This is a genomic window from Pseudomonas sp. BIOMIG1BAC (assembly GCF_001705995.2).
Lineage (GTDB): Bacteria > Pseudomonadota > Gammaproteobacteria > Pseudomonadales > Pseudomonadaceae > Aquipseudomonas > Aquipseudomonas sessilinigenes.
Genome location: NZ_CP049045.1, coordinates 5,040,034 through 5,499,332 on the forward strand (window position 1 = coordinate 5,040,034; position 459,299 = coordinate 5,499,332).

The window sequence follows — 459,299 nt, forward strand, 5'->3', positions numbered from 1 at the left end:
CCCGCTGCCCGGGAGGCTGGCCGTTGTCGGCGGTGATGCATAGCTGCAGCATTTCTCCCAGCTGCGGCGCGGCGGCGCTGCCATAGACCAGGTACACCCGATAGTTGAGGGTGGCGCCCGGGTTGACTGCATAGTCGGCCCAGCGAAACTTCTGCAATGGCGCCTGGTTGCTGGGCGTGGCGTTGTACTGGGGGAAGGTGTGCGTCTTGCCGGGGAAAGTCAGGCTATTGAACAGGAACAGCCAGGGTTTGCTACCGGTCTGTTTTTCGATGGCGAAACCCAGCAAGCCCCGGCGGCGACTGGCATCCAGGTCCATGGCCAGGAGCACGCCATTGGTGCCGGCGTAGGCCTTGACCCGAAAATCGTCCTTGTCGTTGTGCACCAGTACCCGCATGGCGTCGCTCCCCTTGATTGGCGCAGGCAGTGTAGCCGCTGCACCGGCTGTGCATGGCTCGATACGAGCCCTTGGAGCAACAGGTATATCGCGCTACCAAGCCTTGCGGCCGCTGCGCACCCGTACGCAGCCTCGCCAGCTCGGCACGAGCCACAGGGTTTGGGACGCTACCGGTCGATATGGTGGTAGTCGGCGCCCAGGCGTTGCGCCAGTTCCCGGGCGCGACCGAGGCGGATCGGGCTGCGCTCGATATCCAGCAACAGGGTTGGACAATGCAGAGGGGCGACCGACGGCAAGGTTTTCAGGCGCCCGTCGGTGATCAGCAACACCCGCTGCTGCTCCGCCGGCCAGCGCCGTTGCCGCTGCTCCAACCACTGCCGGGCCTCGGCCAGGGCCTGGGGCAATGGCGTACCACCGCCGGCGCCCAGGCCATCGAGCCAGTGGCGCAGGTCCTTGGAAGCCTTGAGCCCCTGGACCTGCCAGCGGGGCGCACGACCGCTGGCGGTGAGCAAGGCCAGGCGCGCCCGTTGCCGGTAGGCATCGTCGAACAGTTGCGCCAGCAGGCCCTTGGCATCGCTCAGGGCATCGTGCCGGCGAGTCGAGGCCGAGGCGTCGACGATCACCAGCCACAACTCATGGGGCGTGCGACTGCGCAGTTGCCACAACAGGTCCTCGACCAGGCGTGGGCGTCCCTTGAGCAAGGTGCCTGGCCAGTTGATGCGACCGCAACTCGCCGCCCGGCTGCGACCTTGTCGTCCCTGGTCCAGGCGCCCCGGCCGGGGCTTGGCATCCGCCCCCAGGCCAGAGCGGGAACGGATGCCTAGGGCTTTTTTGGCCAGCTGGGCACTTCGCGCCGGACGCCGGTGGGCAGTGCCTGGGCCGGCATGTCACCCCATTGGCCCGCGCCTTCGCTGGCCTCGCGCTGCGCCCCGGACTGCTGCGGTACCGGCGACTGGGGCTGCTGCGCCGGTGCGGCAGGCGCCTGCCCACGGCGATGGCGCAAGGCGAATTCCGCCACCGCGTCGATATCGTCCTCGGTGATGGCCGAAGCGCCACGCCAGGCGGCATGGGCCCGGGCGGCCCGCAACCAGACCAGGTCGGCACGCAGGCCATCGACCCCGGCAGCGAAGCAACGCTCGGTGATCTGCGCCAGGGCCTGGTCATCCAGGGCGATACCTTCCAGCAGCGTCCGCGCCTGCTGGCAGCGCTGGCGCAGTTCGGCCTGGGCCTGGGCCCATTGGTTGCAGAACCCCTGCGGGTCGCTATCGAAATCCAGGCGCCGGCGGATGATCTGCCCGCGCTCCTGGGGCAGGACCTGGCCGTTCAAGGCCACGTTGAGACCGAAGCGGTCCAGCAGTTGCGGGCGCAACTCACCCTCCTCCGGGTTCATGGTGCCGATCAGCACGAACTTCGCCGAATGCCGATGGGAAATGCCATCGCGCTCGATGAGATTGGTGCCACTGGCCGCCACATCCAGCAGCAAGTCCACCAGGTGATCGGGCAGCAGGTTGACCTCATCGACATACAACACCCCGCCGTCGGCCTTGGCCAGAACGCCCGGGGAGAACTGCGCCCGCCCCTCACCCAGGGCTGCATCCAGGTCCAGGGTACCCACCAGCCGCTCTTCGCTGGCCCCCAGGGGCAAGGTGACGAACTGCCCGCTGGCCAGCAAATCCGCCAGTCCCCGGGCCAGGGTCGACTTGGCCATGCCCCGTGGCCCCTCGATCAACACGCCACCGATCTTCGGGTCGATGGCGGTCAGGCACAGGGCCAGCTTCAAGGCATCGGCGCCGACCACGGCCGACAAGGGGAAATGCGGGGTGTCGCTCATCTGGGGTTCTCGCTTGGGTCTGGGTGTCCCGAAGGACGATTTCGCGAGCCGTCTCGCGATCGAGTGCGCAGCATTCGCCGCCTCAGGGCACCTCTAAAAACGTAGGCGAGGCAGTCAGCGCAAGGCAAAAACAGGCGAAAAAGCGCCGTTTACAAGGGGTCAATGTGTATTTTGACCGGGCTGGCGCACCAGCCTGTTTTTAACGCAGCGATGACAACGCAGGTAGTTTTTAAAGGTGCCCTCAGGAGTCTTCTTCTATATCCAGCAGCAGATGTTCCAGGGCCTCGCGATAGGCTCCGGGCTCCTGCCACAGGCCGCGCTGCTGGGCCTCCAGCAAACGCTCGGTCATATCGCGCAAGGCGTGGGGATTATGCTGGCGAACGAACTCGCGGGTCGAGTCGTCCAGCAGGTAGGCATCGGCCAGCAAGGCGTACTGGTGGTCGTCGATCAGTTCGGTGGTGGCATCGAAGGCGAACAGGTTGTCCAGGGTCGCGGCCATTTCGAAAGCCCCCTTGTAACCGTGGCGCTTGACCCCCTCGATCCATTTCGGGTTGACCGCCCGGGAACGGATCACCCGGTTGAGCTCTTCCTTGAGGCTGCGGATCTTCGGCAGGTCGGGCTGGCTGTGATCGCCGTGGTAGCTGGCGACCTTGGCCCCGCCCAGGCTCTCCACCGCCGCCAGCATGCCGCCCTGGAACTGGTAATAGTCGTTGGAATCCAGCAGGTCGTGCTCGCGGTTGTCCTGGTTCTGCACCACCGCCTGGACCCGCCCCAGGCGAGCGGCGAACTGCTCGCGGGCGGCGGTGCCTTCATCGCTGCCGCCGTAGGCGTAGCCGCCCCAGTTGAGGTAGACCTCGGCCAGGTCCTCGCGGCTCTGCCACAACCGGCCATCGATGGCGCCCTGGACCCCGGCACCATAGGCCCCGGGCTTGGCCCCGAAAACCCGCCAGCCGGCCTGGCGCGCCGCCGCTTCCGGGTCCAGGCCGCTAGCCTCCAAGGCTTCGCGTTCGGCACGGACCCTGGCCGCCAGGGGGTTCATGTCGGCCGGCTCGTCCAGGGCCGCCACCGCCTGCACCGCCGCGTCGAACAGGCGGATGAGGTTGGCGAAGGCATCGCGGAAGAACCCGGAAATCCGCAAGGTCACATCGACCCGGGGCCGATCCAGCAGGCTCAGGGGCAGGATCTCGAAGTCGTCGACCCGCTGACTGCCAGTGGCCCAGACGGGCCGCACGCCCATCAGCGCCATGGCCTGGGCGATATCGTCGCCACCGGTGCGCATGGTGGCCGTGCCCCAGACCGACAGGCCCAGTTGCAGCAGGTGATCGCCGTGATCCTGCAGGTGGCGCTCGAGGATCAGGTTGGCCGACTGGAAACCGATGCGCCAGGCAGTGGTGGTGGGCAGGTTGCGCACATCCACCGAATAGAAATTGCGCCCGGTGGGCAGCACGTCCAGACGTCCGCGACTGGGCGCACCGCTGGGGCCCGCCGGCACGAAGCGGCCTTGCAGGGCATCGAGCAGGCCGCGCATCTCCGCCGGGCCGCAGGCATCCAGGCGCGGCGCCACTACCTCGCGCAAGCCCTCGATGATGCTGCGCACCGGCTGCCAGCCGGCTTCGTCCAGTTGTGCCACCGGGCCTTGCAAGGCCACCTCGATCAGGCGCCCGGCGTAGATTTCCAGGCGCTCGCGCACATCCCCGGCGGTACGCCACAAGGCATCGCTGAGCTGTTGCAGGGCCTGCGGCCGCCGCCCGGTCCAGGGCTCGGCCAGGGCGCAGTCCAGCGGGTCGAACCCCAGCTCGAAGGCCTTGGCCAGGGCCCGCAACAGGCTGGCGTGGGCGCCCTTGCCGTCGCCCCGGGGGATGCGCAGCAGGGCCAGCAACGTATCGATGCGCAAGCGCCCTTCTGGCGACTCGCCGAACACATGCAGGCCGTCGCGGATCTGCGATTCCTTGAGATCGCACAGGTAGGTGTCCAGCCGTGGCAGCCAGAGCGCCGCATCGGCTTCGCCTTCCAGTGGTCCGTCCAGTTGCAGCTCGCGGTCGATCTGGGTCTCGCGCACCAGGCGCAGGATGTCCCGTTGCAGCTCCCGGGCGCGGCGCGGGTCGAGCAACTGGGCCTCGTAATACTCGTCGGCCAGCAGCTCCAGGTTACGCAGCGGGCCATAGGTTTCGGCGCGGGTCAGGGGCGGCATCAGGTGATCGATGATCACCGCCTGGGTCCGGCGCTTGGCCTGGGCGCCCTCCCCTGGGTCGTTGACGATGAACGGGTAGATGTTCGGCAGCGGCCCCAGCAAGGCGTCCGGCCAGCACTGGGCCGACAGGCCGACACCCTTGCCCGGCAGCCACTCGAGGTTGCCGTGCTTGCCGACGTGGATCACTGCGTGGACGCCGTAGACCTGGCGCAGCCAGAAATAGAACGCCAGGTAGGCATGGGGCGGCACCAGGTCCGGGTCGTGGTACACCGCGCTGGGGTCGACCTGGTAACCCCGGGCCGGCTGGATGCCGATGAAAGTCAGGCCCAGGCGCAGGCCAGCGACCATCAGCCGCCCGTTGCGGAACATCGGGTCCTGCTCCGGGGCGCCCCAGCGCTCCAGCACCGCTTGGCGGTTGGCCTCGGGCAATGCCTGGAACAGGCGCTGGTAATCGTCCAGGGCCAGGCTCTGCTGGCAAGGGCGCAGGTCGAGGCTGTCCAGATCGTTGCTGACGCCACCGAGCAATTGCTGGATCAGCTCGGTGCCGCTGGCCGGCAGCTCGTCAGGCAGCGGATAACCCTCGGCCTGCAAGGCCTTGAGAATGTTCAGCGCCGCCGCCGGGGTATCCAGACCCACACCGTTGCCGATGCGCCCGTCGCGGGTCGGGTAGTTGGCCAGGACCAGGGCGATGCGTTTTTGGTGGTTGTCCAGGCGTCCCAGCTCGACCCAATGGCTTGCCAGCCGGGCGACGAAGTCCATGCGCTCGGGCTGGCCGCGGTAGCAGACCACGTCCGACTGGCTGCGCTCGCTGCGCCAGGCCAGGTCCTTGAAGCTGATGGGGCGGCTGATGATGCGTCCATCCAGTTCGGGCAAGGCGATGTGCATGGCCAGGTCCCGTGGGCCCAGGCCTTGTTCGCTGGCCTGCCAGCCCGGCTCGTTGTCCTGGGCGCAGATGGCCTGGATCACCGGGATATCGCGGCGAAACGGCCGCAGGTGTGGCGCCTCGGGGCTGGACTGGGCAAAACCGGTGGTGTTGAGGATCACTCCGGCGCCGGTCTCATCCAGCCAGTCTTCCACCTGCGCCAGGCAGCCGGGCTCCTTGAGGCTGGCCACGGCGATCGGCAAGGGGTTGAGACCGGCAGCCGCAAGGCGCTGGCAGAACAGGTCGATGAATGCGGTGTTGGCCGCCTGCAAGTGCGAGCGATAGAACAGCAGCGCCGCCACCGCCTGGCCGGGCTGCCAGTGGGCCTGCCAATCCGCCAGACTGGCCTGGCTCCTGGCCGGGTGATAGAGCGCGGTGCGCGGCAGCACCTGCGGTTCGCTCCAGGGGTAGTCGCGCCCCAGCAAGCCGCTCAGGCAGCGGTAGAAATTCAACGCGTTTTCTCGCCCGCCCTGGCGCAGGAACTGCCACAGGCGGTCGCGCTCCACGGCCGACACCGTGCTCAGGTCGCTGAGCTCCGGGTCGGGCCGGTCGTCCCCTGGCACCAGGATCAGTTGCACCCCGCGCCGGGACAGCTCCACCAATTGCTCGACGCCATAACGCCAGTAGGCGATGCCGCCGTGCAGGGAAATCAGGATGACCCTGGCATGGCGCAGCACCTGGTCGACGTACAGGTCCACCGAGGCGTGGTTCTGCACCTGCATCGGGTTGGCCAGGCGAAAACTGGGGTAGTCCACTGGCAGCTGCTCGGCGGCCTCGGCCAGCAGCGCCAGGCTGGAGTCGCCGCTGCACAGGATCACCAGCTCGGCGGGGGTTTGTCCAAGGTCGGCGATGTTGTCATCCGACACGAATCCGCCGGGCTGGGTCCTGAGCAGGTGCATGGGTCAGGCGCCCAGGGCGGCGCGCAGTTGCGCTTCCAGCTGGGTTGCGTCCAGTTCCTGGCCGATCAGCACCAGGCGGGTGATACGCTTTTCATCGGCGCCCCACTTGCGGTCGAAGTGCTTGTCGAAACGGGTACCTACGCCCTGGAGCAGCAGGCGCATCGGCTTGCCGGGGATTGCCGCAAAACCCTTGACCCGCAGGATGCCGTGCTTGACCACCAGTTGGGTCAGGGCATCGAGCAACAGGCTTTCGTCGGCCTCGGGCAGCTCGATGGAGATCGAGTCGAAGGCGTCGTGGTCATGGTCGTCATGATCGTCGCTGTCATGGTGATGGTCGTGATGACTGTGGCGGCTGTCGATGTGCTCCTCGGAGCCGGCACCCACGCCCAGCAGCACGTCCAGGGGCAGGCGCCCGCTGCTGGCCTCGATCACCTTGACCGCCGGCGGTAGCTCCTCGGCCACTTCCAGGCGGACCTTGGCCAGGTCGGCCGGATCGATCAGGTCGGTCTTGTTGAGAATCACCAGGTCGGCGCTGGACAGCTGGTCGGCGAACAGCTCGTGCAGCGGCGACTCATGGTCCAGGTTGGGGTCGAGCTTGCGCTGGGCGTCCACCTGGTCCGGGAAGGCGGCGAAGGTGCCGGCGGCCACGGCCGGGCTGTCGACCACGGTGATCACCGCATCGACGGTGCAGGCGCTGCGGATTTCCGGCCACTGGAAGGCTTGCACCAGGGGCTTGGGCAGGGCCAGGCCGCTGGTTTCGATGAGGATATGGTCCAGGTCGCCACGACGGGCCACCAGTTCGCGCATCACCGGGAAGAACTCCTCCTGCACGGTGCAGCACAGGCAGCCGTTGGCCAGCTCATAGACCCGGCCACTGGCTTCTTCTTCGGTGCAGCCGATGGAACACTGCTTGAGGATCTCGCCGTCGATGCCCAGCTCGCCGAATTCATTGACGATCACCGCGATACGACGGCCCTGGGCGTTGTCCAGCATGTGCCGCAGCAAGGTGGTCTTGCCCGAGCCCAGGAAGCCGGTGACGATGGTGACGGGAAGTTTGGCCAGTGTTTTCATCGGATGCCCTTTGGCGAAGGTGGCGGGCATACGGGACGAGAGGCACGGCACAAGGCCCGCGCTGATTTCGCCACCGGATCACCCCGCCCGGTTGTAGTGAGAATCATCTTCGAGGCAGGTCTCCTGGCTGGGGGCCTGCCAGTTGGACTGACAGTTCCTGCGCCTTCCCGCCAGCGTCCTGGACGCCCATGCAGTGGCTTTGCAGAAAATCGAACCCTTCACAGTTGCGGGGGCAGCCGCGGCTTCTACCGCGTTCCCGTCTTAGCTTCGACCGCTGGCCGAAGAACCTCGAACGCGCAAGGCTACGCAGAGCGCGGAAAGCGGTCAATGTGCATGTGGCTTCGGGGTGGCTTCGGGTCGCAGTTGGCGATTGACGGCGCCCCTTGCCCATGATTTGCTACACAACTTGTTACGGGTGCCCTTCACAGGGTGAAACGGGAAACCGGTGAATCACGCGCTTGCCAGCCGTGACCAGTCCGGTGCTGCCCCCGCAACGGTAAGCGAGCGAAGTGTCAGATCCACTGTGCCCCGGGCATGGGAAGGCGACACTTGTCGGCAGGGCACGAAACCGCCCCAGCCCCTCGCGAGCCCGGAGACCGGCCCGCAATACACGAATAACAAACCCGCGGTGGGCGGGCGCTGTTGCAAACCCTGCGTGAACGCCACGCGGGGTTTTCCTGCGCCGCTTCCCGCTGACAAACCAAGGGAACGCGCCATGTCGACCATCAGCAGCACCAGCCATTCCGCCAGCAGCACCACCACCCTGAGCCAGCGCCTGGTAGCCGCCATCGGCGCCTCGATCCTCGGCGCCTGCCTGGTGTACTTCGCCGGTTTCTCGCACATCGAGGCGGTACACAACGCCGCCCACGACACCCGCCACAGCGCCGCCTTCCCTTGCCACTGAGACCCGCCCCATGATCAAGCGTATCGCGCAAACCGCGGGCTTCACCGGGCTGCTGGCCGCCCTGCTGCTGACCCTGCTGCAAAGCTTCTGGGTCGCCCCGTTGATCCTGCAGGCGGAAACCTACGAGAAGGCCCCAGCCACCGAGGCAGTCCATGAACACGCCCCCGGCGCCATGGCTGGTCACGTCCACGACGAAGAAGCCTGGGAACCGGAAGACGGCTGGCAGCGAGTGCTGTCCACCACGGGCGGCAACCTGGTGGTCGCCGTCGGCTTCGCCCTGATGCTGGCAGGCCTCTACACCTTGCGCGCGCCCAGCCGCACCTCCCAGGGCCTGCTCTGGGGCCTGGCCGGTTATGCCACCTTTTGCCTGGCCCCTACCCTGGGCCTGCCACCGGAACTGCCCGGCACGGCAGCGGCCGACCTGGTACAGCGGCAGATCTGGTGGGTCGGCGCCGCTGCCTCGACCGCCGTGGGCCTGGCCCTGATCGTGTTCGCCGGCAACTGGCTGCTGAAGTTGCTGGGCGCGGCCATCATTGCCGTGCCCCATGTGATCGGAGCGCCGCAGCCGGAAGTGCACTCGATGCTGGCTCCCGAGGCGCTGGAGGCGCAGTTCAAGATCGCCTCGCAGCTGACCAACGCGGCCTTCTGGCTGGCCCTGGGCCTGATCAGCGCCTGGTTGTTCCGACGCAAGGGCGGGGACGGCTATTCGGCATGACGGCCTGGCGCGCAGGGCCGACCCTGGTGGTCGGCCTGGGCTGCCAGAAAGGCTGCCCGGCAAGCGTCCTGCGCGCCCTGTTGGACCAGGTACTGCAAGCCCATCAGCTGGATAAGGGGCAACTTCGGGCCCTGGCCAGCATCGACCTGAAACGCAGCGAACCCGGGCTGCTGCAACTGGCGGAACAACTGGCCCTGCCATTGACCTGCTTCAGCAGCAGGCAACTGGCGCCTTATGCTTCGCGCCTGAGCCACCGTTCACAGATCGCGTTCGAGCACACCGGCTGCTATGGCGTGGCGGAAAGCGCCGCCCTGGCCATGGCTGAATACCTGCAAACAGGGCCGGCACAGTTGCTGGTACCACGACAAAAAAGCGCCCAGGCAACCCTGGCCTTGGCTGTTTGCCCGTAGAACCCCGATAATCCCCGCCCTCGATCATGAGCAATCTTCATCTGAAGCCCTGCTCCGACCTCTTTTTCACAGGACACAGCCATGACCGTCTACTTCATCGGTGCCGGCCCCGGCGACCCGGATCTGATCACCGTCAAGGGCCAGCGCCTGATCCATCGCTGCCCGGTGATCATCTATGCCGGTTCGCTGGTCCCCCAGGCGGTGCTCGAAGGGCATAGCGCGGTACGGGTGATCAACAGCGCCGAATTGCACCTGGAACAGATCATCCAGGCCATCCGCGAAGCCCATGCCCAGGGCCAGGATGTGGCCCGGGTGCACTCCGGCGACCCAAGCCTGTACGGCGCCATCGGCGAGCAGATCCGCTGCCTGCAGGAGCTGGAGATTCCGTTCGAGATCGTCCCCGGGGTTACCGCCACCGCCGCCTGCGCCGCGCTGCTGGGAGCGGAGCTGACCTTGCCCGACGTCTCCCAGAGCGTGATCCTCACCCGCTATGCGGACAAGACCAGCATGCCCGCCGGGGAAGAATTCGCCAGCCTCGCGGCCCACGGCGCCACCATGGCCATCCACCTGGGGGTCAACCACATGGAGCGGATCGTCGCCGAGCTGCTCCCCCACTACGGCGCCGACTGCCCCATCGCAGTGGTGCACCGGGCCACCTGGCCGGACCAGGACTGGGTACTGGGAACCCTGGCGGACATCGCCGCCAAAGTGGCCGCCAAGGGCTTCCGGCGCACCGCGCTGATCCTGGTGGGCCGGGTGCTGGCCAGCGATGCCTTCAGTGAGTCATCGCTGTACCGCGCCGGCCACGCCCACCTCTATCGGCCCTGACGGCCTGGTTCCAGGCATAAAAAAACGGCGCTCACGGTGCGCCGTTTTTTTGTGTCGCAGCGAACGCCTTAGTAGTAGGCGTTTTCTTTCTGCGTGTGGTCGGTGACGTCGCGCACGCCCTTGAGTTCAGGGATACGCTCGAGCAGGGTGCGCTCGATACCTTCCTTCAAGGTCACGTCCGCCTGGCCGCAGCCCTGGCAGCCGCCGCCGAATTGCAGCACGGCGATGCCGTCATCGACCACGTCGATCAGGCTGACCTGGCCGCCGTGGCTGGCCAGCCCCGGATTGATCTCGGTTTGCAGGTAATAGTTGATGCGCTCGTTGATCGGGCTGTCGGCATTGACCATCGGTACCTTGGCGTTTGGAGCCTTGATAGTCAGTTGCCCACCCATGCGATCGGTGGCGTAGTCGACGACCGCATCATCGAGGAAACCTTCACTGAAGGCGTCGATGTAGGCGGTGAAGCTCTTGAGACCCAGGGCCTTGTCCTCGGGCTTTTCTTCGCCCGGCTTGCAATAGGCGATGCAAGTCTCGGCGTATTGGGTCCCTGGTTGGGTGATGAAGATGCGGATGCCGATCCCGGGAGTGTTCTGCTTGGACAGCAGATCAGCCAGATAATCGTGGGCGGCGTCGGTAATGGTTATGGCGCTCATGGTGGTTCCTCGCAGACGTGGGCGCAGTTTACGCCAATCGATGCTGCTGAAAAAGTCCTAGTGTTTTTGTCAGGATAGACCTTGGTATAAGGCATCCCCGGGACGCCAAGGGTCGGCCCGGGGCGCACGAATGCTCTAGCTCAAAGGTTTTCGTAGCGGTTCATGTCCATGACCCCCGCCTCCACCGGGTCGGTTTCCTTCAAATAGCGGGTCTGGTCGTGGAAGTACTGCCAGAACTGCGGGTGGCTGCGGCGAATCCCCCAGCGTTCGACGATCTTCTCGAAGCCCTCGGCGTCCCTGGCCTCTTGCATGGCCGCAACGAACTCAGGCACCTGGGTGGACGGGATATCGAAGATGAAATTCGGGTAGCTGCTGAGGATACCCGGGAAGATCGTCAGGGTGTCCAGGCCCGGCTGGTAACGCAGCGACTCGCCGAGCATGAAGGCCACGTTACTGTGGGCGCGGTTGCGCAGCATGCTGTAGAACTCGCGCTTGCCACCAGGCGTCTGCACCCTCAGCAAGGTAGCCTCGGGCAACTGCTCGATGACCTTGAGCCCTGCCGCCGGCCGCGACGCCAGGCGGCTCAGGGCCTGTTCGGCATCTTGCAGGGCCGGGTCGATGTTGGGCCGCGAGCAATAGGCGCTGTCACAACGGTTGATCGGGTCCGGCTTGGCATTGAGTTCGCCATAGCGGACCAGCAACTGGTTGGCAAAATCCTTTTTCGGCTCCTTCAGGTCCAGCTTCAGGGCACTGCGCTTGCTGTCGTCGATGGACTCATAATCCAGCCACATCTTGAACTTGCCGCTGTTCTGGTACCAATCGTCGAGGAAATCCTCACGGGTACCGGCGGGCATCAGGCGCAGGAAGTTCTGCTCGGCGCCGTTGCGGATCAAGTCGAAGTACAGCCGGGTCTGGGCCTGGTGCGAAACGTTGCCGAATACGTCGAAGTTCACCGCCAGCTGGTAATAAGTGCGCTCCAGCAACGGATAGTCGAACAGCCACATCGTCTGCGGAATCTCGCCGATCAGGCCCTTGGTCACCGAGGCGCTGTCGAAGTGGCGAAAGATGCTCAACAGCGCGTTGTCGTTGCCGGCCCACAGGGTCGACCAGCTGGGCGCCGGGGCCTCGGCGTAGGAGTCACGGCGCAGGGCCTCATACTCGTTGCGCTTGTCGCGGTAGGCCAACCACAGGCTGAGCACGCTGCCGACATCGTCGTTCTGCCCGGGCATCGCCAGCAAGGGCGTGGCCTGGCCACGATAGGCCGGGTCGGTGATGTACAGGTCATGCTCCGGGGCCTGGAACAGGGCCCAGAAGTTGTCGCGGATCACGTCGGTGGCGATCTGCCCGCGGCATACCGGGCCACGGATGAAGGTCCGCACGAAGTACTCGGCATTATCCAGCATGAACTGGTAGCGGGCCTTGGCCGGGATCGCCTCGAAGGTCTCGAACGGATTGGCCCGGCGTCCGGGCCCATAACCCGGCAACGCGCTGACCTGCCAATCGCCGCTGTAGAACAGGGTCTTGACCCGGGCCAGCTTCGCCGCGCCCAGCGGGTAAGTGATGTGGGTCTTGTGCACGATCACCCCCTGCACCGGCCACAGGCGGTAGTACACCTGGGTGCCCGGGTCGTCGTTGGGGCGCCGGGTATTGATCAGGTCGATGGGCTGGCCAGTGGGGGTACGCGAGCGCACCCACTGGAAGAAATGCCCAGGCTCACCGCCTTCAAAGTAGATGTGCGCCAGGAACCAATGCTCGTAGAGCCAACGCGCCACCAGGCTCTCCCGGGCGCCGGGGGCGTTGAGCAGGTTTTCCCACTGGACCACCTGCAGGCTTTCCCGGGCGCTGGGGGCCAGGGCCTGCTCGTCGATCGGTGCCCCGGAAGCCAGCCAGCGCTGTAGCGTCTGGTACTGCTGGTTGGTCAAGCCAGTGACCGCCAGGGGCATGCCTTCCTTGGGATGGGCCCCGGCATAACCGTCGAACTCGGCCGGCTGCGGGCACATGTTCTCCCGGTTCAGGCCCAGGACGATCTCACTGGGCAGCTTGGCATTGGGTTGCAGCGGCGTACGGTGCCCCAACTCCAGCATCCGCGCCATCAGCGCCGCCTGGCTGCCCTGGGCATCGAGCACCGAATAGAACCCGCGGCTCTGCCAGGCCGCCTTGCCGCTGGCATCGTAGAACAGCCGGGTCGGGGCCTGGGCCTTGCTCCGCTCACCGTCGTATACCGGCGCCTTCGAGGCGCCACGGGCAGCCCCTTCACCGCTGCCCAGGTTGAGTTGGCAGGCCGAGTCGTAGCAGGCATGGCAAGCCACGCACTTCTCGGTAAAGATCGGCTGGATGTCGCGGGTATAGGAGATCGCCGGCGCCGGACCTTGTGCCATACACAGTGAACTCAATAGCAGCAGCACGCTGCTGACGGCAAAACGATACGGCATGTCCCTGGTCCCGAAAGTAAAAACGTCGCGATTCTACCGGTCCGCTCGGCGAACCAACATGAACGATATTCATGCAAAACCTGTGCATACCGCAAAACCATGCAGGTTTGCTATGCTCCACGCCCTTCGTAATGGCCTTTCCAGGTAGTCCCCATGTCTGACCGCAGTGCTCGCCTCCACGCTCTCCAGCAAGCCCTCAAGGAGCGCATCCTGATCCTCGATGGTGGCATGGGCACCATGATCCAGAGCTACAAGCTCGAGGAGCAGGACTACCGTGGTGAACGCTTCGCCGACTGGCCCAGCGACGTCAAGGGCAACAACGACCTGCTGGTACTGACCCGTCCGGACGTGATCGGCGCCATCGAGAAAGCCTACCTGGACGCCGGGGCCGACATCCTCGAGACCAACACCTTCAACGCCACCCAGGTGTCCCAAGCCGACTACGGCATGGAGGCGCTGGTCTACGAACTGAACGTAGAAGGTGCCCGCGTGGCCCGCAAGGTCGCCGACGCGAAAACCCTGGAGACCCCGGATAAGCCGCGCTTCGTCGCCGGCGTCCTGGGCCCTACCAGCCGCACCTGCTCGATCTCCCCCGACGTCAACGATCCGGGCTATCGCAACGTCACTTTCGACGAGCTGGTGAGCAACTACACCGAGGCTACTCGCGGCCTGATCGAGGGCGGCGCCGACCTGATCCTGATCGAGACCATCTTCGACACCCTCAACGCCAAGGCGGCGATCTTTGCCGTGCAGCAGGTGTTCGAGGAGGACGACGTCGAACTGCCGATCATGATCTCCGGCACCATCACCGACGCCTCCGGCCGTACCCTGTCGGGCCAGACCACCGAGGCGTTCTGGAACTCGGTGCGCCACGCCAACCCGATCTCGGTGGGCCTGAACTGCGCCCTGGGCGCCAAGGACCTGCGCCCCTACCTGGAAGAGCTGTCGACCAAGGCCGACACCCATGTCTCGGCCCACCCCAACGCCGGCCTGCCCAACGCCTTCGGCGAATACGACGAGACCCCGGCGGAAATGGCCGCGGTGGTCGAGGAGTTCGCCGCCAGCGGCTTTCTCAACATCATCGGCGGCTGCTGCGGCACCACCCCACCGCATATCCAGGCCATCGCCGAGGCCGTGGCCAAACACAAGCCGCGGGCAATCCCGGACATTCCCAAGGCTTGCCGCCTGTCGGGCCTGGAGCCGTTCACCATCGATCGCCAGTCGTTGTTCGTCAACGTCGGCGAGCGCACCAACATCACCGGCTCCGCCAAGTTCGCCCGGCTGATCCGCGAAGAGAACTACACCGAGGCCCTGGAAGTCGCCCTGCAGCAGGTCGAGGCCGGCGCCCAGGTGATCGACATCAACATGGACGAAGGGATGCTCGACTCCCAGGCCGCCATGGTCCGCTTCCTCAACCTGATCGCCGGTGAGCCGGACATCTCCCGCGTACCGATCATGATCGACTCCTCCAAGTGGGAAGTGATCGAAGCGGGCCTCAAGTGCATCCAGGGCAAGGGCATCGTCAACTCGATCTCGATGAAGGAAGGCGTCGAGCAGTTCAAGCATCACGCGCGCCTGTGCAAGCGCTACGGCGCGGCCGTGGTGGTGATGGCCTTCGACGAGGTCGGCCAGGCCGACACCGCCGCGCGCAAGCGCGAGATCTGCCAGCGCAGCTACGACATCCTGGTCAATGAAGTGGGCTTCCCACCGGAAGACATCATCTTCGACCCGAACATCTTCGCCGTGGCCACTGGTATCGAAGAGCACAACAACTACGCCGTGGACTTCATCGAAGCCTGCGCCTACATCCGCGACCACCTGCCCTATGCCCTGTCGAGCGGCGGGGTGTCCAACGTGTCGTTCTCGTTCCGTGGCAACAACCCGGTGCGCGAGGCGATCCACTCGGTATTCCTCTACCACGCGATCCAGAACGGCCTGACCATGGGCATCGTCAACGCCGGCCAGCTGGAGATCTACGACGAGATCCCACCGGCGCTACGCGACAAGGTCGAGGACGTGGTGCTCAACCGCACCCCGGAAGGCACCGACGCCTTGCTGGCCATCGCCGACGACTACAAGGGCGGCGGCGCCAGCAAGGAAGTCGAGGACGAGGCCTGGCGTTCGCTGCCGGTGGGCAAGCGCCTGGAGCACGCGCTGGTCAAGGGCATCACCGCCCATATCGTCGAGGACACCGAGGAGTGCCGCCAGCAGTGCGCACGGCCGATCGAGGTCATCGAAGGCCCGCTGATGAGCGGCATGAACGTGGTTGGCGACCTGTTCGGCGCCGGCAAGATGTTCCTGCCCCAGGTGGTCAAGTCGGCCCGGGTGATGAAACAGGCCGTGGCCCACCTGATTCCGTTCATCGAAGCCGAGAAAGGCGACAAGCCCGAGGCCAAGGGCAAGATCCTCATGGCCACGGTCAAGGGCGACGTGCACGACATCGGCAAGAACATCGTCGGCGTGGTCCTGGGCTGCAACGGCTACGACATCGTCGACCTGGGCGTGATGGTGCCGGCGGAGAAGATCCTGCAGACCGCCCGCGATGAGAAGTGCGACATCATCGGCCTGTCCGGCCTGATCACCCCGTCGCTGGACGAGATGGTCCACGTCGCCCGCGAGATGCAGCGCCAGGATTTCCACCTGCCGTTGATGATCGGTGGCGCCACCACGTCCAAGGCCCACACCGCGGTGAAGATCGACCCCAAGTACAGCAACGACGCGGTGATCTACGTCACCGACGCCTCCCGCGCCGTGGGGGTGGCCACCCAGCTGCTGTCCAAGGAACTCAAGCCCGGCTTCGTCGACAAGACCCGCCAGGAATACGTGGAAGTGCGCGAGCGCACCGCCAACCGCAGCGCCCGCACCGAGCGCCTGAGCTACGCCCAGGCCGTGGCCGCCAAGCCGCAATATGACTGGGCGGCCTACCAGGCCACGGTCCCCTCCTTCACTGGCGTGAAGATGCTCGACAACATCGACCTGCGCGAGCTGGCCGAGTACATCGACTGGACGCCGTTCTTCATCTCCTGGGACCTGGCCGGCAAATTCCCGCGCATCCTCGAGGACGAAGTGGTGGGCGAAGCCGCCACCGCGCTGTACCAGGACGCCCGCGAAATGCTCGACAAGCTGATCGACGAGAAGCTGATCAGTGCCCGGGCGATCTTCGGTTTCTGGCCAGCCAACCAGGTTGCGCATGACGATATCGAGGTCTATGGCGAAAACGGCCAGACCCTGGCCACCCTGCACCACCTGCGCCAGCAGACCATCAAGCCCGACGGCAAGCCCAACCTGTCCCTGGCCGACTTCGTCGCGCCCAAGGACAGCGGCGTGACCGACTACATCGGCGGTTTCATCACCACCGCCGGCATCGGGGCCGAGGAAGTGGCCAAGGCCTACCAGGACAAGGGCGACGACTACAGCTCGATCATGGTCAAGGCCCTGGCCGACCGCCTGGCCGAAGCCTGTGCCGAGTGGCTGCACGAACAGGTGCGTAAAGAACACTGGGGCTACGCCAAGGATGAACACCTGGACAACGAGGCGCTGATCAAGGAGCAGTACAGCGGCATCCGCCCTGCCCCGGGCTATCCGGCGTGCCCGGACCACACCGAGAAGAGCACCCTGTTCGCCCTGCTCGATCCCGAGGCCAGCGAAGGCAGGGCCGGCCGTAGCGGCGTGTTCCTCACCGAGCACTTCGCGATGTTCCCGGCGGCCGCTGTCAGCGGCTGGTACTTCGCCCACCCGCAGGCGCAGTACTTTGCCGTGGGCAAGGTCGACAAGGACCAGGTGCAGAGCTACACCCAGCGCAAGGGCCAGGAACTGGCGGTGAGCGAGCGCTGGCTGGCCCCCAACCTGGGCTACGACAACTAGGAGCGAGCCGGCTCCCTTGCCTGGACATTGTCTATGCTCTGTTGACACCCAACCGTGTCGAGGGATTTATGGACGATCCAAGCAACAGCCGGCCACCCACCTTCCTGCAAATGCTGCAAAGCGTTCTGGCAGCAGCCTTCGGCGTACAGAGCGGGAAAAACCGCGCCCGCGACTTCAGCCACGGCAAGCCCAGCCACTTCATCGCGCTGGGCATCCTGTTCACCACGCTGTTCGTCCTGGTACTGCTGGGCATCGCCAAGCTGGCGATGCACCTGGCGGGTGTCTGATCATCTAGCGCAGCAGCAATTGCAAGCCGAAGGGGTAGCGATAGCCTGCCGGCTTGCCCTGCGCGGACAAGGCACGAAAGTCCACGCCCGTCCCGGCCTGGTTGCCCAGGCGCAGCAATTGCTGGGCCTGGGTCCGGGTCAGGGGTTGTAACAGCGGCAGGCGCCAGTCCGGCCCGCCCAGGAGCCGGGGATCGATCCCCAACGCGTCATCGTGCAGTGCCACCAGGGCCCAGCCACCCAGGGTGAAGTGCCCGGCGACCAGCACCGACAACTGTCCATCGATCAATGCCTGCAAAGCCTCGGGCGAGCTGTTGAGGCCGCTGAACAACAGGTCCTTGCCCGGCTTGAGCCCCAGTTCACGGGCGGCATCCATGGCCCCCAAGGCCATTTCATCGTTGGCCGACCAGACCAGCCGGGTCTGCGGATAGCGACGCAACAGTTGCTGCGCCTGGCGATAGGCGCGCTCCCGTGCCCACTCGCCATAAACCAGCTGGCGCAAATGCACCTGCGGGAATTCGGCCAGGGCCCGACGTAGCCCCTGCTCGCGCAGTTGCGCCGAGGGCGTGACCTTCAACCCGGAGAAAGCCAGGAGTTCGATGCTCTGCCCGTCCGCCACTGGCCCGTGCTGGCGCAAGAGTTCCTTGAGCATCAGGTAGCCAGCTTCTTCATCGTTGCCCAGCATGCTGCCGATCCAGTCGGAGTACTTGTGCCGGCTCTGGCTGATCAGGTCGCGCTGGTCCTGGGTCAGCGCGCTGTTGACGATGAACAGCTTGATCCCGGTACCCTGGGAAAGCCGCAGGATCTGCGGTGCGATGTACTGCTCGTTCACCAGCATCAGGTAGTCGGGCTTATGCGCCCCGCGGATCACTTCCCGGGCTTGCTCCAGGGTCCTGCCAGCGTCGCGCTCGGCATAGAGGATGCGCAGGTCCATGCCCAGGTTCTTGGCGGCGATCTGCATGAAATGCGAATAGCTGACCCAGAAGGTCTCCGTGGAATTGCCGGGATTGAGAAACACCACTGATGTGGCCTGAGCCAGGGTCCAGAACGGCAGGCTCAACCACAACACACACTTGCACAACAACTTGAACATCACGAAAAGAGCCCCAGAATTATCCCAGGCAGTATAACTGGCAAAATACTGGCCAACGGCGGCAAATTGTCCCGATTGTCCGACAACCCAGGCTCTTTGTTATCGCCTTGCTATTGGTGGCTGACCCAAAACACGGCCGTACCCACGACCAGTATGATCAGAAAGAGAATGGCCCAAGCATCAACGGTACTGTCGTTTTTCCTGGCTTTGGTTGGATGGCTCATAGCATCGCCTCTAGTAGATTTTATCGGTGACTGCTCAAAGACACGTCCACAGTTAAGCCCATGATTTCCCACACCTCAAATGTGGATACTGATAAAGGCTCTTCGTTAGTCATTTTGGTTCTTTACATATACTCAAACATCACTTTTGCGCATAACTGCAAACTGGTATCGTTCGGCGGCTCCGATCGGAGTGCGCGGCCGTGCGCGCAGATTTGCTTACGTGGGTAGCGTTGAGCATCAACGAAGGCAGAACGAGATGAACCCGGTGACCCGCCGCTATCGACGTCAGTCGCAACGGCCTGATGAACCTGTTCACCGCAGTATTTGCCGAGTGTGCCTTCAAGCCGCCTGTAGCCTGAGAACTGGACCTATATGTACGTATACGACGAGTACGATCAGCGGATCATCGAGGACCGCGTCAAGCAGTTCCGTGATCAGACCCGACGCTATCTGGCAGGTGAGCTGAGCGAAGAAGAATTCCGCCCCCTGCGCCTGCAGAACGGGCTTTACATCCAACGCTTTGCCCCGATGCTGCGGGTCGCCGTGCCCTATGGCCAGTTGAACTCGCGCCAGGCACGGATGATGGCCAAGATCGCCCGCGACTACGACAAGGGCTACGCGCACATCAGCACCCGGCAGAACGTGCAGTTCAACTGGCCGGCCCTGGAAGACGTGCCGGAGATCCTGGCCGAGCTGGCCACCGTGCAGATGCACGCCATCCAGACCAGCGGCAACTGCCTGCGCAACGTCACCACCGACCAATTCGCCGGCGTCGCTGCCGACGAGCTGGTGGACCCGCGCCCCTGGTGCGAGATCGTCCGCCAGTGGACCACCTTCCACCCCGAATTCGCCTACCTGCCGCGCAAGTTCAAGATCGCCATCAATGGCTCGACCGCTGACCGCGCAGCCATCGAGGTGCACGACATCGGCCTGGAGCCGCACTACAACGCCGCCGGCGAGCTGGGCTTCCGGGTGCTGGTGGGCGGTGGCCTGGGCCGGACCCCAGTGGTCGGCGCCTTCATCAATGAGTTCCTGCCCTGGCAGGATCTCCTGAGCTACCTCGACGCCATCCTGCGGGTCTACAACCGCTACGGCCGGCGCGACAACAAGTACAAGGCGCGGATCAAGATCCTGGTCAAGGCCCTGACCCCCGAAGTGTTCGCCGAGAAGGTCGATGCCGAGATGGTCCACCTGCGTGGCGGCCAGACCACCCTGACCGAGGCCGAAGTGCATCGCGTGGCCCGGCACTTCGTCGATCCGGACTACAAGGCCCTGGACAACCAGGATGCCGCCCTCGCCGCCCTGGACCAGGAGCACCCGGGTTTCGCCCGCTGGCGCACCCGCAACACCCTGGCCCACAAGAAGCCGGGCTACGTGGCCGTGAGCCTGTCGCTCAAGCCCACCGGCGTGGCCCCGGGCGATGTCACCGACAAGCAGTTCGATGCCATCGCCGACCTGGCCGACCGCTACAGCTTCGGCTTGCTGCGCACTTCCCACGAGCAGAACGTGATCCTCGCCGACGTCGAGCAGAGCCAGCTGTTCACCCTGTGGGGCGAGCTGCGGGAAAACGGTTTCGCCACCCCGAACATCGGCCTGCTGACCGACATCATCTGCTGCCCTGGCGGTGATTTCTGCTCCCTGGCCAACGCCAAGTCGATCCCGATCGCCGAATCCATCCAGCGCCGTTTCGACGACCTGGACTACCTGTTCGACATCGGCGAGCTGGACCTGAACATCTCCGGTTGCATGAACGCTTGCGGCCACCACCACGTGGGCCACATCGGCATCCTCGGCGTCGACAAGAAAGGCGAGGAGTTCTATCAGGTCTCCCTGGGCGGCAGCGCCAGCCGCGACGCCAGCCTGGGCAAGATCCTCGGCCCGTCCTTCGCCCAGGACGACATGCCCGATGTGATCTCCAAGCTGATCGACGTGTACGTGGAGCAACGCACCGAAGACGAGCGTTTCATCGACACTTACCAACGTATTGGCATCGACCTCTTCAAGGAGCGCGTCTATGCAGCGAATCATTAAGAACAACGAGGTCGTCGACGAAACCTGGCACCTGCTGCCCAAGGACGCGACCCTCGACGGCATCTCCAACTGCGACGACCTGATCGTGCCGCTGGCCCTGTGGCGCGATCACGGCCACGCGCTCAAGGCCCGTGACGGCGGCCTGGGCATTTGGCTGGACGCGGACGAAGAAGCCGAAGAAATCGGCGACGATGTCCACAACTTCCAGGTGATCGCCTTGAACTTCCCGGCCTTCACCGACGGCCGCAACTACTCCAACGCCCGCCTGCTGCGTGACCGCTATGGCTACAAGGGCGAGCTGCGGGCCATCGGCGACGTGCTGCGCGACCAGCTGTTCTACCTGCAACGCTGTGGCTTCGACGCCTACGCGCTGCGGGCCGACAAGGACCCCTACGAAGCCCTGGAAAGCCTCAAGGACTTCTCGGTGACCTACCAGGCCTCCACCGACCAGCCACTGCCGCTGTTCCGCCGCCGCTAAGCGTCGCGCCAACAAAAAGCCCTGGACCGGTTTCCCGCTCCAGGGCTTTTTTGTATCTGGCGTCTTCTAGACCGTCATCGCCGGCACGCTCCTACAAAAGCCATGGGTTCGAGCTTCGTTGTAGGAGCGAGGCTTGCCCGCGATCGCTCTCAAGGAGAGCACCAACGGCAAGCTCGCGCGGCCTTACCAGAAACGCTGCTGGGTCAGGCGGCTCCACCAGGTCAGCAACACGCGGTCCACCGAACCGCTGGCCGCCAGCCCTACCCGCTCCTGCAGGCTCTTGCGCTCGGCGTAGTGCAGGTGGAACACCTCGGCCGCCTTGGCTTTTTCGGCCAGGTACTCGTCGCTGGTCTGCAACTCGTCCACCAGCTGTTTTTCCTGGGCCGCCACACCCAGCCAGACTTCGCCGGTGGCCACTTCGTCGATGGCCAGTTGCGGGCGATAGCGGGCCACGAAGTTCTTGAACAGCTGGTGGGTGACGTCCAGGTCCTCCTGGAACTTCTCCCGGCCCTTCTCGGTGTTCTCGCCGAACACGGTCAGGGTGCGCTTGTATTCACCGGCGGTGAGCACCTCGAAGTCGATGTCGTGCTTCTTCAGCAGGCGATTGACGTTGGGCAACTGCGCCACCACGCCGATGGAGCCGAGGATGGCGAACGGTGCGCTGATGATCTTCTCGCCGATGCAAGCCATCATGTAGCCGCCGCTGGCCGCGACCTTGTCGATGCACACGGTCAGCGGCACCCCGGCCTGGCGAATACGCGCCAGCTGCGAGGAGGCCAGGCCATAGCTGTGGACCATGCCGCCGCCGCTTTCCAGGCGCAGCACCACTTCATCCCTGGGCGTGGCCAGGCTCAGCAACGCAGTGATCTCGTTGCGCAGGCCCTCGGTGGCCGAGGCCTTGATATCGCCGTTGAAATCCAGCACGAACACCCGCGGCTTATCCTCGGCGGGCTGCTTCTTCTGCTTCTTCTCGGCCTTGCCCTTGGCCTTGCGCAAGGCCTTGAGCTGATCCTTGTCCAACAGGCTCTGCTCCAGACGCTCGCGCAGCTCCTTGTAGAAATCGTTCAGCTTGCTGACCTGCAACTGCCCGACACCCTTGCGCCGCCCCTTGCTGCGCAGGGCGGCGGCGGTGATCAGCACCACCAGGATGGCGACCACCAGGGTCACGGTCTTGGCCAGGAAACTGGCGTACTCGACAAAAAACTCCACGGAAACTCCTTACGCATGATCGCCGCCAACCCGCGGCGCAATGGGTCCAAGCATACCGGCGCGACCGGTCGGCCACCAGTCGCGAAACCTTGTGTAATCACGCTCCAACAATCATTTCAAACAAGCGTATGTTTTTTCATTGACAGCTCACCGGCATCCTCATAACCTCGCAAAACTTTCAACGTGCCGGGATGACGCGGACGTGGGCAGCATCTACTTGATTCGACATGGCCAGGCCTCCTTCGGTGCAGACGACTATGACGTGCTGTCGCCCATCGGTGTTCGCCAGGCCAGCGTCCTGGGCGACCACCTGGCCGCCCTCGGAGTGAACTTCGATCGCTGCCTGTCCGGTGACCTGCAACGCCAACAGCATACCGCCCAGGCCACCCTGGAGCAGCTCGGCGCTGCCGGCCTGGCCCGGCCGACGCTGGAGATCGACCCGGCATTCAACGAGTTCGACGCCGACGCCATCATCCGCGCATTGCTGCCCGACCTGTTGTCCCAGGAACCCGAGGCGCTGAACACCCTGCGCAACGCCGCGCAAAATCGTGCTGAATTCCAACGCATCTTCGCCCTGATCATCCAGCGCTGGCTGGCCGGCACCTACGACCCACCCGGGCTGGAAAGCTGGCTGGGCTTCGTCGAGCGGGTCCAGGGTGGCCTGCAACGAATCCTGGAGGCCGCGGACAACCGGCAGAAGATCGCCGTGTTCACCTCCGGCGGCACCATCACCGCCCTGCTCCACCTGATCACCCGGATGCCCGCCCAGCAGGCCTTCGAACTCAATTGGCAAATCGTCAACACCTCGCTCAACCAGCTGAAGTTTCGCGGACGCGAGGTGTCCCTGGCTTCCTTCAACGGTCATACGCATCTGCAACTGTTGAAGGCACCGGAGCTCATCACCTTCCGTTGAGCCCGATTCACTGTGAACCTTGCTGTAACCACCCATAAAAGGATCGAACCATGACCTCCGTAGCTGACGCCGTAAAAGCCATGCAAGCCAAGTTCAACCCAGCTGCCGCTGCCGGCCTGGACCTGGTTTTCGGTTTCCGCATCGATGACACCAAGCACTTCTCGCTGGTAGTGAAAGACAGCACCTGCGAACTCAAGGAAGGCGAGAACCCAGACGCCCAGGTCACCCTGGTGATGGACGGCGAGACCCTGGACGGCATCGTCAGCGGCGAAACCGACGGCATGCAGGCGTTCATGGGCGGCAAGCTGCGCACCGAAGGCGACATGATGCTGGCCATGAAACTGAGCGAACTGTTCCCAGCCTAAGCGGCACAGTTTCCAGCTCCTGACGAATCCCGCCCCATGGCGGGATTCGTCGTTTCAGCCCTGGGCAAGTTGCCTCATCGGTGCCACGGCGGATGCCGCCAGCAGCTCCCGGGTATAGGGGTGTTGCGCCGCGGCGAACAACTGCTGCGTCTGGCCACGCTCCACCACCTGGCCGTCCTTCATCACGATCAAGTCATGGGCCAGGGCCTGGACCACTGCCAGGTCGTGGCTGATGAACAGGTAGGTCAGGCCATGCTCTTGCTGCAAGCGCCGCAGCAGTGCCACCACCTGCTTCTGCACCGTGCGGTCCAGGGCCGAGGTGGGCTCGTCCAGCAGGATCAGTTCAGGCTTGAGTACCAGGGCCCGGGCGATGGCGATGCGTTGGCGTTGACCACCGGAAAACTCGTGGGGATAACGATGCCGCGCGGCCGGGTCCAGGCCCACCTGCTCCAGCACCTCGATCACCGCCCGCTCCTGTTGCCCGGAGTCCAGGTCGGTGTGCACCCGCAAGCCCTCGGCAATGATCTGCTGCACGCTCAGGCGCGGACTGAGGCTGCCGAACGGGTCCTGGAACACCACCTGCAGTTGTCGGCGCAGCGGCCGCAGCTGCGCCCCCTCCAATCCCTCCAGGGCCTGCCCATTGAAGCGGATATGCCCTTCGCTGGCGATCAACCGCAGGATCGCCTGGCCCAGGGTCGACTTGCCCGAGCCGGACTCACCAACGATGCCCAGGGTCTTGCCCCGTTGCAGTTGCAGGTCGATGCCATCCACCGCCTTCAGGTAGCGCCGTGGCCGCCACCAGCCGCCGCCCTGGCGGAACCAGACCTTGAGTCGCTCCACCGCCAGCAGGGTCTCACTGCTCCCCCTGGGCAGGGCCTGGCCACCGGGCTCGGCATTGAGCAACTCCAGGCTGTAGGGATGTCGAGGCGCCTGGAACAGCTGCTGGCAATCAGCCTGCTCGACAATGCAGCCGCCGCGCATTACCGCCACGCGCTGGGCAATGTGGCGTACCAGGTTCAGGTCATGACTGATGATCAGCAACGCCATGCCCAGGCGCTGTTGCAACGCCTGGAGCAACAGCACGATCTTGCGCTGCACGGTCACATCCAGGGCCGTGGTGGGCTCGTCGGCGATCAGCAACTGCGGCTCGCAAGCCAGGGCCATGGCGATCATCACCCGCTGGCGTTGGCCCCCGGACAACTGGTGCGGATAGGCCTTGAGCCGCTCCCGGGGTTGCTGGATCCCCACCAGCTCCAGCAGTTCGAGGATCCGCTCCCGGGCCTGGGCTCCCGCCAACCCCTTGTGCAGGCGCAGGGTCTCGCCCAACTGCCGCTCGACGCTGTGCAGCGGATTGAGCGAGCTCATGGGCTCCTGGAAGATCATCGCGATACGGTTGCCGCGCAGTTGGCGCAAACGCCCCGGCGCCCCCCCCAGCAACTCTTCCCCGCGATAGCGGATGCTGCCCTCGATCCGTGCCGTACGCGGGTCGAGCAATTGCAGGATGCTGTGGGCGGTCACCGACTTGCCGGAGCCGGACTCGCCCACCAGCGCCAGGCATTCACCAGGGCGGATCTGAAGGTCCAGGCCATGCACCACCTCGGTGGCACCGAAGGCCACTTTCAGGCCACGTAGTTCAATCAGGGCTTGGGTCATCTTGGGCACTCGCAGTTTCAACTCTTGGGATCGAAGGCATCGCGGCAGCCTTCGCCGATGAACACCAGCAACGACAGGATCAATGCCAGGACGAAGAACGCCGTCAGCCCCAACCAGGGCGCTTGCAGGTTGCTCTTGCCCTGGGCCACCAGCTCGCCCAGCGACGCGCTGCCAGCGGGCATGCCGAAGCCGAGAAAATCCAGGGCCGACAAGGTGGCGATGGCCCCGGTGAGAATGAACGGCAGGTAGCTCAGGGTGGCGTTCATGGCGTTGGGCAGGATATGCCGGCCCATCACCAGTACATCGTTCACCCCCAGCGCCCGGGCCGCCTTGACGTACTCCAGGCTGCGGCTGCGCAGGAACTCGGTGCGCACCACGTCCACCAGGGCCAGCCAGGAGAACAGCGCCATGATCCCCAGCAGCCACCAGAAGTTCGGCTCGACGAAGCCGGACAGGATGATCAGCAGGTACAGCACCGGCAACCCCGACCAGACCTCCAGCAAGCGCTGTCCCCAGAGATCGACCCAGCCGCCGTAGTAGCCCTGCAGGGCGCCGGCAACGATGCCGACCAGCGCACTGATGGCCGTCAGCGACAAGGCGAACAGCAGCGACACCCGCACCCCGAAGATCACCCGGGCCAGCACGTCCCGGGCCTGGTCGTCGGTGCCCAGCCAGTTATCGCCACTGGGTGGGCTGGGGGCCGGTTGTGTCAGGTCATAGTTGATGGTGTCGTAGCCGAAGGGAATCGGCGCGAACAACAACCAACCGCCCTGCCCTTCGATCAACTGGCGAACCGCGGCGCTGCGGTAATCCGGCTGGAACGGCAGCTGGCCACCGAACTCCTGCTCGGTATAGCGCTGCAACGCCGGGAAATACCACTGCCCCTGGCATGACACCAGTAACGGCTTGTCATTGGCGATCAGCTCGCCGCCCAGGCTCAGGGTGAACAAGCCGAGGAACAGCCACAACGACCACCAGCCACGCCGGTGCGCTTTGAAACGTTGCCAGCGACGCCGGCCCAAGGGAGACAGGACAGGCATCAAAGGTTCCTCGCGGCGAAGTCGATGCGCGGATCGACCAGGGTATAGGCCAGGTCGCCCAGCAGTTTTATCAAGAGCCCGAACAGGGTGAAGATGAACAGCGAGCCAAACACCACCGGGTAATCCCGGGCCACCGCCGCCTCGTAGCTCATGCGCCCCAGGCCATCGAGGGAAAAGATCACCTCGATCAGCAGCGAACCGCCGAAGAACACCGTGACCAACGCCTGGGGCAGCCCCGCCACCACCAGCAGCATGGCGTTGCGAAACACGTGGCCATACAACACCTGGTGCTCGCTCAGGCCCTTGGCCCGCGCGGTGACCACGTACAGGCGCGAGATCTCGTTGAGGAAGCTGTTCTTGGTCAGCAGGGTCAGGGTGGCGAAGCCGCCGACTACCAGCGCGCTGACCGGCAGCACCAGGTGCCAGAAGTAGTCCGCCACCTTGCCCCAGGCCGAGAGCTGGTCGAAGTCGTCCGAGACCAGGCCGCGGGCCGGGAACCAGTCCAGCAGGGTGCCGCCGGCGAACACCACGATCAGCAACAGGGCGAACAGGAACCCCGGCATGGCGTAGCCGACGATGATCGCCGCGCTGCTCCAGACATCGAACCCCGAGCCGTTGTGCACCGCCTTGCGAATCCCTAAGGGAATCGACACCAGGTAGGTGATCAGGGTTGCCCACAGGCCCAGGGACAAAGTCACCGGCAACTTGTCCAAGATCAGCTCGGTGACCGTGGCGCCGCGAAAAAAGCTCTTGCCGAAGTCCAGCCGGGCGTACTGCCCGAGCATCAGCCACAAGCGTTCGCTGGCAGGCTTGTCGAAACCGTACTGGCGCTCGATGTCCGCCAGCAGCTTGGGGTCCAGGCCCCGACTGGCCCGGGACTCGCCCGCCACGCTCTCCACATGCCCGCCGCCCACCGCGGCATTGGCGCCGATACCCTGCAAACGGGCGATGGCCTGCTCCACCGGTCCTCCGGGAGCGGCCTGGACGATGACGAAATTGACCAACAGGATGCACAACAAGGTCGGCACGATCAGCAGCAGGCGCCGCAGGCTATAGCCCAGCATGGACCACCTCCGCGCTGCGCTTGCGCATCTGGCCCTGGGTCAACGCCGTCGGGCTGATTTCCCACCAGCTGTCCAGCCCGGCGTCATACAACGGGGCGATCGCCGGGCGGCCGAAGCGGTTCCACCACACCGTGGAAATGCCCGGCGGGTAATAGTTGGGAATCCAGTAGTAGCCCCACTGCAACACCCGGTCCAGGGCCCGGGCATGGGCCAGCATGCTGCTGCGGTTGTCGGCCCGGACCAGGCCCTCGAGCAAGGCATCCACCACCGGATTCCTGAGCACCATGTAGTTGTTCGAGCCGGGGTCGTCGGCCCCCTCGGCGCCGTAGTAGTTGAACAACTCGCGCCCCGGAGCCTGGGACACCGGGTAGCCGACGACGATCATGTCGTAGTCGCGACTGCGCACCCGGTTGGTGTATTGCGCGTTGTCCACCTGGCGAATGTCGAAGCCGATGCCGATCTGCGCCAGGTTGCGCTTGAACGGCAGCAACAGGCGTTCGAAGCCCTTCTGGCCATTGAGGAAAGTGAACTGCAGCGGCTCGCCGGCGGCATTCACCAGGCGATCGCCGCTGGGCACCCAGCCGGCTTCGCGCAGCAGTCGCAGCGCCTGCAACTGCTGGCCACGGACGATCCCGCTGCCATCGGTCCTGGGCGCCTCGAACACCTGGGTGAAGACCTCATCCGGGACCTGAGCGCGCCAGGGTTCGAGAATCTTGAGCTCCTCGGCCGACGGCAGGCCCACCGCCGCCAGTTCACTGTGGGAGAAGAAGCTGCGCTGGCGCAGGTACATGCCGCGCATCATCTGCCGGTTGCTCCATTCGAAATCCCACAGCAAGGCGATGGCCTGGCGGACCCGGCGGTCCTGGAACAGCGGTCGCTGCAAATTGAAGACGAAGCCCTGGGTGCCCTGGGCCGCGCCAGGGGCCAGGTGCTCGCGCTGCAGGCGGCCATCGTCCAGGGCGGCACCGGCATAACCGATGGTGTAGGCAGTGGCGGAGAACTCGCGGTTGTAGTCGTAGCCACCGGACTTGAGGATCTGCCGCGCCACATCGGTATCGGCGAAGAACTCCAGGCGCAGGCGATCGAAGTTGTAGCGCCCGCGCGCCACCGGCAGGCGCTCACCCCACCAGTCCTTGACCCGCTCGAAGGTCACGCTGCGCCCGGCATCCACCTTGGCCACCCGGTACGGACCACTGCCCAGGGGCGGCTCGAAACCCCCGCCATCGGCAAAATTGCGCCCCCGCCACCAATGCTCGGGCAGTACCGGCAGCGACGCCAGGTCCAGGGGCAAGGTGCGGCTCTCGGCATTCTTGAACACAAAGCGCACTTGGCTGGGCGACTCCACCAGGACCTCGGCCACATCGGCGAACTGCTGGCGGTACTTGAGGCTGCCCTGGGTCATCAACAGTTCGAAGGTGAAGCGCACATCGCTGGCGCTGATCGGCCGGCCATCGGCGAAGCGCGCTGCCGGGTTCAGGTACAACCGCAGCCAGCGCCGGTCCGGGGCCAGCTCCAAGCCCTGGGCCACCAGGCCATACACCGTGTAGGGCTCGTCCTGGGAGCGGTAGGCCAGGGGCGCGTAGACCCAGCCATCGACCTCGGCCACCCCGGTACCCTTGTCGATGTAGGGCACCAGGTGATCGAACGGTCCGCTCTCCAGGGCAGAACGGCGCAGGCTGCCGCCCTTGGGCGCGTGCGGATTGACGTAGTCGAAGTGACTGAAGCCTGCCGGATACTTCGGTGCCTCGCCGTACACCGTCAACGACGGTTGCACGGCAGCCGACACCGCCGGGCTCAGCAGCACCCACAGCCAGAGCAAGAAGATGGTTCGCAACGGCATTGCAACAAGCCCCTCTAGACAGCGACCGGGAGCGCGCGGGCCAAGAGGGCCCGTGCGCCAGGTACCCGGACGCGATTCTCGATGATCGCAACGCCCCGCTCCTGCCTGCCTTGTGCAATCAGGCCGGCCTTTTTATAGAGCGGGGTCTAGATCCATTGGTTACTAAAAAACCTTCGGACTGCTGTTTCCGCTCGGTTCAGAAGCTGTAGCTGAGCCGGGTATACAAGGTCCGCCCGAAGGGATCCGAGTAGCGCGGGTCGTAGCCGCTCTGGAAGGTGTAGGTCTGGTTGCTGAATGGCGGCTCGCGATCCAGCAGGTTCTTCACCCCCAGGGTGACGGCCAGGGATTTGCGCCAGGTGTAGGTGCCTGCCAGGTCCCAGACGCTGTAGGCGCCGACGCTGTGATGGGTGCTGGGGTCCGAATCGTGATAGCCGCTGGTGTAGCGGTTGGTCAGGCTGGCGCCCAGCGGCCCCTGGTTCCAGGTCGCGGTCAGGCTGTGGCGCCAGCGTGCCACTGCACCGGCGGAGGAAAAATCACCGCCGCGAAAATCCCCCAGCTTGTCGATGAAGGCGCCCTTGAGCTCTTGCTGGTACTCGTAGCGGTTGACGTAGGTACCTTGCAGCGCCACGCCGAACTGGCCCCAGGCCAGGGCCGGCAGGCGATAGTCGAAGTTGACGTCCACCCCTTCGGTCTTGAGCTTGCCCAGGTTGGACAGGCCGGTGACCACATGGTCGATGGAGCCATCGGCCTTGCGTACCAGGCGATCGGGATACAAGCCGGGATTCTCGAACGGCGAGGACTCGGGGAACTCGGCGATCTGGTTGGCGATGTCGATCCACCAGAAGTCCAGCCCGGTGGTCAGGCGCTCGAAGGGCTGGTAGACGAAACCCAGGGTCACGTTGCGCGCGGTCTCGGGCTTGAGGTTGCGGTTGCCACCAGAGCTGCGGTTGAACTGCTGGGCGCAGTCGCGGTTGGCGATCCCGCCATTGCTCGGATTGCCACCGGCGCACAGCACCGGATCGTTGTAGTTGGCGTTGGTGAAGGTGGTATAGCTCGGGTTGTACAACTCGTACAACGAAGGTGCTCGGAAACCTTCGCTATAGGCACCGCGAACCACCAACTCGCGAAACGGCTGGAAACGGAACGAATACTTGGGGTTGGTGGTGCTGCCAAAGTCGCTGTACTTGTCATGGCGCACCGCGGCCGACAGCTCCAGGCTGTCGAGCACCGGTACGTTGAGCTCGGCGTACTGGGCCTGCACGCTGCGATCACCCGTCACTGCACCATTGGGATCGACCCCCAGGTTCTGCAAGTCACCGGCAAAGGCCGCGAAATCCTGATGGAAATCCTCCTTGCGGTACTCGCCACCCAGGGCCAGGCCGGCCGACCCCGCACCGAACCAGTCGCCGATCTCGCGGCTGGCACGTCCGTCGATGGACTTGACCCGGCCCACAGCGGTGCCGTAGTCGCCGCTTACCGTATTGGCCGCCAGCAAGGCTTGGCCTGCGCTGGTCTGCGGCCCAAAGGGGTTGATCACCCCGTTGGCGATCCCTTGGCGCACCGCCAGGTCGCTCACATAACCGCTGCGGATGGTGTTGGTCACCTTGTTCTGGTTGTAGGCCGCGCCCAGGTTGTAGTCCCAGCCGGCCACGTTGCCGTCGAAGCTCAGCAGCAAGCGTTGGTTGCTGTTGTCGTCTTCATGCCGACGAGCGCCGACCGGGGCTTCACGCCAGTTCACCGAGACCGGTTGCGAGGGGTCGAGGACAAAATCGCTGGGGCCGGGGGTGATGCCATTGCCCGGATAGAACGCGGTACCCGGGTTGATCTGGTTGCCCATCAAGGTGCCGGGGCCGATCTGGGTACGGTTCTGGTTGCGTGCCCAGAAGTATTCCAGGCTGACGTTATGTTCATCGCCCAGTTTGCCGGTGGCCTTGGCGAAGGCCGAGGTCTTCTCGGTTTCCGGCACCAGGTCCAGGTAGCTCCACAGGCTCTGCCGGCAGATGCCATTGCGCGACAGCAGCCCCGGGGCGTTGCAGCCGGAACCGGCCAGGGGATTGGTGGCGTTGCCGCCCTGGGTCCAGTTCGCCGGGTAGGCCGTGCCGGAGGTGTAGTCCAGGCCGCGACCGGGCTGGTAGTTGTAGGTGTAGCCACGATCCTTGGCCGCCAGGCGCTCCTGCTTATCGTGGCTGACCACGCCAAAGACATTGAAGCGATCTTCCTCCAGGTCGCCGAAACCCCAGCTGCCGCTGAAGTTCTTGCTCTGGCCACCGCCTGAATGGGTCGGGGTGTCGTAGCTGGTGCTGACTTGGCCGGTGGTGAGGCTGGTCTTGGTGATGAAGTTGATCACCCCGCCGATGGCATCGGTGCCGTACAGCGCCGAGGCACCGTCACGCAGGACCTCGACCCGGTCGATGGCGGCAAAGGGAATGGTGTTCAGGTCCACCCCGGAACCGTTGCTGGAGCTGGTGGCGTTGTTGCTCAGGCGCCGGCCATTGAGCAGCACCAGGGTCTTGTTCGGACCGATGCCGCGCAGGTCGGCAAAGGCCGCGCCGCCGCTGCTGGAGCCCACCGAACGCCCGGAGCCCACCGAGGACTGGTTGGCGGAAATACGGTTGATCAACTCCTCGGTGCTGGTCACGCCCTGCTCGCGCAGCTTCTCGACCCGCAGCACGGTGACCGGCACCGCGGTCTCGGCATCGACCCGGCGGATCGCCGAGCCGGTGACTTCGACCCGCTGTAACTGGGTGGTGGGCTCGGCGAAGGTCGCCGGGGCCACGCTGGCAGCCGGGGTCGCTGCGGCGCTGATCACCACGCCCTGGGTGCCCTCTTCGTCCTTCAGGCCAGTGCCTTGCAACGCCAGGGCCAGGGCCTGGCTATGGCTTAGCTGGCCCTTGATCGCCGGGGCGGAATGCCCGGCCACCAGCGCCTGGGAAAAAGAGATCGGCAAGCCGCTCTGGCGCGAGATACCCAGCAGCGTCTGGTCCAGCGGACCGGCGGGCAGGTCGAACGACTCGCTGGCGGCCCAGGCTGGAACAACCTGCAGAGACAGCAGCAAGGCCAGGCTCAAGGGGGATTTACGGGGTACAGACAGACTCATGGATAACCATCCCTGCGTTAGGTTTATGCAGGGATGTGCAATGGCCAGAGTTTTTTTATAGGCCCGGTTTAGACCGTTGGGAGCTGACCTTATACCCGCCGGGATGCACCGCTCGCCCCAGCGCTGAAGGTCCTGCGGACCTTGGCGCAGCCTCGCCAGCTCGGCAGCGGCTACAAGAACCGCCGCTGGTGTAGCCGCTGCCGCAGGCTGCGCATGGCCCGCAGGGCCACGGGGGTTCAACTGCCGAAGTGGTAGCTCAGGTCCAGCCACCATTGGCGCCCGTAGGCGTCGTAGTTGCCCGTGGGGTAATAGGGCCAACCGCCGGAATCGTCGTGCTTGTACTGGTTGAGCAGGTTGTTGACGGTCAGGCCGAGGCTGGCGCGGTCGTTGATCTTGTAGCGGGCGCTGGCGTTGAACACCGTCCAGGGCGACAGCCGGCCATCGCCGTTGCCATTGGTGACGCTGCCGTAGCGAATGCCCATCAGGGTCGTGCTGTAGTGCTCATAGTCCCAGGTCAGGCTGGCGTTGGCCTTGCTGCGCCAGTCATGGTTGCTGCGGTCGGAGCGCAAATCCAGGGTCGTGGCCTGGTCGGACTCCTTGTAGTAATGCGAAAGCACCAGGGTGTAGCCCAGGGTCGAACTGAACGCCCCGTAGTCGCCAGCGCCCCAGCGAATGTTGCTCTTGAGATCCAGGCCGCTGACCCGCTCGCTGGCAGCGTTGATGGCATTGACCCGCACCTGCTGCAGCTTGTTGGGGTCCACCGCGGCATTGCCGGGGTTGCGCTGGACCCGTGCCAGCACTGCCTGGCAACTGGCCGAGTTGATGTCCTGGGCGCCGCTGCGGCAGGCATTTTCTTCCTGCAACAGGCGGTTCTGATCCACGCTCGTCAGCAAGTCGTCGATCTGCACGCGCCAGTAGTCGGCGGAAACATCGAAGTTGCGCGACGGCGACCACACCAGGCCATAGGTCCAGGATTTACCGCGCTCGGACTTCAGGTCGCTGGTACCACTCTGTACATAGTCCACCCGCCCGCGATCACAGGCGCCCTCCACACCCTTGCTGCAGCCGTAGTAGTCGATCTGGTCCGGGTAGTAGCCGTTGCTGTCGGCCTGGTAGATGTAGTTCAGGTCCGGCGCACGAAAGCTGGCGCCATAGCTGCCGCGTACCAGCAGGCTGGTCAGCGGACGCCACTCCAGGCCCAGGTTATAGGTCTTCTGCTGTTCGCTGCGATCGGCGAACTTGTACTGGTCCCAGCGTCCGGCCAGGGACGCCAGCACGCTATCGGTGACCGGCACGCTGAACTCGCCGCCCAGGGCGTAGCGCTTGCGCGAACCACCGGAACTCTGGGCCGGCGCAGCGCCATAGAACACTCCGTCGTTGAGTGCCGAATCAGGATCTGTGCGGTACTGCTGCTTGCCCATCTCCAGCACCCCGGCAAACCCCACTGGCCCAGCGGGCAAGTCGAACAGGTCGCCGTTGATCGAGGCGTTGTAGGTCTGCGACACCGAGCGGCTGGTCTCGGTCTGGTTGCGGCGGAACTGGCGCCACTCGTCGGGAGTCAGGGGCCGGTCCAGGCGCGCCGGGTCCGGAGCGAACACTGGGTGTCCATCCTGGGTACCCAGCTGCGGGCCCAGGTAGAAATCGCGGATGGTCGACAACGGCCGATAACGGGTGCTGCGCACGCTGCGGTACTCGGAACGGTTGGCCGCCAGCTCGTAGCTCCAGCCGCTGTCACCAAGCTGGTCGGACAAGCCCAGGGTGCCGGTCCAGGAGGTCTCGCGCCATTTGCTGTTGTTGCTGGTACGCCCACCGATCTCCTCCTCGGAGAAACGCCGGAACCAACGCTCCAGGTTACCGGTGTTGGCGTTGATGAAATCCGGGGAGGTAAAGGTCGGGCCGCGGGTGTTGTTCTGGATATGGTCCAGGCCGTACATCAGGTCGGCGTACAACTGCCCGCTATCGCTGAAGTGCCAGGTGCCGCGGGTGTAGCCATCGTAGTTTTCCTTCTGGGTCTGCAAGGTCCAGTAGTCGTTGTACATCTGGTCAGTGGTGCAGCGCCCGCCACTACCGCTCAGGTGATTACCGAAAGTGCCCTGGTAGGCGCCGCACCCGGGGCCCAGGTAACGGCCGGTCTCGAGATTGCGCCGGTAGCCGACGTCCACCGCCGGGCTGCTGCTCATGAACCCGCGGTCGTCGGCCCAGATCGGTTCGCGCCGAGTCAGTTCCAGGCCGAACAGGCCGTCGAAATCGCCCCAACTGCCGCCACCGCTCAGTTGCAGGCGCTGATTGTCGCCACCACCACGCTCGCTGGTGCCACCGCGCAGGTTGAGGTCGATGCCGTCGATCTTCTTCTTGAGGATGATGTTGACCACCCCGGCGATGGCGTCCGAGCCGTAGACCGCCGAAGCCCCGCTGCTGAGGATCTCGATACGTTCGATGACCGCCGAAGGGATATTGGCCAGGTTGGTGAAGTTGACCTGGCCGCCATAGGCGATCGGATAGTCCGCCACTCGCCGGCCGTTGATCAGCACCAACGTATGGTTGGGCCCCAGGCCACGCAGGTTGAGGGCGCTGGCCGCCGGTTGCCAGGTGTTGCCATAGTCCTCGCCCTGGGTCATGCCAGTGTTCTGGGTCTGGGTCGCCAGGGCGTCGTAGACATTGCGGTAACCCCGGGCCTCCATCTCCTGCTGGGTGATCACGGTGACTGGAGTCGCGCCGTCGGTCTGCGCCCGGGCAATGCGCGAGCCGGTGACCGTGACCTTCGATAGCCTCGGTTCGCTGGCACTGGCGGAGCTACTGGCCCGGCTCACCACCGGGGCGGGTGTGGTTGCCGCCGGACGCAGCACCAGGCCCTGCTCGCTGGCCTCGACTTCCAGGCCGCTGCCCTGCAACGCCCGCTCCAGCGCCTGCCGGGCATCCAGAGCGCCATGGATAGCCGGCCCCTGCTTGCCTTGCACCAGGTCCTGGCGGAAGGAGATCGGCACCCCGCTCTGGCGCGAGATGTCCAGCAGCACCTGGTCCAGCGGCCCCTTGGCGATATCGAAGGATAAGATCCCGCCCACCGGCTCCTGGGCCAGAAGCGGCGCCGGACAACCGGCAATGCCCAGGGCCACGGCCAGCGACAATCGGCACAGGTGCCGGAACGGACGGTTGAAACAGTTCTGTGAAGACATCCCGAAGCCCTTCCCTGTTGAATGCAGTTGCAGGGAATGAGCAGCGGTAGGCGTCTTTTTATAGGGCGCGGGTTAGGCCAAGGGGCTATGAGCTTATAACCCGCCTTGGCGTGGCTCGATGCTGACCCAGTAGGGGCTGTGGTAACGCACCCGGATCGGCAGCGAGCGCTCCAGCAGTTGCAGGGTGCGATCGCTTTCGTCCAGCGGATAGAGGCCGCTCAGGCGCAAGTCGGCGACCTCGGGATCGACCCGCAGGATGCCGCGCCGGTATCGGCGCAACTGCTCGACGATTTCTCCCAGCGGCCGATCGCGCGCCTCCAGCAGGCCCTGGGTCCAGGCGCTTTCATAGCCCTTGGCCGCCTCCAGGGCCAACAAGCCCTGGCCGTCGAAACGCAGGCTCTGCCCCGCCGTCGCCACCTGCCGCGTGCCATTGGCCGTCAGCACCTCCACCTGGGAATGCAGCATCACCAATTGGGTCGAGGCTTCGTCGCGGCGCACCAGGAAGCGAGTGCCCAGGGCACGCATGCGGCCATGCACGGTCTGCACCACGAACGGCCGCGACGGGTCCCTGGCTACGTCCACCTGCAACTCACCACTGCACAGCTCCAGTTGGCGCTGGCCCTGGTCGAAATGCGCCACCACCCGGGTACAGGCATCGAGCACCAGCCCACTGCCGTCGTCGAGCCTCAGGCTGCGGCGCTCGCCCACGCCGGTGTACAGCGCGCCGGCAGGCCGCCACCCATCCAGTTGGCGCCCCAGTAGCCCCGCCGCCAACGCCACGCCCAGCAGGCCCAGGCTGCTGCCGATGAAGCGCCGCCGGCTCGAGGGGGCATTGAGGCTGTGCAGCAGGCTGTCGCGGCTCAGTTGGCGCAGGGCATTGTGCTGCAGGGCCGCGAACCCGCCGCCCATCAGGCCGATGACCTGCTCATGCTCAGGGTCGGCGCTGCGCCAGGCGGCGAACGCCTCGGCTTGCACCGCGCTCATCTGGCCCGACTGCAACAGGGCCATCCACTGGGCGGCCTCGTCCACCACCGCCGGGTCGATCCGCGAGCGACTCATGCCTCCACCAATGCCAGGTAGCAGCGCTTGAACGCCTCGGCCATGTACTGCTGCACCCGGCTGGTGGACACCCCCAGCAGCGCGCCGATCTCGACATAGGTCAGGCCGTCCAGCTGGTGATAGAGAAACGCCGCCTTGGCCTTGGCCGACAAACCGTTGAGCAACTGGTCCACGGCCAACAGCGCCTCGATCAGCAACGCCCGTTCTTCGGGCGACGGGTGCACGGGAGCGGGCGCCAGCGCCAGGCTCTCCAGATAGGCCCGCTCCAGGTCCTGGCGGCGCCAGCCCTCATAGACCAGGCGCCGGGCGATGGTGGTCAGCAGCGCCCGTGGCTCACGGATGACCGTAGGGTCGGGCAGCGCCAGGATGCGCACGAAGGTCTCCGAGGCGATGTCCTGGGCGCTGTGATGACATCCCAGGGCCCTGGCGACGCAAGCGCAAAGCCATTGATAGTCCCTTTTGAACATCTGCCCGACCAGCGGGTAATGCGGGTTCGGATTCGCCCCCATGCCTTGCTCCCTCGAAAGGCGCTCGCGCCTCGCATGCCAACGACACTGCCGGATCAGCCCCGGCACAAAATGAGGAAGCGACTGTGCAACAGCGCGGAATCCTTATGGAAGTAATTAAAAATTAAATAAAAGTAACAAAAAGGAATAAGCCATTCAGCAGACGCTGCTCCTTGCCTCTCGCTTGATTGATCTCGGTCAGCAGCCACCCCGTCGCACGCCCCTACTCTTGCGCCTCCATCACGGCCAAGGACGGCTCATTGGGAACCGCCCGCCACCTTGTCACTCACGGAAGAGCCAGCTCATGCGATCACTGAAGATCATCCTGCTATCCACCGCCTTCAATGGCCTGACCCAACGTGCGTGGCTCGACCTGCGCCAGGCAGGCCACCGCCCGAGCGTGGTGTTGTTCACCAGCGAAGAGGAAGTCTGCCGGCAGATCGAGGAAGCCGGCGCCGACCTGGTAATCTGCCCCTTCCTCAAGGACCGGGTACCCCAGCAGCTGTGGAGCAACCCCAAGCGCCCGGTGGTGATCATTCACCCGGGCATCGTCGGCGACCGGGGTGCCAGCGCCCTGGACTGGGCCATCAGCAAGGAGCTCAAGCGCTGGGGCGTCACCGCCCTGCAGGCCGTGGAGGAAATGGACGCCGGGCCGATCTGGGCCACCCACGAATTCAACCTGCCAGCCGGGATGCGCAAGTCCGAGCTGTACAACGGCCCGGTGAGCGATGCGGCGATCCACTGCATCCGCGATGTGGTGGAGAAATTCCGCAATGGCCATACCCCCGAGCCGCTGGACTATGACAAGCCCTCGGTGCTCGGTCGCCTGCAACCGAACATGAAGCAGGCGGACCGCACCTTCAGCTGGCATGACTGTGCCCAGTTCATCAAGCGCAGCATCGATGCCGCCGATGGCCAGCCTGGAGTCCTGGCCAGCCTGGCCGGCGGCCAATACTACGTGTACGACGCGCACCTGGACCCGCGCACCGGCACCCCGGGGGAACTGCTCGCAGTGCACGACGACGCGGTGCTGGTAGCCTGCGGCGACAGCAGCCTGTGGATCGGCTCCCTGCGGCTCAAGCCCCAGAGCGGCGAAGAAACCTTCAAGCGCCCGGCGCGGCATGTGCTCGGCGAGCGCCTGGCCCAGGTACCGGTGCTGGACTGGTCGGTGGCCAGCAGCCCGTTCAGCACCGAGGCCTACCAACCGATCCGTTATCGCGAATCCGGCAAGGTCGGCGAGCTGACCTTCGAGTTCTACAACGGCGCCATGAGCACCGAACAGTGCCAGCGCCTGGTCAGCGCCCTGCAATGGGCCAAGGCCCGCGACACCCAGGTACTGCTGGTGCGTGGCGGGCGCGGGGCCTTTTGCAACGGTGTGCACCTGAACGTGATCCAGGCGGCTCCCGAGCCGGGCCTGGAAGCCTGGGCCAACATCCAGGCCATCGACGATGTCTGTCGCGAACTGCTGACCGCCCGCCAGTTGGTGGTCAGTGGCCTGACCGGCAACGCCGGGGCCGGCGGCTTGATGATGGCCCTGGCCGCCGATGTGGTCCTGGCCCGGGCCGACACGGTGTACAACCCGCATTACAAGAGCATGGGCCTGTTCGGTTCCGAATACTGGACCTACAGCCTGCCCCGTGCCGTTGGCCAGTTGCTGGCCCGCCAGTTGACCGAGGCCTGCCTGCCCATCAGCGCCCTCCAGGCCCTGCAAATGGGCATGGTCCAGGAGATCGGCCCACGCTGCCCGGATGAGTTCGGCCTGTGGTTGCTGCAACGGGCCAACAGCGTGCTCAGCGACCCGCGCTACCAGCACCTGCGCCAACGCAAGCTCGATGCCGACCCACAACTGATGCAGCACTGCCGCAATGCCGAGCTTGAGGAAATGCACATGGACATGGTGCAGAACCGCAAGGGTTTCGCCCAGAAGTGCCGCAACTTCGTGTACAAGCGCAAGGCCTGCTGCACCCCTGAGCGCCTGATCGAGAATTGGGCCAAGCCCCAGGACATCGCCCTGGTAGGCTAAGCCGACCGTCCCCTTCCTGAATCGTCGTCCGGCTCGCCGGGCGACGGCTTCAGTTCCCCGGCTGCAACAACAGCGCCACCAATGCAGTCCAGCCGGTCTGGTGGCTGGCCCCCAGCCCACGCCCGTTGTCGCCATGAAAATACTCATGGAACAACACCAGCTCGCGATCCCGGGCATCGCCCTGCAACTGCGCATAACCGCTCATCGACGGCCTGCGCCCCTCCTCATCCATGAGAAACAGGCGGGTCAAGCGCTGGCCCAGGCTGTCGGCCACCTCCTGCAGGGACGCCAGGTAACCGGAACCCCGGGGGTACTCCACCGAGAAATTGACGTCGTAGTAACGATGCAGCTCGCGCAGGGATTCGATCAGCATGTAGTTGATCGGCATCCACAACGGCCCGCGCCAGTTGGAGTTGCCACCGTAGAGTCGCGAGCCGGACTCGGCCGGCTCATAGCGGGCACACAATTGCTTGCCATCGACCTGCATGGCGAAGGGTCGCTCGAAGGCCTTGGACAAGGAACGGATGCCGAACTCGCTGAGAAACTCGTCTTCGTCGAGCATGCGCTTGAGCAGGTCCTTGGTGCGCTCGCCCCGCAGCAATGCCAGCAGCAAGCGATTGCCCTTGCCTGGCTCGTACCAGCGCGATACCAGGCTGGCGAGGTCCGGCCTGTGGTGCAAGAAACCCAGCAAGCGCTGGGCCAGGCCCGGCAGGCATTCGTGTTCGTGCTGTTCCAGCACCTGCACCGCGAACAAGGGCATCAGGCCGACGATGGAACGCAGGCGCAATGGCTCGCTGCGCCCGTCGGGCCTGTGCAGGACATCGTAGAAAAACCGGTCCTCCTCGTCCCACAGGCCCTCGGTACCGTCGTCCACCCGGTTGATGGCTCCGGCGATGTACAGGAAATGCTCGAAGAACTTCACCGCGATATCCACGTACACCGCATTGCGTCGGGCCAGTTCCAGGGCCATGCGCATCAGGTCCAGGGCGTAGGCCGCGACCCAGGCGGTGCCATCGGCCTGGTCGAGGCTGAATCCCTCGGGCAGCGGCGCCGAACGGTCGAACAAGGCGATGTTGTCCAGGCCGAGAAAGCCGCCCTGGAACAGGTTGCGACCCTCGGCATCCTTGCGATTGACCCACCAGGAAAAGTTCAGCAGCAGCTTGTGCAGGACCCGTTCGAGAAAGTCCATGTCGCCCTCGCCGGTGAGGGTCTTCTCCTGCTGGTAGACCCGCCAGCAGGCCCAGGCATGCACTGGCGGGTTGGCATCGTCGAAGCGCCACTCATAGGCCGGCAACTGGCCGTTGGGGTGCATGAAGCGGTCCTTCACCAGCAGCAACAGTTGCTGCTTGGCGAAGCCTGGGTCGATCAGGGCGAAGGCCACCGCCTGGAAACCCAGGTCCCAGGAGGCGTACCAGGGGTACTCCCAGGTATCGGGCATGCTGACGATGTCGGCATTGGCCAGGTGCCGCCAATGGCTGTTGCGCAGATGCAGGCGCTGGGCCGGCGGCGCCGGCTGCCCGGGGTCGCCGTCGAGCCACTGGTTGACGTCGAAGTAGTACAGCTGCTTGGACCACAACAGCCCGGCCAGGGCCTGGCGCTGCACGTTGCGCGCATCCGGATCGGCGATGCCTTGCTGCAAGGCACCATAGAACTCGTCGGCCTCACGTCGACGCTGCTCGAACAGGCTGCGAGCGTTGACCTGTTCGCAGTCCACCGGGGCGAAGCGCAGGTACAGGCTGTGCGTTTCGCCACCGGCCAATTCCAGGGTGAAGTGAGCAGCGGCCTTGGTTCCGGAGTCGAAGCTCACAGCCGTGGCCTGGCCGTCCACCAGGTAATCGTTGATACCGTCCTTGAACGGCCCCGGAGAGGCCAGGCCATCGAGCCGGGGGAAGTTGCTCTGGTTGTGGCAGAACAGCCACTGGCAGGGCCCCGCGCCCCAGGCGCTGACTTCGCGCTCGGCCAGCCTGGGGTGCTGGGCCAGCAACCGCTCGCCCGCAAGGCGCAAGCTGGGCCGGGTCCCTGCGCCCCAGCTCCAGTCGTTGCGCGCCCAGACCTGGGGCAAGACCCGCAGGCGTGCCGGCTGGTGGTAGCGGTTGTGTACCGTGACCCGCATGAACAGGTCATCGGCGGTGTGCTTGGCATACTCCACGATCACATCGAAATAGCGATCATCTTCGAAGACACCGGTGTCGAGGATCTCGTACTCGGCGTCGGCCAAGCCACGACGGGCGTTCTCCGCCACCAGGTCGGCATAGGGAAAGGAGCGCTGTGGGTACTTGTAGAGCATGCGCATGTAGGCATGGCTGGGCACCCCGTCGAGGTAGAAATACAGCTCCTTGACGTCCTCGCCGTGATTGCCCTCGGCGTTGTCCAGGCCGAACAGGCGCTCCTTGAGGATACTGTCCTGCTCGTTCCACAGCGCCAGGCCCAGGCACCAGTGCTGGTCCTTGTCGGAGAAACCGGCCAGGCCATCCTCACCCCAGCGATAGGCGCGGCTGCGGGCGTGGTCGTGGGGGAAGTACGTCCAGGCCTCACCATCGGCGCTGTAGTCCTCGCGCACCGTGCCCCATTGCCGTTCACTCAGGTACGGCCCCCACTGACGCCACTGCTCGGCCGCCGGCCCACGCAGGCGCTGGCCCTCAAGGGTATCGAGAATGCTCGCTGCGGATCGTGTCGGCATGGGCAATGTCCTTGGCCACGGGAGTCAGTGGCAGTGTAGAAGCAGGCGCTGGCCGAGTCGGTGACAAATACTTCATGCAGGCCTGCGGATCTTTTGGGTTAAATCGGCGTCGGCTGGTTCGTTATAATCGGCAACCTTTTGTATGGCAGTGCGTAACCCATGATGTTCAATCGCAAAACAATGCTCCCGGGGTTGCTGCTCGCGACCCTGTCCCTTGCGGCCCAGTCCGCGAGCCTCGACCTGCGCTACCCCGAGCCTGAACTGGCGGCGCCCAGCAGCACCAGGCCCCAGGCCCCCGAGCCCGACACCCATAAGCTCCAACTGCAGTTCAAGCCCTCGGTGAGCTACGAACACAAGTGCAGCGGGCAATGCACCTATGAGACCAATATCGATCAATTGCACGATCGCGAAACCCGCCAAAGCACCACGATCGGCTTCAACTGACGCGGCTTGACCTCGGTCCCTGGCGCCGCGGCGAGACGGCCTGCGCGTACAGGCGCGCAAGGCCATGCCCCGAACGCTCGCCGAGCGTGCGGACCCGCATCGAGTGCACACAAAAACGCAACGCCACACTGCGTCCTTTGTGATGGTTGGAGCCGGGAGGAGCGACTACAGTCGGTTCATCGGCAACCCACCTGACGCCCGACACAAGGATGCGTTCGATGACTGATCTGCACGAGCTCCAAGCCGCCCAACTGCTGGCGTTGTTCGCCAACCGCACGTTGTCTCCCCTGGACTACTATGACCATCTGCTGGCCCATATCGATGCCTGGGAGCCCCATATCCGTGCGCTCTACGCCTTCGACCCGGAGCAGGTGCGCCAGCAGGCCAGGGCTGCCACCGAGCGTTGGAACAAGGGCACCCCCTGCGGCCCGCTGGACGGGATACCGGTGACAATCAAGGAACTGATCGCCACCCGCGGCACACCGATTCCCCTGGGCTGCGCTGCCACCGCCCTCACGCCGGCAACCCAGGATGCACCGCCAGCGGCACGCATGCGAGAGGCCGGGGCGATCATCCTGGCCAAGACCACGGTGCCGGATTTCGGCATGTTGTCCTCGGGGTTGTCGAGCTTCCACGGCCTCACCCGCAACCCCTGGAACCTGGAGCGCAATACCGGTGGCTCCAGTTCCGGAGCCGGCGCTGCCGCAGCGGCCGGTTATGGCCCACTGCACATCGGCACCGACATCGGCGGCTCGATACGCCTGCCAGCGGCCTGGTGCGGCCTGGTGGGCTTCAAGCCGACCCTCGGGCGAATTCCCATCGACCCTTACTACATCGGGCGCTGTGCCGGACCGATGACTCGTAGCGTCGAGGATACGATCCTGCTGATGCGCCACCTGGCACGGCCCGATGCCCGCGATGCCACCAGCCTGCCGCCGCTGACCAGCGACTGGAGCGAGCAACCGCTCTCGGTCAATGGCCTGAAGATCGGGCTGATGCTGCAACCCGGTGCCGGCCTGCAACCCGAGGGTTTTGTCTGCGAGGCTGTGGAACGTGCCGCACGCCTGTTCGAAAGCCACGGTGCCCGGGTACAAGCCCTGGCGCCGATCATGGACCGGCCATTGCTGGATGGCCTGGACCGCTTCTGGCGCGCCCGGCAGTGGGCCGAACTCTCGGCCCTGGGCAGCGAGCAGTTCGCCAAGGTGCTGCCCTACATCCGCGAGTGGGCCGCCCCTGGAGCCGACCTGTCCGGGGTCGAGGCCGTACAAGGCTTCAACCAGACGTTCGAGATGCGCCGTCGCGCAGCACAGGTATTCAGCGAGTTCGACCTGGTGCTGTCGCCCACCAACCAGGTCAACAGCTTTCCCGCCCACTGGCCATCGCCGAGCAACGATCCGCAACGGCCATTCGAACACATCGTCTTCACCCTGCCCTGGAACATGGGCGAACAACCGGCGCTGTCGATCAACTGTGGCTTGAGTGCCGATGGCTTGCCCATCGGCTTGCAGATGATCGCCCCGCGCTTTGCCGACCAATGGCTGCTGCAAGTGGCCAAGACCTACGAGAGCTGGCGTGGAGCGATCCACCGTTGGCCAAGCCCGCCGTCGCACTGACCAGCCAAGCCGTAACTGCCACCTTCACCCCAAGCCCCGGGCCTTGCCGCCCGGAGCCTGGGCAACCTATGAATAAAAATTCGAGGGGCCAGTATGCACAGTCACCACCACACCCATTCCCTACCCCATGATGCGCCAGCGCCGAATGCACCGGGAGGCAAGCGCAGCGTGTTCGCGGTGATCCTCGGCAATGCCGTGGAATTCTTCGACTTCGGGGTCTACGCCACCTTCGCGGTGATGATCGGGCATACCTTCTTTCCCTCCGACAGCGCCTTCGTCAGCCTGCTGCTGTCGGTCACGGCCTTTGGCGTCGGTTTTATCGTGCGTCCCCTGGGGGCGGTGCTGATCGGTGCCTATGCCGACCGCGTCGGGCGCAAGCCCGCCATGCTGCTGACCCTGGTGATGATGGCCATAGGCACCGGCAGCATCGCCATCCTGCCGGGCTACGAGAGTATCGGGATCGCCGCGCCGATCCTGCTGGTGCTCACTCGGTTGATCCAGGGCCTGGCCTGGGGTGGCGAGGCCGGCCCGGCCACCACCTACATTCTCGAAGCCGCACCGGCACACAAGCGTGGCACCTATGCCTGCTGGCAAGTGGTGGCCCAGGGTGTCGCCGCCATGGCCGCCGGCACCGTGGGCTATATATATCCTGACCCAGCTGCTGTCCGCCGAAGACCTCAACCGCTGGGGCTGGCGCGTGCCCTTCGTGTTCGGCCTGCTGGTGCTGCCGATCGGCATCTATATCCGGCGCAACCTGGCGGAGACCTTCCATGGCCAGGGCGAACAGGCCAGTACCGGCAGCCTGGTGCGCCAGGTCTTCGGTGCCCATCGCCGGGCACTGGTACTGGGCTTGCTGATTCTCTCCGGGAGCACCATCACCCAATACTTCATCAACTACATGACCACCTTCGCCCTCACCGAGCTGAAGCTGCCCACCAGCATCTCGATGCTCTCCACCCTGGTGGCCGGAGCGGCGGTGGCGGTGTGCGCCATCGCCGGTGGCATGCTCTGCGACCGCTACGGCCGGCGCACCATCCTCATGGCCCCCAGGGTAGTGCTGCTACTGGTGCTGTTCCCGGCCCTGCAACTGATGACCGAACACCCCAGCCCCATCACCTTTCTCACCGCCCTGGCCGTGCTATCGGGCCTACATGGCATGAGTGGCGCGGCGTTGATCGTGCTCTTGGTGGAGAGTTTCCCCAAGGCCGTGCGCTCCACGGGTTTCTCCATTGTCTACGCCTTCGGCGTGGCGGCTTTCGGCGGCACGGCGCAGATCATCATCACCTGGCTGATCGGCACCACCGGCAACCCCATGTCCCCCGTGGGCTACCTGTTGCTGGCCAACCTGGTCTGCCTGGCAGCGGCCTGGTTCGCCAAGGAAACCCGCCCCGAAACTCCAGGGCGCGACAACCCGGAAGCAGGGCTGGCACGAGCCCGCTAACCGACCGCTTTGCACTTGACGATCTTTTCGCTACCGTGCCGCCCTGGCGGTCACGGACGGCCCGACATCGCCTTCGTTTTCAGGGAAGCCACATGAAACCCTTCGCACTCTGCAGCCTGGCCCTGTTCGCCAGCGCGCCCTCCTGGGCCCAGGACAACCCACAGGCCCAAGCCCCGGGATTCCTCGAGGGCAGCCACCTGGATCTGAACCTGCGTCACTACTACTCCAACCAGCACACCCGGCGTGATACCTACCTTGGGATCAAGAAAGCCGAGGGTATCGAGCGCACCCGTACCCGACAGACCTGGGTCCAGACCGGCATGCTCAAGTACAGCTCGGGCTACACCCAGGGCCTGGTCGGCTTCGGTGTCGACGCCGGGCTGTTCAGCGCGGTCAACCTGGAACGCGGCCACGGCCGGGTAGCCAATGGCGGTGATCGGGTGCTGGTGGACAGTGCCGGTGATGCTTTGCCGACCTGGAGCCGCCTGGGTATCGGCGATGTACGCCTGCGCCTGTCCAATACCGAACTCAAGGCCGGACGCCTGATGACCGACAACCCGGTGCTGCGCTACAAGGACAACCGTGCCCTGCCTTCGAGTTTCCAGGGCGTGGGCCTGTACAGCAATGAAACCGGCTGGCTGGCGCTGCAAGCCGGCAGCTTCGACCGGGCAATCCCACGGACCGGCACCGGCAGCGAACGCTTGACCACCACGTTCGGCAATCGAGCCTACAGTGGCGAGCGCATCAGCTACCTGGGGGCAACACTCAAGCCAGGGCTGGGCCTGGAAGGCAGTCTCTATGCCTCGCGCTTCGAAAATATGTGGGACCAGTACTACCTGGGGCTGACCCAGCGCGCTGGCGATAAGAGCCACCTGGCATTGAAGACCGCATTCAACTACTACCACACCCGGGACCAGGGCCAGCAGCGCCTGGGCTACATCGCCAACGACGCCTTCAGCCTCGCACTGACCGCCAGCCACCAGGCCCACGGCCTGACCCTGGCCTGGCAGCAGGTGTTCGGCGACGAGTACTTCGACTATGTGTGGGAGTCCACTGGCAACTACATGGCCAACTCGTTGTACTCGGACTACAACGGCCCCAACGAGAAATCCTGGCAACTGCGCTACGACCTGGACCTGGCAGCCTTCGGCGTACCAGGCCTGAGCGCCAGCCTGTGGCATGCCAAGGGCTGGAACATCGACGGCACGCACTACCGTGGCGACCGCAACGCTCGCAACCGAGGCTACAACGTGCGTGGCCTGGACGGCGCCCAGCATGACGAAAACGGCCTGACGCTGGCCTATGTGGTGCAGTCCGGCAGGTTCAAGGACGCGGTACTGCGAACCATCGTCTACAACCATCGCGCCAGCGGTGGGCAGATCGACGGCAGCTACGACGAGCTGCGCCTGGTGGGCAACTTTCCGTTCAACCTGTTCTAGAACCGCGACCGCCCCGCAAGGCAACGCCCGAGCACGGCAGCAGGTTGCCCGGTCAGTCGGCCAGGGCGTGATGCTGCATGGCCCGGGCGAGCATCGCCTGGCACTGGAGAGTGGCCACCGACAACGGGCGATTGCGATACACGCACAGATCGACACGGATGCGCTCCAGGTGCTCATCGTCGATCGGCACAGCCACCAGGCCATCCCCCAGGTCGCGAGCCTCGGCATCCACCTGGGGCAGGATCAGCACCGCTGCACGCTGGCGCGCCAGGCTTTTTTGCACTTCCAGGGAGCTGGTGGTGAAAACCGGCAGGATGTTCACCCCACGCTTCTTCGCCGCCCCTTCCAGTGCCTGGCGCACGCCATAGGCCGAGCCGGGAATCGCCAGGGGCTGGTCTTCAAGATCCTCCAGGCGAATGCTTGGGCGCTGGGCGAACGGGTGCTCGGCGCTGACCAGCACCCGGTGCCACAACTGGCACTGGGCGGTCACCTCCACCTCGGCACGTTCCTGCAGGTAAAAGGCCAGGCCCAGGTCGGCCTCGCCACTGCACAGGGCATCCAGGGTGGCACCGGCACTGGCGATCACGATATTGAAGGTCACCTTGGGGTGATTGCGATAGAACGCCGCCAGCACCGGAGCCAGCACACTGGAAACGATACTTTCCGACACATGGATACTGACGTTACCGGCGACCTGGCTTTGCCGACTGGCAATCACATCGCGGACCTGGTCGAAGCCGCGCAAGGTCGAGGCCACTTGCTCGGCCAGGCACTCGCCCTCCACCGTCAGGCGAATCCCCCGGGGGCCGCGCTCGATCAGGGCGCTGCCGAAGAAGTGTTCCAGCTGTTCGATCTGCCGGCTCACGGCCGTGGGAGTCACGTACAGGCGCTCCGCCGCCTGGCGCAAGGAGGCGCACCGGGCCACCTCATGAAAGTAACGCAACGCGCGTAATTGCATGGCTATCGATCCCTGTCGCTGAACGGATCGGGGAAACAGGCAAATACTGCGCCAGCGCGGGTAGCCAAGGCGTTATGACCAGGGAGAGTCACGCCGCAAACATTGATCTACCAGCCTGCGCTGCCTAACCTGCTAGACAGCCCTGCCGCGCCCGAGGACCGACCATGAACCCCCTGCCCCGCACCGCCCTGTTTGCCACGCTGTTCGCCGCCCTGGCACAGCTTGGCGCTTGTAGCAGCATCACCCGCCAGCTCGATCCGGAGCCTACGGTCACCTCCGCCGGGATCCTGGCCTTTCGCGATATCTGCCTGAAATCCGCCCCCTCCTTCGCCGGGGCCCAGACCGCTGCCCGTGAGCATGGCATCGGTGGATTGAGCGATGCCGGCTTTGCCATGATGGGCATGAACCAGGACCAGACACTGGGGGTCCAGGTACGAGCCAACAAGGAATGCGCGGTGACCACGCCGACCCAGAACGACAACTCGCTGACCCAGCAATTTCTCGGTGTCGCCGGCAAGTTCTCCAGTACCCCGGTAGAGCAAAGCCTGCCTGCCCGGCTCACCATCGGCGGACAGGTCTTCCTGCTCATGCACGATCGCCGTGGCGGCGAAGCCTATGTGATGTTGAAGGCACCTTGAGACGCCTCGTTCAAGGTCCCGGAGCCTGGCGTGCTCTGCCCTGCCCCTGCAGGAGCTGGAACAGGGTCGCGCCATCCATCGGCTTGTAGAACAGATAGCCCTGGGCGACATCAACCCCAAGGCGCCGCAGATGCGTCAGCTGCCTGTCGCTCTCCACCCCTTCGGCCACCAGCTCTACGTCCAGGGCTCGGGCCAACGCAACCACGGCTTCGATGATTCTTGTTTCCTTGGTTCCCAGGGCATTGCCAATGAACCCGGCATCGAGCTTGACCTGGGCAAAGGGGATCTGGGCAAGACGCAAGATCGAGGAATGCCCCGTGCCGAAGTCATCGAGGGACAGCCGTACTCCGCCCTTCACCAGTTGGCTGATGTTCTCGATGCCTGGCAGGTCCAGGACCAGTGCTTCACGCTCGGTAACCTCCAGGGCGAGCTGCCATGCAGGGACCCCGGCCGCGCCAACCTGCAGCAGCACTTGCCTGGCGAAATCGGGATCGCACAACTGGCAGGCTTCGATGTTGTAGGAAAACACCAGGTCATTGCCGGGCATCCGCGTCGACAACTGCCGTTGCAGTTTCAGGCCCTGGAGCAGCAGGCAATCGAACAGCTGGCGATGGTGCTCGGGGTCATCGAGCAGCGCCAGGAATGACTTCGGTCCCAAGACACCGTGCTCGGGGTGCGACCAGCGAGCCAGGGTCTCGACCCCGGTGATACGTCGGCTCTTCAGGCACACCTGCGGTTGGAAGTAGGGAACGATCTGATGCGACTGCAAAGCCTGTAGCACTTCCGATTGCGTCAAGGGCTCCTTGTCCACTGGCACCCGGTCACGCCTGCGGCTCGCGACCTTGTGCTTGACGAGCACCGCCTTGCGCAGCAGTTCATGGAGTTGCGCGATCTCCAGGTCCTTGTAGCTGCCCAGGTAATGCTTGCCCGAATACCCTCGGAAATTGGCCAGCCCCCAGCGAACCGGGGCCTCCAGTGCCTCGCACTCGATCATGGAAAAAAAGCCGTAGTGCTCGAACAGCCGGCGCAGATAGGGAATGGCCACGGCAGAGGGCAGCGAGTCGCAAATCACCAGGTCCGGGGCTGGTCCGGCTGGGGGGAGACGGTTCCAGTCGCTGTCCCAGGTGATCGTCTGGACCCGGGCAACCCCGGTGCTGGAGAACAGTCCCGAAAATCGCTGGACCCGCAAAGCGTTCGAACACAACAACAGCACGCTCACTAGCGACATGACCTGCAACTCCAGGAAAAAACTCATGCTAGCCAACGCAATCCCGGGGGCACTCAAGACAATTCTTGAATAAAAGTGAGAAATTTCTTGGTTTGCTCGCCCTTGTCCCTACGCCCTTGAACAGCCCGGGCCACGCCTCCCACCAGTACGAAGGTCAAGGGTCTAGCTCGCCGTCACACCGCAAAGCATGCCGATCTCGCCTCGCAACCACTGCAACCCCAACGCCTGTTGTTGCTGGCGATGCCAGATCAGGCTGACCTGTACCGGCGCGGCCAGCAACGGCAGGCTGGCCATGCGGATCGGCAGCAAGGCGCCGAAGTGCTCGGCCAGGTGCCGCGGTACCGTCCCCAGGAGATCGGACTGCGCCACGATCAGCGGAATGCTCAGGTAGTTGGGTACGAACAGTTGCACCTGGCGCTGGACCCTGGCTGATCCCAGGACGATCTCCAGGGGCGAGCCTCGCCCGCCCCGATCGGGAATCGCCACATGCTGGCAGCCCTGGTAGGCCGCCAGGTCCAGCTCCGGGGTAAAGGCCGGGTGGTCGGCGCGGCCGATCACCACCAGTTGTTCCTCCAGCAAGGGTTGGTAGCACAGGTCCGGATTGTCGAAATACAGGTAGTCCACGGCCAGATCCAGCATGCCCGCGCTCAACCAGGCGGCCAGCGAGTCGGCACTATCGCTGCGTACCGCCAGGCGGATGCGGGGCGCCACTTGCTGCAAGCGTTGGGACAGTGCCGGCAGCAAGCGGGCCTGGGCGTAATCGTTCATCGACAGGGTGAACAGTTGATCGGCCGCGGCCGGATCGAACGCGGCGGACGGGTCCAGGCCTTGTTGCAGCAGGTGCAGGGCCTGGCGCACGGCGATGTGCAGGCTCTGGGCCCGGGAAGTGGGCTGCATGCCCCGGGCAGTGCGGATGAACAGCGGCTCATCCAGGTGCCGGCGCAAACGCGCCAGGGCATTGCTCACCGCCGGCTGGCTGAGGTTCAGCCGCACCGCGGCCCGGGACAGGTTCTGTTCCTGCATCAGGGCATCGAATACCCGCAGCAGGTTGAGGTCCAGGCGCTGCACATTCAGCTTCATGAATAATGCTCATTCCAACTATCCATTGGCTGGATAATTCGTCCGGCGCTAGGCTGCAGTCAATAAAAACAACGGGAGCACCGCCGTGCGAGAAACCATCCAGCACTTTCGCCAGCAATACCGGGCCGCGGTCAGCCCAGGCTACAACCCTTGGCTGCACGGCGGTTTTGTCCTGGCCTATGGCGTGTTGTGCATCGCCCTGCTGTGCAGCACCCTGGATCGGGTACAGCCTCTGGAATGGTTGGCAGTGCCATTGGCGCTGCTGTTCTTCAACCTGTGCATCTATGTGGTGCACCGTTGGCTGGGGCATCACAAACAGGGGTTTGCCCGGATGTTCTACGCCCGGCATACCGGCGATCACCACAGCTTCTTCACACCGGGCCTGATGGCCTACGAAGGTTTCCGGGACTGGCGGGTCATCCTGTTCCCGGCCTGGCTGATCGTGCTCCACAGCCTGTTGTTCGCCCTGCCCCTGTGGGCACTGTTGAGCCTGTGGAACACCAATGTCGCGGCGCTGTTCGCCAGTTGCACGCTGATCGGCTACCTGGCCTACGAGGTCTTCCACGCCTGCGAGCACCTGCCGGCCAGCCACCCCCTGGCACGCCTGCCCTGGATCCGCCAGATGCGTCAGCTGCACGAACTGCATCATCGTCGCGAGCTGATGCAGGAGCGCAACTTCAACATCGTCCTGCCGCTGATGGACTGGCTGTTCGGCACCCTGTACTGGCAAGCGCAAGACGTCCCGGAATCCTCCTCCAGTGCAGCGACCTCCATGACGCGCATGCAGCACCAGGTCGACATCCCCCGCAGCAGCACCCTGACCCTGGCCTATGCCGCCAGCCCACGGCGCTGGCCGCAGTGGCATCCCTCGTCGCTCAAGGTCGAGGGCGCCGAGGGCCCCTTGGCAGGCGGCCAGGGCTTCGAGGAAGACATCCATGCCGGAGGACGCCATGGCCACCTGAGCTGGCGCGTCGAGGAGTACCTGCCTGGACAGCGTTGGCGGGCCACTGCCCGGGGCGATCATGGTCTATGGTTGCAGGTCACCTACGAATGCCAGCCCCTGGCGGCCGAGCAGACCCGTTTCGTGCGCACCCTGGAGTACCGTTTCGACAACCTGCTGATGCGCTTGGGTAATCGGCTGTTATTCAAACGACGGATAGAACGGGAATCTGCCGCCTCGATGCAGGCATTGTGCAACATGGCTCAGCAAGCCATCGCCCTGGAGCCCACCGTCACGGCAGGCCATCCGTCCTGAACCGCACACAGACAGGAGTCACTGCATGAATCAGATCGCCCCTCGCCGTTTCGGCCCCGGCCGGATCATCCTGCTGTTGGTCATCGCCATCCTGGCCTTCCTGTTGCTGGCACCGACCAAGGTCCAGCCGGTGGCCTGGAATCCGGCGCCGGCCCCCTCCCTGAGCCAGGGCCCGTTCGCCGAGAACCAGAAGCTCAAGGCCGTGCAGGCAGTCGGTGCCCGGGATATCGCCGGGCCCGAGGCGCTACTGCTGGAAAACGACCAGTTGATCACCGGCCTGCACGATGGCCGGGTGGTCCAGACCAGCCTGGACGGCAACAGCCTCAAGGTGCTGGTCAACACCGGTGGTCGGCCCCTGGGCCTGGCTCGCCATCCCGACGGCAGGCTGATCATCGCCGACGCCATCAAGGGCCTGCTGGCCCTGGACAACCAGGGCCAGCTACAGACCCTGAGCAGCGAGGCCAATGGCCTGAAATTCGGCTTCACCGATGATGTCGCGGTGGATGCCGCCGGGCGCTATGCCTATTTCAGCGATGCCAGCAGTCGCTGGGGCTACGGTCGCGACGGTGAAGCGGTGATCGAGCACGGCGGCGATGGCCGCCTGCTGCGCTACGACTTCCAGAACGGCCGGACCGAGGTCCTGCTGGACGGCCTGGAATTCGCCAACGGCATCGCCCTGGGGCCGCAGGAAAGCTTTGTCCTGGTCAACGAGACCGGTGCCTATCGCATCAGCCGTTACTGGCTCAAGGGCGACAAGGCAGGCCAGCACGACCTGTTCATCGATAACCTGCCGGGTTTGCCGGACAACCTCAGTTTCAATGGCCGCGACCGTTTCTGGGTAGCCCTGTATGCACCGCGCAATCCGCTGCTGGACGGCACAGCCCCGTACCCTTATGTGCGCAAGATGCTGGTGCGGGCCATGCAAGTGCTGCCCAAGCCGGTGGAGAAGCGCGGCTTCGTCGTGGGCCTGGACACCGAGGGCCGGGTCATTGCCAACCTGCAGGACGGCACGAGCGGCAACTACTCGCCGATCACCACGGTGCGTGAATATGGCGATGCGTTGTACCTGGGCTCCCTGACCGCCCGGCACATGGCGCGTTTGCCACTGCAACAGGCCCTGACGGCCGAGCGCTGAGCTTCGTGTAACCGCTATCGCGGGGACGCGGCGCTTTCGGATTCGTTGAAGAGCCTGTGGATCTTGGCACAGGCTTGGCAGCGGCTGCAGCAGCCGGCCATATCGTGGAAGGCAAGCAACTACGCGCGCCTGTGGCCCGGGCCACAGGCACGATGGGCAGGAGGTCAGGAGCGGGCGGTGAGTTTGTCGGAGATCTCGTCCTTGATCAGCAGGCGTCTTTCCTTGAGTTTCCTAACTACGTCATCTGCGGCAGCGGCGGCTTCGGCCTCGAGCACCTGGTCATCGATGCTGGTGTATTTATCGAACAGCGCATTCAAGTGGGGGTCCTGGGCCCGACGCTGCTGAATGTCTTCTTTACTGCAGCTCAGGTCCTGGTAAAGGTCGTGGGTCACCGGCATGGAACACCTCCGTGGTTGATCGGTAGCACGGGCGTCATCGCGCCCCTGCCAGTTGTCAGCATGGCCTTGGCTCCCTCGGTCTGTCGACCGCCAATCAGACCAGCGGTAACCGTTCGTCGCCACTGGCTGTCCTGGATCAATTCTGCCCCAGCGCAGCGGCCAGGAATGGCGCGGTACGGCTGCCGCGGTGCCTGGCCACCTGCTCCGGCGTACCACTGGCCACCAGGCGCCCTCCCTGCTCCCCCGCCCCCGGACCGATATCGATGACCCAGTCGGCCTGGGCCACCACGCGCATCTCATGCTCGACCACCACCAGGCTATGCCCTGCCGTCACCAGCTTGTCCAGTTGCTCCAGCAGGCGGTCCACATCCCGGGGGTGCAAGCCGGTGGTGGGCTCGTCCAGCACATAGAGGGTGGCACCGCGGGCATTGCGTTGCAGTTCGGTCGCCAGCTTGATGCGCTGCGCCTCGCCGCCGGACAGCTCGGTAGCCGGCTGCCCCAGGCGCAGGTAGTCCAGGCCGATGTCGTGCAACACTTGCAGAGCGCGACGGATCCCCGGTTGCTCGGCGAATACCGGCAAGGCCTGCTCGACGCTCAGTTGCAATACCTGGGCGATGTTCAGGCCCTGCCAGGTCACTTCCAGGGTCTGCGGGTGATAACGCGCGCCCTGACAGGTCGGGCACGGCGCAAAGACACTGGGCATGAACAGCAATTCGACACTGACGAACCCTTCGCCCTCGCAGGCCGGGCAACGGCCCTTGGCGACGTTGAAGGAGAACTGGCCGGCATCATAGCCCCGGGCCCTGGCCTCAGGAGTGGCTGCGAACAGCTTGCGCACCTGGTCGAACAAACCGGTGTAGGTCGCCAGGTTCGAGCGTGGCGTGCGGCCGATGGGTTTCTGGTCCACTTGCACCAGGCGCTTGATCCGCTCCATGCCCGAGGCAATCCGCCCCGCGCTGCCGATGGGTGCATCGTCCTGCAAATCCAGCTCCGGTGCCTCTTCGCCGTCCGGCTCCCGGCCCAAGTGGGCACCCACCAACTCCAGCAGGGCCTGGCTCACCAGGCTCGACTTGCCGGAACCGGAGATCCCGGTCACGGCGATGAAGCACCCCAAGGGGAACTCGACATCCAGTGCCTGCAGGTTGTTGCGAGTGATGCCCTCCAGGCGCAGCCAGCCCTGGGGCTCGCGTACCGGACGCCGAGGCGCAGGCTGTTCGGCGAACAGGTAACGGCGAGTCTGCGAGGCCTCGATGGCCGCAAGCCCCGCCGGTGGCCCGCTGTACAGGACCTGGCCACCACGCTCGCCGGCGGCCGGGCCGACCTCCACCAGCCAGTCGGCCCGGCGCATGATCTGCAGGTCATGCTCCACCACGAACAATGAATTGCCTGCGGCCTTGAGCCGCTGCAAGGCCTCGAACAAGGCTTCGGCATCCGCCGGGTGCAGCCCCGCCGAAGGCTCGTCCAGCACATAGATCACACCGAACAGTTGCGACCCCAGCTGAGTCGCCAGGCGCAGGCGCTGCAACTCGCCAGGGGACAGGGTTGGGGTACTGCGCTCCAGGGCCAGGTAGCCCAGCCCCAGGTCGATCAGGGAACCGACCCGCTCCAGCAGGTCCTGGGCGATACGTTGCGCCGCCAGGCGCTTCTCCGGCGACAACGGCATCACACCCCGTGGCGCCCCGGCGTCAGCCGCCACGGGCTTGAGCACCTCGGCCAGTTGCAGCAGCGGCATGCGTGCCAGTTCACCGATATCCATCCCGGCGAACGTCACCGCCAGCGCCTCGCGCTTGAGCCGCTTGCCTTCGCACAACGGGCATGGACTGCCACGCATGAACTGCCCCACGCGCTTTTTCATCAGCGCGCTCTGGGTGTGGGCGAAGGTATGCAGCACGTAGCGTCGGGCCCCACTGAACGTACCCATGTAGCTGGGCTCCTGCTGGCGTGCCAGGGCCTGGCGAGTCTGCTCGGGAGTCAGCCCGGCGTACACCGGCACCGTGGGCGTATCCTCGGTGAAGAGGATCCAGTCGCGCTGCTCCCTGGGCAGCTCGCGCCAGGGGATGTCCACGTCATAACCCAGGGTCACCAGGATGTCCCGCAGGTTCTGCCCCTGCCAGGCCAGGGGCCAGGAGGCCACCGCGCGCTGGCGAATGGTCAGCGAAGGGTCGGGGACCATGCTCGCTTCATCGACCTCGTACACCCGGCCCAGGCCATGGCACTGCGGGCAGGCGCCCTGGGGAGTGTTGGGCGAGAAGTCCTCGGCATACAGCATCGACTGCCCGGGCGGATAGCTGCCGGCCCGGGAGTACAACATGCGCACCAGGCTGGACAGGGTGGTCACGCTGCCTACCGAGGAGCGGGTGCTGGGGCTGCCGCGCTGCTGTTGCAGGGCCACCGCGGGTGGCAGGCCATCGATACGGTCCACATCCGGCACCCCGACCTGGTCGATCAGGCGCCGGGCGTAAGGCGCAACCGACTCGAAGTAACGGCGCTGGGCCTCGGCATACAAGGTCGAGAACGCCAGGGATGACTTGCCCGAACCGGACACCCCGCTAAATACCACCAATGCATCCCGGGGAATGTCCACGTCGACATTACGCAAGTTGTGCTCGCGGGCACCCCGTACCCGGACAAAACCTGAACAGTGCTCAGGCAGCTGGCTGGCCTGGGGCTCAGGGGGAAGATTACGCGTAGACGTCATGGACCTGCCTTGTCTGGGAAACCGCAAGATGTGAGGGGCGCCGAGCGCCGATCATCACACAATCCCCAGGTCCCGGGGCAGGCCCATTAACGCCTCGGCCAGTCTTCAGCGCTCCCTCGAGCGTCGACCGCCCTGCTCCTCCGTAAGGCCGGTGTGCCGAAGATCGTAGCGCAGCTCGGCAATCAGCTCGCCGATAGCCCGAGCGCTGGTCAAGTCGCGGGTGGCGATCCCGGTCACGAACAGATCGACCCGGCCACTGGACGGATCGCAGATACGCACGGTCATGGCGCCGTCATGGCCTACGGTGCACTGGCAATGCAAGGGCAGGAAACTGGTCTCGACGATTCTGCGCAGTTCAAGAGTGGAAATCACAGGCAAGGAATCCAAAGGGGTTCGAAGGAAAAACCGCGCAAGACAAACCTATCGTTATGGGGACCAGGCACTGGGTGTCCCTGTCCTTGGGCATCGGTAAAACAGTACAAATTCATTCAACTTGGTACAGAGTAGAAGGCCGGAGCCCATTTGTCGTCGGAGCCTGTCGTTTTTATGCGCTGCTTCACATTGGCGCCATCAGGAACCCGGCAACGAACGCAACACCGTGCTCAGTTCCCCAGGGCCATAGGGCTGCTCGGCAAGTGCGTGTCCGGGCTGAGCAGGTGATTGCGCGAAGCCATGTCGTGGGTATGTCCCGAAGTGAACAGCACCGCGATCGGCGGGACCTGGTTCTTGGCCAGGCGGTGAGGTCGGCGCTCTTGGTCGTTCAGTGAAAATCCCGGCTGGGCACCTTGATCCCGGCCAGCAGCGGGGTCAGGTCGCACAGGCGCCCGGCCACCAGGTGGCGTACTTCGCCCTCGACCTCCAGGGTGCCGTCGACCCGCAGTAGTTGCGCGCCCACCAGCACCCGGCGCTGGCGCTCGGCCAGATCGCGCCAGACCACGACATTAAGATTGCCGAACTCGTCCTCCAGGGTGACAAAGGTCACTCCGCTGGCGGTGCCCGGACGCTGGCGCCCGGTGACCATCCCGGCCACGCTCACCGAACGTCCATGCTCCAGCCCCTGCAAATCGCGGGAGCTGCGGCAGCGCCGGGCCGTAAGCTGCGGCCGGAGCAAGGCCAGGGGATGCGGGCCCAGGGTGGTGCCCAGGCTGTGGTAATCGGCATACAAGTCCTCGCCGACACTGGGCCGGGGCAGGTTCACCGGCGCCTCTTCTCGGGCGGGCAGGTCGGCGAACAAGCCCAGCTGCCTCTCCACTCCCGCCACCTCCCAGCGTGCCTGGAAGCGGTCCCTGGCCAGGCCTCGCAGGGCCCCGGCATCGGCCAGGAGCTCCAGGGCACGCAGATCGAGCCGGGCCCGCTCCCCCAGATCGGCGACGTCGACAAAGGCCCGCTGGCCCCGAGCCTGCTCGATACGCAGGGCGTCCTCCTGGCGAAAACCCTTGATCATCCGCAGCCCCAGGCGCAGGGCCGGCTGGTCGGAGGCCGCGCAAGCGACAGCGTCCGACGGCCCTGCACCCGCGATCTGCAGGGCGGGCCCGGACGGGCCTGCGATCGGCTCCAGGCTGCAATCCCAGTCGCTGCTTCGAACGTCCACCGGGCGGACTTCCAGGCCATGGCGGCGAGCGTCCTGGAGGATCTGGTCCGGGCTGTAGAACCCCATGGGCCAACTGTTGATCAGGGCGCAGGCGAAGGCCGCCGGCTCATGGCACTTGAGCCAGCAGCTGGCATAGGTCAGCAGGGCGAAACTGGCGGCATGGGACTCGGGAAAACCATAGCTGCCAAAGCCCTTGATCTGCTCGAAGATCTGCGCCGCGAACTCCTCGCTGTAGCCCTTGCCCGTCATGCCCTTGAGCAAGCGCTGGCGATGGGGCTCCAGGCCACCATGGCGCTTCCAGGCCGCCATGGAACGACGCAACTGGTCGGCCTCGCCCGGGGTGTAGTCGGCCGCCACCACCGCGATCTGCATCACCTGCTCCTGGAACAGCGGCACCCCCAGGGTACGCACCAGCACCTCTTGCAGTGCTGGCGAGGGATAGGTCACCGGTTCCTTTTTATCGCGCCGGCGCAGGTAAGGGTGGACCATGCCGCCCTGGATCGGCCCGGGGCGGACGATGGCCACCTCGATCACCAGGTCGTAGAACTTCTTCGGCTTGAGCCGGGGCAGCATCGACATCTGCGCCCGCGACTCGATCTGGAACACGCCGATGGTATCGGCCCGGCCGATCATCGCGTAGGTCGCCGGGTCTTCGCTGGGAATGCTGGTGAGGGTATAGCGCTGGCCACGGTAGTCATGGATCAGGTCGAAACAACGGCGGATGGCACTGAGCATGCCCAGCGCGAGGATGTCCACCTTGAGCAGGCCGACCATGTCCAGGTCGTCCTTGTCCCACTGGATCACCGTGCGCTCGGCCATGCTGGCGTTCTCCACCGGCACCAGGCTGTCCAGGGGCTGTTCGGAAATCACGAAGCCACCGGGGTGCTGGGACAAGTGCCGGGGAAAGCCGATCAACTGCCCGGTCAGGCTCAGGACCCGGCGCAGCAACGGGCTCTCGGGGTCGAAACCGGCTTCGCGCAGGCGCTCGAGATCAGGCGCACTATCGCTCCAGCGGCCACAGCAGGCGGCCAGGGCATTGATCTGGTCCGGCGGCAGGCCCAGGGCCTTGGCCACGTCGCGCACCGCCCCGGCGCCGTGATAGGTACTGACCACCGCCGTCAACGCCGCACGATGCCGGCCATAGCGCCGGAACACGTACTGCAACACCTCTTCGCGGCGCTCGTGTTCGAAATCGACGTCGATGTCCGGCGGCTCGTTGCGCTCCTTGGACAGGAACCGCTCGAACAGCATCACCGAGCGATCCGGGTCGATCGCGGTGATGCCCAGGACGAAACACACCACCGAGTTAGCCGCCGAGCCCCGGCCCTGGCAGAGAATGTGCCGCTCGCGGGCGAACGCGACGATGTCATGCACCGTGAGGAAGTAGCTCTCGTAGCCCAGCTCGCCGATCACCTGCAATTCGTTCTCGATCTGCGCCAGCACCCCAGGCCGGGCTCCGGTGGGCCAGCGCCGGGCAATCCCCTCACGGACCAGGACCCGCAGCCAGGAACCGGCGTCGTGGCCCTCGGGCACCAGCTCCCGAGGGTACTGGTAGCGCAACTGGCCGAGGTCGAAGCGGCAGCGCTCGGCAATCACCAGCGACTCATCGAGCAGCGCCTGGGGGTACAGGCCTTGCAGCACCGGCAGCGGCCGCAGGTGGCGCTCGCCATTGGCGAACAGGCGCTGCCCGGCCTCGGCCACCGGCAGGTGGTGGCGGATCGCGGTCATGGTGTCCTGCAGGGCCCGGCGCCCACGCACATGCATGTGCACATCGCCACAGGCCACCGCTGGCAGGCGCAGTTGCCGGGCCAGGGCCAAGCGTTGCTGCAACTGCCGGGCATCGTCCTGGCCGCAATGCAGTTCCACCGCCAGCCACAGCCGCCCGGGGAACACCTGGCACAACCAGGACGCCGCATCGGGGTCGTCCTTCTCATCGCCTTTCTCATCGACCAGCCACAACGCCAGCAACCCGGGCAAGGGCTCGGCGAAATCCTCCCGCAACAAGCGATAACACCCCTTCTCGGCCCGGCGCCGGGCCTGGGTGATCAGCCGGCACAGGGCCTGGTAGCCGGCCAGCTCTTGCACCAGCAGCACCAGGCGCGGGCCCTCCTCGACCTGCATCTCACTGCCGACGATCAGCTTCAAGCCAGTTTCGCGGGCGGCCTGCCAGGCCCGCACGATACCGGCCAGGGTGCATTCGTCGGTGATCGCCAGGGCCTGGTAGCCCAGGGCCCGGCCGCGCTCGAACAACTCCCGGGCACTGGAGGCGCCACGCTGGAAGCTGAAATTGGACAGGCAATGCAGCTCGGCGTAGCCGCTCATGCGAACCAGCCTTGCAGCAGCAGCGGCCCGGGTTCGCCCACCTGGCGATAAGCCCAGCCCTGCTGGCCGGTGCGAGTCTGGACTCGGTAATAGTCACGGCGCACATCGGCACCGTCCCACCAACCGGACTCGATGCGTTCCGGGCCCATGACGATCTGCACCGAACCCTCGTCCAGTGGCTGGGGCTCGGTGAGCAACCAGCCTGGGCGGCGCAAGCCCGGGTTGGCCGGGCACGGCCGTGGGTCGGCCTGGGGCAGCCAACTGAGCTCCGGGCGGTGGTCGGCGCGATAGCCCAGGCCCTGTACCGCATCGTCTCCCAGGCGTGCCCGCAGCCGTTCGCGCAATTGCTCCCAGGGCAGGTTCTGCTGTGGCCGCTCCTCGAACAGCTCCGTATGCCGAGGCACGAATAGTGGCAGGTCCTCGGCCACCAGGCGCAGGTTGCGCACCGGCGCGGGTACCTGGATCTGCTCCAGGCGCCCACGGGCCAGCTCGAAGAGCAGCGCCGGGTCGCGCTCGGCACCCAGCAACCCCACCGGGACCAGGGTGTCGGCGCCTTCAGCGTGCTCCAGGTGCAGGACGAAGCGCTGCACGCCGCTGTCGCGACCACAGAGAAAGGCCGCCAGGTCGGCGGTCAGGCGACGCAGGGGAAACAGCAGCGCCTGGTGGGACTGCACATCGAAGTTCAGCTCGATGCGCAGGTCGAAACGATCCGGCGGCTGGTAGAAGGCCAGCCCCAGCGCACGTTCGCCAAGCAGGGTATCGAGTTGCCTGAGCAAGCCGCCATCGAAACGCCGGGCCAGGCCCTGGCGCGGCAGGCCATAGAGTTGCGCGAAGCTGCGCACGCCCATGCGCGACAAGGCCGTGGCCTGCTCCGGTGCCAGTCCCAGGCGCTTGACGGGTATCGGCCCCAGGGCCTGGTGCAAGGCCTGCTGGTCGGCCACCGCCAGGCCATCGTAGGCGTTGGCCAGGACCCGGGCCGCCGCCGGGTTAGGCGCAGCGACGATACGGTGGCGAAAGCCCAGGGCCTGCAGTTCCTGGCGCAGCCGGGCCTGCAACTGTGGCCAGGGCCCGAACAGGCCCAGGCTCGATTCGATTTCCAGCACCAGGGTGCGCGGATAGGCCACGCTGACCTGGGAGCTGAAACCATAGGCCCAGGCGGCAAGGAACTGCTGCCAGTGATCGATCTGCTGGGGATCGTACTCGGCACAGGCGAAATCCTGGGCCAGGGCCTGGGCGGCCGTCAGCGATTGCCCGGGGCGCAACCCCAGCTCGCGGGCGGCGTCGTTCACCGCCTGGATCACTCGACGTTGCGGGCTGCCGCTGAGCAGCGCCAACGGCGCCTGGGGCTCGGCGCGCTGACGCAGTACCGCGTCCAGCGCCAATTGCGGGAACAGGATGCACACCCAGCGCATGTCGACCTCAGTGCCCGGCCTGCAGGGCAATCGGTTGTGGATGGGCCAGGCCACCCCGGCACTTGAGAATCCGCAACTGCGCAGGATGGCCCTGCAAGGTCAGGCGCAGGGCCGCTGGCGACGGATTGTGCGCGGCCTCCAGGGGACGGTAGGCGAAGGCCAGGGTCTGGCCGCTTTCGGCCGCCACCTGCAAGCGCCGCAGGGCCCGGTCGTCGGCCTGTTGCGGCCAGCACAACACCGCGCCACAACTGCCCGAGCGCAGGCACTGTTCGGCGGCCCACAAGGCGTCGCGCTCTGCGGCCTGGATAATCGACAACTGGCGCAGATCCACCCCGGCGTTCTGCCAGGCCAGGGGAAAAGGCACGAACGGCGGCGCCACCAGGACGATGCGCTCCCCCGCCGCCGCCAGCCGCGCCAGGCTGGGCCAGAGCAATTGCAACTCGCCCAGGCCCTGGGCGGCGACGAGGATTTCCGTCAGCGCCGCTTCCGGCCAGCCGCCACTGGGCAACACCGCATCCAGGGCAGCGTGGCCGGTGGCATGCACACTGGCGGGCACGGCCGCCGGGCGGCCCTTCCAGACTCGCCCGGCATTGAACAGCGAGTCCAGTGCGACCACAGCGCCCATCAGCCCTGCCTCACCAGGCCACAGAACACGCCTTCGATGAACAGCTCGTGATCGGCCGTGACCTCGATCGGCTGGTAGGCCGGGTTGCGTGGCAGCAGGCGGATGCTCTGCCCCTTGCGCTCGAAGCGCTTGATGGTCACCTCGCCATCGAGCCGAGCGATCACCGTCTGGCCATTACGCGCCTCAGCGCTGCGGCGTACCGCCACCAGGTCGCCGTCGAAAATGCCGTCGTCGATCATCGAGTCGCCCTGGACCCGCAACAGATAGTCGGGCGTGCGTGAGAACAACCCCGGATCCAGCAGCAACTGGCCATGGATCTCGGCATCGACGCCGATCGGCGCACCGGCGGCGACCCGGCCCAGCACCGGGACCTCCAGCAGCTCGGGACGTGGTGCCTGGTTGAGCAGGCGGATACCCCGCGCCTGATGCGGGTTGACCTCGATGAAACCGGCCTCGGTCAAGGCCAGTACATGCTTGCGTGCCACGCTGCGCGAGGCGAAACCGAAGGCCTCGGCGATCTCGGCAAGGCTCGGCGGCTGGCCGCGATCGGCGATGCGTTCGCGGATAAAGGTCAGGATGGCACTGCGCCGGGGAGATAAAGTCGTCATGGAGTACATTTGTACTCCTCTCGGAATTTTCTTACAAGAACCGCCAATCAGTCCAGGCCACAGCTACTCAAAAAACCGCTGACATAGGCGATGAACGCCTGCACTTTGGCCGTCGCTCGACGGTGGCTGGGATAGACCGCAAGTGATGTGCGGCCCGAAGCTGTCCGGGTCGATTTCATAACCGGCCATCAAACGTACCAGGCGCCCGTCGGCCAGATAAGGCACGACGCTCCACAACGGGGTGTGCAACACACCGCGTCCAGCCAGGGCATTGGCCACGAACATCTTCAAGGCATTCAACTTGTCCATGATTTTTCCATTCAGGCAAAAATGTTTTTCATGAATCGTCCGTTCTACCCACTGCGGACCGCTCCTAATTTGGCGATCAGACGCAATGACAGGGAAACACTCAATGAAAAGATTGACCCCGACGCTGTTGCTTGTCGCCATGAGTTTTGCCTCCTTGGAAGCCATGGCTGCCGCCGACCTGGTGCTGTTCAACGGCCAGACTTTCAGCGCCGACCACGCTAGACCCAAGGTCCAAGCCCTGGCAGTGGAAAACGGCAAGATCCTGCAAACCGGCAGTGACCCGCAGATCAAGAACCTGATCGACAGTCATACCCGGGTCGTCGACCTGGGTGGCAAGACCCTGATGCCAGGTCTGATCGACACCCACTCCCATGCGATCTTCGGTGGCCTGGAAATGACCAGCGCCAATATGCAAGACGAAGTGGTCAGCCTCCACGAACTGGAAAAACGCTTGCGTGCCTGGCGTGACGACGGCACCGCCAAGCATGCCGATGTCCTCAGCCTCGCCGGCATAAGCTCGGCTTATTGGGCTCAGGCAGAGGCCTTGGGCCGACGATTCAACCAGGAAGAATGGGCCAGTGTGCCGGTGGTATTCACCGGCAGCGATCACCATACCGCTTGGGCCAATGACATCATGCTAAAGCGCGCCGGGGGCCCGAAAGGCGGGCGCCCCGGGATCAGCCGCGCTGCAGGATCCGGTCCATCACCCGGTCGGTCTTCAGGGCTTCGCTGGCCAGGGCCGGGTGCCAGGCCTGGCCGCGGATATGGGCGTTCATGCCCTGCACGTGATGCCACTGGATGTGCTCGGGCGTATCAATGAACAGGCTCAGGGTCTCTTCGGCTTCGAGTTGCAACGGCTGCTCGTCGAAAACCGAAAAGCTGATGCGCCCCTGGCTGCCGATGATTTCCACCCGATCCACCCGACGGTCGGCGACGAAGTTCCAGGCACCGCTGCCCAGCGCCCCACAGGCGAAACGCCAGCTGGCGCTGACCGCATCCTCGGCGGCATACAGCCCGGCCTGGCGGGTGCTGAAGCCGGCCACCTCGACGATATCGCCCAGCAGGTACTGGAACAGGTCCAGGCCATGGCTGGCCAAATCGGCGAAATAGCCGCCGCCAGCCACTTGCGGGTCGGTACGCCAGTTGGCCGCGCCGCTGCGGTCGGCCTCGGAGGCAGCCTTGCTCAGGCTCCAGTGCAGGTGCCGGACCGTACCGATGCGCCCATCCGCCAGCCATTGCCGCACCTGCGCAAAGCGCGGCAAGGAACGCCGGTAATAGGAGACGAACAGATGCAGCCCGGCCTGCTCGAAGGCCTGCTGCATGGCCAGGCTTTGCCCGGCATGCAGGGCCATGGGTTTTTCCACGCAGCAATGCTTGCCGGCAGCGGCCACTTGCAGGCTGTAGGCGTAATGGCTATCGGGGGGCGTGGCGATGTACACCGCGTCCACCTCGGGGTCGTCGATCAGGGCCTGGGCATCGGTGTACCAGCGGGCAATGCCGTGGCGCTGCGCATAGTCGCGCACCGCCTCGGCCCGGCGCCCCATCACCGCAACCAGCGCCGATCCCGGAACCTTGTAGAAGGCCGGGCCGCTCTTGCGCTCGGTGACACTGCCGCAACCGATCATGCCCCAGCGCACGGTCCGCAGCGGCTCGGCCCCGGTGTTCATTTCGACGCTTGCAGCGCGCGCAGGTCGAGCTGGCCGTTGTGCAGCGGTGGGCACCAGTAGTAGCCACCGGTGAGCGGCCGGCTCATGCGGTACAAGCCATCGACGATGCCGTCCTCCAGGCCGCTCATGCGCCGCAGCTGGGCTTCGAAGGCGCTGAAGGAGTGGCCGAAGGCGAGGAACATCAGGCCGCCCTTGTCACCTTCGATCCATGGCATCGAGCGCCGTACGAGGAAGGCTTCGGGGGTGAAGCTTTCCTGGGCCGTACGCTTGACGTGGGCCGACTCCGGCGCATCTTCCAGCTCTTCGTTATCGCTCAAGCGTCGCCCGATGATGTGGTCGCGCTCCTGGGAATGCATCGCGGCAAAGCCCTTGAAGTCGTGCTGCCACTGCTGGATCGCGGCAAAACTGCCGCCACGCAGGCCGGCTTCGCCATCGGCCAGGGCCGCCGTGGCTGCGGCTTCGTCCTGGGGGTTTTCGGTGCCGTCTTCGTAGCCGGTCAGGTCGTGGCCGGTCTTGTGGCGGAAGGCCTCGTTCATCTGCACCAGGCGAAAGGCCGGGGCCAGCGCGGCCTCCAGTTCGTTGCTGCGGTGCATCAGCTCACCACGCTCCTCGCCATGCAGCCAGACCCACAGGGCGTGCTGGGTCGAGGGATTGTCGACGCCGACCCCGGTCAGTCCTGGGAAGGCCTTCAGTCCTTGCACACGAGCCCCCAGGGCCTTGACCAGCGAGGCACCGAACCCGGCCACGGCGCTGGCGCCATCGATCCGCGCCAGCAATTGGTCGAGCGCCTGGGGCAACGCCGCGATGGACTCGAGGGCGAAAAACAGATGGCGGGCCTGGGACGGAACGGGGGCAGCGAGGATGCCGGACTGGTAGTAACTCATGGGAACTCCTGAATGAAAGCACGGAGTTTACCGCCGCCGCAGGCCGTGCGCGACCCGCAGGATCACCTGGATCTTACGATTGCTGAAGGGCCTGCGGCCCTTGACGCAGCCTCGCCATGGCTCGACAGCGGCTACACCGGATTCATGTAGCCGCTGCCGCAGGTTGCGTACGGGCACGCAGCGGCCGCAGAAACGCCAGCCCCGCTCAATGCAACGCCGCTTCGTCGCGAAAGGCGCTGGGGCTCAGGCCGGTCCAGCGCTTGAAGGCCCGGCGAAAGCTGCGCACGTCGCTGTAGCCCACCTCTTCGGTGATGCGCTCGATGGACAGTTCGGGGTTGCCCAGCAGGTTCAGGGTCCGCGCCTGGCGCACCCGTTCCAGCAAGGCCTCGAAGGTCAGGCCGTGCTCGGTCAGGCGCCGGCGCAGGGTGCGCCCGCTCATGTTCAGGTCCCCCGCCACCTGCTCGATATGGCTGCCGGAGCGCAAATCCCGGGACAAGGCCCGCTCCACCGCCTGGATCAGGTCCATCTTCTGGTGCACCTGGGCGCTTTCCAGCTCCAGCAGCTTGAGGGCCTGGCGCAGCGCCACCGGATGGTGGTTGGGCAACCGCGCCTGCAACCAGCGGGCCTCGATCACCATGCGCGCGTGCAGGCAACCGAAGTGCACGTTCGGTCCCAGCAACTGGGTGTAGAGCCCGGCATAGGCCGGCGCGGCATGCATGAACTCCACCCGCAACGCCTGGAAGTCGGCGCTCAACAGCGCCCGGCCATAGATCAGCAAGCTGGCGAAGAACTCCTCGGCGGCGAAGATCTGCACCTCACCGTAGGGCAACCGGCATTGCAGCTCGACGAAGAACTCCTCGCCCTGGCGCCCGATATCGGCACTGACGATGGTGCCCGAGGTGTGCTGGTGGCGGATGCCCAGTTCGAAGGCGTCGCCCAGGGTCCGGCACAGGGACAGGGCATGGCCCAGCAGACCCAGGGTGCCCAGCACGTTGCGGCTGCCGACCCACAGCCCCAGCCCTTGCTGGGGCAACGCGTCCAGGGACCGTTCGATCATCGCCACCGCCTGGCGGTAGGAGATGCGCAGGGTCGGGTCCTGCAGGTCGTCCAGGGTGAAGCCCAGGCCACGGCACAGGCGCTCGGCGCTGATGCCCTTGTCGTTGGCGACATCGGCCAGGGTCTGCAACAGAAAAGGAGACACCAGTGCCAGCTGGTCATGGGGATCGACGGCTTTGTTCATGGAGGCGATTCCGGGCCGCTAGGGCGGCTGTTCTTATTGTCGGGACAACACCGCTGCCAAGGCTGCACCGGCCAGGCCAAGCATATCCCTTCCCACAGGCTTTGGCGGAGGAATGTAACAAGGCATTGCAAAGTGTCCGACAAAGTCCCCCTGAGTGGCCGCCAATACCCTGCCCCGCGGGCCAGCCAGGGCTTATTTCTATGGGGCGGCCGGTGCCCCCGCCGCAGCCCTCCTACTAACAATAAGAATGAGCCCAACCATGCACCCGACCCGTCCCAGTTTTCCCCTGCGCCCAGGCCTGGCCCTGGTCCTGGCTACTTGCTGCGTGAGCGCCCAGGCCACCGAGTCCGGCGTCGACAACATAGGTCCCGGCACCGACGGTTTCTACGTCCTGCCGCTAGGGTCCGACCAGCTTCCGGACCACATGTTCTCCTTCAACCTCTACTACAACCACTACCAGGCGAAGAAGCTCGACATCAGCTCCATGGGCGGGAAGGTCCCGGGGGTCAAGATCACCTCCGACGCGATCATCCCGCGCCTGGACTACCTCAGCCCGATACGCATCTTCGGCGGGCGCCTGGGGGGCTACGCGGCCCAGCCCTACCTGCGCCAGCAAGTGGCGATGTTCGGCCAGAGCGACCGCCGCGAGAGCATGGGCGACACCACCCTGGCGCCGATCATCCTCTGGGACATGGGCCCCGACCTGACCCTGGCCGCCGCCGTGGAGGTGACCCTGCCCACGGGGGAATACGACAAGGAGCGGATGGCCAACACCAGCAACAACTTCACCACCTACAAGCCGCTGTTCTCCATGACCTGGCTGCCCACCGAGCGCACCGAGCTGTCGCTCAAGAGCACCTACAGCTTCAACAAGGAGAACCACGCCACTCACTACCGCTCCGGGCAGATCTTCCACTTCGACTACTCGGCCAGCTACCGGGTGACCGATGACCTGAGCCTGGGGCTCAACGGCTACTACCTGAAGCAGACCACCGACGACAAGCAGTTCGGCAAGACCGTGACCTTCATGGGCGAGGACGTCAGCGACGGCGTGCGCGGCCAGGTGTTCGCCATCGGCCCGGCGCTGCACCTGCGGTTTCTCAAATACGCCAGCGCCGAGATCCGCTGGGCCAAGGAGTTCGATGTGGAGAACCGCCCCGAGGGCGACATGTTGTGGGCCAAGCTGACCATTCCTTTCGCCTTGTAAACCCGCGGGCGGCTACAGGTTTCGTGTAGCCGCTGCCGCAGGCTGCGCATGGCCCGCAGGGCCACGGCGGTCTTAGCATCGCTGAAGGTCCTGCGGACCTTGGCGCAACAGGCTTTGTGTAGCCGCGCCATGGGGGTCAGGCGTAGACCGGCCAGCGCTCGACAATGCGCCCGCCGCGCAGGGCCAGCAGGTCGCCGAACTGCAGCAGCACCGCTTCGCTCTGGTGCGGGCGCAGGAAGATATGGTCGTCCACCGCCAGGCCCACGGAGCTTGAGCCATTGACCATTTCCTGGTTGGAGCTGCGACCGAACAGGTCGTTGCTCTGCAACCCCGCTGGCGATTCGAAATCCGCCAGCCAGTGCCCGCCGTAGATGAAGAAGGTCTCGCGCTGGTTACTGTCCCACCAGGACAACAGCCGTGACTTGTCATCCAGGGCCGGGATCCGCACCGGCCCGGTGCTCTTGAGCACCGGGGTGGCGATGAACGCCGCCGGCTGGTGCTGTTCCAGGGATGGCAGGTCGTAGTGGCTGGGCTTGAGCATCGCCGTGCCCACCGAGACCTCGGTGCTCAGGGATTCCTGCTCGTGCCGCCGATAGCTGGGGCTACCGGCAGTGTTCAGGGTCAGGCCCGCGTGCCATAGCGCCGGGTACTGCTGGCGGGTGAAATCGACGAAGCCTGTGTAGATCGCCATGACCTTGGCGAACAGACTTTCCGGCGAGCCGAGAATCCCCGGCACGCCCATATCGACGAACGGGTCGTACCCCATGAACCCGGCGAACTCCAGGTGCTGCGGGTGAGCGGCGATCAACGCCAGCATCTGCCCCAGGGCCGCGTTGTCCGCCACCCCGCCACGGTGCAGCCCCACATCCAGTTCGATATTGATGCGCATCCTGGTGCCCAGGCCCTGGGCCAGCGCCAGGTATTGCTGCAGGCGCTCGGGAGTGTCCAGCAGCCATTGCAGTTGCCGGGCCGGATCGAACGGGCCCTGGTGCTGCTGGTAGAACAATTCGGCGGCGCGCACCGGCAGCGGCTTGCCCAGGAGGATGTCGGCGTCGGCGAAGACCTGGGCATCGTGGTTGAGAAACGGCTGATGGAACGACATCAAGCGCCGCGTCCCGGCACGCTGAGCGATATAGGCCAGCAGCCCGGGCGACGGCAGTGATTTCTCCACCAGACGCAGTTGCTTGCCGCCGCGCTGCACCGATTGCATGACCACGTCGATGTTGTGGTCCAGGCGATCGAGGTCGATCAGCATCACCGGCTGCATCGGCCCGTTGGCCTTGAGCTCGCGATTGAGCCCGGCGAAATAGGCATCGTAGGGCGCGCCCCGCTCGCCCGGCCGCAGCCAGGCGCCGACACCCGCCAACAAGACGCCGGCACCCAGGGTGCCGGCCATGAAACGACGACGGTTCATGGTTCTGATCTCCGCTTCATGCCACCCCCAGCACCGAGGCCAGGTGGGCGTTGATGAATGTGCCGCGTGGGTCCAGCTCCTGGCGTACCTTGGCGAAAGCCTGCCATTGCGGGTACAGCGCCTGGAGGTTGCGGGCGTTGAGGCTGTGGTGCTTGCCCCAGTGTGGGCGCCCCTGGTATTTCCAGAAGATCGGCTCCACCGCGGCGAAGAAGTTGTGGTGGTCCATGCTGTAGTGCTGGTGCACCGAGATCGAGCAACTGTCGCGCCCCTCGAACATGCTCAGGGGAATGTCGTCGGCCTTGACGTAGCGGTACTCGATGGGAAACCAGGTGCGCAGGTCCTTGTCATGGATCAGTGCGAGGATCTCGCGCAGGCAGGCCGGCCCCAAGTGCGCCGGCACCGAGTACTCCATCTCGTTGAAGCGCACGCTGCGCACGTTGGCGTAGACCTGGTAGGAATCGCCCACCCGTTCGTCGAAGCTCGCCAACCAGCGCAGGCTGTTGAGCAGGTGGCGCCGGGTGTCGGGAAAATCGCTGACGTACTTGTCCAGGTTCTCGATCAGGCTGACGAACTCGTTGCCGCCCTCCTCGGCCGGATCGCGAGGCGGGGTGGCCGGGTCCGTGGTTTCGTTCAGCGCCACCGCCAGGGCGTAGTCGGAATGGGTGACCACGAGCATTTCCCAGTGCTGGTTGCTGCGGGTCAGGTGGTCCATGTCCTCCAGCAGTTCGTCGGTCTTGGCGATCCATTGCTTCTCCCGCAGGCGATAGGCCTCGCGGTTCTGCAAGCGCACCCGGGTCATCACCCCCAGCGCCCCCAGGGACGCCCGCGCGGCATGGAACACCTCGGCATTACGCTGGCGGTCGCAGTCCAGCACCTGGCCGGCGGCGGTCACCAGTTGCAACCCGCAGACCTGGCTCGAATAGGAACCGAAGCCGACCCCGGTGCCATGGGTCGAAGTGGCAATCGCCCCGGCCAGGGTCTGGTAATCGATGTCGGCCATGTTCCACAGGGCCTGCCCCACCTCCTTGAGCGCCGGCCCCATGAGCGACATCGGCGTACCGCCGGCGAACTCCGCCTGCAGGGTCTTGGGATCGTGCTCCAGCAGGCCGTTGAAATAGGCCAGGGACAGCAAGGTGCCGTCAGTGGGCACCAGGGCGCTGAAGGAGTGCCCCGAGCCCACCGGGCGGATCTTGCCTGGAGCCTTGCGGATCACCTGGACCAGCTCGTCCAGGTCCTTGGGCGCCAGGCGTGCCTCGGGCAGGCAGCTTTGCGCGCCGGACCAGTTGCGCCAGGGAATCAGCCGCGGGGCGCGGACCAGTTCGGCCATCAGCGGGTTGCTGCACAGCGCGGTGAATGCGCCGAGGGCGCCGGCCCCTTGCAACAGGCGACGGCGAGAGAGGTGCATGACCATGGAAGGTGACCTTGTATTTTTATTGGAATGAATGGCCGGACATAAAGCTGATCAGCGCCAGGAACTGCTCTTCGGAACACTGCATGCACTGGCCCATGGGCGGCATGCCCTGGTAACCGTTGATGCTGTGGTCCAGCAGGGTATCGGCGCCCTGGGCCAGCCGCGGGGCCCAGGCCTTGGCATCGCCGGCCAGCGGCGCGCCGGAAGCCGGGTTGGCATGGCACAGCTTGCAGCTGCTGTCGTAGATCCGCGCCAGGTCCGGGTCGGCCGGGCTCTGGCGGGCCGCGTCAAGGCGCCCGGGCGCCGGCGGCTCGGCATCGCCGCAAGCGCCCAGGGACAAGCCCAGGGCCAGTACCAGGGCGCCGCGACAGGCTGGGGCGAGCAAGCGCCGCAACGGGGGGGAAAACGCAAGGGTGACGCTGGGCATAGGCAGTCCTCGGGGCAGCCGGGCAAAGGGTCGATCCCGGCCACGGGACCCACCTCACAGGGCAACACTAAGGCACCGGCGTCCCCGGGTTGAGGGCATTGGCGGCCAGCCAAGGGGACTTGGCCGGACAGCCGGCCAGAGCGCCCGGCCTGTGCTCGGACAGCCTGCGGCCAAGGCTTGGCGCAGGCCGCCGAGAACAGTTGCCGGGCATTCGCTGAAACGTTTAATCTCGAACCATGACCGCCTGCCGACCGAGCGCAGAAACTGCTGAAGAACCCGGCCGTTCAGGCGTATAACAGACCGTTGAAAAACCTAGGCGAGGCAGCCAGCGCAAGGCGAAAACAGGCGAAAAGCGCAGTTTACCCGTGGTAAATGAGCATTTTGACCGGGCTGGCGCACCAGCCTGTTTTCAACGCAGCGATGGCAACGCAGGTAGTTTTTCAACGGCCTGATAAACCCAGGAACGACGAATCGCCCGTCATCCGCGCCAGAGCCATTTCCAACACGGGGTAGAGTCATGACCACAGCCAAAGTCCTCAGCAACCTGTTTCCTGCCGCCAGCGACATCCCCGAAGCCTATCGCCTGCCCGACCCGGTGGAGCAACGCGACTACCTGGTGGATGGCCAGCTGCGTATCTGGAACGGCCCCCTGGCCCAGGTCCGCAGCCCGATCTACCTCACAGGCGCCGACGGCGACCAGCAGGTGATCCTCGGCAGTACCCCGTTGCTGGATGCCGACACCGCACTGCAGGCCCTGGACGCCGCCGTGCGCGCCTACGACCGGGGCCAGGGCGCTTGGCCAACGATGCGCGTGGCCGAGCGCATCCAGCATGTGGAAGCCTTCCTGGCGCGCATGCGCGAGCAACGCACGGCGGTGGTCAAGCTGTTGATGTGGGAGATCGGCAAGAACCTCAAGGACTCGGAGAAAGAGTTCGACCGCACCTGCGACTACATCGTCGACACCATCGGCGCGCTCAAGGAGCTGGACCGGCGTTCCAGCCGCTTCGAACTGGAGCAGGACACCCTCGGCCAGATCCGCCGCGTGCCCCTGGGCGTGGCCTTGTGCATGGGGCCCTACAACTACCCGCTCAACGAGACCTTCACCACCCTGATCCCGGCGCTGATCATGGGCAACACCGTGGTGTTCAAGCCGGCCAAGCTCGGCGTGCTGCTGATCCGCCCATTGCTGGAGGCGTTCCGCGACAGCTTCCCGGCCGGGGTGATCAACGTCATCTACGGCAGCGGCCGCGAGACCGTCAGCGCCCTGATGGCCAGCGGCAAGGTGGACATCTTCGCCTTCATCGGCACCAACAAGGCCGCCAGCGACCTGAAGAAACTCCACCCCAAGCCGCACCGCCTGCGCGCGGCCCTGGGCCTGGACGCGAAGAACCCGGGAATCGTGCTGCCCGATGCCGACCTGGACAACGCCGTCAGCGAAGCCCTGACCGGTGCCTTGTCGTTCAACGGCCAGCGCTGCACCGCGTTGAAGATCCTGTTCGTCCACGAAGCGGTGGTGCAACGCTTCATCGAGCAATTCAATGCCAAGCTGCAAAGCCTCAAGCCGGGCATGCCCTGGGAGCCCGGCGTGGCCCTGACCCCACTGCCGGAAAACACCAAGGTCGACTACCTGCAGGGCCTGGTGGCCGATGCCCAGGCCCATGGCGCGCAGGTGGTGAACCCCGATGGCGGCGTGTCCCGCGCCTCGTTCTTCTACCCGGCGGTGCTGTACCCGGTGAACCCGCAGATGCGCGTGTACCACGAGGAGCAGTTCGGCCCGGTGGTGCCCATCGTGCCCTATCGCGATCTGGAGACGGTGATCGACTACGTGCTGGAGTCGGACTTCGGCCAGCAACTGAGCCTGTTCGGCAGTGACCCGGCGCAAATCGGCAAGCTGGTGGACGCCTTCGCCAACCAGGTGGGACGGATCAATATCAACGCACAATGCCAGCGCGGCCCGGACACCTTCCCCTTCAACGGCCGCAAGAACTCCGCCGAGGGCACGCTGTCGGTCCATGACGCGCTGCGCACCTTCTCGATCCGCACCCTGGTGGCCACCAAGTTCCAGGCGCGCAACAAGGAACTGATCAGCGACATCATCCGCAACCGTGACTCCAGCTTCCTGACCACCGACTACATTTTCTAGCAAGGCCCGGGGGCCTGCCTGGCAGGCTCCCCCCCACTCGCTGCCTTTCACCCACCACAGGAGAAACCGGTCTGGGCCCGTTCAAACACCTGCGGGGCACACGCCTGCCCTCCTGGCTGCGCCATCTGCTGCGGCCAGTGCTCGACCCATACCGGCGCTACCGCCATGCGCGGCTGATCCACGCGGTGCGGGTGGCCCTCGGGCTGATCGCCACGATCCTCCTGACCACCGGCCTGAACCTGCCCCACGGCGAATGGGCCTCGGTGACCATGCTGGTGGTGATCGGCGGCCTGCAGCACCACGGCAACATCGGCAAGAAAGCCACCGAACGGGCCATCGGTACCCTGGTGGGCGCCGGGGTCGGCCTGCTGCTGATCGTGCAGCAGGCGTACTTCGGCCAGCCCTGGCTGACTTACCTGGGCATGTCGGCGGTCTGCGGTTATTTCTCCTACCACGCCATCGGCAAGGGTGGCTACACCGCGCTGCTGGCGGCGATCACCGTGTTCATCGTCGCCGGCCATGGCGACAACCAGGTCAGCGATGGCCTGTGGCGGGCGGTGGATATCCTGATCGGCATCGCCCTGGCCCTGGCGTTTTCCTTCGCCATCCCGCTGTACGCGGTGTATTCCTGGCGCTACAACCTGGCCAGCGCCCTGCGCGACTGCGCGCAGTTGTACGGACGGATCATCAAGGGCCAATCGGTGACCGACGACGAGCACCTGAGGCTGCTCGGGCGGGTCAACAGCGCCATGCTGCAGCTGCGCTCGCTGATGCCTTCGGTGTCCAAGGAAGTGCGAATCTCCATGACCGAGCTGGACGCCATCCAGCGCAACCTGCGGATGTGCATCAGCACCCTGGAGATCCTCGGCAATACCCGTCCCGATGCTGGCGACCGCCAGGCCATGGCGCAGATGCAACTGGGCCTCAAGGCCGAGCACCGGCAGATCCGCATGCACCTGGTGGGCATGGCCCGGGCCCTGCAGTCAGGCATTACCCAACGCCTGGAAAAACCCCTGGAGGCCAGCCCGGGCAATGCCCTGGAAGCACCGGCGCACTCGGCGCCGGATGGCTACCGGCTGCTGACCCGGCAGTTGGTGACGACCCTCGGCGAGATGCGCCAGCGCCTGGCCAAGAGCGCCCGGCACTGGAAGATCTAGAACAGCTCGCTGAACGGAATGAAGCGCGCCAGATCGCCGGCCTGCAGGGTCCGCCCTTCGGGGATTTCCACCAGGCCATCAGCCCAGCAGGCACCCAGCAGCACCCCGGAGCTCTGGTTCGGATAGAGCACCGCCCGCCCCTGCTCCAGGCCTGCGCGCAGGTACTCTCGACGGCTGCCGGCCCGGGCCCAGTCGAAGGCCACCGACACCATGACGCCCAAAGGCTCGACCTCGCCCACGCCCTGGATACGCAGCAGGTAGGCACGGGCCAGCAGGCCGAAAGTCACCAGGGCCGAGGCCGGGTTGCCCGGCAGGCCGATCACCGGCACCTGGCCGAAGTAGCCCACGGTCAGGGGTTTGCCGGGCTTGATCGCCAGCTTCCAGAACAGCGGCCGGCCACTGTCGCGCAGCACCTGGCCCAGGCAGTCGGCATCGCCCGCGGACACTCCGCCCGTGGTGAGGATCAGGTCGGCCCCATGCTGCAGTTGCTCGAGCCGTAGCCGGGTCTGCTGCGGCTGGTCTGGCAGGATCCCGGCATCGATCACCTCGCAGCCCAGGGCATCGAGCCAATGCCGGAGCAAGGTGCGGTTGCTGTTGTAGATACAGCCTTCGCGCAGCGCCATGCCCGGCTCCAGCAGCTCGTCACCGGTGGACAGCAGCGCCACCCGGGGCTTGCGCACCACCGGCAACCGGGTACAGCCCTGGGCGGCGGCCACCGCCAACTCGAAAGGCCCAAGGCGCGTGCCGGCCTCGAGCAGCACCTGGCCGGCGCGGTTCTCCTGGCCCTGGGGGCGGATGTTCTGCCCCGGCTTGAGCGTCTGGGTGAAACGCACCCGGCCATCATCCAGCAGCTCGACGTTTTCCTGCATCTCGACGCAGTCGGCGCCGGCGGGCACCGGGGCGCCGGTGAAGATCCGCGCGCAAGTGCCCGGCTGCAACGGCGTACCGGGCCGGCCGGCGAACACCGTTTGCGCCACCAGCAGTGGCTGGCCATCCCAGTGGGCAAGATCCAGGGCGTAGCCGTCCATGGCGCTGTTGGGCCAGGGCGGCAAATCCAGGGTCGCCACCAGGTCGCAGGCCAGGACCCGCTGCCGGGCCTCGTCCAGGGCCAGCTCCTGGCTCTGGTCCAGTTGCCGGGCATCGGCCATGGCCAGCAGGCTGGCCAGCGCCTCCTCCACCGGCATCAGCTTGCCCTGGCTCATCCGCGGGACTCGCAGGCCTGCACCGGCTTGAGGTGCGGAACGAAGTTGCACGGCCGGTGCCGGGCATCCAGCTGCTCGGCGAGGATGCCTTCCCAGGCGGTCCGGCAAGCGCCGGTGGAGCCCGGCAGGCAGCACACCAGGGTGCCGTTGGACAGCCCGGCCAGGGCCCGGCTCTGCACCGTGGAGGTGCCGATATCGAGGATCGAGATCGCGCGGAACAACTCGCCGAAACCATCGATGCGCTTGTCCAGCAGGCAACCCACGGCTTCCGGGGTGCTGTCGCGGCCGGTGAAGCCGGTGCCGCCGGTGATCAGCACCACCTGGATGCGCTCGTCGGCGATCCAGGTCGCGACCTGGGCGCGGATCTTGTACAGATCGTCCTTGAGCAGGTTGCGCTCGCTCAGGGTATGCCCGGCTTCGAGCAAGCGGCTGACCAGCAACTGCCCGGAGGTATCGGTGGCATATTCCCGGGTATCGCTGACCGTCAGCACGGCAATATTCAAAGGTACAAACAACGCATCCGCCTTCACGCTCATGTCACTCTCCGACCGCCAAGATAAAAATCATGGACCCAGGCTAAAGGCCGCAAAGCGCGGCTGTCTAATCGTTCTGGCTGACCGGATTATCGACCCGCTCTATCGTCGCCAGGCCCGTGCCAGGGCCTGATAAGCCAGATCGATCAGCCATTCGAATGTTCTGATTGGACGCCGCGGACAGACAATGAGATCGTGCCCGCCATCGACCTGACATGCCCGTGACCAATGACCCCGACCCGACCTGCCATCGCCACTCCCCTGCCCTGCTCGATCCTGCTGCTGGCAGGCGGGCGCGGATTGCGCATGGGCGGTCGGGACAAGGGCCTGGTGCCCTGGCGCGGCCGGCCGCTGATTGCCCATGTGCACGACGTGGTGCGGCCCTTGAGCGACGACCTGATCATTTCCTGCAACCGCAACGCCGAGCAGTATCGGCCCTACGCCGATCAGTTGGTGGCCGATGCCCAGCAGGATTTTCCCGGCCCGCTGGCCGGTGTCCTGGCGGGCCTGGCCCAGGCCCGGCACCCCTGGCTGCTGGTGCTGGCCTGCGATGCGCCATGCATCGATGGCGCCTTGATCGAAGCCCTGTGGCAAGCCCGCAGCGCGGGCGAACAACCGGTGATGGTGCAGCAGGACGGCCAATGGCAACCCATGTTCAGCCTGTTGCCGACGCGGCTGCTGGGCGATCTACGCCAGGCCTGGGACCAGGGCGAGCGCAGCTTGCTGCGGGCCCTGCGCGTACAGGGCCTGACGCCCCTGCACTGCGCTGCCGACGATCCCCGGCTGAGCAATTTCAACAGCCCTGAACTACTGTCTGAAACACCCCCCGGCTCCCCGGCCTGAAGGCCGGCGGAACAGCCCGGGACGATCTTCGGGTCTTCCCACAGCTTGAACCTCTGCGTTAATACTGACGACGACCCTCCCACGACAGGTGCCATTGTGGACATCAAGCAACTGAAGTTTCTGATCGCGCTGGAACAGACCCGCCACTTCGGCCAGGCTGCCGCGCGCTGCCACATCACCCAGCCGACCTTGTCCATGCGCCTGCGCAACCTGGAGGACGAGCTGGACCTGATCCTGGTGACCCGGGGCCAGCGTTTCGAGGGTTTCACCGAGGCCGGCGAACGGGTGCTGGCCTGGGCCAAGACCCTGCTCGCCGCCCACGACGGGCTGTTCGCCGAAGCCGCGGCCTGCCGCGGGCAACTGGTGGGTAACCTGCGCCTGGGCCTGGTGCCCCTGAGCGGCTTCAACCCCATCGGCTACGTGCAGAAGCTGTCGGCGAGCTTTCCCGAGCTCAAGTTCAGCCTGTCGTCCGGAAGCTCCGACCGCATCATCGAGGAGATCGGCAACAACCAGCTGGACCTGGGGGTCTGCTACCTGGACCACGTCAATCCCAACTACCTGGATTTCTTCGAGATCGGCGAGACCCGGGTCGGCCTGCTGTACGACACCCGGCACTTTCATTTCGAAGGCAACGAGATGAGCTGGGAAGATGCCGCCGAACTGCCGCTGGGCATGCTCAGCACCGGCATGCACTATCGCAAGTCCATCGACTTGAGTTTCCGCAGCCGCGGCCTCAACCCGCAGCCGATCCTGGAAAGCGATTCGACCTACCAGCTGTTCCAGGCCATCCACGAAGGCTTCTGCTGCTCGATCATGCCCCTGGACAGCGGCCTGGATTCTCCGATCGAGAACCTGGCCTTCATCAACCTGCCCGACGCCAGCGTGCTGGCGCCCCTGGGCATGGTGATGCGCAAGACCGAACCACGGTCGGCGATTGCCGAGAAGTGTTTCGCCGAAGCTCGCAAGCTGTTCGCGATCAAGGGCGAATGACCGTTTAGCGCGCCTGCGGGCGCACCAGTAGCAAGAGGTGGATGCATGGTTTGCCGGATCGAACAAGCGGATCAACAGCCCGAGGCCAACGCACCGGCCCCGGCGCCGCAGAGCGTGGCCTATCGCGAATACGGCTCGCCGCAAGAGGCCCATGCGCCCCTGGCCGCCGAGACCGCCCTGGCCATCACCTACAACGGCCTGAGCCAGGCAGTGATGATGGTGTCTCCGGGCAACCTGGAGGATTTCATCCGTGGCTTCAGCGTCACCAACGATATCGTCACCGGCCTGGACGAGATCTACGACATCCGCCTGAGCCATTTCCCCCAGGCCTGCCAGGCCGACGTGCAGATTTCCAGCCGGGCCTTCTGGGCCCTCAAGGACCATCGCCGGCAACTGGCCGGGACCAGCGGCTGCGGCTTGTGTGGAGTCGAGGCCCTGGAGCAGGCCCTGCCCCAGCTACAGGTGCTGGAACCGACGCCACTGCCGCCGGTGGAGCACCTGCAGGGCCTGCGCGAGCGCATCGAGCAAGCCCAGCTCATGGCCCGCAGCAGCGGCGCCCTGCATGCGGCGCTGTACTTCGATGAACAGGGAGAGGTACGCCTGTGCCAGGAAGACATCGGCCGCCATAACGCCCTGGACAAGCTGATCGGCGCCCTGCTCCACGCCGGGATCGATACACGCCTGGGCTTTACCGTGGTCACCAGCCGCTGCAGCCTGGAGCTGATCCACAAGGCCGTGCGGGCACGCCTGGGCACCCTGGTCAGCCTCTCGGCGCCCACCGCCCTGACCGTGCAGTGGGCCAACAAGCACCACCTCAACCTGATCCACGTCCCCCACCGCAGCCCGCCACGGATCTACAGCCCGGTGTGATCGCTGGGCATTATCGTGGCGCGAGAAGTTGCTCGCACTGCAAGGCGCAGCCTTGCCATCCGCTTGGGCAGGCGCTCGATCAGGTATAGCGAGGACTCGGGTTTACGGCCTGCGCTGCCGAGCGGCAGCGACCGCCCTCGCCACCCAAAGTCGGTTCCAGATCTACCGCAGGTGCTCAGGGTTGCTGCCAGCGGCTGGCGGCCTGCTGGTCGCTCGCACGGCCTTCGACCCAATGTTCGCCGCTGTCGGTGACTTCGCGCTTCCAGAACGGCGCACGGGTCTTCAGGTAATCCATGATGAAGTCACAGGCCTCGAAAGCGGCCTGGCGATGGGCGCTGGCCACACCGACGTAGACGATCGGCTCGCCGACCCGCAGCAGCCCGACCCGATGCACCAGCTCGACCCGCAGCAGCGGCCAGCGCTGCTCGGCCTGTGCCACGATGCCCCGCAAGGAGCGCTCGGTCATGCCCGGGTAATGCTCGAGGAACAGGCTCTGCACCGCCTGCCCCAGGTTCAGGTCGCGGACGTAGCCGACGAAGGTCACCACTGCCCCCACTGCCGGATCGCCAGCCTGCAGGGCGGTATTCAAGGCATCGAGGCTGAAGGCCTGTTGCTGGACCTGGATACCCATGCCTCAACCCCCCGTCACTTGCGGAAAGAAGGCGATCTCGTCGAAGTCCTCGATGGGCGCGTCGAGCTTGCACAGGTCCTGGTTCAGCGCGCACATCAGGCTGTTCTCCCCCAGTACCCGGGCCCAGTTCTCGTCCCGGGCCATGAGCAACCGGCGCACATCGCCAACCGTGCGCAGCTCGGCATGCAGCGCCAGCTTCTCGCCGCCGCTGCCCAGCTGTTCGCGGTAGCGGGCAAAGTAGTTGATGAGGATCATGGCTGCTCTCCCGCGATGAATGAACCGGACTTGCCGCCGTGCTTCTCCAGTAGCCGCACGCCCTCGATGACCATGCCGCGATCCACCGCCTTGCACATGTCGTAGATGGTCAGGGCGGCGACGCTGGCGGCGGTCATCGCCTCCAGCTCGACCCCGGTGGCACCGTTGAGCCGGCAACGGGTGGTGATTCGCACCCGATCCGGCGGCGCCGCGGCGAGCTCGACGCTGACCTTGGTGAGCAGCAAGGGGTGGCACAGGGGGATCAGCTCGTGGGTCTTCTTCGCCGCCATGATCCCGGCGATCCGGGCCACGGCGAACACGTCGCCCTTGGGATGGCCGTTGTCCTCCAGCAATTGCAGGGTGGCCGGGTGCATCCGCACCCAGGCCTCGGCCAGGGCCTCACGGTCGGTGGCGGGCTTGGCGGTGACATCCACCATGTTGGCCCGGCCCTGGGCGTCCAGGTGGGTCAACGCGGGACTGGCGACAGCGTCGTTCATGTTCAACCTCAGGCAAGGGAAAGCCTGGCGACCCGGGGCGGGTCAGCTCAGGACGTAGTCCACCGGTTCGAGTACCGGCGGCAGTTCGGTGGCTCCCAGGGCATCGAGGATCTCGCGCTCGATGTTGCGCACGATGGCGTCCAGGGGCAGGTCGTTTTCGTCACGACCGAAAGGGTCTTCCAGCTCGTCGCCGATGGCGTCCAGGCCAAAGAAGGTGTAGCTGACGATGGCGGTGAAGATCGGTGTCAGCCAGCCCAGGGGCTCGGCCATGGCAAAGGGCAGCAGGATGCAGAACATGTAGCTGGTGCGGTGCAGCAGCAAGGTGTAGGGAAACGGCAACGGCGTGGCCTTGATCCGCTCGCAGGTGGTCTGCGCCGTGGTCATGCCCGCCAGCAGGTTGGCGATCAGCATGTAGCGCCACTCGCTCAGGCGGCCCGATTCGGCCAGGCCCGAACACTGGCTAGAGACCAGGCGCAGTACGTTGTCGCTGACGTTCGGGGTCGCCGCCGGCGGCAGCTGGCTGAGCCAGGTGCCTGCGACCCCCAGCTCGTCCTCCTGGCGCAGCCGGGCCTTGAGGGCATGGGCGAAACCGCACAGGTTGCGCAGGATCGCCCCGCGCTCCTGGGTATCGCCGATCACCTGGGTCTCGCGGATCAGCGAGCGCACATCCGTGACGATACTGCCCAGGGCCTTGCGCGCCTCGTACCAGCGGTCATAGCAGGCGTTGTTGCGAAAGCTCATGAAGATCGACAGCGACAGCCCGAGCAAGGTGAAGGGCGTGGCGTTGACCTTGGAAAAGAACGCCGGGTGCAGGGTCTCGATCAACACGATGGCGGCGGCCAGCAGGGTCACCAGCAGGCTGCGCAGGGCGATGCGCTTGGCGATCGAGCCCTTGAGCGAAAACAGCACGCCGAGCAGGTTGGGTTTGGATCTGACGATCATCGAAGGACGGCCTCTGGACGATTCGGGCAAGCAAGGGATGGGGCCGGTCAGCCGCCGGTCATGTTCATGAAGCGCACCACCTGCACCTCATCGTTGAGCTCGAAGTGATGGCGATAGGGCTTGAGCTTCATGGCCTCGACGATGGCCTGTTCCAGGCGCTGGGTATCGCCCGGGTGGGCACGCAGCACGGCCTTGAGGTCCATCGAGTGTTCGTTGCCCAGGCACAGCAGCAAGCGCCCTTCCACGGTCAGCCGCACGCGGTTGCAGGTGCCGCAGAAGTTGTGGCTGTGGGGCGAGATGAAGCCCAGGCGGATCTGCGGTGCCTCGGCCAGGCGCCAGTAGCGCGACGGCCCCTGGGTCGATTCCGCCGACTCCATCAGGGTGTAGCGCTCGGCGATGCGCTCGCGCACCTGGGCGCTGGAGCAGAAGGCATCGCTGCGGCTGTGTTCGCTGATGGCGCCCAGGGGCATCTCCTCGATGAAGGAGATGTCCAGGCCATGGTCGATGGCGAAGGCCACCAGGTCGTTGATCTGGTGGTCGTTGCGGCCCTTCATCACCACGCAGTTGAGTTTGGTGCGGGTAAAACCAGCGGTGTTCGCCGCATCGATTCCGGCCAGCACCTGGGACAGCTCACCGGTGCGGGTCAGTTGGCGGAACAGCTGCGGGTCGAGGCTGTCCAGGCTGATGTTCAGGCGCTTGACTCCGGCATCGAACAACGGCGAGGCCAGCTTGCCCAGTTGCGAGCCGTTGGTGGTCATGCACAACTCGCGCAGGCCCGGCAGCTGCGCAATGCGCCGGCACAGCTCGACCACCCCGGAACGCACCAGCGGCTCGCCACCGGTCAGGCGGATCTTGCGGGTGCCCAGGGCGACGAAACGCTCGGCCAGCTGGTACAGCTCTTCCAGGGTCAGGATGCGCTGGCGCGGCAGGAACTGCATATCCTCGGCCATGCAATACACGCAACGAAAATCGCAACGGTCAGTCACCGACATGCGCAGATAGTCGACCCGGCGAGCAAAGCCATCCACCAATACTTGATCTGCCATCACAGCCTCTGTCGCCGATGCGAACTCATTGAATATTAGTTGAACTCCGACAGTGCAGCCGCGCTTGTCGCGAGTTATTGGCGGCAAGATTAAGAGCCATTCAAAAGTCCGTCCAATCGCTATTAACAACTGGTTGATCAAAAACATCTATCAAGCGCAAAACCATCAAGATAACTCACTCAATACATTGATTTTTAATGAATTAATACCCTGATAGAGGTTCTCGATCAACTGGTCATTAATTGCGATTAGACAGCCTGTACGGACGCCGAATAGGCTTTATTCGTGGCCCGAGAAAGGCTGCGAAAGTTACTCCACGCAAACAAACACAACGGGGCTTATAACCAGTCCCAGCAAAATCGCATTTAGCCTGAGCAGTAAGAAACTATCGACATCCATTGAATGTCGGGCGGTTCCCTGCGTGCGATGTATTGGAGAGATATCATGAGCGAAGTTGATCGATACAAACCCTACAAGGGCGCGGCCGCCGGTTGGGGGGCACTGATGGCGGTGACCCGCAACTGGCTGGGCAGCGAGAACGCCTTCAAGAACATCCGCGCCATGCTCAAGACCAACCAGAACGGCGGTTTCGACTGCCCGGGTTGCGCTTGGGGCGAGTCGCCGGAAAACGGCATGGTCAAGTTCTGCGAGAACGGCGCCAAGGCGGTCAACTGGGAAGCCACCGGGCGCCTGGTGAACCCGGCATTCTTCAATAAATACACAGTCTCGGCCCTGGCCGCGCAGAGCGACTACTGGCTCGAATACCAGGGCCGCCTGACCCATCCGATGCGCTACGACGCCACCCAGGACCGCTATGTGGAAACCACCTGGGACGAGGCCTTCGACCTGATCGCCAGTCACCTCAAGGGCCTGGACTCGCCGAACCAGGCCGAGTTCTACACCTCGGGCCGGGCCAGCAACGAAGCGGCCTACCTGTACCAACTGTTCGTGCGCGCCTACGGCACCAACAATTTCCCCGACTGCTCGAACATGTGCCATGAAGCCAGCGCCGTGGGCATGTTCGAGAGCGTCGGGGTGGGCAAGGGCACCGTGGTGTTCCACGACCTGGAGCAGGCCGACGCGATTTTCGTCATCGGCCAGAACCCCGGCACCAACCATCCGCGGATGCTCGAACCGCTGCGCGAGGCGGTCAAGCGCGGTGCCCAGGTAATCTGCTTCAACCCGCTCAAGGAGCGTGGCCTGGAACGCTTCCAGCATCCGCAGCACCCGCTGGAGATGCTCACCAACGGCTCCGAGCCCACCTCCTCGGCCTATTTCCGTCCGGCCCTGGGCGGCGACATGGCGGCCTTTCGCGGCATCGCCAAGTTCCTCCTGCGCTGGGAGCGTGAAGCCCTGGCCAGCAATGGCGAAGCAGTGTTCGACCGGGCCTTCATCGCCGAACACACCTCGGGCCTGGACAGCTACCTGGCCGAGGTCGACGCCACGTCCTGGAGCCACATCGTCGAGCAGTCCGGCCTGTCCCTGGCCGATATCGAACTGGCCGCCCGCATGTATCGCAAGGCCAAGCGCGTGATCATGTGCTGGGCCATGGGGCTGACCCAGCACACCCATTCGGTGCCGACCATCCAGGAAGTGATCAACGTGCTGTTGCTGCGCGGCAATATCGGCCGCCCGGGCGCCGGCCTGTCACCGGTGCGCGGCCACAGTAATGTGCAGGGCGACCGCACCATGGGCATCAACGAACTGGCGCCCACCGAGTTGCTGGACGCCCTGGAGGCGCGCTTCGGCTTCAAGCCGCCACGGGAGCACGGCCACAACACGGTGATGGCGATCTCGGCCATGGAACAGGGCAAGGCCAAGGTGTTCATCGGCCTGGGCGGCAACTTCGCCCAGGCGACCCCGGACACCCCTCGCACCCACGCCGCCCTGCGCAACTGCGAGCTCACCGTGCACATCGCCACCAAGCTCAACCGCAGCCACCTGGTGACCGGTCGCGAGGCACTGATCCTGCCGTGCCTGGGCCGTACCGATATCGATATCCAGGCCAACGGTCCCCAGGGCGTCACCGTGGAGGACACCTTCAGCATGGTGCACATCTCCCATGGCCAGCTGCGGCCCAAGTCGGCGCACCTGCGCTCGGAACCGGCGATCATCGCCGGCATCGCCAACGCCACCCTGGGCCCGCGTCCCATCGACTGGCTGTGGGTGATCGAAGACTACGGGCGCATCCGCGACCTGATCGCCGATACCATCCCGGGCTTCAGCGACTTCAACCTCAAGCTGCTCCACCCCGGCGGTTTCCACCTGGGTAACCCCGCGGCCGACCGGCGCTGGAACACCGCCACCGGCAAGGCGCAGTTCACCCCCAGCGAACTGCCCGCGGACCTGGTCAACCCCGGGGTGCGCAAGCTCAAGGAGCAGCCGCAGCTGATCCTGCAGACCATGCGTTCCCACGACCAGTACAACACCACCCTGTACGGCCTGGACGATCGCTATCGCGGGGTCTACGGCATGCGCGAGGTGCTGTTTGCCAACGAACAGGACATCCGCAAGCTGGGCTACGAGCCCGGGCAGAAGGTGGACATCGTGTCCCTGTGGGAAGACGGCCGCGAGCGCCGGGTCAGCGGTTTCACCCTGATCGCCTATGACATCCCCGCCGGCCAAGCCGCCGCCTACTACCCGGAGACCAACCCCCTGGTGCCACTGGAGAGCTACGGCGACCGCACCTATACGCCGACTTCCAAGTTCATCGCCATCCGCCTGGAGGCGGCCCAGGCCAGCAACCTGATCCAGTCCGTCGGCGTCTGACCGGGCCCGGGGTCGGTACACCGCCCCGGCCTCCACTCGCAGCCCCCGCCCCCATAGCGCGAGCCCTTGCGGCTCGCGGCGAACGGGCGGCGGCTGCACGGCATCCAGCCTTTACGAGGGTATCGTCATGTTTGATCTACAGGCACTGGACCTGGCGCGCATCCAGTTCGCGTTCACGGTCTCGTTCCACATCATCTTCCCGGCCATCACCATCGGCCTGGCCAGTTTCCTGGCCGTGCTCGAAGGGCTTTGGCTCAAGACCCACAACAACACCTACAAGGACCTGTATCACTTCTGGTCGAAGATCTTCGCCGTCAACTTCGGCATGGGCGTGGTCTCCGGACTGGTCATGGCCTATGAGTTCGGCACCAACTGGAGTCGTTTCTCGGACTTCGCCGGCAGCATCACCGGCCCCCTGCTGACCTACGAGGTACTCACCGCGTTCTTCCTCGAAGCGGGTTTCCTCGGGGTCATGCTGTTCGGCTGGAACCGGGTCGGCCGCGGGCTGCACTTCTTCTCCACGGTGATGGTGGCCATCGGCACCCTGATCTCGACCTTCTGGATCCTGGCCTCCAACAGCTGGATGCAGACGCCCCAGGGCTTCTCCATCGTCGATGGGCGGATCATGCCCATGGACTGGCTGGCGATCGTCTTCAACCCGTCGTTCCCCTTCCGCCTGGCGCACATGGCCATCGCCGCGTTCGTCTCCACGGCGTTCTTCGTCGGGGCCTCCGGCGCCTGGCACCTGCTGCGTGGCAACGACACGCCGCAAGTGCGCAAGATGCTGTCGATGGCGCTGTGGATGGCGCTGATCGTCGCGCCGATCCAGGCGGTGGTCGGTGATGCCCACGGCCTCAACACCCTGGAACACCAGCCGGCGAAGATCGCCGCCATCGAAGGGCACTGGGAAAACCACGGTGACGAGCCCTCGCCCCTGGTGCTGTTCGGCCTGCCCAACATGGACAGCGAGAAGACCGACTACGCCCTGGAGGTGCCGTACCTGGGCAGCCTGATCCTGACCCACAGCCTGGACAAGCAGATCCCCGCGCTCAAGAGCTTCCCCAAGGAAGACCGACCCAACTCGGCCATCGTGTTCTTCAGTTTCCGCATCATGGCCGGGCTCGGCATGCTGATGATCCTCACCGGGGTGCTGGGCCTGCTGCTGCGGCGCAGCGGCGCGCTGTACCGCAATCGCTGGTTCCTGCGCCTGGTCCTGCTGATGGGCCCCACCGGGCTGATCGCCATGCTGGCAGGCTGGATCACCACCGAAGTCGGTCGCCAGCCCTGGGTGGTCTACGGCCTGCTGCGTACCAGCGATGCCGCGTCCAACCACAGCGTGATGCAGCTGAGCGTGTCCCTGGCGTTGTTCGTACTGATCTACTTCTCGGTATTCGCCGTGGGCATCGGCTACATGATGAAGCTGGTGCGCAAGGGCCCGCAGCCCCACCACGAGCACCTGCCCGAAGCCACACAGGCCCAGGAACCAACCCCGCGTCGTCCGCTGTCCGCCATCTCCGAGACGTTCGCGTCCGGCGATCACCACAACTGAAACAAGGGAAACGATCATGGCTATTCAAGGCATAGATCTATCGTTGATCTGGGGCGTCATCATTGCCTTCGGGGTGATGATGTACGTGATCATGGACGGCTTCGACCTGGGGCTCGGCATTCTCTTCCCGCTGATCCCCGATGCCCGGGAACGGGACGTGATGATGAACACCGTGGCCCCGGTCTGGGACGGTAACGAGACCTGGCTGGTGCTCGGCGGCGCGGCGCTGTACGGCGCCTTCCCGCTGGCCTATTCGGTGATCCTGGAGGCGTTGTACCTGCCGCTGGTGTTCATGCTGGCGGGGCTGATCTTTCGTGGCGTGGCCTTCGAGTTCCGCTTCAAGGCCAGCCCCGAGAAGCGGCATATCTGGGACCTGGCCTTCATCGGCGGCTCGCTGCTGGCGACCCTGTGCCAGGGCATCGTGATCGGCACCTATATCAGCGGCATCCCGGTGGTCGATCGCCAGTTCGCCGGCGGCGCCCTGGACTGGCTGGCGCCCTTCCCGCTGTTCTGCGGCCTGGGGCTGGTGGTGGCCTATGCGCTGCTGGGCAGCACCTGGCTGCTGGTCAAGACCGAAGGCATGCTCGAAGCACGCATGCGCCACTACACCCGGCCCCTGGCGTTCGCCCTGACGGCGGTGATCGCGGTGCTGTGCGTGTGGACCCCCATGCTGCATCCGGAGATTGCCACCCGCTGGTTCGGCCACGCCCATATCGTGATCTTCGGCGCGCTGCTGGTGCTGGGCCTGCTGGCGTTCTGGGGCTTGCTCGGAACCTTGCGCCAACATCATTCGCACTGGCCGTTCGTGTTCACCCTGGTGCTGGTGTTCCTGGGCTACATCGGCCTGGCCTTCAGTATCTGGCCGAACATCGTGCCGCCGTCCATCAGCCTGTGGGAAGCGGCCTCGCCCCTGACCAGCCAGTTGTTCATCCTGATCGGCACGCTGTTCATCCTGCCGATCATCCTGATGTACACCTGCTGGAGCTACTACGTGTTCCGCGGCAAAGTGAGGATCGGCGATGGCTACCACTGAGAACCCAACCCTGCACGAAACCCTGGCCCGTCTGCCCTTGCACCGCCAGGTGGCACAACTGAGCCTGCTGTACCTGGGGGCGATACTGACACTGGCCTGCACCACGGCCCTGGTCCTGGAGCTGGCCCATGGATAAGACACAAGTCACACGCCCCGTTCCGGGGTGGCGGCAACTGTTATGGATGGCCGGCATCTGGTTGGCCAGCGTGGTCAGCCTGGGGCTGGTGGCCGGGTTGTTGCGGCTGCTGATGCAAGCCGCGGGCATGCGCAGCCACTGATAGAGGCCCATTACCCACACGCCCCCGGCACGCACTTGCGTGTCGGGGGCGTGCGCGTTCAGAGGGGCGTTGGCTCGCGTTCGGCCAAGTCTTCGAGCAGCTCGGCTGAAGGCACGAAGAACAAGCCGCCGGTCACTGCCGTGCTGTAGTCCAGCAGGCGATCGTAGTTGCCCGCCGGCCGCCCGACAAACATGTTTTCCAGCATCTGTTCCACCGGCTGCGGCGAGCGCGCGTAGCCGATGAAGTAGGTGCCGAACTCCCCGGCCCCTGGCCGGCCGAACGGCATGTTGTCGCGCAGGATCTTCACCTCTTCGCCGTTCTCCTCGAGGGTGGTCAGGGAGCTGTGGGAACAGCTGGGCTTGACCCCGTCGGCCAGCTCGATGTCGTCCAGCTTGGTCCGGCCGATGATGCGCTCCTGGGCCTCCACGGTCAGTTCGTTCCAGGCGCTCATGTTGTGCAGGTACTTCTGCACCAGGACGTAGCTGCCATTGGCGAACGGCGGGTCCTCGTCGCCCACCAGGGTGAAGTCCACGGCTTCACGGCCCACCGGGTTCTCGGTGCCGTCGACGAAACCCACCATGCTGCGCATGTCGAAGTAGCGAAAACCCTGGACCTCATCCACCACTTCGATCGCAGCGCCCAACGGCTTGAGCAACTGGGTGGCGAGTTCGAAGCACAGGTCCATCTGTTCGGCGCGGATATGCAGCAACAGGTCGCCCGGGGTGGACGGTGCCAGCCGCCCCGCTACCCCCACTTCACGAAATGGATGCAGCGCAGCCGGGCGCGGCCCGCCGAACAGCCGGTCCCAGGCGGCGGAGCCGAAACCACAGACGCAGGTCAGGTTGCCCGCCGGTACCCGCTTGCCCACCGAGCGCACTCGCCCGGCGACATCGGCGCACCACTCGCGCAGGGTTTGCGCCGCTTCGGCACCGGGCGCCAGGGTGGCGACGATGAAGATCGCGCTGCGGGTAATGGGGCTGCAGACAGCTTGGGGCTCGGGCAGGCGCCCGGCCGAGGATGAAGGTGTCGTCATGTTGGATTCCACAGGCTACGGTCGAAAAAATCACCCACGGAAATTAGCAGATTGCGGCGCCGTAGCCACCCACTCCTGTGGTCGCTGTCGAGCCTGCGAAGCTGCGCCAAGCTCCGCAGGACCTTCCAAGGGATCGGATGGCCAACCTGGCGGCTAAACGCCCGCGCGCAGCACCCGCACCGGTACCGACTTGTAGGACGGCGTGCCGCTGTCGACGTCCAGGTAGTCCAGCGGCACCAGGCGGTTGGCCTCGGGGTAATAGGCGCCGACGGTGCCCGGGGCGATCTTGTACTCGATGGCGGTGATGTTCTCATAGCGCAGGCGCCGGCCGTCGGTCACCGTCTCGATGTCCACCAGGTCGCCATGGGCCAGGCCCCGGGCCGCCAGGTCCGCCGGGCTGATGAACAGTACGTCGCGACGACCGAAGACCCCACGATAGCGATCGTCCAGGGCATAGATGGTGGTGTTGTACTGGTCATGGCTGCGCAGGGTGACCAGGCGCAGGACATCGGCGCCATCCACTTCCTTGTCTTCGTGCAAGCCGGGGAAGACAAAGAACTCGGCCTTGCCCGAAAGCGTCAGCCATTGGCGCTCGGCCGCCGCCAGGGGCATGCGGAAGCCTCCTGGAACGCGGATCCTGGCGTTGTAGTCATCGAAGCCAGGCACGGTCTTCTCGATCAGGTCGCGGATCTTGTCGTAGTCGGCCACCAGCTCCAGCCACGGCACCTTGCTCGCGGTCAGCGTCGCCTTGGCCATGCCGGCGACGATCGCCGGTTCCGACATCAGGGCTTGCGAGGCCGGTGCCAGCTTGCCGGCCGAGGCATGAACCATGGACATCGAATCCTCGACGGTGATCGCCTGGCGCATGCCGTCCTGCACGTCCATTTCGGTGCGGCCCAGGCAGGGAAAAACGTAGGTTTCCTTGGCCACCAACAGATGGCTGCGGTTGAGCTTGGTGGCGATGTGCACGCTCAGGTCGAGCTGGGCCATGGCCGGGAAACACTGGCCCGGGTCCGGCAGGGCCACGGCGAAGTTGCCCCCCAGGCATAGCAGGGCCTTGGACTGGCCGGCAATGATCGCCTGCATCGCTTGCACCGCGTCGTGGCCATGGCTGGCCGGTGGCTTGAAGCCGAACACCTGCTCGAGCTTGTCGAGGAACGCCTGCGCGGGTTTTTCGGTGATGCCCACGGTGCGGTTGCCCTGCACATTGGAGTGGCCACGCAGCGGGCAGATCCCCGCCCCGGGCTTGCCCAGGTTGCCTCGCAACATCAAGAGGTCGCAGATCAGCCGCACATTGGCGGTGCCCTCGTTGTGCTGGGTAATGCCCATGCCATAGGTGACGATGGTGGCATTGGACTTGGCATAGGCCGCGGCGACCATTTCCAGGTCGCTCTGCTTGAGGCCACTGGCCTGTTCGATATCCGCCCACTGGGTGGCGTGCAGGTCGGCCTCCAGGGCAGCGAAGCCCAGGGTGTGCTGGGCGATGAAGTCGCGGTCCAGCACCTGCCCAAGGCTTTGCTCCAGGGCCAACAAGGCCTTCATGATGCCCTTGACCGCCGCGGCGTCACCGCCTGCCTTGACCTGGAAGTACGAGGAGGCGATGCGCGTGGAGCCATAGGTGGCCATCTCCACCATGTTCTGCGGATCGGCGAAGCGCTCCAGGGCCCGCTCGCGCAAGGGGTTGAAGACCATGATCGGCACTTTGCGCCGTGACGCCTCATGCAGGGTGCCCATCATCCGCGGGTGGTTGGTGCCGGGGTTGTGGCCGATGGAGATGATCAGCTCGCAAACATCGAAATCCTCCAGCGATACCGTGCCCTTGCCGATCCCGATGGACCTGGGCAAACCGACGCTGGTGGGCTCATGGCACATGTTCGAGCAGTCGGGAAAGTTGTTGCAGCCATATTCCCGGGCAAACAGCTGGTACAGGTAGGCCGCCTCGTTGGAGGCCCTGCCCGAGGTGTAGAACTCCACCTGCTCGGGCTTCAGGCCACGCAGGACCTGGCCAATGCGCTCGAAGGCGGCCTGCCAGGGCACCGGTTTGAAAGTATCGCTCGCGCGATCGTAAACCAGAGGCTCGGTAAGGCGACCGAGGTCCTCCAACTGATAGTCCGAGCGCTGCAGCAGCGAGGCCACCGGATGGCTGGCCAGAAACTCGGACGTCACCCGTTTGTTGGTGGCTTCCCAGGTCACCGCCTTGGCGCCGTTCTCGCAGAACTGGAAGGTCGACTTGTGCTCCTTGTCCGGCCAGGCGCAACCCGGGCAATCGAAGCCGTCGGGCTGGTTGGTGCGCATCAGGGTCAGGGGGGCCTTGAGGGTGTCCATCTGCTCGCGTACGGCCGTGGCCGTGGCCTTGAGCGCGCCCCAGCCACCGGCGGGACCATCGTAGTTGCGGATTCCGGGAACCTTGCGTCGAGTGCTCATGATCGCTCCAGGGCCAACCGGCCCTGTGCGGCGCGAGTTGGCAATGACAGGTAATCGACCACCGGGGCGGCGTCAGGCAGGGCCAGGCACCCGGCAATGATCCAGGCACGGATGGCCGGATCGCCAGGCGGCTGGATCAAGAGAAAGTGCATCGCAAACGTTGCGGCGCATGCTGAAATCTAGCGCTGCGCCCCGGGCTGTCAAGGCCAGGTGCCGACCGGTGCAGGCCCGCTCACTGCAAGGCACTGCGTCGCAACTTCGGGCTCCAGCCCTGCTGCATGCCGGCGGCGGCGAGCAGGATCGCACCGACCCCGAGCCACTGCAGCCAGCCCAAGCGGTGACCGAACGCCAGCCAATCGACGAAGATCGCCGCGATCGGATAGATGAAGGACAAGGCCCCGGTCAACGCCGTGGGCAACTTCTGGATCGCACCGTACAGCAGCACGTACATCAGTCCCGTGTGGATGATGCCCAGTGCCAGCAGGCTGGCCCAGGCGCTGGCCTCCCGGGGTGGCGTGCCGAGGTTGGCCCAAGGCGCCAGCAGCAATACGCCGGTGCAGACCTGGATCAGGGCAATCAAATGCGGCGGGGTTCCGCTCAGGCGTTTGATCAGCAGCGCAGCGAAGGCGTACAGCAAGGCTGCGCCCAGGGCCAGGCCGATCCCCAGCAGGTAGTCATCGCCAGACTCGCCCTGCCCTTCATGGGCACTGACGATGGCCAGCATTCCGCCGAACGACAGGCACAGCCAGAATAATTTCTGCGCCGTGATTTTTTCTCCCAGGAACAACGCCCCCAAACCCACCAGGAGGAACGGCTGGACGTTGTACACCGCAGTGCCGATGGCGATCGAGGCCCGGGAATAGGAGCCGAACAACAGCACCCAGTTGCCGACGATCGCCGCGCCGCTGACCACCGCCAGCAGCAGGACCCGGCGCGTGAGAATATCCTTGCGCAGCAAACCCAGGGCAGCGCAGACCAGCAGCAAGGTCGCGGCGCCAAACAGGCAGCGCCAGAACACCACGTCCAAGACCGGTTGCCCCGAGACCAGGACGAACCAGCCAATGGTTCCGGAAATCAACATGGCGGCGCTCATTTCCAGCGATCCGCGACGAATCAATGCATCCATCATCAGGCTCCTCATACCAGTGGCCAGATTATGCGCAGCGTGCTTCAAGGCCTGCCATGGCAAATCCTAGGCTAGACTCGTGCCGTACCTTTTTTTTCAAGGCAAAACTGCCCATCAACCTAACGAGATTGCCATGCTGGATGCTATTGACCAGGCACTGATCAGTGCCTTGATGCAGGACTCCCGACGCTCGCTCAAGGCCCTGGCGCAAATCAGCGGGCTGTCCGCCCCCAGTGTCGCCGAGCGCCTGCGCCGGCTCGAAGAGCGTGGCGTGATCAGCGCCTACACCCTGGAAATCGACCCCAAATTCCTCGGTTATCAATTACAGGCCATCGTGCGCATCCGCCCCTTGCCGGGAAAACTGCAGGAAGTCGAACGGCAGATCCTGGCGATCCCCGAGTTCACCGAGTGCGACAAGGTCACCGGCGACGACTGTTTTTTTGCACGCCTGCAGGTGCGCTCCATGGAACAACTGGACAGCCTGCTGGACCGCCTCAACCAGTACGCCGAGACCAACACCTCGATCGTCAAGAAATCACCGATCAAGCGCCGCCTACCGCCCATGGAGTGAACACCCGCCCTGCTCCGGCCAAGAAAACCCAGGCAATAAAAAAGCCCGCCGAAGCGGGCTTTTTCAAGGCTTGGAACTGAGGATCAGTCGTCGCGGCTCATGATGCCGAACAGCTGCAGCAGGCTGACGAACAAGTTGTAGATCGATACATACAGGCTGATGGTAGCCATGATGTAGTTGCGCTCGCCGCCGTGGATGATGGCGCTGGTCTGGAACAGGATGCACACCGAGGAGAACAGCACGAAACCGGCGCTGATCGCCAGTTGCAGGCCGCTGATCTGGAAGAACAGGCTGGCCAGCACGGCGCCCATCAGGACGAAGAAACCGGCGGTGATGAAACCACCCAGGAAGCTCATGTCCTTGCGGGTGATCAGCACATAGGCCGACAGGCCGCCGAACACCAGTGCGGTCATGGCGAAGGCTGAGCTGACCACTTCAGCGCCGCCCTGCATGCCCAGGTAGCGGTTGAGGATCGGGCCCAGCAAAAAGCCCATGAAACCGGTCAGGGCGAAAGTCGAAACCAGGCCCCAGACCGAGTCGCGGAGTTTGCTGGTGAGGAAGAACAGACCGTAGAAACCGATCAGCACGACGAAGACGTTCGGGTAGCCGACACGCATCTGTTGCGCCACATAAGCCATGATCCCGCTGAAAGCGAGGGTCAGGGCCAGCAAGCCGTAAGTGTTGCGCAGGACGCGGCTAACCTCTAGCTGCTCGGCCTGCACGCCGTTGTTAACTGCGTAATCCTGTTCGCGCATGGCGACACTCCTGTTGGTTGAAACATTTAGTGGCAAGGATGATAACAGAGGCGCTGTAACTCGCGACGCAGAGAGTTTGACAGTGTGTTTCATTCGGGTATTATGGCGCCCGCAACGCGATCTGGAGGTGTGGCCGAGTGGTTTAAGGCAGCGGTCTTGAAAACCGCCGACTGTAACAGGTCCTAGAGTTCGAATCTCTACGCCTCCGCCAAATCTCTACGATAAAGCCCTGATTATTCAGGGCTTTTTTGTTTCTGCTGCTCACGGTCGCTTACCGTCATCAACTGACCGTTTCCGCGTCATTTCTTTAGTTTCCGCAACTACCCTCCTACGGCACCTTGCCGACAGAACGCCAGAACCCATGGTCCGACCTGGGAGCTGTCCTGCATTTTCCTCACCTACTGAACACTTGTCTCTCACCAGTACCCTCCTAGCTGTCAGGAATCTCATCCTGCAGCCAAGGCCCCATTGACCCGCTCAGCAAAATCGAGTGGTATCAAGTGACGACCTCGCCCATAGAAGCGAGACGCCCAACCAAAACCCTCCTAAGGATCCCATTCTGGTCTGTCCCGGAGCTGGTGGACAGGTAGTTAAGAGTTACTGCTCGCATAGCGCCGCTCAAACTCCATCGGGCTGAGATAGCCCAGCGTCGAGTGGCGGCGACGGTGATTGTAAAAGCGGATGTAGTCGAACAGGTCGGTTTTCGCCTCGTGGTAGCTGGCATAGCGCGTCAGGTACACCCGCTCAGCCTTCAGCGAACGGAAGAAGCTCTCCATCGCGGCGTTGCCCCAGCAGTTCCCGGGACGTGAATGGCTGGGCACGATTCGATGTCGCCGAAGTAAGGCCTGGTAGTCGTACGCGCAGTATTGGCTGCCTCGATCCGAGTGCAGCAGCACTTCTTCTTTCGGCTGCCGGCGTGCAATGGCCATCTCCAGCGCGGCGTGTACCAAGGCCTGCTGCATGCGGTGGTGCATCGCCCAACCGACGACGGCTCGTGAATAGAGATCGAGCACGACTGCCAGATACAGCCAACCTTGGGCCGTCCGCACGTAGGTCATGTCCGAGACCCAGTTCCGATTGGCGCGATCCGAGGCGAACTGGCGATCCAGGTGGTTCGGGGCAATCGGCAGAGCATGACGACTGCTGGAAACCAGCCGCCAGCGCTTGCGCGAGCGAACGCGCAGACCGGCTTCGCGCATCAGTCGAGCAACCCGGTGTCGACCACACGCATGCCCCATGGCCGCTAACTCGGCCTTGATTCGGCGATGGCCATAGATCCCATTCACCTCGTGGTGAATGGTGCGGATCTCCTTGCTCAGACGCCGATTCGCCATCTCTCTCGCCGAAGGTGGCCGCTGCTGCCAGGCATAGAAGCCGCTGCGGGATACCCGCAGCAGCCGGCACATTGGGGCTACGGGATAGCGACCAGCCAACGCCTCGATGGCGCGGAACTTCACTTCGTGGGCTGCGAGAAGATGGCGAGCGCCTTTTTTAAAACATCGCGTTCCATGGTGACCTGAGCCAGTTGCTGGCGTAGACGACGCAACTCCGCGCTCTCACCACGCTGCTTGCCGTTGCCCGGAAAGGCATCGTCACCTTGCTGCTCGTACTGGCGCTTCCATTTGCCCAGCAGGCTTTCAGCGATGCCGAGCGTCTCGGCTACATGACGAAGCGGCGTGCCGGCAAGTACCTGGTCTACTGCCTCGCGTTTGAAGGATTCGGGAAAACGTCGTCTGGTCTGAGTCATGAACACTCCTTGCGGTGGACATTATCCACCTTAAGTCAGTGTCCACTCAGCCCGGGACAGACCAGTCTTCTGATCTCTGACCCATCGGAAACTATCAAGTAGCCAGGACAGCCAGTGCAGAGGAAGTGAGCCCCCTTAACCACTTGCAGCTTCTCTGCGTAGTCATCAGTAATAGTCGCGCCACTATTTGGCGCATTCGAAAACGTGGCGCGGACTACTTACCCCGGCGCTCGATCCCGCCCGGCGCCTTGTCGCAGCGCAGGCAGTGCTCGCAGTCCAGCGCCCGGCACAACCAGGCCTTCACCCGCTGCCAGTACGTGACCATGAAGACGTGCCGAACTCCGGCCAGGGTCAGGGATGCGTACAAAGTCGCCTCCGCCACCGACTGGGACATGATCAGCCTGTCATTGCGTACCAGCAGCGCGTAGCCGCTCAGCGCGATGGTCGCGTAGATCAACTTCCCCAGCACCCCGTCGCGGACCATGCCGCTCAAGCAGCACCAGGTCGCCCATAACGCAATCAGGCCAGCCGACCACGTTGCAACGTGTTCCAGGATCATGTGCCACCTCCCCCGAACTTCGAACGAATGAACGCCCAAAGGTGAGCAGCTTTGATTGCCCGGGTTATGGCAGCGATCAACGAACCGCCGAAGGTGCCGAGCAGGAAACCGATACCGGCAACGCTGCGGGGCTCGACCACTCCCAGGTAAGCGCTCACCAGTCCAGTCAGGTAATGGGCGCAGACAGCACCCGAGAAGATGAAGACGGCCCAGGCTTTTCGGTCTACCAGGTCGTCGCGGTGCCACCAGCTCGCGGCGAACGCACCAACCAATCCCGCGGTAAACCATGTATCAAGCCTGTCGAGCAGGCGGTACAGAAACTCCATGCGCTCGACTCCGTGGGCATGACTCAAGAAAAAGGAGGGCATCGGAAGCACAATGGGATTGAGAATTTCATGTGCTTTTTTGCAGGAAGCAGAGCGTCCGGCACAAAAGTCGGACGCTCATGAACGCTTACAGGTTGTCGTAGGTCATCCATACGCTGGAGTTGTCATTCCCTGGAGCCCAGAAAATACCAAGCCCAGCCGGAACCACCAGTTCATATGGAAGAGTGTCGAAGTTGGAACCGGACGACGCCACAAAAATTGCAGGGTAACTATCCATCCGATGGCTGAGAGGCGGCTTCACGGTATCCGCATACAAACGGCCACCGCATGCTGAGACCGTACGAATGACGATGCCAGTAGTATTTGCCGCAGGCTCTACAAGAGCATTGACGTATTGCCTGTAACCTACTTGGTTGATGAACTTGCTACCCACAGTAACTTGAGTCATGAGATATACCTTTTGAGTGAAATGAGTGGTGCGGATGGTTCCGCTTTCATGTCGCTCAAAGGCGATGGCTTGAAGCTCTTGGCTTTCAGTCAGTTGGTACTACAGCCTGATACGGCTGAGCGCGATCTGTTTACTTGGTGATGAGCATGTCAATGGTGCTGGTGTCGCAGGTGTAATTGGCCTTCTTGTCGAGGACAAAGTAAATGGCGGACGATTTGGTGACGGGCACTTTGCTTGCTGAAAAAACAGCACCGTTACCTCTGGCCAAACTACCCGACTGAAGTACCGTGTCACCCAGATTCAGGGACCACGCCACACCATCACCGCAACTATCGTGAACACTGTTGACGCGCCCGAGGATGTTGACCTCTCCGACTACAGGGCTCGCCCAGCGGATGACCGTCTGGCTGTTCTGCCCCGGGTGAAAAGCAACGTTGCCGGCCGCGATGGAAAAGGTGCCATTCGCAGTGTAGGTGTAAGGTTTCAAGTGAACCGAAACATGAGAACCAGAAACCTGATCCATCCAGCACGTAGCAGCCAAGCTACTGCAGGAGTCAGCTTTGAAATATGGCAGCTGGACGTAGTTTTCGGCCTTGTTCACCCCAGACGAGTTCTGCATGAACGTCCAAGTAGAGCCCGGCGGAGAACTCTCCTTCGCCAGGATTACATCTCTAGCCAAGTTCCAAGACATGGCCGTATCTGCTGAGGCGTTCATGGAGATACCAAAAAGCACTAGCAGGTTAAGCAATGAGGCACTGACAATTTTCTTCATATGATTCACTATTGAGTCGAATTATTGGTCGCGGAGAATTCCGCTCTCATGTCGCTCAAAGGCGATGAATTGAAGCTCTTGGCTTTCTTGCTGATGATTGTTCAGGCCACCCGAGTGCGGCCTGAAGAACGCGAACTCTCAGCCCCAGACGTTATCAAACGTGAAGTCCTTGACCTTCCAGTTTTCAATAGTGCTACCTGGGTAGATCACACGTCGACGCGGGCGAACCGTAGGGGTGTAGCCAAATCGTGCCCAAACTGGGAGTTCTTTAACCACGGATAAACGCCCGTTGGCCTGCAGCTTCAGCTCTGCACCAGGTTGCCCTGCTGTACCCGTGTACCAGAGTGGGGTGTTGTTTGCGCCATAGATGACAAAGTTACCGTCAGTTTGCATGACCGCGCGCGTTGCCCCTTTGTTCTGGGTCCAACTGGCCCAGAGAACTCCCAAAGGCCCGTTCGAAACCACAAAGTTGCCGTCCGACTGAAACACCATAGTCGTGCCGCCAACAACATAACGCTTGTCGACCTCCAGGGTGGTGCCACCCGGAATGGCCAATGATGGTTGGGTAAAGTCTGGGAGAAGGGCCGCATTACTCGCCCAAAAAGGAACCGATTCAACAATCACCAGATTGCCGTCGTCCTGGACCTGTACGAATGTACGCTCCGCAGAGCCTTTGTCACCACCAACTGGAACGCCGTTTGTGGTCATCCAGGCCCGGCCACGCGAGTGGTCTACAAGAATCCCTGTAGTGTGAACATAAAAGCAGTTCACAAGATCGTTATTGGGATTTCTGCTGGTCGTGGTGTAGGGGTTGTTGTCAGCCACCCAAGCCAGCGCGCCGTTATCGTAAAGTGCAAGGTTGATATCTGGTTGCAGAAGCAGCTTAAAACGCTTGCTCGGCGACTCAAGATATTGGCCTGGAACCATGAAGTGACGCGGCGGCAAAACAGGGTTGCCGTTATTGGTAAATGGTGCGACGGAAAAAGTAGCCAAATTGCTCACCTATAAAGTCGAATGATTTGTTTGCGCAGCCTTGGCTGCACTCATGTCGCTCATAGGCGATTGCTCGAGGCTCAAGGCCTTCACACAAGTCGAGGAAGGTAAGTACCAACGACACGCTGGTTTTCGCTTCCAATTCACTCGAGGAGTGGAATGACTATTTCAATAAAACACTGTACATGCAAACAGTATGTCGTAAGCCACTGCCCGCCCCTACAAAAATCACTCTACCAATAGCTGTCATAGCCTCGACGCCCTACCGCATCGACTTCGCCATCCTTGTTCCGCAATGCGCCATGAACGTGTGAGGTCAAAGTGCGCGGGCTGCCGGCATTGATTTCGTGCATCGCACTATCCGGATCTCAACGTCCAGACCTTCCCGAGAGCTGCTCTGGCTACAGGTAAATTCGAAGAACAAAGAACCCGGCGCTGTGGCCGGGCTCCGATTTATTGCGTTTCAAAAAAGTCCTCTTGGCCCAATCTCAGAAGGGAAAGGTCCAGAAGTTTTTTGTCGTCCAGGTGGAGTTGTCGAAGTAGAAAACGTTCTTCGGAACCAAGGTTGGCGTATAGCCAAAGCGCGCCCAGACTGGCTGTTCTTTAACAATCGACAGATTGCCGTTTGCTTGAACACGCAGGAACGCACCCGGATGCCCAGCGGTGCCGCTGTTCCAAAGCGGGGTGTTATTCGGTCCGTAGATAACGAGGTTGCCATCGGTTTGCATAACCGCTCGCTCAGCGCCCTTGTTCTGCGTCCAGCTTGCCCACAGTACGCCGAGCGGGCCGTTGGAAATCACCAGATTCCCGTCAGTTTGAAAGATGAAAGTAGTGCCACCCGCCACATACTTCTTATCTCGCTCAAGTGTGCCTGGCGGAATGATGATGGAGTCTTCAGCGCCAGGCGACTGAGGAATCGCTGGGTTACTGCTCCATACCGAGATGGAGTCTGTAATGACAATGTTGCCGTCATCTTGCACTCGGAGATAGGTGCGCTCTGCAGCAGCAGTCTCGTCACGATTCGGTGGGGTACTGTTGAAGGTCGACCAAGTGCGGACGTGCTCACGATCTTTCAGGACTGCGTAGTACAGAATGTAGAACGAGGTCGGGGTGTTCTCATAAACCTTGTTACCGTACTGGGTGTAAGGCTGATTTGCTTGAGCCGACCAGACAGCGGTCTGACCATCATAGAGAACCAGGTTCGAGTCGGCTTGGAGGATCAGCCGGAATCGCTTATTGGGCGAGTCCAGATACTGGTTCCAAGTCATTTCGCGTTTTGGTAGCAAGGTAGAAGTACCGTTCTGCGCGAACGGAATACGTGCTGGTATAGCCATATGAATACCTATTGAGTCGAATGATTTGGCGCGGAGGATTCCGCTTTCATGTCGCTCAAAGGCGATGGCTTGAAGCTCAGGGCTTTCACTCGCTCCAAGAGGCCAGCACCAACAACAAGCTGGTTTTCACTGCCATTGATCACGAGGAATGAAATTACTATCTCAGTAAAATGCTGTACATGCAACCAGTATTTATTCTTACCATTCGCATCCACTGCAGACCGGACCCGGCTGAGTCTTGTCACGCCCATTGACGCTTTAGAAGCCAAGCAGCCCAGCGTAATAGCTGGGCTTCGATATTCAGTGATTCCTTACAGGGAAGTTGGCTGAGTGTTGTGCCAACAGAGGTAAGTATTGCATCGCTGGACCCTCTCACCCCTGACGGCCCGCCAACTTCTGACCTGGTTAAAACCACCGCATGGAAAGCTGATGCGCAACGGGATGGCCGAGTGCCATACATTGGGTCGTTCATCATTGTCGATACGGCAAACAACATCCTTGGATGTTGCAAATAGGGCCCAAGCGTCTACATCAACGGGAAATAAATGAATAACTTCCCGCCCAGCACAACGCTGGGCGGGAAGTTGCATATATATGTCGGCGCTGATTGAAAACTGACCCACCCTGCCGATTGAAAATTGACCCAGGGCGGATTGCTGATTTTGGCATCAGCAATTGTGGATAAGCTTAGCAGTCGTGTCCCGGTGGAAGAGGCATTAAGCCCCCACCGCATGTGGGCATGCGGCAGGGTATTTTTGGTGCGGATCAAAACAGCTCATCGTCCTCGGCACCATCATTGTCTTTGCGCTTTCGTTCACGTGACATGATCTTCGTCTGGGCGACCAAGCTGCTGTGTTGCAGGCGGTAGGACTCGTTGCCCGTTTCGACGATGTGGCAGTGGTGTGTCAGCCGATCCAGCAACGCCGTTGTCATCTTGGCGTCACCAAACACGCTCGACCATTCCGAGAAGCTGAGGTTGGTGGTGATCACCACGCTGGTGTGCTCGTACAGCTTGGACAGCAGGTGAAATAACAGGGCACCACCGCTCTGGCTGAAGGGCAAATACCCCAGTTCATCGAGTATCACCAGGTCTGTTCGTAGCAGCCCTTGAGCGATGCGGCCCGTCTTGCCGTCGTACTTTTCGCGTTCCAGCAGATTGACCAGATCCACCGTGGAGTAGAAGCGCACGCGTTTGTGATGCGTCGTGATCCCGGACACAGCCAAGGCGGTGGCGAGGTGTGTTTTGCCTGTTCCAGGCCCGCCGATGAACACGACATTCTGCGCGGTATCGGTGAACTCCAGGTTGGACAGATCCCTGATCAGGCGGGCATCTGCGCTGGAAGCGCTGAAGTCGAAGCCGGCCAAATCACGATGCATGGGGAGTTTGGCCATGTTCATCTGGTGGTTCACTGAGCGCACCGCTCGATCCGCATGTTCTTGTTGGAGAAGATGCTCAAGTAGCCATTTCGAGGATGCCGTCGAAGCTTCTCCTTGCGAGGCTAGTTCTTCCCAGGCGCTGGCCATGCCATGCAGACGCAGTTCTTTGAGTTCCGCCATAAGATCACGCATTGCGAGTCTCCTCATCGGTGGTACGGAGCCGGTCGTAGCGTGCCGTATTGGCGACAGGCGCTATCTTGAGTTGAAGGCTGGTTTCGGCGGACGGAGGGGCTGCTGTCGATGTCAGTCGAGCCAGGACATTCAGGATGTGCTCAGCACTCAAGCTGCCTGATTCAAGTACCAACTCCACAGCCACCAATATGGCGTCGAGCCCGGCGATGGGAACAGCCGCCAGTACCTGCGTCATGACTCGATCACCATTGGCGTGACGCCTCAGACCGCGTTTTAGCAGCTGCAACGGCTTCGGCAGATCAGCAAACGGAGCGCCATTGCGCAGCGCTCCAGGCTTGCGCTCGATAAGCGGGATGTAATGCTGCCAGTCAAAACTGACCTGATCTCGATCAAACAGACGCTCGTGGCTGGCAATCGTCGTTTCATCGGCGATGACCACCACCCGGGAAGGATACAAACGGCTGCTGACCCACTGGCCGACCCGCTCACACGGCACCGAATAGCGATTTCGCGCCACGCTGATCAGGCAGGTGCTGGAGACCCGTACGGTGCGCTCGACGTAGCCATCAAAGGCAGTCGGCATCGGCATCAATTCAGCGCGTTCCAGCTCCAGGACGTCCGCCACGGTCAGCCCGTTGTACTGCGGGTGCAGCAGTTCGCCCCAGAGCGCACGGCAGCGTTGGCCGAGCCAGGCATTCAATTCCTCGAAGGTGTGGAACATGCAGTTTTGAGCATCGAGCCAGATGCGCCGTCGGCTGTCTTGGACGTTCTTTTCAACGATGCCTTTTTCCCAGCCGGAAGCGACGTTGCAGAAGTCCGGGTCGAACAGGTAGTGCGCACACATCACGGCAAACCGAGCATTGACCGTGCGGCCCTTACCCTTGTTGACCTTGTCGACAGCGGTCTTCATGTTGTCGTAGATGCCGCGACGCGGCACCCCACCTAACGCGCCAAACGAGCGGGTATGGGCATCGAACAACATCTCGTGGCCTTGGCTGGGATACGCAACCAACCAAAATGCGCGACTGGCGCACAGCTTCATATGGGAGACCTGGATGCGTCGGAACAGGCCGCCGATCAGCAGACCTTCTTCGCTCCAGTCGAATTGAAAGGCCTCCCCGAGTGCAAAGGTCAGCGGCACAAAGGCTCGTAAAGACTTGCCTTGCTCGCCGCGCCACGAGCGTATAAAGGCGGTGAGTTGGCTGTAGCCGCCGTCGTACCCCTCGGCCTTGATCTGTTCGAAGAGTGCTTTGGCACTCCTGCGGTTGTGCTTTGCCCGAAACGAATCGGCCTTGAGCGCCTGCTCCAGCGTCTCGTGAAATGGACTGAGTTTGTTGAAGGTTGCGCACCGTTGGTACGCCGGCTGGGTGGCTTCGGGTGCTCTGACCCATTTTCGAATGGTGTTTCTCGACAGTCCGGTACGCTTGGCTATCTGATGCAGCGAGAGCTTGTCGCGGAAGTACATCCGCCGGATTTTTCCCAACATTTCCATGCTGATCACCCTGTGTTCTCCTGCTCGAAAAGTGAGCAGAAGCAGTTGAACACCTGGGTCAGTTTTCAGTCGGCAGAACAGCCTTTACTGGGTCAGTTTTCGGTCAGCGGCAACACATATATATGCACCACACTAAGATCAGTATCACTGTTTGATCAATAGCAAGCCGACCTGCAGCTCGTAACAACCAACGGCCAGTTTCGTAAGCAAACCTTGGCAGCTCGCTGATGGAGCCGCCCGCTCCCTGTACCGGAGTTGAAGTTCGACAAGGAAGCTCACATGAGTCCGCTGAACTCCCCTGCCGTCAGCTCAACTGTCGATCAAGGAAGCAGATCGTACGTCACACAAGCGCCGCCATTAGCGCCTGCGCCCATGATCACCCACAGCCCCTGGCCTGCTGGAATAGTCACTTGGAACGGCAATGCCGAGGCCGCGCCTGGAAAACCACCTCCTCCTGATGGGGCCGCGCCGCGGACCATAAGAATCGAAGGGGTCGTGATGTTCCAGTAGTCCTTGGGCGGGGTCGGGCCAGTGGTCAGGGCTCCATACGAAGACCCAATGTGCATGGTTGCAGTACGAACGACAGCACCGTTGACGTTCTGTGCAGGAGTGAAGATTACCGAGACGCCTTCTCCCACAAACGTCTTGAAACTTGAACCCATTTGTTCAGCCATTTTTTCACCTATCGAGTCGAATGATTTATCGCGGAAGGTTCCGCATTCATGTCGCTCAAAAGGCGATTTTTCGAGACTCAAGGCCTTCGCACGGGTTCATACAAGGTGACGCCAGCATGGAACGGAATGCGTTCTCCATGAGCCCGAGGAATGGCAAAACTATCTCACTAAAATACTGTTCATACAACCAGTACTGAATAACCGAAATCCCCTACTTTGTCAGTCAACTCCAGGCAATCGGGCGGAAGCCAGCCCTACCCATCGATCGCCCCGACCATAAGCCCGACAAGGGCCTTCATGTAGTAGCTGGTCGACGTCAAAATCAGCTCACGCCTTTCGGCCGCAACAGCCATCGACTCGTCATAGAATGGCTGGGTTCGCTGCCAGCTGCAGCCTGCTTCTAGCAAGAGCCCGCTCCTGATATCGTTGCGCCTTTCGCTAGATAACAAGGAAGTAGTTAGGATGGGTTCACGCAAGGCTCTGGCGGTAATCCTATGTGCATCAATGAGTAGCCAGGTTGCAGCCTATGAAATACACGACCCGGTGGAAAGGACTCTGGTCATTACCACACTGGCCCCCAGCTTTCTCGTCGTGGCGACCACGGGGGGCACTACGATGGCTATGAATAGCCTTACCCAGTCAGCCAAGACTGACGCTCTTGCCTTCATTGGTTCAGATGGCGAAATCCGAGGACCTCAGTTCGAACAGGCCGTTCGCTACTACCATGCAGCCTACGATCCCCCATACATGAGCGACGAACAATTTGCCTTGGCAATCGCGGCCTCTTCCTAAAAACCTATTGGCCAATGACCGGCTTCGAAGCACTCGGACGACAACACAAGCGCACTAGCGATGAACCGGCCAAGGCTGTAATCCCCTGATCCCCCCTTCCCTGTGAACCCACCGCTAGGACGTTCGCAAACTATATGGAAATAACATGAAGAAGATCGCTGCAATGTTGGCACTTTCAACCCTGGTAGGTTGTGCTTATGAAAAATCTCAATATGTTCTCGATGTAGAAAATGCACCTACCCCTGCGTCCGCCGAGGCGAAGGCCATCGAGTGCGCTCACCTTTTCAGTGAAATTGATCGTAATAACGCACTCCTGGCCCAAAGCTACCAGGACGGCAGCTACTCAATGAGTGCTCAGAACGAGAAAGACGCTCGCAATGAAGCGCTTTCCATTCGAACCTTCAAGATTAGCTGCCCACGTCGCTAGGGAACTGGCAAGGGATGGCAGGGGACGACAGCCATCCCGCCCCTGGTCGTCGCCAGTGGCCCGTTCGCTACCCTGAAACCGACCGAGTCTGCGGTGCCATCTCGATAGCGGCACAGCGCCCTTTCGTCCGCACCTTTTGCACCAGTCGCGCTCTGTTGATGAACACATCGATCTCACAACTGCCCGAGTGCTGCACGTCTTCCCAATACTCTGCATGCACAAGTTGCCCGTTCTGCGGCCCCGTGTAAGTACCCGCGGCTTCACGCGTGACATAACTACTGTCGCGTACATACCTGAGCACTACCAAATCCTCATCCGGCACCACCATGACCCGCCTTGGCACACCGAAGAAGTCGATCAACTCGCCCACTGGGCGATCTTTCCAGGCACTGCTGGCTGCCAGTGATGCGCAGCCGCTGAGCAAGGTGGCCAACAGGGCCAACATGAGTAATCGATTCATAAGGTCTTCTCCCTGGAGGCCGCTTTACTTGGCAGACATCTGTGCGAATCCTTCATCTATCTGCTGCATGATGGCCGCCTTGGCGGTCTCGCGGTTCAGTATCTGGAACAGCTGCGGCCCGGCCTTGCTCATTTGCGATGCAGACATTACCCCCAAGCGCTCCATCTTCTTGGCCTGGCGTTCAGCCGGCTTGCATACGAAGTCACGGCTTTGCGCCAGCCAGGTGTCAGGCTTGCTCTGCCATTGGTCGGAATACTTTACGTTGCGAAGTTCATTGAACAGGCTGCGAACTTCCTGCGCGCCGGTGATCCGCACGCGGTTCTTCGCACAATCGACTTCGACATCCCAAGCGGTGAAGGTGGGCTTACCGGGCTCTTCGTAATGTTGATAGACGCCCAATGATTTCGCGCCACCTGGGCGGCTGTAGATGTTATTGGGGTCGCCGTCGGCGATGAACACCTGGTGCTTGCCCAGGCCACCCTGGTAGTGAACCACCCAGAAATCGCCCATCTGCACATCGCCCGCCTGGGCAGCCAGGGCACTGCACAGTAATGCGGCAGGCAAAAGCTGCTTGGTAAAAGCCATCATGGGGCCGTCCCTTTGCCATTATCGGTGAAGACAATAGCTTCACACCCTGAACATAAGGCAAAGGGCTATCTAGTACATTCGTCCTAGGCCCTGTACAAGAAACCGAGAAGACCATCGGCAGCCCAGTTTTGCTGAGCCCCTAATCCCCTAAGGAAAGGAATGCTGTGATGGCAAAGCGTTAAGCCTAGTAAGTGGCTACCGATCTCCTTATCGACAGCCCTGCCTCAGTGACCGCCTGATTGATCACCCCAAGCACTGAAAACGCAACGCCATCGAGCGACTGTTCACCATATGGGTGCTTGGCAGGTATGTCCGTGTCTCACTCTTCAGAAAGCCAGCCAAATCGGAGACAGCCGTTCAGCCCTCACATTCTTATTGCCGATAGAGCGTAGCCGTTGTCCAGCAATCTGTTGATCGCACACCGATTTCATACCTCTGCACCTCGCATGCCCTAAACGAACCAGTACTCTCAAACACACCTAGCAAGTAGGTTGGGCGATCTGCCTTAAGGTGCCAGCATCGTAAATGCCAGCCACTCGTCGAACATGTGCAGAGTCAAACCGTGTACGTACGACCCCAGGAATCGAATTTTCACCAGTCGATCTGGGCAGACATGTCCTTATGCAATAGCTGTTAGGCGCACGTTGAGTAAATAACCAAGACCCACGGCCTTAGCCAAGTGCAAGAGCTTTGGCAAGACATCGCGGGATCATGAAGCGCCACTGGAAGAGCAAGCTTGTCGAACTCAAACCTAGCGTACACATATCTTTCAACGCAGCTTATTGATTCAACTCGTCTTTGTATAAGCAGCCCTCTTACCGATCGGCCGCCGGGCCAAAAACTGGTATAGCTACCTGCCTCGGCTGCCATTTGTACGCTCTTTGCAGTACCGCCGTATGTTCTTCTTGAGCAGCCATTGATGGCAGTAGCACGTTTACTAGGCGACACGTATCCATAAAAGAAAAAAAACACTGTCAAACCCGATCAATTTTCAAACAAAAAAGAATGGCTTCCTGTAGACTTCGCAAGTTTTAAGCGGTACCTCTGCCGCCAAACACAACTCCAACAGGTCGCAGCAAGCATGACTAAGTTTGAAAAGCCTGATCTACATTTCCGAAAAGATATTAACGGACTAAGAGCTTGGGCGGTTGTTTCTGTAATACTCTATCACTTCAGCATCTACGGTTTTTCTGGAGGTTTTGTCGGAGTCGATATTTTTTTTGTAATCTCCGGATTCCTGATGACAGCAATTATTGTCAACGCTCTTGAAAAGGATGGGAAATTTTCAGTTTTAAACTTTTACCTGGCACGAGCCAAAAGGATCCTCCCTGCCCTGCTGGTTCTCTGCATCACGGTTACTATCGCTGGCTGGTTTTACCTGACAGAAACAGAATATGAGACACTGGCCCACCACATAATATCCGCTATAACATTTTTATCCAACATACAATTCTGGAACGAATCCGGATATTTCGATGCAGTATCTTATGACAAATGGCTGCTGCACACATGGTCTCTATCAGTAGAGTGGCAGTTTTATCTGATTCTACCACTTATACTAGTAGCCATCTGGAAACTAAAACCAGGCCGAGTCGCCGCCTTCGTCACAATCTCCCTAGCGTTTGTAGCATCGTTCACCACTTCGGTAATTTTATCGGAGCAACATCCATCCGCTGCATTCTACCTGCTGCCCAGCAGAGCCTGGGAAATGCTAGCCGGGGGCCTGGCATTTTTTATATTTTCCGTTTATAGCCTGCCTAACAAGATAAAAGCAGCCATCGAGATAATCGGTCTTGCACTGATCCTATATTCAATCATGACCATAATACCCAATACCACTTGGCCGGGATGGCATGCCATGTTACCTGTCCTGGGGACAGTTCTTGTACTGGGAGCCTCAAGACAAAACTCTTACTTCACTGGCACACTTCTGGCCCAATGGGTGGGTAACTGGTCATATTCACTGTACCTGTGGCACTGGCCAATAGCTGCAGCCCTTGTTTATCTTGAGTTGAAGACAAGCGTCCCAGCCATCACTGCGGGTCTTATTACCACATTCGTTCTCGGATATCTTTCTTACATCCTGATCGAGAAAACATCCCGAAAAACACTAGGATCCATCAGCAGCCCTAGAGCATTCGCCGCCCTGATGATTGTGGCACTGATGACTCTCGCACCGAGCTTTTTAATTGAAAACTACAACGGAGTTCCAAACAGGAGCTTTTCAGAAAAAGCCGAACTGATCATAGCTGAAGGAAGTAAAAAAAACCCAAGGGCCGATCAATGCTTTGCAGGGGAACTCACCCCTGTCCCAGAGTGCAAGTACGGGGGCGAAACATTAGGCGCCATCGTGTTAGGTGATAGTCATGCCGCCGCAATAGTCAGATCAGTTGAAAGAGCCCTGCCCAACAAAGACTTATATGTCCTGGATTGGTCACTGATGAGCTGCGCAACAATCTCAGGAATAAAAATACGAAACAACAGCAACTATAGATGCTCCGAGTTTCTGGATTATGCAATAAACAAACAAAAATCTTTACCTGCCAACGTGCCCATCATCATAATTAACAGAACATCCGCCTACGTCATTGGAGCGAACGAACCGGATCGGGCAAGAGAACTTGTTGTACCCGACATATACATTACAAAGCTCTACTCGGAACGAACCCCAGAATTCTTCGATGAAATGAAGAACGGCATAATAGATACCGCTTGCGAGCTTGCAAAAACACGACCTGTTTATATGCTCCGACCAATACCCGAGTTAAAAATAAACGTACCAAAGACCATGATTCGTAGAATGGCTATCCCCGGAGATTACGGTCGAGTTTCAATCTCGCTGAATGAATACATGAGCCGTCACGAGTTTGTATTGAACGCTCAAAACTCAGCAGCTGAAAAATGCGGAGTTCATATACTAGATCCAATTCCTTATCTGTGTCGTGATGGCCAATGCTTCGGCGACAAGAATGGTATCCCGCTATATTATGATGACGACCATCTGAACGAACATGGTGACGATGAACTAGTTCCTATGTTTTCAAAAATCTTTGAAAAAGAACAGAAGAGTCAAGCTGTGAAGGTCAGAGAGTAACTCCCAACCGGCATCCCACAGCCCCGCACAATAGCGGGGCCACAACTCAGTAGATCCTTAGAACTTGAAGCCCCAGGCAAGCGTGTACAGAGTTGCGAAGCCGTCCTGCCATCAAGTCATTTCGTATTCAAAGAAACAGGTCATAAGTACACAAGCACCAGCCCATGACCTCTCATAATCCCTGGCCTGGCGGGATAGTCGCCAGTGCAGGTTCGAACCGGACGGAGCCGTGCCGTGGAGCATGAGTCAGTAGACACCTGTGTCAACTCGACTGGCCTTGCCTTACCCTGTACACCAGGCTCGGTGCCTGGCCAGGCACATCATCCAACTGGGCAAAGAGCTGCATGCCAATTTTCTCCAGCACCCGGATGGACGCCGCATGATCCGGCCGGACCAGCGCGAAGACCTCAGGCAAACCAAGCTGCACAAATGCATGCTGCAAGGCATCTTGGCCTAACTGGGTGGCATAGCCCTTGCCCCACGCTTCAACGGCGAAGCGATAACCCAGGTTGACGCGCTGTTCAGCCAGATAGTGGTGATGGGCAATCCCGCCAAAACCCAGGATCTGCTCGGGGGCATCGCTACTGGAAATCGCCCAGGTGCCGTATTGGTACCTGGCCCAGTGTTCGATCCAGCGCTCCAGCAACCGCTCGGCCTCGCCAAGATCGGCCATTGGCCCGGCCGGATTGAAAAGCTGGGTTCGAGGGTCGCCGTAGATACACAAGAGCCGTTGCGCATCGCCAGGCTGTGGTACCCGATAAACCAGGCGTGAAGTATTACCCGTCATGCTTAGTGCTCTTCTCGTCCGATGTTCAACCAACTACCTGCTCGATCCTTGCGCAAAGCAATTCTTTGACTCGGGCACGGTGCGAGTCGAGCAGGCTTGCCAGCCAAGCCTCCTGCACCTGTTCCGACTCGTCTAGCCAGTGGTCCAGTTCACGCATCCTCGAGCTATCCATCCAATGGCGCATGCCAAAGCAATACCAACCCATGAAGAGCTCGCCACCCAACTGCGCAAGGCCTTGGCACATCGCCTCCTGGCGCAACAGCGGTGTCGCTTCGAAATATGTCCAGGCACCTGACCGAACGGACTGGGCCAACCAGGTCAAGGCCTCCACATACACAAACAAGGGTATGGGCAGGCCCAGGGCTGGCTCACCGGGTAAGGGGGCAGCCGCTTCGATATGGGCTCCCAGGGTGGCCATGGCGTCGTAGCTTCGAGCGTCGATCAACTTCTCGACATAGGCCTCGCCATAAACTGCTTTCACCGGATCGCTCCCAAGGACAATGCTGCAGCCATTATCCTCGAACACGCCCTTGATACGAAAACCGCTTTTCACACTTGAGCAGTCAAGCGCGCTGTCCCTGACAAGCCTATCGGCAGAATGAAAACACCAGGGCGCCACTGCCACCTTGGCGACTCAGCAGCCCAGTTGATCGGCCAAGTCCAGGAAGTCCCGTGCATTGATATCGAACCGCTCATCGAACGCGGTATCGACATCGCCCCCCGGCCCGAACTCCAGCGGCCTGGCCACGAACGCGGTTTTCATGCCCAGGGTCCCCGCAGCCAGCAGATCGTACTTGTGACAGGCAACCATCATGGCATCGCCAGCAGCCACGCCCAGATAGCGCAGCGCCATGTCATAAGTCCGTGGATCGGGCTTGAAGGTCCCGACCATCTCGGCAGCGAAAATGGCGTCCCAGGGCAATGCCCCGGCCTTTGAAATATTGACCACCGCACTGACGTCGGCGTTTGACAGGGTCGCCAGCTTGAAGCGGGCCTTGAGTCGATGCAGGCCCTGGACGGCATCGGGCCAGGGAGCGATCGTCTGCCAGGCGAAGTTGATGCGCTCGCGCTCCTCGGGGCCGAGGAATCCAACGTCGTACGCCTCGATGACCTCATCGAGGGCGCTGCGATAGAGGCGATCCACGGACGTCCATGGCCGCCTGCCACAAAGAATGTCATCGAGGGCCGGGCGATACTTGCCTCGCCAGGCATCGACAAAACGGCCCCAGTCGACGCTGGGAGCCCGGGCACCCGCAATGGCTGCCGCCTGTTGCGCGATGCTCGAACGAAAATCGGTGACGGTCCCCTGGACATCGAAAACCAATGCTTGAAGCGTCTTCATTGCCTGTTCTCCGTAACGTCGGGGCGCCAGGATCCAGCCATGTATCGACAAACCCGCATGCTGCACGTTGGGCCTTGTCCACCCGGCCCTCACAACCTTCTTGCCCAAGTGCAGGCCCGACATCCGCCGGGCCCGCCAGGCAAGCTATCTCAAGGGCATTCGCAAGTGGTCGGGCCAAACACCGGACCGCTGCATGGATCCTTGGATGGCCCGAACACCGGGCAAGATGCCTGGGCCGTCAGGGAAAAACCACACAATAGCAATACCGCCAACATCACCTTCTTCATGTTCAACCTCCTGGTCAGTCACCGAAAATCCATATCCCCTGTCGGGACACAGGTTAGTTATTGGGGCACTCGCAAACCGTCGGGGTCGGTCCTAGCACCGGCTTCGTGCAGGGATCGTCCCAGGGGCCCAATACTGCGCAGTCTGCCTGAGCCGTCAACGAGAACATCCAGAGCAGCAGCGAAGCCGCCAGCATCTTCTTTTTCAACATGACCTCCTTGGTCGATATATCGATAACGATACGCGTCCTTTTCTGTAGCCTGACCTTCATCTACAAGGGGCTGGACACTTCTACCCCTCACCCGGCGTGAACCAACCACGACCGGCACTACGCCGAGCCCGACACAGCAAAGACCAGGCTCGCCGAACGCGCCAGTGCGACATACTGTCGCGCCAACCGCCCAGGCAGCAGTCTCAGCCCCCAAAGGCCCACCTGTTCTGCGGGCAAAAGAAAACCGGCGATCGCTCGCCGGTTTTCTCTGGACTTGCAACAGGCAGGACTGCAAGCATCGCTGCCCGCCCCGCCAACCCATCAATGGGGTGCGTGCAGGGTCAGGCGCATCTGCCGGTTCACATCCTTGTACAACAGGTAGCGGAAGCGACCCGGGCCACCGGAGTAGCAGGCCTGCGGGCAGAAGGCACGCAGCCACATGAAGTCGCCGGCCTCGACCTCGACCCAGTCCTGGTTCAGGCGATACACCGCCTTGCCTTCCAGCACATAGAGGCCGTGTTCCATGACGTGGGTCTCGGCGAACGGAATCACGCCACCCGGCTCGAAGTTGACGATGTTGACGTGCATGTCATGGCGCATGTCGCTCATGTCGACGAAGCGCGTGGTACTCCAGCGGCCCTCGGTATCGGGCATCACCCGCGGCTCGATGTCCTGTTCGTTGGTGACGAACGCCTCCGGATACGGCACACCGTCGACCTTCTGGTAGTGCTTGCGGATCCAGTGGAAGCGCGCCTCGGTACCACTGGTGTTACGCAGCTTCCAGTCGGCGGCCGGCGGAATGAAGGCATAGCCACCCGGCGTGAGTACATGTTCCTGGCCTTGCAGGGTCAGCTTCACTTCACCTTCGACGACGAACAGCACCGCTTCGGCGTTGGGGTCCTGCTCGGGCTTGTCGCTACCGCCATTGGGGCCGACTTCGACGATGTACTGGGAGAAGGTTTCAGCGAAACCCGACAGCGGGCGAGCGATGACCCACATGCGCATGTTGTCCCAGTGGGGCAGATGGCTGGTGACGATATCGCGCATCACGCCCTTGGGGATCACCGCGTAGGCTTCGGTGAACATCGCCCGGTCGGTGAGCAGCTCGGTCTGGGCCGGATGCCCGCCATGCGGCGCGTAGTAGGTGGATTTGGACATGGAGACTCTCCTCGTTGTTGTTTTGCTGCCCCGCGCATCAAGGGTGCCAGGGTGGACAAAGCGTCGGGTCGGCGTACCAGGGGCACGGACCGCCATGGCAACCACGATATCCAGCGGCGCACTCATGCACAAATTAAATACAAAAATGCATGACATTCATTTATCAAATGCCAAGCCACCTCAGCCACGGGTGTCCTGGGCCAGTACACGGCACAGTACCCGCGCCAACTCCTTGACCATCGGGTCCGCCGCCGGGCGGTGCAGCAACGCCACTTCGAAGACATCCACCGCGGGCAACCCGGTGGCCTTGGGCAACATGGCATGTTCGGCCGTCACCGCCCGCAGCGGCAGCAGGCCGATGCCCATGCCATCGGCAATGGCCGACTGCAGGCCACTGAGGCTGGAACTGGTGAAACTGATGTGCCAGCGCCGACCGATGGCCTCCAGGGCATTGATCATTTCATCGCGGTACACCCCTCGTGGCGGAAAGGTCACGATAGGCAATGGGTCAAGGTCGATGCAGGGATTCCTGGCGCTGTCCACCCAACGGGTCTTCTCCGGCCAGCAAGCCAGCGCCTCGCGGCTGTTCTGGCGTTGCTTGAGCAACACCAGGTCCAGTTCGCCACGGTCATAGCTGGCGCTCAAGTCGCGGCTCATGCCGCTGGTGACCTCCAGCTTTACCTGGGGGTAGCGTCGATTGAAGGCGGCCAACTGCTCGGTAGTGCGGCCTGCGGCAAAGTCATCCGGCACGCCAATGCGTACCGTCAAGGCCACCGAGGCCCCGGACAATGCTTCGAGCATCTCGTCGTTCAGTGCCAGCAAGCGCCGGGCATAACCCAGCAGCGTCTCGCCCGCCTCGGTAGGCAACACATCGCGATTACCACGCTCGAGCAAGCGATGCCCGGCCATCTCCTCCAGGCGGCGGATCTTCTGGCTGATGGTGGACTGGGTGGAGTGCAGGCGAGTCGCCGCCGTGGTGAAGCTACCGCAATCGGCCACCGTGACAATGGCTCGCAGCAGATCCAGGTCGAACAGGCGGCTATTGGATTTCTCAATGTCGCTCATACTGATATCTGTTTTCTGAATGCATGGCGCCTTTCTACCGGGTCTGGCCCAGGGAAACAATGGCCCGCGCCCCACGGGGCAACGCCTTGCGCAGCGGACATCAGGCGCCCACGGCAGATATTTTTCCAGGGCAGCAAGATGTATCAACATGTAACAGAGTAGGATGAGGCTGCGGTCCGTTCGATCCCTGACCCTGCTCTGGAGATGCTGAAAATGAAGTTGAGCTGCCTCAAGGTGTTCCTGATAAGCGCCACCCTTCTACTGGGCGCCTGCTCCAGTTCGGCGACCCACCCCTGCTATTCAGACAAGTGCCGACTCGGGGGCGGCGTGAACAATTTGAATCTCAACGGCAGCAGCGCCCTGGGCAACAGCTTCAATGAGTACGGCTCGACCCTGCTGCACGACTGAAAAGCCTGTGCCCCGGGTCCGGGGCACTGTCGAGAGCGGGCAGTTCGCACAGCGCCCTGCCCCTCCAACCTGACGCTGTACTCAGCCCTTGTTTCTGTTCTTCGCCCCGCCCTGGCGGGCCTTGAAGCGCGGGTTGGATTTGCAGATCACATAGATGCGACCGCGACGCTTGACGATCTGGCAGTCACGGTGACGGTTCTTGGCTTCCTTGAGGGATGACAGGACTTTCATGGGGACGACTCCTAGAACAAAAATAATGTAATAACATATCTTATTCTCCAATGAGAATGGTTATCAACAAAAAGTCTCTTTATGGCAGGTCGTCTCTGGTCACCCATGGGCAACCTGCCAACTAAAGACCGACGATCCATGGCCGCTAACCTGGGTTCAACCCTCACTCATGGAAGCAGTGTCATGGAAATCAACAATCGCCCTTTCCCCCCGTTGACCAGTGGCGGCACCCTGCCCGGCATCAACCTTCCACCGGCTGACAAATCCCCCCCCCCTGACAGCCGAACAGAAAGAAGCCCTGGAAAAGCTCAGGGATGCGTTCAAGAACCAGACCCCAGCCCCAACCGGCGTCAAACCGACAAGCACTTCGCTGATCGACGAAGTGGTCTGATACTAAAAACCCGTGGTGCCGGCCTGCCGGCACCCTCGCGAAACACGGCGTCGTCTTCCCCGTCATGGCAAACGCCCGCTCGTTACCACGTCACCTCGCTCATCCCCCCACCGCCTTTGCCACCACTGCCGAGCCTGCGAACGCTGGTATTACGCCGCGACGCCCCTTGCACTGGCGCTGCCGGCCTTGCGAAGCTATCGCCCGCCTGATGACAACAAGGAACGGCCATGAACCGTATCGAGCACCTGGGCCTGCTGGCCCGCTATAACCAGTGGATGAATGCCAAGCTGTACCAGGCCGCCATGCAGTTGCCCGACGAGCAGATCGCCCTGGACCGGCAGGCCTTCTTCGGTTCGATCCTCGGAACCCTCAACCACCTGATGGCCGGCGATACCATCTGGCTCAAGCGCTTTACCCAGCACCCCGCCCATCATCCGGCCCTGGCGCCGTTGCAGCAGGTGGCGACCCCGCAAAACCTCAGGAGCCTGCTATACCCCGAGATCCGCTCGCTGTGGCAACAGCGCCAGTGGCTGGACCAGCTGATCCTGGACTTTACCCACGCCCTGACCGACAGCGACCTGGACACCGTCCTGCACTACAGCAACACCCAGGGTATCGCTGCCGAGCGCAGCTTCTACGCCCTGCTGGTGCATTTCTTCAACCACCAGACCCACCATCGCGGCCAGGCCACGACCCTGCTGTTCCAGGCCGGGGTGGACGTGGGAGGCACCGACCTGCTGGCCCTGATCCCCTCGACGCTCTGATCAGGCCTCGGACCAGCGCTGGCGCAGCAACGGCAACCCGCGCTCACGCCAGAACGACGGGGAAATCCCACCGCTGGACATGCCGCCGTGGGCAAAGGACTCGACGAAAAAATGCCCCTGGGTATCAAGAGGCCTGCTGGTCAGTTGTTCGAATGCCTCGGCAAGCACGGCATCCAGTTGCTGCTGGCTGCCCGGCCAGGGCGTTGCGGCCAACTGCGCGGCCATCGCCCGCCACAGGTAAGGATCGCCTCGCAACCCCCAGGACACAGGCTGCGGCTCGAACAACTGATCGATGGTACGAACATCCCTCATGCACGACTCCAGGTGGCACGTGATTATTTATCCGCGCCCAATCTAGCCTGCACAGCGGCCTTCTGCGAACATGCGCGCGCAAAATCCCCCTGCTAAGGAATGGCACCATCAGAACCCTCCGTGTCGTAATCGCACTCTGCCTGCTCAGCCTGGTGGGCTGCGGAACCCTGATTGCCCGCACGCCCAACTCACACAGCCACTACGACTACTACAAAGGCACCCAGGCCAATGTCGAGCTGCTGACCATGCGCGGCGCCACGGGCTATTCCGGCTACACCACGGTGTTCTGCTGGATGAGCATCGTCTGCCCGGTAGTAGCCATCGTCAGCCTGCCAGTGGATGTAGTCGCCGACACCGCGCTGCTGCCCTACGACGCCATCAACGACTGACCCTCTCCCGGCATCGCGCCCGGGGCACTGAATGGAATCCCGATCATCCGAACCCTCAACACCCTGTTGCTGCTCCACACCCTGCTGCTGGCCGGCTGCGGTACCTACATGGCCCGTGGCGGCGCGCTGGATTGGCGCGATGACCGCTACTACCGCAGCACCCAGACCAGCGCCCAGGTCCTCACCGGCTACGACCTGGAAGGCTACGGCCGGATGATCACCGGCGGCTGCTGGGCCATGGTGGTGTGCCCCATCGCAATCATCGTGACCCTGCCGGCCGACGCCTTGCTCGACACCGTATTGCTGCCCTATGACGCCATGCAGCCGGAACGCCCCAAGCGCAACCTGAATGCCAAGAAACAGCCACCCATGCCTGAAGACGCACCTGCAGCAACCGCCAACTACCAGGGCAGCCCATCACTGACCGAGCCCCATCCATGAGCACCGGCATCATCGCTAAAACAGCCGGGATCCTGTGCCTGTCACTGTGCCTGTCCGGCTGCGGCACCACCCTGGCACGGGTGAACCGCAACTATGTCAGTGACTTCTCGATCTTCAAGGGCACCCAGGAGACCCTGCGCCTACTCGGACTCATCGAGCCGACCAACGAATTTCATCGGCGCTTGTACTCCAAGTGCTCGAAGATAGTGATCTGCCAGGTCAGCGCAGTCATGGTCTCGTTGCCCTTCGATGGCTTCGTGGACCTGCTGTTCTTGCCCTATGACCTGTGGCGGCGCTACGCCTGATCCGACGTGCACGACTCCTGGGCCATCCGCGAAACCTGGCAACGCTGCCCCAGGCGATCCACATGGGGACGGCCGAACAGATAGCCCTGTCCCCACTCGCCACCACAATCGCTGGCCAACTCCTGGTCGGCGATGCTTTCCAGGCCCTCGACGATCACGCAGGGCGCCAGGGTCTTGCACAACTGCACCAGGTGACCAAGGGTCTGGGCGCTGTTGGCCTCGCCACGGGCGCGCTGGATATAGCCCTTATCGATCTTGACGATGTCGGGCCGGGTCTGGCGGATGAACTCCAGGGTGCCCACGCCTGCACCGAAATCGTCGATGGCCACCCGGCAACCCAATCCACGCAGGCAGCGGACAAACTCGCTGGCGGCCTCGATACTCGGCGGAGCGGCACTTTCGGTGATCTCGATGACCAACCGGGCCGCCACCGAAGGTGCCTCGCGCAATGCCTCGATGATCTCGAGCCAAAAGGAATCGATGACCGCGCTACGGGCCGAGATGTTGCAACCCAGGCGCAGGCGGTCATCCCGGTGCAGGCAGGCGATCACGCAGAGCACCACGTTGCGGTCCAGCTCGCGCATCAGCGCCTGCTTCTCCAGGTGGGCCAGGGGATAGGTATCGCCACCCTGGGCATCGATACGCCGCAGCAGCCCCTCGTGGTACAGCACCCGACTGCTGTCCGCCAGCCATACCACCGGCTGGAACGCCAGCATCAAGCGGCCATCGGCCAGCTCTCGATAAAAGTCTTTGATGCTCTGCATGTCTGATCCCTAGGCAAGACAACGGCCCCCCCCGGCAAGCCTTGCGCTAAAGCCAGCGCGGCGATCCCCGGGGGCCCCTGCCCGACCATGATCGACCCTCCCTCGGTCCGTGAGGAAGTGTTCCCGGACACCTTTCGCTTGTCCTCGGGAACCTGCCCCGCTGCTTAATCGTCTGCGATCTTTTGTTTATTGCAATCATGCCCAAGGCCGCACCGGCATCGTTTAGCCACCAGTCCAGGAAGACCTATGCACAGAATGACCAGCGCCAGCTTTCGGGTGCTCGCCGATGTCATGAGAGAGGGCGGCGCCAACGTTGACGCCCTGCTCAAGCAATTCGGCAGCAGCATCCAGGACGTTGATGAAAATCCCAAGGGCGTCAGGCTGGAACTGGTCTATCAGGTGATGAAAGAGGCCACCCGCAGCACAGGGAACCCTGACCTGGGCCTGCTGGCCTACAACAAGGCCCACCCGGCCAACCTCAAGGCATTGGGCTACGCGGTGATGTCCTGTGCGACCCTGGGGACGGCGCTGCAGCGCCTGGTGGACTACCACGCACTGATCAGCAACGGCTTCTGCATGTGCCTGGAGCGCAAGCCCCATGCCCTGACGCTGATCGGCTTCGATATCACCGCCGAGCCCTCGCTGATCCCCCGGGCAGTGGTCGATGCCGGCGCCGCCCAGACCCTGGGCCTGCTGCACTGGCTACTGCCCCAGCAAAAACTCCAGCCCCTGGCTGCAGCCTTCACCTACCCGGAACCGGTGGACACCCGGGCCTTGCGGCACTTGCTGGGAGACAACCTGCAGTTCTGCGCACCACACAACAGCCTGACCTTCAGCAGCCAGGACTGTGCGATCGCGCTGCCCAGCGCCGACCCGGCCCTGGATGTACTGCACATGGAGTACGCCCGCACTCGGCTCAACGTACTGCTCAGTGGTTCGATGACCGCCCGGGTCCGCCGGGCCTTGTCCGAATGCCTGGCCAGGGGGGCCCCCAGCGACCTGCCACACATCGCCAAGATGGTGGGGGTCAGCACCCGCAGCCTGCAACGGCGCCTGGGCCATGAAGACGTGCACTTCTCGGCGTTGCAGGACGAAGCCCGGCTGATGCTCGCCCACAGCTTCTTGCGCAACTCCATGCGCAGCGTGAAGTACATCGGTGCACTGTTGGGGTTTCGCGACCAGAGCAGCTTTCACAAGGCCTGCATGCGTTGGTTCGGCATGACCCCGGGGCGCTATCGCGAGCAATAGCCAACGCCAGGCACGGGCCTGGCGCAGATGCAACGACAGTGGATCAGTGACGGGCTTGCAGTACTGGCTGCACTTGCGGCATCGCCGAGGAATGGTGATTGAGGATCTTCCATTGCCCATCCAGGCGCTCATAGAGAAAGGTGTAGCGAGCCTGGACCTGTTGCTGCCGGCCATCGGCCGCGGTCAGGGTAAAGGTGTAGACGCCGCTGTCCATTGCCGCATCCGGCCCCAGGTGGCGGATCTGCCGATAGTTGACCAGCCCTACAGGCTTGGACACCAGGAAGTGCTCGAAATAGTCCTGTATCTGCTCAGGGGTGCTGCGCACCAGGTTGGAAACGGTGGGCTGCAATACCGCGTCAGGGGCATACAGGCTGACCACGGCTTGCGCCTTGCCACTTTGCAAGGCGCTGTTCCAGCGCTCGAACAGGCCGGCGATTTCCTGGTCCCGGGCATCCCGCGGTTGCTCGGCCACGGTGCGGTAGACGTAGGGAGTGGCCTCCAGGGCCAGGGCCAGCGGTGCAGCAAAGAACAAGCACAGGGCCAGGGCAGTGGTTTTCAGTTTCATCGAGTGACTCCGGTGGGTTTCAATGCCCTGCACTGTGCCAAGGACCGCCCGGCTCGCCATCGGCCAACTGGAAACCTCGGCCTATGCCATTCGGCAGATAGGCGCAGCGCCAGCCAGCAGGTCTAATGCCCTGCCTCCCCCGATCGTACCGCTGCCCCGGAGCCCGCCCATGTCCAGCCCGTCCCTCGACCCCGCCAGCGCCCTGGCCCTGCGTAGCCAGTACCGACAGGCGCAGAGCCGCGCCGCACGCCTGCGCCTGTTGGTGGATACCGGCCAGGAGCTGCTGCAACTGCCGCCTGCGCAGGTACGCCAGCGAGTGCTGCAGCGAGCCTGCGCCTTCGCCGCCATGGACCATGGCCTGTTGCTGGAATGGGGCACCGATGGCGTGGTGCAGTTGAGTGCCGGGCACGGCAGCAACGAGCACCTGCAAACCTTGCATGCCCAGGCAGGCTCGCCCCTGCAGGAACAGCCATGGCCGGCCAGCCAGGACCCAAGCCTGGTCCGGGTGCCCCTGCAGGGTGCCGACGGGCGGGTCTTCGGCATCCTGCTCCTGGCCAACAGCGTGCCCATCAGCCCGGTGCACAACGAAGACCTGGAATCCCTGCAGCTGTTGGCCACGCTGCTGGCCACGCACCTGGAAAACCAGCGGCTGCTACAGGCCCTGCAAGCTCGTGAGCGCAGCATGTCGGAGCTGGTGCAGCGCCTGTTCAGCGCCCAGGAGGACGAGCGCCGGCGCGTGGCCTACGACTTGCACGACGGCCTGGCGCAAACCCTGGCCGGTCTGCATCAGCGCCTGCAAGGGTTCGCCGGATGCTGTCCGCCGCTGCCAACGCCATTGCACGACCAATTGCAAGCCATCCTGCAGCTGGCCCAGGGCTGCGTAGGCGAAGGCCGGCAGTTGATCGGCGGCTTGCGTCCCCACGTGCTCGACGACTTCGGCCTGCTGCGAGCCATCGATCGCGAGGCCGATCGCCTGCGCGACGCCGGGCTTGCCGTGCACTGGCAACAACGCTGCCCGCAACGCTTGCCAGGCGCTCTGGAAACAGCCCTGTTCCGTATCGCCCAGGAAGCCATCAACAACATTCTCAAGCACGCCGGGGCCAGCCACACCGAGCTGAGCCTGGCCCTGGAGCAGGACCAGGCGGTGCTGTGCATCAGCGACAATGGACGCGGCCTGCCCGATCCCCCTGTCCATGGCCTTGAGCACTGGGGTCAACTGGCGATGCAGGAGCGTGCCCACCTGCTGGGTGGCCATTTCACCTGCGACAGCCAACCCGCAGGTGGCACACGGATCCTGGTGCGCGTTCCCTTGCTGACCCGGGAGCACACGGCATGAGTGCCCCCATACGCCTGGTCCTGGCCGATGATCACGAAGTGACCCGTACCGGTTTCGTCGCCCTGCTCGCAGGCAATCCGGAGCTGACAGTGGTCGGCCAGGCCAGCGATGGCGAGCAAGCCCTGGCCCTGTGCGAGCAACTGCGTCCGGACATCGCCATCCTCGACATCCGCATGCCCAGGCTCAATGGCCTGGGCACCGCACGCCTGTTGGGCCAGCGCCAACCGGCGGTCAAGGTGGTGATCTTCACGATGGACGACAGCCCCGACCACCTGGAAGCCGCCATGGCCGCTGGTGCCGTGGGCTACCTGCTCAAGGATGCCAGCCGGGCCGAGGTGATCGACGCACTGCAGCGGGTCGCCCGGGGCGAAGAAGTCCTTAACGGTGGCGTCAGCGCGCGCCTGCTGCGGCGCCTGACCGAACGCGGCGGCCAGGTGTCCGCGGCCCAGGCCCTGACCGCCCGCGAGCGCCAGGTACTGGGCCTGGTGGCGGGCGGCATGAGCAATCGCCAGATCGGCGAAACGCTCGGCATCACCACCGGCACCGCCAAGGCCCACGTCGAACGGGTCATCGGCAAGCTCGGCGCCGCGGATCGTACCCAGGCCGCCGTGCGTGGTATCGCCCTGGGCCTGGTGGCGCAACCGGGAGGTTCCTGGTCATGAATCTCTTCAACGCCAGGCGCTGGGCCGACCTGCCACTACGGGGCAAGGCCCTGGTGGCGATCTCCCTGCCCTTGGTCATCCTGCTGCTATCGCTGGTGTTGATCTACAGCACCGAGCGCCAGACCGCCCGCGCCGAAGAAGACGTGCGCCGGGTGCTGCAAGTGCAGGGCGATATCCAGGCCGTGCATACCCTGCTGGCCGAAGCCGCCGCCAGCGTGCGTGGTTACCTGCTGACCGGTCGCGAAGACTTCCTGCCAGCCTACCTCCAGGCCCGCCCACGGATCGAGGCGGCCCTGCAACGCCTGGATCGGAATGTGCGCGATGAACGCATGCGCGAGTACCTGCAAACCATCACCCCCCTGATCCGTACCAAGCTCGATGGCCTGGCGGCCCTGCGCAATGGCCGTCGCGACGACGACTCGGTGACGGCGATCCTGATCGACAACAAACGGGTGCTGGACGTGCTGCGTGAGCAGATCAGCGCCATGCGCGTGCGCGAAGACGCCCTGCTGGCCGAACGCACCGGGGCCGCTGCGGCGATCCGCATGCGCTTGCTGCTGGCCACCCTGCTCGCCGCCGGTTGCGGGCTGTTCGGCGCCATCGTCGCGGTGCTGTTGCTGTCGCGCGGCATCGTCACCCGGGTGCAGCAGGTCCAGGTCAATGCCCAGCGCCTGGCGCTGGGCCAACCACTGCTGCCGCAGGCGCCGGAACAGGACGAGATCGGCCAGCTAGGCACACGGTTGGTGCAGGCCGGGCAACTGCTGGCCGAGCGCGAGCGCGCCCTGCGCGACAACGAGGAACGCTTGCGACTGATCATCGATGGCGTCAAGGACTACGGGATCTTCGCCCTGGATACCGCCGGCCGGGTCACCACCTGGAACGTCGGCGCGCAACGGATCAAGGGTTACCGAGAGCAGGAGATCATCGGTCGCCACTTCTCCCTGTTCTACCTGGCCGAAGAATGCCCGCAGCACCCGGACATGGCCCTGCGCGAGGCCACCGCCCATGGCCACTACATGGAGGAGGCCTGGCGCTGTCGCAAGGATGGCAGCCGGTTCTGGGCCAGCGTGGTGATCACCGCGCAGTACGATGCCAGCGGCGCGCTGCGGGGCTTTTCCAAGATCACCCGGGACATCACCGACCGCCGCGCCGCGGAGATCGCCCTGAGCACCGCCCGCGAGGAAGCGGAAAGCGCCAGTCGCGCCAAGAGCGAGTTTCTCTCGCGCATGAGCCATGAATTACGCACGCCGCTGAACGCCATCCTCGGCTTCGCCCAACTGCTGGACATGGACTCCACGGCCGGCCAGCGTCCCCAGGTTGGCCACATCCTGCGGGCCGGCCAACACCTGCTGGGGCTGATCAACGAGGTCCTGGACATCGCCCGGATCGAGGCCGGCCGCCTACCGCTGAATGTCGAGCCCGTGGCCCTGGCCCCGGTACTGCACGAAGCCCTGACCCTGGTCTCGCCCATGGCCGCCGACGCCCATATCCAGCTGGCGCCCCTACCGCCACTGGCGGCAGACAGTGCAGTGATTGCCGACCGCCAGCGGCTGGTACAGATCCTGCTCAACCTGTTGTCCAACGCCATCAAGTACAACCGCCGGGGCGGCCGGGTCAGTATCGAGGTCAACCACTGCCAGGGACGCCAACGCATCAGTGTGATCGATACCGGCGCCGGCATCGCCAGCGAACACTTGGCGCACCTGTTCAAGCCGTTCGAGCGCCTGGGCGCCGACCCCAGCGTCGAAGGCACCGGCCTGGGCCTGGCCCTGAGCAAGAGCCTGCTGGAAATGATGGATGGCAGCCTCCAGGTATGCAGCCGCATCGGCGAGGGCAGCCGCTTCACCCTGGAGCTGCCCTTCGTGCAACTGGCGGAACCTGCGATCACGCCCTCCCTGGCCAAGCCGCAGCCAAGCCCCCCGCCCTCAAGCGGTGCGCCACGCCCCCAGGGCAAGGTCTTGTGCATCGAGGACAACCTGCAAAGCCTGGCGCTGATCGAGACACTGTTGCAGCGCCGCCCGGACATCCGCCTGCTGTCGAGCATGCAGGGCCAGATCGGCCTCGACCTGGCCCGCCAGCACAACCCGCAGATGATCCTGCTGGATGTGAACCTGCCGGACCTCTGTGGCCTGCAGGTACTGCAGCGGCTACGGGCCCTGGGCAGCACCGCCACCACCCCGATCCTGATGATCACCGCCGATGCCAGCCAGGCCACCCATCGCGCCCTGCGCGAGGCCGGAGCCACGGCGATCCTGACCAAGCCGATCCATGTCCCGGTGTTCCTCGCGCACCTGGAAACCTGTTTGCCGGAGCCCACATGACTGCCGATATGCGCATCCTGATCATCGACGACCAGCGCCCCAACCTTGACCTGATGGAACAACTGCTGGCCCGCGAAGGGCTGCACAACGTCCTGGGCAGCACCCAGCCGCTGCGCACCCTGGAGCTGTTCAACAGCTTCGAGCCGGACCTGGTGATCCTCGACCTGCACATGCCCGAGTTCGATGGTTTTGCGGTACTGGAGCAACTCAACCGACGGATTCCGGCCAACGACTACCTGCCGATCCTGGTGCTGACCGCCGACGCCACGCGCGAAACCCGCCTGCGGGCCCTGGCCCTGGGCGCGAGGGACTTCATCAGCAAGCCACTCGACGCCCTGGAAACCCTGCTGCGAATCTGGAACCTGCTGGAAACCCGGGCGCTCTACAAGACCCTGCGCACCCTGGTGCCACCGGAGCACATCGAGCTGCTGCGCCCCGCGCGAACCTGAGTACGCAGGCCCGTGCAGGGATTGCCTGGCGGCAGGGCTCGCCAATGCCTGGCAGCACTATGCCAAGCCCGGAGTCGCCGCCGGCCGGACGCCTGGCCTCCCTCAGGCCGGCTTGGGAATCTCCAGGCCGCGGATCACCGCAGGACGCGCCAGGAAGCGCGCCAACACCCGCTGCACGTTGGGGAAATTGTCGATCCCCACCAGCTCGCCCGCCTCATAGAAGCCGATCAGGTTGCGAATCCAGGGGAAGGTGGCGATATCGGCGATGGTGTAGCGCTCGCCCATGATCCAGTCACGCCCTTGCAGGTGCTTGTCGAGCACCCCCAGCAGGCGCTTGGCTTCGTTGACATAGCGCTCCAGGGGACGCTTGTCCTCGTATTCCTTGCCGGCGAATTTATTGAAGAAACCCACCTGGCCGAACATCGGCCCGATGCCGCCCATCTGGAACATCAGCCACTGGATGGTTTCATAGCGGGCCGCCGACTCCTGGGCCAGCAGTTGCCCACTCTTGTCGGCCAGGTAGATCAGGATCGCCCCGGACTCGAACAACGCCAGCGGCTGCTCGCCCGGGCCATGGGGATCGAGGATCGCCGGGATCTTGTTGTTGGGGCTGACACTGAGGAACTCGGGTGTCATCTGGTCCTGGGTGTCGAAGCTGACCCGGTGCGCCTCATAAGGCAGGCCGATCTCCTCGAGCATGATCGAGACCTTGACTCCGTTGGGGGTGGGCAGGGAGTACAACTGGATCCAGTCGGGAAATTGCGCAGGCCATTTCTGGGTGACGGCAAAAGCGGAAAGATCGGTCATGACAGGCTTCCAGTCTCAATCAAAAGGGGAACAGCGCCACAGGCGGGCAATCGCGAGGAATTATCCGTCGGCGATTCTTAAATCGGCAACCAGCAACGCTCAATCTGCCGATGATCGAACCAAATGCCATCCAGGGACTCAGAACCCACGGCTTCGACAGGCCGAAGCAACGACAGGGAACCTCGGTTTGTCAGCCATCATGAATGCCTGCCAAGAATGACAAACCCATGAACTTGCCCCACCGCCTTGCCCGCTACGTCCTGCACCGCCGCTACCTGCCACTCCCCGCCCTGCTGCTGGGCAGTACTTTGTGCCTGTCACTGGAATCCAGCGCCAGCCGCGTACAACCAGCGGATGGCACCCAGACCCTGGTCTTTTTGCGCCACGCGGAAAAACCCGCCGGCGGCCTTGGCCAACTCAATTGCCAGGGCCTGAACCGGGCCATCGACCTGGCCTCGCTGCTGCCGGAAAAATTCGGCAAGGCGCAGTACGTGTTCGCCGCCGACCCGACGCGCAACGTCGAGGAAGGCGAGCTGGACAACTCCTACAGCTACATCCGCCCCTTGATGACCATCAGCCCCAGCGCCATCAAGCTCGGCCTGCCGGTGAACATCGACTTCGCCGCCAATGACACCAGCGAGCTGGCGGACGAGCTGCTGCATGATCGCTACCACAACTCGATCATCTACACCGCCTGGTCCCACGGCTACCTGCCGGAGTTGATCAACAAGGTCGCTGAAGAGGCCGTGGGCGAAAAGCACTCCATCACCGAAGACTGGGCCTCCAACGACTTCGACTCGTTGTACGTACTGACCCTGACCTGGCGCAATGGCAAGGCCAGCCTGCACAGCCAGAGCTACAAGCAGGGCCTGGACAACGGCGCGCATGAGTGCCCGAGCTGATCAGCCCAGGGCATTGCAGGCAGTGCGAGAGCTGAACCGGTAGGGAGGCTTGACCGGCAGCAGGCAAGCACGGGACGCCTTCGCAACCGCAGCTTCGCCTCAGGCCGCCCGCCCCAACCGTTCGCGACCATGGACCAGTTGCAAGGTGACCTCGGCCACCCGCTGGCCAAGATGCCGGGCAGTGGCGAGATCGGCTTCCGGCGGCGCGGTCTGCGCGCTTTCATCGACATTCGACTGGGCCCCGGCCCCCAGCCAGAAACCCAGGCGGTTGAGGTCGGCGGCAGAACCGCTGGAACTGTTGTTGGCCGGCGGCAGGCTCATGTTGACCCAATGCATGCCGTGCTGGGCGGCGAACAGCGCCAGTTGCACCAGGGTGGCCAGTTTGTCTCCGGCCTGGGCACCTGAGTTGGTGAAGCCGGCAGCCACCTTGTCGCGCCAGGTATAACCATTGGACATGACCGTGCTCGAGGTCATTTCCTGGAACGCCTTGAAGGCGGCCGACACGTTACCCAGGTAGGTGGGCGAGCCAAAGATGATGCCGTCGGCCTGGTTCAGCAGTTCCAGCTGTGCAGCGGCCTGCTCGAGGTCGAGCAACACCGCCTGTACCCCCGGGACCTGGGCCACGCCCTCGGCAACGGCTCGCGCCTGACGCTCGGTATGGCCATAGCCACTGTGATAGACCACGGCGACCTGCGGTTGGATCAAAGTCATGCGATTGCTCCCAATAAAGTGTCCATGCGTTGCAGAAATACCGGCCACAAGGCGCCGATCCGCCCGGCGCTGAGCTGGTCGCTGGCGCCAAATCCGGAATGTTCGAGATGAATCAGGGTGCCACCAGCATTGGCCGTCAGGCTCCAGGTCACCAGGGTTTGCAGGCCGTTGACCGACTCGGTGCCATTGCCCCAGCGGTAGGCCAGCCGATGCGGCGCCTCCACCGTCAGCACCTCGCAATGGGTGATCCCGGACCAGCCCGGCAGAGGCTTAGCACGCACCGTGAAGCGATGGCCGACCACGGGCATGAAGTCGTTGTTCAGCAGCCATTCGTCCATCAACCAGGACTCGGTCAGGGCACGCCAGACCTTTTCCGGTGGATGCGACACTTGCCGCTGGAATACCAGGGTTCGATCGTCATCCGGGATGGGGTTCATGTGTCCATGCGCCCCAACAGGTCTTCCAGCGAATCGAGTCGTTTATTCCAGAACTCGCTGTAGAAGCTCATCCAGTCGATCAGCGGCGCCAGCCCGTCAGGCTGGATGCAGTAGAAGGTCTCGCGACCGGCACGTCGGTCCTGCACCAGGCCGGCGCGCTTGAGCACCGCCAGGTGCTTGGATACCGCCGGCTGGGAGATCCCGGCCTGGGCCGTCATCGCATGCACCGATTGCTCACCCTGCTGCGCCAAGCTCTGGAACAGGCTGCGCCGTGTGCGATCGCCCAAAGCACTGAACAGGAGGTCAGTCGAAGTGTTCATCAATACATAGCTCAAAAGTTATGAATCGAAACCATAACTTTTGAGTTATTAGTTGTCAACGACTCCATCCCGGAAAAGATGGCGCCATGATCGATTCAGCAACCGGATCGGCCATGGGCTAAAATCGGCACTTATTGTCTTCGTGCGGAAACCCCCTTCATGTCCAACCTCGTCTCCACCCAGCCTGCCCGTGGCTGGTCGCTCTGGTGGAAACCCCTGCTGTTCCTGCTGGTTGCCGCTATCGGCCTGTACTACGTGAAGTGGTCGCCCTACTACCTCAAGGCCTTTACCGCCGCCGACAGCCACAGCATCGGCGCCTCGATCCTCAATGACCAGCAGACCTCCCCCTGGAGCGCGGCCCTGGCCTACGCCCAGGTGTATTTCCTGGCGATCTGGAAAGCGGCCGTGCTGGCGGTGATCCTGGGATCGCTGTTGCAGGTGCTGATTCCCCGGGACTGGCTGCTGCGCCTGTTCGGCCGCGCCGGCTTCGGCTCGACCCTGCGTGGCGGCCTGTTCGCCCTGCCCGGCATGATGTGCTCCTGCTGCGCCGCGCCGGTGGCCGCCGGCCTGCGTCGGCAGAACGTGTCGGTGGGCGCGGCCCTGGCCTTCTGGATCGCCAACCCGGTGCTCAACCCCGCGACCCTGGTGTTCATGGGCTTCGTCCTGGGCTGGGGTTTCACGGCCCTGCGCCTGGTGGCCGGCATCGTCCTGGTGTTGGGCGTCTCGCTGGTCGCCCAACGCGTGGCGCGCCCCGAACAACTGCCCGAAGCGGCCGTGGAAGCCGTGGTGGAGGCCGGTACGCCGAACGAGCAACCATTCCTCGTGCGCTGGGGCAAGACCCTGCGGCAACTGTTCTGGAGCACCATCCCGATCTATATCCTCGCCGTCCTGCTGCTGGGCGCGGCACGGGTCTGGCTGTTCCCCCACATCGATGGAGCCATGGGCAACAGCCTGCTGTGGCTGGTGCCCCTGGCAATCGCCGGAACCCTGTTCGTGATTCCCACCGCCGCGGAAATCCCCATCGTCCAGACCATGATGACCCTGGGCCTGGGCACCGGGCCTGCCGTGGCCCTGCTGATGACCCTGCCGAGCATCAGCCTGCCTTCGCTGCTGATGCTGCGAAAGGACTTCGACGCCCGGGTGCTGGTGACCGTGGCCGTGCTGACCATGCTGGTCGGCATCGTCTGCGGCCTGGTGGGCGCCGCCCTGCTGTAACCCTTGCCCTGAACGCAGCCAAGCGCCAGCGCGGCTGCGACCGGGTACGCAGCACCCGCAAAGCAGGCACCGCGCTCATCCCGAAAATACTCACTGGCAGGTTTGGCGAGGACTGCGCCCTCGTGCGCAGCCTCGCAGGCTCGACAGCAGCTACAGGGTGGGCGGGCGCTGGCGCAGGTAATCGAGGACGGCGGCATGGTCGCCAACGAACTCGATGCGCGCCCCCTTGCTCTCGCGCTGGAAGGCATACATCGGGTCGTAGTACTCGCTCAGCAGGCCCTCGATCCAGCCTCGGTGGCGCTCCACATCGCCACTGCGTCCCTGCTCGACCAGAGCGGCCTCCATCAACGCCAGCAGCCGCTGATGGCGCTCGCCACCCAGGCGCTTGCGGATCTTGTTCAAGCTCTCCAGCAGGCGCTGGGTAAACAACGCGAAGCCCTGCTCGCCGTGCACGGCTACGAACTCCGCGCACAGGTCCACCACATAGTCCTGGAGAATCCGCTGCACCCGGTGTTCCAGGCGATCCTCCAACCAGACCATGGGCGCCACCTGCATGCCCTGATGCAGCGCAAGTGGCAAGGCACAACTGCCGATCATGCGGTTCTCGTCTTCCACGACGAAGCCCTGCAGCCCACGCTGGCGCTTCTTCAGCACATCCACTGCCAGGCGATTCTCGAAGTCGATGTTGCTCGGCTGCCCGGTGGCACGCCGGCCGAAGCTCGAACCCCGGTGGTTGGCATGGCCTTCGAGGTCCAGGGCGTTATCCAACTGCCCCAGCACCTGGGTCTTGCCGGTGCCGGTCATGCCTCCCAGCAGCACGAAGTCGCACTGCTGCATGGCCTGCTCCACCGTTTCCAGAAGAAAGGTCCGCATGGCCTTGTAGCCACCGCCCACCCGTGGGTAGTCGATGCCGGCCTCGTCCCGCAGCCACTGCTGGACGATCTGCGAACGCAAGCCGCCGCGGAAGCAATACAACAAGCCATCGGGGTGGGCCCGGGCGAAATCGGCCCAGGCCTGGATGCGCTCGGCCTTGATCGCCCCGGACACCAGCTGGTGCCCGAGGACGATCGCCGCCTGCTGGCCCTGCTGCTTGTAGCAGGTGCCGACCCGCTGGCGCTCCTGGTCGGTCATCAGCGGCAGGTTGAGCACCCCGGGAAAGGCGCCCTTGGTGAATTCGATCGGCGCACGGGTGTCCATCATCGGCCGGTCGTTGAGGAAGATCTCGCGGTAATCGGTGTAGTCCAGGGACATCAGCACACCTCGACCGCGTGACTCTGTCGCTCCAGCAGCTCGCCAATAGGCGCCAGCTCCAGACCCAGCTCCGCCGCCAGGGCGAGGAATTCGGCATTGCCCTCAGGCGTCACCGCCACCAGCAGTCCACCGCTGGTCTGCGGGTCGCACAGCACCCGCTTGTGCAGCTCCTGGATACGCCCGACCTTGTCGGCATAGCTGCTGTAGTTGCGCAAGGTGCCGCCCGGCACGCACCCCTGGTCCAGGTAGTACTCGACGCCGGGCAGACGCGGTACGCGGTCGTAATGGATACGCGCGGTCAAGCCACTGCCGTCGGCCATTTCCACCAGGTGCCCGAGCAGGCCGAAGCCGGTGACGTCGGTCATCGCCGTGACCCCTTCGAGCTTGCCGAAGCGGCTGCCGGGTTTGTTCAGGGTGCACATCCAGTCACGGGCCAGGCCGACGTCGGCATCGCGCAGCTTGCCTTTCTTCTCGGCGGTGGTGAGCACGCCGATCCCCAGCGGCTTGGTCAGGTACAGCAGGCAACCGGCGGTAGCGGTGTCGTTGCGCTTCATAAAGCGTTTTTCCACCAGGCCCGTCACCGCCAGGCCGAAAATCGGCTCGGGGGCATCGATCGAGTGGCCGCCCGCCAGGGGAATGCCCGCGGCATCGCACACTGCGCGTCCGCCCCGGATCACTTCGCGGGCGACTTCCGGGGCCAGCACGTTCACCGGCCAGCCGAGAATGGCGATGGCCATCAAGGGATCGCCGCCCATGGCGTAGATGTCGCTGATGGCATTGGTGGCGGCAATGCGGCCGAAATCGAAGGGATCATCGACGATGGGCATGAAGAAGTCGGTGGTGGAGACCACCCCGCGTTCACCGTCGATGGCGTAGACCGCCGCGTCATCGCGCGAGGCGTTGCCCACCCACAGCTTGGGATCGAGGTTCTGCGCCCCGCTACCGGCCAGGATGACCTCCAGCACCTGGGGCGAAATCTTGCAACCACAACCGGCTCCGTGGCTGTACTGGGTCAGGCGAATCGGCTCGCTCATGGGGCACCTCGTCAAGTCTGGGACGGGGATTCTAGCAGAGCCCTCAGGCCCCCGGTCGTGGCGTCCCCTGGTGGAACAGCATCTGCCAGCGCCCTTCGGAACAGCGCCACAGCGAACTGCGCCAGGCACTGCTGGCCACTCGTCCGGGCGCTGCGGCGTTATGGCACAGGTAGGTGGCCTGGGCCAGGTCGGCTGCCAGCCACTGAACGGCAAACTGCTCGATGTGCCGCTCGATAAACGACTCCTGCACCAGGCTGGCGAGCACCTGGGCCTTGTTCCAGCGCCCGCCGCTGGCGCCGAACTCGAGGAACTCATCAGCCAGCAAGGCATCCAGTGCCTGGCGATCGCCCCGCACGTCGGCTTCCTGCAACCGACGCTCGAGCAGCAACAAGTGTTCGGACAGATTCATCTTTCCCCCAGTATTGGCCATGCCTGGACAGCGCACTCTAGCACCTGCGCCGTACTGCGGCCGGTGCCTGCACGGTATGCAAAGATCCCGGGCTTTGGTTAGGCTTGCAGCGCCCTGCCCGGGCCTGATTGCCCCACCACACACAAAAGCGCCACCCCAGGCCACCTCCTCCTGGCCGGGTAAGGCGCTGACGGAGCCCGCCATGAAGTTCAGCACCCAGTCCATCGCCCGCAAGCTCAAGTTCCACCAATTGGTGGTCTTCGAACAAGTGTTGCAAAGCGGCTCGCTGGTCCGCGCCTCCCAGGCCCTGAACCTGACTCAACCGGCGGTGACCAAGATCATCCATGAGCTGGAATCCTACTTCGAAGCGCCGCTACTGATCCGGAGCAACCGGGGGGTGAGCGCCACCGAACTGGGGCAGGTGGTGGTGCAGCGTGCCAAGTCGCTTCTTGCGGAGTTGCGGGCCCTGACCGATGAGGTCAACGCCTTCCAGGAAGGCACCTCGGGGCACGTGATGGTGGGCACCCTGATCTCGGCCTCCACCTCGTTGCTGCCCCGGGCCATTCAATTGCTCAAGCAACAAGCCCCTGGCGTGCTGGTATCGCTGCGGGTGGGGCAAATGGACCAGTTGTTCCCGGCGCTCGCGGTAGGTGATGTCGACCTGGTGGTAGGCCGGGTCCCAGACGACTGGCAATGGCGCAGCGAAGCCCTGGAAGTCGAAGTGTTGTACCGCGAGGACCTGAGCATCGTCGCCGGTGCCCGGCACCCGATGCATCGCCAGGCGCCGGTCAGCCTCCAACAATTGCACGCTTACCCCTGGGTGCTGCCGACTCGCGACTCACTGCTACGCCGCACCTGCGATCGATTGTTTGCCGATAACGGACTGCCGACCCCGGACAACGTCGCCGAGTCGCTGTCGATCCTGACCAACATCACCCTGATGCAGGACCAGCGCACCGTCGCACTGATGCCATTCGAAGCCTCCCGACAGTTCATCCAGGCCGGCATGCTCAAGGCCTTCGACCTGGGAACCGCGCTGCAATTCGGCGACATCGGCTGCTTCAGCTCCGCCCAGCGCAAGCTGGGACCCGCCGCCCGCTTGTTTCGCCAATGCCTGGACCAGGCCCGAAACCAATCCATCACCGAAGAGCACCCAGCCTGATCCAGTATTCCAAACACTAATACCCAACCACTTAATATTGATTATTCACTAATACCGGGTCTTCCTACACTCGCCCCGAAACCCACGTTTCGGAGGCTCAAGTGTCCACTCCCCTGCTGCGTCATTTCATCGACGGCGAGTTTGTCGCCAGCACCAAGACCTTTGCCAATATCTCCCCTGTAGACGGTCGCTTGCTGGGGCAGGTCTGCGAGGCCGACCGGCCCCTGGTCGAACGCGCGGTAGCCGCGGCCAAGGCCGCGCAATCGGGCCCCTGGGCCCACTACAGCGCCAGCCAGCGCGCCGATCTGTTGCTGGACATCGCCAACGGTATCCAGCGCCGCTTCGAGGCATTCGTCGCGGCCGAAGTCGCCGACACCGGGCGCCCGGTGCAGCAGGCCCGGACCCTGGACGTGGCCCGGGCAGTACAGAACTTTCGCACCTTCGCCGAACTGCTGCGCCAGTCCGGTAGCGAGCTCTTCGAAATGCGCAGCGCCGATGGCAACGACGTCTTCAGCTACAGCGTGCGCAAGCCCCATGGCGTGGTAGCGATCATTTCCCCCTGGAACCTGCCGCTGTTGCTGCTGACCTGGAAAGTCGCCCCGGCCCTGGCCTGCGGCAACTCGGTGGTGATCAAGCCTTCGGAAGAAACCCCATCCACGGCCACCTTGCTGGCCGAGGTGATGCAAGAGGCCGGAGTACCGGCCGGGGCCTTCAACCTGGTACACGGCTTCGGCCCGAACTCGGCCGGAGAATTCCTCACCACCCACCCAGACGTCGACGCGATCACCTTCACCGGCGAATCGCGCACCGGTGCCACCATCATGAAAGCCGCCGCCGAGGGCGTGCGCGAGGTGTCCTTCGAACTGGGAGGCAAGAACGCCGCAGTGGTGTTCGCCGACTGCGATTTCGACGCCGCGGTCGCCGGAGTGTTGCGCTCCAGCTTCACCAACTCCGGCCAGGTGTGCCTGTGCTCGGAGCGGGTGTACGTCGAGCGGCCGATCTATGAGCGCTTCGTCGCCGCCCTCAAGGCTGGGGCCGAGCAATTGAAGATCGGCTACCCCGACGAAGACGGGGTGAACATGGGCTCGCTGATTTCCCACAAGCACCGGGACAAGGTCCTGGGCTACTTCCAGCTGGCCCTGGAGGAAGGCGCGACCCTGGTCAGCGGCGGCGCTGTCCCACATTTTGGCGATGCCCGAGACCAGGGCGCCTACGTCCAGCCCACTCTCTGGACCGACCTGCCGGATCACGCTCGTTGCCTGCGTGAAGAGATATTCGGCCCGGTCTGTCACATCGCCCCGTTCGACAGCGAGGAAGAAGTACTGCGCCGGGTCAACGATTCGGCCTACGGCCTGGCCACGGCCCTCTGGACCCGCGACCTGAAGCGCGCCCACCAGCTGTCACGGCGTTTCCGCGTCGGCATGGTCTGGGTCAACACCTGGTTCCTGCGCGACCTGCGTACCCCCTTCGGCGGCACCCGGCTCTCGGGCCTGGGTCGCGAAGGCGGCCGCCACTCCCTGGATTTCTACTCCGAGATCACCACCATCTGCGTCAACCCCTGAGGGCCTCAACATGCATGCAGACCTGATCGAAGCGGCACACCGCTTGCGCCAGGCCCAACTCGACGGCCAACCCTGCGCCCCGGTACGCGAGCTGATCGCCCGGGCCGCCGCGCAACAGCCGCAGTCCGCCCTGATCGACCTGGCCTACCAGGTACAGCGCTACAACAACAGCGCGGCCATCGATGCCGGGCGTCGTCCGGTGGGCCACAAGATCGGCCTGACTTCCCGTGCCGTGCAAAAACAACTGGGGGTGGACCAGCCGGACTTTGGCCAGCTGTTCGCCGACATGGCGCGCGGCGACGGCCAACCCATCGCCTGGAGCGATACCTGCCAGCCCAAGGTCGAGGCCGAAGTCGCCCTGGTCCTGGAGCGCGACCTGCCCCATGAGCGCCATACCCTGGCCGACCTGATCCGCGCCACCGCCTTCGCCCTGCCCGCCATCGAGATCGTCGGCAGTCGCATTGCCCAGTGGGATATCCAATTGAGCGACACCATCGCCGACAACGCTTCCAGTGGGCTGTTCGTCCTCGGCAGTTGCCCTGTGTCCCTGGACCGCCTCGACCTGGTGCGTTGCGGCATGAGCATGACCCAAGGCGGCGAACCCGTCTCGGTGGGCGTCGGCGCCGCATGCCTGGACAACCCCTTGAATGCCGCCCTGTGGCTGGCCGACACGCTGGTCCGTCTGGGCACGCCTCTGCGTGCTGGCGACATTCTGCTTACCGGCGCCCTCGGCCCCATGGTGGCGGTCAAGCCAGGGCAGCGCTTCACCGCCCATATCCAGGGCCTGGGCAGCGTCAGCGCCGCCTTCGCCAGAGCCCAATAGACCGGAGCCCATCATGACCACAACCCTCAAGGCCGCGATCATCGGCTCGGGCAATATCGGCACCGACCTGATGCTGAAGATCCTGCGCCAGGCCCGGCACCTGCAACTGACCGCCATGGTCGGCATCGACCCCGCCTCCGATGGCCTGGAGCGGGCCCGGCGCCTGGGCGTAGCCACTACCCACGAAGGCGTCGAAGGGCTGCTGCGCATGCCCGAGTTCAGCGCCATCGACATCGTCTTCGACGCCACCTCGGCCGCCGCCCACCAACACCACGAGGCCGTACTGCGCCAGGCCAAACCCAGCATCCGCCTGATCGACCTGACCCCGGCGGCGATCGGCCCCTATTGCATCCCGGTGGTCAACCTGGAACAGCACCTGGACAGCCTTAACCTGAACATGGTGACCTGCGGCGGCCAGGCCACCATTCCCATGGTGGCTGCAATCTCCCGGGTCGCCCCCGTGCACTACGCCGAGATCGTCGCCTCGATTGCCAGCAAGTCCGCCGGCCCTGGCACCCGGGCCAATATCGACGAGTTCACCGAAACCACCCGCCACGCCATCGAAACCATCGGTGGTGCCGCCAGGGGCAAGGCCATCATCGTCATGAACCCGGCCGAACCACCCCTGATCATGCGCGACACGGTGCTGGTGCTATCGGCCGCCGCCGATCAGCAGGAGGTCGCAGCCTCCATCGCCGCCATGGCCGAAGCCGTGCAGGCCTATGTGCCCGGCTACCGACTCAAGCAGCAGGTGCAATTCGACCCGGTCCCACCCTCTGCGCCGCTGCTGATCCCTGGCCTTGGGCACTTCAGCGGACTCAAGACCTCGGTGTTCCTGGAGGTCGAGGGTGCCGCCCACTACTTGCCCGCCTACGCCGGCAACCTCGACATCATGACCTGCGCCGCGCTGGCCACCGCCGAGCGCATGGCCCAGTCCATGCTCAATCGCTGAAGGAGCTTCGCCATGACCTCAACCCCCGGCAACAAGCTCTACATCTCGGATGTGACCCTGCGTGACGGCATGCACGCCATCCGCCACCAGTACAGCCTGGATCAGGTCCAGGCCATCGCCCGGGCCCTGGATGCCGCTCGGGTCGACAGCATCGAGGTGGCCCACGGCGATGGCCTGCAGGGCTCCAGCTTCAACTACGGTTTCGGCGCCCATACCGACCTGGAATGGATCGAAGCCGCCGCCGACGTCCTGCATCACGCCCGCATCGCCACCCTGCTGCTGCCCGGCATCGGCACCGTGCATGACCTCAAGGCGGCCTATCGCGCCGGTGCCCGGGTGGTGCGGGTGGCCACCCATTGCACCGAGGCCGATGTCTCGCGCCAGCACATCGAATGTGCCCGGGAACTGGGCATGGACACCGTGGGCTTCCTGATGATGAGCCACATGACCAGCCCGGAGAACCTCGCGCTCCAAGCCCGGAAAATGGAAAGCTACGGCGCCACCTGCATCTACGTGGTGGACTCCGGCGGTGCCATGAACATGCAGGACATCCGCCTGCGCTTTCGCGCCCTCAAGGCCACGCTCAAGCCGGACACCGCCACCGGCATGCACGCCCACCACAACCTCGGCCTGGGCGTGGCCAACTCCCTGGTGGCCGTGGAGGAAGGCTGCCAGCGCATCGACGCCAGCCTCGCCGGCATGGGGGCCGGGGCGGGCAATGCGCCGCTGGAGGTGTTCATTGCCGCCGCCGACAAGCTGGGCTGGAACCATGGCACCGACCTGTATCGCCTGATGGACGCCGCCGATGACCTGGTACGGCCGCTGCAGGATCGTCCGGTGCGGGTCGATCGCGAAACCCTGGCCCTGGGCTACGCCGGGGTCTATTCCAGCTTCCTGCGCCACGCCGAAGTGGCCGCCCGCAAATACCAGCTCAAAACCGTCGACATCCTGGTGGAGCTCGGCCGCCGCCGCATGGTCGGCGGCCAGGAAGACATGATCGTCGACGTTGCCCTCGACCTGCTCGCTGCTCGGGAGTCCCGCCCATGAGCCTTGATCTAGAACCCATCGCCCACGCCCTCGACCAGGCCGCGCGCACTGCCCGCCCGCTGCCCCAGTTCAGCCAGCACACGCCATTCGACCTGGCGCAGGCCTATGACATCCAGCGCGCCTCCATGGCCCGCCGCTACGCCGACGGTGAACGCACGATCGGCCTCAAGCTCGGATTCACCAGCCGGGCCAAGATGGCCCAGATGGGGGTCGACAGCCTGATCTGGGGCTGGCTCACCGATGCGATGCTGGAAGAGGATGGCGGCACCTTGGGCCTCGATCGCTATATCCATCCGCGAGCCGAGCCGGAATTGTGCTTCCTGACCCGTCGCGTCATCGACCGACCCCTGACCCAGCTCGAAGCCGTGGACTATCTGGAGGCCGTGGCCCCGGCCATCGAGATCATCGACTCCAGGTACGAAGCGTTCAGGTTCAGCCTGGAAGACGTGATCGCGGACAACTGCTCATCGGCCGGGCTGGTGGTGGGCCCCTGGTCCCGGGATTTCTCGACCCTGGCCAATGCCGGGGTGCTGATGCGCCTGGACGGCGCGCTGGTGGAGGCCGGCTCCACCGCGGCGATTCTCGGGCATCCGCTGCGTAGCGTGGTGCAAGCCTCGCTCCTGCTGGCCCAGGCGGGTATCAGCCTGCCCGCCGGTAGCCTGATCATGGCGGGCGCCGCCACTGCCGCCGTGGCCTTGTCCCCTGGAGCCCATATCCAGGTGGAGATCGCCGGTTATGGCGAATGCGCCTTCAGTTGCAGCGGCCATTCCCGGGGAGAGCGCCCATGACCAGCAAACGCGCCACCCTGGTACCCGGCAAGGCCCAGCCCCGGGGACGTTTTCCCCATATCAAGCGCGCCGGCGACCTGTTGTTCGTTTCCGGCACCAGTTCGCGACGTCCGGACAACAGCTTCGAAGGCGTCGAGGTGGATGCCCTGGGCACCACCGCACTGGACATTCGCGCCCAGACCCGGGCCGTGATCGAGAACATCCGCGACATTCTCGCCAGCGAGAACGCCGGCCTGCAGGACCTGGTGGAAATCAGCGCATTCCTGGTGGACATGAACGACTTCGGTCCCTACAACCAGGTCTATGCGCAGTACTTCGACGAGCAGGGCCCGACCCGCACCACCGTGGCCGTGCACCAATTGCCGCATCCGCACCTGCGCATCGAAATCAAGGCGGTGGCCTATGCCCCGCTCAATCGCCGAGAACAATAACAATGGACAAACATCACTACAGCGCCCCGCTTAACTTCAACCGCTGGCTCGATGAACACGCGCACTTGCTACAGCCACCGGTGGGCAATCGCCAGATCTGGCAAGACGCCGACTTCATGGTCACGGTGGTGGGTGGCCCGAACCAGCGTACCGATTTCCACGACGACCCCATGGAAGAGTTCTTCTACCAGTTCAAGGGCAACGCCTACCTGAACATCTGGGATCGCGGCCGCTACGAGCGCATCGATCTGCGCGAAGGCGACCTCTACCTGATGGCACCCCACGTCATCCACTCCCCCCAGCGCCCGGAGCCCGGCAGCCTGTGCCTGGTGGTGGAGCGCCAACGGCCAGCGGGAATGCTCGATGCGCTGCAATGGTCCTGCGCTCACTGCGGCACATTGATCCAGCGCCACGAGCTGCAGTTGCGGAGCATCGTCGACGACCTGCCGCCCCTCTACGAAACCTTCTACGCCAGCAGTGACCAGCAACGTCGCTGTACCGGCTGCGGCGAAATCCATCCGGGCCGCGACTGGCAAACCTGGCACCGAACGCTCAAGACAGTGACCTGCCCATGAAAATCGACATGCATTCGCACTTCTTCCCCGCCATCACCCAGGACGAGGCCGCGCACCTGGACCCACTACGCGCGCCCTGGCTGCACAAGGATGGCGCCAAGGGCCAGATCATGGTCGGCGACAAGCCCTTTCGCCCGGTGCATGACGTGCTCTGGGACCCGGCCCGGCGTATCGAGCACCTGGATGAACAAGGCCTGGACATCCAGATCATGTGCGCCACGCCGGTGATGTTCGGCTACGACGCACCGATCGAACGGGCCCTGCCCTGGGCCCAGCGCATGAACGACCGGGCCATGCAGATGACCGTCGGCCATGAGTCGCGGCTCAAGGTCCTGGCCCAGGTGCCGCTACAGGACCTGGAGGCGGCCTGCGCCGAAGCCAGCCGGGCACGGGCCATCGGTCACGTCGGCGTACAGATCGGCAACCACGTGGGCAATCACGACCTGGATCAGGAGCACCTGGTGTCTTTCCTCGATCACTGCGGGCGCAACGACATTCCGGTGCTGGTCCATCCCTGGGACATGATGGGCGGCGAGCGCATGCGCAAATGGATGCTGCCATGGCTGGTGGCGATGCCCGCGGAGACCCAGCTGGGCATCCTCTCGCTGATTCTCTCCGGAGCCTTCGAACGCCTGCCTGAGTCCCTGCGTATCTGCTTTGCCCATGGCGGTGGCGGTTTCGCCTTTCTCCTGGGACGGGTGGACAACGCCTGGCGCCATCGCGACATCGTCCGCCAAGACTGTCCGCAGTTACCGTCGAGCTACGTCAAGCGCTTCTTCGTTGACTCTGCGGTATTCGACCCCGGCGCCCTGCAATTGCTGGTGGAGGTCATGGGCAGCGAGCGGGTGATGCTCGGCTCCGACTCGCCCTTCCCCCTCGGCGAACAGCAGATCGGCAGCGGCGTGGCGCACCACCCGACCCTGGCCGAAGCCGACAAGTCGCGGATTCTCGGCGGCAATGCCCAGGCGTTCTTCAACCTGCACTGACTCCGCGCCCCTCTCATTCCCGGCAGAACCTGCGCTACCCAGGAAGCCGGCACCAGCAGCCCTTCAACAGTGGCCCAGGGAACCTACCAGGGCCAAGGGGCTGGCCATGGTCGAAAACCGGGTTGGCCGCAAGCCGGAGCCTGTCGTGGTGAGAGGGCTGCCTTAAAAAAATGCCCAAAAGCCCCATCCGGCGGTTCCCAGAGTCCGGGTTGGCGAGTGCTGCGCCCAGAACACCAACAATAAGGAGCCACCATGCACCAGCGTACGCAAAACCCTTGCGAGATCATCGATCGCAGCCCGGTTTCTGCCCTGCAGATACGGGTGTTGCTGTTGTGTTTCCTGATCCTTGTGATGGATGGTTTCGACACCGCAGCCATCGGCTATATCGCCCCGGAACTGATCCGGAACTGGGGCATCGAACGGGCTCAGCTGGCCCCGGCCTTCGGCGCGGGATTGTTCGGCATGCTGTTGGGCAGCTTCTGCTTCGGGCCCCTGGCCGACCGCCTTGGGCGCAAGAGCGTGCTGCTGATCTGCGTGCTGATCTTTGCCCTGGGCACCCTGGCTTCGGCCCTGTCGCCGTCGATCGAGGTACTGGCCGGCCTGCGCTGCATCACAGGCATCGGCCTGGGCGGCGTGCTGCCCAATTGCATCACCCTGAGTTCGGAATATTCCCCGGCGCGACGCCGCATGCTGCTGGTGACCCTGAGCTATTCCGGCTTCACCCTGGGCCTAGCCCTGGGGGGTGGCGTGGCCGGGGCACTGCTGCCCACGGTGGGCTGGCAGGGCCTGCTGGTCATCGGTGGCATCGCCCCTTTGCTGTTGTGGCCCGTGTTGTATTTTGCCCTGCCGGAATCGGTGTGCTTCATGGCCAACAACCCGCGCCATGCCGTGGCCCTGCGCCGCATCGTCGAGCGGATCAGCGGTGAAACCGACTGGCAGCAGGTGCGCTTTGCCGGGGACGCTCCGGCCAGCCTAGGGCGCTCGCCATTATCGGCCCTGTTCAGCCAGGGCCAGATGACCCGCACCCTGCTGCTCTGGCTGACCTTCTTCTGCTGCCTGCTGGTGTTCTACCTGCTGACCAGCTGGCTGCCCACGGTATTGCACGCCAGCGGCTATAACACCGCCAATGCAGCCCGGATCAGCGCGATGATTCCTTTTGGCGGGGTGCTGGGCGGTATTGCCATGGCGCTGCTGATGGATCGCATCGGCGCCCTGCGCATCCTGCCCTGGCTGTGCCTGGGCGCGGCGGCGGCCCTGGCCCTGACCGGCAGTCAACTGCACGGCGCTGTCGGCACCCTGGTCATCGTCTTCCTCGCCGGTTTCAGCCTCACCGGCACCCTGAACAATCTCAGCGTGGTGGCCGCTACCCTCTACCCCACTGCCTCCCGGGCCACAGGCGTGGCCTGGGCCCTGGCGGCCGGGCGTGCGGGCTCGATTACCGGCTCGATGCTGGGGGGCTGGATCTTCAGCAATGCCGGGAGCCTGGAGCACTTCTTCCTGTGGATTGCCACTCCGGTCCTGCTGGCTGGGCTGGCGTTGGGGCTGATGAACCGCATTCGGCAAAAGCCACAAGCCGAGATCGAGCCCACGGCTTGAACCAGGCTCCAGCGGCCTCCTGGCCAGCGCCGCGATCAAGCCCGGCCAATGCTCGTAGCCTGTTTCAGCCATCGGCGCCCTGATAGCAAGATCCAGGGCTGGTGCTGCGCGCAGAAATAGCAATACTGCGCAGCAGCATCACGGTCCGAGCAGCGACAAGCCGCTCGATCAACGACTAAAAAGGGCCTGGGCCATGAGCACTAGACAAACAATCGCCGGCGACATCGTGCTGATCCCTCTCAGCGAGGGTTTCCGGCCGGCGAAGGTGCTGTACGTTTCACACCGCTAGAAGGACACGATCCTGCTGGGCCTGTATGCCAACTGCGTCAGCACCCGGCAACTGCCCGACGAACTGGCGGACACATTCGCACTAAGGCTCTACACCTCGAAGACAGCGGTACGAAAGCAGCGCTGGCACTGGGTGGGCCATGAAGCGCTGCGAGCATCGCAAACCGGACTCGACCTGAGAATCGTGGCGGGGGAGCTCTGGCAAGGTGACCAGCATCTGGGCCTGGCCTCGCCAGAGCAGCGCAAGGACCTGCCCGAGATGTTGGTCATGGGTGCCGCGCTCGTCGAGAAAAAAGCCGCGGCAATCCCCTAGGCCCTCGCTGCGGCATCGACTCCAGGAGCCGACAATGCCGCGCCCCTCGCGAGGCGACGGCAGCGGGCGTTTCAGGTGTGTCTTCAGAAGATATCGATCGGGTAGTCGGTGATCAGCCGGAACTCATCCATATTGCCCTCGCCCTGGGCCACATTCGCCCGGTGCCAGGTCTGGCGCAGGCGCAGGCTCAGGTCCTTCCAGGGGCCGCTCTGCACCACATAGCGTGCCTCGACGTTGATCTCCCGGTGCACCCCATCCTTGCCATACATCCCGGCGTAGGCGCTACCGGCCGGGGTGTGCGTGCCGTCGATCCCGGAGCCCCGCAGGTAACGGGTCATCAGGTTCAAGCCCGGCACGCCATAACTGGCCAGGGACAGGTCGTAGCGCAGTTGCCAGGAGCGTTCGTTGGGCCCGTTGAAGTCCGAGTACTGCACCGAGTTGGGCAGGTAGATCGAGGCGCCCTGATCGCGACCGTTGCGACCGTTGCGATCCAGGTCACCGACCCCCAGGTAGTCGAACGGGGTGTTGCCATCGACGTTCTGCAAGGCAAGGGTCATACGGTGAGCGCCCAGGCCATAGAACACCGCAGCGCCCAGCGTGGTGTTGTCGATGGCCCCGGCCTTGGAGCGGCCAGTGTCGAGGGTGCGATACAGGTTGAGGTCGAAGCCGGCCTGCTGCCCTTCACCCAAGTCGGTGCGGCCGTTGAGGTTGGCGTAGTACTGGTTCCAGATGTCCTGGAAGCGCGCAACGTAGAGGCTGGCACCCAGGTCCCGGGTGAACTGGTACTGGCCACCGGCGTAGTCCACCGAAGGGGTGGTGACACCGCTATAGAACGCCCACAGATCACCACTGCTGTTGGTGGTGACATGACCGGTGGCCGATGTGAAGTGCCCGGCCTGCAGCTTGAGCCGGTCCAGTTCCTGGCTATCCAGGGCAAAGCCGGTGGCGGTTTGCGGGATCAAGCGGTTGTGACCGATAGCGAACACCGGGGTATCCACCGATTGCTCGCCATAGCGCAGCACACTGTTGGAGACCTTGATCTTGAGCGCGGCACCGGCTTTGGAGTATTCGTCTGCCGGCTTGCCGTTGTCGTGGATCGGCAAATTGTAGGTGCCGGTCTTGCCGCCGGAGGCATCCAGCTTGAGTCCCAGAAAGGCAAAGGCATCCACGCCCACGCCAACGGAGCCCTGGGTGAACCCCGAACTGAAGCGACCGATAAAGCCCTGGGTCCAATCCTTGCGATCCGCGCGACCATCCTGAATGCTGCGATTGAAATAGTAGTTGCGGGCCAGCACGCTCAGGTGACTGTCCTCGATGAATCCCGACTCGGCAGCCTGGGTTGTCCAGGGCAAGCAGCCCAATAGCGGCAACAGCAATGGCGATAGAGAACGCGAGACATGGGGCATGGCAAAACCTCTGGTGATTTATTGTTTTTGTCGTGGGTGATGCAGTGCAGCCGCCCGGCTCCCTTGGTGGGCATGGAGCCACCGGAACCGAGCGATCCAGGAAGTGATGCCAGCGCGCTCGTCCAGCCGCTGCCCCTGGCCGCGTACGACTCGCAGGGCAACGGTGCTTTACGGCCTTCGCAGGTTCGCTGGCGTCTACAGGGGCAGTACCGCTCAGGGTTGTCGCAGCGGCAGCGGCTTGGGGGCTTGGGCGTCAAGGGCCCGCTTGCCGCGAAAACGCAGGTAGTAGATCGACAGGATCAGCCCCAGGAAGGGCAACCCGCAGACCAGGGTCAGGAAGAACGGTTCGGTGAACAACGTCGTGACCATCACCGCCAACATCAGCAACAGGCCACCGAGGCTGGTCCAGGGGTAGCCCCAGAGCTTGAAGGCCAGGGGTTCGCTGCCCTGCTGGCGACGGAAGCACAAGTGAGTGAGGAAGATCCCGGCCCAGGTGAACATGGCCCCGAACATCGCGATCGACATCATCAGCGTGAAGGCTTGCTCGGCATAGGCCAGGTACAACAAGGTGGCCAGGGCAATGCCCAGGGATGACAGCAACAGCGCCGCCAGTGGTACGCCATTGCGGCTCAGGCGACCAAACATCGCCGGTGCCTGGCCAGCCCGGGACAGGCTGAACATCAGCCGGGTGGTGATGTACAGCTGGCTGTTCATCGCCGACAGCGCCGCCACCAGGATCACTGCATTGATCACCCCACCGGCATAAGGGATGCCGCTGGCCGCCATGACCATGACGAAGGGGCTTTCTCCGCCGGTATTGCGCGCCCAGGGCACGATGGCCAAGACCAGGGCGATGGTCAGCAGGTAGAACACCACCAGGCGCACCACGGTAATGCGAAACGCCCGCGTCACAGCGCGTTCGGGGTCCTTGGCCTCGCCCGCCGCTACCGCGATCATTTCGATGCTCAGGTAGCTGAAGAAGGCCACGATCACTGCGACCCAGGTGCCCCAGACGCCATTGGGAAAGAAGCCCCGGTCATTGCTGTAGTTGGCCAGGCCGATACCCGACTCCATGGGCGCGTCATACACCACCCAGGCCCCCAACAGGATGAAGGCAACGATGGCGCACAGCTTGAGCAGCGAGAACAGGTACTCGATGCTGCCGAATACCTTGACGCTGAAGGCGTTGGCCAGGATCAGCGCCAGGGAGAAGCCCAGCATCCAATAGCCTCCCGGCACATCCGGATACCAGAACTTCATGTACATCGCCGCGGCGGTGATTTCCGTGCCCACGGCGAACACGATGGAAGCCCAGTAGGCGTAACGCATGGCGAAGCCGAACCAGGGCGCCACATAAAACTCGGCGAACGAACCGAAAGACCCGGAAGTCGGGTGACGCACGGTCATTTCCGCCAGGCACCCCATCAGCAACAGCGCGATCACCGCGCCGATGCCATAGCTCACCAGCACGCTGGGCCCGGCGAAACCGATGGCAAAACTGCTACCCAGGAACAGCCCGGTACCGATGGCCCCGCCAATGGCGATCATCGACAATTGGCCGCTGCTCAAGGTTTGCTTGAGGCCTTTCTCACGGTCTGCCACTTGTTTGAAGGTGTGTGTTGTTTTTGTCATGACACGCTTGCTCCAAGGCTAGGCACTGGGGTCAGGTCACCGATTTACGGGCCAGGAACTGCGGCTGGTTCCACTCGCCGCTCACGAGGATTTCCCGCAGTGCCCCCACGCACTCCCACACCTCTTGGTAACGGTTGTACAGCGGTGCAAAACCAAAACGCAGGATGTCCGGTGCACGGAAGTCACCGACGATGCCCCGGGCAATCAGGGCCTGCATGACCGGATAGGCCTGGGGGTGGCTCAGGGAGACCTGGCTGCCGCGCTGTTCGGCCTGCCTGGGCGTGCACAGCGTCACACCCAGGCCCTGCAACTGCTGGTCGCAGAGAGTGATGAACAATTCGGTCAAGGCCTCGCTCTTGGCTCGCAGTACCTGCAGGTCGACCCCATCGAACGCTTCCAGGGCCGCTTCCAGGGCCAGCACTCCCAACTGTGGCGCAGTGCCCACCAGCATCCGGTCCAGGCTCGGATGCGGTTGGTATTCATGGGTGAAGTCGAAGGGTTTGGCATGGCCATGCCAACCTGTGAGCGGCTGGCGCAAATGAGGGATATGGCGCTCGGCAACAAAGACGAAAGCCGGAGCCCCGGGTCCGCCATTGAGGTACTTGTAGCCGCAGCCTACGGCAAAGTCGGCGCCCGCCGCATTCAGGCGGACCGGCATGGCCCCGGCGGAATGACACAGGTCCCAGACCACCAGGACCCCCAACTCATGGGCACGGGCGGTAATGGCCGCCATATCGTAGCGGCGGCCGGACTTGAAGTTGACATGGGTCAGCGAGAGCACCGCCACCTCTTCACTCAGGGCCTCCATCACCTGCTCGGGATCGACGCACTGCAACTGGCACCCCGTCAATTCCGAAACCCCCTGGGCGATGTAGACATCGGTGGGGAAATTGCCGTTTTCCGCCAGGATCACCCGACGTTGCGGCTGCATGCGCAACGCGGCCACCAGCACCTTGAACAGGTTGATCGAGGTCGAGTCGGCAACGATCACTTCATGCGCCTGGGCACCGACCAGATGCGCAATGCGCGCTCCGGTGCGTTGCGGTGCCGGATACCAGTCGGCATCGTTCCAGGAGTTGATCAGCCCCTGGGCCCATTCCTCCTTGAGGACTTGCTCGATTCGCGCGGGCACATGGGCCGGCATCGCCCCCAGGGAGTTACCGTCCAGGTAGATCTTGTGTTGCGGCAGGGCAAAGCGCTGGCGACAAAAGGCCAGTGGATCGGACTCATCCAGTTGTTGGACCTGGTCCAGGCGACAGGGCGTGGAACTGCTCATGACTATCCCTCGGCATTTATTGTTGTGGCGCCTGGACGGCGACAACGGCCGCCAGGCTGCCCAGATCCTAGCCAGGGTTGTCATTACTGGATAATAGAAAAGAAGCCGCCGTGTATTCCGTAAGGTAATGGCCAACCCACTGCGACTATCCGTTCCGGGTGATGCTTTATCGAGGCATTTACGGCGGGTTATGCCATGGCTGGCTTGTCGACTGGCGCGGGCAATGACCAGGCACCGACCGTTTGAGAACGGGGCGCAAAAAAAAGCCGCCCGATCGGGCGGCTGCAATCCCTGACCAGCGTTAGAAATCGAGGGAGAAGTTGAGCGTCATGGCATGGTCCTTGGTCTGCCCGGACAGCTGCCCCGAGTAGCCGATACCCAATTTGCCAGCCGGCGTGACCTGATAGTCCAGGCCGGCCTCGACCAGCGCGCTGTCCTTGGCGATCGGCACGCCCTGGGTCGTGAACGAGGTGCCGCCATCGATGAAGCTCAGGTCGGCATCCGGCTTGGTATCGCCATAGGCATGGCGCCAGCCCAGGCCCAGTCGAGGGGTGAGCTGCTGGCCGTTGCTCAAGGTAATGCGCTTGCCCGCGCGCAGGCCAACGGTGGAGAACGTCACGTCCTGGCTGGCCTTGGCCTTGAGTGCCGCAGCGCCGCCCTTCTCCTTGCCGGTGTCGCTGTCGTAGTTGACATAGGACAGCCCGACGAAAGGTTCCAGCGCCACGCCCGCGGCGTCCATGGCATAACCGACCTCACCGAAGACCTGGGCACTGCGGGCGTTGTAGTCGGCCTTCAGGCGATCGCTGTAGCTGCCGACGGCGACGTCACGCTTGGTCTCGATCTTGTGCCAGCTGTAGGCCGCCCCCAGGCGCACCGCAACGGCATCGAACTGGGAATTGAGGTAGGCCCCAAGGTGGGTGGTGTTGACCGTGGCTTCCGACTGCCGCTGGCTGGCCTTCAGGTCGCTGCGGGTATAACCCACGGCCGCACCGGCTCGCCAGGTGTCATCCAGCTGGCGGTCGCTGCCCAGCACGAAGCCCGACAGGTTGCGATCCAGCTTGGCGGTATTGCTGTTGCCGGACATGTCGCCCCAGGTACCCAACACACGCATCCAGCCCACCATCTCGCCCTGGCAACCGCTGCTGCTCAAGCGATTTTCACGGCTGGCCAGCACTTGCCGAGGGTCGTCCTGGCTACTGTTGCAGCCAGGCTGGCGCATGCGGTCGTTGAGGGCATCGCGCATGTAGCGCGAATCCTCCAGCAAGGCGCTGACCGTACTGGCATGGATTTCCCCGGACAGGCTATTGAACGCATTCTGTGCCCCGGCCCGGTCCAGGCCGAGGATCTGATCGTTCAACTGATCGGCAGGATCGTCGTCATCTCCCGAATAGGCGCCCAGTGCCGCCGCCACTCCGCGCTGGTTGCGGGTCTGGGCGACGTCGACGAAGGCGGTCTGGTTGCGGCTGACATTCAGGTTCACCTGGTTGGCGCTGTAGGCCAGCGAGGTGTCGAGGAACACCAGTTGCGGCAGGTTGCTGCTGCTGAAAGTACCAGTGATGCCGCCACCGGCGTTGATCAGCGAGTAGCTGGTGGTGCCGCCACCGTAGTTCAGGCCGGTGACCTGCAGATTGCCCGCCAGGTTGGCGGTGCCACCCACTTGCAACGCCGGGCTCGTGGCCGAGGTCGGTGTCAGTTGCAGGGTCCCGGTGCTGCCGTTGCTGAAGTTGCCGGTGACCGCCAGCTTGCCGATCGGCCCGCCGGAACTCACCAGGCCATTGTTGACCAGCCCCCCGACGCTGCCGTTGCCTTGCAACGCGGCGCCATTGCTGACCACCACCTGCCCAGCCAGGGAAGCCGGGGCGTCGCCGATCTGTACAGTGCCCTGCTCCACCGCCAGGGTGCCGCTGAAGGGCTGGTTGCCATTGAGCTGCAGCAAACCAGCGCCCTGCTTGACCACCGTACCAGTACCACTGAGCTGGCCGTTGAACACGCCATTGCTGTTCTGCGCGAACAACATCCGGGCGTTGACCAGCATCCGTCCCTGCAAGCTGGTGGTGTTGCCCGCCAGGGTGCCGCCACTGACCGTGGTGCCGCCGGTGTAGGTGTTGGCACCCGTGAGCAGCAAGACCCCGGCATCGGTTTTCTCGATACCGCCGCTGCCCACCAGCGGTGCATCGATCTGGGTTACCACTCCACCATTGATCCGTACCTTGGCCAGGCTGCCATCGCTGCCATTGGTAGGGCTCAGGCTGCCATTGCTGCCGGCGACGAAGTTATAGCCGCTGTCGAGCACCTGCATGCCGGTGAAGCTCTGGTTACCGGCCACGGTCACGGTGCCGCCCTGCCCGCCGAAGATCACGAACTGGTTGCCCGCACCCTGGGTCTGGGTACCGGTGGGGTCGGTCCAGTTGGTGGACGAGCCCCAGGTGCCGCTGCCACCACCGATGCTGCCGTTGGCCGTGGTCTGGCCGCCGTTCCAGAACTGCACCTGGCCTGGCGCGCCCTGTACCAGCAGGTTGACCTGGTTGGCCAGGGCGGTCTGCAGGCTCAGGGAGCCCGGCAGCACACCACCAGGCAGCGTGCCGTAGTTCAGGCCGTTGTTGGTCAAGGTGCCGCCGTAGCGGAACAGTTGGTAGACGCCTACGCCGAAGTTTCCGGCATCGGTGATGTTCAAGGTGCCGTCCAGGGTGAGGTTGCCGGCCACGTTGACCGCCGTGGTGGAGCTGGTGGCCTGGCCCAGGCTGAAGTCCAGGTTGGTGCCGGAAGACAGCACCAGGCCGCCCACGGACAACGGCGTGGCACTGCCGCCGGCCTTGAGGCTGGCGCCATCGCCCAGCTGTACGGTACCGGTGAGCTGGCCGCTACCGCCAATGCTGGCGCCATTGGCCACCTGCACATTGCCGCTGGCCAGGCTGCCGTTGACCAGCAACGAGCCGTCCTGCACCTGGGTGGTGCCGGTAAAGCTGTTGTTGCCGGTCAGTAACAGCGTGCCGCTGCCTTGCTTGATCAAGGTGCCGTTGCCGCTGAGGTTGCCGGCATAGGTGCCATTGGCGTTCTGCTGGAACATCAGCGCGGCATTGTTGAGGATCGAGCCCTGCAAGCTGCTGGCATCGCCGCGGGTGGTGCCTGCGTTGAGCGTGGTACCGCCGCTGTAGGTATTGGCGCCGCTGAGCAGCAAATCGCCGCTGCCATTCTTCACCAACGAGCCATTGCCACTGATCGCGCCGCTGAGGGTCAGGGCCTGCTGGTTGGCCAGGTTCAACTGCGCGCCAAGGGTAATGGCATTGGCCAACTGCAGCGCCACCGGACTGTCGAGCTGGGCGTTGCCGCCCACCGTCAGGGCTCCACTGCCCAAGGCGTTGTCGTTGCCCAGGACCAATTGCCCGGCCTTGAGCAAGGTGCCGCCCTGGTAGGTATTGACGCCGTTCAAGGTCAGGCTGGCGTTGCCATTCTTCACCAGGCCGCCGGTGCCACCGACCACACCGCCCAGGGTCAGGGCATTGGAACCGCCGATGTTCAATGCACCAGCCAGGTTCAGTCCATTGCCCAGGGACACCGCCGTGTTGCTGTCCAGGGTGGTGCCATTGGCGGTGCTCAGGGCACCGCTGCCCAGGGCGCTGTCATTGCCCACCACCAGGGTGCCGCCCTGCAGCGAGGTGCCGCCGCTGTAGCTGTTGTTGCCATTGAGCACCAGGGTGCCGCTGTCGAGCTTGGCCAGGGTGCCGCTGCCGGTGAGCGTCACGCCGAGGGTGGCGGTGGCGTTCGGATCGACCCGAATCGCCGTGTTGCCGGTACCGCCATTGACCAGGTTCAGAGCCCCGCCCACGCCGCCTACCAGGTTGTAGCCGTCGGTGACGAACTGCATGCCGGTGAGGCTTTGCGTGCCATTCACGGTCACGGTGCCAGCATTGCCCTGGAACACCGCGAAGCTGCCGCCCCAGGCCTGGTTCGAACTGCCATCGACCGACGTCCAGTTGCTGGTGCCACTGCCCCAGGTACCGGAGCCGCCGTCGATCACGCCGTTGCCCGTGGTCTGCGAGCCATCCCAGAACAGCACGGTGGTGTTGGGGGCACTCACCAGCAGGTTGACCTGGTTGCCCACGGCGGTTTGCAGCTGCAGGTCGCCTGGCACCACGCTGCCGGGCAGGGTGCCAAAGTTGAGGCCGTTGTCGGTCAGTGCCCCGGTGTAGTTGATCAGGCGATAGACGCCGGTGCCGAAGCCGCCGATGTCGCTCACGTTCAAGGTGCCGTCCAGGGTCAGGTTGCCACCGACGTTGACCAGGGCATTGCCACCACCGTTGACCGGCGCGCCGAGCCCCACGTCCAGGTTGGAGTTGGCGCCCAGTACCAATGAGCCTGCCGACAGGGTGTTGCCGGAACTCAGCGCCAGGTGCCCGCCATCGGCCACGGTGAGGGCGCCGCCCAGGCTGCCGTTGCCGGTCAGGGTCGCGCCGCTGTTGACCGTGACCGCGGCGCTGGCCAGCGAGCCGCTGAGGTTCAGCGTGCCGCCGTTGACCTGGGTGTTGCCGCTCAGGGTACTGGTGCCGCTGAGATTGAGCGTGCCGGTACCGGCCTTGATCAGTTGCCCGCTGCCGTCCAGGCTGCCGCCGAACGTGCTGCCCTGGTTACCGCTGCCCAAGGTCAGGGTATTGCCGCTGCCGATGGCCACCGCACCGCTGCCGCTCAGGCTGCCCAGGCTGGCCGAGGCTCCGAGGTTGAGGTTGCTGCCAGCGGCCAGGTTGACACCGGCGCTATTGCCCAGGGCACCGCTGCTCTGGGTGGTCAGGCTGCCGGCCAGCACGTTGATGGGGCCACTGAAACTGTTGTTGCCACTCAGGGTCAGGTTGGCCGCGCCGTTCTTGGTCAAGGTCCCGCTGCCGGCAATCACGCCGCCCAGGGTCAGGTCGTTGGCCCCGGCCAGGGTCAGCCCGGCATTGACGTTAAGGTCGTTGGTCAGCACCAGCGGCGCACTGTTGGCCAGGGTCGCGGTGCCGCCCACGGTCAGCGCGCCGCTGCCCAGGGCCGTGGCCTGGGCCAGGGTCAGGGTGCCGGCGTTGAGCAGGGTACCGCCCTGGTAGTTGTTGACCCCGCCCAGGGTCAGGTTGCCGGCGCCGTTCTTGATCAACTGGCCGGCACCGCCGATGGTCCCGCCCAGTGCCAGGTCGTGGCTGCCGGCCAGGGTCAGGTTGGCATTGAGGGTCATGGCGTTGGCCAGGCTCAGGGCACTGCCACTGTCCAGGGTCGCAGCGCCGCCCACAGTCAGGGCTCCCGCGCCCAGGGCACTGTTGTCACCCAGGGTCAGGGTGCCGGCATTGAGCTGGGTGCCACCACTGAAGCCGTTGCTGGCGTTCAAGGTCAGGTTGGCAGCACCATTCTTGGTCAGGCCGCCTGCACCGTTGACCGCGCCACCCAGCGTCAGGTCGGCGGTACCGCCGATGCCCAGGTTGCCGGCCAGGTTCAGGGCGTTGGCCAGGCTGACCGCAGTGCTGGCGTCCAGGGTGGTGCCCGCGGCCGCATTCAGCGCTCCGCCACCCAAGGCGGTGTTGCTGGCCAGGATCAGGCCGCCCGCGTTCAACGCGGTAGGCCCCAGGTAGGTATTGTTGCCGCCCAGGGTCAAGCTGGCGCTGCCGTTCTTGACCAGGCTACCGCTGCCACCGATCGCCCCACCCAGGGTCAGGGCGTTGGAACCGGCGATATTCAGTGCACCGGCCAGGGTCACGGCATTGCCCAGGGTGACCGCCGTGTTGCTGTCCAGGGTGGTGCCATTGGCGGTGCTCAAGGCGCCTGTGCCCAGGGCGCTGTTGTTACCCACCACCAGGGTGCCACCCTGCAGCGAAGTGCCGCCGCTATAGCTGTTGTTGCCATTGAGCACCAGGGTGCCGCTGTCGAGCTTGGCCAGGGTGCCGCTGCCGTTGATCGCCACGCCGAGAGTGGCGGTGGCGTTCGGGTCGACGCGGATCGAGGTATTGCCACCGCTGCCGTTGACCGCCGTCAGCGAACCACCGGGGGCCCCCACCAGGTTGTAGCCGTCGACGACGAATTGCATGCCGGTGAAACTCTGCGCCCCGGCCACGGTGACCGTACCCGCAGTGCCCTGGAAGACCGCAAAACCGTTACCCCAGGTCTGGTTGAGGGTGCCATTGACCGAGGTCCAGTTGCTGTTCAGCGAGTCCCAGGTGCCGCTGCCACCATCGACCGCGCCATTGGGCACTGTCTGGCTGCCGTCCCAGAAGCGAATGTTGGTCCCCCCCGATACCAGCAGGTTGACCTGGTTGCCGACGCTGGTCTGCACCACCAGGTCGCCAAGGTTGAAGCCCAGCGGTACGCTGGCCACGTTCAGCCCCAGGTCCACCAGGCTGCCGGTGTAGTTGATCAGGCGATAGACGCCCACGCCGAAACCACCGGCATCGCTGACGTTGAGCTGGCCGCCCAGGGTCAGGTTGCCGCCGACATTGAGCAGCGAAGTGGTGGACGGCGCGCCAAGGTTGGCGTCCAGGTTGGCGCCGCTGTTGAGCACCAGCGAGCCCACCGACAGGGTATTGCCCGAATTCAGCGCCAGATGGCCACCGGACGCCACATCCAGGGCGCCCAGCAACGAACCGGAGCCGGTCAGGGTCCCGCCGCTGGCGACGTTGACCGTGCCGCTGGCCAGGGAACCGTCGACCTTCAGGGTGCCGCCGCTGACCAGGCTGTTGCCGGTCAGGCCATTGATGCCGCCCAGGGTCAGGGTGCCGCTGCCGACCTTGGTCAACTGCCCGCTGCCACTGAGGTCGCCGTTGAACACCGAGCTGGCGTTACTTCCACCGACACTCAGCGCCACACCAGGACTGAGTTGCACCGAGCCGCTGCCAGTCAACCCGCCAAGGCTGGCATTGGCGCCCAGGTTGAGGCTGGCGCCCGCGCTGATGTTGGCCCCGGAACTGTTGCCCAGGGCGCCGCTGGAGAGCGTGGTCACACTGCCGGCCAGCACGTTCAAGGGTCCGCTGAACGTGTTGTTGCCACTCAGGGACAGGTCCGCCAGGCCGTCCTTGATCAACCCGGAACTGCCACCGATCACCCCAGCCAGGATCAGGTTGTTGTTGCCGGCCAGGGTCAGGTCGGCATTGAGGGTCAGGTTGTTGCCCAGGGCCATTGGCGTGCTGTTGTCCAGGGTCGCGGCGCCGCCAACAGTCAGGGCGCCGGTGCCCAGGGCCCCGCTGTTGCCCAGGGTCAGGGTCCCGGCATTGAGCGCGGTGCCACCCTGGTAGGTGTTGATGCCGTTGAGCGTCAGGTTGGTCGTGCCGTTCTTGATCAATTGCCCCGTACCACCGATGACCCCGCCCAGGGTCAGGTCGTTGCTGCCGGGCAGGGTCAGGTTGGCATTGAGGGTCAGGTTGTTGTTCAGGCTGATACCTGGTGCGCTGTCCAGGTTTGCCGCGCCAGCCACGGTCAACACTCCGTTGCCCAGGGCGCCATTGTTGCCCAGGGTCAGGGTCCCGGCGTTGAGCGTGGTGCCGCCCTGGTAGGTGTTGGCGCCGTTCAGGGTCAAGTTGGCGTTGCCGTTCTTGATCAAGCTGCCGATCCCGCCGACCACTCCGGCCAGGGTCAGGTCGGCGCCGCCACCGATAGTGACCCCGCCGCCAAGGTTCACCTGATTACCCAGGCTCACTGCGGTGTTGCTGTCCAGGGTGGTACCCGCTGCCGCATTCAGCGTGCCGGTGCCCAGGGCCTGGTTATTGCCAACGATCAAGCGACCCGCATTGAGGGTGGTATTGCCCTGGTAGAGATTGGCGCCGTTGAGCGTGAGGTCGGCGCTGCCATTCTTGATCAGGCTGCCGGTTGCGCCGGTGAGCACGCCGCCCAGGGTCAGGGCATTGCTGCCGGCCACCGTCATCGCGCCATTAAGGGTGATGCCGTTGCCGACAGTGACTGCGGTGCTGGCGTCCAGGGAGGTGCCGTTCATGGCGACCAGCGGCCCCGTCCCCAGGGCGCTGTTGGAGCCCAAGGTCAGCGTGCCGCTCGCCAGCAGGGTGCTGCCCTGGTAGGTGTTGGTGCCGCTCAAGGTCAGGTTGGAAGCACCGCTCTTGATCAACCCGGTGAAACCACTGATGTTCCCGCTCAGGGTCAAGGGGTTGCTGCCTGCCACCGTCAGGTTGCCGCCATTGAGGTTGATGTCGTTGCTGACGCTCATGGCGCTGCTGGCGCTGAGCGAACCGGAGCCCGAAAGCGTCAGGGTACCGGTGCCCAGGCCCGAAGCATTGCCCAGGACCAGGCCGCCGGAATTGAGCACCAGGCCACCGGCGTAGGTATTGGTTCCGTTGAGGGTCAGGTTGCCTGTGCCGTTCTTGATCAGGCCGTTGGTGCCACTGATATCGCCATCCAGAATCCACTGGTTGGTGCCCCCGTTCAGGGTCAGGTCGGCATTGAGCACCATGGTATTGAGCAGGTCCAGGTTGGTCGTACCGACCAGGGTCGTGGCCCCCCCGATGGTCACGGTGCCTGTACCCAGTGCCCCGCTGTTGCCCAGGGTCACGGTCCCGCCATTGATCAGGCTCCCACCCTGATAGGTGTTGTTGCCATTGAGGGTCAGGTTGGCCGTGCCGTTCTTGGTCAGGCCACCGGTGCCGGTGATCAGCCCGCCCAGGGTCAGCGCGTTGCTGCCGGCCAGGTTGAGGTTGCCGGCCAGGTTCAGGGTATTGCCCAGGGACACCGAGGTGCTGCTGTCCAGGGTAGTGCCGGCGGCGGTATTGAGCACGCCCAGGCCCAGGGCCAGGTTGCTGCCGACGATCAACGACCCGCTGTTGAGGTTGGTGTTGCCCAGGAAGCCGTTATTGCCGGACAGGGTCAGGCTTGCCGTGCCGTTCTTGTTCAGCCCACCGGCACCGTTGATCTGCCCGGACAGCCCCAGGTTCTGGGTGCCGCCAATGGTCAGGGCGCCGGCCAGGTTGACGTTGTTGCCCAGGCTCAAGGCGGTGTTGGCATCCAGCGTCGTACCGGCCGCCGCGTTGAGGGTGCCGGTGCTCAGGGCGCCGGCATTGCCGACAATCAAGCGCCCGGCATTCAGGGCCGTGTTGCCCAGGTAGGCATTGGCCGAATTGAGGACCAGGTCGGCGCTGCCGTTCTTGATCAGGCCACCGGCACCGCTGACCAGGCCGCCCAGGGTCAGGGCATTGCTGCCGCCCAGGGTCAGGTTGCCGGCCAGGGCCAGGGCGTTGCCCAGGCTGATGGCGGTGTTGGTATCCAGGGTGGTGCCACCGGCCGTGCTTAACAAGCCACTGCCCAAGGCATTGTTGTTGCCCAGGATCAGGCTGCCGGCATTGAGGTTGGTGGTGCCGCTGAAGCCAGTGTTGTTGCCGCTCAGAGTCAGGCTGCCAGTGCCGCCCTTGTTCAGCGCAGCGCTGCCGCTGAGGACGCCGGACAGGGTCAGCGCGCCGACACCGCTGGTACTCAAGGCGTTGTTGAGCACCAAGCTATTGCCCAGGTTGATGGTGCCTGGCGCGCTCAAGGTGGCCGCGCCGCCCAGGGTCACGGTGGAAGTGCTGAAGGCCTGGTTGTTGCCCACCTGCACCGTGCCGCCATTGAGCGTGGTACTGCCGGTGTAGGTATTGGCGCCATTGAGGGTCAGTTGCCCGGCGCCAGACTTGACCAGCCCGCCGCCACCGGAAATCACCCCGGCCAGGGTGGTGTCGTTGCTGCCTTGCAGGGTCAGGCCGCCAGCGCCCAGGCTGATCAGGTTGTTCAAGGTCAGGCCGGCGGTACTGGCTTGCAGCACACCACCATTGGAGGTCAGCAGACCGCTGCCGAAGGTGGCGCTGTTGTTGTACAGGGCCACCCCGCCATTGAGCGTGGTGTTGCCGCTGACCACCGGCCCCTGCAGCGTCCAGGTGCCGCTGTTGAGGGTCAGGTTGTTGAAGTTGACGTAGTTGGCACTGGAAACCGTGCCGCTGCCGGTGGTGCCGCCACCCACGCCCAGGGTGTTTTGCAACAACAGGGTGTTGGAACCGCCAGCGCCACCGTCGATCTGCCCCGTAGGAGCAAACGTCAGGTCGACCCCCAGCAGGCCGCCCAGGGCGATGCCGATCCCGCCGCCACTGCTGACCGAGGAGCCGGTCACCGCGGTGAAGCTGTTGGTACTGCCAGCGCCCAGGGACACGCCGCCGGTGATCTGCCCGGTGTTGGTGAAGTTGTTGCCAGCCGTCGAGGATTGGAACGCCACCCGGCCCACCAGGGTGCCGTTGTTGGTCATGTTGACCTGGGAGCCCCCACGCACCGCCACCACCGGCGCATCGGCGGAGAGCAGGGTCAGGCCCAGCAATGCCGAGGAACCGATGCTGCCGTTGTTGACGATGGTGGTGCTGCCGCCCGCGCCGTTGTTGATGTTCAGCGCCATGCCGTTGAGCGTGCCCAGGTTCAGGCCGAGGATGCCTGACGTACCGTTCAGCGTACCGGTGGCGCTGTTGTTGACGTTGACCACCCCGGCGGAACCGTTGCCGATCACCACGCCATTGCTGAGCAGGGTCACCAGCCCGAGCAGGGCCGGATCGACGGTTCCGTTGTTGTTGAAGGTAATGCCGTTGCCGGTGAGGCTGATCGCCGTGCCGCCGAGCAATGAGTTGAACGTCGCACCACTGCCGACGTTGACCGTTAGGTTATCGGCAGAGCTGGCGAAGGCGTTGGTCAGGATCGCTGTGGCATTGCCAGTGCAGTTGACGGTGTCGTTGGCCACCGGGTTGGCTGGCGAACAGGCTGCCATGGCAGCTGGGCTGGCCAGGCTCCAGAGCAGGCCGGCTATTCCAAGGCGGATGGCCATGGACAGAGGAGACAGATTGACAAACACATCCCTGGCATGACGAACGTTCACGAGCGACTCCTTTCGTGAGCAGGCTTTTCATCCGTAAAAATGCGTACTTCTCACAGGGTGCTTAGCCCTCTACTACTCGCATCGACGCCTGAAACCTGACCATTGGTAAAATTCCTTGGACAGAAACCTAGGGATGGTCTGAAGTAGCCATGTATTTCCCCGGCATACCACCTAGCGCAACTTTTAAACTCGCCAAATGATCAAAAAACAATCAATTCGACGAGTATTTCTTACGTTTTCGCCACCCGGACCCCACTCCGGTGGCCATTTCCCGCATTACAGGCGCACCTCTCCTGCATTCGTCAGTAAATGTCGGCGCGCCATCCACAGGTTCGACAGAGCGAACAGTGTCACCAGTTGCGCCGTGTTTTTGGCCAAGCCGCGAAAGCGCACCTTGGTGTAACCGAACTGGCGCTTGATTACCCGGAACGGATGCTCGACCTTGGCGCGCACCTGAGCCTTGGCCTTTTCAATCTTGCGCTTGGCTTTGTACAGCACGCTGCGCTTATCGAGTTTTTTGTAGGTGCTGCGGCGTGCCGCCACCTGCCAGATAACTTCACGTCCTTCATGCTCGGGCCGCTTTTCGACACCGGTGTAGCCTGCATCGGCGCAGACCACGTTTTCGTCGCCATGCAGCAATTTGTCCACCTGGGTGACATCCGCCACATTGGCCGCCGTGCCCACTACGCTGTGCACCAGACCCGATTCGTCATCGGCGCCGATGTGGGCCTTCATGCCAAAATAATACTGGTTTCCCTTCTTGGTCTGGTGCATTTCCGGGTCGCGCTTGCCGTCCTTGTTCTTGGTCGAACTGGGCGCATTGATCAGCGTTGCATCGACGATGGTGCCCTGGCGCAGCGACAGGCCGCGGTCGCCCAGATAGCCATTGATGACAGCGAGGATGCCGGCCGCCAGCTCGTGTTTCTCCAGCAAGCGGCGGAAGTTGAGAATGGTGGTTTCGTCGGGGATGCGCTCCAGGTTCAGCCCGGCAAACTGGCGCAGGATCGTGGTTTCGTACAGCGCTTCCTCCATCGCTGGATCGCTGTAGCCGAACCAGTTCTGCAGCAGATGCACACGCAGCATCGCCATCAACGGGTAGGCCGGACGGCCACCTTCACCTTTCGGATAATGTGGCTCGATCAAAGCAATCAAGCCCTTCCACGGCACCACCCGATCCATCTCGATCAGGAACAACTCCTTGCGGGTTTGCTTGCGCTTGCCAGCGTACTCGGCGTCGGCGAAGGTCATCTGCTTCATCGGGAAACTCGGTGGGTGGGGTCGCGGTATTTTGCCAAATCAGAAAGTCTTTTTCAGAGTTTCCCTAGACGACGCCATGACAGCTGCCTAATGGCCATGCACCATCAAATAGCATTAATACTTTGGAAGTATGTGGGCGCCTTTAGCGGCATAAATTCATAAATATCCGATAAATATCAATGATTTAAAGAAACAACCTCCTGCTCTTCGGCAAGCCTCGGGGCGCAACGACCGCCCTATTTCAGTGCAATTATTCCCTCTTTCAAACTCATTCCCCTTCATGGCAGCCGCCGCCCTGCCCTGGGCTCGAATACCTGCTCCAGACCTGGCCAATGCAAGTTGGTACGACACATGCAAACGTTTGCGCACCTGGGAATCCAGGCTATTCGCCGATGATTGCCCAAACCTGATCCCATCCCGCACGAACAAGGATTTTCAATGCATGCCACTTCCAGGCCCACCGCGCGCTCGTACCCACGCAGCGTTTCCCTGCTACTGGGCATCGTTACCGGACTACTCAGCCCTGCCCTGTTGGCCCAACCCGCCACCCCGGACGAATCGGCCCAGGGCGAAGGCCTGAGCAAGGACGTGCAACCGGCCAAACCCGGTGCCTACCTTTCCGACTGGTACAACCAGGACCTGATGCTGATCGGCAGCAAGGACATCAGCTTCGGCCCCCGCCCGGCGGACGACGTCTACCTGGAATACGAATACTTCGGACGCAAGGGGCCATTCGAGCTGTATGGCTACATCGACCTGCCGAAGATCCTCAATATCGGCAACAGCCACGACAAGGGCGTCTGGGACCATGGCTCGCCGCTGTTCATGGAACACGAACCGCGCATCTCCATCGACTACCTGGCCGGCCGCAGCCTGGCCATCGGCCCGATCAAGGAGTGGTATGTAGCCTTCGACTGGATCTACGACCACGGCAGCCGCACCGCCAACCGCGCCAACACCCTGTACAGCGGCCTGGGCACCGACATCGACACCCATTCGCGGGTCAACCTGTCCGCCAACTTCTACGGTCGCTACCAATGGGAAAACTATGGCGCCAGCAATGAGTACTCCTGGGACGGCTACCGCGCCCAGCTCAAGTACATCGTGCCCATCGACAAATTCAGCAACGGCGCGTCGCTGACCTACATCGGCTTTACCAACTTCGACTTTGGCTCCGACCTGCACAAGGACAACCCGGCCCGCACGGCCAACGCCACGGTGGCCACCAACGTGCTGCTGTACTCCTTCACCCACTTGCGCTTTACCCTGGTGGGCCGCTACTTCCACAACGGCGGCAACTGGGAGGACGGCAGCGTGCTGAATTTTGGCGACGGTGAGTTCCGCGCCCGCTCCAACGGCTGGGGCTACTACGCCGGGGTCGGCTACCAGTTCTAGCGACAGCGGCACATTTCGAGCGACAAGCGGCAAGACAACAACAGTTGCAACCTGGATCGATCAGGATCAGCGCCGGTCAACGGCAATCATGGAGGTGTTATGCGCGGCATTCAGAAAGTTTCGTGGATAGTGGGCCTGGGCGCGGTGCTGGCCACCGGGGCCTGGGCCAATGAGGCGCCGATCAAGCCCAAGGTGGTGCTGATCAGCATGTTCGCTCCGGAAGCGCAGAACTGGATCGAGCGCCTGGAACTCAAGCACAAGGTACGGGTACCGGGGCTGGCGGGAGAATATCCGGATATCAGCTGCAGCAACGACCGGCAGGTGTGCCTGCTGACCACCGGCATGGGCCAGACCAACGCCGCGGCCTCGACCCTGGCCCTGGCGATGTCGCCGAAGTTCGACCTGCGCAAGAGTTACTTCCTGATTGCCGGGATTGCCGGCATCAGCCCGCATCAAGGCACCATCGGCACCGCGGCCTGGGCCCATTACCTGGTGGAGTTCGGCACCCAGTGGGAGCTCGACTCCCGTGATGCGCCCAAGGAGTGGCCGACCGGCTACCTGGGGATCAACACCAAGGGCCCCAATGAGAAGCCGCCCCTGGACTACAAGACCGAAGTGTTCGAGCTCAACCCGAAACTCCAGGCCAAGGCGTTTGCCCTGAGCCAGAAGGTGACCTTGAGCGAAAGCAAGGAATCAGCGGCCTGGCGCCTCAAGTACCCCCAGGCTCCGGCCAACCAGCCGCCGGTGGTCACCCGCTGCGACACCCTGGCTGGCAATACCTGGTTCTCCGGTACGCGCTTGAGCGAACGGGCCGAGGTCTGGACCCGCTTGCTCACCGACAACAAGGGCGTTTACTGCACCACCCAGCAGGAAGACAACTCCACCTACGAGGCGCTGCTGCGGGCCAGTCGCGAAGGCCTGGTGGACGTCCAGCGCCTGGCGGTACTGCGCGCCGGCTCGGACTTCGACCGCCCAGCCCCCGGTGCCAGCGAAGTGGACAACCTGCTCAAGTACGCCGACCAGGGCGGTTTCGTGCCGGCGCTGGAAAACCTCTACCGGGCCGGCAACCCACTGGTGCAAGACATCCTCAAGAACTGGTCGAGCTGGGAGCGCGGCGTCCCGCAGTGACCCCGTGATCGGCCCTACCCCTACCTGTGGCCACAGCCGGACCTCTGAAACTGCGCCGACCCTGCGGGTCGTGCGCAGCCTGCGGAAGCGGCTACACAGCAAACCCTGTAGCCGCTGCTGAGCCCGCGAAGCTGGGCCAAGGCCCGCAGGGCCTTCAACGCCCCCCGGCGCTGCCCGCCTCAAGGAATCAGGATCACCTTGTCGCCGCCACCCTGGTTGACCTCGGCATAGCGCTCCAGCCCCTGCTCCAGTGGCGATTCCAGCAATCCCTCGGGCAGCGGCAACAAACCTTCATCGAAATAGCGACCGAACTGCTCCAGCATCGCCGCGCATTCCTCGACGCCATACAGCAACGAATTGATCCCCACTACCGAGCCGCCCTTGCGATACAGGGCCAGCGCCGGCAACTGCACATGGCCATCCACCGGCGCGGCGATGATGGCGATCCGGCCGAACGTGGCCAAGGCCGACACCGCTGCCGGCAGCCAGAAGCCAGTGGTGTCGAAGATCACCTCGGCGCCGCCGGCATAATGCTCGCCCACCTGGGTCGCGAGGCTCTCCGGCTGCGCCAGTTGCAGCGCCGGATAACCCTGGGCCTGCAATGCCTGCACTTGCTCCGGTCGACGCGCCGCCGCCAGCACCTGGGCGCCACGAACCTTGGCCAGGGCCAGGGCCGCAGTGGCCACGGCGCCGCCGCCGATCACCAACAGCCGGGTACCGGCCACCACGCCGCTACGCTCCAGGGCATCCCAGGCGGTGGTATAGGGCACACCGAGGCTCGCGGCCTGGGCAAAGCTCAGGTGCCGGGGCTTGAGCGCCACGCCCCTGGCCGACAACACCACGTACTGGGCATGACTGCCGTCGGCGAAAAAACCCAGGTCCCTGCCGGTGCCCCAGACTTCCTGGCCGATCAAGTCGTCCGGCCCCTGCTCCACCACCCCGGCGAAATCCCGTCCGGGAATCCGTGGCAACGTGGTGTAGGGAAAACGCCCGAGGACGTTCTTCACATCGCTGGGGTTCAGGCCCGCTGCCTTGATCCGTACCAGCACCTGGCCAGGGCCGGGCACCGGGGTCGGGACCTCCACCAGTTGCAAGGATGCGAGGTCGCCGGTGGCGGAAAATTGCAATGCTTTCATCAAAGGCTCCATAGGTCGGGAAAGAGTCGAAAATCAGCGCTCAGGACCACCACTGGCTGAACAGTTGGCGGCCCAGGGGCCACAGTTGTTCGCCACCGAGCATGCCCAGCAGCCCCACCAGGGCGATGGCCGGCGGTGCCGGGGAGCGCACCTGCAAGGCACCGTAGAGCAGCCCGACCAACAGGCCGGCTGCCAGGGACATCAGGTAATTCATGGTTCACTCCCAAAAGGCCGTGGTGCATGGGCTCGGCTACAACCACCGCGTCGTTTCATGCAGCCGCTGCCGCAGGCTGCGCATGGCCCGCAGGGCCACGGTCCTGCGTCCCTGAACGCAGCCTCGCAGGCTCGGTAGCGACTACAGGTATGGAGTGGATTCTAGAGGCAAGGAGACAGTGGCATCGGCCAAGTACTTCAGGCTATCGGCCAAAGCATCGCGGTGTCTCAGGCCGAGGGCTGGCCAGCGACGTACTGCGAGGGGGCGACACCCAGCTCGCGGCGGAACATGTCGCTGAAACTGCTGGGGGAGTAACCCAGCTCCCGGGCGATCCGGCTGACCGGCACGCCCTGGATCAGCTCCGCCGCCGCCGTGGCCAATTGCACCTGGCGCCGCCACTCGGCAAAGCCCAGGCCCAGGCGCTCCTTGAACAGCCGCGCCAGGGTGCGCACGCTGGCCCCGACGGCCTCGGCATGCTGCTCGAAGGAAATCTCCAGGGACGGCGCCGCCATCACCGCCTGGCACAGGCTGCACAGGCGACGGTCGGCGGCATCGGGCAAGACGATCTTCAACTCCGAGCGCCGGGCCCGTTGCAGCTCCAGCAGGGCCAGGCCCACCAGGGCCTCGTAGTAGTCAGGCTGGGGCGGTTCGAGCTCCACCAGGCGCACGATCAACTCCCGCAGCAAGGTATCCACTTGCAGCACCTGGACCCTGGCATCCAGGGTCGCCGCCAGGGACGGGCGCAGGTAGATGTTGCGCATCTGCAGGTCGCTGACCACGCGGATGCCATGGACCACACCCGGCGGCAACCAGACCGCCCGTTGCGGCGGCACCACCAGGGCCTCATGGGGCGTCTCGACCCACATCACCCCGCTCATGGCATACAGCAACTGGCCCCAGTCGTGCTCGTGGGGCTCGACGAACAGCCCGCGCGGGTAGGTGCGCGCCAGGGGTTGCACGGGAATCGCGGTATCCGAAAGGTCGGGGGGTGCGGCTAGGGCCATGGCAAGGTCGCGCTGGATCGGCGGGAGCCCATGGTAACCAGCCGCCCCAGGCGCCGCCAGCATCGCCCGCCCCCCGCATTCGATCCGATACGTCGGGACATGTAGCCCATGCATTGGGATAGCACCTGCAGCACAGCAACCGTTGGTAGCCCGAGCGGGTAATCGGAATGAATTTTTCCGTTCCCACAGAATCACTTCAAGGATCACAGGGAGGAATCAACGCTTTATGAACAACGCAAAGCTCTTCGTCATCGAGTACACCCTCCATGGCAACCCCAAGTCCTTCATCATCCGCCAGGAGAAGATGGACAATGCCGAGGCCTGGCACTGGGCCAGTTGCGACGCCGGAGTCGGCCGCATCGGCCGGTTCGGGCGTGAGCAAGTGAAGAAGACCAGCCGCCCCATGGCGGAAAAGTTCGGTATCGAGAACGTCACCTGGCGTCCTTCGGTCTAGCCGGGCGTACGGAGGGAGCCGCCCGGCCCCCTCCGCGCTTACCTGCGATTCAATCCCAGCCTTGCAGGCGCAGGGTCGCCCGCACCAAGCGCTGCTCCTCGTCTTCGATCTCCTTGAGGCTCTGGGCAATGCCCTGGATATGGGCCTGCGCGGCCTTGCGCGCCTGTTCCGGCAAGCGACCGGTGACCGCGTGGTACAAGCGCGCATGCTGGCGGTCGATCTGGCGCTTGTGCAATGGCCGGTGAAAGAGGTTGTTGACCGAGGCGAACACCGAATTGAGCAACAGGCCATTGAGCGAGCCCAGGGTCTGCACCAGCACCGGATTGTGCGAAGCCTCGCAGATGGCCAGGTGGAAGGCGTGGTCCAGGCGCGCCTGGGCAGCGGGTTCCAGGGCCTGCTCATGGGCCTCCAGCATTGCCTGGTAGCTGCGACCGATAAGCACGAAATCCGCCTCGGTGCCACGCAAGGCCGCCAGCCGCGCCGACTCTCCCTCCAGCAGCGCGCGAACCTCCAGCAGGTCGTAGAGGGTCCGTGGTTGGGAGCTGAACAGGTGCAGCAACGGCGAGCCCGCCGCCGGGGCCGACAGTTGCGCCACCTGCGAGCCACGGCCCTGCACCGTGTCGATGATGCCCCGGGCCCGCAGCAGCTTCAGGCCCTCGCGCAGGGCCGTGCGCGAGACCCCGAGCTTGGCGCTCAGGCGCCGCTCGGAGGGCAACCGCTGGCCGGTCTTGAATACGCCGTCGACGATCAGTCGCTCGATCCGCCCACAGACCACATCGGCCACCTGCAAGCGTGGCCCTGCTGGCTTGTCCTGCATCTCGTCCCCCACTGGTATGACCAGTCATCTAGCGGTTCGCGGCCCGCTCCAGGTTCACTTGCAAGCTGTTGAAGTTACTTGGGTTTATCGAAAACCCGGGACGGCGGCGAACAATAAAGTGGTTCGACCATTGCCGGCGCACATGGACACTAAGGCGCCCCGGGCCAATGATGCAAGGCATGCGTGATGCAGTCGCGACCTGATAACAACGACACAAGGTCATTCGCCAGCCATGACGATTCTCTACGATGAACGCCTCGACGGCGCCCTGCCCGAGGTCGACCGCCAGGCCTTGATCCACGCCCTGCGCAGCCAGCTGCCGGACCTGGAACTGCTGGACCGCCAGGAGCAGCTCAAGCCCTACGAATGCGACGGCCTGAGCGCCTACCGCAGCACCCCGCTGCTGGTGGCCCTGCCCCGGCGCCTGGAGCAAGTGCAGCAGATCCTGAAGATCTGCCACCAGCAACGGGTACCGGTGGTGGCCCGGGGCGCCGGTACCGGCCTGTCCGGCGGCGCCCTGCCCCTGGAAAAGGGCCTGCTGCTGGTGATGGCGCGGTTCAAGGACATCCTCAAGATCGACCCCGCCGCGCGCTGCGCGCACCTGCAACCTGGGGTGCGCAACCTGGCGATCTCCCAGGCCGCGGCGCCCTACGAGCTGTACTACGCCCCCGACCCGTCGTCGCAGATCGCCTGCTCCATCGGTGGCAATGTCGCGGAAAACGCCGGTGGCGTGCACTGCCTGAAATACGGCCTGACCGTGCACAACCTGCTCCAGGTGCGGATGCTTACCGTCGAGGGCCAACCCCTGACCCTGGGCAGCGAGGCCCTGGACTCACCGGGCTTCGACCTGCTGGCGCTGTTCACCGGTTCCGAGGGGCTGCTGGGGGTGATCACCGAAGTCACGGTCAAGCTGCTGCCCAAGCCGCAGATCGCCAAGGTGCTGCTGGCGGCCTTCGACTCGGTGGAGAACGCCGGCCAGGCGGTGGCGGCGATCATCGCCGCGGGCATCATCCCCGGCGGCCTGGAGATGATGGACAACCTGGCGATCCGCGCCGCCGAAGACTTCATCCACGCCGGCTACCCGGTGGACGCCCAGGCCATGCTGCTGTGCGAGTTGGATGGGGTCGAGGCCGATGTCCACGACGACTGCGAGCGGGTGCGCCAACTGCTGCAACAGGCCGGCGCCAGCGAAGTACGCCTGGCCCGGGACGAGGCCGAGCGCGCGCGGTTCTGGGCCGGGCGCAAGAATGCCTTCCCGGCGGTGGGCCGCTTGTCGCCGGACTACTACTGCATGGACGGCACCATTCCCCGGCGCCAACTGCCCGCCGTGCTGCACGGCATCGCCCGACTGGCCGCCGAGCACCGGCTGCGGGTGGCCAACGTGTTCCATGCCGGCGACGGCAACATGCACCCGTTGATCCTGTTCGATGCCAACCAGAGCGGGGAACTTGAACGGGCGGAAACCCTGGGCGGCAAGATCCTCGAGCTGTGCGTGGCCGTGGGCGGCACCATCACCGGCGAGCACGGCGTGGGCCGGGAGAAGATCAACCAGATGTGCGTGCAGTTCAGCAGCGACGAGCTGAGTCTGTTCCACGGCATCAAGCGCGCCTTCGACCCCCTGGGCCTGCTCAACCCCGGCAAGAACATCCCGACCCTGCACCGCTGCGCCGAGGCCGGGGCCATGCACATCCACCATGGACAACTGCCCTTTCCCGAACTGGAGCGATTCTGATGGCCGCCCCCACCGATTGCGACGCCAGCGAAGCCCTGCTGGAGCAGGTACGCGACGCCCTGGACAACGCCACCCCGCTACGCATCCAGGGCTCCAACAGCAAGGCGTTCCTGGGTCGCGACAGCGCTGGCGAAATCCTCGATACCCGGGTCCATCGCGGCATCGTCAGCTACGACCCCACCGAACTGGTGATCAGTGCCCGGGCCGGGACGCCGCTTAGCGAATTGCAGGCGGTACTGGATGCCGCCGGGCAGATGCTGCCCTGCGAGCCGCCGGCGTTCGGTACCGGTGCCACCCTGGGCGGCATGCTCGCCACTGGCCTGTCCGGGCCTCGTCGGCCCTGGGCCGGGGCGGTGCGTGACTTCGTCCTGGGCACCCGGATCATCAGCGGCCTGGGCCAGCACCTGCGTTTTGGTGGCGAGGTGATGAAGAACGTCGCCGGCTACGACCTGTCGCGGCTGATGGCCGGCAGCTACGGCTGCCTGGCTCTGGTGACCGAAGTCTCGCTGAAGGTGCTGCCCAAGCCCCGCCACTGCCTGAGCCTGAGCCTGGAACTGCCTGCCGGGCAAGCCCTGGCCAGGCTCGCGCAATGGGGCCAGCAGCCGTTGCCCATCAGTGCCGCCTGCCACGATGGCAGCCGCCTGCACCTGCGCCTGGAAGGGGGCGAAGGCTCGGTGGCCGCGGCCCGCGATCGGCTCGGCGGCGAGCCCCTGGACAGCCGCTACTGGAACCGACTCAACGAGCAGCAACTGCCCTTCTTCGACCCCGGCCTGCCGCTCTGGCGCCTGTCGTTGCCGCACAACACCCCGGAGCTTGCGTTGCCCGGCCTCCAATTACTGGACTGGGGCGGCGCCCAGCGCTGGCTCAGGTCCGATGCTCCGGCCGAGCGCATCCGCGCCGTGGCCAGCGCCGCCGGCGGTCATGCCAGTTGCTACAGCCATGGCCTGCTGGACAGCCCCTTCCAGCCCCTGGAACCGACCCTGCTGCACTATCACCAACGCCTCAAGGCGCAGCTCGATCCCCAGGGCATCTTCAACCCCGGCCGACTCTACGCGGAGCTCTGACCCATGCAGACCACCCTCAGCCCCGAGGCCCGGCAGTTGCCACGGGCCGCCGAAGCCGAACGCATCCTGCGCAGCTGCGTGCATTGCGGGTTCTGCAACGCCACCTGCCCCACCTACCAGGTGCAGGGCGACGAGCTGGACGGACCACGCGGCCGCATCTACCTGATCAAGCAGGTACTGGAGGGCGCCGCGGTCACCCATCAGGCGCAGTTGCACCTGGACCGCTGCCTGTCATGTCGCAACTGTGAGACCACCTGCCCATCGGGCGTCGAGTACCACAACCTGCTGGATATCGGCCGGGCAGTGGTGGACGCCGCCCTGCCCCGGCCCGCCGGCCAGCGCCTGCTGCGCCAGGGCTTGCGGGCCCTGGCGGGCAACCCGCAGCTGTTCAAGACACTGGTACTGGGGGGCAGCCGCTTGCGCCCACTGCTGCCCCAGGCCCTGCAAGACAAACTGCCGCGCCAGGTACCCGCCGCCGGCGTGCGCCCGGACAGGGTCCACGCGCGGCGCGTGCTGCTGCTCGAAGGCTGCGTGCAGCCGGGGCTGTCGCCCAATACCAACGCGGCCGCGAGCCGGGTCCTGGATCGCCTGGGCATCAGCGTGCAGCCGGTGGCCGAGGCCGCGTGCTGCGGCGCCGTGGACTACCACCTGGATGCCCAGGAGCGCGGCCGCCAGCGGGCCCGGCACAACATCGATGCCTGGTGGCCGCACCTGCAACAAGGTGCCGAGGCCATCGTCCAGACCGCCAGCGGCTGCGGCGCCTTCGTCAAGGACTACGGGCACCTGCTGGCCGACGACCCGGCCTATGCCGCCAAGGCGCAGCAAGTCAGCGCCCTGGCCCGGGACCTGGTGGAGGTGGTGCGGGCCGAACCTCTGGCAGCGCTGCAAGTACGCAGTGGACAGCGCCTGGCCGTCCATTGCCCCTGCACCCTGCAACATGCCCAGCAACTGGGCGGCGCCGTGGAAAGCCTGCTGCAACGCCTGGGTTTCAACCTGACTTCGGTGCCCGACGGCCACCTGTGCTGCGGCTCGGCCGGCACCTATTCACTGACCCAGCCCGCCCTGGCCCGGCAACTGCGCGACGACAAGCTGCGGGCCCTGGAAAGCGGCAACCCGGACGTGATCGCTACGGCCAACATCGGCTGCCAGAGCCACCTGGATGGCGCCGGGCGCACCCCGGTACGCCACTGGATCGAACTGCTGGACGCCGCCCTCAACCCTTGAACCCCCTGGAGCCTGCCATGCACCACAAAGCCGTGTTGTGCCAAGACGACGTCAGCCGCATCCTCGCCGCCGCCCGCACCGAGGCCCACCGCCAGCAGTGGCCGGTTAGCATCGCCGTGGTCGATGATGGCGGCCATCCCCTGGCCCTGGAGCGCCTGGACGGCTGCGCACCGATCAGTGCCTACATCGCCTTGGAGAAAGCCCGCACCGCCGCCCTGGGCCGGCGTGAGTCCAAGGCCTACGAAGACATGGTCAATGCCGGGCGCAGCGCCTTTCTCTCAGCGCCGCTGCTGACCTCCCTGGAAGGCGGCGTGCCGATTCGCGTGGATGGCCAAGAGGTCGGCGCGGTGGGCGTGTCCGGCGTCCGCTCCGGCGAAGATGCCCAGGTGGCGCAAGTGGCCGCCAACTGCCTGGAAGGATCCTGAGCCCTCAGCTGCGTGGAACGCCCCTGGGCCCTCAGCTACGGCGCAAGCTGCTGCGGTACATGAACAGCAAGGCCAGGGCCAGGCAAAGCATCGCCAGGATACGGTTGCCGGAGAGTGCCATGGCCGGGTTGCCGAACCAGCCGAAATGGTCGATCAACATGCCCATGCCCAACTGCCCGAGGATCACCGCCACCGTCGCCACGGCAGTCCCGACCCGAGGCACCGCGCCGACCATCACCAGCATGTACACCACGCCGAACAGCGCGCCGCTGAGCTGCCACTTGGGCGCCTGCAACAGGCCCATGGCCTGGGGCGGCTGGAAGAATACGATCAGCAGCGAGGTGACCAGGGCACCGACGGCGAACGTCAGCAGGCTGCTGCGCAGCACCCCCACGCTCTGCCCCAGGCGGCCGTTGATCGCCGCCTGCACACTGAGCACCGCACCTGCGGCCACCACGACCACCAGCAATAGAATCAGGTTCATGTTCAACCTCGGGCAATCAGGATCAGGGCGCCGACGATCAGCACCAGGGCCAGCCAACGCTCGGCGTTGACCGGTTTGCGGGCACTGCCGAACCAGCCGAAGTGGTCGATCAGCACGCTCTTGCCGACCTGGCCGGAAAGAATCGCGATCATGGTCATGGCAATGCCGATATGGGGGGTGGCCAGGGTCAACACCACCACGTAGATCGGCCCCAGCACTCCGCCCAGCAACTGCCAGCGCGGCAGCTGGCTCAAGGCCGGCCCCGGCTGCGGGCCACTGAACAGCAACAGCAAGGCCAGCAACGCCGCGCCGACGCCGAAGATGCTCAGGGTCGCCCACAGGTGGCCGACTTGGGCTCCCAGGGGGCCGAGCAAGCCGGCCTCCACCGACAGGCCCATGCCGGCCAGGATCACCAGCGGCAGCAGGGCCAGGCGTTGCCAGCCGGCAGTGGATACAGCGCTGGCCACTGGCGGTGGCAGCGTTGGGTCAAGGGTTTCGCAAGACATGGGGCACCTGTTCGGTTCATGGAATGGCGAACATTATTGGTTGCCCGTGCTTTGCGATAAATGGGAGCATGCCGACAACACCTTTGCATAAAGCGCACAGCAAGGATTCCCCATGCAAGGCTTCAACGACCTGGGTTTCAAGGCCCTGCGGCTGTTCATCGCGGTGCTCGACCAGGGCAGTTTCTCTGCCGTGGCCCGGCGCGAGGGGCTAGCGCCCTCCTCCATTTCGCGGCAGATCCAGCTGATGGAACAGGCCCTGGGCCAACAGTTGCTGTATCGCCATACCCGGGCGGTCAGCCCCACCGAGGCCGGACGCCTGTTGGGGCACCATGCCCGGCGGGTGCTGGCGCAATGGGAAGAAGCCGAGCAGGCCCTGCAAGAACAGCAGGACGAGCCGACCGGGCTGGTGCGGATCAACGCGCCGGTGGTGTTCGGCCAACGGCATATCTCGCCCTGGCTGGGCGAACTGCACCGGCGCTACCCCAAGCTGCAACTGGATATCCAGCAGACCGACAGCTACATCGACCCGTTGCAGGACGGCACCGACCTGCTGTTTCGCATCGGCGTGCTGGGAGACTCCTCGATGCAGGCCCGGCTACTGGCACCCCAGCGCTACCAGGTCGCCGCCAGCCCGGGCTACCTGGCCCGTCACGGCCACCCCCAGCACCCCGACCAGCTGCACCAGCACCAATGCCTGGCCTACAAGGGCGAAAGCGGCCAGCAACGCTGGTTCTTCCGCCAGGGCCAGGAGTCCTGGACGCCCTACAGCGTCACGGGCCCACTGACCGGCAACCACGCCGACACCCTGACCCAGGCCGCCGAACAAGGCCTGGGGCTGGTGATGTTTCCTTCCTGGCTGATCGGCGAGGCCCTGCACCAGGGCCGGCTGGTGGCGCTGTTCGAGGATTTCGAAGTGGCCACCAGCCTCGAACCGCAACAGATCGCCGCCCTGTGGCCGGGCAGCCGGCGCCTGTCGGTGAAGGTCCGCACGGTGATCGACTTCTTCGTCGAGACATTCGGGCCAATACCGTATTGGGATCGCTAGCGCGATCAGCTTCAAGCTGCAAGCTGCAAGCGGCAAGTTGAAAGACGGACGTGATCAGCCTTGGCTTGGGCGCTCTGGCTTTGGCTTTGGCTTTGGCTCTGGCTCTGGCTCTGGCTCTGGCTTGAAGCTTGAAGCTTGCCGCTAAAGGCTAGCTATGAGCCAGGCATTGGCTGCGCTGATCACGGCGAACAGGCTCCAGGCCAGCCAGCGGGTCGGCCAGCGGTTGACGAAGACGCCCATCAGGCGCGGGTCGTTGGTCATGCGGATCAACGGGTACAGGGCGAATGGCAATTGCAGGCTGAGCACCACCTGGCTCAGCACCAGCAGCTTGCCCACGGCGCCGTCGCCCAGCAGCCAGACGCCGATGAACGCCGGGATCAACGCCAGGCCACGGGTGATCAGGCGGCGCTGCCAGCAGGGAATCCGCAGGTTCAGGTAACCCTCCATGATCACCTGGCCGGCGATGGTCCCGGTGAAGGTCGAGCTCTGTCCGGAGGCCAGCAGTGCCACGCCGAACAGCACGCTGGCCAGGGCCCCGCCCACCAGCGGATCGAGCAGGTGATAGGCATCCTGGATCTCCACCACATCGCTGTGCCCGGTGTTGTGGAAGGCCGCGGCGGCGAGGATCAGGATCGCCGCGTTCACCAGCAGCGCCAGGGCCAGGGAGCCGATGGTATCGATGCGCGCCAGGCGGATCGCATCGCTGCGGCTGGCAAGGTCCTTGCCCACTAGCCGGGTCTGGACCACCGAGGTATGCAGGTACAGGTTGTGCGGCATCACCGTGGCACCGAGGATGCCGATTGCCAGGTACAGCGGCGCGGCATCGCTGATGGCCGCCAGCGACGGGGTGAAGCCCCGGGCCACGTCCGGCCAGTGGGGCTTGATCAGCAACAATTCGATGAAGAAGCACACGCCAATGGTCGCCACCAGCGCCAGCATGATCGCTTCCAACCGGCGAAAACCACGGTTCTGCAAAGCCAGTACCAGCAAGGTATCGAAGGCGGTAATGACGATCCCCGTACTCAACGAGACTCCCAGCAAGAGGTGGAAAGCCAGGGCGCAGCCCAGCACTTCGGCCAGGTCGGTGGCGATGATCGAGACCTCTGCCAGCAACCACTGGACCCGCGCCGAACGTGGGCTGTAGCGCTCGCGGCAGAGCTGCGCCAGGTCACGTCCGGTGGCGATGCCCAGGCGCGAACACAGGCACTGCACCACCATGCCTGCCAGGCTCGCCAGCAGCACCACGAACAGCAGGCTGTAGCCATAGCGCGAACCGGCCTCGATGGCCGTGGCCCAGTTGCCCGGGTCCATGTAGCCGATGGAAATCAGCAACCCGGGACCGGCAAAACGCAGCAGGCGCTTGAACAGCGAGGCACGGGGGTCGACGGTGACGGAACCGGCCACTTCCGGCGGGCAGAAAGGAGCAGTGGCGATTTTCGGCAGGCTGAATTTCACAAGGGGGATTCCACGGCGGCTTGAAGCAGGTGCCCAGCTTAGAGGTTTCGCCGCGACCGCCCAAGCCTGAAATTCATCGGCCAAGGCGAGTATGCTGCGCAGGTTCCGGCCCGGGCCGGACGTCGTTCCACCCTTGCAAGGTTTTCTCCGTGGCTGACTCCGCAACAACTCGGGCAGGCGATGCCCTGCCGCCCTTCCTGCAACCTGGCGAGCGAGTGCTGCTGTTCGATGGCGTGTGCAAGCTGTGCAACGCCTCGGTGCGCTTCGTCATCGCCCATGACACCGAACGGCGGATCCGCCTGGCCTCGGTGCAGTCGCCCCAGGGCCAGGCCCTGCTGGCGTGGGCCGGGTTGTCCACCGAACAGTTCGACAGCGTGGTGCTGATCGAGGGTCGACGCCTGTCACTGCGCTCCGACGCCTTTATCCGACTGATGGCGCAACTCCCTCGACCCTGGCGCTGGCTGCGCCTGCTGCACTGGGTTCCCCGCCCCCTGCGCGACTGGAGCTACAGCTACATCGCCCGCCACCGCTATCGCTGGTTCGGCCGCTACGACGTCTGCCTGCTGCCCAGCCCCGACCACCGCGGGCGCTTTCTCGACGATACGCCTTGACCTGCCACGCCAGCGCTTCGTGTAGCCGCTGCCGCAGGCTGCGCACGGCTCGGCACGAGTCGCCAAACCTGCATCCGTGATATGCCTGCCAGAACCCGTCTTCCGCTTGCGGGCGCTGCCTAGCCAGATCGGCAGCGGCTACCTGATTGAACTGCGCCAGGGCGTTCGGAAAGTGCTAGCGTGGAGCCCCCTCACCTGCCGAGCGTGTCCATGCTGCTGTTGAAACTGCTCACGGTTCCCGCCTTCCTGCTGCTGATCTCCCTGGCCAGCCGGCGCTGGGGGCCGAATGTCGCGGGCTGGCTGGCAGGCTTTCCGGTGGTGGTGGGCCCTATCCTGCTGTTCCTGGCCCTGGAACAAGGCCAAGCGTTCGCCACCCAGGCCGCCGTGGCTGCACTGTCAGCCGTGTTCGCCATGATCGCCTTCAGCGTGGCCTATACCCACGCCGCCCGCACGCTGGCCTGGCCCGGGGCCTTGTGCATCGCCACCCTGGTCTGGCTGATTCTGGCAACGCTCATCGCCCAGGTGCCGGCCTCCCTGGGGTTCTCCCTCTTCTGCTCTATCAGTGCCCTGGTGTTGGCCCCTTGGGTGTTCCCCAGGGTGCGGAGCGTGCCAGCCCCGGCCGCAGGCAAGTCCGACAGGCTGGTGTATCGCATGCTGGCGGGCGCCCTGCTGACCTTGGCCGTCACCCTGATGGCCAGCACCGTCGGGGAACGCTGGAGCGGCATGCTGGCCGTATTCCCGGTGCTGGGCAGCGTACTGGCGGTGTTCTCCCATCAAAGCCACGGGGCAGCCTTCACCACCGTGCTGCTGCGCTCGTTGAGCACCGGCTTGTATGCCTTCGCGGCATTCTGCCTGGTGCTGGCGACCACCCTGCCTGACCTGGGGCTCTGGGCATTCGTGCTGGGCGTGGTGGTGTCGATGCTGGTGCTGGCATTCAGCAAGAGATTACTGGCACTCAACACGAAGGAGCGCAAGCCTGCGAACTCCACTGAGTAACACAGGAAAATACCCATAGACTCCACTGCCTGGAGACTGGCATCGCGCTCATTCCCTCATGCATCATGCCTACCTTGTCTTATGGAAGAGCCTAATGAGCAATACGGATATACAAAAGGCTGCACTGGCCTTGCGATCTTATTCGGGTCAGGTCGAACTGCATGATCACGAATACCATCAGATAGTCCTGCCTCAGTCTGGTTCGATGGAAATTGAAGTCGACGGAAGAGGTGGCAAGGTTGATTGGAGCCAGGGAGTGATTATTCCGGCCGGCACTCCTCATGCCTTTTCTTCCAATACTTGCAACACCTTCCTGGTTCTAGATGTACCGCTTCCCTCTAGTTACACACAAAAAAGCGAAGCAGAAACCATCAAGAGACTGAACGAGAAAAGCTTCTTCCCGGTAAGACCGGAAATTCGTCACTTGCTAGACTACGCGTCCCGTAGTGTCCCCCTACTGACTAGCTCATCAGAAGTGTCTCAAGCTTGGAGCACATTGCTGATGTCATCTCTGGTGCAACCTCACAGTAGTGTCCCCGACCATGGGCAGTTCACCCTGGCCAGGGCATTGACGCATATAGAGAACCATCTCGATAGTCATTTGACCGCTTCGGAAATCGCCCGAGCTTCAGGAACCAGTGAACGGCGCTTATATGTGTTATTCGAACAACACCTGAGAACTACACCATTTGCCCACGTGACACGACTACGCTTGAATCTGGCCATGGATCTGCTGCGCGACACTCAGTTATCAATTACTGAGATTGCTCACCGAGTAGGCTACGCCGACCAGAGTGCATTGAATCATGCGTTGAAAAAAAGCCATGACTTGACGCCTGCACTCGCTCGAAAGAACTCCAGGGCCAATAACATGCAGACTGGAACAAATAACCAGCAGTAGAAGCCAAGACCGTCTCCAATCACCTTTTTATCATCCCCGCTCCGAAACACTTACTGGGCGGGGCGCATGACAGAAAGTACAACCTCTTCGAAAACCAGCGACAGTCGAACAACCACTTCAGCGACCGCCATTGGCGTCATTGCCGTATTTCTCTGGTCATGCTTGGCCTTACTCACCACCTTCACCGCCGGCATACCACCTTTTGAACTGTTGGCGCTGAGTTTTGCCGTAGCGTTTCTGGCAAGCTTGGTGATTCTCGGATTGCGCGGTTCGAACGGATTCGCTGGTTGGCGCCAGCCCTGGCAAGTCTGGGTAACAGGGTTCCTGGGAATCTTCGCCTATCACGCCCTGTATTTTTTTGCTCTCAAAGTTGCACCTCCCGCCGAAGCCAGCCTGATTGCCTACCTTTGGCCGCTACTTATCGTATTGCTCGCGAGCATTGCTGGCGGTCAAACACTACGCCAGCGACAGCTGCTGGGTGCGCTCTTGGGGCTCGCCGGTACGGCATTCATCATGCAACAACGGTCACAAAACAGTATCGCCGACATGCCGCTGGCAGGTTATACAGCCGCGTTGCTCTGCGCCTTGGTATGGTCAAGCTACTCGGTGATCAACCGTCGCTTCAACAATGTCCCCAGTAGCATCATTGGCGGGATCTGCGGCTTAGTGGCCGTGGCAGGCCTGCTATGCCACCTGGCGCTTGAAGTCACAGTCCACCCCAACTTCAGCCAATGGGCTGCGATCATCGCACTTGGGTTAGGCCCGGTCGGCCTGGCTTTCTTTGCCTGGGACCACGCCACCAAGCACGGCAACCTGGCAAGCCTCGGGGCATTGTCCTATCTCGCACCACTGTTCTCGACGTTACTGCTGATATTGATTGGCCAAGTCCATGCCAAACCGATCCTGCTGATTCCAGCAGCACTCATTATCGCTGGCGCAGTAGTAGCCACCTCTCGCCAGCCCACGCCACGCCCTTGAATCTCTCTACCTGAAAGGAATCCTAGAAAAATGCACCTGATTGCTTCCGAGGGGATAGCAAGGTTTGATCGCGCCACTCCAAGTTTTTCGGTGGCTCCTACAAGAGCGCCTCTCCAATTAACAGGAGGTCCCTCACGCACGGCCAGCCATAGCGCTATTCAACGACGGGCTCATGGAGAAGCCCCAAGAGTGCTGTTATTCGTGCCGCCCTACACACGCTTGGTCGAACCGGCCCCTGCAAATAGCGCCTTTACCGACATTGGCATCCATTCCTTTGAAGTAATGAAACGTGCTGGCACTCCTATAGGCTTGTTGCGTATCGCTACAGTAGCCAAACGTGCTGGTTACGATGTGCAGATTATCGACTCCCCTTTCGCCGGCTGGGAGCAGGAATCACGCTTGGTAGATTTGGATCAAGGCCACCTGCTGCGCTACGGACTGACTGACGAGCAGATACGTAAAATCATCGAAACAGCCCAACCTGACATTATTGGTATCCAGTGCAACTACACAGTGCAATGGGGCAACGCTAGAGCGTTGGCTGACCTCGCCAAATCCATCGATCCAAACCTGATACTAGTAACAGGAGGTGCCCACTCCAGTGGCGACTGGCAAAACGCCCTGCTGGATTCGGTATTCGACTTTGTCCTTATCAATGAAGCCGATCGTGCCTTCACTTTGTTACTCGACGCCCTGAGTCATCCCGGAGCCGATGTCTGTGGTGTTCCCGGGGTGGCCTACCGGGGTTCGCAGAACCAACTGATCCGACCATCACGCAAGTCCAGTTATTTGAGCATCGTGCCCAACCGCCAGGAACTGAGTGAGCGACTGGGTGTGATGCCGTTACCGGACTTTACCTTCCTGGACATGAATCACTACCTGCAGCCTTATCACTCTTCAGGAGCACGGGTACGCAAACACGGAGCCTGGGCCCAGATTTTTTCCACCATCGGCTGTAACGTGAACTGCAACTTCTGCTACATCCCTAAAGTCAATGGCCCATGGCGAGCGCTGGGCCTGGATTGGTTTGACCTGCATTTAACAGACCTAGTCAACCAGGGTGTCACCGAAGTACTGATTGAAGACGATCATCTGATGCACGATCCCTTGTATGCAATGGAAGTGGGACGTTTGTTGAAGAAACATGACTTGCCCTGGGTCGAGGAAGGCGGGTTAAGTCTGTTCAACCTGATACTCCTGCATCAAGGAGAACGCTTCCTCGCAGAACTAGATGACAAGGAGTTGAAAAGCCCTCAGTACCGTAATGTGATCGCGGCAATCAAAGGCGGTCTGACCGCTCGAGAGTTCATTCGCTCGATTGCTGAAAACGGCTGTTACAGCGTCTACCTGGCGGTAGAAAGTGCTAACGAAGATAGCTTGGTCAACTCCAACAAATCACGTTTCAACGCGATACAGCATGCCACCTTCGAAATCATCGAGATATTCACCGAACATGGCATCCAGGTAACCGGAGGGTTCATGCTGGGGTTCGTGAACCCACCAACCGTACCTGGCGCCAAGCCGTTCATAGAAAGCCTGGAGTTGATCGAAAGAACCACCGACTATGCAGTCAGATTGATGGGAGCTGGCATGGCATACGCCAACCCATTTATCGTCACGCCTATTCCTGGCACCGAGATGTGGGAATACCAGCAGCAATTTGTAGTGCGCCACTATGACAATGGCTGGTCTCACGAAAAAGCCACCATGGCTACCGAACAATGGAGTGCCGAGGACATCGAAAAAGCCAGGCTGGAGCTTTTGGTCCGGGCCAACGGCGCAAATCGGGTGAGAGAGATGGTCCGCCGCGGCACCTGGCCAGTAGACGCATAAGCACAACACCCTCTGCCCCACTGATCCGACAAGAAAAATCCCTCTGGAGCAGCCTGTAACCGGCATGGGATGATGCGCGCCTTCAATCCTGATGCCCGGAGGTTGTGCATGTCATCCCTAGCTAGAAAAGCCCTGGTCCTGGTGTTTGCCGCCGTGGCAAGCCTCGGTACGCTGAATGCCGTGGCCGCGGGCAAATCCACGGCCAAGCAGGCTGCGGGCGAAAAAGTCGCCTTGCTCGACGGCAAACTGGCCTTCAGCCTGCCCAAGGGCTTCAGCGCCGCGACCCTGCCGGTGGGCGATGAAGCCAAGGGCACCGGTGGCGCCAGCGGCACGCTGTACGCCAATGACACGACCCGCACCGTGGTGATCGCGGCGCAGAACCGCATTCCCAACGGAGCCCAGGTCAAGGACAACGACACGGCGTTCCTGGATGACGCGGTCAGCGGTTTTCTCTCGCAGCAAGCCCAGGCCTTGCCGGATTTCAGCAAGCAGGCGGAAAAGAGCATGACCCTCAAGGGACTCGGGGTACGCCAGATCGACAGTACCGCGACCCAGGGCGGGGGGCTGACCCTGAACTCGACCCTGATTGCCGGTTCCGGCTCGCGCATGGCGGTGATCCAGGTCATTTCCCGGGCCGCCGACAAGGCCGGCCATGCGGCCTTGATGAAGCAGATTCTTGGTCAATGACCCAGCTTAGGGGGCCAGCCCCCGCAACCAGCGGTCCAGGTCCTGGATCTCCACTTCGCTGATGCTGTGCCCCATCCCCGGATAGGCATGGAACTGCGGCTCCAGCGCCAACCCCTGCAACAGGCGGTTGGCCTCGGCCCCATCGCTGTAGGGCAAGCGCTGGTCATTGGTGCCATGGCCGATGAAGATCCCCAGGCGTTGCAGCTGCGCACTGCCTTTGAGCTGTGAAGCCAGTTGCGGCAGGATCTTCCCGCTCAGGGCCGCGATACCGCGTACCGATTGCGGGTGGCGCAACCCGACCTCATAGGCCATCACGGCTCCCTGGCTGAACCCCACCAGCACCACCTTCCCAGGTTCGGTGTGGTACTTGGCCGCTGCCGCACGAACAAATTGCTCGATCAACCCGGCGCTGCTGGCCAGGTCTTCGCTGACGCCGTCATAAGGGCCCTGCCCCTTGCGCCGGAACCATTGGAAGCTGTCCTCATCGAGGGGCTGCGGCGCGCGGGCGGAGAGATAGGTGTAGGTCGCCGGCAGGCGCTCGTACAACCCGAACAGGTCGGCCTCGTTGCTGCCATAGCCATGCAGGAAGATCACCAACGGCTGATCATGGGTGCCTGCCGGGGCCTGCTCCAGATAGCGCAGCGGCAAGTCATCGTGCAACGCCGTATCGGCCTGCACAAAAGGCGCGGCCAACAGGGCCAGCAACGCCAGACAACGAATCATGGACGGCTCCTTGCTTGAAAAAATCAACGGCCAGAGCCTAGCACTGCCCGTCTGGCGGCAGCAGCCCCGCAGGCCCGGGATGAACCCCGGGATTGGACATCCCTTGCCAGGCAGGCCCGCCCCGCTTCAGTGATGCAAGCGCCAGAACCTGGCCTGCCGGGTGTCGGCCAGCCCACGCCAGGCCAGCGGCGCAAGCAGCACCACCAGCACCAGGAACCCCACCTGGGACAGGTAGAAACTCGCCAGCCACTGGTCGTGTGCGGCGACATAGACGCTGTTGTGCAGGACGTCCAGCACGATGATCGCCAGGGTCAGTGCCAGCCCCCAGCGTGGGCGCAACCACAACAGCAGTACCGCCAGCGGATCGAACAGCGTCAGCGACCCCCAGAAGGCCCGGCTGGCCAGGGGCGTATCGCTGCCGTAGCCATAGTCCCAGAGCAAGCCGTGGGCGAAGGCCGCGTGCAGATGATTGAAGGTCGCCGCCAACAGGCACAGGGTGAACAACAGGCGGATGCACAGGGACAATCGAAACATGGCGCAAGCCTTGTGGGCCGCAAGAACCGGCCGGTGGGTGAAAGGCCCACGGCAAGATCGGCAGTGGGCGCTTCGCGGTGGGCAATGCCGGGTCAGTCGTTGACCAGCTTGCCATGGCGAATGGGGTCGCGACCGGCGACCTTGGCCAGCCAGATCCCGGGCTGGGTGTAGCGCCCACGATCCAGGGCGAACAGCACGCCGCTGGTGCCGGCCCGGACAATACTGGCCTGGTCGCTCAACGGATCCACCACCTCGAACAAAGCGTCGCCGCGCTCGACCCACTCCCCGGCTTCACGCAGGAAGCTGACCACGCCATGGTGCGGGGCGAACAGGTACTCGGTGCCCTCGAACGACATGCCCTCGCAGCAGTCCTGCGGCGCCGTCGGCCAGTCGCCATCAATCAGCCCCTGTTCGGCGAGAAAGCCCAGGATGGCTTCGCAGTTGGCCCGGGCCTGCGGCACCCGGGTGTCGCCCATGCTGCCCAGTTCCAGGGTGGTCGCCAGGTTGGCCGGGGGAATGGCTGCCCGAGGGTAGTCCCGAGCCAGGCGCAGCCAGGGCGATGAGCAGGACTCATCGAACGAGCTGCCGCCGGAGTCTTCGCACAACAGCGCTACGCCGGCCTTGAGCCGCGCGGCCAGGGAGCGCCACTGGGGCCAGTGCTGGGGCAAGGCGTAGAGGTGGATCGCCGCTTCGAAATCACAGTGCAAATCAAGGGTGATATCGGCATCGCAGGCGTGGCGCAGCAACAGGCGATGCAGGGCCTCCAGCTGCGAGGCCGGGGCGGGCAGCTCGTCCAGCACCTGGACCATGGCGCGACGGATCAGGGCGATGTTGGCTTCGGCATCGTCTCCCAGTTGCTTGCCGACCAGGTCGCCCACCGGACCACTGAGTTCGACGAAGGCTCGGTTGAAGTTCTTGCCGCTGCCCAGCTCGAAGCGCCCCAGGTGACTGCCCTGCACCTGCTGGTCGAGGCCGATGGGGTTGGCCACGGGCACCAGCTCGATGGTGCATTGCAGGTGGCCATCACGCTCCAGCTCGCCCAGGCGCTGCTTGAGTTCCCAGGCGGTGCGCATGCCGGGCAGCTCATCGGCATGCAGGCTGGCCTGGATGTACACCTTGCGCGGGCCGCTGCCGAAGCGAAAGACGCTGAGCTGGCGCGACGTGCCCAAGTGACCCCAGGGCAGGGAGTGGTCGATGCGTTGCATGATGGCTCCGGAAAAAAGGCGTGGCGCAGGATAAAACAGTGGCGCATAAAAAAGGTGGCGACCGGAATCCGGTCGCCACCTTTTTTCATGCCAGCGGATTATTCGCCGTAGACGTCGAAATCGAAGTACTTGTCCTGCACCTCTTTGTACTTGCCGTTGGCGCGGATCTCGGTGATGGCGGTGTTGAATTTCTCCGCCAGCTCCTTGTCGCCCTTGCGCACGGCGATGCCGGCGCCGCCACCGAAGTACTTCGGATCGTTGTACTCAGGCCCGACGAAGGCGAAGCCCTTGCCGGCGTCGGTCTTGAGGAAACCGTCGTCGAGGTTGACCGAGTCCGCCAGCAATGCGTCGACGCGACCGGACACCATGTCCAGGTTGGCCTCCTGCTGGGAGCCGTAGCGCACCAGGTCGATCCCGGCCGGCATCAGGACTTCGGTCGCGAAACGATCGTGAGTACTGGCACGCAGCACGCCGACCTTCTTGCCCTTGAGCTCGGTCAGCGGGTCCTTGATGGTGGTACCGGCCTTCATCACGAAGCGAGCCGGGGTGTGGTAGTACTTGATGGTGAAATCGACGTTCTTCTTGCGATCGTCGGTGATGGTCATGGACGACAGGATGGCGTCGATCTTCTTCACCTTCAGCGCCGGGATCAGGCCATCGAACTCCTGCTCGACCCAGGTGCACTTGGCTTTCATCTGCTCGCACAGGGCGTTGCCCAGGTCCACGTCGAAACCGGTGAGCTTGCCGTCGGGGGTCTTCATCGAGAAGGGTGGGTAACCGGCTTCGATACCGATGCGGATCGGCTTGGCCTCGTCGGCCGAAGCGGTGAAGGAAAACAGCGACAGTGCCAGGGCACCGAACAGCACAAACTTGTTCATTTATAACTCCAGGGGGTGGAGGTTTCTTGTTGGCAGAATTCGATTGTGGGCAAATCGAAGTGGCCAGCAGTCTAGAGTGGCTCCCGGGATGCAAATTGTGTTTATGCGACAAATACTTACATAAATAACGCAGCCTTGATCCAGGTCGGTTTTCCCTGCCCCAGGGTGGTGCGCCGACCTGTGCAACGCTGCATATCCGCCCGTCAACGATGCATCTGCCTGGCCGCGAATGCAGGGCCGACACCCGCCAGCCAACCTGCCTCCACGGTGAACGTGAAGCCCCACGTCGCCCTTTTTCGCGGGCGAGCCTCTTCGCCTCGTGTCGCCGCTGCCGCAGGCTGCGCACGGCTCGGCACGAGCCGCCAAACCTGTATCCGCGGTGCGCCTGCCAGAGCCCTTCGTCCGGTTTCACGGGCGCTGCCTCGCCCGCTCGGCAGCGGCTACAACAGGCGGTACGAGCCGCACGCGATAGACCTGAGGCTGCGGCTCAGTCCTCGGGCTTGCGCAGCAGGTAGGTGTCCATGATCCAGCCGTGGGCCTGGCGGGCTTCGAGGCGGACCCGGCGGATCTCATCGGCCACATCGTCGAGACGACCGCTGATGAGGATTTCATCCGCCGTCCCCAGGTAGGCCCCCCAATAGATGTCCAGGTCCTGGCTGCGCAGTTGCCGATAGGAATCCTCGGCATCGAGCATCACCACCTGGGTATCGGCATCCCCGCCCTGCCCTGCGGCCAGGCGGCGCCCGGTGGTGATTTCCAGTGAACGGCCGATGCGGTTCAACGGCACCTTGTGCTGCGCGGCCAGGGCCTGGACGCTGGTGATCCCGGGAATGACCTGGTATTCGAAGTGCGCCGCGCCGCTGGCCAGGATCTGCTGCAGGATGCGCAAGGTGCTGTCGTACAGCGCCGGATCGCCCCAAGCCAGGAATGCCCCGGTCTGCCCCTCTGCCAGCTCCTGGTTGATCAGTCGCTCGAAGACCTGCTGCTTGTCGCGATTGAGGGCCTGGACACTGGCCTGGTAGTCCACATCGCCACGCTGGCGCTCCGGGGTCTGGGCCTCGACGAAACGATAAGGCCGCTCGGTGATATAGCGCTCGCACAACTGGCGGCGCAGATCGATCAGCGAGTCCTTGCTCGGCCCCTTGTCCATCAGGAACACCACATCGCAACGGTTCAGTGCCTTGATCGCCTGGATCGTGATGTAGTCAGGGTTGCCGGCGCCGATGCCGATCACCAGGAGGGTTTTCATCTGAGGGAGCTCTCGCTGCTGTGCCAATGGGCAAGTATGGGCTGCCTGGACATCATGGGAAATGCCGGCAGGCGAATCGTCACGACCGGCGATCCAGGCGCAGGCGCCAGCGCCCGGCGTGGCTCAGGTCGAGCCGCGACAGCGGTTCGACATCGATCAGGTTGAAACTGCACAAGGGCGCCTGCAGGACGGTGAGCACCACCGCGCGCAACACCAGCGGATGGGTTACGGCCAGCCAGCGCCCGGGGCGTTGTGCCATGTCCTCCAGCCAATGCGCCATGCGCTGGCACAACTGGGCCACCGACTCGCCGCCGGGCGGTGCCCATTGCGGGTCTGCCAGCCAGGCCTGCAAGGCCTCTGGTTGCTGCGCCTGCACCTCATCGATCGACAGGCCCTGCCAGGCGCCACAGGCGCAATCGCGCAAGGCCTGCTCGACCACGCAGTCGGCACTGAACAACGCGGCGCTCTGCCGGGTGCGCAGCTCCGGGCCGCACAGCACCCGAGTGCTCGGCCCGAGCTCGGCCGCCCGGCTCAGCGCCTGGGCTTGCCAATCCAGCTCCAGGGGCTCGTCCACGGGGAAACGCGCCAGCTTCTGTGCAACGGTACGGGCATGGCAGATCAGGGTCAGACGGGTAGCCTGCACGGCAAGCGCTCCAGTGTTGAAGAGGGCAGATCCTACACCAGCCGGCACCACAAGACGCTCGGCTGGCAAAGGCCCCCGGTCAGCGGAAGAACTCCCCCGGGGTCGTGTCGAATTGCTGGCGAAACGCAGCAATGAAGGCCGAAGTCGAATCGTAGCCGCAAGCCAGCGCGACATCGGTGACCCGCTCGCCCTGCTCCAGCGGCGTCAGGGCGCTCAGCAAGCGCAGGCGCTGGCGCCAGGCGCGAAAAGTCAGCCCGGTATCCTTGAGGAACAATCGACTGAGGGTCTTCTCGGTTACCCCAAGCTTCTCGCCCCACTGCCCCAGGGTGGTCTGTTGCTCCGGATGGGCCTGCAGGCTGCGGTAGATCGCGCGCAAGCGCACGTCATGGGGCAATGGCAGCATCAGGTCCAGCTGCGGTGCGGCGGCCAGTTGATCCAGCAGCACCTGGACCAGGCGACCGTCGGCGCTGTCCCGGACGTACTCCACCGGCAACTCGCTGAAGGCACGGATCAGCTCGCGCAGCAGGTCGCTGACCGCCAGCACCTGGCAACTCTCGGTGGCAGCCCAGGTGGTGACGCTGCAATCCAGGTACAGGCTGCGCATTTCGGTGCTCGGCGAACTGAACACCCGGTGCGGCACTCCAGCGGGAATCCACACGGCCCGCTGCGGCGGTGCGATGAAACGCCCGCCGCTGGTCTGGATCTCCAGCACCCCGGCAATCGCATAGGACAACTGCACCCAGGGATGGCTATGGCGCCGGGTCAGTGCCCGATTGGGCAGGGATTCGGTACGCCCGTACACCGGTCGCGGCAAGCTCGGAAGACCGGGAATACTGCGCCGTACGATCTTTTCATGTCCTTTAGGCGGCATTAACTGGCTCGTTGGCGTTAGTCGGTAGATGGCAGTCACGTTAGAGTCGCCCCATCGCTCTTGGCAACCCCCCGGATGATCACGCTCATGACCCGCTCTCGTCTTTTGCCCGACAACTTCACCCTGACCCTGATCGGCGTGGTTCTGCTGGCCAGCTTCCTGCCTGCCAGCGGCCAGGTGGCAGTGGGCTTCGGTTGGCTGACCAACATCGCCATTGGCCTGTTGTTCTTTCTTCACGGCGCCAAGCTGTCGCGCGAGGCGATCATCGCCGGAGCCGGCCACTGGCGCCTGCACTTGCTGGTTTTCGGCCTGACCTTCGTACTGTTCCCGTTGCTGGGGCTGGCCCTCAAGCCGTTGCTGTCACCCCTGGTGGGCAAGGATTTGTACCTGGGCATGCTCTACCTGTGCGCCCTGCCGGCCACGGTGCAATCGGCGATCGCCTTCACCTCCCTGGCCCGGGGCAATATCCCGGCGGCCATCTGCAGCGCCGCGGCCTCGAGCCTGTTCGGGATCTTCCTCACCCCACTGCTGGTGACCCTGCTGCTCAACGTGCATGGCGATAGTGGCTCGACCCTGGACGCGATCATCAAGATCAGCGTGCAACTGCTGCTGCCGTTCATTGCCGGGCAGGTCGCCCGGCGCTGGATCGGTGCCTGGGTAGGACGCAACAAGAACTGGCTGAAGTTCGTCGACCAGGGCTCGATCCTGCTGGTGGTCTACGGTGCATTCAGCGAGGCGGTGAACGAAGGCATCTGGCAGCAGATACCGCTATGGGACCTGGCCGGCCTGGTAGTGGCCTGCTGCATCCTGCTGGGCCTGGTATTGCTGGCCTCCAGCTTCCTGGGCAAGCTGCTGGGCTTCGACCAGCCAGACCGCATCACCATCTTGTTCTGCGGCTCGAAGAAGAGCCTGGCCACCGGCGTGCCCATGGCCCAGGTGCTGTTCGCCGGCAGTACCATGGGCGTGTTGATCCTGCCGTTGATGCTGTTCCATCAGATCCAGTTGATGGTCTGTGCGGTACTGGCCCAGCGCTACGCCAAGCGCCCGGAGTCGGTGGTCGAACTGATGGGCCAGGTCGACCCGTAGCCCGCGCTGCAAGGCGGCTCGGCAACGGACTGGGGCTGCACGTGCGTGGCGGTGAAGATCACGCAATGGCATGATGCGGCGGCGAAAATCACCAAGGACCGCTGATGTTTCCCCATCGAGTCAAGGCGCCAACCCAGGCTGACCTGCGCCTGCAGGTCGGTGCCCGACTGGAGGCCGATCCGCGAGTCCGGGTCATCATCCAGTGGCACAGCGTCGAACAATACGATTGCCAACTGCTGGAACAGATCGATGCCCTCTGCGCACGTTATGGCGAGCGCATCACCGTGCGTTTCTACAACCACTATTCGAGCAGAGGTTTTGATGGCCGGACCTTGCTCGCCCTGCCCAACGTCCACTCATTGAGCCTGGACGGCCTCGAAACCCTGGACCATTTCCAGGCCATTGGCAGCCTGCACCAACTCAGGGAGCTTGCCCTGGAAGTCTTCCGGGCCGATATGCCCGGGCTTCTGGCCCTGCCCAACCTCGAACGCCTGCACAGCCTGCGGCTCTCCCTGGAGCAGGGTCCAGCCATCGATCTGGCGCCGATTGCCCGTATGCTCGAATTGCACTGTCTGCACATCAACCCAAAGGGTCATGGTCTGGAGATTCTGCGCCAGTGTCCGAGCATCAGCGCCCTTAGCCTGCATCGCCTGCCGGCCAAGACAACCCTGGGGATGGTCGCCGACATGAGCGGCCTGCGCAGTCTGTCGGTGGCCTTCAGCAGCCGTGAGCAGATGCCCGAGCTGCATAGTCCCTACGTCAGGGAGCTGGAGATCAGGCGCGTGCGTGGCCTCAACCGTCTGGACCTGGACAGTTTTCCACAGCTTGACGTGCTGAAGATCGAGGATCAGGCGCAGTTGAGCCGGCTGGACCTTGGCGGGGCACCGCAGTTGCGCAAGATGAGCCTGATCAACCTCAAGACCCTGGGAGAACTCAGCGGCCTGAAAACCTCGAACATCACTGACCTGCGCATCATCAGGACGCCAGAGCTGGATGTACTGACACTGATCGACAACCAATTGCCGCCCGGCATGCAGTACCTCAATCTACTCAGTGGCAAACACACCGTGGACAAACAGATCGAAGCCCGGCAACTGCAACTGGGCATCCCGCAACCCGGCGGCCCGTTTTGACCGCAGCCCTTTCGCAGGAGCTAGCAGGCTCGCGTAGGGCATCAACGATAGCGCTCACCCACAGGGAGCATGCGGTACTTTGGCAGCATCACGAGCACGCTCGCTCCTACAGATCACCCTGCCCCCTTTTTGGACCTGATACGGAGATCCCATGTCCTTTGTTCCTCGCTTCACCGAACTGCTGCTGACTCACCTGCAACAGGAAGAACGCCAGCGCATCCTCAAATCCATCGTCGTAGCCGTCGCTCCCGAGCTGTGGCTGAGCCTGGAATCGGCGGCGTTGCTGGACATCAATCGCGACCACTTCGGCCTCGGCGGCCAGTTCGATGAACGCGAAGACTACCGCCCCTGCTCCGACCAACCGCCGCGCAGCAACGTCCCTCGCTGGCTGATCGCCGCCGAGCGACGCAAGGTGGATATCTGGGTCGAGGACAGCTACGGCGAACAGCCCTCCACCGCCATCGAATTCAAGGTGATACACAACAACAAGAATGCGTATGACAAGATTCGGCAAATTCGCGGGGACCTGATCAAGCCAATTCCCCACACCTCCCCTGACGAACACATCGAACGCTGGGGCATTGTGCTGCTGACCTACTCGCGCTTCTACAGCGACCAACAAGGCAACTATGTCTACGCCGAGTTCGCCAACCGTGAGGCCTTTCTCCAAGCCTTCAGGCATGCACTGAGCGATCACGCTGACCGTTACAAGGGCGCCCCCGAGCTGGAACTGGCGATGGAGCCGGTTCAGGTCGCCGATCTGGAAGGCGCCCATTACATCGAATCGGGAAAAGAGGCCGGGGTGTATCTGGCACTGGTCAGGTGCAAGGCCTGAGGCTCGCTCCAGAGCACCAACGGCAGCGGTCTATCACGGGCACCCCTGGAGCAGATTGACACTCCACGGCTGTGCTAATGTTCGCCATCCCGTCCCTGAAGCCCTGCCCATGCCCATCACCGAGAATCTCCTGGCCTTCACCCTGGCCGCCACCCTGCTGACCCTGACCCCGGGCCTGGATACCGCCCTGGTGCTGCGCACCGCCACGGTGGAAGGCAAGCAACAGGCGCTGCGCGCAGCGTTGGGGATCAATGCCGGCTGCCTGTTGTGGGGCGCGGCGGTGGCCTTCGGCCTGGGCGCCTTGATTGCGGTGTCGGAGCTGGCCTTCAATCTGCTCAAGTACTGTGGCGCCGCCTACCTGGCCTGGCTGGGGCTGAACATGCTGCTGCGCCCGCGCCGCACCTTTGCCCCCGCAGGCACCGACGCCAAGCCCGGTGCCAACTGGTTTCTCAAGGGCATGCTGGGCAATGTGCTCAATCCCAAGGTGGGGATTTTCTATGTGTCCTTTCTGCCGCAGTTCATTCCCCAGGGGCAGCCGCTGGTGGCCTGGACCTTCGCCCTGGTGAGCATCCATGTGATGCTCGGGCTGATCTGGTCACTGCTGCTGATTGGCGCCACTCGCTCCCTGAGCGGGGTGTTGCGACGGGAAAAGGTGATTCAGTGGATGGATCGCACCACCGGCATGATCTTCGTGCTATTCGCAGCTCGCCTGGCCCTGAGCAGGCGCTGAGAAACCGCTCCCAGCCACTGCCTGGCGCTCTCGAAACCCACCGCAGGCACGCCGAGACGGCCGCTCAGGCTTGGTTTTCGCGCCGATACTGCTGCCATTGCGCCCAGCAGTCCTCGGCCACCAGATCGCGATAGCCCCGCTCGTTTTCCATGCTCAGTGCTACCTCCACCGGCAACGCGATACAGGCGGCGCTATCACGAATCTCCAGCACTTCGGCTTCAGTCAGGGGCATGCCCTTGGTGGTCTCGGCATTCAGCAGCACCGCCACCAACGCTGGCACGAACACAAGGCAAAGCTGATCGGTCATGACCCATCTCCAGGTGCGAGGCAAAAGGCCGCAAGCCTACACAAATCGCACCGACGCAGCCATCGAGCGATGGCCGGACAGGCCCATTCATCCCTCAGCCAGCACGGCCCCCCGCTCCTCCAGCAATTTCACAAAACTGCTCAAGCTCTGGGACACGGTGCCGCGCCGCCAGACCAGCCAGGTGCGCAGGAAACGAAAGCGCGGGGACAACGGCCAGACACTCACCGTGGCGCAGCCGGGCATGCTTTCCAACATGCTGCGGGGCATTAGCGCCAACCCGGCACCGGCACTGACGCACGCCAGCATGCCGTGGTAGGACTCCATCTCGTGGATCTTGCCCGGCACCGCAGAGTCCTGGGTGAACCAGCTTTCGAAGTGATGACGATAGGAGCAGTTGGCGCGAAAGGCGTAGATGCTTTCACCGTTGACCTCCTGCGCCCGGGTGATGGGCGCATGGCCCAGGGGCGCGATCAGGACCATTTCCTCCTCGAACACCGGCAGCCCTTCCAGGGTCGGATGGCGCACCGGGCCATCGACGAACACGGCCACCAATCGGCCGGACAAGACCCCTTCGATCATGGTCCCCGAAGGACCGGTGGACAGGTCCAGTTCGACCTTGGCGTATTGCTGGTTATAGGCCGCCAGCAGGGCCGGGATGCGCACCGCTGCCGTGCTCTCCAGGGAGCCCAGGGCAAAAGGGCCCTGGGGCTCTTCGCCGGCCACGGTCAGGCGCGCCTCGGCCACCAGGTCGAGGATGCGCCGGGCATAGTCGAGGAAGTTCCAGCCGGCGGGCGACAGGCGCATCCGGCTCTTTTCGCGGATGAACAGCTCCACGCCCAAATCCTGCTCCAGCTGCTTGATGCGCGTGGTCAGGTTCGACGGCACCCGATGGATCAACTGCGCCGCAGCGCTGATGCTGCCCTGCTCGGCAACGGCCTTGAAAATCTCCAGCTGGACCAGGTCCATTTCATTCTCCAATCGTGAACGACTTGCTCAATATTATTCAGTTTTCAGAAAACAATCAGCCCCGTAACCTGCCGCCATTCCCACCTTGCAGGACGGTGCCATGACCTCTGTTTCCAGCCATACCCACGCCCTGTCGATCAACCCCGCCACCGGCGAGCAGATCGGCGCCTACCCTTACCAGTCCGAATCCGAGCTGGATGCCGCCCTGGAACGCGCCAGCCGCGGCTTCGCTCAATGGAAGCGCCAGGACATCAGCGAGCGTGCCGGGCGCCTGGTCGCCCTGGCCCAGGTCCTGCGCGACAACAGCGAGGCCCTGGCCCGCATGATCACCCGGGAAATGGGCAAGCCGGTGCCCCAGGCCCGGGGCGAAATCGAGAAATGCGCCCAGTTGTGCCTGTGGTACGCCGAGCACGGCCCGGCCATGCTCGCCCCGGAAGCGACCCTGGTGGAAAACGGCAAAGCGCGTATCGAGTACCGGCCGCTGGGGCCGATCCTGGCAGTGATGCCATGGAACTTCCCGATCTGGCAGGTGCTGCGTGGCGCCGTACCGACGCTGCTGGCGGGCAACACCTACGTGCTCAAGCACGCGCCAAACGTCATGGGCAGTGCCCACCTGTTGCTGGAGGCCATGCACCAGGCCGGCTTTGCTGAAGGGGTCTTCGAACTGATCAACGTCACCCCGGACGGCGTATCCCGGGCCATCGCCGATCGCCGTATCGCCGCCGTGACCCTGACCGGCAGCGTGCGCGCCGGCATCGCCATCGGTGCCCAGGCCGGCGCCGCGCTGAAGAAATGCGTGTTGGAACTGGGCGGTTCCGACCCCTTGATCGTGCTCGACGACGCCGACCTGGACGAAGCGGTCAAGGCGGCGGTAGTCGGTCGCTACCAGAACACCGGGCAGGTCTGCGCCGCTGCCAAGCGCCTGATCGTCGAGCAAGGCGTGGTGGAGGAATTCACCCGCCGTTTCGTCGAAGCCACCCGCGCCCTGGTGATGGGCGACCCATTGGCCAACGACACCTATATCGGCCCCATGGCCCGCTTCGACCTGCGCGATGAATTGCACCAGCAGGTCCAGGCGACCCTGGCCGAAGGTGCCACCCTGCTGCTCGGGGGTGACAAGCAAGCGGGCGCCGGCAACTATTACCTGCCCACGGTGCTGGCCAACGTTACCGACCAGATGACCTCGTTCAAAGAGGAGCTGTTCGGCCCGGTGGCCTCGATCATCACCGCCCGTGACGCCCGGCACGCCCTGGAACTGGCCAACGACAGCGACTTCGGCCTGACCGCGAGCCTCTTCACCGCCGACCTGGAACGCGCCCGGCAGATGACCGACGAGTTGGAAACCGGCGGCGTGTTCATCAACGGCTACAGCGCCAGCGACCCTCGGGTCACCTTCGGCGGCGTGAAGAAAAGCGGCTTTGGTCGTGAACTCTCGCACTTCGGTGTGCGCGAATTCTGCAACGCCCAGACGGTATGGCTGGATCGTCGCTGAGCGCAGCAATAGGCCAGCGACCGGAACGGACCTGCCAAGGTCCGTTCTGCCCAAGGGCGGCTCGGGCACATCTGGTCGGTATCATCGACGGAGTGCAGAAAACGCCTTACAGCCCTTCCAGCACAATCCTGCTGTTTTTCAGAATCTTCCTGAATCCCTCCATCCAGGTGCCTTTTTATCATGCGCTTTTTCCATCGCCTGGAAGCCTGGTATGCGCACCCCCGTACAGAAGTTCATCGTTCGCCTTCCCCACGAGCTGCATACGCAACTCAAGCGCATGGCCAAACAGCAGAACCGCAGCATGAATCACGAATTGATCGATCGCCTGGAAAAATCGCTGGTCAACGACGATATCCGCAACATCGATGAACAACTGGTGACCCTGCTGCTGCACAGGATCGAGTTCCTGGAAAAGCGCCTCGAATCCCTGCAAAAGGACCGGCATGAACCATGACGCCAGGCCGACCCGGGCCGATGCCTGACGTCAAACCGGCCTCCTGATGCTCTCCCGCCTTTACCCCGGCGCCGCAGCTTGTATGATGGCGCCTGCCTAAAATCACCTGTCGAGTGCCGCCCTGCGCGGGCCCGATACCCCGTTGTCGCCCCTGTCTGCACCCCACGCATGCCGGTCCCTGGAACTGCCCTGGTATCGCCACCGGACAGGCGCGTGCCCAAGGAATGTCCATGACCCCGATCCGCCCCTTAGCCCTGGCGCCAGAACGCACTGCCGGGCCGACCTTCAATCGCCTGGCCCTGGGCCTGCTGCTGGCTGGCACTGCGGGCGCTGCCAGCGCCGCTACCGAGTTGCCGACCCAGACCGTGAGCGCCCGCCAGGATTACGGCTACCGCAGCGACAGCGCCTCGGTGGCCAGCTTCGACGAGGCACCGCTGCTGGATACCCCGGCCTCCATCAGCGTGATCAACGAGGACATGATCAAGGACCAACAAGCCCGCCTGCTCAGTGAAGTCCTGCGCAACGATGCCTCGGTGGGCCAGAGCTACGCCCCCGTGGGCTACTACGAGAATTTCGAGGTGCGTGGCTTCTCGCTGAATGCCGCCAGCAGCTACAAGATCAATGGCCGGACCATCACCGGCGAGCAGAACGTGGCCCTGGAAAACAAGCAGCGGGTCGAGGTGCTCAAGGGCCTGTCCGGCTTGCAGAGCGGGGTCAGCGAGCCCGGCGGGCTGATCAACTACGTGACCAAGCGGCCCACGGATATTCGCTCGGTCACCGTCTCCACCGATGATCGCGGTAGCGGCTACCTGGCCACCGATGTCGGCGGCTGGTTCGGCAGCGAGCAGCAGTTCGGCCTGCGGGCCAACCTGGCCCACGAGGACCTGCACTCCTATGTCGAACACGCCAATGGCCAACGGGATTTCGCCTCCCTGGCTTTCGACTGGAACATCAGCCCCAACGCCCTGCTGCAACTGGACATCGAATACCAGAACAAGGAGCAGCGCTCGGCCCCCGGCTACCAGTTGCTGGGCGGTACGGCCCTGCCGCACCACGCCTCGCCGAAGAAGCTGCTGGCCCACCAGAGCGGCTCGAAGCCGGTGACCAACGAATCGCTGAACATCAGCGGCAACTTCGAGTACCGCTTCAACGATGACTGGAAGGGCAACTTGAGCGCCTCGCGCAGCCGGGTGGTGATCGATGACTACAGCTCGTTTGCGTGGGGTGGCTGCACCACCGGCTGCATCAATGACAATGGCAACTACTTCAGCCCTGAGGGCAACTACGACATCTACGATTTCCGCAGCCCCGACGACACCCGACGCAACGACGAAGTGCAGGCAGTGCTCAGTGGTCGCTTCGATGCTGTTGGCCTGGGCCATGAGCTAAGTCTGGGCACCAGTGCGTTCAGGCGGGTAGTGAACAATCGCGATCAGGTGATGCACCCCATCGGCGATGGCAATATCGATAGCGAACCGGCTGATTTCTCTCGCTACAACGGCCCGCTCGGTGACTCACATCGACGCCTGGACAGCCGCCAGTACGGGCTCTTCCTCAGTGATCGCATCAGTTTCAACGAGCAATGGCAAACCGTCCTGGGTGGTAGAGAAGTACGCCTGGATGAAAAAGCCTCCAACACCCTGAGTGGCACGGATCGCCACACCCAGCGCTATATGTTCCTGCCCCAGGCGGCGCTGATCTACAAGCCGATGGCCAACCTGTCGCTCTACACCCAGTACGGCAAGGGCCTGTCCCTGGGCGGGCAGGCCCCCTGGTTCATTACCACTAATAAATTCGAAATCCTGGCCCCCACCGTGTCACGGCAGATCGAGACCGGGATCAAGTACGACTGGCAGCGCATGAGCTTCACCGCCGCGTTGTTCCAGATGCGCCAGGCCTACCAGTACGCACGCCCGGACGGCAATGGCCAGTTCACCTACATCCAGCAAGGCCAGCAAAAGAACACCGGCCTGGAGCTCTCGGCCAACGGCTGGGCCACCCAGCGCCTGCAGGTCGCCGCCAGCGTCGCGGCGATTCGCGCGCGGGTCGAAGGCACCGGCACCCCGGCCTACGAAGGCCACCAGGCCCTCAACGTGCCACGCCTGCGAGCCAGCCTCCAGGGCGACTACGCCCTGCCCTGGCTCGACGGCCTGGCCCTGCTGGGCGGAATGCAATACAGCGCCAGCAAGTACGCCGACCGCACGGGCAACGTCAGCGCCGGCAGCTACGCGATCTTCAACATCGGCAGCCGCTACAGCACCCGCATCGATGGTTACGACACGGTGTTCCGCCTGACCGTGGACAACCTGTTCGACAAGCGCTACTGGCGTGACGTCGGCGAATACCTGGGCGACGACTACCTGTTCCAGGGCGCACCGCTGACCGCCCGCCTGAGCGCCTCGATCAACTTCTGACCCCGCGCCTCGTCCCAAAGCCTGCGCCAGCGGCCACACAAAACACCTGTAGCCGCTGCCGAGCCCGCGAGGCTGCGACCGGGCGCGCAGCGCCCGCAAACCCAAGCGACACGATTTACCGGCCCTGCGCCTCGTCCCGAGGCGTACGCAGCCTGCGCCAGCGCCTACACGAAGCCTTGGCCGCCATCTGCCCTCGCGATAAGGCCATCTCCAATCTGCACGACCGGCACCACGTTCATGCAGTTAGGATATGGGCAACTCCCCCCACCCTGGCCCAGCCAGCGGTGCGAACAATAAACCGGAGATTGCCCGATGCTGCCCCCTGCCCCCGATAACACCCCACTCCAGCCCCTGCCCGCCGACTTGGTGAATGAACTGACCGCTCTGCTGGGCCAGCGCTTCAGCACCGCCGCCAGTGTTCGCGAGCATCACGGCCGGGACATCTCCGCCCTCGATCCGCTGCCGCCGCAAGGGGTGGCCTTCGTCCATCACCTCGACGAAATCATCGCTGTGCAGCAGGCCTGCCATCGCCATCGGGTGCCGATCATTCCCTACGGCAGCGGCAGCTCCCTGGAAGGCTGGTTGCATGCGGTCCACGGTGGGGTGTGCATCGATGTGTCGGCGATGAACCAGATCCTGGAGATCCGCGTCGACGACATGGACGTCACCGTGCAACCTGGGGTAACCCGCAAGCAGCTCAATGCCGCGCTGCACGGCACCGGCCTGTTCTTCCCCATCGACCCCGGCGCCGACGCCTCTCTGGGTGGCATGGCGGCGACCCGGGCCTCGGGCACCAACGCCGTGCGCTACGGCACCATGCGCGAAAATGTCCTGGCCCTGACCGCGGTGCTGGCCGATGGCCGCGTGCTGCACACCGGCGGCCGGGCGCGCAAATCCTCCTCGGGCTACGACCTTACCCATCTGCTGGTGGGCTCCGGCGGCACCCTGGCCACGGTGGCCGAGCTGACGGTGAAGTTGCACCCGATCCCCGAGGCAATTTCTGCTGCGGTGTGCAATTTCCCCAGCGTCGATCAAGCGGTACAAACGGTGATCCAGGCCATCCAGCTGGGAGTGCCGATTGCCCGTATCGAACTGATCGACGCCCTCACCGTGCGCGCCCTGAACGCCTACAGCAAAACCCGGTTGAACGAAGCGCCGTCACTGTTCTTCGAGCTGCACGGCTCCGAGTCTTCGGTCAAGGAACAGGTGGAGACCATCCGCCTGCTGGCCGACGAACACGGCGGCCAGGATTTCGACTGGGCGGTGCACCCGGAAGACCGCAGCCGCCTGTGGCAGGCACGGCACGATGGTTACTTCGCCGCCGTGGCCCTGCGCCCCGGCTGCCGCGCCCTGACCACCGACGCGGTGGTGCCGATCTCGCGCCTGGCCGAATGCATCGAAGCGACCTCCGCCGACCTGCAACAACAAGGCCTGCTGGCGCCGATCTTCGGCCATGTGGGCGACGGAAATTTCCATGCGGTGATCCTGGTCGACCCCGACGACCCCGAGGAAGTGCAACGCGCCGACGGCGTGGCCCAGCGCCTGGCGGAACGGGCCATCGCCCTGCAGGGTTCCTGCACCGGCGAGCACGGCATCGGCCTGACCAAGCAGGCCTATATGAGCCTGGAGCACGGGCAGAACGCGGTGGACGCGATGGCGGCGATCAAGGCCGCCCTCGACCCACGGCAACTGATGAACCCGGGCAAGATCTTCCCCCGCGGCCCGGCCACCGACTAAGGCTGCCCCGCCAAGGAGCCCCCATGGAAATCCGCCAGCTGAAATACTTCGTCGCCGTGGTCGATGCCGGCAGCCTGTCCCGCGCAGCCCGGGAGGTACACGTGGCGCAATCGGCCCTGAGCAAGCAGATGTCGGCCCTGGAAGCCGACCTCGGCGCCCAGTTGTTCCATCGCAGCAACAGCGGCATCCGCGTCAACGACGCCGGCAAACTGTTCTACGAATACGCCCAGGGCCTGCTCAAGCACCTGCAGGACGCCCGCGCCGCACTCAGCAGCGAACCCGGCGCGTTGACCGGTTCCATCGTCGTCGCCCTGCCCCAGAGCGTGGCCAGCACCGTGGCCCTGCCGCTGATCCAGGCCGTGGCCCGCACCTACCCCAAGGTCGAGCTGCACCTCAATGAAGAACTCACCGGCAACCTGGTGGACCAGCTGGTGCGGGGCCGGGTCGACATCGCCCTGTTCACGCCCATCGGCCTGCCGCCACAAGTCAGCTTCAGCCCGCTGCTGGAAGAAGACTTCTACCTGATCCACCGTGCCGACGACCGTCACGCCCCGCCACCGGGCGAGGTGACCCTGGCCGAGGCCGTGGCCCGGCCGCTGGTGTTTCCCAGCCGCGCCCACAGCCACAGCACCCGGGCCTGCGTCGACCAGGCCCTGGAGCGCTTGCACTTGCCACCGGCCCAGGTGGCCATGGAAGTCAACTCGGTGCACATCCTCAAGAGCGCCGTGGAGGCCGGCATCGGCCCCAGCATCATGCCGCTGAACCTGGCCCTGCGCGAAGTCGCCGAAGGCCGGCTGGTGGCCCATGCCATTGAGCCCCGGGAAGTCTTTCGCACCCTGGGCATCTGCGTCTGCGAAGCCCTGCCCGGCAGCAACCTGCGCAGTGCCATCGCCAACCTGATCGCCCAGGTGGTACGCGACATGAGCCGCTCCGGCGAATGGCCCGCCACCCGCCTGCTGCCCGAGGCCTGAACCGCTGTTTCATCCATTGCTTCGACAACAAGAATAAAGAGGCTAGCCATGAACCGACCTTCCCCGCCGCCTGCGGCTCTCGACGACGCGGCCCTGCACTCGGCCTACCGCAAGACCGCCTGGCGCATCATCCCGCTGCTGATCCTGTGTTACCTGGTGGCCTACCTGGACCGGGTCAACGTCGGCTTCGCCAAGTTGCAGATGCTCGACGACCTGAAGTTCAGCGAAGCGGTGTACGGCCTGGGTGCCGGGATCTTCTTCGTCGGCTACCTGCTGTTCGAGATCCCCAGCAACGTCGCCCTGCACCGTTTCGGCGCGCGGCGCTGGATCGCGCGGATCATGGTCACCTGGGGCCTGTTGTCGGCGGCGATGATGTTCATCCAGACGCCGCTGACCTTCTACGTGTTGCGGCTGCTGATCGGCATTGCCGAAGCCGGCTTCTTCCCCGGCATCATCTTCTACCTCACCACCTGGTTCCCCAGCCAGCGCCGAGGGGTGATGACCGCCCTGTTCATCATGGCCCTGCCAATTTCCAGCCTGTTCGGCTCATTGATCTCGGGCCTGATCCTGCAACACCTCAACGGTGTGTCCGGCTACGCCGGCTGGCAATGGCTATTCGTCATCGAAGGCCTGCCCGCCGTGGCCCTTGGCGCCGCGGTGTTCTTCCTCCTGCGCGACCGCATCGCCGACGCCCACTGGCTCACCCCGCAAGAACGCCACGGCATGCAAGCCGCCATCGACCGCGAAGCCGCCCACAAACAAAGCCACCGCCTGCGCGACGGCCTGCTCAACCCACAGATCTGGCTGCTGGGCGCGGTGTACTTCTGCCTGGTGCTGGGCCAGTACGTCATCAGCTTCTGGCTGCCCACCATCATCCGCAACAGCGGCGTGCAGCAGCCCTGGGCCATCGGCGTGCTCACCGCCCTGCCCTACGCCGCCGCAGCGGTGACCATGGTGCTGGTGGGACGCAGCTCGGACCGCCACGGCGAATATCGCTGGCACCTGGCGGTCTGCGCGGGGATTGGAGCGCTAGGTGTGGCGTTTGGCACTTTCTTTGGTGACAACCTGGTATTGGCCATGTTCGGCCTGATCATCGGCACTGCTGCCATGATCAGCAGCCTACCGGTGTTCTGGGGCTTGCCCACCGCCGTAGTGGGCGGCGCCGCAGCCGCGGCGGGCGTGGCGTTGATCAACACCCTGGGCAACGTGGCGGGATTCTTCAGCACCATCGTGGTGGGCTGGCTGACCCAGGTAACGGGCAATACCCAGGCTGCGATGTACTTCATGGCGGCGATCCTGCTGATCGGAGGAGCCCTGGGCTTGATGGTCAACCACGTGCGCAAGGCGGCACGGCTACAAACGGCCTGACGCCGCCCCCTGCAGGAGATGGCTTGCCGGCGAAGGCGTCCTCAAGACCGCCCTCGCCGGCACAAATATCGAAACTATCTACCTACGCTGCCTCGCCACACCCGAGAGCAACACCATCGCGGACCACTTGAATCAGTCCAGCCACCCGTTCAACAGCGTCTCGTCCGCATCGTCATCGAGGCTCTGATGGATATTGGCGTAGTACCACACGATCTCGGTTTTCTCGCGAAAATCATCAACCCTGTCCGCCTGAATCAGCACAGGGGATTGCTTGTCATCCATACGAGGCTCCACAGCTTCCAGGCTCATCTAACCCACTGGCCACCACGTCCCCAAAGGGCGCAAGCGAACGGGCCTCAAGGCAACGGCGCAAAGCTGCCACCGCCCTCGTTCCAGCGAAACCCCGGGAACTTGCAGCCCTTGAAAACAACCTGCAGTTGCTCACCCTCACCCTGCAACTGCAAGGTATCCACCCCTTGATTCGGACAACCCGGTGCCGCGATCGCCAGGCTCACGAGCAGTTTGCCGGTGCTCTTGTCCATCACCTCCACCGTCGTGATCCGCCGATCACTGCCCTGCATCGGCACCTGGAAATACCAGCGTTTGGTAGAAGCACGCTGCAACAGCGTGGTGACCGGCTGTGGCCAGGAACGATCCGAATCCACCAGGCCCACCAGTTTCAGGGCAATGGGCAAGGACTTGCCCGTGCGATAACTGGTCCAGGTGCCGCGCACCTGCTCCTGCTGGCGGGAGTTCATCAGGTCATTGAACTGCAGGCGCGCCACCGGCAGGCCCTGCTCGTCCAGCTCATCCATGGCCAGCACCTTGTTGCTGTAGCTGAAGGTCGGCTTGAGACGGATCGGCGTGCGATAGCGCTGATAGGCATAGGTGCCCTGGTAGACCGCATTCTGGTTGCCCAGGGTCAAGACAATCGCCTGCTTGCCCACCGTGCCCTCGTACACCCCATGGGACGCCTGGGCCGGCAGCAGCCACAGCGCCAACAACAGAGCAGCCAGGCCCCGGAAAAAATCCAATCCGCGCATCAGAAACGCTCCTCGCCAGACGACAGGTATTGCAAACGCTCAGGGCTGATCACCCGGTAAAAATCCCAACGCCGAGTGCGCTTGTCGTAATCGATAAAGTCCTGCTTGCTGAACTCCATCTGGCCACTGGGGGAAAAGCGCAGATCGCCGTCCGCCGCGAACTGCTCCATCTGCGGGTGGCGCAGATATCCCCGGCTCTCGCGGTAAAACAGGTAGTACTGAGTGGGCGCGCACCACTGCCGGCCATCCGCCTCCGTCAGGCGATAGCTTTGGGCCCGGAAATCCATCCGCGCCTCGGCCTGGAAATGGCCAAAGGTCAGGGTTTGGGTGCCCACCGGCGACAGGCACCACTGCCCGCGAATGTCCTGCACTTGCTTTCCGGTGTTACGACTGATCACCCGAATACTGTCCACCAGCGCCACCTCCTCCCCGGCCTTGCGCGCGGCATGCACACTGAAATAGAAGTCCCGATCGAACACCGGCTGCAGCAACTCTCCCTCAAACGCCTCCCGCTGACTGCCGCCAAAGCGCGTCACTCGCTGCAACTGCAACGGCTGCTGCGTGCCCGTGCGCAAATCCACCAGACTGCCCTGCAGCGCCTCCGCGCCCTCGGCGAACGGCTGCAACGACACCGCCGTCGCCGGCAGGGTCGGGTTGTCCATGATGTTGATCAACAGCGCAGAGCCGGGGTGGAAAGGCGTGGATTCCAACGCCATGGGCAGGCGCTCAGACTCGGAAAACCAATAGCCGGACATACCGCCGCCGTATTGCGAGTCGTAGGTCAGGGCCAGTTCAACCGGGGTGTCGCCGAGGGTGCCGCGGTAGGTGGTGGTGGGGTTGGCTTGGGCGGTTGGGGTGAAGAGCCCGAAGCCAAGCAAGAGCACTGGGGTCAGGCGCAAAAGGAAGTGTTGCAAGTGACGCCGTTTGCCAGCCCTTGTTTGCGTACTGCTGCCAGTGGGCTGGGTCATACCTGCGCTCCTTGCGGTGGGGAAAAGGGGCGCAGGATAGCAGCCGTTTGTGTTGCCAATGCAATCGCTGTTTGTGTAGCGAATATGAACTCCTTAAAGAAAGCAGCTACTCCTAAAGATTTCATGCCCTATTCATCGTCTAATTCACAACCCGGTGTAAGGCTAGTCCCTTTCTATTGAGCGACTTTTACTAGCAAATCCCAACCGCTTGCGCCTAATACTTTGGCTGTCTAGGCTCGGTTCATCACTGCATATCAGTGATCGGGTTTAGCAGCTCGAAATAGCACATTGGGGCACCCACTGACATTGGAGATGCACCATGAAAAAGCTCGTTGCTGATCCGCCCCTGTCCTTACCTGGACAATTCAGAACCCCCGAACACGGTATCGACACCCAGCGCATTCGCTTGGCCTTGGCAGCGCATAGCACTGAAACATCGATCCTCAATAGTCTGAAAAACACTCTACCTACATCCGTAGGTCATCAATCCATGTTCAGTGTCCGTCCCGGCATCAATGCTGAAGAAGCGTTGGTGCATGTGTCGTTGCTGCTGGACTGTGCAGTACAGGTCAGCGATGCAATCACCGAACGCGCCAGCGGTGTGGAGCGTGGGTTGATTTGGTCGATGATCCATTCGGTGGAGATGGCTAGAGCAGTGGTGGATTCGTTGCTGGATGCCAATAAACCACCGAAAGCTCGGTAATCGACTAAACGCTCGAAAGTCCAAAAAGCAGAAAACGGGGTCACCACTGATGTACCCCGTTAAGCACCTGATGATCTGACGACGTTTGTCACGCTCGAGTGTGCGGCAGCTTCAACCTCAACGGGCACCGACTCAGGCCTGGCGCTGACGCAGGTTATTCAGCATTCACTCCTACCTCAACCTTGGCTTTACTGCCATCCCCCACAAACACGTCACGAGCCACATTGCCCACCGTGTTTGTAGTCACAGAGTCAAACGTCGCACCTACTAGTCCACCCAGCAGAGGAACGGCTTTGCCTAGATTGACCACGCCAGTGCTGCCAAATTTGGTCAACAAGCGAAAGCCTACGGCTTGATTGATTTTGGTGAGGGTGGCTCCACTGATTTTCTGAATGGAACTGATGGCCAGTTTATTGGCGAAGGAGATGCCTACATCCTTGAGGATGTCCTTGGCGGCGTTACCGGCCAGACAGGTGTAGACCAGCGTTTTGACCCGATCATCACGAGGGTCGTGGCCACCGATATAGGCAATGGCAGTGATCATGCGTAACTGCACGTACATGACGCTGGCGATGTTGGCCGGGATGGTCACCGGCAAGGTGATAACACCACCTAGGCCTGTCAGGAAACCGGAGGTCGCGGCTTTGGTGTTCTGCCAGCGAATAAGGGAGTTGGTTGCGTCTAGCGCGTTGTCGTTGTTGCTCAGGTATTCATCTGCGAATTCTTTCGCTGTGCCTGTGCCTGGGATACCGTCCATTGCCTTTTCGTAGGCCCATTCCAGTGCTTGCTGGAGCTTGCTTTCCGTTAATTCCTTGCTCATTGCGAACCGGCGTCATTGTTGATGATTGTTTTGTGGGCTAATCCCGACCACAAATAATGGCCGAGAGCCATCATTCTGACTAGTGCGCCTTTAGTCAAATACAAACGCCGCACCAGGTGGACGTGCGAGCAAGCAAAACAGCTGGGACCCTATCTTTTCAAGCATGTCGGCGGTATTTGGCTTCTAGGCCGTAGTGCTCTTGCGGCCGCCTTCGCTGGCAAGCCAGGCTCCTACACGGACCGGCGTCAACCGATGGCTGTGTGGTATCACCGAACATTGCGATACAACATCAACCGCGCGCCCTCATGCATCCCCCGCGTCAATTCCAGCAACCGTTCAAACTCCTGCGGATGCTCTTTGGCCACATCGTCGCGTGGGGTGGGTGAAGCCAAATCATGCAACGTAGCCTCACTGCCGTCGTGCTGCATCTGCAGCAGAAAATCCTGGGTCACGCCGCCAATGACCGGAAAGGTCCCTTCCCTCAATACCAACGGCACCACGCGCTCGCCTTCCGGCGCGGGCTGTTGAATGTCTCGCCCCATGGCGCCATTGGTAAACGGCATCCCGGCCATGCCAGCCACCGTGGGTAGCAGGTCGGCGAGGCCGACGGCTTCTTCGATCACCTTGGGTTGCAACATCCCCGGGGCATGGATCAGCAGCGGTACGTTGTTGCTCTCCAGCCCCAGTTGTTCAAACGCTGGGGCCATGTGGGGGATCTGGCTGATGCGGGTGTTGTGGTCGCCGAAGAACACGAAAATCGTGTTGTCGTAGTAGCCCCCCGCCTTGGCGATCTCCATCAGGCGTCCGATGTTGAAGTCCAAGAGGCGCACGGCGTTGTATTGCGCAAGGCTGCGCGAACCCGCGGCCTGGACCTGCTCCAGGGGCAGGTCCTGAGTTTGGAAGCCGTCGTTGTCCTTGGGGATGGTGAACGGGCGGTGGTTGCCGGAGGTTTGCAGGTAGGCGAAGAACGGCTGGTCTTGGGGGATGGCGCGCAGCAGGCGGTCGCTTTCCTTGAACAGGTCGAGATCGGAGATGCCCCAGACGTCCACCAGGGGCGATTGCCAGTGGCTTTCGTCGTACAGGCGCACGTTGTCGATGCTCTGGCGGATCAAGCCGTTGATGTTGGCCCAACCGGCGTTGCCACCGATCAGGTAGAGCTTGTGGTAGTCGCTGAAGGCGTTGATCAGGCTGTGTTGGCGGGTGATCAGGGGCTGGCGGGTGGCGGTCTCCTGGCGAGTGACGTCGGGCACGCCGGTGATGCTCGCCCACACGGTCTTGGCGGTGCCGGTGACCGGGACGTAGAAGTGCCTGAAAAACCAGCTCTGGCTGGCCAGGCGGTCGAGGTTGGGGGTGGGGTTGAGCGGGTTGCCGTAGGCGCCCACAGCGCTGGTGCCGAGGGATTCGAGCATGACGAAGATGACGTTGGGCGGCCGTGGACGATCGATGCGGTACGGCTGAATGCCTTGTTGGCGGGTGAAGCTCAGGCTTTGCGGGTCCGGATTGTCGACGCCGAGGTAGCGGGCCAGGGCCGGGTAGTGTTGGCGCACTTGGGCTTCGTCGTACTGGGCCTGGCCGGCCTTGAGGGTGTCGTAGAAGAACAGCACGGGGTTCAGGCCCAGGGCGGCGATCTGGCTGTTGCCGGAGAAGTAGGCATCGCTCCAGCGCAGGGGCACGGGGTTTTCCAGGTTGAGGTTTTCCACCCGCCCGAGCAGGGCGAGGAACACGGCGGCGATGCCCAGGGCGCTGACGCCGGCCAGGGACAGCCGGCCAAGGGCTTGGGCCGGACGGTCGAGGGTCAGGCGTTCCAGGCGCAGCAAGGCGTAGCACCACAGGGCCAGGGCAATGCCCCAGGCGAGGACGATCCACAGCACCGGGTAGCTTTCCCAGAGCATTTGCCGGGAGATCTGTGCATCGTCCAGGTAGCGCAGCACCGTGGCGTTGATGCGTACGCCCAGGTAGGCGTAGTGGCCGAAGTCGATGATGTACAGCAGCCCTACCCCGCCCAGCACCAGCAGCAGGTAGGCCCGGGCCAGCCAGCGCAAAGCCGGCAGGCGCAGCAGGTTCCAGCGCGGCAGCCAGGCCAGCACGGCCAGGGGCAGCAGGATCAAGAGGGTCAGGCGCAGGTCGAAGCGCAGGCCGATGCCGAGGGTCTGGAGGATGGCCTCGCGCTCGTTGGCGGCACTCAGGTCCACCCCGGAAAACCCCACCGCGAACAGCAGCCGCAGCAGTACCAGCAAGCCGAATACCAGCCCGATTGCGCCCACGCCGTAGCGCAGGCGGCGTGATTGCAACCCGCCCATCATTGACCTCTGTGTGGTGTTGTCGAAGGCCGCGACGCGGCCTGTGGGTTTATCCGGCAAGGGACTGCCCGCGGTGGCGATGGGCGAAGCGGCGCCACAGCCACAGCAGCAACCCGCCGCTGCCGACGATCAGGCAGTAGCCTGCCAGCAAAGGGTCCATCAGGTAGTCCCAGTAGTTTTCCGAGGGCTTCAGACGCAGGGCGAAAGCCAGGGTCCCCACCGCCAGCATCAGTACCCCAAGTGCATTGCGCTGCCACAGCAGCACCAGCGCCGCCAGGCCCATCAGCACAATCATCGGTCGTGGGTTGTAGCCCCAACGGTACGGGTCGAGGTAGGTCAGGCCCAGGGTCGCGGGGTACAGGCTCAGGGTTAGACCGATAAACAGCAGCAGGACCTGCACCCGGTGCCTGGCTTGCAAGGGCGCCATCAGCCCCAGGCGTTGCAGGCTGACCCAGCCCAGCAGCACCAGGGTGCTGATGGCCAGGTCATCGGTGAAGCTGCGCACATAGGCCGCCAGCGGTAGCTGGTTCAGCGGAATAACACTGGCCAGGGCCAGCAGCGGCAGCAGCCAGGGCCGCCAGGACGCGGTCAGGCGCAGGCTGCCGAGCAGCACGAAGCCCAGGAGGATAAAACTCAGGTGGGCTTGCCACAGAGACATCATCACAGGCGCTCCGCCAGCCACGCCGCATTGAAGCTGACGTGCTTGATAAAGGTGTTGTTCCAGGAATAGACCAGGTGGTACATGCCATCCGCCCCGCGGCTGAAGTAGGGGTATTCGTACTCGAAGTCGCAGCCCTGGGGCTTGCACACCCGGTAGTCGAGGCTGCTCAAGAAGCGCTGTTTCAGGGGCAGGCGCTGGGCACCGCTGGAAATGCGAAAGCCTTCGCCGATGATTGCCTTGTAGGCCTCATGGGTAAACGGCTGGCCCAGGGGATCGGGGGACTGGTCCAGTTCCACCAGGGACCGCCACTGACTGAGACCGGCGTCGGTACCATACAGGCTGAGTCTGAAGCGCCCATCCTGCAAATCGTTGAGGGCGACCAACAGGCCCTGGTCATCGGTGCCTATCGCCGCCAGGGAAGAGTTGGGGTTGGACGGTTGCAGCGGATAGGGCTCGCTCCAGGTCTGCCCGGCGTCTTCGGTACGACTGGCCAGGACCTTGTGGTGGGTGTCGCCGGCGTAGCGCAACATCGCCACGGCACGTTGCTCGTCCAGTGGCACGATGGTCGGTTGCAGGGAGTGCTTGCCACGGCTGATGCGGAACTTGTCGATCACCGCACCATCGGGGCTCAGGTACAGGTACTCGGCGAACTTGCCCATGAACTCGTGGTACACCGGCAGGCCGATGGCGCCATCGGCATGGAACACCGGCGCGGCGCGGACCAGGGTGCTGATATTGAAGAATGGCGAGGTGATCAACTGTTGCGGCGTCGACCAGTTGCGCCCCAGGTCATCGGACACCATGGCGTTGATCGCACTGGTGGCCCAGCCGCCTACCGACACCGAGACGTAGAACATCCATAGGCGCTGGTCCGGGGCCAGGGCGATCACCGGATTGCCCAGCTTGCGGATGTAGCGCCCGGTGCCGGCACGAGTCGATTCGCGGGTGGCCAGCACCTGCTCGGCACCCCATTCGCCGCTCTTGGCGTCAAAGCGTGCGCTGCGCACCTGGACATCGGCCGCGCCTTCCCGGGAGCCGGCGAACCACACGGCCATCAGGTCGCCACCCGGCAAGGCGGTGACCGACGAAGAATGCACGAAGTCATCCAGTTCCGAGGAGACGAAACGGCTCTGGTACCGAGGGAGTTCTTTGCCGCCGGCCTGGTTGGCCACGGCGACCTGAGCGAACGGCGCCAATTGATGGGGCGGATGGCTGCGCCACGCGGCGATGAAAACCGCCGCCAGCAGCAAACTGCTGCAGATGAAGATCAAGCCAGGGGACAGCGCACGCATTCAGGAGTCCGTTGCAGAGACAGGTTAAAAACCAGGGAAATCGTCAATGCCGTGTCGATTTCGGCAAGGGTCGACGGCGGCCGGTGAGCATCGACAACGGCAGGTTGTCGCGCACCTGGAAGCTTTCAAAAATCGCCGCACACACGTGCAGCAGCACCAGCCCCAACAGCACGTCGGCACTGGTCTGGTGTATCAGCAAGGGCCAATCGGCGCCCCACAAGGCATCGACTTCCTGCATCAAGAAACCGCTGATGCCGATCAGCACCAGGGCCAGCAGCATCAGCAGCATCACCAAAGCCCCCAGGGGCGAGTGCCCCAGGCGATGCTCGGGGCGCCCGGCCAGCAGCGAGCGCAAATGCCCCGCCAGCCGCGTCCGAGTCGGCCAGAAGTCGGACCAGCGCGCACTGCGCGGCCCGACAAAGCCCCACAGCGTGCGCAACAGCAGCCAGGCCATGGCGTAGTAGCCGAGCCAGACATGCCAGTCGTCACCGGCTTCATTGAAGAAGTAGTTACCGACAAAGACCCCGGCGATAGACAGGTGAAACAGTCGCACCAACGGGTCCCATAGCCGCTGGGAGGCGGCAGGCATCAGCCCTTGATCTCGGTCTTCACCGCCTTGCCGGTGACCGGATCGTGATAGATCTCGACCTTGCGCTTGTCCTTGTCGAAGCCATAGATCTCGTAGCAGTTGCCGTCGGTGACCTTGAACTTGCTGATTTGGTAGCCCTGGGCCTTGAGCTGCTCCTGGAAGGCTTTCTGGTCTTGCCATTGCGAGCGTTCGGCGGTGGTGCATTGCGGGCCGGCGATGGCCAGGGGGCTGGCGAGAACCAGGGACAACAGCAGGATTTTGCGCATGAAAAACCGCTCCGGGATCAGGGAGTGGCCACTGTGCAAAACCAAGCTTAATGAAAGCTTAGGCCGCAACGCGCCGTAACATTTCCCCCGGTAAAAGCCCTGACGCAGCCTCGCGGCGGGCGTCATCATGCCGCCACTTGCACCCCGCCGCCCAACCCCGCCAACCCACCGAGGACCGCCCATGCGCCTGCTGCTTGTCGAAGATGATCGCGCCCTCGGCCAGGGCATCCGCACCGCCCTGGGCGCCGAAGGCTACACCCTGGACTGGCTGCAGGATGGCATCAGCGCCCTGCACGCCCTGCGCACCGAGAGCTTCGACCTGTTGCTGCTGGACCTGGGCCTGCCGCGCCTGGATGGCCTGGAATTGTTGCAGCAACTGCGCGCCGCGCAACAGGACCTGCCGGTGCTGATCCTCACTGCACGCGACGGCACGGCCGAGCGTATCGCCGGGCTGGACGCGGGCGCCGACGACTACCTGGTCAAGCCCTTCGACGTCGACGAATTGAAGGCCCGGGTCCGCGCCCTGCTGCGTCGCAGCCAAGGTCGTGCCCAGCCCCTGCTGGAACATGCCGGCATTCGCCTGGACCCGGCGACCCAGCAGGTGCACTACCAGGCAACGGAGATCGTGCTGACGCCCATGGAGTACCAACTGCTGCACCAATTGATGGCCCGCCCGGGCAAGGTGGTGACCCGCGAGCGCCTGTCCCGGGCGCTGTATGGCTGGCAGGACCGGGTCGAGAGCAACACCCTGGAGGTGCTGATCCACAACCTGCGCAAAAAGTTGTGCGCCGAACTGATCCGCACCGTGCGTGGCATCGGATATGTGCTGGAGCTCAAGCCATGAACTCGGTGCGCACGCGAATCCTGCTGCCGCTGCTGGTGCTGGTGCTGCTGGGGGATGTACTGATCAGTTGGCTGGTACTGCGTGACAGTCACCATGAAATCGAAGAGGTCTACGACGCCCAGCTGGCCCAGAGCGCGCGCTTGCTGCAAGGAGTCCTGCGCTCGCAAGAGCCGGGCAACGCCGATTGGGAACGCCTGTACCAGGCCTTCGACCAGGCCATGAGCCGGGTCGGCGTGGACGGTGCCGCCCACCCCTATGAAACCCGCCTGACCTTCCAGGTCTGGCGTGACGATGGCCAGTTGCTGGTGCGCTCTGCCGAAGCACCGGTACTGGCCGCTCCGCCCACCACCCTGGGGGGCCATGATCTCCTGGAGAACGGCAGGGACTGGTGCGCCTTTCTCCTGGCCGACCCACAGCAGGGCCTGCTGATCTGGGTCGGCGAACGCGACGATGTCCGCCAGGACCTGATCCAGCGCATCGTCCGTCACACCCTGCGGCCAACCCTGGTCGGCCTGCCGCTGCTGGCCCTGCTGAGCTGGCTGGCCATCGGCTGGGGCCTGGCGCCACTGCGGGCCATGGCCCAGGCCATTCGCGGGCGCAACGCCGAGACCCTCCAGCCCCTGGCGCTCAACCCCCTGCCCCAGGATTTGGAACCGATGCAGACCGCCCTCAACCAGCTACTGGCACAGATCGATAGCCTGCTGGAACGCGAGCGACGCTTTATCGCCGACGCCGCCCATGAGTTGCGCACGCCCCTGGCGATCCTGCGGATCCATGCGCAAAACGCCCAGCAGGCCGCCAGCCCGCAACAGCAACGCGAGGCCCTGGACTTCCTCGTCAGCGGCGTGGACCGAGCCACCCGCATCGCCAGCCAGCTGCTCACCATGGCCCGCATCGAGCCCCACCTGCACAGCCCACGCATGTGCCGCATCGACCTCTGCGCGCTGGTCCGCGAAGAACTCGCGGAACTGGCGCCCCTGGCCCTGGAGAAAGAGGTCGAGCTGGTGCTCGAAGGCACCGAGGACTGCCAGCTAGATACCGACCCGGCGGCCCTGTCCATAGCCTTGCAGAACCTTTTGACCAACGCCTTGAACTTCTCCCCCGTAGGCAGCGAGGTACGGGTCGGCGTGCGCCCCCAGGCCGATGGCAGTGTCCACCTGAGTGTCGAGGACGCCGGCCCCGGCATCGACGAACAACATCGCGAACGATTGCTGGAGCGCTTCTACAGCCAGGGCAACGCCCAGGGGGCCGGGCTGGGACTGGCTATCGTGCAGATGATCGCCGGCAAGATCGGCTGTCACCTGCAACTGCATAACCGCCCCGAAGGCGGGCTGTGCGCATTGTTGCAATTCAAGCCAGCGCTTCAGCCATCCGCCTGAAGCGGCTATCCTGCGGCGCCACCCGCAGCGGGTGGCGAACATGCCTGACAGGAGCAAGACATGGCCATGCCGGACCGGCTCAAACCATTACCAGCGACGCCAAAGATGCGCGCGCTGATGAAGGATTTGCTCAAGCAGATCCTCGACAGGATCTGGGACAACCAGGAACGGGAAAACGCCGAGATCAGTGCATTGATCCAGCAATGGAACGGCTATGCCGGCCGGGCTTTCGAGTTTCACGAGTTCCGCGATATGCACAGCCATACCAGCGAGGCGAACTTCCTGCGTACGGCCTTTCACCAGGAAAAGTACATAGGTGACTTGAGCTTCGATGAGGCCTGTGCCGTGACGGACTTCATCTGCCAGTGCGAAGGCACGGAGTCTGATACGGACTACGCCCTGGGCCTGTTGGAAACCAACTTCCCCGAGGCCAATGCCTCGGACCTGATCTTCTGGCCCAACGAGTGGTTTGGAGATGACGGGATGCTGCATATCGAGCTGAGCTCGGCGCAGATCGTCGGTTACCTGATGGTGAAATCCTCGCGCCAGCTGCCGGATGCCCCGCCGATCGACCTGCCCTATGCCATTGCCCAGGACGGGGCCTGACGCCGCCCTGGGTGTTCTCCTGCCAAGCCGCTGGCCGGGTCCCGGCCCGGGCTACCTAGCGGCGCCTGCTCCGCTCAGGCATTGCTGCAGGCGCTCGAACGCCTGGTCGTCGATGCCCAGGTAATGGCGGATCTGCCGATCCTTCTTTCGGGTGGTGATCACCTCCAGCACCTGCCGGGCATCACCTGCCTCCTGGCCGACGATGTGCAGCGCCCCTCGATCGCCCAGTTGCCCAGCGCCCTGGGGATAGAAAACCGTTGCGTCGAGCAGCGCAAAAGGCTGACCCGAATCGTCGCGCTCAAGCCGCTCGACACGACACTCCACGTGCTTGAGATAGGGTTCGTGGTGGAACAGGGGAAGCGTTTCGTCCATGTTGGCCTCGAGTGCCTGGGGGTTATCCGTTCATTGGGTTGCATTGGCAACCCGCTCTCGCCTACCGCCCAGGGGTGAGCCTCGGCCTTTGATGCGGTGGATTTTGTGCCACCCACCACCCGCCAATCCAACAAATAGCGTTATTTTTCTTTCATAAGATCAATCAAGCAGGCGACAGGAATCGCTCCCGGCCAATGCTGCGCCGCCGAACCAAACGGTTGATATGACAGCAAAACAATCAGTACCCGCCCATCCGTTATGATGCCCCCCTGTCCGACAACTGGAAGTCCGTCCCCATGCTCAAACCCCTGGCCGTCCTGGCCCTGACCGGCGCTTCAGCTTACGCCGCTGCCACGCCCAGCGACCTCGCCGGGGTGTGGACGGGCACCCTGGGAAAATCCGCGATCACCGCCTGCTTCAACGCTGCCCCCAACAGCAACGCCAGCTACTACTACCAGCGCTTCGCCACGCCGATCCAGCTGACCCAGGCACAGGCCAGCGAGCCCTGGATCGAAGACGGCCAGACCGGGTATTGGCAGCTCGACGCGCCCCAGGGCGATCGCCTGAGCGGCACCTGGAGCAAGGCCCCGAGCGACACGCCATTGCCTCTGCTACTTACCCGCACCAGCACCGAAGGCTGTGGCAGCGATGCCTATAACGCGCCGCTGGAGGCCGCGCCGCTACCGGTCAAGGTGCAGAGGAAAGAATTCGAAGGACACCGCTATCAGCTCAGGACCCAGGGCGCCCAGGTCAGCCTCAGGCTGGAGGGCGATGCCCCGGCGCTGAAGAACATCAACCGGCAGCTGGAACGTCTGGCCATCAGCCCCGAAGGCCAGGAGGAGTTCTTCAGCGAGCGCCGCGAGTACCTGGGGCGCAATGGCTCCGGCTACACCAGCGAAATCAGCGTCGAGCCCCAGTACTGGTCGTCGCAATGGATCACCATCAAGTTCTATCGCTGGTCCGCCGGCATGGGGCGCAACGGCATCAGTTGGGGCCTGCACAGCTGGAACCTGAAGACGGGCGAACGCGTCGACCCCTGGACCTGGGTAGGCGGACGCCAGCAGTGGCATGACGCCTACTCCGGCCAGGTGAAACTGGCGCCCGGCTTTGCCACCTGGCTGGAGAAACAGACCACCGTGGACGAAGGCTGCCCGGCCGTCAGCAGCTACTCGAGCTACGACCTGAGCTTCAACACCCAGGGCCTTCAGCTCTCGACGCCCGCCTACGGTGACGGTTGCGACAATGAGCTGAGCTTCACCTGGGACCAGTTGGCACCGGTGCTGTCGGCCCAGGGCAAGGCGGCACTGCCGAGTTTGCGCTTGCCTTAGTAGCGCTCACCGCCAGGTGTGAACAGTCTCCAACAGCCGGGCGGCCTTGCCGCTCTCCGGGTCAAGCCTGGCCACCACACCCGCGGTTCAGCCAGCCGACTCAGCCCAGGTCGCCACCGCCCACCGGCAGCACCGTGCCAGTGATGTAGGAGGCTTCATCGCTGGCCAGGAACAGGATCGCCGCTGCCTGTTCATCGATGCTGCCGTAGCGGTGCATCAGGCTGCTGTCGAGGGTCTGCTCGACGATCTGCTGGTACCAGGCCTGCTCCTCGGGGCTCGGCTCGGCGCTATTGCGCGGGATACGTCGTGGCGGCGCCTCGGTGCCCCCCGGCGCGGTGGCGTTGACCCGCACGCCACGGCCGGCGGTTTCGAAGGCCAGGCAGGCGGTGAGTGCGTTGATCCCGCCCTTGGCCGCGCCGTAGGGCACGCGGTTGAGGCTACGGGTGGCGATGGACGAAACGTTGACGATGGCGCCACGCCCCTGTTCCAGCATCTGCGGCAAGGCAGCGTGGCAGCACCACAGGGTCGGGAACAATGAACGACGCACTTCAGCCTCGATCTCCTGCGGCTGGTAGTGCTCGAAGGGCTTGGCCCAGATCGTGCCGCCGACGTTGTTGACCAGCACATCGAGGCGACCGAAGTGGGCGATGGCGGCGGCCATGATCCGGCTGCATTCGGCGTATTGCTCCAGATCGGCGGTCAGGGCCAGGACCGGGTAGCGAGGGCTGAGCTCGGCGGCCAGTTCGAAGACCAGCTCCGAGCGATCCACCAGCACCACGCGGGCGCCCTCCTCGGCCAGGCGTTCGGCGACACGACGACCGATGCCCTGGGCGGCGCCGGTGACCAGGGCAACTTGGTTGTGGAAGCGGTTCATAAAGACCTCGGGGGTGGGGAAAAGATGGCAAGGACAATGCTTGGGCAACGCGCTTCATCCGTAGGAGCCGACTGCCGGCGAAGAAGCCCTTGCACCTAGCGCTAGCCTTGTGGGCGCCTTCGCCGGCAAGCCAGCGCCTGCAACGGCGGAATGCCCTTCAGGCGGCACTGGCGGCGAATTTCTCATAATAGAAATTCGCCGGGGCAATGCCCTGTTCGCGAATGAACTGGCTCACCGCCTCGACCATCGGCGGCGGCCCGCACAGGTACACGTCCACATCCCCCTGGTTCAGGTGCGCCGGCTGGATATGCTGGGTCACGTAGCCCTTGTGCGGGTACTGGCTCTCGGGATTGGCCACACAGGTGCTGAAGCTGAACTGGGGGATGCGCCTGGCAAAGTCCTCCAGGCGATCCAGCGCCACCAGGTCGAAATCATGGGTCACCCCATAAATCAGGTGCAAAGGGTGCTCACTGCCCTGCTCGGCGATCTTCTCCAGCATCGCGGTGAACGGCGCCAGCCCGGTGCCACCGGCCAGCAACAGCAAGGGCCGGCGGATGTCCCGCAGGTAGAAGCTGCCCAAGGGGCCGGCCAGGGTCATGCTGTCGCCCGCCAATGCCCGCCCGGTGAGAAAGCTGCTCATCAGGCCACCGGGCACATTGCGGATCAGGAAGCTGACCTCGCCATCGCGCTGCAGGGAGCTGAAGGAGTAGGCCCGGGTCTGCTGGCTTCCGGGCACCCCGAGGTTGACGTACTGCCCCGGCAGGAACGCCAGCTGGCTCAAGGACTCGCCCTTGATCGACAGGGCGATGGTGCTGTCGGACAGCTGGCGCACCGCGCTGATGCTGGCCTGGAAGGTGGCCTGCGTGGCGCGACAGACCTGGGACGAGGCCGGCACCCGCACCACGCAGTCGCCCAGGGCGCGCATCTGGCAGGTGAGGACGAAACCCTGCTCGGCCTCATCGGCGCTCAGGGCGTCTTCGATGTAGTCCTCCCCCAGCTCGTAGCACCCGGCTTCGGCCAGGCACTTGCAGGTGCCGCAGGCACCGTCGCGGCAGTCCAGGGGAATGTTGATGCCCTGGCGGTAGGCGGCATCGGCCACGGTCTCACCGGCATAGGCAGTGATAAAACGGGTCACGCCGTCTTCGAAATTGAGTGCGATTTGATGGCTCATGGCAGTCGCCTCAGAGGTGGTAGATATCGACGACCTGGCGAACGTAGTCGTTCTTCAGGATGACTTTCTTGGCCTGGATAAGCGGGTTCTCCCCTCGCAGGTCGAGGGTGTAGAAGCTGCTGCCGAAGTAGCTGTCCACGGTCTTGTAGCGAAAGCTCAGGGTGTGCCAGTTAAAGCGCAGCTGGCACTGGCCGGCGCCCTGCTCCAGCAGCTCGATATTGCTCAGGTTATGGGAGGTGCGGGTGTCGGGAATGCTGGCGCTGGAGCGCTCGGTCTTGATGCGGAACACCCGGTCTTCCAGGCCGCTGCGGTTGCCGTACCAGATCAGCGAGATTTCCCGCTGCGGGTCTTCGGTCAACTGGTCGCTGTCGTCCCAGGACGGCATCCAGAAGGTGGCGTCCGGGGCGTAGAGCTCCAGCCAGCGGTCCCAGTCCTTGTCGTCCAGGTAGCGGGCTTCGCGGTACAGGAAATCGCGCACGGCCTCGTAGGAAATAGTCATTGCACCACCTCCACGTCGATCTGCCTCGACGCCTCACGCTCAAGGACCGCCAGCAGGGTCTGCTGCCAGTACTTGTGCTGCATCACGAACAGCCCTTCGTCCTCGGTGCGCACGCCGCTGAGAATCGGTTGCAGGTCGATTTCTTTGGCTGCGTCGTCCGCGCCCCGGACCCAATGCTCGGCGCCGCGAGACATGTCGTTCCAGGCCGTGGTGCTGCCCTGGTAGCCCTGCTGGCAGGAGCGGAATTCCTCCAGATCGTCCGGGGTGGCCATGCCGCTGACATTGAAGAAGTCCTCGTACTGGCGGATGCGCCGGGCCCGGGCTTCGTCGCTCTCGCCCCTGGGGGCAATGCAGTAGATGGTGATTTCGGTACGGTCCACGCAGATCGGCCGGGCAATGCGGATCTGCGAGCTGAACTGGTCCATCAGGTAGACGTTGGGGTACAGGCACAGGTTGCGCGAGTTCTCGATCATCCAGTCGGCCCGGGCCTGGCCGAAATCCCGGGCCAGCTCATCGCGGCGCTCGTACAACGGACGATCCTCGGGGTTGGACCAGCGGGTCCAGAGCAGCATGTGGCCTTTGTCGAAGGAGTAGAAACCGCCGCCCTGCTTGGCCCAGGTGCCGGCACTCATGGTGCGGATATCTTCCCCGGCCTCGCGCTGCTTGCGCTGGTTCTGGGTGGCGGCGTAGTTCCAGTGCACCGAGCTGACGTGGTAGCCGTCGGCGCCGTTCTCGGCGGTGAGCTTCCAGTTGCCTTCATAGATATAGCTGGAGGAGCCGCGCAGCACTTCCAGGCCATCGGCGGACTGGTCGACGATCATGTCGATGATCTTCGCCGACTCCCCCAGGTGTTCGACCAGGGGCAGCACGTCGGGGTTGAGGCTGGCGAACAGGAAGCCGCGATAGGACTCGAAGCGCGCGACCTGGGTCAGGTCGTGGGAGCCTTCGCAGTTGAAGCTGGCCGGGTAACCCGCGGCGGCCGGGTCCTTGACCTTGAGCAACTTGCCGGAGTTGTTGAACGTCCAGCCGTGGAACGGACAGGTGAAGGACGCCTTGTTGCCGGTCTTGTGCCGGCAGAGCATGGCGCCGCGATGACTGCAGGCATTGAGGAAGGCATTGAGCTCACCGTGCTTGTTGCGGGCGATGAACACCGGTTGCCGGCCCATGGTGGTGCTGTAGTAGTCGTTGGGGTTGGGGACCTGGCTCTCGTGGGCCAGGTACAGCCAGTTGCCTTCGAAGATGTGCTGCATCTCCAGGTCGAACAGCCGGGGGTCGGTGAACATCTCCCGCTTGCAGCGGTAGACGCCCTGGTCGGGGTCCTCTTCAAGCAGGGAATGCAGGTATTCGGGTCGCAGGGACATGGCAGCCGCCTCCATTGTTTTTATTCAGGCAGGGTCATGCTAGGACGCGGTTGCCGTGGGCAATATCCACTGGCTGCAGACCTGTATCCGTTTTCTGCAAAGGCCCTGGAGCCGCTACGACCTTGAGGCTGGTGCAGGTTCGGCTGAAGATCGCCAGGCAAGGTCCTGCGGACCTTTGCGCAGCCTCGCGGGCTCGGCAGCGGCTACAGCCGCCGGGCCCAGAGGTGGGTCCATCAAAGGCTCAGTGGCGACGTTTGAGGGTATCGGAGGGCAATTCGCCGTATTGCTGGCGGTAGCTTTGGGCAAAACGCCCCAGGTGCAGGAAGCCGAAATCCAGGGCCAGCTCGGTGACGTTGCGCACCGGGCTTTGCGGGTCGCTGAGGCAGGCGTGTATCCGTTGCAGCTTCTGCTGGCGGATGTAGCTCTTCGGCGTGGTGCGGGCGTTACGCTCGAACAGGCCGTACAGCGAGCGCAGGCTCATGCGCGCCTGTTGCGCCAGTTCCTCGCAGCCGATGTCGTGCTTGAGGTTGCGCTCGATATAGTCGGCAATCCGCTCGAAGGTCGCCGCCGAGGCGCCCAGGGCATCACGCTGCACGTTGGTCTGCATCAGCCCCAGCAGTTTGCCCGCCAGGATCTGCGCGTAATGCGCCTGGACCTTGGGCAGGGTTTGCCGGGCTTCGGCCTCCTGGCACAACAGGCTCAGCAAGGGCACGAAGCCTTCCAGGTCCTGCAGTCGATAACGCGGCTGGAGAAAGCGCACGCCCTGCCTTGGGTACTGCCAACGCTGCTCCTGGCAGGCGCTCTCCAGCAGGCGGGTAGGAATCTTGATGATGAATTTTTCGCAGTCGGCGGAATAGGTCAGGTCCACCGGATCATCGGGGTTGATCAGCAGCAGTTCCCCCGGGGCGAAACAGTGCTCCTGGCCTGGACCGCGCCACAGGCATTGGCCATGAAGCAGCACTTGCAGGTGGTAGACGCTTTCCAGGGCCGGCGAAGTGACGCGCACACTGCCGCCGTAGCTGATGCTGCACAGATCCAGGCTGGCCAGGGTCCGGTGCTGGAGACTGGCCTGGGGGTGACCGGCCCGGGGCAGGCGAATGCAATGGCTGCCCACGTGCTGGTTGACGTAACCGGATACGGCATAAGGATCGGCTTGAACAAACACGCTGCTGCGCTGGCTCAACAGAGGCATCTGCATGATCGGCTCACTCTGATGGTTCTTCTCGGATCGGCGTTCAGGCTCGCAATCCAGGCTCGTCAGGCCCGGCATAACGGCAAAGGCCACGGGCACCTGGGTCGGTGCTCCGTGGCCGGGCCAGGCGTGGTCGGCGGCTCAATCCTCCAGGGCGCGGACTCGCTCGTGACGCTGCTGTTCGTCAGGTTGGGCCGAAGACTGCAGGGTGAAGTCGAAGTGGATCTCGGCGAAGCGCCCGCTGACGCCCAGTTCCCTGGCCCGGGCCTGGTCTTCGCTGAAGGTGATCTGGGCGATCAACTCGTCACGGGTGGCATAGGCGAAATCGTCGTGCAGGTACTGGTCGCCGTCCAGGTTGATCTGGGTGGTCAGGTGGCGATGATCGTCTGCGCTGATGAAGAAGTGGATGTGCGCCGGGCGCTGGCCATGGCGCCCCAGTTGGTCCAGCAGTTGCTGGGTCGGGCCATCCGGCGGGCAGCCGTAGCCCGACGGTACGATGCTGCGAAAGCGATAGCGGCCTTCGGCGTCGGTGACGATGCGCCGGCGCAGGTTGAATTCCGACTGGCTGCCGTCGAAGTAGGAATAGGTGCCGCCGGTGTTGGCGTGCCAGACATCGACGATGGCGCCGGCCAGGGGTTGCCCTGCGGTGTTGGTGACCTGGCCTTGCATGAACAGCACGACCCCCGGATCGAGCCCGTCGTCCAGGCGTGCTTCGCCCTGGCTCAGGGGTGCACCGGCCACGTACAACGGGCCCTCGATGGTGCGCGGGGTACCACCGGTCTTGCCGGCCTGCTCATCGGCGGCATCCATCAGCAAGTCCAGGTAATGCTCCAGGCCCAGGCCAGCAGCCAGCAGTCCGGCTTCCTGGCGGGCACCCAGGACATTAAGGTAGTTGACCGCCTTCCAGAACTCCTCTGGAGTCACCTGCAGGTCTTCGATGATGTTCACCGTGTCCCGCAGGATGCGGTGCATGAGGGCCTTGGCCCGTGGGTTGCCGCCTTCGGTGAACTGGCCGCTGGCTTCCTCAAGGAACTTCTGGGCGCTGGCGGTGTGGGAAATCCTGACGTTCATGATCGATCCTCATCTTGTACTTATTAGAGTGGTGAACGGGCTGGCACGGACTCAGCGGTCATCCTCATGAATGGAAGAAGGATGCCTGCACATGGCGTCGACTTCGATGGCCATGTACGGATACAGCGGTAGTTGCATCAGGGTGTCGTGCAGTTCCTGCACGCTGTCGACATCGAACACGCTGTAGTTGGCGTACAGCCCGGCGATGCGCCACAAGTGGCGCCACTTGCCCGCGGCCTGCAGGCGCTGGGCCAGGGCTTTCTCGTCGGCCTTCAGCTGCGCGGCGCGCTCGGGATTCATGTCCAGCGGCAGGTTCACGGTCATCTTGACGTGGAATAGCATGGGGCCCTCCTCAGGCGTGATGCAGCACGGGGGTGGTCTTGTCGCGGCGGAAGAACGCCAGCCGCTGTTCGTCCAGGCTCAGGCCGAGGCCCGGCGCCGTCGACAGGTGCAAGTGGAAGTCACGGTATTGCGGTGGTTCGACGAGGATGTCCTCGGTCAACAGCAACGGCCCGAACAGTTCGGTATCCCAACTCAGCTTGTTCAAGGTCAGGAAGGCATGGGCGGAGGCCAGGGTGCCGATACCGCCTTCGAGCATGGTCCCGCCGTAGAGGCCGATACCCGCTGCTTCTGCGATGGCAGCGGTACGCAGGACGGCCCGGGGGCCACCGTTCTTGGCGATCTTCAAGGCAAATACCGAGGCGGCCCCTTCGCGGGCCAGGTTGAAGGCGTCTTCCACGCATTCAATGGATTCATCGGCCATGATCGGCGCCGGGCTGCTGGCATTCAGGCGCACCATGCCGGCGCGGTTGTTGCGCGAGATGGGCTGCTCGATCAGGTCGATACCGTTGTCGCCCAGGATGCGACAGGCGCGCAACGCCACCGCTTCGTCCCAGGCCTGGTTGACATCGACCCGTACGCTGGCGCGCTCACCCAGGGCCTTCTTGATGGCGATCACGTGGGCCAGGTCGCGGTCCACTTCACCGGCGCCGATCTTCAGCTTGAAGATGCGGTGACGGCGCAGGTCGAGCATTTTCTCGGCTTCGGCAATGTCCCTGGCGGTGTCGCCACTGGCCAGGGTCCAGGCCACCGGCAGGGCATCGCGCACCCGGCCGCCCAGCAACTCGCTGACCGGCAGGCCGAGACGCTTGCCCTGGGCGTCGAGCAGCGCGGTCTCGATACCCGACTTGGCGAAGGTGTTGCCGCGGATGCTCTGCTCCAGGCGCAGCATGGCAGCGTTGATGTTGCTGGCATCCTGGCCGATCAGCAGCGGTGCGAAGAAGCGGTCGATATTGGTCTTGATGCTGTCCGGGCTTTCGTTGCCATAGGCCAGGCCACCGATGGTGGTGGATTCCCCCAGGCCTTCGATGCCATCGGCACAACGCAGGCGGATCAGCACCAGGGTCTGGTTCTGCATGGTGTGCATGGCCAGCTTGTGGGGGCGAATGGTCGGCAGATCGACGATGATCGTTTCGATCGATTCAATGGCAGAAGCGTGCATGTCCATACCCGTCAGGTTCTTGAAGTTCTGCCAGCGATTCTGTCCCGGCTTTTTCTGGGGTTCCAATATAGAATTGGTCTGGCTTGATACCTAAAAGGTATGCAAAGCCACCAAGGAGGAATCATGGAACTGCGTCATCTGCGCTATTTCCAGGTACTGGGGGAAACCCTCAATTTCACCCGTGCCGCCGAACGCCTGCACATCGCCCAGCCGCCCCTGAGCCGGCAGATCCAGCAGCTGGAAGACGAGTTGGGGGTGCTGTTGCTGGAGCGTGGCCGACCGCTGCGCCTGACCGCCGCCGGACGTTTCTTCTACGAGCATTCCAACCGGGTACTGGAGCAGTTGGGCAAGGTCTGCGACAACACCCGGCGCATCGGCCTGGGGCACAAGACCTGGCTGGGCATCGGTTTTGCCCCCTCGACCCTGTACGGCGTACTGCCGCAACTGATCCGCCGCCTGCGCAACAACGAGACCCTGGAGCTGGAGCTGGGACTCTCGGAGATGACCACCTTGCAGCAAGTGGAAGCCTTGAAAGCCGGGCGCATCGATATCGGCTTCGGGCGCATCCCGATCGACGACCCGGCCATCATGCAGAAGGTATTGACCGAAGACCCCTTGGTCGCCGCCCTGCCCGCCGGGCATCCACTGCTGGGGCAAACCGTGAGCCTTGCACAATTGGCGCAGGAGCCCTTCGTGCTGTACCCGGCCAACCCGCGGCCGAGCTACGCCGACCATGTGATCGCGCTGTTCAATGCCCGGGGCCTGAACTTGAAGATCGCCCAGTGGACCAACGAATTGCAGACCGCCATCGGCCTGGTGGGCGCCGGCATCGGCATCACCCTGGTGCCGGCCTCGGTACAGGTGCTGCATCGCGACGACATCGGTTTTTGCCCGCTGCTGGAAACCGAGGCCACCTCACCGATCATCCTCAGCCGCCGGATCGGTGAGCCGTCGCCGGGCCTCACCCACTGCCTGCACCTGATCGCCCAGCTGCGCGCCGAGCTCGACCGGCCTGCCGTCGACACCTGAAAAAACACCGGCCCTATCGTTCGACAGGGCCGGCGGTCAGTTCTGTGCCTATGGTTGGCAGCGCCCTAGAACGCCAGGCCGACCTTGAAGCCGTACTCGTCACGCTTGAGCTTGGTGTTGTCGGCCACAGGGGTATCCTCGTCCAACTTGTACTCGGTGTGGGTGTAGTAGACCCCGGCCATTACCGGCAACGAACCGTTCTGGTTCATCAGGAAATTGACTTCGGCATAGGGGTTGGTGCGGTTCTTCAGGTCCACGGTGTCGCTGCCGACATCATCCACCTTCAAGCGTGCCCGGCCATTGATGGTATGACGGGCCCCCAACTCCACGCGCATGGTCACGTCGTCGAACTGGTGGTTATAGCCCAGGGCCGCCTTGGCGAAGGGTGACTTGTTGGTAAGTTTCATGTCGTAGTCGCCGGTGTCCGGCTCGTAGCGGGTCCAGGTGTAGCCACCGCCCACCAGCACATCGACGAAGTTGCGCGCGTCCAGGGCGGCGCGCCAGCCCAGGTCGAGGTCGGCCTGGCCTTCCTTGAGCTTGTTGTCGTTCTTCTTGCCGAACTTGGCTTCGATCCCGGCCTGGTAGATCAGGCCCGACTCGGCGGTCATCTTGTTGCCGAAGTTGTAGAACACGCCACCCTCGCCCAGGTGTTCCTTGTCACTCTTACTACCGCCTTCGAGCTTGAAGTCGTTGTAGCTGCCGAGAATCCCCAGGGTGGAGATCGGCCCGGTGTCCGGTGCGGCCATGGCATTGCTGGAAAGTGCCAGCAAGGTGGCGGCAGAAGTGCTGGCCAGAAGGGTTGCGAATACCTTAGACATCGTGTGAATCTCCCTGTTTGATAAAGGCAAATGCTGCAGGAGCCTTTTCGAGGGAAACCCAAAGCAAAAGGTTCTATTTATTTTTCACGCTTTTTTCACATCGCTATAGCTAGCGCCTCACTCCCTGGAGTAATGCCGATCAGTCAAGGAAATGGCAGGAGCGAGGCTTGCCCGCGATGGACTTCAGAACGCTGGGTTTATCCCGTAAACATGCGCTAGCGTTAACGAGCATCGCGAGCAATCGAGCGTCGACCGGCTGCTCCTACAGGAGGCTCCCTCGCTTAAGTGAACAGCATTACGCTACCTGGGGAGACTTTAGGTCGTACAATAGGCCGTTCAATACAGAGCGTAGTCTTGGGGCAATGCATGGAAGTATCGAGAGCCGGCCTGATCATCCGGCGCATTCTGGCCTACCTCGCCGACGGCATGCTGGTACTGCTGCTGTGGTTCGCCCTGTGCCGACTGGCCGAACACCTCCAATACCCGGATCTGGAGCAATTCTCCACCTGGTGTCTGTTGGCCACCTGGTGCCTGTATTTTCCCCTCAGCGAATATCTGTTGCGTGGCTACACCGCCGGCAAGGTCCTTTGCGGCCTGCAAGTGATCAATGGCATCGGCCAGCCGCCCTCGCTGTTGCAGGTACTGATCCGCTCAGCGACCCGACCGTTCGAAGCCGCCATCAGTCCCGCGACCCTGCTGATTTGCTGCGAGTCCAGCCGCGGCCAGCGCATCGGCGACCGGCTGGCGCGGACCTATGTCATCCCGCGCAAGGACCTGGTGCGGCTCCGTGGCTTGATCGCCGCCCAGACGGGCCTGCCCTGAGCATCTGGCCGTAACGAACTCAATCGCGCGCCTTGGCGTGGCGCTCTTTCCGGGAGTATTCATGGCAATCGATCAATACCCGCATGAACAGGCCTTGGGCAAGTTCCTCGAGCAGCGCCCCGAGTTGCGCGAACAACTGGACAACCTCAACCCGCTGGAAGCCCGGGCCCGGGGCGAAACCCCGGCGCAATACCGCGCCGAGCGCCTGCACGAAGCCTTCGAGGCCGAAGCCGAGCGCCTGGGGTTGTTCGCCTGGGAACTGAGCCTGCAACTGACCGCCGCCAGCCCGGAGGAATTCCAGGCCCAGCGCCTTGAAGTACACAAGGAGGTGGCGCAAATGGCCGGCATGCCATGGGGCGAATATTGCGCCCTGCATCACCTCGACCCACGGCCTTGAACCGCATCGCCCCCGCTGTCCCGGTACAGGAGAACCGCCGATGTTGCCTTCGACTTCCACTCACGCCGCCAACGCCGCCTTGCAGCACACGCAGAAATGGCGCGGACGCGTCGGCCTGGCCCTGGTGGCCTGCCTGTCGGTGCTGGCGGGAATGACCGATGCCATTGGCTTCATGGCCACCGGGGATTTCGTTTCCTTCATGAGCGGCAACACCACCCGCCTGGCGGTAGCCATCAGCGACGGCGAGCCGGGCCTGGTACTGCGCCTGCTGATGCTGGTGGCGACATTCATCGTCGGCAATGCACTGGGGGTGATCGTCAGCCGCCTGGCCGGACATCGCACCCTGCCCTTGCTACTGGGCATCGCCGCCCTGTTGTGTGCGTCGGCGGCCTGGCCTTTCGAGCAGCAACTGCCGGCCCTGCTGGCGGCGATCACCGCCATGGGCATGCTCAACGCGGCGGTGGAGGAAGTAAACGGCCTGCCCATCGGCCTGACCTATGTCACCGGGGCGTTATCGCGCTTTGGCCGGGGCCTGGGGCGCTGGGCCCTGGGGGAGCGCCGCAACGGCTGGCGGGTGCAGTTGATTCCCTGGAGCGGGATGTTCGCCGGGGCGGTACTGGGGGCGTTGCTGGAGCAGCATCTGGGGCTGAAGGCACTGTACGCCAGTGGCGTGTTCGCAGCGCTGCTGGGCGTGGTCTCGTTGAAGATTCCACGCCGCTGGCAGCTGGGCTACAAGAGTCGCTGAGAGCTGCTGCGATCAGCTGAACAGTCCCCCGCTGTCGGTATCGATGACGATGGACGACAAGCTGATGTGACGGGGTCGAGTCAAGGCGAAGACCACGGCCTCGACGACATCGCGGTTGGTACCCTGTTCACCCTTCTGCCGCGCCGGGACCTGCTGCCAGGCCGGGTCCAGCGGCGAGATGTCTTCCAGATAGGGCGGATGCACGCAAAGCGAACGCACCGGTGTGCCGTTGAGCACCTGCCGCAAGCCGTCGGCCAGCGCCAGCTGCCCGTGCTTGGCGGCATAGAACGGCAGCGACACGCTGTGCAGGGGTGCATTGGGCAAGCCGCTGATGGAGCCGATGGTGACGATGTCCGGGCGGCTGGAGGCCTTGAGTGCCGGCAGCAGGCCCTGGGTCAAGAGGAACGTGCCACTGAGGGCCGCGTCGATCACCCCGGTGACTTCGGCAACACTGTGGGGTTGCTCGCTCGCCTCCAGCCACATGGCACCGTTGTTGATCAGGATGTCCACCTGGGGATAGCGCACGTGGATCTCGGCCAGGGCCGCCTTGACGCTGTCGCTGTTGGCCAGGTCCACCACCACCTGCCCGGCGGCACGACCGGTGCGTTGCTCGATGGCGCCGCTGACCTCGGCCAGCGCTTGCGGGTTGCGCCCGCAGAGGATCAACTGGCATCCCAGGTCCGCCAGGGCAATGGCCAGCGCCGCCCCCAGTCCACGCCCTGCCCCCGTTACCACGACCACCGCCGAATCCAGATTCATCTTCCCTTGCTCCTTGTCCCAGGCTGAATTGAAGGCGCGAGTCTAGCCGCCTTGGCTGCCGGCGACCCGGACAAAGCTTTACTCGATATGTCCTGCAGCTGGAGCCCGGGCCAAACGGGTTTAGCCGATCCCCGGAGAAAGCTTTATCATGGCCGCCGAGTTATCCATCGAGGCCGTCATGAAGTTCGCCATCGCCCTGTTTTCCGCCGCCCATGCGCCCTCCTCGCGCCGCGCCCTGCTGTTCGCCCAGGCGGCGCTGGCCGGCGGACACGAGATCGTCCGGCTGTTTTTCTACCAGGACGGTGTGTACAACGCTGCCAACAGCATCGTCACACCCCAGGACGAGCAGGACTTGCCCCGGGAATGGCGCGAGTTCGTCCATCAGCACCAACTGGATGCCGTGGTATGCATCGCCGCGGCCCTGCGCCGGGGTACGCTCAATGCCGACGAGGCCCAGCGCTACCAGCGCACGGCGGTGAACATCGAGGCGCCCTGGGAGCTTTCCGGGCTCGGGCAGTTGCATGACGCGGTGCAGAGCGCCGACCGCCTGATCTGTTTTGGAGGAGCCTGAGATGGCCAAGTCCCTGCTGCTGATCAGCCGCCAGGCCCCCTGGTCCGGTCCGGCCGCCCGCGAAGCCCTGGATATCGTCCTGGCCGGTGGCGCCTTCGACCTGCCCATCGGCCTGCTGTTTCTCGACGATGGCGTGCTGCAACTGATGCCCGGCCAACAGGCTAAGGCCCTGCGCCAGAAGGACCTGGCCGCCAACCTTCAGGCATTGTCGCTGTTCGGTGTGGACGAGCTGTTCGCCTGCCGCACCAGCCTCGACGCCCGGGGCCTGGACCCGAACAGCCTGGGCCTCGATACCGTCCAATTGCTCAGCGCCCCGGAGCTGGCCGGGATCATCGACCGTTATGACCAGGTGATTACCCTCTGATGTCGACCTTGCATGTGTTGTCCCACTCACCCTTCACCGACGACCGCCTGGCCAGTTGCCTGCGCCTGCTGGGGAGCGCCGATGCGTTGCTGCTGTGCGGCGACGCGGCCTATGCCCTGCAACCCGGTACCGCGCCCTGCAACGAGCTGGAAGCACGCGACGGCCTGAAACTCTACGTGCTGGAAGAGGACCTGCGCGCCCGGGGCCTGGCCCTGCCCGCCTGGGCCGAGGCCGTGGACTATCCCGGCTTCGTCGAACTGTCGATCCAGCATGACAAGGTCAACACCTGGCTATGAACACCCTCACCGTGGGCGCGCGCGCCATCGAACTGGACAAGGATGGCTACCTGGCCGACCTCACCGACTGGTCCGCCGAAGTGGCCCAGGCCCTGGCGGCCACCGAGGAACTGGAGCTGGGGCCCGAGCATTGGGAAATCATCGAGCTGCTTCAGGCTTTCTACCGGGAGTTCCAGCTGTCGCCCGCCACCCGCCCCCTGATCAAGTACACCGCCCTCAAGCTGGGCCCGGACAAGGGCAACAGCCTGCACCTGAACCGCCTGTTCAAGGGCACTCCTGCCAAACTGGCCGCCAAGCTGGCAGGCCTGCCGAAGCCGACCAATTGCCTATGAACGATTTCGCCCCCCTGCTCACGCAAACCCCGGACGAGCATCCCTTCGCCCAGTTCGTACGAATTCTTGGCAAGGGCAAGCGCGGCGCCCGTGGCCTGACCCAGGCAGAAGCCCGGGAAGCCATGGGCATGCTGCTGGACGGCAAGGTCGAGGACACCCAGCTCGGTGCCTTCCTCATGCTGCTGCGACACAAGGAGGAAAGCCCGGAGGAACTGGCCGGCTTCACCCAGGCCCTGCGCGAGCGCCTGGATGCCCCGGCCATCCGCCTGGACCTGGACTGGCCGACCTATGCCGGCAAGAAGCGCCACCTGCCGTGGTACCTGCTGGCAGCCAAGTGCCTGGCCCAGAACGGCGTGCGCATCCTGCTCCACGGCGCTGGCGCCCACACCGCCGGGCGCCTGTACACCGAACAATTGCTGGAACCGCTGGGCATTCCCTTGTGCCGTGATTGGCAGGCGGTGGCTACGGCCCTGGACCAGGGCAACCTGGCGTTCATCCCCCTGGTGGACTGGGCGCCACAACTGCAGCGGATGATCGACTTGCGCAACGTCCTCGGCCTGCGCTCGCCAATCCACTCCCTGGCCCGCCAGCTCAACCCCCTGGGCGCCCGTTGCGGGCTGCAGAGCATCTTCCACCCCGGCTACCAGGCGGTGCACCGCGAGGCCGCCAGCCTTTTGGGCGACAACGTCATAGTGATCAAGGGCGATGGTGGCGAGATCGAAATCAATCCGGACGCCATCAGCCACTTGTACGGCACCCGCGATGGCATCGCCTGGGACGAGGAATGGCCCGCGCTGTCGGCGCAACGCCATGTGAAACCGGCCAGCCTGGAACCCGAGCATCTCAAGGCGCTATGGCGCGGCGAGGTTGAAGACAGCTACCCGCAACTGGCGCTGCTGGCGACCATGGCCCTGGCCCTGCGCGGCCTGGGCACGCCCCGGGAGCAGGCCTTCGAGCTGGCCCAGCAGTATTGGGATGCCCGCGATAGATCGATCTGATCGATCCTGATCACCCAGGTTTTGCGCTTTTTGTTCGAGCGCCCAGGCATAGACTGCACTCCTACGCATAACAGCTGAGGAGAATTCCATGGGTTTGCTGATCGAAGGACGCTGGCATGACCAGTGGTACGCCAGCGGCAAGGACGGGTCTTTCCAACGAAAACAGGCCCAGCGGCGCCACTGGGTCACCGCCGATGGCCGCCCCGGGCCCAGCGGCGAAGGCGGCTTCGCGGCCGAAGCCGGGCGTTACCACCTTTATGTTTCGCTGGCCTGCCCCTGGGCCCATCGCACCTTGATCGTGCGCCAGCTCAAGGGCCTGGAGAGCCTGGTGGAGGTGTCGGTGGTGAGCTGGTTGATGCGCGAGCATGGCTGGACCTTCGACCCGTCCCAAGGCTCCAGCGGCGATCACCTGGACGGCCTGGATTTCCTGCACCAGCGCTATACCGCCGACACCCCGGACTATACCGGCCGCGTCACCGTGCCCTTGCTGTGGGACAAGCAGCAGCGGCGCATCGTCAGCAATGAGTCGGCGGAGATCATCCGCATGTTCAACAGCGCTTTCGATGGGTTGACCGGCAATCCCCTGGACCTCTATCCGCAGCCATTGCGAGCCCGTATCGACGAACTCAACGGGCGCATCTACCCGGCCCTGAACAATGGCGTGTACCGCGCCGGCTTCGCCACTTCGCAACAGGCCTACGAGGCGGCCTTCGATGAGGTGTTTGCCGAGCTGGACGCCCTGGAAGCCTTGCTCGATGACCAACGCTACCTCGCCGGCCAGTACCTGACCGAGGCGGATGTACGCCTGTTCACCACGCTGGTTCGATTCGACGCGGTGTACCACGGCCATTTCAAATGCAACCTGCGACGTATCGCCGACTACCCGAACCTGTCCAACTGGCTTCGCGAGCTGTACCAATGGCCGGGAAGTGCCGCAACCGTGGACTTTACCCATATCAAGGGGCACTACTACGCCAGCCACGCCAGCATCAACCCGACCGGCATCGTGCCCAAGGGGCCATTGCAGGATTTCGAGGGCAGCCATGATCGACAGCGCTTGAGCGGACGCGGGATATGGCGCAGAGATTGAACGCACTCGCCGCCACGATGCAGGAACACCGTGACGGCGAAACGTTTCAGGCTTGAGGCTGGGCGCCTTCGAACCAGGCCAGCTTGTCGCGCAGTTGCACCACTTCGCCAACGATCACCAGGGTTGGAGCATGGACCTCGTGCTCCGCCACCAGGGCCGGCAGGTCCGCCAGGGTTCCGGTGAAGACTCGCTGGTTGCTGGTGGTGCCCTGCTGGATCAGCGCCGCCGGGGTGCTGGCAGCACGACCGTGCTTGACCAACTGCTCGCAGATGACCGGCAGTCCCACCAGGCCCATGTAGAACACCAGGGTCTGGGCCGGCGCCACCAGGTCGGCCCACGGCAGGTTGGTGGTGCCATCCTTGAGGTGACCGGTGACGAAACGTACCGATTGCGCATAGTCGCGGTGGGTCAGCGGAATCCCGGCGTAGGCCGAGCAACCACTGGCCGCGGTAATCCCCGGCACCACCTGGAAGGCGATGCCCTGGGCCGCCAGTTCCTCGATCTCCTCGCCACCACGGCCGAAGATGAACGGATCACCGCCCTTGAGCCGTACCACACGCTTGCCCTGCCGGGCCAGGTCCACCAGTTGCTGGTTGATCTGGTCCTGGGGCACCGCATGGTCGGCACGACGCTTGCCCACATAGATGCGCTCAGCGTCGCGCCGGCACAACTCGAGGATGGCCGGGGCCACCAGGCGATCGTAGAGCACCACATCAGCCTGCTGCATCAGGCGCAGGGCACGGAAGGTCAGCAGGTCCGGATCACCCGGGCCGGCTCCCACCAGGTACACCTCGCCCTGGGCACTGGGTGCTTGGCCGGCGATCCGCGCTTGCAGCAAGCGCTCGGCCTCGGCCCCTTGCCCGGCCAGTTGGCGGTCGGCGACAGGCCCCTGGAATACCTCTTCCCAGAACGCTCGGCGCTGCTGCACATCCGGGAACAGGTTCTTGACCTGGGTTCGAAAACGCGCGGCCAGGCCGGCCAGCTGGCCGTAGGTAGACGGGATCCAGGTTTCCAGCTTGGCCCGGATCAACCGCGCCAGCACCGGCGCATCGCCGCCACTGGAGACCGCGATGACCAAGGGTGAGCGATCGACAATGGCCGGGAAAATCACGCTGCACAGGGCTGGCGCATCCACCACGTTGACCGGCAGGCAACGCCGATGGGCATCGGCGGACACCTGGGCATTAAGGGACTGGTCGTCGGTGGCGGCGATGATCAGGGCGCAGCCGTCGAGATCCGCCTCGGCGTAGCCACGCAACAGCGATTCACCGCCGCTGGCGACGATCAACTCCTGCAATTGCGCTTCTATTTCAGGTGCGACCACCCGCAGCTGCGCACCGGCATCGGCCAGCAGACGGGACTTGCGCAAGGCAATCTCCCCTCCACCGACCACCAACACACGACTGCCGCGAAGCTTGTGAAACAGCGGCAGAAATTCCATTTAGCCGATGACCTCGACACCACCCATGTAAGGCTTGAGTACATCCGGCACGCGGATCGAACCGTCGGCCTGCTGATAGTTCTCCAGCACGGCTACCAGGGTCCGGCCTACGGCCAGGCCGGAACCGTTGAGGGTGTGCACCAGCTCCGGCTTGCCGGTTTCCGGGTTGCGGAAGCGCGCCTGCATGCGGCGGGCCTGGAAGTCGCCACAGTTGGAGCACGAGGAGATCTCGCGGTACTTGTCCTGGCTCGGAACCCAGACTTCCAGGTCGTAGGTCTTGAGCGCGCTGAAGCCCATGTCGCCGGTGCACAAGGCCAGTACCCGGTACGGCAGTTGCAGCAGCTGCAGGACCTTCTCGGCGTTGGCGGTCAGGCCTTCCAGGGCATCCATGGAGGTGGATGGCTCCACCACCTGGACCATCTCGACCTTGTCGAACTGGTGCTGGCGGATCATGCCGCGGGTGTCGCGGCCCGATGCGCCAGCTTCACTGCGGAAGCATGGGGTATGGGCGACGAACTTCAACGGCAGCTGCTTGGGATCGAGGATCTCGCCAGCGACGATGTTGGTCAGGGACACTTCGGCGGTCGGAATCAGGTACAGATCGGCCTCGCCTTCGCGAGTGATCTTGAACAGGTCTTCCTCGAATTTCGGCAACTGGCTGGTGCCTACCAGGGCCGGGGCTTGCACCAGGTACGGGGTATAGGCCTCTTCGTAGCCGTGCTCGCCGGTGTGCAGGTTGATCATGAACTGCGCCAGGGCGCGATGCAGGCGGGCGATGGGGCCGCGCAGCAGGGCGAAACGCGCGCCCGAGAGCTTGGCGGCGGTTTCAAAATCCAGCCAGCCATGGGTTTCGCCCAGGGCCACGTGGTCCTTGATCGGGAAGTCGAAGCTGGCCGGGGTGCCCCAGCGGCGCACTTCGACGTTGCCGTCTTCATCTTCGCCTAGCGGCACCGACTCGTGAGGCAGGTTGGGAATGCCGAACAGGATCGAATCCAGTTCGCCCTGGATGCTTTCCAGCTCGGCCTTGCCGGAGGTCAGCTCGTTCCCCATGCGCTCGACGTCGGCCATCAGCGGGGCGATGTCTTCGCCGCGCTGCTTGGCCTGACCGATGGACTTGGAGCGCGCGTTACGTTCGGCCTGCAGTTGCTCGGTGCGGGTCTGCACGGTCTTGCGCTGTTCTTCCAGCGCCTCGATGCGTGCCACATCCAGGGCGAAGCCGCGGGATGCCAGGCGATCCGCTACGTCCTGAAGGTTGCTACGTAACAGTTTGGAATCGAGCATGTCGTTCTCTCGTTTATCAAAGTTTGGTCAGGGACAGGCCAGCCCAGGTGGCGAGCAGCCCGCCGAATACACTCAGCGCCGCGTAGCCCAGGGCCAGCGCCACTTGTCCGCTTTCCAGCAGACGCACGGTATCCAGTGAAAAGGATGAAAAAGTCGTCAGGCCGCCGAGGAAACCGACGATCAATCCGGCACGCACTTCGATCGGCACTTCCGGACGGATCAGGAACAGTCCGTATAGCACGCCGATCAGCAGGCAGCCCACGATATTAACGGCCAGCGTCGCGGTATAGAAGTGCCGCGGCCAATTGGCGCTGATCCAGTTGCCAGTGGCGAAACGCAACAGGGTGCCGGCCACACCGCCGGCACAAACCGCGAGGATCAACGGGATCAAGGTTTTCTCCGCTGCAGGGGGCTGGCCCGGTCGAGCGCAGCCAGGTGCTTGAGCTTCTCGCCGATCTTCAGTTCCAGACCACGGGGCACCGGCTGGTAGAGGGCCAGGGGTTCGAGTTCCTCGGGGAAATAGTCCTCGCCGGCAGCGTAGGCATCCGGCTCATCGTGGGCGTAGCGATATTCGTCGCCATAACCGAGCTGCTTCATCAGCTTGGTCGGGGCATTGCGCAGGTGGATCGGCACTTCCAGCGAACCGTGCTCGGCAGCGGCCCGCATGGCCGCCTTGAACCCCATGTATACGGCGTTGCTCTTCGGCGCGCAGGCCAGGTAGGTAATAGCCTGGGCCACGGCCAACTCGCCCTCGGGACTGCCCAGGCGCTCTTGCACATCCCAGGCCGCCAGGCACAGGCTCAGGGCCCGGGGGTCGGCGTTGCCAATATCCTCGCTGGCCATGCGCACCACGCGCCGGGCCAGGTACAGCGGGTCGCAGCCGCCGTCGAGCATGCGGGCGAACCAGTACAGGGCACCATCGGGGTTGGAACCGCGCACCGACTTGTGCAACGCGGAGATCTGGTCGTAGAAGGCCTCCCCTCCCTTGTCGAAGCGTCGGCGGGTATCCCCCAGCAGGCTCTGCAACAGCTCGGTTCCAATCTCGCCACCGTCTTCGGCCAGGTCCGAAGCATTTTCCAAGAGGTTGAGCATGCGCCGGCCATCGCCGTCGGCGGCCGACAGCAGCATCTGCAAGCCTTCGTCACTGAGGCTCAGCTGGCGCTTGCCCAAGCCCTTTTCCTCGCTCAGGGCACGCTGCACCAGGCTACCCAGGGCCGCTTCATCCAGGCTCTTGAGTACATAGACCCGGGCCCGGGAGAGCAGCGCGTTATTGAGTTCGAAGGAAGGATTCTCGGTGGTGGCACCGATGAAGATCAGGGTGCCGTCTTCCACATAGGGCAGGAAGGCATCTTGCTGGGACTTGTTGAAACGATGCACTTCATCGACGAAGAGGATGGTCCGCCGACCGTATTGCCCGGCCTGCTGCTTGGCGATGTCCACCGCCTGGCGAATCTCCTTGACCCCAGCCAGCACCGCGGAAACCGTTTCGAAATGCGCATCGGACACCTCCGCCAGGAGTCGTGCCAGGGTGGTCTTGCCCACGCCTGGCGGCCCCCAGAAGATCATCGAGTGCAGGGCGCCCTGCTCCAAGGCCTCGCGCAGCGGCTTGCCCCGGGCCAGCAGGTGCTGCTGGCCGACATACTCATCCAGGTTGGTCGCACGCAAGCGGGCGGCCAGGGGCTGGGCGATCGGGGCACTACGAAACAGGTCCATGGGTTACCTTCAAGCCTGCGGGCAAAGCCTTATTCTTGGATCACGTCGGCACCCTTGGGGATGTCGAACTTGAACTTGGAGGCCGGGATCGATTCGTTGGCCTTGACCCCGGTGAACAGGATATTGGTGCGCTGGCCGACACTGTCGATCAACTGCATGTCATTGATCATACCGTTGCGAAACGACAGGCGCAGGCTGTCGAACAGCGTATCGCGGGTCTTGGGCTTGAGGACGAAGTCCATCACGCCACCGGCTTCCTTGGAAGTGATGTCGAAGCTTTCGCTGATCTTCGACACATCGCCGGAGAGCAGCAGGGCCGGGGTCTGGGTCAGGCGCTGGTCGAGCTTCTTGATGGTCACCTGCTCCAGGTCAGGGTCCCAGAGCGAAACCTTCTGGCCATCGGAAACCATCAACTGCTCCTGGGGAGCATCGGTGTGCCAGTAGAACAGCCCAGGACGCTGCAGGGACATCTCGCCCGCGGTTTCCTGCAACTGGGTGCCGCTGCCGTCGAGGGTCAGTTGCGAGAAACGCGCACTCAGGGTCTGGGATTTTTCCAGCAACTGGGTCAGGCGGGCCACGTCTTTCGGGTCGGCATGGGCCGACAAGGTGGTCACGGCCAGTACCGGCAGCAGCAACATGCGGATCAGGCGCATGGGATTCCTCATTAAGATGGATGGGTGTACAAGCGGCGTGGTCCCACGCCGCTGATATCAGAACCGGGATCAGTCGCGCGAAGGGCCGGGGGCCAGCACTTCTCGGGAGCCGTTGGTGTTCATCGCCGTCACCACGCCGGCCATTTCCATGGCCTCGATCATCCGGGCGGCGCGGTTGTAGCCGATCTTGAGCTTGCGCTGGACCGCGGAAATGGAAGCCCGGCGGCTCTCCAGCACGAACTGTACCGCTTCGTCGTAGAGCGCGTCGGCTTCCGGATCATCGCCATCACCACCGCCGCTGCTACCTTCGAAGCCACTGCCGGCCTCTTCGACGCCATTGAGAATGTCGTCGTTGTATTCCGGAGCGCCGCGCAGTTTCCAGGCCTCGACTACACGATGCACTTCATCGTCGGATACGAAGGCGCCATGGACCCGGATCGGCAGGCTGGTACCGGGCGGCATGTAGAGCATGTCACCGTGGCCCAGCAGCTGCTCGGCGCCACCCTGGTCGATGATGGTCCGCGAGTCGATCTTGCTCGACACCTGGAACGCCATGCGGGTCGGGATGTTGGCCTTGATCAGGCCGGTGATCACATCCACCGACGGCCGCTGGGTCGCCAGGATCAGGTGGATACCGGCGGCCCGGGCCTTCTGGGCGATACGGGCGATCAGCTCTTCGACCTTCTTGCCGACGATCATCATCATGTCGGCGAACTCGTCCACCACCACCACGATGGTGGGCAGCTTGTTCAGCAACGGCGCTTCGTCGTGGATGCTCTCGCGGTTGTACAGCGGGTCGGACAGCGGCGTGCCGGCATCGATAGCTTCCTTGACCTTGGCATTGAAGCCCGAGAGGTTACGCACCCCCATCTTGGCCATGAGCTTGTAGCGCCGCTCCATCTCCGCCACGCTCCAGCGCAGGGCGTTGGCCGCGTCCTTCATGTCGGTGACCACCGGGCACAGCAGGTGCGGGATGCCTTCGTAGATCGACAGTTCGAGCATCTTCGGGTCGATCATGATCAGCTTGGCGTCTTCCGGCCCGGACTTGAACAGGATCGACAGGATCATCGCGTTGACCCCCACCGACTTACCGGAACCGGTGGTACCGGCCACCAGCAGGTGCGGCATCTTCGCCAGGTCGGTGATGATCGGCTTGCCGCCGATGTCGTGGCCCAGGGCCAGGGTGACCGGGGACTTGAAGTTGTCGTATTCCGGAGTGGAGAGTACTTCGGAGAACCGCACGATCTGCCGGTCTTCGTTGGGAATCTCGATGCCCACGGTGGTCTTGCCGGGAATCACTTCCACCACCCGCACGCTGGTCACGGCCAGGGAACGGGCCAAGTCCTTCGCCAGGTTGGCAATGCGGCTGACCTTGACCCCGGCCGCTGGCTGGATCTCGTAGCGGGTAATCACCGGCCCTGGGTGGATGGAGTCCACCGCGACCTCGACCCCGAACTCCTTGAGCTTGATCTCCAGCAAGTGGCCGACGGCCGCCAGGGACTCGGGGGAGTAGTTGAGCTGTTTCTTTTCCGCAGGGTCGAGGATCGAGATCGGCGGCAAGGTGCCTTCCACCGCGCTGTCGATGAACAGCGGTACCTGCTTTTCCTTCTGCACCCGCTTGCTCGGCTCCGGCGCCTTGGTGACTACCGGGGTGATCACCGGTGGCACCTGCTTCTCGCGCTCGGACATGTGCTTGCTCAGGGCCTGCTCGCGCTCGATCAGGCGCTCCTTGACCTTGGCCTGCTCGCGCTTGTCGGCAACGTTCGGGGTCACGACTTCGTCGACCCGGGCATCCACCTCGCGCAGTTGCGCCACCAGTTGCTTGCGCTCCATGCGTGCGTCCCACCAGCGATTGGCGGCGCCATGGAACAACTCGAACAGGTCGAGGGTGATCTTGCCGGTGACATCCATGACCTTGAACCAGGAAAGGTCGGTGAACACCGTCAAGCCAAACAGGAACAGGGCGATGAACATCAGGGTGCTGCCCTGCACGTTCAGGGCATTCTTGGCCAGGTCGCCCAGGCTCTCGCCCAAGGCGCCGCCGGCACCGGCCGGCAAGCCCGTGGCGGCATGGAAATGGATATGCGCCAGCGCGGCCCCGGACAGGACCAGGAACACCAGGCCGATCAGTCGCCAGGAAAACAGCCAGCCGCTCCACTGCCAGGGCTCATGGCGTTGGCGGAAAATCTGGTAAGTCTTGACCGCCAGCAGCAGCGGGAAGATATAAGCGAAATACCCCAGCACCATGAACAGCATGTCGGCGCTGTAGGAGCCGGCAGGACCACCAAAATTCTGCACATCCTCGATCTTGCTGTTATGGCTCCAACCCGGGTCGTCCTTACCGTAGGTCAAAAGCGCCATCATCAAGAACAGGCACAGGGCTCCAATGGCGATCAACGCACCTTCCTTGAGTCGGTAGTGCAATTGTTGTCGCCAGAGCGGAACTACAGGTTTGGGTGCTGCGGTGGATTTCTTCAAAACGCGTCTTTTCCTGCGCCAAGGGCGCGTCCAACGGGTGATTGACTACAAGATACTGCTCAATCCGAGCAGGTAAATAAAGTTGACCGGCGTAACTGGGGCTACTTTTAACACTCTGCCCCTTGCTTCTGAAACAGTGCAATTCTGAATAAGCCTGTTACATCGTCGCATTGTACGGGTTTGTTCAAGCCATGCCACGCTAGGACGCTCTTCCCGGCATGGCCAGCGGCCTGTCACGTACTGTTCAATTGGAGCATGCATTCTCTTTTGTGACAAAGGCTTATGAGGTGTTTTTTATGAACGAAGCGAAGCATTCACGCCTGATCATTCTGGGCTCCGGCCCTGCCGGTTACAGCGCCGCCGTCTATGCCGCTCGCGCCAACCTCAAACCGACCGTCATCACCGGCCTGCAAGCTGGCGGGCAACTGACCACTACCACTGAAGTGGACAACTGGCCCGGCGATGTCGAGGGCCTGACCGGCCCGGTTTTGATGGAGCGCATGCAAAAACATGCCGAGCGCTTCGACACCCAGATCGTCTATGACCACATTCATACCGCCCAGTTGCAAAAACGCCCGTTCATCCTCATTGGCGACAGCGGCACCTATAGCTGCGACGCCCTGATCATCGCCACCGGAGCCTCGGCGCAGTACCTGGGCCTGCCCTCGGAGGAGGCCTTTGCCGGCAAAGGGGTTTCAGCCTGCGCCACCTGCGACGGCTTTTTCTATCGCAATCAGGTCGTCGCGGTGGTTGGCGGCGGCAATACGGCCGTGGAAGAAGCCCTCTACCTGTCGAATATCGCCCGGGAAGTGCACCTGGTACACCGTCGCGACAAGCTGCGGGCGGAGAAGATCCTGCAAGACAAACTGTTCGACAAGGCCGCTAACGGCAATATCCGCCTGCATTGGAACCAGCACCTGGATGAGGTCCTGGGAGACGCCAGCGGTGTCACCGGGGCCCGGCTCAAGGACAGCCAAAGCGGCGCGACCACGGACCTGGCGCTGTCGGGGGTCTTCATCGCCATCGGCCACAAGCCCAATACCGACCTGTTCAAGGATCAACTACAGATGCGCGATGGCTACCTGCTGATCAAGGGTGGCAGCGAAGGCAACGCCACGGCCACGGGCATCGAAGGCGTATTCGCCGCTGGCGATGTGGCCGACCATGTCTACCGCCAGGCCATCACCTCTGCCGGCGCTGGCTGCATGGCGGCCCTGGATGCGGAAAAATTCCTCGACGACAACTGAGTCCTCGCCCTACGCTTGTGGCGGGCCATCACAGGCTCGCCACCGCCCTCCCCTACCGCAAGCCTGAATACCATGCTGACCTGGCTACAACGCAACAACCTTGTCTTCCCCCCACTGGAAAAAGCCATGCGCGAACCCAACGGGCTGTTGGCCGCCGGTGGCGACCTGTCCGCCGAACGCCTGGTCCAAGCCTATCGCCACGGCTGTTTTCCATGGTTTTCCGAAGGCCAGCCGATCCTCTGGTGGTCGCCCGACCCGCGTACAGTGCTGTTTCCAGATGAACTGCATGTTTCCCGCAGCCTGGGCAAACTGCTGCGCAAACAACGCTACCAGGTCACCTTCGACCAGGATTTCGCGGGGGTAATCAGTGCCTGCGCCGAACCCCGGGCCTATGCCGATAGCACCTGGATCAGCCAGGCAATGCAACAGGCCTACTTGCGCCTGCACCAGCAAGGCCACGCCCACTCGGTGGAAGTCTGGGACCAGGGCACCCTGGTGGGCGGCCTGTATGGACTGGCAATGGGCCAACTGTTCTTTGGCGAATCGATGTTCAGCCGTGCCGACAATGCCTCGAAGTTCGGCTTCGCCACCCTGGTGGAGCGACTGAAGGCGTGGGGTTTCGTACTGATCGACTGCCAGATGCCCACTGAACACTTGCATAGCCTGGGAGCCCGCGCCATTACCCGCCTGGAGTTCGCCGGCTACCTGAGGCACCACCTGGATCAACCGAGCAGCGCCACATGGCTTTCCTAGGCGGGCTTGGCGGCGGTGGCTTACACTTAATTCCAAAGCTTATCCCGAGGGTTGACTCATGACCGAGTTGGCGCGCCTGAAGTTTTATGCCACTCAACCCCATTCTTGCAGCTACCTGCCCGGCGAACAGGCCACCACCTTGTTCCTCGATCCCAGCCAGCCCATGGACGTGCACGTCTACGCGGACCTTTCGGAAATGGGGTTTCGGCGCAGCGGCGATCATCTGTATCGCCCCCATTGCCAAAACTGCAACGCCTGCGTACCTGCACGCATTCCGGCTGCACAGTTCCTGCCCAACCGCCAGCAAAAGCGCATCCTCAAGCGCAACAGCGACCTGAGCGTCCTGGCGACCAAGCCCAGCTTCAGCGAAGAGTACTTCGACCTGTATCGCCGCTATATCGAGCAACGTCATGCCGATGGCGACATGTTCCCCCCCAGCCGCGACCAATTCGCCACATTCCTGGTGCGCGACCTGCCCTTTTCTCGCTTCTATGAGTTCCGCCTGGAGGGACGACTGCTGGCCGTGGCCGTCACCGACCTGCTGCCCAACGGCCTATCGGCGGTGTACACCTTCTATGAACCCGACGAAGAGCGTCGCAGCCTCGGACGCTACGCGATCCTCTGGCAGATCGGCGAGACCCTGCGCCAGGGGCTGGATGCGGTCTATCTTGGCTACTGGATCAAGAACTGCAAAAAAATGAACTACAAGACCCAATATCGCCCCATCGAGCTGCTGATCAACCAGAGATGGGTGATCCTGAACTAGAAGGTCTTGGCTTGAACCCCACTTTTCGGGCACAATGCACGCCGCTTTTGCCTGGCGCAGTTGCACCGGGCCATTAACTGGACACCGAGGGCTTTACTGCATGTCGAAAGAAGACAGCTTCGAAATGGAAGGCACTGTCGTCGACACCCTGCCCAACACCATGTTTCGCGTGGAGTTGGAAAATGGGCACGTCGTAACCGCGCATATCTCCGGCAAGATGCGCAAGAACTACATTCGTATTCTTACCGGTGACAAGGTGCGCGTCGAGCTGACGCCCTATGACTTGAGCAAAGGGCGCATCACTTACCGCGCCCGCTAAGCGATTAATACAAGACGCCCGGCGATGCCGGGCGTTTTTGTTGGCGTCGAAACAACCGCCAGGGTCTCGTCATGAATCCTGGCCATCAAATCCCAGACAGCACAAAGGCACCTTTCGGTGCCTTTGGCGTTTCTGGATGACCTGTACGAGTATCAGGCCATTTCCGCAGTGGTCTCGAAATCGAAGACCAGCTCGCCATCCTTGATGTCGATGTGCACTACACCGCCATGGTCGGACAACTCGCCAAACAGGATTTCCTCGGCCAATGGACGCTTGATCTTGTCCTGGATCAGGCGCGCCATCGGACGCGCACCCATGGCCACATCGTAGCCACCGGCGGCCAGCCAGCTGCGAGCAGCATCGGTCACTTCCAGCTGCACGCGCTTGTCTTCCAACTGCGCCTGGAGCTCGGTAAGGAACTTGTCCACCACGCTCTTGATCACTTCATGACTCAGGCGACCAAACTGGATAATGGTATCCAGGCGGTTGCGGAACTCCGGCGTGAAGCTCTTCTTGATCACTTCCATGGCATCGGAAGAGTGATCCTGATGAGTGAAACCGATAGAGGCTCGCGCCGCGGTTTCGGCACCGGCGTTGGTGGTCATGATGATGATCACATTGCGGAAGTCCGCCTTGCGCCCGTTGTTATCGGTCAGGGTTCCGTGATCCATGACCTGCAGGAGCAGGTTGAAGACTTCCGGATGGGCCTTCTCGATCTCGTCGAGCAGCAGCACGCAGTGCGGTTGCTTGGTGATGGCCTCGGTCAGCAGCCCGCCCTGGTCGAAACCGACATAACCGGGGGGCGCACCGATCAGGCGCGACACGGTATGCCGCTCCATGTACTCGGACATGTCGAAACGTACCAGCTCGATCCCCATGGCCTTGGCCAATTGCCGCGCCGCTTCGGTCTTGCCGACACCGGTAGGGCCGGCGAACAGAAATGAACCGACTGGTTTGTCCGGCGACTTCAGGCCCGCACGGGACAGCTTGATCGCGGTGGCCAACGAATCGATCGCCGCATCCTGGCCGAACACCGTCAACTTGAGGTCGCGCTCGAGGTTGCGCAGCAGCTCCTTATCGGAACTGGTGACATGTTTCGGCGGAATACGGGCAATTTTCGCCACGATATCTTCGACCTGCGCCACTTCGATGCGCTTCACGCGCTTCTCGGCCGGCTGCAGGCGCTGGAAGGCGCCCGCCTCGTCGATGACGTCGATGGCCTTGTCCGGCATATGACGGTCGTTGATGTAGCGCGAGGCCAACTCCGCCGCTGCGCGCAGGGCTTCATCGCTGTACTCAATACTGTGGTGCTGCTCGAAGCGCGCCTTGAGTCCGCGCAAGATGCCAATCGTGTCCTCGACCGAGGGCTCGGTGACATCAACTTTCTGGAAGCGCCGAGCCAAGGCCCGATCCTTCTCGAAAATCCCGCGAAATTCCTGGAACGTGGTCGAACCGATGCAACGGATATCACCCGAGGACAGCAGCGGCTTGAGCAGGTTCGACGCATCCATCACGCCGCCGGACGCGGCGCCGGCCCCGATGATGGTATGGATTTCATCGATGAACAGGATCGCTTGCGGGCGCTTCTTCAACTCACCCAGCAATGCCTTGAAGCGCTTCTCGAAGTCGCCCCGGTACTTGGTACCAGCGAGCAAGGCGCCAAGATCCAGGGAATAGACCACGCTATTGCTCAGCAGGTCAGGCACCTGGTTATCGACAATGCGCTTGGCCAGGCCTTCGGCGATGGCGGTCTTGCCCACGCCTGCCTCACCCACCAGCAATGGATTGTTCTTGCGCCGGCGAGCCAGGATCTGCGCCACGCGCTCGACTTCATGCTCTCGACCCACCAATGGATCGATTCGCCCCTGGCGGGCCAGTTCGTTGAGATTGCTGGCATAGGCATCCAGCGGATTGCCAGAGGAGGAAGGTTCGCCACCCTCCTCGTCCTGCATTTCCTGCTCACCTTCGGAATGATCGCCATGCCCCGGCACCTTGGAAATGCCATGGGCGATATAGTTGACCACGTCGATACGGGCAACGCTCTGCTGCTTGAGCAGGAACACGGCCTGGCTTTCCTGCTCGCTGAAGATCGCTACCAGCACATTGGCACCGGTTACTTCACGCTTGCCCGAGCTCTGCACATGGAACACCGCGCGCTGCAATACGCGCTGGAAGCCCAGGGTTGGCTGGGTCTCGCGATCTTCATCGTGCACAGGAATCAATGGCGTGGTGGAGTCGATGAACTCCTGCAGGTCATGCTTGAGCTTGTCGAGGTTTGCTCCGCAGGCACGGAGAACAGTTGCGGCGGCCTCATTATCCAGAAGCGCCAACAAAAGATGCTCGACAGTCATGAACTCATGACGCTTCGAACGAGCTTCCTTGAAGGCGAGATTGAGGGTGACTTCGAGCTCGCGGTTTAACATAGCTTCACCTCATACCCAAGTGGTCGGAGTTAACCGTCCTTCTCGATTTCACAGAGTAGCGGATGCTGGCTTTCCCTGGCGTACTGGTTGACCTGCATGGCCTTGGTCTCGGCGATGTCGCGGGTAAACAATCCACACACTGCCCGCCCTTCGGTATGGACGGCCAGCATGACCTTGGTCGCCAGCTCGCGATTCAGGTTAAAAAACATCTCGAGCACTTCGACGACGAAATCCATCGGTGTGTAGTCATCGTTGAACAAAACCACCTTGTACATTGGCGGCGCCTGCAATGCGGGCTTGGCCTCCTGTACCGCCAAGCCAGCGGAATCGTCGTCGTGCAAGTCCGGGCGATCCTGATTGAATGTTAGTCGAATCTGGCTGATTGCATGCATGGAAAGAAAGGTTCGTCAGTTGTGCAAATACAGTGGTGGGGGCGCTCTTTGAGGAATTCAACTCCGACCGCCGGGTCACCTTGACTATCGGCAAAACGGTGTTACAACCAATAGGGCCCACATTGGGTAATAAACGTCCGCGGCGTCAATCTTTTTACCAAGTTTGGCGGCGGATGAACTGGATGATACTCCAGTGATGGAGTCTGTTGCAGAGGGATATGAGTATGGCTAGCGGTAAGGTCAAGTGGTTCAACAATGCCAAGGGTTACGGCTTTATTAATGAGGAGGGCAAGAGCGATGACTTGTTTGCCCATTACTCGGCCATCGAAATGGATGGCTACAAGACCTTGAAAGCCGGACAGGCCGTGAGCTTCGAGATCATCCAAGGGCCCAAGGGACTGCATGCGGTCAAAATAAACTCCTTGAAGGCACCCGGCGAAACTGTCGCCACCGAAGTCCTTCATGAGAGCGCCTTGAGCTGATTCACCCAACATCCAGTCATAAAAAACCGGCCGATTCAAGGGATTGAATCGGCCGGTTCGTTTTGCCCGCAGCTCAGCTTACATGTGCGAGATCAGCGCATCACCGAAGGCCGAGGACGACAACAGGGTGGCACCGTCCATCAGGCGTTCGAAGTCGTAGGTCACGGTCTTGGCCGAGATAGCACCATTGGTGCCCTTGATGATCAGATCCGCCGCCTCGGTCCAGCCCATATGGCGCAGCATCATCTCGGCGGAGAGGATCAGCGAGCCCGGGTTGACCTGGTCCTTGCCGGCATACTTGGGCGCGGTACCGTGGGTCGCCTCGAACATGGCCACGGTGTCGGACAGGTTGGCGCCCGGGGCGATACCGATACCACCAACTTCCGCTGCCAGGGCGTCGGACAGGTAGTCACCGTTCAGGTTGAGGGTAGCGATCACATCGTATTCAGCCGGACGCAGCAGGATCTGCTGGAGCATGGCATCGGCGATGGCATCCTTGACGATGACGTTCTTGCCGGTTTTCGGGTTCTTGAACTGCATCCATGGACCGCCATCGAGCAAGGTCGCACCGAACTCCTCGGCCGCCACTTCATAGGCCCATTCCTTGAAGGCACCTTCGGTGAACTTCATGATGTTGCCCTTGTGCACGATGGTCAGCGAGTCGCGATCGTTGTCCACCACATACTGCAGCGCCTTGCGCGCCAGGCGCTTGGTGCCCTGCAGGGATACCGGCTTGACGCCGATGCCGCAATTCTCGTCGAAACGGATCTTGGTGACGCCCATTTCCTCTTTAAGGAACTTGATCACCTTGGTGGCCTCGGCCGAACCGGCCTTCCACTCGATACCGGCGTAGATGTCTTCGGAGTTCTCACGGAAGATGGTCATGTCCACATCGCCAGGCTTCTTCACCGGGCTGGGCACGCCTTCGAACCAGCGCACCGGACGCAGGCACACATACAGGTCCAGTTGCTGGCGCAGCGCCACGTTCAGCGAGCGAATACCGCCACCGACCGGGGTGGTCAGCGGGCCCTTGATGGAAACCACGTAGTCCTTCACCGCGTCCAGGGTTTCCTGGGGAAGCCAGGTGTCCTGGTCGTACACTTGAGTCGCTTTTTCCCCGGCATAGACTTCCATCCAGGAAATCTTGCGTTCGCCGCCGTAGGCCTTCTTAACTGCAGCATCGACAACCTTGATCATGACCGGGCTGATATCGACACCAATACCGTCGCCTTCGATGAAAGGAATAATCGGGTTGTTAGGAACATTGAGAGAATGGTCTGCGTTGACGGTGATTTTGTCGCCGACTGCTGGAACCTGAATCTTCTTGTATCCCATGCTGAACTCCGTTGTGTGGATTGAACATCTGGCTGCGTTCGAGCGTAACCCAGTTGCATCTGGACGGGAACCTCATGTTCCACCCATATGCCGCGAAAGCTGCGCAGCGCGCGGCCTACAAGCCTGAAAGCAAAGGGAAAACTGCCAAATTCGAGCACTGCAGACGACTCTACTCCGCCCCCTTGCCTGCGACCTTTAGACCAATGGACGAGCGCCCATGCCTATGAAGCGACGGCGTTTTGCTAGCTACCTATGTATAATGCCGCCGCTGACCACAGAGTCACGACGGCCGAACGCTCTGCAACCGGAAAAAGACTAGCCGAGACTGGCCGCCCAAAGCCGGGTTGTTACCGCAGCCCACCCGCTTGACGCTCGACTGATGCACCCAACATCACCGCGAAGAAACCTCGACATTCGGCTCATGGATGACCTTTGAACGAAAGCGCTTACCCGGCGCACCTCGAGTTTCTGCGCACGCTTTAGCAAAGAAGAGAGTTAATCCGAATATGCCCACCCGCTCGAAGATCATCTACACCTTCACCGACGAAGCACCCGCCCTCGCCACCTATTCCCTGCTGCCTATCGTAGAAGCCTTCACCGCTTCGGCTGATATCGCCGTGGAAACCCGCGACATCTCCCTGGCAGGCCGCATCCTCGCCAGCTTCCCCGAGCAGTTGGGCACCAAGGCCGTGCCGGACCACCTCGCCGAACTGGGCGAGCTGGCAGTCACTCCAGAAGCCAACATCATCAAGCTGCCGAACATCAGCGCCTCGGTCCCGCAACTGCAAGCGGCCATCAAGGAGCTGCAGGCCCAGGGCTATGCCCTGCCGGACTACCCGGAAAACGCCAGCACCGACGCCGAGAAAGACGCCAAGGCACGCTACGACAAGGTCAAGGGCAGCGCCGTGAACCCGGTCCTGCGTGAAGGCAACTCCGACCGCCGCGCCCCGCTGTCGGTGAAAAACTACGCCCGCAAGCACCCGCACAAGATGGGCGCCTGGGCCCAGGACTCCAAGTCCCACGTTGCCCACATGAGCAACGGCGACTTCTACGGCAGCGAAAAGGCCGCGCTGATCGAAGCCGCCGACAGCGTCAAGATCGAGTTGATTGCCCAGGACGGTACCGCCACTGTCCTGAAGGAAAAAACCAGCGTACAAGCCGGTGAGATCCTCGACTGCGCCGTGATGAGCAAGAAGGCCCTGCGCGCCTTCATCGCTGCCGAAATCGAAGATGCCAAGGCAAAGGGCGTACTGCTGTCGGTCCACCTCAAAGCCACCATGATGAAGGTCTCCGACCCGATCATGTTCGGCCAGATCGTCGCCGAGTTCTACCAGGACGCCCTGGCCAAGCACGCCCAAGTGCTGCAGGAAATCGGCTTCAACCTGAACAACGGCATCGGCGACCTGTACGCCCGCATCAAGGCCCTGCCAGCCGAGCAGCAAGCTGCGATCGAGGCTGACATCCAGGCCGTCTACGCCGCCCGCCCTGCCCTGGCCATGGTCAACTCCGACAAGGGCATCACCAACCTGCACGTGCCGAGCGACGTCATCGTCGACGCCTCGATGCCGGCCATGATCCGTGACTCCGGCAAAATGTGGGGCACCGACGGCCAGCTGCACGACACCAAGGCGGTGATCCCGGATCGCTGCTACGCCACCATCTACCAGGCAGCGATCGAAGACTGCAAGGCCAATGGCGCCTTCGACCCGACCACCATGGGCAGCGTGCCGAACGTCGGCCTGATGGCGAAAAAAGCCGAAGAGTACGGCTCCCACGACAAGACCTTCCAGATCAAGGCCGACGGCGTGGTACGCGTCACCGACAGCAAGGGCGGCCTGCTGCTGGAGCAGAAAGTCGAAGCTGGCGACATCTTCCGCATGTGCCAGACCAAGGACGCGCCGATCCAGGACTGGGTCAAGCTGGCCGTCAACCGCGCCCGCGCCAGCAGCACCCCGGCGATCTTCTGGCTCGACCCGATGCGCGCCCACGACGGCGTGATGATCGAGAAGGTCCAGGCCTACCTGAAGGACCACGACACCAGCGACCTGGACATCCGCATCATGTCGCCGGTCGAAGCCATGAAATTCACCCTGGCCCGCACCCGCGACGGCAAGGACACCATCTCGGTGACCGGCAACGTGCTGCGCGACTACCTGACCGACCTGTTCCCGATCATGGAACTGGGCACCAGTGCCAAGATGCTGTCCATCGTGCCATTGATGAACGGCGGTGGCCTGTTCGAAACCGGCGCCGGCGGCTCCGCTCCGAAGCACGTGCAACAGCTGCTGGAAGAAAACTTCCTGCGCTGGGACTCCCTGGGCGAGTTCCTGGCACTGGCCGCCTCCCTGGAGCACCTGGGCAACACCTACGACAACGCCAAGGCCCTGGTCCTGGCCAAGACCCTGGACCAGGCGACTGGCCAGTTCCTGGACAACAACAAGTCGCCATCGCGCAAAGTCGGCAACATCGACAACCGCGGCAGCCACTTCTACCTGGCACTGTACTGGGCCCAGGCCCTGGCAGCCCAGACCGAGGACGCAGCACTGCAAGCGCAGTTCGCTCCTCTGGCCAAGGCCCTGAGCGAGAACGAAGCGACCATCGTCGCCGAACTCAACGGCGTACAAGGCAAGCCAGTGGACATCGGCGGCTACTACGCAGCCAACCCTGAGCTGGTGAGCAAGGCCATGCGCCCGAGCGCCACGCTCAACGCGGCTATCGCTGCACTGGCTTAAGCCATACCGCTGTAACGCAAACCCCGGCCCCGCGCCGGGGTTTGTGCTTTCTGGACAACCCCATGCCTGCAGAAGCTTGCTCGCGAAAAGGGGCCGCGATGGGTCAGGCGAAACGCGTTACCTTCATCGCGAGCAAGCTTCGCTCCTACAGGCACGGGTGTTCGTTTTATGATGATCGCCCACTCAAACAGAGCCCTACCTATGGAATGGCAACCCCATATCACCGTCGCCACCATCGTCGAGGACCAGGGACGCTTCCTGTTCGTCGAGGAGTTCCAGGGCGACCAGGCGGTCCTCAACCAGCCCGCCGGACACCTGGACGCGAATGAAAGCCTGCTGCAGGCAGCCGTGCGCGAAACCCTTGAAGAAACCGGCTGGGACGTAGAGTTGACCGGCGTAGTGGGTATCTACCTCTACACCGCCCCCAGCAACGGCGTGACCTACCAGCGCGTGTGCTTCGCCGCCAGGCCGTTGCGCCACCACCCCGACTACCCACTGGACGACGGCATCATCGGCCCACGCTGGCTGACTCCAGAGCAATTATTGGAGCAGCGCGCCCACTGGCGCAGCGAGCTGATCCTGCAGTGCCTGGACGATTACCTGGCCGGTCACCTGCACAGCCTGGCGTTGATCCGTCCGTCGCTTTGATCGCAGTTTCCCCCTTGCAGGCGTCAGCCTGTTAGAATCCCGTCCTTTTTCCAGACACCCGTTGAATTCCTATGCGTGATCCAGCCCCTTCTGACACCCAAAAGAAGCGCGTCATTGTCGGCATGTCCGGCGGCGTGGATTCTTCCGTTTCCGCCCTCCTGCTGATGGAGCAGGGTTACCAGGTGGAAGGCCTGTTCATGAAGAACTGGGAGGAAGACGACGGAACCGAATACTGCACCGCCATGGACGACTTGGCCGACGCCCAGGCCGTCTGCGACAAGCTGGGCATCAAGCTGCACACCGCCAACTTCGCCGCCGAGTACTGGGATAACGTGTTCGAGCACTTCCTGGAGGAGTACAAGGCCGGCCGCACACCGAACCCGGACATCCTGTGCAACCGGGAAATCAAGTTCAAGGCGTTCCTGGACTACGCCATGATGCTCGGCGCCGACCTGATCGCCACCGGCCACTACGTGCGCCGCCGTGATATCGACGCTCGCACCGAGCTGCTCAAGGGCCTGGACCCGAACAAGGACCAGAGCTACTTCCTGCACGCCGTGGGCGGCGAGCAGATCGCCAAGACCCTGTTCCCGGTGGGCGAACTGGAAAAACCCGAAGTGCGCGCGATTGCCGAGAAACACGATCTGGCCACAGCAAAGAAGAAAGACTCCACCGGCATCTGCTTTATCGGTGAACGACGCTTCAGCGACTTCCTCAAGCAATACCTGCCGGCCCAGCCCGGCGAGATCAGGACCACCGAGGGTGAAGTCATCGGCCGCCACCACGGCCTGATGTACCACACCATCGGCCAGCGCCAGGGCCTGGGTATCGGCGGCCTCAAGGACGCCGGTGACGAGCCGTGGTACGTGCTGGTCAAGGACCTGGAGCACAACGAGCTGATCGTCGGCCAGGGCAATGACCACCCTTGGCTGTTCTCACGCGCTCTGCTGGCTTCCGAGATCTATTGGGTCAACCCCGTCGACCTCAGCCAGCCTCGACGCCTGACCGCCAAGGTGCGCTACCGCCAGGGCGACCAGCCCTGCACCCTGGAAAAGACCGCCAACGGCTACCGCGCCACCTTCGACGACCCGCAACGCGCGGTGACTCCGGGCCAGTCCGTGGTGTTCTACGACGGTGAAGTCTGCCTCGGCGGCGGCGTCATCGAAGTGGCCGAGCCCTGGACCAGTAAGGACCAGCGTCCATGAGCCCGATCCAGGAGCAATTGACGGCACTGGGCGGGGTATTCCTCGCCGCGGTCCTGGTGGACCGGATCGCCAAGACCGGACAAGTCAGCGAGGCCGCCCTGAGCTGCATGCTCGGCAGCCTGCTGATTCGCGACCCGAAGGACACCCTGGAAGTCTATGGCGGCGACGATATCAACCTTCGCGAAGGCTATCGCGCACTGATCGGCGCCCTCGAGCGCGACCCCAGCACGCTACAGCGCGAACCCTTGCGCTATGCCCTGTCGATGCTGGGCCTGGAGCGCCAACTGGCCAAGCGCGACGACCTGCTGGAGACCATCGGCAAGCGTCTGCCCCAGATCCAGTCCCAGGTGGAGCACTTCGGCCCGGCCCACGAGAACGTCATCGCCGCCTGTGGCGGCCTGTACCAGGACACCCTGAGCACCCTGCGCCAACGCATCCAGGTCCACGGCGACATGCGCAACCTGCAGCAGCCGAGCAATGCCTCGAAGATCCGCGCACTGCTGCTGGCCGGTATCCGCTCGGCACGCCTGTGGCGCCAACTGGGCGGCCATCGCTGGCAATTGGTGATCAGCCGGCGCAAGTTGCTCAAAGAGTTGTATCCATTGATGCGCAGCAGCTGAGCTGCGCTCGCCCTACCCGCTTTTCAAGAGCTGCGCGTAAGACGCTGGTCAGTTGGCAACGGACCGGCGGATATTTTCATGTATGATACGCGCCCCATTTCGTTGCCCGACTGTCCGAGAACACCCCATGCAGCTCTCTTCGCTCACTGCGGTTTCCCCTGTTGACGGCCGCTACGCCGGCAAAACCCAGGCCCTGCGGCCTATTTTCAGCGAATACGGCCTGATCCGTGCTCGCGCCCTCGTTGAAGTACGCTGGCTCCAGCGTCTGGCTGCCCACAACGCCATCAGCGAAGTACCGGCCTTCTCCGCCGAAGCCAACGCCGTACTCAACGCGCTGGCAGAAAACTTCACCCTTGAGCACGCCGAGCGTGTCAAGGAAATCGAGCGCACCACCAACCACGACGTCAAGGCCATCGAGTACCTGCTCAAGGAGCAAGCTGCCAAGCTGCCCGAGCTGGCCAAAGTCAGTGAGTTCATCCACTTTGCCTGCACCAGTGAAGACATCAACAACCTGTCCCACGCCCTGATGCTGCGCGAAGGCCGCGACGAAGTGATGCTGCCGCTGATGCGCCAGACCGCCAACGCCATCCGCGAACTGGCGATCCGCTTCGCAGAAGTGCCGATGCTCTCGCGCACCCATGGCCAGCCGGCTTCGCCGACTACCCTGGGCAAGGAATTGGCCAACGTGGTGTACCGCCTGGAGCGCCAGATCGCTCAGGTCGCCGCCGTACCGCTGCTGGGCAAGATCAACGGCGCCGTAGGCAACTACAACGCCCACCTGTCGGCCTATCCGGACATCGACTGGGAAGCCAACGCCCGCGCCTTCATCGAAGACGAGCTGGGCCTGGCCTTCAACCCCTACACCACGCAGATCGAACCGCACGACTACATCGCCGAGCTGTTCGACGCCATCGCCCGCTTCAATACCATCCTGATCGACTTCGACCGCGATGTCTGGGGCTACATCTCCCTGGGGTATTTCAAGCAGAAGACCATCGCTGGCGAAATCGGCTCTTCGACCATGCCGCACAAGGTCAACCCGATCGATTTCGAGAACTCCGAAGGCAACCTGGGCATCGCCAATGCGCTGTTCCAGCACCTGGCCAGCAAACTGCCAATCTCCCGCTGGCAGCGCGACCTGACCGACTCCACCGTGCTGCGCAACCTGGGCGTCGGTTTTGCCCACAGCGTGATTGCCTACGAGGCCAGCCTGAAGGGCATCAGCAAGCTGGAGCTCAATGCACAGAAAATCGCCGAGGACCTGGACGCCTGCTGGGAAGTACTGGCCGAGCCGATCCAGACTGTAATGCGTCGCTACAACATCGAAAACCCGTACGAAAAGCTCAAGGAGCTGACTCGCGGCAAAGGCATCAGCCCCGAGGCACTGCAGACTTTCATCGACGGCCTGGACATGCCAGCCGCGGCCAAGGCCGAGCTCAAGCAGCTCACCCCGGCCAACTACATCGGCAACGCCGTGGCCCAGGCTAAGCGCATCTGACGTAGCGCTTGATTTTTCGACGCCCGGCCGCGCCGGGCGTTTTTATTCCTGCTAGAAAAATACATTTTTTCAATAGGTTACACATGAATCCTGATACTCCTCTGCAACTTCTGGGCGGCCTCACCGCACGGGAATTCCTGCGTGACTACTGGCAGAAGAAACCGCTGCTGGTCCGCCAGGCAATACCTGACTTCCAAAGCCCGATCGACGCCGACGAGCTCGCCGGCCTCGCCCTGGAAGAGGAAGTCGAATCACGCCTGGTGATCGAGAACGGCGAACGCCCCTGGGAACTGCGTCGCGGCCCCTTTGCCGAAGACGAGTTCAGCAAACTGCCGGAGCGCGACTGGACCCTGCTGGTCCAGGCCGTCGACCAGTTCGTCCCAGAAGTCGCCGAGTTGCTGGAGCAGTTCCGCTTCCTGCCCAGCTGGCGCATCGACGATGTGATGATCAGCTTCGCGGCCCCGGGCGGTAACGTCGGCCCGCACTTCGACAACTACGATGTGTTCCTGCTGCAGGGCCAGGGCAAGCGCAACTGGAAAGTTGGCCAGATGTGCGACTCCGACAGCCCGCTGATGCAACATGCGGACCTGCGCATCCTCGCCGAATTCGAAGAAACCGAAAGCTGGGTACTGGAGCCGGGCGACATGCTGTACCTGCCGCCACGCCTGGCCCACTACGGCATTGCCGTGAACGACTGCATGACCTACTCGGTAGGCTTTCGCGCACCAAGCGCCGCCGAAGTGCTGACCCACTTCACCGACTTCCTCAGCCAGTTCCTGCCGGACGAAGAGCGCTACACCGACGCCGACGCACAACCGGCCATCGATCCGCACCAGATCCAGCGCGATGCACTCGATCGCCTCAAGAGCCTGCTGGCCGAACACATGAGCGACGAACGCTTGCTGCTGACCTGGTTCGGCCAGTTCATGACCGAACCTCGCTATCCAGAACTGGTAGCAGGCCCGGAGGCGCTGGAGGAAGAGGACCTGCTCGACAGCCTGGAACAGGGTGCCGTGCTGATCCGTAATCCAAGCGCACGCCTGGCCTGGTCCGAGGTGGATGAAGACTTGTTACTGTTTGCCAGCGGCCAAAGCCGCCTGCTTCCCGGTAAACTGCGCGAACTGTTGAAAATGATTTGCGCCGCTGATGCCCTGCATGTCGACAATCTTGGCCCATGGCTGGCAGATGACGATGGACGCGGCCTGCTGTGCGAACTGATCAAGCAAGGGAGCCTGGGATTTGCCGATGAATAAAATTCACGTACGTGTCGCAGACTGGCAAAGGGATAACGCCGAGATCCGGCGCATTCGTGAAGCGGTATTCATTGCCGAACAATCGGTTCCACCCGAGCTGGAGTGGGATTCCGACGACAATGGCGCCGTGCATTTCCTGGCTTTCGAAGGCGATTTCGCCATCGGCACCGCACGCCTGCTACCCGACGGTCACGTCGGCCGGGTCTCGGTGCTCAAGGACTGGCGCGGCCTGAAGGTCGGCGATGCGCTGATGCGCGCAGTGATCGACGAAGCCGAGAAGCGCGGCCTGAAGCAGCAGATGCTCAGCGCCCAGGTCCAGGCCACGCCGTTCTACGAGCGCCTGGGCTTCTCCATCGTCAGCGAGGAGTTCCTCGAAGCAGGCATCCCCCACGTCGACATGGTGCGCGGCGCCTGATAGCCCACTCGCCCACGCGTGCAACAGACGCCCCGCCATCCCCTGCGCCCTCGAGGCCTGGACCAGGATGGCGGGGCGTTTTGCCGTCCAGGATTCAACTTGCCCCACCCCAGGCCGACAAAGTGTCAAACTCAAAGCCTTACGCCAGCTATTCGCGGAGATAACGGATATGTCCCTACGCACCCTGCTCACGACACTGCTGCTGACCTTCAGTTGCTCAGTCATGGCGGCCACCGAAATCGTGCCCCTGAACAATCGCACCAGTGCCGACCTGCTGCCGGTGGCTCAGAATTTCCTCGGCAAGGATGGCAAGGTCAGCACCTATGGCAACCAGTTGATCGTCAACGCCGAGCCGGGCCGTATCGCTGAACTGCGCGCCTTTCTCGCCCAACTCGACACCCCCGCCAGACGCCTGCTGATCACCGTCGACACCAACGAGAACAACTTCCAGGACAACCAGGGCTACACCGTCAACGGCGCACCGCAGGCCCGCATCATCAACCGCAGTACCGAGAGTCGCGACGGTGGAATCCAGCAGGTCCAGGCGAGCGAAGGCGTACCGGCGCTGATCCAGGTCGGCCAGAGCGTGCCCCTGACCAGCACCCAGACCGACTCCTATGGCCGCCTGCTCAATCAGACCCAGTACCGCAATGTCACCCAGGGGTTCTATGTCACGGCCAGCGTGACCGGGCAAACCGTGCACCTGGCTATCAGCACCAATCGCGACCGCATGAGCCAGGAGCGCCCCGATGTAGTGAACGTGCAAAGCACCGACACAACGGTCAGCGGCCGGCTGGGCGAGTGGATCACCCTGGCCGGCGTCAATCGCCAGACCCAGGCCGACAAACAGGGCCTGGGCCGCAGTTACTCGACCCAAGGCCGGGATGACATGACGTTGCGAGTCAAGGTCGATGCCCTGGACCAAAGCACCGAAAACTGACTGATTAGTCGTCTTAGACCAAAGATGTAGTGCCTTGAAAAAAGCACTACAAAACATTTGACGAGGCAAAAAACCGCGGGCATGATGGCCTCGCTCCCGCTAATCAGGGGCCCTGGCAAGGGCCTTCGGATCGTTGCTCTAACCCACCCACCTGAGCCGATTCGTGTCTGTACCGCCCACAAGGTGTGTTTGACGAGATTGCGACTGGAACGAAGTTGTCCCGAGGGACGGAAGCGTAATTAGGTAGATCGGCAACACACTGAAGGAACGCACCAAGGCCCACGACGCCCGAATGCGCCCGCAGCTCGCCTCCACCTGCTCACTTTCCCCTCGAGCCCATCGTTCGACCGTCGCACTCCCGCCAGACTCGACTTGAGCATCCAGCCCCTGGTCAGCGAGCAGCCTTCTACGCACTTTTTCAGGACCTGCGTAATCGGCGGAGCAGGAATTTTCCACCAAGACCTATGCGACGAGGTTTATCTCCATGGCACTGACACGCGAACAGCAAATTGCAGCCCTCGAAAAAGACTGGGCCGAAAACCCGCGCTGGAAAGGCGTGACCCGTACCTACTCCGCCGCCGATGTCGTTCGCCTGCGTGGTTCCGTCCAGCCAGAGCACACCCTGGCCCGCATGGGTGCGGAAAAACTGTGGAACCTGGTGACCAAGGGTGCCCACCCATCCTTCCGCCCGGAAAAAGACTTCGTCAACTGCATGGGCGCCCTGACCGGCGGCCAGGCCGTGCAACAGGTCAAGGCTGGCATCCAGGCCATCTACCTGTCCGGCTGGCAAGTGGCTGCCGACAACAACTCGGCCGAATCCATGTACCCAGACCAGTCGCTGTACCCGGTGGACTCGGTTCCAACCGTGGTCAAGCGCATCAACAACTCGTTCCGTCGTGCCGACCAGATCCAGTGGAAAGCCGGCAAGAACCCAGGTGACGAAGGCTACGTCGACTACTTCGCACCGATCGTGGCTGACGCCGAAGCCGGTTTCGGCGGCGTCCTGAACGCCTACGAGCTGATGAAGAACATGATCGAGGCAGGCGCCGCCGGCGTTCACTTCGAAGACCAGCTGGCTTCCGTGAAGAAGTGCGGCCACATGGGCGGCAAGGTACTGGTTCCAACCCAGGAAGCCGTACAGAAGCTGACCGCTGCCCGCCTGGCGGCCGACGTTGCCGGCGTACCGACCATCATCCTGGCCCGTACCGACGCCAACGCCGCTGACCTGCTGACCAGCGACTGCGATCCATACGACCAGCCATTCGTGGTGGGCGAGCGCACCCAGGAAGGTTTCTACAAAGTACGCGCCGGCCTCGACCAGGCTATCGCCCGCGGCCTGGCCTACGCGCCATACGCCGACCTGATCTGGTGCGAAACCGCCAAGCCGGACCTGGACGAGGCCCGTCGCTTCGCCGAGGCGATCAAGAAGGAGTACCCGGACCAGATCCTGTCGTACAACTGCTCGCCTTCCTTCAACTGGAAGAAGAACCTGGACGACGCCACCATCGCCAAGTTCCAGCGCGAACTGTCGGCAATGGGCTACAAACACCAGTTCATCACCCTGGCCGGCATCCACAACATGTGGCATGGCATGTTCAACCTGGCGCACGACTACGCCCGCAACGACATGACCGCCTACGTGAAGCTGCAGGAGCAGGAATTCGCCGACGCCTCCAAAGGCTACACCTTCGTGGCACACCAGCAGGAAGTGGGCACTGGCTACTTCGACGACATGACCACCGTGATCCAGGGTGGCAAGTCCTCGGTAACCGCCCTGACCGGCTCCACCGAAGAAGAGCAGTTCCACTGATCCAGGCATCACGCCCTGATCAAGCGGCCAATGCAGACCCGGTAAGAACAACTGCATTGCTGTAAATCTGACGCCCCGACTGGTTCGGGGCGTTTTTTTTTGCCCGCGGCTTCCCCGATCACTCCACGCAACGCACTTGCGGGACACAGGGCATCGATCTGCCGGGCGTAGGATCCCGACCCAGGACCACTGCGTCATAAAAAATCATCGAAACATTGACCCAGGGCGGTATCGCCGCCGGTAAAACGGGTTAAAAGGTGCGCCCCTGCTACTTGCAGTAACAGGGATATAACAAGCAACTTTCCCGCTCATCGAAGGGAAGCACTTTTAAATAGCCTCTAAACAATATTGATTATCATTTAGATATTGCATTCTTCGTTACAGCAGCAACAAAACATAATTAACGAAATCTCCGCTAATGCCCGCAGGCTGCGGCTTGCGGGGCTGCTGAGGTGAGCTATGTCCTTATTACGATAAACAATTTCGCTTCAGAAATTTTACTTGCCCGGTGTTTAGCCATAAAATCAGCGCGATTGATTGCACTGCGACATATCGTCACTGTTTTATCTCTTTTTCAAGCTCAGAGACTCTTGCTCTCTGTTAAGGATTACCAGCATGCCCGAAGCGACAGGACTCATGGCCCACAACTGGGGCTTTGCCATTTTCCTTCTGGGTGTTGTCGGCCTCTGCGCCTTCATGCTCGGCCTCTCCAGCCTGCTCGGGTCAAAAGCCTGGGGCCGCAGTAAAAACGAACCGTTCGAGTCCGGCATGCTACCTACCGGTGGCGCCCGCTTGCGGCTCTCAGCCAAATTCTATCTGGTCGCGATGCTCTTCGTGATCTTCGATATCGAAGCCCTATTTCTCTTTGCCTGGTCTGTGTCCGTCCGCGAAAGCGGCTGGACCGGATTCGTCGAAGCTCTCGTTTTCATAGCAATTCTGTTGGCAGGTCTTGTCTACCTTTGGCGAGTGGGGGCTCTTGACTGGGCTCCGGAAGGTCGTCGTAAGCGGCAGGCGAAGCTAAAACAATGAGGCTTTGGCGATGCAATACAATCTCACCAGGATCGACCCTGATGCTCCTAACGACCAGTATCCAATCGGCCAACGGGAAACCGTTGCCGATCCGTTAGAGGATCAGGTCCACAAAAACATCTTCATGGGCAAGCTGGAAGACGTGCTGAGTGGCGCGGTCAACTGGGGTCGCAAGAACTCCCTGTGGCCGTACAACTTCGGTCTCTCCTGCTGCTACGTGGAAATGACCACCGCCTTCACGGCGCCCCACGACATCGCGCGCTTTGGCGCCGAGGTTATCCGGGCATCGCCACGCCAGGCGGACTTCATGGTCATTGCCGGTACCTGCTTCATCAAGATGGCACCGATCATCCAGCGTCTCTACGAGCAAATGCTCGAGCCCAAGTGGGTCATCTCCATGGGTTCGTGCGCCAACTCCGGTGGCATGTACGACATCTACTCCGTAGTTCAGGGGGTGGACAAGTTCCTGCCCGTGGACGTCTACGTACCTGGCTGCCCGCCCCGTCCCGAGGCATTCCTGCAGGGCTTGATGCTCTTGCAAGAATCCATTGGCCAGGAGCGTCGCCCACTTTCCTGGGTCGTCGGCGACCAAGGCGTGTATCGCGCTGAAATGCCGTCGCAGAAGGAACAGCGCCGCGAACAGCGTATTCAGGTCACCAACCTGCGCAGCCCTGACGAAGTCTGATCCAGATCTGTTCTTAACCAAGAAACGACACTGGCTTCACTCTTTACGTTGACCGAAAGCGATAAAAAACCATGACTACAGGCAGTGCTCTGTACATCCCGCCTTATAAGGCTGACGACCAGGATGTGGTCGTCGAACTCAATAACCGTTTTGGCGCCGAGGCGTTCACCGCCCAAGCCACCCGCACCGGCATGCCGGTGCTTTGGGTTACCCGCTCCAAGCTCGTCGAAGTCCTGACCTTCCTGCGCAACCTGCCCAAGCCATACGTCATGCTCTATGACCTGCACGGCGTGGACGAGCGCCTGCGCACCAAGCGCCAGGGCCTGCCGGATGCCGACTTCAGCGTCTTCTACCACCTGTTGTCGATCGAACGAAACAGCGACGTGATGATCAAGGTGGCCCTGTCCGAGGGCGACCTGAACCTGCCCTCCGTCACCAGCATCTGGCCCAACGCCAACTGGTATGAACGCGAAGTCTGGGACATGTTCGGCATCGATTTCGCCGGCCACCCTCACCTCTCGCGGATCATGATGCCGCCGACCTGGGAAGGTCACCCGCTGCGCAAGGACTTCCCGGCCCGCGCCACCGAATTCGACCCGTTCAGCCTGAACCTGGCCAAGCAGCAGTTGGAAGAAGAAGCCGCCCGCTTCCGCCCTGAAGACTGGGGCATGAAGCGTTCCGGGGCCAACGAGGACTACATGTTCCTCAACCTGGGACCGAACCACCCTTCGGCCCACGGTGCCTTCCGCATCATCCTGCAGCTGGACGGTGAAGAGATCGTCGACTGCGTACCGGACATCGGCTACCACCACCGTGGTGCCGAGAAGATGGCCGAGCGCCAGTCCTGGCACAGCTTCATTCCCTACACCGACCGTATCGACTACCTCGGCGGGGTGATGAACAACCTGCCGTACGTGCTCTCGGTCGAGAAGCTGGCCGGCATCAAGGTGCCGGAAAAGGTCGACACCATCCGCATCATGCTGGCCGAGTTCTTCCGGATCACCAGCCACCTGCTGTTCCTGGGTACCTATATCCAGGACGTGGGCGCCATGACTCCGGTGTTCTTCACCTTCACCGACCGTCAGCGCGCCTACAAGGTCATCGAGGCCATCACCGGCTTCCGCCTGCACCCGGCCTGGTATCGCATCGGCGGCGTGGCCCACGACCTGCCGCGCGGCTGGGACAAGCTGGTCAAGGAGTTCGTCGATTGGCTGCCCAAGCGCCTCGACGAATACACCAAGGCTGCCCTGCAGAACAGCATCCTCAAGGGCCGGACCATCGGTGTCGCCGCCTACAACACCAAGGAAGCCCTGGAGTGGGGCACCACCGGTGCCGGCCTGCGTTCCACCGGTTGCGACTTCGACTTGCGCAAGGCCCGTCCATACTCGGGTTACGAGAACTTCGAGTTCGAAGTCCCGCTGGCCCACAACGGCGATGCCTATGACCGCTGCATGGTCCGCGTCGAGGAGATGCGCCAGAGTATCCGCATCATCGACCAGTGCATGCGCAACATGCCGGAAGGCCCGTACAAGGCGGATCATCCGCTGACCACGCCGCCGCCGAAAGAGCGCACCCTGCAGCACATCGAGACCCTGATCACGCACTTCCTGCAAGTTTCGTGGGGCCCGGTGATGCCGGCCAACGAATCCTTCCAGATGATCGAGGCCACCAAGGGCATCAACAGTTACTACCTGACGAGCGACGGCGGCACCATGAGCTACCGCACCCGGATCCGCACCCCAAGCTACGCGCACCTGCAGCAGATCCCTTCGGTGATCCGCGGCAGCATGGTCGCGGACTTGATCGCGTACCTGGGCAGTATCGACTTCGTTATGGCTGACGTGGACCGCTAAGCATGAACAGCACGCTTATCCAGACAGACCGTTTCGCCCTGAGCGAAACCGAGCGCTCGGCCATCGAGCACGAGATGCATCACTACGAGGACCCGCGCGCGGCGTCCATCGAGGCCCTGAAGATCGTCCAGAAGGAACGTGGCTGGGTGCCGGACGGCGCCATCTATGCCATCGGCGAAGTGCTGGGCATCCCCGCCAGCGACGTCGAAGGCGTGGCCACCTTCTATAGCCAGATCTTCCGCCAGCCAGTAGGCCGCCACATCATTCGCGTGTGCGACAGCATGGTTTGCTACATCGGTGGCCATGAGTCGGTAGTCAGCCAGATCCAGAGCGAGCTGGGCATCGGCCTCGGCCAGACCACCGCCGACGGTCGCTTCACCCTGCTGCCGGTGTGCTGCCTGGGCAACTGCGACAAGGCCCCGGCGCTGATGATCGACGACGATACCTTTGGCGACGTGCAACCTGCCGGCGTCTCCAAGCTGCTGGAGGGTTACGTATGACCATTACTTCCTTCGGCCCGGCCAACCGCATCGCGCGCACGGCCGAAACCCACCCGCTGACCTGGCGCCTGCGTGACGACGGCGAGCCGGTCTGGCTGGCCGAGTACGAGTCCAAGAACGGCTATGCCGCTGCCCGCAAGGCACTGGCGCAGATGTCCCAGGACGATATCGTCCAGGCCGTCAAGGACTCCGGCCTCAAGGGGCGTGGTGGTGCAGGCTTCCCCACCGGCGTGAAGTGGGGCCTGATGCCCAAAGACGAATCCATGAACATCCGCTACCTGCTGTGCAACGCGGACGAAATGGAACCCAACACCTGGAAGGACCGCATGCTGATGGAGCAACAGCCCCATCTGCTGGTCGAAGGCATGCTGATCAGCGCCCGTGCGCTGAAGGCCTACCGCGGCTACATCTTCCTGCGTGGCGAGTACACCACCGCGGCCAAGCACCTGAACCGTGCCATCGAGGAAGCCAAGGCCGCAGGCCTTCTGGGCAAGAACATCCTCGGCAGCGGCTTCGACTTCGAGCTGTTCGTGCATACCGGTGCCGGTCGCTACATCTGCGGTGAAGAAACCGCGCTGATCAACTCCCTGGAAGGCCGTCGCGCCAACCCGCGCTCCAAGCCGCCCTTCCCTGCCGCCGTCGGCGTGTGGGGCAAGCCGACGTGCGTGAACAACGTCGAGACCCTGTGCAACGTGCCGGCCATCGTCGCCAACGGCAACGACTGGTACAAGTCGCTGGCCCGCGAAGGCAGCGAAGACCATGGCACCAAGCTGATGGGCTTCTCCGGCAAGGTGAAGAACCCGGGCCTGTGGGAACTGCCGTTCGGCGTTACCGCCCGCGAGCTGTTCGAAGACTACGCCGGCGGCATGCGCGATGGCTTCAAGCTCAAGTGCTGGCAGCCAGGCGGCGCCGGTACCGGCTTCCTGCTGCCCGAGCACCTGGATGCGCAAATGTACGCCGGCGGCATTGCTAAGGTTGGCACCCGTATGGGTACCGGCCTGGCCATGGCGGTGGACGACAGCGTCAACATGGTGTCCCTGCTGCGCAACATGGAAGAGTTCTTCGCCCGCGAGTCGTGCGGCTGGTGCACCCCGTGCCGCGACGGTCTGCCATGGAGCGTGAAGATGCTGCGCGCCCTGGAAAAAGGCCAAGGCCGCGCCGAAGACATCGAGACCCTGCTGGGCCTGGTCAACTTCCTCGGCCCAGGCCGTACCTTCTGTGCTCACGCACCGGGTGCCGTCGAGCCATTGGGCAGTGCCATCAAGTATTTCCGGTCCGAGTTCGAGGCCGGTGTCGCTCCAGCAAGTGCTGGCGACGCCCTGCGCCCGAACCTGGCCAAGCCGATCGTGGTCGGCGCATAACAAGATGAATCGCGGATGGTCCGTGCCATCCGCCGGCCTCGCGGCCCGCCCGACTCGTTCGGTGCGGGCCGCAGGCCCACCGATTTCCATTAGCCACGCCCGCTCACGCGGGCCAACGAAGAACTTTGAACCATGGCCACTATCCACGTAGACGGCAAAGCGCTCGAAGTCAACGGTGCGGACAACCTGCTACAGGCTTGTCTGTCACTCGGCCTCGACATCCCCTATTTCTGCTGGCACCCGGCGCTCGGTAGCGTCGGCGCCTGCCGGCAGTGTGCGGTCAAGCAGTACACCGACGAGAACGACACCCGCGGTCGTATCGTCATGTCCTGCATGACCCCTGCCTCCGACGGCACCTGGATCTCCATCGAAGACGAGGAATCCAAGGCGTTTCGCGCCAGCGTCGTCGAATGGCTGATGACCAACCACCCGCACGACTGCCCAGTGTGCGAGGAAGGCGGTCACTGCCACCTGCAGGACATGACGGTAATGACCGGCCACAACGAGCGCCGCTACCGTTTCACCAAGCGTACCCACCAGAACCAGGAGCTCGGCCCGTTCATCGCCCACGAGATGAACCGCTGCATCGCCTGCTATCGCTGCGTGCGCTACTACAAGGATTACGCTGGCGGCACCGACCTGGGTGTCTACGGCGCCCACGACAACGTGTACTTCGGTCGCGTCGAAGATGGCGTGCTGGAAAGCGAATTCTCCGGCAACCTCACCGAGATCTGCCCGACCGGTGTGTTCACCGACAAGACCCACTCCGAGCGCTACAACCGCAAGTGGGACATGCAGTTCTCGCCGAGCATCTGCCATGGCTGCTCCAGCGGCTGCAACATCAGCCCCGGCGAGCGCTACGGTGAACTACGACGCATCGAGAACCGCTTCAACGGTTCGGTCAACCAGTACTTCCTCTGCGACCGTGGCCGCTTCGGTTATGGCTACGTCAATCGCAAGGACCGCCCTCGCCAGCCACGCCTGGCCGACGGCACCCAGCTGAACCTGGACCAGGCCCTGGACCAGGCTGCCGACCTGCTGCGCGGACGCAACATCGTCGGTATCGGCTCGCCACGCGCCAGCCTGGAAAGCAACTATGCGTTGCTGGAACTGGTCGGCGCCGAGCACTTCTACTCTGGCATCGAAGCCAGCGAGCTGGAGCGCATCCGCCTGGCGATGCAAGTGCTCAAGGACAGCCCGCTGCCGATTCCCAACCTGCGTGAAGTCGAAGACCACGACGCGGTGTTCGTCCTCGGCGAGGACCTGACCCAGACCGCCGCCCGCATGGCCCTGGCCCTGCGCCAGTCGGTCAAGGGCAAGGCCGAGGAAATGGCCGACGCCATGCGCGTCCAGCCATGGCTCGACGCCGCGGTGAAGAACATCGGCCAGCACGCGCTGAACCCGCTGTTCATCGCCAGCCTGGCTGCAACCCGCCTCGACGACGTCGCCGAAGAGTGTGTGCACGCCGCTCCCGACGACCTGGCCCGCATCGGTTTCGCCGTGGCCCACGCCATCGACGCCAGCGCGCCGGCAGTGGAAGGCCTGGACCGCGAAGCCCAGGAACTGGCCCAGCGCATCGCCGATGCCCTGCTGGCAGCCAAGCGCCCGCTGATCGTGTCCGGTACCTCCCTGGGTTCCAAGGCACTGATCGAGGCCGCGGCCAACATCGCCAAGGCCCTGAAGCTGCGCGACAAGGCCGGCTCCATCAGCCTGGTGGTGCCAGAGGCCAACAGCCTCGGCCTGGCCATGCTCGGTGGCGAATCGGTGGACGCGGCCCTGCAAGCGGTGATCGACGGCCGTGCCGACGCCATCGTGGTCCTGGAAAACGACCTGTACACCCGCACCGACGCCGCCAAGGTGGATGCCGCATTGAGCGCCGCCAAGGTGGTGATCGTGGCCGACCACCAGCAGACCGCTACCGTGGAACGCGCGCACCTGGTGCTGTCCGCAGCGAGCTTCGCCGAAGGCGATGGCACCCTGGTCAGCCAGGAAGGCCGCGCCCAGCGCTTCTTCCAGGTCTTCGACCCGACCTACCTGGACGCCAGCATCATGGTCCACGAAGGCTGGCGCTGGCTGCACGCCCTGCGCAGCACCCTGCTGAACAAGCCGGTGGACTGGACCCAGCTGGACCAGGTAACCGCTGCCTGCGCCGCGAGCAACACGCAACTGGCCAGCATCGTCGATGCCGCGCCGTCCGCTGCGTTCCGCATCAAGGGCATGAAGCTGGCCCGCGAACCGCTGCGCTACAGCGGCCGGACCGCCATGCGCGCCAACCAGAGCGTGCACGAACCGCGTACTCCGCAAGACCCGGATACCGCCTTCGCCTACTCCATGGAAGGTTACTCGGGCTCCGCCGAGCCGCGTTCGCAAGTGCCATTCGCCTGGTCGCCGGGCTGGAACTCGCCGCAAGCCTGGAACAAGTTCCAGGACGAAGTCGGCGGCCACCTGCGCGCCGGTGATCCGGGTACCCGCCTGATCGAAAGCCAGGGCGATCGCCTGAGCTGGTTCGCCAGCGCACCGAAGGCCTTCTCCCCGGCCCAGGGCACCTGGCAGGCCGTGCCGTTCTACCACCTGTTCGGCAGCGAGGAGAACTCCTCGAAGGCCGCTCCGGTACAAGAACGCATTCCAGCCGCCTACGTGGCCCTGGCCAAGTCCGAGGCCGACCGCCTGGGTGTCAACGATGGCGCCATGCTCGCGTTGAACCTGGCTGGCCAGACCCTGCGCCTGCCACTGCGGATCAACGAAGAGCTGGGTGCTGGCCTGGTGGCCTTGCCAGTCGGTCTGGCCGGGATTCCTCCGGCGTTCGCAGGCTTTTCCGTTGACGGTCTGCAGGAGGCGGCGCAATGAGTTGGTTTACCCCTGAAGTGATCGACGTGATCCTCACGGTCGTCAAGGCGATCGTCATCCTGCTGGCGGTGGTGATCGCTGGTGCGCTGCTGAGCTTCGTCGAACGTCGCCTGCTGGGCTGGTGGCAGGACCGCTACGGTCCGAACCGCGTTGGCCCGTTCGGCATGTTCCAGATCGCTGCCGACATGCTGAAGATGTTCTTCAAGGAAGACTGGACCCCGCCGTTCGCCGACAAGGTGATCTTCACCCTGGCACCGGTGGTGGCCATGAGCGCCCTGTTGATCGCCTTCGCGATCATCCCGATCACCCCGACCTGGGGTGTCGCGGACCTGAACATCGGCCTGCTGTTCTTCTTCGCCATGGCTGGCCTGTCGGTCTACGCGGTGCTGTTCGCCGGCTGGTCGAGCAACAACAAGTTCGCCCTGCTGGGCAGCTTGCGTGCCTCGGCCCAGACCGTGTCCTACGAAGTGTTCATGGGCCTGGCGCTGATGGGCATCGTGGCCCAGGTCGGTTCGTTCAACATGCGCGACATCGTCGAGTACCAGGCGCAGAACCTGTGGTTCATCATTCCGCAGTTCTTCGGCTTCTGTACCTTCTTCATCGCAGGCGTGGCCGTGACTCACCGTCACCCCTTCGACCAGCCCGAAGCGGAACAGGAACTGGCCGACGGTTACCACATTGAATATGCCGGCATGAAGTGGGGCATGTTCTTCGTTGGCGAATACATCGGCATCATCTTGATCTCGGCACTGCTGGTCACCCTGTTCTTCGGTGGCTGGCACGGTCCGTTCGGCATCCTGCCGCAACTGTCCTTCGTCTGGTTCGCTTTGAAAACCGCGTTCTTCATCATGCTGTTCATCCTGCTGCGCGCCTCGATCCCGCGCCCACGCTATGACCAGGTGATGGACTTCAGCTGGAAGTTCTGCCTGCCGCTGACCCTGATCAATTTGCTGGTGACCGCTGCGCTCGTGCTCTACAACGCGCCAGCCGTTGCGGCCCAGTGAGGATTTGACCCATGTTCAAATATATTGGCGACATCGTGAAGGGTACTGGTACCCAGTTGCGCAGCCTGGTCATGGTCTTCGGCCATGGCTTTCGCAAGCGCGACACCCTGCAATACCCGGAAGAGCCGGTGTACCTGCCGCCCCGCTACCGTGGTCGCATCGTACTGACCCGCGATCCCGACGGCGAAGAGCGCTGCGTAGCCTGCAACCTGTGCGCGGTGGCCTGCCCGGTGGGCTGCATCTCGCTGCAAAAAGCTGAAACCGAAGACGGTCGCTGGTACCCGGACTTCTTCCGCATCAACTTCTCGCGCTGCATTTTCTGTGGTCTCTGCGAGGAAGCCTGTCCGACCACCGCGATCCAGCTGACACCGGATTTCGAGATGGCCGAGTTCAAACGTCAGGACCTGGTTTACGAGAAAGAAGATCTGCTGATCTCCGGTCCCGGAAAGAACCCTGATTACAACTTCTATCGTGTTGCAGGTATGGCCATTGCCGGTAAGCCCAAAGGCACCGCGCAGAACGAAGCCGAGCCGATCAACGTGAAGAGCTTGCTGCCTTAAGGAAGAACGATGGAATTCGCTTTCTATTTCGCGTCAGGTGTTGCGGTGGTCTCCACGCTTCGTGTGGTGACCAATACCAACCCTGTGCACGCCCTGCTCTACCTGATCATTTCGCTGATCGCCGTGGCGATGACCTTCTTCAGCCTCGGCGCGCCGTTCGCCGGAGCCCTGGAAGTGATCGCCTACGCCGGCGCCATCATGGTGCTGTTCGTATTCGTGGTGATGATGCTCAACCTCGGTCCGGCTGCCGTCCAGCAAGAGCGTATCTGGCTCAAGCCGGGCATCTGGATCGGGCCGGTGATCCTCGCCGCCCTGCTGCTGGCCGAACTGCTGTACGTCCTGTTCAGCCACCAGAGCGGTGCCGGTATCGGTCAAACCACCGTAGGCGCCAAGGCCGTGGGCATCAGCCTGTTCGGTCCTTACCTGCTGGTGGTCGAACTCGCCTCGATGCTGCTGCTCGCCGCAGCCGTCACGGCGTTCCACTTGGGCCGCAACGAGGCGAAGGAGTAATACGATGCCTACTATCCCTCTCGAGCATGGGCTGGCGGTTGCCGGCATCCTGTTCTGCCTCGGTCTGGTCGGCCTGATGGTCCGCCGTAACATCCTCTTCGTGTTGATGAGCCTGGAAGTGATGATGAACGCCTCGGCACTGGCCTTCATCGTCGCTGGCGCCCGCTGGGCGCAGCCGGATGGACAAGTGATGTTCATCCTGGTGATCAGCCTGGCAGCCGCCGAGGCCAGTATTGGCCTGGCGATCCTGCTGCAGCTGTATCGCCGCTTCCACACTCTCGACATCGATGCTGCCAGTGAGATGCGCGGATGAACCTTCTCTTCCTGACTTTCGTCTTCCCCCTGATCGGCTTCCTGCTGCTGTCGTTCTCCCGCGGGCGGTTCTCGGAGAACCTGTCCGCGCTGATCGGCGTAGGCTCGGTAGGCCTCTCGGCCGCCACCGCCGCCTACGTGATCTGGCAGTTCAATGTCGCCCCGCCAGCAGGCGGCGCGTACAGCCAGCTGCTATGGCAGTGGATGTCGGTGGACGGCTTCGCGCCGAACTTCACCCTGTACCTGGACGGCCTGTCGGTGACCATGCTCGGCGTGGTCACCGGCGTCGGCTTCCTGATCCACCTGTTCGCGTCCTGGTATATGCGTGGCGAAGCCGGCTACTCGCGGTTCTTCTCCTACACCAACCTGTTCATCGCCAGCATGCTGTTCCTGATCCTCGGCGATAACCTGCTGTTCATCTACTTCGGTTGGGAAGGCGTGGGCCTGTGCTCGTACCTGTTGATCGGTTTCTACTACAGCAACCGCAACAACGGTAACGCCGCACTCAAGGCCTTCATCGTCACCCGTATCGGCGACGTGTTCATGGCCATCGGCCTGTTCATCCTGTTCCAGCAACTGGGCACCCTGAACGTCCAGGAACTGCTGGTAGCCGCGCCGCAGAAGTTCCAGGCAGGTGACTTCTGGATCACCCTGGCGACCCTGATGCTGCTCGGCGGCGCGGTCGGTAAATCGGCCCAGCTGCCGCTGCAGACCTGGTTGGCGGACGCGATGGCGGGCCCGACCCCGGTTTCGGCACTGATCCACGCCGCGACCATGGTGACCGCGGGTGTCTACCTGATCGCCCGTACCCACGGCCTGTTCACCCTGGCGCCGGAAATCCTGCACCTGGTGGGCCTGGTCGGCGGCGTGACACTGGTACTGGCCGGCTTCGCCGCGCTGGTACAGACCGACATCAAGCGCATCCTCGCCTACTCGACCATGAGCCAGATCGGCTACATGTTCCTGGCCCTGGGCGTGGGTGCCTGGGATGGCGCGATCTTCCACCTGATGACCCACGCCTTCTTCAAGGCCCTGCTGTTCCTGGCCTCCGGTGCGGTGATCGTGGCCTGCCACCACGAGCAGAACATCTTCAAGATGGGCGGCCTGTGGAAGAAACTGCCCCTGGCCTACGCCAGCTTCATCGTCGGTGGTGCGGCCCTGGCGGCCCTGCCTCTGGTGACCGCCGGCTTCTACTCCAAGGACGAGATCCTCTGGGAAGCCTTCGCCAGCGGCAACCAAGGCCTGCTGTATGCCGGCCTGGTGGGTGCGTTCATGACCTCGCTGTACACCTTCCGCCTGATCTTCATCGCCTTCCACGGTGAAGCCAAGACCGAAGCCCACGCCGGCCACGGCATTTCCCACTGGCTGCCGCTGGTGGTGCTGATCGTGCTGTCCACCGGTATCGGCGCGATGATCACTCCGCCCCTGCACGGCGTGCTGCCTCTGAGCGCCGGCCATGCTGGCGGCGAAGCCAAGCACAGCCTGGAAATCGCCTCGGGCGCCATCGCCCTGGCCGGTATCCTGCTGGCTGCCCTGTTGTTCCTTGGCAAGCGTCGCGTGGTAACCGCCATCGCCAACAGCGGCATCGGGCGTCTGCTCTCGGCCTGGTGGTTCGCCGCCTGGGGCTTCGACTGGATCTACGACAAACTGTTCGTCAAGCCATACCTGGCGATCAGCCATGTACTGCGCAAGGACCCGCTCGATCAGACCATCGGTTTGATCCCGCGTATGGCCAAGGGGGGCCACAACTCCCTGAGCCGTACCGAAACCGGTCAACTGCGTTGGTACGCCGCTTCGATGGCCGCCGGTGCCGTGCTGGTCATCGGTGCCATTGTGCTGGTAGCGGTCTGATATGAACCTTGCGAACTTGCGAAAGGAATTGAGCCCGTCATGATTCTGCCTTGGCTAATCCTGATCCCCTTCATCGGCGGCCTGCTGTGCTGGCTGGGTGAGCGCTTCGGCGCCACCCTCCCCCGCTGGATTGCGCTGTTGACCATGACCCTGGAACTCGCCCTCGGCCTCTGGCTGTGGGCCCACGGTAACTATTCATTTGCTCCGGCGCCTGGCGCCGATCCAACTTGGGCCATCGAGTTCAAGCACCAGTGGATCCAGCGCTTCGGCATCAACGTGCACCTGGCCCTGGACGGCCTGTCGCTGTTGATGATCCTGCTGACCGGCCTGCTGGGTATCCTCTCGGTACTCTGCTCCTGGAAAGAAATCGAGCGTCACGTGGGCTTCTTCCACCTGAACCTGATGTGGATCCTGGGCGGCGTTGTCGGCGTGTTCCTGGCGCTGGACCTGTTCATGTTCTTCTTCTTCTGGGAAATGATGCTGGTGCCGATGTACTTCCTCATCGCGCTCTGGGGTCATAGCTCGGCCGATGGCAAGAAGACCCGGATCTACGCGGCGACCAAGTTCTTCATCTTCACCCAGGCTTCCGGCCTGATCATGTTGGTGGCGATCCTGGGCCTGGTGCTGGTCAACTTCAACAACACCGGGGTGATCACCTTCGATTACGCCCAGTTGCTGAAGACCAAGATGTCCACCGCCACCGAGTACATCCTGATGCTCGGCTTCTTCATCGCCTTCGCGGTGAAGCTGCCGGTGGTGCCGTTCCACTCCTGGCTGCCTGACGCTCACGCCCAGGCACCGACCGCCGGTTCCGTGGACCTGGCCGGTATCCTGCTCAAGACCGCGGCCTATGGCCTGCTGCGCTTCGCCCTGCCGTTGTTCCCCAACGCTTCGGCGGAGTTCGCACCGATCGCCATGACCCTGGGCCTGATCGGGATCTTCTACGGTGCCTTCCTGGCCTTCGCCCAGACCGACATCAAGCGCCTGATCGCCTTCTCCAGCGTGTCCCACATGGGCTTCGTGCTGATCGGCATCTACTCCGGCAGCCAGCAAGCCCTGCAGGGCGCGGTGATCCAGATGCTGGCCCACGGTGTTTCGGCAGCCGCGCTGTTTATCCTCAGCGGCCAGCTGTACGAGCGCACCCATACTCGCGACATGCGTGAAATGGGCGGCCTGTGGTCGCGTATCGCCTACCTGCCGGCCATCAGCCTGTTCTTCGCAGCTGCCTCCCTGGGGCTGCCGGGCACCGGCAACTTCGTCGGCGAGTTCCTGATCCTGATCGGTACCTTCGTCAGCGCGCCATGGATCACTGCGATCGCCACTTCCGGCCTGGTGTTCGGCTCGGTCTACTCGCTGATCATGATCCACCGTGCCTACTTCGGCCCGTCCAAGTCGGATGCGGTGCTGCACGGCATGGATGCTCGCGAACTGATCATGGTGCTGGGACTGGCGGTACTGCTGATCTACATCGGCGTGTACCCGCAACCGTTCCTCGATACCTCTGCCGCCACCATGCATGGCGTGCAGCAATGGCTCAGCACCGCCTTCACTCAACTCGCTTCGGCCCGGTAAGAGCGCTATGGACTTTACGATTCAACACTTTATCGCCCTGGCGCCGCTGTTGATCACCAGCGCCACCCTTGTGGTGGTGATGTTGGCGATCGCCTGGCGTCGCAACCACTCCCAGACCTTCCTCCTCTCGGTGGCGGGTCTGAACCTGGCATTGCTGTCGATCTTCCCGGTGCTGAAAGTGGCACCCTTGGCGGTCACGCCGCTGTTGCAGATCGACCAGTTCGCCTGCCTGTACATGGCCCTGATCCTGGTGGCCACCCTGGCCTGCGTCACCCTGGCCCACGCCTACCTGGGCGATGGTGGCAGCGGTTACCCGGGCAACCGCGAAGAGCTGTACCTGCTGATCCTCCTGGCCGCCGCCGGTGGCCTGGTGCTGGTCAGCGCGCAGAACCTGGCCGGCCTGTTCATCGGCCTGGAACTGCTGTCGGTACCGGTCTACGGCCTGGTGGCCTATGCCTTCTTCAACAAGCGCTCCCTGGAAGCCGGCATCAAGTACATGGTGCTGTCGGCCGCCGGCTCGGGCTTCCTGTTGTTCGGCATGGCCCTGCTCTACGCAGAAGCCGGCAGCCTGAGCTTCAGTGGCATCGGCCATGCCCTGGCGGCCACCGGCCTGCCAAGCCCGCTGGCGCAACTGGGCCTGGGCATGATGCTGATCGGCCTGGCGTTCAAGCTGTCGCTGGTGCCCTTCCACCTGTGGACCCCGGACGTCTACGAAGGAGCCCCGGCTCCGGTGGCGGCCTTCCTGGCCACCGCCAGCAAGGTCGCGGTGTTCGCCGTGCTGGTGCGCTTGTTCCAGCTGTCGCCAGTGGCCAGCAGCGGCGTCCTGAGCAACGTCCTGACCGTGATCGCCATTGCCTCGATCCTGGTGGGTAACCTGCTGGCGCTGACCCAGAGCAACCTCAAGCGCCTGCTGGGTTACTCGTCCATCGCCCACTTCGGTTACCTGCTGATCGCCCTGGTGGCGAGCAAGGGCCTGGCAATGGAAGCCATCGGCGTGTACCTGGTCACCTACGTGATCACCAGCCTCGGCGCCTTCGGCGTGATCACCCTGATGTCCTCGCCCTACAAAGGTCGCGACGCCGACGCCCTGTACGAGTACCGCGGCCTGTTCTGGCGCCGTCCGTACCTGACCGCCGTGCTCACCGTGATGATGCTGTCCCTGGCCGGTATCCCGCTGACCGCGGGCTTCATCGGCAAGTTCTACATCATCGCCACCGGTGTCGAAGCGCACCAATGGTGGCTGGTAGGCTCGCTGATCCTGGGTAGCGCCATCGGCGTGTTCTACTACCTGCGCGTGATGGTCACCCTGTACCTGATCGAGCCGAACCTGCGTCGCGTCGATGCCCAGCTGCACTGGGAACAGAAAGCCGGTGGCGTCATGCTGCTGGCCATCGCGGTGCTGGCGTTCTTCCTCGGCGTGTACCCACAGCCACTGCTGACCCTGGTCCAGCATTCCGGCCTGGCGGGCTGATCGCCCAAGCGACAACGCTCCACACAGAACGGCACCTTCGGGTGCCGTTTTGCATTTCCGGCGCCCCGCCCTCCCCTCTTCCCACGCACCGCCGCCGAGGTAGTGAATATCCGCCAGCAACTCAACCTCTCGCGCTCGGTATTTGCCATGTACCTGCGCACCAACACCCGTACCCTGGAGAACTGGGAACAGGGCCGCGCTACCCCCAATGCCCAGGCCACTACCCTGATACGCCTGGTGGAGCGCTATCCCGACACGGTGGAACGCCTCGCTTCGCTGGCCTGAGCCAGCAGGCAGCGTTCAACAGGCAACAAAAAACCCGCGCCAGGCGGGTTTCTTGTTGTAGCGAACGTCGGCTCAGTCAGCCAGGCGCCAGGTAGTGCCGCCCTTGCCATCTTCCAGGATCACGCCCATGGCGGTGATCTGGTCGCGGATTCGGTCGGATTCGGCCCAGTCCTTGTTGGCACGAGCCGCCAGGCGAGCCTGGATAAGCGCCTCGACCTGCTCTGCATCGACCCGATCACCAGCACCGGCCTGCAGGAAGTCCTCGGCCTCCAGCTGCAATACGCCCAGCACATCGGCCAGTTGCCGCAAGCGGGCCGCCAGGCCAGCCGCCGAATCGAGGTCGCTCTCACGCAGGCGGTTGATCTCGCGCACCATCTCGAACAGCACGGCACAGGCTTCCGGGGTACCGAAGTCGTCGTTCATCACCTGGGTGAAACGCTCGACGAAGGCCTCGCCGCCGGCAGGGGCCACTTTCGGCAGGCCCTTGAGCGCGTGGTAGAACCGCTCCAGGGCGCCCTTGGCGTCCTTGAGGTTGTCTTCCGAGTAGTTGATCGCGCTGCGGTAGTGGCTGGACACCAGCAGGTAGCGCACCACCTCCGGATGGTACTTGTCGAGCACGTCGCGAATGGTGAAGAAGTTGTTCAAGGACTTGGACATCTTCTCGCCGTTGATGCGAATCATGCCGCAGTGCATCCAGGCATTGGCGTAGGTCTTGCCGGTGGCTGCCTCGCTCTGGGCGATCTCGTTCTCGTGGTGCGGGAACTCCAGGTCGCTGCCACCGCCATGGATGTCGAAGGTCTCGCCCAGGCAGCAGGTGGACATCACCGAGCACTCGATATGCCAGCCCGGACGCCCGGCGCCCCACGGCGACTCCCAGCTCGGCTCGCCCGGCTTGGTGGCCTTCCACAGGACGAAGTCCAGCGGGTCCTGTTTCGCTTCGTCGACCTCGATCCGCGCACCGATGCGCAGGTCCTCGATCTTCTTGCGCGACAGCTTGCCGTAGCCCATGAACTTGGCGACGCGGTAGTACACGTCACCATTGCCAGGCGCGTAGGCATAACCCTTGTCGATCAAGGTCTGGATCATGCTCAGCATGCCAGGGATATGATCCGTGGCCCGTGGCTCCAGGTCCGGCTTCTTGATGTTCAGCCGGGCCTCGTCCTCGTGCATGGCCGTGATCATGCGCTCGGTCAACGCGTTGTACGGCTCGCCGTTCTCTCGTGCCCGATTGATGATCTTGTCTTCGATATCGGTGATGTTGCGCACGTAGGTCAGGTTGTAGCCGCTGAAACGCAACCAGCGGGTCACCAGGTCGAAGGCGACCATGCTGCGGCCGTGGCCGATGTGGCAGTAGTCGTACACGGTCATCCCGCACACGTACATGCGCACATTGTTGCCATCCAGGGGCTTGAAGACTTCTTTGCTCTTGGTGAGCGTGTTGTAGATCGTTAGCACGTTAGTTCCTTGACTGAATCACTGACCCCAGGAGTCGCGCAGGGTCACGGTACGGTTGAATACCGGGGCACCTGGTTTCGAGTCCTTGATATCCGCGCAGAAGTAGCCTTCGCGCTCGAACTGGAAACGGTCCTCCGGCTGTGCGTTGCCCAACGAGGGTTCGGCACGACAACCAGTGAGCACTTGCAGGGAGTCAGGGTTGATGTTGTCCAGGAAACTGGCGCCGTCCTCGGCCTTCTCCGGGTTCGAGGAACGGAACAGGCGATCGTACAGGCGTACTTCGCACTCGACGCTGGCGGCGGCCGGCACCCAGTGGATCACGCCCTTGACCTTGCGGCCCTCCGGGTTCTTGCCCAGGGTGTCCGGATCGTAGGAGCAGCGCAGTTCGACGATGTTGCCGTCGGCATCCTTGATCGCCTCGTCGGCGCGGATCACGTAGCTGCCACGCAGGCGCACTTCACCGGCCGGCTCCAGGCGCTTGTAGCCTTTTGGCGGCTCTTCCATGAAGTCGTCGCGATCGATGTAGATTTCACGGGCGAATGGCAGCACGCGCACGCCCATGTCTTCTTTCGGGTGACGCGGCAGCTCGAGGTTCTCGACCTGGCCTTCCGGGTAGTTGGTGATCACCACCTTCAACGGGCGCAGCACGCACATGGCACGCGGGGCGCTCTGGTCGAGGTCGTCACGGATGCTGAACTCCAGCATGCCGAAATCCACCACGCCGTCGGAACGGTTGGTGCCGATCATCTCGCAGAAGTTACGGATCGACTTGGGGGTGTAGCCACGACGGCGGAAGCCCGACAGGGTCGACATGCGCGGGTCGTCCCAGCCGTTGACGTGCTGCTCGTCCACCAGTTGCTTGAGCTTGCGCTTGCTGGTGATGGTGTAGTTCAGGTTCAGGCGGCTGAACTCGTACTGGCGCGGTTTGCACGGCACCGGCAGGTTGTCCAGGAACCACTCGTACAGCGGACGATGGCTTTCGAACTCCAGGGTGCAGATCGAATGGGTGATGCCTTCGATGGCGTCCGACTGACCGTGGGTGAAGTCGTAGATCGGGTAGATGCACCACTTGTCACCGGTCTGGTGGTGATGGGCATGGCGAATGCGGTAGAGGATCGGGTCGCGCAGGTTCATGTTCGGCGAGGCCATGTCGATCTTGGCCCGCAGTACGCGTTCACCATCCTTGAACTCGCCGGCCTTCATGCGGGCGAACCAGTCCAGGTTCTCTTCCACCGAGCGCTCGCGGAACGGGCTGTTCTTGCCCGGCTCGGTGAGGGTGCCACGGTATTCCTTGGCCTGCTCGGGAGTCAGGTCGTCGACATAGGCCTTGCCCGCCTTGATCAGCTCCACCGCCCAATCGTGCAACTGGTCGAAATATTGCGAGGCATAGCGCACTTCACCGGCCCACTCGAAGCCCAGCCACTTGACGTCGCGCTCGATGGCGTCGATGTACTCCTGGTCTTCCTTGGCCGGGTTGGTATCGTCGAAACGCAGGTGGGTGACGCCGCCGAATTCCTGGGCCAGGCCGAAGTTCACGCAGATCGACTTGGCATGACCGATGTGCAGGTAGCCGTTGGGCTCCGGCGGGAAGCGGGTCACGATCTGAGAGTGTTTACCCGAATCCAGGTCCGCCTGGATGATCGGGCGCAGGAAGTTGACCGGTACGGCCGGTCCAGTCTTGGAATTGGAGGTAGGGTCGACAGTGGGCTTGCTCATAGGATCCTTGAACGTACAAGTGCGCGGCCGGATGCGGCCTGATAAATCAAAACGGATATCATAGCCGATGCTGTCAAGTGCCTGACAGAGCGCAGCTTTAAAACTGCGGCTATTAATAGCAGGCAAGTTAAAAAACCACCTCGAAATTCGCGGCTCTCAGGCTAAACTGCGCTCCTTGGCCGCAGGATGCGCCAGATCGGTCCGGACCGCTTGCCTGTCCCGGCCCCGAAGATTTCTTGAAAACGCTTTCCTTATAAAGAGTACCGACCATGACCCAAGTCAAACTGACCACCAACCACGGCGAGATCGTGCTGGAACTGAACGCCGAGAAAGCCCCGTTGACCGTGGCCAACTTCGTCGAATACGTGAAAGCCGGTCACTATGAAAACACCGTCTTCCACCGCGTCATCGGTAACTTCATGATCCAGGGCGGTGGTTTCGAACCTGGCATGAAAGAGAAGAAAGACAAGCGTCCAAGCATCCAGAACGAAGCGGACAACGGCCTTTCCAACGACAAGTACACCATCGCCATGGCCCGCACCATGGAGCCGCATTCGGCCTCCGCGCAGTTCTTCATCAACGTCACCGACAACAGCTTCCTCAACCACAGCGGCAAGACCGTGCAGGGCTGGGGCTACGCAGTATTCGGCAAGGTGATCGCCGGTACCGAAGTGGTCGACAAGATCAAGGGCGTGGCCACCACCATGAAGGCCGGCCACCAGGACGTACCCGCAGAAGACGTGATCATCGAGAAAGCCGAGATCATTGAGTGATACTGCTGATTTCAGACCTGCATCTGGAAGAGCAACGCCCGGACATCACCCGGGCGTTTCTGGATTTACTCGGTGGCCGCGCCCGCGGCGCCGAGGCGCTGTACATCCTCGGCGACTTCTTCGAGGTATGGATCGGCGACGATGCCATGACCCCCTACCAGCTTTCTATCTGCCAGGCATTGCGGGAACTGAGCGACAGCGGTACGCAAGTGTTCCTGATGCATGGCAATCGCGACTTCCTGCTCGGCAAGGCCTTCTGCAAGGCCGCCGGCGCCACCCTGCTCAAGGACCCCAGCGTCGTCGAGTTCTACGGCGAACCGGTGCTGCTGATGCACGGTGACAGCCTGTGCACTCGGGACGAGGCTTACCAGCGCATGCGCCGTTACCTGCGCAACCCGCTGAGCCTGTGGATCTTGCGAAACCTGCCACTGCGCACCCGGCACAAGCTGGCACGCAAGCTGCGCAACGAAAGCCGGGCGCAAACCCGCATGAAGGCCAACGATATTGTCGATGTGACCCCCGACGAAGTACCGAGGGTGATGCAACAGCACGGTGTACGCACCCTGGTGCATGGCCATACCCATCGTCCGGCGATCCACAAGCTGCAAATCGGCGAGCAAGCGGCCAAGCGCATCGTACTGGGCGACTGGGATCGACAGGGTTGGGCGTTGCAAGTGGATGAACAAGGATTCCACCTGGCGGCCTTCGACTTCATACCCTGCATACCGGCCCTGCCCGACTCACCCTAGGCACTTGCTGCCCGGGTGATGGAGCCGACTGGCCAAGAGCCGGTTGAACCGGTGACGGTCTCAACGAGCTCTTGGCTGGCACCCGGCCTTGGCCAGGCCTCAGTGCCCGGCCGACGCCGGCCCCGCCTTGGCGGCGAACGGCGGCTTGGCCAGCCACACCAGCAGGATCAGCCCCATGAAACTCCAGCCCAGCAACGTGAAGTAATCCACCGTGGACAGCATGTAGGCCTGGCTGGTGAGGATCTGGTCAAGTTGTGCATAGGCCTTGGTGCTCGCCCCGCCCAGGCTGCTCAAGGCATCCCGGGTGGCCGGATCGAAGGTGCTGATGTGCTCGCTCAGATAGGCATGGTGCTGGTCCGCCCGGCGAATCCAGATCCAGGTGGTCAGCGATGCCGCGAAGCTCCCGCCCAGGGTCCGCAGGAACGTCGCCAGGCCGGCGCCATCGGCAATTTCGTGGGGCGGCAGGTCCGACATCAGGATGCTCAGGGTCGGCATGAAGAACAGCGCCACGCCAATGCCCATGAACAACTGCACCAGGGCGATGTGCTGGAAGTCCACCTCGTTGGTGAAACCGGCGCGCATGAAGCAGCTCAGGCCAATGGCCAGGAACGCCAGGCCGGCGAGCAGGCGCAGGTCGAACCGGTGGGCGTACTTGCCGACGAAGGGCGACATCACGACCGGCAGGATCCCGATCGGCGCAACGGCCAACCCGGCCCAGGTGGCGGTGTAGCCCATCTGGGTCTGCAACCATTGCGGCAGGATCAGGTTGATCCCGAAGAACCCGGCATACCCCCCTACCAGCACGATGGTGCCGATCCGGAAGTTGCGGTGGGCAAACAGCCGCAGGTTGACCACCGGGTGCCGATCGGTCATTTCCCAGATCACGAAGACCGCCAGGGCGATCACCGAGACCAGCGTGCCGATAATGATGAAACTGGACTCGAACCAATCCAGGTCGTTGCCCTTGTCGAGCACGATCTGCAACGCCCCGACCCCGACGATCAGGCTGAGCAGGCCGATGTAGTCCATCGGCTGGCGACTGGTGACCACCGGCCGCGCCTTGAGCTGCTGCATCACCACCCAGGCGGCGAACAACCCGATGGGGATGTTGATGAAGAAGATCCAGGGCCAACTGTAGCTGTCGGTGATCCAGCCCCCCAGGATCGGCCCGGCGATCGGTGCCACCACCGTGACCATCGCCAGCAATGCCAGGGCCATCCCCCGTTTCGCCGGAGGGTACACGGCAATCAGCAGGGTCTGGGTCATTGGATAAAGAGGACCGGCCACCACTCCCTGCAATACCCGAAAGCCCACCAGCTCGGGCATCGAGGTGGAAATACCACACAGGAACGAGGCCAGCACGAACAGCAGCGTGGCCCAGATGAACAGCTTCACTTCACCGAAACGTCGGCTCAGCCAGCCGGTCAACGGCAAGGCGATAGCGTTGCTCACGGCGAACGAGGTAATCACCCAGGTGCCCTGCTCCGAGCTCACGCCCAGGTTGCCGGAAATGGTCGGCAACGCCACGTTGGCGATAGTGGTGTCGAGCACCTGCATGAAGGTTGCCAGCGACAGGCCGATGGTACTCAGCAGGAGGCTGGGGGGCGTGAAAGAGGCATTATTGCTCATCGCGAATCCCTTGGAACTGGACAGGCGCCTCGGTCGCTAGGCGCAACCGAGACTGGCGGATTGGCGAATCAGCGCTTGGCGGTCTTGCCGAGGGTCGCGCTGTTGTCGTGGATCAGGCGCGCAATCAAGGCATCGGCTTCGCCCAACTGACGGTCGTAGACGTTGGTGCTGAAGGAAGCCTGCTGCGGTGGTTGCTGGGCCAGGACCGGACCACTCTGGTCCCGCAGGTTGACGTTGACCACCGTCGACAGGCCAACCCGCAGCGGGTTCTTGGCCAGTTCCTCGGCATTGATATGAATGCGCACCGGCACCCGTTGCACGATCTTGATCCAGTTACCGGTAGCGTTTTGCGCCGGTAGCAGGGAGAAGGCACTGCCAGTACCGGCACCGAGACTGTCGACCGTACCGCTGTACTTCACATCGCTGCCATAGATATCCGCCTCGATGTCCACCGGCTGGCCGATGCGCATGTCGCGCAATTGGGTTTCCTTGAAGTTGGCGTCGATCCATAGCTGGTCCAGGGGAATCACCGCCATCAGGGCCGTACCCGGCTGGACCCGCTGGCCCAACTGCACAGTGCGCTTGGCCACATAACCGGTAACAGGCGCGATCAGGGTGCTGCGGGCATTGTTCAGGTAGGCCTGGCGCAGTTGCGCAGCGGCCGACTGTACATCCGGATGGTTGGAAACCACGGTGTCGTCCACCAGGGCGTTGGTGGTGGCAAGTTGCTGCTGGGCATTGGCCAGGGCATTTTGCGCGGTGGTCAGGTCATCCCGGGCATGGGACAGCTCCTCCTGGGAAATCGCTCCGCTGGCCGCCAGGTTCTTGCGGCGGCTGAAGTTGTCCTGGGCTTTTTGCACCTCGGCCTTCTGCGCCGCCACCTGGGCCCGCATGCCATCGACATTGCTGTACAGGCCGCGCACCTGGCGCACGGTACGGGCCAGGTTGGCCTCGGCGCTCTGCAGGCCGACCTGGGCATCGTTAGGGTCGAAATTGATCAGCACCTGGCCTTCGTGCACCAGGTCGCCATCATCGGCACCAATGCTGACCACGGTACCGGTGACCAGCGGAGTGATCTCCACCACGTTGCCATTCACATAGGCATCGTCGGTGTTCTCGTTCCAGCGGCCATAGAGTTCATGCCAGGCGAATACGCCCAATCCGCCCAGGATGACGATAGCGGTCAACCCCAGGAGCATCATCTTGCGCTTGCGCGGATTGGCGTTGTCCGGAGTGCTTGCAGTGTTTTGAGTGTCGGCGTTAGCCATGACAAATACCTCGAATTATGGAGTCTGCAGGACGGCGGTCGGGCTGGCCGAAGCCAGGTTCTGGGCATCGAAGCCGCCCCCCAGGGCTTGCATCAACTGGATCGACAGATCGATCTGCTGGGCATTGAGCGTGGCCAACTGGCGCTGGGCCTGCAGCAGTTGCTGCTCGATGCTCAGCACATCCAGATAGTTGCCAATGCCGGAGCCGTAGCGCTGGACCACGGTGTCGTAGGAGTCCTGGGCAATATCGGTCGCATGTTGCTGGGCACCGATCTGCCGCCCGATGTCGCGCAACTGGGCAACGCTGTCGCTGACATCCCCCAGGGCCGTCACCAGGGTCTTGTTGTATTGGGCTACCGCCAGGTCATAGTCGGCATTCCGGGCGTCGAGACTGGCCCGCAGGCGACCGCCATCGAAAATCGGCAGCGAGACCGTCGGGGCGATAGTGAAGAACCGGCTGGCCGAGCCGAACATCGCGTCTCCCAGCAACGACTCGGCACCGGCGCTGGCGCTCAGGTTGAGGTTGGGATAGAAGCGGGTCTTGCTGGCATCGATGTCCTTGCTCGCCGCCTCCACACGCCAACGGGCCGCCACCAGGTCGGGACGACGGCCCAACAACTCGGCGGGCAGGGTCGATGGCAAGGCCACTGCACTGGCTTGCAGGACTTTCGGCCGGCTGATCTCGTCAGCCCGGCCCGGGCCTTTGCCCAGCAGCACGGCCAGGGCGATCTTCGCGCTCTGCAGTTGTTTTTCAGCATCGATCAGGCTGGCCTGGGCACCAGCCTCCAGGCTCTCGGTCTGTTGATACTGGTATTGACTGTCGATCCCGGCACTCAGGCGCCGCTGGCTGAGTTCCAACATCTGCCGGGTACGCTTGAGATCCTCGGCGGCCAGGTCATGGACAATATGGGCATGCCCCAGGTCGCTGTAGGCGCGGGCGACATCGGCGGCCAGGGTCAGGCTGGCGGCCTGGCGATCGACCTCGGCGGCCCGGGCCTGGCCCAATGCGGCTTCCCAAGCGGCACGCTGGCCACCCCAGAGATCGAAGTTGTAGTTGAAGCTGGCGCTGATGTTACGCACCGTGGAGTAGGCACCACCCTGGCCACGCGGGTCCTGGTCACGAGCCAGGCGCGAACGGCTGGCACCGGCCTTGGCATCCAGGGTCGGCATTCTTTCAGCATCGGCAGCGTAGGCGGCAGCGCTGGCCTGGTGGGCCCGGGCACTGGCGATCTGCATATCCGGGCTGTCCCGCAGGGCTTCCTGGATCAGGCCGTCGAGCTGGCTGTCGCCCAGGCTCTTCCACCAGTCGCTGCGGGGCCAGGCCGCTGGCGACAGCGACACGCCATTTAAGGCCTTGCCGGTGGCCAGGCTTTGCGCCGACAGGCTCACACCCTCGGTATCCAGGCCGCTGTAGTTGGCGCAACCAGCCAGGCTCATGGCCAAGAGCACCAGGCTGACACGCGTGCGCAAGACTTTACTGCTCATTTAGCACCTACCCGCTGGATGGTGATCGGGTCACCCGCTGCCAGCAAAATTTTCTTCAGGATCTGCTCTAGCGTGCCCAGCTCCTCGGGCGTGATCGCCCCCACCAACTGGTTCATCGCTTCGGCACCGATGTGCGGCAACCGATCCGCCAGCTTGCGTCCTTCTTCCGTGAGTAACAGTTGCACCTGGCGCCGATCGCCTTCCGAGCGTTTGCGGGCAAGAAAATCCTTTTGTTCCAGGCGGTCGAGCATGCGGGTCATCGAGCCGCTGTCCAGCGACAGGTGACGGCACAGCTCGGCCGGGGTATCGACATCGAACTGCGCCATGATGATCAGCACCTTGAACTGCGCGGCCGTGATGCCATGGGGTTCCATGTGGGTGTCGATGATCCGGTCCTTGAGCAAGGCCGCACGTCCCAGCAGCAACCCGAGATGGCAATTGTGAAAGTTGTCCGGCTGGAAATGCTTCATCTGACCACCGTTAGCTGCCTAGGCAGGGATAATGTGTCGAGATGTTACTGCCTAGGCAGCGAATGTCAACGTAATAATTAGCATGCTCTTTATTTGCAGGATGAACGCAAGCTCACAGTGGCCAGGAACCACTGCGCGAGCCCTCAGGGAAATGCAATCGAGAAAGGGCCCTGGGGCCGCCGCACTGCGGATCGATACAGGTCCTGTGGACCTTGGCGCATGCGGCGGCGACAGGGAGCGCGAGGCTAGAAGTCGCGTTTGTAGAAGATGTCCAGGGAGCTGGCGAAGCCGCTCGCGGCCTCCAGGTAGACCTTCTTGCTCAACTTGTAGCGCAGGGCAATGGTGCTGGCTGGCTCGAAGACGCCCACACCGTAGCGCAGGCTGAGCTTCTCGGAGATGCTGCCACTGGCCACCACGCTCGTCGCGTTGCCAGAGCCCTGGGTGTCCAGTTGGAAGTCCTGGATCCCCAGGTTCTTGGCGATACCGCCGGTCAGCTCCGCACTCCCCATCAAACCCAGGCCAAGGGCGGCCTGGGCCAGCATGTTGTTGTCTTCGCCGTTGGAGCTCAGCGGCCGCCCCAGTACCAGATAAGACAGGGCCTGCTCCTGGCCCATGGCCGGTTCGGAGAAGATCTGGGTCGTCGGCTGTTCGGCGCTCCCGCTCAAGCGAATCCCAGCAATCACATTGTCGGTCTGGCGCACCGCCTCGATATCCAGGTACGGCTGGTCGATCGGCCCGGCGAACAATAGCCGCGCCCGCCGCACGGTCAGGCGCTGGCCGTAGGCGCGATAACGTCCATCGTTGAGCCACAGCTCGCCGCGGGTATCCAGGTTGTCGCCAATATGCACATGACCTTGCAGGTTGGCGGTCAGGCCGAAACCGGAAAACGCCAGCTTGTCCTGGCCGACCTCCACATCGATGTTCATCGCCATGGCCATGGGCGCCTTGCCCTCGACGGCCTGCTGGCCAACGATCACCGTGTCATCGGAAACCTTGACCGTCGATGGCGGCAGTTCACGCACGGTGATCTGTCCCTTGGGGATCAGGACCTTGCCGACGACAGCCAGCTTGTTGTCCTGCAACGAGATTTTCAGGTCGGGCGCCACTTCCAGCGCGGCATAGGGCTCGACCGTCACCGGCAGTTGGGTCCCCTTGAGATTCAGGTCCACCAGCAGTTCGCGGCCCCAGGCGATATTGCCGTTCAGGCTGCCCTGCCCGTTCTTGCCGCCTTTCCAGCCGCCATCCAGGCGTACGCTCTCCCCCATGATCTGCGCTGTGAGCTGCAAATCCTCGAGGCTGGTGGGCAACTCGGAACCGGAGACCTGGCCTCCAGTCAGCTGCAAATTGCCATTGACCTGCGGAGCCAGGAGGCTGCCGGACAAACGGCCACTGCCATTCAAGCTGCCGCTGAGCTTCTCCACCATGGGCACGAAGGGCCGCGCCACGGACAGGTCCAACCCGCTGAGGCGAAAGTCACCCGATAGCGGCTTGTTCTTGGGTAACGGATTGATCTGGGCCTGGACCATCAGTTCCCCGAGCTTGCCACCGACGAACTGCAACTGGGTGTCGATGCGCCTTGGAGCCAGGCGGGCGTCGAGCTTGAGGGCCTGATAGGGAAAGTCCAGCCATTGGTCCTTGTCCTTGACCCGCAAGGTGCCGCCACTGGCATCCAGCAGGATCTGCCCCTTCGGGCCGCTGGCCGGCAAGTCCAACTGCACATCGGCGTTGAGCAGGCCCTTCCAGGCAAAGTCCTTGGGCAACCACTGGGCCAGGCTGTCGATGGGGAAGCGCTTGAGGTGATAGCGCAGTTTCGGGTCGGGCATCAGCCGCTGGTCTTCGCCACACAGGCTGGCGTCACCGCTGATCCAGCAATGGGCACCAAAGTTGAGCGTGCCGCTGGCCAAGCGCTCCAGCTTGGCCGGGCTTTGCAAGGCCCAGTCCTGGCCACCGCTGTGCACTTCGCCGCTGGCCAGGCGCCCACGCCAGTTCCCCTGGTCCAGGGCGCCGTCCAGGCCCAGGGCCAGTTTCAATAGCGGACCTTGCAGGTCCAGTTGCAGCTTCTGCTTCTTGATATCGCCCTGGCCCGACAGGGTCAGGGTGCCCAGGGAAGTCTCTGCGACCTGGATCCCGCCACCCTTGAGATCGAGCTGGGCCTTCTGCCCGGCATCGAGGCTGGCATCGAGCTTGAGGCTCTGCAGGTGGTTATCGGCAAAGGCCAGTTGCTGCCCGGAAAGATCCACCTTGCCCTGCGGGGCCTTGAGGGTTCCTGCCAGGTCGAGTCGACCGTTGAGCTGGCCACGCAACTGCGGCCAGAGCTGGCCCAGGCGCGGCATCTTGATATCCAGCTGGCCACTGATTTTCTGCTGCAGGCTCGCCGAGCCATTGACCCGGTTGTCCCCGAGGCGAATGTCCAGGTTGCCCAGTTGCCATTGCTCCCCTGCCCCATCGGCCTTGGCCAGCAGCACCGCAGGCTGGCCGCGCAGGCGTCCCTTGAGGTCCAGGTCGGCATTGAGCTTGAGTTGCTGGTTCTTCAGTTCGCCCTGGCTGCGCAACGGGCCGGCCAGGGTACCGGGCAGCTCGGCCAGCCAGTAGGCAGGGTTGATCGCCGATAGTTCCAGGGCCGTATCCCAGGCCACACCGTCGGCAAATTGCAGGTTCAGGTGCCCTTCGGCCTTGCCCTGGCCGGCACTGAGTTGCAATTGCGGCAGGTAGAGCTTGCCCAGGTCGCCACTGAAGGGGCTGGCCAGGCTGAAAGCCCCCGCCGGACCATCCAGGTCGCCCTTGAAGTTGCCCAGGTAATTGCCATCGCGATATGCCACCTCGGCGTTGAACTTGCGCAACGCCACGGCCGGTTCGTCGATCGACGGATAAAGGCGATGCCAGGGGAAATCCAGCCAGGCCAGCCGGGCCTCGGCAGCGAACCCTTCGGTCCAATCCAACTGCCCGTCGAGCCTGAGGCTTTGCTTGTCGTTGGCCACCAGCTCCAGCGTCGAGATCTGCGCGCCCTTGGCGTCGACCTTGCCTTGCAACGACAAGGCCACGGGCCCCTGCTCAGCTGGCAGGCTGGCCTTGCCTTCAAGCAGGTAGCCATTGTGCAGGTCGCCCTTGCCGGTGAGTTCCAGCTGGTTCAGTTGCAACGTGTCCGGCAAGTCGGCACTGGCCTTGAAGCCATCGGCAGTGATCCGCACCTGGGCCGGCAGGTTCTGCACCAGGGGTTGCAGCTCGCCCGTCAGCCGTCCTTGCAGGTAACCGCTACTGTCGGCGTGCAGCGTGAGGGTCTTGAGCAGCTCGCCGTCGACCTTCAAGGCCAGGTTCCAGGGGGCTTTGCCAGGGGCTGGCAGGCCCAGCCTGCCCTCGGCCGCCAGGGGCCAGTCGCCACTGGGTTGCAGCAGGCCGGACAGCTCCAGGCTCAGGTCGTCACGCTGCAAGTGCAACGTGTCGATGCGCATGCCCTCGCCCGTCCAATGCGCCGACAATTGCAGCCCCTTGAGTTGCTCGCTGCCATCGAGCAACAGGCTGCCGACCCGGACCTGGCCCAGCTCGATGGCCAGCGGCAGACGCAACTCCGGCAGGCTGATGGGCCCGGAGCTGTCGTCGCTACCGGGAGCGAACTGCAGGCTGACCTGCTCGGCCTCCAGGCGTTCGATGCACAGGGCCATGCGCAATAGGCAGGCGGGGGACCAGGCGAACTGCACCGTATTGATCTCGACCCGGTTGCCATCCAGTTCCCACAGCAGGCGCTCGGCGTGCCATTGGCCACCCAGGCGCCCCTCGAAACGATCCACGCTCAGCCCCGGCACCTGGCCCAGGGCCCAGCGACTGCCGGCCTGGGTCCCGAGAATGGAGGCCAGTACCAGGATGATCAGGATCACCAGCGCAAGGATCGCCAGCAACGTTATTTTCAAACCACGCGTCAAAGCTCTGGCCCCATGGAAAAGTGCAAACGTATGCCGCCGTCGTCATTCATGGCGTGAGCCAGGTCGACACGGATCGGACCGACCGGCGACACCCAGCGCACACCGACCCCGACCCCGGTCTTCAAGCTCGGCAGCTCCAGTTTGTCGAAGGAGTTGCCCTGGTCGATGAACGTCGCGATCCGCCATTTTTCAGCAACGGAGTACTGATACTCGACGCTGCCGGCCATCATGTAGCGGCCACCGATACGGTCGCCCCGGGAGTTTTTCGGTGACAGGCTCTGGTAGTCGTAGCCTCGCACGCTCTGGTCGCCACCGGCGAAGAAGCGCAGGGATGGCGGTATCGACTTGTAACCGTTGGTGGCACTGCCGCCGAACTGGATCCGCCCGAGCAAACGGTGATCGTCCCAGACGGTGGTCAGGCCCTTGAGCAGGACCGTGCCGTACAACAGGTTGGTATCGGAGCCCAAGCCTTCCTTGGCCAGCTTGGTATCGAACTGGATGCGGTAGCCATTGTGGGGGTCGATGCGGTTGTCACTGCGCAGGTACGAATAGGTGAGGCCCGGCATCAGCAGGTTGCTCAAGCCCGAGTCGTCGCCCAACCGGTACTCTTCCCGTTGGTACTTGAGCGATACCACTCGCTGCCAGCCACTGGGCAACTTGCTGTGCCATTCAGGCCCCAGGGTCACCAGCTTGCTCAGGGTGTCGGTACCGGAAATTTCTTCGTTCTGGTACCCGCCGGCAAAGCGCAGCTTGTCGGTCAATGGTGGGTCCAGCGGAATGTCGTACCACAGGCCGACGTTCTGCCGCGGCTGGGAAACCTCGGCTTCCCAACCGTAGCTGTGGCCTTGCGGGTTGACCCAGTGCCGGGTCCAGTTGGCCTTGACCCGGGGCCCGACGTCGGTGGAGTAGCCCAGGCCCAGGCCCATGGTCCTTGGCTTGCGGGTTTCGAGCTGGACGGCCACCGGGATCACCTCGTGCTCGGCGGCGGTGGGCGCGGCGTCTACCCTCACCCCCTCGAAATAACCACTGGATTGCAGGGCGCGGTTGAGATCGGCGATCAGCTCGGAGTCATAGGGCGTTCCGGACTTGAACGGCACCATGCGCCGCAGCAGGTCTTCATCGAACAGCGAATCCCCGCTGAAGCTCACCTTGCCCAGGGCGTAGCGCGGCCCGCTGTCGTAGACCAGCTCGATATCCGCCACACCGGCCTGGGGGTCCACCCGCAGTTGCTGGCGAGTAAAGCGCCCACTGAAAAAGCCATAGCGCGAAGCCTGGTTCTGGATCAGGCGCTTGGCATCTTCATAGCGCCCATGGTTGAGCACCGAGCCAGGCTTGAGCTGCTCGCTGTCGGGCGTACGAAAGGACTTGAAGGAGGCTGCCGGGCCTTCGACACGAATGGTCACATCCCGCAGGTGCACCGGCTCGCCAGGGTCGATGCGCAACAGCAGGCGCGGCTTGTCGCCGCCGCGCACTTCGCTGGAGATCAATGGCTGGTAGTAGCCCAGGGCCTGGGCGGCTTTCTTGGCTTGCTCCTCAGCACCCCGGCTGAACCTCAGCAGGGCTTCTTCATCTCGATCACCAAGATCGCCGATATAACCTTCGATATTGGCCTTAAGCTCATCGTTGGCAGGTTTTACCCTGACAGCCAATTCGCTCTGCGCCAGCGCCGCACAGCTTGTGAACAACAGCAAAAAGCCGCTGGTAAATCTTCCGGAAAACTTCATAGGCGCGGATGCTATCACGAGCTTGGGAGGGCGATAGAGCGCTCAGGGACAAGGAAAGTTCGATTCAGCCCATTGCTCTTTGCAAGTGCTGCGGACTGGGGTGGAAAAACACATGCTCGCGCACCGGCCCCACCGCCACCTCACCGATCTCCTGATAACCCTGGCGCTGGTAGAACGCCAGGTAGCGGGGATTGCCGGTATCCAGCACCACTCCCCGAGAATGCTCGTCCACGGCACACCAATTGTGCACGGCCTCCAACAGTTGCTCGCCAAAATGCTGCCCCTGGAACTGCGGGTGCACTCCCAGCAGCGGCAGAACATGCAATGCATCGCTAGGCAGGCAGGCCCGGACGGCATCGTGATAGTCCAGGTAGCGCCGGGTGCATCGCAAGCCGGTGCTGAGCACCATGCGCATTCTCCAGGCCCAGCTTTCGGTGATCCCCAGTCGACGTTGTGGTGGAGCGATGAGGGCGATGCCGATCAGCCGGTCGTTGACCAACAGGCCAATGGCCGGCAGGTCCTGCATGAAGTGCTGCTTGACCAGCTCGCGTACCGTGGCCCGCACCCGCTGTTCATAACCGGCCCGCTCGGACTCGAAGATGAAGCCGAACGTCGGTTCATGGCGATACGCATGGTAGAGCAGCGACCGCGCTTCACGGGAATAGCCGCTGTCGAGCATATGGACATCGGCAATGACATTGCTGGCATCAGGCATGACGGTCACTCCCTTGGGTCCGGCGCAAATGGCCGTGTACTTGTATTACGAGCCTTGCGCGCCGCTGATCGTTCCCGCGCCCAAGGACATTAGCAGTGCATCGGCGACGCCGCCACGCTGGTCGATCCGGACGTTGTCAGCTAGCATCGTTGTTTTGCCAGGACCGCCGACCATGAAGATCGTCTCGTTCAATATCAACGGGCTGCGCGCCCGCCCCCATCAGCTGGCGGCGCTGATCGACAAACACCAGCCCGATGTCATCGGCCTGCAGGAAACCAAGGTCGCCGACGACCAGTTCCCCCTGGCCGAGATCCAGGAGCTGGGTTATCACGTGCACTACCATGGGCAGAAGGGTCACTACGGTGTCGCACTGCTCTCGCGCCAGGCACCACTGGCACTGCACAAGGGCTTCGAGAACGACGAAGAAGACGCCCAGCGTCGTTTCATCTGGGGTACCTTCGCCGATGCCGATGGCACCCCGGTGACCATCATGAACGGCTACTTCCCCCAGGGCGAAAGCCGTGACCACCCCACCAAGTTCCCCGCCAAGGAGCGCTTCTACAGCGACCTGCAACAGTTGCTGGAAAGTCGCTTCAACAATGAGCAGCCCCTGGTGGTCATGGGCGATGTGAACATTTCCCCGGAAGATTGCGATATCGGCATTGGCGCCGACAACGCCAAGCGCTGGCTCAAGACCGGCAAGTGCAGCTTCCTGCCGGAAGAGCGCGAGTGGATGGCACGCCTGAAGAACTGGGGCCTGGTGGACAGTTTCCGCCACCTGAACCCTGAGGTGGACGACCGCTTCAGCTGGTTCGACTATCGCAGCCGCGGCTTCGAGGTGGAACCCAAGCGCGGCCTGCGCATCGACCTGATCATGGCCTCCCGGGGATTGTTGCCACGGATCAAGGATGCCGGAGTCGACTATGACCTGCGAGGCATGGAGAAACCTTCTGACCATGCGCCGATCTGGCTCGAGCTGAGCTGATTGCCAGGCACAAAAAAGCCCATCTGACGATGGGCTTTTTTCTACCAGTTTACAGCTGGACGCGCTGGACTCGGTCAGTGGTACCGGCGCTGGCAATCTCGCCGATGGCCCTCTCCAGAGACTCTTCCGAATCGTACAGGTGACTGGTGAGGATCACCTCATTGCCGGACTTGAGCTTGAAATAAGGCTTGCCGCCCGCCGAAATTTTCTTGACGTAGCGCTCGGCGAAGGAGCAGTGTGCGCGGAACAGGCCGAGGGCTGCCTCGGCACTGTCCCGGCAGGGGTAGCGGTCGCTTTGAAGCATGGTCTGCGCCTCCTTTGTCTTGAGCAAGAATCTGCACGCACCACTGCCATACTGCTTCAGTTCAAACCAGGCACTCATTTGCAACTCCTTTGAAAGTCACGAGAACTGGCAGCTCCACGCTGCCGGGGCATCTGCGGGGATGACGCGTTGGCAGTCGCCCCAATCCCCTACAGACAAAGTTGTCCACTCTACGTATGCCCCAAAGGCTGGTCTTTAGGAAAAATCTCAAAAAATCTAGAGAAAACAGCTATTTATAGCGTAGGACTTTCGCCATTTATTGAAGGCAAGCGCCCTTCGTCACATCCCTGTCACCTCCCTGACTTAATCTCGCCGGCACGTACCTCTTCCTCTATATAGAAGGCCAGTGCCACCATGCCCCGCGTTGCTTCCGCCAGTGAACGAGATATCTGGTGCAGGACCATCAGCCTGTTCCTGATCGGCTTCATTTGCTATGCCCTGCCCTGGTCGGCATTCGCTGCCCTGCCCCTGGTTGCGGATAACGCGGCGGTCCTGCGAATCCAGGGCTCCAACACCATTGGGGCACGGCTCGGCCCGGCACTGGCCAAGGGCTTGATGGAGCAGCAGGGCCTGCGCGACATCAAGATCCAGGCAAACAGCAAGGACAATGAGCAGCAGATCGTCGGCCTGACGCCCCAAGGCCGCCAGGTCCGGATAGACGTGGCCGCCCATGGCTCGAGCACCGGCTTTGCCGCCCTGAAGAACACCCGGGCCGACCTGGCGGCCTCATCGCGCCCGATCAGGGACAGCGAGCTGGTGGAGCTGGAAAGCCTCGGCGACCTGAAGAGTCCTGGCGCCGAGCAGGTCATCGCCATCGATGGCTTGGCGATCATCCTGCATCCACACAATCCCCTGACCCGCCTGAGCACCGAGCAACTGGCGCGCCTGTTCAGCGGCGAAGCCAAGACCTGGGAAGAATTGGGGGGGATCGGTGGCCCGGTTCATCTCTATGCCCGGGATGATCAGTCCGGCACCTACGACACCTTCAAGGAACTGGTGCTGGGCCGACGCGGCAAAAGCCTGAGCGCCACAGCAAAACGCTTCGAGTCCAGCGAACAGCTATCCGATGCAGTCAGCCAGGACCCTCAAGGCATCGGTTTCATCGGCCTGCCCTACGTGCGCCAGGCCAAGGCGGTGGCCATCGCCGACGGTGACTCGCAGCCCATGCTGCCACTCAACAGCCTGATCGCCACCGAGGACTATCCGCTGTCGCGTCGGTTGTACCTGTACCTGCCACCCACTAGCCAAAACCCCTGGGCCGAGGCACTGGTCAACTTTGCCCAAAGCGCCAAGGGACAGGCCATCGTGGCCTCCAACGGCTTCGTCGCCCAGACCGTACGAGCCATGAGCGTGACGCCCAGCTCGCAGATGCCCGAGGCCTACCAGGCCCTGACCCGGGAGGCCCAGCGCCTGAGCGTGAACTTTCGCTTCGAGGAAGGCAGCGCCAACCTGGACAACAAGGCCCGCCAGGACCTGAACCGCGTCCTGGACTACCTGCGCCAGCACGGCAAGATGACTCGCCAAGTGACCCTGGCCGGATTCGGCGATGACAAGAGCGACCCGAGCCGGGCCGCGCTGCTGTCCAAGTTGCGGGCCATGGCGGTGCGTCGGGAGCTGGTGAAAAGTGGTGTGGTGTTCCGCGAAATTCGCGGCTTCGGTGCGCAACTGCCGGTAGCGGCCAACACCGCCGACGAGGGGCGAATCAAGAACCGGCGGGTGGAGGTCTGGGTCTACTGAAACAACGCTCGCTACCTGTCGGCAAGTTGCACCGACAGGTAGCGCAGTCGCCTGGTCAGTGGCCGCCGCTGCGCATCAATTCGCGGGGCACGTACTTGCCGATCTCGTACTTGCCGATCGCCGCGCGGTGCACTTCATCCGGACCATCGGCCAGGCGCAGGGTACGCTGCATCGCATACATGTAGGCCAGCGGGAAGTCATTGGAAACACCGGCCCCGCCATGGATCTGGATCGCCCGGTCGATCACCCGCAGGGCCACGTTCGGCGCCACCACCTTGATCTGGGCAATCTCGCTCTTGGCCACCTTGTTACCGACGGTGTCCATCATGTAGGCCGCCTTGAGGGTCAGCAGGCGCGCCATGTCGATCTCCATCCGCGAATCGGCGATCTTGTCGATATTGCCCCCCAGCCGGGCCAAGGGTTTGCCGAACGCGGTGCGGTTCACTGAACGCTTGCACATCAGCTCCAGCGCACGCTCGGCCATGCCGATCGAACGCATGCAGTGGTGGATGCGCCCCGGGCCAAGGCGCCCCTGGGCGATCTCGAAACCACGCCCCTCGCCCAGCAGTACGTTTTCATAGGGCACGCGGACATTGTCGAAGGTCACCTCGGCATGACCATGGGGCGCGTCGTCGTAGCCAAAGACCGGCAGCGGACGGACGATCTTCACCCCGGGGGTATCCACGGGCACCAGGATCATCGAGTGCTGCTGGTGGCGCGGCGCATCCGGGTTGCTCAGGCCCATGAAGATCAGGATCTTGCAACGTGGATCGCAAGCGCCCGAGGTCCACCACTTCTTGCCATTGATGACCCATTCATCACCATCGCGTACCGCCCGGGCCGCCATATTGGTGGCATCGGACGAGGCCACGTCCGGTTCGGTCATGGCGAAGGCGGAGCGGATCTCGCCACGCAGCAACGGTTGCAACCAGCGCTGCTTCTGCTCCTCGTTGGCATACCGCACCAGCACTTCCATGTTGCCGGTGTCGGGGGCCGAGCAGTTGAAGGGTTCCGGACCGAGCATCGAGCGCCCCATGATTTCCGCCAGAGGTGCGTATTCCAGGTTGGTCAGCCCGGCCCCCAGCTCGGACTCGGGCAGGAACAGGTTCCACAACCCTTCGGCCTGGGCCTTGAGCTTGAGCTCTTCCATGATGGCGGTCGGCTGCCAGCGGTCGCCTTCGGCAACCTGGCGCTCGAAGACCGCTTCAGCCGGATAAACATAGGCATCCATGAACGCGGTGACGCGCTCACGCAGTTCCTGGACCTTGGGGGAATAGGCGAATTCCATGGGCAGCTCTACCTCTAGGCAAACGGGTGTGGAGGGACTGAAATCGATGCTAGTTCAGCTACGAAAATTTACCTAGCCTATTCTCGGCGTGTATTAACATTCATCACCGATATATGATCGGCTGATTCTGCAGGCTCCCAAGCCGCCCCCTCACGTGCCCGTAACGGCCCCTCGCCGAGGCCAACAATAAGAGTGCAGCGCCATGAATCTGAGCAAGGTCGACCTCAACCTCTTCATCGTTTTCGACGCGATCTACACCGAAGCCAACCTGACCCGCGCCGGCCAGATCGTCGGCATCACCCAGCCAGCGGTGTCCAACGCCCTGGCCCGCCTGCGCGAAACCTTCAATGACCCGCTGTTCGTCAGGACCGCCCAGGGCATGGTGCCGACACCCATGGCGCAGAACATCATCGGCCCGGTGCGCAACGCCCTGTCGTTGCTGCGGGTCTCGGTCCAGGAGAGCCGGATCTTCAACCCCTTGCAGGCGGTGAAGACCTACCGCATCAGCATGACCGACCTGACCGAGGCCGTGATCCTGCCACCGCTGTTCCAGCGCTTGCGGCGCCTGGCACCGACCGTGGCGATCGAGAGCTTCCTGTCCAAGCGCCGGGAAACCACCAAGGAACTGGCGGCCGGCCGGCTGGATTTCGCCGTGGATGCGCCGCTCAACACCGACCCCCAGGTGCGGCACGTCAAGCTCATGGAAGACCGCTATGTCTGCGCCATGCGCAAGGGCCACCCTCTGGCGGGCAAGGAGAAGTTCACCCTCGACGACTACCTGTCGCTGGCCCATATCCATATCTCCAGCCGACGCAGCGGCCTCGGCCATGTCGACCTGGCCCTGGGCAAGATGGGCATCCAGCGCAAGATCGCCCTGCGCTCCCAGCATTACCTGATGGCCTCGCTGGTCCTGCAGCAGACCGACATGGTCATGACCGTTCCCGCGCGCTTTGCCCGGCGCCACGACCTGCAGGCTTTCAACCTGCCGGTCAACGATGTACCGGCGGTGGAAACCCATCTCTACTGGCACGAAAGCACCGACCAGGACCCGGCCAACCGCTGGATGCGCGAGCAGATGATCGAGCTGTGCCAGCACGTCGCCGTCCAAGAGAAGAAACTCGACCAACAGGCACTTTGAGCCTCGATGTTCGCCAACCCCGCTCCTGCCAATGCCCGCAGGAACCGGAGTGCCCGCGCAGACGCTGCGCGGGGGATTGCTTGACGTATACGTCAACCTGCCTTTAGCTTAACGCCAAGTCCTATCTTGAGCGCCTCCATGAGCAGCCAGACCTACAGCATTTCCGACCTCGCCCGCGAGCTCGACATCACCACCCGGGCCATCCGCTTCTATGAGGAGCAGGGCCTGCTGGCCCCCGAGCGCCGAGGCCAGGAACGCATCTATTCGCCGCGGGACAAGGTCAGCCTGAAGCTGATCCTGCGGGGCAAGCGCATCGGCTTCTCCCTGGCCGAGTGCCGCGAACTGATCGAGCTCTACGACCCCTCCAGCGGCAACCTCAAGCAACTGCACAGCATGTTGGCGAAGATCGCCGAGCGCCGCGAACAACTCGAACAGCAACTGCTGGACATCGAACAGATGAAGCTGGAACTCGACACCGCCGAGGAGCGTTGCACCCAGGCCCTGCAGCAAACCATCCAGAACCAGAACAGCACTGCCCAATAACCTGCGCGAGCAAACGGTTCGTACCGGCATCCGCCATCATTCAGAGAAGGTGAACCCCATGTCCCTCCCCAGTCACGTACGCCTGGTCGAAGTCGGCCCGCGCGACGGCCTGCAAAACGAAGCCCAGCCCATCAGCGTCGACGACAAGGTCCAACTGGTGGACGCCCTGAGTGCCGCAGGCCTTGGCTATATAGAAGTCGGTAGCTTCGTCTCGCCCAAGTGGGTGCCGCAGATGGCCGGCTCGGCCGAGGTTTTCGCCCGTATCCAGCGCAAGCCGGGAGTGGTCTATGGCGCCCTGGCGCCCAACCTGCGCGGTTTCGAGGATGCCCTGGCGGCCGGGGTCAAGGAAGTCGCGGTGTTCGCCGCGGCCTCGCAAGCCTTCTCCCAGCGCAACATCAATTGCTCCATCAGTGAAAGCCTGGCGCGCTTCGTGCCGATCATGGACGCCGCACGACAGCACGGCATCAGCGTGCGCGGCTATGTGTCCTGTGTACTGGGCTGCCCCTATGAAGGCGAGGTGGCTGCAGAGCAAGTGGCCGCGGTTGCCCGCGAGCTCTACGCCATGGGCTGCTACGAAGTCTCCCTGGGCGACACCATCGGCACCGGTACTGCCGGCGCGACTCGCCGGATGTTCGAGGTCGTGGGTGCCCAGGTCCCCCGAGACAAGCTCGCCGGGCACTTCCACGATACCTACGGCCAGGCCCTGGCCAATATCTACGCCAGCCTGCAGGAAGGCATCGCGGTATTCGACAGTTCCGTCGCCGGCCTGGGCGGTTGCCCCTACGCCAAGGGCGCCAGCGGTAACGTCGCTACCGAGGATGTGCTGTACCTGCTCGATGGCCTGGGTATCCATACCGGTGTCGACCTGGAGCAGTTGATCCAAGCCGGGAATCGCATCAGCCAGGTAGTGGGACGCCCCACCGGCTCACGCGTGGCCAAGGCACGTAGCGCCCAATAGAAGCGATGTGCGGCCGGTGTGTTACCGGCCGCTCTGGAATGGGGCAGTAACGAGTAACACGGAAACAGTTTGTTGATTTTCTTACGATACAGATTGTCCTACAAAATCATCAAACTATTGATTTTAAAGGACTTTAAAAAGTTGGCACGGCTTCTGCTATCTCTATGGCATAACAAGAATAAAAAGCTGCAAACCTAATAAAAATAAGACGTAACGACTCTGACATAACAAAAACAACACGGCAGAGACGCAGCTAACAGATTTTTTTGGAGAAGGTGCACTGTGCGGGACGGCTTGCAAGAGTCATCCGCAATCGGTCAGAGAACAATAAAACTACCCCTGAGGTAGCTCCCGAACCGGTTGGATCGCCCTGGCGACACATTGAATCAGCGCTCAAAAAAATACGTTTGCTCTTGATCCCGGATGGGGATCGCCAAAAACAGCGGTAAAGGGCCACGGTCGACAAAAACAACAACAGGCCGCCCCTCAATAATAAAAAAGAGCACGCAACGACAAATTAAAGGGGAGCTTCGGCTCCCCTTTGTGCTTCCTGCCTTTCGTGTTTTCCCGCCCGGCCCGCATCAGGGGCGGGCACCGGGAGCGATGCCTGCCCCTGAGGCGATCATCCCTTGCCCAGGTGCTCGCGCAACTCCTCGGTGCTGATTTCCCGCATGCGGAACTTCTGGATCTTGCCGGTCACAGTCATCGGGAACTCCTCGACGAACTTGAAGTAACGCGGCGTCTTGAAGTGTGCGATGCGCTCCTTGCACCAGCTCTGCAACTCCAGCTCATCGGCCGAACGCCCGGGGTGGAACTTGATCCAGGCCACGATCTCCTCGCCATATCGAGTGCAAGGCACCCCCACCACCTGCACATCGGCCACCACCGGGTGGGTGAAGAAGAATTCCTCCAGCTCCCGCGGATAGATGTTCTCGCCACCGCGAATGATCATGTCCTTGTTGCGCCCGGCAATACGCACGTACCCCTGCTCGTCCATCGTCGCCAGGTCGCCGGTGTGCATCCAGCCGGCCGGGTCGATGGATTCGCGGGTGCTTTCGGGGTTGTTCCAGTAGCCGAGCATCACGCTGTAGCCCCGGGTACAGAGCTCGCCGATGGCGCCACGTGGCAACACATTGCCGGCCTCATCGATGATCTTGCTTTCCAGGTGCGGCTGAGTGCGCCCCACGGTGCTCACCCGCAGTTCCAGTTCGTCGGCAGGGCCAGTCTGCAGCGATACCGGGCTGGTCTCGGTCATGCCATAGGCGATCTGCACTTCACTCATGTGCATCTCGCCGATCACCCGGCGCATTACTTCGATCGGACAGGTGGCGCCAGCCATGATCCCGGTGCGCAGGCCCGACAGGTCGAACTCAGCCCGGCGGAGCTGGTCGAGCATGGCGATGAACATGGTCGGTACGCCGTACAGCGCGGTGGCCCGCTCCTGGGCCACCGCTTCAAGGGTCAGCAGCGCATCGAAGGCATCGTTGGGGTAGATCATGGTGGCGCCATGGGTGACACAGCCCAGGTTGCCCATGACCATGCCGAAGCAGTGGTACAACGGCACCGGAATCACCAAGCGATCGGTAGCGGTGAGCCCCAGGCTCTCCCCGACCATGTAGCCGTTGTTGAGAATGTTGTAGTGGCTCAGGGTCGCACCCTTGGGAAAGCCAGTGGTGCCCGAGGTGTACTGGATGTTCACCGGCTGGTCGAAATCCAGGCTGTCCTGGCGAGCCTGCAACTGCTCGGCGCTGGCGCCGGCAGCCAATGCACTCAGTTGCGACCACGGCAGGAACCCCGACGGTGGCTGGGCATCCAGGCTGATGACCCCACGCAGCTCTGGCAACAGTTGGCTGTGCAATTGGCCAATGGACTGTTCGGCCAGTTCCGGCAGCAACCCTTGGAGCATGCCGTGGTAATCGGACGTCTTGAAGGCCCCGGCACAGACCAGCCACTGGCAGCCGGACTGCTTGAGCACGTATTCCAGTTCGGCAGCGCGATAGGCCGGGTTGATGTTCACCAGGATCACGCCGATCTTGGCGCTGGCGAACTGGGCAATGCACCACTGGGCACAGTTGGGAGCCCAGATCCCCAGGCGGTCACCGGTCTTGAGCCCCAGGGCCAGCATGGCCCTGGCATGCAGATCGACCGTCTCGCGCAGTTGCTGCCAGGTGTAGCGCAACTGCTGGTGGCGGACCACCAGCGCCTCGCCCTGGGGATGGGCGGCGACGGTGTTGTCGAAGGCCTGGCCGATGGTCAGCGCCAGCAAGGCGCGGTCTTGCGTACCACGGGTGTAGCTGCGATCCGGCTGGGAACCCGAGTGTTCCATGACGACCCCTATTGTCTTTATTAGTGGGTGTTCAGGAGCCTGGCCGATGGTGCAGGCAAGCCGGACTCCAAGCGAAAGCCTGGTTACTCTGGCGCAAGTTGACGTTTACGTAAAGGGCGATTGACAGCCATCCGGCGCAGGTTTACGTTAACGTAAAGGTGAGAGCCAGGCAGCGCCGCTCTCCGCGTCTCGTTCCTCGATAAAAACAAATTTTGAAGGTGCCCCGCCATGAGTTACCCGACCCTGAACTTCGCCCTCGGTGAAACCATCGACATGCTGCGCCAACAGGTCCAGGCCTTCGTCAAGGCGGAGCTGGCGCCAAGGGCGGCGCAGATCGACGCCGACAACCTGTTCCCAGCCGACATGTGGCGCAAGTTCGGCGACATGGGCCTGCTGGGCATCACCGTACCGGAAGAATACGGCGGTGCCGGCCTGGGTTACCTGGCCCATGTGGTGGCCATGGAAGAAATCAGCCGCGGCTCGGCCTCGGTGGCCCTGTCCTACGGCGCCCACTCCAACCTGTGCGTCAACCAGATCAACCGTAACGGCAACCATGAGCAAAAGAGCAAGTACCTGCCCAAGCTGATCAGCGGCGAGCACATCGGCGCCCTGGCCATGAGCGAACCCAACGCCGGCTCCGACGTGGTGTCGATGAAGCTGCGCGCCGACAAGCGCGGCGACCGCTTCGTACTCAACGGCAGCAAGACCTGGATCACCAACGGCCCCGACGCCAACACCTACGTGATCTACGCCAAGACCGACCTGGAAAAGGGCCCCCACGGCATCACCGCGTTCATCGTCGAGCGCGACTGGAAAGGCTTCAGCCGCAGCAACAAGTTCGACAAGCTGGGCATGCGCGGCTCCAACACCTGCGAGCTGTTCTTCGATGACGTCGAGGTGCCGGAAGAGAACATTCTTGGCGTGCTCAATGGTGGCGTGAAGGTACTGATGAGCGGCCTGGACTACGAGCGCGTGGTGCTCTCCGGCGGCCCGACCGGGATCATGCAGGCCTGCATGGACCTGGTGGTGCCCTACATCCACGACCGCAAGCAATTCGGCCAGAGCATCGGCGAGTTCCAGCTGATCCAGGGCAAGATCGCCGACATGTACACCCAGCTCAACGCCAGCCGTGCCTACCTGTACGCGGTGGCCCAAGCCTGCGAGCGTGGCGAGACCACCCGCAAGGACGCCGCCGGGGTGATCCTCTACTCCGCCGAACGCGCTACCCAGATGGCCCTGGATGCGATCCAGATCCTCGGCGGCAATGGCTACATCAATGAATTCCCGGCCGGACGCCTACTGCGCGACGCCAAGCTCTACGAGATCGGCGCCGGCACCAGCGAGATCCGCCGCATGTTGATCGGTCGCGAACTGTTCAACGAAACCCGCTGAAGCAGCTTCAAGCAGAAAGCTACAAGCAGCAAGACAAACAGCGATGCGCGCTTGCAGCCACAACACTGAACATTCTTGCAGCTTGAAGCTTGAGGCTTGATTCTGCGCGAGGAGTCATGATGATCCTGAAGTCACAGTTGAACACTAAATCACCAGAGTTCGTGCAGAACTGGAGCGCCATGGCGGCCCAGGTCGATGCCCTGCATACCCTGCTGGCCCAGGTCCAGCAAGGCGGCGGCACCAAGGCCCAGGAGCGCCATACCTCCAGGGGCAAGCTGCTGCCCCGCGAGCGGATCAATCGCTTGCTCGATCCCGGTTCGCCGTTCCTCGAGGTCAGCCCACTGGCAGCCTATGAGGTCTATGGCGAGGACGTACCCGCCGCCGGAGTGATCGCCGGCATCGGCCGGGTGGAAGGCGTGGAATGCATGATCGTGGCCAACGACGCCACGGTCAAAGGCGGCTCCTACTACCCGCTGACCGTAAAAAAACACCTGCGCGCGCAAACCATCGCCCTGCAGAATCGCCTGCCCTGCATCTACCTGGTGGACTCCGGCGGCGCCAACCTGCCGCGCCAGGACGAAGTGTTCCCGGATCGCGAGCACTTCGGGCGGATCTTCTTCAACCAGGCCAACATGAGCGCCCAAGGCATCCCGCAGATCGCCGTGGTCATGGGCTCCTGCACCGCCGGCGGCGCCTATGTGCCGGCCATGGCCGACGAAGCGATCATGGTCCGCGAGCAGGCCACCATCTTCCTCGCCGGTCCACCACTGGTGAAGGCCGCCACCGGCGAGGTGGTGAGCGCCGAGGACCTGGGCGGGGCCGATGTGCACTGCAAGGTTTCCGGCGTGGCCGACCACTATGCCGAGAGCGATGAGCACGCCCTGGCCCTGGCTCGGCGCAGCGTGGCCAACCTCAATTGGCACAAGCAGGGCCAGTTGCAGCAACGCACGCCGATCGCCCCGCTGTATGAGCGCGATGAGCTGTATGGCGTGGTACCGGCCGATCCCAAGCAGCCGTTCGATGTGCGCGAAGTCATCGCGCGCCTGGTGGACGGTTCGCTGTTCGATGAATTCAAGGCGCTGTTCGGCACCACCCTGGTGTGTGGCTTTGCCCATCTGCACGGCTACCCGGTGGCGATCCTGGCCAACAACGGCATCCTGTTCGCCGAGGCGGCACAAAAAGGCGCGCATTTCATCGAGCTGGCGTGCCAGCGCGGCATCCCGTTGCTGTTCCTGCAGAACATCACCGGCTTCATGGTGGGCCAGAAGTACGAAGCCGGCGGCATCGCCAAGCACGGTGCCAAGCTGGTGACGGCGGTGGCTTGCGCCCAGGTGCCGAAATTCACCGTGATCATCGGTGGCAGCTTCGGTGCCGGTAACTACGGCATGTGCGGCCGCGCCTACGATCCACGCTTCTTGTGGATGTGGCCCAACGCGCGGATCGGCGTGATGGGCGCCGAGCAGGCCGCCGGCGTGCTGGTCCAGGTCAAGCGCGAGCAGGCAGAACGTAGCGGACAGGGGTTCGACGCGACCCAGGAAGCCCAGATCAAGCAACCGATCCTCGACCAGTACGAGCACCAGGGGCACCCCTACTACTCCAGCGCCCGGCTGTGGGACGACGGCGTCATCGACCCGGCGCAGACCCGCGAGGTGCTGGCCCTGGCGTTGTCCGCGTCCCTCAACGCCCCTATCGAACAGAGCCGTTTCGGCGTGTTCCGCATGTAATCCTGCGCGAGAAGATCATGAGCGACTTCAATACCCTGGAACTGCTGCGCGACCCTCGTGGCTTCGCCACCTTGTGGCTCAGCCGTGAAGAAAAGAACAACGCCTTCAACGCCGAGATGATCCGCGAACTGATCCTGGCCCTGGACCAGGTGCAAGGCGATCCCAACCTGCGCTTCCTGCTGCTGCGCGGCCGTGGCCGGCATTTCAGCGCCGGCGCCGACCTGGCCTGGATGCAGCAGTCGGCCGAACTGGACTACAACACCAACCTCGACGACGCCCGGGAACTGGCGGAGTTGATGTACAACCTGGCCAAGCTGAAGATCCCGACCCTGGCCGTGGTACAAGGCGCGGCCTTCGGCGGCGCCCTGGGCCTGATCAGCTGCTGCGACATGGCCATTGCCAGTGACGACGCACAATTCTGTTTGTCGGAAGTGCGCATCGGCCTGGCCCCGGCGGTGATCAGCCCGTTCGTGGTCCAGGCCATCGGCGAACGCGCCGCCCGGCGCTATGCCTTGACCGCCGAGCGCTTCGACGGCCCGCGTGCGCGGGACATCGGCCTGCTGGCCGAGAGCTACCCGGCGGCAGAGCTGGAACAGCACGTCACCCGCTGGATCGACAACCTGCTGCTCAACAGCCCCCAGGCCATGCGTGCCAGCAAGGACCTGTTGCGTGAAGTGGGCAACGGCGCCCTGACCACCGCCCTGCGCCGCTACTGCGAGAACGCCATCGCGCGGATCCGCGTCAGCCCCGAAGGACAGGAAGGCCTGCGGGCGTTCCTGGAGAAACGCCCGCCCAGCTGGCAGGCCGAGACCACGACCAAGGAGTCCCGCTGATGAGCGCGCCGATCCTAGATACCCTACTGGTGGCCAACCGTGGCGAGATCGCCTGCCGCGTGATGCGCACCGCCAAGGCCCTGGGCCTGACCACCGTGGCCGTGCACAGCGCCACCGACCGCGATGCCCGGCACAGCCGTGAAGCGGATATCCGCGTGGACCTGGGCGGCAGCAAGGCCAGCGAAAGCTACCTGCAGATCGACAAGCTGATCGCCGCCGCCAAGGCCAGCGGCGCCCAGGCCATCCACCCCGGTTATGGCTTTCTTTCCGAGAACGCCGGTTTCGCCCGGGCCATCGAGGCCGCCGGGCTGATCTTCCTCGGCCCACCGGCTTCGGCCATCGACGCCATGGGCAGCAAGTCGGCGGCCAAGGCCCTGATGGAAACCGCCGGCGTACCGTTGGTGCCGGGCTACCACGGCGAGGCCCAAGACCTGGAGACCTTCCGCAACGCCGCCGAGCGCATTGGTTATCCGGTGTTGCTCAAGGCCACCGCCGGTGGCGGTGGCAAGGGCATGAAGGTGGTGGAAGACGTCAGCCAACTGGCCGAAGCCCTGGCCTCGGCCCAGCGTGAAGCACAGTCGTCGTTCGGCGATTCGCGGATGCTGGTGGAGAAATACCTGCTCAAGCCCCGCCATGTGGAGATCCAGGTCTTTGCCGACCAGCACGGCAACTGCCTGTACCTCAACGAGCGCGACTGCTCGATCCAGCGTCGCCACCAGAAAGTGGTGGAAGAAGCACCGGCCCCAGGCTTGAGCGCTGAACTGCGCAAGGCCATGGGCGAAGCTGCGGTACGCGCGGCCCAGGCCATCGGCTATGTCGGGGCCGGTACCGTGGAATTCCTGCTCGACGCCCGTGGCGAATTCTTCTTCATGGAAATGAACACCCGCCTGCAGGTGGAGCACCCGGTCACCGAAGCCATCACCGGCCTGGACCTGGTGGCCTGGCAGATCCGTGTGGCCCGTGGCGAAGCCCTGCCCATGACCCAGGAACAAGTGCCGTTGCTGGGCCATGCCATCGAAGTACGCCTGTACGCCGAGGACCCGGGCAACGACTTCCTGCCGGCCACCGGCCGCCTGGAGCTCTATCGCGAGTCCGCCAGCGGCCCTGGCCGGCGCGTGGACAGCGGCGTCGAGGAAGGCGACAGCGTATCGCCGTTCTACGATCCCATGCTGGGCAAGCTGATCGCCTGGGGCGAGGACCGTGAACAGGCCCGTCTGCGCCTGCTGAGCATGCTCGACGAGTTCGCCATCGGCGGCCTGAAGACCAACCTGGCGTTCCTGCGCCGGATCATCGCCCACCCGGCCTTCGCCGAGGCCCAACTGGACACCGGCTTCATTCCGCGTCACCAGGAACACCTGCTGCCGGCAGCCCGCGAGCTGGGCGAGGACTTCTGGCAAGCGGCGGCGCAAGCCTTCAGCCAGGGCCTTTCGCAGCGCGAGCGCCAGGACGATCCGCACTCGCCCTGGGCGGCGCTCGATGGCTGGCGCAGCGGCCTGCCGGCACAGATTGCCCTGCACTTGAGTGCCGATGGACAGGACCGGGCCATCAGCCTGGGCGCCCCTGGCAGCAACTACAAGTTGCAGGGCGAACGCCTGCTGGTGGAGCAACAAGGCGTACGCCGTGAGCACCGGGCCATCCGTCGTGGCGACACCCTGTACCTGCACTGGCAGGGCGACATGCACAGTGTTGCCGCCTACGACCCGATCGCTGCGGTCGATGCCAGCCACAGCCAGCACGGTGGCCTCACGGCCCCCATGAACGGCAGCATCGTCCGAATCCTGGTGGAGGCCGGGCAACAGGTCGAAGCCGGCGCGCAACTAGTGGTACTCGAGGCCATGAAGATGGAACACAGCATCCGCGCGCCCCATGCCGGGATCGTCAAGGCGCTGTATTGCCAGGAAGGCGAGATGGTCAGCGAAGGCAGTGCGCTGGTGGAGCTGGAACAGCCAGCCTGATGACAAACACCCGCCGCCAGGCGGGTTGTGGCCTTAGCGCACGCAACATGATCGATCGATGCACCCTTGGCTGGCGATCAGCCAGGGGGCGCATCGCGGCCGTCAGAGTGGAAACAGGTTGTCCACGATAAAGTCCACGAACACCCGGATCTTCGGTGACAGGTGGCGGCTGGACGGCCACAGTACATGGAACACCATTTCTTCCTGGATATGACCCTCCAGCACCGTGACCAGGCGGCCTTGCTGCAACTGCGCCCGCACGGCGATTTCAGGCACGCAGGCCAGCCCCAGGCCCTGCTCGGCAAAACACAACTGCGGATCCAGGCTGTTGCTCACCATGCTGGCTGGCAGCTCGAGAGCGGGCATATGGGCCGGACGACCCAGGGGCCAGGCATCCAGCTTGCCGGTACTGGGGAACCGATAGAGCAGGCAGGCATGGTGCATCAGGTCTTGGGGCTCGAGTGGAATACCCGCCTGCTGGAAATACCCTGGCGCCCCCACGACGACCCTGCGACAGGCTCCCAGGCGCCGGGCAATCAAGCGCGAGTCACTGGGTGTACCCGTACGGATGACGGCATCGAAGCCTTCCTCGATGACATCCACCAGCCGATCCGAGCAGTCGATGTCCAGCTCGATATCCGGATAGCACCGCTTGAACTGCGCAAGCTTGGGCATGAACAGCGTCCCGACCGAGGGCAGGCTGATGCGCAGCCTGCCGCGAGGCGCTTCGCGGGTCTGCATCAACTCGGCTTCGGCGGATTCCACCTCGGCCAGGATACGGCGACAGCGCTCCAGGAATAGCGTGCCCTCCGGCGTCAGGCTGACCGTACGGGTGGATCGGTGGAACAACCGCACCCCAAGCCGCTCCTCCAGTCGGGCAATGGCCTTGCTGACCGCCGAGGCCGAGATGCCCAACTGCCGCCCCGCGGCCGTAAAGCTACGGGATACGCTGACCCGGACGAACATATCGAGAGAACCCAGGTTCTCCATATTGCACCGCCTTATTGATGACTCAAACATCACAAATGTTTTTAACTTTATCTTATTTTTCTTTTATTCCTAGGCTTGCAGCATAGGGCTGGCGTGCTCGATGAAGAGCCGTACCTACTTTGAATTCAGGAACGGATGGATGAATCAGATGACTGCATCTGCATTGCACGAGGGCAGCGAGCGGCTGCCGATGGGGGGACTGCTGGCCTTGGCAATGGCAGCTTTCATTACCCTGTTGACCGAAATCATGCCGGCCGGCTTGCTGTCTTCTATCGCACAAGGGCTGGCAGTATCCGAAGGCCTGGCCGGCCAGTTCATCACGGCCTACGCCGTGGGGGCCCTGGTGGCGGCCATTCCGATCACCTACCTGACCCAGGGCATGCGACGGCGGCCTTTGCTGTTGGTGGCGATCGGTGGCTTCGCCCTGGTCAACCTGGTGACGGCGCTGTCCGGCCACTACGGCATTTCACTGGTGGCACGCTTTATCGCGGGGGTGTTCGGCGGCATCGTCTGGTCGTTGCTGGCCGGTTATGCCGTGCGCATGTCACCGGCACGCTTCAGCGGCCGGGCGATCGCGATTTCGGGGGCCGGCGCAACCCTTGCACTGGTATTGGGCGTGCCATTGGGCGCACTGCTGGGTCGGGCCATCGGTTGGCAGGGTGCCTTCGGCCTGATGAGCGGGTTGGCCGTGCTCCTCATCGCCTGGGTACTGGCCGCCGTGCCGGACTTCCCGGGACAGGATCACCCACAGCGCCAGTCCCTGGCTGGCGTCTTCATGAAAACCGGTATCCGCTCGGTGCTGTTCGTGGTGCTCAGCTTCGTGGTGGCCCACAACATTCTGTACATCTATATCGAGCCGCTCCTGCAATCTTCGGGCTTGTCCGCGAAGGTGGACGTCATCTTGTTTGTCTTCGGCTCGGGCTCCATCGTCGGCCTATGGATCGTCGGGGTCATGGTCGACCGCCGGCTGGCACGCCTGTCCATCGCCAGCATCAGCCTGTTTGCCGTGGCTGCCCTGATACTCGGCCTGTGGGGCGACAGCCCGGCCATGGTTTATTTGTCCGTTGTGCTGTGGGGAGGCGCCGTCGGAGGCTTCGCGACGATCACGCAAACCGCATTGTCACGCTTTGCCGGCAATTCGGTGGACGTGGCCCAGTCCATGTACACGACCGGCTGGAACATCGCAGTGGCTACGGGCGGGATCGTTGGCGGCCTCTTGCTGGATCGCACGGGCCCCGCGTCCTTCGCCTGGGTGACGATTGGCATCCTGGTCACTTCTTTGCTGGGCACGGTCCTGGCCATGAACAGGGCCTTGGCACGCCAGGCTCGATAGAAGGTCCTCCAGCGGCCTAGCCCGGAATGCAAAAAGCCCCTGCCTGAAACCAGGAAGGGGCTTTGCCGATTGATGGCGACTGCGTCTTCAGAACTTCGCGGTCGCTTGTACGACGACGCCAATGACCCGGCATTCGTCGCTGTAGAGCATCTTCGGGTAAGTGGGATTCAAAGGCACCAGGTAACGCTGGCTACCTTCCTGCACCAGCTTGCGAAAGATCGCCTCGCAACTGCCGGGGCACTGCACGACCACCAGTTTGCCCGGCTCGGCCGCAATGGCCGGATCGACCAGGATCAACATATCCTGGCTGATGCTCAGGCCACTGGGGGCGATCATCGCGTCACCGACCACCACCAGCCAGAACGCCGCGCCCTGGGACTGGTAATCGGTCAACTCGTAACGCTCCGGCACATAGGACGGCTGGCCATCCTCGCGGACTTCACCGGCATTGCGCCAATCGCTGACGGGATAACGGAAGTACGGGTTGTACTTGTGCAACAGCGAAGGCTGGTCCTCCAGGGGCTCGCCATCGTCGCCGACCATGGGTTTCTCACGAACCACCAGCACCACTTCCAGGAACCCCATGCCGATCTCTTCCAGCACTCGGTTCATGTCCTCGATCTTGGGCTGGCGCCGCTTGCTCAGCCAATGGCCGATGCCGCCTTGGGACATGCCCAGGCGCTCGGCGAGCTTTTCCTGCGTGACCTTGCGGCCTTTCATGTTGGCCTTGACCAACTCGATCCATTTATCCATGGCCGGAACAATACGTTGTGTATTTCCCGCCTCAACACACAAGTTGTAGTATTTGAAATGGCGTCACAATTACAATACGTATTAACCTACGCCTGCCCCCCTCTTTCCTTTCATCCAGACAAGGCAGAATTCATGAACACAAGCAGCAAGGACGTGCCGGAACTCGAGACAGAGGCCACATTAAGTTCGCTCAAGGGCAGCCACGCCGCGCGGCGAGCGATGGACTACTACCTCAACCCAACCCCAGGCGAAGGGGAAAAGGAGGAAAAATTCTTCGAGATCAGGAGCAACCTCAGCAGCGAGGAAGCCATGATCCATGCATCCGACCTGCTACGTTGCGCGGCCGCTACCGCCTATGACGCAGCCAGCGGCCTGCGCGGCCCCAATCGTGACCTGGCGTTCTCGGTGGTGCATATGATCGACCTGGCCAAGGCCCTGGTGGACAAGTCCCTGGAAGGCCAGCGGTCGTGAGTCGAATTGACGTGCATGCCCCAGCTGGCAAGCGCCAGGAACGGGGAAATCAGGAATGGGAAAAAAAATTTCCAACAGGCAGGGAAAAACATTTGACTTGCAAATGATAATGATTATTATTGCAAGCAACTGATCGCGAGATCGGTCGATAGCCCAAAGGACCTTAGGTCGGACCTTTGGATTATCTCCTCATCAGGCTAATCACGGTTTTTGACCCGGCTTTTTGCCGGGTCTTTTTTTTGGCCAGTTTTTCTGGCTTGGCTTCAGGCTAATGAAGACTGGGTACTGCTAAAAATAATGGCGGCGATGATAGCAAAAGAATGTCCTTTTGCAAGAGAACGCCTGTCGTAAACCGCTCTGGAATCTCAATGTAGCGCTTGAGAATCAATCGCATACACACTAAGCTTCACGAGCGTCAAGGACGACGCCCCCTTCTTTTACCCCCTCCGATGTGTAGAGTAACGGTCACAACAATCCTGTACAGGAACCAACCATGACCGTGGGCAATCACTCTTCTTTCCATATCAGCGCTGATTTCGACAGCGGCAACATCGACGTACTGGACACCAGCAACCCACTGCAGGTGCAACTGGCCATCCGCCCGGATACCCAGAGCCCGCATTTCCAGTGGTTTCACTTCAAGGCCAGCGGCCTGCATGTCGGCCAGGAGCACTGGTTTCGCCTGACCAATGCCAGCCAGTCGTCCTATGGCAAAGCCTGGACCGGCTATCAGGCCGTTGCCTCCTATGACCACGTGAACTGGTTTCGCATCCCCACGATCTTCGAAGGTGACGCCCTGCGCTTCAATCTCGAGGCCACCCAGACCCACGCCTGGTTCGCCTACTTCGAGCCCTACAGCCGCGGTCGCCACGACTGGCTGATCGAGCAAGCGATGAACAAGGCCGGCACCGAGCTGCTGGCGGTGGGCAAGAGCGTCGAAGGCCGGGACATCCAATTGCTGCGCAAGGGCACGGGCGCCCCTGGTCAGCGCAAGATCTGGATCATTGCCCAGCAGCATCCCGGCGAGCACATGGCCGAATGGTTCATGGAAGGCGTGATCGAGCGCCTGCAGCGTCACGATGACCAGGAACTCAATGCCCTGCTGGCCAAGGCCGATCTGTACCTGGTGCCGAACATGAACCCGGACGGCGCCTTCCACGGCAACCTGCGTACCAATGCCAAGGGCCAGGACCTCAACCGCGCCTGGCAGAGCGCCAGCCAGGAACTCAGCCCGGAAGTCCTGTTCGTCCAGCAACAGATGGAACAGTACGGTGTCGACCTGTTCCTCGATGTTCACGGCGACGAGGAGATCCCCCACGTGTTCACCGCTGGCTGCGAGGGCAACCCAGGCTATACCCCGCACCAGGCCAAGCTGGAAGAACACTTCCGCAGTCATCTCAAGCGCCAGACCCGGGATTTCCAGACCACCCACGGCTACACCCGCGACAATCCCGGCCAAGCCAACATGACCCTGGCCTGCAATGCCGTGGGAGAGAAGTACGGCTGCCTGGCACTGACCCTGGAGATGCCGTTCAAGGACCACGACGATGCTCCCAATCCGCTCACGGGCTGGTCGGGCAAGCGCTCCATGCAACTGGGCAAGGACGTCCTGAGTACCCTGGCCGACCTGGCCGATAGCCTGCGCTGATGCCGGACGACGACTGCGCGATCCCTTCGCGCAGTCGTGCCAATCTCAAGCCACCGGTATGCGCAAACAGTCGTCCGGCCCCAGCAGCCGACCATCGGCGGAGCGCAACTCCAGGGCTCGCAGCGGTTGCCGGGTCTGGCGATCGACCAGGCGCGAATGCGCCTCCCCCTCCTCGTAGAAGAATGCCTCGCCCCATTGGCGCAAGCCAATGATCAGCGGGAACAGCCCCCTGCCCTTGTCCGTCAGCACGTACTCCTGGTAAGCGCTGCCATCGGAGGCTGGTATCACCTCCAGCACGCCATGCTCCACCAGGGTCCGCAAACGCGCGGAGAGGATGTTCTTGGCCATGCCGAGGTTGCGCTGGAATTCGCCAAAACGACGAATGCCGTCAAAGGCATCACGCACGATCAGCAAGGACCACCAGTCGCCAATGGCATCCAGGGAACGGGCCACCGGACATTCGGCGTCTGGCAGGCGGGTGCGTTTAACCATGGTGCAGGTGCTCCGATTGCGCTGGAAAGTGGTTGCAATATAAAACCATGATCACTACCGTACAACTGGTTTCATAATGAAACCCATACGGAGTGCGTCATGTCACATCCACCAGCAACGCCCCTGCTCTCGCCCAAGATCGTCCTGCTGTTCGCCACGGCCTGCGGCCTGGCCGTGGGCAACGTCTACTACGCCCAGCCATTGCTCGATGCCATGGCCCGCTCCTTCGGCCTGGCACCTGCCACGGTGGGCATCGTCATCAGCCTGACCCAGGTGGGCTACGGTGTGGGCCTGCTGTTGCTGGTCCCCCTGGGGGACCTGGTCAACCGGCGCCGGCTGATCGTCAGCCAGACACTGCTCTCGGTCGTGGCCCTGCTGGCCGTGGCCCTGGCCCCCAATAGCGCGTGGTTGCTACTGGGCATGGCCGGCATCGGCTTGCTCGCCGTGGTGACCCAGGTGCTAGTGGCCTACGCCGCGAACCTGGCCCCACCGCAACAACGTGGGCACGTGGTCGGCATGGTCACCAGCGGCGTGGTACTGGGCATCCTGCTGGCACGCACCGTGGCCGGCACCATGGCCGACCTGGCAGGCTGGCGCTCGGTCTACCTGCTGTCTGCCGGGCTGACCCTGCTGGTGGCCCTGGCGCTCTGGCGCGTCCTGCCGACCACCGAGCAAGCGCCTGCCGTCCAGGGCTACGCGAAGCTGCTGGGCTCAATGCTGCAGTTGTTCAAGGAAGAAAAGGTCCTGCGCGACCGGGCGGTCCTGGCGATGTTGACCTTTGCCGCGGCCACCACCCTATGGACTCCGCTGGTACTGCCGCTCAGTGCCGCACCGCTGTCGCTCAGCCACACCGAGATCGGCCTGTTCGGCCTGGCCGGCGCGGCGGGCGCCCTGGGCGCGGCGCGAGCCGGACACCTGGCCGATCGCGGCCTGGCCCAATGGACCAGTGGCCTGGCCCTGGGCCTGATGCTGCTGTCCTGGCTGCCCATCGCCTTCACCCAATCGTCCCTTTGGGCCCTGTTGCTGGGAGTGATCGGCCTCGACCTCGGCCTGCAGGCCATCCACGTCACCAGCCAGAGCCTGATCTACAGCGTGCGTCCCGAGGCCCAGAGTCGCCTGGCTGCCGGCTACATGCTGTTCTATTCCATCGGCAGTGCCAGTGGCTCCATTGCCGCCACCACCACCTACGCCTGGAGTGGCTGGATCGGCGTCTGCCTGCTGGGCGCCGGTATCACCGCCGTTGCCCTGGGCTACTGGCTGTGGAGCCTGAGCCCGCAGCAGGCTCGCGAACGCACCTGCGCAGAGCCACCTCAGAACCCCACGTCCAGCACCACGTTGTCCAGGTAGGTGCCGGCCGGCGGCGTGTTCTGGTCGGTATAGATCCTGGCGTTGTAGTTGAACACCTGGCTACCGGTACCCAGGCCGTTGCCGGGATTGACCTCGGCATCGGTACTGGAGCGCCGGGCACTGCCGACGCTGCCCCAGCGGGTGGTCCCGGCACTCTTGAAGATGTCATAGGCCAGGTAATTGCCACTGGAGACCATGCGCCGCCGACCGCCAACGCTGATCGGGTTCTGGCCGTCGCTCAAACCCACGGTATAGGCACTGCCCTTGGTACAGGCCAGGTTGATGGTCTGGCCGCTGACCGTGGCGAAGGCACTGACCACCGGTGCGCTGCCGAAGCTGATGTTGGGTGCGGTGATCACGCAATCGTTGGACACCGTCATGTTCACCGTGAGGCTCTGGGTACCACTGCCGACATCCCGCCCCAGGCAGACGCCCAGCAGGCCGATTCCCGAGCAATAGTTCCAGCTCCAGAAGATGCTCAGGTTCTCGGTATAGACCCCCGCCGCGACATTGCTGCCGGTGACGGTACCCAGGTAGATCGGCACCGTCTTGGCCACCGTGGGGCTGCCCAGCAGGCCCAGCAGGTCGATGATCGAATTGCGTGCGAAGTCGAACGCAGTGCCCCGGGTAATGGGATAGCTGGTGCTGTTGTTGGCATACAGGGTGTAGTTGATGACATCGCCGGTGGGCCCGACCATGCCGCTGGTGCTGGAGGTGATGGTGGCGTAGAAGTGGTCGGTGGTGGCCAACAGCGACAACAGCGCGCCGGTGCAGCTCAGGCCCGCATTGGTGGTAGAGGCCGGCTGGGAAGTGGTGCGCACCAGGATCGAGCTCACCGTACCGAAGCTCGCCGGGACCGTACTGACCGTACTGCACAAGGCCTGGGCCGATGTTGCCAGCAGGCCCGCCACCAGCCCCAGCAGTCCTTGCACCCCCGCTTTGCTCCCTACTCCCTTGAGATCCACCTTGCACACTCCTTCGCATCGTGTGGCGACAGTCATTGACAGACCAGCGGGCCGATCAATGGCACCTGCTGCTGTTGCATATCGATATCGAACTGCACCTGGCAGCCCTTGCCGTCCGCCAGGCCCACCTCCAGGGTGTTATGCGCCGAGAGGTTCTCCAGGTACACCAGGCCATCCCAGCCCACCACCGCCCGCGCCCCACTCGGCTGGTGAGTGACGGTACTGCCCAGGGGCAGTTCCTGCTGGTGGGCATCCACCAGGACGATGCTGGCGGCGATCACCCGGGTCAGCGGAAACTCCAGCAAATAGCCGCTGCCACGGCGTACCGCGACCCGTTGCTCGACATTCGGGCTCTGCACATTGCTCGGCAGGTTCAACGGATCGATCTCGTACTTGCCGCGGTAGTAGGCGCTGCTCCAGGGCACCAGCAGATGGCCGTTCTGGTCGGTCTGGCCCACCAGTTGGTTCTCATAGCGCACCGGGATGTCCTTGTAGCCACCGGTGCTGACCACCACGAACGCGTCGTCGATACGGTTGGCGGCGAACACCTGGCGGTCCATCCACACCAGCGAGCCACTGGCATCGGCCCAGCGCGTCTCGGCTTCACGCGTGCCATAGACCCCGGCCTGCAGGCGCACCGACTGCAAGCGCCAGGTGACATCGGCCTGGCGATAGTCCGGGCCATCGCCGGTGGCATAACCGAGGTTGTAGCCCACGCCGCCCTCCAGCGGCACCGAGCGGCTGAAGTTGACCCGCTGGCGATTCTCCCCATTCTTGCTGCGCTCGTTACTCAGGCTCAAGCTGCCGTGCAGGTCGAACGGGATCACCAATTGCGCCTGCATGGCCCACTGGCTATTGCCGATTTCGCGGTTGGCCGACAGATAGAAACTGCTGTTGTGCCACAGCGGCTTGCTCCAGGTCAGGTTCAGCAAACGGGTGCGGGTCGCGTCTGCCGCGCGCACATCGAAATACCCCGCCCCCAGGCTGCCGAAGCGCTCCAGGTTGAGGCTCAGGGTCAGTTGTTCGCTGCGCTGGCTGAGGCTGGTGTAGGGCCTGTCGACCACCGTCAGGTCGGCGTATCGGTCGCGGCGCTGCATGCGCTGGTAGGCCAGGCTGTAGCGCTGGCTGTTGTATTGGTAGCCGAAGCTCAATTGCTGGCCACCGCTGCCGTCGAAGCGGCTCTGGCTGAGCGCGGTGTTGAGCACGCCGAACTGCCCCAGCCGCAGGTTGCCCCCCAACCCGCCCAGGGCCAGGGACTGCGAGCCCTCGGCATGGCTTTCCAGGGTCAGGCTGTCGCTCAAGCCATAGCGCAGGCTGGCGGAGGTCACCCCCGGGCCATAGCTGAAGTCCCGCAGCGTGTAGTCCTGGCGCAAGGTCCCGGCAGCCACCGAGAAATCCGTCAGGCCCTTCTGCAACAGGGTGCTGGTGACATAGAACGGCACCGTGGTGGAGACCTGCCGCCCCAGGGCGTCGGTGGTGACCACCACGGCCTCGCCGGCGCCATTGATGAAGGGGATGTTGGTCAAGGTATAGGGGCCAGGTTGCAGTTCGGTGCTGCTGGACTTGTAGCCGTTGATGAACAAGTCCACCGAGGACGGTATCGCAGCCTCCCCGGCGAACTGTGGCAAGGGATAGGTCACCAGGTCCGGGCGCACGCCGAAGTCCCGGGACACCTGCACCCCACCCAGGCGCACCGAACTGCTCCAGGGCAAGGCGCCGCTGACCACGTCGCCGGCCTCGTAGGTGAGCAAGCGCTCGTCATCGGAAAAGCGCCAGGTGGTGTCATAGCGCCGATAGCCGTTGTTCAAGGACAGGTCGCGAGCCCCGGACAGGGTCCGCCGGTACTGCCCGGTATTGGACAAGGTTCCCCAGGAGTCGAACAACCGCACCTCGTTGCCCGCTGCCAGGTAGGTCCCGCCATCGTCGGTGTCGTTCAGGTACAGGTCATAGTTGAGCACTGCGCCGAAACTGCTCAGCGCCGGGGTCCGCGGATAAACCTGGCGACTGCCGATGAGTTGCTCTGGCAGCCAATCCGGCGGCACGTCCAGCAACAAGCGCTGGCCCTGGCTGTCATAGTCGCTGTGCAAGCCCGGCAGGGCTTCGAGATCGACGTCTCGATCCAGCGCCTGTGGCAGCTTGACGCCGGTCTCCCGCAGGGCCTGGGCCTGCATGTACAACCGTCCCGCCCGCTGCTCCACCGCCACCACCTTGCCTGTGTCCATCTGATTGATCACCAGCTCCAGGAACAACTGTGCATCGGCCATCGACTCCATGTTCGCCGGTGGCGGGGGCAGCTCACCGGCCTGCAGAGGCGCGGACAGTGCCAGGCCCCACAGGCCTGCGAGCACTCCACTCCAGCACCGGAAACGACGAGCCGAGTCCTGGCTCATGGCGGGTTCAAGTCCATCTATGGACATCTCCATCCCTGGGCGGAGGCGCTACTGCGGGCGCCTCCGTCCGTACCTCCCCCTTGCCGCCAGCATCCGGGCGGCGATCAGCCCACCGCTCAGCGTGAAGGCGGCAGGTCCTGGACCTGCGGTGCACCATTGATCCGCAATTGCAGGTTCGCATCGCTCGCCAGGGTCTCCGGCAACGGCCAGCGCATCACGGCCCCAGGCAACACGTAGCCCAACAGGCCCGGCGCCAGGGGACGGCTCTGCCCGCCCTGCTTGAAGGCAACATCCGTCAGCCGCGCATGCACAGCCCCCTGGTTACGCATTTCGAGGAAGGTCTTGCCCTCGGCGTTCACCTTGCGCCAACTCAGGTTCGGCACGCCGATGCTCTTAGGGTCCCTGGCCCGGGTCGTATCCTCCTTGCTCCACAGCCCCGCGCCATAGGCGAACAGCGGCACCGAATAACGCATCTGGAAACGGATGGCGGCCACGCTCTTGGCCTCCTCCTGGGAAGTGGCGGGCGTGGGGGAAGGAATCTCGTCGATGATGATCCGGTACGCCAGTTCCTGCCCCGGCGCAATGTCCCGGGTCCGGGTCAGGCGCACCAGTTGCTTCTGCCCGGGCTCGATCTTCGCCACCGGCGGGCTACCGATGACATCGCGCTGGTTCTGGTACTGATCGGCAAAATCACTCTGGCTCCAGGCGAAGACCCGGATCTGCAGGTTGGCAGTCTCGCTGCCACGGTTTTCCAGCCACAACGCGCTGGCCTGCTGGTCCGCCTCCAGCACCGGATCGATAGGCCAGATCAATACCGAACTGGCGGCCCAGGCTCCCGGGGCGCCGGACAACAGCCCGGCCAGTATCAGGTAACTGCAGGCCCGCAGGCCCCGTACAGATAAACGCATACTGCTACTCCTTGTCCGCCTGCCGGCTGGTCGTTGAATCGCCCCATCACCACGACAGCTGCACCTGCAGCACATCGCTGTACGTCCCCCCAGGCTGATTGCCCGGCAACTGCACCTGTCCATAGATCGGCAGGCTGATGTTATTGGCATCGCTGTAGGCCACCGCCACGCTCTGGCCGATCCCCAGGCTCTGGCTGTAGGCCGCATCCCGAAACAACTTGTACGCCACGCGGGCGGTACCGCTGGCGATCTGCATGTTCCGCCCGCCGTTGTTGTATTGGCCTCCATCCACCGTCATGTTCAGGGTCACCCCCGGGGTGCACTGCAATTGCACGCCACCGGTCAGGGCCACGTTCACCGTGGCGGTGGACAACGCCGACTGTGTACCGAATGCCAGGCTGCCGTAGTTGCTGACGCCCCCCACCACCAGGCAACCGGCAACGATGCTCGCGCTGACCTGGAAGCTCTGGCTCAGCGCTGCCCACACCGGCCAGGACAAGGCGCTGATGCCGGCCAGGGCCAATGCGGCAACGCCATGGCGGGCCATCGCATCAGAAACTCAACACGACCGAAACGGTATCGGTGTAGGTACCCGCCGGCAGTCCCGCCTTGCCTGTGGCCTTGCCATAAAGGTTGACGCTCTGCGCTGCCCCAGTGCTGGCGCCCAGGTTGATCACGCCATTGATCGCCACCAGCTGGGTATGGGCCGAGTCGGTGTACAGGTCGTAGGGCACGTAGTTGGCCACGCCGTCGTACAGCGCCCGGGTCCCGCCGGTGGATTTACCGTCGTTGATCCCGGCGGCAATCTTCAAGGTCGGTGAAGTGCCGCTGGAGCACTGGATCGACAAGGCCCCGCCGCCGCCCTGCAAGACCTGGGCATCCGCCTCGGTGAACAGGCTGTTGGTGGTGCCGAAGTTCAAGGCACCGAAGTTCAGGCCAGTGGTACCGCCCACTCCATTGACCAGGCAACTGCTGGTGAGAATCAGCGAAGCGCTGATCTGCCCGGTCACGGTGGTGGCGGCCTGGGCCTGGTTGAACAGGATCAGGCCCAGCAATGTCAGGCCCAGCCTGGATACGAATGCGTGCATCATGTGCGACCCCTGAGGCTTGTTCCGTCAAGCGTGAAGATCAGAGCAGGTATCGCCCCGCCCCGAATACCGGTATCAGAAGGTCAATTGCACGGACACCGTGTCGGTATAGGTACCCGCCGGCAGCCCGGCCTTGCCCACGGCCTGGCCATAGATGTTCACGGTCTGCGCCACGCCGGTGCTCGGCGCCAGGGCGATCACGCCGTTGATCGCCAGTAGCTGCGAATGCCCGGCATCGGTGTACAGGTCGTAGGGCACGTAGTTGGCCACGCCGTCGTACAGCGCCCGGGTCCCGCCGGTGGACTTGCCGTCGTTGCTGCCCCCCTGCACGGTGAGGCTCGGCGTGGTGCCGGCCGAGCACAGGATCGACAAAGCGCCGCCCCCGCCCCCCAGCACCTGGCCGCTGGCCGTGGTGAACAGGCTGTTGGTGGTACCGAAGTTCAGGGCGCCGAAATTCAACCCGGTGGTACCGCCCACCCCGTTGACCTGGCAACTGCTGGTGAGGATCAGGGTCGAGGTGATCTGCCCGGTGACGGTGGTCGCTGCATTGGCCGTGGAGGCCATGAGCAGGCCCAGCAATGGCCAACCGATTCTGGATACAAGCGCGTGCATGGTGTACGTCCTCTCGTGGTTTACCAATCCAGCGTGATGGTCAGGGTGTCGGTGTAGACCCCTGCCGGAACCGCGCGGGTATTCGCGACCACAGAGCCGAACACCGGAATGGGGATCCGGCTGCCGCTGCTCACTGCGAAATTGCGCTGCTGGCCGATGCTGTAGCTGTCGCTACCGGAAGCATCGACGAACAATCGATAAGGGATGGTCAGGCGTCCATTGCTCAGGCGCCGGGTCGTACCGTCGCCATTGAGGCCGCCGTTGATGCTCACCGTGAAGCCGGTGACAGAGGGATTGCAAGCCACCTGCAACTGGCCGTCGGCACTGTTGGTGAGGCTCGCCTTGATCGGGTTGACCCAGGTCGGCCCCTGCTGGCCGAAGTCGAGCATGCCCGGGTCCGTGACGGGGTGGGTGGCGGAACCACCACTACTGACCTGGCAACTGGCGGTGATCACCAGGCGCGCCTGGAACTGCCCACTGATGGCCGCTTGCGCATCGTCGACCACCAGGCACAGCGAACCCAGGGCGATGATCGTCCAGGTCTTGCCTTTCATTGCACCCATCCCGGTTCCATCAGGACTCCCATCCGAGCCGCCCAGCCACAACGGCTTCTTCCTGTTCTGCCCGGGTCCCCCGTGGCAGCGTTAACGACCCTGGCCCTACCAGGTCAAGGTCACCTTCAATACGTCGGAATAGCCCCCGGCCCGGGGAATCTCGGCCAAGGGCTCGATACGCCCGTACAGGGGCAGGTCCACCGTGCCGGAATCCGGCACCCGGCCGCTGACCGGGACATTGACCGGCAACGGGATACGTCGCGCCGGGTCCTGGTAGAGACGGTAAGGGATCGGCTTGCCGGAAGAATCATCGCCAGCCAGGTAGCGCACTTCACCGACGCCACCGTGCAGGCCGCCATCGATGCGCATCTGGTAGGGGGTATCGGGATTGCACTCCAGGCGTGGCTGGCGACTGCCACCCAGCGCCGCGCCCAATGGGCCGCGGGAATCATCCAGCCGTGCGGTGATACCGAAGTCCAGGGTGCCGAGCTGGGCCACCCCGGCGTCGCGCTGTTGCCCCACCAACTGGCAGCCACGCGCCACATCGACCCTGACTTGCACCTGCAAGTCAGCGGCTCCTGCCGTTACGCCGAGCAATGCGCTCATGACTGCCAAACCCTTACATCCATTCAAGGCCTCGATTCCCTGATGAGAAGCATTAGCTGCCATGAGGTTAGCAACCCGGGCCAAAACCGCCAGTTGCGTACCAATTTGCCCCAGGGCACGCGCGCAGCCACGGCCCTGCCTTTTCGAGATCGCCAGACGACTGGATTTCCATTGGCCAATTGGCTGCGGTGCTTTTAAGGTGGGCACCCCGGAACCACCAGAGTCATCGCCATTGGCCGCTTTACCGCCAACACCTGTATCGATCCCAAGGCGCTGGCGTTCTACCTGGCCCGACCGGCAAACGGCAGCACACGCCGGGTCGACCCAGGATCACTTTCACCACAAGGCCCGGAACCTGGACTACATCCTGGGCCCTGGCCAGTTGCAGGACGTCGGCCCCAAACATCCACTCGACCGAGTAGCCCCATGAGATCCATCACCGTTACCGAACTGGTCTGCCTGCACCTGCAGGATGCAACGCTCAAGCATTCATCGCTGTTTGGCCTGGAGCGTTTCTCTGCCGCTGAACTTGCGGCAAAAGGCTATGAACGAGTGGGTGATCCCCGGGACTTCCACCTGTATGAAAAAAACTGCGCGACACGCCATCACCAGCGAACACTGGAGGTGGGGTTCAAGTGCTACTTCCGCGATCGTCAGCTGGTCGGCAGTGGCTTCAACCTGTCTCCCGGGGCCCGCCTGACGTCCATGCTCAAGTACAGGAAACGCCTCGCGGCACGGGACAACACGCCCCCTTCGCAACTGGCGTTTTATTTTTCGGGCGACAAGAAAGAAGGCGCCGTGATTCTCGATGACCGGCACGTAATGCGTTTCAACCAGTGGAGCCACCAGGGCGCCTACCTGATAGCGACACTGGAGAGCGACCTCGACCTGAGCAACCCGCTGGGCAGAACCTCCACCAAGGCGGTGAAAATGACCCTTGAACATCACAGCCTGGAATCGATGCGGGATGGCGCCAGGAATCCCAGGCATCCCTCGGCATTTCGCCAACTGGCTAAAGCACTGCACGATGCAAGCATTTGACGGGGAACAGATCGTCCCTCTGGCAGAAGCGCGTTAGTGCGCCATTCAAGATGGCCAGCCGCAGGTGCTGTCGGCGTTTGACGTGAGCCCGGCCATTCATGCGCACAGTCTCGCAGAGCTGGACAGCCCTGGAGCAAAGGCCGGGGACCCGCCCCTTGCGCCCGATGACAGGACCTTCCAGGCGGACCGCAGCGGCCGCAGGATCGACCTCACCCTGACTGCCGATTGCCCCAGCCAACAGGGGCGAACCGCTCTGAACTTCAGGCTCCTGAAAACCTAGTGCCCCCTGGCCCGTCGGCGCAAAACCGCCCAGGCAGCAAAAACCGCCGATCTCCTTTATCCTGCCCGCCCTTCTCCTGCTTTCGAGTGTTGACGCTGTTCATGGATACCCTTGCCCAACTGCGGGCCGGCCAGCTGGCCGGCATCAAGCGCCTGGACCTGTCCTGTGGCCTGACTGAGTTCCCCCGGGAGATCTTCGATCTCGCCGACTCCCTGGAGATCCTCAATCTCAGCGGCAACGCCCTGCGCAGCCTGCCCGACGACCTGCACCGGCTGCCCCACCTGCGCATCCTGTTCTGCTCGGACAACCTGTTCAGCGAACTGCCCCAGTGCCTGGGCCGTTGTGCACACCTGAGCATGATCGGCTTCAAGGCCAACCGCATCGAACGGGTTCCGGCCGCCGCCCTGCCGCCCCAGCTGCGCTGGCTGATCCTCACCGACAACCGCATCGAGGAACTGCCGGACGAACTGGGGCGGCGCCCGCTGCTGCAAAAACTCATGCTGTCCGGCAACCGCCTGAGCGCGCTACCGCAAAGCCTGGAGCAGTGCCAGCGCCTGGAGCTGCTGCGGATCGCCGCCAACCGCCTGACCGAACTGCCGCCGTTCCTGCTGGCCTTGCCGAGCCTGACCTGGCTGGCCTATGCCGGCAACCCACTGGAATCCCAGGTCGATGCCGCAGCCCTGGCATCCACACCCAGCATTCCCTGGGAGCAACTGGTGCTGGCACAGCGCCTGGGCGAAGGCGCTTCCGGGGTGATCCACCAAGCGCAGTGGCAGGCTCCCGGCCAGCCGCCACGGGCCGTGGCGGTCAAGCTGTACAAGGGCCAGATGACCAGCGACGGCTCACCGCTACACGAAATGCATGCCTGCATCAGCGCCGGGCTGCACCCCAACCTGATCCGGGTCGAGGGCCGCATCACCGGCCACCCCCAGGGCCAGGACGGCCTGGTGATGCAGCTGATCGACCCCAGCTATGCCAACCTCGCCGCGCTGCCGAGCCTGGACTCCTGCTCCCGGGACGTCTACCCGGAAGGCGTCCGCTACAACGCCACGGTCATCCTGCGCATGGCCAGGGGCATCGCCTCGGTCGGTGCCCATCTGCACGCCCAGGGCATTACCCACGGCGACCTGTATGGCCACAACACCTTGTTCGATGCCCAGGGCGACTGCCTGCTCGGGGACTTTGGCGCGGCCTCCTTCCACACCCAGGACGACACACCCCAGAGCCAGGCCCTGCAACGCCTGGAAGTACGGGCCTTCGGCATCTTGCTGGAGGAATTGCTCGATCGCCAGGATGGCTCGCTGGCCCCGGCGCAGCACCAGGGCCTGCGGGAACTGGTGCAACGTTGCCAGCAACCGCACGTCCTGGCGCGCCCGGCTTTCGAGCAGGTGATCCGCGAGTTGGACAACCTCTAGAAACGACTTCGCCGGCCAGCAGGCCCCCTTGCGGGAGCCCACTGGCCGGCGAACGAACCGTGCGGCGCGGCTTAGCCAGCCAGGCCGACGAACATATCCTGGACGTCGTCGTGGTTATCCAGGCCTTCGAGGAACGCCTCGACTTCGGCCATCTGCTCATCGCTCAGGCCACTGACCGGGTTCTTCGGCTGGTAGCCCAGCTTGGCCGACAGCACGGTGAAGCCTTGCTCCGGCAGGGCCTTCTGTACGGCGTCCAGGTCCGCAGGCTCGGTCAGGAACAGGGTCGCGCCCTCTTCGCCCGGCTCGAAATCCTGGGCGCCGGCCTCGATGGCCGCCAGCTCCGGATCGGCATCCGGGGTGTCCGGCGAGGCTTCGATCATGCCCACGTGGTTGAAATCCCAGGACACCGAACCCGAAGCGCCCAGCTGGCCCTTGCGGAAGGCCACGCGGATTTCCGCTACGGTGCGGTTGACGTTATCGGTCACGCACTCGACGATCAGCGGCACCTGGTGCGGGGCGAAACCTTCGTAGGTCACGCGGTGGTACTGCACGGTCTCGCCCAGCTGGCCCGAGCCTTTCTTGATCGCACGCTCCAGGGTTTCGCGAGGCATCGAGGCCTTTTTCGCTTGCTCGACCACCAACCGCAGGTGGGCGTTGGTGGCTACATCAGCGCCGTTGCGTGCAGCGATGGTGATCTCCTTCACCAGCTTGCCGAAGATCTTGCCCTTGGCATTGGCTGCTGCTTCTTTGTGTTTAACCTTCCACTGTGCGCCCATTACTCACTCTCTTTGATCTATGGCGTCGAGTTGGATTTGGCCGACGCGAGGCGCAAGTTTATACGTCCTCTGGGCCCTGATCGACCAAAAAGTCAGTAACCCGTCGCCTGGCCCGGGCTCGCGGCAATCGGGCCAGGCGCTCAGCAGGGCAGGACGCCTCAGGAACGCAGGGGCTTGGCCAACAGGCGCTCGCCAGGGACCGCCACAGGCTCTGGCTCACTCCCAGTGGGCCGGCTGTTCCAGAATGGCACCAGCAACAGCGCCGCCACCAGGGCGCAGCCGGCGAACAGCAGGAACACCGTCACCGTATCGAAGTAGCCCGGCAACAGGCCGCCGAGGATCGCCCCCACCGAACCGCAACCGTTGACGAAACCGGCCGCCGTGGCCCCGGCCCCGGCCGCGCCGAAATCGATGGCTGCCGCGCCGCTGATCATCGAGTCCGGTCCGTACAGGGTCAGGCCCATGACGAACAGCAGCGCCACCACCAGCGCCACGCTGCCGCTATGCAGCGCACCCATGAACAGTCCCAGGCTCAGGGTCAGGGCCAGCAAACTGAGGACACAGGCCGGCATGCGCCGGGCGCCGAACAGCTTGTCCGAGGCCAGGCCGATCATGATCGGCCCAAGCAAGCCGGCCAGCTCGAAGGCCGTGGGCACTATCGCCGCGCCGACCTTGCCCACCGAGGGCATCTGCTCGTAGACGATCACCGGCCCCCATAGCAGGATCGCGTAGCGCGCCGGCTTGAGCAGGAAGTAGGCCAGCCCCAGCACCAGCACCGTGCGGTTGCGCAAGATCGCCCGCAACGGCGCCCAAACCCCAAGGCGGCAACCCTGGGCAGGTTCCTGGGCCGCGGGCTCCTCCTCAACCGCCGGGAGGCCCACGTCCTGCGGGGTATTGCGCTGGAAGATGAAGAACAGCAATGCGGTCACACCCACCACCGCGGCGCTGGAGATGAACGCCGCATGCCAGGTCCCCACCAGGGTGTAGGCCCACCAACCGGCAAAGGGCGAGGCCACCAGGCCGCCAAAGGCGTAGCACGAACTCCACAGCCCCAGGACCCGTCCCCGTTGCTCGGCGGGAAAGAAACTCCCGATGTTCTTGCACAACCCCGACCAGCCGGTGGATTGCGCCAGCCCCTGGACCAGCATGCAGGTGGCGAACACCGGCAAGGTGGCGAAACTGCCCATGACCAGCGCCGCGATGGCGGAAATCAGCAGGCCGCCCAGTACCACCACCCGCGGGCCGAAGCGGTCGGCGAACATGCCCCAGGTGAACTGCCCCACGGCGTAGGCCGCCAGGTAGATGGCATCGAGGTTGGCCATGGCCATCTTGTCGAGGGTGAAGTCGGGATCGTCGGCGATCCCCAGCTTGGCGACGGAAAAGGCTTTGCGGGTGAAATAGAACGCCGCGTAGGCGATCCAGGTGATGGCGAAAATCTGCACGCGCCAACGTTTGATGGTGCCGATCTGCTTGTTCATCGTGATTCTGACCTCAGGGTGAGTGTGCCGGCAGGATGCAAAGCAAACGCCTGTGTTTTTTGTTGTTGAGCACGGCGGCAAGGCCCTTGTGGCGGGCGCTGCCGGTCAGACGGGGCCTGTTGCGCTCCCGGGCGGGAGGTTGCGAGCGCACGCACAGGCCCCAGGACCCGATGGCGGTCGACCGACCGGTCACCGGGCCTTGAAAGATGGAAGCAATTAGCAATTAATAAATGAAATCGATTTATCGTATTTCAAATATAAGCCCAGCTTGTAAGAGGCCCTCGCCATGTCGGTTTCCCATGCACAGTTGAAAGCCTTCCATGCCGTGGCCGTGCACGGCAGCTTCACCCGGGCCGCCGAACGCCTGTACCTGACCCAACCGGCCATCTCCGACCAAGTGCGCAAGCTGGAGGAGCGTTTCGGCGTCCTACTGTTTCATCGCAACAAGCGCTCGGTGCAGCTCACCGACCTCGGGCAGCGATTACTGGCCATCACCCAGCGCCTGTTCGTCGCCGAAGTCGAGGCCAAGGAGCTGTTGCAGGACTCCCAGGCCTTGCAGACCGGCAGCCTGGTGCTGGCGGTGGATGCGCCAGTGCACGTGCTGGCGCAGGTCGCCCGCTTCTGCCAGTTGTATCCGGGGATCAACGTGCGCATCGAGACCGGCAACACCGACGAATCCCTGCTGCGCCTGTTCAGCTACCAGGCCGACCTGGCCCTGCTGGGACGCGAGGTGGACGATGAGCGACTGTGGTCGCTGACCCTGTGCAATGACCCGATGGTGGCGTTCGTCTCGCGCAATCATCCCTGGGCCGAGCGCCAGTCCATCTGCCTGGCCGACCTCGACGATACGCCCATGGTGCTGCGGGAAACCGGCTCGGTGACACGCCAGATCGTGGAGGCGGAAATGCACCGTGCCGGGCTGCGGATCCGCCCGGCGATCCAGGTCGAGGGCCGGGAAGCGGCGCGCGAAGCGGTGGTGGCGGGTATCGGCGTGGGCGTGGTGTCGGCGGCGGAATTCGGTGCCGACTCGCGGATCTGCGCCCTGCCTATCGTCGACTGCCAGCAGCGCATGACCGAAACCCTGGTGTGCCTGCGCGAACAGCGCTCGCGACGGATCGTCGCCACCTTCCTCGACCTGGTGCTCGACAGCCAACCGTCCTCCCTGTAGCCGCTGTCGAGCCACGGTGAGGCTGCGCGAAGGTCCGCAGGACCTTGCCCCGCGCCTGCTACGCAGCCGTACACAGCCGTACACAGCCTGCGGCAGCGGCTACAGGGCTTGCGGGGCGAGACCGAGGAAGGCCTGGATCAGCCGCAGTTCCCGGCGCCGCTCCAGGCAACCGATCATGTGCTGGTTGACCAGGCCCGCGCCACGAAGCGGTACCACCCGCACCCGTGGGTCGTGGCCCACTTCCTGCGAGCTGACGATCCCGACCCCCAGGTGCGCCGCCACCGCCTCGGTCACCGCCTCGCGACTGTCCAGTTCCAGCAGCACCCGGGGCTGCACCTTGGCCAGGGTGCACGCCCCGTCGAAGGTGCGGCGGGTGATGGAGCTGGGTTCGCGCAGCACCATGATCACCTGGTCCAGTTGCTCGATGGCGATGCCTTCGGCCAGCTCCAGCCACTCATGGCCCTGGGGCACCAGGGCGCACATCCGCGACTGCCCGAGGCTGTGCAGGTGCAGGCCCTTGCGCTCCTCGACCTCGGTCAGCACCGCCACATCGGCATGCTCCGAGAGCAACGCGGCCAGGGTCTCCTGGGCGTTGCCCAGGCGCAGGTTGACGGTCACCCCCGGATAACGCTCGCGCAGGCGGGCCAGCATCGGCATGACCACGTGCGGGCCGTCCGCCGCCACTTCCAGGCGCCCGGTCAACAACTGGCGATTGGCCTCGAGCATGGCCTGGGCTTCTTCGGCGAGGCCGAACATCGCCCGGGTGATGGCCGCCAGCTTGGTGCCCTCCTCGGTCAGCTCCACCCGCCGGGCGGTACGTCGCAGGAGGGTGATCTGGTAGTGCTCCTCCAGGGCCTTGACGTGCCCGGTGACCGCCGGCTGGCTGATGAACAGGCGTGCGGCGGCCCGGGTGAAGCTGCCTTCACGGGCCACGGCATCGAACGCACGCAGTTGGAACAAATTCATATCTATCGGCCTCACTTATGGCAGGCATAACAACAAACAATTTGATTGATGATAAGGCAAATTGCAATTTAGTCGCCGTAGCTTGCTCCCATCATCTTCGAGGACACAGCATGAGCATCGCCGAGCCAATCCTGCTTACCCCCGGCCCCCTGACCACTTCCGCCCGTACTCGTCGGGCGATGCTGGTGGACTGGGGCTCCTGGGATCGCGACTTCAACCAGCTGACCGCCAGCCTGTGCGAGCAACTGCTGGCCATCGTCAACGGCCAGGCCACCCATCACTGTGTCCCCCTCCAAGGCAGCGGCACCTTCGCCGTGGAAGCCGCCATCGGCACCCTGGTGCCCCGCGATGGCAAGGTCCTGGTGCTGATCAATGGCGCCTACGGCCAGCGCCTGGCGAAGATCTGCAAGGTCCTGGGCCGCGCCTACAGCACCTTCGAGACCGCCGAAGACCAACCGACCACCGCCGCCGACGTCGATCGCCTGCTGGCCGCCGACAACGCCATCAGCCACGTGGCACTGATCCACTGCGAAACCAGCACCGGCATCCTCAACCCTCTGCCGGAAATCGCCCAGGTGGTCGCCCGCCACGGCAAGCGCCTGATCATCGACGCCATGAGCTCCTTCGGCGCCCTGCCGATCGATGCTGCCCAAGTGCCGTTCGAGGCCCTGATCGCCGCTTCCGGCAAGTGCCTGGAAGGCGTTCCGGGCATGGGCTTCGTCTTCGCCGAGAAACACGCCCTGGCCGGCGCCGAAGGCAACTGCCACTCCCTGGCCATGGATCTGCACGACCAACAGGCCTATATGACCAAGACCGGCCAGTGGCGCTTCACCCCACCGACCCATGTGGTCGCGGCCCTGCACGAAGCCCTGGTGCAATACAACGAAGAAGGTGGCCTGCCGGCACGTCACCAACGCTACGCCGACAACTGCCGGACCCTGCTCGAAGGCATGGCCAAGCTCGGCCTGCGCAGTTTCCTGCCCAGCCAGATCCAGGCGCCGATCATCGTCACCTTCCATGCCCCGCGTGATCCGCGCTACCAGTTCAAGGACTTCTACGAACGCGTCAAGGCCAAGGGTTTCATTCTCTATCCGGGCAAGCTGACCCAGGTGGAAACCTTCCGCGTCGGCTGCATCGGCGTGGTGGGGCCTGCGGGCATGCAATCGGCAGTGGACGCCGTGGCCCAGGTGCTGCGGGAAATGGAAGTGCTGGATATCTGATCGCCCCGACACCGTGCCCGCCGGGCACGGCCCGAACCCATTCGGCGAGCGTCCTCGCCTCTTGTACAGGTCCTTGAACGATGAACTACACCAACCCCAACCAGCTGCAAGCCGCGATCCTCGACTGGGCCGGCACCGTGGTCGATTTCGGCTCCTTCGCCCCGACCCAGATCTTCGTCGAGGCCTTCGCCGAGTTCGATGTCCAGGTCTCCATCGAAGAAGCCCGCGGCCCGATGGGCATGGGCAAGTGGGACCATATCCGCACCCTGTGCGACCTGCCGCAAGTGGCTGAGCGCTATCGCAAGGTCTTCGGCCGCACCCCGACCGATGCCGACGTCACCGCCATCTACGAGCGCTTCATGCCGTTGCAGATCGAGAAGATCGCCGAGCACTCGGCCCTGATCCCCGGGGCCCTGGAGGTCATTGCCAAGCTGCGTGAGCAAGGCATCAAGATCGGTTCCTGCTCCGGTTATCCGAAGATGGTGATGGATCGGGTGGTGGCTCTGGCCGCGACCAACGGCTATGTCGCCGACCACGTGGTGGCCACCGACGAAGTGCCCAACGGCCGCCCCTGGCCCGCCCAGGCCCTGGCCAACGTGATCGCCCTGGGTATCGACGATGTCGCCGCGTGTGTGAAGATCGACGACACCGTGCCGGGGATTCTCGAAGGCCGCCGCGCCGGGATGTGGACCGTGGCCCTGACCTGCTCGGGCAACGCCCTGGGCCTGACCTACGAGGGCTACCGGGCACTGGCCAGCGATACCCTGGCCAGCGAGCGCCAGCGTATCCACAAGCTGTTCGAGCCATCGCGCCCGCACTACATGATCGACACCATCGCCGACCTGCCCCAGGTGATCGCCGATATCAACCAGCGCCTGGCCCGGGGAGAAATGCCCCAGGGACAATAAGCCCATCGATCACGAACGACAGAACGGCGACTTTCACCCGTCGCCGTTTTTTTCATCGACTTGAGGCCAGAACCACCGTCCAAGCGACGAAAGCCCCCGGTACGCCAGGCAAACCTAAAAAAACCGGCTTACAGTTAAAGCACTCCGTCGCTCAAGAACGGAGGCTTCAGACCTGATGACCGAGGAATCCCGTATGCCGTGGAAAAACACCGAGGCGCGCTATAGCACCATGACGATCGCCCTGCACTGGCTGATGCTGGTGCTGTTGGCCGTGGTCTACGCCTGTATCGAATTTCGCGGCATCTTCCCCAAGGGCAGCGGCGGTCGCACCTTGATCACCGAGGCTCACTTCATGCTCGGCCTGACCGTATTCCTGCTCGTCTGGCTGCGGCTGTTCGCCCGGGCCCAGGGCGTGGCACCACGGATCGAGCCCACGCCGCCGTCATGGCAGAGGCTGCTGGCGACGCTGATGCACTGGGCGCTGTACCTGTTCATGATCGCCATGCCGCTGCTGGGCTGGCTGACCACCAGTGCCAAGGGGCACCAGGTGATGTTCTACGGCCTGGACCTGCCGTTGCTGCTGCACGAGGACAAGGCCCTGGCCAAACAGCTCCAGGGCTGGCACGAGTTGCTGGGCACCCTGGGCTACTGGCTGATCGGCCTGCATGCCCTGGCCGGGCTCTATCACCACTATGTGATGCGCGACAACACCCTGCAGCGGATGTGGCGCCAGCGCGGTCAGGCCTGACCGGTAAACCCGCGGCGTCCCTGCAACCCTCCGGTGTGGACGAAGATCAACCGACAACCCGGTGCGAAGCGCCCGGCCCGGACCTGCTCGTAAAGGGCCAGCAGGGCCTTGCCGGTGTACAACGGCTCCAGCGGTAAGCCGCTGGCCTTTTCGGTCTGCTCGATGAACGCCTCCAGCTCCCGGTCCACCTTGGCGAAACCGCCACGGCTGGCGTCCAGCAAGGCATAACCTTCGAGCGCCCTGCCCGCTTCCCCCAGGATACCGGCGACTTGCTGTGGCACTCCGTGGTCCATCGGCACCGCCAGGGCACCATGCACCGGGTGCGCACCGGCCTCGGCCAGGACCAGCCCGGCCAGCGTGGTACCCGTACCGGCGGCCAGCCACCAACCGTGATAATCGCTCCAGCCCAGGGCCGGCAGTTGCGAGCGCACCTGCTCCAGCAGCGGCACGCAGCCCAATGCACCGGCCAGGCCGCCGCCGCCCTCGGGTACCGGGTACAGGTCGGGGTACTGGGCCTGCCAGGGTGTCCAGAAGCCCGGTTGGTGGCGCGCCCGGTAGCCGCCGTAGCCAAGCCAGTGCAACTGCATGCCGAAGCGCTCCAGATCGAGCACGGTCGGGGTGTCCTGGCGCTGCCCGCGCAACAACCCGGCCGTGGCGAAGGCGAAACGCTGGCCGGCAGCGGCCAGGGCATGCAGGTGATTGGAATGGGCGCCGCCGAGGCTGATGATGCCCTGCGCACCCTGGCGGCTCGCTGCCTGCAGGTGGTGGTTGAGCTTGAACCACTTGTTGCCGCTGATCAGCGGGTCGATCAGGTCCAGGCGCAGTACCGCCACCTCGACCCCGGCCTGGTGCAGCCAATCCAGCTCCAGTCGCTGTAGCGGCGCCTGGGGCAAACGATCGAAGGACTCGGCAAGGGACATCGCGGGCAACTCGGCAGACAGGAAGGCGCATTCTAGCAACCCTGGACAAGATCGCTGGCCCCAACGAGACAGGCTTCGTGTAGCCGCTGCCGAAGGCTGCGCAAAGGACCGCAGGGCCTTCAGGGGCGAGATGCAGGTGCAGGGGTCGAGGATTGCCGTGCCCCTGCGGGGCAGGTAAGGAGTCGCGGCCGTCAGAGGCCAACGGGAAGGTGCTGGAATGGAAGATCGTCGGGCCCCTGCGGGGCAGGCGCAGCCTTCGGCAGCGGCTACAGGGCCGCTGCCGAGGCCGGAGGGATCAGAGTTCGGCAGCCAGGCGCGAACCCTGGTTGATGGCGCGCTTGGCATCCAGCTCGGCCGCCACATCGGCGCCACCGATCAGGTGCACGTTCTGCCCCGCGGCCACCAGGCCATCGTGCAGTTCGCGCAGCGGGTCCTGGCCGGCGCAGATCACCACGTTGTCCACCGGCAGGACCTGGGGCTCACCCGCTTCGCCGATGCGGATATGCAGGCCGGCATCGTCGATCTTCAGGTACTCGACGCTGTTGAGCATCTGCACCTGCTTGTTCTTCAAGCCAGTGCGATGGATCCAGCCGGTGGTCTTGCCCAGGCCGTCGCCGACCTTGCTCTTCTTGCGCTGCAGCAGGAACACCTGGCGCGCCGGAGCATGGGGTTCGGCCTTGATCCCGGCGATGCCACCGCGAGCCTGCAAGTGGGTGTCGATGCCCCACTCCTTCCAGAACGCCTCGCGATCCTGGCTGGTAGCCACGCCCTGGTGCACGAGGAACTCGGAGACGTCGAAGCCGATGCCGCCAGCACCGATCACCGCGACCTTCTGCCCCACCGGCTTGCGCTCGAGCAGCACGTCCAGGTAGCTCAGGACCTTGGCGTGCTCCACCCCGGGAATCGCCGGCACCCGTGGCGCGATACCGGTGGCGAGGATGATTTCATCGAAACCGCCGGCCACCAGTTGCTCGACATCCACCCGGGTATCCAGGCACAGCTCGACGTGGCTGGTCTGCAGCTTGCGCTTGAAGTAGCGCAGGGTCTCGTAGAACTCTTCCTTGCCCGGCACGCGCTTGGCGATATTGAACTGGCCACCGATCTCACTGGCCGAATCGAACAGGGTCACCTGGTGCCCACGCTCGGCGGCCACGGTGGCGGCGGACAAACCGGCCGGGCCGGCACCGACCACGGCGATCTTCTTGATCTGCTGGACCGGCAGGTAGTTGAGCTCGGTTTCGTGGCAGGCGCGGGGGTTGACCAGGCAGCTGGTCAGCTTGCCGCCGAAGGTGTGGTCCAGGCACGCCTGGTTGCAGCCGATGCAGGTATTGATCTCGTCGGCACGGCCGGCGGCGGCCTTGTTGACGAAGTCCGGATCGGCCAGGAACGGCCGGGCCATGGACACCATGTCGGCATCGCCCTCGGCCAGGATCTGCTCCGCCACTTCCGGGGTATTGATGCGGTTGGTGGTGATCAACGGGATGCCCACCGAACCCCGCAGCTTGGCCGTGACCTTGCTGAACGCAGCGCGCGGCACCTTGGTGGCGATGGTCGGGATGCGCGCTTCGTGCCAGCCGATACCGGTGTTGATGATGGTGGCGCCGGCCTTCTCGATGGCCTGGGCCAACTGCACGATCTCTTCCCAGGTGCTGCCGCCTTCCACCAGGTCGAGCATCGACAGGCGGAAGATGATGATGAAGTTCGGCCCTACCGCTTCGCGCACCCGACGCACGATCTCCAGCGGCAGGCGCATGCGGTTCTCATAGCTGCCGCCCCAGCGGTCGGTACGGTGGTTGGTATGGGCGGCGAGGAACTGGTTGATGAAGTAACCCTCGGACCCCATGATCTCGACCCCGTCGTACTCGGCCTTCTGGGCCAGGGTCGAGCAGGTGACGAAGTCGCGGATCTGCTTCTCGATGCCTTCCTCGTCCAGCTCCTTGGGCTTGAACGGGTTGATCGGCGCCTGGATAGCGCTGGGCGCGACCTGCTTGGGGCTGTAGGCATAGCGCCCGGCGTGCAGGATCTGCATGCAGATCTTGCCACCGGCCTCGTGCACCGCGCGGGTGACGATCAGGTGCTTCTGCGCCTCTTCCTCGGTGGTCAGCTTGGCGGCCCCGGAATACACCCCGCCCTCATCGTTGGGGCCGATGCCGCCGGTGACCATCAGACCCACGCCGCCACGGGCGCGCTCGGCAAAATACGCCGCCATGCGCTCGAAGCCGCCCGGCTTTTCTTCCAGGCCAGTGTGCATGGAGCCCATCAGGGTCCGGTTGCGCAGGGTGGTGAACCCCAGGTCGAGGGGGGCCAGCAAATGCGGGTACGGGGCAGCAGCCATGGCGTCACTCCAGATCGGGCTATCACGGTAGGTGCGAAAGCTCTGCGGCTTCCGTCGGTAGTGCGGCACAGACTAAAAGCACACCGGCTGTAGGCTCAATGACCGTAACTGACAAGTTATTGATCCAAACGTACAGCAGCCCTTGGCAAGCGCCGGCTGCCGCCCTACCCTAGTCGACGAATCCTGCACACGGTTGCCAACTGTTTTCCCATGCGCAAACTTCTCTACATCACCTTCGCCCTGGCGCTGATCGCGGGCCTCACCAGCTACGGCGTGTGGACCCGCGATCGCCCGGGAGCCCATTACCTGTCGGACCTGCGTATCGAGCTGGCGGTGGACCAAGGCGTACCCAGCGAACGCGGCAACCTGCTGGCGATCCAGCCGGAGCTGTTTCCCACCGACTACCAGGACATCGAACGCCTGCACCGCAAGCTCGCGGCTTACCTGCAACAGGCCCGCGAGCGTGGCCTGGTCAATGCCAAGACCGTGGTGGTGCTGCCGGAACATATCGGCACCTGGCTGATGGTCAGTGGCGAGAAGAACGAGTTGTACCAGGCCACCACCTTGAAGGAAGCCATGAACTGGCTGGCGGTGAGCAACCCGCTGCCGTTTCTCAAGGCCTTGATTGGTGCCAAGGGCGATAGTCGCGTCGACGATGCGCACCTGCGCATGAAGGCGAAGAAAATGGCCAAGGACTACCAGCTGTTGTTCGGTGGCCTGGCCAAGGAGTTCCAGGTCACCCTGGTGGCCGGCTCGATTGTCTTGCCCGATCCCAGCGTCAACCAGGGCAGCCTGCAGATCGGCAGCGGTGCCCTGTACAACAGCACCCTGGTGTTCGGCAGCGACGGCCTGCCCATTGGCCAGCCGCAACGCCAGATCCATCCCACGGCCTCCGAAAGCGGTTATATCCACGGCGATGTGCGTGAGTCGATAGAAACTTTCGATACGCCTGCCGGGCGCCTCGGGGTGCTGATCGGCAGTGACAGCTGGTACCCCGACAACTACCGCAAGCTCGACGAACAACAGGCACAGCTGATAGCGGTGCCGGCTTTCATCATGGGCAAGGGCCGCTGGGAACAGCCTTGGCGCAGCGACAATAGTGCAGCGCTGGGAGCCATGGCGCCGGGGACCAGCGAAGGTGCTGCCTGGCATCATCTGACCCTCACCAGCCGGGCGCCACAGAGCCTGGCCGGCCATGGTGCAAGCGTGTTCATGCGCGGCCAGTTCTGGGACCTGGGGACCAGTGGCCAGAGCTTTCTCAGCAACGCGGGCCAGATCTTTGCCGACGACGGCAGCCGCGGTGCCCGCCTGCTGAACCTGTGGTTGTAGCGCCATGCGAAACACGCCGATGCGCCTGGGCGACCTGTCGGTGGGGTTTGTCCACAGCCTGGCCGATGCCATTCGCAGCCACGACCTGGACCCGGTGCCTCTGCTGGAGCAATACGGCCTGGACAATGCGCGGCTGGCCGAAGCCGGGGCGCGCTTGTCGATCCCCCGCTACATGCGCCTGGGCCACGGAGCGATCCAGCTCACCGGCGATCCGGCCCTGGGCCTGCGCATGGGGCGCCTGAGCCGCCTGAGCCAGGCCGGCCTGGCCGGTGTCACCGCCGCCCAGGCCCCGACCGTACGCGAAGCGGCGCGTTGCCTGACCCGCTTCGAAGCCCTGTACGGGTCCAACTATCGCGGCCAATCGAGTTTCTGCGAGGATGCCGACGGAGCCTGGCTGCGTTTCTACTCCATCAGCCCGTACAACGCCTATAACCGTTTCGTGGTGGATTCGATCATGTCCGGCTGGCTGCAACAGTTGTCCAGCCTGGCCGGGCAAACGGTGCATGCGCAAAGGATCGACATCGAGTTCGAGCAGCCCGACTACCACCAGGACTATGCCCTGCTCGGCCCTACTGCGGTGCACTTTGGCGCCGAATGCAACCAGCTGCGCCTGGACCGGGCCAGCCTGGTCCTGCGCAACCCCGAGCACTGCCCGAGCACTTGGCGCCATCTGCTGCAATTGTGCGAAAGGGAACTGGAACAACTGACTCGAACTCGCAGCCTGCGCGAGCGCATCACTCAGTTGCTGGGACCGTTGCTCAGTGGTGGCCGGGAACCGGACCTGGAAGAAGTGGCCGCACGCTTGAAACTGCCGACCTGGACCTTACGCCGCAAACTGGCGGAAGAAGGCACGCAGTTCCGGGCGATTCTCAATGACACCCGGCGCGACCTGGCCATGACTTACATACGCGATACCGAACTGGCGTTCGGCGAGATTGCCTATCTGTTGGGCTTTGCCTCGGCCGAGGCATTCCAGCGGGCCTTCAAGCGCTGGAGCAACCAGACTCCCGGGGAGTTTCGTCGCAGCCACCGGCAGTTCGGCTAAAAAAAAGCCACCGGCCTTACAGCTCGGTGGCATCGTCTGCGGGTTCCAGAGGATCCAGCTCGAAAGCTTGATACTCCAGCAGCTCTTCTTGGTAATCGTCCATGGAGACTCCTTTTCCGTTGATTGAATGGACCTGCGCTCGTTAGCCGCCAGGGTCAGCATAAGTTGCCGGGATGACAGGAAAAATACTACCCCCTAGGTCAAGATTTCTGTCATTGAAACGTAACGACCCATGAAAAATTTAGCGGGCAGCCGCCATCGCCCGCTTGAGCGGCAAGCGGCGACGCTGTCGACAAAGGACGTATCTGCTGGAAAAGCCAGGCCCGGGCGACCGGAAGCTGCGATGGCGGTGGACCGCCATCGCCGTGGCGCCTCAGCGCGGCAATGCCTGGATCGGCTCGGAGGGCGGTGGCAGCGTACTGGCGGGAGGGGGGGTAATGACGGGCGCTGGAGCGAGCACATCGCTTGCCGGCGTTGGCTCGCTTGCCGGAACCGGAACTATCGGAGCCGCCTGCACCGGGGGCACCACGGGCTGCGACATGCTCGGCTCAGGCTCGGCAACCGGGGTCACCGGGGTACTTGGGGCCGGCAAAGGCAACGCCAGCGGAGCAGGTGCAGGCTGGGGCTCTGCCTTGGCCGGGGGCTGGGCCTGGCTGTCCGGCTTGTTCTCAGGGACCCCGAGATCGGCCTTGGGCTTGTCCTCGACATGGGTGGCAGCCTTGGTTTCCTCGGGCAGGAACAATTCCAACAGGGCAAAGTAGCGCTCATAGAACTTGGCGGACGACACCGTCTCGCTGGCCACCTTGACCATCGAATCGTCGGTGGAGCCGATCGGCATCGATACCGACCCCAGGACCCCGACCCCGAGACTCGCCGAGTTGTTCAGCTTCTTCAGGGCATAGCGGTCCTGCAGGGCGTTGGCGAACACCGTCGAGCGACGACCGCCGGTCCCGTCCTTGGCGCAGACAATGTTGAAGCTGATTTCCAGGTGGGTCTCGCCGGTCTGCTGGAAGCTCTTGTGACCACTGACCAGCTTCGGATCATTGCTGGTGATGATGTAGCCCTGGCTCAGCAGTGCGCGCCGCGCAGCTTCACAGGATGCCGTCTCGCTGACCGCATAGTTGCGCGAGAACGTACCCGAATCGTCGAAGCTTTCATGCTCGTAGATGGCCGTCTTGTGCGATGAACAACCGGCGACCGCGGACAACAGCAATACCCCGGCGGCCGAGCGCAGGTGAAATGATCTAAACATCGAGAATCCTGAGGAAAACGCTTCGGCGCGTATTGTGCTACAGATCAGCATCGCGCAGTTCGGCTAATTGATGGCGTTGATCTCACGCAAGGTTACTGACCACTGTTTACCGGAAAAAGTCGTTCGCTCAAATGTTCGATCAGCACTCGCAGCTTCGCAGCGGCATGCCGGCTCGACGGCCACAGCAACCAGAAGGTGCCGTTGAATTCCAGGTATTCGTCGAGTACCACCTGCAGCTCTTGGCGCTCGATGGCGGAACGCACCATGAAGTCCGGCAAGCAGGCAATGCCCAGGCCGCTGCGGGCTGCTTGCTCCAGTGCTTCGGTGGAGCTGCTGGTCAAGCGAGTCGGCAACAGCGGTTCAGGCTGGTGGAGCCGAGGCTTGAATGGCCAGGCCTCAAGCTTACCGGTGTGATGGAAGATGTGCCGCAGGCAGGCGTGCTCATGCAGCTCCTGGGGCGACTGGGGCAACCCGCGGGCCTGGAAGTAGCCGGGGCTGCCCACCAGCACCATGCGAAAACGTCCCACCTGCCGGGCCAACAAGCGTGAATCCTTGGGGTTGCCGGTGCGTACCACCAGATCGAAGCCCTCTTCCACTACGTCCACCATGCGGTCGGACAGGTCGACATCCAGCTCGATCTGCGGGTAGCGCAACATGAACTCCGCCAGCACCGGCATCAACAGGCTATGGGCCTGGGGCGCGCTGATCCGCAGTTTGCCCACGGGGGCACTGGCCGAATCGCATAACTGGAATTGCGCCAGCTCGACCTCGGCGGCAATCCGGCGGCAACGCTCAAGGAGCCCCGCCCCTTCGGCGGTAAGGCTGATACTGCGGGTGGTGCGATGAAAGAGGCGGGTTTCCAGCCGCTCCTCCAAGCGCGCAATACTTTTGCCCACGGCCGAGGACGACACCCCCAGGAGGCGCCCGGCCTCGGTGAAGCTGCGAGTCTCCGCCACCTGCATGAACACCGGGATACTGCCCAACCAATCCATTGTCGACTCCGGAATTAAGGACCTGGATGTCCGATAAGTTCGGAACCTTAGCCTATTTTTCCCTCATGGACAGCGCCCTACCCTGTATCTCCCTTTCCACCATAGAGCCTTCCATGAATCGCCCAATCGATGCCTGCGAGCTGCTGCCCCCTGTCACCGAAACCTCTGAACGCCTTCCCGTCGGCGGCCTTCTGGCCCTGGCGAGTGCAGGCTTCATCACCCTATTGACCGAAGCCATGCCGGCCGGATTACTGCCACAAATGAGCCAGGGTCTTGAGGTCTCGCCGCCCCTGATCGGGCAACTGGTCACCCTGTATGCCCTGGGTTCGCTGCTGGCGGCAATTCCCCTGGTGACCCTGACTCAAAGTTGGCGACGGCGCCCCCTGTTGCTGATCGCCATTGGCGGGTTCGCCATCGTCAACAGCATCACCGCTCTTTCCAGCGACTACAGCCTGACCCTGGTCGCCCGCTTCTGCGCTGGGGTCTTCGCCGGTTTGCTCTGGGCCCTGCTCGCCGGCTACGCCAGTCGCATGGTGGCGCCTCACTTGCAGGGACGGGCGATCGCCATGGCCATGCTCGGTGCGCCTGTCGCGTTGTCCATCGGTATTCCGGCGGGGACCTTGCTCGGCAACATGGTGGGTTGGCGCATGAGTTTCGCCATCATGACGCTACTGACCCTGGGGTTGGTCCTCTGGGTACTCCGGCAGGTGCCGGACTTCCCGGGGCTACGCCCCCAGAAACGCCTTCCCCTGCGCCGAGTCCTGGCATTGCCGGGCGTCAGGCCGGTGTTGTTCGTCACCTTCACCTATGTGTTGGGCCACAACATTCTCTACACCTACATTGCGCCCTTTCTTGAACCCGCCGGCCTTGGCGGACAGATCGAACGTGTGCTCCTGGTGTTCGGCCTGGCCGCCCTGCTGAGTATCTGGGCGATCGGCTTGCTGATCGATCGCTGGCTAAGGGCACTGGTGCTGGTCAGTTGCCTGCTGTTCATCGCCTCGACCCTGCTACTGGGGCTGCTGCCCCAGGGACCGACGACGATCTATGCCGCGACGGTGATCTGGGGGCTTTCGTTCGGAGGTATTCCCACCCTGTTGCAGACCGCGCTGGCCAAATCTGCTGGTGAACATGCCGACGCCGCGCAATCGATGCTGGTGACCTTGTGGAACCTGGCGATCGCCGGGGGCGGCCTGGGCGGCGCAATGCTGCTCCAGGGACCGGGGGTGACCAGCTTTCCCTGGGTGATCGGCGGCCTGTTGCTGATGGCCCTGCTGGTAGCGATTAGCGCCAAGCGACAAGGGTTTGCGGCTTACCGCTAACCGCTCATGGATAGGGATCATCCCCGCAAAAAAAAGACCCCGGCTTTTAGGCCGGGGTCTTTTCAACACAGGGGAACAGGCATCAATAACGCTTAATATCCGCCTGGTTTTCCAACTGCTTGCGATAGGCCGCAAAGTCTTGCTGGCCTACGCGCGAGGCCAGGAAGCGGCGGTATTGGGCCTTCTCTTCGTCGGTCGGCGCCACGGCTTCGTTGACTGCATCGAGTTGCAGGACCAGCAGGTTGCCATTAGGCAAGGTCACGCTGGTGAAGCTCGGCTTGTCCTTGGATTCAGGCTTGCTCATGCGGAACAGGGCCTGCAGCACAGTCGGGTCGATACCTTCCTGGCCACGGGTCACGGCCTTGGCGACCTTCCAGTCCTGGCCATCCACCGGCTTGTTCAACGCGACCTTGCCATCACGCAGGCTGGCGATCAGCTCTTCAGCCTTGGTCTTGGCAGCAGCACTGGCGTGCTCCTTGACCAATTGCGTACGGATGGCCGTGGCGACGCTTTCCAGAGGCAGTTGCTCAGGCTTGCGATGCTCCTTGGCGCGCAACACCACGACAGTCTCCGGATCCAGCTCGATGGCGGTGCTATTGGCACCTTCATCCAGGACTTCGGTACTGAAGGCGGCCTGTACTACGGCACGATTGGCGGCAATACCGTCACCACCCTCGCGACCGAACGGCGCGGAGGTATGTATGGTGAGCTTCAGGTCCTGGGCTGGCTGGGCCAGATCGGACGCTTCGAACGACGAGTCTTCCAGTTGCTTGGTCGCATCGACGAAACGCTGCTCGACCTGCTGGGTCTTCAGCTCACGGGTCAGCTTGTCCTTGAGGCTGGCGAAGCTCGGCACTTGTGGTGCTTCGACGCCCAGCAGCTTGATCAGGTGATAACCGAAGTCGGTGCGCACCGGAGCGGAAACCTGGTCCTTGTCCAGCGCATACAGGGCCTTCTCGAAGGCTGGGTCGTAGACGCCAGGGCCAGCGAAGCCCAGGTCACCGCCATTGTTGGCCGAACCTGGATCCTGGGAAAACTCCTTGGCCAGCGCCTCGAAGCTTTCACCCTTGGCCAGGCGCGCCTGGATCTCTTCGATCTTGGCCTTGGCCTGGGCCTCGTTCATCTTGTCGTTGACTTCGATCAGGATGTGCGCGGCACGACGCTGCTCGGACAGGTTGGCGACTTCCTTCTGATACAGCGCTTGCAGGTCCTCGTCCTTGACGCTGACCTGGTCGAAGAAAGCGGCCTTCTTCAGCTCGATGTAGTCGATCACGACCTGGTCAGGCGTCATGAACTCCTTCGCGTGCTGGTCGTAGTAGGCCTTGACCTCGTCATCGGTCAGCTTGATCGCGGCCGGGTCGGCCTTGACGGTCAGGGAAGCGAAGTCACGGGTCTGCTTCTCCAGGCGGGCGAATGCCAGCACCTGGGCATCCGTGACGAAGCCACTGCCTGCCAGTCCAGCGCGCACCTGACCGATCAGCATTTCCTGGCTGAGCATCTGGCGGAACTGTAAGCGGGTGTAACCCAGCTGGCGGATAACCTGGTCGAAACGATCAGGGCTGAACTTGCCCTCGACCTGGAATTCCGGCGTCTGCAGGATCACCTGATCCAATGCCCCTTCAGAGAAGGCGAACTTGGAGTCCTGGGCACCTTGCAACAACAGCTTGCGATCGATCAGCCCCTTCAGGGCAGCTTCACGCAGCATCTTCTCATCGAGCAGAGAGGCGTCGAAGTCCTTGCCCAACTGTTGCATCAGCTGACGACGTTGCATGTCGACGGCTTGGCTCAACTCGTTCTGAGTGATCTCCTCACCGTTGACCTTGGCCGCATCCTGGTTATGGGTAGTGGCCTTGAAAATGGCATCGAAACCGGTCAACGCCAACAGTGCGACGATGACCCCGATGATGGTTTTGGCAATCCAGCCTTGTGAATTGTCCCTGATATTCTGCAGCATGCGTCCCCCAGAAACGGCTGTACTTCTGTTTTGAGCAACCGTGGAGCGTGGGTAGAGTCCGGATAGAAGAAAGGCGCATCCGAGGATGCGCCTTCTCGTAACTGGCGGAGCGGACAAGAGCTGAACCTGCGACCCTCGGCGTGAACCGGTTATGTACCGGTCAACTGGCGCCCCGCTGCCAGATCAGGCATGACCCGACCCGGATGGGCAAAGACCCTTGAAGAAACTTAGTTAACGGCTTCTTTCAGTGCTTTACCAGCTTTGAAACCTGGCTTTTTAGCAGCAGCGATTTCCAGAGTCTTGCCGGTCTGTGGGTTGCGGCCGACACGAGCTGGACGATCAGTTACGGAGAAAGTGCCAAAACCAACCAGAACAACAGAGTCACCGGCCTTCAGAGCGCCAGTAACGGATTCGATTACTGCATCCAGCGCACGGCCAGCAGCAGCTTTCGGGAGATCAGCAGATGCAGCGATAGCATCAATCAGTTCCGACTTGTTCACTCTAAGTCCCCTTATATATCTATGAGTATGATTCTAAGTTTTTTGGTGAAAGCAAAAACGAGTGCTGAATGGCCTACAGGCACTTAAGAGCCGCTTTATAACAAGGGCTCTAAAAAGCTGTCAAGGAAGCCCCCCAGGCTAATGCGTATTAATGCGTGCTAATTCTTTCCTTAGAGTCAGACTCGCGTTTTTCGTCCTTTGCAACTATCTCGGGAGCCACATCCGGCAAGGGCTCCGGCGCGTATTGCAGCGCAATTTGCAGGACTTCGTCAATCCATTTAACGGGTTTGATCTGAAGATCCTGCTTGATATTGTCAGGAATTTCTTTCAAATCGCGAACATTCTCTTCAGGAATGATCACGGTCTTGATTCCACCCCGATGCGCCGCCAGTAGTTTCTCTTTCAAACCACCGATGGCCAATACCTGACCACGCAGTGTGATCTCGCCGGTCATTGCCACATCGGCCCGCACTGGAATACCGGTCAAGGCCGATACCAGTGCAGTGCACATGCCTACGCCCGCGCTTGGGCCGTCTTTCGGGGTAGCCCCTTCCGGCATATGGATATGGGTATCGCGCTTCTCGTGGAAGTCCAGGGGAATCCCCAGGCTCTTGGCACGGCTACGCACTACAGTCTGTGCGGCGGTGATCGACTCGACCATGACATCGCCCAAGGAGCCGGTCTTGATCAGTTGACCCTTGCCAGGCACTACTGCGGCCTCGATGGTCAGCAACTCACCACCGACCTGGGTCCAGGCCAAACCGGTGACCTGGCCGATCTGGTCTTGCTGCTCGGCCAATCCATAACGGAACTTGCGCACGCCCAGGAAGTGCTCCAGCAGGTCGGAGGTGACCTTCACCGAGAAGCGTTTCTCCATCGCATGCTCTTTCACCGCCTTGCGGCAGACCTTGGCGATCTGGCGCTCCAGGCCCCGTACACCGGCTTCACGGGTGTAGTAGCGGATGATGTCGCGAATCGCGTCAGAATCGAACTCCAACTCGCCCTTCTTCAAGCCATTGGCCTGGATCTGCTTGGGCGAAAGGTACTTGATCGCGATATTGATCTTCTCGTCCTCGGTGTAACCCGGCAGACGAATCACCTCCATCCGGTCCAGCAGGGCTGGCGGAATATTCATCGAGTTGGAGGTGCAGAGGAACATCACATCGGACAGGTCGTAGTCGACCTCCAGATAGTGATCGTTGAAGTTGTGGTTCTGCTCGGGGTCCAGGACCTCAAGCAGGGCCGAGGCTGGATCGCCACGCATATCGCTGCCCATCTTGTCGATTTCATCGAGCAGGAACAGCGGGTTGCGTACCCCAACCTTGGTCATTTTTTGAATCAATCTTCCCGGCATCGAACCGATATAGGTTCGACGATGGCCACGAATCTCCGCTTCGTCCCGCACACCACCCAGGGCCATGCGCACGAACTTACGATTGGTGGCATTGGCGATCGATTCCGCCAGGGAAGTCTTGCCGACCCCAGGAGGACCGACCAGGCACAACACCGGGCCGCGAATCTTCTTCACACGTTTTTGGACCGCGAGATACTCGAGAATCCGTTCCTTGACCTCTTCAAGGCCATAGTGGTCGGCATCGAGGATATCTTCGGCACGCGCCAGATCGAGGCGTACCTTGCTCTGGGCCTTCCACGGCACCTGAACCAGCCAATCGATATAGGAACGAACCACTGTCGCCTCGGCAGACATCGGCGACATTTGCTTGAGCTTGTTCAGCTCAGCCTGGGCCTTGGCCATGGCATCCTTTGGCAGGCCAGCAGCATCGATGCGCTTTTTCAGCTCCTCGATTTCGTTGTGGCCTTCGTCACCATCGCCCAACTCTTTCTGAATGGCCTTCATCTGCTCATTCAGGTAGTACTCGCGCTGGCTGCGTTCCATCTGCTTCTTGACGCGGCCACGAATGCGTTTCTCCACCTGCAGCAGGTCGATCTCGGCATCCAGCAGTGCCAGGACATGCTCTACACGAGCGGAGAGATCGATGATCTCGAGAATTTCCTGCTTCTGCTCGATCTTCAGCGCCATATGCGCGGCCATGGTGTCCACCAGGCGGCTTGGCTCATCGATGCTGTTGAGAGAGGACAACACCTCGGCAGGGACTTTCTTGCCCAGCTGTACATATTGCTCGAACTGCGACAGCAGGCTGCGCACGAACACTTCCGACTCGCGGTCGGGAGCATCCACTTCATCAATCAGGGTCACTTCGGCGCGGCAATGACCGTCGACTTCGCTGAAACGCTCGACAGCGCCACGTTGCTCGCCCTCAACCAACACCTTCACGGTGCCATCAGGCAACTTGAGCAATTGCAGGACGGTGGCAATGGTACCTACGCGATAGAGTGCATCCTCACCGGGATCGTCATCAGCAGGGTTTCTCTGAGCCAGCAGGAGAATCTGCTTGTCGCCCGTCATCGCTGCCTCAAGGGCTTCGATCGACTTCTCGCGCCCCACGAACAGCGGGATAACCATGTGCGGATAAACCACGACATCACGCAATGGCAGGAGAGGCAATTCGATGGTTGTCTTCATGATTTCGCCTCTACGGCGGCCTTACGGCCGAAAACTGGTGGAAGTAAGCTTGAAACCAAGATGGGGGCTGCCTGGAAAAAAAACAAGCTAAAGACAGCACTTTAAAGACGCTAAAAACAAAGGGGCCCGAAGGCCCCTTCTTTCAATCCGACAGCATGCCGCTTAAGCGTCTGGCGCTGCCTTGGCCGTCGGCTCACTGTTCTCATAGATGAACAGTGGCTGGGACTTGCCTTCAATAACGCTTTCGTCGATCACTACTTTACTCACCTCGGATTGCGAGGGGATCTCGTACATAGTGTCAAGCAGTACGCCTTCGAGAATCGAACGCAGGCCACGAGCACCTGTCTTGCGCTCGAGAGCCCGCTTGGCTACTGCCTTCAAGGCGTCAGAGCGGAACTCCAGATCGACACCTTCCATCTCGAACAACTTGCCATACTGCTTGGTCAAGGCGTTCTTCGGTTCGGTGAGAATCTGGATCAAAGCTGCTTCATCCAGCTCATCCAGCGTCGCCAGAACCGGCAGGCGGCCGACGAACTCAGGAATCAGGCCGAACTTGACCAGGTCATCAGGCTCCACTTCACGCAGTGATTCGCCGACCTTCTTACCCTCTTCCTTGCTACGCACTTCGGCATTGAAACCAATGCCGCCGCGGGTGGAGCGGTTCTGGATAACCTTCTCCAGGCCAGAGAATGCACCACCGCAAATGAACAGGATATTACGGGTATCGACCTGCAGGAATTCCTGCTGCGGATGCTTGCGACCACCTTGAGGCGGAACGGAAGCGACCGTGCCTTCGATCAACTTCAACAGGGCTTGCTGAACACCTTCACCAGAAACATCCCGGGTAATCGAAGGGTTATCAGACTTGCGGGAAATCTTGTCGATTTCATCGATGTAGACAATACCCATCTGGGCCTTTTCCACATCGTAGTCGCACTTCTGCAGCAGCTTTTGAATGATGTTCTCGACGTCCTCACCCACGTAACCGGCTTCGGTCAGGGTGGTGGCGTCGGCGATAGTGAAAGGTACGTTCAACAGGCGTGCCAGGGTTTCCGCCAATAGCGTCTTGCCCGAGCCTGTAGGGCCGATCAGCAAGATATTGCTCTTGCCAAGTTCGACTTCGTCGTTCTTTTTGTCACGCTGGTTCAGACGCTTGTAGTGGTTGTAAACCGCTACTGCCAGAACCTTCTTTGCACGCTCCTGACCAATCACATACTGATCAAGGATGCCGCTGATTTCTTTAGGCGAAGGCAATTTATGCGCGCTGCTTTCGGCCTGTGCTTCCTGCACCTCCTCACGGATGATGTCATTGCACAAGTCGACGCACTCGTCGCAGATAAAGACCGAGGGGCCGGCAATCAATTTGCGTACTTCATGCTGGCTTTTGCCACAGAAGGAGCAATAAAGCAGTTTGCCGTTGTCCTCGCCGTTGCGGGTGTCAGTCATTCGATCGATCCAAATCCGATAGGCTTGCAACACAAGATGAAGGCAATTGCGGGCTTTTTCAAGTCCGCAGGCGGCCGGTCAAACCAGCCGCCTACATTTGAGTTGCTTAGGCGGGCATTTGACGCTTGCTGATAACGGAGTCGATCAGGCCGTACTCCGCTGCGCGCTCAGCGCTCATGAAGTTGTCGCGCTCGGTGTCACGCTCGATGGTTTCCAGGCTCTGACCTGTGTGATGGGCCAGCAGCGAGTTCAAGCGCGAGCGGATGTGCAGGATTTCCTTGGCGTGGATGTCGATATCCGACGCCTGGCCTTGGAAACCGCCGAGCGGTTGATGGATCATCATGCGCGAGTTGGGCAAGCAGTGGCGCTTGCCTGCCGCACCGCCTGCAAGCAGGAACGCACCCATGCTGCACGCCTGGCCAATGCAGATAGTGGAAACATCAGGCTTGATGAACTGCATGGTGTCGTAGATCGACATCCCAGCGGTCACCGAACCACCCGGCGAGTTGATGTAGAGATGGATGTCCTTGTCCGGGTTCTCCGCTTCAAGGAAGAGCAGCTGCGCCGCGACCAGATTGGCCATGTAGTCTTCTACCGGACCGATCAGGAAGATCACTCGCTCCTTGAGGAGGCGCGAGTAGATATCGTAGGCACGCTCGCCGCGAGCGGACTGCTCGATAACCATCGGGACCAGGCCGCCTGCGGCCTGGATGTCAGAACTCTGCTGATAATAAGAATTGCGGGACATGTCCTGCAGTCACTCCCAAATAGTCATGTCTTGAATACGCATAAGCCAGCACGAAGGCTGGCTTATGGTGTTTGCTTCGAACGAGAAAAGATCAGTCGGCTTGAGGTGCTTCTACCGGCTTGACCGCTTCTTCGTAGGAGACCGATTTGTCGGTCACGCTAGCTTTCTGCAGAACAGTATCCACAACTTGTTCTTCCAGCACAACCGAACGGACTTCGTTCAATTGCTGCTCGTTCTTGTAGTACCAGGACACGACCTGCTCAGGCTCTTGGTATGCCGAAGCCATTTCCTGGATCAGTTCGCGAACACGAGCGTCATCAGGCTTCAGTTCGAACTGCTTGACCACTTCGGCAACGATCAGACCCAGCACTACGCGGCGCTTGGCCTGCTCTTCGAACAACTCAGCTGGCAGCTGATCCGGCTTGATGTTGCCACCGAACTGCTGAACAGCCTGGACGCGCAGACGATTGACTTCGTTTTCCAGCAGCGCCTTCGGTACTTCGATCGGGTTGGAGGCCAGCAGACCGTCCATAACCTGATTCTTCACTTTCGACTTGATAGCCTGGCGCAGCTCGCGCTCCATGTTCTTGCGAACTTCGGCACGGAAGCCTTCCAGACCCGCTTCCTTGATACCGAATTGCGCGAAGAACTCTTCGGTCAGTTCAGGCAGTTTCGGCTCGGAAACGCTGTTGACGGTAACAGTGAACTCAGCGGCCTTGTTGGCCAGGTCCAGGTTCTGGTAGTCCTCAGGGAAAGTCAGGTTCAGAACACGCTCTTCACCAGCCTTGGCACCCACCAGACCATCTTCGAAGCCCGGGATCATGCGACCCGAACCCAGAACCAGTTGAGTCCCCTTGGCGGAGCCGCCAGCGAACGCCTCGCCGTCGATCTTGCCAACAAAATCGATATTCAGCTGGTCGTCTTTCTGGGCAGCGCGGTCGGCCGCTTCGAAACGAACGTTCTGCTTGCGCAGGATTTCCAGCATGTTGTCCAGATCGGCATCAGCCACGTCCGCGCTCAGGCGCTCAACAGCGATACCTTCGAAACCGGCAACAGTGAACTCAGGGAACACTTCGAAAGTGGCGACGTATTCCAGGTCCTTGCCCTTTTCCAGCACCTTAGGCTCAACCGAAGGAGCGCCAGCCGGGTTCAGCTTCTGCTCGACAACGGCCTCGTAGAAGGAAGCCTGGATCACATCACCTACTGCTTCTTGACGTGCGTCAGCCTCATAACGCTGACGAATCACGCTCATTGGAACCTTGCCAGGACGGAAGCCTGGAATCTTGGCCTTTTGGGCAGTCTGCTGCAGACGCTTGTTGACCTGGCTCTCGATGCGCTCAGCCGGCACAGTGATGCTCATGCGGCGCTCAAGAACAGAAGTATTTTCAACAGAAACTTGCATGGATATTCCTCGTTGCACAGACGATTAGCCGGCCGTTTTCCGACCCCAGAATGTCGGGTAGAGATGGGCCATTACTGGCCCACCTCCCCCTAAGAACCGTACGTGCGAGTTTCCCCGCATACGGCTCGGGCCTAATCAAAACCCCCGGTAAGGGGAGCCGGTTTGTTCACTGTCAATCCGCGAGCGTGTAGCCGCTGGTGACAAAGGGGGTGCAATAGTACCCGGTTATTTAGGGAGTCTCCACCGCCTTTTGTGCGGTACAGAATGTGGTGATCATGCCACCCCGTCTCCTTCGTAATCGGTAACTTACATATTGGACACAATCCTTTCTGACTCTGGAAAAGGCTCAAGATTTGCTTACGGTACGCCAGCCTTTTGAGCATCTGTTCCATACGCCTTTTCTCACCCATTTCCTCCATAGAAGGATCGAAGGGGTTGTACTCCCCACTCACCTTCTTGTGTCGTTCGATCGGAGTGCTCGCTAGCGAGTACAACTCGATCGTTCGCATCTCTCCCTTGTCATTCATCGTCGCGGTAGCAAACACCCCTTTGCGCCCCTTCATGGGTTTAAAGTATTTCGCTCCGATCCACTGGAGTGTTTTCTTAGGGTGTCGCCGTTTTGCCCAACGCCATAGAGCCAGAAAGATCATGTAATCCATGCGGCTATACGCTTTCTTGGCTACCACAGGCTGGTGATAGAACGCCCAGCCACGCAGTATCGGATTCAGCTGTCGGATCAGATCCTCCTGCCTTACCGTTTTGCTGGTACTGATGATCTCCCTTACCTTGCTATAGAACGCTTTCACGTTTTTCTTGCTTGGCTTGATCAGAAGCTTCCCATCGTACTTGCGGAAATTCCAACCTAGAAAGTCAAAGCCTTCCTTTATATGGACGACACGCGTCTTCTCGAGTGACAACTGCAGCCCCCGCACTGCTAGGAACTGCTCTACCCAAGGTCTGACTTCAGTTTCCAGCACCTCTCGCGAGGTTCCGGTTATCACAAAGTCATCCGCATAACGCACCACATTGATTTTCAGCTTCTTGGCCTTGGTCACACCCAGATGTTGCTTAAGTTGTGACTCCAGCCCATCCAGCACCAGATTCGCCAAGCTGGGCGAGACAATCCCGCCCTGTGGCGTACCGGCATCCGTTGCCTGTAGCTGGCCTTTATGAATCACGCCAGCTTTCAACCATTTTCGGAGAACCACCTTATCCGTTGGGACGCTGGTGATAAGCCAGTCATGATTGATATGGTCAAAGCAGCCTTTGATGTCCGCCTCCAAAACCCATTGGGCCGAAACCTTCTTGGATAGGCATACGAACAACTGCCCCATTGCATCCGCCGTAGATCGCTCGATCCTAAAGCCGTAGCTGTTTGGATCGCCGGTGGTTTCTGCAATGGGTGCCAGAGCAAGCAAATACAACGCCTGCATTGCCCTGTCCGTCATGGTCGGAATGCCCAGAGGGCGCTCCTTTCCATTTGACTTCGGAATAAACACACGCCGTAAAGGCCGTGGTTTATAACCGTGGCGCTTCAACCCATTTGCCGCCTTCCATTTGGCATCGGGTGTATCCCAGAGCACGCGGTCGACTCCCGCCGTGCGCTTACCCTGGTTTTCAGTGACTCGCCGTACGGCCAAGTATCTGGCCGAGCGTGAGCGGGTCAGCATCCGCTGCAAGGCTTTCACCCTGCGCCAGTTGCCTTCCCGACAAGCCTTCGCAATCCGTATCTGCATCGCCCGGACATTCCGCTGAACACGCCACCAATCGATGTCATGCCATTGTTGCGGAGCGCCGGAAGGCGCAGACACGGCCAATTGGCTATGTTCTAACATGCTGCCTTCCTCTCAAGTTGCCCCAAGCGAAAGACGCACACATCCCCTGACGGGAATGGACGCTCCCGCCAGGGTTGGATTAATAGAAGATCCGTTACAGCTGGATCTCTAGGTTTATTGAGACAGGTTCACTCAGAGTTCATGCGACGAAAGACCACGCAGAAGTCTGCCCGGTTTCCCGTGGAGCGATGTTCCAGCCCCTATCCGGGCCATTACAGCCCGGCTTTCGCTTTCTCTGCGATCCCATACCCGCACAGCCAACGGATCACCTTGCGGTTCACCTGCCCGAAGGCAGCCATACGGGCTTACCACGTTCCCTGCCTGTCACACGACTGGGTTAGAGTCTGCCTATTCGCCGGCGACCTTATGTGACGACGTGTTCCGACCCTTGACCAGAACAACCGGTCGCATCACCTTTTTGGTTAATGCCTATCAGCAGATTAGGCACCGTAATGCTGACGACGTTTATTAGCAGTTCACTTGTGTTACCCATACCAGCCAGCCTAGCGCCTCAACCCGGTACTGCTCCGAGCATCTGCGCTCCGCCTCACGGCGAAGACGCACCCATACGGGGGCTACATTGTTGGAAGAGCTTCACACCCCACCGTTACCAGTGACGCATGTCTTCCTAGGCTATCGTTGGTCGCACAACGAGTCCGCTGCCACTCCAAACAGGCAATGGTTGGACAATGACAGACAGAGCTTTCGCTCATGTCTCCGGTTTGATGTGAACAGGGACTGCCGAGGCAGCATGCTCAAAGAATTGTTACCTCCTGTTTCAAAAGCAGGAGGGAACCCCAGCGGGGATTCTCTCCCGCATGGGTTTAGCCCTGAATAGGGCTGATGTGTAGTAGGCACTCCAATACCGGAAATCCAGTACTGCGGTCGAGCCACCGAGCGCTAATCGACCTTGAGTTTGCCACCGCCGCTGCGGCAAGTCCTTGAAGGCATTGGACTTCTGGGAGGGTTTTGTTTCTTGGGATTGGGCACCCAAGCTCTCGGCTCTCTTTCGAAAACCCTTCAAGATGACTCTACACCTCGAAGTTTAGGAGACACGCCACGCGTGTCGCACCAAGGGCATGCATTCTAGTGGGTCAAACTCAAGAAGTCACCCTACTGAAAAGGGGTAAAAAGCGGCCAGCAACATGAAGACGGGGACAAAGGCTTCAGCCCCACCATAAGAGCAAACACTACAGATCAAACCCAGTCCCTGCACCAGCCCCTCTATATATAGAAGCAACCAGCCAGCCTCTCGAATACACCGGGTAACAACACCATCAAACCAGAGCAGCTAGCGACCGGAGGAAAGCCGCTTCATCACTTGGGCAACCCAGCATGCGCGCCGCGCGATGCAAACACCCAGAAACGAAAACGGCGCAGACCCTTTCAGGTGCTGCGCCGTCATCTGCTATTAACTAGCTACTTTATTGGTGCGGACGAAGAGACTCGAACTCTTACACCTTGCGGCGCTGGAACCTAAATCCAGTGTGTCTACCAATTCCACCACGTCCGCGTAACAAGCTTCTTAAAGCAAAGGCGCCAGACTATTAATCTGGCGCCTTTTTCGAATATGGGGTGGACGATGGGGATCGAACCCACGACAACAGGAGTCACAATCCTGTGCTCTACCAACTGAGCTACGCCCACCATATTGCGTTACTTGTGCCAAAGCTGCCTAATGGCGCACCCGGCAGGACTCGAACCTGCGACCATCCGCTTAGAAGGCGGATGCTCTATCCAGCTGAGCTACGGGCGCCTTATTAATCTGTACTCTAACTAACGACTACAAACTAATTGCTTCCAGTCGCTGCGAGTTGATCAACAACTCCGCCCGACCTTCTTAACCAGTGCTAGGCTGTGCCCGACAAGTGCGACGAATGTTATAGACGAGCCGTTAGGTCGTCAACTCTTTTTTAAAAAAAATTCATTTAATTAAAGGAGTTAGGGCAATTTGCAGAGCAAGCGCCTTTGCCCTCACGCCCCGGCATGCGAGAATGTGTTCTCTTTTTCTTTCCCTCTCGATGGTTAATCACGCGTCATGACTGCACAACTAATCGACGGCAAAGCGATCGCCGCTAGCCTGCGCCAGCAGATCGCCAAGCGTGTCGCCGAGCGTCGCCAGCAAGGCCTGCGCACTCCCGGCCTCGCAGTGATCCTGGTCGGCAGCGATCCAGCCTCTCAGGTTTATGTCTCGCACAAGCGTAAAGACTGCGAAGAGGTCGGCTTTCTTTCCCAGGCCTACGACCTGCCCGCCGACACCACCCAGGAAGACCTGGCAGGCCTGATCGATCGCCTGAACGATGACCCGAACATCGATGGCGTCCTTCTACAATTGCCACTGCCCGAGCACCTGGACGCATCACTGTTGCTCGAGCGCATCCGCCCGGACAAGGACGTGGATGGTTTCCATCCTTATAACGTCGGCCGCCTGGCACAACGCATCCCACTGCTTCGCCCCTGCACGCCAAAGGGCATCATGACCCTGCTGGAAAGCACAGGTGCCGACCTGTATGGCATGGATGCGGTGGTGGTCGGCGCCTCCAACATCGTTGGTCGCCCAATGGCCATGGAGCTGTTGCTGGCCGGCTGCACCGTGACCGTGACCCACCGTTTCACCAAGGACCTGGCCGGTCACGTCGGCCGCGCCGACCTGGTGGTTGTAGCAGCCGGCAAGCCTGGCCTGGTCAAGGGTGAGTGGATCAAGGAAGGTGCCATCGTCATCGATGTCGGCATCAATCGCCAGGAAGACGGCAAGCTGGTGGGCGACGTGGTTTATGAAACCGCCCTGCCCCGCGCAGGCTGGATCACTCCAGTGCCCGGCGGCGTAGGCCCCATGACACGTGCCTGCCTACTGGAAAACACCCTGTACGCAGCCGAGTCGCTGCACAGCTGAGTGTCCTTGCGCACACAAAAGCCCGCCATCGGCGGGCTTTCTTTATTCTGTAACACCACAGTATTTACCTCCCCTTATCGCTGGCGACTTCTAGCCCGGCGCCTGCCATTCGATCCAGACCGACAATGCACTACCGTTCAGGAGAAAATCGGTTTTTTTCTTGGTTTTTAAGGGTTTTCGGCTGACTGCTGAAGAGCAATCGACAGTTCTTCCGCCATACTCATAGAATGTAACGTTTTTCCAAAAAAGCCCGTTGCAAAACGGCATATCCATTCTATCGAGTCCACCGGCGTGAAAATTCGTCTCTCCATCCTCAGCTTGTTGTTTGCTGTGTCCGGCACCCTACTCACGCACAGCGTCGACGCCGCCGAAACTACCGCGGCCCCAAGAGACACGTCACAACTGCACATCGCCTCTGGCAGCGCCCTGCTGCTCGACCTGCAAACCAACAAGGTCATCTATTCCAGCAACCCTGACGTCGTGGTCCCCATCGCTTCGGTCACCAAGCTCATGACCGCCATGGTGGTGCTGGACGCCAAGCTGCCCATGAACGAATACATTTCCGTGAACATCAGCGACACCCCGGAAATGAAGGGCGTGTTCTCTCGAGTCAAACTCAACAGCGAACTGAGCCGCCGGGAAATGCTGCTGATTGCCCTGATGTCCTCGGAAAACCGTGCAGCCGCCAGCCTCGCCCATCACTACCCAGGGGGCTATGCCGCGTTCATTGCGGCGATGAACGCCAAAGCCAAGTCCCTGGGCATGACCCACACTCGCTATGTGGAGCCTACCGGCCTTTCGATCCATAACGTTTCCACCGCACGGGACCTGAGCAAGCTACTGGTGGCAGCGCGCAAGTACCCCCTGCTGAGCGAGTTGAGCACCACCAAGGAAAAGACCGTGGCATTTCGCAAGCCCAACTACACGCTGGGCTTTCGTAATACCGACCACCTGGTCAACAAGGAAAAATGGGACATCAAGATCACCAAGACCGGGTTCACCAACCAGGCTGGCCATTGCCTGGTGCTGGTCACCAGCATGAGCAATCGCCCGGTAGCCCTGGTGATTCTCGATGCCTTCGGCAAGTACACGCACTTCGCCGATGCCGGCCGAATCCGCAACTGGGTGGAAACCGGCAAGAGCGGCTCGGTACCGGACGTAGCCTTGCGCTACAAAGCGGAGAAAAACCTCAAGAACCGCCAGGCCGGAGCCACCCAGGCATCCCACTGAGCTCCCCTCGCATGATCACAACGGCGCCCATGGGCGCCGTTGTCGCGTTCAACCGATCAGTGACCGTCCAAGGCCTTGGTGGCCCGGGCCGCTGCTTGCTCCTGGCCCGCCCGGGCCAATTCGTCAGCAGCCTTCAGCCAACGCTGGCGATCGACCGCCGCTGGCAACTGGTTCGGTGCCTGGATCAGGACTGCAAAGCTGCCAGCGTCCTTCCAGGCCGATTCGAACGCACCGAACTCCATCAACTGGCGGCGACTCTTCGCCCCGCGCAGCAGCACCGTCTGCTTGTCTCGGTTATAGCCGGCCAGTACGGCGTAGCGCGGTTGCGCCCAGAATGCCGACCCCTCGGTGAACCGCACCATCACTGGATACCCTGCCGCAACCTGGGCCAGCAGCGCAGGCAGGTTGTTATCCAGGGGATAAACCACCATGCCGTATTCCCTGGCCAGTTTTTGCATGTTCTGTGGCAGTTGTGCCTCGGCACCCGGCAAGTGCAGGGGTTTGTCCAGCAGCCCCGGGGTGATCACGATCCCCTGTTGCGACAGCATCCCGGCCAGGGCCCCCGGCCCGCTCTGATACATCTCGCCACTGAAGAACGGCACACTGTTGAGCTCCACTCGCTCCGGCAGGCGCTGAATCTGCGGCTGCACGCTGCCTGTACAACCGACAAGGCCCAACACACAGGCACTGGCCAGCAGCGCCGCTCGAAATCCAGGAAATACCCGCACCATCATTGCTCTCTATATCAGGCGCCGGGCAGTCCTCTTCCGGCTGGGGCCCTGATCATAGGGCGCTTGAGGACGGGGGTATAGCGTTTGACGACAGTTAATCGAAAACCATAGAGCGAACTGTTCGAGGACTCTCGACTATTGGTCAATAGCCTGAAACACAGAGACTACTAGACTGTCTTCTAGTAAGAATCGTGCCCCGCCAAGGGGTATGGAAGGAGGCACACATGAGCCTGACAACGACGATCCTGATGCTGATCCTGGGCTGGCTGGCAGTTGCCGGTGCCATGCTCTGGGGCGTACTGCGCATCGTCCGCCGCCATCACCCGCCCCGGCAGTCGCCCGCAAGCATCACCCCAGCAGAGAAAGAGCACCGAAATCCCGCGACCGCTCACTGACCGAACGTGCCCACCCATGAAACGACCGCCTGGCTCCAGGGAGCACAGGCGGTCTGCCGTGGGCTAAATCCTGCGATCAAGCCTCGGACTGTGCGGCCTGGCGCTTTTCCCGGGCCCGACGAGCCAGCATGTTCAAGCATTCGATAGCCGCCGAGAAGGCCATCGCCGCATAGACATAGCCCTTGGGCACATGGGCGCCGAAACCTTCGGCAATCAGTGTCATGCCGATCATGATCAGGAAGCCCAGGGCCAACATCACGATGGTCGGGTTGTCATTGATGAACTTGGCCAGCGGCTCGGCAGCCAGCAACATCACGATCACCGATGCCACCACGGCAATGATCATGATCGGCAAGTGCTCGGTCATCCCCACCGCAGTGATGATGCTGTCGATGGAAAACACCATGTCCAGCAGCAGGATCTGGCCGATGGCAGCGGCAAAGCCAATCGCCACGCCAGGAGTCGCGACTTTTTCCTCCTCTGGCTTGGAATCCATGCTGTGGTGAATTTCCGTGGTGGCCTTCCACACCAGGAACAAGCCACCGGCAATCAGGATCATGTCCTTCCAGGAGAAGCTCTGCCCCAGCACCTCGATCACCGGCTCAGTGAGCTGGACGATAAAGGCCACGGTGCTCAGCAGCGCCAGGCGCATGAACAGGGCCATGCCGATCCCCAGGCGCCGCGCCTTGGCTCGATGCTGCTCCGGCAACTTATTGGTAAGGATGGAGATAAAGATCAGGTTATCGATGCCAAGCACGATCTCCATCACCACCAAGGTAGCCAGGGCCACCCAGGCAGTGGGGCTGGCGGCGAGCTGTAAAAGGTAATCCATGGGTCAATCCCGACTCGGTTGCATGAAAGATCAGATTTCCTGGGACGACTCGGCCTGCTTGGCGCTGTCATCGGTTTTCTTGTCCTTGCCGACACCACTACCAGCCGCATCGCTCAATGCTTGCTCTGCTGCCTTGTGGGTATCGTCGATCGCTTGCTTGGCTGACTGTGCCGCCTTGTCCAGCACCTGCTGGGCACTCTTTTCTGCCTGCTCGCAGCCCGCCAGGGTCAGCATAGACAGGGCCAGCACGATAGCTGAGCCCAGGGGTTTGAATGACATGCCGATTTCCTCGATAGAACGCACAGGACCAATGAGAGCCCTGTCGATGGCGAGGCATTCTATGGAGCGTAACAGTTCAGGAAAATTCGTATTTATTGCAACTATACTTCGGTTTTTACGAATAGTTAATCGTCATGCTCAACTACCGCCAACTGCACTACTTCTGGGTTGTAGCCAAGACCGGCAGCATCGTACGGGCCTGCGAGCAGCTGAACCTGACCCCGCAAACCATCAGCGGACAGATCAGCCTGCTGGAGCAAACCTATGGCGTCGAACTGTTCCGCCGCGTAGGGCGCCAGCTGGAACTGAGCGAAGCCGGGCGCCAGGCCCTGCCCTACGCCGAACAGATGTTCCAGCTCGGTAACGAACTGCAAGCCATGCTCCGCGCCCGTCCCGACGAGCAGCAGATCCCGTTCCGGGTCGGGGTCGCGGACGTGGTGCCCAAGTCCATCGTCTATCGACTGGTCGCTCCGACCATGGAGCTCAGCGAGCCGATCCGCCTCACCTGCCGCGAAGACAAGCTCGAACGCCTGCTGGCCGACCTGGCCATCCAGCGCCTGGACCTGGTGATTTCCGATAGCCCGATGCCGCCCCACCTGGATATCAAGGGCTACAGCCAGAAACTGGGGGAATGCGGAATCAGCTTCTTTGCCACCCAGGAACTGGCGCGCCTGCACGGCGCCAACTTCCCTCAAGGACTGCATGGCGCCCCCTTGCTGATCCCCGGCCAGGAAACCGTGGTCCGCAGCCGCCTGTTGCGCTGGTTCGCCGAACAGCAGCTACAACCACGAATCATCGGTGAATTCGACGACAGCGCCCTGATGCAGGCCTTCGGCCAATCCGGCAGCGGGATCTTCATTGCCCCCAGCGTGATTGCCGATGAAGTCCAGCAGCAATACGGCGTGCAGTTGATAGGCCAGACCGACGCCGTGGCCGAATCGTTCTATGCCATTACCGTGGAGCGCAAGGTCAAGCACCCCGGGATCGTTGCCATTACCGAGGGCGCGCGACGGGAACTGTTCACGCCCCTCGGCCACTGATCAGGAAGCGCAGGCCTGTGGCGCCTTCACCTTCATCAACACCAGCGCCAGGGCAATCGACAGCAGGATGAAGCCTGCCGCCGCGAACCCCAGGTGCCCCAGGCCCAGGGTATCGATTACCCGGCCGCCGACCATCGCCCCCAGGCCGACCCCGATATTGGCTCCGGCGATGTTCAAGGACGCGGCGAAAGCCGGAGCTTGTGGGGCTGCCTTCATCATCCGCACATGACTGACCAGGAACATCGCCGCCTGGGTCATGCCCCAGATACCCATGGCCGCTGCCAGCCCCAGGGTCGAATGAATGCTCGGTACCAGGGCCACCATGCCCCCCATCATGAGGGCACAGAACACCATCGAGGCAATCAGCGGGTGGCGATCGACAAAACGTCCCCCCAGGGAGTTGCCGATCAGGCCTACCGCACCGAAGCCCATCAGGCACCAACCCACCAGCGTGCCGTTGAAACCGGCCAGGCGCTCAAGGATATCCGCCAGGTAGGTGTAGGCCGTGAACATGCCGCTGAATACCAGGATCGACAGCAGCACATGCCCCTGCATCAGCGGACTGCGCAGGATAGCGAACTGCGAGCCCAGGCTGGCCTGTTCGTTGTGCACCGAAGTCTTCGGCAGATAGAGATACAACAGCAGCGCCTTGGCAAAGGCCACCAGCGCCAGGATGGCGAATGCACTGCGCCAGCCGAAGAGATCGGCGATCAGGGTCCCCACGGGAATTCCGAATACCGTGGCACAGACGATGCCGAAACCGATCTTGGAAATAGCCCGCCCGGCCTCGTCCGGCCCGACGATATCCACCGCGGTTTCGCTCGCCAGGGCCCAGAACACCGGCAAGCCCAAGGCCGGCACCAGCCGTGCCAGGGCCATCACCCAGATGTTCGGTGCCAGCGCGGCGACGGTATTGGACAGCCCGAACAGCACCAGCACGATGATGAACAGCGGCTTGCGCGGAAAACGCGCGCAGTAAGCGGTCAGGAACGGACCGAAGGCGGCGACGGTGAAGGCGAACAGCGTCACCAGCAAGCCGGCCTGGGACACACTGACCTGCAAGTCCCGGGCAATGGCTGGCAACAGGCCAACGATCACGAATTCCGTGGTCAGGATGGTAAAGCCCGCAGCCGATAACAGCAGGATGGGAAACAACATGCAAAACTCCAGCGACGACGGATGACAGCGACGGCCCGGAGGGCGCGCTGACCGGATAGGAAAAATGGGGATGGCGAATCTTAACAGAGTGGATACAGGTCAAGGCAACCGCGTTATCCAACTGATCGACACGGCAAGTGGCAGATCGTCACATCCACACGGGAAGCCGGGCCTGCTGTGATAAAGTCCGCCCCTGCCCCCAAAACAGGCGGCTCGACACTCGATGGTCGTCCTGCCTGCCTGTTGCTTGTCCGACCGCGGCCTTGCGTGGCGGTTCCACTTTGGGTCAGTTTCCGGCCCAGGGTCGCTGCATGCACTGCACATTAAAAAAATAGAGATACCGTTTATGAACGCTTCACCACCGTCCTTCCTGCAATCCCTCAAGCGCCTGAGCCTGGTGACACAGATCGTCATCGGCCTGATTGCCGGTATCCTCCTGGCACTGCTGGCGCCTGAGGTGGCCAAGTCCACCACTTTCGTCGGCAAAGTGTTCGTCTCGGCGCTCAAGGCCGTGGCACCGATCCTGGTATTCGTGCTGGTAATGGCCTCGATCGCCAACCACAAGCATGGCCAGGAAACCCATATCCGCCCGATCCTGGTCCTCTATCTGCTCGGCACCTTCGCCGCCGCGGTGGTGGCCGTGATCGCCAGCGCCCTGTTCCCCTCTGCCCTGGTGCTGTCCACCCACGACGTGACCATCAGCGCACCGGGCGGCATCAGCGAAGTGCTGCAAAGCCTGCTGCTGAGCGTGGTGGACAACCCGGTCAGCGCCCTGATGAACGCCAACTTCATCGGCATCCTGGCCTGGGCCATCGGCATGGGCGTGGCCATCCGCCATGCCGGTGAAACCACCCGCAGCGTGCTCGAGGACCTGTCCAACGGCGTCACCCTGATCGTGCGGGTGGTGATCCGCTTCGCGCCCCTGGGGATCTTCGGCCTGGTGGCCTCGACCCTGGCCACTTCGGGCTTCGATGCGCTGCTCGGCTACCTGCACCTGCTGGCCGTGCTGATCGGCTGCATGCTGTTCGTGGCCCTGGTGATGAACCCGCTGATCGTCTACTGGAAGATCCGCCGCAACCCGTTCCCGCTGGTACTGACCTGCCTGCGCGAAAGCGGCATCACCGCGTTCTTCACCCGCAGCTCGGCAGCCAACATCCCGGTCAATCTGGAGCTGAGCAAGCGCCTGGGCCTGCATGAGGATACCTATTCGGTATCCATTCCCCTGGGCGCCACCATCAACATGGCCGGTGCGGCGATCACCATCACCGTGCTGACCCTGGCTGCCGTGCACACCCTGGGTATCGCCGTGGACCTGCCCACTGCCGTGCTGCTGAGCGTGGTGGCCGCGATCTGTGCCTGTGGCGCTTCCGGCGTCGCCGGCGGTTCGCTGCTGCTGATCCCCCTGGCTTGCAGCCTGTTCGGTATCCCCAGCGAGATCGCCATGCAAGTGGTGGCCGTGGGCTTCATCATCGGCGTCCTGCAAGACTCGGCAGAAACCGCACTGAACTCCTCCACCGACGTGCTTTTCACCGCAGCAGCCTGCATGGCCCAGGAAGACAAGGCACAAGCCTCGGCCTGATCCGCAGCACTAAAAAGCCCGGCCAGGTCGACCCTGGCCGGGCTTTTTTCATTCATCCAGAAAAGGCGCTAACGCCTCAGAATGCCCCCATGTAGTCACGCTTGCCGACCTCTACGCCGTTGTGACGCAAGATCGCGTAGGCAGTGGTGACATGGAAGAAGAACTGCGGCAGGCCATAAGTCAGCAGGTAGGACTGGCCGCTGAAGCGCTTCTCTTTCGGCGTGCCCGGACGGGTGACGATCTCGATGCCTTCCTTGCCATCGACCTGGGACGGCTGGATGCCATCGATAAAGGCCAGGACCTTGGCCAGCAGCGCCTGCAGGTCAGCGAAGCTGGTCTCGCTGTCGTCGTACTTGGGCAGCTCGACCTCGGCCAGGCGCGCCGAAACGCCCTTGGCGAAGTCCACGGCGATCTGCACCTGGCGCACCAACGGGAACATGTCCGGGTACAGGCGCGCCTGCAACAGCGCATTGGGCTCGATACCCTTGGCCGTCGCATGGGCCTCGGCCTTGTGCAGTACATCGCTCAGGGCCTTGAGCATTTGCTTGAAGACAGGAACGGAAGCGGCGTACAGGGAAATAGTCATGACAATCTCGATCAGAGGTGGTGGGAATACAGCGCGCGAGGATTATAGCCGCAGCCATTGCCCGGGTGGGTTTATCCGCCCGGCCCCTGGCGATACTGGCTTGGAGCGACGCCGAACCAGCGCTTGAAGCTCTGGGAGAAACTCGACAGGTCGCTGAAGCCGAGCCTTTGCGCCACCTGGGTCAGGCTCAGGCCAGGATTGCCCAGCAGTTCCAGGGCCTGGCGACGCCGATGCTCGGCCAGCAATTGACGATAGCTGCTGCCCTGCTCCTGCAAGCGTCGTTTCAAGGTCCGTACGCTGGTGCGGTTCAGGCGAGCCATGGCTGGCAGGTCCGCAACGGCCCCCGCTGGTAGCGCATCCAGATGCTGGCGCACCTGGGCCACCACCCCCGGGTGCATTTGCCGCTGCTCCAGCAGCTGCCTGCACATCTGTTCGCACATCGATACCGTCACCGGATTGGCCTGGGGCAAGGAGCGGTGCAACAAGCGCCGGTCGAATACCAGGCTGTTGCTCTGCGCCCGATACTCGGGACCCACGCCGAAAATCTTCCGCGACTCTCCGGCCCCCCCGTGCACAGGCGGCGCACCGCAACGGGTGATCCGCAGCAAGCGGAAATCCTCGCCGACAATCTCCTTCATCAACACGGCCGCGGCCGCCATGTCCCGCTCCAGCAAAAAGTTTTGCAGCGCGACATCGGCCACTGCCGGCTCACCGAAGGTCAACACGCCCACCCCCGGCTCCTGGTGATAACCAATACTGGCGAAGGCATAGGTCAACGGCAGGAAACGCAAGGCCAGGCTCAACGCATCCGCCGGGGTCGCACTGCTGATCAGGCCGTAGCCGAACAAGCCATAGGTGGAAAAGTGATAGCGCAGCCCTACTTCGTGGCCCAGCCCTGGTGGATCCTCCAGCAACTCCAGCAGATTACCCACCAGCCGCAACTCCTGGGCCGCCGACAACAGACTGTTGGGGTCCTGCAGTTGCGCCATGGACAGCCTCGAACCCGCCAGCAGGCGTGCCAGGGGCAGGCCCCGCTCACGACCGAAGTTCACCAGCAGCAAAGCGCTGGAAGGTCCGCGAGTGAACGATTGAATGCTCATGGGCTGACTCATCCGGTGACGATTTGGCCCAAATACTAAAGCACTTGTCACGTTGCAGCATGGGGTCCATGAGCGATTGCCTCCATGCTTGACCCCCATCGGCGCCGCACTCTCGATCCAGGGGCGCGGTACCGCACCACACAACAAGAACAACGAGGTCGTCATGCCTGCACCCATCACTGCCAAGAACCCGGAGCACGACTCCAGCATCCCCCTTGAAGCCATCATCATCGGCACGGGCTTCGGCGGCCTGGGCATGGGCATCGCCCTGCGCAAGGCTGGGGTCAGCCGCTTTCTCATCCTGGAAAAAGGCCAGGACGTCGGGGGCGTCTGGCGCGAGAACACCTACCCCGGCGCAGCCTGCGACGTGCCTTCGCACCTGTATTCGTTTTCCTTCGAGCCCAACCCCAACTGGTCCCGGGTGTTCGCGCCCCAGGCCGAGATCCACGACTACCTGCAACACTGCGCCCGACACTATGCCCTGTTGCCTCACATCCAGTTCGACAGCGAAGTCAGCCATGCCGAATTCGACGACAGCCAGTGCCTGTGGAAAGTCAGCTGCCACAATGGCCAGTCGTACCTGAGCCGGCTGCTGGTCAGCGCCACCGGCCAGCTGAGCCGCCCCGCCATCCCCAGGCTGCCAGGCATGGAGAGCTTCACCGGTCATGTGTTCCACTCCGCCCACTGGGATCATCACTATCCCCTGGCCGGCAAGCGGGTCGCGGTGATCGGTACCGGAGCCTCGGCCATCCAGTTCGTGCCACAGATTGCCGATCAGGTCGCGACGCTCAAGGTCTTCCAGCGCTCGCCGGCCTACATCATGCCCAAGGCCGATCGCCCCTACAGGCCAGAAGAACTGCAACGCTTTGCCCGCCATCCCCTGTGGATGAAGCTGGTACGCGCGGCTCACTACCTGCATTTCGAATCCCGCGCCCTGGGCTTCACCCGCCTGCAAGGCCTGACCCGCTGGGCCGTCGGCATACCTTTCCAGAAACTGCTGAAGGCCTCGGTGTCCAGCCCCGAACTGCGACGCCAGATGACCCCGGACTATCCCATCGGCTGCAAGCGCATCCTGCTGTCCAACGACTACCTGGCCACCTTCGACAAGCCCCATGTCGAACTGCTGACCCAAGGCATCAAGCGAATCACCGAACAAGGCATCGAGACCCTGGACGGCCAACGGCACGAAGTAGACGCCATCATCTATGGCACCGGCTTCGCCGCCACCGAGTTTCTCTCGCCCATGCGCATCACCGGACGCCTAGGGCAAGATCTCAACCAGGCCTGGCAGCAAGGTGCTGCCGCCTACCTGGGACTGAGCGTGCCGGGCTTCCCCAACTTCTTCATGCTCTACGGCCCCAACACCAACCTGGGGCACAACTCCATCATCTACATGCTCGAAAGCCAGATATCCCACGTGATGAAGGCTCGCCGTGCGCTCCTGGCCAATACCGCCCGGACCCTGGAGGTGGACCCACAATCCCACCAGCGCTTCCAACAACGAATCCAGCGGCGCCTGGCCACCTCGGTATGGAGCGGGTGCCAGAGCTGGTACGTAGACCCGAACGGCCACAACAGCACCAACTGGCCGGGTTTCACCTGGAGCTATCGCTGGCAGACCCGCCATGCCGGGCTGGCGGCCTACCAGTTCTCCAGCCCCCTGGATGGCGACCGAGCAACCGACGGGCAACGAATAGCCGCCCCCGGGGATTGGCTGGAACGAGGCAATGCGGCCTTCCTGCGACTCTTCCTGCGGGCCAGCTTCAGGGCCTTGATCGGCCCGCCCCGGCTTCTGGCCAGCCAGCGCAAGATCGTTGCCGGCCTGTCCAGGCTGATGCCTGGAGGCTGGGGAGTGAACCGTCATCGCAGCCGGCTGGGACATATGGCACTACAGATCGTCGAACCCAAGGCCAGCGCCGCCAAAGGGGTCATCCTCTACCTGCACGGCGGCGCCTTCTGCCTTGGCAGCCCCGACACCCACTACAGCATCACCAGCCGACTGGCCAAAGAAAGCGGCTGCGCGGTATGGGCACCGGATTACCGGCTGGCTCCGGAGCATCCCTACCCGGCGGCGCTGGAGGATTGCCTGGCCTGCTACGACGCCATCCGCGCCCAGGGCTACCCGGTAGAGCGGCTGCTGATTGCCGGTGACTCCGCCGGCGGTGCCCTGGCCCTGGCACTGGCCCTGGCCTTGAAGGAGCGTGGCGAGGGCATTGCCGCCGGCTTGCTGCTGCTCTCGCCGGTGACCGATCCGACGCTGGCCGGCGCCAGCATGCAAAGCCGCCAGGCCACGGACCCGATGATCCGCCGCGACTGGCTGGAGCAGGCCTTGCAGGCCTATGCCGCAACGCCACAGACGCTGCTGCACCGCCCCCTGGAAGCCGACCTGCGCGGGCTGCCGCCGATGCTGATCCAGGTCGGCGACCAGGAGGTGCTGCTGTCCGATTCCACTCGCCTGGCCGAACGCGCCAGGGCATCGGCGGTGCCTTGTCAGTTGCAGATCCACGAAGGCCGTTGGCATGTCTTCCAGTTGCAGGCCTTCTACCTGCGTTCGGCCAGGGCCGCCCTGCGCGATCTCGCCCGCTTTGCCCGCCAATGCCTGGAGCGGGACAGTACAGACACCAGCGCACAAGACCGGGCGCCCAAGGCACAAACCCTGCCGACGCCATGACGCCCACTCGCGCCCCCCGGCCAGGGGCGCGGCTTTTTTAAGGCACGACCACGCGCCCTTGGAGGCGCCAGCACCCCGTGTAACCAAGTTCTGATGGCCAGGGGCCGCTTCTACAGGTAAAACAGAGCCCCTCGCAACCGGCCACCACGGCCATGGACCGCCCAGCCCACCCAACCCCACAGGCTGGGGTCGCCGCGCCTCTCTCCATCAGTTACCAAGGGACCTGTACTCATGAGCAGCGAACACGAAACTCCCAGCGAAGCACTGCGCCTTGGCAATGCCGAAATCCGCATCCTGGGCTCATTGATCGAAAAACAGGCCACCAGTGCGGAAACCTATCCCCTGACCCTCAATGCCCTGGTGATCGCCTGCAACCAGAAGACCAGCCGCGAGCCGGTGATGAACCTGACCCAGGGACAAGTCGGCCAGAGCCTGCGGACCCTTGAAGCCCAGGGCTTTACCCGCCTGGTGATGGGCAGTCGCGCCGATCGCTGGGAGCAGCGCCTGGACAAGGCCCTGGAACTGGTGCCAGCGCAATTGATCCTGTGCGGCCTGATGTTCCTGCGGGGCCCGCAGACCGTGAGCGAACTGCTGACCCGCAGCGGGCGCATGCATGACTTCGAAGACGCCGAGCAAGTGCTGCATCAGCTCGAACGCCTGGTGGCCCGGGGCCTGGCCCTGCATCTGCCGCGCCAGTCCGGCCAGCGCGAGGATCGCTACACCCACGCCCTGGGCGATCCGGCGGAGATCGAAGCCATTCTCGCCGCCCGCGGCAGCCCGGTGGAGCGCAGTACTGGTAGCGCAGTCGCCCTGGAACGCATCGAGGAACTGGAGGCGCGGATCGCCGCCCTCGAGGAGCGCCTGGCTCGCCTCGAAGGCTAGACCGTCAACAAACCGAAGGCGGCGCCAAGGGCGCAGGCCTTCGGTGGGCCGCGCCCGTTGTGCCGGGGATCAGGCCCGGGCGTAGGCCACGGCCTTCTGGAACTGCTCCTGGCTGGGACGCACGCCGGTATACAACACGAACTGCTCCAGCGCCTGGATGGCGATCACTTCCAACCCGGTGATCACCCGCTTGCCCTGGGCCCGGGCCTGTACGATCAACGGCGTCTCGGCCGGGATCGCCACCACATCGAACACCGTGTCCGCCGCGGCGATCGCCTCGGCCTCAAAGGCCAGCTGCTGGGCTTCGGGCCCGCCGCTCATGCCGATCGGCGTGACATTGACCAGCATCTGCGGCCGCAGCGCCCCCAGTTCGGCTTGCCACCGATAGCCCAGGGAGCTGGCCAGGGCACGCCCGGCCACCTCGTTGCGAGCAACGATCACACCGTTGTCATAACCCCCATCGCGCAAGGCACTGGCCACGGCCTTGGCCATGCCGCCACTGCCACGCAGGGCGAAACTGCACGTCCTGGGCACGGCATGGGCCGCCAGCAACTGCGCCACGGCAATGTAGTCGGTGTTGTAGGCCTTCAAGTGGCCATTGGTGTTGACGATGGTATTGATCGAGGCAATGGCCTGGGCCGATGCATCCAGCTCATCCACCAGAGCGATGCAATCCTCCTTGAACGGCATGGAAACGCCGCAGCCACGAATGCCCAATGCACGGATTCCACGGACCGCACCCGGCAGGTCCTGGCTGCTGAAGGCCTTGTAGTAGAAGTTCAGCCCCAGTTGTTCATACAAGTGGTTGTGAAAGCGCAGGCCGAAGTTCCCCGGACGCCCGGACAACGACATGCACAACTGGGTGTCTTTATTGGGGTTCATTTGCATCTTCATCTCCTCGCTTGGCACTTTCGGATAGACGGGATTGGCCAGCCACCCCGCTTGTGCCTGATCATATCGGCGCTTGTTCAACGGCCTCGAACCGTCCAGGGATAACGGTAAAGAGACCGGTACAGACCTTACACAACATTTACTCAGCGACTGTGCAGAATTTGCGATAACCGCTGTCTTAGAAGTATCCCCGCGTCAGTTCTTGGGTCTGGTGCAGACCATAAACGCAGGGGTTGAACCGAGGAAAAACCATGATCTCCAAAATCCCCAAGATAGCCCTGCTCATGGGTGCACTCGCTGTCGCAGGCCAGGCATCCGCCCACGGTGGTGGCTGGGTCGGCCCCGCTGCATTGGGTGCTGTTGTCGGCGCTGCCGTCGTGGGTTCGGTGATCGCCAACCAGGATCGCCCCGTCTACGTACAGCAGGCACCGGTGTATGTGCAACCGGCGCCGGTGTACGCCGCCCCGCCGCCCCCTCCGGTCTACTACCAGCCGGCACCGGTCTATGTGCAACAACCGGTGTACTACCGCCCGGCACCGGTCTACTACGGACCACCCCGTGGCTACTATGGCCACCCGCATTACTACTACGGCCCCGGTCGCTGGTAAGCGGCAGCAGGATCAAACGACAGGCCCCGCCCCACAAGCGGGGCCTGTTGCATTCTGCCATCAGCCAGATGTCTGAATAATTCTGGAAGATGTCGTGACTGGAACAGTACTTGCGTTTAAATCCGGCAATAGTGTGCCGATCCCAAGGCCGCCCAGCTCGACACGGGATTGTCATGTTTGTGTCATTTGCGGGCTGCAAGATCGATCCAGTCCGATCATCCAAGGCCCATAACAACAAGGACGCCCCCCATGCCTACGCAAAATCCGCACCGCGTTGCCGGCCTCTGCACTTCCAGCCGGGTCTATGACGCCCTGACCGAACTCAAGCACCTGGAAGGCCATCGCAGCGCCAAGTTTCTCTCGCTGCTGGCACAAAACCTGGTGCGCAAGGGCCTGCTCAACGAACAGGAAGTGCTGCATATGCTCGACCAGGTCGTGGACTGAGCGCGACCTGTTGCCGATCATCACCTGTGCCCAATCGATGTCCACTATCAACCAGGGTGATTTTTCGTAGCACTGGGCGCTTTGTAAGGTAACCCCCATGCAAAAGGAGGTTCCCATGCACAAGCACCAGATCATGTCCGTCGTCGGCAGCGCCGTCCCCGCCCCACTGAGGGCCATGGGGTTGCTCGCCTGCTGGTACCTGGTACGCGACGGCGAAGCCATCAGCGGCCCGCTGATGTCCCTGCCTGCCGCCCAGGCCCTGTCCCGCCAGCTCGACACCAGGGTGTTGCACGCCTAGCCAACCGACGGCGCCGGATGACCGTCGCACCCAAGGCTTTTCTGCTCCAGGCATAGACGCAGGTCAATAAACCCGAGCGGGCACTGGCTTACCCTCGCGACCTTTTGCGATCGACAGCCCCATGACGCTCCTGGCCAAACCCGAACTCCTGGCTCCCGCCGGCACCCTGAAGAACATGCGCTACGCCTTCGCCTACGGCGCCGATGCGGTATACGCCGGGCAACCGCGCTATAGCTTGCGGGTACGCAACAACGAATTCGACCACGCCAACCTGGCGCTCGGCATCCAGGAGGCCCAGGCCCAGGGCAAGCGCTTCTACGTGGTGGTCAACATCGCCCCGCACAATGCCAAGCTCAAGACCTTCCTCAAGGACCTGGCTCCGGTCATCGAAATGGCTCCCGATGCACTGATCATGTCCGACCCCGGCCTGATCATGCTCGTGCGCCGACACTTTCCCGCCATGCCCATCCACCTCTCGGTCCAGGCCAATACGGTGAATTGGGCCAGCGTCGAGTTCTGGCAGCAGCAGGGCCTGAGCCGGATCATCCTGTCCCGGGAACTGTCGCTGGAAGAGATCGAGGAGATCCGCCAGCAAGTGCCGGGCATGGAACTGGAAGTCTTCGTCCATGGCGCGCTGTGCATGGCCTACTCCGGCCGCTGCCTGCTCTCGGGCTACATGAACAAGCGCGATGCCAACCAGGGCACCTGCACCAATGCCTGTCGCTGGAAATACAAGGCCGAGCCGGCTACCCAGGACAATCTCGGAGACATCGTCCAGACCTGTGAACCCGAGCCGACCCTGGGCCTTGGGGCGCCCACCGAGCAGGTCTTCCTGCTCAGCGAAGCCAACCGCCCGGATGAGCTGATGCCAGCCTTCGAAGACGAACACGGCACCTACATCATGAACGCCAAGGACCTGCGGGCCGTGCAGCACGTAGGCCGCCTGACCCGCATGGGCGTGCATTCGCTGAAGATCGAGGGCCGCACCAAATCCCACTTCTATTGCGCACGTACCACCCAGGTCTATCGCCGGGCCATCGATGATGCCGCCGCCGGGCGCGAATTCGACCGCAGCCTGATGAACGATCTGGAGTCCCTGGCCCAGCGTGGCTATACCGAGGGTTTCCTGCGCCGCCATGTGCACGACGAGTACCAGAACTACCAGAACGGCAGCTCGGTCTCGGAGCGCCAGCAGTTCGTCGGCGAGCTTACCGGAGAGCGCCGTGACCGCCTGGCAGAAGTGAAGGTGAAAAACCGCTTCGCCCTGGGCGACCACATGGAATTGATGACCCCCAAGGGCAATTTCCACTTCGACCTGCACGAACTGCAGAACATCCAGGGCCAGGCCATCGAAGTCGCACCGGGGGATGGCCATACCGTCTACCTGCCGATCCCCGACCAGGTGGACCTGCGTTTCGGCCTGTTGATGCGCGACATCGGCGCTTGAGCCCCTCTCGTCGATCCCTTCAGGGTGCCGCCGGCCGCTAGCCGGCGGCGCTCACGCCACCAGACGCACACCGATTTCCCACTCCAGGCTCGCACTGGGCGCGATGGGCTGGATATGCTTGGCTCGAAAACGCATGGCTCACGGAACACCAAACCGTGCCAGCGTTGCAGAACAACAACGACCACTGCCCAGGAATGTTGTGCTCATGCCCGACACCATCGTGCCCCGCCCCGCCGCAGAACCGCCGGCCAAACCCATGGAGCAACGGCTGGAATTGCGCCACCTGCGCTATTTCAAGGCCGTGGCCGAAGAGCTGAGCTTCACTCGGGCCGCCGCGAAGTTGCACATGGCACAGCCGCCCCTCAGCCAGCAGATCAAGCAACTGGAAGAAGACCTGGGAGTCGTCCTGTTCGAGCGCCAGGGCCGCCCCTTGCGCCTGACCGAGGCCGGCCGACAATTCCTGCTCAAGGTCCGGGGCATCCTCGACGATGTCCAGTCCAGTGTCAGGGAGGTCCGCGAACTCGCCGAAGGCCATGGTGGGCGGCTGTCCATCGGTTTCGCCGGCTCGGTCATGTACAACAAACTGCCAGAGCTGCTCGGCCTGTTCCGCCAATGCTATCCAGGCGTGGAGCTGGAGTTCAGGGAACTGCTGGCGGCACAGATCGGCCCGGCGCTGCTGGCGCGTGATATCGACCTGGGGCTGGCCCGCCCGGCCCTGGAGGACGACCCGGCATTTCAGCAACGCCTGTTGCTCCAGGAGCCGCTGGTGGTGGCCGTACCGACGGGCCATCGCCTGGCAGGCCGCGAAGATATCGCGATCCAGGACCTGGACCAGGAACGAACCGTACTCTACCCGCGCTTCCCGCTGCCCAGCCTGACCGACCTGATCCAGAGCACCCTGGAACGGCTCGGCGTACACCTGCACCTGGTGCAGCAAGTCGAGAACCTGCAGGCCGCCCTGGGCCTGACTCGGGCCGGGGTGGGGCTGACCTTCGTGCCGCAGAGCGTCGGGGCCGAGTTACGCCAGGGCATCGTCTTCCTGGCTATCCGCGACAACCCGCTATTTTCGCCACTGAGCGCGGCCTGGCTGGCAGGCACCAGCAGCGCCCCGCTGCGTAACTTCCTGCCCTTGTTGAACCTGGTAAGCAGCGTCCCATCCCCCCTGCCCTAGGCAACCCTGCCCATACCTCGATCGTCTGCAAGCATATGCAGCCGATATTGGACGCCACCGCAGTGGCTACATAACCTGCAGGTCAGTTCGCCGGGCCCTTGATGTCCCAGGACCAGGCCCTCGCTACCCGCCAGCCCTCAATCACGGAGCCGTAGATGCAGGCATTGCCAATCGCCCACCGGGCACCGATCGAGCCTGACGAACGCCTCGACGCAGGCATTGTGTGAGCGGCTTGCCTGCCACCCTGGGCAATCGTCCGGATCGACTGATCTGCGCGCTGTTCCTCGTGCTCTGGTCGTCCGGCTTCGCCATCGTCAAGGTCGGGCTGCAATACAGCAGCCCGATGATGTTCCTGTGGTTGCGCTATGTAATCGTGGTGCTGGTGCTATTGCCCGTGGTGCTGGTGCAGCGCCCGCCCCTGCCCCGGGGCCGGCCCCTGCTGGCGATGATCGCCAGTGGCGTGCTCATGCAGTGCGTGTACTTCGCCGGGACCTACCTGGCCATCGACGCCGGGATCAGCGCCGGCCTGCTGGCACTGATCGTCTCGCTGCAGCCGGTGGTGATCGGCGTCGCCTCGCCCTTGCTGCTGCGCACGCCAGTAGCCGGTCGCCAATGGCTGGGGCTGTTGCTGGGATTTTTCGGGGCGGCGGTGGTGATCCTGGCCAAGTCCGACGTTGAACGCTTCACCGTGCTGGGCATGGGCCTGGCCTGGCTGTCGCTGCTGGGCTTGAGTGCCAGCGTGTTGCTGGAGAAGGCCTCGACCCCGCAACCCATCGTTCTTTCGCTGTTCAGCCAGTACCTGTTGGGCATGCTGCTGGTATCGCCCCTGGCCTTGACCTTCAACGCCCAGCCGCTCCAGTGGAACTGGGCCTTCGTCGGCGCCCTGGGCTACCTGTCGTTCTTCAATTCGTTGCTGGCGATCGCCTTGCTGATGCTGCTGGTACGGCGTAACGAGGCCGCCAGGGTGTCGGCGGTGTTTTTCCTGGTGCCGCCCGGCGCGGCCCTGGTGGCCTGGCTGCTGTTGGGCGAACCGATGCCCTGGCTGGCGTGGGGCGGCGTGATACTCGCCGCCCTGGGCGTGCGCCTGTGCAGCGCGCCCTCGCCGGGCAAGCCATTGCTCAAGTGATCGGCAGGACGGCCTGAGGCCAAAGGGGAGCCGGCGCGGCTCCCCGGGCGGGAATGCTGCTCAGAGCACCATGGCCGCGACCCAGCCGAAGGCCAGCAGCGGCAGGTTGTAGTGCAGGAAGGTCGGGACCACGGTGTCCCAGATGTGGTGGTGCTGGCCGTCGATGTTCAGGCCCGAGGTCGGGCCCAGGGTCGAGTCCGAGGCCGGCGAGCCGGCGTCGCCCAGGGCCCCGGCGGTGCCGACGATGCAGACGATGGCCACCGGGCTGAAGCCCAGTTGTACGCACAGCGGCACGAAGATCGCCGCCAGGATCGGCACGGTGGAGAACGACGAGCCGATGCCCATGGTCACCAACAGGCCCACCAGCAACATCAGCAGCGCGCCCACGCCCTTGCTGTGGCCGATCCAGCTGGCCGAGGCTTGCACCAGGCTGTTGACCTCGCCGGTAGCCTTCATCACCTCGGCGAAGCCCGAGGCGGCGATCATGATGAAGCCGATCATGGCCATCATCTTCATGCCTTCGGTGAACAGCTCGTCGGTCTCGCGCCAACGCACGATGCCCGACATCGAGAAGATCAGGAAACCGCACAGGGCACCGATAATCATCGAGTCCAGCAGCAGCTGGATGACGAACGCGGCGACAATGGCCAGGCCCGCCACCATCAGGGTCCGCGGGTTGTACTGCACCTCCACCTGCTCGACCTTCTCGATCCGGCCCAGGTCGTAGACGCGCTTCTTGCGGTAGCTGACGAACGCCAGCAACAGGCCGCAGACCATGCCCAGGGCGGGAATGCCCATGGCGTGGGTGACGTTGACCTGACTGATGTCGACACCGCTGCGGGCGACGTTGGCCAACAGGATCTCGTTGAGGAAGATGTTACCGAAGCCCACCGGCAGGAACATGTAGGGGGTGATCAGGCCGAAGGTGATGACGCAGGCGATCAGGCGCCGGTCCAGTTGCAGCTTGGTCAGCACGTAGAGCAGCGGCGGCACCAGCAGCGGGATGAAGGCGATGTGGATCGGCAGGATGTTCTGCGAGGCGATGGCCACCACCCACAAAAGGCCGATCAGCAACCATTTGACCTGGCCGCCGCCATTGGCATCCTGGCGATCCACCAGCAGCAGGATCTTGTCCGCCAGGGCATGGGCCAGGCCGGACTTGGCGATGGCCACGGCGAAGGCCCCGAGCAAGGCATAGGACAGGGCCACCGTGGCCCCGCCGCCCAGGCCGCTGTTGAAGGCCTTGAGCGTGGCCTCGATCCCCAGGCCGCCGGTGAGGCCGCCCACCAGCGCGCCCACGATCAGGGCGATCACTACATGCACGCGGGACAGGCTGAGTACCAGCATCACGCCTACCGCGGCAATTACTGCGTTAATCATCGTTACCTCATTACTGCGGGCAAAAGCCGCGCAAAAGCCAGTGACCGACCGGAGGGCAGCACGCTGCCGACATCGGGATGAAAGAGCTTGTTATTAGAGGGCGCGCACTTTGCAGCAGTGGGCCCGGCTTGTCAAAACCGCGGCCCGGCGCCCACCGACACCCGGCTTCGTGTAGCCGCTGCCGCAAGCTGCGTACGGCCCGCAGGGCCGCATGGGTCGCAAGAGCGCTGAAGGTCCTGCGGACCTTGTCGCAGCCTCGCGGGCTCGGCAGCGGCTACACAGATGAGGGGTGACAGATTTCGAACGCCCGTTTAAAGAAACCCGACCAACGGCCGCTACAGTGCAAAGTCTCAGATATTTATCGAATAAAGGACGTCTCCATGTCGCTCAGACAACTCTCCATCCAATGGAAGATCACCTTGCTGGCCGGACTCTGCCTGTTGGGCATCGTGTCGCTGTTGGTGGGGCTTTCGCTGTATCGCATGGAGCACAGCTCCGAGATGGTCAAGGCCTCGAGCATGGAGATGCTCAACGAAGCCGCCCAGGCCCGGATCGAAGCCCAGGGCGAAGTCCAGGCCCTGGGGATTCGCCAGCAGTTCATGGACGCCTATCAGTACGGCCACGGCTTCTCGCGCCAGGTGCTGTTCCTGCGTGAACAGGCCGAGAAACGCTTTCTCGACGCCTTCGACCTGCGCGAAGACCTGACCCGCCAGGTCAAGTCGGCACTGCAGGCCAACCCCGACCTGCTGGGCCTGTCCCTGGTGTTCGAGGGCAATGCCCTGGATGGCAAGGACAGCCTGTTCAACGGCCAGACCGAACTGGGCAGCAACGAGAAAGGCCGCTTCGCCCTGTACTGGTCGCAGCCGACCCCGGGCCAACTGACCGCCATGGCGCTGCCGGAAAGCGACATGAGCAACACCCGCACCGGCCCCAGCGGCCAGCCGGCCAATGCCTGGTTCACCTGCCCGCGCAGTACCCTCAAGCCCTGCGTGATCGAACCCTACTTCTATGACATCAACGGCCAGAAGGTGCTGATGACCAGCATCGTCTTCCCGCTGCTGGTGGACGGCAAGGTCATCGCCTCGCTGTCGGTGGACATCAACCTCAACAGCCTGCAAGCGGTCAGCCAGAACGCCAGCCGCAAACTCTATTCCGGCCAGACCAGCGTCAGCATCATCAGCCCCGAGGGCCTGCTGGCCGGCTACAGCCCCGATGCCAGCAAGCTCAGCCAGCGCCTGGACAGCGTCGACAGCGCCAACGGCGCCGAGCTGATCCGCCAACTGGCCAGCAGCACCCAGACTCGCAGCCTGCACAACAACCACGAACTCAAGGTGCTGGCGCCGTTCACCCCGATTCCTGGCGGCAAGCCCTGGGGCGTGCTGCTGGACGTACCGGAAAAGGTCCTGGTGGGCCCGGCCGAGGCGCTGAAAAACGAACTGGATGCCAGCAACAGCAGCGGCACCCTGATGGAGCTGGGCCTGGGCCTGCTGGCCGCGGTGATCGGCCTGCTGCTGGTGTGGTTGATGGCCCGCAGCGTGACCCGGCCGATCCTCGGCGTGGCCAGCATGCTGGAAGACATCGCCAGCGGCGAAGGCGACCTGACCCGCCGCCTGGCCTACGACAAGCACGACGAACTGGGACAACTGGCCGGCTGGTTCAACCGTTTCCTGGACAAGCTGCAACCGATCATCGCCGAGGTCAAACGCTCGGTGCAGGATGCCCGGGGCACCGCCGACCAATCCTCGGCCATCGCCACCCAGACCAGCGCCGGCATGGAACAGCAGTACCGCCAGGTGGACCAGGTGGCGACCGCGTCCCACGAGATGAGCGCCACGGCCCAGGACGTGGCCCGCAGCGCCGCTCAGGCAGCCCAGGCCGCACGGGATGCCGACCAGGCGACCCAGCAGGGCCTGACCGTGATCGACCGCACCACCCGCAGCATCGACCTGCTGGCCGCCGACATGAGCACCGCCATGGGCCAGGTCGAAGGCCTGGCCAGCGACAGCGAACAGATCGGCTCGGTGCTGGAGGTCATCCGCACCATCGCCGAACAAACCAACCTGCTGGCTCTCAACGCCGCCATCGAGGCAGCCCGGGCCGGGGAAGCCGGTCGTGGCTTCGCGGTAGTGGCCGATGAAGTGCGCAACCTGGCCCAGCGTACCCAGGAGTCGGTGGAGGAAACCCGCCAGGTGATCGAACAGTTGCAAAACGGCACCCGCGACGTGGTGGCCTCCATGGGCAACAGCCATCGCCAGGCCCAGGGCAGCGTCGAGCAGGTGGAACAGGCCGTGACCGCCCTGCGCCAGATCGGCGATGCGGTGACAGTGATCAGCGACATGAACCTGCAGATCGCCAGCGCCGCCGAACAGCAGAGCGCCGTGGCCGAGGAAATCAACAGCAACGTCGCCACCATCCGCGACGTCACCGAATCGCTGTCGGAACAGGCCAACGAATCGGCACGGGTCAGCCAGTCGCTGAACAGCCTGGCCAACCAGCAACAAAGCCTGATGGATCAGTTCCGCGTCTGATCCCCGTAGCCGCCGCCGAGCCCGCCAGGTTGCGACAAGACCCGAAGGGCCTTCGGTGCCATCGAAGGCGGCGTCCCCTTCGGGATCGATCGCCGCCTTCGACAGCGGCGACACCCCCAGCCCGCCACCCGGCAGCAGCGGACAGTGACACCTGGCAAGCTCAGCGCCGGGGCAGCTCGATCGCCACCCGCAAGCCGCCCAGGGGGCTTTGTCCCAGGCTCAGGCGACCGCCCCAGGCCTCGACGATATCGCGCACGATCCCCAGCCCCAGCCCATGGCCGTCGGTCTGCTCATCCAACCGGGCGCCACGGCTGAAGACCTCGTCCCGGCGCTGTTCCGGAATCCCCGGGCCGTCATCGTCCACGGCCAGGCAGAAACCCGCGGCTCGCTCCTCGACACTCAGTTGCACCTGCGCATCCGCCCACTTGCAGGCGTTGTCCAGCAGGTTACCCAACAGCTCCAGCAGGTCCTCGCGATCCCAGGGCAGGCGCAGCCCCGGTGCCGCGTGGTAGCTGAGTTCCAGGTGCTCGCCATGGATCATGTTCAAGGTCGCCAGTAACCCCGGCAACTCGGCATCGCACTCGAACAACGCGCCGGGTAGCGCATCGCCGGCCAGCCGCGCCCGGTTCAATTCGCGGTTGAGCCGCGACTGCACCTGCTCCAGCTGCTGCAAAAGAATCCGCCGCACCTCCGGCTGGGCCGCCAACTTCGGCCCCGACGCCAGGCTCAGCAACACCGCCAGGGGCGTCTTCAGGGCATGCCCGAGGTTGCCCAGGGCATTGCGCGAACGCTTTAGGCTGTCCTCGGTGTGGGTCAGCAAATGGTTGACCTGGGCCACCAGCGGCTCCAGCTCCACCGGGACCTGGGCATCGAGTTGCGAGCGCTGGCCCATCTGCAACTGGGCGATTTGCTCACGGGCGGTTTCCAACGGACGCAACGCCCGGCGCACGGTCAGGCGCTGCAACAGCAGGATCAACAGCAAGCCTGCCAGGCCCAGCCCGAGGCCGATCTGGCGCATGCGCTGGAAACTCTCGCGCACGGGGGTGTAGTCCTGGGCCACGCTGATGGAAATCGATTGCCCCAGGCGCTTGTAGTCACTGCGCAACACCAGCAGCTGCTGGCCCTCAGGCCCCAATTGCAAGTTGCCTTGCAGCCCGGCTTGCTCCAACTGCGGCAGCTCCTGGTCCCACAGCGAACGGGAACGCCAGTGCACATCGGCGAAGTCGATGCGAAAGTAATGCCCGGAGAACGGTCGCTGATAGGCCGGCGACAACCGTCGCTCGTCCAGTTGCAACCCTTGCGGGCCACGCACCAGGGCCAGCAGCAGGCTTTCGCTGTCGTTGCGCAGCCCGGCCTCCAGGTAGCGTTGCAGGCCTACCTCGAACAGCCACAGGCTGGTCTGTGCCAGCGCCAGCCCGACCACCAGCATCACACTGACCAGGCCCAGGCTCAGGCGGCGCTGGATCGACCTCACGAAGCCGCCCCGCCGAACAGGTAGCCCTGGCCCCGACGGGTTTCGATGACGCTGCGCCCAAGCTTGCGCCGCAGGTGGTTGACGTGGACTTCCAAGACATTGGAATCGCGCTCGGTCTCACCGTCGTAGAGGTGTTCGGCCAAATGCCCCTTGGAGAGGATCTGCTGCGGATGCAGCATGAAGTAGCGCAGCAGGCGAAACTCCGCAGCCGTCAGTTGCACGTCCTGGCCATCGCGGACCACGCACTGGCGCCCCTCGTCCAGGTGCAGGCCGGCAGCCTGCAGGGTTTGCTGGTTGGCCTGGCCATGGGAACGGCGCAGCAGGGACTGGACCCGCAGGTGCAATTCCTCGGGATGGAACGGCTTGCTCAGGTAATCATCGGCACCGGCCTTGAGCCCTTCGATACGCTCGGCCCAGGAGCCCCGGGCCGTCAGGATCAGCACCGGGGTGGCCAGGCCCTCGGCACGCCATTGGCGCAGCACATCCAGGCCCGGTACACCGGGCAGGCCCAGGTCGAGGATGATCAGATCGTAAGGCTCGCTGGCCCCCTGGTACAGGGCATCGCGCCCATCGGCCAGCCAGTCCACGGCATAGCCTTGGCGATTCAGCCCTTCGAGCAATTCGTCGGCCAGGGATACATGGTCTTCCACCAGGAGCAGGCGCATCAGTCATCTTCCTCGTCTTTCAACAGGCGCCCGGTGGCGGCGTCCAGGTCCAGCTCGCGGACCACGCCGTCCACGGTCAGCAGTTCCACTTCGTAGATGTACACATCGTGCTTTTCCTCCAGCTCGGCCTCCAGCAACTTGGCCCCCGGATAGCGATCCATGGCCTGCTGCAGCAACTGTTCCAGAGGCAGGATCACCCCTTGCTGGCGCAGGCGCAGGGCCTCGTCCTGGTCCAGGTCGCGGGCCAGGGCCAGCGAGCAGCACAGCCATAACGCCAGGGCTGCCCGGCTGCCGATGTGCAATCTGCGATTCATTAGGTGTCCTGATGATCCTTGAGTACCTGGCCGCTCACGGCGTCCAGCTCCAGGTCCCATTCCAGCCCCTGTGGGTCACGCAGCTCGACCTGGTAGATGTACTTGCCGTACTCCTCTTCCAGCTCGGTTTCGCCAATGCGTGCTCCGGGGTGCCGGGCCAGGGCCGTGGCATTGAGTTTTTCAAAGGACACAATGGTACCAGCGTCGCGCAGCCGCAGGGCCTCGTCGGGCCCCAGGTCGCGGGCATGGACCAGGCCCACGGTCATGGCAATCAGGCTGGCGCCCAACAGGGCACTGAGGGTTTTCATGGCAAGTCTCCAGGTCGGTGGCCAATGGCGCCAAGATACCCGTGACAACTTAATTGAAACTGAATGGCCATTTGCGCCTGACAGAACTTTCATTCGGCCCGCGGTGCCAGGGTTCTCTATACTCGACGGCTGATCCGCAAGCGAGCCCGGTATGCCTGCCATCCATATCAAGTTTCCCGCCCTGACCCTCAAGGCCGGCCCCCGGGCCCTGGCGCGCATCCGCCGCCAAGGCCTGCACGCCGGGGAAGTCGGCACCTTGCCGGGGGCCGCCGGCGGCCCCAAGGCCCTGGGCATCCAGGGCCTGGACCTGGCGCTGTTCGGTGAGTGGCTGCCCGCCGTCCCCCGCGAGCGTTCGCTGATCGGCGCCTCGGTGGGCTCCTGGCGGTTCGCCAGCGCCTGCCTGCCCGATGCCGCCGAAGGCATTCGCCGCCTGGGCCAGCTGTACAACGCCCAGAGCTTCGCCAAAGGCGTGACCATGGCGCAGATCAGCCAGAGCTCGCGACAGATGCTCGACGATCTGCTCGAAGGCCGCGATGCCAGCATCCTCGACAACCCCCAATACCGGCTGAATATCATGGTGGTCAAGAGCCACGGCCTGCTGGCCGATGACCATCGCGGGCGCCTGGGCCTGGGCTTGTCCTCGGTGATCGCCGACAACCTGCGAGGCCGCGCGCGCCTGTCGCGGCACTTCGAGCGCCTGGTGCTGCACGACCCGCGCCTGGCGCCGCCGCTGCACGCCCTGGAAGACTTCCCGTCGCGCTTCGTCCCCTTGGATCGCGGCAACCTGCGCCAGGCCCTGCTGGCCTCGGGCTCGATCCCCATGGTCATGCAGGGCGTACGCGAGCTGCCTGGCGCCGGGGCCGGCACCTTCCGCGACGGCGGCCTGCTGGACTACCACCTGGACCTGCCCTACAGCGGCAGCGATATCGTGCTCTACCCCCACTTCACCGACCGGGTGATCCCCGGCTGGTTCGACAAGACCCTGCCCTGGCGCCGAGCCAGCCCCGAGCGCCTGCGGGACGTACTGCTGCTGGCTCCCTCCCGGGAGTACCTGGCGCGCCTGCCCTACGGCAAGCTGCCGGACCGCAACGACTTCAAGCGCTTCATGGGCGACGACGCCAGCCGGCAGAAATACTGGCGCAGCGCCATGGAAGAAAGCCGGCGCCTGGGCGACGAGTTCCTCGAACTGGCCAGCCAGGATCGCCTGGGCGAACGCCTGCAAAGCCTCTGATGCCCGGCACGGCTGCGGATTGACCCTTTAGTCAGGGTTTTTCCGCAAGCGGTGGGGCAAGCTGATAGACTCGCCGCCTGCCTCATTTCGCCCCAGGGCGATGCCATCCGACAGAGCTGACCGACACCGTGGAAATCTTCAAAGAATTTACCTTCGAATCCGCCCACCGCCTGCCTTTCGTGCCCGAGGGCCACAAGTGCGGCCGCCTCCATGGCCACTCGTTCAAGGTGGCGATCCACCTGAGCGGCGAGGTGGACCCACACACCGGCTGGATCCGCGACTTCTCGGAAATCAAGGCGATCTTCAAGCCGCTGTACGAGCGCCTGGACCACAACTACCTGAACGACATCCCCGGCCTGGAAAACCCTACCAGCGAAGTCCTCGCCAAATGGATCTGGAACGAGCTCAAGCCGCTGCTGCCGGAACTCAGTGCCATTCGTATCCACGAAACCTGCACCAGCGGCTGCATCTATCGCGGCGAATAAACCCGCAAGGGCCGGGGAGCAAGCGCCTGGCCCAGCCCACCGTACGGCAGGCTCACACGCACCGACGTTCAGGCCTATGCTTGCCCCGTCCCCTCGACTGCCGAGCATTCGCGCCATGCCATCGATCATTCGCCCAGCCGTACCCGACGATCTCCCGGCCATCGAAAGCATCGCCAAGAGGGCCTATGCCCCCTACATCGCTCGAATCGGTCGCCAACCGGCACCGATGCTCGAGGATTATTCGTGCCTGGTGCTGGCAGCCCAGGTCTGGGTACTGGAGGACCAGCAAGCCATCGCAGGCTTCATCGTGTTGCTCGATGCCCAGGAAACGCTGCTGCTGGACAACCTTGCGGTCAGCCCCGAGGCCCAGGGGCGTGGCCATGGCCGCCAGCTGCTGGCCTTCGCTGAACAGCAGGCCCTGGCCGCCGGCCACAGTTGCGTGCGCCTCTACACCAACCAGGCCATGAGCGAGAACATTGCCCTGTACGGTCGCCATGGCTACGTCGAGACCCATCGCGCGGTGGAGAACGGGCTGCACCGGGTCTACATGAGCAAGGCCCTGGACTGATCCGCTCGATGGCGACAAGCAGGCCTGCCGCCCCCAGCCATGACCGGCCACGGCCGCCAAGGCTTGATCCTCGCCTCTTGAACCCTTAAAACAACGACCTTCGCCCTAGACCCTCCAGGAGCCCATCATGGAAAGCAGCTGGCTGACCCATGCCAAACGCTTGCAAGCCATCGCCTCGACCGGCCTGCATTTTTGCAAGGACATCCACGACCGCGAGCGCTACCAGGAGATCGCCGATATTGCCCACCAGATGCTCGCGCAACTGGGTAATGTGCCGCTGGAGCGCATCACCGGGCTGGTCGCCGACTTCGCCCAGCGCTACTCCACCCCCATGGTGGAAGTCCGTGGCGCGCTGATCGAAAACGACAAGATCCTGTTGGTACGGGAAACCACCGACGATCTCTGGGCCCTGCCTGGCGGTTATGCCGATGTCGGCCTTTCCGCCAGCGAAAACGTGATCAAGGAAATCCATGAAGAGGCCGGGATCGAGGTGACGGTTCGCGGCCTCTACGGCATCCGGCACAAGGCCAAGGGCCCCTACAAAGCCGACCATCGCGACTTCTACAAGCTGTATTTTCTCTGTGAGCGCCAGCACCGTACTGCGCCAGTGGCCGGCAGCGAGGCCAGCGAGGCCGCCTTCTTTGCCCTGGACCAACTACCGCAGCTATCCCAAGGACGCACGGTGGAGCGGGATATCCGCGAGGCGTTCGACTTCCACCAGGGCAAGACCGTGCAGGTGCAATTCGACTGAGCACCCTCTGATGTAAAGTGAGCTTGACACCGTCATTCGCCCCACCTAATGTAAAGCCAACTTTACACAAGGAGATCGCTCATGGGCGCCAAGCGCTATATCGTGGAATTCACCCTGACCCTGCTGGCCTATATCGCCTGTGTCGTGCTCAGCAGCCATTGGCTGGCGGATATGGAGCCAGGCCCGGGCAAGATCGCCCTGGCCCTGGTACCGGTAGTGCCGATGATCGCCATGGCCCTGGCGGTCGTCCGGCAGTTGCGGCGCCTGGACGAAATGGTCCGGCGCGTCCAGCTCGAGGCCCTGGCCCTGTCCTTCGTCTGCACCGCGCTGATCACCTTCAGCTACGGTTTCCTGGAGACCGTCGGCCTGCCCAGGCTCTCGATGTTCTACGTGTGGCCGCTGATGGGCCTGATCTGGGCCCTGGCCACGGTGGCCGGCATGCGGCGCTACCAATGAACAACCAGGTACGCGAACTGCGCACCCGGCAAGGCTGGTCCCAGGCTGAACTGGCTACCCGGCTCGGGGTTTCACGGCAAACGGTGAATGCCATCGAGACCGGCCGCTACGACCCCAGCCTGCCCCTGGCCTTCAAGATCGCACAGGCCTTCCAGATGCCCATCGAAGGCATTTTCAGCCCTGACCCGGACTGACCTGGCGTAGGGCACGCCAAGCCGATCCAGCCCGGGTTGCACCGTTTTACAGCGACAGAATCGATCGCACCGGCCCGGGCATTGGCTATAACTGCTGGGTCGCCCTGAACCCGGCGGCGAGCACCGGCCATCGCTTCCCAGGATTGGCACGGCACCTGCAAAAGCGTGGTACCACTCAGACCAGGGACAGGCCATGACCCAGCACGCACCCGGCAACGACTACCCCTTGAGCGAAGTCCCGCAGCATGCCCGCAAGGGCCTGGCCTCCATGGCCATGGTGCTGCTGGGGTTCACCTTCTTCACCGCGACCATGTTCGCCGGCGGCAAGCTGGGGGTGGCCTACGACTTCACCACCCTCTTGACGGTGATTGTCCTGGGCAACCTGCTGCTGGGAATATATGCCGCGAGCCTGGGCTATATCGCCTTCCAGAGCGGGCTCAACTCGGCACTGATGGGACGCTTCTGCTTCGGTGAGCGAGGCAGCAAGCTCAGCGACCTGATCCTGGGCTTTACCCAGATCGGCTGGTACGCCTGGGGCACCGCCACCGCGGCGGTGGTGCTGGGCAAGTACCTCCACCTGGACCAGGGAGCGGTGCTGGGCTTGATGCTGCTGTTCGGCATGGGGTTCTGTGCCACGGCCTATATCGGCTACCGCGGGCTGGAGATTCTCTCGTGGATCGCCGTGCCGGCCATGGGCCTGTTGCTGATGCTGTCCATGGGCGTCGCCACGGCCAGGATCGGTGGTCTCGACGGCCTGCTGGCGGTCGTGCCCAGTACCAGCCTGGACCTTTCCACCGCCATCACCCTGGTCTTCGGCACTTTCGTCAGTGGCGCCACCCAGGCCACCAACTGGACCCGGTTCTCGCGCTCGGCCAAGGTCGCCATCAGCGCCAGCCTGATCGGCTTCTTCATCGGCAACGGCCTGATGGTGCTGATCGGGGCCTATGGCGCCATCGTCTACCAGCAGCCGGACGTGGTCGAAGTGCTGCTGTTGCAGGGCTTTGCCATGGCCGCCATGGCCATGTTGCTGCTGAATATCTGGAGCACCCAGGACAACACCATCTACAACTTCGCGGTGGCCGGCTGCAACCTGCTGCGCACCGACCGACGCAAGACCGTGACCCTGGTCGGTGCCGTGATCGGTACCCTGCTGGCGATGCTCGGCATGTACGACCTGCTGGTGCCCTACCTGATCCTGCTGGGCACGGTGATCCCACCCATTGGCGGCGTGATCATGGCCGACTTCTTCTATCGATGGCGCGGTCGCTACCCGCGCCTGGCCGAGAGTTCGCTGCCTGCTTGGAACTGGCCTGGCCTAGGAGCCTACGCTGCCGGCACCCTGGCGGCCTTCGGCTCGCCCTGGATCGCGCCCCTGGTGGGCATCGGCGTCGCAAGCCTGGGTTATGTCCTGCTCAGCGCGATGCTCGGCGGCCGCGCACCGGTGGTGGTCGATGCCGGTTGAACCCGAGGTTGCACGCAGGCTTGTTCCCTCGCCACGCCACGGGTCTATCATGGCCCGCACTTGTCCAACGATCGCCGGACCAGGGGCTAGCCCCGGATCTGGCGACTGACCGCCTGATCCAAGGAGCCGTCCCGATGTTGATCACCAACGCCCGCCTGCGCCACCGCGAAGGCCTGCACCAACTGCACCTGGAGCATGGCCGCATCGCTCGCATCGCCCGCCAGGCCCCCGATAGCCCAAGCCCCCTCCCGGCCTTTGGCCCGGAGCACCTGGATGCCGGCGGCAACCTGGTGGTGCCGCCTTTCGTCGAGCCACACATCCATCTGGACGCCACCCTGACCGCTGGCGAGCCACGCTGGAACATGAGCGGCACGCTGTTCGAAGGCATCGAGTGCTGGGGGGAGCGCAAGGCCAGCATCACCGCCGAAGACACCCGCACCCGGGCCCACAAGACCCTGCGTGCCCTGGCGGCCCATGGCATCCAGCATGTGCGCACCCATGTCGATGTCACCGATCCCGACCTGACCGCGCTCAAGGCCATGCTCGAAGTCCGCGAGCAGGCCCGGCACCTGGTGGACTTGCAGATCGTCGCCTTTCCCCAGGAAGGCATCGAATCGTTCCGCAATGGTCGCCAACTGATGGAACAAGCCATTGCTCTTGGAGCCGACGTGGTGGGCGGCATCCCGCATTTCGAATACACCCGCGACCAGGGCGTGAGCTCGGTGAAGTTCCTCATGGACCTGGCCGAACGCACTGGCTGCCTGGTGGACGTGCATTGCGACGAGACCGATGACCCGCACTCGCGCTTTCTCGAGGTGCTGGCCGAAGAGGCCCGCAGCCGCGACATGGGCTCGCGGGTCACCGCCAGCCACACCACGGCCATGGGTTCCTACGACAATGCCTACTGCGCCAAGCTGTTCCGCTTGCTGGGGCATTCCGGGATCAGCTTCGTCTCCTGCCCGACCGAGAGCATCCACCTGCAGGGCCGCTTCGATACCTTTCCCAAGCGCCGCGGGCTCACCCGGGTCAAGGAGCTGCTGGATGCGGGCATGAACGTCTGCTTCGGCCAGGATTCCATCGTCGATCCCTGGTACCCCCTGGGCAACGGCAACATCCTGCGAGTGCTGGAAGCCGGTTTGCACATCTGCCACATGCTCGGCTACAGCAACCTGCAAAGCGCCCTGGACCTGGTCACCGACAACAGCGCCAAGGCCCTGGCCCTGGGTGAGCGCTACGGCCTGGAGGAAGGACGCCCGGCGAACCTGCTGATCCTGTCCGCCGACAGCGACTACGAAATGCTCCGCAGCCAGGGCCTGCCGCTGTACTCGATCCGCCACGGCAAGGTGCTGATGCAACGCCAGATGGCCCAGGTGCAGTTGCAGGACACCGCGCTGTAGCCCCACGCTTGGTGTAGCCGCTGCCGCAGGCTGCGCACGGCTCGGCACGAGCCGCAAGGCCGGCCTCCATGGCCTGCCTGATGCACCGCGCCGCCCGTCTTCACGGCCGCTGCGCGCCCGGGCGCAGCCTCGCCAGCTCGGCAGCGGCTACAGGGGAATGCGTTGGGCGGTGCCGAACAGGCTCACGCGATGCAGGACTGCGTCGCGCTCCTCCAGGCGCAGCGGCGCGGTGCCACCCGGCATCACCACCTGCACCTCGCCGGCCTTGACCCAACCCACTCGCCAGGCGGCGCAGGCCACGGCACTGGCACTGGTGCCGGAGGACGCCGTCGGCCCCTCGCCCCGCTCGAACACCCGGGCCACGATGCGCTGCGCCGACTCGCGAGCCGCCCATTGCAGGTTGACCCCGGCCGGGCACGGCTCGCCACTGCCCACCGGCAAGGCGAAGGCCGTGGCGGTCAGGCCCTCGGCCAAGGGCGGCTCAAGCATCTGCCGGTTGTCCGGCAAGGCGCTGGCCTCGTCCACCAGGGTCACGCAATGGGGATTGCCGACCCGCACGAACTGGCTGTATTCCCATTGCGGGTTCAGCGCCTGCAACGGAGCGACCTGGCTCAGTTGGCGTCCATTGAACGTCACTGCCTCGACGCCCAGGGCCGCCACCGCCTCGGGGCCGAACGCCGGTTGCCCGAGATCCAGCCAGAAGCCCTGGACACCCGCCACCTGGGCTGGCTCCACGGCCGTGGTCACTGGCGAGAGGCCGGCGCCCTGGTCGTGATGGACCTGCAACAGGGTCTGCCCCGGGTCCTGCAGCAGCCCTTGCTCGGTCAGGGCCTGGGAGAAGATCGTCAGGCCGTTGCCGCTGCGCTCGGCCAGGGTACCGTCGGTGTTGACGATCAGCAGGTCGAACGGCGCCTCCTCCTGGAACGGCCCCACCAACAGGCCATCGCTGCGGTGGGCCTTGGCTCCGGCCGGGCGGCTGCCCGGCGCCCAGTCGCACAAGGCGGCGATGGCCTGCTCGGCCCATAGCCGTCGGTCCCGCGCCGCCTGGGCTGCTGTACCCGGCAGGGCCACCCCCAGGCGCCGCAACGCCGCCGGCGAGACCACGCCATAGATATTGCCCCGTGCATCGTAGAACGCCGCCATCGCCCATCTCCGGAAAAAACCAGCCGCTGACAGTACGGCCAATGCCACGGCTGTACCAGAGGGGAGATCAGCGAATCGGCAGGGCCATCGGCCGGATCGGCGCCGCATCGGCACCACGCAACTTGAGCGAGGCACCGATAAAGGCGAACTGGTAGACCTTGTCCCGGGCCAGGCCCTCGAGATTCACCAACTCCATGATCGGCGCGCCCTGCATCGCCAGCAGGTAGGTGTGCAATGGCAGGTAGTTGCCCTCGATCTCGGACGGGAAGGTCTCGAAGCTCAGGTTGTCGGCCCCCACCACCATGGCACCGCCCTCTTCCACCAGGAACTTGGCGGCATCCAGGCTCAGGCCCGGCGGGTTGGCCATGTACACCTGGGCGTTCTCGTAGTCACGCATGCGCCCGGTACGGATCAACACCACATCGCCCTTCTCCAGGGCCACCTTCTGCTTGGCCAGGGCCTGCTTGAGGTCGGCGCGGGTCACCCGATAGCTGTCGGCCAGCTGGTCCAGGCCCTTGGCCGCGGCCACATCGATCATCACCCCGCGAGCAATGATCGGTGGCAGCTTCTCGGCCCCGGTGACGTTCCAGCCCCGGTCGCCCAGGTGTTGGTCGGCGCGGAAGCCGTTCCAGATCTTGCCGTTGAGCCCGAAGTGGTTGAGGGCGTCGATATGGGTGCCCATGTGGGCGTACATCGACACCGCCGAACCGCTGTAGCTGACGTGCTGGTTCATTGGCTCGCCGACCTGCATCGGGTCGGCGATCACATTGCCGTGGGGGGTGTGGGTCATCCACATCTGGTATGGCGGATCGCCGGCAGCCTGCCAGCTGGGCATGCCGACGAAGTAGTCCACCGCCAGGTCGTAGGCCTGCTCGCCACTGACCCGGGACATGATCGCCGCCCGCGATTGTGGGGTGATCAGGTTCAGGCGGCCGATCTCATCCTTCGGCCCCCAGGGGCTGATGCCCACGTCTGGCTGCTGCGCGGTGGCAGCGCTGCAGGCGGCACTGATGAGCGACAGGGCCAGGACCCCGGGAAGGATTTTCGACATTGCGCGGATACCCATGACAACACTCCTTTGAAGTAGAGGTGGCCATGGTATTGGTCGCTTATTCAGAGATAATCAGCCAATTGGTGAATAGATATTCAACTTAAGGGAAACAATATGGATGTACTGATGGCCATGCGCACCTTTCGCCGGGTGGTGGAACGCGCCAGTTTCAGCCTTGCCGCCACCGACCTCGGGCAGTCCACCGCCGCGGTGAGCAAGCAGGTCCGGCAGTTGGAGGAACGCCTGGGCAGCTTGTTGATCTTGCGTACCACTCGACGCATGAGCCTGTCGGAAGCCGGGCAAAGCTACTTCACCGAGTGCTGCCACCTGCTGGACGAACTGGACGCCCTGGAGCGCGCCACCCAGGCCGGGTCGAGCGAGCCCGGCGGGCGCCTGCGGGTCAACGCGCCGCTGTCGTTCGGGCTCAAGGTGCTGTCGCCGATCCTGGTGGCCTTCATGCAGCGCTATCCGCAACTGCACGTGGACCTGACCCTCAACGACCAGGTGCTGGATGTGGTGGGTGAAGGGTTCGACGTGTCGCTGCGGATCCGCCGCCAACTGGAAGACTCATCGCTGATCGCCCGCCACCTGGGCCAGGTCGAGCAGGTGATCTGCGCCGCACCGGGCTATCTCCAGGCCCAGGGCACGCCAGTGGGCATCGCCGACCTGCACTCGCATCGCTGGCTGGCCTATCGCCTGGCCGAGCATCCCGGGCGCTGGCAACTGGAAGGTCCCGAAGGCCACACCCGGCTGGAGCTGCCGGTGCATTTCGCGGTGGACAACAGCCTGATGCTGGCCGACATGCTGGTGGCCGGCCTGGGCATCGGCGCCCTGCCCGGTTTCGTCGCCCAGCCATTGCTCGACAGCGGTCAATTGTTGCGGGTACTGCCCGACCAGAGCCTGCCCAGCCGGCACATCTACGCCCTGTATCCCAGCCAGCGGCACCTGTCGCAGAAGGTCCGGGTATTTGTCGACTTCCTGGTCGAGGCCTTGCAGCAGCCTTGAAGATCAATCAACGGTGGGCACCTCCAGCCCAACCTTGACCCGGTTCATCGCCACCAGGGTCTTGAAGCGCTTGACATTGTGGTTGTCGAAGAACAGCTCGCGGGTCAGCTGGTTGTACTGGGCCATGCTGCGCACGCAAAAGATCAGTACGAAGTCGCACTCGCCAGCCACGTAGTAGCACTGCTGGACCTGGGGGCAGGCCTGGAAGCTGCGCTTGAGCGCATCGAGCTGGTCGATCCGCTCGCTCTCGACTTCCACCTCGACGATGATGCTCAGCTCATGGCCCAGGGCATCGGGGGCGACCACTGCGGTATAGCGTTCGATCACCCCCTCCTCGGCCATGCGCTTGAGACGGCGGTTGACCGCTGCGGTGGACAGGTTGACCCGCAACCCCAGTTCGCTCTGCGCGGTGCAGGCATCGCGCTGCAGCTCGGCGAGCAGCTTCAAGTCGTAGGCGTCGAGGCTGGTGGTCATGGCGGGGCTCCGGATACGGCACGGGGGAAGTGGAATGATATTGCGCAAAAGCGCGCGATTATGCGCAACGAACGCGCTGCCTGCGCAAGTTTGTTCCGGCCTGCCGCAGCGATCCAATGACAACCTCAGGGCGCTCGCCAATTCATGGGGCTCCCCCTGGGAATGCTTGCCCGAGCAAGACTGCCTCTGCTCGACACCCCTGGGGTGATCAGCCACGACGCGAATCGCGGTCAGGGCCCACAGGGTTATTTCTGCAACCTTGGCTCGCCAGATTTGTCACAATCCCCGACTCGGCCGCACGGGTGACCTGCGCTACCTGGCGACCAGCGGCGGATTACCCTGGGTATCCGTTCGCCCATGCTCCTGATCAATAGTGAAGACGCCACCGACACCGGGCCCTACCAGCACAGGGTCGGCGAGACGGCACGATCGGCGGTCCCCCGCACGATGCCCGGCCAGCAAGGATTTTTATGACTGCCAGCAACACCCACTTCCAGGCCACCCCCGGCCGCCTCGAACAGATGTCCACCCGCGTGGCCTATTTCATCGCCGGTTTCGGCATCGCCGCCTGGGCTCCGCTGGTGCCCTACGCCAAGAGCCGAGCCGGACTCGACGAGGGCACCCTGGGCTTGCTGCTGTTGTGCCTGGGCGTAGGCTCGATCCTGGCGATGCCCATTGCTGGCGCCCTGGCCGCACGCCATGGCTGCCGGCGGGTGATGGCCGTCGGCACCTTGCTGATCTGCATTGCCCTGCCCTTGCTGGCGACCCTGGCGTCGGCGCCGTCGCTGATGTTCGCCCTGTTCATGTTCGGCGCCGGGCTCGGCACCGTGGACTCCACGGTCAACCTGCAAGCGGTGATCGTCGAGCGAGCCAGCGGCAAGACCATGATGTCGGGGTTCCACGGCATGTTCAGCCTCGGCGGGATCGTCGGTGCCGCTGGCGTCAGCGCCCTGCTGGGCCTGGGTTTGTCGCCCCTGGGAGCGACCCTGGCGGCGGTGGTACTGATGCTGCTGGCCCTGGCCAAGTCCGCACCGCACATGCTGCCCTACGGCAGCCAGAGCTCGGGACCGGCCTTTGCCGTGCCCCACGGCGTGGTGCTGTTCATCGGGTGCCTGTGCTTCGTGGTGTTCCTGGCCGAAGGCGCGGTGCTGGACTGGAGCGCGGTGTTCCTCACCGCCGAGCGCGGCCTGGACACCGCCTACGCCGGCCTGGGTTATGCCGCCTTCGCCCTGACCATGACCGCCGGGCGCCTGACTGGCGATGCCATCGTCCATCGCCTGGGCGCCCGTCGGGTGATCTTCATCGGTGGTGCCACCGCGGCGGCCGGCATGCTGCTGGCCACCCTGGCCCCGGCCTGGGAAGCGGCGCTGCTGGGGTACGCCCTGGTGGGCGCGGGGTGCTCGAACATAGTGCCGGTGCTGTACACCGCAGTGGGCAAGCAGAAGGTCATGCCCGAGGCCATCGCCGTCCCGGCCATCACCACCCTGGGTTACGCCGGCATCCTCGCCGGGCCGGCGGTGATCGGCTTCATCGCCCATGGCAGCAGCCTGAGTGCAGCCTTCGGCCTGATCGCCGCGGCGCTCTTGGCAGTGGCCGCCAGCAGCAAGGTGCTCAAGGTCTGAGCCCCCGGCCATGTAGCCACTGCTGAGCCTGCAAAGCTGCGCACGGGGCGCAGCACCCGCAGGCCTCGCACCCCGCGTGCCAGGCCCGACGCGCCGACAACACCAGCGTCTGCGGCGCAGCCGTACGCAGCCTGCGGCAGCGGCTACACGAAGCCAGCAGCGGCGGCACGTCTCAGAAGCCGACGCTGGCCTGGATGAAGAAGGTCCGTGGCGCGCCGACGTAGATCCCCGAGTTGTTGTCGCTGGAGCGGGTGAAATACTGGCGGTCGAAGACGTTCTTCACCCCGGCGCCCAGCTTGAGGTTCGACAGCTGCGGACCGAAGTCATAGCCACCACGGATGTTCCACAACACGTAGCCGGGCATGTCGCCATACTGGCCGTCGGCGCTGCCATCGGTGATGTAGTTGCCGCTGAAGGAGCCGTTGGCATTCACGCCTGTACCCGGAGAACGTTGCCTGGACTGGGCGAAGGCATCGATGTTGTAGGTCCAGCGATTGATGTCGTAGCGCAAGCCGGCAGTGGCCACTTGGCGCGAGTAGAACGGCAGGTCGCGGCCCTTGAAACCAGGAATCTCGCCTTCGTAGCTGGCCCGGGTGTAGGTGAAGCCGGCGTTGGCGCTCAGGCCTTCGAGACGCGGGTCCAGGCTCCCCAGGTTGTAGTGCACAGAGGTTTCCACACCCTGGTGCTTGGTAGCACCGAGATTGGTCCAGCCCACGTCGTTACTGATGTACTGCAGCTCGTCGTCGAAGTCGATGTAGAACAGCGTCACCTCGCCCCCCCAGACATCATCGTTGTAGCGCGTGCCGATTTCGTAGGTCTTGGCCTTCTCCGGGCTCAGGCCGTTGGCGGTCTGGTCACCCTGGCCGCCCTGGCCCAGTTGGAAGTACTGCAGGCTGCCAAAGGACGTCTCGTAATTGGCGAACAGCTTCCACGCATCGGACAGGTGATACATCACGCTCAGGGCCGGTAGCGCCTCGTTACTGTCGATGCTGCGGCGCTTCTCCTGAACGCGTATGCCGTTGGTTCCCGGCACCGGTCGGTCATGCCAGCGGGTGCTGATGTCCTCGAAGCGGATCCCCGGGGTGATGGTCCAGTTGCCGACGTCGATCTTGTCGTCGATGTAGTAGGCATGGGCCTCGGTGCCGCCGGTACGGTCCTGGTAGACGTGACCATCGGAATCCTTGGTCAGCACCGGCTGGTTGTTCACCAGGGCGACGCGGCTGGCCTGCTCATGCATGCCTTCCTTCAGGTAGCGATAACCCACACTCACCTCCTGGGTGGTGGGCCCGAGGTCGAATACATGGGACACCCGGGGCTCGATGCCGAAGGTGTAGTAGGTGCGCGGATAGGACACCAGGGTCTTCTGGTCGCGGGCAGCGATGTTGCTGCCGCGGAAACTGTCGGAGTAGTAGGTCAGCACCTCGAACTGGGTGCGGTCGTCCACCTGGCGCAGGTACTTGAAGGACAAGTCCTTGCGCCGGCCACTGAAGTTGTCCCAGTCCCGGTCGGAGTCGTAGGGGTGGGCATCGTACTGCTTCTGGGTCAGGCCGCCGGGCATGTCGGCGGTGGCATCGTAGTAATGCAGGTTCAGCGAGAAATCGTCCTGGTCGGTGGGCGCCCAGTGGGTCTTGAGGATCACGTCGTCGATGTCGTTGCCGTTATTGCGCTCGCGATAACCGTTGCCATTGACCCCGGAATACAGCAGCGCCACCCCCAGGCCGTTGTCGGCGGTGCCGCCGAGAAAGGCCGTGTCGATATGCTTCCAGCCGCCACGCTGGGAGGTTTCCAGGGTCGTGCCGATTTCCCCGGTGGCTTTCTCCGGGATGGCCCGGGTCACGAAGTTGATCACCCCACCGACGTTCTGCGGCCCGTAGCGTACCGAACCGGCGCCACGCACCACATCGATGCTGTCCAGGTTGCCCGAGGAAATCGGCGCCATGGACAGCTGCGGCTGGCCGTAGGGCGCGAAGGCCGCCGGCACGCCGTCGATCAGCACCGTGGAGCGCGGCGACAGGCGCGAGGTCAGGCCGCGCACACCGACGTTCAGGGCGATATCGCTGCCGCCGGTACCGTTGGCGTCCTGCACCTGCACCCCCGGCACCCGGCGCAACACATCGCCGACGTTCATCGCACCCTGCTCGACCATGGCCTCGCGGCGGATCACCGTACGTGCCCCCGGATGGTTCTGGACTTTCTCGGCATCGGCATCGGCCAGCCAGTCGCCCACCACGCTGATGCTGGTGGAGTCCAGCTGCAGGGTACCGGCGGCGGCAGCCGGGGCCGGGCTCAAGGTCACCGAACTGCCGTCGATCCGGTACTGCAGGCCGCTACCCTGGAGCAACTGGCCCAGGGCCTGCTCCGGGGAGAGGTTGCCATCCACCGCCGGGGCCTGCTTGCCAGCCACCAGCTCGGGGCTGAAGAACAGTTGCAGCGAAGTCTGCAAACCCAACTGGCCCAGGGCCTGGCCCAAAGGCTGGGACTGGATATGGATGGCATTGGCGCCCTGTGCGGCCTGGGCCTGGGGCAATGCGGCCGACACCGCCAGGGCCAGCGCCAGAGGCAGCCAGCGGCGGGTGGGCAAGGGTGATACGGCAGGAAGAACGGTTATTTTTGTCACGTCGGCGGCTGTCCTGTGGATCGCACCAGGGTGCGTCTGTTAATGCAAACCAGTTGCGTTGGACAAGAAGACGACGAACTGAAAAAAAACCTGAATCTAACGGGAAAAAATTTCCTGGCTGCCGTCGGCCCGGGTGCGTACCGCCACCGGCAGGATGCTCGGCAGGGCTTTGAGCAGGGCGTCGGTGTCATCGGACTTGAATACGCTGGTCAGGCGCAACTCACCCAGCGCCGGACTGGCCAGGTGCAGCGGCTGCTGGCGGTAGCGCGCGACCTCGGCCAGCACATCGGCCAGCCGGGCGTTGTCGAACACCAGCTTGCCGTGGCGCCAGGCCGTCGAATTCTCGGGATTCACCGCGTAGGCCGTGGCCACCCGGCCCTGGGCGTCGACATGGGTCCCAAGGCCCGGAGTCAGGGTGATGAAGTCATCGGCGCCAGCCTGCCGGCCCTGGACCTTGACCCGCCCCTGGGCCACCACGACCCGGGTCTGTTGCGGATCGCGGCGCACGTCGAAACGGGTCCCGGTCACCGTGACCTTGCCCGGGCCGGCATTCACCACGAAGGGTCGGGCGCTGTCGTGCTCGACGCTGAACAGGGCCTCGCCCTCCTCCAGCTCCACCAGGCGCTGGTCCTGGGCATAACGGACCTGGAGCCGGCTGCGGCTGTTGAGTTCGACCTGCGAACCGTCGGGCAAGGCCACCAGGCGCCGCTCGCCCAGGGCGGTGGCGAAGCTGGCGCTATAGGAAGTCGTCGGGCCCAGGCCGCTGAACGTACCCAGGGCCACCGCCACGACCAGCACCGCAGCCGCCGCGGCCACACGCAACCACGGGCGCCGCCTGCCGGTAGCCGCAGGCTCGGCGCACAGGGCCTGCAAGCGCTCCGCTGGCACCAGCTCCGCAGCGGCCCATAACGACTGCAACACTTGCCACTCATGGTGGTGTTGCGGGTGTTCGGCCAGCCAGTGCTGGAAATCCGCCTGTTGCTCCTGGCTCAGCCCGGGCTCTTGCAGACGCACGAACCACTGCGCCGCCTCATCGCGAACCTTGGCCTGTCCACAGGCACAAGCGCGGCTGTCCATCATGCGGATTCCTGTTTGGCAGAGGGTGAAGAAGCCTTGCGACTCATGGCAGCGGCCCATCCAGGCGCTCGCGCAGGTGCCGCAGGGTGCGGATCATATACTTTTCCACCATGTTTTTTGACAGCCCCAGGCGCTCGGCGATCTCGGCCTGGGTCAGGCCCTCGATCTTCTGCCAGACGAACACCTTGCGGCAGTTCACCGGCAATTCCCCCAGGGCCCGTTCGACGGACGCAGCCAACTGCAACGCATGCATGAAATGCTCGGGATCGCCGCTGGGCGACACGCCAAGCTGGGCCTGGTGTTCTTCCAGGCCTGCGCGCCGGTCTTCACGGCGAAAGGCATCCACGGCGATATTGCGTGCGGTCTGGTGCAGGTAGGCCCGCGGCTGTTGCACGCTGGCGGCGTCGGACTCCAGCACCCGGACGAAAGTGTCATGGGCCAGGTCCTCGGCCTGCTGGCGATTGCGCAAGCGCCGGGTCCAGGTGCCGATCAACTCTTCGTAATGCTCGAAAAAGCCTGGTCTGCGGGGCGGCTTGGCTGTCATCGCGATGCGCTGGAAAGGTGGGGTGTGAATAGTAATGCTTCGCATTAATGCCGGCAATGGACTTGCCGACCGCTCGCCTCCTAGCGGCTATAGAACCTTGGTGGTTCGACAAACAGGTGGGTCTGCCCGGCCACCAGCCAATCCCCCAGGCACGGTTGCAAGTGGGCCAGGCAATGCAGCAGTTGCCACGCCTGGGCATAGGGAAAGTCCAGCAGGCGCAGGCTCAGTCCCATGTCGCCCTCCCCTGGCGGATGCTGCGCACGCGCAGGTTCCAACCGAGATTGAGCCCGGCGGCGGCCAGCAGGATCGCAGCGCCGCCCAGGACCTGTAGCCAGCCCAGTCGGTGGCCGAAAACCAGCCAGTCCACCAGCACCGCCACCAGCGGATAGATAAACGACAGGGCCCCCACCAGTACCGTGGACAGCCGCTGGATGGCGCCATAGAGCAAGGTCGACATCAAGCCGGTGTGGACCACGCCGATGGTCACCAGGTAGAACCAGGCCTCGCCGGCGGGCGCTGGCAGCGAACCCAAGGCGAAAGGCGCGCTGAGCAGCATGCCGAGCAGCATCTGCAGCAGCACGATCAACGGCGCCGGGACTTCGCGCAGATGCTTGGTGGTAGCCGCGGCGATGGCATAGAAGAAGGCCGCGCCCAGGGCCAGGAGGATGCCAAGCAGGTAGTCGCCGCCGACCATTCCCGAGGCAGGCCGGGCACCGACGATGAACAGCATTCCGGCGAAGGCCAGGGCCAGCCAGCCGAGCTTGCCCGGCGTCAGGCGCTCGCCGAACAGCAATGCCCCCAGGCCCACCAGCATGAACGGCTGGGTGTTGTAGACCACGGTGGCCACGGCGATCGAGGCCTGGCTGTAGGCACTGAACAACAACACCCAGTTGAGCATCAGCGCGCAACCGCCCAGGGCGATCAGCGCCACCTGGCGCCCGCTCAAGCGCAAGCCACGCAACAAGCCCAGGCCGGCGCAAGCCAGCAACATCGCCAGGGCGCCGAACACACAGCGCCAGAACACCACCACCCAGGGGGACTGGCCGGAACCGACCACCAGCCAACCCACAGTGCCCGAAATCAGCATGGCCCCAAGCATTTCCAGGGTTCCGCGAGTCTTCACCTTCATCCCATCCCTCTCGATCACAGGCGCTCGGACATGGACGGGTGTGAGAAACTCCGACGCAGGGCCAGCGAAATCCATTAAAACGAACAATTATTCGATATAATGAACACCGACATTTATGCCCGTCAAGGATCTCAAGGATGATTTAATAGACGTTATGAACGATAAAACGAACGAAATGAACGAACTCTCCCCCATCGGCCTGCTGGCCCATGCCATCAAGCGCGAGCGCCTGAACGCCGGATTATCCGTTTCGGAACTGGCCAAGCGGGCCGGGGTGGCGAAATCCACCCTGTCGCAACTGGAAGGTGGGGTGGGCAATCCCGGCATCGAGACACTGTGGGCCCTGGCCATGGCCATGGGCCTGCAAGTCACCAAGTTCCTGGAACAGCCCGCCCCGCAACTGAAGGTGATCCGCGCGCACGAAGGCGTGACCGTGCACGCCGAGGACGCGCCCTATGCCGCCACGTTGCTGGACAACTGCCCGCCGGGGGCGCAGCGCAACCTGTACCGGGTGCTCGCCCAGCCCGGTCGGCCACGGCAGTCCAGCGCCCATCCACCGGGCACGGTGGAACATGTCTTGCTGTGCCGCGGACGAGCGCTGGCCGGTCCGCTGGAGCAGCCCCTGAACCTGGAGCCAGGGGACTACATCAAGTACAGCGCCAGTACCCCGCATCTGTTCGAAGCGCTGGAACCGGACACCCTGGCCCTGGTGGTGATGGAACATCCCTGATCAGCGCAACCCAGTCCCACGGCACAGGTATTTATCTGTGCCGTCGAGTCTGGAATCATGCTCCCTCTCCCTACAGGATCGAGCCCCGATGCCACTTCTACCGCGCCTGGCCACCACCCTGCTCGGGGTGCTGCTGGGCAGCCTGGCCGCCCACGCCGCCCAGGCTCCTGAGCCGCATATCTACTACAGCCTGGTGCCCGGGCATTACCTGTTCATCGGCAAGGAGCCGGACGGTGGGCCGACATATTCCGGCACGGCGGTGATCCGCTTCGAAAACCAGGCCCTGACCCTGGTCAAGACCCTCAATGGCCAGACCACCACGGCCATTGGCAAGGTGGAGCGGGCGGTGATGGGCGAGGCCGAAGTGTTGCGCTTCAGCTGGCCGGGGCACAGTTCCACCTGCCTGGTGCGGGGTGACCTGGACAACTACTCGCGCCTGACCTGCTACTGGGTCAAGGCCGGGATCGAACACCTGGAGCCGGGCCTGGAAGCCTACTTCCCGACAGAAACCTGGCCTGGCCACCAGCACGAGTGATGGCCGCCCCCGCCCCTACCAGTTGTGCTGGTTATTGCGCGACGGGGCGAGCAACTGGCGGGCCAGGTTGGCCGCTGCCAGGGGCGATGCGCTGTGCAGCAACGGATACCCCCAGAACTTTTCATAGTTGCCGGCAAAGGCCTCGACCCCGGCCTGGGCCTCAGGCTCCGGGGCGATCACGATCATAGCCTTGATCCAGCGCTGGATCGCGGCCTTGTTGCGCTTCATCCACAGCGCCCCTTGCTTGAGCAAAGCCTTGCTCTGCTCGCTGGCGCGCTCCTGTGGATCTGGCATGCCCTCGCTCAACAGGACGAAGGCATGGCCGCGCTCCATGAGTTGCTCGAGTTGCTGGAAGGGGTCGGTTTCAAGATCCGGACCGGGGGCGACGTTGCGCATCCAGACCAGTGGGAAATGCTGGTGATCGAAGTACATGGGACACCTCATGATGGCTTTCAAACAAGAATGCTTATCATCTTCGAGAGGCAATCTGTCCGCATCAGTCAAGATCGACAAGTTATTGATCAATCCAGCCAAAGATCGCCGCCAGGCCGTCGCTTCGTGTAGCCGCTGCCGCAGGCTGCGCACGGGCGCGTAGCGCTCGCAGATCCCGGGTGGTCGGGCGAGCGCTGAAGGCCCTGCGGGCCTTGGCGCAGCCTCGCAAGCTCGACCGCGGCGACAGGAATAGGCGTGAAGCGCAATTACAGGTCGCTGTCCAGGGCCTGGCGGCGCTCGGCGAAAAAGCGTCCCGGCGGCTGGCCCACCGCCTTCTTGAACATGCGGATAAACGCACTGGCGCTGTCGTAGCCCAGGGTCAGCGCCACCCGCTCCACCGAATCACCACGCCCCAGTTGCTTGAGCCCCAGCAAGATATGCAACTGGCGCTGCCAGCGGCCAAAACTCAACCCGGTTTCGGCCAGGATCAGGCGGCTCAGGCTGCGTTCGCTAAGACCGATCAGCTCCCCCCACCGCTCCAGGCTATGGCGTTGCTGCGGCTGTTCGAGGATCTGCTGGGCCAGGCGGCGCAATTGAGCATGCCCAGGCATGGGCAAGTGGATCTGCTCGCGCGGGGCAACGGCCAGCTCGTCCAGGGCCACCGCCATCAACCGCCCCTCGGCGCCGTCCAGGTCGTAGAGCTGCGGCAACTGCGCACAACGGCGCAACAGCTCCTGCAGCAACGGCGACACCGCCAGGGTACAGCAGGCATCAGGCAACTCCCGGGCCTGCTCCGGCTCGACGAACAGGCAGTAACCCTGGGCATGCTCCAGCCCCTGGACCCGGTGCGCGACCCCGCTGGGAATCCAGACGGCGCATTGCGGTGGCGCCAGCCAGAGACCCTCGGCGCTTTCGCAGCTGAGCACCCCGGCCAGGGGGAACAACAACTGCGCCTTACGGTGGCTGTGCCAGGGTCGCTCCCAGCGCTCCTCCTGGGCCGAGATGCGAAAGGCGCACACCGGACGCGCGATGGCGTCCGGGTCCTGGATCTGATCCTGTTGGTCGAACTCGGGCATGTCGGTCCCTGCAACGGTTACGTCGGTTGCCCGCCGCCCCAGTGGGTTGCATGGCAAGGCCGGCCATTGTGCCGGGGGGCCAGCCCTCAGCCAACCGCGGCACGACCCCAGGCAGGCCTAGCGGTAGTAACCATAGCGGTAGCAGCAATGATGATAGTGCCCGGGGTACACCACGCAGCCGCCCAGGGACAGCAGAGTGGCCATGACCAACAGCAGTGCGATACGGCGCGTCATGATCGATTCCTCATGGGTTCGTCGAGATGGCCGGGGATGTGCCCCGGATATCGCTTGAACGTGATGAGCACGGTATTTCCGTCGCCCTGGCCAGAACATTTCCAGCCACGTGCCTGGCTGAACCCGGGTTGAATCATCCGCCGAAAAATATTTCATCGCGCCGCGACGGATTGCGCCGCCATCTATCGTTGAACCCATCAGCTGCGTGCATCAGCCAACGCAGGCCTGAAGGAGTCATCATGAAGCTTGCCCGTTTCCTGTTGCTGGTCCCCCTGGCGCTCAGCGCCTTGGCCAGCAGCCCCTCATTCGCCCAGACCGTGATCATCCAGCAGGCCCCACCGCCCATGCGCTACGAAGCACCGCCCATGGCTCGCCCCGGCTACGCCTGGGACCGCGGGCATTGGGGCTGGCAAGGCCGTGGCTACGTCTGGGTGCCTGGCCACTGGCAACCGGTGATGCGTCGTGGCCACTGGATCCCCGGGCATTGGCAGGCCCGTGGGCCGAACTGGTTCTGGATCGAAGGTCACTGGGCTCGCTGAGCCCGACACCCTCTGGACTGCCCCATTACCGGACCGAGAATCGCCCATTTGAACGACACCGACCCGGACCTGGAACTGCTGGCCCGCATCGGCAACAACGAAGCCCAGGCCGTGAAAGAAATGGTCACTCGCAAGCTGCCGCGCTTGCTGGCCCTGGCCAGCCGCCTGCTGGGGGATGCCGACGAGGCCCGGGACATCGCCCAGGAGAGTTTCCTGCGGATCTGGAAACAGGCGGCGAGCTGGCGCAGCGAGCAGGCGCGCTTCGATACCTGGCTGCATCGGGTCGCGCTGAACCTGTGCTACGACCGTCTGCGGCGGCGCAAAGAGCACCTGAGCATCGACACCGAGCATGCCGTCGAGGTCGCGGATAGCGCCCCGACACCCGTCGACCAGCTCGAAGCCCAGGCCCAGAGCCAGCGCATGGCCCAAGCGCTGGCACAACTGCCGGACCGCCAGCGCGAGGCGATCGTCCTGCAGTACTACCAGGAACTGTCCAACACCGAGGCCGCGGCGCTGATGCATATCAGCGTCGAAGCCCTGGAAAGCCTGCTGTCGCGGGCCCGGCGCAACCTGCGCAGCCATCTGGCCGAGGCCCCCGGAGCGGACCTCTCAGGAAGGAGAACACCATGACCCCCGAACGTTTTGCGCAACTGGCCGATGCCTATGGCAGCGACCTGCGACGCTGGCCCGAAGCCGAACGCAGTGCTGCCCGCCGCCTGCTGGACACCGGCCACCCCGATGCCCTCCAGGCCTTGCAACAAGCCAATTGGCTCGATGGCCGACTGGACAGCTACCAGGTCCCCGAACCCAGCCACGCACTGATCCGGCACATCGTCGCCAGCGCGTCCGCGCAACAACGAGCGGTATCGCGCTGGCCCCGCCACTCCGGTTGGCTGGCCTCCCTGGGCTGGCTCGGAGTAGGTCTGAGCGGTGTTGCAGCCGGCATGCTGGCCGTCGCCTTGAGCCTGCCACTGCCCCACTCCACTGAGGCATTGCCGAGCGTTTTCGACCAGAGCGATGCGGAATTCGTCCTGAGCATCAACACCGAGGAGGCCGAGCAGTGAACCTGTCCCCCCGCCCACTGAAAACCTTCCTGGTGCTCTCGCTGCTACTCAACGTGTTCCTGGTTGGAGGGGTTGCCGGTGGTCTCTACCAATGGCTGGGCCAGCCCGGCCCCGCCCGGACCCTGGCAGTCCCCCAACACGGCCTGCGCCAGGCGATGGCACAGTTGCCCGAGGAACGCCGGCACCAGTTGCGCCAACTCCTGCGCCAGACCCGCAAGGACAGCCAGCCACTCCTGATGGCCGGACGCCAGGCACGCCTGGCAGTGGTCCGGGAGCTACAGGCCGATACCCTGGATCGCACGGCGCTGGACAACCAACTGGGTAAATCCCGGGAGGCCGACATCGCCCTGCGGGCCCGGGTCGACGAAACCCTGGCGGAGTTTGCCGGCAGCTTGTCGCTCCAGGAACGCCAGCACCTGGTGGAATCGATGTACCTGCGGGGACCTGGGAAAAACCGCGCGGCCCTGGGCAACTGAAGCACCAGCGACGGATTTCCTGCTGCCCCACGTTCAATCAGCAACGGCCCATCAATGTGGCGGGCCGGCTATTCATACTCAGGAAACCTGACCATGCATCGCGTCCTGCAAAGCCTTCTGATCGCCACCCTGCTCGGCACCACCCTGGCCGGCTGTGTCGTTGCCCCGGCGCATCCGCGTCGGCCACCTCCGCCGATCGTCGAAGTGGTACCGGTGGCGCCAGCACCGGGTTACCACTGGGTCGCCGGACATTACCGCTGGCGCGCTGACCAATGGGTCTGGGTACCCGGCCATTGGCGGTACTGAACGACGGGACAGTGCTTGGGCTACCAACAGCAGCGACCGCAAGTACAAGATGGCCTGCGATCGCTGAAGGCCCTGCGGCCCTTGGCGCAGCCTCACAGGCTCGGCAGCGGCTACAGGCTGGCCTGCTCCAGCAACCAGCCCTTGAACGCCCCCATCGCTGCGGTTTCCGCCCGGGACTGCAGGCGGGTCAACCAATAGCTGCCCGTCACGATGCCAATGGCGAAGGGTTGCTCGATTGCGCCACTGGCCAGTTGACGCTCGAACATCAGGGGTGGCGCCAGAGCTACGCCCAGGCCTTGCAGGGCGGCCTCGAGCATGCCCAGGGACGAATCGAAGACGATGCTCTGGGGCAACAGTGCCTGGGCTCCCAGGCCGGCGGCCTGAAACCACTGCGGCCACTCATCGGTACGGTAGGAGCGCAATAGCGTCTGCCCCAGCAAGTCCGCCGGGGCCTGCAAGTGCTGGGCGATCTCCGGAACGCACAACACCGACAATGGCGCCTGCATCAACTGCACCGCATCGGTGCCATGCCAGGCCCCGCTACCGAATCGAATGGCGTAGTCCAGGCCCTCGGCCGCCACGTCCACCCGATTGTTATTGGTGCTCAAACGCAGGTCGACATAGGGAAAACGCGCCTGGAAGTCACCCAGGCGCGGCAGCAGCCAGCCCACCGCGAAGGTACCCACCGCCCCCACCGTCAGCACCTCGCGGAAGTGCCCGCCATCGAAACGACCCAGGGTCTGGGCGATGCGGTCAAAACACTCACGCAGCACCGGCAGCAACGTCTCACCCTCACTGGTAAGCATCAGCCCACGGGGCAGGCGCTTGAACAACGCGACATTGAGCTGGGCCTCCAGGCTCTTGACCTGGTGGCTGACAGCCGCTTGGGTCACACACAGCTCGATGGCCGCGCGAGTGAAACTCAAGTGGCGCGCCGAGGCTTCGAAGGCCCGTAGCGCATTTAAGGGAAGATGTGGACGCAGCATGCTCATACCTTAGTTTTTCTAATAGCTCCTGCGAAATATCGTCGTTTGTCGACGCTGCGCAGACGGCCTAAATTGGCCTCGCTCGACCAGCGCCTCCCCCACCAGGAAACCTGCTCGAGCCTGCCTCCAGGAGGCTATCCAGATTTTTCGAAAGCTAAAGGACAGCGAAGGTTCCTGCGGCAAAAATAACCAAAATACAGGGAAAAACACACAATCATGCGACAAATAACCTTGAGCGGACTGACCATGGCCAGCGCCCTCACGCTGCTCATCGGCTCCTCCCAGGCCCTGGCCGGGACCCACCTGAACAGCCCGTTGAAATCCGGCATAGACGCCACCATCCGCCCATTGATGCATCAGCAGGGCATTCCCGGCATGGCGGTGGCGGTCATTGTCGATGGCCAGCGACATTACTTTAACTACGGCGTTGCTTCCAAGGACAATCAGCAGCCGGTGGACAACGACACCCTGTTCGAGGTGGGTTCGGTGAGCAAGACCTTCACCGCGACCCTCGCCGGCTATGCCCAGGCCAACGGCAAGCTGGCCCTGCAAGACCCTGCCAGCCAGTACCTGCCGGCCCTGCGCGGCAGCGTCCTGGACACGGTCACCCTGTTGCAGTTGGGCACCTACACCGCCGGCGGCCTGCCCTTGCAGTTTCCCGACGAGGTTCAGGGAGAGGCCAAGACCCTGGACTACTACAACACCTGGAAGCCCACTTTCAGCCCCGGCACCCAGCGCCAGTACTCCAATCCCAGCCTCGGCCTGTTCGGCTACCTGGCTGCCCGCAGCCTCGGCCAACCGTTCGACGAGCTGATGGAGCACACGCTGTTCCCTGGCTTCGCCCTCAAGCACAGCTATATCAACGTGCCCAAGGACCAACTGGATCACTACGCCCAGGGTTACGACAAACAGAACCGTCCAGTACGCGTCGGCCCTGGCCCCATGGACGCCGAAGCCTACGGCGTGAAGACCAGCGCCCCGGACCTGCTGCAGTTCGTTGCCGGCAACCTGCAACCGGAACACCTCGACCCGCTCCTGCAAAAGGCCGTGGCCAGCACCCAAAGCGGCTACTACCAGGTCGGCGACATGACCCAGGGCCTTGGCTGGGAGCGCTACGCCTACCCCGTCTCCCTGGTCCGACTGATGGCCGGCAACTCGTCGCAGATGGCCCTCGAACCCCACCCTGTGCAGTGGCTGACCCCCGCCCAACTCCCCAAGGCCAACGCGCTGTACAACAAGACCGGCTCCACTAACGGTTTCGGTGCCTACGTGCTGTTTGTCCCAAGCAAGCAGATCGGCATCGTGCTACTGGCCAACAAGAACTACCCCAACGAGGAACGGGTCAAGGCTGCCCACGCGATCCTCGGTTTGCTGGAGAGCGCCCACTAGCGAACACACCGCAACCGATCGCCGGACACCACGGGGCCAGTAGTGCCTCGTGGTGTTTTCCTTGTGTCGGCGTCCACCAGGCCTAGAATCAATCCAGCACTGTCGACCACGGGCCTGCGCCGGGTGATGCCGCGCTGAACCTTCCACGGCGTTTTCCGGTCGATAACTGCAACCTGGCCAGGGTTGCCGGCGCACATGCGCAGGCAATCACCCAGGCACCTCAGCCGCCGGAGAGACGCCCTGTGATAACGACAATGCAAATCGCCAGAATCAAAGCCTGGGGCGCCCATGGCTTCACCGCCACCGGGGTGGTCAGCGCCCTGCTGGCGACCCTGGCGCTGTTCGACAACCAGCCCAAGGCCTGCCTGTTGTGGCTGGGGGTGGCACTGTTGGTGGACGGTGTCGACGGTTCCCTGGCCCGCAAGGTCAAGACCAGTTCGGTGCTGCCCAACATCGACGGCTCGGTGCTGGACCTGGTGATCGACTACCTGACCTACGTGTTCATCCCGGCACTGTTCATCTATCGCTACATTCCGCTGCCGGAATACAGCGCCTTGCTGGCCACCTCGCTGATCCTGCTGTCGTCGCTCTTGTGTTTCTGCAACGTCAACATGAAGAGCCACGACAACTACTTCCAGGGCTTTCCCGCCGCCTGGAACGTCGTCGCCCTGTGCTTCTACCTGATCGAACCCGGTCCCTGGACCACCCTCTTGAGCATCTTCGTCCTGGCCCTGCTGACCGCGACCCGGGTGCAATTCCTGCACCCGTTCCGGGTTCGCAAGTGGATGCCGGTGAACATCATCGTGACCTTCGTCTGGCTGCTCAGCGGCGCCTTGCTGATCCTCGGCCACCCGCAGCACAACCCGGCGATCATGGGCCTGTGGCTGGCGGCCTCGGCCTATTTCCTCGGGATCTGCCTATGGCGCTCGGCACAGGAATGGCTGGGCAAGGGGGCTTGAAGCGACGCCATCAACGATGGCTTTAGAGCCGGAAGGAGGCTGGGGCCTCCTTCGATCGTGCCTGCGCTAACAACTTCCATTCAGCCCATGATGCGTATCCGGTAGGCTGTCGACCACGACTGCCGAGCCAGGAAGGACATGAACCATCTACCACTGATCGATCTTTATCCCATCAGCGATGATCCACCCTCGCCACGGGAAGTCAGCTTGTATCAAGCGGCTCTCCAGAACGGCTGGCCCACCCGGCCATTAAGAGAACAGCAGACCGTCAGCGATGCCAGGGAGCTGGTCATCCATACCCTGCACAACTACTCACTTTCGGGAATCATCAGTGAGCTGCGCCGCCAGCTCAACGCCCATCCCCATCTGCGGCAGGCCAAGTCGGAAATGCCCTACCTGAAGGATTCCGAACCACTGCGGCAGTATCAAAAAGGCTTGGACAAGTTTCCCTTGGCGACGCTGAACGATGAAGTCAGGCGCCACGGCAAACTGCTGGCTCCGCGCCAGGTGCTGTTCCACGGTGGATCCTGCGGGCCAGCTGATGTCAGATCTTTCGTCACCAACCGCCCGTTATCGACCTCGCTCTGCCCGCAGATCGCTGCCTGGCACGCCTATAACGATCAGCTACCGAACACCAACCCCACTCCCGCGATATGGATCCTGAACGCCCCCTATGGCAACAAAAAAGCAGTGATCTACCGCAAAGGCGGGGCAGGAATGGAAAACGAACAGGAGGTTCTGATCGAGTCGGGGGCCACCATCAGCCCCTGGCGCCAGTTCAACGTCCGTACCTCATCGGCCAACGTTCTGGTGATCGAAGCGATCTTGACCTGATAGGAATGGCTGGCCATGGCGCTCTTTTCCTGAGCGAAAACCCACCATGGCCCGGCGCGAAAACTCAGAACGCCAGTTTGTAGCCGATGGAGAACAGCATCACCGCCAGGCATGGGCGCAGGATTTCATCGGATACCCGGCCCGTCATATGGCTGCCAAGCCAGATCCCGGGCAGCGAGCCCATCAGCAGGAAGCCCAACAAGTGCCAGTCCATGTTGCCCATGCTGGCGTGGCCCAGGCCAGCCACCAGGGTCAGGGGTACGGCATGGGCAATCTCGGTGCCTACCAGGCGCTTGGTGGCCAAAAACGGATAGAGCAGGAACAGCGCGACGGTACCCAGGGCCCCGGCACCGATGGAGGTCAGGGCGACCATGGTGCCCAGGATCAGGCCTGTGACCACGGTCAGGCCATTGAGCCCGCCTGGGCTGGGACGGTAGTCACCGCCATGGCGCTGGGCAAAGGCCATGAGTTTCTTCTTGAAGACAATGGCCAGGGCAGTCAGCAGCAGGACCACGCCCAGGCCTTGCTTGATCACCGCGTTCAGGGCCGGGGGGTCGGTATGCAGGTTCTTCAGGAACCAGAGGGTTACCACCACTGCCGGTACGCTGCCCAAGGTCAGCCAGCCCGTGATGCGCCAGTCGATATTGCGGTTCTTCTGGTGCACCAGTACCCCGCCGGACTTGGTGATGGCGGCATACAGCAAATCGGTGCCCACGGCAGTGGCTGGATTGATCCCGAACCAGAGCAGGATCGGGGTCATCAGCGAACCTCCCCCCACCCCGGTCATACCCACGATGAACCCGACAATCAGGCCGGCGACGACAAAACCGAAATTACCCACATCCATCAAATAAAGCCCTACAGATCACGCGGCCAGGTAAAAAACTGGCGCAGCATAGCGGCTAAAGCTTATGACCATTTATATGAATAAAATCTAACGTTATAACCAGCCCTTGAATCGCAATGCACCCAGAGCATGGAAAAGCCTTTTGCGTTGCGCCCGCCACAACCCCTGGCAATCGACAGCGGCCTCGCCCCTTGCGCCTGACTGGCGCCGTTTTCAGTCCTGCAATGAGCTTGCGTACCTCTGCTCCCTGGCATCCGGTATTCTGCTGGGCGCTCGCCGGGGCAGGCCCATCGCCGCGCCCGGGCTCGCCCCATTCCCCCAAGGAAGGTCCATGACAGCCGACGAGACCCCGTACCAGACCGAACAGCAGCGCATTCGCTTCAGGCGCCTGAAACTGCACCAACACGCGCCCGAAGCAGGCAACTGGGGGCTGGCACTGTCCGGTGGCGGCATCCGCAGCGCCACGTTCTGCCTGGGGGTCCTGCAGGCGATGGCGCGAGCCCAGGCCCCCGGCCAACCAGCCGCCAGCCCGGAGGCTCCTCCTGCGGAAAACAGCCTGCTGTCGCGTTTCGACTATCTCTCCACGGTCAGTGGCGGTGGCTATATCGGCAGTTTCTTCTCCAGCCTGTTCCTGCCCGGGCGCCTGCGGGACAAGGCTCCCCTGGAGCCGGAAACCCAGGCTGCCCATGACGCCTACCAGGCGCTGCGTTTCGAGCCACCAGGGCGCATCAGCACCGGCGTCGACTACAGCGAACGCCCGGTAGGCCAGGGCCCCCCGGCCTGGCTGCGGGAAAATGGCCGCTACCTGACGCCTACCGGTTCCGGCGACATGCTCTACGCCCTGGCCATGACCTGGCGCAACTGGCTGTCATTGCATGCCATGCTCGGGATGCCGATCCTGCTGCTGCTCAGCCTGCTGAGCCTGTTCCAGGTGCTTAGCCAGGCCAGCCTGTTGCTGTGGCCGCTGATGGCTGCCCTGCTCTTCGCCTTGCCCTGCGCCGTGGCCTACTGGCTGGTGATTCCCCGTGGCGACCTGGACCAGCCCCCGCGACTGGACAACGGCGCATACCGCAGCTTGCTGGTCATCGTCGCCGGCCTCTGGGTTGGCGGCGGCCTGGCCTATGCCCTGGCTCAATGGCAGGCAGCGGGAGGCCTGGCCCTGGCTGCCGCCCTGGTGGGTAGCAGCGCACTGCTGATCACCCGGCAACTGGTGCGCCACCTGGCCAACGATCGCGATCCGGGCCGCAGCAGCACGTGCAGCAATTGCGTGCGCAACTATCGGGTACAGGTCACCCGGGCCCTGGGCCGGGCCATGGCGGCATTGCTGGTGCTGGGTTTCCTGGCATTGCTGGTGACCGCTGCCCAGGCCCTGTACGAGTACCTGCAGGCTTACCAGGCCCTGGGCACCATGGCATCGCTGGCCCTGGTGATGTGGCTGGTCCGGCGCCTGGTCGTGCTCAAGGACGAGAAGCCGCTTCCGGGCTGGATGCGCAAGCTGCCCCTGGATGTCCTCGCACTGATCGCCGGAGGCCTGCTGCTGACCTTGCTGTGCCTGTGCTGGGCGTTGCTGGTGCAATGGGTCGCCCATGATGGCGGCACGCCGTCCTACAGCACGGCCACGGCCTGGCGCCTGTTGCTCCTGAGCCTGCTGGCCGCCTCGCTGGTTTGCGTTAGTGGACGCTTCATCGGCTTTCTCAACACCTCCTCACTGCACGCCTTCTACAGCGCCCGGCTGACCCGTGCCTACCTGGGGGCGTCCAATGGCCGGCGCTTCAACGGGCCGGCACGGCAACGCCGAACCTACCTGAGCGTGGCCGAACCGATGTCCAGCGACGACCTGTCGTTGCAGCAGTACTACGCCACGCCCAGCGCCGGGCCGGTGCACCTGATCAACGTCACCATGAACCTCACGGTGGACCCCGCCGAACAGCTGGTCCAGCGCGACCGCAAGGGCCAGCCGCTGTGCATCGCGCCGAATTGGGCCCCGGCCCTGGAGGGGACCTCCGGCCTTTGCGAAGGCCCGGCGGAAGGCTACACCCTGGATGGCAAGCCCTACCGCCGCGACCTGCACCACACGCCCTCCTCGGAGATCATGCAGCCCCTGAGCCTGGGCCAATGGATCGGGGTGTCCGGCGCGGCCTTCAGCACTGGCCTGGGCCGTGCCACCAGCCTGGGCATGTCGCTGGTGCTGGGCCTGGCCAACGTGCGCCTGGGGATCTGGTGGCCCAGTCGCTTCCTCGACCCTGGCCAGCAGCATTGGGTCCGGCAGGACCTCAAGCCCTGGACCTACTACAGCACCCAGGCCTATCTGTTCTATGAGTTGACTGCACGCTTCCACGGCTACCGTCGCGACTACCAGTACCTGTCCGACGGCGGGCATTTCGAGAACACCGCCACCTATGAACTGCTGCGCCAGGGACGCCAGGTAAAGCTGATCGTTACCTGCGATTGCGGCTGCGACCCCGACTACCGCTTCGATGACCTGGCCAACCTGGTGCGCCTGGCGCGTATCGACCAGGCCCTGGAGATCCGCGAGGACCCGGGCGTGCTCCAGCATCCACTGCTCAAGACGGTGTTCGCCAGCCAGGAGCAGTTCCGCCAGCCACCTGGCGCCGACAGCCGCCAGTGCGCGCTACTGCTCAATGTGCATGCCCATACGCCGGGCTGCGAGAGCGGCATCGCCACCCAGCCCCATTGCCGGATCCTGGTGCTCAAGCCGCGCCTGATCGCCGGGCTGGCCCCCGACGTGCGCAATTACGCCCGCAACAACCCGGGCTTTCCCAACCAGAGCACCGTGGACCAGTTCTTCGACGAAGCGCAGTTCGAGAGCTACCGGCAACTGGGCCTGGAGATCGGCCGGACGCTGTTCGGCCAGGAGGGACAAGCCAACGAGATAGCCGAGGCCCTGTGGCGCTATCTCGATGGTGAAGCAGCGCTCTAGCTCAGCGTGGCTGGTACGCCTTGACCGCCTCCAGCCATTGCGCCTGAAGGCGTTCCTGCTGCGGGTCGATGCCCTGTTCGGCCAGCAGCGCCAGGTGCCGCTCCACCTCGCCGAGCATCTGCCCATGGGCACTGGAGTTGGCATCGAGCTGGTGCATCTGGCCCAGCCCCAGGTGATAGAAACGCAGCAATTTGAGGGCCGCCGGATCGCGGGCGGCCACCCCGGCGGTGACCTGGTGCATGACGTTGGTCACCCGCATCAGGCTGCGCTTGAGGCGCCAGCCATAGACCGCCGCCGCCATCCAGGGTTGGCTCCAGAACACACTGCGCACCAGGGCGATGCACACCAGCAGGCCGACGCCCACCCCAGTAGCGTTCCAGACCAGGTTATCGCCGCCGCTCTGGCCGAACAGGGCCACGGCGGCGCTGGAGAACAGCATGGCCAGGGCCATGAACACCAGGGCGACGATCAGGGTGCTGCGCCGGGTCTGCCGACGGTAGAGCTCAGGGTCCTGGGGGGTGATGACGAACATGGGGCGATGGGCTCCACTGGCAAGGAAATGGGCGGGCATTATCACCGCTGGCGGCCACGGCGGTGACGAAAATCGCCGCACAAAACGGAAATATCCCCTCGGCTTGATCCAGGTCGGTATTCACCGCTATCGCTCCCGGGGCCGCCTGGGGCGCAATGCGCGCCCCAGGCGCCGCCAACCCAGCACCACGCCACTGACGCTGATCAGCAAGCCACCGGCACTGAACAGCAACATCCACAGGTCCCACAGTGGTCGCTTGCTCAGCAGCGGCAGCCAGTCCCAACTGTGCAACAGGGCGAACAGCCAGCGCGAGGCACGCCGTGGCTGGTCCAACTGGCCCACCACCGCACCGGTGTAGAGATCCAGGTGCAACCAGGTCCGGGCCGGATCGTCGAAGCGCACCCGCAGTGCCGGCAGGCGCTGCTCCAGATGACCGAGCATGCTCTGGGGCTCCCGGGCGTAGTAATAGAAGTCATAGGCCTGTAGTTGCTCGACCTGCAGCGGTTGACCAGGGCTGATGGCCTGGGCTGCCTGTTGCAGGGTGCGAGGCTCGAACCGCAGCAGCACCCGGTCCGCGGCCATGTCCAGGATCCGCGTGCGCCCGGCGCCGTCGTAGCCGATCACATAACCCTGGCCGGCGATCATTCGCCACTCCAGCTCCCGGGCCTGCAGGCCATCATCGGCGAAGCGCTGCAAGACCTGCCCGGCGGTCACGGGGAACGCCCCGGCATCGAGGCTCGCTCCCTGATAGGCCGCCAGCGACAGCGGTCGGGCACTGCTGAAGACCGTCCACGGGTTCATCGACATCAGGCCACTGAAGATCCAGGTGATGGCGAGTACCCCGAACAGCAGGCCGCCCAGGTGATGCCAACGGGCAAAGCCCTGGTAGGGCGAGCGCGAGCCATTGCGATAGGTACGGCCAAAGCGCCAGCGCATCAGCCCCACCGCCAATCCCAGGACCGCCATCAATGTCGCCCCCAGGGACAGGTAGGTGACGATCGGCCCCCAGGCACCATCGATACCGATGCCACGCAATGCATACAGCCAATGCAGCCAGGCACCGATCCAGTTCCAGGCCCGCTCGCTGGCGGTGGCATCGCGCACCACTTCGCCGGTGCTACCGGAGACATACAGCAACCGATCCTCGGCATCGGCCACCGCCACCCGATGCAGCGGCCGGTCGCCATCCAGGGCCCGGGACAGGCTCCAGGTGTCCTGCTCGACCACGCCACGCTCGCTCGCCGCCACCCCGGGAGCGAACTGGTGGGCCGCGGCCAGCGCCTGGGGCCAGTCGGTGGGTGGAATCAGCTGCGCGCTCCGGGCATCCACCGCCACTTTGTGCGCCCGGGGATATTCCAGGACATAACGCGGGGTTCCGGCCACCGTGAGCAGGCGCAGGCTGGTCGGCGCTTGCCCGTTGCCGGCGGCCGCCAGCACCCGTTCCAGGCTGGCCCCCGCCTCGTCCAGGACCAGGGGCGGCAAGTGCGCCAGGCGTTCGGCGGGAGTCAGCTTGGGATAACCGACATACAGCATCACGGCGCCGGAGATGAACCACAGGGCCATGAACAGGCAGGCGACGATCCCCAGCCAGCGGTGCCAGAGGTACAGGTAACGCTTCATCACATCGATCTCGCAGCGATGCGGGGCACCCCGGGCGCCCCGCCGGTTCAGGTCAGAAGCGCGTTTGCAGCGCCAGCTCGAAGGTCCGCGGCGCCCCCAGGTACAGCTGGGTCGGCGCGGTGCTGCGGGCGTACACCCGGTCGGTGAGGTTGCGCACCCGGGCGGTGACCCGGGTATCGGCATCGACCCGATAGCCGACGAAGGCGCCGAAGATCGCGTAGCCCGGTGCATAGCGGGTGTTGGCCGCGTTGGCGTACATCGACGACACATAACGGCTGTCGGCCCCCACCTGCCAGGACGGGGCCAGGTCGTAGGTCAACCACAGGTTGGCCACCTTCTCGGGAATGTTGGTGGGACGGTTGCCCTTGCGCGATACCGGCCGGCCGCCGACGTTTTCATAGAACTCGTCGTACTGTGCATCGACATAGGCGAAGTTGCCCTCGGCCAGAAGTTTGGGCGTGACCCGCAGCGACGCCGCCAGCTCGACCCCGCGGGAAGACTGCTGGCCCACCGGCTGGCTATTGCCGGGGTTGGCCGGGTCGGCGGTGGACAGGTTCTTGCGTTCGATACGGTAGGCCGCCAGGGTGGCCGAGCCGCGCCCTTCGAGGAAGTCGAACTTGCTGCCGATTTCCCACTGGTTGCCGGTGCTCAGGTCGAAGTCGCGCACCTGGCCATAACTGGCGGTGGTGAGGACCCCAGAGGGCGGATCGGCGGCAGTGCTGTATTGCACATAGACATTGGCCGTCGGGGTCAGCTCGTAGACCAGCCCCAGGCGTCCGGTGGTAGGCCGGTACTTGCGCTGGAAGAACGCCGGGTTGGCAGCGTTGACGGCCCGGTAGTTGGTCACTTCCAGGTCGATCTGGTCATGGCGTAGGCCGCTGAGCAAGGACAAGCGCTCGCTGAGTTGCAGGCGGTTTTCCAGGAACAGCGCCCAGGTGTCCACCTGGTTGCGCCGGTTCTTGTCGAAGCTGCGGCGCACTCCGGGCAGTTTCCAGAAGCTACCGGGCTCGAAGCGGTCCGGGTCGACCTTGTCCACCGGGTCCGGCAAAGACAGCGGGTAGTTGCTCATGACGTTGTGGCTGTAGTCGATGCCCGCCGACCATTGGCTGTCCAGGCCGAACACATTGTTCTGATGCAGCAGTTCGAAGCGATTGCCGTTGAGCTCCTGGGCATGGCGCTGGAGCAAGATGCCGGAACGGATCACCTGGGAGTTGTCGGCGTTGTAGGCGTAGTTCTCGACGTTGCGGTATTCGCGATCGGCGTTGTAGTGGTACAGGGTGTTGCGCAGCGAGGTGGCGTCATCGACCTGGTAGTCGATGATCGAGCGCAACCAGCGCACCCGCTGCTCGTAGCGACCGTCTTCGACGTTGTAGTTCTCGAAGCGCCGGCTGCGCTGCACTTGCATCTTGCCCTCCAGCGGTGCCAAGGCCGGGGTCCCCCAGTAGGGACTGTCGACGCGCTCGTCCTGATATTCGAAGGCCAGGGTGTGGGAGAGCTGGTCGTTGATATCCGTCAGCAGGGAAAAGGCCAGGGTCCAGGCATCGCGTTGCTCGCGGTCGATGTAGCCGTTGCTGGTGCTGTGGTTGAAATCCAGGCGCGCGTAGTGCCGGGGGCCCGGCCCTGCGTTGAGGGCGTGGTTGAACCCCAGGGACAGGTCGCGGCTGTCGTAGGAGCCGTAGCTGATCCGCCCTTCGTTGAACGACTCGCTGCGCGAGGCCAGCTTGGTGATGTAGTTGATGGAGCCGCCCACGGCCCCAGCGCCGTAGAGAAAACTCGAGGGCCCGCCCACCGCCTCGACCCGATCGTAGATCCAGCTATCCACCGGTCGCGCGGCGATGGAGTCGTACTGCACGCTGATGCCATTGAACAGCTGGGTGATTTGCGGGCCGGAGAAACCGCGATAGGACACAAACCCCGGGATACCCGGCGAGGAAGCGGCGTTCATGCCCGGCATGCCCAGTAGCACATCCTGGGTCGTGGCGGCGCCGCGCTGCTCGATCTGCTGACGCTCGACCACGCTGATCGACGCCGGGGTCTGCCTGGGAGTCAGGCCCAGGCGCGAACCGGTGGTGCCCTGGGTATCGAGTTGCAGGCCGAACTTCTTCTGTTCATCGGCGCTGATACGCATCTGCGGCAATTCCAGCGTGCCCTCGGCCAGGGCGTTGAAAGACAGGGCGCAGCACAGCGCCGCGCAGCTTGGAGAGCGATACAGGTACTTCATAGTCTCGGACTCGGAAAAGACCATCGAATGCCGCCCGCCCGTGGCCACGCGAACGCGCGCACGGCAACAGGCCAGGGACGGCAGGGAGGCGACCGTGATGGGTCGCCGGGGAGCCAGGTCAGCTCAGAGGGGGAGCCCGAGGGTTGAGAGGCGGCCAGCCATAGCGTGGCGGCGCCTTGTCATGTTGCGCGACCTTGGGTCGTTGCGGGCACTGGCGGCGCAACAGCCAGGCCAGGCAGAACAGCAGCCCCAGGCCCAGGGTGACAGCCGAGCACAGCGGGCAGACCAGGGTATTGAGCCAACCGGCACCTGCCTGGTCGCTGAAGTCGGTGTCCACCGCCGGGCCCTGGTTGCCTAGGGCGGAGCAGAACTGCCCACCTACGCCATTGAGCTCCAGCCCTGCCACCTGGCCATGACCCAATCCGCAGACGAACACGTTGAACAGCACGCAGAAATACAGCGTCCAGGCAACGTGGCGGCGATAGGGCGAGGTGCGAGTCATGGGGCGCAAGGTTAACAGCCGGCAACGCCGTGGAAAATCACCGTTACATTTTTCCTGAGCACGCCCCAGCGCTTCGTGTGGCGGCTGCGCACCCGGTCGCAGCCTCGCTCGCTCGGCAGCGGCTACAAGGGCTGGCACAGCTTGGTGTAGCCGCTGCCGCAGGCTGCGCACGAGCCGCCGGGGATCGTGCGCTCAGCCAGGGATACCGCGCTGGCGGGCGCTCATTCGCGGTCCAGGGATTTTACCGCCAGGATGCTGCCCGGCATCGAGTACAGCGCTCGCTCGGTGGTACTGCCGATCAGCCGGCCGAAGCCGCTGCGGTGCACGGTGCCCATGACCACGGCGTCCACCAGGTATTCATCGACGAACTGGGCGATGCCCGGGACCGGTGGCCCCATGATGAAGTGGCGGAACTCCTGGGGTACGTTGTGCTCATCCCCCAGGCGCTCGAACTCCTGGTGCAGGGAGTCGCGCAACTCGTCCAGGCAACTGACGCTCCAGGCCGTGGAAGCCACCGGCGCCACGCCGTCGAGCATTGGCATCAGGTCATAGGCGTACAGCAGGTGCAGTTGCGCGTCGCACTGCAAGGCCAGGGCATGGGCGGTGCGGATGATCTGGGCATTGAGGCCGCTGATCTGGGTATCGGACTGGGCCGGGTCCACCGCCGCGACGATCCGCCGTGGCAGGTTGTTCGGCGCATCGTTGACCAGGTGCACCGGCACCGGGGCGTCGCGCAGCAGGTGGCAGTCCAGTGGTGTGACGAAGACCCGCTTGAGCGCCGATTCCAGGGTCACGTCCTTGATCAGCAGGTCAGGCTTGAACTCGGCGATGTAGTCCAGCATGTCCTTGAGCACCTGGGTGCTCCAGATCACCTGGGTGCTGACTTCGACGCCCTGCTCGCGCATCCATTGCGCCTCCACCTGTAGCCAGTGCTCATGGCGTTGCAGATAAGCCTGGCGCTCGCTGTCCTCCAGGTGTTCTTCCCACAGGTAAGTGCGCGCTGGCGGTTCGACGAACACCAGGGCATGCAGCTTGGCGCCACTGGCCCGGGCCAGGGCGGCGGCCCGCCGGGCCGCGGGAGACTGGTGCTGCTGGGGATCGGCGATCAGCAGCAAACGCTGGTACTGGCTCATGGTGCACCTCCTTGTTGGGCAGTGGCCTTGAGTGTCGAGCCTGGCAGCCACGGACGCCTTGATACGCATCAACGGCGCCAGCGCTTCTCCATAAAGACTAGCGGCGCAAGCCCGGCAAGCACAGCAACAGGGCCATTGCGCCGCATAGGCACAGGCTCGCCCCCAGGGCCTGGCCCCAACCCACCAGCAGCAATCCGGCACCGATCAACAAGTAATAGAACAACCCGAACAGGGCCCCGGCGCTGCCCAGTCGGTCGCTATAGGCCGCCAGGGCCGAGCCGAGGATATTCGGGATTGCCAGGCCGAAACCCAGCACCACTGCGCCCATGGGCAACACCAGCCACAGGCTGTGTTGCAAGGCCAGCACCCCCAGGCCTCCGGCCAGCACCGCCAGGGCCGCCAGCACCAGCAGCCGGGCACTCTGCCAGCCGCGTCCGAGCAACCAGCGATTGCACCAGGCACCACAGCCGGAGCCCAGGGCCAGCAACGCGCCGCTGTAGCCGAACCATTGCTCGCCCTGGCCCAGTTGGCGGAACAGGAAGGGGCCGAGGCTGTAGTAGCTGAGCAAGGCAATGTTGAACGCCGCCACCAGCAGCGCCGAGCGCCAGATACCGGTATCGCGCAGCATCTGCCACAGGGTCCCGGCCAGGGGCGCCAGGGGCTGGGCCGGCGGACGGGTTTCCGGCAGCGCCCGGGCACAACAGGCCAGCAATATCAGGGCCAGCACCAACAGCGCACCCAAGGCTCCGCGATACCCCAGGGCCTGGGTCAGGCCCGAACCGACGAACAGGCCAATGGCCGGGCTGGCCGCCAGCACCATGCCCACCAGGGAGAACACCCGGGCCAGTTCACGCCCCTGGAACAGGTCCCGCAACAAGGTCTGGGTCACCACCGAGCCCGCCGCCACGCCCATGGCGGCCAGGGCCTGGCCACACAAAAAGGCAGCGAAGTCGTTGGCCAGCAGCCCCAGGCACTGGGCCAGGGCATACAGGGCCAGGCCGCCCAGCAACGCCGGGCGTCGGCCCCAGCGATCGCTCAGGCGGCCCCACAATACAACGCCCGGGGCAAACCCCAGGATGAATACCGAAAGGCTCTGAGCCGCCTGTTCCGGGGGCACGCCGAAGGCCTGGCCGACATCGGCCAGGGCTGGGCTGTAGAGGGTCTGGGCGATCTGCGGGAACATCAGCAAGATCATGGCCAGGGGCATTAAGGTACGGGGATTCATCAGAGTGCTCGGCAAGAAAAACATGCCGGCGATTCTAGGCAGGCAGCATTGGCGTATTATCGAAGCCCTGCCAATAAACATCGGAAACCAGACAACCATGGCATGGATCGAGCCCCAGGCCCGCTTCGACCCGGACGCCTTCACTGCCCCGGTGGTCGGCATCGCCGCAACCCTGGGCGACCACGATTCCGGCCTGCACCAGCACCGGCGCGGCCAGTTGCTGTACACCCGCCAGGGCTGCACGCGCATTACCCTGGCCGACCGCCTGTGCCTGCTGCCGCCCTCGCGAGCGGCATGGATACCGTCTGGGGTCCGGCATCGCGCCCAGATGCAGCAAAGCGTGGATTACCGCTCACTGTACTTCTGCCCCGAACTGGCCCCGCGGCTGCCCGCGGAGGTGGCGGTGATCGAGGTCACCCCATTGCTGCACGCGGTACTGGAGCCCATGGCCCAGGCTGCCTTCGATTGTGACTGGGGCCAGGGGCGCTACCCGCACCTGCTGGGCTTGTGCCTCGAGGAAATCGCTACGGCTTCGCGCCAACCGCTGTCCTTGCCCCTGCCCCGGGACAAACGCCTGCAACCTCTGCTGGACGACCTGCAAAGCCTGCCACCGGAACTGCAGGTGCTCTCGACCCGAGTCGGTGCCAGCAGCCGGACCATCGGCCGCATTTTCCAGCGCGAGACTGGCCTTGGCTACCAGCAATGGCGGCAGCAATGGCGGCTGATGCGCGCCATCGAATTGCTCGCCACCGGGCGCAGCATCAGCTACAGCGCCTTCGAATTGGGTTTTGCCAGCGACAGCATCTTCATCGCCTTCTTCAAGGCCATGACCGGTACCACGCCCCGCGCCTACTTCAAGTGAAACTCGACGCTTCAGGCCTGGGGCAACTTGCGAAAGCCCACCGCCAGGCGATTCCAACTGTTGATGGTGGAAATCGCCATGCTCAGGTCGACGCATTCGCTGGGGCTGAACTGGCTGGTCAGCAACTCGTAGTCGGCGTCCGGTGCCTGGGTCTCGGCGAGCCGGGTCAGGGCTTCGGTCCAGGCCAGGGCGGCACGCTCGCGAGGGGTGAAGAACGGGCTTTCGCGCCATACCGCCACGGCGAACAGGCGACGCTGGGTTTCGCCATGCTTGAGGGCATCGACGCTGTGCATGTCGACACAGAAGGCACAGCCATTGATCTGGGACGCTCGCAGCTTGACCAGTTCGACCAGGGATTTCTCCAGGGGCAGTCGCGAGACCGCAGCCTCCAGGGCGAGCATGGCCTTGAGGGCCTCGGGCGAGGCGGTATAGAAATCCAGGCGTGGTTGCATGAGGGGAAACTCCGGGTCAGTGAGGATGCCGCCACGTTACGCCAGCCCCTGGTCGTGACCAATGACCAATCCCTGGGAACTTGGCTAGACCAATACCTGGTGCTTCGTGTAGCCGCTTGACCTGCTGGCTCGTGTCGCCCGCTCGGTTTATGCAATAGGCTTGCGAGCGCTTATCGGCGGGCGCTGCCTCGCCAGCTCGGCAGCGGCTACAGCAACTGGCGCGGCTGCCGGATGGTTGGTCGGCGCGCCTCAGGTGCGGTTACGCAGCCATTGCATGAAGCCTTTCCTGGCCACTGGCTTGGGCAGCGCCTGGGTCAGGCTCTGGGCCATATGCCGACGGAAATCCAGCAGGTTCCTCATGGCATCGTTGATATCGTGGCGGGCATCCAGGCATGGCTTGAGGAATTCATTGTCGATGCGATACAGGCTGCAGAAAGTCTTGGCCGAGAACTGCGCCAGGGTCGCTTCCTCGGACACCACCCCGGCCTCGCCGATCACCTCGCCCGGCCCCATGCGCCCGGCCTCGAACGGCTGGCCTTCACGCTGCATGGTCACCGACACCACCCCGGACTCGATGATGAACAAATGATCGCTGACCTCGCCGGCCGGCAAGATGGTCTCGCCGGAGCGAAAGGTCTGCAATTGCATGTTCTGGCTGAAGGTGTCCTTCTCCTCCTGGCGCAGGGTGGAGAAGATGCTCGAGGTATCCAGCAATGCCCGGGGCCGGGACAAGGCCACCGGCTGGCTGGTTTCGGTACTGGACAACAATCTGACGCCACTGGCCTGCAGATGACGGAACGCCAGGTCGAACAGTTGGTTACGCACTTCACGCTTCTGCCCCATGCTGGCGACGAAACCGCTGATCTCGTATTCCGCGCCACTGCTGCTGGTGCTTTTCATGGCCACGCTGGCAGCCGGACTGGCGAGCAGGAAGCGGCAACCCAGGGTCGCCCGCTCCAGGGCCTCGATCACTTTCTGCGGGCGGGCATGGGGGCTGACCTGCAAGCTCACCGACAGTCCGTGGACATCGCTGGGCCGGCTGAAATTGGTGATCTTGGCCTTGGAGGCCAGGGAGTTGGGAATCACCACCATGCTGCCCTGGGAGGTCTGCAGCCGGGTCGCGCGCCAGTCGATGTCCACCACCCGCCCTTCGGTGCCGTCGATGGCGATCCAGTCATCGATCTGGTAGGGCTTGGTGGTGTTGAGCACGATCCCGGAAAACAAGTCGCTGAGGGTGCTCTGCAGCGCCAGGCCGACGATGATCGCCAGCGCCCCGGAGGTGGCCAGCACCCCCTTGACCGGCAACTCCAGCACATAGGCCAGGGCCGCGATAATGGCGATCAGGAAAATCACCGCCCCCATCAGGTCCTGCAGCAAGCGTCCGGTATGGCCGACCTGCTGCATCATCAGGGTCCCCAGCAGCACCGTCAGGGTCCGTGCGCCGAACAGCCACCAGCCAATCTCCAGGCCGGTCGCGGCCAGGTGCAACGGTATGTCGTCCGGCCAGGGCGCGGCCTGCAAAGGGTTCATGCCCTGGTTGAACAGCATCAGGCTGTAGAGGCAGAAGATCAGGACCCGTACCGCCAGCTTCCAGTACTCGCCGCGGGCGCCTATCACTCGCCACAGCACGATATCCAGGAACAGCAGGAACAGCGCGGCCAACAACGGATGGTCGGTGAACAGGGAAAACATCGAGGCGCTCCGGCAAGACGAGGACGGCAAGATCGCACGAAAGGGCTTGCAGCAGGTATAGCCGCAAAAACCGGGCATGGAGGGGAAGAGGTAAGCCGCCGGGATACGACGGCTTCAGGGGCCTATCAGGTGTAGCCGCTGCCGCAGGCTGCGCACGGCCCGGCACGAGTCGCCCAACCTGCCTGCGCGATGAACCGGGGGTACCGCGCATCGACGGGTGCTGCCAGCCTCGCGGGCTCGGCAGCGGCTACCAGGACTGGCTTACTTGCCCTGGGTCAGGGTGTTGTAGCTGGTCATCAGGTTGCGGTAGTCGGGGATGTGGTTGGAGAACAAGGTGCCCAAGCCCTCGATGTCGTTGCGCCAGTCACGATGCAGCTCGCAGGCCAGGCCGAACCAGGTCATCAGTTGGGCGCCGGCGGCGGACATGCGGTTCCAGGCCGAGTCGCGGGTCAGCTCATTGAAAGTGCCGGAAGCATCGGTGACCACGAATACCTCGAATCCCTCCTCCAGGGCCGAAAGCGCCGGGAAGGCCACGCAGACTTCGGTCACCACGCCGGCGATGATCAGCTGTTTCTTGCCGGTGGCCTTGACCGCCTTGACGAAATCTTCGTTGTCCCAGGCATTGATCTGGCCAGGACGGGCAATGTACGGCGCATCGGGGAACAGCGTCTTCAGTTCGGGCACCAGCGGGCCATTGGGGCCAGTTTCGAAACTGGTGGTGAGGATGGTCGGCAGCTTGAAGTACTTGGCCAGGTCGCCCAGGGCCAGGACGTTGTTCTTGAAGCGATCGGGGTCGATATCGCGCACCAGCGACAGCAAGCCGGCCTGATGGTCTACCAGCAGAACGGCAGCGTTGTCCTTGTCCAGGCGTTTGTAAGCAGTAGTCATGATGAAGTCCTCGCTAATGATCGATGCCGGGCAATCCGGCCTGAGTGAAGCCCGTGCACACACCACCCGAGGGTGGCGGGCGCCGGGGTGTAGCGCGCGACTGGCAGAGCCTAGTTGCCCCTGGTCGTCGCGCAAGCGCTGCCGATCAGTGATCGGCGGCGTCCATCTGGCCGAAGCGTCCCGATTGGAAATCGACGAAGGCCTGATGAATCTCCTCTTCGCTGTTCATCACGAACGGACCATGGCCGACGATGGGCTCGTCGATGGGTTCGCCGCTGAGCAACAGCACAATCGCATCGTTGTTGGCTTCCAGACTGAGCTGCCGGCCATCGCGGGCCAACAGCGCCAGCTGCCCCTCACGCACCGGTTCCTGGCCGTTGACCAGCAAGGTGCCACGCAACACTACCAATGCCGTGTTACGTCCCGAGTGCAGCTCCAGGTCCAGATGCTTGCCGGCCTCCAAGCGGATGTCCCAGACATCGATCGCAGTGAAGGTCCGGGCCGGCCCCTGGCGACCAGCGAACTGGCCAGCGATCAGGCGCAGGCTGCCGGCATTGCCCGGCAACGGGATCTGCGGGATGTCGCTGGCCAGGATGGTCTGGTAGCCGGGTGCCGCGAGCTTGTCCCGGGCCGGCAGGTTGACCCATAGCTGGACCATCTCCAGGTTGCCGCCGCGCCGGGCGAACTCGGCCGAATGAAACTCCTCGTGGAGAATCCCCGAGGCGGCGGTCATCCACTGCACGTCGCCGGGGCCGATCTTGCCGCCACTGCCGGTGGAGTCGCGGTGCTCGACTTCACCGTCGTAGACGATGGTGACGGTTTCGAAACCGCGATGGGGATGCTGGCCGACCCCGCGCCGGGCGCTAGTAGGGCTGAACTGCGCGGGACCGGCATGGTCGAGCAACAGGAATGGGCTGATGTGCTGGCCCATCTGGTCGTAGGAAAACAATGTGCGGACCGGAAAGCCGTCGCCGACCCAGTGAGGCCTTGGACTGGTGTAGATACCGATGATGTTTTTCATGTGGTCCTCCAGAACTTTCTGATGGACACACCTTAAAACCGATACCTTTGCCACGCTAGACTGCAAAAATCGCCCTTAGCGTTCTATTTGGAGAACGATGTTGGAAGATCTCAATACGCTCTATTACTTCACCCAGGTGGTGGAGCATCGTGGTTTCGCCGCCGCCGGGCGGGCCCTGGACATGCCCAAGTCCAAGCTCAGCAGGCGTATCGCCCAACTGGAGGAACGCCTTGGCGTACGCCTGATCCAGCGCACCAGCCGGCACTGCTCGCTGACCGAGATCGGCCAGGAGTACTACCAGCGTTGCCTGGCCATGCGCGTGGAAGCCGAAGGCGCGGCGGAAGTCATCGAGCGCAATCGTTCCGAACCCCAGGGCCTGGTACGGGTGGCTTGCCCCACGGCGCTGTTGAACTCCTGGGTGGGGCCGATGCTCACCCGCTTCATGCTCAAGTACCCGTTGGTGGAATTGTTCATCGAGAGCACCAATCGCCGGGTGGACCTGATCCACGAGGGGTTCGATATCGCCCTGCGGGTGCGTTTTCCGCCCCTGGAAAATACCGATCTGGTGATGAAGGTCCTGGGCAATAGCACTCAGTGCCTGGTGGGGCACCCGGATGTACTCCGGCATTTTTCGAACCCGCCCTCACCCGCCGATCTCAGCGGCCTGCCGAGCCTGCATTGGGGCGCGGCGCAGCGTGACTACCAATGGCAACTGCTGGGTCCGGAGGGCGCCGAGGCGCTGATCCGCCACCACCCCCGAATGGTTACCGACGATCTGATCGCCTTGCGCCATGCGGTGCTGGCCGGCATTGGCATCGCTCATTTGCCCAAGGTCGTGGTACGCGACGACCTGGATGCCGGGCGCCTGCGGGAACTGGTGCCCGGCTGGGCGCCACGCTGCGGGATCGTCCATGCCATTTTCCCTTCACGCCGGGGCCTGCTGCCGTCGGTGCGCAGCCTGATCGACTTCCTGGGCGATGAATTCAGCCGTAGCGACATGGCGTGAGCAAGACACGGCTGGAAATGGCCGGTCCATGGCGGAAATGCCCCTGTGCAGATAAATATTTCAATCATAATATTTCTTCGAGACATCAGGACCCCATCGAGGAAACGCCATGCAAAGCCCATCACGCGACACCCTGCTAGCCCAATGGCAAGATCAGGAACAGGCCATGCGCACCCGCCTTGCCGGCCCTGGCAGCCTACCCCTGGCCCAGGTCAGCGAGCTGACGCCACAAGAGTTCTTCGAGGGTATCGGCAACGGTGAGCTTCCCTCGCCACCTATCGGCACCTTGCTGGACTTCGTGCCCATCGAATGGTCCAGCGGCCTGTTCGTGTTCCAGGGCACCCCGGATGCACGCCACTACAATCCACTGGGCACTGTCCATGGCGGCTACGCCGCGACCTTGCTGGACTCCTGCATGGGTTGTGCGATCCACACCCGCCTGCAAAAGGGCCAGGGCTACACCACCCTGGACTTGCGCATCAGCTACGTGCGGGCCTTGACCGCAGACAGCGGCCCGGTACGGGCCGAAGGCAAGATCGTACACCTGGGCCGCAGTACGGCCCTGGCCGAAGGGCGCATCTATGACGTGGACGGCCGCCTGTACGCCACCGGCAGCACGACCTGCATGATCCTCCAGCCCAGGGGCTGAACTAGCTCGGACTCGGGCCTGCCAGGGCCCGATACCCGGGTGGATCGATCAACCGCATCAGTTGCCCGAGCGCCTTGCGATCCGGCAACTGGGCATGGCTGACATGGAGACTCTGGCGCCGGTGGCTGGCCAGCTTGGGCCAGCCCGGGCAGTCGTAGATCAGCACCTGGTGCAATTGCCGATTGTCCATGCAGAAGTCCAGCAGGTCGAATGCGCCCGGCACGCTCAAGGTCGCGCTGATGATCGCCAGGTCGAACGGGGCGCTGGCGTACTCCACCAGGGTCAGCAACTCCTCCAGCCGATGCACGGGGGCGATCCGGTAGTAACTCAGCTGGTTGAGGGCTCTCTCGATTTGCAGCCGATGAAAATGCTGATTGTCGGCAATCAGTATGCGCAGTGTGGTGTTGGCCATTCTTCTGATCCTGTGGCGAAGTAGCGACCGGCCGAGGCCGGCCTGTCCTCCTGAACCGGTAGAAGGCTGGAGCAAGCGTCCACGGGCTTGCCATGAGATCGTTCTGAAAACCGCTCCGGCTCGGTCCTGCCATCGGCCTTGCGCACAGGCCGAAGAGTCACGGTCCCACGTCGTCTGGACGTGTTGCGAAGGACCCGTACCTGCGCTCACTCGGTGGTGCTGGGGCTCCAGAAGGCCTGTTGCACCAAGGGCGATCCCGAGAGCCGGGCCACCAGCGCATCCAGTTCGTCACCGTCCACCGAGGTGGTGGCCAGGGTCGCTTCGATCTCCACCTCCTCATTGCCAAAGGCGTGCACATCGACATCGCTGGCCGGGTAGTTGCAGCGCGCCAGTTCGGCCTCCAGTAGAGCAAACACGGCCTTCTGCTTGGAGCGCTGGGCAATCACATAGACGATATTGGTCACCTCCGCGGACACCACATCCAGAGGCTGGCGGTTGATGTTGTTGACGATGGGCCGCAGCAGGGTATTGGCCGCCAGCACGAACAGGGTGCCGAGCAAGGCCTCGAGGATCAGGTCGGCACCGGCACAGGCCCCGACCGCCGCCGATGCCCAGAGCGTGGCGGCGGTATTCAGCCCTCGTACATTGCCCTCCTCGCGCATGATCACCCCGGCGCCGAGGAAACCGATGCCCGAGACCACATAAGCCACCACCCGTACCGCGCCCTCGGCACCGCCCAGGCGGTTGGCCATGTCGACGAAGATCGCCGCCCCCACCGCCACCAACACGTTGGTGCGCAACCCGGCGGTGCGCTGGCGGAACTGGCGCTCGAAGCCGATCAGGCCGCCAAGGATGAACGCTGTGCTGAGGCTGACCAGGGTATCGATCAGCGAATCCAGGTTGATGTTGTGCAGGGCTTGCATGGCTAAGATCCTTTTGGCGACAAGTGGCAGGCTAGCAGCGGCAGGTTACAAGTAGCGCACCGCCCACTGAAAACCTGCCGCTTGCCGGTACTGCTCCTTACTGCCAGCCGAAACGCCGTACGTAGAAACCCTTCACCGCCTGGGTCAGGGCCATGTAGGCCACGAGGATCAGCGGCAGGAACAGGAAGTACAGCGGTGGCAAGGCCTGCAGCTTGAAGTAATGGGCCAGCGGGCCCATCGGCAGGAAGATCCCCACGGCCATGATGATCCCGGTCATCACCATCAACGGCATGGCCGCCCGGCTTTGCAGGAACGGTATCTTCGGCGTGCGAATCATGTGCACGATCAGGGTCTGGGTCAGCAGCCCCACCACGAACCAGCCGGATTGGAACAACGTCTGGTGCTCCGGAGTGCTGGCGCCGAACACATGCCACATCAGGGCAAAGGTGGTGATGTCGAAGATCGAGCTGATCGGCCCGAAGAACACCATGAAGCGCCCGACATCGGCCGGCTGCCAGCGCTGGGGCTTTTTCAGCATCTCGTCGTCGACGTTATCGAAGGGAATGGCGATCTGCGAGATGTCGTACAACAGGTTCTGCACCAGAAGATGCATGGGCAGCATCGGCAGGAACGGAATGAAGGCACTGGCCACCAGCACCGAGAACACGTTGCCGAAGTTGGAGCTGGCGGTCATCTTGATGTACTTGAGCATGTTGGCGAAGGTCCGGCGCCCTTCCAGCACGCCCTCCTCCAGCACCATCAGGCTCTTTTCCAGGAGGATGATGTCCGCCGCTTCCTTGGCGATATCCACCGCGCTATCCACGGAAATACCGATGTCGGCGGTACGCAGCGCCGGCGCGTCGTTGATGCCGTCGCCCATGAACCCCACCACGTGCCCATTGGCCTTGAGCAGGCGGACGATGCGCTCCTTGTGGGTCGGGGTCAGCTTGGCGAAGACATTGGTGGTTTCCACCGCCTTGGCCAGTTGCTCGTCACTCATGCGCTCGATGTCGTTGCCCATCAGCAGGCCCTGTTGCTCCAGGCCCACTTCTCGGCAAATCTTGGCGGTCACCAGCTCGTTGTCGCCGGTCAGCACCTTCACTGCCACGCCATGCTCGGCCAGGGCCTTGAGGGCCGGGGCCGTGCTTTCCTTGGGCGGATCGAGGAAGGCCACGTAGCCAATCAGGGTCAACTCACGCTCATCGGCCAGGCTGTAGGTATCGCGCCCCTCAAGCATGGGCCGTGCGGCTACTGCCACCACCCGCAGGCCTTCCTCGTTGAGGTCGGCGGTCACCTGGCGAATCCGCGCCAGCAGCGTATCGCTCAGGGCCTCTTCGGCATCGCCATGACGCACATTGCGGCACACCGCCAATACCTCCTCTACCGCACCCTTGCAGATCAGCAGATGGGGCTGGCCCTGCTCCGCCACCACCACCGACATCCGCCGGCGAGTGAAGTCGAAGGGAATTTCATCGACCTTGTGAAACGCCGTGCCGACCGCCAGTTCACGCTGGATCTCGACATGTTCGAGCACCGCCACGTCCAGCAGGTTCTTCAGCCCGGTCTGGTAGTAGCTGTTGAGGTAGGCCAGCTCCAATACGTCGTCGGACTCCTCGCCCCACACATCGACATGGCGCGCCAGGAAAATCTTGTCCTGGGTCAGGGTGCCGGTCTTGTCGGTGCACAGCACGTCCATGGCGCCGAAATTCTGGATTGCATCCAGGCGCTTGACGATGACCTTCTTGCGCGACAGGAAGACCGCGCCCTTGGCCAGGGTCGAGGTGACGATCATCGGCAGCATTTCCGGGGTCAGGCCCACGGCGATGGACAGGGCGAACAGCAGCGCCTCCATCCAGTCGCCCTTGGTGAAGCCATTGATGAACAGCACCAGCGGCGCCATGACGAACATGAAGCGGATCAGCAGCCAACTGACCTTGTTGACCCCGTTCTGGAACGAAGTTGGCGCACGGTCGGTGGCACTGACCCGCTGGGCCAGGGCGCCGAAATAGGTGCTGTTGCCGGTGGTCAGGATCACCGCCGTGGCGGAGCCGGACACCACGTTGGTGCCCATGAACAGGATGTTGTCCAGGTCCAGGGGGTTGCTGGTGTCGGCATCCTGCTGGCGCGGGAATTTCTCCACCGGCATGGACTCACCGGTCATTGCCGCCTGGCTGACAAACAGGTCCTTGGCACTGAGCACCCGGCAGTCGGCGGGAATCATGTCGCCGGCCGAGAGCGCGATCAGGTCACCCGGCACCAGCTGCTTGATGGGCAGCTCGATGCGCTGCGGTCCCTTGGCCTCGGCAGCGGCCCCCAACAGGCGACCGAGCATTGGCGCGGCCTGGGACGGCGTATCCGGACGCATCACGGTGGCGGTATTGCTGACCATGGCCTTGAGGGCATCGGCTGCCTTGTTCGACTTGGCCTCCTGCCAGAAGCGCAGCAGGGTCGAGAGCACCACCATGGAGAAAATCACCGTGGCCGCCTTCATGTCCTCGGTCAGCCAGGAGATCACTGCCAGCAGGGTCAGCAGCAGGTTGAAGGGGTTCTTGTAGCAATGCCACAAGTGAGTCCACCAGGGCAGCGCCTGCTCGTGCTCGACTTCATTGAGGCCATGGCGCTCACGCAGGACCTCGGCTTCCTCGGTACTCAAGCCATCGGTATGGCTGCCGAGCTGGTCCAGCAGTTGCGCCGCGTCGCTGTTGGCCGCCGCGACCAGGGTTTGCGCCAAGGTTGGCGGTACATCGCGACTGACACTGGCGTCGCTGAAGCTTTCCAGCAGGGCCAGGCGCCGGAAGTGCCGGGCGAAATGCCGGGTCCGCAGGAAACCGGCGAAGAATTCTTTCAACAGGGTGAGCTTCATGATGACTCCTGCACGGCCGGTGCATGGCACAAGAACGGCCGCGTTGAAACGAAACAGTCAGGGAGATGGAACAAGGCAGGATCGGGCTCACGCCCGAGGCAATCGCCCCATCAGGGATGGGCGATGTTGCTGGCGATGCTGACGCTGACGGGTGTATCCCATGACTGTTCCCCTGGACGGACGGCGCTGGAAACGCCACAGGCAGGTACCGCCGGATCAGGTGCAAGGCGCATCGAACGCCCACGCAAGACCGGCCCGCAGGTCCGTGGAACCTGCGCGTCGAAGCAGCCGCGACACGACACCAGGCCGGGTCGGACATCGATCGGAGTCATCAAGAAGGGAAATCGGGACGACCAGAACAGGTCGCGACCGGAATACCGCCTCTCGCTGGATGGCGAGACAACGGCAGGAATCAAGGCTGCGCGTTATCTTGCCGGGACCGCGCCGGTTATCGAGACCGGCTGACTCCTGTCACTCGAACAAGTACCCACACTGGGCCTCCATTGATTGAAAACGCGCGCAGCTTACGCCGCACCTTTTATAGAGTAAACCTGGGAAAAAACCTTGCCGGGGGGAATTGAAAAATTCTTCAGCGCAGGTTCAGGAAGGGATAAAACATGAAGCTTTCATGACCACGGCGGCCGCTACCGCAGGGCTGCGGCAGCGGCCGGCGCATCAGCTGGCGGTGGCCAGCAGCATGTCGCGAACCGAGCGGCTTTGACCGCGGGTCTTGCCATGCTCGTACAGCGAATCGGCGATCTCCTGGGCGCGGATCGGCAGCACCGACAAGAGGGTATCACTCAAGCCGTGGCTGGCCTGGCTGAAGCCCTGCAGGTAGACACCGGCCTTGCAGCGCTCGTCAGTGATCAGGCGGTAGTTGCGATCCACCTCGAAGTCACCCAGGTAGGCCTGCAGCGGCGCCAGCAGGTCGCGGTACAGGTTGCGCTCGTAGCCGGTAGCCAGGACCACGGCGTCGTAGTGGCGCACTTCACGCTCGCCACTGGCGCCATGGCGCAGGATCAGCTCGATGCCCAGGTCGGTGGCGGTGGCCTTCTCGACGGTGGTCAAGGTGCGGAACGCATGGCGCGGAACACCGGAGACCTTCTGGCGATAGAAGATCCCGTAGATGCGCTCGATCAGGTCGATGTCCACCACCGAGTAGTTGGTGTTCTGGTACTCGCTGACCAGACGCTCGCGCTCGCTGTCGTTCTGCTGGAACACCAGGTCGGTGAAGGCCGGGGAGAATACTTCGTTGACGAACGGACTGTCGTCGGCCGGCTTGAGGGCCGAGCCACGCATGATGATGTCGGCCTGCACCGAGGGGAAGCTGTCGTTGAGATCGATGAAGGCTTCCGCGGCGCTTTGCCCACCACCGATGATGGCGATGTTCATCGGTTTGCCGTTGACGCAAGGCTGTTGGGCCATGCGCTCCAGGTACTGGGAATGGTGGAAGACCCGCGCATCGCCCTTGAGCCCCTTGAACAGTTCCGGAACCCGCGGCGTGCCACCGGTGCTGACCACCACCGAGCGAGTGGTGCGCACCTGCTCGGCGCCCTGGGCGTCGCGGGAGATCACCCGCAGCGCCTCGACCTGCTGGTTATACAGCACGGGCTCGATACCCAGTACTTCTTCACCGTAGCGACTGTGCTCCTGGAAATGCCCGGCCACCCAGCGCAGGTAATCGTTGAACTCCATGCGGCACGGATAGAAGGTGCCCAGGTTGATGAAGTCCACCAGGCGCCCGTGGTGCTTGAGGTAGTTGACGAAGGAATAGGGACTGGTTGGGTTGCGCAGGGTCACCAGGTCCTTGAGGAAGGAAATCTGCAGCTCGCTCTGGGTCACCAGGGTGTTGCCATGCCAGCGATAGTCCGCCTGCTTGTCGAGGAACACCGCGTCCAGGGGGCCGTGCTCCTGCCCGCGCTCTTCCAGCGCAATGGCCAGCGCCAGGTTCGAGGGGCCGAAACCGATACCGATCAAATCGTGAACGTGGGCCGATGCAATTGCCTGTGTCATTTCCAGTGTCCTCTGGATAAACCGCCTCAACGCGGGGGATAAAGTGTCACGGTGACCCGACTGGCCCGCGAAGGTCAGCAGATCGTCTGTTGAGTAGGGACGAGGACAGTGAAAAAAAATTTAACTAAATAAGACGCACTGCGCTTGGCCTATTGGGCCTCCCACTGGCGCAGGCGAACCCGGCAGTGTTTCATCGCATTGACGATGTGTTTTTCCACCAGGCTGCGGGAAATGCCCAATTGCTCGGCGATCTGCAAGTGGGACATGCCCTCGAGCTTGCGCAGCAGGAAACTCTCGCGACACAGGCGGGGCAGTTCCGCCAAGGCCCGCTGCAGCATGTCCAGGCGCTGGCCCTGGTCCAGGCTGGTTTGCGGCGACGGGTTGAAATAGCGCTCTTCGTTGTCCAGCACCTCAAGCGGCTCCGACTGGCGCAAGGCATTGCGCCGATGGCCATCGATCACCAGGTTCAGCGCCGTGCGGTAGAGAAACGCCCGCGGCTGCTCGATTGGCGTATCGCTCGTACGCTCCAGCACCCGGACGTAAGCGTCGTGCACTACATCCTCGGCCACCTGGCGGTTACCCAGCTTGGCATGGAGGAAGCACATCAGCTCGCGATAGTAACTTTCCAACATGGCTCCCAACCGCCCCCATGACGGTTATTTCCTTGAGCGAGACCGACGTTAGCCGGTTGGCCCGGTGATTCAATGATGGCAGTTTTGAACCAGCGTAATTTATAGTAATTCTCATATAGATTTAAAGTACCGCAGAGTCGCAGTGGGTTTATTTCGCTATCCGGGCAGCTGTAACGCCATATGTCGACAGTTAAATTCCCCCTGCGGCCTCTCGTTTACCTGACAGCTTCCCGTCCCTGCCATTTGCCCGGCAGTCGGCAACCGGCCCGCCACACGCGGCCCACTGCCCCGACGGGCCAATACCTCTGGCCGGAACCCTGCATGAAACGTCCTCGAAACTCCCGACGCGCCCTGCTTGCCGCACTCTGTGTGATCCCCATCGTCGCCATCGCCGCCTGGAAGTTCATTCCGTCAGGGCGCGACCAGTTCAGCACCGTGCAAGTGCGCCGGGGCGATATCGAAAGCAGCGTCACAGCCCTGGGCACCTTGCAACCGCGCCGCTATGTGGATGTCGGCGCCCAGGCCTCCGGGCAGATCCGCAAGATCCATGTGGAAGCCGGTGACGCGGTAAAAGAAGGCCAGTTGCTGGTGGAAATCGACCCCTCCACCCAACAGGCCAAGCTCGATGCCAGCCGCTTCGCCATCGAGAACCTGCAGGCCCAGTTGCAAGAGCAATACGCCCAGAACCAGTTGGCCCGGCAGAAGTACCAACGCCAGCAGAACCTCGCCGCCGGCGGTGCGACCCGCGATGAGGACGTACAAACCGCCCAGGCCGAACTCAAGGCCACCCAGGCGCGGATCGACATGTACAAGGCGCAGATCCGCCAGGCCCAGGCCAGCCTGCGCAGCGACCAGGCAGAGCTGGGCTATACCCGCATCTATGCCCCCCTGTCCGGCACCGTGGTGGCGGTGGATGCCCGCGAAGGCCAGACCCTCAACGCCCAACAACAGACTCCGCTGATCCTGCGGATCGCCAAGCTGTCGCCAATGACCGTATGGGCCGAGGTTTCGGAAGCCGACATCGGCCACGTGAAACCCGGCATGAACGCCTACTTCACCACCCTGAGCGGCGGCGGCCGGCGCTGGACCAGCACCGTGCGCCAGATCCTGCCGATCCCGCCCAAGCCATTGAACGAAACCAGCCAGGGCGGGGGCAGCCCCAGCAGCACCAGCAAGCGTGGCAGCGGCCGCGTGGTGCTCTACACCGTGTTGCTGGATGTGGACAACTCCGACAACGCGCTGATGGCGGAGATGACCACCCAGGTGTTCTTCGTCGCCGACTCGGCCAAGGACGTACTCACCGCGCCCATCGCCGCACTGCAGGACGGCGATGCTCCCGGCCAGCAGATTGCCCGGGTCGTGGCCAGCAACGGCGCCGTCAGCGAGCGCAAGGTCCGGGTTGGCATCAGCGATCGCCTGCGGGTGCAGATCCTCGAAGGCTTGAACGAAGGTGACCACCTGCTGATCGGCCCTGCCAACAGCAGCGGAGGTTGAATGCAAACGCCCCTGATCGACCTGCGCAGCATCCGCAAATCCTATGGTGGCGGCGACAGCCCGCAGGTGGATGTCCTGCGCGGCATCGACCTGTCGATCCATGCCGGGGAATTCGTGGCCATCGTCGGTGCCTCGGGCTCCGGCAAGTCGACCCTGATGAACATCCTCGGCTGCCTGGATCGACCGACCTCCGGCGAGTACCTGTTCGCCGGCGAGAACGTCGCCCGGCTCGACAGTGACGAACTGGCCTGGCTACGCCGGGAAGCCTTCGGCTTCGTGTTCCAGGGTTATCACCTGATTCCCTCGGGCTCGGCCCAGGAAAACGTCGAGATGCCGGCGATCTATGCCGGCACCCCGGCCGCCGAACGCCACGCCCGCGCTGCCGCCCTGCTGGAGCGCCTGGGCCTGGGCAGCCGTACCGGCAACCGTCCGCACCAATTGTCAGGTGGCCAGCAGCAGCGGGTGTCCATCGCCCGCGCGCTGATGAACGGCGGCCACATCATCCTCGCCGACGAACCCACCGGCGCCCTGGACAGCCACAGCGGCGCCGAGGTCATGGCCCTACTGGACGAACTGGCCAGCCAGGGCCACGTGGTGATCCTCATCACCCACGACCGCGAAGTGGCTGCCCGAGCCAAGCGCATCATCGAGATCCGCGACGGCGAGATCATCAGCGACACCGCCGATACCGACCCTAGCGTGCAAGCCAGCGCCAACGCCGGCGCCCTGCAGGCCGTGGACCTGCGCCAGCGCCTGGCCGATGGCAGCGAACCTACTGGGGCCTGGAAAGGCGAGCTGGTGGAAGCGGTGCAGGCGGCCTGGCGAGTGATGTGGCTCAACCGCTTCCGCACCGCCCTGACCCTGCTGGGGATCATCATCGGCGTGGCGTCGGTGGTGGTGATGCTGGCGGTGGGCGAAGGCAGCAAGCGCCAGGTAATGGCGCAGATGGGGGCCTTTGGCTCCAACATCATCTACCTGAGCGGCTATTCGCCCAACCCCCGAACCCCGGCCGGGGTCATCACCCTGGACGACGTCGCCGCCGTAGGCGCCCTGCCCCAGGTCAAGCGCATCATGCCGGTCATCGGCTCCGAGGCCGGTGTGCGCTTCGGCAACCGCGACTACATGGCCTACGTTGGCGGCAACGACACCAACTTCCCGCACATTTTCAACTGGCCGGTGGTCGAAGGCAGTTACTTCAGCAATGCCGATGAGCATGCGGCCTCCGCCGTGGCCGTGATCGGCCACAAGGTGCGGGAAAAACTGCTCAAGGATGTGGCCAATCCTATCGGCCAGTACATCCTGATCGAGAACGTCCCCTTCCAGGTGGTGGGCGTACTGGTGGGCAAGGGTGCAAGCTCCGGAGATAGCGACAGCGACGACCGCATCGCCGTGCCCTACTCCGCCGCCAGCACTCGGTTGTTCGGCAGCCGAGACCCGGAGTACGTGGCTATCGCCGCCGCCGATGCCAGCAAGGTCAAGGAGGCCGAACAAGCCATCGACCAATTGATGCTGCGCCTGCACCACGGCAAGCGCGACTACGAACTGACCAACAACGCCGCGATGATCCAGGCCGAGGCCCGGACCCAGAACACCCTGTCGCTGATGCTCGGCGCCATCGCCGCCATCTCCCTGCTGGTCGGCGGTATCGGCGTGATGAACATCATGCTCATGACCGTGCGCGAGCGCACCCGCGAGATCGGCATTCGCATGGCCACCGGCGCCCGCCAGCGAGACATCCTGCGCCAATTCCTCACCGAGGCGGTGATGCTCTCGGTGGTCGGCGGACTGACCGGCATCGGCGCAGCCCTGATCATCGGCGGCGTGCTGATCCTCAGCGAAGTGGCGGTAGCATTTTCCCTGGCCGCGGTACTCGGCGCCTTCGCCTGCGCCCTGGTCACCGGCGTCGTCTTCGGCTTCATGCCGGCCCGCAAAGCTGCCCGGCTCGACCCGGTCACGGCCCTTACCAGTGAATGATCGATCGATGAAGACCACCCTGACCCTGATAGCCGCCAGCGTCTTGCTGGCGGCCTGCAGCAGCTCCACCCCACACCCGGATAGCGGCCTGCAAGCACCAAAGGCCTGGCAGGCCCCCTCCCATCGCGAAGGCCAGCAGCAAGACCCACGCTGGTGGGCCCGTTTTGGTAGCCCGGAACTGGACCGCCTGATCGCCGAAGCGCGAACCGGCAGCCATGACCTGGCAGCGGCGATGGCCCGAGTGCGCCAGGCCCAGGCCAGCGCCATCGTGGCCGGCGCGCCGCTCCTGCCCTCGGTCGAAGGCAGCTTCAATGCCAGCCGGCAAAAGCGCATGGGTGGCAAAGGCAGCAACCAGCAAAGCAGCACCAGCAGTGACAGGACCGTGAATACGTTCGATGCCGGGCTGAGCGCCACTTATGAAGTCGATTTCTGGGGTGGCAGGCGCGCGGCCCGCGATAGCGCCGTGCTCGGCGCCCAGGCCAGCGAATTCGACCGGGCAACGGTAGAGCTGACCCTGCTCAGCGGCGTGGCCAACAACTACGCCCAGCTACTTGCGCTACGGGAACAGACCCGGATCACCGAGCTCAACCTGGCCAACGCCCAGCGCGTCCTGCGCCTGGTCCAGACCCGCTACGACTCAGGCTCGGCCACGGCCCTGGAACTGGCCCAGCAAAAGAGCCTGGTGGCAGCCCAGCAACGCCAGGTACCGCTGGTGCAGCAGCAGGCCGAAGAAGCCCTGATCACCCTCGCCACCTTGCTCGGCCGGCCAGTGCAGAGCCTGGCCCTGAACGCACAACCTTTCGCCGACCTGACCTGGCCGGACATCGATGCCGGGGTGCCCAGTGAGTTGCTGGCCCGCCGCCCGGATATCGCCAGCGCCGAAGTCCGGCTCGCGGCAGCCCAGGCCGATGTCAGTGTGGCCCGGGCCGCCATGCTGCCCACCGTGACCCTGACGGCAAGGCTGGGCTCGAGCGCCAACAAATTCGACGACGTCCTGCGCAACCCCTTCTACAACCTGGCTTCCGGCCTGGTGGCACCGATCTTCAATGCCGGGCGCCTGAGCGCGGAGCGCGACCGGGCCACGGCGCGCCAGGAAGAGCTGCTGGAGACCTATCGCGGGGCGATCATCAACGGCTTCGCCGATGTGGAAAAAGCCCTCAACAGCATTCGTGGCCTGGACCAGCAACGGCAATGGCAGAGCGAGGAACTGGAACAGGCGCAACGGGCGTTCGATATCGCCCAGAGTCGCTACCAGGCCGGGGCCGCAGACCTGCTGTCGGTCCTGGACACCCAGCGCACCCTCTACGCTGCACAGGACCAGAACGTGCAACTGCGCCTGTTGCGATTGCAATCGAGCGTCGCGCTGTACAAGGCACTGGGAGGCGGTTGGCAGGCTTCCACACCAGCCACGCGCTAGGTCCTGCGGAGCAAGTCGCTGGGCGGCTGGCGAAGCCTTGTGCATCGCCAGCCACCAGGACAACCGGTCGGTTGTTCGCCTAGAATCGACGGTTCGCCACCCATCCCAGGAAGAGCACCCGATGCCCCTCAGAACCGAGCTGGACGAGCCATTGGCAGAAGCCGTATCAGCGCTGAAAGAAGCCTTCCCGGACGGTGTCGCGCCCTCCGACTACCACGCCCTGCTGGCCGTCCTGTATGAGCACTTTTCAGATCGCAACCTGGCGCAAGTCGTTGCGCAGCTGACCCAGCGGGACCCCGCACTCGTGCTGAACGACATCCACCAGGCCGTGACCCTCACCAAGCCCAGCCCGCAGGCGATCGCATCGCTGAACACCCACCTGCACCACCACGGAGTCGCCAAGCTCCTGGCTGACGACTGAATACCCGACACATCGACGGACCGACCAATGGATTTCGACGACTTCAAGCAACTGCTGGACCACCAGCGCAAGGCCAACCCCATCTGGTTCGAACTGCCCTCGGACAGCCTCGCCACCGAAGCTGCAATCATCGAATTTGAAAAGGCCATGGCACTGCGCCTCCCTGCTCAATACCGGCATTTCCTCAAGGTATGTGGCGGCGGTTACTTTGCCTTGGGAATCGTGTACTCGCTGGACCAGGCCAGCGATTTCAACCTGGGTAGAAATAACAGCGCCGGCAGCAGCCATTTGCTGTTTTCAGACAATGGCTGCGGCGACTTCTACGGCTTCGGGATAGAAAACGGCCAATGCCTGGAGCAGGTGCTGTTTTTCGACCACGGCCTGGAACAATGGCAACAGACCAGGTACCCAGGACTGTTCAGCTTCCTGGCCGCTACGGCCCTTGCCAACTAAAGGCCACGCCGCCCGGAACCAAGGCGGCTCCCGCCGCTAGAACAGCCGTTCCTTGACCTTCAAGTGCCGCGCATACCAAGGGCGCCGAGGCACCTTGCGGAACAGGTCGGCCAGCTGCTTCTCATCGTCGATAAAGGTGATGCGCAGGGCCAGCTTCATGGTTTCCGGGTCCATCTCCACACTCTTGCCCACCTGCAATCCCGGCGTGGTACTGCAACCATGGGTCACCGGCCCCAGCCACGGATCGCCCACCTCGACCCAACGCCCAGGTGCAAACCAGGGCACGCCGTTGACCTCCAGGCGTTCGAGCTCTCCAGGATGGAAGCGTTCGTGGGCACGGAACCAGTCCTCCAGGCGATCGTCGATCCAGCCATGGAAACGCCAGAACACCGGACTGACATGGGATGAGAAAGGATCTCCCAGGAAGTCGTTTTCCGACTGGTACCAACGTGCGGAAAAGTCTGCCGGATCGCGGGCCATGGGTACCGGTACGCCACTGGAAGGATCACGGGGCACCGACGCCCAGCGCATGTGCAACCAATCGTGCAGGCCCAGCTCGATCTCCGAGCCGAACTGGCCGAGGGTCAGCTTCGCCAGGTAGCGCGGGTCGCGATATTGCGACTCCCAGACCAGGAAGTTGCCCTGGTAGGTCTCGGTGGCCTTGATATCGCTGACCCACTGGCTGTATTCGTCATCGTCCTGGGCCAACCAGCAGGGCGGCAGGGAACCGCCATCGTGATTGTCGAAGTAACGGGCGAAGCCCAGGCGATCGCGCAGCAGCTCAGGCTGCGGCAGGGGAAAGTGCTGCCAGGACGGCAAGTCCTGCATGGACCGCGCGGTACCGAGCATGTGCCGGTGCATGAAGAAGAAATCGATCCCCGAACCATTACGGTCCTTCTTCGGGCCACGGGCATCACGCTCCTTGTCCCTGGGGCCTGGCTGCCAGCCGATACCACGCAGGGCCTCGCGCTTTTCCTCGGTCAATCGATGCCACTTGTCCCGGGTGGCATGCCACAGCTGGTGGAACAGCCGATGCTCGGGCGATATCAGCCAGGTCATCAGGGTCGAGTTGAGCGCGATACGTTGCCGGGCTTCGGGGAACATGTGCTTGGTGGCCACGAAGCGATTGTCCTGGGCAGCCAGCATCAGCGGCCGGTCCAATCGCTCGACCCGCCCACTGAGGGTGCCACTGCCGGCGTTGCCGAAATCAGCCCAGACCTCATCCAGGGCCATGCTGAATTCGTAGCTGGCAGCGCCATCCAGTGCATCGGAGCGAACCAGACGCCAGTACATCTGCCCGGGCTGCGGACTGACCAGGTCGCCCACTACCTGGTAGCGCGGCTCGCCCAGGCCCCGCAGGCCCTCGGCGGTATCCAGATAGCCACGCAAGCCACGCCCACGCTGGGCGACGTCGATGAACAGCTCCAGATTCCGGGATGGCAGGCCTTCAAGGCCAGCGTCAGCGCCCTCGAAGCGAATGCTCCAGATACCTCGCAGTTGGTCCGCCAGACGCTGCCCGGCGGTATCCGCCAGCTCCACCGACGCTTCGCCGGGGGTGATCGGAAACTCTTCTTCACGCGTCAACTCACGATGCACGTAAAGCGCCGCCGGCACCGCGGCGCCAGTCAGCGCCAAGCCAGCCATGAACCCTCGTCGAGAAATCGTCATTGCCCTACCTGTGTCAGCCATGAAGCAGGCCTTATCCAAGCAAGGACGTTTGTTGCCAGGGGAAATTTACCGGCCGCGCCACCGCGCTAAATTTCCCCGGCCACCGCTCGTTCTTCCCAGATAGCAAAGGCCCCTGTGCCTGCACCCTGACGGCGAATCCGACTGAGATGGCAATGACTAAACCACGTTCGAAGAAGGCTCTCTACATTGGCCTGCCACTGGCCCTGGCGATTGGTGCCGGCGCCGGTTTCCTGGCCTGGGACTATTGGTTCAGGGACAACCCCGGCTACCCGGTCAAGGTGATGAAACAGGCAGAGGAGCTGCAAGAGCGGATTATCTCCTTCGACAGCCATGTGACCGTACCCCTGGATTTCGGCAGCACCGGCAACGAGGCGGACAAGGACGGCTCCGGCCAGTTCGACCTGGCCAAGGCCGGGCGCGGACGACTCTCGGGCGCCGCCCTGACAATCTTCGGCTGGCCGGAAATCTGGAACGGCCCGAACGCGCCGCACCGTCCTACCGACGGTTTCGTCGACGCCGCGCGCAATGAGCAGGAGGTCCGCTACAAGATCCTCACCGGCATGGTCCGCGACTTCCCCAATCAGGTCGCCATCGCCTATACCCCGGATGATTTCCGTCGGCTGCACGGCGAAGGCAAGTTCGCGGTATTCCTCAGCATGCTCAACGCCTACCCCCTGGGCACCGACCTCAACCAGCTGGACCAATGGACCGCTCGCGGCATGCGCATGTTCGGCTTCAGCTACGTGGGCAACAATGCCTGGTCGGACTCTTCCCGGCCGCTGCCGTTCTTCAACGACACCCCGGACGCCCTCGGCGGCCTGTCCGACCTGGGCAAGCAGGCGGTGCACCGGCTCAACGACCTGGGAGTGATCATCGACGTCTCGCAGATGTCGACCAAGGCCCTGGAGCAAGTCAGCCAGCTGAGCCGCGCGCCCTTCGTCGCCTCCCACTCCGCTCCCCGGGCCCTGGTGGACATCCCGCGCAACCTCAGCGACAAGGAAATGCAACTGATCAAGGACAGCGGCGGCGTGGTGCAGATCGTCGGTTTCGGCGCCTACATCCGCCCCCTGAGCCAACCCACCCGGGACAAGCTCAATGCCCTGCGCGCGCGCTTCGATCTGCAGCCACTGACCGGCCTGGAAATGGCCCTGATGCCGGGCGACCCGATCATCACCGTCTGGCCGCCACAGCGCTTTGGCGAATATGCCAGCGCCCTGTACGGCATCCTCGAGACAGAACCCAAGGCCACCCTCAAGGACTTCGGCGATGCCATCGACTACGCCGTGAAGAAGGTCGGTATCGATCACGTCGGCATCAGCTCGGACTTCAACGATGGCGGCGGCCTGGACGGCTGGAAGGACGTCAGCGAGGGCCGCAACATCACCGCCGAACTGCTGCAACGCGGCTACAGCGAGGCCGATATTGCCAAGCTCTGGGGTGGCAATTTCCTGCGGGTCTGGGACCAGGTGCAAAAATCTGCCAAGCCCGTCGCTACTCGTTAAGCCCTTATCTGACTAGAAGTGAATTGTCTTCATGACCGACCGTCGTAGCTTTCTCAAGCAGGCCGGAATCCTCGCCGTGGGCCTGCCCATGGCGGCAGGCGCCGCCACCCAGCCTGCCTTGCCGACCTTGAGTAAAACCGCTTCCTCGCAGCCCATCGCCTCCTGGCCCGAGCTGCGCCAACTGTTCACCCAGGACCCGGACTACATCCACTTCTCCAACTTCCTGGTAACCACTCATCCCAGGCCGGTACAAGAGGCCATCGAGCGCTACCGCGCGCAGATCGACCGCAACCCGGGCCTGGCCATGGACTGGGACCTGCAGGAAACCTGGAAGCGCGAAGCCCAGGTACGCCTGTGGGCCGGCCGCTACCTGCAAGCCAAGCCCGAACAGATCGCCCTCACTGGCAGCACCAGCGAAGGCCTGGCAATGATCTATGGCGGCCTGCACGTACGCCCGGACCAGGAAATCCTGACCACGGTGCATGAGCACTACGCCACCGAGTTCAGCCTGGACTTCCGGATGCGCAAGCAAGGCACCCAGGTCCGCAAGATCAAGCTGTTCGAGAACTCCAGCCAGGTTTCCAGCGCCGAAGTACTGGACTCCATCAAACGCGCCATCCGCCCCAATACCCGAGTGCTGGGCATGACCTGGGTGCAGTCGGGCAGCGGCGTGAAATTGCCGATCGGCGCCATCGGCCAACTGGTGGACGAACTCAACCGCGACCGCGACGAGAAGGACCGGATCATCTACGTGGTCGACGGCGTGCACGGTTTCGGCGTGGACAACCTGGACTTCCCACAGATGCACTGCGACTACTTCATCGCCGGCACCCACAAGTGGATGTTCGGCCCTCGCGGCACCGGGATCATCTGCGCCCGCTCGGAGAAGCTCCAGGACCTGACCCCGACCATCCCGACCTTCTCCGAGGACCGTAACTTCGCCACTTCGATGACCCCGGGCGGCTACCACGCCTTCGAGCATCGCTGGGCCGTGGACGAAGCCTTCAAACTGCACCTGCAACTGGGCAAGGCCAAGGTCGAGACGCGCATCCACCAGCTCAACAGTGAGCTCAAGCAGCGCTTGCAGGCTCATTCCGGGATCGAGCTGGTCACCCCGCTGGACCCGAGCCTGTCGGCAGGCTTCACCTTCTTCCGGGTCAAGGGCCAGGACTGCGACCAGGTGGCGGCCTACCTGATGCACAACCGGGTCGTGGTCGACGCCGTGGACCGCGATGTCGGCCCAGTGGTACGCACCGCTCCCGGCCTGCTCAACAACGAAGGTGAAATCGACCGCTTCATGAACCTGCTGGCCAAGCGGCTCTGAGCCGCTGCACCTCCCCCCACCCTGATCGAGAACATTCATGAATCCAGACCAGAGTTCCTCCCGACCGCCGCTCAAGGCACTCGCTACCCTGGCCTTGGGCGCGCTGCTGGCCGGCCTCCTGCCGGGCACCGCCCAAGCCGGCGAACCGCAACCAGGCAAAGTCTTCAAGGACTGCAAGGACTGCCCGGAAATGGTGGTACTGCCAGCCGGCAAATTCATCATGGGCACCCCGGACGACGAGGTCGGCCGCGAGCCCGATGAAGGCCCGATGCACGAAGTGACCTTCGCCAAGCCCTTTGCCATGAGCCGCTTCCAGATCACCGCTGCGGAATGGGACAGCTACATCCGCCAGACCGGGGTCAAGATCCCCGATGGCGACACCCGCCCCGGTCGTGAATGCGTCGCCAGCAAGCCACGCTACCCCCAGGGGCCGCGCCAACCAGCGGTATGCATGAACTTTGCAGAAGTGCAGGCCTATGTGGCCTGGCTGTCGAAGAAGACCGGCCACCAATACCAGATGGTCAGCGAAGCCCAGCGTGAATATGCGGCGCGTGCCGGCTCCACCGGCCCCTTCCCTTTCCCCTTCGATGAAGGCAAGGAATACAGCATCGCCAAGCATGCCAATACCTACGGCCCGGCAGACGGCTACAGCTATACCTCGCCGGCAGGCAGCTACCCGGCCAATGCCTTCGGCATGTACGACATGCACGGCAATGTCTATGAATGGATCGCCGATTGCGAACACCCCAACTACGTCGGCGCCCCCACCGACGGCAGCGCCTGGGTCGAGCCGGGTTGCGAATCGCTGCAACTGCGCGGCAACGATTGGGGCGAAGCCCCGGTGTTCTCCCGCTCGGGCAACCGCAACAATATCTACCCGCAAACCCGCGGCGACTGGATCGGTTTTCGCGTAGTGCGCGCCCTCTAACCCCCTCCCCTGCCGGCTACACCGCAACCGGTGTAGCCGCTACCGCAGGCTACGAGGCCCACCACAAAGGCCGTCAACCCCGGCGGCACCAATAGCCTGGCCCCACACCCTTTGCCTACGACTGCTGTGCAGCTGGTCGCAGCCTGCGGCAGCGGCTACAGGGCAAGCCTGTCATACCGCGCCGCAAGCCAACTCAGGGCTGTTTGGCCAACAGCGCCAAGCCTTCGTGCAAGGCCGGGAACAGGCTGTTGTTGAAGTTGTTCCAGCGCAATTCGAGGATGGTGTCTTCAGGGGAAATCTCGGTATTGAGCACGTCGTGGAAGACCTCGCCGGAGTCGATACCGTTGTCCACGTAGTGGAAGGAAGCCCCGGTCAGGTACAGCGGCTCGGTCGGTACAGTCTCCCGGGTCGCCCAATCCACCACCTTCTCGCCCCGGGCGCCATACAAGGCATTCCAGGTGGCGTAGGCACCGCGGCGCTCATAGGGCGATTCGATGCGGGTAATGCCCGGGTGGATGTTCATGATCCGCCGGGCGAACGGCGCACCCGGGCGCACCAGCTCGTCGAGGATCACCAGCAAGCCATCCAGCACCACGATATCGGCCTTGAGCTCCACCAGGGTGTCGTACAGGCGACGCTCGAAGTCCTGCTTGCCGGCAATGTGCTCGGCGCTACCGCGCGGATGGCGGCGATAGGTGGACGGCACGCTCAGCAGCAGGTCGTTGACCAAGCGCCCCTGCACGGCGAGGTCCGCCGGATACAGCCACTGGCGCCCCGGCTGGTAGGCGAAACCATAGTCGCTTACCAGCTTCTGGTCCCGTGGCGACTGCTCGTCATCGTCGTAGACCACGCCCACCAGGTTGTAGGCCTCGCCCAGAGGCGTCTGGTTCAACGCCTCCACCAGGGACTCCAGCACCGATTTCATGTAGCGCTCGTGGTCCTTGTAGGCCACCGGCTGCCCCGCCTTGTCGGCCGCGGCGTTTCGCAGGGACCAGACATACACCAGATTTTTCTTCGTCATTCGTTCGCTCTCGCTCAATGGATCAGGCACTGCGTCGATACACGTGCGCCCACAGAACAAGAACGAACCAGGCTCCGGGCAATTTATCCGGGACGCCTGCGCCCGGCGGTGGCCGGCAAAGCTAAATAGTCGCCGCGACGCTTCGTTTGTTCAGGGGTAAGGGTCCGTGTGCCCCGACCCTCTATCCACTCTCTGGGAAGTACTTATGACCGACCCCAAGCGCGGCGCCTTCAAAGGCCTGCTCGCATTGCTCAGGCCCTTTCGCAGCATAGTGCTGGTTTCCGTTGCCCTGGGCATGGCCGGTGGCCTGGCTATCACCCTGCTGCTGGCCACCATCAACAACGCCCTGCATTCGGCCGGCGGCATGACCCAGGGCGTGGTCCTGACCTTCGCCGCACTCTGCGCATTGGCCCTGGTCAGCTCGATCGTCTCGGACGTCGGCACCAACTACGTGGGCCAGCGGATCATCGCCGCCCTGCGCAAGGACCTGGGCGAGAAAGTGCTTTCAGCGCCCATCGAGCAAATCGAGCGATATCGCACCCATCGTCTGATCCCGGTACTGACCCATGATGTCGATACCATCAGCGACTTTTCCTTTTCCTTCACTCCACTAGCTATCGCTAGCACTGTTACCCTTGGCTGCCTGGGTTACCTGGCGTACCTTTCAATCCCCATGTTTCTGATGATGGTGCTGGCGATTGTGATCGGTACTGCCGTGCAGTACGTGGCGCGCTCAGCAGGTATCAAGGGATTCGATGCCGCCCGCGACCAGGAAGACGAACTACAACGCTATTACACCGCGATTGCTTCCGGCGCCAAGGAGCTGCGTATACACCGCCCCCGGCGCTTCCGGATGAACGCGCATCGAATTCAGGCTACCGCCGACCGCATCAGCGATATTCAAGTGCGTTCGGTCAACATCTTCATCGTTGCCAAAACATTCGGCTCGATGCTGTTCTTCGTGGTCATCGGCCTGGCACTGGCCATCCAGGCCTTTAACCCGGATCCAGATCCCTCAGTCATCACCGGCTTTGTGCTGGTACTGCTTTACATGAAGGGACCGCTCGAGCACGTAGTTACCGCCCTTCCCATCGTCAGCCGCGCACAAATCGCGTTCAGGCGTATTGCCGAGTTGTCCGAGCGCTTCTCCTCACCTGAACCGCATTTACTACTGGTCGATAGCGAAGCCCCGCAGTCGGTAGTCCATAGCCTGGAGCTGCGTGGAGTAAGCTACAGCCCACCGCCAGTGGAAGGTAGCGAGCCGTTTCACCTGGGACCGATCAACCTGAGCATCAAGCAGGGCGACATCGTTTTCATCGTCGGCGAGAACGGTTGCGGCAAGACCACCCTGATCAAACTATTGCTGGGCCTGTACCAACCCCAGTCCGGGGAGATCCGCCTCAACGGCGAAACCGTGACCGACCAGGCCCGGGACGACTACCGACAACTGTTCACCACGGTCTTTGCCGACTACTACCTGTTCGACGACCTGGTCCAGGGCAATACCGGCAAATCACTGGATGTTGCTACCCAGTACCTGGATCGCCTGGAAATCGCCCACAAGGTCAGCGTCAAGAATGGCGCCTTCACCACCACTGACCTGTCCACCGGCCAGCGCAAGCGCCTGGCCCTGGTCAACGCCTGGCTGGAAGAACGACCGGTGCTGGTGTTCGACGAATGGGCCGCCGACCAGGACCCGGCCTTCCGGCGGATTTTCTATACCGAGCTGTTACCCGACCTCAAGCGCCTGGGCAAGACCATCATCGTGATCAGCCACGACGACCGTTATTTCGACATCGCCGACCAACTGGTGCGCCTGCGCGCCGGCAAGGTCGTACACGAAATGGAACCGGCTTGAGTTTTTTTTCCGGTTTGTTCAAGGAGGAACGTCTTACCAGTGGTAATGAGAATTAACCGCAATAAATACCTATAACTGCCCACTACACAGAAGAGAATGCATCCATGTCTGCACTACTCGGTCTCAGTTCCCTGAGTAAAGCGCGATCCATGCGACGAGCCTTGAACGTCAACCTGCTACCCAGCGCCCTGGCGCTGGCAGTTTCGATGCCGATCGCCGGTTACGTTCAGGCCCAGGAAATCGAGATCGATGTACCGGCGCAATCTCTGGGCAGCGCCCTGCAGGAATTCGGTCGGCAGACTAACCTGCAGGTGCTGTATAACCCGACGGATGTACAGGGTCAGCAAAGCACTGCAGTCAAAGGCAAGCTGGAACCCCAGCTAGCCATTCGCAAGCTGCTGATAGGAACCCGTACGAACTACAGCCTCAATGGTAGCTCGCTGACCATCAATGCTCTCGGCGCCGGTTCCGCCGGACTTGAACTGGCTCCGACCCAAGTAACTGCCAACCAGTTAGGCAACGTTACCGAAGGCACAGGTTCCTACACGCCCGGCACCATTGCTACCGCGACTCGATTGGCCTTGACTCCCCGGCAAACGCCACAATCGATCACTGTCATCACGCGCCAGCACATGGATGACTTCGCACTCAAGTCCATCGACGATGTGATGCGGCACACGCCAGGCATTACCGTGTCAACTTATGACAGTGAACGAACCAACTACTATGCGCGGGGCTTCTCCGTCGAGAACTTCCAGTACGACGGCATCCCTACCCTGCGCAACTCGGCTTACTCCTCTGGTCAGACCCTGAGCGACATGGCCATCTATGATCGGGTGGAAATCCTCAAAGGGGCCACGGGCTTGCTCACCGGGGCAGGTGCTCCAGGCGCCACCATCAACCTGATACGCAAGAAACCGACTCGCGACTTCAAGAGCAGCCTCGAGCTGGGTGCCGGCAGTTGGGACAACTATCGCTCGCAGATCGACGTCAGCGGCCCACTGACGGACAGTGGCAACCTGCGCGGACGTGCAGTAGCGGCATATCAGGACAAGCGTTCGTTCATGGACCGCTACTCACGCAAGACCAGCGTGTACTTCGGTACTCTGGAGGCAGACCTGACCGATGACACATTGCTGACTGTAGGATTTGACTATCAGAACAGCGATCCTCGCAACGCAGGATGGTCGGGTAGCCGTCCTCTGTTCGATCGCAACGGCGACCGGATCGAAGCCAAACGCTCTTTCAACAACGGAGCCAAGTGGAGCAGTTGGGAACAGTACACTCAAAGCGTGTTCTCGACCCTGGAACACAGCTTCGCAAACGGCTGGGTAGCCAAGGGTCAATTGACTCACCAGATCAATGGCTATGACGCCCCGCTGGGAGCGATCCAGCTCGGCCCGTTCCCTGCTACCGGCAAATCGACTCTCTATGCAAACAAGTACACTGGGAAGACTCGTACCGATGCGGTCGATGTGTACGCCAGCGGCCCGTTTAGCCTGCTGGGCCGTGAACATGAACTGGTCATAGGTGCCGCAGCTTCAACGGCCCACTGGAAAGGCAAAGGCTATGGTGCTCCAATCCATGCCAATGGCAACGTCATCGATTTCTGGAACTTCAACGGTAACTTCCCAGAGCCAAACTGGGGGGAACCATCCCAGATCAATGATCAGACTACCCGGCAAACCGCCACCTACATCACTGGTCGCTTCAACCTCACGGACGATCTGAATCTTATTCTTGGAACCCGGGTCGCCAACTACAGATTGACAGGAACCGATGACTCCAAGGAAACCGGAAGGCTGGTGCCTTATGTCGGCGTCACCTACGACCTGAACGACAACTTCACCGCATATGCCAGCTACACCGATATTTTCATGCCTCAGGTCGATCGCGACCGCAACAACAAGTTGCTGGAACCTGATGAGGGCAAGAACTACGAAGTGGGTCTGAAGGGCGAATTCTTCGACGGCCGACTCAATACCAGCCTGGCGTACTTCGAAGTACATGAAGACAACCGTCGGGAGCCGGACGCTGAATACAATGGCAATCCTACCAATCCGGCAGTCGGTTACGCATACAAAGGCATTACCGCCAAGACCAAGGGGTTCGAGGCAGAAATGTCCGGTGAGCTGGCTCCCGGATGGCAAGCCCAAGCGGGTTATACCCATAAGGTCGTGCGTGACCAGGGTGGTACAAAAGTCTCGACCTGGGAACCCCAGGACCAACTCAGCTTCTATACCTCATACAAACTCAAGGGCCCTCTGGATCGCTGGACAATCGGTGGCGGCGCTCGCTGGCAGAACAAGAGTTGGCAGAACCTGTACATCCGCCCACCAAAGGGACGTTACGAAGACTTCTCGCAAGAGGCCTATTGGCTGGTGGATGTAATGGCGCGGTACCAGGTCACTGAAAACCTGTCTGCTTCCCTGAACATCAACAACCTGTTCGACAAGTTCTACTACACCAACATTGGCTTCTATAACACTGCTTACTATGGAGACCCACGCAACGTGATGGTAAGCACTCGCTGGGACTTCTGAAGCAAGTACCTATGAGCACCATGAAAAACCCCGCCTAGGCGGGGTTTTTCATGGTTGCGACACAACGAACCTGAATAAAGCCAGGCTATTGCCTGGCCTCTTTCAAAAGCCTTGCAAAGGACTCGACAAATTCGGGGTTATCAACAATTCGATCATGGGTAGAGTCGATCACCAGCGAAGCATTCAGGCGCTGCCCGGTTCCCTTCTCCAACGCTGACTGAATAACCTGGCGATCCATTTCAGACTTGCTCCTAGCAGCCCACCAACAACTGATGGGCGCTAGAAGAGGCTTGTAGTCAGCGTCCTGCAAACGCTCGTCAAGCACGCGCTTCAGAGCCCATGAAACCTCCAGCTCACCGCCCTGCGCCAGCTCGTCACACAAGCTGATGAATGCCTGCCCCAGATGCAACTCAGCCCATTCGGCGAATTTCTTCCAACGTTGCTCTGCTGGCCTATCCGAGTGTTTGATGTCCTGCCAGGCCTGTTCAATGGCCTCGGCGGACTCCCCAAACATGACTGTCAGCAACTCGATGCGCTTGTCATCATCCGAGCCGGCTGCGACAACATCCTCAACCATGGTCCTATCTCGATCCCAGAACGCGCTGACATGCATCGGCGGTGGAGCATCAATCGCACCGACGAACGCTACTGTTCTTCCGCGAGCCTCCAGGTACTCGGCAACCTCCAACGCGAGGTTGCCACCCAAGGACCAGCCACCGAGGAAACAAGGCCCTTCAGGTTGGGTATCCAGGATCTGCTCAGCATACTCCCGAACCATTTCACTCCAGCTTGGCACCTGGCTTTGCGGCTCTATCAGTGCCCGACAAATAATCCCGTACACCGGCATCTCACTGCGCAAAGCCATTGCAACGGCCTTGTAGCAGTGCACCGAACCAAAGCTTGGGTGAAGCAGGAAAAGTCCCGTGGCGCCCTTATAACCATTCAGATTGACGATCAAAGATCGCTGCGGCTCTTCACCGGCATCATCGGCCAATGCCTTTACCGTCGAACGGGTCATTAACTGGCTGACTGTCAGGGACAGTCCGCATTGGCTGGCCAAGCGCTCCTTCACGATCAGCAGCAACAGCGAATGACCACCCAACTCGAAGAAATTGTCTTCGCGCCCCACCTTCTCAACACCCAGGACATCCTGCCATATGTCCGCGATTTTCTGCTCCAACACAGTCTGAGGTGGAACATATTCATGTAATCGGTTCTGTGTATCTGGTCGTGGTAAAGCCTTGCGTTCCAACTTGCCATTAGGACTCAACGGCATTCGATCCAACTTCATCCACTGAGCAGGAACCATGAACCCTGGCAGGCTCTGCGCGAGATGCGAAACGAGGAGTTCTTTCCACCGCGGCTCATCGCCCTCCAACACGACATAACCAACCAACTGGACACCATCCAGGGCCAGCACAGCAGCCTCCAGTACCTGCTCGTGCTCCAGCAAGCGGGCCTCGATCTCACCCAACTCAATACGTAAACCACGCAACTTGACCTGATGATCAATACGACCGGCGTACTCGATCACTCCGTCGGCACGGTAACGTGCAAGGTCACCCGTGCGGTACATCCTCTCTCCTGGCGCAAACGAACTGGCAACAAAGCGCTCGGCCGTCAGGGCAGGCCGACGGTGATATCCACGGGCCAACCCTTTGCCGGCCAAATACAGCTCACCGAGCACTCCAGCAGGAACCGGCTCCAGATTACTGTCGAGGATATAGCAGCCAAGGTTGGCGATCGGGATGCCAATCGGCACCGAATCCTTGCCCTCATCGATACAGGACCAATGAGTTACGTCGATCGCTGCCTCGGTAGGACCATATAGGTTATATAACCTTGCCTGAGGCAGTTTCCCGAACACTTGCTGCTGGGCATCGACCGGCAACGCTTCGCCACTACAGATGATACGTTGCAACCCCTTACAGCTCTGCACCTCGTCATTCTGGAGAAACGCTTGCAGCATCGATGGCACGAAGTGCAACGTAGTAACCCCTTCACGATTGATGAGCTCGACCAATCTCGCTGGATCACGGTGATCACCCGGAGCGGCCATCACCAGGCGCGCTCCTGTCATCAGAGGCCAGAAGAACTCCCATACCGATACATCGAAACTGAACGGTGTTTTTTGCAACACCGTATCATTGCCGCTAATCGCATAGGCCTGCTGCATCCAACACAGTCGATTGGTCAATGCGCAATGGCTATTACCTGCCCCCTTGGGATTCCCAGTAGAACCAGAGGTGTAGATCACATAGGCAAGGTTCTCACCAGCCAGCTCAATGGCCGGATTACACTCGCTGAACCTCTCGAGCCAGGCATCATCTTGGTCGAGATCAATACGCTTTACGCCCTCTGCCTCCGGCAAACGCAAGTGCGCTTGACTCAAAAGCAGCTTCACTGAGCTGTCTTCAAGCATGTACTGCAGCCGCTCCGGCGGATAGTCCGGGTCGAGGGGCACATAGGCGCCTCCCGCCTTTAGAATGGCCAGCAGCCCTACCACCATCTCCAGGGAGCGCTCCAATGCGATCCCCACCAGGCTATCAGGACCTACCCCCAGTTCCATCAGTGCGTGGGCCAGACGGTTAGCCCGGCGATTCAACTGTGCATAACTCAAAGATTGCTCAGCGAAGACAAGTGCTGGAGCATCGGGTACCCGCAGGACTTGCTCCTCGAAGAACTGATGAACGCGTCGCTCGAATGGATACACGACCTGAGTGGAGTTCCAACCGTCGACGATCTGGGTGCGCTCCTGGGCATCGAGCATTTCAAGGGTATCGACCCTGGCGTCAGGCGTATCGATCATGGCACGCAACAGGCTCTGCCAATGTCGAGCCATACGCTCGACGGTCGCCCCACTAAAGAGATCGGTGGCATAGCTGAATGAGGCCCAGATACGGTCCTCGCCCTCATTGATATCCAGGCTCAAGTCAAATTGCGCAGTGCGGCTGGTCCAGTCCAGCCTCTCCAGAACAAGTTCTGAGGCAGGCTGTTCCGAGGTACCGGCCCCTGAATGGCTCTGATGGTTGAACAGCACCTGAAATAACGGGCTGTAACTGGTACTACGCTCAGGACGCAAGGCTTCTACCAACTGCTCGAAAGGCAGGTCCTGGTGGGCCTGCGCCTCCAACGCTCGCTGGCGAACCTGGCGCAACAGTGTGCTGACACTCGTCAGGTTATCGATGTCTGCTTTCATGACCTGGGTGTTAACGAAGAAACCGATCAAGCGCTCGGTTTCTACCCGGTTGCGGTTGGCCGTAGGTACACCGACGCGAATGTCCTGCTGGCCACTATAGCGATGCAGCAACAACTGGAACGAGGCGAGCAGGACCATGAAACTGGTGGCTCCTTCACGCTGAGCTAATGCCCGAACACCTGACACCAGGGCTTTGTCCAGCATGAGATCCAGCGACGCCCCTCTATAGCTCTGTATTGCTGGACGTGGATGATCCAGCGGTAACTCCAGAACGGGTTGCTCTCCACCCAGCAAGCCACACCAGTAATCCAGCTGGCGCTCTTTCTCGCCCGCCTCCATCCAACTGCGCTGCCACAACGCATAGTCCGCGTATTGAATCGGCAAGCGCGGCAGATCGACCTGCAATCCACGGCTGTTGGCGCCATAAAGCTGCACCAGCTCTTCCACCATCACATGCATCGAACGGCCATCGGAAATGATGTGATGCTGAACCAGGACCAGCACATGCTCTCGCTCCCCCAGACGGATCAGGTTGATCCGTAGCAACGGCCCGCGCTCCAGATCAAATGGACGGGCTATCTCCTGCTCAACACGTGCCTGTAGCCCATCTTCCTCCATATCCTCGAAAACAATATCTACCGTGGCTTCAGGCAGAATCTCCTGCAGCATCCGCTCACCTTCCTGGCGAAATCGCGTACGCAGGTTTTCATGCCGTGCGATCAACGCCTGGAAACTGGCCTGTAGAGCAGCCACATCCAACTCGCCTTTCAAGCGCATCACGCTGGGAATGTGGTAAGCGCTGCTGTCAGGCTCCAGTTGCCAAAGAAACCACTGGCGCTCCTGCGCATAAGAAAGCGGAATACCATGGGTCTCAAGCCGCACCTCTGGGATTGGCAGGTTGGCAGGTGATACACCTTCCTGCTGCATCCGTTGCAAATAGACCTTACGTTGCTCCAATGGCAGTCCGATAAAACGTTTAACAATCTTGTTCGCTACCAGACTATCCATCACAGCTGCTCCATTTCATCGAGAAGAGAATCCAGCAACGACAGCTTCTCCATGCTGACGGCCGAATCCTGTGCTTGCAGCCGCTGCGCCAACTGCTGCAGTTCGGCATGCTGGAAGAGCTCCTGCACACTGATCTTCGCCCCTAGCTCGAGTTGGATACGGGACATGACATTGATGACAAGCAACGAATGCCCGCCCAGCTCGAAGAAGTTATCAGTAAGACCCACTTGCTCAACGCCCAAAACATCCTGCCATATAGCAGCAAGCTGCTTTTCCAGGTCAGTTTGGGGAGCCACGTACTCGCCCTGCAGTACACGAGTGTCTGGTTCGGGCAAGGCCTTGCGGTCCAACTTTCCGTTTGGAGTAAGGGGCATATGGGGCAAGCGCATGAGCAGCCTCGGCACCATGTACTCCGGAAGCTGGTCTTGCAGAGCGATACGTAGCCGGTGGCTGTGCTCGGTCTCCTCAAGAGCTGTAGGCTCAGCGACGTAGTAACCCAGCAACTGGCTGCCTGCCTCTCCCTGGCGCAGAATCACTTCGGCCTGAACCACACCGGCCTGGGCCTGCAACAAGGAGCGGATCTCATCCAGCTCAACCCGGAACCCCCGAACCTTGATCTGCTGGTCGAGACGCCCCAGGTACTCCAATGCCCCATCTTCAGCCCAACGCACACGGTCGCCGGTTCGATACAACCGCATACCTTCGCCCATGAAAGGATCAGCGATGAAACGTTCAGCTGATAATCCCGGACGTCCGAGGTAACCACGAGCCAGGCCAGCACCACCGACATATAGCTCTCCGGCCACACCTGTGGGAAGAGGATTTAGGTCACCATCCAACACTCGGCAAATTACGTTCCCCAAAGGACGGCCTATCGGCGAACGCGCACCATCTAACGGGGTGCAATGCCAGTAAGTGGCATTGATGGCCGTTTCCGTAGGTCCGTACCGGTTGTGCAGGATTGTTCCCGGAAGCAACTTCAGCACTTGGTCACGCAAGTCAGTCGTCAGCGCCTCCCCCCCGGAAAACATCCGGCGCAAGCTTGTACAAGCAGAGATACCTGGCACGTCCATGAACATCCGCAGCAATGGCGGCACAAAGTGCAAAGTAGTTACGGCGTAACGCTGTACTAGCTCCATCAGACGCACCGGATCACGGTGTTCGCCTGGCGCTGCCAAAGCCAGCCGAGAACCTGTGAACAACGGCCACAGGCACTCCCAGACCGATACGTCAAAGCTCATCGGAGCCTTCTGCAGCAGCACATCATCGACCTGAAGGGCATAGGTTTCCTGCATCCACAGCAAGCGTTGTGCCAGCGCCCCATGACTGACTCCCACCCCCTTAGGCTTGCCAGTAGATCCAGAGGTGTAAATCACGTACATGAGATTCTCGCCGCTCACTACCTGCGGCGGATTGGCCTCGCCGTAACCTGCCAACCAGGCATGATCACCGTCTAGATCCAAGCGTTGTACCCCATCGCTGGATGGCAACTGCAGATGGGATTGACTCAGCAGCAACTTCACGCCGCTGTCCTTGATCATGTAGGCCAGGCGCTCTTCCGGATACTCAGGATCCAGAGGCACATAAGCCCCCCCGGCCTTGAGAATCGCCAGCAGCGCGACAATCATTTCAAAGGAACGCTCCACCGCAATCCCGACCAGCGTCTCGGCTCCGACACCACGCTCGACCAACGCATGAGCCAATCGGTTGGCATGGCTGTTCAGTTCACGATAAGTCAGTTGTCGCTCACCAAAAATAAGTGCCGTGGCCTGAGGAGTGCGTTCGACTTGCTGCTCGATCAGATGCTGTATTGGGGCCCAAGAGTACTCTGCAGAGAGTCCATGCTCGTTAGCCGCCAAACATTGTTGCTGCATATCAGTCAGCAGCATCAGCGAGCCCAGGGGGGCTTGAGGCCTCTCAACCAATTCACTCAACAGATGCAGTAAATGTTGATTGAGACGTTCAATGGTTTCCGGGCAAACCTCAGCAAGGTCATAGCTGTAGTGCAGCGTCAGGGTCTCTCCGACACCTACCGCTATCGACAATGGGTAATGCGTCTGTTCCCGGCTGACTACGCTGCCAAAACGGACGCCTTGAGGCGCTCCTTGCTCCAATACCTGCGAAACAGGATAGTTTTCAAACACCAGAATGGTGTCGAACAACGTCTCGCCTCCCAAGCCAGCCAGGCGCTGCACTTCGAACAAGGGCGTGTGCTCTTGCTCACGCAGCGCAAGGTTCTGCCCCTGTATCTGCTGCATCCATTGCGCTGCAGGCACATCCGGTTTCAATGTCGCAACCACGGGCAGGGTATTGATGAACAAACCAACCTGCTGCTCTACCCCACGCAACTCTGCCGGACGACCTGATACTGTAGCGCCGAAAGCCACGGTGTCTTGTCCGGTATAGCGTTGCAGCAATAACAACCATGCCGATTGCACTAAGGTATTGAGTGTTATCTTCTGGCCCTGGGCGAAGCTCTTGAGCTTGATCATCTGCTGGTGATCCAACTCATGTGCAAGCTCTCCCAACCCCGAAGACCCGTGACGCAGGTTCTGCGACAGTGCTTGGAACAATCTCGTTGGCTCATCCAGATTGGCCAACTGGGTTTTCCAGAATGCCTCCTGAGACGATTTGTCCTGCACCTGCAGCCAGGCGATGAAATCTCTGTAGCGACCTAGCTGGGCCTCTGGAACATGTCCGGCATAACGCTCCAATACCTCACCAAACAGTTGTGAGCTGCTCCAGCCATCCATCAGGATGTGGTGACTGGTGTAGATCAAATGACAACGCTGCATACCGGTATGAACCACCGCCAGTCGAATCAAGGGCGGGCACTCGAGGTTGAAGCCCTGCACTCGCTCGGATTCGGCCAAGGTATCCAGCTCCCGTGGCGATTCGCTCCTGTCTTGTAGATCCGCCTCGATGAAAGATACCTCGGCATGGCGATGAACCACCTGGAGCGGCTGCTCCAGATCACCACGCCAGATGAAACCGGTACGCAGGATGTCGTGATTTTCTACGGTGGCCTGCCAGGCAGCCTTGAACCGCGGCAGATCCAACCCCTCTACATCGACCCGCATCTGGTTGACGTAGTCGCCCGCCTGCGGCTCATACAGTGCGTGGAACAGCATCCCTTGCTGCATGGGTGATAACGGATAGAGATCATCTACCTCCATCAATGCCAAAGAATCCAATTGCCCCTGGCTGAGCTTCGCCAGGGGGAAGTCCGATGGAGTAAAACCGCGGCTTGCCGGTAGGCAGCAATGCTCGATCAAACCCTGCAGCTCCAGCGCGTAATCATCGGCCAGGTGCTGCACGGTTTGCTCGGAGAACATCTCACGACTGAAACTCCAGTTCAGGCTCAACTCACCACCATAAACCTGGCCGTTGATTTCCAACCAGTTGCCCAACATGGCCTCATCACTCTGATCCGGGCCGACTGCTTCACCGGTGGGAGTAAAGAATGGGCGGTCTGCAGAATCATCGAAACTGCCATCGAATTGGCCCAGATAGTTAAAGGTGATTCTGGGTTTTGCCAACTCATCGAGGGTCTTCCTCGCGTGCTCATCACCCAGGTAACGCAGAGCCCCAAAACCAACGCCCTTATCGGGAATCGCACGCAACTGCTCCTTGATCCGCTTGATCGAGTCAGCGAGTGTCTGCGCAGGGGTCAATGCCACGGGATACAGGCTGGTGAACCAGCCCACGGTACGGGTCAGGTCAATGTCATCGAACAGATCTTCACGACCATGTCCTTCAAGCTTGACCAGCAGCGAAGCATGGCCGGTCCAACGGGTGATAACCCGTGAAAGCGCCGTCAGAAGCAGGTCGTTGATCTGGGTGCGATAAGCTGCCGGAGCCTCTTGCAACAATCGACGGGTATAGGATTGATTCAGATGCGTGCTTACGGATAGCGCCAGCTTGTTCTGTAAGCCGCCTTGGGGGTTGTCACAAGGCAACCCAGACTCGACGCCTCGTAATTGCGCTTGCCAGAACCCCAATTCGTCCTGGAGCGCAGGCCCCTGTGCGTGAACTCGCAGACGCTCAGCCCAAGCCTTGGTAGAGCTGGTCTTGGCAGGTAATACCACCTGAGCTCCAGCGCGAACCTGGCAATAGGCCGTTTGCAGATCCTCTAGAAGAATCCGCCAAGACACACCATCGACAACCAGATGATGGATTACCAACAGCAATCGCTGGGAACCATCGGGCAGCTCAGCCAAGACAGCGCGCAACAATACCCCTTGGGCCAGGTCCAGGCTACGCTGCGCCTTGTTACCCAAAGGCTCGAGCGCTTCGACAGAGTCAAGGGTCACTTGCCAGAGCAAGCCTTCAACCGCTTGCAGTTCATCCAGGCCACGATAATGTCCCTGCCAACCCGTGGGCGCTTCAGTAAAGCTCAAACGCAAGGCATCGTGGTGTGCGATCAAAGCTCCAAGTGCCTGCTGCAATAGATATCCGTCGAGCAATTCTCCAGGACGCAGAACCACAGATTGGTTCCAATGCTGGCGCTCGGCAATGTCCTCCTGGAAGAAGAACTGCTGGATCGGCAGCAGCAGTGCATCTCCTGCTACCGGCCCCTGGTCGATGACCAGGCCTTCGCCTCCCTCCCTGGCGACCGAGGCCAGGCTTTGCACGGTCTGGTGCTGGAACAGGTCCTTGGGCGTAAAGCGCACGCCGGCTTGCCGCGCACGACTGACCACCTGGATCGAGATGATCGAATCACCGCCCAGCTCGAAGAAGTTGTCGTTGATCCCCACCCGTGGCAGGCGCAGGACCTCGGCCCAGATCGCCGCGATTTTCCCTTCCAGTTCACTCTGCGGAGCCACATAGGCTTGCTGCAACTGACTGGCGTCCGGCTGTGGCAGCCCTTTGCGATCCAGCTTGCCGTTAGGAGTCAGCGGCATGCGTTCGAGGAACATCAGGTGCGCCGGCACCATGTAGTCCGGCAGGCGCGCCTTGAGCGCCTGGCGCAGCGCCTCGCGGCATTGCGCTTGCGCCACGGCGTCGCTCACCAGCTCCGGGTCCACCGGTACCACATAGGCCACCAACTGCTTGCCGCTGAGGCCACTTTGCGCCACCACCACGGTTTCCCGCACAGCATCCTGCTCACGCAGGCGCGCCTCGATCTCGCCCAGTTCGATACGGAAGCCGCGGATCTTCACCTGGTGGTCGACCCGGCCCAGGTAGTCCACCACCCCGTCAGGACGGCCACGGGTCAGGTCGCCACTGCGGTACACCCGGCTGCCCGGCGCACCGAACGGATCGGGCACGAAGCGCTCGGCCGTCAGTGCCGGACGTTCCAGGTAACCCCGGGCCACGCCTTCGCCGCCCAGGTACAGCTCGCCCGCCACGCCGATCGGTTGCAGGTTCAACTCGGCATCCAGCACATAACCGCTGCGGTTGCCCAGCAGCGTGCCGATCGGGGCGTAGGCCGCTCCGCATGGATCGTCCTTGCGGGCCTTCCACAGCAGCGGCGTGACCACGGTTTCGGTCGGGCCATAGCCGTTGAACAGGTAGGTCGGACGCAGTGCCCGCCAGGCCAGGTCGTAGCTGGCCTGGGCCACCGCATCACCACCGAAGCAGTACACCCGCACCGCCGGTGGGTTGCCATCGCGCTCGGCGTGCTCGGCCAGCTGTTGCAGGTACACCGGCGGGAACACCCCCACGGTCACGCCGTGGCGATGCATCTGGGCGTAGGTCTGCTCCGGCAGCCACAGGTTGTCGTCGCGGATCAGTACCCGGGCACCGTTGATCAGCGGGTGCATCCAGCCTTCATGGGAGCCGTCGAAGGCGAACGACATGAAGTGCAGCTCGCAATCGGCCGCGGTCATTTCGTAGCGCTCGCCGGTGGCGATGATGTGCGCCACCAACGGCCCGTGGGACACCGCCACGCCCTTGGGCAAGCCAGTGGAGCCGGAGGTGTAGATCACATACGCCAAGTTGTCGCCGTCCAGCGTCACGTGCGGGGCGCTGTCGTCGTCACCACTCCACTGCTCGGTACGGTCCACCGCCAGGCTCTCCAGCCCCTGCGGCACCGGCAAGCGCTGTTGCACCGCCGAGTGGGTCAGCAGCAGTTGCGCGCGGCTGTCCTGCATCATGTACAGCAGCCGGTCCTCGGGGTATTCCACGTCCAGCGGCACATACACGCCACCGGATTTCAGCACCGCCAGGAACGCCACCATGATCTCCGCGCTGCGCGGCATGGCGATCGCCACCCGCACTTCCGGGCCCACGCCACGGGCGATCAGGGCCCGGGCCAAGCGGTTGGCGCTGCGCTCCAGCTCGCCGTAGGTCAGCTGTTGCTCACCGAAGATCACCGCCACCGCCTCGGGGGTTTCCCGGGCACGGTCGGCCACCAGCTCGTGCACCAGGCGCGTGGCCGGGAAGCCCGAATCGGTCCGATCCCAGAGCTGGATGATCTGCCGCTGCTCCGCTTCGTCCAGCAGGTTCAACTGGCCGATGGCTTGTTGCTGGTTGGTAACCATCGCCTGCAGCAGGTTCTGCCAGTGGCGGGCCATGCGCTCGATGGTCGAGGCTTCGAACAGGTCGGTGGCGTAGCCAAACGATGCCCAGATGTCATCGGCCGCCTCATTGATGTCCAGGTCCAGGTCGAAGTGCGCGGTCTGGCTATCCCATTCCAGCGCTTCCAAGCGCAGCCCGGACGCCTGGCGCCCGGCACTGGCCAGGCGCGCCTGGGCCTGGTGGTTGAACATCACCTGGAACAGCGGGTTGAGGCTCAAGCTGCGCTCCGGCTGCAGCGCCTCCACCAGTTGCTCGAACGGCAGGTCCTGGTGGGCCTGGGCCTCCAGGGCCCGTTGCTTGACCTGCGCCAGCAACTGGTCGACGGTCATCTGCCCGTCGATATCGGCCTTGAGCACCTGGGTGTTGACGAAGAAACCGATCAGGCGCTCGGTCTCTACCCGGTTGCGGTTGGCGATCGGCACCCCGACACGGATGTCCTGCTGGCCGCTGTAGCGGTGCAGCAAGGTCTGGAACGAGGCCAGCAACAGCATGAACATCGTTACGCCTTCGCGCTGAGCCAAGGCCCGCAAGCCGCCGACCAAACGAGTATCCAGCGCCAGCTCCAGCCGCGCGCCACGATGGCTCTGTACCGCCGGACGCTGATGATCGGTGGGCAGTTCCAGCACGGCTTGTTCACCACCCAGCAGCTCACGCCAGTACTCCAACTGGCGAGCCTTTTCCCCGGCCTCCATCCAGTCGCGCTGCCAGGCGGCATAGTCGGCGTACTGGATCGGCAAGGCCGGCAGTTGCAGCTCCTCGCCCAGGCTGTAGGCCGAATACAACTGCACCAACTCATCGACCATCACCTGCATCGACCAACCATCGGAGACGATGTGGTGCTGGACCATGACCAGCACGTGGTCATCCTCGGCCAGGCGCAGCAACTGGACTCGCAACAAGGGCCCCTGTTGCAGATCGAAGGGACGCGCGATCAGGGCCTGAACCCGGGACTTGAGATTGTCTTCATCGGTATCGGCGCAAGCGATCTCGACCGAGGCCTGGGCACCAATGACCTGGACAGCTCGCTCACCGTCCTGGTGCAGATGGGTACGCAGGCTCTCATGGCGCGCCACCAGGGTGTCGAAACTGCGCTGCAAGGCGGCACGATCCAGCAGGCCCTTCAAGCGCAGCGCGCTGGGCACATGGTAGGCCGAGCTTTCAGGCTCCAGCTGCCAGAGGAACCACTGGCGCTCCTGGGCATAGGACAGCGCCAACGGACGATCCCGATCGACCACGACCATCGCCGGAGCGGTGGACGCCAGCCCGGCGCTCGGCAAGGCACCCACGAAGGCGTCCAAGCGTGGCTGTTCGAACAACGTCCTGAGAGGCACTTCAAGCCCGAGAACCTGGCGCAAGCGCGAGACCACCTGCATGGCCAGCAAGGAATGCCCGCCCAGTTCGAAGAAGTGATCGGTCAAGCCAACGCGCTCGACATCCAGGATCTGTGCCCAGATCGCCGCGACCTGCCGCTCGGTCTCACTCTGAGGAGCCACCCAGGCCTTATGTGCCTGGCTCATATCCGGACGTGGCAATGCCGCACGATCCAGCTTGCCGTTGGGGTTCAACGGCATCCGCTCGAGGAATACCAAGTGCGACGGCACCATGTAGTCCGGCAACTGCTCGCGCAATGCGACCTTCAGTTCCTCGCCCAACGCCTGTTGCGCTGCGGACGAATCATGGACCTGGCTCGCCACCAGGTAGGCGACCAGTTGGCCATCTGCAGCCAATACCACCGTTTCACGTACAGAGTCCTGGGCCAGCAACAGCGCCTCGATCTCTCCCAGCTCGATGCGGAAGCCACGGATCTTCACCTGGTGGTCGATCCGCCCGGCATATTCGATCACCCCATCAGCGCGGTAACGCGCCAGGTCTCCCGTACGGTACAAGCGCTCGCCAACTTTACCGAAGGGATCGGGAACGAAGCGCTCGGCGGTCAACAGTGGCCGTTGCAGGTAGGCCCGTGCCAACCCCCTGGCACTGCCGATGTACAGCTCGCCCACCGCCCCCAGTGGGGCCAGGTTCAGGTCACGGTCCAGGACATACAGGGCCCGGCCGGGCAGCGAACGACCAATGGGGCTGGCGGTGGAGCCAGTGATTTCATCGAGAGATGAGCAATCGAGCACACTGGAAACCACAGTGGCCTCGGTCGGGCCATAGGTATTCAACAACCGCACATGCCCTGCGCTACTGCGAAGCCATTGGGCCGGCCCATCCAGCGGCATCGCCTCGCCACCGATGTGGATCTGCCGCAGGCTGCCGTAAGAGCGAGCACCGGCCGCCTGGCAATCGAGCAGGAACAGGTTCCAGTAGGCTGTCGGCAGGTCCGCCAAGGTAATGCCCTGGGTCATGATTTCCTGGTACAGCCGGGCGCTGTCCCACAGCTCGGGGCCACGCAACACCACACTCGCACCCCGGGTCAGGGCTGGATACAGCTGCTCGACGAAACCGTCGAAGTTCAATGTCGCGAACTGCAACACGCGATCGTCGCAGGTCAAGCGTGAATAGTCCGCGGCGATCTGCGCGAACTGGCTCAGGGCAGCGTGGTTGATGGCCACGCCCTTGGGCTTGCCAGTCGATCCCGAGGTGTAGATCACATAGGCCAGGCTGAGAGGATCGACCACCACTTGCGGATCGTTCACCGGACACTGCTGCAGATGCTGCCGGGCAAGATCCAGGTCCAGCACCGCCAGCTCCAGTGGCAACGGCAAGCGCTGGCGCAGGTGGGACTGAGTCAGGACCAGGCGCAGCTGGCTATCCTCGAGCATGTGTATCAGGCGCTCGCGTGGGTACTCCGGGTCCAGAGGCACATAGGCACCACCGGCCTTGAGCACTGCCAACAGGCTGACCACCATGGAGAAGGAGCGCTCCACCGCCACGCCGACCAGCACTTCCGGGCCAACGCCCTGCTCGATCAGGCAATGCGCCAGGCGGTTGGCCTCCTGGTTCAACTCGGCATAGCTCATGGACTGTCCGTCGAGCATCAGGGCCAAGGCTGCGGGACGTAGCCCGGCCTGGACCTCGAACAGCCCATGGACGCTGTCAGTGACCTGCAAGGCGCCATCAGCGGCATTCCACTGCTCGAGCATGCGCTGCCGATCAGCACCACCGACCAGCTCCAGCTCGCCGACCTGGCTCGCCGGGGCACTGGCCAAGGCTTGCAACACGGCTTGCCAATCTCGGGCCAGGCGCTGCACGGTCGCGGTATCGAACAAGTCCGTGGCATAGGTCAGGGAAGCCCAGATGCCTTCGGCGGACTCAGAGGTATCCAGGCTCAGATCGAAGTGGGCCGTGTGGCTGTCCCACTCCAGGCCCTCCACTCGCAGCCCGGGCAACTGCTGCGGTCCAGCGGCGCCAGAAACCTCGCTCTGATGGTTGTACATCACCTGGAACAGCGGGTTATGGCTCAGGCTGCGTTCCGGCTGCAGCGCTTCCACCAGTTGCTCGAACGGCAGGTCCTGGTGGGCCTGGGCCTCCAGGGCACTGCGCTTGACCTGCTGCAATAGCTCGACGAAGGACATCCGGCCATCGATATCGGCCTTGAGCACCTGGGTGTTGACGAAGAAGCCGATCAAGCCCTCGGTCTCGACTCGGTTGCGGTTGGCGATCGGCACCCCGATGCGGATATCGGCCTGGCCACTGTAGCGATACAACAAGGCCTGGAACGAGGCCAGCAACACCATGAACAGCGTCACGCCTTCACGTTGAGCCACGCCCTTGAGTTCCACGACCAAAGGCGCATCCAGCGCCAGGTCCAGGCGTGCACCACGATGGCTTTGCGTAGCCGGCCGCGGATGATCCAGGGGCAGTTCCAGTACCGGCTGTACCTGGCCCAATTGGCCACGCCAGTACTCAAGTTGCCGCTGCCTCTCCCCTGCCTCCATCCAGTTGCGTTGCCAGACCGCGTAATCGGCGTACTGGATCGGCAAATCTGGCAGTTGCAACTCCTGCCCCAGGCTGTAGGCGGCATACAGCCGAACCAGCTCATCAACCATCACCTGCATCGACCAGGCATCGGCAACGATATGGTGCAGCACCAGCACCAGGACATGTTCATCCTCGGCCAGGCGCAACAGCTTGACCCGCAACAGCGGGCCTTCACGCAGATCGAACGGCCGGGCAATCTCGGCCTCGACCCGCTCCTGCAACCGGGCGGCATCGACCGCTGGCAAAACCTCGTACTCCACAGGTTGGGCGCTATCTTCCCCGACCAGCTGGACGGCATGCAGGCCATCGATGGCGAATCGAGTGCGCAGGGTTTCATGACGTGCCACCAGAGCATCGAAAGCTCGCTGCAAGGCGGTACGATCCAGCTGTCCCTTCAGGCGCAGCGCACCGGGAATATGGTAGGCAGCGCTTTGTGGCTCCAACTGCCAGAGGAACCACTGGCGTTCCTGGGCATAGGACAAGGCCGGAGGCTGATCGCGATCGATCCTGGCGATAGTCGCCATCTGCGCCCCGCCCTGCCCCAACGCCTGGACAAAGTCGCCCAGTACCGGTTGTTCGAACAGCGCCTTGAGGGCCACCTCGATACCCAGTGCCTGGCGCACCCGCGAGACCACGCGGGTGGCCAGCAGCGAATGGCCGCCCAACTCAAAAAAGTGGTCTTCGAGCCCGACCTGCTGCGCCCCGAGTACATCGGCCCAGATCGCCGCGACTTGCTGCTCTCTTTCGCTGACCGGTGCCACATGGCGTTTCTGCAGCAGACTGGCATCGGGTTTGGGCAGGGCCTTGCGGTCCAGCTTGCCATTGGGAGTCAGCGGCATGCGCTCGAGGAAGATCAGGTAGGCCGGCACCATGTAGTCTGGCAAAGCCTCACGCATGGCCGCCTTGAACTGTTCGCGCAATGTCGCCTGGTCGGCTTCGGCGGTGATCTGGTGAGTCACCAGGTAGGCAATCAGCCGTTCATCGTCAGCCAACACTGCGGCTTCGCGCACAGCGGGCTGGTCACGCAAGCACGCCTCGATCTCGCCCAGCTCGATACGGAAACCGCGCACCTTGACCTGGTGGTCGACCCGGCCGATGTACTCCACGATCCCCTCGGCGCGATAACGCGACAGGTCGCCAGTGCGATAGACGCGCTCGCCGCTGGTGGAAAACGGATGGGGAACGAAGCGCTCGGCGGTCATCGCTGGCCGCTCGTGGTAGCCCCGGGCCAGGCCGACACCACCGATCAGCAGCTCGCCAGCCGCCCCCTGCGGGCAAGGAGTCAATCCACCGTCGAGGATGAACAGCGAGGTGTTGGCGATCGGCCGGCCAACGAAGGGCTGCGCCTCGACCCGGTGGGCTGCCGACCAGATAGTGGTCTCGGTAGGCCCATACAGGTTCCAGACCGGGCCCTGCAGTTCGAGCATGCGCTTGGCCAGGTCGGCCGGCAGCGCCTCACCGCCACACAGGCACTTGATGCCCCGCAGCATTGCGCTGGCACGCGGACTATCCAGCAACATGCGCCAGGTCGAAGGAGTCGCCTGCAAGACGCTGGCGCTGCGAGCTTGCAGCAGATCGAGAATGGCCTCCGGGTCAAGAGCCAGCTCCTTGTCCCCCAGGATCACAGTAGCGCCCATGGTCAGCGGTACATAGAGCTCAAGAGCAAAAATATCGAAGGAGAAGGTGGTCAGCGATAGCACCCGCGCATCGGCGCCAATCTCCAGGGTCGCAGCCATGCCGCTGGTGAAACTGCTCAGTGCCTGGTGCCGCACCATCACACCCTTGGGCTTGCCAGTGGAACCGGAGGTGTAGATCACATAGGCCAGGTGTTCGGGTGAAAGGCTTACCTGTGGATTGCCCACCGGGCAGGTGGCATCGGCCTCGGCCTCCTCCACCAGCAATACCTGCAGTTGCGCTGGCTGAGGCAGACGCTGGCGCAGGTGCTGCTGGGTCAGCAACACCCGGGCCTTGCTGTCCTCAAGCATGTAGGCCAGGCGATCAGCCGGGTATTGCGGGTCCAGCGGCACATAGGCGCCACCGGCCTTGAGCGTGGCCAACAGGCTGATGACCATTTGCGCGGAACGCTCCACGCTCACCGCCACCAGCACATCCGGACCGACGCCCATGGCGATCAGGCGATGAGCCAGGCGGTTGGCCCGCTGATTGAGTTCGGCATAGGTCAGGGACTGGTCGTCGAATTGCAAGGCCAGCGCCCCGGGACGTGCCAGGGCCAGGGCTTCGAAAAGCTGGTGCACCCCTTGTTCACGCGGATAGTCGAATTCGGTGGCATTCCATCCATGCACGATCCGCTGCCATTGCGCGTCGTCCAGCATGGGCAACTCATCGACGCGCAAAGAGGCGTTGGCCGCGACCGCCTGCAGGAGGTTCTGCCAGTGTTGCAACAGGCGTTGCGCGGTTTCGCTGTGGAACAGGTCGCTGGCGTAGGTCAAGGACGCCAGCAGGCCCTCGGCGGACTCCTGGGTATCCAGGTTGAGGTCGAATTGCGCGGTCTGGCTTTCCCACTCCAGGCTCTGCACCTGCAGCCCGGACACCGGACCGGCGTCCTTGCCCCTACGGGCATCGGTCTGGTGGTTGAACATCACCTGGAACAACGGGTTGTGGCTCAGGCTACGTTCCGGCTGCAGGGCCTCCACCAACTGTTCGAACGGCAAGTCCTGGTGGGCCTGGGCCTCTATCGCGCGCTGCTTGACTTGTTGCAGCAACTGGACAAAGGACATCTGGCCATCGATATCGGCCTTGAGCACCTGGGTATTGACGAAGAAGCCGATCAGGCGCTCGGTTTCCACCCGGTTGCGGTTGGCGGTCGGTACGCCGACACGGATATCGGACTGGCCACTGTAGCGATACAGCAAGGTCTGGAACGAAGCCAGCAGCAACATGAACAGCGTCACGCCTTCGCGCTGGGCGACGGCCTTGAGCCTGGCGAACAACTCGCCCTCCAGCGTCATGTCCACTCGAGCGCCACGATGGCTCTGGATAGCAGGACGCGGATAGTCCAGGGGCAGTTCCAGAACCGGTTGCGTGCCACCCAACCGATCCAGCCAATACCCCAGCTGGCGCTCCTTCTCGCCAGCCTCCATCCAACTGCGCTGCCACAGCGCGTAGTCGGCGTACTGGATCGGCAACTCCGGCAGTTGCAGCTCACGCCCCTGGGTGCAGGCGGCATACAGCTGCACCAGCTCGTCGACCATCACCTGCATCGACCAGCCATCGGAGACGATATGGTGCTGGACCAGCACCAGGACATGCTCATCCTCGGCCAGGCGCAGCAGGCTCACGCGCAGCAATGGCCCCTGCTGCAGGTCGAAGGGACGGGCGATCTGTGCTTCCACCAGGCCCTGCAACCGCGCTTCGTCGGCATCGACCACCAGGATCTCGATGCGCATTTGCGGCCGGATGATCTGCAAGGTGTTGTCGCCATCCTGCTGCAAGCAAGTACGCAGGCTTTCATGGCGCGCCACCAGGGTATCGAAGCTGCGCTGCAATGCTGCCAGATCCAGCGGTCCATTCAGACGCAGCGCCCGAGGCACATGATAGGCCGTACTTTCGGGCTCCAATTGCCAGAGAAACCACTGCCGCTCCTGGGCATAAGAGAGTCGCAGCGGTTCATCCTGCTGGCGCTTGAAAACCGGGGCGATCTCGAACAGGTTGATGCCTTGCTGTTTGAGCAGTACCGCCAACGCTTTCTTTTCTTGCGCAGAAAGAGAACCCACCGACTCGATTAATGCTTGCACGCCACGCCCCTCAGGAAGTCAATTTATCCAAATCTTCTGCTGATAGACGTTTGAGGGCCTCCAGGGATTTAGCCAATGCATCCTGCACCGGCGAAATATTTGTCTGCTGCGCTGCGACATGGGCACAGAACTCGGCCAGGGTCGGTGTGGTGAAGATCGACTTGACGTCAATCTCGCTGTGCAGCTGCTCGCGCAATCGCACCACCACTTGGGTGGCCAGCAACGAGTGCCCGCCCAACTCGAAGAAGTTGTCCTTCAAGCCGACCCGTTCCACTTCCAGTACCTGCGCCCAGATCTGCGCAACCTGTTGCTCCAGCGGGCTCTGCGGTGCCACGTACTCCCGCGCCTGCAAGCTGGCATCGGGCTTGGGCAGGGCCTTTCGGTCCAGCTTGCCATTGGGGCTCAGCGGCATCTGCTCCAGCAGCACCCACTGCGCCGGCACCATGTAGTCCGGCAGGTGCGCGGCCAGGTGGGCACTCAGTACTTCGCGCCAGTCTTCG

At 63.3% G+C, this 459,299-nt stretch carries 404 protein-coding genes, 4 tRNA genes, 6 pseudogenes and 2 riboswitches (2 of these 416 only partly in view); of the genes and pseudogenes, 199 read left to right on the top strand and 215 right to left on the bottom strand.

Annotated elements, in window-relative coordinates; translation table 11 throughout:
- The 5 genes from ATY02_RS23385 to cobW all read right to left on the bottom strand — a co-directional run.
- Positions 1-394, bottom strand: the 5' end (the start) of a protein-coding gene (locus tag ATY02_RS23385) for a phospholipase D-like domain-containing protein (protein WP_068581395.1). Its footprint begins 1,253 nt before the window's first position; only the first 394 of its 1,647 coding nucleotides appear in the window; it begins with the start codon at positions 392-394; its stop codon lies beyond the left edge, outside the window.
- Positions 395-561: 167 nt separating this feature from the next.
- Positions 562-1,161 carry a vWA domain-containing protein gene (locus tag ATY02_RS23390; RefSeq protein WP_083235760.1) on the bottom strand — a complete coding sequence of 200 codons (600 nt, stop codon included), beginning with the start codon at positions 1,159-1,161 and terminating at the stop codon, positions 562-564.
- 53 nt (positions 1,162-1,214) lie between these two features.
- Entirely contained in the window at positions 1,215-2,225 is a 1,011-nt protein-coding gene (locus tag ATY02_RS23395) for an ATP-binding protein (protein WP_068581401.1), read from the bottom strand.
- Positions 2,226-2,466: 241 nt separating this feature from the next.
- Positions 2,467-6,237, bottom strand: coding sequence for a cobaltochelatase subunit CobN (gene cobN, locus ATY02_RS23400; protein WP_068581403.1), 3,771 nt, complete (start codon positions 6,235-6,237; stop codon positions 2,467-2,469).
- A gap of 3 nt (positions 6,238-6,240) precedes the next feature.
- Positions 6,241-7,308 carry a cobalamin biosynthesis protein CobW gene (gene cobW, locus ATY02_RS23405; protein ID WP_068581490.1) on the bottom strand — a complete coding sequence of 356 codons (1,068 nt, stop codon included), beginning with the start codon at positions 7,306-7,308 and terminating at the stop codon, positions 6,241-6,243.
- Between the two features lie 95 nt (positions 7,309-7,403).
- Positions 7,404-7,614, bottom strand: a riboswitch (cobalamin riboswitch).
- A gap of 90 nt (positions 7,615-7,704) precedes the next feature.
- A riboswitch (cobalamin riboswitch) is annotated at positions 7,705-7,928 on the top strand.
- Positions 7,929-8,023: 95 nt separating this feature from the next.
- Between cobW and ATY02_RS23410 the strand changes: the two genes are divergently transcribed.
- From ATY02_RS23410 to cobM, 4 genes are all read left to right on the top strand, one after another.
- A complete protein-coding gene (locus tag ATY02_RS23410) occupies positions 8,024-8,212 on the top strand; it encodes a CbtB domain-containing protein (protein ID WP_068581406.1) in 189 nt (62 codons plus the stop codon).
- Positions 8,213-8,222: 10 nt separating this feature from the next.
- Positions 8,223-8,927, top strand: a complete 705-nt coding sequence (locus ATY02_RS23415) for a CbtA family protein (protein WP_068581408.1) — start codon at positions 8,223-8,225, stop codon at positions 8,925-8,927.
- Positions 8,924-9,337, top strand: coding sequence for a cobalamin biosynthesis protein (locus tag ATY02_RS23420; RefSeq protein ID WP_068581411.1), 414 nt, complete (start codon positions 8,924-8,926; stop codon positions 9,335-9,337). Before ATY02_RS23415 ends, ATY02_RS23420 begins: the two co-directional genes overlap by 4 nt.
- An 81-nt stretch (positions 9,338-9,418) precedes the next feature.
- On the top strand, positions 9,419-10,165 hold the full coding sequence (cobM, locus tag ATY02_RS23425) for a precorrin-4 C(11)-methyltransferase (protein ID WP_068581414.1): 747 nt from the start codon (positions 9,419-9,421) through the stop codon (positions 10,163-10,165).
- A gap of 68 nt (positions 10,166-10,233) precedes the next feature.
- Here cobM and nfuA read toward each other — a convergent pair whose 3' ends face one another.
- Positions 10,234-10,818, bottom strand: coding sequence for a Fe-S biogenesis protein NfuA (nfuA, locus tag ATY02_RS23430; RefSeq protein ID WP_047305029.1), 585 nt, complete (start codon positions 10,816-10,818; stop codon positions 10,234-10,236).
- A 140-nt stretch (positions 10,819-10,958) separates the two neighbouring features.
- Entirely contained in the window at positions 10,959-13,250 is a 2,292-nt protein-coding gene (locus ATY02_RS23435; protein WP_068581417.1) for a fatty acid cis/trans isomerase, read from the bottom strand.
- Between the two features lie 153 nt (positions 13,251-13,403).
- Here ATY02_RS23435 and metH point away from each other — a divergent pair, with 153 nt between their 5' ends.
- Both metH and ATY02_RS23445 read left to right on the top strand, forming a co-directional pair.
- Positions 13,404-17,114 (top strand): methionine synthase, encoded by a 3,711-nt coding sequence (metH, locus tag ATY02_RS23440; protein ID WP_068581420.1) that lies wholly within the window; start codon positions 13,404-13,406, stop codon positions 17,112-17,114.
- 68 nt (positions 17,115-17,182) lie between these two features.
- The gene (locus ATY02_RS23445) at positions 17,183-17,401 is read left to right on the top strand and encodes a DUF2970 domain-containing protein (RefSeq protein ID WP_068581422.1); all 219 of its coding nucleotides are present in this window, start codon (positions 17,183-17,185) and stop codon (positions 17,399-17,401) included.
- 4 nt (positions 17,402-17,405) lie between these two features.
- Here the strand turns inward: ATY02_RS23445 and ATY02_RS23450 are convergent, their stop codons facing one another.
- On the bottom strand, positions 17,406-18,491 hold the full coding sequence (locus ATY02_RS23450; protein WP_068581425.1) for an ABC transporter substrate-binding protein: 1,086 nt from the start codon (positions 18,489-18,491) through the stop codon (positions 17,406-17,408).
- Positions 18,492-19,087: 596 nt separating this feature from the next.
- On the opposite strand from ATY02_RS23450, the gene ATY02_RS23455 reads away from it, so the two are divergent.
- On the top strand, positions 19,088-20,746 hold the full coding sequence (locus ATY02_RS23455; RefSeq protein ID WP_068581428.1) for a nitrite/sulfite reductase: 1,659 nt from the start codon (positions 19,088-19,090) through the stop codon (positions 20,744-20,746).
- Complete coding sequence (locus ATY02_RS23460; protein WP_068581431.1) at positions 20,730-21,224, top strand: DUF934 domain-containing protein; 495 nt, start codon at positions 20,730-20,732, stop codon at positions 21,222-21,224. Before ATY02_RS23455 ends, ATY02_RS23460 begins: the two co-directional genes overlap by 17 nt.
- A 183-nt stretch (positions 21,225-21,407) precedes the next feature.
- Here ATY02_RS23460 and sohB read toward each other — a convergent pair whose 3' ends face one another.
- Complete coding sequence (gene sohB / locus ATY02_RS23465; RefSeq protein WP_068581436.1) at positions 21,408-22,433, bottom strand: protease SohB; 1,026 nt, start codon at positions 22,431-22,433, stop codon at positions 21,408-21,410.
- Positions 22,434-22,635: 202 nt separating this feature from the next.
- Here sohB and ATY02_RS23470 point away from each other — a divergent pair, with 202 nt between their 5' ends.
- Both ATY02_RS23470 and ATY02_RS23475 read left to right on the top strand, forming a co-directional pair.
- The gene (locus ATY02_RS23470) at positions 22,636-23,346 is read left to right on the top strand and encodes a histidine phosphatase family protein (protein WP_068581439.1); all 711 of its coding nucleotides are present in this window, start codon (positions 22,636-22,638) and stop codon (positions 23,344-23,346) included.
- A 50-nt stretch (positions 23,347-23,396) separates the two neighbouring features.
- Positions 23,397-23,711, top strand: a complete 315-nt coding sequence (locus tag ATY02_RS23475) for an SCP2 sterol-binding domain-containing protein (protein WP_068581441.1) — start codon at positions 23,397-23,399, stop codon at positions 23,709-23,711.
- Between the two features lie 54 nt (positions 23,712-23,765).
- Here the strand turns inward: ATY02_RS23475 and ATY02_RS23480 are convergent, their stop codons facing one another.
- The 8 genes from ATY02_RS23480 to ATY02_RS23515 form a co-directional block, all read right to left on the bottom strand.
- Positions 23,766-25,364: an ABC transporter ATP-binding protein gene (locus ATY02_RS23480; RefSeq protein ID WP_068581444.1), complete on the bottom strand. Its 1,599-nt coding sequence runs from the start codon at positions 25,362-25,364 to the stop codon at positions 23,766-23,768.
- 17 nt (positions 25,365-25,381) lie between these two features.
- The gene (locus tag ATY02_RS23485) at positions 25,382-26,404 is read right to left on the bottom strand and encodes an ABC transporter permease (RefSeq protein ID WP_068581448.1); all 1,023 of its coding nucleotides are present in this window, start codon (positions 26,402-26,404) and stop codon (positions 25,382-25,384) included.
- Positions 26,404-27,468, bottom strand: a complete 1,065-nt coding sequence (locus tag ATY02_RS23490) for a microcin C ABC transporter permease YejB (protein WP_068581454.1) — start codon at positions 27,466-27,468, stop codon at positions 26,404-26,406. Before ATY02_RS23490 ends, ATY02_RS23485 begins: the two co-directional genes overlap by 1 nt.
- The gene (locus ATY02_RS23495) at positions 27,455-29,308 is read right to left on the bottom strand and encodes an extracellular solute-binding protein (RefSeq protein WP_068581458.1); all 1,854 of its coding nucleotides are present in this window, start codon (positions 29,306-29,308) and stop codon (positions 27,455-27,457) included. Before ATY02_RS23495 ends, ATY02_RS23490 begins: the two co-directional genes overlap by 14 nt.
- Positions 29,309-29,504: 196 nt before the next feature.
- A complete protein-coding gene (locus ATY02_RS23500; RefSeq protein ID WP_141698234.1) occupies positions 29,505-32,405 on the bottom strand; it encodes a TonB-dependent receptor in 2,901 nt (966 codons plus the stop codon).
- A 236-nt stretch (positions 32,406-32,641) separates the two neighbouring features.
- Positions 32,642-35,578: a TonB-dependent receptor gene (locus ATY02_RS23505; RefSeq protein ID WP_068581461.1), complete on the bottom strand. Its 2,937-nt coding sequence runs from the start codon at positions 35,576-35,578 to the stop codon at positions 32,642-32,644.
- Between the two features lie 93 nt (positions 35,579-35,671).
- Positions 35,672-36,637, bottom strand: a complete 966-nt coding sequence (locus tag ATY02_RS23510) for a FecR domain-containing protein (protein WP_068581464.1) — start codon at positions 36,635-36,637, stop codon at positions 35,672-35,674.
- Positions 36,634-37,146, bottom strand: a complete 513-nt coding sequence (locus tag ATY02_RS23515) for a sigma-70 family RNA polymerase sigma factor (RefSeq protein ID WP_068581466.1) — start codon at positions 37,144-37,146, stop codon at positions 36,634-36,636. The genes ATY02_RS23510 and ATY02_RS23515 overlap by 4 nt, the downstream gene beginning before the upstream one ends.
- 301 nt (positions 37,147-37,447) lie before the next feature.
- On the opposite strand from ATY02_RS23515, the gene ATY02_RS23520 reads away from it, so the two are divergent.
- Entirely contained in the window at positions 37,448-39,166 is a 1,719-nt protein-coding gene (locus ATY02_RS23520) for a hydrogenase maturation protein (RefSeq protein WP_068581469.1), read from the top strand.
- Between the two features lie 49 nt (positions 39,167-39,215).
- Here ATY02_RS23520 and ATY02_RS23525 read toward each other — a convergent pair whose 3' ends face one another.
- Positions 39,216-41,846 carry an MGH1-like glycoside hydrolase domain-containing protein gene (locus ATY02_RS23525; RefSeq protein ID WP_068605616.1) on the bottom strand — a complete coding sequence of 877 codons (2,631 nt, stop codon included), beginning with the start codon at positions 41,844-41,846 and terminating at the stop codon, positions 39,216-39,218.
- A gap of 159 nt (positions 41,847-42,005) precedes the next feature.
- On the opposite strand from ATY02_RS23525, the gene ATY02_RS23530 reads away from it, so the two are divergent.
- Together ATY02_RS23530 and ATY02_RS23535 are read left to right on the top strand one after the other, a co-directional pair.
- Positions 42,006-42,290, top strand: coding sequence for a hypothetical protein (locus ATY02_RS23530; protein ID WP_068581203.1), 285 nt, complete (start codon positions 42,006-42,008; stop codon positions 42,288-42,290).
- Between the two features lie 218 nt (positions 42,291-42,508).
- Positions 42,509-43,903, top strand: a complete 1,395-nt coding sequence (locus tag ATY02_RS23535; protein WP_068581199.1) for an amidase — start codon at positions 42,509-42,511, stop codon at positions 43,901-43,903.
- Positions 43,904-44,023: 120 nt separating this feature from the next.
- Here the strand turns inward: ATY02_RS23535 and ATY02_RS36695 are convergent, their stop codons facing one another.
- On the bottom strand, positions 44,024-44,152 hold the full coding sequence (locus tag ATY02_RS36695; protein WP_416220704.1) for a hypothetical protein: 129 nt from the start codon (positions 44,150-44,152) through the stop codon (positions 44,024-44,026).
- On the opposite strand from ATY02_RS36695, the pseudogene ATY02_RS23540 reads away from it, so the two are divergent.
- Both ATY02_RS23540 and ATY02_RS23545 read left to right on the top strand, forming a co-directional pair.
- Positions 44,099-45,344, top strand: a pseudogene (locus ATY02_RS23540) (MFS transporter). The gene ATY02_RS36695 and the pseudogene ATY02_RS23540 sit on opposite strands and share 54 nt — an antisense overlap.
- 92 nt (positions 45,345-45,436) lie before the next feature.
- Entirely contained in the window at positions 45,437-46,783 is a 1,347-nt protein-coding gene (locus tag ATY02_RS23545) for an OprD family outer membrane porin (RefSeq protein ID WP_068581196.1), read from the top strand.
- A 52-nt stretch (positions 46,784-46,835) separates the two neighbouring features.
- On the opposite strand, the gene ATY02_RS23550 is transcribed toward ATY02_RS23545, so the two are convergent.
- Positions 46,836-47,741 carry a LysR family transcriptional regulator gene (locus ATY02_RS23550; protein ID WP_068581193.1) on the bottom strand — a complete coding sequence of 302 codons (906 nt, stop codon included), beginning with the start codon at positions 47,739-47,741 and terminating at the stop codon, positions 46,836-46,838.
- 164 nt (positions 47,742-47,905) lie between these two features.
- On the opposite strand from ATY02_RS23550, the gene ATY02_RS23555 reads away from it, so the two are divergent.
- A complete protein-coding gene (locus ATY02_RS23555; RefSeq protein WP_068581191.1) occupies positions 47,906-48,379 on the top strand; it encodes a hypothetical protein in 474 nt (157 codons plus the stop codon).
- Positions 48,380-48,389: 10 nt separating this feature from the next.
- Here the strand turns inward: ATY02_RS23555 and ATY02_RS23560 are convergent, their stop codons facing one another.
- Both ATY02_RS23560 and ATY02_RS23565 read right to left on the bottom strand, forming a co-directional pair.
- Positions 48,390-49,607 (bottom strand): EAL domain-containing protein, encoded by a 1,218-nt coding sequence (locus ATY02_RS23560; protein WP_083235766.1) that lies wholly within the window; start codon positions 49,605-49,607, stop codon positions 48,390-48,392.
- Between the two features lie 162 nt (positions 49,608-49,769).
- Entirely contained in the window at positions 49,770-50,687 is a 918-nt protein-coding gene (locus ATY02_RS23565; protein WP_068581188.1) for a LysR substrate-binding domain-containing protein, read from the bottom strand.
- Between the two features lie 85 nt (positions 50,688-50,772).
- Here ATY02_RS23565 and ATY02_RS23570 point away from each other — a divergent pair, with 85 nt between their 5' ends.
- Both ATY02_RS23570 and ATY02_RS23575 read left to right on the top strand, forming a co-directional pair.
- The gene (locus ATY02_RS23570) at positions 50,773-51,942 is read left to right on the top strand and encodes an SRPBCC family protein (protein ID WP_068581185.1); all 1,170 of its coding nucleotides are present in this window, start codon (positions 50,773-50,775) and stop codon (positions 51,940-51,942) included.
- Between the two features lie 25 nt (positions 51,943-51,967).
- The gene (locus ATY02_RS23575) at positions 51,968-53,077 is read left to right on the top strand and encodes an SMP-30/gluconolactonase/LRE family protein (RefSeq protein WP_068581182.1); all 1,110 of its coding nucleotides are present in this window, start codon (positions 51,968-51,970) and stop codon (positions 53,075-53,077) included.
- A gap of 164 nt (positions 53,078-53,241) precedes the next feature.
- Here the strand turns inward: ATY02_RS23575 and ATY02_RS23580 are convergent, their stop codons facing one another.
- The 9 genes and pseudogenes from ATY02_RS23580 to ATY02_RS23615 all read right to left on the bottom strand — a co-directional run.
- Positions 53,242-53,475, bottom strand: coding sequence for a DUF465 domain-containing protein (locus ATY02_RS23580; RefSeq protein WP_068581180.1), 234 nt, complete (start codon positions 53,473-53,475; stop codon positions 53,242-53,244).
- Between the two features lie 136 nt (positions 53,476-53,611).
- On the bottom strand, positions 53,612-56,173 hold the full coding sequence (locus ATY02_RS23585; RefSeq protein ID WP_164823710.1) for an excinuclease ABC subunit UvrA: 2,562 nt from the start codon (positions 56,171-56,173) through the stop codon (positions 53,612-53,614).
- A gap of 105 nt (positions 56,174-56,278) precedes the next feature.
- On the bottom strand, positions 56,279-56,545 hold the full coding sequence (locus ATY02_RS23590; protein ID WP_068581125.1) for a DUF1652 domain-containing protein: 267 nt from the start codon (positions 56,543-56,545) through the stop codon (positions 56,279-56,281).
- Positions 56,546-56,743: 198 nt separating this feature from the next.
- A pseudogene (locus tag ATY02_RS36200) lies at positions 56,744-56,927 on the bottom strand (hypothetical protein); the annotation flags it as partial.
- 6 nt (positions 56,928-56,933) lie between these two features.
- Complete coding sequence (locus ATY02_RS23595; RefSeq protein WP_068581130.1) at positions 56,934-60,086, bottom strand: error-prone DNA polymerase; 3,153 nt, start codon at positions 60,084-60,086, stop codon at positions 56,934-56,936.
- Positions 60,083-61,498 carry a Y-family DNA polymerase gene (locus ATY02_RS23600; protein WP_068581133.1) on the bottom strand — a complete coding sequence of 472 codons (1,416 nt, stop codon included), beginning with the start codon at positions 61,496-61,498 and terminating at the stop codon, positions 60,083-60,085. The genes ATY02_RS23595 and ATY02_RS23600 overlap by 4 nt, the downstream gene beginning before the upstream one ends.
- A 7-nt stretch (positions 61,499-61,505) precedes the next feature.
- A complete protein-coding gene (imuA, locus tag ATY02_RS23605) occupies positions 61,506-62,123 on the bottom strand; it encodes a translesion DNA synthesis-associated protein ImuA (RefSeq protein WP_022639437.1) in 618 nt (205 codons plus the stop codon).
- Positions 62,123-62,740 carry a transcriptional repressor LexA gene (gene lexA, locus ATY02_RS23610; protein WP_068581136.1) on the bottom strand — a complete coding sequence of 206 codons (618 nt, stop codon included), beginning with the start codon at positions 62,738-62,740 and terminating at the stop codon, positions 62,123-62,125. The genes imuA and lexA overlap by 1 nt, the downstream gene beginning before the upstream one ends.
- Before the next feature lie 38 nt (positions 62,741-62,778).
- Positions 62,779-63,016 (bottom strand): annotated as a pseudogene (locus ATY02_RS23615) (LysR substrate-binding domain-containing protein); the annotation flags it as partial.
- A gap of 127 nt (positions 63,017-63,143) precedes the next feature.
- Here ATY02_RS23615 and ATY02_RS23620 point away from each other — a divergent pair.
- Positions 63,144-63,692: pseudogene (locus tag ATY02_RS23620) on the top strand (amidohydrolase family protein); the annotation flags it as partial.
- Positions 63,693-63,717: 25 nt separating this feature from the next.
- Here ATY02_RS23620 and ATY02_RS23625 read toward each other — a convergent pair.
- From ATY02_RS23625 to ATY02_RS23635, 3 genes are all read right to left on the bottom strand, one after another.
- Positions 63,718-64,686, bottom strand: a complete 969-nt coding sequence (locus tag ATY02_RS23625; protein ID WP_172681630.1) for a Gfo/Idh/MocA family protein — start codon at positions 64,684-64,686, stop codon at positions 63,718-63,720.
- Between the two features lie 17 nt (positions 64,687-64,703).
- Positions 64,704-65,591 carry a Dyp-type peroxidase gene (locus ATY02_RS23630; protein WP_068581146.1) on the bottom strand — a complete coding sequence of 296 codons (888 nt, stop codon included), beginning with the start codon at positions 65,589-65,591 and terminating at the stop codon, positions 64,704-64,706.
- Positions 65,592-65,796: 205 nt separating this feature from the next.
- Positions 65,797-66,831 carry an AraC family transcriptional regulator gene (locus ATY02_RS23635; protein WP_068581150.1) on the bottom strand — a complete coding sequence of 345 codons (1,035 nt, stop codon included), beginning with the start codon at positions 66,829-66,831 and terminating at the stop codon, positions 65,797-65,799.
- Positions 66,832-67,090: 259 nt separating this feature from the next.
- Between ATY02_RS23635 and ATY02_RS23640 the strand changes: the two genes are divergently transcribed.
- On the top strand, positions 67,091-68,038 hold the full coding sequence (locus ATY02_RS23640; protein WP_068581153.1) for a SphA family protein: 948 nt from the start codon (positions 67,091-67,093) through the stop codon (positions 68,036-68,038).
- 136 nt (positions 68,039-68,174) lie between these two features.
- Here ATY02_RS23640 and ATY02_RS23645 read toward each other — a convergent pair whose 3' ends face one another.
- The 3 genes from ATY02_RS23645 to ATY02_RS23655 form a co-directional block, all read right to left on the bottom strand.
- The gene (locus ATY02_RS23645) at positions 68,175-69,383 is read right to left on the bottom strand and encodes a DSD1 family PLP-dependent enzyme (RefSeq protein ID WP_164487370.1); all 1,209 of its coding nucleotides are present in this window, start codon (positions 69,381-69,383) and stop codon (positions 68,175-68,177) included.
- 85 nt (positions 69,384-69,468) lie between these two features.
- On the bottom strand, positions 69,469-70,779 hold the full coding sequence (locus tag ATY02_RS23650; RefSeq protein WP_416220693.1) for a D-arabinono-1,4-lactone oxidase: 1,311 nt from the start codon (positions 70,777-70,779) through the stop codon (positions 69,469-69,471).
- Positions 70,780-70,882: 103 nt separating this feature from the next.
- Entirely contained in the window at positions 70,883-71,290 is a 408-nt protein-coding gene (locus ATY02_RS23655) for a c-type cytochrome (protein WP_053131236.1), read from the bottom strand.
- A 517-nt stretch (positions 71,291-71,807) separates the two neighbouring features.
- Here ATY02_RS23655 and ATY02_RS23660 point away from each other — a divergent pair.
- Together ATY02_RS23660 and ATY02_RS23665 are read left to right on the top strand one after the other, a co-directional pair.
- Positions 71,808-73,433, top strand: coding sequence for an NADP-dependent glyceraldehyde-3-phosphate dehydrogenase (locus ATY02_RS23660; protein WP_053131239.1), 1,626 nt, complete (start codon positions 71,808-71,810; stop codon positions 73,431-73,433).
- A 116-nt stretch (positions 73,434-73,549) separates the two neighbouring features.
- Positions 73,550-74,590, top strand: a complete 1,041-nt coding sequence (locus tag ATY02_RS23665) for an FUSC family protein (RefSeq protein ID WP_068581101.1) — start codon at positions 73,550-73,552, stop codon at positions 74,588-74,590.
- Here the strand turns inward: ATY02_RS23665 and glp are convergent.
- Both glp and moaB read right to left on the bottom strand, forming a co-directional pair.
- Positions 74,587-75,792 (bottom strand): gephyrin-like molybdotransferase Glp, encoded by a 1,206-nt coding sequence (gene glp, locus ATY02_RS23670; protein WP_068581104.1) that lies wholly within the window; start codon positions 75,790-75,792, stop codon positions 74,587-74,589. The two genes, ATY02_RS23665 and glp, sit on opposite strands and share 4 nt — an antisense overlap.
- Positions 75,789-76,328, bottom strand: a complete 540-nt coding sequence (moaB, locus tag ATY02_RS23675) for a molybdenum cofactor biosynthesis protein B (RefSeq protein ID WP_022639460.1) — start codon at positions 76,326-76,328, stop codon at positions 75,789-75,791. The genes glp and moaB overlap by 4 nt, the downstream gene beginning before the upstream one ends.
- Before the next feature lie 225 nt (positions 76,329-76,553).
- Between moaB and mobA the strand changes: the two genes are divergently transcribed.
- The 3 genes from mobA (at position 76,554) to fdhD (ending at position 79,028) form a co-directional block, all read left to right on the top strand.
- Entirely contained in the window at positions 76,554-77,168 is a 615-nt protein-coding gene (mobA, locus tag ATY02_RS23680; RefSeq protein WP_022639461.1) for a molybdenum cofactor guanylyltransferase MobA, read from the top strand.
- A 96-nt stretch (positions 77,169-77,264) separates the two neighbouring features.
- Positions 77,265-78,158, top strand: coding sequence for a LysR family transcriptional regulator (locus tag ATY02_RS23685; protein WP_022639462.1), 894 nt, complete (start codon positions 77,265-77,267; stop codon positions 78,156-78,158).
- A 45-nt stretch (positions 78,159-78,203) separates the two neighbouring features.
- The gene (gene fdhD / locus ATY02_RS23690) at positions 78,204-79,028 is read left to right on the top strand and encodes a formate dehydrogenase accessory sulfurtransferase FdhD (protein WP_068581106.1); all 825 of its coding nucleotides are present in this window, start codon (positions 78,204-78,206) and stop codon (positions 79,026-79,028) included.
- A gap of 175 nt (positions 79,029-79,203) precedes the next feature.
- Here the strand turns inward: fdhD and moaE are convergent, their stop codons facing one another.
- From moaE to moaA, 5 genes are read right to left on the bottom strand one after another with little or no spacing between them, the layout of a single operon-like run.
- Positions 79,204-79,659, bottom strand: a complete 456-nt coding sequence (moaE, locus tag ATY02_RS23695) for a molybdopterin synthase catalytic subunit MoaE (protein WP_068581109.1) — start codon at positions 79,657-79,659, stop codon at positions 79,204-79,206.
- A gap of 3 nt (positions 79,660-79,662) precedes the next feature.
- Positions 79,663-79,914, bottom strand: coding sequence for a MoaD/ThiS family protein (locus tag ATY02_RS23700; RefSeq protein WP_022639465.1), 252 nt, complete (start codon positions 79,912-79,914; stop codon positions 79,663-79,665).
- Positions 79,911-80,411 carry a cyclic pyranopterin monophosphate synthase MoaC gene (moaC, locus tag ATY02_RS23705; RefSeq protein ID WP_068581112.1) on the bottom strand — a complete coding sequence of 167 codons (501 nt, stop codon included), beginning with the start codon at positions 80,409-80,411 and terminating at the stop codon, positions 79,911-79,913. Before moaC ends, ATY02_RS23700 begins: the two co-directional genes overlap by 4 nt.
- Positions 80,412-80,453: 42 nt before the next feature.
- Positions 80,454-81,353, bottom strand: coding sequence for a bestrophin family protein (locus tag ATY02_RS23710; RefSeq protein WP_068581115.1), 900 nt, complete (start codon positions 81,351-81,353; stop codon positions 80,454-80,456).
- A gap of 47 nt (positions 81,354-81,400) precedes the next feature.
- Entirely contained in the window at positions 81,401-82,399 is a 999-nt protein-coding gene (gene moaA, locus ATY02_RS23715; protein ID WP_068581119.1) for a GTP 3',8-cyclase MoaA, read from the bottom strand.
- Between the two features lie 444 nt (positions 82,400-82,843).
- Between moaA and ATY02_RS23720 the strand changes: the two genes are divergently transcribed.
- The 5 genes from ATY02_RS23720 (at position 82,844) to ATY02_RS23740 (ending at position 88,028) form a co-directional block, all read left to right on the top strand.
- The gene (locus ATY02_RS23720) at positions 82,844-85,168 is read left to right on the top strand and encodes an FdhF/YdeP family oxidoreductase (RefSeq protein ID WP_068581122.1); all 2,325 of its coding nucleotides are present in this window, start codon (positions 82,844-82,846) and stop codon (positions 85,166-85,168) included.
- A gap of 127 nt (positions 85,169-85,295) precedes the next feature.
- Positions 85,296-86,717, top strand: a complete 1,422-nt coding sequence (locus ATY02_RS23725) for a cytochrome ubiquinol oxidase subunit I (protein WP_068581098.1) — start codon at positions 85,296-85,298, stop codon at positions 86,715-86,717.
- 16 nt (positions 86,718-86,733) lie between these two features.
- Complete coding sequence (gene cydB, locus ATY02_RS23730) at positions 86,734-87,750, top strand: cytochrome d ubiquinol oxidase subunit II (RefSeq protein WP_068581087.1); 1,017 nt, start codon at positions 86,734-86,736, stop codon at positions 87,748-87,750.
- Positions 87,737-87,886 (top strand): hypothetical protein, encoded by a 150-nt coding sequence (locus ATY02_RS23735; RefSeq protein WP_164485031.1) that lies wholly within the window; start codon positions 87,737-87,739, stop codon positions 87,884-87,886. The genes cydB and ATY02_RS23735 overlap by 14 nt, the downstream gene beginning before the upstream one ends.
- Positions 87,879-88,028 (top strand): DUF2474 domain-containing protein, encoded by a 150-nt coding sequence (locus tag ATY02_RS23740; RefSeq protein WP_083235762.1) that lies wholly within the window; start codon positions 87,879-87,881, stop codon positions 88,026-88,028. The genes ATY02_RS23735 and ATY02_RS23740 overlap by 8 nt, the downstream gene beginning before the upstream one ends.
- Before the next feature lie 58 nt (positions 88,029-88,086).
- Here the strand turns inward: ATY02_RS23740 and ATY02_RS23745 are convergent, their stop codons facing one another.
- The 4 genes from ATY02_RS23745 to ATY02_RS23760 all read right to left on the bottom strand — a co-directional run bounded on the left by ATY02_RS23745 (position 88,087) and on the right by ATY02_RS23760 (position 92,611).
- Positions 88,087-89,061 carry a Dyp-type peroxidase gene (locus tag ATY02_RS23745; RefSeq protein WP_068581089.1) on the bottom strand — a complete coding sequence of 325 codons (975 nt, stop codon included), beginning with the start codon at positions 89,059-89,061 and terminating at the stop codon, positions 88,087-88,089.
- Positions 89,062-89,214: 153 nt separating this feature from the next.
- Positions 89,215-91,485 carry an FdhF/YdeP family oxidoreductase gene (locus ATY02_RS23750; protein ID WP_068581091.1) on the bottom strand — a complete coding sequence of 757 codons (2,271 nt, stop codon included), beginning with the start codon at positions 91,483-91,485 and terminating at the stop codon, positions 89,215-89,217.
- On the bottom strand, positions 91,482-91,637 hold the full coding sequence (locus ATY02_RS23755; RefSeq protein ID WP_164487334.1) for a hypothetical protein: 156 nt from the start codon (positions 91,635-91,637) through the stop codon (positions 91,482-91,484). Before ATY02_RS23755 ends, ATY02_RS23750 begins: the two co-directional genes overlap by 4 nt.
- Before the next feature lie 80 nt (positions 91,638-91,717).
- Positions 91,718-92,611 carry a DMT family transporter gene (locus ATY02_RS23760; protein ID WP_068581093.1) on the bottom strand — a complete coding sequence of 298 codons (894 nt, stop codon included), beginning with the start codon at positions 92,609-92,611 and terminating at the stop codon, positions 91,718-91,720.
- A 133-nt stretch (positions 92,612-92,744) separates the two neighbouring features.
- Here ATY02_RS23760 and ATY02_RS23765 point away from each other — a divergent pair, with 133 nt between their 5' ends.
- Positions 92,745-93,182 carry an Lrp/AsnC family transcriptional regulator gene (locus tag ATY02_RS23765; protein ID WP_068581096.1) on the top strand — a complete coding sequence of 146 codons (438 nt, stop codon included), beginning with the start codon at positions 92,745-92,747 and terminating at the stop codon, positions 93,180-93,182.
- An 83-nt stretch (positions 93,183-93,265) separates the two neighbouring features.
- Here the strand turns inward: ATY02_RS23765 and ATY02_RS23770 are convergent, their stop codons facing one another.
- Positions 93,266-93,937, bottom strand: a complete 672-nt coding sequence (locus tag ATY02_RS23770; protein ID WP_022639478.1) for a Bax inhibitor-1/YccA family protein — start codon at positions 93,935-93,937, stop codon at positions 93,266-93,268.
- A 123-nt stretch (positions 93,938-94,060) separates the two neighbouring features.
- Between ATY02_RS23770 and ATY02_RS23775 the strand changes: the two genes are divergently transcribed.
- Positions 94,061-94,148: transfer RNA gene (locus ATY02_RS23775), tRNA-Ser, on the top strand.
- Between the two features lie 379 nt (positions 94,149-94,527).
- On the opposite strand, the gene ATY02_RS23780 is transcribed toward ATY02_RS23775, so the two are convergent.
- From ATY02_RS23780 to ATY02_RS23830, 11 genes are all read right to left on the bottom strand, one after another.
- The gene (locus tag ATY02_RS23780) at positions 94,528-95,394 is read right to left on the bottom strand and encodes an IS3 family transposase (protein ID WP_068580783.1); all 867 of its coding nucleotides are present in this window, start codon (positions 95,392-95,394) and stop codon (positions 94,528-94,530) included.
- The gene (locus tag ATY02_RS23785) at positions 95,391-95,684 is read right to left on the bottom strand and encodes an IS3 family transposase (RefSeq protein ID WP_033974343.1); all 294 of its coding nucleotides are present in this window, start codon (positions 95,682-95,684) and stop codon (positions 95,391-95,393) included. Before ATY02_RS23785 ends, ATY02_RS23780 begins: the two co-directional genes overlap by 4 nt.
- Positions 95,685-95,898: 214 nt before the next feature.
- Entirely contained in the window at positions 95,899-96,243 is a 345-nt protein-coding gene (locus ATY02_RS23790; RefSeq protein WP_068581072.1) for a hypothetical protein, read from the bottom strand.
- On the bottom strand, positions 96,240-96,569 hold the full coding sequence (locus ATY02_RS23795; RefSeq protein ID WP_068581074.1) for an MFS transporter: 330 nt from the start codon (positions 96,567-96,569) through the stop codon (positions 96,240-96,242). The genes ATY02_RS23790 and ATY02_RS23795 overlap by 4 nt, the downstream gene beginning before the upstream one ends.
- Before the next feature lie 127 nt (positions 96,570-96,696).
- Positions 96,697-97,017, bottom strand: coding sequence for a hypothetical protein (locus ATY02_RS23800; protein ID WP_141698184.1), 321 nt, complete (start codon positions 97,015-97,017; stop codon positions 96,697-96,699).
- 130 nt (positions 97,018-97,147) lie between these two features.
- Positions 97,148-97,789: a hypothetical protein gene (locus tag ATY02_RS23805; RefSeq protein ID WP_068581080.1), complete on the bottom strand. Its 642-nt coding sequence runs from the start codon at positions 97,787-97,789 to the stop codon at positions 97,148-97,150.
- 138 nt (positions 97,790-97,927) lie between these two features.
- The gene (locus ATY02_RS23810; RefSeq protein WP_068581083.1) at positions 97,928-98,782 is read right to left on the bottom strand and encodes a putidacin L1 family lectin-like bacteriocin; all 855 of its coding nucleotides are present in this window, start codon (positions 98,780-98,782) and stop codon (positions 97,928-97,930) included.
- A 488-nt stretch (positions 98,783-99,270) separates the two neighbouring features.
- Positions 99,271-100,116, bottom strand: coding sequence for a putidacin L1 family lectin-like bacteriocin (locus ATY02_RS23815; RefSeq protein ID WP_068581085.1), 846 nt, complete (start codon positions 100,114-100,116; stop codon positions 99,271-99,273).
- 765 nt (positions 100,117-100,881) lie between these two features.
- Entirely contained in the window at positions 100,882-101,685 is an 804-nt protein-coding gene (gene istB, locus ATY02_RS23820) for an IS21-like element helper ATPase IstB (RefSeq protein ID WP_020300922.1), read from the bottom strand.
- Positions 101,678-103,177: an IS21-like element ISPpu27 family transposase gene (istA, locus tag ATY02_RS23825; RefSeq protein WP_115284415.1), complete on the bottom strand. Its 1,500-nt coding sequence runs from the start codon at positions 103,175-103,177 to the stop codon at positions 101,678-101,680. The genes istB and istA overlap by 8 nt, the downstream gene beginning before the upstream one ends.
- Positions 103,178-103,497: 320 nt before the next feature.
- Positions 103,498-103,932, bottom strand: coding sequence for a hypothetical protein (locus ATY02_RS23830; protein ID WP_141698146.1), 435 nt, complete (start codon positions 103,930-103,932; stop codon positions 103,498-103,500).
- Between the two features lie 381 nt (positions 103,933-104,313).
- On the opposite strand from ATY02_RS23830, the gene ATY02_RS23835 reads away from it, so the two are divergent.
- Together ATY02_RS23835 and ATY02_RS23840 are read left to right on the top strand one after the other, a co-directional pair.
- Positions 104,314-104,643 carry a DUF2388 domain-containing protein gene (locus ATY02_RS23835; protein WP_068578156.1) on the top strand — a complete coding sequence of 110 codons (330 nt, stop codon included), beginning with the start codon at positions 104,314-104,316 and terminating at the stop codon, positions 104,641-104,643.
- 145 nt (positions 104,644-104,788) lie between these two features.
- The gene (locus ATY02_RS23840; protein ID WP_068578154.1) at positions 104,789-105,070 is read left to right on the top strand and encodes a hypothetical protein; all 282 of its coding nucleotides are present in this window, start codon (positions 104,789-104,791) and stop codon (positions 105,068-105,070) included.
- Between the two features lie 67 nt (positions 105,071-105,137).
- Here ATY02_RS23840 and ATY02_RS23845 read toward each other — a convergent pair whose 3' ends face one another.
- Together ATY02_RS23845 and ATY02_RS23850 are read right to left on the bottom strand one after the other, a co-directional pair.
- Positions 105,138-105,530 (bottom strand): hypothetical protein, encoded by a 393-nt coding sequence (locus tag ATY02_RS23845; RefSeq protein WP_068578150.1) that lies wholly within the window; start codon positions 105,528-105,530, stop codon positions 105,138-105,140.
- Positions 105,531-105,554: 24 nt separating this feature from the next.
- The gene (locus tag ATY02_RS23850) at positions 105,555-106,118 is read right to left on the bottom strand and encodes a hypothetical protein (protein ID WP_068578147.1); all 564 of its coding nucleotides are present in this window, start codon (positions 106,116-106,118) and stop codon (positions 105,555-105,557) included.
- A 1,081-nt stretch (positions 106,119-107,199) separates the two neighbouring features.
- Between ATY02_RS23850 and ATY02_RS23855 the strand changes: the two genes are divergently transcribed.
- Positions 107,200-109,212: an acyltransferase family protein gene (locus ATY02_RS23855; RefSeq protein ID WP_068578145.1), complete on the top strand. Its 2,013-nt coding sequence runs from the start codon at positions 107,200-107,202 to the stop codon at positions 109,210-109,212.
- Positions 109,213-109,474: 262 nt separating this feature from the next.
- Here the strand turns inward: ATY02_RS23855 and ATY02_RS23860 are convergent, their stop codons facing one another.
- The 7 genes from ATY02_RS23860 to ATY02_RS23885 all read right to left on the bottom strand — a co-directional run bounded on the left by ATY02_RS23860 (position 109,475) and on the right by ATY02_RS23885 (position 114,060).
- Positions 109,475-109,999, bottom strand: coding sequence for a GNAT family N-acetyltransferase (locus ATY02_RS23860; RefSeq protein WP_068578143.1), 525 nt, complete (start codon positions 109,997-109,999; stop codon positions 109,475-109,477).
- Positions 110,000-110,024: 25 nt separating this feature from the next.
- Positions 110,025-110,480: a hypothetical protein gene (locus ATY02_RS23865; RefSeq protein ID WP_124348015.1), complete on the bottom strand. Its 456-nt coding sequence runs from the start codon at positions 110,478-110,480 to the stop codon at positions 110,025-110,027.
- Between the two features lie 153 nt (positions 110,481-110,633).
- The gene (locus ATY02_RS23870; RefSeq protein WP_068578138.1) at positions 110,634-111,341 is read right to left on the bottom strand and encodes a haloacid dehalogenase type II; all 708 of its coding nucleotides are present in this window, start codon (positions 111,339-111,341) and stop codon (positions 110,634-110,636) included.
- 149 nt (positions 111,342-111,490) lie between these two features.
- Positions 111,491-111,628, bottom strand: coding sequence for a PA0050 family protein (locus ATY02_RS36205; protein WP_228022219.1), 138 nt, complete (start codon positions 111,626-111,628; stop codon positions 111,491-111,493).
- 53 nt (positions 111,629-111,681) lie between these two features.
- Complete coding sequence (locus ATY02_RS23875; protein WP_124348017.1) at positions 111,682-111,834, bottom strand: PA0050 family protein; 153 nt, start codon at positions 111,832-111,834, stop codon at positions 111,682-111,684.
- A gap of 324 nt (positions 111,835-112,158) precedes the next feature.
- Positions 112,159-112,995 carry a bifunctional allantoicase/(S)-ureidoglycine aminohydrolase gene (locus ATY02_RS23880; RefSeq protein ID WP_068578134.1) on the bottom strand — a complete coding sequence of 279 codons (837 nt, stop codon included), beginning with the start codon at positions 112,993-112,995 and terminating at the stop codon, positions 112,159-112,161.
- Positions 112,996-113,175: 180 nt separating this feature from the next.
- Positions 113,176-114,060, bottom strand: a complete 885-nt coding sequence (locus ATY02_RS23885) for a LysR substrate-binding domain-containing protein (RefSeq protein ID WP_068578132.1) — start codon at positions 114,058-114,060, stop codon at positions 113,176-113,178.
- A 213-nt stretch (positions 114,061-114,273) separates the two neighbouring features.
- On the opposite strand from ATY02_RS23885, the gene ATY02_RS23890 reads away from it, so the two are divergent.
- Positions 114,274-114,468, top strand: a complete 195-nt coding sequence (locus ATY02_RS23890) for a hypothetical protein (RefSeq protein ID WP_068578129.1) — start codon at positions 114,274-114,276, stop codon at positions 114,466-114,468.
- A gap of 81 nt (positions 114,469-114,549) precedes the next feature.
- Here the strand turns inward: ATY02_RS23890 and ykgO are convergent, their stop codons facing one another.
- A complete protein-coding gene (gene ykgO, locus ATY02_RS23895) occupies positions 114,550-114,699 on the bottom strand; it encodes a type B 50S ribosomal protein L36 (RefSeq protein ID WP_011062095.1) in 150 nt (49 codons plus the stop codon).
- A 618-nt stretch (positions 114,700-115,317) separates the two neighbouring features.
- Here ykgO and ATY02_RS23900 point away from each other — a divergent pair.
- Positions 115,318-115,854, top strand: coding sequence for a DinB family protein (locus ATY02_RS23900; protein WP_068578157.1), 537 nt, complete (start codon positions 115,318-115,320; stop codon positions 115,852-115,854).
- On the opposite strand, the gene ATY02_RS23905 is transcribed toward ATY02_RS23900, so the two are convergent.
- Positions 115,855-116,166, bottom strand: coding sequence for a hypothetical protein (locus tag ATY02_RS23905; RefSeq protein ID WP_068578160.1), 312 nt, complete (start codon positions 116,164-116,166; stop codon positions 115,855-115,857).
- Positions 116,167-116,318: 152 nt separating this feature from the next.
- Here ATY02_RS23905 and ATY02_RS23910 point away from each other — a divergent pair, with 152 nt between their 5' ends.
- The 3 genes from ATY02_RS23910 (at position 116,319) to ATY02_RS23920 (ending at position 117,301) form a co-directional block, all read left to right on the top strand.
- Complete coding sequence (locus ATY02_RS23910; protein WP_416220642.1) at positions 116,319-116,555, top strand: YceK/YidQ family lipoprotein; 237 nt, start codon at positions 116,319-116,321, stop codon at positions 116,553-116,555.
- 66 nt (positions 116,556-116,621) lie between these two features.
- Positions 116,622-116,996 (top strand): YceK/YidQ family lipoprotein, encoded by a 375-nt coding sequence (locus ATY02_RS23915; protein WP_228022220.1) that lies wholly within the window; start codon positions 116,622-116,624, stop codon positions 116,994-116,996.
- Entirely contained in the window at positions 116,993-117,301 is a 309-nt protein-coding gene (locus ATY02_RS23920) for a YceK/YidQ family lipoprotein (RefSeq protein ID WP_068578164.1), read from the top strand. Before ATY02_RS23915 ends, ATY02_RS23920 begins: the two co-directional genes overlap by 4 nt.
- On the opposite strand, the gene ATY02_RS23925 is transcribed toward ATY02_RS23920, so the two are convergent.
- Positions 117,292-118,065, bottom strand: a complete 774-nt coding sequence (locus ATY02_RS23925) for an EAL domain-containing protein (RefSeq protein WP_068578166.1) — start codon at positions 118,063-118,065, stop codon at positions 117,292-117,294. The genes ATY02_RS23920 and ATY02_RS23925 overlap by 10 nt on opposite strands.
- A 246-nt stretch (positions 118,066-118,311) precedes the next feature.
- On the opposite strand from ATY02_RS23925, the gene ATY02_RS23930 reads away from it, so the two are divergent.
- A complete protein-coding gene (locus ATY02_RS23930; RefSeq protein WP_068578168.1) occupies positions 118,312-119,313 on the top strand; it encodes an AraC family transcriptional regulator in 1,002 nt (333 codons plus the stop codon).
- Positions 119,314-119,356: 43 nt separating this feature from the next.
- On the opposite strand, the gene ATY02_RS23935 is transcribed toward ATY02_RS23930, so the two are convergent.
- On the bottom strand, positions 119,357-119,878 hold the full coding sequence (locus ATY02_RS23935) for an SgcJ/EcaC family oxidoreductase (RefSeq protein WP_068578170.1): 522 nt from the start codon (positions 119,876-119,878) through the stop codon (positions 119,357-119,359).
- Between the two features lie 169 nt (positions 119,879-120,047).
- Between ATY02_RS23935 and ATY02_RS23940 the strand changes: the two genes are divergently transcribed.
- The 4 genes from ATY02_RS23940 to ATY02_RS23955 are packed head-to-tail and all read left to right on the top strand — an operon-like array spanning position 120,048 to position 124,646.
- A complete protein-coding gene (locus tag ATY02_RS23940; RefSeq protein WP_068578171.1) occupies positions 120,048-121,214 on the top strand; it encodes a sensor histidine kinase in 1,167 nt (388 codons plus the stop codon).
- Entirely contained in the window at positions 121,211-121,876 is a 666-nt protein-coding gene (locus ATY02_RS23945; RefSeq protein ID WP_068578174.1) for a response regulator, read from the top strand. Before ATY02_RS23940 ends, ATY02_RS23945 begins: the two co-directional genes overlap by 4 nt.
- On the top strand, positions 121,873-124,197 hold the full coding sequence (locus tag ATY02_RS23950) for an ATP-binding protein (protein WP_068578175.1): 2,325 nt from the start codon (positions 121,873-121,875) through the stop codon (positions 124,195-124,197). Before ATY02_RS23945 ends, ATY02_RS23950 begins: the two co-directional genes overlap by 4 nt.
- Positions 124,194-124,646, top strand: a complete 453-nt coding sequence (locus ATY02_RS23955; RefSeq protein WP_068578177.1) for a response regulator — start codon at positions 124,194-124,196, stop codon at positions 124,644-124,646. Before ATY02_RS23950 ends, ATY02_RS23955 begins: the two co-directional genes overlap by 4 nt.
- 102 nt (positions 124,647-124,748) lie before the next feature.
- Here ATY02_RS23955 and ATY02_RS23960 read toward each other — a convergent pair whose 3' ends face one another.
- Positions 124,749-125,453, bottom strand: a complete 705-nt coding sequence (locus ATY02_RS23960; protein WP_068578180.1) for a glutathione binding-like protein — start codon at positions 125,451-125,453, stop codon at positions 124,749-124,751.
- A 227-nt stretch (positions 125,454-125,680) separates the two neighbouring features.
- On the opposite strand from ATY02_RS23960, the gene ATY02_RS23965 reads away from it, so the two are divergent.
- Positions 125,681-126,355 (top strand): histidine phosphatase family protein, encoded by a 675-nt coding sequence (locus ATY02_RS23965; protein ID WP_068578182.1) that lies wholly within the window; start codon positions 125,681-125,683, stop codon positions 126,353-126,355.
- A 99-nt stretch (positions 126,356-126,454) separates the two neighbouring features.
- Here the strand turns inward: ATY02_RS23965 and ATY02_RS23970 are convergent, their stop codons facing one another.
- Genes ATY02_RS23970 through ATY02_RS23980 form a run of 3 tightly spaced genes read right to left on the bottom strand, consistent with a single transcriptional unit; the run spans position 126,455 to position 127,823 of the window.
- Entirely contained in the window at positions 126,455-127,066 is a 612-nt protein-coding gene (locus ATY02_RS23970) for a flavodoxin family protein (protein ID WP_068578184.1), read from the bottom strand.
- Positions 127,063-127,503, bottom strand: coding sequence for an SRPBCC family protein (locus ATY02_RS23975; RefSeq protein ID WP_068578186.1), 441 nt, complete (start codon positions 127,501-127,503; stop codon positions 127,063-127,065). Before ATY02_RS23975 ends, ATY02_RS23970 begins: the two co-directional genes overlap by 4 nt.
- Complete coding sequence (locus tag ATY02_RS23980; protein ID WP_068578188.1) at positions 127,500-127,823, bottom strand: ArsR/SmtB family transcription factor; 324 nt, start codon at positions 127,821-127,823, stop codon at positions 127,500-127,502. The genes ATY02_RS23975 and ATY02_RS23980 overlap by 4 nt, the downstream gene beginning before the upstream one ends.
- A gap of 159 nt (positions 127,824-127,982) precedes the next feature.
- On the opposite strand from ATY02_RS23980, the gene ATY02_RS23985 reads away from it, so the two are divergent.
- Positions 127,983-129,038 (top strand): permease, encoded by a 1,056-nt coding sequence (locus tag ATY02_RS23985; RefSeq protein WP_068578191.1) that lies wholly within the window; start codon positions 127,983-127,985, stop codon positions 129,036-129,038.
- A 150-nt stretch (positions 129,039-129,188) separates the two neighbouring features.
- Here ATY02_RS23985 and mnmH read toward each other — a convergent pair whose 3' ends face one another.
- From mnmH to ATY02_RS24000, 3 genes are read right to left on the bottom strand one after another with little or no spacing between them, the layout of a single operon-like run.
- The gene (gene mnmH / locus ATY02_RS23990; RefSeq protein WP_068578193.1) at positions 129,189-130,289 is read right to left on the bottom strand and encodes a tRNA 2-selenouridine(34) synthase MnmH; all 1,101 of its coding nucleotides are present in this window, start codon (positions 130,287-130,289) and stop codon (positions 129,189-129,191) included.
- Positions 130,289-131,323, bottom strand: coding sequence for a selenide, water dikinase SelD (selD, locus tag ATY02_RS23995; RefSeq protein WP_068578195.1), 1,035 nt, complete (start codon positions 131,321-131,323; stop codon positions 130,289-130,291). The genes mnmH and selD overlap by 1 nt, the downstream gene beginning before the upstream one ends.
- Before the next feature lie 43 nt (positions 131,324-131,366).
- Positions 131,367-131,732 carry a DUF4440 domain-containing protein gene (locus tag ATY02_RS24000; protein ID WP_068578197.1) on the bottom strand — a complete coding sequence of 122 codons (366 nt, stop codon included), beginning with the start codon at positions 131,730-131,732 and terminating at the stop codon, positions 131,367-131,369.
- 202 nt (positions 131,733-131,934) lie between these two features.
- Here ATY02_RS24000 and ATY02_RS24005 point away from each other — a divergent pair, with 202 nt between their 5' ends.
- The 11 genes from ATY02_RS24005 (at position 131,935) to ATY02_RS24055 (ending at position 142,255) form a co-directional block, all read left to right on the top strand.
- Entirely contained in the window at positions 131,935-132,894 is a 960-nt protein-coding gene (locus ATY02_RS24005) for a LysR substrate-binding domain-containing protein (RefSeq protein WP_068578200.1), read from the top strand.
- Between the two features lie 101 nt (positions 132,895-132,995).
- Positions 132,996-134,456 (top strand): 2-hydroxymuconic semialdehyde dehydrogenase, encoded by a 1,461-nt coding sequence (locus tag ATY02_RS24010; RefSeq protein WP_068578202.1) that lies wholly within the window; start codon positions 132,996-132,998, stop codon positions 134,454-134,456.
- 10 nt (positions 134,457-134,466) lie between these two features.
- Positions 134,467-135,279 carry a 2-keto-4-pentenoate hydratase gene (locus ATY02_RS24015; protein WP_068578204.1) on the top strand — a complete coding sequence of 271 codons (813 nt, stop codon included), beginning with the start codon at positions 134,467-134,469 and terminating at the stop codon, positions 135,277-135,279.
- Positions 135,280-135,292: 13 nt separating this feature from the next.
- Complete coding sequence (locus ATY02_RS24020) at positions 135,293-136,231, top strand: acetaldehyde dehydrogenase (acetylating) (protein WP_068578206.1); 939 nt, start codon at positions 135,293-135,295, stop codon at positions 136,229-136,231.
- 12 nt (positions 136,232-136,243) lie between these two features.
- On the top strand, positions 136,244-137,278 hold the full coding sequence (dmpG, locus tag ATY02_RS24025) for a 4-hydroxy-2-oxovalerate aldolase (RefSeq protein ID WP_068578208.1): 1,035 nt from the start codon (positions 136,244-136,246) through the stop codon (positions 137,276-137,278).
- The gene (locus ATY02_RS24030; protein WP_164823711.1) at positions 137,275-138,066 is read left to right on the top strand and encodes a 2-keto-4-pentenoate hydratase; all 792 of its coding nucleotides are present in this window, start codon (positions 137,275-137,277) and stop codon (positions 138,064-138,066) included. The genes dmpG and ATY02_RS24030 overlap by 4 nt, the downstream gene beginning before the upstream one ends.
- The gene (locus ATY02_RS24035) at positions 138,063-138,497 is read left to right on the top strand and encodes a RidA family protein (RefSeq protein ID WP_068578590.1); all 435 of its coding nucleotides are present in this window, start codon (positions 138,063-138,065) and stop codon (positions 138,495-138,497) included. The genes ATY02_RS24030 and ATY02_RS24035 overlap by 4 nt, the downstream gene beginning before the upstream one ends.
- Before the next feature lie 2 nt (positions 138,498-138,499).
- Complete coding sequence (locus ATY02_RS24040; RefSeq protein WP_068578592.1) at positions 138,500-139,072, top strand: 3-hydroxyanthranilate 3,4-dioxygenase; 573 nt, start codon at positions 138,500-138,502, stop codon at positions 139,070-139,072.
- On the top strand, positions 139,069-140,058 hold the full coding sequence (locus ATY02_RS24045; RefSeq protein WP_068578594.1) for an amidohydrolase family protein: 990 nt from the start codon (positions 139,069-139,071) through the stop codon (positions 140,056-140,058). The genes ATY02_RS24040 and ATY02_RS24045 overlap by 4 nt, the downstream gene beginning before the upstream one ends.
- A 252-nt stretch (positions 140,059-140,310) precedes the next feature.
- Complete coding sequence (locus tag ATY02_RS24050; RefSeq protein ID WP_068578596.1) at positions 140,311-141,654, top strand: MFS transporter; 1,344 nt, start codon at positions 140,311-140,313, stop codon at positions 141,652-141,654.
- A 421-nt stretch (positions 141,655-142,075) separates the two neighbouring features.
- Positions 142,076-142,255 (top strand): hypothetical protein, encoded by a 180-nt coding sequence (locus ATY02_RS24055; protein ID WP_068578597.1) that lies wholly within the window; start codon positions 142,076-142,078, stop codon positions 142,253-142,255.
- Positions 142,256-142,338: 83 nt separating this feature from the next.
- Here the strand turns inward: ATY02_RS24055 and ATY02_RS24060 are convergent, their stop codons facing one another.
- From ATY02_RS24060 to ATY02_RS24080, 5 genes are all read right to left on the bottom strand, one after another.
- A complete protein-coding gene (locus ATY02_RS24060; protein ID WP_068578599.1) occupies positions 142,339-143,661 on the bottom strand; it encodes an OprD family porin in 1,323 nt (440 codons plus the stop codon).
- A 213-nt stretch (positions 143,662-143,874) separates the two neighbouring features.
- A complete protein-coding gene (locus tag ATY02_RS24065) occupies positions 143,875-145,293 on the bottom strand; it encodes an amino acid permease (protein WP_068578601.1) in 1,419 nt (472 codons plus the stop codon).
- A 31-nt stretch (positions 145,294-145,324) separates the two neighbouring features.
- Positions 145,325-146,569 (bottom strand): kynureninase, encoded by a 1,245-nt coding sequence (gene kynU, locus ATY02_RS24070; protein ID WP_068578603.1) that lies wholly within the window; start codon positions 146,567-146,569, stop codon positions 145,325-145,327.
- Between the two features lie 301 nt (positions 146,570-146,870).
- Entirely contained in the window at positions 146,871-157,409 is a 10,539-nt protein-coding gene (locus ATY02_RS24075; RefSeq protein WP_416220643.1) for an autotransporter-associated beta strand repeat-containing protein, read from the bottom strand.
- 276 nt (positions 157,410-157,685) lie between these two features.
- On the bottom strand, positions 157,686-158,666 hold the full coding sequence (locus ATY02_RS24080) for an IS5-like element IS1384 family transposase (RefSeq protein WP_010466230.1): 981 nt from the start codon (positions 158,664-158,666) through the stop codon (positions 157,686-157,688).
- Between the two features lie 438 nt (positions 158,667-159,104).
- Here ATY02_RS24080 and ATY02_RS24085 point away from each other — a divergent pair, with 438 nt between their 5' ends.
- Positions 159,105-160,061: a nucleoside-specific channel-forming protein Tsx gene (locus tag ATY02_RS24085; protein ID WP_068582240.1), complete on the top strand. Its 957-nt coding sequence runs from the start codon at positions 159,105-159,107 to the stop codon at positions 160,059-160,061.
- A gap of 99 nt (positions 160,062-160,160) precedes the next feature.
- Positions 160,161-161,189 (top strand): purine-nucleoside phosphorylase, encoded by a 1,029-nt coding sequence (locus ATY02_RS24090; RefSeq protein WP_068582237.1) that lies wholly within the window; start codon positions 160,161-160,163, stop codon positions 161,187-161,189.
- A 179-nt stretch (positions 161,190-161,368) separates the two neighbouring features.
- Here the strand turns inward: ATY02_RS24090 and ATY02_RS24095 are convergent, their stop codons facing one another.
- The 3 genes from ATY02_RS24095 to ATY02_RS24105 all read right to left on the bottom strand — a co-directional run bounded on the left by ATY02_RS24095 (position 161,369) and on the right by ATY02_RS24105 (position 163,543).
- Positions 161,369-162,325 (bottom strand): quinone oxidoreductase family protein, encoded by a 957-nt coding sequence (locus ATY02_RS24095; RefSeq protein ID WP_068582234.1) that lies wholly within the window; start codon positions 162,323-162,325, stop codon positions 161,369-161,371.
- Positions 162,326-162,365: 40 nt separating this feature from the next.
- Complete coding sequence (locus tag ATY02_RS24100; RefSeq protein ID WP_083236002.1) at positions 162,366-162,539, bottom strand: DUF1427 family protein; 174 nt, start codon at positions 162,537-162,539, stop codon at positions 162,366-162,368.
- Between the two features lie 227 nt (positions 162,540-162,766).
- The gene (locus tag ATY02_RS24105) at positions 162,767-163,543 is read right to left on the bottom strand and encodes an AraC family transcriptional regulator (protein ID WP_068582246.1); all 777 of its coding nucleotides are present in this window, start codon (positions 163,541-163,543) and stop codon (positions 162,767-162,769) included.
- Positions 163,544-163,769: 226 nt separating this feature from the next.
- On the opposite strand from ATY02_RS24105, the gene ATY02_RS24110 reads away from it, so the two are divergent.
- Positions 163,770-163,997: a DUF6555 family protein gene (locus ATY02_RS24110; RefSeq protein ID WP_068582221.1), complete on the top strand. Its 228-nt coding sequence runs from the start codon at positions 163,770-163,772 to the stop codon at positions 163,995-163,997.
- Positions 163,998-164,046: 49 nt separating this feature from the next.
- Here ATY02_RS24110 and glcC read toward each other — a convergent pair whose 3' ends face one another.
- Complete coding sequence (glcC, locus tag ATY02_RS24115) at positions 164,047-164,814, bottom strand: transcriptional regulator GlcC (protein WP_068582242.1); 768 nt, start codon at positions 164,812-164,814, stop codon at positions 164,047-164,049.
- Positions 164,815-165,046: 232 nt separating this feature from the next.
- Here glcC and glcD point away from each other — a divergent pair, with 232 nt between their 5' ends.
- Genes glcD through ATY02_RS24135 form a run of 4 tightly spaced genes read left to right on the top strand, consistent with a single transcriptional unit; the run spans position 165,047 to position 169,259 of the window.
- Entirely contained in the window at positions 165,047-166,546 is a 1,500-nt protein-coding gene (glcD, locus tag ATY02_RS24120; protein WP_068582218.1) for a glycolate oxidase subunit GlcD, read from the top strand.
- Entirely contained in the window at positions 166,546-167,610 is a 1,065-nt protein-coding gene (glcE, locus tag ATY02_RS24125; RefSeq protein ID WP_164823712.1) for a glycolate oxidase subunit GlcE, read from the top strand. The genes glcD and glcE overlap by 1 nt, the downstream gene beginning before the upstream one ends.
- Before the next feature lie 3 nt (positions 167,611-167,613).
- Entirely contained in the window at positions 167,614-168,834 is a 1,221-nt protein-coding gene (glcF, locus tag ATY02_RS24130; RefSeq protein ID WP_068582489.1) for a glycolate oxidase subunit GlcF, read from the top strand.
- Between the two features lie 17 nt (positions 168,835-168,851).
- Positions 168,852-169,259: a heme-binding protein gene (locus tag ATY02_RS24135; protein WP_068582485.1), complete on the top strand. Its 408-nt coding sequence runs from the start codon at positions 168,852-168,854 to the stop codon at positions 169,257-169,259.
- A gap of 31 nt (positions 169,260-169,290) precedes the next feature.
- Here ATY02_RS24135 and ATY02_RS24140 read toward each other — a convergent pair whose 3' ends face one another.
- Together ATY02_RS24140 and ATY02_RS24145 are read right to left on the bottom strand one after the other, a co-directional pair.
- Positions 169,291-169,743: a DMT family transporter gene (locus ATY02_RS24140; protein ID WP_068582482.1), complete on the bottom strand. Its 453-nt coding sequence runs from the start codon at positions 169,741-169,743 to the stop codon at positions 169,291-169,293.
- A gap of 2 nt (positions 169,744-169,745) precedes the next feature.
- A complete protein-coding gene (locus ATY02_RS24145; protein WP_068582479.1) occupies positions 169,746-170,249 on the bottom strand; it encodes a DMT family transporter in 504 nt (167 codons plus the stop codon).
- Between the two features lie 112 nt (positions 170,250-170,361).
- Between ATY02_RS24145 and ATY02_RS24150 the strand changes: the two genes are divergently transcribed.
- Positions 170,362-171,294 carry a LysR family transcriptional regulator gene (locus ATY02_RS24150; protein WP_068582475.1) on the top strand — a complete coding sequence of 311 codons (933 nt, stop codon included), beginning with the start codon at positions 170,362-170,364 and terminating at the stop codon, positions 171,292-171,294.
- Between the two features lie 141 nt (positions 171,295-171,435).
- Here ATY02_RS24150 and ATY02_RS24155 read toward each other — a convergent pair whose 3' ends face one another.
- A complete protein-coding gene (locus ATY02_RS24155; RefSeq protein ID WP_068582472.1) occupies positions 171,436-172,749 on the bottom strand; it encodes an Nramp family divalent metal transporter in 1,314 nt (437 codons plus the stop codon).
- 149 nt (positions 172,750-172,898) lie between these two features.
- Here ATY02_RS24155 and ATY02_RS24160 point away from each other — a divergent pair, with 149 nt between their 5' ends.
- The 6 genes from ATY02_RS24160 to ATY02_RS24185 all read left to right on the top strand — a co-directional run bounded on the left by ATY02_RS24160 (position 172,899) and on the right by ATY02_RS24185 (position 178,755).
- A complete protein-coding gene (locus ATY02_RS24160) occupies positions 172,899-173,360 on the top strand; it encodes a thiol-disulfide oxidoreductase DCC family protein (RefSeq protein WP_068582470.1) in 462 nt (153 codons plus the stop codon).
- Between the two features lie 210 nt (positions 173,361-173,570).
- Positions 173,571-174,356, top strand: a complete 786-nt coding sequence (locus ATY02_RS24165) for a hypothetical protein (protein ID WP_068582466.1) — start codon at positions 173,571-173,573, stop codon at positions 174,354-174,356.
- Positions 174,357-174,450: 94 nt separating this feature from the next.
- Entirely contained in the window at positions 174,451-175,257 is an 807-nt protein-coding gene (locus tag ATY02_RS24170; RefSeq protein ID WP_083236000.1) for a helix-turn-helix domain-containing protein, read from the top strand.
- 66 nt (positions 175,258-175,323) lie between these two features.
- Positions 175,324-176,235, top strand: coding sequence for a DMT family transporter (locus ATY02_RS24175; protein WP_068582458.1), 912 nt, complete (start codon positions 175,324-175,326; stop codon positions 176,233-176,235).
- A gap of 30 nt (positions 176,236-176,265) precedes the next feature.
- Positions 176,266-178,068: a B12-binding domain-containing radical SAM protein gene (locus ATY02_RS24180; protein WP_068582455.1), complete on the top strand. Its 1,803-nt coding sequence runs from the start codon at positions 176,266-176,268 to the stop codon at positions 178,066-178,068.
- Positions 178,069-178,176: 108 nt separating this feature from the next.
- Positions 178,177-178,755 carry a hypothetical protein gene (locus ATY02_RS24185; RefSeq protein WP_068582452.1) on the top strand — a complete coding sequence of 193 codons (579 nt, stop codon included), beginning with the start codon at positions 178,177-178,179 and terminating at the stop codon, positions 178,753-178,755.
- Between the two features lie 6 nt (positions 178,756-178,761).
- Here the strand turns inward: ATY02_RS24185 and ATY02_RS24190 are convergent, their stop codons facing one another.
- The 7 genes from ATY02_RS24190 to ATY02_RS24220 form a co-directional block, all read right to left on the bottom strand.
- Complete coding sequence (locus ATY02_RS24190) at positions 178,762-179,478, bottom strand: alpha/beta hydrolase (RefSeq protein WP_068582448.1); 717 nt, start codon at positions 179,476-179,478, stop codon at positions 178,762-178,764.
- A 126-nt stretch (positions 179,479-179,604) separates the two neighbouring features.
- The gene (locus ATY02_RS24195) at positions 179,605-180,012 is read right to left on the bottom strand and encodes a hypothetical protein (protein WP_068582446.1); all 408 of its coding nucleotides are present in this window, start codon (positions 180,010-180,012) and stop codon (positions 179,605-179,607) included.
- 92 nt (positions 180,013-180,104) lie between these two features.
- Entirely contained in the window at positions 180,105-181,217 is a 1,113-nt protein-coding gene (locus ATY02_RS24200; RefSeq protein ID WP_068582443.1) for a succinylglutamate desuccinylase/aspartoacylase family protein, read from the bottom strand.
- A 98-nt stretch (positions 181,218-181,315) separates the two neighbouring features.
- A complete protein-coding gene (locus ATY02_RS24205; RefSeq protein ID WP_068582439.1) occupies positions 181,316-182,095 on the bottom strand; it encodes an ABC transporter substrate-binding protein in 780 nt (259 codons plus the stop codon).
- Between the two features lie 487 nt (positions 182,096-182,582).
- The gene (gene cobF / locus ATY02_RS24210; protein ID WP_068582437.1) at positions 182,583-183,344 is read right to left on the bottom strand and encodes a precorrin-6A synthase (deacetylating); all 762 of its coding nucleotides are present in this window, start codon (positions 183,342-183,344) and stop codon (positions 182,583-182,585) included.
- 79 nt (positions 183,345-183,423) lie between these two features.
- Positions 183,424-183,987, bottom strand: coding sequence for a histidine phosphatase family protein (locus tag ATY02_RS24215; protein ID WP_068582434.1), 564 nt, complete (start codon positions 183,985-183,987; stop codon positions 183,424-183,426).
- A 79-nt stretch (positions 183,988-184,066) separates the two neighbouring features.
- The gene (locus ATY02_RS24220; protein ID WP_068582431.1) at positions 184,067-184,858 is read right to left on the bottom strand and encodes an AraC family transcriptional regulator; all 792 of its coding nucleotides are present in this window, start codon (positions 184,856-184,858) and stop codon (positions 184,067-184,069) included.
- 87 nt (positions 184,859-184,945) lie between these two features.
- Here ATY02_RS24220 and ATY02_RS24225 point away from each other — a divergent pair, with 87 nt between their 5' ends.
- From ATY02_RS24225 to ATY02_RS24240, 4 genes are all read left to right on the top strand, one after another.
- Complete coding sequence (locus ATY02_RS24225) at positions 184,946-185,944, top strand: bile acid:sodium symporter family protein (RefSeq protein ID WP_068582428.1); 999 nt, start codon at positions 184,946-184,948, stop codon at positions 185,942-185,944.
- Between the two features lie 104 nt (positions 185,945-186,048).
- Positions 186,049-187,077, top strand: a complete 1,029-nt coding sequence (locus ATY02_RS24230; RefSeq protein ID WP_068582425.1) for a hypothetical protein — start codon at positions 186,049-186,051, stop codon at positions 187,075-187,077.
- A 151-nt stretch (positions 187,078-187,228) separates the two neighbouring features.
- Entirely contained in the window at positions 187,229-187,912 is a 684-nt protein-coding gene (locus ATY02_RS24235) for a hypothetical protein (protein ID WP_068582422.1), read from the top strand.
- Positions 187,913-188,021: 109 nt separating this feature from the next.
- Positions 188,022-188,642: a LysE family translocator gene (locus ATY02_RS24240; RefSeq protein WP_068582419.1), complete on the top strand. Its 621-nt coding sequence runs from the start codon at positions 188,022-188,024 to the stop codon at positions 188,640-188,642.
- Between the two features lie 64 nt (positions 188,643-188,706).
- Here the strand turns inward: ATY02_RS24240 and ATY02_RS24245 are convergent, their stop codons facing one another.
- Both ATY02_RS24245 and ptrR read right to left on the bottom strand, forming a co-directional pair.
- Positions 188,707-188,949 (bottom strand): hypothetical protein, encoded by a 243-nt coding sequence (locus ATY02_RS24245; protein WP_068582416.1) that lies wholly within the window; start codon positions 188,947-188,949, stop codon positions 188,707-188,709.
- Between the two features lie 87 nt (positions 188,950-189,036).
- A complete protein-coding gene (ptrR, locus tag ATY02_RS24250; protein WP_068582413.1) occupies positions 189,037-189,915 on the bottom strand; it encodes a putrescine utilization regulator PtrR in 879 nt (292 codons plus the stop codon).
- 100 nt (positions 189,916-190,015) lie between these two features.
- Between ptrR and ATY02_RS24255 the strand changes: the two genes are divergently transcribed.
- From ATY02_RS24255 to ATY02_RS24280, 6 genes are all read left to right on the top strand, one after another.
- The gene (locus tag ATY02_RS24255) at positions 190,016-191,407 is read left to right on the top strand and encodes an aldehyde dehydrogenase family protein (RefSeq protein ID WP_068582411.1); all 1,392 of its coding nucleotides are present in this window, start codon (positions 190,016-190,018) and stop codon (positions 191,405-191,407) included.
- A gap of 211 nt (positions 191,408-191,618) precedes the next feature.
- Positions 191,619-191,861 (top strand): Arc family DNA-binding protein, encoded by a 243-nt coding sequence (locus tag ATY02_RS24260; protein WP_068582407.1) that lies wholly within the window; start codon positions 191,619-191,621, stop codon positions 191,859-191,861.
- Between the two features lie 230 nt (positions 191,862-192,091).
- Positions 192,092-194,275, top strand: coding sequence for a TonB-dependent siderophore receptor (locus tag ATY02_RS24265; RefSeq protein WP_068582404.1), 2,184 nt, complete (start codon positions 192,092-192,094; stop codon positions 194,273-194,275).
- 312 nt (positions 194,276-194,587) lie between these two features.
- Positions 194,588-196,012, top strand: coding sequence for an FAD-binding oxidoreductase (locus tag ATY02_RS24270; protein WP_068582402.1), 1,425 nt, complete (start codon positions 194,588-194,590; stop codon positions 196,010-196,012).
- 23 nt (positions 196,013-196,035) lie between these two features.
- Positions 196,036-196,983 carry a LysR family transcriptional regulator gene (locus tag ATY02_RS24275; protein ID WP_068582400.1) on the top strand — a complete coding sequence of 316 codons (948 nt, stop codon included), beginning with the start codon at positions 196,036-196,038 and terminating at the stop codon, positions 196,981-196,983.
- 48 nt (positions 196,984-197,031) lie between these two features.
- Complete coding sequence (locus ATY02_RS24280; protein ID WP_068582397.1) at positions 197,032-198,351, top strand: MFS transporter; 1,320 nt, start codon at positions 197,032-197,034, stop codon at positions 198,349-198,351.
- Between the two features lie 132 nt (positions 198,352-198,483).
- Here the strand turns inward: ATY02_RS24280 and ATY02_RS24285 are convergent, their stop codons facing one another.
- The 3 genes from ATY02_RS24285 to ATY02_RS24295 form a co-directional block, all read right to left on the bottom strand.
- Positions 198,484-198,633, bottom strand: coding sequence for a hypothetical protein (locus tag ATY02_RS24285; protein WP_164487258.1), 150 nt, complete (start codon positions 198,631-198,633; stop codon positions 198,484-198,486).
- A gap of 74 nt (positions 198,634-198,707) precedes the next feature.
- Positions 198,708-199,394 (bottom strand): hypothetical protein, encoded by a 687-nt coding sequence (locus tag ATY02_RS24290; protein ID WP_068582395.1) that lies wholly within the window; start codon positions 199,392-199,394, stop codon positions 198,708-198,710.
- The gene (locus ATY02_RS24295) at positions 199,394-200,362 is read right to left on the bottom strand and encodes a hypothetical protein (protein ID WP_068582392.1); all 969 of its coding nucleotides are present in this window, start codon (positions 200,360-200,362) and stop codon (positions 199,394-199,396) included. Before ATY02_RS24295 ends, ATY02_RS24290 begins: the two co-directional genes overlap by 1 nt.
- A gap of 319 nt (positions 200,363-200,681) precedes the next feature.
- On the opposite strand from ATY02_RS24295, the gene ATY02_RS24300 reads away from it, so the two are divergent.
- On the top strand, positions 200,682-201,065 hold the full coding sequence (locus ATY02_RS24300; RefSeq protein WP_068582390.1) for a DUF6124 family protein: 384 nt from the start codon (positions 200,682-200,684) through the stop codon (positions 201,063-201,065).
- Between the two features lie 154 nt (positions 201,066-201,219).
- Here the strand turns inward: ATY02_RS24300 and ATY02_RS24305 are convergent, their stop codons facing one another.
- The 6 genes from ATY02_RS24305 to ATY02_RS24330 all read right to left on the bottom strand — a co-directional run bounded on the left by ATY02_RS24305 (position 201,220) and on the right by ATY02_RS24330 (position 206,993).
- Positions 201,220-201,885, bottom strand: coding sequence for an EcsC family protein (locus ATY02_RS24305; protein WP_068582386.1), 666 nt, complete (start codon positions 201,883-201,885; stop codon positions 201,220-201,222).
- 266 nt (positions 201,886-202,151) lie between these two features.
- Positions 202,152-204,185, bottom strand: a complete 2,034-nt coding sequence (locus tag ATY02_RS24310) for an LTA synthase family protein (RefSeq protein WP_068582384.1) — start codon at positions 204,183-204,185, stop codon at positions 202,152-202,154.
- Between the two features lie 49 nt (positions 204,186-204,234).
- Positions 204,235-204,846, bottom strand: coding sequence for a hypothetical protein (locus tag ATY02_RS24315; RefSeq protein WP_068582381.1), 612 nt, complete (start codon positions 204,844-204,846; stop codon positions 204,235-204,237).
- Positions 204,846-206,138 (bottom strand): sialidase family protein, encoded by a 1,293-nt coding sequence (locus tag ATY02_RS24320; RefSeq protein WP_068582378.1) that lies wholly within the window; start codon positions 206,136-206,138, stop codon positions 204,846-204,848. Before ATY02_RS24320 ends, ATY02_RS24315 begins: the two co-directional genes overlap by 1 nt.
- Before the next feature lie 43 nt (positions 206,139-206,181).
- Positions 206,182-206,727 (bottom strand): cytochrome b/b6 domain-containing protein, encoded by a 546-nt coding sequence (locus ATY02_RS24325; protein WP_068582376.1) that lies wholly within the window; start codon positions 206,725-206,727, stop codon positions 206,182-206,184.
- Entirely contained in the window at positions 206,727-206,993 is a 267-nt protein-coding gene (locus tag ATY02_RS24330) for a PepSY domain-containing protein (RefSeq protein ID WP_068582373.1), read from the bottom strand. The genes ATY02_RS24325 and ATY02_RS24330 overlap by 1 nt, the downstream gene beginning before the upstream one ends.
- A gap of 181 nt (positions 206,994-207,174) precedes the next feature.
- Between ATY02_RS24330 and ATY02_RS24335 the strand changes: the two genes are divergently transcribed.
- From ATY02_RS24335 to ATY02_RS24345, 3 genes are read left to right on the top strand one after another with little or no spacing between them, the layout of a single operon-like run.
- Complete coding sequence (locus ATY02_RS24335) at positions 207,175-207,837, top strand: response regulator (RefSeq protein WP_068582370.1); 663 nt, start codon at positions 207,175-207,177, stop codon at positions 207,835-207,837.
- Positions 207,834-209,216, top strand: a complete 1,383-nt coding sequence (locus ATY02_RS24340) for an ATP-binding protein (RefSeq protein ID WP_068582367.1) — start codon at positions 207,834-207,836, stop codon at positions 209,214-209,216. The genes ATY02_RS24335 and ATY02_RS24340 overlap by 4 nt, the downstream gene beginning before the upstream one ends.
- Before the next feature lie 60 nt (positions 209,217-209,276).
- Complete coding sequence (locus ATY02_RS24345) at positions 209,277-209,822, top strand: hypothetical protein (protein WP_068582364.1); 546 nt, start codon at positions 209,277-209,279, stop codon at positions 209,820-209,822.
- A 51-nt stretch (positions 209,823-209,873) separates the two neighbouring features.
- On the opposite strand, the gene ATY02_RS24350 is transcribed toward ATY02_RS24345, so the two are convergent.
- Entirely contained in the window at positions 209,874-210,194 is a 321-nt protein-coding gene (locus tag ATY02_RS24350) for a hypothetical protein (RefSeq protein WP_068582361.1), read from the bottom strand.
- Between the two features lie 296 nt (positions 210,195-210,490).
- Here ATY02_RS24350 and ATY02_RS24355 point away from each other — a divergent pair, with 296 nt between their 5' ends.
- Positions 210,491-211,522 (top strand): hypothetical protein, encoded by a 1,032-nt coding sequence (locus tag ATY02_RS24355; RefSeq protein ID WP_068582359.1) that lies wholly within the window; start codon positions 210,491-210,493, stop codon positions 211,520-211,522.
- A gap of 100 nt (positions 211,523-211,622) precedes the next feature.
- Here ATY02_RS24355 and ATY02_RS24360 read toward each other — a convergent pair whose 3' ends face one another.
- The 8 genes from ATY02_RS24360 to ATY02_RS24395 all read right to left on the bottom strand — a co-directional run bounded on the left by ATY02_RS24360 (position 211,623) and on the right by ATY02_RS24395 (position 219,191).
- Positions 211,623-212,396: a 1,6-dihydroxycyclohexa-2,4-diene-1-carboxylate dehydrogenase gene (locus ATY02_RS24360; RefSeq protein ID WP_068582357.1), complete on the bottom strand. Its 774-nt coding sequence runs from the start codon at positions 212,394-212,396 to the stop codon at positions 211,623-211,625.
- A gap of 157 nt (positions 212,397-212,553) precedes the next feature.
- Positions 212,554-213,567, bottom strand: a complete 1,014-nt coding sequence (benC, locus tag ATY02_RS24365; RefSeq protein WP_068582354.1) for a benzoate 1,2-dioxygenase electron transfer component BenC — start codon at positions 213,565-213,567, stop codon at positions 212,554-212,556.
- A gap of 10 nt (positions 213,568-213,577) precedes the next feature.
- On the bottom strand, positions 213,578-214,066 hold the full coding sequence (gene benB, locus ATY02_RS24370) for a benzoate 1,2-dioxygenase small subunit (protein ID WP_068582353.1): 489 nt from the start codon (positions 214,064-214,066) through the stop codon (positions 213,578-213,580).
- Complete coding sequence (benA, locus tag ATY02_RS24375) at positions 214,063-215,427, bottom strand: benzoate 1,2-dioxygenase large subunit (RefSeq protein WP_068582350.1); 1,365 nt, start codon at positions 215,425-215,427, stop codon at positions 214,063-214,065. Before benA ends, benB begins: the two co-directional genes overlap by 4 nt.
- A 241-nt stretch (positions 215,428-215,668) precedes the next feature.
- Positions 215,669-216,625 carry an AraC family transcriptional regulator gene (locus ATY02_RS24380; protein WP_068582493.1) on the bottom strand — a complete coding sequence of 319 codons (957 nt, stop codon included), beginning with the start codon at positions 216,623-216,625 and terminating at the stop codon, positions 215,669-215,671.
- A 135-nt stretch (positions 216,626-216,760) separates the two neighbouring features.
- Positions 216,761-217,690 (bottom strand): catechol 1,2-dioxygenase, encoded by a 930-nt coding sequence (catA, locus tag ATY02_RS24385; protein ID WP_068582347.1) that lies wholly within the window; start codon positions 217,688-217,690, stop codon positions 216,761-216,763.
- Positions 217,691-217,741: 51 nt separating this feature from the next.
- Complete coding sequence (gene catC, locus ATY02_RS24390; RefSeq protein WP_068582344.1) at positions 217,742-218,032, bottom strand: muconolactone Delta-isomerase; 291 nt, start codon at positions 218,030-218,032, stop codon at positions 217,742-217,744.
- A gap of 10 nt (positions 218,033-218,042) precedes the next feature.
- Positions 218,043-219,191: a muconate cycloisomerase family protein gene (locus tag ATY02_RS24395; RefSeq protein WP_164487373.1), complete on the bottom strand. Its 1,149-nt coding sequence runs from the start codon at positions 219,189-219,191 to the stop codon at positions 218,043-218,045.
- A gap of 123 nt (positions 219,192-219,314) precedes the next feature.
- On the opposite strand from ATY02_RS24395, the gene ATY02_RS24400 reads away from it, so the two are divergent.
- A complete protein-coding gene (locus tag ATY02_RS24400) occupies positions 219,315-220,220 on the top strand; it encodes a LysR family transcriptional regulator (RefSeq protein ID WP_068582338.1) in 906 nt (301 codons plus the stop codon).
- A gap of 65 nt (positions 220,221-220,285) precedes the next feature.
- Here ATY02_RS24400 and ATY02_RS24405 read toward each other — a convergent pair whose 3' ends face one another.
- Positions 220,286-221,038: an outer membrane beta-barrel protein gene (locus ATY02_RS24405; protein WP_068582333.1), complete on the bottom strand. Its 753-nt coding sequence runs from the start codon at positions 221,036-221,038 to the stop codon at positions 220,286-220,288.
- Between the two features lie 366 nt (positions 221,039-221,404).
- Between ATY02_RS24405 and ATY02_RS24410 the strand changes: the two genes are divergently transcribed.
- The 3 genes from ATY02_RS24410 (at position 221,405) to ATY02_RS24420 (ending at position 223,002) form a co-directional block, all read left to right on the top strand.
- Positions 221,405-221,860, top strand: a complete 456-nt coding sequence (locus tag ATY02_RS24410; RefSeq protein ID WP_068582330.1) for an RDD family protein — start codon at positions 221,405-221,407, stop codon at positions 221,858-221,860.
- A gap of 61 nt (positions 221,861-221,921) precedes the next feature.
- Entirely contained in the window at positions 221,922-222,257 is a 336-nt protein-coding gene (locus ATY02_RS24415) for a DUF6388 family protein (protein WP_068582329.1), read from the top strand.
- Positions 222,258-222,297: 40 nt separating this feature from the next.
- On the top strand, positions 222,298-223,002 hold the full coding sequence (locus ATY02_RS24420) for a YoaK family protein (protein ID WP_068582326.1): 705 nt from the start codon (positions 222,298-222,300) through the stop codon (positions 223,000-223,002).
- Positions 223,003-223,014: 12 nt separating this feature from the next.
- On the opposite strand, the gene ATY02_RS24425 is transcribed toward ATY02_RS24420, so the two are convergent.
- Positions 223,015-223,761, bottom strand: a complete 747-nt coding sequence (locus ATY02_RS24425; RefSeq protein ID WP_068582322.1) for an SDR family oxidoreductase — start codon at positions 223,759-223,761, stop codon at positions 223,015-223,017.
- Positions 223,762-223,939: 178 nt separating this feature from the next.
- Between ATY02_RS24425 and tusD the strand changes: the two genes are divergently transcribed.
- The 6 genes from tusD to ATY02_RS24455 all read left to right on the top strand — a co-directional run bounded on the left by tusD (position 223,940) and on the right by ATY02_RS24455 (position 227,412).
- Entirely contained in the window at positions 223,940-224,332 is a 393-nt protein-coding gene (gene tusD, locus ATY02_RS24430) for a sulfurtransferase complex subunit TusD (protein ID WP_068582491.1), read from the top strand.
- Position 224,333: 1 nt separating this feature from the next.
- Positions 224,334-224,696: a sulfurtransferase complex subunit TusC gene (gene tusC / locus ATY02_RS24435; protein WP_068582320.1), complete on the top strand. Its 363-nt coding sequence runs from the start codon at positions 224,334-224,336 to the stop codon at positions 224,694-224,696.
- Positions 224,696-224,992 carry a sulfurtransferase complex subunit TusB gene (gene tusB, locus ATY02_RS24440; RefSeq protein WP_068582317.1) on the top strand — a complete coding sequence of 99 codons (297 nt, stop codon included), beginning with the start codon at positions 224,696-224,698 and terminating at the stop codon, positions 224,990-224,992. The genes tusC and tusB overlap by 1 nt, the downstream gene beginning before the upstream one ends.
- Positions 224,989-225,324 carry a TusE/DsrC/DsvC family sulfur relay protein gene (locus tag ATY02_RS24445; protein ID WP_068582314.1) on the top strand — a complete coding sequence of 112 codons (336 nt, stop codon included), beginning with the start codon at positions 224,989-224,991 and terminating at the stop codon, positions 225,322-225,324. The genes tusB and ATY02_RS24445 overlap by 4 nt, the downstream gene beginning before the upstream one ends.
- Positions 225,321-226,322 (top strand): glycosyl transferase family protein, encoded by a 1,002-nt coding sequence (locus tag ATY02_RS24450; RefSeq protein WP_068582311.1) that lies wholly within the window; start codon positions 225,321-225,323, stop codon positions 226,320-226,322. Before ATY02_RS24445 ends, ATY02_RS24450 begins: the two co-directional genes overlap by 4 nt.
- 88 nt (positions 226,323-226,410) lie before the next feature.
- Entirely contained in the window at positions 226,411-227,412 is a 1,002-nt protein-coding gene (locus tag ATY02_RS24455; RefSeq protein ID WP_068582309.1) for a glutathione S-transferase family protein, read from the top strand.
- Between the two features lie 46 nt (positions 227,413-227,458).
- Here the strand turns inward: ATY02_RS24455 and cysG are convergent, their stop codons facing one another.
- From cysG to ATY02_RS24485, 6 genes are all read right to left on the bottom strand, one after another.
- Complete coding sequence (cysG, locus tag ATY02_RS24460) at positions 227,459-228,853, bottom strand: siroheme synthase CysG (RefSeq protein WP_068582306.1); 1,395 nt, start codon at positions 228,851-228,853, stop codon at positions 227,459-227,461.
- Positions 228,854-230,134 carry a serine--tRNA ligase gene (gene serS, locus ATY02_RS24465; protein WP_068582303.1) on the bottom strand — a complete coding sequence of 427 codons (1,281 nt, stop codon included), beginning with the start codon at positions 230,132-230,134 and terminating at the stop codon, positions 228,854-228,856.
- A 16-nt stretch (positions 230,135-230,150) separates the two neighbouring features.
- Positions 230,151-230,525, bottom strand: coding sequence for a fluoride efflux transporter CrcB (gene crcB / locus ATY02_RS24470; protein ID WP_068582300.1), 375 nt, complete (start codon positions 230,523-230,525; stop codon positions 230,151-230,153).
- The gene (locus ATY02_RS24475; protein ID WP_068582298.1) at positions 230,522-231,847 is read right to left on the bottom strand and encodes a replication-associated recombination protein A; all 1,326 of its coding nucleotides are present in this window, start codon (positions 231,845-231,847) and stop codon (positions 230,522-230,524) included. Before ATY02_RS24475 ends, crcB begins: the two co-directional genes overlap by 4 nt.
- A gap of 29 nt (positions 231,848-231,876) precedes the next feature.
- A complete protein-coding gene (lolA, locus tag ATY02_RS24480) occupies positions 231,877-232,500 on the bottom strand; it encodes an outer membrane lipoprotein chaperone LolA (RefSeq protein WP_068582295.1) in 624 nt (207 codons plus the stop codon).
- A 69-nt stretch (positions 232,501-232,569) separates the two neighbouring features.
- A complete protein-coding gene (locus ATY02_RS24485) occupies positions 232,570-234,978 on the bottom strand; it encodes a DNA translocase FtsK (protein WP_083236012.1) in 2,409 nt (802 codons plus the stop codon).
- Between the two features lie 296 nt (positions 234,979-235,274).
- Between ATY02_RS24485 and trxB the strand changes: the two genes are divergently transcribed.
- The 4 genes from trxB to infA all read left to right on the top strand — a co-directional run bounded on the left by trxB (position 235,275) and on the right by infA (position 238,063).
- A complete protein-coding gene (gene trxB, locus ATY02_RS24490) occupies positions 235,275-236,225 on the top strand; it encodes a thioredoxin-disulfide reductase (protein ID WP_068582288.1) in 951 nt (316 codons plus the stop codon).
- A 72-nt stretch (positions 236,226-236,297) separates the two neighbouring features.
- Positions 236,298-236,978 carry a leucyl/phenylalanyl-tRNA--protein transferase gene (aat, locus tag ATY02_RS24495; RefSeq protein ID WP_068582284.1) on the top strand — a complete coding sequence of 227 codons (681 nt, stop codon included), beginning with the start codon at positions 236,298-236,300 and terminating at the stop codon, positions 236,976-236,978.
- Positions 236,979-237,036: 58 nt separating this feature from the next.
- A complete protein-coding gene (locus ATY02_RS24500) occupies positions 237,037-237,744 on the top strand; it encodes an arginyltransferase (RefSeq protein WP_068582281.1) in 708 nt (235 codons plus the stop codon).
- Between the two features lie 100 nt (positions 237,745-237,844).
- Complete coding sequence (infA, locus tag ATY02_RS24505; protein ID WP_002553999.1) at positions 237,845-238,063, top strand: translation initiation factor IF-1; 219 nt, start codon at positions 237,845-237,847, stop codon at positions 238,061-238,063.
- Positions 238,064-238,215: 152 nt separating this feature from the next.
- On the opposite strand, the gene clpA is transcribed toward infA, so the two are convergent.
- On the bottom strand, positions 238,216-240,486 hold the full coding sequence (gene clpA / locus ATY02_RS24510) for an ATP-dependent Clp protease ATP-binding subunit ClpA (protein ID WP_068582278.1): 2,271 nt from the start codon (positions 240,484-240,486) through the stop codon (positions 238,216-238,218).
- A gap of 29 nt (positions 240,487-240,515) precedes the next feature.
- Positions 240,516-240,878, bottom strand: a complete 363-nt coding sequence (gene clpS, locus ATY02_RS24515; RefSeq protein WP_011062173.1) for an ATP-dependent Clp protease adapter ClpS — start codon at positions 240,876-240,878, stop codon at positions 240,516-240,518.
- A 224-nt stretch (positions 240,879-241,102) separates the two neighbouring features.
- Between clpS and cspD the strand changes: the two genes are divergently transcribed.
- A complete protein-coding gene (cspD, locus tag ATY02_RS24520) occupies positions 241,103-241,360 on the top strand; it encodes a cold shock domain-containing protein CspD (RefSeq protein ID WP_068582275.1) in 258 nt (85 codons plus the stop codon).
- 78 nt (positions 241,361-241,438) lie between these two features.
- On the opposite strand, the gene icd is transcribed toward cspD, so the two are convergent.
- Complete coding sequence (icd, locus tag ATY02_RS24525) at positions 241,439-242,695, bottom strand: NADP-dependent isocitrate dehydrogenase (RefSeq protein WP_011062175.1); 1,257 nt, start codon at positions 242,693-242,695, stop codon at positions 241,439-241,441.
- Positions 242,696-243,201: 506 nt separating this feature from the next.
- Between icd and ATY02_RS24530 the strand changes: the two genes are divergently transcribed.
- The 23 genes and pseudogenes from ATY02_RS24530 to ATY02_RS24640 all read left to right on the top strand — a co-directional run.
- Positions 243,202-245,427, top strand: a complete 2,226-nt coding sequence (locus ATY02_RS24530) for an NADP-dependent isocitrate dehydrogenase (protein WP_068582273.1) — start codon at positions 243,202-243,204, stop codon at positions 245,425-245,427.
- A 201-nt stretch (positions 245,428-245,628) separates the two neighbouring features.
- Positions 245,629-246,075 (top strand): NUDIX hydrolase, encoded by a 447-nt coding sequence (locus tag ATY02_RS24535; protein WP_068582269.1) that lies wholly within the window; start codon positions 245,629-245,631, stop codon positions 246,073-246,075.
- A 71-nt stretch (positions 246,076-246,146) separates the two neighbouring features.
- Positions 246,147-247,280: a tRNA 2-thiouridine(34) synthase MnmA gene (gene mnmA / locus ATY02_RS24540; RefSeq protein WP_068582266.1), complete on the top strand. Its 1,134-nt coding sequence runs from the start codon at positions 246,147-246,149 to the stop codon at positions 247,278-247,280.
- Complete coding sequence (gene hflD, locus ATY02_RS24545) at positions 247,277-247,900, top strand: high frequency lysogenization protein HflD (protein WP_011062179.1); 624 nt, start codon at positions 247,277-247,279, stop codon at positions 247,898-247,900. Before mnmA ends, hflD begins: the two co-directional genes overlap by 4 nt.
- Positions 247,901-248,027: 127 nt before the next feature.
- On the top strand, positions 248,028-249,398 hold the full coding sequence (gene purB / locus ATY02_RS24550) for an adenylosuccinate lyase (protein WP_068582263.1): 1,371 nt from the start codon (positions 248,028-248,030) through the stop codon (positions 249,396-249,398).
- An 83-nt stretch (positions 249,399-249,481) separates the two neighbouring features.
- Positions 249,482-250,651 (top strand): cupin domain-containing protein, encoded by a 1,170-nt coding sequence (locus ATY02_RS24555; protein ID WP_068582261.1) that lies wholly within the window; start codon positions 249,482-249,484, stop codon positions 250,649-250,651.
- Complete coding sequence (locus tag ATY02_RS24560) at positions 250,644-251,066, top strand: GNAT family N-acetyltransferase (protein WP_058434076.1); 423 nt, start codon at positions 250,644-250,646, stop codon at positions 251,064-251,066. The genes ATY02_RS24555 and ATY02_RS24560 overlap by 8 nt, the downstream gene beginning before the upstream one ends.
- 169 nt (positions 251,067-251,235) lie before the next feature.
- Positions 251,236-252,006, top strand: a complete 771-nt coding sequence (locus ATY02_RS24565) for a secretin N-terminal domain-containing protein (RefSeq protein WP_068582257.1) — start codon at positions 251,236-251,238, stop codon at positions 252,004-252,006.
- A 484-nt stretch (positions 252,007-252,490) separates the two neighbouring features.
- Complete coding sequence (gene aceA / locus ATY02_RS24570) at positions 252,491-253,816, top strand: isocitrate lyase (protein ID WP_068582254.1); 1,326 nt, start codon at positions 252,491-252,493, stop codon at positions 253,814-253,816.
- 615 nt (positions 253,817-254,431) lie between these two features.
- Complete coding sequence (locus tag ATY02_RS24575) at positions 254,432-254,845, top strand: NADH-quinone oxidoreductase subunit A (RefSeq protein ID WP_022639645.1); 414 nt, start codon at positions 254,432-254,434, stop codon at positions 254,843-254,845.
- A gap of 10 nt (positions 254,846-254,855) precedes the next feature.
- Complete coding sequence (locus tag ATY02_RS24580) at positions 254,856-255,530, top strand: NuoB/complex I 20 kDa subunit family protein (RefSeq protein ID WP_022639646.1); 675 nt, start codon at positions 254,856-254,858, stop codon at positions 255,528-255,530.
- Positions 255,531-255,601: 71 nt separating this feature from the next.
- On the top strand, positions 255,602-257,383 hold the full coding sequence (gene nuoC, locus ATY02_RS24585; RefSeq protein ID WP_068582251.1) for an NADH-quinone oxidoreductase subunit C/D: 1,782 nt from the start codon (positions 255,602-255,604) through the stop codon (positions 257,381-257,383).
- Between the two features lie 2 nt (positions 257,384-257,385).
- The gene (gene nuoE / locus ATY02_RS24590) at positions 257,386-257,883 is read left to right on the top strand and encodes an NADH-quinone oxidoreductase subunit NuoE (RefSeq protein WP_012313767.1); all 498 of its coding nucleotides are present in this window, start codon (positions 257,386-257,388) and stop codon (positions 257,881-257,883) included.
- Positions 257,880-259,244, top strand: a complete 1,365-nt coding sequence (gene nuoF, locus ATY02_RS24595) for an NADH-quinone oxidoreductase subunit NuoF (protein WP_068582249.1) — start codon at positions 257,880-257,882, stop codon at positions 259,242-259,244. The genes nuoE and nuoF overlap by 4 nt, the downstream gene beginning before the upstream one ends.
- A 132-nt stretch (positions 259,245-259,376) precedes the next feature.
- A complete protein-coding gene (gene nuoG / locus ATY02_RS24600; RefSeq protein ID WP_068582496.1) occupies positions 259,377-262,091 on the top strand; it encodes an NADH-quinone oxidoreductase subunit NuoG in 2,715 nt (904 codons plus the stop codon).
- Entirely contained in the window at positions 262,088-263,095 is a 1,008-nt protein-coding gene (gene nuoH, locus ATY02_RS24605) for an NADH-quinone oxidoreductase subunit NuoH (protein WP_022639650.1), read from the top strand. Before nuoG ends, nuoH begins: the two co-directional genes overlap by 4 nt.
- An 11-nt stretch (positions 263,096-263,106) precedes the next feature.
- Positions 263,107-263,655 (top strand): NADH-quinone oxidoreductase subunit NuoI, encoded by a 549-nt coding sequence (nuoI, locus tag ATY02_RS24610; protein WP_022639651.1) that lies wholly within the window; start codon positions 263,107-263,109, stop codon positions 263,653-263,655.
- 9 nt (positions 263,656-263,664) lie between these two features.
- Positions 263,665-264,165 (top strand): NADH-quinone oxidoreductase subunit J, encoded by a 501-nt coding sequence (gene nuoJ / locus ATY02_RS24615; RefSeq protein ID WP_068582499.1) that lies wholly within the window; start codon positions 263,665-263,667, stop codon positions 264,163-264,165.
- Positions 264,166-264,169: 4 nt separating this feature from the next.
- Complete coding sequence (gene nuoK, locus ATY02_RS24620; RefSeq protein WP_022639653.1) at positions 264,170-264,478, top strand: NADH-quinone oxidoreductase subunit NuoK; 309 nt, start codon at positions 264,170-264,172, stop codon at positions 264,476-264,478.
- Positions 264,475-266,328: an NADH-quinone oxidoreductase subunit L gene (gene nuoL, locus ATY02_RS24625; RefSeq protein WP_068582502.1), complete on the top strand. Its 1,854-nt coding sequence runs from the start codon at positions 264,475-264,477 to the stop codon at positions 266,326-266,328. Before nuoK ends, nuoL begins: the two co-directional genes overlap by 4 nt.
- Before the next feature lie 39 nt (positions 266,329-266,367).
- Entirely contained in the window at positions 266,368-267,900 is a 1,533-nt protein-coding gene (gene nuoM / locus ATY02_RS24630; RefSeq protein WP_068582505.1) for an NADH-quinone oxidoreductase subunit M, read from the top strand.
- A gap of 7 nt (positions 267,901-267,907) precedes the next feature.
- Positions 267,908-269,371, top strand: a complete 1,464-nt coding sequence (gene nuoN, locus ATY02_RS24635; RefSeq protein WP_068582507.1) for an NADH-quinone oxidoreductase subunit NuoN — start codon at positions 267,908-267,910, stop codon at positions 269,369-269,371.
- 75 nt (positions 269,372-269,446) lie between these two features.
- A pseudogene (locus ATY02_RS24640) lies at positions 269,447-269,656 on the top strand (helix-turn-helix domain-containing protein); the annotation flags it as partial.
- Between the two features lie 72 nt (positions 269,657-269,728).
- On the opposite strand, the gene cysS reads toward ATY02_RS24640, so the two are convergent.
- Together cysS and ATY02_RS24650 are read right to left on the bottom strand one after the other, a co-directional pair.
- Positions 269,729-271,111: a cysteine--tRNA ligase gene (gene cysS, locus ATY02_RS24645; RefSeq protein ID WP_068582510.1), complete on the bottom strand. Its 1,383-nt coding sequence runs from the start codon at positions 271,109-271,111 to the stop codon at positions 269,729-269,731.
- Positions 271,112-271,129: 18 nt separating this feature from the next.
- A complete protein-coding gene (locus tag ATY02_RS24650; protein WP_068582514.1) occupies positions 271,130-272,827 on the bottom strand; it encodes a glutamine--tRNA ligase/YqeY domain fusion protein in 1,698 nt (565 codons plus the stop codon).
- Positions 272,828-273,096: 269 nt separating this feature from the next.
- On the opposite strand from ATY02_RS24650, the gene ATY02_RS24655 reads away from it, so the two are divergent.
- The gene (locus ATY02_RS24655) at positions 273,097-273,600 is read left to right on the top strand and encodes a peptidylprolyl isomerase (RefSeq protein ID WP_068582517.1); all 504 of its coding nucleotides are present in this window, start codon (positions 273,097-273,099) and stop codon (positions 273,598-273,600) included.
- A complete protein-coding gene (gene lpxH / locus ATY02_RS24660; protein ID WP_068582519.1) occupies positions 273,597-274,349 on the top strand; it encodes a UDP-2,3-diacylglucosamine diphosphatase in 753 nt (250 codons plus the stop codon). The genes ATY02_RS24655 and lpxH overlap by 4 nt, the downstream gene beginning before the upstream one ends.
- Before the next feature lie 99 nt (positions 274,350-274,448).
- On the opposite strand, the gene ATY02_RS24665 is transcribed toward lpxH, so the two are convergent.
- The 7 genes from ATY02_RS24665 to ATY02_RS24695 form a co-directional block, all read right to left on the bottom strand.
- Positions 274,449-275,978 (bottom strand): DHA2 family efflux MFS transporter permease subunit, encoded by a 1,530-nt coding sequence (locus ATY02_RS24665; RefSeq protein WP_068595721.1) that lies wholly within the window; start codon positions 275,976-275,978, stop codon positions 274,449-274,451.
- A gap of 68 nt (positions 275,979-276,046) precedes the next feature.
- A complete protein-coding gene (locus ATY02_RS24670; protein ID WP_068582558.1) occupies positions 276,047-277,246 on the bottom strand; it encodes an HlyD family efflux transporter periplasmic adaptor subunit in 1,200 nt (399 codons plus the stop codon).
- A gap of 15 nt (positions 277,247-277,261) precedes the next feature.
- Positions 277,262-278,731, bottom strand: a complete 1,470-nt coding sequence (locus ATY02_RS24675; RefSeq protein ID WP_068582555.1) for an efflux transporter outer membrane subunit — start codon at positions 278,729-278,731, stop codon at positions 277,262-277,264.
- Positions 278,728-279,201 carry a MarR family winged helix-turn-helix transcriptional regulator gene (locus ATY02_RS24680; protein ID WP_068582552.1) on the bottom strand — a complete coding sequence of 158 codons (474 nt, stop codon included), beginning with the start codon at positions 279,199-279,201 and terminating at the stop codon, positions 278,728-278,730. Before ATY02_RS24680 ends, ATY02_RS24675 begins: the two co-directional genes overlap by 4 nt.
- Before the next feature lie 245 nt (positions 279,202-279,446).
- Positions 279,447-283,118, bottom strand: a complete 3,672-nt coding sequence (locus ATY02_RS24685) for a translocation/assembly module TamB domain-containing protein (RefSeq protein ID WP_068582549.1) — start codon at positions 283,116-283,118, stop codon at positions 279,447-279,449.
- On the bottom strand, positions 283,115-284,842 hold the full coding sequence (locus ATY02_RS24690) for an autotransporter assembly complex protein TamA (RefSeq protein ID WP_068582545.1): 1,728 nt from the start codon (positions 284,840-284,842) through the stop codon (positions 283,115-283,117). The genes ATY02_RS24685 and ATY02_RS24690 overlap by 4 nt, the downstream gene beginning before the upstream one ends.
- A 64-nt stretch (positions 284,843-284,906) precedes the next feature.
- The gene (locus ATY02_RS24695; protein ID WP_068582542.1) at positions 284,907-285,557 is read right to left on the bottom strand and encodes a GNAT family N-acetyltransferase; all 651 of its coding nucleotides are present in this window, start codon (positions 285,555-285,557) and stop codon (positions 284,907-284,909) included.
- A 172-nt stretch (positions 285,558-285,729) separates the two neighbouring features.
- Here ATY02_RS24695 and xthA point away from each other — a divergent pair, with 172 nt between their 5' ends.
- Positions 285,730-286,542 (top strand): exodeoxyribonuclease III, encoded by an 813-nt coding sequence (xthA, locus tag ATY02_RS24700; protein ID WP_068582538.1) that lies wholly within the window; start codon positions 285,730-285,732, stop codon positions 286,540-286,542.
- A 49-nt stretch (positions 286,543-286,591) separates the two neighbouring features.
- On the opposite strand, the gene ATY02_RS24705 is transcribed toward xthA, so the two are convergent.
- The gene (locus ATY02_RS24705) at positions 286,592-286,846 is read right to left on the bottom strand and encodes a YegP family protein (protein ID WP_225926507.1); all 255 of its coding nucleotides are present in this window, start codon (positions 286,844-286,846) and stop codon (positions 286,592-286,594) included.
- Between the two features lie 372 nt (positions 286,847-287,218).
- On the opposite strand from ATY02_RS24705, the gene ATY02_RS24710 reads away from it, so the two are divergent.
- Positions 287,219-288,601 carry a substrate-binding domain-containing protein gene (locus ATY02_RS24710; protein WP_068582533.1) on the top strand — a complete coding sequence of 461 codons (1,383 nt, stop codon included), beginning with the start codon at positions 287,219-287,221 and terminating at the stop codon, positions 288,599-288,601.
- Positions 288,602-288,656: 55 nt separating this feature from the next.
- Here ATY02_RS24710 and ATY02_RS24715 read toward each other — a convergent pair whose 3' ends face one another.
- Positions 288,657-289,889: an acyl-CoA dehydrogenase gene (locus ATY02_RS24715; protein WP_068582531.1), complete on the bottom strand. Its 1,233-nt coding sequence runs from the start codon at positions 289,887-289,889 to the stop codon at positions 288,657-288,659.
- A 202-nt stretch (positions 289,890-290,091) separates the two neighbouring features.
- Between ATY02_RS24715 and ATY02_RS24720 the strand changes: the two genes are divergently transcribed.
- The 3 genes from ATY02_RS24720 (at position 290,092) to ATY02_RS24730 (ending at position 292,528) form a co-directional block, all read left to right on the top strand.
- Positions 290,092-291,027 carry a LysR family transcriptional regulator gene (locus ATY02_RS24720; protein ID WP_068582529.1) on the top strand — a complete coding sequence of 312 codons (936 nt, stop codon included), beginning with the start codon at positions 290,092-290,094 and terminating at the stop codon, positions 291,025-291,027.
- A 138-nt stretch (positions 291,028-291,165) separates the two neighbouring features.
- Positions 291,166-291,570 (top strand): MerR family transcriptional regulator, encoded by a 405-nt coding sequence (locus ATY02_RS24725; RefSeq protein WP_068582526.1) that lies wholly within the window; start codon positions 291,166-291,168, stop codon positions 291,568-291,570.
- Positions 291,571-291,628: 58 nt separating this feature from the next.
- On the top strand, positions 291,629-292,528 hold the full coding sequence (locus tag ATY02_RS24730; protein ID WP_068582523.1) for a hydroxymethylglutaryl-CoA lyase: 900 nt from the start codon (positions 291,629-291,631) through the stop codon (positions 292,526-292,528).
- A 622-nt stretch (positions 292,529-293,150) separates the two neighbouring features.
- On the opposite strand, the gene ATY02_RS24735 is transcribed toward ATY02_RS24730, so the two are convergent.
- On the bottom strand, positions 293,151-294,854 hold the full coding sequence (locus ATY02_RS24735) for an AMP-binding protein (protein ID WP_068595725.1): 1,704 nt from the start codon (positions 294,852-294,854) through the stop codon (positions 293,151-293,153).
- A gap of 228 nt (positions 294,855-295,082) precedes the next feature.
- On the opposite strand from ATY02_RS24735, the gene ATY02_RS24740 reads away from it, so the two are divergent.
- The 4 genes from ATY02_RS24740 (at position 295,083) to ATY02_RS24755 (ending at position 300,758) form a co-directional block, all read left to right on the top strand.
- A complete protein-coding gene (locus ATY02_RS24740; protein ID WP_068582591.1) occupies positions 295,083-296,246 on the top strand; it encodes an isovaleryl-CoA dehydrogenase in 1,164 nt (387 codons plus the stop codon).
- Between the two features lie 116 nt (positions 296,247-296,362).
- Entirely contained in the window at positions 296,363-297,970 is a 1,608-nt protein-coding gene (locus ATY02_RS24745; RefSeq protein ID WP_068582589.1) for a carboxyl transferase domain-containing protein, read from the top strand.
- Positions 297,971-297,987: 17 nt separating this feature from the next.
- Positions 297,988-298,803, top strand: coding sequence for a gamma-carboxygeranoyl-CoA hydratase (locus ATY02_RS24750; RefSeq protein ID WP_068582585.1), 816 nt, complete (start codon positions 297,988-297,990; stop codon positions 298,801-298,803).
- Positions 298,803-300,758 (top strand): acetyl/propionyl/methylcrotonyl-CoA carboxylase subunit alpha, encoded by a 1,956-nt coding sequence (locus tag ATY02_RS24755; RefSeq protein WP_068582583.1) that lies wholly within the window; start codon positions 298,803-298,805, stop codon positions 300,756-300,758. Before ATY02_RS24750 ends, ATY02_RS24755 begins: the two co-directional genes overlap by 1 nt.
- A gap of 102 nt (positions 300,759-300,860) precedes the next feature.
- Here ATY02_RS24755 and ATY02_RS24760 read toward each other — a convergent pair whose 3' ends face one another.
- Entirely contained in the window at positions 300,861-301,748 is an 888-nt protein-coding gene (locus tag ATY02_RS24760) for a LysR family transcriptional regulator (RefSeq protein WP_068582580.1), read from the bottom strand.
- Between the two features lie 148 nt (positions 301,749-301,896).
- Between ATY02_RS24760 and ATY02_RS24765 the strand changes: the two genes are divergently transcribed.
- Positions 301,897-303,081, top strand: coding sequence for an MFS transporter (locus ATY02_RS24765; protein WP_206600634.1), 1,185 nt, complete (start codon positions 301,897-301,899; stop codon positions 303,079-303,081).
- 87 nt (positions 303,082-303,168) lie between these two features.
- On the opposite strand, the gene ATY02_RS24770 is transcribed toward ATY02_RS24765, so the two are convergent.
- The gene (locus ATY02_RS24770; protein ID WP_068582575.1) at positions 303,169-303,834 is read right to left on the bottom strand and encodes a LexA family protein; all 666 of its coding nucleotides are present in this window, start codon (positions 303,832-303,834) and stop codon (positions 303,169-303,171) included.
- A gap of 132 nt (positions 303,835-303,966) precedes the next feature.
- Between ATY02_RS24770 and ATY02_RS24775 the strand changes: the two genes are divergently transcribed.
- Both ATY02_RS24775 and ATY02_RS24780 read left to right on the top strand, forming a co-directional pair.
- Complete coding sequence (locus tag ATY02_RS24775; RefSeq protein WP_068582572.1) at positions 303,967-304,305, top strand: DUF6124 family protein; 339 nt, start codon at positions 303,967-303,969, stop codon at positions 304,303-304,305.
- A 493-nt stretch (positions 304,306-304,798) separates the two neighbouring features.
- Complete coding sequence (locus tag ATY02_RS24780; protein WP_068582569.1) at positions 304,799-305,953, top strand: M14-type cytosolic carboxypeptidase; 1,155 nt, start codon at positions 304,799-304,801, stop codon at positions 305,951-305,953.
- A gap of 45 nt (positions 305,954-305,998) precedes the next feature.
- Here ATY02_RS24780 and ATY02_RS24785 read toward each other — a convergent pair whose 3' ends face one another.
- Positions 305,999-306,445: a winged helix-turn-helix transcriptional regulator gene (locus ATY02_RS24785; protein ID WP_068582566.1), complete on the bottom strand. Its 447-nt coding sequence runs from the start codon at positions 306,443-306,445 to the stop codon at positions 305,999-306,001.
- Positions 306,446-306,544: 99 nt separating this feature from the next.
- Between ATY02_RS24785 and ATY02_RS24790 the strand changes: the two genes are divergently transcribed.
- The gene (locus ATY02_RS24790) at positions 306,545-307,792 is read left to right on the top strand and encodes an MFS transporter (RefSeq protein WP_068582563.1); all 1,248 of its coding nucleotides are present in this window, start codon (positions 306,545-306,547) and stop codon (positions 307,790-307,792) included.
- Here the strand turns inward: ATY02_RS24790 and ATY02_RS24795 are convergent.
- From ATY02_RS24795 to ATY02_RS24830, 8 genes are all read right to left on the bottom strand, one after another.
- On the bottom strand, positions 307,756-308,724 hold the full coding sequence (locus ATY02_RS24795) for a spore coat U domain-containing protein (protein ID WP_068582597.1): 969 nt from the start codon (positions 308,722-308,724) through the stop codon (positions 307,756-307,758). The two genes, ATY02_RS24790 and ATY02_RS24795, sit on opposite strands and share 37 nt — an antisense overlap.
- A 65-nt stretch (positions 308,725-308,789) precedes the next feature.
- Complete coding sequence (locus ATY02_RS24800) at positions 308,790-311,147, bottom strand: fimbria/pilus outer membrane usher protein (protein WP_068582594.1); 2,358 nt, start codon at positions 311,145-311,147, stop codon at positions 308,790-308,792.
- A 116-nt stretch (positions 311,148-311,263) separates the two neighbouring features.
- The gene (locus ATY02_RS24805) at positions 311,264-312,055 is read right to left on the bottom strand and encodes a molecular chaperone (RefSeq protein WP_068583026.1); all 792 of its coding nucleotides are present in this window, start codon (positions 312,053-312,055) and stop codon (positions 311,264-311,266) included.
- Positions 312,056-312,101: 46 nt separating this feature from the next.
- Complete coding sequence (locus tag ATY02_RS24810) at positions 312,102-312,602, bottom strand: spore coat U domain-containing protein (protein WP_068583023.1); 501 nt, start codon at positions 312,600-312,602, stop codon at positions 312,102-312,104.
- Positions 312,603-312,606: 4 nt separating this feature from the next.
- Complete coding sequence (locus ATY02_RS24815) at positions 312,607-313,143, bottom strand: spore coat U domain-containing protein (protein ID WP_068583051.1); 537 nt, start codon at positions 313,141-313,143, stop codon at positions 312,607-312,609.
- Positions 313,144-313,218: 75 nt separating this feature from the next.
- A complete protein-coding gene (locus ATY02_RS24820; RefSeq protein WP_068583020.1) occupies positions 313,219-313,755 on the bottom strand; it encodes a spore coat U domain-containing protein in 537 nt (178 codons plus the stop codon).
- A 20-nt stretch (positions 313,756-313,775) separates the two neighbouring features.
- Positions 313,776-314,309 carry a spore coat U domain-containing protein gene (locus tag ATY02_RS24825; protein WP_068583048.1) on the bottom strand — a complete coding sequence of 178 codons (534 nt, stop codon included), beginning with the start codon at positions 314,307-314,309 and terminating at the stop codon, positions 313,776-313,778.
- Between the two features lie 105 nt (positions 314,310-314,414).
- The gene (locus ATY02_RS24830; protein WP_164487335.1) at positions 314,415-314,915 is read right to left on the bottom strand and encodes a spore coat U domain-containing protein; all 501 of its coding nucleotides are present in this window, start codon (positions 314,913-314,915) and stop codon (positions 314,415-314,417) included.
- A 426-nt stretch (positions 314,916-315,341) separates the two neighbouring features.
- On the opposite strand from ATY02_RS24830, the gene ATY02_RS24835 reads away from it, so the two are divergent.
- Positions 315,342-315,956: a hypothetical protein gene (locus tag ATY02_RS24835; RefSeq protein WP_068583014.1), complete on the top strand. Its 615-nt coding sequence runs from the start codon at positions 315,342-315,344 to the stop codon at positions 315,954-315,956.
- Positions 315,957-316,337: 381 nt separating this feature from the next.
- Entirely contained in the window at positions 316,338-317,651 is a 1,314-nt protein-coding gene (locus ATY02_RS24840) for a leucine-rich repeat-containing protein kinase family protein (protein WP_068583010.1), read from the top strand.
- Positions 317,652-317,722: 71 nt separating this feature from the next.
- Here the strand turns inward: ATY02_RS24840 and ATY02_RS24845 are convergent, their stop codons facing one another.
- Together ATY02_RS24845 and ATY02_RS24850 are read right to left on the bottom strand one after the other, a co-directional pair.
- Positions 317,723-318,427 (bottom strand): YebC/PmpR family DNA-binding transcriptional regulator, encoded by a 705-nt coding sequence (locus ATY02_RS24845; protein WP_068583007.1) that lies wholly within the window; start codon positions 318,425-318,427, stop codon positions 317,723-317,725.
- A gap of 158 nt (positions 318,428-318,585) precedes the next feature.
- A complete protein-coding gene (locus tag ATY02_RS24850; RefSeq protein ID WP_068583002.1) occupies positions 318,586-319,905 on the bottom strand; it encodes an MFS transporter in 1,320 nt (439 codons plus the stop codon).
- A 286-nt stretch (positions 319,906-320,191) separates the two neighbouring features.
- Between ATY02_RS24850 and ATY02_RS24855 the strand changes: the two genes are divergently transcribed.
- A complete protein-coding gene (locus ATY02_RS24855) occupies positions 320,192-321,073 on the top strand; it encodes a LysR substrate-binding domain-containing protein (protein ID WP_068582998.1) in 882 nt (293 codons plus the stop codon).
- Positions 321,074-321,172: 99 nt separating this feature from the next.
- Here the strand turns inward: ATY02_RS24855 and ATY02_RS24860 are convergent, their stop codons facing one another.
- On the bottom strand, positions 321,173-322,039 hold the full coding sequence (locus ATY02_RS24860) for a LysR substrate-binding domain-containing protein (protein ID WP_068582995.1): 867 nt from the start codon (positions 322,037-322,039) through the stop codon (positions 321,173-321,175).
- A 110-nt stretch (positions 322,040-322,149) separates the two neighbouring features.
- On the opposite strand from ATY02_RS24860, the gene ATY02_RS24865 reads away from it, so the two are divergent.
- The 3 genes from ATY02_RS24865 to ATY02_RS24875 all read left to right on the top strand — a co-directional run bounded on the left by ATY02_RS24865 (position 322,150) and on the right by ATY02_RS24875 (position 324,915).
- Positions 322,150-323,259, top strand: coding sequence for a 2-aminoethylphosphonate--pyruvate transaminase (locus tag ATY02_RS24865; protein WP_068582992.1), 1,110 nt, complete (start codon positions 322,150-322,152; stop codon positions 323,257-323,259).
- Between the two features lie 80 nt (positions 323,260-323,339).
- Positions 323,340-324,167, top strand: coding sequence for a phosphonoacetaldehyde hydrolase (phnX, locus tag ATY02_RS24870; protein ID WP_068582989.1), 828 nt, complete (start codon positions 323,340-323,342; stop codon positions 324,165-324,167).
- A 193-nt stretch (positions 324,168-324,360) separates the two neighbouring features.
- Positions 324,361-324,915, top strand: a complete 555-nt coding sequence (locus ATY02_RS24875; protein ID WP_068582987.1) for a cytochrome b — start codon at positions 324,361-324,363, stop codon at positions 324,913-324,915.
- On the opposite strand, the gene ATY02_RS24880 is transcribed toward ATY02_RS24875, so the two are convergent.
- A complete protein-coding gene (locus ATY02_RS24880) occupies positions 324,906-325,835 on the bottom strand; it encodes a 1-aminocyclopropane-1-carboxylate deaminase/D-cysteine desulfhydrase (protein ID WP_068582984.1) in 930 nt (309 codons plus the stop codon). The genes ATY02_RS24875 and ATY02_RS24880 overlap by 10 nt on opposite strands.
- A gap of 295 nt (positions 325,836-326,130) precedes the next feature.
- A complete protein-coding gene (locus ATY02_RS24885; RefSeq protein ID WP_068582980.1) occupies positions 326,131-328,170 on the bottom strand; it encodes an FAD-dependent oxidoreductase in 2,040 nt (679 codons plus the stop codon).
- A 210-nt stretch (positions 328,171-328,380) separates the two neighbouring features.
- On the opposite strand from ATY02_RS24885, the gene ATY02_RS24890 reads away from it, so the two are divergent.
- Complete coding sequence (locus ATY02_RS24890) at positions 328,381-329,499, top strand: carbon-nitrogen hydrolase family protein (protein WP_068582977.1); 1,119 nt, start codon at positions 328,381-328,383, stop codon at positions 329,497-329,499.
- 4 nt (positions 329,500-329,503) lie between these two features.
- Entirely contained in the window at positions 329,504-330,544 is a 1,041-nt protein-coding gene (locus ATY02_RS24895; protein WP_068582973.1) for an AraC family transcriptional regulator, read from the top strand.
- 373 nt (positions 330,545-330,917) lie between these two features.
- Here ATY02_RS24895 and ATY02_RS24900 read toward each other — a convergent pair whose 3' ends face one another.
- Both ATY02_RS24900 and ATY02_RS24905 read right to left on the bottom strand, forming a co-directional pair.
- Positions 330,918-331,796 (bottom strand): DUF2242 domain-containing protein, encoded by an 879-nt coding sequence (locus ATY02_RS24900; RefSeq protein ID WP_068582970.1) that lies wholly within the window; start codon positions 331,794-331,796, stop codon positions 330,918-330,920.
- 92 nt (positions 331,797-331,888) lie between these two features.
- On the bottom strand, positions 331,889-332,788 hold the full coding sequence (locus tag ATY02_RS24905) for a LysR family transcriptional regulator (protein ID WP_068582967.1): 900 nt from the start codon (positions 332,786-332,788) through the stop codon (positions 331,889-331,891).
- A 113-nt stretch (positions 332,789-332,901) separates the two neighbouring features.
- Here ATY02_RS24905 and ATY02_RS24910 point away from each other — a divergent pair, with 113 nt between their 5' ends.
- The gene (locus tag ATY02_RS24910; RefSeq protein ID WP_068582963.1) at positions 332,902-334,107 is read left to right on the top strand and encodes an MFS transporter; all 1,206 of its coding nucleotides are present in this window, start codon (positions 332,902-332,904) and stop codon (positions 334,105-334,107) included.
- 82 nt (positions 334,108-334,189) lie between these two features.
- Here the strand turns inward: ATY02_RS24910 and ATY02_RS24915 are convergent, their stop codons facing one another.
- The 10 genes from ATY02_RS24915 to ATY02_RS24960 form a co-directional block, all read right to left on the bottom strand.
- Positions 334,190-336,061 (bottom strand): SurA N-terminal domain-containing protein, encoded by a 1,872-nt coding sequence (locus ATY02_RS24915; protein WP_068582959.1) that lies wholly within the window; start codon positions 336,059-336,061, stop codon positions 334,190-334,192.
- A 227-nt stretch (positions 336,062-336,288) separates the two neighbouring features.
- Entirely contained in the window at positions 336,289-336,561 is a 273-nt protein-coding gene (locus tag ATY02_RS24920; protein WP_022639715.1) for an HU family DNA-binding protein, read from the bottom strand.
- A gap of 148 nt (positions 336,562-336,709) precedes the next feature.
- Positions 336,710-339,106, bottom strand: coding sequence for an endopeptidase La (lon, locus tag ATY02_RS24925; RefSeq protein ID WP_068582956.1), 2,397 nt, complete (start codon positions 339,104-339,106; stop codon positions 336,710-336,712).
- A gap of 162 nt (positions 339,107-339,268) precedes the next feature.
- A complete protein-coding gene (gene clpX, locus ATY02_RS24930) occupies positions 339,269-340,552 on the bottom strand; it encodes an ATP-dependent Clp protease ATP-binding subunit ClpX (RefSeq protein ID WP_068582953.1) in 1,284 nt (427 codons plus the stop codon).
- Positions 340,553-340,658: 106 nt separating this feature from the next.
- A complete protein-coding gene (clpP, locus tag ATY02_RS24935) occupies positions 340,659-341,300 on the bottom strand; it encodes an ATP-dependent Clp endopeptidase proteolytic subunit ClpP (RefSeq protein ID WP_068582950.1) in 642 nt (213 codons plus the stop codon).
- 91 nt (positions 341,301-341,391) lie between these two features.
- Positions 341,392-342,702, bottom strand: a complete 1,311-nt coding sequence (tig, locus tag ATY02_RS24940; protein ID WP_068582947.1) for a trigger factor — start codon at positions 342,700-342,702, stop codon at positions 341,392-341,394.
- Positions 342,703-342,833: 131 nt separating this feature from the next.
- The gene (gene ltrA / locus ATY02_RS24945; protein ID WP_060765696.1) at positions 342,834-344,537 is read right to left on the bottom strand and encodes a group II intron reverse transcriptase/maturase; all 1,704 of its coding nucleotides are present in this window, start codon (positions 344,535-344,537) and stop codon (positions 342,834-342,836) included.
- Between the two features lie 1,428 nt (positions 344,538-345,965).
- Positions 345,966-346,050, bottom strand: a tRNA-Leu gene (locus ATY02_RS24950).
- A gap of 58 nt (positions 346,051-346,108) precedes the next feature.
- Positions 346,109-346,184, bottom strand: a tRNA-His gene (locus ATY02_RS24955).
- 32 nt (positions 346,185-346,216) lie between these two features.
- Positions 346,217-346,293: transfer RNA gene (locus ATY02_RS24960), tRNA-Arg, on the bottom strand.
- Positions 346,294-346,575: 282 nt separating this feature from the next.
- Between ATY02_RS24960 and folD the strand changes: the two genes are divergently transcribed.
- Entirely contained in the window at positions 346,576-347,430 is an 855-nt protein-coding gene (gene folD / locus ATY02_RS24965; protein ID WP_068582944.1) for a bifunctional methylenetetrahydrofolate dehydrogenase/methenyltetrahydrofolate cyclohydrolase FolD, read from the top strand.
- 90 nt (positions 347,431-347,520) lie between these two features.
- Here the strand turns inward: folD and ATY02_RS24970 are convergent, their stop codons facing one another.
- The gene (locus ATY02_RS24970; protein ID WP_141698221.1) at positions 347,521-347,703 is read right to left on the bottom strand and encodes a hypothetical protein; all 183 of its coding nucleotides are present in this window, start codon (positions 347,701-347,703) and stop codon (positions 347,521-347,523) included.
- An 18-nt stretch (positions 347,704-347,721) separates the two neighbouring features.
- Between ATY02_RS24970 and pbpG the strand changes: the two genes are divergently transcribed.
- On the top strand, positions 347,722-348,660 hold the full coding sequence (gene pbpG, locus ATY02_RS24975; RefSeq protein WP_068582942.1) for a D-alanyl-D-alanine endopeptidase: 939 nt from the start codon (positions 347,722-347,724) through the stop codon (positions 348,658-348,660).
- A 56-nt stretch (positions 348,661-348,716) separates the two neighbouring features.
- On the opposite strand, the gene ATY02_RS24980 is transcribed toward pbpG, so the two are convergent.
- Positions 348,717-349,391 carry a peptidase C39 family protein gene (locus ATY02_RS24980; protein ID WP_068583046.1) on the bottom strand — a complete coding sequence of 225 codons (675 nt, stop codon included), beginning with the start codon at positions 349,389-349,391 and terminating at the stop codon, positions 348,717-348,719.
- A gap of 224 nt (positions 349,392-349,615) precedes the next feature.
- Here ATY02_RS24980 and ATY02_RS24985 point away from each other — a divergent pair, with 224 nt between their 5' ends.
- Positions 349,616-349,786 (top strand): hypothetical protein, encoded by a 171-nt coding sequence (locus ATY02_RS24985; protein WP_164487336.1) that lies wholly within the window; start codon positions 349,616-349,618, stop codon positions 349,784-349,786.
- Between the two features lie 76 nt (positions 349,787-349,862).
- On the opposite strand, the gene ATY02_RS24990 is transcribed toward ATY02_RS24985, so the two are convergent.
- Complete coding sequence (locus tag ATY02_RS24990; protein ID WP_068582938.1) at positions 349,863-350,618, bottom strand: TerC family protein; 756 nt, start codon at positions 350,616-350,618, stop codon at positions 349,863-349,865.
- 30 nt (positions 350,619-350,648) lie between these two features.
- On the bottom strand, positions 350,649-350,897 hold the full coding sequence (locus ATY02_RS24995; RefSeq protein ID WP_068582935.1) for a hypothetical protein: 249 nt from the start codon (positions 350,895-350,897) through the stop codon (positions 350,649-350,651).
- 134 nt (positions 350,898-351,031) lie between these two features.
- On the opposite strand from ATY02_RS24995, the gene nhaR reads away from it, so the two are divergent.
- Entirely contained in the window at positions 351,032-351,937 is a 906-nt protein-coding gene (gene nhaR, locus ATY02_RS25000) for a transcriptional activator NhaR (RefSeq protein WP_068582933.1), read from the top strand.
- Here nhaR and ATY02_RS25005 read toward each other — a convergent pair whose 3' ends face one another.
- Positions 351,938-353,095, bottom strand: a complete 1,158-nt coding sequence (locus ATY02_RS25005) for an MFS transporter (RefSeq protein ID WP_068582931.1) — start codon at positions 353,093-353,095, stop codon at positions 351,938-351,940. It lies immediately after the preceding gene.
- 346 nt (positions 353,096-353,441) lie between these two features.
- On the opposite strand from ATY02_RS25005, the gene sstT reads away from it, so the two are divergent.
- The gene (gene sstT, locus ATY02_RS25010; RefSeq protein WP_068582928.1) at positions 353,442-354,674 is read left to right on the top strand and encodes a serine/threonine transporter SstT; all 1,233 of its coding nucleotides are present in this window, start codon (positions 353,442-353,444) and stop codon (positions 354,672-354,674) included.
- A 76-nt stretch (positions 354,675-354,750) separates the two neighbouring features.
- Here the strand turns inward: sstT and ATY02_RS25015 are convergent, their stop codons facing one another.
- Complete coding sequence (locus tag ATY02_RS25015) at positions 354,751-355,260, bottom strand: DUF1993 domain-containing protein (protein ID WP_068582925.1); 510 nt, start codon at positions 355,258-355,260, stop codon at positions 354,751-354,753.
- 71 nt (positions 355,261-355,331) lie between these two features.
- Positions 355,332-356,360 (bottom strand): AraC family transcriptional regulator, encoded by a 1,029-nt coding sequence (locus ATY02_RS25020; protein ID WP_068582922.1) that lies wholly within the window; start codon positions 356,358-356,360, stop codon positions 355,332-355,334.
- 163 nt (positions 356,361-356,523) lie between these two features.
- Here ATY02_RS25020 and ATY02_RS25025 point away from each other — a divergent pair, with 163 nt between their 5' ends.
- Together ATY02_RS25025 and ATY02_RS25030 are read left to right on the top strand one after the other, a co-directional pair.
- Positions 356,524-359,031, top strand: a complete 2,508-nt coding sequence (locus ATY02_RS25025) for a flavin-containing monooxygenase (RefSeq protein WP_068583041.1) — start codon at positions 356,524-356,526, stop codon at positions 359,029-359,031.
- Between the two features lie 231 nt (positions 359,032-359,262).
- Positions 359,263-359,913 (top strand): YceH family protein, encoded by a 651-nt coding sequence (locus ATY02_RS25030; protein WP_068582918.1) that lies wholly within the window; start codon positions 359,263-359,265, stop codon positions 359,911-359,913.
- 69 nt (positions 359,914-359,982) lie between these two features.
- Here ATY02_RS25030 and ATY02_RS25035 read toward each other — a convergent pair whose 3' ends face one another.
- Positions 359,983-360,801, bottom strand: coding sequence for a shikimate 5-dehydrogenase (locus ATY02_RS25035; protein ID WP_068582915.1), 819 nt, complete (start codon positions 360,799-360,801; stop codon positions 359,983-359,985).
- A gap of 254 nt (positions 360,802-361,055) precedes the next feature.
- Here ATY02_RS25035 and ATY02_RS25040 point away from each other — a divergent pair, with 254 nt between their 5' ends.
- The 6 genes from ATY02_RS25040 to ATY02_RS25065 all read left to right on the top strand — a co-directional run bounded on the left by ATY02_RS25040 (position 361,056) and on the right by ATY02_RS25065 (position 365,898).
- The gene (locus tag ATY02_RS25040) at positions 361,056-361,412 is read left to right on the top strand and encodes a hypothetical protein (protein ID WP_068582912.1); all 357 of its coding nucleotides are present in this window, start codon (positions 361,056-361,058) and stop codon (positions 361,410-361,412) included.
- 249 nt (positions 361,413-361,661) lie between these two features.
- The gene (locus ATY02_RS25045) at positions 361,662-361,856 is read left to right on the top strand and encodes a hypothetical protein (RefSeq protein ID WP_011062291.1); all 195 of its coding nucleotides are present in this window, start codon (positions 361,662-361,664) and stop codon (positions 361,854-361,856) included.
- 115 nt (positions 361,857-361,971) lie between these two features.
- Positions 361,972-362,154: a hypothetical protein gene (locus ATY02_RS25050; protein WP_068582910.1), complete on the top strand. Its 183-nt coding sequence runs from the start codon at positions 361,972-361,974 to the stop codon at positions 362,152-362,154.
- A gap of 121 nt (positions 362,155-362,275) precedes the next feature.
- Positions 362,276-363,601: a tRNA 5-hydroxyuridine modification protein YegQ gene (gene yegQ, locus ATY02_RS25055; protein ID WP_068582907.1), complete on the top strand. Its 1,326-nt coding sequence runs from the start codon at positions 362,276-362,278 to the stop codon at positions 363,599-363,601.
- A gap of 205 nt (positions 363,602-363,806) precedes the next feature.
- Positions 363,807-364,772: a LysR family transcriptional regulator gene (locus tag ATY02_RS25060; protein ID WP_164823713.1), complete on the top strand. Its 966-nt coding sequence runs from the start codon at positions 363,807-363,809 to the stop codon at positions 364,770-364,772.
- A 223-nt stretch (positions 364,773-364,995) separates the two neighbouring features.
- Entirely contained in the window at positions 364,996-365,898 is a 903-nt protein-coding gene (locus ATY02_RS25065; protein ID WP_225926506.1) for a DMT family transporter, read from the top strand.
- 60 nt (positions 365,899-365,958) lie between these two features.
- On the opposite strand, the gene ATY02_RS25070 is transcribed toward ATY02_RS25065, so the two are convergent.
- The gene (locus ATY02_RS25070; protein WP_164487374.1) at positions 365,959-367,275 is read right to left on the bottom strand and encodes a Na+/H+ antiporter family protein; all 1,317 of its coding nucleotides are present in this window, start codon (positions 367,273-367,275) and stop codon (positions 365,959-365,961) included.
- Positions 367,276-367,877: 602 nt separating this feature from the next.
- On the opposite strand from ATY02_RS25070, the pseudogene ATY02_RS36700 reads away from it, so the two are divergent.
- Together ATY02_RS36700 and ATY02_RS36705 are read left to right on the top strand one after the other, a co-directional pair.
- Positions 367,878-368,948: pseudogene (locus ATY02_RS36700) on the top strand (HAMP domain-containing protein); the annotation flags it as partial.
- Positions 368,949-369,050: 102 nt separating this feature from the next.
- Positions 369,051-369,806, top strand: a complete 756-nt coding sequence (locus ATY02_RS36705) for a methyl-accepting chemotaxis protein (RefSeq protein WP_416220694.1) — start codon at positions 369,051-369,053, stop codon at positions 369,804-369,806.
- Between the two features lie 160 nt (positions 369,807-369,966).
- On the opposite strand, the gene ATY02_RS25080 is transcribed toward ATY02_RS36705, so the two are convergent.
- Genes ATY02_RS25080 through ATY02_RS25095 form a run of 4 tightly spaced genes read right to left on the bottom strand, consistent with a single transcriptional unit; the run spans position 369,967 to position 372,567 of the window.
- Positions 369,967-371,280 (bottom strand): sensor histidine kinase, encoded by a 1,314-nt coding sequence (locus ATY02_RS25080; RefSeq protein ID WP_068582898.1) that lies wholly within the window; start codon positions 371,278-371,280, stop codon positions 369,967-369,969.
- On the bottom strand, positions 371,277-371,945 hold the full coding sequence (locus ATY02_RS25085) for a response regulator transcription factor (RefSeq protein ID WP_068582895.1): 669 nt from the start codon (positions 371,943-371,945) through the stop codon (positions 371,277-371,279). Before ATY02_RS25085 ends, ATY02_RS25080 begins: the two co-directional genes overlap by 4 nt.
- Positions 371,945-372,259 carry a PepSY domain-containing protein gene (locus ATY02_RS25090; RefSeq protein WP_068582893.1) on the bottom strand — a complete coding sequence of 105 codons (315 nt, stop codon included), beginning with the start codon at positions 372,257-372,259 and terminating at the stop codon, positions 371,945-371,947. Before ATY02_RS25090 ends, ATY02_RS25085 begins: the two co-directional genes overlap by 1 nt.
- Positions 372,259-372,567 (bottom strand): PepSY domain-containing protein, encoded by a 309-nt coding sequence (locus ATY02_RS25095; protein ID WP_068582891.1) that lies wholly within the window; start codon positions 372,565-372,567, stop codon positions 372,259-372,261. The genes ATY02_RS25090 and ATY02_RS25095 overlap by 1 nt, the downstream gene beginning before the upstream one ends.
- Positions 372,568-372,718: 151 nt before the next feature.
- Between ATY02_RS25095 and ATY02_RS25100 the strand changes: the two genes are divergently transcribed.
- The 8 genes from ATY02_RS25100 to codA all read left to right on the top strand — a co-directional run bounded on the left by ATY02_RS25100 (position 372,719) and on the right by codA (position 379,111).
- Positions 372,719-373,798, top strand: a complete 1,080-nt coding sequence (locus ATY02_RS25100; protein ID WP_068582887.1) for a hypothetical protein — start codon at positions 372,719-372,721, stop codon at positions 373,796-373,798.
- Positions 373,799-373,926: 128 nt separating this feature from the next.
- Positions 373,927-374,283: a 6-carboxytetrahydropterin synthase QueD gene (gene queD, locus ATY02_RS25105; protein ID WP_022639769.1), complete on the top strand. Its 357-nt coding sequence runs from the start codon at positions 373,927-373,929 to the stop codon at positions 374,281-374,283.
- Positions 374,284-374,398: 115 nt separating this feature from the next.
- Positions 374,399-374,851 carry a GNAT family N-acetyltransferase gene (locus tag ATY02_RS25110; protein WP_068582884.1) on the top strand — a complete coding sequence of 151 codons (453 nt, stop codon included), beginning with the start codon at positions 374,399-374,401 and terminating at the stop codon, positions 374,849-374,851.
- 127 nt (positions 374,852-374,978) lie between these two features.
- Positions 374,979-375,602, top strand: a complete 624-nt coding sequence (locus tag ATY02_RS25115; protein WP_068582881.1) for an NUDIX hydrolase — start codon at positions 374,979-374,981, stop codon at positions 375,600-375,602.
- Positions 375,603-375,683: 81 nt separating this feature from the next.
- Positions 375,684-376,058 carry a hypothetical protein gene (locus tag ATY02_RS25120; RefSeq protein ID WP_068582878.1) on the top strand — a complete coding sequence of 125 codons (375 nt, stop codon included), beginning with the start codon at positions 375,684-375,686 and terminating at the stop codon, positions 376,056-376,058.
- Entirely contained in the window at positions 376,055-376,252 is a 198-nt protein-coding gene (locus tag ATY02_RS25125; protein ID WP_068582874.1) for a helix-turn-helix transcriptional regulator, read from the top strand. The genes ATY02_RS25120 and ATY02_RS25125 overlap by 4 nt, the downstream gene beginning before the upstream one ends.
- A 193-nt stretch (positions 376,253-376,445) precedes the next feature.
- A complete protein-coding gene (gene codB / locus ATY02_RS25130; protein ID WP_068582872.1) occupies positions 376,446-377,714 on the top strand; it encodes a cytosine permease in 1,269 nt (422 codons plus the stop codon).
- Between the two features lie 134 nt (positions 377,715-377,848).
- Positions 377,849-379,111 carry a cytosine deaminase gene (gene codA / locus ATY02_RS25135; protein WP_068582869.1) on the top strand — a complete coding sequence of 421 codons (1,263 nt, stop codon included), beginning with the start codon at positions 377,849-377,851 and terminating at the stop codon, positions 379,109-379,111.
- A gap of 147 nt (positions 379,112-379,258) precedes the next feature.
- Here the strand turns inward: codA and ATY02_RS25140 are convergent, their stop codons facing one another.
- Both ATY02_RS25140 and ATY02_RS25145 read right to left on the bottom strand, forming a co-directional pair.
- Positions 379,259-380,254 carry a diaminopimelate epimerase gene (locus tag ATY02_RS25140; protein WP_068582866.1) on the bottom strand — a complete coding sequence of 332 codons (996 nt, stop codon included), beginning with the start codon at positions 380,252-380,254 and terminating at the stop codon, positions 379,259-379,261.
- Positions 380,255-380,321: 67 nt separating this feature from the next.
- On the bottom strand, positions 380,322-381,320 hold the full coding sequence (locus ATY02_RS25145) for a cyclase family protein (protein WP_068582864.1): 999 nt from the start codon (positions 381,318-381,320) through the stop codon (positions 380,322-380,324).
- Between the two features lie 99 nt (positions 381,321-381,419).
- Here ATY02_RS25145 and ATY02_RS25150 point away from each other — a divergent pair, with 99 nt between their 5' ends.
- Positions 381,420-382,310, top strand: a complete 891-nt coding sequence (locus tag ATY02_RS25150; protein WP_068582862.1) for a LysR family transcriptional regulator — start codon at positions 381,420-381,422, stop codon at positions 382,308-382,310.
- Between the two features lie 3 nt (positions 382,311-382,313).
- Here the strand turns inward: ATY02_RS25150 and ATY02_RS25155 are convergent, their stop codons facing one another.
- Entirely contained in the window at positions 382,314-382,784 is a 471-nt protein-coding gene (locus tag ATY02_RS25155) for an Lrp/AsnC family transcriptional regulator (RefSeq protein WP_068582860.1), read from the bottom strand.
- 470 nt (positions 382,785-383,254) lie between these two features.
- Here ATY02_RS25155 and ATY02_RS25160 point away from each other — a divergent pair, with 470 nt between their 5' ends.
- Positions 383,255-384,406 carry an MFS transporter gene (locus tag ATY02_RS25160; protein ID WP_068582857.1) on the top strand — a complete coding sequence of 384 codons (1,152 nt, stop codon included), beginning with the start codon at positions 383,255-383,257 and terminating at the stop codon, positions 384,404-384,406.
- Positions 384,407-384,578: 172 nt separating this feature from the next.
- Here the strand turns inward: ATY02_RS25160 and ATY02_RS25165 are convergent, their stop codons facing one another.
- The 5 genes from ATY02_RS25165 to ATY02_RS25185 all read right to left on the bottom strand — a co-directional run bounded on the left by ATY02_RS25165 (position 384,579) and on the right by ATY02_RS25185 (position 389,773).
- Positions 384,579-387,023, bottom strand: coding sequence for a TonB-dependent siderophore receptor (locus tag ATY02_RS25165; RefSeq protein ID WP_068582854.1), 2,445 nt, complete (start codon positions 387,021-387,023; stop codon positions 384,579-384,581).
- A gap of 96 nt (positions 387,024-387,119) precedes the next feature.
- On the bottom strand, positions 387,120-388,103 hold the full coding sequence (locus ATY02_RS25170; RefSeq protein ID WP_068582851.1) for a FecR family protein: 984 nt from the start codon (positions 388,101-388,103) through the stop codon (positions 387,120-387,122).
- 40 nt (positions 388,104-388,143) lie between these two features.
- Positions 388,144-388,644: an RNA polymerase sigma factor gene (locus tag ATY02_RS25175; RefSeq protein WP_053137336.1), complete on the bottom strand. Its 501-nt coding sequence runs from the start codon at positions 388,642-388,644 to the stop codon at positions 388,144-388,146.
- 80 nt (positions 388,645-388,724) lie between these two features.
- Positions 388,725-388,877 carry a hypothetical protein gene (locus ATY02_RS25180; protein ID WP_022639787.1) on the bottom strand — a complete coding sequence of 51 codons (153 nt, stop codon included), beginning with the start codon at positions 388,875-388,877 and terminating at the stop codon, positions 388,725-388,727.
- Positions 388,868-389,773, bottom strand: coding sequence for a DMT family transporter (locus ATY02_RS25185; RefSeq protein ID WP_068582847.1), 906 nt, complete (start codon positions 389,771-389,773; stop codon positions 388,868-388,870). The genes ATY02_RS25180 and ATY02_RS25185 overlap by 10 nt, the downstream gene beginning before the upstream one ends.
- A 154-nt stretch (positions 389,774-389,927) precedes the next feature.
- Here ATY02_RS25185 and ATY02_RS25190 point away from each other — a divergent pair, with 154 nt between their 5' ends.
- Positions 389,928-390,503, top strand: coding sequence for a helix-turn-helix domain-containing protein (locus ATY02_RS25190; protein ID WP_068582843.1), 576 nt, complete (start codon positions 389,928-389,930; stop codon positions 390,501-390,503).
- Between the two features lie 88 nt (positions 390,504-390,591).
- Complete coding sequence (locus ATY02_RS25195; protein ID WP_068582841.1) at positions 390,592-391,038, top strand: hypothetical protein; 447 nt, start codon at positions 390,592-390,594, stop codon at positions 391,036-391,038.
- Between the two features lie 15 nt (positions 391,039-391,053).
- Here ATY02_RS25195 and ATY02_RS25200 read toward each other — a convergent pair whose 3' ends face one another.
- Positions 391,054-391,470: a hypothetical protein gene (locus ATY02_RS25200; protein ID WP_068582838.1), complete on the bottom strand. Its 417-nt coding sequence runs from the start codon at positions 391,468-391,470 to the stop codon at positions 391,054-391,056.
- Between the two features lie 266 nt (positions 391,471-391,736).
- A complete protein-coding gene (locus ATY02_RS25205; protein ID WP_068582835.1) occupies positions 391,737-392,546 on the bottom strand; it encodes an AraC family transcriptional regulator in 810 nt (269 codons plus the stop codon).
- A 473-nt stretch (positions 392,547-393,019) separates the two neighbouring features.
- Here ATY02_RS25205 and ATY02_RS25210 point away from each other — a divergent pair, with 473 nt between their 5' ends.
- The 5 genes from ATY02_RS25210 (at position 393,020) to ATY02_RS25230 (ending at position 395,165) form a co-directional block, all read left to right on the top strand.
- Positions 393,020-393,319 (top strand): YXWGXW repeat-containing protein, encoded by a 300-nt coding sequence (locus ATY02_RS25210; protein WP_068582831.1) that lies wholly within the window; start codon positions 393,020-393,022, stop codon positions 393,317-393,319.
- A 48-nt stretch (positions 393,320-393,367) separates the two neighbouring features.
- Complete coding sequence (locus tag ATY02_RS25215; protein WP_068582828.1) at positions 393,368-393,949, top strand: RNA polymerase sigma factor; 582 nt, start codon at positions 393,368-393,370, stop codon at positions 393,947-393,949.
- Positions 393,946-394,383, top strand: coding sequence for a hypothetical protein (locus ATY02_RS25220; protein WP_068582826.1), 438 nt, complete (start codon positions 393,946-393,948; stop codon positions 394,381-394,383). Before ATY02_RS25215 ends, ATY02_RS25220 begins: the two co-directional genes overlap by 4 nt.
- Positions 394,380-394,859: a periplasmic heavy metal sensor gene (locus tag ATY02_RS25225; RefSeq protein WP_068582822.1), complete on the top strand. Its 480-nt coding sequence runs from the start codon at positions 394,380-394,382 to the stop codon at positions 394,857-394,859. The genes ATY02_RS25220 and ATY02_RS25225 overlap by 4 nt, the downstream gene beginning before the upstream one ends.
- 93 nt (positions 394,860-394,952) lie before the next feature.
- The gene (locus ATY02_RS25230) at positions 394,953-395,165 is read left to right on the top strand and encodes a YXWGXW repeat-containing protein (protein WP_068582819.1); all 213 of its coding nucleotides are present in this window, start codon (positions 394,953-394,955) and stop codon (positions 395,163-395,165) included.
- A gap of 110 nt (positions 395,166-395,275) precedes the next feature.
- Here the strand turns inward: ATY02_RS25230 and ATY02_RS25235 are convergent, their stop codons facing one another.
- On the bottom strand, positions 395,276-396,151 hold the full coding sequence (locus ATY02_RS25235) for a LysR substrate-binding domain-containing protein (RefSeq protein WP_068583032.1): 876 nt from the start codon (positions 396,149-396,151) through the stop codon (positions 395,276-395,278).
- Between the two features lie 216 nt (positions 396,152-396,367).
- On the opposite strand from ATY02_RS25235, the gene ampC reads away from it, so the two are divergent.
- From ampC to ATY02_RS25250, 3 genes are all read left to right on the top strand, one after another.
- A complete protein-coding gene (gene ampC, locus ATY02_RS25240) occupies positions 396,368-397,540 on the top strand; it encodes a class C beta-lactamase (RefSeq protein ID WP_068582816.1) in 1,173 nt (390 codons plus the stop codon).
- Between the two features lie 242 nt (positions 397,541-397,782).
- On the top strand, positions 397,783-398,499 hold the full coding sequence (gene pcsA, locus ATY02_RS25245) for a phosphatidylcholine synthase (protein WP_053137528.1): 717 nt from the start codon (positions 397,783-397,785) through the stop codon (positions 398,497-398,499).
- A gap of 138 nt (positions 398,500-398,637) precedes the next feature.
- Positions 398,638-399,333 (top strand): hypothetical protein, encoded by a 696-nt coding sequence (locus tag ATY02_RS25250; protein WP_068582814.1) that lies wholly within the window; start codon positions 398,638-398,640, stop codon positions 399,331-399,333.
- Between the two features lie 64 nt (positions 399,334-399,397).
- On the opposite strand, the gene ATY02_RS25255 is transcribed toward ATY02_RS25250, so the two are convergent.
- On the bottom strand, positions 399,398-400,180 hold the full coding sequence (locus ATY02_RS25255) for a sulfite exporter TauE/SafE family protein (protein ID WP_068582813.1): 783 nt from the start codon (positions 400,178-400,180) through the stop codon (positions 399,398-399,400).
- Positions 400,181-400,511: 331 nt separating this feature from the next.
- On the opposite strand from ATY02_RS25255, the gene ATY02_RS25260 reads away from it, so the two are divergent.
- Positions 400,512-403,121 (top strand): hypothetical protein, encoded by a 2,610-nt coding sequence (locus ATY02_RS25260; protein ID WP_068582808.1) that lies wholly within the window; start codon positions 400,512-400,514, stop codon positions 403,119-403,121.
- A gap of 1 nt (position 403,122) precedes the next feature.
- Here ATY02_RS25260 and ATY02_RS25265 read toward each other — a convergent pair whose 3' ends face one another.
- The 6 genes from ATY02_RS25265 to ATY02_RS25290 form a co-directional block, all read right to left on the bottom strand.
- Positions 403,123-403,653: a DUF3087 family protein gene (locus tag ATY02_RS25265; RefSeq protein WP_068582805.1), complete on the bottom strand. Its 531-nt coding sequence runs from the start codon at positions 403,651-403,653 to the stop codon at positions 403,123-403,125.
- A gap of 126 nt (positions 403,654-403,779) precedes the next feature.
- Positions 403,780-405,273, bottom strand: a complete 1,494-nt coding sequence (locus ATY02_RS25270; RefSeq protein ID WP_068582802.1) for a PepSY domain-containing protein — start codon at positions 405,271-405,273, stop codon at positions 403,780-403,782.
- 52 nt (positions 405,274-405,325) lie between these two features.
- Positions 405,326-407,494, bottom strand: a complete 2,169-nt coding sequence (locus tag ATY02_RS25275) for a TonB-dependent receptor (RefSeq protein ID WP_068582799.1) — start codon at positions 407,492-407,494, stop codon at positions 405,326-405,328.
- A 118-nt stretch (positions 407,495-407,612) separates the two neighbouring features.
- Positions 407,613-407,996 carry a DUF2946 domain-containing protein gene (locus ATY02_RS25280; protein WP_068582797.1) on the bottom strand — a complete coding sequence of 128 codons (384 nt, stop codon included), beginning with the start codon at positions 407,994-407,996 and terminating at the stop codon, positions 407,613-407,615.
- 221 nt (positions 407,997-408,217) lie between these two features.
- Positions 408,218-409,129 (bottom strand): universal stress protein, encoded by a 912-nt coding sequence (locus ATY02_RS25285; RefSeq protein ID WP_068582794.1) that lies wholly within the window; start codon positions 409,127-409,129, stop codon positions 408,218-408,220.
- 97 nt (positions 409,130-409,226) lie between these two features.
- Positions 409,227-410,354, bottom strand: coding sequence for an MFS transporter (locus ATY02_RS25290; protein ID WP_068583028.1), 1,128 nt, complete (start codon positions 410,352-410,354; stop codon positions 409,227-409,229).
- 97 nt (positions 410,355-410,451) lie between these two features.
- Between ATY02_RS25290 and ATY02_RS25295 the strand changes: the two genes are divergently transcribed.
- Entirely contained in the window at positions 410,452-411,216 is a 765-nt protein-coding gene (locus tag ATY02_RS25295) for an AraC family transcriptional regulator (protein ID WP_068582791.1), read from the top strand.
- A gap of 11 nt (positions 411,217-411,227) precedes the next feature.
- Here the strand turns inward: ATY02_RS25295 and ATY02_RS25300 are convergent, their stop codons facing one another.
- The 4 genes from ATY02_RS25300 to ATY02_RS25315 all read right to left on the bottom strand — a co-directional run bounded on the left by ATY02_RS25300 (position 411,228) and on the right by ATY02_RS25315 (position 415,269).
- Positions 411,228-411,668, bottom strand: a complete 441-nt coding sequence (locus tag ATY02_RS25300) for a carboxymuconolactone decarboxylase family protein (RefSeq protein WP_068582788.1) — start codon at positions 411,666-411,668, stop codon at positions 411,228-411,230.
- Between the two features lie 249 nt (positions 411,669-411,917).
- Positions 411,918-413,360: a mechanosensitive ion channel family protein gene (locus tag ATY02_RS25305; RefSeq protein WP_068582786.1), complete on the bottom strand. Its 1,443-nt coding sequence runs from the start codon at positions 413,358-413,360 to the stop codon at positions 411,918-411,920.
- 261 nt (positions 413,361-413,621) lie between these two features.
- A complete protein-coding gene (gene ycaC, locus ATY02_RS25310; protein WP_022639815.1) occupies positions 413,622-414,248 on the bottom strand; it encodes an isochorismate family cysteine hydrolase YcaC in 627 nt (208 codons plus the stop codon).
- A gap of 145 nt (positions 414,249-414,393) precedes the next feature.
- Entirely contained in the window at positions 414,394-415,269 is an 876-nt protein-coding gene (locus ATY02_RS25315; RefSeq protein WP_068582782.1) for a pirin family protein, read from the bottom strand.
- Between the two features lie 97 nt (positions 415,270-415,366).
- Between ATY02_RS25315 and ATY02_RS25320 the strand changes: the two genes are divergently transcribed.
- Together ATY02_RS25320 and ATY02_RS25325 are read left to right on the top strand one after the other, a co-directional pair.
- Positions 415,367-416,275 (top strand): LysR substrate-binding domain-containing protein, encoded by a 909-nt coding sequence (locus tag ATY02_RS25320; protein ID WP_068582779.1) that lies wholly within the window; start codon positions 415,367-415,369, stop codon positions 416,273-416,275.
- Positions 416,276-416,384: 109 nt separating this feature from the next.
- On the top strand, positions 416,385-416,924 hold the full coding sequence (locus tag ATY02_RS25325) for a PaaI family thioesterase (RefSeq protein WP_068582776.1): 540 nt from the start codon (positions 416,385-416,387) through the stop codon (positions 416,922-416,924).
- A 1-nt stretch (position 416,925) separates the two neighbouring features.
- Here the strand turns inward: ATY02_RS25325 and ATY02_RS25330 are convergent, their stop codons facing one another.
- The 3 genes from ATY02_RS25330 to mgtA all read right to left on the bottom strand — a co-directional run bounded on the left by ATY02_RS25330 (position 416,926) and on the right by mgtA (position 421,122).
- Positions 416,926-417,336, bottom strand: a complete 411-nt coding sequence (locus tag ATY02_RS25330; RefSeq protein ID WP_068582772.1) for a response regulator — start codon at positions 417,334-417,336, stop codon at positions 416,926-416,928.
- Positions 417,337-417,542: 206 nt separating this feature from the next.
- On the bottom strand, positions 417,543-418,259 hold the full coding sequence (locus tag ATY02_RS25335; RefSeq protein ID WP_068582769.1) for an MgtC/SapB family protein: 717 nt from the start codon (positions 418,257-418,259) through the stop codon (positions 417,543-417,545).
- A 97-nt stretch (positions 418,260-418,356) separates the two neighbouring features.
- Entirely contained in the window at positions 418,357-421,122 is a 2,766-nt protein-coding gene (gene mgtA / locus ATY02_RS25340) for a magnesium-translocating P-type ATPase (RefSeq protein ID WP_068582767.1), read from the bottom strand.
- A gap of 123 nt (positions 421,123-421,245) precedes the next feature.
- Here mgtA and ATY02_RS25345 point away from each other — a divergent pair, with 123 nt between their 5' ends.
- Positions 421,246-421,587 carry a hypothetical protein gene (locus tag ATY02_RS25345; protein WP_141698229.1) on the top strand — a complete coding sequence of 114 codons (342 nt, stop codon included), beginning with the start codon at positions 421,246-421,248 and terminating at the stop codon, positions 421,585-421,587.
- A 210-nt stretch (positions 421,588-421,797) separates the two neighbouring features.
- Here ATY02_RS25345 and ATY02_RS25350 read toward each other — a convergent pair whose 3' ends face one another.
- Together ATY02_RS25350 and ATY02_RS25355 are read right to left on the bottom strand one after the other, a co-directional pair.
- Positions 421,798-423,135 (bottom strand): lysine N(6)-hydroxylase/L-ornithine N(5)-oxygenase family protein, encoded by a 1,338-nt coding sequence (locus tag ATY02_RS25350; RefSeq protein WP_068582764.1) that lies wholly within the window; start codon positions 423,133-423,135, stop codon positions 421,798-421,800.
- Positions 423,136-423,284: 149 nt separating this feature from the next.
- A complete protein-coding gene (locus tag ATY02_RS25355; RefSeq protein ID WP_068582761.1) occupies positions 423,285-423,767 on the bottom strand; it encodes a sigma-70 family RNA polymerase sigma factor in 483 nt (160 codons plus the stop codon).
- A gap of 321 nt (positions 423,768-424,088) precedes the next feature.
- Here ATY02_RS25355 and ATY02_RS25360 point away from each other — a divergent pair, with 321 nt between their 5' ends.
- The 5 genes from ATY02_RS25360 to ATY02_RS25380 all read left to right on the top strand — a co-directional run bounded on the left by ATY02_RS25360 (position 424,089) and on the right by ATY02_RS25380 (position 429,526).
- Positions 424,089-425,261, top strand: a complete 1,173-nt coding sequence (locus tag ATY02_RS25360) for an efflux RND transporter periplasmic adaptor subunit (RefSeq protein ID WP_068582758.1) — start codon at positions 424,089-424,091, stop codon at positions 425,259-425,261.
- Complete coding sequence (locus ATY02_RS25365; RefSeq protein WP_068582755.1) at positions 425,262-427,235, top strand: MacB family efflux pump subunit; 1,974 nt, start codon at positions 425,262-425,264, stop codon at positions 427,233-427,235.
- 7 nt (positions 427,236-427,242) lie between these two features.
- Positions 427,243-428,652, top strand: coding sequence for an efflux transporter outer membrane subunit (locus ATY02_RS25370; protein ID WP_068582752.1), 1,410 nt, complete (start codon positions 427,243-427,245; stop codon positions 428,650-428,652).
- 121 nt (positions 428,653-428,773) lie between these two features.
- On the top strand, positions 428,774-429,073 hold the full coding sequence (locus tag ATY02_RS25375) for a DUF3349 domain-containing protein (RefSeq protein ID WP_068582749.1): 300 nt from the start codon (positions 428,774-428,776) through the stop codon (positions 429,071-429,073).
- A gap of 27 nt (positions 429,074-429,100) precedes the next feature.
- On the top strand, positions 429,101-429,526 hold the full coding sequence (locus ATY02_RS25380) for an SMI1/KNR4 family protein (protein WP_068582746.1): 426 nt from the start codon (positions 429,101-429,103) through the stop codon (positions 429,524-429,526).
- A gap of 36 nt (positions 429,527-429,562) precedes the next feature.
- Here the strand turns inward: ATY02_RS25380 and ATY02_RS25385 are convergent, their stop codons facing one another.
- A complete protein-coding gene (locus ATY02_RS25385) occupies positions 429,563-431,194 on the bottom strand; it encodes a twin-arginine translocation signal domain-containing protein (protein ID WP_068582743.1) in 1,632 nt (543 codons plus the stop codon).
- Between the two features lie 173 nt (positions 431,195-431,367).
- Between ATY02_RS25385 and pvdM the strand changes: the two genes are divergently transcribed.
- The 3 genes from pvdM to ATY02_RS25400 are packed head-to-tail and all read left to right on the top strand — an operon-like array spanning position 431,368 to position 434,969.
- The gene (gene pvdM / locus ATY02_RS25390; protein ID WP_068582740.1) at positions 431,368-432,717 is read left to right on the top strand and encodes a pyoverdine-tailoring dipeptidase-like protein PvdM; all 1,350 of its coding nucleotides are present in this window, start codon (positions 431,368-431,370) and stop codon (positions 432,715-432,717) included.
- Positions 432,718-432,748: 31 nt separating this feature from the next.
- Positions 432,749-434,041, top strand: a complete 1,293-nt coding sequence (locus ATY02_RS25395) for an aminotransferase class V-fold PLP-dependent enzyme (protein ID WP_068582737.1) — start codon at positions 432,749-432,751, stop codon at positions 434,039-434,041.
- A 37-nt stretch (positions 434,042-434,078) separates the two neighbouring features.
- Positions 434,079-434,969 carry a formylglycine-generating enzyme family protein gene (locus tag ATY02_RS25400; protein ID WP_068582734.1) on the top strand — a complete coding sequence of 297 codons (891 nt, stop codon included), beginning with the start codon at positions 434,079-434,081 and terminating at the stop codon, positions 434,967-434,969.
- 193 nt (positions 434,970-435,162) lie between these two features.
- Here ATY02_RS25400 and ATY02_RS25405 read toward each other — a convergent pair whose 3' ends face one another.
- The gene (locus tag ATY02_RS25405; RefSeq protein ID WP_068582731.1) at positions 435,163-435,990 is read right to left on the bottom strand and encodes a N(5)-hydroxyornithine transformylase PvdF; all 828 of its coding nucleotides are present in this window, start codon (positions 435,988-435,990) and stop codon (positions 435,163-435,165) included.
- Positions 435,991-436,195: 205 nt separating this feature from the next.
- Between ATY02_RS25405 and ATY02_RS25410 the strand changes: the two genes are divergently transcribed.
- Entirely contained in the window at positions 436,196-437,848 is a 1,653-nt protein-coding gene (locus tag ATY02_RS25410; RefSeq protein ID WP_068582728.1) for a cyclic peptide export ABC transporter, read from the top strand.
- A 104-nt stretch (positions 437,849-437,952) separates the two neighbouring features.
- The gene (locus tag ATY02_RS25415; protein ID WP_083236005.1) at positions 437,953-440,391 is read left to right on the top strand and encodes a TonB-dependent siderophore receptor; all 2,439 of its coding nucleotides are present in this window, start codon (positions 437,953-437,955) and stop codon (positions 440,389-440,391) included.
- Positions 440,392-440,476: 85 nt separating this feature from the next.
- Here ATY02_RS25415 and ATY02_RS25420 read toward each other — a convergent pair whose 3' ends face one another.
- The 3 genes in view from ATY02_RS25420 to ATY02_RS25430 are tightly spaced (at most 10 nt apart) and all read right to left on the bottom strand, a layout consistent with a single transcriptional unit that may run on beyond the window.
- Positions 440,477-444,598 (bottom strand): amino acid adenylation domain-containing protein, encoded by a 4,122-nt coding sequence (locus tag ATY02_RS25420; protein WP_068582723.1) that lies wholly within the window; start codon positions 444,596-444,598, stop codon positions 440,477-440,479.
- On the bottom strand, positions 444,598-458,799 hold the full coding sequence (locus tag ATY02_RS25425) for a non-ribosomal peptide synthase/polyketide synthase (protein ID WP_228022222.1): 14,202 nt from the start codon (positions 458,797-458,799) through the stop codon (positions 444,598-444,600). Before ATY02_RS25425 ends, ATY02_RS25420 begins: the two co-directional genes overlap by 1 nt.
- Before the next feature lie 10 nt (positions 458,800-458,809).
- Positions 458,810-459,299, bottom strand: partial view of a non-ribosomal peptide synthetase gene (locus ATY02_RS25430; protein WP_164823714.1) — the 3' portion only. Its footprint extends 7,334 nt past the window's final position; only the last 490 of its 7,824 coding nucleotides appear in the window; its start codon lies beyond the right edge, outside the window — the gene reads right to left on this strand; its stop codon occupies positions 458,810-458,812.

Excerpts from the sequence above, each read along its gene's own strand:
- ATY02_RS23395 (WP_068581401.1), bottom strand. The coding sequence starts at position 2,225 with ATGAGCGACACCCCGCATTTCCCCTTGTCGGCCGTGGTCGGCGCCGAT.
- cobN (WP_068581403.1), bottom strand. The coding sequence starts at position 6,237 with ATGCACCTGCTCAGGACCCAGCCCGGCGGATTCGTGTCGGATGACAAC.
- cobW (WP_068581490.1), bottom strand. The coding sequence starts at position 7,308 with ATGAAAACACTGGCCAAACTTCCCGTCACCATCGTCACCGGCTTCCTG.
- ATY02_RS23410 (WP_068581406.1), top strand. The coding sequence starts at position 8,024 with ATGTCGACCATCAGCAGCACCAGCCATTCCGCCAGCAGCACCACCACC.
- ATY02_RS23415 (WP_068581408.1), top strand. The coding sequence starts at position 8,223 with ATGATCAAGCGTATCGCGCAAACCGCGGGCTTCACCGGGCTGCTGGCC.
- ATY02_RS23420 (WP_068581411.1), top strand. The coding sequence starts at position 8,924 with ATGACGGCCTGGCGCGCAGGGCCGACCCTGGTGGTCGGCCTGGGCTGC.
- cobM (WP_068581414.1), top strand. The coding sequence starts at position 9,419 with ATGACCGTCTACTTCATCGGTGCCGGCCCCGGCGACCCGGATCTGATC.
- nfuA (WP_047305029.1), bottom strand. The coding sequence starts at position 10,818 with ATGAGCGCCATAACCATTACCGACGCCGCCCACGATTATCTGGCTGAT.
- ATY02_RS23435 (WP_068581417.1), bottom strand. The coding sequence starts at position 13,250 with ATGCCGTATCGTTTTGCCGTCAGCAGCGTGCTGCTGCTATTGAGTTCA.
- metH (WP_068581420.1), top strand. The coding sequence starts at position 13,404 with ATGTCTGACCGCAGTGCTCGCCTCCACGCTCTCCAGCAAGCCCTCAAG.
- ATY02_RS23445 (WP_068581422.1), top strand. The coding sequence starts at position 17,183 with ATGGACGATCCAAGCAACAGCCGGCCACCCACCTTCCTGCAAATGCTG.
- ATY02_RS23450 (WP_068581425.1), bottom strand. The coding sequence starts at position 18,491 with ATGTTCAAGTTGTTGTGCAAGTGTGTGTTGTGGTTGAGCCTGCCGTTC.
- ATY02_RS23455 (WP_068581428.1), top strand. The coding sequence starts at position 19,088 with ATGTACGTATACGACGAGTACGATCAGCGGATCATCGAGGACCGCGTC.
- ATY02_RS23460 (WP_068581431.1), top strand. The coding sequence starts at position 20,730 with ATGCAGCGAATCATTAAGAACAACGAGGTCGTCGACGAAACCTGGCAC.
- ATY02_RS23475 (WP_068581441.1), top strand. The coding sequence starts at position 23,397 with ATGACCTCCGTAGCTGACGCCGTAAAAGCCATGCAAGCCAAGTTCAAC.
- ATY02_RS23480 (WP_068581444.1), bottom strand. The coding sequence starts at position 25,364 with ATGACCCAAGCCCTGATTGAACTACGTGGCCTGAAAGTGGCCTTCGGT.
- ATY02_RS23485 (WP_068581448.1), bottom strand. The coding sequence starts at position 26,404 with ATGCCTGTCCTGTCTCCCTTGGGCCGGCGTCGCTGGCAACGTTTCAAA.
- ATY02_RS23490 (WP_068581454.1), bottom strand. The coding sequence starts at position 27,468 with ATGCTGGGCTATAGCCTGCGGCGCCTGCTGCTGATCGTGCCGACCTTG.
- ATY02_RS23495 (WP_068581458.1), bottom strand. The coding sequence starts at position 29,308 with ATGCCGTTGCGAACCATCTTCTTGCTCTGGCTGTGGGTGCTGCTGAGC.
- ATY02_RS23500 (WP_141698234.1), bottom strand. The coding sequence starts at position 32,405 with ATGAGTCTGTCTGTACCCCGTAAATCCCCCTTGAGCCTGGCCTTGCTG.
- ATY02_RS23505 (WP_068581461.1), bottom strand. The coding sequence starts at position 35,578 with ATGTCTTCACAGAACTGTTTCAACCGTCCGTTCCGGCACCTGTGCCGA.
- ATY02_RS23510 (WP_068581464.1), bottom strand. The coding sequence starts at position 36,637 with ATGAGTCGCTCGCGGATCGACCCGGCGGTGGTGGACGAGGCCGCCCAG.
- ATY02_RS23515 (WP_068581466.1), bottom strand. The coding sequence starts at position 37,146 with ATGGGGGCGAATCCGAACCCGCATTACCCGCTGGTCGGGCAGATGTTC.
- ATY02_RS23520 (WP_068581469.1), top strand. The coding sequence starts at position 37,448 with ATGCGATCACTGAAGATCATCCTGCTATCCACCGCCTTCAATGGCCTG.
- ATY02_RS23525 (WP_068605616.1), bottom strand. The coding sequence starts at position 41,846 with ATGCCGACACGATCCGCAGCGAGCATTCTCGATACCCTTGAGGGCCAG.
- ATY02_RS23530 (WP_068581203.1), top strand. The coding sequence starts at position 42,006 with ATGATGTTCAATCGCAAAACAATGCTCCCGGGGTTGCTGCTCGCGACC.
- ATY02_RS23535 (WP_068581199.1), top strand. The coding sequence starts at position 42,509 with ATGACTGATCTGCACGAGCTCCAAGCCGCCCAACTGCTGGCGTTGTTC.
- ATY02_RS36695 (WP_416220704.1), bottom strand. The coding sequence starts at position 44,152 with ATGCCCGATCATCACCGCGAAGGTGGCGTAGACCCCGAAGTCGAAGAA.
- ATY02_RS23545 (WP_068581196.1), top strand. The coding sequence starts at position 45,437 with ATGAAACCCTTCGCACTCTGCAGCCTGGCCCTGTTCGCCAGCGCGCCC.
- ATY02_RS23550 (WP_068581193.1), bottom strand. The coding sequence starts at position 47,741 with ATGCAATTACGCGCGTTGCGTTACTTTCATGAGGTGGCCCGGTGCGCC.
- ATY02_RS23555 (WP_068581191.1), top strand. The coding sequence starts at position 47,906 with ATGAACCCCCTGCCCCGCACCGCCCTGTTTGCCACGCTGTTCGCCGCC.
- ATY02_RS23560 (WP_083235766.1), bottom strand. The coding sequence starts at position 49,607 with ATGTCGCTAGTGAGCGTGCTGTTGTTGTGTTCGAACGCTTTGCGGGTC.
- ATY02_RS23565 (WP_068581188.1), bottom strand. The coding sequence starts at position 50,687 with ATGAAGCTGAATGTGCAGCGCCTGGACCTCAACCTGCTGCGGGTATTC.
- ATY02_RS23575 (WP_068581182.1), top strand. The coding sequence starts at position 51,968 with ATGAATCAGATCGCCCCTCGCCGTTTCGGCCCCGGCCGGATCATCCTG.
- ATY02_RS23580 (WP_068581180.1), bottom strand. The coding sequence starts at position 53,475 with ATGCCGGTGACCCACGACCTTTACCAGGACCTGAGCTGCAGTAAAGAA.
- ATY02_RS23585 (WP_164823710.1), bottom strand. The coding sequence starts at position 56,173 with ATGACGTCTACGCGTAATCTTCCCCCTGAGCCCCAGGCCAGCCAGCTG.
- ATY02_RS23595 (WP_068581130.1), bottom strand. The coding sequence starts at position 60,086 with ATGAGCGGCTACGCCGAGCTGCATTGCCTGTCCAATTTCAGCTTCCAG.
- ATY02_RS23600 (WP_068581133.1), bottom strand. The coding sequence starts at position 61,498 with ATGCGCTGGGTGTGCATCCTGTTCCCGCAATTGGCGCTGGACGCGGTA.
- imuA (WP_022639437.1), bottom strand. The coding sequence starts at position 62,123 with ATGGGCGCTGTGGTCGCACTGGACTCGCTGTTCAATGCCGGGCGAGTC.
- lexA (WP_068581136.1), bottom strand. The coding sequence starts at position 62,740 with ATGTACTCCATGACGACTTTATCTCCCCGGCGCAGTGCCATCCTGACC.
- ATY02_RS23630 (WP_068581146.1), bottom strand. The coding sequence starts at position 65,591 with ATGAGTTACTACCAGTCCGGCATCCTCGCTGCCCCCGTTCCGTCCCAG.
- ATY02_RS23635 (WP_068581150.1), bottom strand. The coding sequence starts at position 66,831 with ATGAACAAAGCCGTCGATCCCCATGACCAGCTGGCACTGGTGTCTCCT.
- ATY02_RS23640 (WP_068581153.1), top strand. The coding sequence starts at position 67,091 with ATGCACCCGACCCGTCCCAGTTTTCCCCTGCGCCCAGGCCTGGCCCTG.
- ATY02_RS23650 (WP_416220693.1), bottom strand. The coding sequence starts at position 70,779 with ATGGCCGAACTGGTCCGCGCCCCGCGGCTGATTCCCTGGCGCAACTGG.
- ATY02_RS23655 (WP_053131236.1), bottom strand. The coding sequence starts at position 71,290 with ATGCCCAGCGTCACCCTTGCGTTTTCCCCCCCGTTGCGGCGCTTGCTC.
- ATY02_RS23660 (WP_053131239.1), top strand. The coding sequence starts at position 71,808 with ATGACCACAGCCAAAGTCCTCAGCAACCTGTTTCCTGCCGCCAGCGAC.
- glp (WP_068581104.1), bottom strand. The coding sequence starts at position 75,792 with ATGAGCCAGGGCAAGCTGATGCCGGTGGAGGAGGCGCTGGCCAGCCTG.
- moaB (WP_022639460.1), bottom strand. The coding sequence starts at position 76,328 with ATGAGCGTGAAGGCGGATGCGTTGTTTGTACCTTTGAATATTGCCGTG.
- mobA (WP_022639461.1), top strand. The coding sequence starts at position 76,554 with ATGACCCCGACCCGACCTGCCATCGCCACTCCCCTGCCCTGCTCGATC.
- fdhD (WP_068581106.1), top strand. The coding sequence starts at position 78,204 with ATGGTTTGCCGGATCGAACAAGCGGATCAACAGCCCGAGGCCAACGCA.
- moaE (WP_068581109.1), bottom strand. The coding sequence starts at position 79,659 with ATGGGTATCCAGGTCCAGCAACAGGCCTTCAGCCTCGATGCCTTGAAT.
- ATY02_RS23700 (WP_022639465.1), bottom strand. The coding sequence starts at position 79,914 with ATGATCCTCATCAACTACTTTGCCCGCTACCGCGAACAGCTGGGCAGC.
- moaC (WP_068581112.1), bottom strand. The coding sequence starts at position 80,411 with ATGAACGACGCTGTCGCCAGTCCCGCGTTGACCCACCTGGACGCCCAG.
- ATY02_RS23710 (WP_068581115.1), bottom strand. The coding sequence starts at position 81,353 with ATGATCGTCAGATCCAAACCCAACCTGCTCGGCGTGCTGTTTTCGCTC.
- moaA (WP_068581119.1), bottom strand. The coding sequence starts at position 82,399 with ATGGCAGATCAAGTATTGGTGGATGGCTTTGCTCGCCGGGTCGACTAT.
- ATY02_RS23720 (WP_068581122.1), top strand. The coding sequence starts at position 82,844 with ATGAGCGAAGTTGATCGATACAAACCCTACAAGGGCGCGGCCGCCGGT.
- ATY02_RS23725 (WP_068581098.1), top strand. The coding sequence starts at position 85,296 with ATGTTTGATCTACAGGCACTGGACCTGGCGCGCATCCAGTTCGCGTTC.
- cydB (WP_068581087.1), top strand. The coding sequence starts at position 86,734 with ATGGCTATTCAAGGCATAGATCTATCGTTGATCTGGGGCGTCATCATT.
- ATY02_RS23735 (WP_164485031.1), top strand. The coding sequence starts at position 87,737 with ATGGCTACCACTGAGAACCCAACCCTGCACGAAACCCTGGCCCGTCTG.
- ATY02_RS23740 (WP_083235762.1), top strand. The coding sequence starts at position 87,879 with ATGGATAAGACACAAGTCACACGCCCCGTTCCGGGGTGGCGGCAACTG.
- ATY02_RS23745 (WP_068581089.1), bottom strand. The coding sequence starts at position 89,061 with ATGACGACACCTTCATCCTCGGCCGGGCGCCTGCCCGAGCCCCAAGCT.
- ATY02_RS23750 (WP_068581091.1), bottom strand. The coding sequence starts at position 91,485 with ATGAGCACTCGACGCAAGGTTCCCGGAATCCGCAACTACGATGGTCCC.
- ATY02_RS23755 (WP_164487334.1), bottom strand. The coding sequence starts at position 91,637 with ATGCACTTTCTCTTGATCCAGCCGCCTGGCGATCCGGCCATCCGTGCC.
- ATY02_RS23760 (WP_068581093.1), bottom strand. The coding sequence starts at position 92,611 with ATGGATGCATTGATTCGTCGCGGATCGCTGGAAATGAGCGCCGCCATG.
- ATY02_RS23765 (WP_068581096.1), top strand. The coding sequence starts at position 92,745 with ATGCTGGATGCTATTGACCAGGCACTGATCAGTGCCTTGATGCAGGAC.
- ATY02_RS23770 (WP_022639478.1), bottom strand. The coding sequence starts at position 93,937 with ATGCGCGAACAGGATTACGCAGTTAACAACGGCGTGCAGGCCGAGCAG.
- ATY02_RS23785 (WP_033974343.1), bottom strand. The coding sequence starts at position 95,684 with ATGACTCAGACCAGACGACGTTTTCCCGAATCCTTCAAACGCGAGGCA.
- ATY02_RS23790 (WP_068581072.1), bottom strand. The coding sequence starts at position 96,243 with ATGATCCTGGAACACGTTGCAACGTGGTCGGCTGGCCTGATTGCGTTA.
- ATY02_RS23795 (WP_068581074.1), bottom strand. The coding sequence starts at position 96,569 with ATGGAGTTTCTGTACCGCCTGCTCGACAGGCTTGATACATGGTTTACC.
- ATY02_RS23800 (WP_141698184.1), bottom strand. The coding sequence starts at position 97,017 with ATGACTCAAGTTACTGTGGGTAGCAAGTTCATCAACCAAGTAGGTTAC.
- ATY02_RS23805 (WP_068581080.1), bottom strand. The coding sequence starts at position 97,789 with ATGAAGAAAATTGTCAGTGCCTCATTGCTTAACCTGCTAGTGCTTTTT.
- ATY02_RS23815 (WP_068581085.1), bottom strand. The coding sequence starts at position 100,116 with ATGGCTATACCAGCACGTATTCCGTTCGCGCAGAACGGTACTTCTACC.
- istB (WP_020300922.1), bottom strand. The coding sequence starts at position 101,685 with ATGCGTGATCTTATGGCGGAACTCAAAGAACTGCGTCTGCATGGCATG.
- istA (WP_115284415.1), bottom strand. The coding sequence starts at position 103,177 with ATGGAAATGTTGGGAAAAATCCGGCGGATGTACTTCCGCGACAAGCTC.
- ATY02_RS23835 (WP_068578156.1), top strand. The coding sequence starts at position 104,314 with ATGGGTTCACGCAAGGCTCTGGCGGTAATCCTATGTGCATCAATGAGT.
- ATY02_RS23840 (WP_068578154.1), top strand. The coding sequence starts at position 104,789 with ATGAAGAAGATCGCTGCAATGTTGGCACTTTCAACCCTGGTAGGTTGT.
- ATY02_RS23845 (WP_068578150.1), bottom strand. The coding sequence starts at position 105,530 with ATGAATCGATTACTCATGTTGGCCCTGTTGGCCACCTTGCTCAGCGGC.
- ATY02_RS23850 (WP_068578147.1), bottom strand. The coding sequence starts at position 106,118 with ATGATGGCTTTTACCAAGCAGCTTTTGCCTGCCGCATTACTGTGCAGT.
- ATY02_RS23855 (WP_068578145.1), top strand. The coding sequence starts at position 107,200 with ATGACTAAGTTTGAAAAGCCTGATCTACATTTCCGAAAAGATATTAAC.
- ATY02_RS23860 (WP_068578143.1), bottom strand. The coding sequence starts at position 109,999 with ATGACGGGTAATACTTCACGCCTGGTTTATCGGGTACCACAGCCTGGC.
- ATY02_RS23870 (WP_068578138.1), bottom strand. The coding sequence starts at position 111,341 with ATGAAGACGCTTCAAGCATTGGTTTTCGATGTCCAGGGGACCGTCACC.
- ATY02_RS36205 (WP_228022219.1), bottom strand. The coding sequence starts at position 111,628 with ATGAAGAAGGTGATGTTGGCGGTATTGCTATTGTGTGGTTTTTCCCTG.
- ATY02_RS23880 (WP_068578134.1), bottom strand. The coding sequence starts at position 112,995 with ATGTCCAAATCCACCTACTACGCGCCGCATGGCGGGCATCCGGCCCAG.
- ATY02_RS23885 (WP_068578132.1), bottom strand. The coding sequence starts at position 114,060 with ATGAGCGACATTGAGAAATCCAATAGCCGCCTGTTCGACCTGGATCTG.
- ATY02_RS23890 (WP_068578129.1), top strand. The coding sequence starts at position 114,274 with ATGAAGTTGAGCTGCCTCAAGGTGTTCCTGATAAGCGCCACCCTTCTA.
- ykgO (WP_011062095.1), bottom strand. The coding sequence starts at position 114,699 with ATGAAAGTCCTGTCATCCCTCAAGGAAGCCAAGAACCGTCACCGTGAC.
- ATY02_RS23900 (WP_068578157.1), top strand. The coding sequence starts at position 115,318 with ATGAACCGTATCGAGCACCTGGGCCTGCTGGCCCGCTATAACCAGTGG.
- ATY02_RS23905 (WP_068578160.1), bottom strand. The coding sequence starts at position 116,166 with ATGAGGGATGTTCGTACCATCGATCAGTTGTTCGAGCCGCAGCCTGTG.
- ATY02_RS23920 (WP_068578164.1), top strand. The coding sequence starts at position 116,993 with ATGAGCACCGGCATCATCGCTAAAACAGCCGGGATCCTGTGCCTGTCA.
- ATY02_RS23925 (WP_068578166.1), bottom strand. The coding sequence starts at position 118,065 with ATGCAGAGCATCAAAGACTTTTATCGAGAGCTGGCCGATGGCCGCTTG.
- ATY02_RS23930 (WP_068578168.1), top strand. The coding sequence starts at position 118,312 with ATGCACAGAATGACCAGCGCCAGCTTTCGGGTGCTCGCCGATGTCATG.
- ATY02_RS23935 (WP_068578170.1), bottom strand. The coding sequence starts at position 119,878 with ATGAAACTGAAAACCACTGCCCTGGCCCTGTGCTTGTTCTTTGCTGCA.
- ATY02_RS23940 (WP_068578171.1), top strand. The coding sequence starts at position 120,048 with ATGTCCAGCCCGTCCCTCGACCCCGCCAGCGCCCTGGCCCTGCGTAGC.
- ATY02_RS23945 (WP_068578174.1), top strand. The coding sequence starts at position 121,211 with ATGAGTGCCCCCATACGCCTGGTCCTGGCCGATGATCACGAAGTGACC.
- ATY02_RS23950 (WP_068578175.1), top strand. The coding sequence starts at position 121,873 with ATGAATCTCTTCAACGCCAGGCGCTGGGCCGACCTGCCACTACGGGGC.
- ATY02_RS23955 (WP_068578177.1), top strand. The coding sequence starts at position 124,194 with ATGACTGCCGATATGCGCATCCTGATCATCGACGACCAGCGCCCCAAC.
- ATY02_RS23960 (WP_068578180.1), bottom strand. The coding sequence starts at position 125,453 with ATGACCGATCTTTCCGCTTTTGCCGTCACCCAGAAATGGCCTGCGCAA.
- ATY02_RS23965 (WP_068578182.1), top strand. The coding sequence starts at position 125,681 with ATGAACTTGCCCCACCGCCTTGCCCGCTACGTCCTGCACCGCCGCTAC.
- ATY02_RS23970 (WP_068578184.1), bottom strand. The coding sequence starts at position 127,066 with ATGACTTTGATCCAACCGCAGGTCGCCGTGGTCTATCACAGTGGCTAT.
- ATY02_RS23975 (WP_068578186.1), bottom strand. The coding sequence starts at position 127,503 with ATGAACCCCATCCCGGATGACGATCGAACCCTGGTATTCCAGCGGCAA.
- ATY02_RS23980 (WP_068578188.1), bottom strand. The coding sequence starts at position 127,823 with ATGAACACTTCGACTGACCTCCTGTTCAGTGCTTTGGGCGATCGCACA.
- ATY02_RS23985 (WP_068578191.1), top strand. The coding sequence starts at position 127,983 with ATGTCCAACCTCGTCTCCACCCAGCCTGCCCGTGGCTGGTCGCTCTGG.
- mnmH (WP_068578193.1), bottom strand. The coding sequence starts at position 130,289 with ATGTCCCTGGACTACACCGATTACCGCGAGATCTTCCTCAACGACCGG.
- selD (WP_068578195.1), bottom strand. The coding sequence starts at position 131,323 with ATGAGCGAGCCGATTCGCCTGACCCAGTACAGCCACGGAGCCGGTTGT.
- ATY02_RS24000 (WP_068578197.1), bottom strand. The coding sequence starts at position 131,732 with ATGAATCTGTCCGAACACTTGTTGCTGCTCGAGCGTCGGTTGCAGGAA.
- ATY02_RS24005 (WP_068578200.1), top strand. The coding sequence starts at position 131,935 with ATGAAGTTCAGCACCCAGTCCATCGCCCGCAAGCTCAAGTTCCACCAA.
- ATY02_RS24015 (WP_068578204.1), top strand. The coding sequence starts at position 134,467 with ATGCATGCAGACCTGATCGAAGCGGCACACCGCTTGCGCCAGGCCCAA.
- ATY02_RS24020 (WP_068578206.1), top strand. The coding sequence starts at position 135,293 with ATGACCACAACCCTCAAGGCCGCGATCATCGGCTCGGGCAATATCGGC.
- dmpG (WP_068578208.1), top strand. The coding sequence starts at position 136,244 with ATGACCTCAACCCCCGGCAACAAGCTCTACATCTCGGATGTGACCCTG.
- ATY02_RS24030 (WP_164823711.1), top strand. The coding sequence starts at position 137,275 with ATGAGCCTTGATCTAGAACCCATCGCCCACGCCCTCGACCAGGCCGCG.
- ATY02_RS24035 (WP_068578590.1), top strand. The coding sequence starts at position 138,063 with ATGACCAGCAAACGCGCCACCCTGGTACCCGGCAAGGCCCAGCCCCGG.
- ATY02_RS24040 (WP_068578592.1), top strand. The coding sequence starts at position 138,500 with ATGGACAAACATCACTACAGCGCCCCGCTTAACTTCAACCGCTGGCTC.
- ATY02_RS24045 (WP_068578594.1), top strand. The coding sequence starts at position 139,069 with ATGAAAATCGACATGCATTCGCACTTCTTCCCCGCCATCACCCAGGAC.
- ATY02_RS24050 (WP_068578596.1), top strand. The coding sequence starts at position 140,311 with ATGCACCAGCGTACGCAAAACCCTTGCGAGATCATCGATCGCAGCCCG.
- ATY02_RS24060 (WP_068578599.1), bottom strand. The coding sequence starts at position 143,661 with ATGCCCCATGTCTCGCGTTCTCTATCGCCATTGCTGTTGCCGCTATTG.
- ATY02_RS24065 (WP_068578601.1), bottom strand. The coding sequence starts at position 145,293 with ATGACAAAAACAACACACACCTTCAAACAAGTGGCAGACCGTGAGAAA.
- kynU (WP_068578603.1), bottom strand. The coding sequence starts at position 146,569 with ATGAGCAGTTCCACGCCCTGTCGCCTGGACCAGGTCCAACAACTGGAT.
- ATY02_RS24080 (WP_010466230.1), bottom strand. The coding sequence starts at position 158,666 with ATGAAGCAGATGACCTTCGCCGACGCCGAGTACGCTGGCAAGCGCAAG.
- ATY02_RS24085 (WP_068582240.1), top strand. The coding sequence starts at position 159,105 with ATGCATGCCACTTCCAGGCCCACCGCGCGCTCGTACCCACGCAGCGTT.
- ATY02_RS24090 (WP_068582237.1), top strand. The coding sequence starts at position 160,161 with ATGCGCGGCATTCAGAAAGTTTCGTGGATAGTGGGCCTGGGCGCGGTG.
- ATY02_RS24095 (WP_068582234.1), bottom strand. The coding sequence starts at position 162,325 with ATGAAAGCATTGCAATTTTCCGCCACCGGCGACCTCGCATCCTTGCAA.
- ATY02_RS24100 (WP_083236002.1), bottom strand. The coding sequence starts at position 162,539 with ATGAATTACCTGATGTCCCTGGCAGCCGGCCTGTTGGTCGGGCTGCTC.
- ATY02_RS24105 (WP_068582246.1), bottom strand. The coding sequence starts at position 163,543 with ATGGCCCTAGCCGCACCCCCCGACCTTTCGGATACCGCGATTCCCGTG.
- ATY02_RS24110 (WP_068582221.1), top strand. The coding sequence starts at position 163,770 with ATGAACAACGCAAAGCTCTTCGTCATCGAGTACACCCTCCATGGCAAC.
- glcC (WP_068582242.1), bottom strand. The coding sequence starts at position 164,814 with ATGCAGGACAAGCCAGCAGGGCCACGCTTGCAGGTGGCCGATGTGGTC.
- glcD (WP_068582218.1), top strand. The coding sequence starts at position 165,047 with ATGACGATTCTCTACGATGAACGCCTCGACGGCGCCCTGCCCGAGGTC.
- glcE (WP_164823712.1), top strand. The coding sequence starts at position 166,546 with ATGGCCGCCCCCACCGATTGCGACGCCAGCGAAGCCCTGCTGGAGCAG.
- glcF (WP_068582489.1), top strand. The coding sequence starts at position 167,614 with ATGCAGACCACCCTCAGCCCCGAGGCCCGGCAGTTGCCACGGGCCGCC.
- ATY02_RS24135 (WP_068582485.1), top strand. The coding sequence starts at position 168,852 with ATGCACCACAAAGCCGTGTTGTGCCAAGACGACGTCAGCCGCATCCTC.
- ATY02_RS24140 (WP_068582482.1), bottom strand. The coding sequence starts at position 169,743 with ATGAACCTGATTCTATTGCTGGTGGTCGTGGTGGCCGCAGGTGCGGTG.
- ATY02_RS24145 (WP_068582479.1), bottom strand. The coding sequence starts at position 170,249 with ATGTCTTGCGAAACCCTTGACCCAACGCTGCCACCGCCAGTGGCCAGC.
- ATY02_RS24150 (WP_068582475.1), top strand. The coding sequence starts at position 170,362 with ATGCAAGGCTTCAACGACCTGGGTTTCAAGGCCCTGCGGCTGTTCATC.
- ATY02_RS24165 (WP_068582466.1), top strand. The coding sequence starts at position 173,571 with ATGCTGCTGTTGAAACTGCTCACGGTTCCCGCCTTCCTGCTGCTGATC.
- ATY02_RS24170 (WP_083236000.1), top strand. The coding sequence starts at position 174,451 with ATGAGCAATACGGATATACAAAAGGCTGCACTGGCCTTGCGATCTTAT.
- ATY02_RS24175 (WP_068582458.1), top strand. The coding sequence starts at position 175,324 with ATGACAGAAAGTACAACCTCTTCGAAAACCAGCGACAGTCGAACAACC.
- ATY02_RS24180 (WP_068582455.1), top strand. The coding sequence starts at position 176,266 with ATGCACCTGATTGCTTCCGAGGGGATAGCAAGGTTTGATCGCGCCACT.
- ATY02_RS24185 (WP_068582452.1), top strand. The coding sequence starts at position 178,177 with ATGTCATCCCTAGCTAGAAAAGCCCTGGTCCTGGTGTTTGCCGCCGTG.
- ATY02_RS24190 (WP_068582448.1), bottom strand. The coding sequence starts at position 179,478 with ATGATTCGTTGTCTGGCGTTGCTGGCCCTGTTGGCCGCGCCTTTTGTG.
- ATY02_RS24195 (WP_068582446.1), bottom strand. The coding sequence starts at position 180,012 with ATGTTTCGATTGTCCCTGTGCATCCGCCTGTTGTTCACCCTGTGCCTG.
- ATY02_RS24200 (WP_068582443.1), bottom strand. The coding sequence starts at position 181,217 with ATGCAACGCATCGACCACTCCCTGCCCTGGGGTCACTTGGGCACGTCG.
- ATY02_RS24205 (WP_068582439.1), bottom strand. The coding sequence starts at position 182,095 with ATGAACAAGTTTGTGCTGTTCGGTGCCCTGGCACTGTCGCTGTTTTCC.
- cobF (WP_068582437.1), bottom strand. The coding sequence starts at position 183,344 with ATGAAAACCCTCCTGGTGATCGGCATCGGCGCCGGCAACCCTGACTAC.
- ATY02_RS24220 (WP_068582431.1), bottom strand. The coding sequence starts at position 184,858 with ATGCCGCCTAAAGGACATGAAAAGATCGTACGGCGCAGTATTCCCGGT.
- ATY02_RS24225 (WP_068582428.1), top strand. The coding sequence starts at position 184,946 with ATGACCCGCTCTCGTCTTTTGCCCGACAACTTCACCCTGACCCTGATC.
- ATY02_RS24230 (WP_068582425.1), top strand. The coding sequence starts at position 186,049 with ATGTTTCCCCATCGAGTCAAGGCGCCAACCCAGGCTGACCTGCGCCTG.
- ATY02_RS24235 (WP_068582422.1), top strand. The coding sequence starts at position 187,229 with ATGTCCTTTGTTCCTCGCTTCACCGAACTGCTGCTGACTCACCTGCAA.
- ATY02_RS24240 (WP_068582419.1), top strand. The coding sequence starts at position 188,022 with ATGCCCATCACCGAGAATCTCCTGGCCTTCACCCTGGCCGCCACCCTG.
- ATY02_RS24245 (WP_068582416.1), bottom strand. The coding sequence starts at position 188,949 with ATGACCGATCAGCTTTGCCTTGTGTTCGTGCCAGCGTTGGTGGCGGTG.
- ptrR (WP_068582413.1), bottom strand. The coding sequence starts at position 189,915 with ATGGACCTGGTCCAGCTGGAGATTTTCAAGGCCGTTGCCGAGCAGGGC.
- ATY02_RS24255 (WP_068582411.1), top strand. The coding sequence starts at position 190,016 with ATGACCTCTGTTTCCAGCCATACCCACGCCCTGTCGATCAACCCCGCC.
- ATY02_RS24260 (WP_068582407.1), top strand. The coding sequence starts at position 191,619 with ATGCGCACCCCCGTACAGAAGTTCATCGTTCGCCTTCCCCACGAGCTG.
- ATY02_RS24265 (WP_068582404.1), top strand. The coding sequence starts at position 192,092 with ATGACCCCGATCCGCCCCTTAGCCCTGGCGCCAGAACGCACTGCCGGG.
- ATY02_RS24270 (WP_068582402.1), top strand. The coding sequence starts at position 194,588 with ATGCTGCCCCCTGCCCCCGATAACACCCCACTCCAGCCCCTGCCCGCC.
- ATY02_RS24275 (WP_068582400.1), top strand. The coding sequence starts at position 196,036 with ATGGAAATCCGCCAGCTGAAATACTTCGTCGCCGTGGTCGATGCCGGC.
- ATY02_RS24280 (WP_068582397.1), top strand. The coding sequence starts at position 197,032 with ATGAACCGACCTTCCCCGCCGCCTGCGGCTCTCGACGACGCGGCCCTG.
- ATY02_RS24285 (WP_164487258.1), bottom strand. The coding sequence starts at position 198,633 with ATGGATGACAAGCAATCCCCTGTGCTGATTCAGGCGGACAGGGTTGAT.
- ATY02_RS24290 (WP_068582395.1), bottom strand. The coding sequence starts at position 199,394 with ATGCGCGGATTGGATTTTTTCCGGGGCCTGGCTGCTCTGTTGTTGGCG.
- ATY02_RS24295 (WP_068582392.1), bottom strand. The coding sequence starts at position 200,362 with ATGACCCAGCCCACTGGCAGCAGTACGCAAACAAGGGCTGGCAAACGG.
- ATY02_RS24300 (WP_068582390.1), top strand. The coding sequence starts at position 200,682 with ATGAAAAAGCTCGTTGCTGATCCGCCCCTGTCCTTACCTGGACAATTC.
- ATY02_RS24305 (WP_068582386.1), bottom strand. The coding sequence starts at position 201,885 with ATGAGCAAGGAATTAACGGAAAGCAAGCTCCAGCAAGCACTGGAATGG.
- ATY02_RS24310 (WP_068582384.1), bottom strand. The coding sequence starts at position 204,185 with ATGGGCGGGTTGCAATCACGCCGCCTGCGCTACGGCGTGGGCGCAATC.
- ATY02_RS24315 (WP_068582381.1), bottom strand. The coding sequence starts at position 204,846 with ATGATGTCTCTGTGGCAAGCCCACCTGAGTTTTATCCTCCTGGGCTTC.
- ATY02_RS24320 (WP_068582378.1), bottom strand. The coding sequence starts at position 206,138 with ATGCGTGCGCTGTCCCCTGGCTTGATCTTCATCTGCAGCAGTTTGCTG.
- ATY02_RS24325 (WP_068582376.1), bottom strand. The coding sequence starts at position 206,727 with ATGCCTGCCGCCTCCCAGCGGCTATGGGACCCGTTGGTGCGACTGTTT.
- ATY02_RS24330 (WP_068582373.1), bottom strand. The coding sequence starts at position 206,993 with ATGCGCAAAATCCTGCTGTTGTCCCTGGTTCTCGCCAGCCCCCTGGCC.
- ATY02_RS24335 (WP_068582370.1), top strand. The coding sequence starts at position 207,175 with ATGCGCCTGCTGCTTGTCGAAGATGATCGCGCCCTCGGCCAGGGCATC.
- ATY02_RS24340 (WP_068582367.1), top strand. The coding sequence starts at position 207,834 with ATGAACTCGGTGCGCACGCGAATCCTGCTGCCGCTGCTGGTGCTGGTG.
- ATY02_RS24345 (WP_068582364.1), top strand. The coding sequence starts at position 209,277 with ATGGCCATGCCGGACCGGCTCAAACCATTACCAGCGACGCCAAAGATG.
- ATY02_RS24350 (WP_068582361.1), bottom strand. The coding sequence starts at position 210,194 with ATGGACGAAACGCTTCCCCTGTTCCACCACGAACCCTATCTCAAGCAC.
- ATY02_RS24355 (WP_068582359.1), top strand. The coding sequence starts at position 210,491 with ATGCTCAAACCCCTGGCCGTCCTGGCCCTGACCGGCGCTTCAGCTTAC.
- ATY02_RS24360 (WP_068582357.1), bottom strand. The coding sequence starts at position 212,396 with ATGAACCGCTTCCACAACCAAGTTGCCCTGGTCACCGGCGCCGCCCAG.
- benC (WP_068582354.1), bottom strand. The coding sequence starts at position 213,567 with ATGAGCCATCAAATCGCACTCAATTTCGAAGACGGCGTGACCCGTTTT.
- benB (WP_068582353.1), bottom strand. The coding sequence starts at position 214,066 with ATGACTATTTCCTACGAGGCCGTGCGCGATTTCCTGTACCGCGAAGCC.
- benA (WP_068582350.1), bottom strand. The coding sequence starts at position 215,427 with ATGTCCCTGCGACCCGAATACCTGCATTCCCTGCTTGAAGAGGACCCC.
- ATY02_RS24380 (WP_068582493.1), bottom strand. The coding sequence starts at position 216,625 with ATGCAGATGCCTCTGTTGAGCCAGCGCAGCAGCGTGTTTGTTCAAGCC.
- catA (WP_068582347.1), bottom strand. The coding sequence starts at position 217,690 with ATGAACGTCAGGATTTCCCACACCGCCAGCGCCCAGAAGTTCCTTGAG.
- catC (WP_068582344.1), bottom strand. The coding sequence starts at position 218,032 with ATGCTATTCCACGTCAAGATGACCGTGAACCTGCCGCTGGACATGAAT.
- ATY02_RS24395 (WP_164487373.1), bottom strand. The coding sequence starts at position 219,191 with ATGCACGCTTCTGCCATTGAATCGATCGAAACGATCATCGTCGATCTG.
- ATY02_RS24400 (WP_068582338.1), top strand. The coding sequence starts at position 219,315 with ATGGAACTGCGTCATCTGCGCTATTTCCAGGTACTGGGGGAAACCCTC.
- ATY02_RS24405 (WP_068582333.1), bottom strand. The coding sequence starts at position 221,038 with ATGTCTAAGGTATTCGCAACCCTTCTGGCCAGCACTTCTGCCGCCACC.
- ATY02_RS24410 (WP_068582330.1), top strand. The coding sequence starts at position 221,405 with ATGGAAGTATCGAGAGCCGGCCTGATCATCCGGCGCATTCTGGCCTAC.
- ATY02_RS24415 (WP_068582329.1), top strand. The coding sequence starts at position 221,922 with ATGGCAATCGATCAATACCCGCATGAACAGGCCTTGGGCAAGTTCCTC.
- ATY02_RS24420 (WP_068582326.1), top strand. The coding sequence starts at position 222,298 with ATGTTGCCTTCGACTTCCACTCACGCCGCCAACGCCGCCTTGCAGCAC.
- ATY02_RS24425 (WP_068582322.1), bottom strand. The coding sequence starts at position 223,761 with ATGAATCTGGATTCGGCGGTGGTCGTGGTAACGGGGGCAGGGCGTGGA.
- tusD (WP_068582491.1), top strand. The coding sequence starts at position 223,940 with ATGAAGTTCGCCATCGCCCTGTTTTCCGCCGCCCATGCGCCCTCCTCG.
- tusC (WP_068582320.1), top strand. The coding sequence starts at position 224,334 with ATGGCCAAGTCCCTGCTGCTGATCAGCCGCCAGGCCCCCTGGTCCGGT.
- tusB (WP_068582317.1), top strand. The coding sequence starts at position 224,696 with ATGTCGACCTTGCATGTGTTGTCCCACTCACCCTTCACCGACGACCGC.
- ATY02_RS24445 (WP_068582314.1), top strand. The coding sequence starts at position 224,989 with ATGAACACCCTCACCGTGGGCGCGCGCGCCATCGAACTGGACAAGGAT.
- ATY02_RS24450 (WP_068582311.1), top strand. The coding sequence starts at position 225,321 with ATGAACGATTTCGCCCCCCTGCTCACGCAAACCCCGGACGAGCATCCC.
- ATY02_RS24455 (WP_068582309.1), top strand. The coding sequence starts at position 226,411 with ATGGGTTTGCTGATCGAAGGACGCTGGCATGACCAGTGGTACGCCAGC.
- cysG (WP_068582306.1), bottom strand. The coding sequence starts at position 228,853 with ATGGAATTTCTGCCGCTGTTTCACAAGCTTCGCGGCAGTCGTGTGTTG.
- serS (WP_068582303.1), bottom strand. The coding sequence starts at position 230,134 with ATGCTCGATTCCAAACTGTTACGTAGCAACCTTCAGGACGTAGCGGAT.
- ATY02_RS24475 (WP_068582298.1), bottom strand. The coding sequence starts at position 231,847 with ATGGACCTGTTTCGTAGTGCCCCGATCGCCCAGCCCCTGGCCGCCCGC.
- lolA (WP_068582295.1), bottom strand. The coding sequence starts at position 232,500 with ATGCGCCTGATCCGCATGTTGCTGCTGCCGGTACTGGCCGTGACCACC.
- trxB (WP_068582288.1), top strand. The coding sequence starts at position 235,275 with ATGAACGAAGCGAAGCATTCACGCCTGATCATTCTGGGCTCCGGCCCT.
- aat (WP_068582284.1), top strand. The coding sequence starts at position 236,298 with ATGCTGACCTGGCTACAACGCAACAACCTTGTCTTCCCCCCACTGGAA.
- ATY02_RS24500 (WP_068582281.1), top strand. The coding sequence starts at position 237,037 with ATGACCGAGTTGGCGCGCCTGAAGTTTTATGCCACTCAACCCCATTCT.
- infA (WP_002553999.1), top strand. The coding sequence starts at position 237,845 with ATGTCGAAAGAAGACAGCTTCGAAATGGAAGGCACTGTCGTCGACACC.
- clpA (WP_068582278.1), bottom strand. The coding sequence starts at position 240,486 with ATGTTAAACCGCGAGCTCGAAGTCACCCTCAATCTCGCCTTCAAGGAA.
- clpS (WP_011062173.1), bottom strand. The coding sequence starts at position 240,878 with ATGCATGCAATCAGCCAGATTCGACTAACATTCAATCAGGATCGCCCG.
- cspD (WP_068582275.1), top strand. The coding sequence starts at position 241,103 with ATGGCTAGCGGTAAGGTCAAGTGGTTCAACAATGCCAAGGGTTACGGC.
- icd (WP_011062175.1), bottom strand. The coding sequence starts at position 242,695 with ATGGGATACAAGAAGATTCAGGTTCCAGCAGTCGGCGACAAAATCACC.
- ATY02_RS24530 (WP_068582273.1), top strand. The coding sequence starts at position 243,202 with ATGCCCACCCGCTCGAAGATCATCTACACCTTCACCGACGAAGCACCC.
- ATY02_RS24535 (WP_068582269.1), top strand. The coding sequence starts at position 245,629 with ATGGAATGGCAACCCCATATCACCGTCGCCACCATCGTCGAGGACCAG.
- mnmA (WP_068582266.1), top strand. The coding sequence starts at position 246,147 with ATGCGTGATCCAGCCCCTTCTGACACCCAAAAGAAGCGCGTCATTGTC.
- hflD (WP_011062179.1), top strand. The coding sequence starts at position 247,277 with ATGAGCCCGATCCAGGAGCAATTGACGGCACTGGGCGGGGTATTCCTC.
- purB (WP_068582263.1), top strand. The coding sequence starts at position 248,028 with ATGCAGCTCTCTTCGCTCACTGCGGTTTCCCCTGTTGACGGCCGCTAC.
- ATY02_RS24555 (WP_068582261.1), top strand. The coding sequence starts at position 249,482 with ATGAATCCTGATACTCCTCTGCAACTTCTGGGCGGCCTCACCGCACGG.
- ATY02_RS24560 (WP_058434076.1), top strand. The coding sequence starts at position 250,644 with ATGAATAAAATTCACGTACGTGTCGCAGACTGGCAAAGGGATAACGCC.
- ATY02_RS24565 (WP_068582257.1), top strand. The coding sequence starts at position 251,236 with ATGTCCCTACGCACCCTGCTCACGACACTGCTGCTGACCTTCAGTTGC.
- aceA (WP_068582254.1), top strand. The coding sequence starts at position 252,491 with ATGGCACTGACACGCGAACAGCAAATTGCAGCCCTCGAAAAAGACTGG.
- ATY02_RS24575 (WP_022639645.1), top strand. The coding sequence starts at position 254,432 with ATGCCCGAAGCGACAGGACTCATGGCCCACAACTGGGGCTTTGCCATT.
- ATY02_RS24580 (WP_022639646.1), top strand. The coding sequence starts at position 254,856 with ATGCAATACAATCTCACCAGGATCGACCCTGATGCTCCTAACGACCAG.
- nuoC (WP_068582251.1), top strand. The coding sequence starts at position 255,602 with ATGACTACAGGCAGTGCTCTGTACATCCCGCCTTATAAGGCTGACGAC.
- nuoE (WP_012313767.1), top strand. The coding sequence starts at position 257,386 with ATGAACAGCACGCTTATCCAGACAGACCGTTTCGCCCTGAGCGAAACC.
- nuoF (WP_068582249.1), top strand. The coding sequence starts at position 257,880 with ATGACCATTACTTCCTTCGGCCCGGCCAACCGCATCGCGCGCACGGCC.
- nuoG (WP_068582496.1), top strand. The coding sequence starts at position 259,377 with ATGGCCACTATCCACGTAGACGGCAAAGCGCTCGAAGTCAACGGTGCG.
- nuoH (WP_022639650.1), top strand. The coding sequence starts at position 262,088 with ATGAGTTGGTTTACCCCTGAAGTGATCGACGTGATCCTCACGGTCGTC.
- nuoI (WP_022639651.1), top strand. The coding sequence starts at position 263,107 with ATGTTCAAATATATTGGCGACATCGTGAAGGGTACTGGTACCCAGTTG.
- nuoJ (WP_068582499.1), top strand. The coding sequence starts at position 263,665 with ATGGAATTCGCTTTCTATTTCGCGTCAGGTGTTGCGGTGGTCTCCACG.
- nuoK (WP_022639653.1), top strand. The coding sequence starts at position 264,170 with ATGCCTACTATCCCTCTCGAGCATGGGCTGGCGGTTGCCGGCATCCTG.
- nuoL (WP_068582502.1), top strand. The coding sequence starts at position 264,475 with ATGAACCTTCTCTTCCTGACTTTCGTCTTCCCCCTGATCGGCTTCCTG.
- nuoM (WP_068582505.1), top strand. The coding sequence starts at position 266,368 with ATGATTCTGCCTTGGCTAATCCTGATCCCCTTCATCGGCGGCCTGCTG.
- nuoN (WP_068582507.1), top strand. The coding sequence starts at position 267,908 with ATGGACTTTACGATTCAACACTTTATCGCCCTGGCGCCGCTGTTGATC.
- ATY02_RS24650 (WP_068582514.1), bottom strand. The coding sequence starts at position 272,827 with ATGAGCAAGCCCACTGTCGACCCTACCTCCAATTCCAAGACTGGACCG.
- ATY02_RS24655 (WP_068582517.1), top strand. The coding sequence starts at position 273,097 with ATGACCCAAGTCAAACTGACCACCAACCACGGCGAGATCGTGCTGGAA.
- ATY02_RS24665 (WP_068595721.1), bottom strand. The coding sequence starts at position 275,978 with ATGAGCAATAATGCCTCTTTCACGCCCCCCAGCCTCCTGCTGAGTACC.
- ATY02_RS24670 (WP_068582558.1), bottom strand. The coding sequence starts at position 277,246 with ATGGCTAACGCCGACACTCAAAACACTGCAAGCACTCCGGACAACGCC.
- ATY02_RS24675 (WP_068582555.1), bottom strand. The coding sequence starts at position 278,731 with ATGAGCAGTAAAGTCTTGCGCACGCGTGTCAGCCTGGTGCTCTTGGCC.
- ATY02_RS24680 (WP_068582552.1), bottom strand. The coding sequence starts at position 279,201 with ATGAAGCATTTCCAGCCGGACAACTTTCACAATTGCCATCTCGGGTTG.
- ATY02_RS24690 (WP_068582545.1), bottom strand. The coding sequence starts at position 284,842 with ATGAAGTTTTCCGGAAGATTTACCAGCGGCTTTTTGCTGTTGTTCACA.
- ATY02_RS24695 (WP_068582542.1), bottom strand. The coding sequence starts at position 285,557 with ATGCCTGATGCCAGCAATGTCATTGCCGATGTCCATATGCTCGACAGC.
- xthA (WP_068582538.1), top strand. The coding sequence starts at position 285,730 with ATGAAGATCGTCTCGTTCAATATCAACGGGCTGCGCGCCCGCCCCCAT.
- ATY02_RS24705 (WP_225926507.1), bottom strand. The coding sequence starts at position 286,846 with ATGCTTCAAAGCGACCGCTACCCCTGCCGGGACAGTGCCGAGGCAGCC.
- ATY02_RS24710 (WP_068582533.1), top strand. The coding sequence starts at position 287,219 with ATGCCCCGCGTTGCTTCCGCCAGTGAACGAGATATCTGGTGCAGGACC.
- ATY02_RS24715 (WP_068582531.1), bottom strand. The coding sequence starts at position 289,889 with ATGGAATTCGCCTATTCCCCCAAGGTCCAGGAACTGCGTGAGCGCGTC.
- ATY02_RS24720 (WP_068582529.1), top strand. The coding sequence starts at position 290,092 with ATGAATCTGAGCAAGGTCGACCTCAACCTCTTCATCGTTTTCGACGCG.
- ATY02_RS24725 (WP_068582526.1), top strand. The coding sequence starts at position 291,166 with ATGAGCAGCCAGACCTACAGCATTTCCGACCTCGCCCGCGAGCTCGAC.
- ATY02_RS24730 (WP_068582523.1), top strand. The coding sequence starts at position 291,629 with ATGTCCCTCCCCAGTCACGTACGCCTGGTCGAAGTCGGCCCGCGCGAC.
- ATY02_RS24735 (WP_068595725.1), bottom strand. The coding sequence starts at position 294,854 with ATGGAACACTCGGGTTCCCAGCCGGATCGCAGCTACACCCGTGGTACG.
- ATY02_RS24740 (WP_068582591.1), top strand. The coding sequence starts at position 295,083 with ATGAGTTACCCGACCCTGAACTTCGCCCTCGGTGAAACCATCGACATG.
- ATY02_RS24745 (WP_068582589.1), top strand. The coding sequence starts at position 296,363 with ATGATGATCCTGAAGTCACAGTTGAACACTAAATCACCAGAGTTCGTG.
- ATY02_RS24750 (WP_068582585.1), top strand. The coding sequence starts at position 297,988 with ATGAGCGACTTCAATACCCTGGAACTGCTGCGCGACCCTCGTGGCTTC.
- ATY02_RS24755 (WP_068582583.1), top strand. The coding sequence starts at position 298,803 with ATGAGCGCGCCGATCCTAGATACCCTACTGGTGGCCAACCGTGGCGAG.
- ATY02_RS24760 (WP_068582580.1), bottom strand. The coding sequence starts at position 301,748 with ATGGAGAACCTGGGTTCTCTCGATATGTTCGTCCGGGTCAGCGTATCC.
- ATY02_RS24765 (WP_206600634.1), top strand. The coding sequence starts at position 301,897 with ATGACTGCATCTGCATTGCACGAGGGCAGCGAGCGGCTGCCGATGGGG.
- ATY02_RS24770 (WP_068582575.1), bottom strand. The coding sequence starts at position 303,834 with ATGGATAAATGGATCGAGTTGGTCAAGGCCAACATGAAAGGCCGCAAG.
- ATY02_RS24775 (WP_068582572.1), top strand. The coding sequence starts at position 303,967 with ATGAACACAAGCAGCAAGGACGTGCCGGAACTCGAGACAGAGGCCACA.
- ATY02_RS24780 (WP_068582569.1), top strand. The coding sequence starts at position 304,799 with ATGACCGTGGGCAATCACTCTTCTTTCCATATCAGCGCTGATTTCGAC.
- ATY02_RS24785 (WP_068582566.1), bottom strand. The coding sequence starts at position 306,445 with ATGGTTAAACGCACCCGCCTGCCAGACGCCGAATGTCCGGTGGCCCGT.
- ATY02_RS24790 (WP_068582563.1), top strand. The coding sequence starts at position 306,545 with ATGTCACATCCACCAGCAACGCCCCTGCTCTCGCCCAAGATCGTCCTG.
- ATY02_RS24800 (WP_068582594.1), bottom strand. The coding sequence starts at position 311,147 with ATGAGCCAGGACTCGGCTCGTCGTTTCCGGTGCTGGAGTGGAGTGCTC.
- ATY02_RS24805 (WP_068583026.1), bottom strand. The coding sequence starts at position 312,055 with ATGCGTTTATCTGTACGGGGCCTGCGGGCCTGCAGTTACCTGATACTG.
- ATY02_RS24810 (WP_068583023.1), bottom strand. The coding sequence starts at position 312,602 with ATGGCCCGCCATGGCGTTGCCGCATTGGCCCTGGCCGGCATCAGCGCC.
- ATY02_RS24815 (WP_068583051.1), bottom strand. The coding sequence starts at position 313,143 with ATGCACGCATTCGTATCCAGGCTGGGCCTGACATTGCTGGGCCTGATC.
- ATY02_RS24820 (WP_068583020.1), bottom strand. The coding sequence starts at position 313,755 with ATGCACGCGCTTGTATCCAGAATCGGTTGGCCATTGCTGGGCCTGCTC.
- ATY02_RS24825 (WP_068583048.1), bottom strand. The coding sequence starts at position 314,309 with ATGAAAGGCAAGACCTGGACGATCATCGCCCTGGGTTCGCTGTGCCTG.
- ATY02_RS24830 (WP_164487335.1), bottom strand. The coding sequence starts at position 314,915 with ATGAGCGCATTGCTCGGCGTAACGGCAGGAGCCGCTGACTTGCAGGTG.
- ATY02_RS24835 (WP_068583014.1), top strand. The coding sequence starts at position 315,342 with ATGAGATCCATCACCGTTACCGAACTGGTCTGCCTGCACCTGCAGGAT.
- ATY02_RS24840 (WP_068583010.1), top strand. The coding sequence starts at position 316,338 with ATGGATACCCTTGCCCAACTGCGGGCCGGCCAGCTGGCCGGCATCAAG.
- ATY02_RS24845 (WP_068583007.1), bottom strand. The coding sequence starts at position 318,427 with ATGGGCGCACAGTGGAAGGTTAAACACAAAGAAGCAGCAGCCAATGCC.
- ATY02_RS24850 (WP_068583002.1), bottom strand. The coding sequence starts at position 319,905 with ATGAACAAGCAGATCGGCACCATCAAACGTTGGCGCGTGCAGATTTTC.
- ATY02_RS24855 (WP_068582998.1), top strand. The coding sequence starts at position 320,192 with ATGTCGGTTTCCCATGCACAGTTGAAAGCCTTCCATGCCGTGGCCGTG.
- ATY02_RS24860 (WP_068582995.1), bottom strand. The coding sequence starts at position 322,039 with ATGAATTTGTTCCAACTGCGTGCGTTCGATGCCGTGGCCCGTGAAGGC.
- ATY02_RS24865 (WP_068582992.1), top strand. The coding sequence starts at position 322,150 with ATGAGCATCGCCGAGCCAATCCTGCTTACCCCCGGCCCCCTGACCACT.
- phnX (WP_068582989.1), top strand. The coding sequence starts at position 323,340 with ATGAACTACACCAACCCCAACCAGCTGCAAGCCGCGATCCTCGACTGG.
- ATY02_RS24875 (WP_068582987.1), top strand. The coding sequence starts at position 324,361 with ATGCCGTGGAAAAACACCGAGGCGCGCTATAGCACCATGACGATCGCC.
- ATY02_RS24880 (WP_068582984.1), bottom strand. The coding sequence starts at position 325,835 with ATGTCCCTTGCCGAGTCCTTCGATCGTTTGCCCCAGGCGCCGCTACAG.
- ATY02_RS24885 (WP_068582980.1), bottom strand. The coding sequence starts at position 328,170 with ATGGCTGCTGCCCCGTACCCGCATTTGCTGGCCCCCCTCGACCTGGGG.
- ATY02_RS24890 (WP_068582977.1), top strand. The coding sequence starts at position 328,381 with ATGCGCAAACTTCTCTACATCACCTTCGCCCTGGCGCTGATCGCGGGC.
- ATY02_RS24895 (WP_068582973.1), top strand. The coding sequence starts at position 329,504 with ATGCGAAACACGCCGATGCGCCTGGGCGACCTGTCGGTGGGGTTTGTC.
- ATY02_RS24900 (WP_068582970.1), bottom strand. The coding sequence starts at position 331,796 with ATGTTTAGATCATTTCACCTGCGCTCGGCCGCCGGGGTATTGCTGTTG.
- ATY02_RS24905 (WP_068582967.1), bottom strand. The coding sequence starts at position 332,788 with ATGGATTGGTTGGGCAGTATCCCGGTGTTCATGCAGGTGGCGGAGACT.
- ATY02_RS24910 (WP_068582963.1), top strand. The coding sequence starts at position 332,902 with ATGAATCGCCCAATCGATGCCTGCGAGCTGCTGCCCCCTGTCACCGAA.
- ATY02_RS24915 (WP_068582959.1), bottom strand. The coding sequence starts at position 336,061 with ATGCTGCAGAATATCAGGGACAATTCACAAGGCTGGATTGCCAAAACC.
- lon (WP_068582956.1), bottom strand. The coding sequence starts at position 339,106 with ATGAAGACAACCATCGAATTGCCTCTCCTGCCATTGCGTGATGTCGTG.
- clpX (WP_068582953.1), bottom strand. The coding sequence starts at position 340,552 with ATGACTGACACCCGCAACGGCGAGGACAACGGCAAACTGCTTTATTGC.
- clpP (WP_068582950.1), bottom strand. The coding sequence starts at position 341,300 with ATGTCCCGCAATTCTTATTATCAGCAGAGTTCTGACATCCAGGCCGCA.
- tig (WP_068582947.1), bottom strand. The coding sequence starts at position 342,702 with ATGCAAGTTTCTGTTGAAAATACTTCTGTTCTTGAGCGCCGCATGAGC.
- ltrA (WP_060765696.1), bottom strand. The coding sequence starts at position 344,537 with ATGTTAGAACATAGCCAATTGGCCGTGTCTGCGCCTTCCGGCGCTCCG.
- folD (WP_068582944.1), top strand. The coding sequence starts at position 346,576 with ATGACTGCACAACTAATCGACGGCAAAGCGATCGCCGCTAGCCTGCGC.
- ATY02_RS24970 (WP_141698221.1), bottom strand. The coding sequence starts at position 347,703 with ATGGATATGCCGTTTTGCAACGGGCTTTTTTGGAAAAACGTTACATTC.
- ATY02_RS24980 (WP_068583046.1), bottom strand. The coding sequence starts at position 349,391 with ATGGTGCGGGTATTTCCTGGATTTCGAGCGGCGCTGCTGGCCAGTGCC.
- ATY02_RS24985 (WP_164487336.1), top strand. The coding sequence starts at position 349,616 with ATGAGCCTGACAACGACGATCCTGATGCTGATCCTGGGCTGGCTGGCA.
- ATY02_RS24990 (WP_068582938.1), bottom strand. The coding sequence starts at position 350,618 with ATGGATTACCTTTTACAGCTCGCCGCCAGCCCCACTGCCTGGGTGGCC.
- ATY02_RS24995 (WP_068582935.1), bottom strand. The coding sequence starts at position 350,897 with ATGTCATTCAAACCCCTGGGCTCAGCTATCGTGCTGGCCCTGTCTATG.
- nhaR (WP_068582933.1), top strand. The coding sequence starts at position 351,032 with ATGCTCAACTACCGCCAACTGCACTACTTCTGGGTTGTAGCCAAGACC.
- ATY02_RS25005 (WP_068582931.1), bottom strand. The coding sequence starts at position 353,095 with ATGTTGTTTCCCATCCTGCTGTTATCGGCTGCGGGCTTTACCATCCTG.
- sstT (WP_068582928.1), top strand. The coding sequence starts at position 353,442 with ATGAACGCTTCACCACCGTCCTTCCTGCAATCCCTCAAGCGCCTGAGC.
- ATY02_RS25015 (WP_068582925.1), bottom strand. The coding sequence starts at position 355,260 with ATGACTATTTCCCTGTACGCCGCTTCCGTTCCTGTCTTCAAGCAAATG.
- ATY02_RS25020 (WP_068582922.1), bottom strand. The coding sequence starts at position 356,360 with ATGAGCATTCAATCGTTCACTCGCGGACCTTCCAGCGCTTTGCTGCTG.
- ATY02_RS25025 (WP_068583041.1), top strand. The coding sequence starts at position 356,524 with ATGCCTGCACCCATCACTGCCAAGAACCCGGAGCACGACTCCAGCATC.
- ATY02_RS25030 (WP_068582918.1), top strand. The coding sequence starts at position 359,263 with ATGAGCAGCGAACACGAAACTCCCAGCGAAGCACTGCGCCTTGGCAAT.
- ATY02_RS25035 (WP_068582915.1), bottom strand. The coding sequence starts at position 360,801 with ATGCAAATGAACCCCAATAAAGACACCCAGTTGTGCATGTCGTTGTCC.
- ATY02_RS25040 (WP_068582912.1), top strand. The coding sequence starts at position 361,056 with ATGATCTCCAAAATCCCCAAGATAGCCCTGCTCATGGGTGCACTCGCT.
- ATY02_RS25045 (WP_011062291.1), top strand. The coding sequence starts at position 361,662 with ATGCCTACGCAAAATCCGCACCGCGTTGCCGGCCTCTGCACTTCCAGC.
- ATY02_RS25050 (WP_068582910.1), top strand. The coding sequence starts at position 361,972 with ATGCACAAGCACCAGATCATGTCCGTCGTCGGCAGCGCCGTCCCCGCC.
- yegQ (WP_068582907.1), top strand. The coding sequence starts at position 362,276 with ATGACGCTCCTGGCCAAACCCGAACTCCTGGCTCCCGCCGGCACCCTG.
- ATY02_RS25060 (WP_164823713.1), top strand. The coding sequence starts at position 363,807 with ATGCCCGACACCATCGTGCCCCGCCCCGCCGCAGAACCGCCGGCCAAA.
- ATY02_RS36705 (WP_416220694.1), top strand. The coding sequence starts at position 369,051 with ATGGAACAGCAGTACCGCCAGGTGGACCAGGTGGCGACCGCGTCCCAC.
- ATY02_RS25085 (WP_068582895.1), bottom strand. The coding sequence starts at position 371,945 with ATGCGCCTGCTCCTGGTGGAAGACCATGTATCCCTGGCCGACGAATTG.
- ATY02_RS25090 (WP_068582893.1), bottom strand. The coding sequence starts at position 372,259 with ATGAATCGCAGATTGCACATCGGCAGCCGGGCAGCCCTGGCGTTATGG.
- ATY02_RS25095 (WP_068582891.1), bottom strand. The coding sequence starts at position 372,567 with ATGAAAACCCTCAGTGCCCTGTTGGGCGCCAGCCTGATTGCCATGACC.
- ATY02_RS25100 (WP_068582887.1), top strand. The coding sequence starts at position 372,719 with ATGCCTGCCATCCATATCAAGTTTCCCGCCCTGACCCTCAAGGCCGGC.
- ATY02_RS25110 (WP_068582884.1), top strand. The coding sequence starts at position 374,399 with ATGCCATCGATCATTCGCCCAGCCGTACCCGACGATCTCCCGGCCATC.
- ATY02_RS25115 (WP_068582881.1), top strand. The coding sequence starts at position 374,979 with ATGGAAAGCAGCTGGCTGACCCATGCCAAACGCTTGCAAGCCATCGCC.
- ATY02_RS25120 (WP_068582878.1), top strand. The coding sequence starts at position 375,684 with ATGGGCGCCAAGCGCTATATCGTGGAATTCACCCTGACCCTGCTGGCC.
- ATY02_RS25125 (WP_068582874.1), top strand. The coding sequence starts at position 376,055 with ATGAACAACCAGGTACGCGAACTGCGCACCCGGCAAGGCTGGTCCCAG.
- codB (WP_068582872.1), top strand. The coding sequence starts at position 376,446 with ATGACCCAGCACGCACCCGGCAACGACTACCCCTTGAGCGAAGTCCCG.
- codA (WP_068582869.1), top strand. The coding sequence starts at position 377,849 with ATGTTGATCACCAACGCCCGCCTGCGCCACCGCGAAGGCCTGCACCAA.
- ATY02_RS25140 (WP_068582866.1), bottom strand. The coding sequence starts at position 380,254 with ATGGCGGCGTTCTACGATGCACGGGGCAATATCTATGGCGTGGTCTCG.
- ATY02_RS25145 (WP_068582864.1), bottom strand. The coding sequence starts at position 381,320 with ATGGGTATCCGCGCAATGTCGAAAATCCTTCCCGGGGTCCTGGCCCTG.
- ATY02_RS25150 (WP_068582862.1), top strand. The coding sequence starts at position 381,420 with ATGGATGTACTGATGGCCATGCGCACCTTTCGCCGGGTGGTGGAACGC.
- ATY02_RS25155 (WP_068582860.1), bottom strand. The coding sequence starts at position 382,784 with ATGACCACCAGCCTCGACGCCTACGACTTGAAGCTGCTCGCCGAGCTG.
- ATY02_RS25160 (WP_068582857.1), top strand. The coding sequence starts at position 383,255 with ATGACTGCCAGCAACACCCACTTCCAGGCCACCCCCGGCCGCCTCGAA.
- ATY02_RS25170 (WP_068582851.1), bottom strand. The coding sequence starts at position 388,103 with ATGATGGACAGCCGCGCTTGTGCCTGTGGACAGGCCAAGGTTCGCGAT.
- ATY02_RS25175 (WP_053137336.1), bottom strand. The coding sequence starts at position 388,644 with ATGACAGCCAAGCCGCCCCGCAGACCAGGCTTTTTCGAGCATTACGAA.
- ATY02_RS25180 (WP_022639787.1), bottom strand. The coding sequence starts at position 388,877 with ATGGGACTGAGCCTGCGCCTGCTGGACTTTCCCTATGCCCAGGCGTGG.
- ATY02_RS25185 (WP_068582847.1), bottom strand. The coding sequence starts at position 389,773 with ATGAAGGTGAAGACTCGCGGAACCCTGGAAATGCTTGGGGCCATGCTG.
- ATY02_RS25190 (WP_068582843.1), top strand. The coding sequence starts at position 389,928 with ATGAACGATAAAACGAACGAAATGAACGAACTCTCCCCCATCGGCCTG.
- ATY02_RS25195 (WP_068582841.1), top strand. The coding sequence starts at position 390,592 with ATGCCACTTCTACCGCGCCTGGCCACCACCCTGCTCGGGGTGCTGCTG.
- ATY02_RS25200 (WP_068582838.1), bottom strand. The coding sequence starts at position 391,470 with ATGTACTTCGATCACCAGCATTTCCCACTGGTCTGGATGCGCAACGTC.
- ATY02_RS25205 (WP_068582835.1), bottom strand. The coding sequence starts at position 392,546 with ATGCCCGAGTTCGACCAACAGGATCAGATCCAGGACCCGGACGCCATC.
- ATY02_RS25210 (WP_068582831.1), top strand. The coding sequence starts at position 393,020 with ATGAAGCTTGCCCGTTTCCTGTTGCTGGTCCCCCTGGCGCTCAGCGCC.
- ATY02_RS25220 (WP_068582826.1), top strand. The coding sequence starts at position 393,946 with ATGACCCCCGAACGTTTTGCGCAACTGGCCGATGCCTATGGCAGCGAC.
- ATY02_RS25230 (WP_068582819.1), top strand. The coding sequence starts at position 394,953 with ATGCATCGCGTCCTGCAAAGCCTTCTGATCGCCACCCTGCTCGGCACC.
- ATY02_RS25235 (WP_068583032.1), bottom strand. The coding sequence starts at position 396,151 with ATGCTGCGTCCACATCTTCCCTTAAATGCGCTACGGGCCTTCGAAGCC.
- ampC (WP_068582816.1), top strand. The coding sequence starts at position 396,368 with ATGCGACAAATAACCTTGAGCGGACTGACCATGGCCAGCGCCCTCACG.
- ATY02_RS25250 (WP_068582814.1), top strand. The coding sequence starts at position 398,638 with ATGAACCATCTACCACTGATCGATCTTTATCCCATCAGCGATGATCCA.
- ATY02_RS25255 (WP_068582813.1), bottom strand. The coding sequence starts at position 400,180 with ATGGATGTGGGTAATTTCGGTTTTGTCGTCGCCGGCCTGATTGTCGGG.
- ATY02_RS25260 (WP_068582808.1), top strand. The coding sequence starts at position 400,512 with ATGACAGCCGACGAGACCCCGTACCAGACCGAACAGCAGCGCATTCGC.
- ATY02_RS25265 (WP_068582805.1), bottom strand. The coding sequence starts at position 403,653 with ATGTTCGTCATCACCCCCCAGGACCCTGAGCTCTACCGTCGGCAGACC.
- ATY02_RS25270 (WP_068582802.1), bottom strand. The coding sequence starts at position 405,273 with ATGAAGCGTTACCTGTACCTCTGGCACCGCTGGCTGGGGATCGTCGCC.
- ATY02_RS25275 (WP_068582799.1), bottom strand. The coding sequence starts at position 407,494 with ATGAAGTACCTGTATCGCTCTCCAAGCTGCGCGGCGCTGTGCTGCGCC.
- ATY02_RS25280 (WP_068582797.1), bottom strand. The coding sequence starts at position 407,996 with ATGACTCGCACCTCGCCCTATCGCCGCCACGTTGCCTGGACGCTGTAT.
- ATY02_RS25285 (WP_068582794.1), bottom strand. The coding sequence starts at position 409,129 with ATGAGCCAGTACCAGCGTTTGCTGCTGATCGCCGATCCCCAGCAGCAC.
- ATY02_RS25290 (WP_068583028.1), bottom strand. The coding sequence starts at position 410,354 with ATGAATCCCCGTACCTTAATGCCCCTGGCCATGATCTTGCTGATGTTC.
- ATY02_RS25295 (WP_068582791.1), top strand. The coding sequence starts at position 410,452 with ATGGCATGGATCGAGCCCCAGGCCCGCTTCGACCCGGACGCCTTCACT.
- ATY02_RS25300 (WP_068582788.1), bottom strand. The coding sequence starts at position 411,668 with ATGCAACCACGCCTGGATTTCTATACCGCCTCGCCCGAGGCCCTCAAG.
- ATY02_RS25305 (WP_068582786.1), bottom strand. The coding sequence starts at position 413,360 with ATGTTTTCCCTGTTCACCGACCATCCGTTGTTGGCCGCGCTGTTCCTG.
- ycaC (WP_022639815.1), bottom strand. The coding sequence starts at position 414,248 with ATGACTACTGCTTACAAACGCCTGGACAAGGACAACGCTGCCGTTCTG.
- ATY02_RS25315 (WP_068582782.1), bottom strand. The coding sequence starts at position 415,269 with ATGAAAAACATCATCGGTATCTACACCAGTCCAAGGCCTCACTGGGTC.
- ATY02_RS25320 (WP_068582779.1), top strand. The coding sequence starts at position 415,367 with ATGTTGGAAGATCTCAATACGCTCTATTACTTCACCCAGGTGGTGGAG.
- ATY02_RS25325 (WP_068582776.1), top strand. The coding sequence starts at position 416,385 with ATGCAAAGCCCATCACGCGACACCCTGCTAGCCCAATGGCAAGATCAG.
- ATY02_RS25330 (WP_068582772.1), bottom strand. The coding sequence starts at position 417,336 with ATGGCCAACACCACACTGCGCATACTGATTGCCGACAATCAGCATTTT.
- ATY02_RS25335 (WP_068582769.1), bottom strand. The coding sequence starts at position 418,259 with ATGCAAGCCCTGCACAACATCAACCTGGATTCGCTGATCGATACCCTG.
- mgtA (WP_068582767.1), bottom strand. The coding sequence starts at position 421,122 with ATGAAGCTCACCCTGTTGAAAGAATTCTTCGCCGGTTTCCTGCGGACC.
- ATY02_RS25345 (WP_141698229.1), top strand. The coding sequence starts at position 421,246 with ATGTTGCTGGCGATGCTGACGCTGACGGGTGTATCCCATGACTGTTCC.
- ATY02_RS25350 (WP_068582764.1), bottom strand. The coding sequence starts at position 423,135 with ATGACACAGGCAATTGCATCGGCCCACGTTCACGATTTGATCGGTATC.
- ATY02_RS25355 (WP_068582761.1), bottom strand. The coding sequence starts at position 423,767 with ATGTTGGAAAGTTACTATCGCGAGCTGATGTGCTTCCTCCATGCCAAG.
- ATY02_RS25360 (WP_068582758.1), top strand. The coding sequence starts at position 424,089 with ATGAAACGTCCTCGAAACTCCCGACGCGCCCTGCTTGCCGCACTCTGT.
- ATY02_RS25365 (WP_068582755.1), top strand. The coding sequence starts at position 425,262 with ATGCAAACGCCCCTGATCGACCTGCGCAGCATCCGCAAATCCTATGGT.
- ATY02_RS25370 (WP_068582752.1), top strand. The coding sequence starts at position 427,243 with ATGAAGACCACCCTGACCCTGATAGCCGCCAGCGTCTTGCTGGCGGCC.
- ATY02_RS25375 (WP_068582749.1), top strand. The coding sequence starts at position 428,774 with ATGCCCCTCAGAACCGAGCTGGACGAGCCATTGGCAGAAGCCGTATCA.
- ATY02_RS25380 (WP_068582746.1), top strand. The coding sequence starts at position 429,101 with ATGGATTTCGACGACTTCAAGCAACTGCTGGACCACCAGCGCAAGGCC.
- ATY02_RS25385 (WP_068582743.1), bottom strand. The coding sequence starts at position 431,194 with ATGACGATTTCTCGACGAGGGTTCATGGCTGGCTTGGCGCTGACTGGC.
- pvdM (WP_068582740.1), top strand. The coding sequence starts at position 431,368 with ATGACTAAACCACGTTCGAAGAAGGCTCTCTACATTGGCCTGCCACTG.
- ATY02_RS25395 (WP_068582737.1), top strand. The coding sequence starts at position 432,749 with ATGACCGACCGTCGTAGCTTTCTCAAGCAGGCCGGAATCCTCGCCGTG.
- ATY02_RS25400 (WP_068582734.1), top strand. The coding sequence starts at position 434,079 with ATGAATCCAGACCAGAGTTCCTCCCGACCGCCGCTCAAGGCACTCGCT.
- ATY02_RS25405 (WP_068582731.1), bottom strand. The coding sequence starts at position 435,990 with ATGACGAAGAAAAATCTGGTGTATGTCTGGTCCCTGCGAAACGCCGCG.
- ATY02_RS25410 (WP_068582728.1), top strand. The coding sequence starts at position 436,196 with ATGACCGACCCCAAGCGCGGCGCCTTCAAAGGCCTGCTCGCATTGCTC.
- ATY02_RS25415 (WP_083236005.1), top strand. The coding sequence starts at position 437,953 with ATGTCTGCACTACTCGGTCTCAGTTCCCTGAGTAAAGCGCGATCCATG.
- ATY02_RS25420 (WP_068582723.1), bottom strand. The coding sequence starts at position 444,598 with ATGGATAGTCTGGTAGCGAACAAGATTGTTAAACGTTTTATCGGACTG.